Origin of the sequence: Anaeromyxobacter oryzae, from assembly GCF_023169945.1 — a bacterium.
GTDB classification, from domain to species: Bacteria; Myxococcota; Myxococcia; order Myxococcales; family Anaeromyxobacteraceae; genus Anaeromyxobacter; species Anaeromyxobacter oryzae.
Genome location: NZ_AP025591.1, coordinates 2,085,344 through 2,546,716, shown reverse-complemented (window position 1 = coordinate 2,546,716; position 461,373 = coordinate 2,085,344). Strand labels below are relative to the sequence as shown.

Here is a 461,373-nt window from a genome sequence, read left to right as displayed (position 1 = left end):
GCGGAGCGTGCGGAGGATCCGGTGGGCGCGCCGGGTGGCGCGGGCGAGGCCGTCGGGATCGTACGGGTCCATCCGGCCGGGCGCCTGCGGCAGCGCGGCGATGAAGGCCGCCTGCGCCCAGGAGAGATCCTCGACCGGCTTCGCGAAGTAGAGGCGGGACGCGCGGGCGACGCCGCGGACGCGGTGCCCGTACGGCGCGAGCGTGAGGTACTGCCGCAGGACGGCGTCGTGGCCGTGCCGCCGGACGAGGAGCAGCGCCTCGATCGCCTCCTTCGCCTTCCGGAGGATGGTGCGGCGCCCCGGCGACTGGAGCCGGGCCGTCTGCATGGCGACGGTCGAGCCGCCCGACACGATCTCGCGCGCGCGGAGGTCCTGCCACGCCGCGCGCGCCAGGGATCGGAGCGATACGCCGGGGTGGTCGAAGAACCGCCGGTCCTCGGTCTCGAGCGTTGCGCGGACGATGCGGTCGGGGAGCACCGCCGGGAGCGGCCACGCGCCGAGGACGTCGCCGTCGCCCGGGAGCTCGGCGAGGAACTCGCCGCGGCGGTCGAGGTAGAGGCGGGAAGGGCGAGGGCGGGCGAGGTCGCCGTGGAGGTCGGTGGTGATCGCGAGCGCGAGCGTTACGGCGAAAGCGACCGCGACCGCGAGGACGACGCGCGGGCGACGACGGGGCGCGGTCGGCGGACGAGAGCGGGACGGGACCCTCTCCCCCGGTGGGGGAGAGGGAAGGACGCTCGCCGCGGGAGTCGCGGTGTCGCTCGCGCCCGCGCGCCACCACCGCCTGAAGCTCCACCACCCCACGCCGCCTATCCCTTCTCGTGCTCTCCGAGCACCACCACCCGCATCCCGTCGCCCCGCCCGCGCACCTCCTGCCGGTACATCATCTCCGCCCACGGCGCGGGGTGGACGAACGACCCCTCGCTCGCGGCGCGGACGCGGAAGTGGAACGCGTGCGCCCCCTTCGGCATCGACGTGAAGTAGTACCGGACCTCGCCGTCGAGCCGCTGCACGTACGCGGGCTGCAGCGTGTCCGCCTCCGAGGGCCGCGCGAGCGGGCCCGCGTTGGCGAGCGCCGGGTTCAGGGGCTCGAGCCCGGCGGCGAAGGGGACGACCAGCGCGACGTGGGTCCGGTCCTCCGAGGACTCCAGGCGGACGTGCAGCTCCAGCACGTCGCCCTGCCGCACCTTGCGGACCTCGCCGGCCTGGTCGGGGCGCGGCGGCTCGACGGTCCCGTCGTCGCGCACCGCGGACCACGACCGCGTGACGACGAAGCCCTGCCGGAGCGCCTTCACCTCCGCGCCCTGCGTCGCCGGGAGGTACGCGTACGCGACGCGCACGCCGAGCGGCGCGCCCCTCACCACGCCCTCGAGCGGCGCCTCGGAGCGCCGCGACCACCGCGCGACCTTGCGGCTTCCGTCGACGGAGAGCTCCGGCCCGCCGGCGAGCGCCAGCGTGCCCGCGGGGAGGTCGCCGCGCGGGACGGCGAGGTACGCGGAGAGCGCCTCGAGGCCGCGCCGCGTCGCGTGCGTGTCGCCGAAGCCGCGGCCGGGCTCGGCGCGCGCGAGCAGCGCGTCCCGGAGCAGGTCCTGCTGCGGGTTCCTCGGGTCGAGGGCGAGGAGCCCCGCGAACACCGCAGCGAGGGATCCGGTCGGAGAGCCGAGCCAGCCATGCTCCCAGCGCGGGCGGTCCCGCCCGACGCCCTCGACGTACCTCTTCCCGTCGCGGAGCTTCACCGTCACGGTGTTCCAGAGGTCCTGCCGGACCACGTCGAGGTTCGCCTGGAACAGGTCCGGCCGGCGCGCCATCGCCAGGCCGAGGTCGGCGAGGCTCGTCGCGCCCATCTCGCCGCGGCGCTGGAAGAGGTCCGCGAGGTAGTGCGCGTCGAGCTGGCCCACGCGGGCGAGGGCGCGGATCGCGGCGGTCTGCTGGTCGAAGCGGTAGCCCGCGAGGAACGGGTAGTCGCTGCGGAGGACGCGCCGCAGCGCCTCGATCGCGCGCCCCTCGACCTTCGCGTCGACCGGGACGCCCGCGGCGCGGAGCGCGCCGAGGAGCTCGACCACCTGGGCGGTCAGCGCGACGTCCCCCTTGTTCCCGGGCCAGTACGCGAGGAGCCCCTCGCCGTCCTGGTGCAGCGCGAGGTCGGCCGCGAACCGCCGCGCCTCGTCGAGCGCGCGCCTCCCGTACAGGTCGCCCACGCCGAGGTCGCGGAGCGTCCCCGCGAGCGCGACCTCCCCGTGGAGCTTCGAGGCGCGCTGCTCGAGGCAGAGGTGCGGGTAGGCGTCGAGGTACTCGAGCCCGGAGATCACCTCGAGAGCGCCGGGGACCGTCGTGACGGTCACGTCCTCCGTCGCCGACCCGGGGCGCGGCGCCTCGGGGAACGGCCGCAGCTTCACCGGCCCGGTCGCGACGCGATCGAGGGCCACGAACCGCTCGACCGGGCGGTCGGGGAGCACGGGCAGCTTCACCTCGAACGCGTCGCCCGCGCCGTCGCTCCGGCGCGTGACGCCCACCTTCACCACGAGCTCCGACCCGGCGCCGGCCGCGCCCACCCGCGCCGGCGCGAGGGCCGAGACCGGCGCCGCGAGCCCGAGCTTCACCGGCAGCCTCGCGCGGGGCGCGTCCACGGGCCCGGCGAGCTCGACGTCCACGTCGGCGGGGCCCTCCTGCCCCTCGATCATCCGGGCCACCGCGCCCGGCCAGAAGCGGTCGCCCTCGCGCACGAGCCGCGGGAGCTGCGGCTGCACCAGCACGGGGAGGCGGACGTGCAGCGTCGACTGGAACAGGCCGAACCGCGCGAGCCCGCTCGCCGCCACCGCCCGGACGCGGAAGTCCGTGAGGTCGTCGGAGAGGGTCACCGGCACGACGAGCCGTCCCGACGCGGGCACCTCGAGCCGCGCCTGCCAGTAGGGCACCGTCTGGAAGTTCTTCCGGACGGTGCGCGGCGCGCGCCCGCTCCCCGCCTCCTCCGCGTCCCCGCCGTCGCCGCCCGGCTCCTCCTCCTCGAGGATCCGCCCGAGCACGAGGTTCCGGGTGTCGCGCACGCTCGTGCTGCGCGCGTTCCGCTCGATGAAGCGCGAGAGCGGATCGAGCGGGCCTTCCTTCGCGAGCGAGAGGACCGCCTCGTCCACGAGCCAGAGCGCGACCTCGCCCGCGAGCGGCCGTCCCGCCTCGTCGGCGAGCGTGACCACGAGCTCGGTCCGCGCGCCGGGCCGGACCGAGACCGGGTGCTCCACCTTCACGACCACCCGGTTCCGGACCGGCTCGACCTCGACGTCCAGGCTCGCCGCCACCGTCTGGGGCCGGTACCGCGCGTCGTCGTCCTTCCCCTCGCCGAGGCGGCCGCGGAAGAGCACCACGTGCACCGGCAGGTTCGGGACGTGGCGCGGCTCGATGCGGACCTCGGCGACCGCCTTGCCGCCCTCCACGTCGAGCCAGCGGTAGACGTTGCCCGCGGGCTCCTCGACGACGACGAGCGCGCGCGCCCGCTGGTACGGGCTCTCCACGACGAGCCGCGCGACGTCGCCCGGGGCGTAGCTCTTCTTCTCCGGGACGACCGTGAAGACGCCCTCGCGCGGCTTCTGCCACGCGACGGGGCCGGGGCCGCCCGCGTACAGGTCCGCGGACAGCGTCTGGACGCGGCCGAGCCGGTCCTTTCCGGTGAGCTCCACGACGTACACGCCGGCCTCGGAGATGGCGAACGGGACCGACACGGGCTCGTCGCCGGTGCGGATCACCTTCTCGCCGAGCTTCCGGTCCTCCTGCTCGGTGACGTACTTCGCCTCGCCGGTGGCGAAGGCGGTCTCGCGGAGCGTCGAGTGCCAGACCCGCCGGAACAGCCGGACCGTCACCTCCTGGCCCTTCACGACCTTGTCGTCCGGCCCGACGGCGAGGATCCGCGGCGCGATCTCCCGCGCCTTCGGCAGGTAGCGGTCGAGCTTCATCCCGAGCACGAACGGCGGGAGCGCGCGGACCTCGTAGGTGCCCGAGACCTCCTGCTCGTCGGGGCCGGTGACGGTCGCCTCGAAACGGTAGATCCGGGGTGAGCCGTCCACGTCCAGGGCCGGGTTCACCTTCATCTCGTCGGCGCCCTGGGCGTCGAGCGCGGCGTCGCGCCGGAACGCGGCCGGCGGGCGCGCCTGGCCGGGCCTCGCGAACTGCGCGGAGGAGGCGAAGAGGAACCCCTCGCGCCCCTTCGGCACGTGGTGGGTGGCCCGCTGCGTGACGGACCAGCGGATCTTCTGGCCCGAGGCGACGCCGCCCGCGTAGTAGCGCGCGACGGCCTTCACCGAGAGCGGGCGATCGAGGCCCGCCACCGCGGGCCCGGAGAGCTGCACCTCGAAGGTCGGGATCCGGTACGCCTCGATCCGGAACCGTCGCTCGCCGACCGTCTCGCCGGTCTTGCGGTGGAACACGATCGCGACGTACTCGCCGGTGGCGGGGTCCTTCTCCGCGAGATCCGCCGAGAAGCCGCCGAGCGGCGAGAGGGCGAGCGGGAGCGGGAGGCTCTTCCCGTCGGGGCCCTCGATCTTGAGGCCGAACAGGGCCGCGTCGCCGGGGCCGACGAGCTCTCCGCCCTTCTTCTGCCGCACGAAGCCGGCCACGTGCACCGTCTCGCCCGGGCGGTAGATCGGCCGCTCGGTGAAGACGAACGCGAAGGTCCGGTCGTTCCGCGGCGCCGGGGGCTCGGTCGTGAGCCACGCGAGCCAGCCGCCCGACATGGACCAGTGGTTCGCCGCGAACCTCGGCGGGGGCTCGGAGGGATCGAGCACGAGCACGTCCTCGCCCTTCGCGACGGAGACCCGCAGCACCCGCACCCAGTCGGCGAGGCGGCCGATCACGGCGCGGCCGTCGCCGTCGGTCACGACGTCGACCACCGCGGGCCGCTCCTCGTGCTCGACGTGGCCGTCCTTGCGCGTGACCTTCTCCACGCGCCGGCCCTCGACCCGCACGCGCGCGCCGCCGACCGGCTCGCCGCGATCGAGCGTCGAGACGAACACCGCCGCGCGGTCCCGCTCCTCCACCGCGGTGAGCGTGAGGTTCGTCACCTGGACGCGCACCCAGCTCCGCCGCGCCGGGCCGGCGAGCCGGCGGAGGCCGACGAGGTACGTGCCGGGCCGGCCCTTCCCGACCGCCGGATCGAGGAGGGCGCCCACGTCGAGGCCGAACCGCGTCGCGCCCGCGCGCTTGTCGAGCGGCAGCGCGACGACCTTCGACACGAGCGGCGAGCCGAGGAGGCGGAGGTGGCGCGCGAGCGCGGAGTCGTCGCGGTCGCCGAGGCCCGGCGCCGCAGGCTCCTCGCCGGGGAACGGCGGCGGCTGGTCCTCGTCGACCGTCACGCCTCCCTGCGGGAACGGCCAGAGCCCGGTGAACCAGGGGTCGACGCGGTGGATCCGCACGTCGGCGCGCGCGTCGCCGTAGCCCTGGAGCGGCAGCATCCGGGGGCCGTTCGCCTCCAGGATCGCCGTGCCCTGGCTCCAGCGGAGGAACGGGCTCCGCGCGCCGCGGTAGAAGAAGAGCGTCATCCCGCCGGGATCGCGCAGCGCGCGGCCGGCGTCGTCCACCACCGGCGCGCCGTCGATCCGCATCCGGTAGAGGACGTCGGCGAGGAAGCGGCCCCTGAGCTGGACCCGGGCGCCCTGCACCTCGAAGCCGAGGTCGGGGACGGCGGGGTCGAGCCGGACGAGCCGCTTCAGGGCAGACAGCGTGAGGCCGGCCACGGGCGCGGAGAAGATCAGCTCCGGGCGCTCGCCGCGCTCGCCGCAGGAGAGCGCGAGATCGCGCGGCGCGCCGGCGCCCGGGAGCGCCTGCGCCTCGGCGTCGCCGCAGCGCACCTTCGCGAGGTGGAACGGCGCCTGCGTGGAGAGCTTGCCGGTCCACAGCACGCTGCCCTCGTCGCCGAGGGCCAGCGCGACCCGCACGACGAGCTGGCGCCCCTCCGGCACCTCCTCGTCGAGGGTCACGGCGTACGCGGCCGGATCCCGCTGCGCGCCGCGGGGGAGCGGCGCGAGCGCGAACCGGGAGACCTTCACCGGGCGCGCGTCGCCATGGCCGGGCAGCTCCCGCAGCTCGAGCGAGAGCATCTTCCGGAGCGACGGGACGGGGAGCGCCTGCGGGAAGGTGATCGTGAAGCTCCGGAACGGCCGCAGGTCCTCGGAGCCGTCCGCCGGCGCGAGCGCGGACGGCGGCGACATCATCGTCGTGAGGATCTTCTTCCCGTCGCGGGTCTCGACGGCGAAGCGGGCGAGGGCGGGCCAGGGCTCCGCCGGCCGGAACTGGAGCGTGCGGCGATCGAGCCAGGTCCACGCGCCCGGCCACGCGGGGGCGATCGCGAGGCGCTTCGCGCCGTCGTCGGCGTCCCCGCGCCCCGGCCCCTCGTCGGAGTCGAGGTACGCGGTGATGGGGTCGTAGCCGCGGAGGAACTGCTCCGGGAGGAGCCTCGCGCGCTCGGGCCGCTGCCCGAGGTCGGCGGGGTCGTAGGCGCGGGCGGGGGCGGCGATCGCGAGGCAGGCGACCGCGGCGATGGCGAGCACGGGGCTGATCACGGTCTTCACGGCAACTCTCCGATCCGCTGGAACAGGTCGCGGAGCACGTCCTCGGGAACGCCGGTCTCGGCGCCGGCGAGGCCGAGCAGCACCGGCCGGAAGCGCGCCGGTGGCGCGCCCGGCGGGGCGCGGACCGCGAGCAGGTAGCTGCCCTTCTCGAGGGCGAGGAGCGCCTGGCAGCCCTCGCCGAGCGCGCGGTCCGCCGCGTCGGTGACGGTGCACGCGAGCGTCTCGGCCTCCTCCCGCACGCCGAGCCCGACCTTGCCGCTCGACGCGACGGTGAAGCGGAACACGCGGGCCTCGCCGGGGCCGATCCACGTCTCCGGTCCGACGCCCTCGGCGAGGGGGAGGACGGGCTCGGTCGTGACGGCGAGCGCCCCCGCGAGCGGCCGGCCGGCGAAGGCGCGGACCCTGAGCCGGTGCGTGCCGGCGGGCAGGACGCGATCCAGGCGGCAGCCGTCCCCGAGCCCCTCGACGACGGGCGCCGCGGCGGCGGGGGCGAGCACGCAGACGCCGCCGTCGGCGCGGACGTGGACGGCGGCCTCGGCCCCGAGCGCGACAGCCACGTCGACCGCGGCGCCCTCGAGCCGGACGGCCTGGCCCGGCGCGACGGGAGACGGCGAGGACGGGAGCGGACCGCCGGCGGCGGCGAGCGCGTCGCCCGCGCCGCCCACGACCGCGCGGAGCGGGCCGCCGCCGTGCTCGATCGTGACGAGGGCGCCCACGCCGGGCGCGAGCGTGGCGGTGCACGAGCCGCTCCGGCCGCCGTCGTCCTGCGCGATCGTGCAGCGGAGCCCGCCGTCGATCCGGATCCGGCGCTCCACGGTCGCCGGCGGGACGCGCAGGACGCGCACGCCGGGGAGCGGCGCCACCTCCTCCAGGAGACCCGCGAGCACGGCCGGCGGCGGCGGAGCGGCGAGCCGCGTCACCTCCGCCTCGACGCGCCGCTCGCCGGGCGCGACCACGACGAGCTCGGCGCGCGACGCGGTGGTGAGCACGCAGCGCGCGAGCGTGCCGGCGGGGCCGCAGAGATCCCGCGCCGCGCCGTCGGCGAGGAGCACCGCCCACGCCTCCGGCGGCAGCAGGAGCTCGGCCCGCACCGGACCCTCCGGCAGCGCCAGGCGCCGCACGCCGCCCGTGCCCTCCAGCCGGTGCCGCCCGGGCGCGAGCGGGACGGCGTCGGGGAGCGGGATCGCCGCGCGCCACAGCCGCGCCTCGACCGGCGCGCCCGCCCGGAGCGCGAGGACCGCTCCCTGCGCCAGCCCTGCGGCGGCGAAGCACGACCCCGGACCGACCGTGAAGATGCCGGCGACCTCCTTCGGATCGCGGGCGTCGAGCCGGCACGCCGGGACGGAGGGCTCGCCCGGCGGGACCGATACGGCGGCGACGTGGAGCGCCGCGCCGCGCGAGACCTGACGCTGCAGCCACGGGCCGCGGCCGAGGGCGACGGTCGCCTCGGAGCCCTTCTCCACGTCGGCGGTCTGCTCCTCGAGGGCGACCTTCACGTAGCCGAGCCCGGCGAGGACGATCGGCCCCTCGTCGAGCGAGACCTCCGGGCCGCAGGGCGCGAGCGCGCCCGCGGCGCTGCCCGCGAGGCAGAGGACGCCCTCGCCGGTGCGGTACCGGCCCGGCCGCTCCACGCGGGCGCGCGCCGCCTGCGCGGCGCCCACCTTCCCGCCCTCGAGCGCGGCCACGGGCCGCGCGCGGACGTGCCCGACGGCGGCGGCGGGCCGGTCGAGGGTCCAGGCGCGGAGGCGGAGCGGCCGGCCGGCGGGCGCGAGGATGGCGCGGCAGGGCGCCGGCGCGCCCGCCCGGAACAGGACGCGTCCGGTCTCGTCCTCGATCGCGCAGGACACGGGACCATCCAGCGCGACGTCGAGGACGGCGTCGCCCGCGGGGGCGGGCAGCGCGGCCGCGAGCACGCCCGGCCCGACGGAGTACGAGGTGCCTTCCGCGAGCGCGCCCGCCTCGACCGGAGCGGGCTCCTCGAGCACGACGCGGGTGGTGCCGCTGGTCCGGGTCTCGCTCTCGATCACCAGGAGGTGGTCGCCCCGCGCGACAGGCTCGGCGAAGCCGCAGTTCCAGTCCTCGCCGACCTCCGACGACTCGGCGACGACCCGGCCCCCGCCGTCCAGGAGCCGGCAGCGGACGTCGGCGTCGCCGCGCGTCCGGAGCCGGAGCGTGCCGTCGGCCGGCACGCGGACCGCGAGGCGCGCGGGGACCTTCACGTCGCGCGCCATCCCGGGCGCGAGCACGTCCGACGTGAGCTGGACCTCGTACGCGATGGCCACGTCGCCGCGCGCGTGCTCCGCGACGAGCTGGTAACGCCCCGGCGCGAGATGGATCCGGAAGCCCTCGGGCCCGCGTGGGGTCGAGGTCCGGCTCGCCGCGCGAGCGCTCTCCGTGCGCGAGGTCGCGGTGTCCGGAAGAGCTCCCCCTCCCCCGCGCGAGCGGGGGAAGAGGGCCGGGGTGAGGGGGGCCGCCGCGTCGCCGACGGCGTCTCCGGTCTCGTCCTCCGCCGTGCCCTCTTGCTCCGCGTCGTCCGTCTCGTGCTCCGCCTCGCCCTCCGCAGCTTCCGGCGCGTCCGGGATCGCCGCCGGCGTGGCGCTCTCCGCGGGCGGCACGATGGCGAACGGGTCCACCTCCCCGTCGCGGTAGAGCCGGCCCATCATCTCGTTCGTGAGGAGGATCGAGACGTCCATCTCGGCGGGCACGTCGAACCTGAGCTCGTCCCGGCCTGCCTTCCCGAGCTCGACCGCGTAGCGGGTCCAGAAGGCGAGCGTGTGCGGGGTCTCGCCGCGGAGCACCTCGGGGGGCCGCGCTCGCACGATCGCGGTGCGGCGGCGGCTCTCCACCGAGAGCGGGAGCTGCGCGAGGACGACCTCGCCCGCGGGCAGGTCGAGCGTCACGCGGCACGGGCCAGGGACCGGCGCGAGCGGCCACCCGGTCGCGTCCTCCACCCGGCAGCGCAGCTCCGCGCCCGGCGCCGCGGTGGAGAGCTCGAACGCGCCCGCCGCCGGCGCCGCCAGGCGGGCGCGCACGAGCTCGCCCGCGGGCACGCGATGGAAGAGCTCGCCGTCCGCGGCGACGCGGGCGAGGTCGCGCGCCGTCCGCCGGCCGAGGACCACCGTCGCGCGCCCGTGGCTCGGCGCCTCGGCACGCACGGAGACCAGGTAGCGGCCGGGGCGGAGCCACGCCGAGACGAGGCAGTTCCGGCCGCGGCCGCCCGCGACGTCCTCGGCGAGCCGGGCGAGCGCAGGCGTCCGGAGCGCGCAGCGTGTCCGGAGCAGCCCCTCCGTGCCGACGTCGTAGAGACCGGCCTCGACGACGTCGAAGACGAAGGCGTGGTCCTCCCCGGGGCCGAGGTCGAGGCGCGCCGGCCGCTCGAGCGCGAGCGTCGCGAGCTCGGCGGGCGCGGGCGTCCAGGGCCGGGGCGCCGCCGGGGGCGGCAGCGTCTCGACGGGGCGGCCGATCCAGGCGGCGAGCGGAGCCTCCGGCCTCGCCGTGATCGACAGCTCGTCCGAACCGCTCGCCTGGAGCCAGCAGGCGCCGTCGCGCCACGTCCCCGCGCCGCCCCGCGCGAGCCAGCAGCCCGCGGGGCTGCCGCCGGGCGTGGCGACGCGGATCGGTCCGCGCGCGTCCACCGGGAGCGTCAGCGTCTCGCCGGCGTGGACCTCGACCGGCAGCGCCCGCTCGAGCGCGAGCGGCAGCCGCCGCGCGACGAGGCCGCGGGCGAACGCGCCGCCCGTCCGGCTCGAGAGGAGCGCGTAGCGCTGACCCGTCGCGACCGCGACGCGCATCGCGCAGCCCGCGCGCGCCGGTGCCTCGCGGATCGGCGCGCCCCTCGGGGCGATCGCGACCTCCTCGATGCCGTCCCGGCCGCCGCGAAGCCGCAGCTCGTAGATGCCTGGCGCGAGCCGCCGCTGGAGCGCGCAGGCCTTCGGCGCGCCGTCGAGCCGCTCGCCCTCGCCGGAGACGCGGTAGAGCTCGCAGGTGGCGCGCTGCGCCGAGATCGCGTACTCGCCCGGCGCGACGACCTCGAACCAGAGCGACGCCTCGCGCGCGTAGTTGAACGCGCGGCGCCAGCCGTGCGTCGCCGCGACGCGCGGGACGTCCCACGCGACGATCTCGCGCGGGCCGCCGCTCTCGGGCTGCCGCTCGAGCGCGCAGCCGAGCGGGGCGGCGTCGCGGTCGGCGGGGACGTCGTGCACGCCGACGAGCCACTCGCCCGCGGCGAGCGGCTCGAGCGCGACGCGGCGCTCCGGCCCGCGGTACTCCCCGTCCACCATCCGCGGCGAGGCGCCGAGCGGCGCCCAGCGCACCTCCGCCTCCGCGCCAGGCGGCCCGCGGACGACGAGCACGTGGCCCTCGCCGTCGCCGCTCCAGGCGCCGCACTCGGGCACCAGCGCCTTCGGCGACACCTCGCAGCCGCCCTCCTGCTCGCCCATCCGCGAGCCCTCCGGGCCGAGGGGGTGGAGGCTCAGCCGCGCAGGCCCCGGCCCTGGCGCGGTCACGGTCAGCACCGCGCCGAGCCGGCCCGCGCCGAGGGCGAACGCCGCGGCCCCGCTCGGCGGGAGCCTCACGCGCACGGCGCGGTCGGCCGGCGCCGGGAGGCCGTACTGCACCGCGAGGCGCGCGTGCTCCTCGCCGCGGGTGAAGCGGAGCGCGCCCGTGCCGTAGGCGGTGAGGAGGTAGTCGCCGGCCTCGAGGACGCCCTCGAGCCACCACTCGTGGATGGGCTGGCCCGGGAGCGGCTCGACGGTCGAGTGGAGCGGCTCGAGCGGCTCGCGCCAGGCGCCGCCGCGCCAGAGGTGCACGGCGCCCGCGGTGCGGCCGGCGACGCGCACCGTCACCGGCGCGCGGCGATCGAGGTGGATCCACCACGAGGCCTGCTTTCCGTCCGGCAGCTCCGCCTCGACCGGTGCGCCGGGCTCGAGCCGCGCCGGCGGCGTGTTGACGTCCGCGAAGAGCGCCGCCTGGACGGCGACCTCGCCCTGGCCCTTCTCGCGCGAGTCGAGCAGCAGCCGGTACGGGCCGGCGTCGAGGAGGAGGTCCTGCGCACAGTCGGTCCGCCCCGCCGCGCCGGACGCGGCGAACGGGCCGCGCAGCTGGTCGACGACCGTGCACGCGGTCCCGCCGCCGCCCGACGTCGCGAGCCGGACCATGCCCGGCCGCTCCACGGTGAGCGTCGCGGTCTGCCGGCCATGGGCCGGGACCCGGGCTGGACTCACCGCCGCGGCAGGGAGGAAGGCCGCGAGCAGGACGGCGAGGTGCAGCATGGAGTTCCCCCTGGCGGCGCGTCGCCGCGTGGCTCGAACCGAAGAAAGAGCAAGCCGCGCGCCAGCGTCGTCGCCGCACGGCGGCGCGGGCGGCGGGCGCGGCGTGTCCGGGCGCACACGGCGGCGTGTCCCGCAGGCTGCAGGGGCACCTTAGGCGAGGGCCCGGACGGGCGGCGTGACTGGGGTCACTTCGAGACGAGCGACGGCCGGTGACGCGCATCGTGCCCCGTGCCCGTGCACCCCGAGTCTCTCCGCACCCGCCAGCGGGCAAGGGCGCCGGGTTCGCGCTCGGGTCCGCGTTCGCGTGTCGGCGGCCGCCGTGGCCGCGCACCGTCGCGCGCCGCCGTTTGCCGCGCCCCATGCACCACCTCGCCGGTGCCGCTAGATTTCCGCCCGCACCCGGATGCCTGCCGCCCTGCGCTGCGCCCTCGGCGCGCTCCTCCTCGCCGCGGCGCCCGCGCGTGCGGCCCTGCCCGATGCGCCGCTGGGGGTCGCCACGCCCGGTCCGTTCCGCGCGCTCTTCCTCGACATGCCGCTCGCCGACGCGCGCGCGCCTGCCGCGATCGCGCTCGACGTGCGCTGGTGGCTCGCGAACGACTGGTCGAAGCCGACGGTGCTCGTCCGCGGCGGCCGCACGGTGTCGATCCAGGACGACCTGCAGGTCGACACGCTCCAGGTGTCGCTCACGGTCCCGTGGCGCCGCCTGGTCGACGCCGCGTTCGCGCGGCGGCTCTCGACGACGCTCGAGGCCCGCGCGTTCGTGGAGTGGGGCGGCTGGACCGATCGACCCATCGAGAGCTGGCACGGCCTCGTCGGGTCCTGGAACTTCGAGCGCCAGCTGTACCCGCGCGACCAGGTGAACCTCCACCTTTCCGAGGAGGGCGGCCACACGATCGGAGACGTCCACTCCGATCGTCTCGCCCTGGCCGACCTCGTCCTCCGCACGCAGCTCGAGCTCGCGAGCACCGGCGCGGATCCGGCGCAGCCGGCGCTCCCGCCGCGCGGCGCGCTGGCGCTGCGGCTCGACGTGAAGCTCCCGACCGGCGCGCGCGGCCGGTTCGCCGGGTCCGGCACCGCCGACGCGGGGCTCGGCCTCGCGGCGTCGGGGCGGACCGGACGGTTGACGGTGCACGCGCTCGCGTCCGTCCGGGTGGTCGGCGGGCTGCCGGGGAGCTTCGCCCTCCAGCCGCGCCGGGTGCAGGGCGGGTTCGACCTGTCGTTGGTGCTGCGCGTCGGCGGCGGCGTCGCGCTCGTCCTGGAGGATCGGCTGTCGAGCCCGCTCATGGAGGCCGGCTGGAAGCTCGCGCCGGACGAGACGGAGCCGGAGGCGACGGTCTGGTACTCGCTGTTTCGCGTGCACAACCAGGTGAGCGGGGGCATCCGCGTGGGGGAGCTGACCGCGTTTTTCTCCGAGGACTTCACGCCGGGTCAACGGCTCCCGGACGATCCCGGCCCGCGCTGGTTCTACGACTCGAACGCGCCGGACGTCGTCTTCGGTCTCGCCTGGGCGCGGGGGTTCTGAGGGGCGCGGCCGGAGGTGCGTCACCGCCCCCGCGCGCGGTCCCAGTCCTCCGGCGTGTCCACGTCGAGCTCCCCGCCCTCGAGCGGCACCGCGCAGACGCGCGCCGGATCCCTCTCGACGACGCCGCGCGCGCCGCGATCGCCCTCGAGCGCGAGCAGCTCGGGGAAGACCGCCGCCGCGAACAGGGCCGGCACCCCGAGCGCGCCGGAGTACGACGACGCGGCGACGAGCTTCCCGGCCTGCCGCTGGGCCTCGACGAGCGCCTCGACGTGCTCCGCCGAGACCCGCGGCTGATCGCAGGCGAGCACCACCACGCCCGCCGCGTCGGGCGCGCACTCCGTGAGCCGCGCGAGGCCGCGCCGCAGCGAGCTCGCCATCCCCGTCTCGTACTGCGGGTTCGCCACCGTCGCGACCGGCAGACCGGCGAGCGCGCCGCGGACCTCGTCCGCGTGATCACCGACGACGACCACGACGGGCCAGAGCCCCGCCTCGACCGCCGCCCGCGCCGCGCGCCGGACGAGCGCCTCCCCCTCGAGCACGAGGAGCTGCTTCGGCGTCCCGAGCCGGACCGAGCGCCCCGCGGCCAGCACGACGCCGCCGATGCAGCCGTCGCACGGACTCGTCACGCGCCGCCCCCGCTCCTCGGCGCGGACGCGCCGGGGTCCGCCGCCGCGAGCGCCTCGCCCGCCGCCGCGAAGCAGGCGCGCCCGGGCCGGCACGCGCCGGGCTCGGCGAGCGCGTCGTCCGGTCCGGCCGGCTCCATCGTGCGGAGACACCAGTAACCCTCGACCGTCGAAGCCCCGGCGAGCCACTCCGCGCCCTCCGCCGTCCGGCCGTACGCGGAGCGCGACCGCAGCCACCGGCAGACCTCCGCGCGCGCCGCGGCGCTCACGCGGCGCTCCCCGCGGCGGCGAGGATCGCCCGCCGGAGCGCCGCCTCGAGCACCGCCACCTTGTAGCGGTTCTCGGAGAGCGGCCGCGCCTTCGCGAGCGCCGCCCGGGCGGCGTCCGCCGCGGCCGCGGCGTCCACGCGCCGGCCCTCGAGCGCGCCCTCCGCCTCGCGCGCGCGCCACGGCACCGGCGCCGCCGCGCCGAGGACGAGCGTCGCCCGCCGGCAGATCGCGCCGTCGAGGGCGAGGACCGCCGCGGCGCTGGCGATGGGCCAGTCCGCCGAGTCGCGCTCGCCGATCTTCACGTACGCGCCGCGCACCCCCGGCGCGGGGGCGGGGAGACGGATCCCCACGAGGAGCTCGTCCGGCGCGACCCGGTGCTCGCGCGTCACGTCCTCGTCCGGCAGGACGTAGAGGGCCTCGAGCGCCAGGCGCCGCGCGCGGCTGCGGCTCCGGACGTCCACCTCCGCGCCGTGCGCCACGAGCGCCGTCGCGAGGTCGCTCGGGTGCACGATTGCGCACAGGTCGTTCGCGAACACCGCGTGGTACTGGTTCCGCCCCTCGAGCGCGAAGCAGGTGTCGCCGCCCTTGCGGCGGCACGGGAAGTCCGCCTGCCGGAAGTACCAGCACCGGGGCCGCTGCAGCAGGTTCCCGCCGACCGTCGCCTGGTTCCGGACGTTGGGCGTCGCCGCGCGGCGCGCCGCCTCGGCGACGGCGGGGAAGCGCTGGACCACGAGCGGGTGGTCCGCGAGCCGGGCGAGGGTGACGAGCGGGCCGAGCTCGAGCCCGCCGCCCGCGTCGCGGACGCCGTCGAGGGCGGGGATGCGCCTCAGGTTCACGAGCCGCGCGGGCGCGTCCAGCCGCTCCTTCAGGCGATCCGAGAGATCCACGCCGCCGGCCTTCGCGACGGCGCCGGGGCGGAGCTGCGCGAGCGCGTCCTCGATGGTCGGCGGATCGCTCCACTCGAACGAGCGCATGATCAGCCCCTCCGGGTCGCGAGGGCGGCGAGCACCCGCGCCGGGGTGATGGGGAGGTCACGGACCCTCACGCCCACGGCGTTGTGGACGGCGTTCGCGATCGCCGCCGCGGTGGCGATGTTGGCGGGCTCGCCGATGCCGGTGGCGTCGGTCGCGCTCCGGCCGCGGTACTCCTCGAGGAGCACGACCTCGATGCGCGGCGTCTCTCTCGCGCCCGCGAGCTTGTACTGCTCCAGGTTGGGATTCACCATGCGTCCGGTGGCGCGGTCCAGGATGCGGTCCTCGAGGAGCGCCCAGGAGAGGCCGTGCAGGATCCCGCCGTTCACCTGGCTCTCCACGGCCAGCGGGTTCACCGGCCGGCCGCAGTCGTGGACGGCGACGATCCGCTCGACCCGGACGATCCCGGTCTCCACGTCGACGGCGACCTCCGCGAACTGGACGCCGCCCATGGCGCCCCGCGGACCGCCGCCATGCCCGTAGTTGTCCTTCCGCTCCCGCCGGACCCGGATGTCCTTCCCGAGCGCGGCCGCCTCGCGGAAGGTGATCCTCCGCGCCGGGTCCGCAGCGACGACGGCGGCGCCGTCCCGGAGCGTGAGCGCGTCCGGCGCGACCCCGAGCCGCCGCGCCGCCCGGGTGCGCAGGAGGAGCCCCGCCTCGTGCGCCGCGGCCCGCGCGACGGGCGTGATCGTGCCCGTCACGTTCGACCCTCCGGAGCCGGGGCCGGGCGGGAGGGCGGAGTCGCCGATCCGGACCGCCACGTCCTCGAGCCGGAGCCCGAGCTCCTCGGCGACCACCTGCGCGAGCACGGTCCGCGTGCCGGTGCCGATGTCCTGCGTCGCCGAGCGGACCTCGACCGCGCCGCTCCGCGCGATCACGACCTCGCACTCCGCGCCGACGAACACGATGTGCGGCCAGATCGCCTGCGCGAACCCGAGCCCGCGCTTCACCGGGCCCGGCTCAGCGCCGGGCGGGTGCCGCCGCCGCGCCCAGTCGACCTTCTCCGCGCCGACCCGGCGCTCGACCTTCCGCGCCCGCGCCCCGGAGAGCTCGACGGTGTCGATCCGGTCGCGCAGGGCGAGCGGGTCCATCCCGAGCCGGTCGGCGAGCTCGTCGAGGAGCCCCTCGAGCGCGAAGATCCCCTGGGGCATGCCCGGCGCGCGGAACGCCGCGCCCGGCCCGGCGTTCACGAAGACGTCCGCCTGCGACCCCGAGAAGCTCGGGCACGCGTACATCCGCTCGGCGCAGAAGCCGACCCCGGCGCCGGTGCCGACGCCGGCCGTGCCGACCGCCTCGAGCGCGACGGCGGTGAGGGCGCCGTCGCGCTTCGCGCCGATCCGGAGCTTCTGCCGGGTCGCCGGTCGGTTCCCGACGGACGTGTGCTCCTCGCGGCGGTCGAGCACGAGCCGGACCGGCCGGCCCGCCTTCCGGGAGAGGGCCGCGGCGAGGATCCCGTAGTGCCCCGCGCCGAACTTCGCGCCGAACCCGCCGCCCATGAAGTCGGTGACGACCCGGACCTTCCCCGGCGGGAGCGAGAACCACTCCGCGAGATCGTCGCGCACGCCCACCACGCCCTGGGTGGACGCGTAGACCACGAGGCCGTCCGGCTGCCAGTCGGCGACGACGCCGTGGGTCTCCAGCGCGGAGTGGGTCTGCACCTGCGTCGTGAACGCCGCCTCGACGACGACGTCTGCCTCGGCGAACCCCTTCTCCACGTCGCCGCGGGACGCCTTCACCGGGCCGCGCAGGTTCCCGCGCTGCGGGAGCCCCTCCTTCGAGCCGCCGCCGCCGGCGCTGCCCTCCTGGTCCACCGGCCCGGGATAGACGAGCGGCGCGTCGGGCCGGAGCGCCTCGTCGAGATCGACCGTGAACGGGAGCGGCTCGTACTCGACGCGGACGAGGCGGACCGCCTCGTCCGCGATCTCCGGCGAGGTCGCCGCGATCGCACCGAGCGGCTGGCCCACGTAGCGGACCGTGGGGAAGCGGCCGCCCGCCTCCACCGATGCGTCGCGGAGCACGGGGCCGTCGACGGGCTTCCCGAGGAGGTGGACGGCGCGGACGCCGGGGAGCCGCTCGGCCGCGGAGGTGTCGATCCCGCGGATCCGGGCGTGCGGGACCGTCGAGACGATCCGGCGCGCGTGGAGGAGCCCGCGGAGGCGGACGTCGCTCGTGTAGCGCGCCTGACCCGTCACCTTGGCGCGCCCGTCGAGCCGGCGCGTGCGCTTGCCGACCACGCGGAGGTCGGCGTTCGCCGGCCAGGGCGGCGGCTCGCCCGCGGGCAGGTCGCGCTCCTCGGGGTGCAGATCCTCGCCCGCGATGCCGATGGGGAAGGTGGCGCGGGTCGCGCCCGCGCCGTCGTCGGGAGACGCCATGCTCGCCTCACTTCCGCGTGAGCCCCTGGCCCGCGGCGGCGAGGACCGCCTCGAAGACCTTGGGGTAAGTGCCGCAGCGGCAGGCGTTGCCCGCCACCGCCGCCTTCACGTCGTCGAGGGTGGGGGAAGGGTTGTGCGCGAGCAGGGCGGCGCAGCTCATCACCATCCCGGGCGTGCAGAACCCGCACTGGAGCGCGTCGTGCGCGATGAACGCCTCCTGGACGGGGTGGAGCGCCGCGCCGCGCGCGAGCCCCTCGATCGTGGTCACCTCGCGATCGCCCACGTCGAGCGCGAACGTCAGGCACGACGAGACGGGCATGCCGTCGAGGAGGACGGTGCACGCCGAGCAGGCGCCGCGATCGCAGCCCACCTTCGTGCCGGTGAGCCCCAGCCGATCCCGGAGCGCCTCGGCGAGCGAGGTGGATGGGAGCACCGAGACGCGCCGCCGCCCCCCGTTCACGCGGAGCGTGATGGCGACCTCGCCCGGGCCGCGCAGCTCGGATGCGGCGGGCGCGGCCGCCGCGCCGCCCGGCAGCCCGACGGCGACCCCCGTGCCCACGGCGGAGTAGGCGAGGAACTCGCGGCGGGTCGTCCGCCAGGCTCCGTCCTCGCGCTCGTCGGCCTGCGGGTGCGCGCCGGGATCGGTGGGCTTCATCCGGCCTCCTCCCGGCCGTCCCGGCGGGACGGCCGGTGACAAGAGCGGTGCCCTCGTCTTGATCGCGCGGGCGCCACGCGGCCCTACGGATTCGAGGACGCGACCCACATGGGGAACCGTGCTGAGGCGCGCCCGCATCGCCGCACCCCCGGCGGCGTGCTCGCGAGGATCGGGCTCGACGTGCCTCGCCGCCGCCGGACCGGCACGACTCGGCGGTCCCGCCGACCTCGTGTTCAGGTCTCCCCCGACCTCGAGACGTCGTGCTTCCCCGGCCGGCGCTCCCACGGCGGGCCTTCGCGGAAGATCTCGCGCAGGTGATCGACGAACACCCGGACCTCGAGCGGAAGCTGCGACCGGGGCGGATAGGCGATCCAGAGCGACGACTCGAAATCCGTCGCCGTCACCTCGTGAGAGGGAAAGACGTCCACGAGCGCAGAGGTTCAGCGCGACGACCGACGCGGAGTCGATGCGCGACGCTGGCCATCGACGGAGGCCGGGTCGCGACGTGAGGGAGCTTGTCGAGCCGTGTAACGGCGGACGCGCGCCGCGCACTGATGCGAGGCAACCTCTTGCACGGAGATGGACGGACATGGATACAAAGCTGGTCGCAGCGGCGCTCTTCTCGGCCGTCGCCACGCACGCGATGGCCGCTGGCGCCGTGTTCACGATCTCGGACGACGCCACCGCCAACTCGGTCCTCGCCTTCAGCCGCGCCGACGACGGCTCGCTCCACCTCGAGGGGACGTTCCCCACCGGCGGAAAGGGGTCCGGAGGTGGCGAGGGCGTCCTCGGCTCCCAGGGCGCGGTCACGCTCACCGGAGATGGGCGCTTCCTCCTCGTCGTCGACGCCGGCTCCGACGAGATCTCCGTGTTCCGGGTCCACGGCGCCCGGCTGACCCAGACGTCCCGTGTCTCCTCGGGCGGCGCGCTCCCGGTGAGCGTCGCCGAGCACGACGGCCTCGTCTACGTCCTCGATGCGGGCGGCGACGGCAACATCGCCGGGTTGCGCCTCGACGAGGACGGTGCGCTGCGGCCGGTACCGGGTTCGGTGTTGCCGCTCAGCGCGGCGGGCACGGGTCCGGCGCAGATCGGCTTCGACGCCTCGGGTCGGACCCTCGCGGTGACCGAGAAGGCAAGCCAGACGATCAGCCTGTACCGCATGGGCGAGGATGGGCGAGCCGCCGGACCGAGCCCGTCGCCCTCCGCGGGCGCGACGCCCTTCGGGTTCGCCTTCACGCGCCGCGACATCCTCGCGGTGTCTGAGGCCGGCGGCGGCAGCGTCTCGTCGTACGATCTCGAGGGCGGCGAGCTGGAGCTGGTGAGCGCCACCGTCTCGGACGGTGGGCGCGCGCCGTGCTGGGTCGTCGCCACGAGCGACGGGCGGCGCGTCTTCGTGGCGAACGCCGGCAGCGGCACGGTCTCGAGCTACCTCGTCGACGCGCGCGGCACCTTGACGCTGCGTGACGGGACGGCCGGGGTGATCCCCGGAGGGAAGGCGCTCGACACGGCGCTCTCGGCGGGTGACCGGTTCCTGTACGTGATCGATCCGAACCACCAGGCCATCCAGGCGTTCACCGTCGCGGCCGATGGCAGCCTGGCACCGCTCGGAGAGGCCGCCTCGGACCTTCCTCCTCAGGCGGTCGGGCTCGCCGCCCGGTGACGATCGAGGACATCACGTCGATCCGGGTTCACGAGCGTCGGTTCCGGGTGCTCCTCGTCGCACCCGGTTCCGGCGCGCCGTCGGTCGCGTGCGCGTCGTTCGTGCTCGAAGGGGCGAGCGCGGGTAGAGTCCGCAGGTGATCCCGTGGGAGACGATCGACCGCGCGACGGCGCCGGACGGCGCGGAGCTCGTGCTCGCCCGCCGCGGCGGCGAGTGGGCCATCCGGGCCGCGGGGCGCGTGCTCATGACGAGCCGCCAGCACGGCTCCGAGGAGGCGCTCGCCGCGACGGCGCTCGGCCGCGTGGAGCATCCCCGCGCGGTCCTCGTCGGCGGGCTGGGGATGGGCTTCACCCTGCGCGCGGCGCTCGACCGCGTGCCGGAGGCGTGCCGGGTGACCGTCGTCGAGCTGGTCCCCGCGCTCGCGGAGTGGAGCCGCGGCGCCCTCGGCGACCTCGCCGGCAGGCCGCTCGACGATCGCCGCGTGTCGCTCGAGGTCGGCGATGTCGTCGCGCGGCTCGCGGTCACGCGCCGGAGCCTCGACGCGATCCTGCTCGACGTCGACAACGGGCCGTCCGCCCTCGCGCACGCCGCGAACGACCGGCTCTACGGCCCCGCCGGCGTCGCCGCCTGCGCCGGCGCCCTCCGGGCGGGCGGCGTCGTCGCGGTCTGGTCCGCTGGGCCCGACGAGCGCTACCTCGCGCGGCTGCGCGCAGCTGGCCTCGACGCCGAGGCGGTCGCGGTCCCCGCCCGGCCCGGGAGCGGCGCCCGTCACGTCGTGTTCGTCGGACGCGCGCCGCGCTGACCTCGGCCGCGCCGAGGATGAACGCGTGCTCGCCATGCCCCCTCCTTGGGTCCGCGTGCATGTTCGCGGCGCTCGGTCGCGCCCGTCGCGCGTCTAGCACGACAGCGGGTGTTCGCTGCTTCGCGGCGCGCCCGCGGGAAGGGAGCACCATGCGCACCAAGACAAGCCTCGCGCTCGCCGCGATCGTCGCGGCGGGCGTCTCGGCCGGCTGTGGGGGGAGCTCGTCGAGCAACCCGAGGCCGTCGACCTCGCGGCCGCCCGGCTACTACATCACCATCTTCGGGATGGCGTTCTCGCCGGTGAACCTCGACGTGCCGCCGGGCGCGACCGTCACCGTCGTGAACCAGGACGGGATCTCGCACTCGGTGACGAGCGAGGATCGTGCGGGCGCCTTCGTGCCGGGCGGGGTCGCGGGCGTCTCGTTCGACACGGGGCTCTTCACGACGGAGAAGAGCTTCACGCTGCCGGCGAACGCGCCCGAGGGCACGGTCGTGCCGTACTACTGCCGGGTCCACACGAGCACGATGGCCACTCCCACCGGGACGGTGACGGTCAAGACCGGCGCACCGGCCGGGCCCGGGCCCGCGGCGCCGGGCGGCGGCGGGAGTGGGGGCGGGGGCGGCATGTACTGACGCGCACCGCGGCGCGGGCCTCGATGCGGGCCGCGGAGGGACGCGCGTCAGGCGCCGAGCCCCGCGGCGCGCGCGAGCCGGCGCGCCTCGCGGGCGAACACCGCGAGCCCGGCGGCGAGCGACGCGCCGAGGACGAGGGCCTCGGTGCGGTGGATCGCGCGGATCGCGCCGGCGCCGCCGAGCGCCATCGCGATGCCGAGGGCGACACCGGCGAGGAGGAGCGGTGAGGTGAGCCCGCGCGGCATCTACCCGCCGCCGTGGTCGAGGAATGCGACCACCTCGTCCCACAGCGCGGGCGAGGCGAGGTCGATCCCGTTGTGCGTCGCGCCGGGCTGCTCGACGAGCCGCTTCGGCCCGGGGAGCGCCGCGAAGAGCCGCCGCCCCTCCGCCGGGCCGACCACCTCGTCGGCGCCGGCGACGAGCACCACCGCCGGCCCGCGGAAGGCCGCGAGGTCGCGCGCGGGACGGAAGCGGTCGCGGAGGAGCCAGGGCGGGACGATGGGGTAGTGGAGGCGGGCGACGGCGGCGAGATCCGCGTAGGGGGTCACGAGGACCAGGCCGCGGACGGCGTCCGGCCGTGCGGCGGCGGTCCGCCCGGCGACGCCGCTCCCGAGGCTCTCGCCCACGAGCCACACCGGCCGCCCCTCGCGCGCGAGCGCGTCCACCGCCTCGATCGCGGCCGCCTCGAGCGAGGCGAGCGCGGGCGCCCCGGGCCGCGCGCCGTAGCCCGGGTACTCGAGGATCGCGACGTCGACGCCGCGCGGGGAGAGGGCGCGCGCGTAGTGGAGCCGGTCCAGCGCGGAGCCCGCGTTCCCATGGAGCACGAGCGCGACCGCGCGCGGATCGCGCGGCGGCCGTGCGAGGCGCCAGCCGCGGAGCCGCCCGGCGTCGTCGCGCCATGGGACCGCGCCGGCGTGGCTCGCCGCGCGGACGGCGTCGTCCTCGGACATCCGGTCCGGGAAGTACAGGAGCCGCCGCTGGAGCAGGAAGAGCGCGGCGAGGAGCAGGGCTGCGAAGAGGAAGGTTCCGGCGAGCACGGTGCGCGGCCTCACGGGGGGCGAGCCTAGCGCACCGGTGCGAGGGGGTGGGGACCTCGCGCGAACCTCGCGAAGCGAGGCGAGCGAGGTCACGGGCACCGCGGAGCAGGGGTGGGCCCCGCGCGCTCTGCAGGGGTGGGGCCCCGGCGCAGCCGGGGCGGGGGCGCGGCCCTGACGATTCATCACATGTCTCCGCGAGGGTCGGCGCGTCGGCGATAGTGATCGCGGGGACCTTCGTGGCTGGCAGATGAGCGGGGAAGGGGCTGAGAAGACGGGGACGGCCGGGGCGGAGCCGCGTGGACGGGACGTCGCGGTGTGGATCGGCCCACAAGAAGCCTGTGCTGCAACGCCGGTCATCCGGAGCTGTAGCCGAGCAGCGGGGCGCGCGCGCGGGGGAACGTCCCCGCGGAGAGGCCTTCGATTCGAACGATGCGACGAGGGGCCCGTGTGCCGAGTCGTGGACCGACAAGGCACCGGTTCGCCAGATGAACCCTCAGTGGACCCCCTCCGCACCGCTGCCGGCGTAGCGCGGATGAAATTCGGCCGCACCCAACGGGAACTTCACTCTGCGCTTGACGCAGGGCGGGCGAAAATCGCCGCTCGCGCTCGAGCTCACGCGAGAACGGCGCTGCTGGAGCGCTGGTTCGCCGGCGTGCTGCGCTGGAAATGGCCGAGGGTCCGCGCGGCGCCCCTCCGCGTCCGCGCGTCAACGGGCCGTTCCCGCGCGTTCCACGAAGCGTCGAAAACGCGTGCGAGAGTGCTCTTCATGGACACCGCACGCGCCCTCTCCGCGAACCTCGCCTCCCTCCTCCGCTGCGAGCACTCCGCCCTCGGCGCGTTCCTCGTCGCCCTCGCCGACTTCGACCGGCGCCGGGCGTGGATGACGCTCGGGCACGCCTCGCTCTTCGCGTACCTCCACCGCGAGCTTCGGCTCTCCAAGGCGGCGGCCCAGTACCGCAAGGTCGCGGCGGAGCTGATCCAGCAGGTGCCCGCGGTGGGCGACGCGCTCGGCGAGGGTCGGCTGTGCCTGACCTCCATCGTCGAGGCCGCCCGGGTGGTCACCGCGCAGAACTGGGAGACCGTGCTGCCCCGGTTCTTCGGACTCTCCCGGCGAGAGGCGATGGAGGTCGTCGCGGAACTCCAGCCGCACCCCGCGCCTCCGACCCGGACCATCGTCTGTCCGGTGCGGACCTCCGAGTTCGCCGCCGGCCCCGCCTCCACGACTCCGACTCTCCCGCTCGAAGCCGGGCCGGCGGGGAACCGCACGTCCGGTTCGTCAGGCGAACTCACTAAGCGTGAAGTGGATGCTTCTGCCCCCACGCCGAGGCCCGCCGAGGTCGTTCCTCTCACCGCGGACCTGCGCCGGTTCCACCTCACCGTCTCCGATCGCTTCCTCGAGAAGCTCCAGGCGGCAAAGGATGCACTCTCCCACGCGCGCCCAGGCGCAACGGAGGAGGAGCTCCTCGAGGCTGGCCTCGACCTCCTCCTCGAGAAGGCCGCGAAGCGGAAGGGCCTCGTCGCGAAGCCACGGAAGACCCCGCGGCCGGCGAAGTGCGACCACATCCCGGCGCACGTGAAGCGGGCGGTGATGGAGCGGGACGGCGGCCGCTGCCAGTTCCGGCTGCCCTCCGGCGAGATCTGCGGCTCCACCCACCAGCTGGAATTCGATCACATCGAGCCGGTCGCGCTCGGCGGAGCGTCGACCGTCGAGAACGTCCGGATCGCCTGCAGGTCGCACAACATCATCTCGGCGCGGAGGGTGTTCGGGGACGACTGGATGGATAGATACGCTCCGGGCAAGGCCTCGCTCCCGGCCGACACCGGCTGAAGTAGGTCGCTCCCGGACGCGGACGTGGCCCTGCGAGAATCGGCGCCCGCGGCGCTCCTCGACGGGCGAGCGCGCCCAGTGCCTCGCGGGGCGGCACGCCCCGCAACAAATGAGGCCTCCGCGGAATGCGGAGGCCCCCGGACCCGCGCGTGTGGAGGGTCGCGCGGCTCCGACGCTACGCGGCTCGCACGGTGGCGAGCTCACGCCCCTCGGCGTCGACGGTGTGCACGGCACAGGCGAGGCAGGGATCGAAGGAGTGGATGGTCCGGAGCGCCTCGAGCGGGAGCTTCGGATCCGCGACGGGGTTCCCGACCAGCGAGGCCTCGTACGGCCCGGGCCGATCCTGCGCGTCGCGCGGGCCGGCGTTCCAGGTCGACGGCACCACCGCCTGGTAGTTCTCGATCTTGCCGTCGCGGATCACGACCCAGTGGCTGAGCGTGCCGCGCGGCGCCTCGTGGACCCCGAACCCGCGGATCTCTCCCTTCGGGAACGTGGGCGCGTTGAACACCTTCGTGTCGCCCTTGCCGATGTTCTCGGCGAGGAGCTTCCAGTGCTTCTGGGCCGCCTCGGCGATCACGGCGGCGCGGATCGCCCGCGCCGCGTGCCGCCCGAGGGTGGAGTGGAGCACCGCCGGCGAGAGCGTGGTCTTCGCGACGGCCCCGGCGAGCGCGAGGCAACGGTCCGCCCAGGCCCGGATCCGCGCGTGGCCGGTGGCGTAGCCGACCAGCACCTGCGCGAGCGGCCCGACCTGCATCGGCCGCCCCTCGAACCGCGGTGCCTTCACCCACGAGTACTTGCCGTCGGGATCCCACGGGCCGACCTTCGGCACCGTCTCCTCCGCGAAGGGCCCGCGGGTCCAGTCGCCCTGGTAGAACGCGCGAGCGATGGACTCGGTGACGCCGTCCCGGAACGTCGGGTCGGCGAACGAGCTGATCGGCCGCGCCTTCGCGAGGTCGCCGTCCACGATGACGCCGCCCGGGAGGTCGAACGCGGTCGCCGCGGCGTCGGTGGGGAGGTCCGGCACCGCGAGGTAGCTCGTCACGCCCGCGCCGTGGCGCAGCCACTCGGGATACATGCCGGCGATCGCGCAGACGTCCGGCACGTAGACCTGGTGAACGAACGCCGCCACCTCGTCCAGGATCTCCTTCACCTGGTACAGCTTCTCCATGTTGAGGGCCGAGGCGCTGTCGAGGTCGATGGCGTTCGCGACGCCGCCCACCGCGAGGTTCTGGATGTTGGGCGTCTTCCCGCCGAGGATCGCGACCGCCTGGTTCGCCTTCCGCTGGACGTCGAGCGCCTGGAGGTAGTGGGCGACGGCGAGCAGGTTCACCTCCGGCGAGAGGCGCATCGCCGGGTGGCCCCAGTAGCCGTTCGTGAAGATCCCGAGCTGGCCCGCCTTCACGAACCCGGCGACCCGCTCCTTCACCGCCGCGAGGGCGCGGGTCGAGTTCCCCGGCCACTCCGAGAGCGACTCGCCGAGCTTCGAGGCCGCCGCCGGATCCGCGCCGAGCACCTTCGTCACGTCGACCCAGTCGAGCGCGGACAGGTGATAGAAGTGCACCACGTGATCGTGCAGCGCGTGCGCCGCGACGATCAGGTTCCGGATGAGCTGCGCGTTCGTCGGGATGGCGAGGCCGAGCGCGTTCTCGACGGCCCGCACCGACGCGATGGCGTGCACGGTCGTGCAGACGCCGCAGATGCGCTGGGTGAAGACCCACGCGTCGCGCGGGTCCCGGCCCTTGAGGATGAGCTCGATCCCCCGCCACATCGTCCCGCTCGACCAGGCCTTCCGGACGACGCCGCCGTCGACCTCGAGGTCGATGCGGAGGTGCCCCTCGATCCGGGTGACCGGATCGATCGTGATGCGCTGGGTCATGACACCGCCCCCTGCGAGAGCGGCGCCGGCGCGACCGCGCGCGCCGGGGCCGACACGCCGGCCAGGATGGGGAACCGCCGCACGACGACGAGGTAGGCCATCGTCTCGGTCGCGACGAACCCGAGCGTGATGACGATCTCGCCGAGCGACGGGAAGTACCGCCAGCCCGCGCCCGGATCGAACGCGACGAGGAAGGCGTCGATCCGGTAGAGCGCGCCGGCGGCGAGGGCGAGGAGCGCGGCCTGGAGCTGCGTCGAGGCGCGCGCGTGGACCCACTGCTGCAGGAAGAGCACCGCGGCGGCGAGGAACAGCAGCGTCTCCGCCCAGAAGAAGAACGATCGCGTGCCGGAGGTGAACGCGAGGCCTGCGCGGTCCGCGCCGATGAGCGCCGCGAGGCGGACGGCGAGGAAGGCGAGGATCGTCCCGCCGACGAACGCGCCGAGCTTCCCGAGCAGCCTCGTCTCGAGCGGCCGCCCGAAGGCGACGCTCGAGAAGATCGACTCGAAGTACAGCACCGCGTACCCCATGGAGAACGCGGTGAGGAGGAACAGGAGCGGCAGCGCGCCGGTGTGCCAGAGCGGGTGCAGCTTCGTCCCGGCGACGAGGAGCAGCGCCCCGAGGCTCGACTGGTGCATGGTCGGGAGCACGAGGCCGAGCGCGATCACGATCGGCAGCGCGCGCCGGAGCCGCGGCAGCCAGCGCCGCGCCACCTCCGCGCGCCGTCCGCGCCCGTCCGCGTCCCACCGCTCGAGGAGCGCCGGCGCGAGCTCGATCGCCAGCACCGCGACGTAGATCATCATGCAGAGCGCGACCTCGAGGAGGACCGAGGTCCCGTTCCAGCTCCAGAACATGAACGGGACCTTCGCGAGGCCCCAGTACCGGCCCACGTCGAAGAACACCGCCACGCCCGCGACCGCGTAGCCGAGCAGGCTCGTGAGGAGCGCGGGGCGCACGAGCGGGTGGTAGTGGCCGCGGTTGAACACGAAGACGAGGAGCGCGATGGCGTAGCCGCCGCTCGCGAGCCCGGTCCCGACGACCACGTCGAAGGCGATCCAGAGCCCCCACGGATACCCGTCGCTCATGGCGGTGACCGCGCCGAGCCCGTGGGTGAAGCGGACCACGCCGACGCCGGTCGCCGCGGCCCAGAGGAACAGCATCGTCTTGAACGTCGGGGTGAGCAGGGGTCCGCCCACCGGCCGCGCCTGGCTGGTCATCGCTCCTCCTCCACGTGCGACGTGCCGCGGTTCCGCCACGTGACGAACGCGAGCGCGCCGAAGAGCGCCACCGGCGCGACGAAGCCCTGGTAGATGCCGTGCTGGATCCGCTCGCCGAGCGCCGGGACCGGCTCCTTGCCGAGGAGCGGGAGCCCGAGGGTCTCGAACGGCACCGCCGAGAGGACGAGGACGCCCGTGCCTCCGCCGTCCCGCTCGCCGTAGATCTTCTGGTAGTACGCCTCGGGCGCGGCGGCGAGCCGGCGCCGCGCCTCGGCGAGCAGGTCGGCGCGGCGGCCGAAGCGGACCGCGTCGCGCGGGCACGCCTCCGCGCAGGCCGCGCCCTTCCCTTCCGCGTAGCGGTGCCGGCAGAGCTCGCACTTCGTGATCCGCGGCGTCGCCGACGACCACTCGAACCGCGGCACGTTGAAGGGACACGCCACCTGGCAGTAGCGGCAGCCGACGCACCGCGAGACGTCGTAGCCGACGACGCCGCGCGGCTCCTTGTGCAGCGCGCCCAACATGCACACCGAGACGCAGGCGGGGTCGGCGCAGTGCATGCACTGCGCCTTCACGAAGCCCTCGCGGTCGCCCTCGGTCCAGCGCTTGATGACCGTGAGCGTCTGCGGGCCGAGATCGAGCGGCGCGTCGTACGCCACGCCGTCCACGACCTTCACGTCCGGCGCGCGCCCGTTCGCCTCGCGGCACTTCACGGTGCAGGCGCGACAGCCGACGCAGCGGGTCCCGTCGAAGAGGAGGCCGAGGTCGTCGTCCGCCGCCGGCCGGCCCCGCGCCTCCGCGGCGGAGGGGGCCGCGGCGAGCGCCGCGCCGGCGGCGGCGGTCCGGAGCGCCGTCCGGCGGGTCACGGCCGTCACGGTGCGTCCTCCTTCCGCTCGGCGTCGGCGCGGGCGGAGAGCTGCCGGGAGGCGACGAAGCCGCCGGCGAGCAGCGCGCCGACGGCCAGGCCCGCGACACCGGCCGCGACCGCGCTCACCTCGCCGCGCGCGGGCGCGGTGCCGGGATAGGCCATCGGCCCGGTCGGCCTCTCGATGGGGATCGTGGTGTGGAGCGGGATCTTGAACGCGATCTCCTGCTCGGTGCAGCCGACGCACGGGTGCCCGATGCCGATGGGCCACGCGCCGGGGACCTCGCAGAACGGCTGGATGGCGCAGCTCGCGTGCGTCTGCGGCCCCTTGCAGCCGAGCTTGTAGAGGCACCACCCCTGCCGGTGGCCCTCGTCGCCGAACGACTGGGCGAACCGTCCGGCGTCGAAGTGCGGCCGGCGCGGGCAGTCCTCGTGGATGACGCGCGCGTAGGCGAGCTTCGGGCGGCCCTTCGCGTCGAGCGCGGGGAGCGTGCCGAACGTCGCGTACTGCAGCACCGTGCCGAGGAGGTTGTAGGGGTTCGCCGGGCAGCCGGGGAGCGTCACGACCGTCTTCCCCGGGAGCACCTCCGGCGCGCCGCGCGCGCCGGTCGGGTTCGGGGCGGCCGAGGGGATCCCGCCCCACGAGGCGCACGAGCCGATGGCGATCACCGCGCCCGCGCGCCCGGCCACCGTGCGCACGATCTCGAGGGCGGTCTTGCCGCCGATCCGGCAGTAGGCGCCGTCCTCCGCGACGGGGATCGCGCCCTCGATGATGCAGACGTACTTGCCGTCCCCGGCCGACATCGCCTGCTCGAGGGCGGCCTCGATCTGCGCGCCCGCCGCGGCGAACAGCGTCTCGTGGTAGTCGAGCGAGACGAGGTCGAGCACGAGCGCGCCGACGTCCGGGTGGCTCGTCCGCAGGAGCGACTCGGTGCATCCGGTGCACTCCTGGAAGTGGAGCCAGATGACCGACGGCTTCTTGCCGCGCGCCACGTTCTCGGCCATGCGCTCGCCGGCCCAGGCCGGCAGGCCGACCGCCGCGGCGGCGGTCGTGCAGACCTTGAGGAAGCCGCGTCGTGAGACGCCGGAGGGATCCGCTGCCGGGCAGGGCATCGCGCCTCCTCTTTCGCGGGTGCAGGATCCCCGCGTCGAGTGTGCGGGATTGTCGCTCCGGGGCCTTCGGTGACTTCATTGACGCGCGTCAACCGACGCAATCTACGCGTGCAATGATTGCGTTCCTCTGTTGTTTCAGCGGATTGCCTGATGCGCAAAAATGGGGGTACCCCGGACGGGCGATGCCGGTCCGGGGTCCTTTTCCTCGCTCGATCGCGCGAGGTCCTCCGCAGGCGCCGGCGAGCTGCCGGCGCCTTCAGGCCGAGACGCGCACCGCGGATCCTGGCGGCGGCGCCGTGATCGGCGCGCCGCGGACGCCGCTCAGGATCGGCAGCGCCCGCGCCACGGCCACGTACATCGCCACGCCCGCCGCGCCGAGCCCCACCGAGAAGAGCAGCTCGCCCACCGACGGGAAGTAGGTCCAGCCCGCGCCGGGCGTGAAGGCGGCGAGGTACGTGTCGAACCGGTAGAGCGCGCCGCCCAGCACCGCGAGCTCGGCCGCCCAGAACAGCCGGCCCTCGTCCTCCCGGTAGCGCCGGCCGAGGAGCCGGATCGCCGGGTACGCGAAGAGGCCCATCTCCACGAGGAAGAGCACGCCGCGCCAGCCGCGCACGCTGACGATCGCGCCCGAGGCGGCGACGTCGGCGAGCCGGAGCGCCACGAAGACGAGCGCGAGCGCTGCCAGGACGACCGACAGCGTCGCGAGGAGCCGCGTGTCGCGCGTCCGCCGGTACGCGAGGTGCGTGAGCGTGTCGACGACGATCACCGCGCCGAAGCCCATCACCAGGCACGAGTCGAGGAAGAGCGCGGGGAGCCAGCCCGAGTACCAGAGCGGGTGGAGCTTCGTCGGCGTGGCGAGGAACAGCGACCCGAGCGACGACTGGTGCATGAAGGGCAGGACGATCGCGAGCGCCACCACGAACGGGAACGCCGCGCGGAAGAAGGGCAGCGCCCGGTCGGCGATCCGGCGGAGCGCGCCGGCGGGCCGCGCCTGCCACCGCTCGAGGAGCGCGGGCACGACCTCGATCCAGAGCACCGCGCAGTACGCCATCACGCAGAGCGCGACCTCGAGGAGCACGCTCGAGAGGTTCCACCACGGCGGGACGAAGAGCGCCCAGACCGTCCACCACCGCCCGAGATCGACGAGGACCGAGAAGCCGGCGAGCGTGTACGCGATGGCGCCGGTGAGGACCGCGGACCGGACGAGCGGGTGATGGCGGCCGCGGTTCGCGACGTAGGTGACGAGGGCGAGCCCGAGCGCGCCGGCGCCCACGCCGGTGAAGGTCACCACGTTGAGGGGTTTCCAGAGGCCCCAGGGGTAGCCGTCGTTCAGCGCGGTGACGGCGCCGAGGCCGGTGACGAGCCGCACGGCGACGAACGCGAAGCCGAGCGCGGCGAGGAAGAGGACGAACTTGCCGCCGCGGGTGAGCATGGTCCCGCCGAGCGGCCTCTCCGAGGTCTGCGTCATGATTCACCTCCCCCGCTCCGACGGGAGCGGCGGCGGCCGCCGATGGAGAGTCGAAGCCGGCGAGCCCAGGAAGCGGCGCCCGATCCCTCACCTCGCAAGCGGGGGGCCAGCGTCGAGGCGCGGGCGCGGAGGCGGGAAGCCACGTCAGGTCCAGCGGATGCGCGGCGCGGCCGAATGGCGCCTCGCCTCCTCGCGCGCGCGCCGGCGAGTTCCTCGACGGTGCGGATCGGGACCGCGCGCGAGATCCCGAGGCCCGCCGCAGGAAAAGCGCGCGGAGCGCCCGGATCGACGAGATCTCCAACGGTGATGAAGTCGTGAGCACCCCGCGCGACGGGTGCCCCGGGAGGACCGGCCCGCGGGCGTCGTCCTCAGCGGCCGGTGGCGACGCCGCCGGCGATCACCTGGGCCGCGCGGCCCCACCGCGCGCGAAGGCGCGCGAGGGTCGACCGGGCGTCGCGCTCCGTGCGGAAGACGATCCAGGCGAGGAGCACCGCCGCGAGTGGCGACGCGATCGTGAGCAGCAGCAGCGTGAGCGCGAGCGCGACCATCGCGCCCAGGACGATCGCGAAGACGAGCGCGACCCGGCCGAGGACGCGGGCGGCGAGGGCGAGCGCGGTCGCGCGCGCCGGGACGGAATCGCGCGCGCCGGCCGGCACCGCGTGGAGCGCGGGACGCGGAGCGTGCCGCATGTCGGGTCTCCTCGCGCGACGCGGCGGTGAGCGCCCGGGCCGCGCGGCCGGTCGTCACGCGCCGAACGCGCCGAGCAGCAGCACGAGGCTCGCGCCGATGAGGAGCGCGACGGCGATGGGGAGCGCGAACTCGACGAACCGGTTCCGGGGCAGCGTGTGCGGCTGGGCCATGGGGCGCCTCCCTCGAAGCGGGTCGAGCGAGACTACGCACCTCGCGCGTGCCCGCGTCAACGGGCCCCCGAGATGGGACGCCCGTCGAGGGGGTCCGGGTAGGCTTCACGAACCGTGAGCGGCCGGCTTGATCGCCACGTCGAGCGATGCCGCGGGGCCGCACGCTTTCGCGGGGATGGGGCGCCTCACCGCCTTGATCGGTCCGGGCGTCGCGAGCCGCACGCCCGGAGCGGTCGACGCGCGGTGGAGGGGAGGCGGGCGGGAGGGCGCCGGCCGCGCGACGCATCGCGGCGGCGCCCTCCGCGGACGTTCCTACGGACAGGCGGTGCCGGTGCAGAGGACGCGGCGCGGGACGGCCCCCTGCGGCATCGCCGCGTCGTACTCCGACGGCAGCTCGCCGCCGTTCTGGAGACAGCGGGTGCGAACGTATCGCGCGAACGCCTGGTGGTCCTTCACGGCGGGCGCACCCGCGACCGGCCAGCGAAGGACCGCGCTCGAGAGCGAGACGGGGTCGCCGTTCGCGTCCCGCGGCACGATCCCGAAGGACGACGCGAACGCGGCGACCTGGTAGGTCGTGACGATCGGGACGAGCGTGGTGAAGGGGTTCACTCGCCAGCCGCCGTCAGCGTCGAACAGCACGGTCTCGCTCGCGGCATCCACGAGGGCGAGATGCGTGATCCAGCCGGACCCGGGTGACGCCGGCGAGAACGGCGGCCGCGTGGCGTCGTAGGTGACCGCGAGGCCGGACGGCGAGAGATAGAAGTCGTTGTTCACCCGCGCGAACTGGAGCGTCTGCTCGAGCGCGCCGAACAGGTCCGCGGCGCGAAGGTGGAGCCGCACCACCGGGTACCCGGGCGAGCCGTCGGCGGGATCGACGCCGAGCGGTAGGACGCGGTAGAGGTCCGCGAACGCGAGCGTGCCGGTCCGGCCGCGCACGATGTCTCCGAAGACGGCGCCGGCGGCCTGGAGGGCGACGGGCGCGGGCTGGCCCAGCGCGTTCGCGACGGCGCGGAGCGCGTCGGTGTCGAGGTTCAGGACGTTCGTCTCACCGTCGACGCTGTCGCCGAGGACGTCGAACGTCGTGTGGCCGAGCGAGCGGTAGTAGAGGCCGCCGACGTGGGCCGGGTCGAAGACGACGGGGGCGCCCTCGATCAGCGACAGCGTCGGGGCGACGAACCCGTTCTCGATCGCCGCGATCACGCCGTCGAGCGTTCCGCGGATGACCGGATCCTCGGTCGGCACCACGCGGTCGTCGACCGGCAGGTACAGCGGGACGTCGCCGTCGTCCGCCAGCGCGGGCCGCTTGCCGGGACGGATCACGAGCTCGATCTGGGCGATCTCGTTGCCGAACGGCCCGGGCTGGACGATCGGGACGGCGCGACCGTCCGCGTCCGTCGCCACGAGGAGGCGATCCGGCTGCGCGTGGCTGTGGCCCGCCACCATCAGGTCGACGCCGCGGAGCGCCCCGACGAGCAGATCGCCCTCGGTCGGATGCGTGGCGGAGCCGCTCGCGCCGGCATGGGCGAGGAGGATGATGGCGTCCACGCCCTGGTCCTTCCGGAGCGCGTCGATGACCGGCTGCACCACGCCGGCGATGGCGGCGACGGCGGCGGGGACGTCGCGCGGGTCTGCGCCTCCGGTGAACGTCACCGGCGCGGCGGTCGGCGTCGCGTCGAACGCGGCCGAAGGGCCGATCGCGCCGACCACGCCGACCTTGAGGCCGCTCGAGGTCGTGACGACGGTTCCGGAGGTGATGGGCTTTCCGGAGCCGATCCCGCCGGTGAGCGCCGCGAGAGCGGCGTCGGCGCCGCCCTCCGAGAAGAAGAGGTTCGCGGCGACGATCGGCGGTCGCCCGCCGTTCGCGGCGGCCGCCTGGAGCGACAGCGCGAGCCCGTAGGGCCCGAGATCGAACTCGTGGTTGCCGAGCGCGACCGCGTCGTAGCCGAGGAGCTTCATGATCACGAGATCGAAGCTCGCGACCGCGAACGCGGTGGATGCGAGCGTGCCCTGGCTGAAGTCGCCGTTCGAGAGCGTCACCGTGTCGACGTTCCGATCGGCGCGCGCCGCCGCGAGGACCGTTGCACGCCGTGCGACGCCGCCCTTCAGGGCGCCGATGCCCGCGGTGGAGGGGAGCGGGAAGTCGTCCACCTCCGGGGCGATCGCGAACAGGTGGGAGTGCTCGTCGGTCGTGGCGAGCACGCGGAGTCGGTGGGTCTTCTCGTCGGTCTTGCCGGCCGCGATCGAGAGCGCGGCCAGGACGACGAGGGCGGCGCGCGACGCGCCCGTGATCCGTCGCTGCATGGTGTTCCCCCGTTTGCTGGGACGGTGCGGAACGCGACCGGAGGGTCGCGCCGTTCACGAGTAGAGACCCGCGGACGTGGGAACAGGACGCGGGGCGACCGCCTCGCGACAAGAAGACGCGTTCGAGGCGACGCTCCACACGCGCGGAGGTCCCCTCGTGCGGTGGGGCCGGATCGGGGCGGCGTCGCGGTCTACGCGACGGGCGCCGCTCGTGCCGCCACTACGGACCGCACGGTCCGCACGAGGTCCTCGGCGTCGAAGGGCTTCGGGAGCACCGCGTCGGCGTCGATGCGGTCGGGCACCGTCGCCGACACGATGATGACCGGGATCCCCGCGATCGTTGGGTCCGCGCGCTGCCGCTCCCGGAACTGCCAGCCATCCATGCGCGGCATCATGAGGTCGAGGAGGATCGCGGAGTACACGCGGGCTGCCGTCGCCTTCTCGAGCGCCTGCTCGCCGTCGCGGGCGGTCTCCACCACGAACCCCTCCCGATGGAGGACCTCCGCCACCGCCTCGCGGATGTCCTCCTCGTCGTCGACGACGAGCAACCGCACCATGAAGGCAACTTGAACATCGCGCCCGCGCTTCGCCGCGTCGCGCCGTGGCGGGCGGACGCCAGCCTGCCCGCGCCGAGCGGTTCTCGTGCCCCGATCGGGCGGGTCCCGCGTGGCGGCGCTGTCGGGGGGGCGTGCCGCGGCGGCGGGTGTCGCGTCGACGCCGACCCATCGCTCCGCTGGCGAGTGTCGCCGCGGGCGCGTCCGGCCATGCCGTGACCGGTGAGCCGATGACAGCGCAGCGATCCTTCCCGGATCGGCGCGCCGCACGGGCAACGCGCTGCGCCGCGCGCCGGGAGCTGATAAGACCCGCGCGCGGAGGCGGCATGCACACGGAACGGCTCCAGGCGTGGCAGCACGGCCACGCGTTCGGCGCGAACGCGGGCGTGGAGGGCGAGCGCCGGACCCGCTGGGTCGTCGGCATCACGCTCGTCATGATGGTCGGGGAGATCGCGGCCGGGACCGCGTTCCGGTCGATGGCGCTCCTCGCGGACGGCTGGCACATGGGGACGCACGCCGCGGCGCTCGGCGTCGCGCTGTTCGCCTACGCGTACGCCCGCAAGCACGCCGGCGACCCGCGGTACAGCTTCGGCACCGGCAAGGTCGGCGCGCTCGGCGGGTTCGCGAGCGCGGTCGGCCTCGCCGTCGTCGCCCTGCTCGTGCTCGGGGAGAGCGTGACTCGCCTCGCCTCGCCCGTCGCGATCCAGTTCGACGAGGCCATCGCCGTCGCCGTGCTCGGCCTGGCCGTGAACCTCGGGTGCGCGCTCCTCCTCCGGGAGGATCACGGACACGGACACGGCCACGACGAGCGTCACGACCACGACGAACACCACGACGACGAACACCACGACCACGGGGCGCACCCGGATCACAACCGGCGGGCGGCGTACCTCCACGTGCTCGCGGACGCGCTCACCTCCGTGCTCGCGATCGTCGCGCTCCTCGCCGGCCGGAGCCTCGGCTGGACCTGGATGGACCCGGCGATGGGGGTGGTCGGCTCGCTCGTCATCGCGCGCTGGTCGGTCGGGCTGCTCCGGGACACGAGCGCGGTGCTCCTCGACGCGGAGGTGCAGGCGGCGCGACGCCGCGCGATCGCGGCCGCGATCGAGACGGACGGCGACGACCGCGTCGCCGATCTTCACGTCTGGCGCGTCGGGCCGAGGCACCTCGCGGTCATCGTCTCGGTGGTGACGCACGCGCCGCGGGAACCGGCGTACTACCGGGGGCTCCTCGGCGGATTCCCGGATCTCGCGCACGTGACGGTCGAGGTGAACGGCTGCGCCGACGACCGCCGCGCGGTGGCGGGGGGCTGAGCGCCGCGAACGGCGCGTTCGCCGGTCCGAGCGCGTGTCGGGCGCGTCGTGGAGCCGCCGGCGCACCGCTGGCCGGCGAGGGCGCAGGCGAGCGCCACCCATGACCTGCGCCCTGCGTGCTCCCTTTGACCGGAGCGCCGTCCGGCGCCCGCAACTACCCCATGCGCAGCCGGGCCGGATGCGAGCGCCCGCCCGGCCGAGCACGAGGAGGTACGCGCCATGAAGGCCGCCGTCGTGAGAGAGTTCAAGGCGCCGCTGCGCATCGAGGACCTGCCGAAGCCCACGCCCGGCCCCGGCGAGGTGGTGGTGAAGATCGAGGCGTCGGGGCTGTGCCACACCGATATCCACGCCGCGCACGGGGATTGGCCGGTGAAGCCCAAGCTCCCGCTCATCCCGGGGCACGAGGGCGTCGGGATCGTCGAGAGCGTCGGCGCCGGCGTATCGACGGTGAAGGAGGGCGACCGCGTCTGCATCCCGTGGCTCGGCTCGGCGTGCGGGGTCTGCGAGTACTGCACGTCGGGCCGCGAGACGCTCTGCGAGCTGCAGCAGAACACCGGGTACTCCGTCGACGGCTCGTACGCGGAGTACGCGCGCGCCTCCGCCCTCTACGTCGGGAAGGTCCCGGCGGGCGTCGACCCGAACGATGCCGCCCCGCTCACCTGCGCCGGCGTGACGACCTACAAGGCGGTCAAGGTGGCCGGGACGCGGTCGTCGGATCTCGTCGCGGTGTTCGGGATCGGCGGCCTCGGCCACCTCGCCGTCCAGTACGGGAAGATCGCGGGAGGCACGGTGGTGGCGGTCGACCTCGTGGAAGACAAGCTCGAGCTCGCGAGGACGCTCGGCGCCGACTACACCGTGAACCCGCGGCAGGAGGACCCGGTCGAGGCGATCCGGAAGCTCGGCGGCGCCGATCAGGCCGTCTGCGTCGCGGTGTCGCCCAAGGCGTTCGAGCAGGCGTACCGGTCGCTGCGCCGCGGCGGGACGCTCGCGTTCGTCGCGCTGCCCGCGGACAACTTCATGCAGCTGCCGATCTTCGAGACGGTCCTGCACGGGATCACCGTGGTGGGGTCGATCGTCGGCACGCGCGCGGACCTCGCGGAGGTCTTCGAGCTGCACGCGCGGAAGCGCACGCGCGTCGTCTACGACATCCGGAAGCTGGAGCAGGTGAACGAGAGCTTCGAGGAGGTGGAGAAGGCGAAGGTCCCCGCGCGCCTCGTGTTCACGTTCTAGCGGCGTCCACGAGGCCCCCCGAGCCTGCCGTGTGCTGCAGGGTGGCGTTCCGCGCCGCGTTCGTGCTTGATCGGAGCATGCCCCGCGTCGAGATCCCGTTCCCCGAGCACGCCCTCTTCCGGACCGAGCTGCCGATCCGCATCGACGACGTGAACTACGGCGGGCACCTCGGCAACGACGCGGTGCTCGCGCTGGCGCAGGAGGTGCGGCTCCGGTTCCTCGTCGCGCACGGGTTCGCATCCGAGCTCGACGTCGCGGGGGTCGGGCTCGTGATGGCGGACGCGATGGTCCAGTATCGCGCCGAGGGGCGCTACGGGATGGTGCTCGAGGTGGAGCTCGCGGCCGGCGAGGTCCGCTCGCGCCGCACCGAGCTGCTGTACCGCATGCGCGACCGGGCGACGGGCCAGGAGATCGCGCGCGTCGCGACCGGCCTGCTCTGGTTCGACTACGCCGCGCGGAAGGTGGTGAGCATGCCCGAGGCCTTCCGGCGCGTCGTCGAGCCGCCGCCGGCCGGCTGACGGCGGCCAGCGTCACCGCTCGGCGGTGTGCGCCGCGAGCGGCACGACGCCGCGGCGCCCCCGCCGCGCCCGACGCCGGCGCGGCGCGTCGAGGTACCAGGGCGCGTTCACGACCACGACCTGTGGCCCGCCGCGGAAGAGCAGCATCATCTTGAGCAGCGTCGCGGTGTGGCTGAAGAGCAGGTAGTGGTACCAGCGCGCCTCGACGAGCTCGGGCACGAGCACCGCGATGAAGCGCGAGCGATCCTCCGCGGCGAGCCGGTGCACGTACCCGAGCAGCGGATCGACGACCTGCCGGTACCGGGAGCGCAGCACGGCGAGCTCGGGCGGCGGGAGCCCCGCCGCGCGGCACGGCCGCTCCACCGCGTCCGCCCAGCGCGTCGAGAGATCCTCGTGGGCGTGGCCCGCCGCGAGCACCTGGACGGCATGGACGCGCGGGGAGATGCCGAGCGCGAAGCGCAGCGCCTTGAACGTGAGCGCGTCGAGCCGCTTCACCGGCACCACCGCGATGGGTGGGGCGAGGTCGGTGACGTCGAGGGCGGCGTCGGCGTCGCACGCCCGGGCGGCCTCCTCGTACCGGGCGCTCGTCCGCCGGAAGACCAGGATCAGCGCGGGGATGACGAGGACGGTGATCCAGGCGCCCTCGAGGAGCTTGGAGGCCAGCACGACGACGAGCGTCACGGCCGTCGCGACCGCGCCGGCGCCGTTGATCCACAGGGCGCGGCGCGCGCCGCGGTCGCGCCGTCGCCGGTGCCAGTGACGGACCATCCCGGCCTGCGACAGCGTGAACGCGGCGAAGGCGCCCACCGCGAAGAGCGGCACGAGCCGCTCGGTCACGCCGCGAAACACGACGAGCAAGGCGGCGGCGGTCGCGGAGAGGAAGAGGATCCCGGTCGAGTAGACGAGGCGGCGGCCGGCGTGGGCGAACGCCTCGGGGAGGTAGCCGTCCAGCGCGAGCGAGCGGCAGAGGCGCGGGAAGTCGGCGAAGCTCGTGTTCGCCGAGAGACAGAGGACCGTCATGATGCTGGCGATCGAGACGTCGTAGACGACCCCGCGGCCGAAGACGGCGGCCACGACCTGCGAGAGCACGCTCTGGTAGCCGGGCCGCTCGGGGTCGGTCGCGCCGATCCCGTACGCGCGCGCGAGGATCGCGATGCCGGCGAGCAGGAAGACCAGGATGCCGATGATGATGGAGAGCGTGCGCTCCGCGTTCCGCTGCGCCGGCTCGCGGAACACCGGGACCGCGTTCGAGACCGCCTCGACGCCGGTCATCGCGGTGCAGCCGCTCGCGAAGGCGCGGAGGATCACCCACGCCCCGGCCGCCTCCACCGCGGGACGGAGCGCGGACGGCGCGACCACCGGCGCCGGGTGGCCGCCGGCCGCGACCAGCCGCGCGACGCCGACCGCGATGGCGACCCCCAGGCACGCGACGAACGCGTAGGTAGGCACCATGAACGCCGCGCCGGTGGTGCGCAGGCCGCGGAGGTTCGCGAAGGTCAGGAGGACGAGGAGCGCGAGACAGAGCCCGAGGGTGTGGCGGTGGAGCACCGGCATCGCCGAGACGAGCGCCCCCACACCCGCGGAGATGGCGACGGCGACGTTCAGCACGTAGTCGACGGAGAGCGAAGCCGCGGCGAGGAGGCTCGCGCCTCGCCCGAGGTTCTCCTTCGCGACCGTGTACGACCCCCCACCGTCCGGGTATGCCGAGATGGTGTGGCGGTAGGAGGTCTGGACGAGGAGCAGCAGGACGACGATCGCGGCGGTGATCGGGACGATGAAGCGGACGCCCGCCGCGCCGAGCGCGACGAGCACCGCCAGCGCCGCCTCCGGCCCGTAGGCCGCCGACGCGAGCGCGTCGAGGCCCAGCACCGGCACCGCCTCGGCGGGTCCGAGGCTCTCCGACTCCGCCTCGGAGTCGGGGATGGGCTTCCCGAGCAGCGCGTCGCGCACCCGCATACGAGCAAAGGTACGTCGCGGCCGGGCCCGGCCGCGTCCGCGCCGCCCTCGCGGCGGCCGGGCCGGCGAGCGCTTTCCGCGTCGCGGGGTGCTCGGGCCGCCGCCGGCGCGGTACAGTGCCCGGATGCCCTCCGCCCTCTACGTCGGGATCGTGGTCCTGTACGTGCTCGCGATGCTGGCCGTCGGCTGGGTCGCGATGAAGCGCACGCGCGACGTCCAGGACTTCTTCATCGGCGGCCGGACGCTCGGCCCGTGGATGAGCGCCTTCGCCTACGGCACGACCTACTTCTCCGCCGTCCTCTTCATCGGCTACGCCGGCAAGCTGGGGTGGGGCTTCGGGATCCACACGATGTGGATCGTGCTCGGCAACACGGTCGTCGGGACGCTGCTCGCGTGGCGCCTGCTCGCGGGCCGGACGCGCGACATGACCGCCCGGCTCGGCGCCATCACGATGCCGGAGCTCCTCGGGGCGCGCTACGGGAGCAAGGGGCTCCAGGTCGTCGCCGCCGCGGTGGTGTTCGTGTTCCTCGTGCCGTACTCGGCGTCGGTGCTGATGGGTCTCTCGTACCTGTTCGAGATGACCCTGCACATCCGGTACGACACCGCGCTCTACCTGCTCGCGGCCATCACCGCGATCTACCTCTCCATGGGCGGCTACTTCGCGGTCGCGGTGAGCGACTTCATCCGCGGCATCGTGGAGTTCGCGGGTGTCATGCTGATGGTGTGGCTGCTCGCCCACCGGCCGGAGACGGGCGGCTTCGTCGCCGCCACCGGGCAGCTCCTCGGCGACCCGAAGGTGATGGCGCCCGGGCTCGTCGCGGTGAAGCAGGTGGGGGCGGGGTCTCCGCTCGCGGTGGCGATCCCGGGCTGGCTCACGCTCGCAGCGCTCGTGCTCATCACGAGCTTCGGGCCGTGGGCGCTGCCGCAGATGGTCCAGAAGTTCTACTCGATCCGCAGCCGCGCCGACGTGAAGCGCGCCCTCGTCATCGCGAGCGTCTTCGCGCTGTTCATGGCGTTCGGCGCGTACTTCAGCGGCGCGCTCACCCACCTCTACTACGGGCCGAAGCTGCCGCCCGCGCTCCTCGGGCCGCAGGGGCCGATCTGGGACAAGATCATGCCGCACTTCATCACCACGACCGGCCTCCCCGAGGCGCTCGTGCTGGTGATCGTGCTGATGGTGTTCTCGGCGTCGATGTCGAGCCTGTCCTCGCTCGTGCTCGTGTCGAGCTCCGCGATCGCCATCGACGTCTACGGCGCCTTCATCGACCACCAGCGGCAGCCGCGCCGGACGATGGCGCTCCTCCGCACGCTCTGCGCGGCTTTCGTCGGGCTCTCGCTCGTCATCGCCCTCTCGAAGCCGGCGGTGATCGTGAACCTGATGGTGATGAGCTGGGGGACGCTGTCCGGCGTGTTCCTGGCGCCTTACCTCTACGGCCTCTTCTGGCGGCGCACGACCGCGGCCGGCGTGTGGGCCGGGATCGCGACCGGCCTCGCGTCGGCGTTCGTCCTGTTCCCGCTCTGGGGCGCGGACGGCGTGCCCCTCGCGGGCGCGATCGCGATGGTGCTCCCGCTCCTCGTCGTGCCCGCGGTGTCCCTCCTCGGGCGGCCGCCGGCGCGGGAGCTGGTCGAGGCGGCGTTCGGCCCCGAGACGCCGCCCGAGACGGCCGCCGCGCCCGAGCGGCTGTCGGCCTGAGCCTCGGCCGTTCGCCGGGAGCCCGATCCAGCGGAGGACGGCCGTCCGTGGTCCGAATGGCTCACCACGGACGGCCTTCCGAGCTCATTCGTCGTGGGCCGGCGGCGGACGGATCCGAGCCGCCGCCTCGCGGTCCTCGTTCTTCGCGCGGCGCGCCTCCTCCGGCTTCCGCTCGGCCGCCTCGCGATCCTTCTCCTCGATGTCGTGGATCTTCTTCTCGAGCGCGTGGAACCCGCCTCGTCTCGTCTCGGCCATCGTCCCACCTCCGGTGACGAGGCGATCGTCGCGCCGCCGCCCGGCGCCGGCACGGCGCACGCGGGTTCGCCCGTCGGCGGGCGCTGCCTGGCCACGGGAGCCCCGCACGGGCGACCGGGCGCCACGGCCGGATCTCGCGACCAGGTCCGGAAACGGCCAGACGGCGCGTGGCCGCCGGGGTAGGGAAGGCGGCGTGACCCTGGAGGCGAACACCTGCTATCGCGCCCTGTGCGCCCGGGACGCCCGGTTCGACGGGCTGTTCTTCGTCGGCGTCTCGACGACCGGCGTGTACTGCCGGCCGGTGTGCCCGGCGCGGACGCCCGGGCGGGACCGGTGCCGGTTCTTCCGGACCGCCGCCGAGGCGGAGCGCGACGGGTTCCGCGCGTGCTTCCGGTGTCGCCCGGAGCTCGCGCCGGGCGGCGCCCCGGTCGACGCGCTCCCGCGCCTGGTCGCGTCGGCCGTCGCGCGGATCGCCTCGGGGCGGCTCGACGGCGGCGCGGTCGACGGCCTCGCCGCGGAGCTCGGCGTCTCGGATCGACACCTGCGGCGCGCGATGACCGCGGCGCTCGGCGTCTCGCCGATCGACGTCGCGCAGACGCGCCGGCTCGCCGTCGCGAAGCAGCTGCTCCACGACACGGCGCTCCCGCTCGCCGAGGTCGCGCTCGCGAGCGGCTTCGCGAGCGTGCGCCGCTTCAACGCGCTGTTCCGGGCTCGCTTCGGGCGGCCGCCGTCGGCGGTGCGGCGCGAGCACGGGAGCGGCGAGGACGGCGCCATCGCCCTCCGTCTCGACCACCGGCCCCCGCTCGACTGGGCCGCGCTGCTCGCGTTCCTCCGGCCGCGGGCGACCCCAGGGGTCGAGTCGATCGAGGGCGGCGTCTACCGGCGCACCGTCGCGATGGGCGGGCGCGCCGGCTGGATCGCGGTGCGCCCGGAGCGCGGCCGTCCGGCGCTCCGCGTCGAGGTCGCGCCCGCGCTCGCCGGCGCGCTCGTCGACGTCGCCGGCCGGGTCCGGGCGCTCGCCGACCTCGACGCACGGCCTGCCGCGATCGACGCGCACCTCCGGCCGGATCGCCTCCTCGGGCCGCTCGTCGCGCGTCACCCGGGCCTGCGCGTGCCGGGTGCGTTCGACGGGTTCGAGGTCGCGGTCCGCGCGGTGCTCGGCCAGCAGGTCTCGGTGCGCGGCGCGACGACGATCGCCGGGCGGCTGGTCGAGCGGTTCGGCGCGCCGGTCACGGCCCCGGTGCCGGCGCTCCGGAGGCTCTTCCCCGCCGCGGAGGTGCTCGCGGCCGCGACGGAGCGCGACGTCGCGACGCTCGGGATGCCGGGCGCCCGCGCGCGCACCGTGATCGCCCTCGCCCGGGCGGTGGCGCGGGAGGGCCTCCGCCTCGACCGGCTCGCGGACCCGGAGGAGACGGTCGCGCGCCTCGAGGCGCTGCCCGGGATCGGACCCTGGACCGCGCAGGTCGTGGCGCTCCGCGCGCTCGGATGGCCCGATGCGTTCCCCGCAGGGGACCTCGGGCTCCGGGCGGCGCTCGGCGGCTCCGAGCGCGAGGCGCTCCGGCGCGCCGAGCGGTGGCGACCCTGGCGCGCCTACGCCGCGCTCCACCTGTGGACCCTGCTCACGGAGGAACGACCATGACCCGACACGCGCTCTCGATGCCCTCGCCGCTCGGCACGATCACGCTGGTCGCGAACGACGATGCCCTCGTCGCCGTACACCTCGGGGACGAGGCCGCCTCGTCCGCGGTCGCGGCGCAGGCCGCGCCGGCTCACCCGGTGCTCGAGCGCGCCCGGGAGCAGCTCGCGGAGTACCTCGCCGGCCGGAGGACCGCGTTCGAGCTCCCGCTGCACCTCGGAGGCACGGACTTCCAGCGCGCGGTCTGGACGGCGCTCCGCGCGATCCCGTTCGGCGAGACGCGCACCTACGGCGAGCTGGCGCGCACCGTCGGCCGCCCCGCGGCGGTCCGCGCCGTCGGCGCCGCGAACGGCCAGAACCCGCTCGCGATCGTGGTGCCATGCCACCGGGTGATCGGCGCCGACGGCACGCTCACCGGCTACGCCGGCGGGCTCGCGCGGAAGCGGTGGCTGCTCGCGCACGAGGCGGCGCCGGTCCCGGGTCCGCTGTTCGACCGCGCGCGGCGGTGACGCGCGGCGGCGCCGGCGAGTCGGCCACGTCGCCGCGAGCAGATCGGCGAGGTCGGCCCGCTCCGGTCCCAAAGCCGCCGGCGCCCGGGCAGCGCCACGCGAAGGCGCTGCCCGGTGGCCGGCGGTGCCGTCAGTGCGTCGCCGACGGCTGATCGCTCTTCACCTGCTGCAGCGTCGCGCCCGCCGACTGCTCGCTCTCGATGTCGGCGATGTCGGCGAGGCTGATGACGCCCTTCAGCTTCCCGTCGTCGTCGCAGACCATGATCCGCGACTTGCGCTTCTCGCGCATGAGCCGCTCGGCGTCCTGCACGTCCGCGCCGAGCCGGCAGCTGATCACGCCCCGCGACATGAAGGACTGCACCTTCTCGTCCGGCGACCGCCCGTCGGCGAGCACCCGGACCGCGAGGTCGCGGTCGGTGATCGCGCCGATGGGCCTCTCGTGGTCGTCGCAGATCGGCATGAATCCGATGCTCTCGTCCCGCATCACCCGCGCGCAGTCGCGGACGGAGTCGTCCGCCCTGCAGCCGGTGGCGCTGCTCATCAGCTCCTCCACCCTCATGGCATCCTCCTCGCCGGCCGGCGCCCCGTCGCGCCGGCGTCCGTGCTCCCCGGGGCACCGCGGGCCGACCGTGCGGCCGCGCGCCGGCGGCGTACCTCGGCTGCCTCGTCCCGATGGAACATCCACAAGATGGGGATGGCGGCCGCGCCAGGCCAATGCGCCGGCCGTCCGGCCGGGCCGGGCGGCTCGCTCCTCCGCGGGCGCGGCGCACCCCTAGGTTTCGGACGGAGGCACCCATGCCCGACGACAAGCCTCGCATCCCGATCACCGACGAGCCCGGCCTGGCCGGCGGGCCGGGCCCGGCGCCGCCCGGCATCGCCGACGAGACCCCGCTTCCCTACCCGGCCGCGCCCGAGACGCCGGAGGTGCCGCGCCCGCGCTGGTCCGGCGGCGAGAACGAGAAGCCGCCCGAGGGCGAGCCGGACGAGCCGGGCGACGCCCCGCGGCGCTGACCGCGCGCCCGGCGCGAAGAGCGCCGAAGCGCCAGGGAGTGCCGGGGCTCCCCCCTCGCCGCTCAGGGCGGCGGTCGCCCGCCCCTGCGGGCGGCGGCGGCGCGCACGAGCTTCTCGACGATCCTCCTCCGGCGCGCGCGGACGGTGGCCGCGGCGCGTCCGCTCACCGCGGCCGAGAGCGCCGGCTCGAGGCCGAGGGCCATGCAGAGCGCCTCGGCGCGCTCGACCCGCGTGAGCGGCACGCCGGCGAGTTGCTCCGCCAGGAGCCGCTCCAGCGTCGCGACGTCCGGTCGTCCCACCGGGCGCTCACTCCTCGTCGAGGTCGAGGTCCGCCGATCGCGCCGCGCGCGCCGGCACGACGGCGGTCCCGCCGGCGCCACGCCGCTCGCGGTCGCGCCGGGCCTGGGCCCGCCGGCGCGGCGCGGCGAGCACGTCCTTCATGGTCTGGCCGAGGAGGTGCGGGCCGTCGCACAGCGTCACGCCGGCGCGCGCGAGCGCCTCGAGCTTGGCGGCCGCGGTCCCGCTCCCGCCGGAGATGACGGCGCCCGCGTGGCCCATCCGCTTCCCGGGCGGCGCGGTGCGTCCGGCGATGAACCCCACCACCGGCTTCGACATGTGGCCAGCGATCCACGCGGCCGCGGCCTCCTCCTCGGCGCCGCCGATCTCGCCGATGAGGATCACCGCGTCCGTCTCCGGATCGCGCTCGAACAGCCGGAGGCAGTCGATGAAGTCGGTCCCGTGCACGGGGTCGCCGCCGATGCCCACGGCGGTCGACTGCCCGAGGCCGAGCGCCGAGAGCTGGTGCACGGCCTCGTACGTGAGCGTGCCGGACCGGGAGACGATGCCGACGCGCCCGGGGCGGTGGATGTGCCCGGGCATGATCCCGATCTTGCACTCGCCGGGCGTGATCACGCCGGGGCAGTTCGGGCCGAGGAGGCGCGTGCCGGGGCGATCCGAGAGGAAGCGCTTCACGCGCACCATGTCGAGGATCGGGATCCCCTCGGTGATGGCGACGACGAGCTCGAGCCCGGCGTCCGCCGCCTCCAGGATCGCGTCCGCCGCGTAGGGCGGCGGCACGAAGATCACCGACGCGGTGGCGCCGGTCTCCCGGACCGCCTGCTCGACGGTGTGGAAGACGGGCACCGCGCCCTCGAAGCGCGTGCCGCCGCGGCCCGGCGTGACGCCGGCGACGACGCACGTGCCGTAGTCCAGCATCTGCTCGGCGTGGAAGCTGCCCGCCGATCCGGTGATGCCCTGCACGAGGAGCCGGGTCCGCCGGCCCACGAGGATGCTCATGGCGTTCTCCTGGTCCTGGGGTCAGGCGGCCCGGGCGGCGGCGACCGCCTTGCGGGCGGCGTCGCCGAGGTCGTCGGCGGGGATGGCGAGGACGTCGCTCGCGGCGAGGATCTCCTTGCCGAGCTCGACGTTCGTGCCCTGCAGGCGCACGACGAGCGGGATCCCGAGGCCGACCTGCTTCGCGGCCGCGACGATCCCGTTCGCGATGACGTCGCACTTCATGATCCCGCCGAAGATGTTCACGAGGACGGCCTTCACGTGCGGGTCGGCGAGCAGCAGCTTGAACGCGGCCTCGACCTTCTCCTCGTCGGCGCCGCCGCCCACGTCGAGGAAGTTCGCCGGCGCCCCGCCCGCGAGGCGGATCACGTCCATCGTCGCCATCGCGAGGCCGGCGCCGTTCACCATGCAGCCGATGTCGCCGTCGAGGGCGATGTACGCGAGGTCGTGATCCTTCGCGTCCGCCTCGCGCGGATCCTCCTCGGCGGGATCCCGCATCGCGGCGATCTCCGGGTTCCGGGCGAGCGCGTTGTCGTCGAACGTCATCTTCGCGTCGAGCGCCAGGACCTCGCCCGTCACCGTGAGGACGAGCGGGTTGATCTCGGCGAGCGACGCGTCGGTCGCGGCGTAAGCGCGGTGGAGCGCCGTCGCGAACCGCACGAACGCGTCGACGGACTCGCCGACGAGCTCGAGCCCGAACGCGAGGCGGCGCGCCTGGTACGGCGTCAGCCCGGTGAGCGGATCGACGGCTTCGCGGAGGATCCGCTCCGGGTGGTTCCTCGCGACATCCTCGATGTCGACGCCACCTTCCGACGACGCCATGACCGCGACGCGGCCGCGCTCGCGATCGAGGGTGATGCCGAGGTAGAGCTCGCGCGCGATGCGACAGCCCTCCTCGACGTAGACCTTGCGGACCTCCTGTCCTTCGGGCCCGGTCTGCGCGGTCCGGAGGACCGAGCCGAGCATCAGGGCCGCGTGCTGGTGCGCCTCCTCGGGGGAGCGCGCGAGCTTCACGCCGCCGGCCTTGCCGCGGCCGCCCGCCTGGATCTGCGCCTTCACCACGCAGATGCCGCCGCCGAGCTGCTGCGCCGCTCCCTCCGCCTCGAGCGGGGTCGTCGCGAGGTAGCCCCGCGGCACCGCCACGCCGAAGCGGCGCAGGATCTCCTTCGCCTGGTACTCGTGGATCTTCACGCTTCCCTCCGGGTTACGGGGCCATGGGTTCGGCCGCTGGATCCGGCGCGCCACGCGCTGCCGGTCCACCGTGCCCTGCGCGCCCGGCGCTCTCCGCGCCGTGCGACAGGGCGCATCGCAAGGCGCGCGCCAGCGCGCGCGGGGGCGCTCCCGGCGCCGGCGCGGAACGTCGACCAGGCGCCAAGTGCCCGTCGCGACAGGGACCCCGGGCCAGGGGAGGAACTGCGTCGCGCGGGTGGCGCCCTTCCGTTTCCGGAACGGATGTGTTCCGATTCCGGGACACATGCCCCAGCCCCGGGACCGCAAGCCCATCCTCTGGGCGTTCAGCCTGAGCCGCCTGAACGACCTCCTCGAGCGCGTCGTCCCCTCCTACGCCGGGCGCGCGCACATCCGGGTCTTCGACAAGGGGTTCGACGAGGCGGTGGAGGTCGCGCGGACGCTCATGCGCGCCGGCGAGGAGGTGGACGTCATCATCTCCGCCGGCGCGAACGGCGCGTTCCTGAAGAAGCGCGCCACGGTGCCCGTGGTGACGATCCAGCCCACCGGCTTCGACGTCCTCCAGGCGCTCGCGAAGGCGCGGCGGCTCTCCCGCCGGGTCGCGATCGTGAACCACGGCCAGGTGACGCCCGAGCTCGAGCACTTCAAGAGCCTGTACGGCCTCGAGATCGAGCAGCGCGCCTACGAGACGGTCGAGGAGGCCGACGCTTGCGTCCGCGAGCTCGCGAAGAAGGGCATCGAGGTGATCGTCGGGCCGTCGGCGGTCACCGAGCTCTCGGAGCGGGCCGGCCTCCGGTGGATCTTCCTCTACTCGCAGACCGCGGTCTGCGAGGCGATCGACCGCGCCATCGAGATCGCGCGCGCGACGCGGGTCGAGGACGCGAAGCGCGAGCGCGTCGACGCCATCCTCCGGCATCTCGCGGAGGGCGTGGTCGCCGTCGACCGCGAGCACCGGATCCAGTCGATCAACCCGGCGATGGAGCGGCTCCTCGGCATCTCCGCGGAGCAGGCGATCGGGGTCCCCCTCGCGCGCGTCGCGCCAGCGCTGAGCCTCTCGCGGGTGCTCGACGGCGGGGACGCGGAGCTGGAGAAGATCGAGCGGCTCGGGCGGCGGACGCTCGTGACGAACCGGATCCCGATCCAGGAGCAGGGGGTCCGGACGGGCGCGGTGCTCACCTGCCAGGACGCGAGCGCCATCGAGCGCGTCGACCGGAGCCTCCGCTCGCAGCACCGCCCGCGGCGGTTCGAGGCGCGCCACCGCCTGTCCGACATCATCGGTCGCTCCGACGCGATCCGACGCACCCGGGCCCTCGCGGAGCGCTACGCCCGGACCGACGCGACGGTGCTCGTCACGGGCGCGAGCGGCACCGGGAAGGAGCTCTTCGCGCAGGGGATCCACTCGGCGAGCCGCCGCGGGGATCGCCCGTTCGTCGCGGTGAACTGCGCGGCGCTGCCGGAGACGCTCCTCGAGTCCGAGCTGTTCGGCTACGAGGAGGGCGCCTTCACCGGCTCCCGGCGCGGGGGAAAGCCGGGTCTCTTCGAGGCGGCCCACACCGGCACGATCTTCCTCGACGAGGTGGGCGACATGCCGCTCGCGCTCCAGACGCGCCTGCTGCGCGTCCTCCAGCAGCGCGAGGTGCTCCGCCTCGGCAGCAACGATCCGACACCCATCGACGTCCGTGTCGTGGCCGCGACGAACCACGACCTCGCCGCGCGCGTGGAGGAGGGCGCCTTCCGCGAGGACCTCTACTACCGGCTCAACATCCTGCGGCTGCACCTGCCGCCACTCGCCGCCCGCCCCGAGGACATCCCGCTCATCGCCACCCACCTGCTCGAGCGCGCCCTCGAGCAGCACGGCGCCCTCGCGGCGCGGGACCGGGCGCTCAGGGCGATCCTGCCGCGCCTCGCCGCCCACGCCTGGCCCGGGAACGTGCGCGAGCTGGAGAACGTCCTCGAGCGCGTCGCGGTGCTCTACGCCGAGCCGGACGGCGGCGAGGTCGACGCGCGGGAGCTGCGGGTCGTGGTGCCGGAGCTGTTCGAGGGCCGGCGCCGGCCGAGCGGCGGTCCCACGCTGCGCGCCGCCCGGCGTGGCCACGAGCGCGCGCACATCCAGCGGGTCCTCGAGGAGTGCGGGGGCAACCAGGCGGCGGCGGCCCGGCGGCTCGGCATCGGCCGCACCACGCTCTGGCGCAAGCTCGGCTCCCCGGAGTGACCTCCGGCCCTCGAAGGGGCCGCGGACGCCCCGACGGCCCGCACCTCCGGATCCGGCGTCCGCTCTACAACCTGTCCCGCCGCGGCCTCGAGCGCGACGCGCGCGCCGGGGCCACGAGCGGGGGAGGCCGCCATGCGCGCGCTCATCTTCGATCTCGATGGCACCCTCGTCGACACGGTGTACGCCCACGTCTTCGCGTGGCAGCTCGCGCTCGCCGAGGCAGGCCTGCCCATCGACGGCTGGCGCATCCACCGCCGGATCGGGATGAGCGGCGGCCTCTTCACCCGGGCGGTGGCGCGGGAGGTGGGACACGCGCTCTCGCCCGAGCAGACGCGCTTCCTCCAGGATCGGCACGGCGAGCTGTTCCGGACCCTGCTCCCGACGCGGCGCACGCTGCCCGGCGCGGTGACGCTGCTCGCACATCTCAGGGCGGCGGGCGTGCCGCACGGGATCGCGACCTCCGGCCGCCGACCGGAGATCGACGGATCGCTCGCGGCGCTGGAGGTTCCGGACGACGCGGTGGTCGTCGAGCGGCGCGACGTCCGCCACGCGAAGCCGGCGCCGGACCTGTTCCTCGAGTGCCAGCGGCGGCTCGGGGTCGCCGTCGAGGAGTGCTACGTGGTGGGCGACGCGGTCTGGGATCTCCTCGCCGCCCGGCGCGCCCGGATGCTGGGTGTCGGGCTGCTCACCGGTGGCTACGGCCAGGACGAGCTGCTCGCGGCGGGCGCGTATCAGGTGTACCGCGATCCCGCCGAGCTCGATGCCGCGCTCGACGAGCTGGGCGTGCTGCCCTGACCCGCCGCGCGCGGCTCCGCGTACCACCCGCCGCGCGTGAGCGGCAGCCCGCTCCGGCCGCCCTCGGGCTTCACGTACACGGCCTGGTAGATGGTGTTCTGGCCGCGCTCGAAATCGGCCGCTGCCCCAGCCATGTACAGCCGCCACACCCGGTAGCGGGTCGTGCCGACCACCCGCTCCGCCTCGGCGCGCCGGGCCTCGAGGCGCGCGAGCCAGCTGTGCAGGGTGAGCGCGTAGTGCTCCCGGAGCGACTCGACGTCGCGGAGCTCCAGGCCGGCCTCCACCGCCGCTGCGGCGGTCTCGTGCAGGAATGGTAGCTCGCCGTCGGGGAACACGTACTTCTGCAGGAAGCTGCCCTCGCGGAAGAGCCTCGCGCGGAGCCCGTCGTCGCGAGGCACCGCCGGCGCGATCCCGTGGTTCAGGAAGAGGCCGCCAGGGCGGAGCAGCTCGGCGGCCCGCCGGAAGTAGGTGGGCAGCTGCGCGACGCCGACGTGCTCGACCATCCCGACGCTCACGACCTTGTCGAACGGCTCGGCGCGCAGCGCGCGGTAGTCCGCCACCTCCACGCGGCATCGAGAGGCGAGCCCGCGGGCCGCGATCCGCTCCCGCGCGAGCTCCGCCTGGGCGGGGCTGAGCGTGACGCCCAACGCGGTGACGCCGTGGTGCTCGGCGGCCCACGTCACGAGCCCGCCCCAGCCGCAGCCGACGTCGAGGAGGCGGTCTCCGGGCGCCAGCCTGAGCTTGCGGCAGACGAGCTCGAGCTTCGCCTCCTGCGCCGCGTCGAGCGTGGTGGTGGGCTCGGGGAAGTAGGCGCACGAGTAGACCATCCGGGCGTCGAGCCACAGCGCGTAGAAGTCGTTCCCGGCCTCGTAGTGGTGGCGCACGGCGTCGGCGTCGCGCCCGAGCGTGTGCTTGCGGCCCCTGAGGCGAGCGGCGCCGGAGCGGGGCGCGGCCGGCGCGGCGTGCCGGAGGAGCGCGGGCACGAGCGGCGCGAGCGTGAGGAGGTCGCGCGGGCCGAGCCGGAGGCGGTCCCGGAGCGAGATCGCCGCCACGAGATCGCCCTCCACGTCCCAGTCGCCGCGCACGAACGCCTCCGCGACGGTGAGCTCCCCGGGCGGCCAGAGCATGCGGAGGAGCGACGCCGGGTGCGTGAGCACCAGCACGAAGCGGGGTGCGACGCCCGCGGTCGCGGGTAGCACCTCGCCGGTCCAGAGCCGCACGGCGAAGTCGCGCGTCGCGAGCGGTGCGAAGAGCGCTTCGAGCGCCCGGAGCGTCGCTCCGCCGCCCACTGCCGGGACCCGTTGCCTGACCGCCCGCGCCGGCGTCGCCATGCCGTCCCTCCTCCCTGCCCGAGGGCTATCGCCCGGACCGCGGGTCCGGCCGCTCCCTTGCGGGTTCTCGTGCGGCGGGGCAGGCGGACCCGCGACGCGCCGCGAAAGGGACCGCCGCCCGGCGCACGGTGGCCGCGCGCGACCCACCGGCGACCCGCCGAGCGCCCCGACGTGAGTTGCAGGCCGTCCGGGGCACCTTACGGACAGCAGCCTCGCCCTGCCCCGTGCGCCCGGCGCAGGGGCAGGCGTCTCGCCGGGCGACGCCCGGACAAGGAGCCGTCATGCGCACCGTTCACCGGACGTTCACGCTCGCCGCTGCGCTCGCGGCCCTCTCCTGCGGAGGCACGGGGCAGGACACCTCGACGAGCACGACCAGCGAGGCGCTCGACGCGCAGTCATCGCACGAGCCGCCGATGCTCGGCATCCACTGGGCGCGCGGCGAGGCGGGGGGCCAGGCGTCCACCTCACCGCTCATGACCTGGCACGGCGGCGCGATCCTCACGACCACCGCGGTCCAGGCGATCTTCTGGGGGACGAGCTGGAGCTCGGCGTCGTTCGTGGGCGACAAGATCGGCGGCATCGACACCTTCTACGGCGGCATCGGCGGGTCGAGCTACGCCGGGACGAACACCGAGTACGACGGCACGAACGGCCTCGTCACGACGGCCGTGTCGTACGGCGGCTCGCAGGTGGATTCGAGCCCGGCCCCGAGGCAGGCGCCGAAGACGAGCACGATCCTGAACGAGGTCTGCGCGCGGATCTCGAACCCGGTCGCGAACGGCTTCTACCCGGTCTACGTCGACACGCCGCGCGGCCACACGCGCTACTGCGCGTGGCACTCGTACGGAACGTGCAACGGCGTCCCGGTGCAGTTCGGGTTCTTCTTCCACCTCGACGGCGACCCGGGCTGCGATCCCCAGGACACCTCCGGCCTCCACTCGCAGGGGCTCGCGGCCCTCGCGAACGTGAGCGGGCACGAATTCTCCGAGACGATGACCGACCCGAGGAACGGCGGCTGGTACGACTCGAGCGGGAGCGAGAACGCCGACAAGTGCGCCTGGACCTTCGGCGCGCCGCTGCTCACGTTCTCCGACGGCACGCAGTGGAAGGTCCAGGGCAACTGGTCCAACGCCGCGTACAGCGCGGGCACGGGCTACCCGAACGGCGCCGGTCAGGACGGCTGCATCGGCACGAAGTGACCTTCGTGACGGACGCGGGCGCTCAGCGCGAGAGGAGCCAGGCCTTCGCGGCGGTCGCGTCGTCGAAGAGCTCGACGGGCGCGCGGTAGAGCGTCTTCACGCCGTTGAAGACGACCTTCTTCATGCCCGTGATCCCGACGAGCGCGTTCGCCTTGAGGTAGGGCTGCACCGTCGAGACGAACCGCTCCATCTCGAGGACGGTGGCCGGATCGAAGCGGACGCTCTCGAGGAGCGTGAGGGCCAGCACCGCGCCGCGCGGCGACGCGGTGATGACCCTCTGCGCGTCCTGGATGATCGGCGCGAAGGTCCCCGGCGTGCAGCCGTTGAAGTCGATCTGCACGATCTGCTTGCCCGCGTGGGAGGTGAGCGTGACCCGGTCCGCCATGGGCGCGTCGACCGTGCATGACGCGGTCCGCGGGCGCGGTGCGGCGGGAGGGCATACGCACCGGACTCCACGCGCGTATTCGGCGCCGCGCCGGCGGTGGCGGGCGGGGCCGCTCGGACCCACGGGTCCGCCCGTCGCGCGGGGCGCGCGGGCATGCACCGTCACGGTATCACGTGAAGTACACCCCGCCGTTCACCTGGACCGTCTGCCCGGTGACGTACGCGTTCGAGACGAGCGCGACGGCGAGCTCGGCCACCTCCTCCGGGCGCCCGAAGCGGCCGACCGGGATGCGGTCCGGCCGGGCGCGCGGGTTCGAGCCGATCATCTCGGTCTCCACCAGCGCGGGTGCGATCACGTTCGCGGTGATCCCCTCCGGCGCGAGCCGGGAGGCGTACGCGTGGGCGAGCCCGACGAGCGCCGCCTTCGAGGCGGCGTAGTGGGGGCCGATGATGCCGCCCACCTGCGCCGCGGTGGAGGAGACGTACAGCAGGCGGCCGAAGCGCCGCCGGCGCATCGCTGGCAGCACCGCCTGCGTCGCGAGGAACGGCGCGCGGAGGTTCACCGCCAGCGTCCGGTCGAAGAGCGCCACGTCGAGGCCATCGAGGTCCGCGGCTTCGCCGATGCCCGCGTTCGACACCAGCACCTCGACCTCGCCGAGCGCGGCGGCGGCCTCGCGGACGAGCCGGGACACGTCCGCCTCCACCGCGAGGTCGGCCTGGATCGCGACGGCGCGCCGGCCGCGTGACCGGAGCTCGGCCGCGACCGCCTCGGCGTCGGCCGCCCGCGACCGGTACCCGACGGCGACGTGCGCGCCCGCGCCGGCGAGCGCGACCGCGATCGCCCGGCCGATGCCGCGATCGGCGCCGGTGACGAGGGCCACCCGATCCCGAAGAGTCATCCCGTCCTCCGCTCGCGTCACGTCCACCCGTGCCTCCGCCCCCTCCGCGCGCCCCCGGGCGGGCGGTGCGCGACCGGACGCTCACGCCCCGGGACGGAGTTGAGCGTCCCGGCGGGGAGGGCTAAGCCCCGCACACAGGAGGTCGACATGGCGAAGAAGATCCTCATGCTCGTCGGGGACTACGTGGAGGACTACGAGGTGATGGTGCCGTTCCAGGCCCTGCAGGCGGTCGGCCACCAGGTGCATGCCGTCTGCCCGAAGAAGAAGGCCGGAGAGAAGGTGCGCACCGCCGTCCATGACTTCGAGGGCGACCAGACCTACAGCGAGAAGCGGGGCCACGACTTCGCGCTCAACGCCACCTTCGACGACGTGAAGGCGCAGGACTACGACGCCCTCTGCATCCCGGGCGGCCGCGCGCCCGAGTACCTGCGGCTCGACGCGCGCGTGCTCGACGTGGTCCGGCACTTCGCGCAGGCGCAGAAGCCCATCGCCGCGATCTGCCACGGCGCGCAGCTCCTCGCCGCGGCGGGCGTCGTGAAGGGACGCCTGGTCTCGGCCTACCCGGCCTGCGCCCCGGAGGTCCGCGCCGCCGGCGGCGAGTACGCCGAGGTGGCGATCGACCAGGCCGCGGTGGACAAGAACCTGGTGACCGCGCCGGCCTGGCCGGCTCACCCGGAGTGGATCTCCAAGTTCCTGTCCGTGCTCGGTACGAAGATCACCACGTAGCAGAAGGCGCTGGCGGGCGACCGCGTCGCCTCGCGCTCACGGGCGCGCGAGCACGTCGCGGTCGCCGCGCGCCGCGTTCAGGTCCACCGGCCCGGAGATCCCGGCCACGCGGCCCCGCGGCCAGAACTGCCAGATGACCCACGCGTGAGGCGCGACGACCACGGGCTCCCGGAGGACGTCGCGCATCCAGAGCGGCGGGGAGAGCTCGCGGCCGCGGACGAAGAGGTCGTAGGACTCGGCCGTGGCGTACAGGATCGGGCGCTTCCCGGTCCCGCGCTCCACCTCCGCGAGCCAGCTCGCCACCTCCCGCGTGACCTCGTCCCGGGACGGCCTCCGCGCGCAGCTCCCGCCCAGCTCGAGGTCCAGGGCGGGCGGGAGCGCGTCCGCATCCCGGGGCACCGCCGCGAGGAAGTGGCGCGCCTGCTCGGCGCCGGGCCGGCAGAACGAGAAGAAGTGGTACGCGCCGACGCGCAGCCCGGCGCGCCGCGCCTCGCGCCAGTTGTCCAGGAACCGGGGATCCGTGAAGTCGCCGCCCTCGGTCGCCTTGAGGTACGCGAACCGGAGCCGCCGCTCGGTGGCGACCTTCGCCCAGTCGATGGCCCCCTGGTGATGCGAGACGTCGATGCCCCAGGCGTCGTAGCGGTGAGCCGCGAGCGGGTGGACGGGGAGCCATCCGCGGGCGACGCCCAGCGCCGCGACGGCGAGCGCGATCGCGCCGAGCGTGATTCCCCCGATGGCCGCTTTCCTCCGCACGACCGCTCACCGAAGCAAGGCGCGTGCCCTCGTCGCGCGTGGGTCGGCGCGAGCGGGCCTGGCCCGCTCCGCGGCGGCGGCGACGCGCCGGCCGCGCGAGCGCGGCTGGCGTGACACGGACGGCGTTGGCCGGGCGGACGCAGCCCGCGGCGCCAGGCCTCGGTCCTATGCGGCCCCGGCCGCCTCGCCCTTCTCGACGTACCCCTTCGCGAGCTTCTCGCGAACGAGCCGCTCGGCGGTGCGGGCCGCCGTCGCCGGATCCGCGAAGAGCTTCTGCTGCGTCTGCCCGGTCGTGCCCAGGCGCCCGAAGCGGACGGTGACGGTGCTCCCGGCGACGGCGACCTCCCAGAACTTGCGCGACGCGCCGCCGACGAGCTCGAACCGACGCGTGCCGGAGGCGGGCGCGCTCGCCGGCGCCGTCGCGGCGGGAGCGGCCTCCGGCGGCGCGAGCAAGGCCGGGGCCGGCGGAGCCGGCTGCGCCGCCTCGATGGCCGCGTCCAGCTCGGCCCAAGGGTCCTCGAGCTCCTCGCCGGCCGCGTCGTCCGCCGGCGGCCCGTCGCCCTCCTCGATCCGCCGCACCAGGTCGTCGATCACCGCCTCGCGCCGCCGGTACCAGTCGGACGAGAGGACGTGCGCGACCTGCCAGCCGAAGGCGCGCAGGAGCTCGGGGCGCATCAGGTCGCGCTCGAGCAGGTCGTCCTGCCGGTAGTGCTCGTCCGTGTCGACGAGGATGCCCAGGCGGTGGCGCTGCTCGCCGTGGCGGCGCACGGCGAGGTCGCACCGGAAGTGCGACATCCCCACGCGCTCGTCCACCGCGTACCCGCGCTCCCCGAGGGCGGCGGCGAGCTGGCGGACCACCGCGCCCCGGCGCTCCTCGAGGGGCTGGGCGAGGTCGCGCCACACGGCGAGCTCGCGCAGCACGCGCTCGCCCGCGGCGGCGTCGCCGGCCGAGGCGGCCTCCGCGTAGCGCAGGTAGCTCTTCAGGCAGGCCGCGCCGTCGTTGTAGTCGTTCGTGATCTCCGCGTGCCGGATCGAGCTGACGAGGCACATGTGGTGCTTCGCGCGCGAGAACGCCACGTTGAGCCGCTTCTCGCCTCCGCTCTGGTTGATGGGGCCGAAGTTCATCCGCATCTTGCCGTCCGGCGCGCGCCCGTAGCAGACGCTCAGGATCACGACGTCCCGCTCGTCGCCCTGGATGTTCTCGAGGTTCTTCACGAGCAGGCCGACGAACTGCCCGTCCTCCTCGCGCTCCCACTCCGCCTCGAGCCGCTCCGCGAAGACCTTGTCCTCGGCCGCGAGCGCGGAGAGGGCGCGCTCGATCTCGCCCTGCTGCGCCTCCGAGAAGGCGATGACGCCGATGCTCCGCCGCTCCGGGCTCGCCAGGAGCCCGCGGACGAGGTGGGCGACGTACGCGGCCTCGGCCTCGTTCCGCCGGCTCTCGTAGGTGCCGTGCTCGAGCAGGTGGAAGCTGAGCGGACGGTCGAGGAGCCGCGCCACGTTCGCGTCGCCGTCGGCGGGATCCCGGGCGAGCGTCTCGCCGCGCCCGGCGGCGGCGAGCCGGTCGTCGGGGACGGTGAGCAGGCGCCCCTGGTAGAAGGCCCAGTTCGAGAACCCGATCAGCGACTCGGAGCGGCTGCGGTAGTGCCACCCCAGCATGCGCGCGGGGAGGTTCTTCGCCGCGTGCCCGAGGAAGCTGTTCGCGGAGAGGTCGTACTCGAACACCTGCCCGCCGTCGCCGACGAGCAGCCCCTCCTCGTCCTCGACGTCGCCCTTCGCGGAGAAGAAGTCCGTGGGCGGGAGCTGCATCTCGTCGCCGACCACGATCGCCTGGGGCGCGCGGAAGATCGACGGCACGGCCGACTCGAGCGTGATCTGGCTGGCCTCGTCGAAGATGACGACATCGAACGCGTCCGGGCGGAGCGGCAGCGTGTCCGAGACGCTGAGCGGGCTCATCAGCCACACCGGCTTCAGGTCGAACACGACGGGGCCCGAGTCGCCGGCGACGAGGTCCCGGATCGACTTGTGCCGCATGACCTTCCCGAGCTCGTGCTCGAGGTCGCGCCGGCCGCGGTTGTAGGCGGCCTTGAACTCCTTCTGCTCGCGGGTCAGCTCGGCCGCCGGCAAGGACGAGATCCGCACCCGCTCCAGGAAGGCCTCCCGCGCCCGCTCCAGCACCGCGCCCGCGTTCGCCTCCTGCCACAGCGCGGCGAGCCTCGAGAGCTGCCGCAGGTGCCGCTCGCGGGCCGCGCCGTCGAGGCGGTGGAGCGCGCGATCCGCCTGGAGCAGCTCGTCCACGCAGCGGCCCACGATGGCCGCCTCGAGCTGGCGCGCCGTGAGCCGCCGGGTGCGGAACGCCGCGCCGAGGCGCGGCGGCAGCCGCGCGAGGAGGCCCAGCGCGTGGAGCGCGCCGCCGAGCGCCGGGAGCGCGCGCTCCATGGCGCGCAGGAGCTCGCCGAGCGAGGCGAGCCCCTCGTCGCGGAAGTCCACCAGGAAGCCGTCCAGCGTCGCGCGGAGCGCCTCGGCGGTGGCCCGCGTCCCCGCGATCGCGCTCACCACCTCGGCGCAGCGCGCCGAGCGGACGACCTCGTCGTGCAGCGGGCGGAGCGTCCGCGGGAGCTCCCGCAGGCGGCGCCGCGCGGCCTCGACCTGCTCGACCACCTCGTCGAGCGGCTCGTCGACGCCGAGCTCCTCCCGGCCGGCGCGCTCGGCGGCGGCGAGCGCCGCCTCGGCGGCGTGCTCGGCGCCGAGGGCCGCGAGGACCTGCGACCACCGGGGCCGGACCGCGTGCTGCGCGAAGGCGTACCGGCTCCGGAGCACCTTCCGGAGCCGCCACCACGCAGGCCGGAACACCGACGTCCACCGTCCCTCGAGCGCGGTCGCGAGGGCGAGGGCCGTCGCGACCTCGTCCGGCGGGAGCTTCTCCGTCCAGAGCCGGGTCCCCTCGCGGGCCCGGGCCAGCGCCTCCCGCGCCGCCGCGAGCGCCTGGCGCGCCCGGGCGAGCCGGCGCGACCCGTCGCTCCGCTCGTCGAGGAGCGACGTCAGCTCGCGGCGGGCCAGCCACTCGACGTCGGCGGCCCACGCGCCGAGGGCGAGCGTGTCCTCGAGCCTCTCCCGGTGGCGCTCCGGCACGCCCGCCGCGTCGAGCGCGCCGCGGAGCTCCTCGAGCTGCGCGAGCGCCGCCGCGACGGCGGACGCGACGAGCCGCGCCGGCCGCTCGTCGCCGACGACCGCCGGGCCGAGCAGGCGGAGCGGGTGGCGGGCGAGCACGCCGTCGGGCTGGAGCTCGCCGATCGCCGTGACGAGCGCCTCGACGGCCTCGAGGTTCGAGGCCCAGTCCGCGTAGGGCGGGAGCGCCTCCCGGTCGGCGGCGGAGAGGGTGGTCGCCTCGGGGAGGAGCTCGACGGCCCGCTCGAGCGCCGCGCGGAGCGGCACGCCGGCGGCGGCCGGCGCCGCGCGCATGGCCCGGTCGAACGCCTCGAGGGGCTCGAGCTCGCGGCGGAGCGCGTCCAGCAGCGCCGCGCGGCGGTCGCGCCAGGTCCGACGGGACGCGGCGGGATCCGCGAGGAGGCCCTCGTAGGTCGCCTTGAGGTCCTGGATGAACTCCTTCTTGTCCGCCTGGGAGTCGTGGATGAGGCAGCAGAGCGCGTGCAGCCCCTGCTGCCGCAGGCGGGCGTAGACCACGTCGATGGCCGCGCGCTTCTCGCAGACGAAGAGCACCCGCTTCCCGCGGAGGACGTAGTCGGCGATCAGGTTCGTGATCGTCTGCGACTTCCCGGTGCCGGGAGGACCCTGGATGATGTAGCTCGCGCCGGTCCGCGCGTAGCCGATCGCCGACGCCTGGGTCGGGTCGCAGGCGACCACGTGCCAGCGCTCCGCGAGCGGCGGCGCGCGAGGCGCCTCGCGCTCGACCGGGCGCGGCGCGAGCGAGAAGACCGCGTCGAACGCCTCGTTCGGCGCGCCGTCCGCGAGCAGCTCCGCGTAGTCGCGGACGAGCGTCATCTTCCGGTACTTGAAGTTGCCGAGGGTGACGCGGCAGAGGTCGAAGTCCCAGTGGTACGGGTTGTCGTCGGTCGCCTCGCGGAGCGCGTAGAAGCGCTTCTCGCGGGCGTCGACCGGTGCGTCCGCCTCGGCGGGCGGCGCCGCCCAGCTCCGGGGCGCCGGGCGCTCCTCGAGGATGGTCCGGAGGTGCGTGGGGCGCGGCTTCACCCGGGCCCGGAACAGCGCGAGCCCGAGCGGGTGGAAGTTGGCCGGGTCGTAGCTGTAGTCGACGTCGAGGAAGCTCCTGACGCTCCGGCCGGCCAGGCGCGCGGAGCGGCGGTAGCGGTCGAGGCGGCGCCGGGCGAGGTCGTGGATGAGATCGATGCGGGGGCGGTCCACCTTCCGCAGCGTGACCCCCGGCTCGCTGGCGGCGATGCGCGCCGCGAGGTCCTCGAAGAGCGCGTCGAGGGAGGTCTCGGCGAGGTCGAGCGAGGCGGGCAGCTCGATCCCGTGGAGCTGCCGGAACAGGTGGCGCACGGCGGGGTTCACCTCGGCCTCCGTGCCGAGGGGCTGCAGCCACCACGAGTCGCGCACGCCCTTCTTCTTCACCAGGCGCACCGGCAGGAGCACGAGCGGCGAGTCGTAGTGCTCGGCGGGCGTCTCCTTCAGGTTCGCCCAGCGCAGGAAGCAGAGCGCGAGGCGGAGCTGCTCGAACCCGAACTCGGCGGCGTCGCGCCGCGCGTCGGAGCGGACGCGGTCGAGCACGCTCGGGAGGTACACCTGCTCGGCGAAGTCGAGGTGCCGGTTCAGGGAGACCGGCTCCCCCGCGGAGACGGAGCGCGCGAAGCCGCCGGACCACGTGAGGAGCTGGTCGGGCCGGATGTTCCGGACGTCGAAGGAGAGCGGCACCGAGGCGTGGGTCAGGTTGACGGAGCCGAGGGTGCTGCGGAAGTGGAGGAGCCGGTTCCGCCGCGAGAGCTCGAAGAGCCGCTCCTGGAGCGTGCCCAGGATGACGGGCCGCTTCGCGCGCCCGGTCGCGGCGGCCTCTGCGCTCGCGAGGTCGAAGTCGAAGTCGACGCTCTGGTCGCGGTGGTGCTCCAGGGCGTGCAGCAGCGTCGCGAGCTCCTGCGGGCGGTCGCGCCTCGAGAGCTCGGTCATCTTGACGATGGCCTTCGCGAGGACCGGGTGGAGGCGCGGCTGCAGCCGGAAGAGATTCCGCCGGTTCGAGACGAACGCCTCGAGATCGTCCGGCTCGGCGAGATCGAGGCCGCAGGCGAGGCTCGCGAGCACGAGGCCGAGCGAGAACACGTCCGAGACCGGATCGTGGTGGCCGACGACGTGCTCCCAGCAGACCCAGCCCGGGAGGTAGACCGGGCGCGTGAGGGCCTGGTCCCGCGCGCCGAGCTCGAGGTCGACGGCCTTTCCGCCGCCGCCCTCCACGTCGATCGTCCGCCGCTGGTCGGAGAGCACCTCGACGCCGGCCAGCGGACGATCGAGCCGCTGCACCTCGCCCGTGGCGCGGGACGGCTTCTGCGCCTGGCTCTCGTGGAACCAGATCCGGACGCCCTCGACCTGGAGCGCCGCCACGCCGTCGAGCGGCGCGACGAGGCCGGCGGCGTGGGCATCGGCGACCTGGCGCGCGAGGGAGAGGAAGCTCGCGAGGGCGTCCTCGGTCGAGAAGCCGCCCGCCTCGAGCCGGGCGCGGAGGAACTCGTGGAAGGTGGCCATGGCTAGGCGTCCTCCGCCGCGGCCTTCGCGACCATGGCAGCAGCGCCGGCCTCGAGCGCCTCGAGCTGCTTCTTCTTGAGCCCGAGCTCCTTCGCGGCGATCCGGCGGAAGCGCTCGCCGAGGCCGAGCTCGTCCGAGCGGAGCAGCGCGGCCGCGAGCGGCGCGTCCTCGAGGTCGCGATCGGCCGTCGCGAAGTCGAGGATGACGTAGCACCAGTAGTCGAGCAGCTTCTCGTCGCCCGTCGCGAGGTCCGCCGCGAGGCTGGCATCCGCCCCCGGCGACGGCTCGAAGTCCTCGAAGAAGAGGCGCGCGTGCGCGAGCAGCGGCTCGGTCCGGAGCCACGCGGGACCGAGCAGCGCCGCGACGAGCCGGCGCGTGAGCGAGGCGATGTCCCGCTGCCCGAGCAGATCCAGCTCGGCCAGCGAGGCGGGGCCCTCGATGACGGTCCGGAGCTCGGCGGCGCCGCGCTCCGGCGCCTCGGCCCACAGCCTCAGCGCCCGCGCGCGGACGAACGTCTCGGGGTGGGTCACGCCCTCCGTCTGCGGGTGGCCCTTCCCGAAGATCTCGTCCGCCTGGCGGAGGTAGCTCTCGGCGGACACCTCGGCGATGCCGGTCTCGATCTTCACGAGGGCGGACACGGCCGCGGCCAGATCGCCGGAGGCGAGGTGCGCCCCGCGATCGCAGTAGACCTCGGTGTACAGGCCGAACCGCCGCGCCGTCGCGGCGTGCGCCGCCTCCGAGGCCGCGTCGTGGGTCATCGCCTGGAGGATCTGCGAGGCGACCAGGTACTCCCTCCAGCGATCGAGCAGGAGGAAGTGCAGCAGCTCGTGCCCGAGGACGGCGCGCAGCTCGAGCGGCGTGAGGCGGTCCGTCACCGGCCCGTGGAGCACGAGGTGCACCTCGCCCGGAACGTAGGCGAGCGAGGCGTTCAGGCCCGCCGACCCTTGGGCCTGGTAGAGCGTGAGCGGCGCGGCGAGGCCCAGCGTCCCGGCGACGTCGCGCGCGGCGGAGTGCAGCGCAGGGTGCGCGTCGGGGTCGAGCCGGTAGGTGGACTTGAGGAGCTCGAGCCGGACCGCCTCGCCCTGCTCGGCGCGGAGCTTCTCGGCGGAGAACCACTCCCACAGCTCGGCCTCGTTCGCCTCGAGATGCCGGACGACGTCCACGTGGTAGGGGAGCGGCTCGAGCGGGAGCTGGGGGAGCGAGGTCATGGCGGGATCCGTGCGGTGGCAGGCAGGCGCACCATGCCTTACCAGCGCGGTGGACCATTGTACCGTGCCGCTTCCGGTGAAAGGATCAGCGGGCCGGCGGCGGCACGACCCCCGTGCCGCCCGAGGGTGCCGCGCCTCGATGTCGGAACCCCGCGCTACCGGCAGAAGCCGCCCGGGTCGAGCCGTCCGGAGCAGCAGGCCGTCGCGTCGATACCCGGGTTCTGTCCGGCCTTCAGGCAGCACGTGTGCGTGGTCGTGCTGCAGGCCTGGGAGGCGTACGTGCCGGTCCCGTAGCAGCAGTCGGTGTCCGCGGTGCAGCTGGCCCCGAACTGGACGCAGCAGCGGAGCGGGTTCCCGCCGCAGGAGCCGGTGCAGCACTCCTCGTCGCTCCAGCAGCTCGAGTCCTTCGCGCGGCAGCAGACCGGCTTGGCCGGCGTTCCGGTCGCCGGGACCTGACAGAGATCGCCCGCCTCGCAGCAGTCCGCGGCGGAACCGCAGGCATCGCCGGGCGTGGGGCAGCAGGTGTTCGCGCCGGTGGAGACGGCGCCGCCGCAGACCGGTCCGGCGAAGCCGAAGGTTCTGGCGTAGGCGCGCCCGCAGCAGTCGCCGTCCTTCGCGCACTCACCGTACTGGGGTGCGCAGGCGCACTGACCGTCGGCTCCGCACACGCCGCTGCAGCACTCGGCGCCGGTGGTGCACGACCCGTAGTGCTGGCAGCACCGGTTCGCCAGGCACTCGTCCCCCACGGCGCACTCGTCGGGCGAGGCGCAGGCCTGGCCGGGCGACCTCCGGCACGTGTAGTAGCTGCCGCTGCCCGGGTAGTCGCAGGTGAACCCGTCGCAGCAGCCGGCGCCGCTCGCGGGGTAGCAGATGGCGTTCAGCTCGCCGCAGCAGGTCGCGGCCGTTCCGCCGGAGGGGACGCGACAAGCGTGATCCGGGCCGCACTGGGCTCCGTCGGTGCACGCGACGCCCGCCTGCTTGAAGCAGCCGCGCGTTCCCGGATCGCAGGTGAGGCCCTGGTTCGGGCAGCAGTCGCCGTACGGATCGCACGCGACCTTGCCCGGACCCGAGTTGGTCCAGTCGAGACACGCCTCGCACGCGTGCGGGCTGTCCACCTCGCCGAAGCAGACGAGCCCGCTGCAGCAGATCGCGCCCGCGCCCGACTCGCAGCTCCCACCCGCGGACGTGCAGCACTGTCCGGTGAAGCCGGAGCCGTGGGCCGAGCAGGAGCCGCTCCCGCACTCCGCGTCGAGGTAGCAGCCCCCGCCGTCCACGACCGAGCCGGTGGCCGGGTGGCAGGCGTGGTTCACGCAGGTGGACCCCGGGCAGCAATCCTCGTTGCCGAAGCACGTGGCGGCGAAGCCGCCACAGGCGCAGGTCCGGGTGCCGTACGCGTCGCAGGTGAGGCGCAACGGCGAGCGGCAGCAGTCGCCGTTGTCGCTGCACGGGCTGCCGAGATCGCTGCAGCCCCCGGCCCGGCACTGGCCCGCCGCGCAGTACGTGCCGGAGCAGCACTGGGCGTCGCTGGTGCAGGCGTCGCCCGCGGCCCGGCAGATCGGCTGGCAGGTGCTCCCCGACGTCCCCGCGGTGCAGGCGAGCCCGGAGCAGCAGTCCGAGGTCGCCGCGCACGCGCCGCCCTGAGGCGCGCACGCGACCGCGCCGCAAGTCCCTCCGGCGCACACGCCGCTGCAGCACTCGGTCGCCGCGAGGCAGCTTCCAGCCGACTTGCAGCCCGGCGTGCCGGCCGAGCCCGAGCCGGAGCTGCAGCCGGCGACGAGGAGGAGGATGGCCGAGGCGAGGGACAGGACGCGGCAGGACATGGCGCGGAGTAGAGCAGCGCCGCCCCCGATCGCCCTTGATCGCAGCTAAGAGCGACCGGCGAGCCGCTGCACTCAGGTTCTCGAACAGTGAATTCGGATCGTGCGCGTCGGTTCGCACCTCTGCGCCCGGCGCGCAAACCATCACTCGCGGTGAATGTCTCCTGCGTCCAGGACCGTGGCCCGCCGGATACTCCAGAGCGGATTCTCCAAGAGGCGCGCTGACGCGGCGCGCCGCAACGCCAGTTCCCATGAGAAGCCACCGAGTCCGAGGTGTTCGTCGAGGTGCTCGACTCGGCTACCGCCGGAGGACTGAACGAGCCGCGTCCTGCGCTCGTGGGACGGCACCGGGCGTGGATCGCGTCGCCCGTGAGCGGCTGCTAGCATCGCCCGATGCGCGCTCTCGCCCGTGTCGTCGGTCGTGTGCTCCTCTCCGCCGCCCTCGTCCTCACCGCGTGCTCCGGCGCGTCTGGCCCCGAGGGCGCCGCCGGCGCGAGCGGCCCCACGGGCCCCACCGGCCCAACCGGCCCGAGCGGATCCACGGGCCCCACGGGGCCAACCGGGTCGACCGGTCCTGCGGGCTGCGACGCGGCCGTCGCGGGCGCTGCCGCCCCGCTCGACGTCAGCGTCGCCGTCTCCTCGCCGGCGTCGGGCGCGTTCTTCACCCCCGGCGAGCAGCCGGTCCTGACGATCCGGATCGTCGATCCGTGCGGGCGCGCCGTGACGCCGGCCGCCCTCGGGACGCTGAACCTCTACCTCGCCGGCCCTCGCGCGGCGACGCTCACGCGCACCGCGTCCCGCCTCCTGAACGCGGTGACCGACCGGAACGCGTCCGACCGCCAGCACCACTACGTGAACCTGAAGGCGCCGCGCTGGGCGGATCCCGCCCAGGCGAACCTCTCGACCGCCGCGGACGGCAGCCTGGTCTACACGCTCGCGCCGATCACCTCGGAGCCGGCCGGCACGTACACCGCCGGCGTCTGGGTCCGGACGACGGGGGACACCTTCCAGACGCTCGCGGTATCCGAGCTACGGATCGGCAGCGCCAGCCCGGAGCCGGACGTCTACGCAGACGCGTGCCGGAAGTGCCACCTCGGCGCGAGCTCCGGCGTCGTCGGGATGCAGCACGCGTTCCCGTCCGCAGTCGCGCCGGATGGCCTCTTCTCGCTCGACCAGGCCGCGGTCGCGAGCTGCCAGCTCTGCCACAACCTCGACGGCTACTCGGCGAACCCGACCGTACGGAAGGTGCACGGTGCGCACCGCGGCGTGCGCCTGGCGAGCGCCGGCGTAGCGCACCCGGAGTACCAGCTCGGCGCCGACCCGACGCTGACCGAGTTCCTCGACGTCACCTTCCCCTCGATGCCGGGCGCGGAGCGCGACTGCGCCGCGTGCCACGCCGACGACCGCTGGGCGACGCGGCCCTCCCGCCTCGCCTGCGGGACCTGCCACGACAACCTCTACTTCGACACCGGCGCGCTGAACCCGCCCCGCGTCTTCGGCCGGCCGGCCGCCGGCGCCTGCACCCAGGACCCCGACTGCGCGAGCTTCGGCGCGCTCGCGGTGTGCGACGTCGGGTCCGGCACGTGCGAGCGCTCGGCGCATCCGCCGCAGGCCGACGACGCGCAGTGCACCGGGTGCCACACCGCGGACGGGTCGGGCTCGAGCCCGATCGCCGCGCGGCACGAGATCGTCTCCCGCACGCGGTCGCGTCGGCTCGCGTTCACGGGCGTCGCCGTCCTGGGCGGCACCGGCCCGGGCGGCAGCTTCGCGGTCTCGGACGTCCCGCGGCTCCGGTTCAAGCTCGTGACCGGCGCCGGCGACCCCGTGACGGACGTCGTCTCGTCGTCCCGCTACTCGGTGTTCGCGATCGTCGCCGGGCCCGTCGAGGCCCGGCAGCGGGTGGTGCAGACGACGTCGAGGTCCGCGCTGTCGTTCGACGCGGCCTCCGGGATCTACACGCTGACGTTGCCCGCCTGGCCGGCGCTCGCGCTCGCGCCGGTGAACACGAGCGCCACGCCGGCGCCGAACCCGCCCGGCAGCTACACCCTCTACGCGTACGTGGCCGAGGCGGTCACCGCGGGCGGAGAGAGCTTCCGCGACGTGGCCAGCACGACGCAGGAGGTGGCGTTCGGCGGCGCCGTCGCGACGCGGGCCAGTCAGGTCATCACGACCGGCGCGTGCGATGCGTGCCACGCCGAGGTGCAGGCCCACGGGGGCGTGCGCCGCGTGGCCGAGGCCTGCGGAACGTGCCACACCGCCGGCGCCGTGGACCGGACGGTGGCGAGCAAGGGCGCGGCGTGCTCGACGGGCGCGCAGTGCGCCGGGAACGCCGCCGGCTGGGAGGACTGCCTCGACACCAACGCCGACGGCACGCCGGACACGTGCGTCATCACCACCGACCCGACGCCGGACGCGTCCATCGAGCTCTCCACGCTCACGCACCGGGTCCACCTCGCGCGGCTCCTCGGCGGCTATGCCGAGCGCCAGAACCTCGTCGCGCCGGGCGCGCTCGCGCTGGTCGGGTTCCTCAACGGGCCGGTCGACCTCTCGCAGGGGCTCCTGCCGCAGGACGTCCGGAACTGCGCCGCCTGCCACGCCGACGCGGGGAACGCGTGCGCGAGCGACGCGCAGTGCGGCTTCGGCCAGGCCTGCCGCGCGAGCCGGTGCGAGAACGTCGCCTGGCTCGTCCCGTCCAGCCGCGCGTGCCTCGGCTGCCACGACACGGCGGCCGCGGCCGGGCACGCGGCGCTCGAGACGTGGTCCGCGCCGGAGGGGCCGGTCGAGACCTGCGACGTGTGCCACGGCGCGGGGGCCGCGTACGCGCCCGACGTCGTGCACCGGCTCGTCGATCCGTACGTTCCGCCGCTGCCGCGGTCGCGGTAGGCGCAGCGGTCAAGCGGCCGGCGGCGCGTGCGCGCGCAGGAACCGCGCGACGCGCGCGCGGACCAGGTCCCGGTGCGTGAAGATGCTCACGTGCTCTCCCCCGGGGATCGCGAGCAGCTCCGCGCCCGGTACGCGCGCGGCGAGTTCCTCGCCCTGGGCGAACGGCGCGGCGGCGTCGTCGGTCCCGTGCACGACGAGGAGCGGCACCGCGAGACGCTCGAGCGGGAACGAGAGCTCGCCGCGGGTGACGGCGACGTCGTTCTCGGTGCCCGCGAGGCGGCGCGGCATCCGGTCGAGCGTGCTCAGCTGCAGCTCGCGGAGCAGCGGCCCGGCCTCCGGATCGCGGAGCGTCCGCGCGCGCAGCGCGGGATCGCGGATCGACCGGCGCGCCGCCTCCTCGGGATCGCGCGCCGCCCGCCGGCGCATCGCGGCCACCAGCGGGCCGCAGCGCGCCGTCAGCTTCATGAGGTGCCACGCGAGCGGCAGCCGCGTCTCGACTCGCCTGCAGACCGAGGACACCACGACGAGGCCCCAGCAACGCTCCGGGTGATCCAGCGCGAGCTGAAGCGCGGACGGGCCGCCCCCGGACACCGCGATCACCGCGGCCCGCTCGATCCCGAGCGCGTCGAGCAGGTCGCGGTAGAGCGCCGCCTGCTCCGCGGGCGTCCGTCCGAGGGAGAGCGGCGTGCCGAGGTAGCCGGGGCGCGACGGTGCGACGTACCGGAAGCCCGGCGCGCCGATGGTGCGCGCGAGGAGCAGCGCCTGGTCGTGGCCGCCCATCGCCCCGTGGAGCGCGAGGACCGCCGGACCGTCGCCCGAGACGACGCACTCCACCGGTCCGCGCCGCGTCGTCACCGCGACCGGGCGACCGTCGGTCGCCGCCGTCATCACCGCGTTCTCTGCGAGCCCACCTTGCGCGTGCATGCCGTCCTCCGACGTGTGCGCGGCTCGTACCGCGGCGAGCGCCGCCGCGTCTTGTGAGAATGCGACACGCCCGGCGCGCGCTAAGGTCGCACCCGGTGAACGACGCGCGTCTCCGGCCGGGCCAGGAGCCGGCTCCGGGCCGCATCCGCCGCGCCCGGTGCCCGGCCGGTCAGCGCCTTGAAGTCGCGGACGAGGTGCGGCTGGTCCGCGTAGCCGCACGCGAGCGCGAGGTCGGCGAGCGAGCCGAACCCGCCGGTGTGCAGCGCGCCGAGCACGTACCGGAGCCGGACGAGCCGCGCCATCCGCTTCGGCGTCATGCCGAGCGCGTCGAGGAACAGCCGCTCCAGGCTGCGGACGTGGAGCCCGAGCTCGGCGGCGAGCCCGTCGACGCGGAGCTGCCCGCGGCGCGCCTCGAGGAGGAGCGTCGCCCGCCGGCACCGCACGTCCTCCACGAGCGGCCGGCTGGCCGTCCTCACCAGCCCGACCAGCGCGCGCTGGCGCGACGCGACGTCCGGGAGCGCGCGCAGGCGCTCCGCGATGGCGTCGACGGGAACGCCGCCGAGCCGCTCGACCTCGACCGCGCCGTCGGTCAGCTCCGACGAGCGCACGTCGACGAGCCGCGGCGCCTGGCCGGCGCGGAAGCGGATCCCGAGGTACTCGGCCCCCGCGGCGCGCTCCACGGTGGCGCGCTCCGTCGAGGGCCCGAGGAGGACCATCCGGCAGCCGGACTCGGAGTGCCGCAACACGAGGTGCACGCCCCCGTCAGGGAAGAACTCGTGCAGCGTGGTCCCGGTCCCGCCGCCGCTCGAGGACCAGCACAGATCGATCCGACCCTCGGGATCCGCGACCGTGACGACGCTCGCGGGCGCGGCGACGCGCGGCTCGACGGGCGCGGAGGCGCCTGGGCGGGCCGGGGCCGCGGTTGCTGGTCTGGCGTCGCGCACGTCGCGCCGAGCTTCGCACGATCCGCCCGGGCGCGGCGCGGGCGCGCGTACCGCCGCGAAGCGACGCGGGTTCCGCGGAGCGCGGGCGGCTAGAACCAGCCGAGGAAGCCGTTGCCCATGTACACGAGGCCGAGCGCGCCGAACCCGAGGCCCACGACCCACATGATCGGGCGCCTGATGAGGGCGCCGACGGACGAGAGCATGATCGCGATCTGCAGGAGCATGACGGCGAGCCCGAAGCTCGCGCCGATCCGCTGGAAGGTCGCCTCGTCCTGCTGGACGCGCTCCGCGTCGGCCTTGAGCTGCGCCTTGTCGCTCTCGTAGCGCTGGAGGTCGGTGGCGAGCTTCGCGAGCCGAGCGGCGATCGACTCTCGCGCCTCCGGCGTCCGCGCCTCGAGCGCCTGCAGGCGGAGGAGGTCCTGCTCCACGACGAAGAGGTTCTCCTTGATGCTCTTCGCCTGGTACTGCGCCCAGCGATCGTTCTCGCGCGTGGTGGCGAGCTGCACCTTCGTCGAGTAGCCGCCCCCCTTGAGCGAGGAGATCGCGGCGCACACCGCGAGCACGGTCGTCGTCAGCGCGACCCACTGCGTCCAGCGCTCCTTGAGCGGGCTCGCGGGCTTCGGCTCGGGCGCGGGCGGCGCCTCGAGGCGGGTGGCGGTCGAGGTCTGGCGGGGCATCGTCGTCCTGGTCCTCCGTGATGTCGGGGGCGCGAAGGAAAGCAGAAGCCAGCCCCGGCATCAAGGCCGCGGGGGTCCTCGGCGAGCAGGTCACGCAGGCGCATCGGCGAGGAGCGCCCGTGCGCGGGCGACGACGGCGTCGAGGGGGTGTCGGCCGAGCCGGATGCACTCGCCCGCCGCGGCCTCGCACAGCAGGCACCGGCGCGGCGGCAGACCGAGCGCGGCGCGGTCCACCACCGTGCCGCCGGGCGCGTAGACGTCGAGGTCGACGAGGCGCGCGGCCGGGTGGCTGGCCTCGACGGCGACGCAGGCGGTCTTCGCGCCGCCGGCCTCGGCGCGCGAGGCGAGCAGGGCGAAGGGGCCGAGGGCATCGTCGCCGACGTGGAGCGGCCACGCGCCCGGGAGCGCGGCGATCACCTGGTCGAGGGCCCAGCGGAAGAGCGGCTCGGCGCCGGGCGGCGACTTCTCCTCGCCCGGCACGTTGAGCGCGACGGCGACGAGCGCCGGGTGGCCCGCGCCGGCGTGCCGGACCAGGAGCGCATGGCGGGCATCGCGCGCCGCCAGCAGGTCAAGCCTTGACGCGCCGGACCGCATCGATGATCGACCCGTCCCGGTACTCGATGAGCGCCACCACCTCGTCCTCGAACTCGAGAGGGCGCGGGGTCCCGGTGATCGCCTCGATCTCCTTCTGCAGCTGCCGGATGTCCTTCACCGGCGCCTTGCGCCGGAGCAGCTCCGCCTTCAGGTCGGGGTGGCGGTCGTTCACCGCGATGCCCCGCTCGGTGACCACCACGTCGACCACGGCGCCGGGGGTGGTGATGGTGGTGACCTGGTCGCGCACGATCGGGAGGCGGCCGCGCATGGAGGGCGCCACCACGATGGCCAGCCGGGCGCCGGCGGCGGTGTCGGTGTGGCCCCCGGTGTTGTGCAGCAGGTACCCGTTCGACTCGGTGTTGGCGTTGGCGTTGAAGTCGACGTCCACCTCGGTGGCCCCGAGGATGACCACGTCGAGCCGGTTCACCACCGCGCCCGCGTTGAACGGGTTGGCGTAGGTGTCGGCGCTGATCTCGACGTGGTTGCGGTTCTTCCGGATCGACTCGACGGCGCGCAGATCGAAGCACTGCACGTCGAAGAGGGCCTGGAAGAGCCCCTCCTCCAGCATGTCCACGAAGTAGCCGGTGATGCCCCCGCAGCCGAAGCTGCCCCTGATCTTCTGGCGCCGCATCAGGTTGCGGACGTTCTCGGCGACCGCCAGCGACGTGCCGCCGGAGCCGGTCTGGAAGGCGAAGCCGTCCTTCAGGTACCCGGAGGCCTCGATGACCATGGCGGCGTAGCGGGCGATCTGCAGGCCGATGGGGTCGGTGGTGACGCGGGTGGTGGTGGAGACGATCTTGGCAGGGTCGCCCAGCTGCTCCGACTTCACCACGAAGTCCACCTGGCTCTGCGAGATGGAGACCGGCGCCACCGGGTAGGGAACGAGGTTGTCGGTCACCGCGATCACGCGGCGCGCGTACTGCGCGTCCACGTGGGCATAGCCCATGCTGCCGAAGGCCGAGCGGCCGGTGAAGCCGTTCATGTTGCCGTACTCGTCGCAGCAGGGCGCGGCCACGAAGGCCACGTCCACCTTCACCTCGCCGGTGGCCATGGAGCGCGCCCGGCCACCGTGCGAGCGCACGATGATGGGGCAGGAGAGCTCGCCCTTGGTGCAGAGCTCGCCGATGAGGCCGTTCACGCCGCACTCGAGGCCGGTGATGACGCCCTCCCGGATGGCCGGGACGAGCTCGGCGTGGACCGGGTGGACCGAGCTCGAGGCGATCTTGATGTCCTTGAGGCCGACCTGGTCGATGATCCGGACCACGTGGTTCAGCAGGCGATCCCCGTTGCGCAGGTGGTGGTGGGTCGAGATGGTCATCCCGTCCTTCAGGCCGCTCGCCTCGATGGCGGCCCGCAGGGTGTCCATGATCTTCCGGTCGCCCGGGTCCACGCGCCGGAGCGGGCGCGTGGCGCGGTCGCCGGCGGGCCGGCGCGACCAGGGATCCTGGTACGGGACGACCGCGCGGCCCGCGAACGTGTCGGGCAGCTCGCGCCCCAGCGCGTTCCTAGCCACGCAGCACCTCCTCGCCCGGGACCTCGTCCACCAGCCCCTGCGCGTACGCGGTGCGGATGACGCGGAGGGCGCGCTTCACCACCGGCGCGTCCACCATCTTGCCGCCCAGCGAGATGACGCCGGTGCCCATCTCTCGCGCCCGCTGGATGGCCTCGATGACCTGGCGCGCGTAGTCGATCTCCTCGGGCTTGGGCGCGAAGACCTCGTGCACCACCTCGATCTGGCGCGGGTTGACGAGCGACTTGCCGGTGAAGCCGAGCGTCTTCACGAGCTCGGTCTCGCGCCGGAAGCCCTCCATGTCCTTCACGTCGGAGAAGATCGTGTCGATGGCCTGGACGCCGGCCGCCTTGGCGGCCCACACCACGCGGGATCGGGCGTTGAAGAGCTCCTCCCCGCTCTTGGTTCGCTCGATCTCCATGCTGGCGGTGTAGTCCTCGGCGCCGAAGGCGAGCCCGAGGATGCGCGTGGAGGTGGCGGCGACGTCGATGCAGTTGATGACGCCGAGGGCGCTCTCGATGGAGGGGAGGATGCGGAAGCGGCCGATCTCGACCCCCAGCGCCTCCTCGTGCTCGGTGAGAAAGGTGTCGAGCCGCTCGACGATCTCGGGCGTGTCGGCCTTCGGCAGGCGGATGCCGTCGGGCATGGCCGGCAGCACCTCGCGCAGATCGTCGAACCCCCACTCGGTGTCGAGGGCGTTGATGCGGACCAGCACCTCCTGTCGGCGATCCCGGTAGTTCTCGAGGAAGCGCCGCACCAGCCGGCGCGCCGCATCCTTCTCGCCGAGGGGCACCGCGTCCTCGAGGTCGATGATGACGGTGTCGGCCGCGAAGACGGGGATGTTCTGCAGCATCGACGGCATGTTGCCCGGCACGTAGAGCAGGGACCGGCGCAGCGTGAAGGAGCTCATGGGGCGGGCTCGTCGTCGGTGATGAAGACGGTGGGGATGCCGCCGGTGCGGGAGAGGTGCCGCTCCACGCCCTCGGCGTGGATCTCGGAGAGCACCACCTCGCACGTGGCGAAGACCTTGGCGTCGAAGAGGTGGCCGCCCAGCACGTCGCCGGAGGAGCGGGAGGCGATGACGTGCAGGTGGCAGTCGATCTCGCCCCGCTCGTCGGGAAGCAGGTTGCCGGTGAGCGCGAGCAGCTCGAGCGGGCCGGCCAGCTCGTGGACGTGCATGCGCGGCGGGGTGACGGGGAGCTTGGCGCCGGCCTTGATGCCGCGGAAGGTGAGGTCCTGGACCGACCCCACCGCAGAGACCACCACGGCGTGGTCGAGCCGCACTTCCTTCGCGAACTCGACGAGCCGCTGCCTCAGGCTCTCGCCGGGCGAGATCTTGAGGATGAACCGCCGTCCCTGCTCGACCTGCTTGTACCAGAGCCCCTGCATCTAGCGCTCCGCCGCGCGCTGCAGCGCCGTCTCGAGGCGAGCCTGGATCGCGTAGTCGAGGGCGCCACGATCCGTGAGGCGGACGCGGCCAGCCGTGACGCCGTGACGCGCCAGCACCTCGTCGACCACCGCCCGGATGAGCGGGTCGAACTGCTTCTTCACGGTCGACTCGATCTCGACCCTCAGCTCGTCGGCCGGCTCGAGCACCACCATCAGGTCGCTCGACTGCATGGTGCCGGCCTGAGCCTTCCTCGCGATCCTCATGCGTGCCTGCCTTTCGCGCCGCCGAGCCTGGCCCGGACCGCGAGCCCCTCGTCGGAGAGGAGATAGGCGAGCGTGGTCGGCGGGACCAGGGCCGGCAAGGCCGCGTCGTCGCCGGTCGCGAGCGCCGCCCGCACCGCCGAGGCGCTGATGGCAGCGCCGCCGGCGTGTAGCCGCGCGAGCTCCACCGGCTCGACGCCCAGGCCCGGCAGCACCCGTTGCATGGCCGCGTTGTAGGCTCGGGTGGTGGCGCAGTAGGGCTCGGCGCCGAAGAACCGCCTGGTCACGCCGAACGCGGGGGCGATGCGCGCCCCGAAGAGCGTGGCGTCGAGCTCCATCTGGATCTCCGCCACCGGGTCGGTGCGCCCGAGGAAGTAGGCGGGGAAGGTGACGGCGCTCACCGCATAACGGGAGGTGTCGAGCACCACCACCTTCGCGAGGTCGCGCGTCCCCTCGCGGACGAGCCGCAGGCGGGCCTCGAAGGGGAAGGCGGAGCGGTCCTCGCGGACCACGAAGACGTAGAGCGTGCCGACCCGGCGGGCCGCCTCCTCGACGAGGTGCCGGTGGCCCAGCGTGAAGGGGTTGCAGTTCACCACCACCGCGCCGGCCGGGCCGAACTCGGCGGTGGGGCGGACGAGCCGCCGGTTCGACGCCAGCCAGGCCGCGAACCGCCCGCCGTACTCGAGGAGCGCCACCTTGGCGTGGCTCACCAGGAGCTCGAAGCCGAGGGCCTCGAAGGACGTGGCGTGGGCAGGGTGCGTGAAGACGAAGAGGCCGTCGTGGCCGGCGGCGATCCCCAGCCGAACCAGCTCGCCGGCCAGCTCGCCGAGGAGCGACCCGCTCTGCCGCGCCGGGTCGATGGCGATCATCTTGAGGACGTCGCCGGCCCGCGCCCCGCAGGCGACCAGCGCGCCGTCCTCGAAGACCCCCACCAAGTCGTCGAACCCAGGCTCGAAGGTGAGCCCCTGGGCCTCGAGGAAGGCCCTCGCCAGGGCGCGGTCGCCGCTCGAGAGGAGCTGCGTGACCATCGGGTTCCGTCCTCGACTCGCCGGCGCCGGGATCGCCGCCGCGGGAGTGACGTAGCGCGGAACGGGGTGGCGCGCCTCCGGCGACGCGCCGGGGCGGGCGACGGGGTTCCTCCGCGCGCGGCTCGCCGACGCCGCCCGCGCCGGCGAGGAGCCGGTGCGGGCGGCAGACTGCGGGTCGGCTAGCGGTTCCCGAGTGAGGCCGGAACCGCTGCGCCTGGCGCCGCCGGGGCGAGCGCGACGACGCCGCCGAGCTGGGCGGCCTTCACCTGGGCTTGCCGCGACAGGTCGATCGACTCGCCGAGGAGCCGGGCCATCTCCTGCGGCGCGTGGAAGCCCATCGAGTTCTCCGCCGCAACCATGTCGAGGCGCCACTGCGCCGCGCGCTGCAGGTTCTCGAGCTCCTTCAGCGCCGGGGTCTTCTCGACCACCTCGCGCCAGGCGGCGAGGAGGTTCGCGTTCGTCTCCGCGGCGAGCTTCTTCTCCTGCTGGTCCTTCGGCAGCGCGAGGAACCCGTCCTGCTTCTCCACGGTCTCCTTCGCCTTCGCGGCGGCGGCGGCGCGGGCCTTGTCGTCGTACGGCTTCCGCACCGCGACGATGGCGTCGATCATCGCCACGGCGGCGTTGCCGGCGCGGGTGAGGAGCGCGAAGTGCCGGTCCTGGATCGAGAGCACGCGCGCCTTGAGCTCGTCGTCTCCGTACGGATGGCAGCCGGCGCAGGAGCGGTTGGGCTGGAGGAGCGGGCTGCGCACCCAGTGCTCGGAGATCTTCTGCGCGCCGTCGCGCTTGTACGGCATGTGGCAGTCGGCGCAGGTGACGCCGCTCCGCGCGTGGATGCCCTGGCTCCACATCTCGAACTCGGGGTGCTGGGCCTTCAGGAGCTCGAAGCCGGTCTCGGCGTGGACCCAGTCCTTGAACCGCTTACCCTTCACCAGCGTCCCGTCGTAGAGGTGCTCCATCTCCTCGACCTTGAGCCCGTCGCCCCAGGGGAAGAAGAGGGCCATCCCCTTCCCGCAGAAGTACTCGACGTGGCACTGGCCGCAGACGTACGCGCGCTTCTCCTGACGGGTGCCGTCGAGGTTCGGGTCGTAGGGCCGCGCCTTGTCGCCCTTGCGCCAGCGGTCGATCGACGGCAGGTGCGGGACGTCGGCGGAGGAGGCCGCGAGCTTCTGGATCCCGGCGATGAAGCCCGGGCGCGTCACGCGGAGCTCCATCGACTGCGGGTCGTGGCAGTCGACGCAGGAGACCGGGTGGACCTTGCCGCCGGAGAGCTGCTCGAGCGCCTTGTGCGCGTCCCAGTAGCCCAGCTCCGACACCTTCACGAGGCCGGCCTGGACCTGCTCGGCCTCGCTCGCCTGCGGCGCCGCCTCCTTCCCGAGCTTCCTGTAGAGCGGCGTGATCGCGGCGTGGCAGTGGAGGCAGTTGCCGGACTGCTTCGCCTCGGCCGGCACGTTCCGCTTCGTGTTCTCCTGGTCGGTGAGCATGTACGCGTGGCCGCGCCGGTCGCGGTAGTCGACGGCGAACAGGTACCCTGCGAACACGCGCTTCAGCCAAGGATCGCGATCCGCCTTCTGCGGCGGGGGCTGACCCTCGCTCGGCCCCTTGCCGCCGCCGTACTTGGTGCTCGTCGGCTCCGCGGTGCGCTTGTAGCCGTCGAGCTCGCGGGGCCAGTTGGTGCCCCACTTCGCCGGATCGACGTCGTTCTCGGTGACCTCGACGAGCTTCACGTAGGCGTTCTTCGCCTCCTCCTTGCGCTCGGCGATGTTGACGAGCAGCGCGGCGGCGCCGACGGCGACGAGGGCGAACACGCCGGCGACGAGGGCGACGAGGAGCCCGCGCTTCTGCTGGGGGCGGGGTACGACGGACATGGGCGCTCCTTCCTGATGGGCGGTGTGGCGTGAGCGAGTCGATCAGCGGAGGTGGCCGACGGAGGCGTGGCAGCGGATGCAGGAGACCTCGCTCCCGTGGGCGATGCGGTCGACGAGGTCGGCGTGGCATCGCCGGCAGTTCGCCTCGACGACCGCGGTGCTCTGCGGCCGGGCGCGGATGACGTCCGGGAAGCCGCCGAGGGTGAAGGCCATCGAGTGGTGGTAGCCGTTCAGGGCCTTCACGACGTACTTCGAGATCGGGCCGGCCGGCGTGTGGCAGTCGTTGCACGTCGCCACGAGGTGGTGCGGGGCGGCTTGCCACCCGGAGTAATGGCTCGCCATCACGTGGCAGTTCGCGCAGGTGGCCGGGTCGTTGCCGACGTAGGACGAGCCCTTCGCGTAGTGGAACGCGTAGGCCACGACGCCGGCGGCGATGCCGGCCACGGCCGCGAGCGTGAACGGGATCGGGAGCAGGGACATGCCGCGGCTCGTCGTCATGGAGGCCCTCGGACGGTCGCGCCCGTCTCCGCGAGTCGCGCGCCAGCGGGATCGTCGCAGCCCCCACGAACGACGCCGTGTGAACAGTCGGGGCGCGGCAAATCGCGCAGCGCGGCGCTTACTTCGGTTCGGGTGGGTACGCGGAGAGGAAGACGTACGCCGCCACGACCTCCTCGTCGGTGAGGTAGCCGAAGATCGGCATGCGGCCCATCCGGCCCATCATCCCGCCGCCCATCATCCCGCCCCCGCCCATCATTCCGCCGCCCATCATGCGACCCTCGCGCACCTTCGCGAGCACATCGGACGCCGTGCGCTCCGTCGCCAGGCTTTCCAGCGACGGGATGATCCCGCGCATGTACATCATCATGTGGTTCGGGTTCGGTCCCGTCGCCGGATGACAGATGTGGCAGGTGCCCTTCACGAGGTTCTCGCCCACGCGCGCCGCCGACATGGTCACCTCCGGTGACGAGGTTTCCTCGGCGGGCACGCCGGCGAGCCTCTTCAGATAGGAGACGAGCGCGACGACCTCGTCACCCGCGAGGTGAGGGAACGAGGGCATCTTCTTGCCGCCGCTGGCGATGCGGTCGCGGAGGTTCTTCTCCGCGTCTGCCGCGAGCTGACGAGCCATGCCGGGCGGCAAGCGCCGCCCCTGCTCGCGCTGATGGGCTTCGAGCAGCGCCGGTGACGTCGCACGGACGGGGTCGAGGAGCGAGTTGATCTCGGGCGGAGCACCACGTCCGTCCGGGCCGTGGCAGGACTGACAGTCGAGCCGGTAGAGGTCCCGGCCCGCCATGGTGAACGGCGCGTTCCCGGCCTCCCCGGCGTCGATGCTGGGCATCGGCTCGCGCCGCGTTGCGGGCGCCGGCCCTTCGCCGCCCATCTTCCCCAGGTGCGTGTCGTCGAGCTCGATCCCGAGATGCTGGAGCCAGCTCGGCCCGCGCACGGACGTCGCCTCGGGCGTCGGGGTCCCAGCGCCGACGGAGAACAGCAGGACGGAAAGAACGGAGAGGGTCCGCATGCGGAACTTGTAGCCCCGCGTCGCGGAACGACGCCCTCGTCCTCAAGGGGCCACACGCGCCAAGAGCGCGCGCACCCCCAAGGACTATCCGAGCGCCTTCTTGATCTTCGCGACCGCCGCGCGGTCGTAGTAGCTGCAGGCGCCCTTCTTCTCGGCGGGCTTGAGCTTGAGGTCGGCGATCGCCTTCTTGACCTTGGCACCCGGGACAGAGAGCTCGGCGGCGATCTTGGACGCGGTGAGGAGGTCGGGCATGAGCGGATGATACTGCCTTCCGGTCAGCTCCGTCCGCTCCTCGGCGCCGCGGCTGACTTCATTGTTACGAGGCTCGCCGGCTCCTAGCTTCCCTCGTGCGAGCCACCTCGGGCTCGAGCACCTGGAGAACCGCATGAGCCGCATCGTCGATCCCGCCCGCACCGCCCGTCCCCCGCCGAGCGACGTCGCCTTCACGCCCGCCGTCAAGGCGGAGCAGTCCCGCCGCGGCTCGCGCGCCGTCTACCGGCGCGTCGAGGAGGGCGACGGCTGGGAGACTCGGATCACGCCGGAGCTCGCGGCCTTCCTGGCCGAGCGCAACAGCGTCTACCTCGCCACCGCCAGCGCCGCCGGCCAGCCCTATGTCCAGCACCGGGGCGGGCCGCGCGGCTTCCTGCGCGTGATCGACGAGCGCACCCTCGGGTTCGCCGACTTCGGCGGCAACCGGCAGTACATCACGCTCGGCAACCTCGCCGAGAACGACCGCGCCTTCCTGTTCGTCATGGACTACGCGGCTCGGCGGCGGGTGAAGCTCTGGGGGCGGGCGCGGGTGGTGGAGGGCGACGCGGCGCTGCTCGGCCGGCTCGCGCCCGGCGGGCACGCCGCGCGCCCGGAGCGCGCCATCCTCTTCGAGGTGGAGGCCTGGGACGTCAACTGTCCGCAGCACATCCCCGTGAAGCTCGACGCGGCGGACGTCGAGACCAGGCTCGAGTCGCTGCGCCACCGCGTCGCCGAGCTCGAGCTCGAGAACCAGCGGCTCCGCGCCTCGAAGAAGTAGCCCGGAGGCGCGGGCGCTCCCTTCCGACCATCCGCTCCCACGCACGAGCGGCGACCTCCGGGGCCGCGGCGTCACGAGCGAGCGTTACGTCCTTCGCCGCAATCCCACGGGGAGCCGCAGCGCGCAGGATCGCCGTTACATCGGGCCCCATGTTCCGCACGACGAGCCCCGCGCCGCACGCCTGGGTCGTCCTGCTCCTCGCCGGCGCGCTCGGCGCGGTCGCGCCCGCGGTCGCGTCGGCGCACGCCGCTCTCCTCGAGTCGACCCCGCGCGACGGCGAGGTCGTTGCCGCGTCCCCCGCGGTGGCGGTACTCCGCTTCAACTCCCGGATCGAGAAGCGGCTCACGCGCGCGGTCCTGACCGGCGAGGACGGAAAACCCGTCGCCCTCGCCCCCGCGCCGGAGGGCTCCGATGATCCGCCGGACCGGGTGTCGCTCCAGCTCCCGCCGCTCGCGTCGGGAGCGTACCGGCTGACCTATCGCGTCCTGGCTGCCGACGGCCACGCGACGCCGGGGCTGATCCGCTTCACGGTCCGGGCGGGAGGAACCGGCCGGTGATCCTCCTCGCCGGGTTCCTCGAGGTCGTCTTCAAGGCGCTCGTGCTCGTCGGCTTCGTGCTCGCGACGGGCGGCGTCGCGTTCGGGGTCGGCGTGCTCCGGCCGTTGCGCAGCCGCGTGCCCGCGTCCATGCTCGCGCGGACCCTGGCGCTCGTTGCGCTCGGTGGTGGCGCGGTCCTGATCTTCCAGCTCGCGACGCTCCTCATCGAGCCGTGGGCGCTCGCGGACGAGCTGGGCCGCTGGCCCGTCGCGGAGTTCCTCGCGACCCGGTTCGCCCGCGCCGGGCTCGCGCACGCGGCGGTGGGAGGCGTGCTCGCGATGGGCGCGCTGTGGGCGCGGGCGCGCGCCGGACGCGGCGCGAGCTGGGCGCTGCTCGCCTCGGGCGCGGGCCTGCTCGCGGCGACCGGCGCGCCCCTCGTCCACGGCGCCAGCCGGCTCGAGGGCGCCGCGGCGCTGGCGACGATCACGGTCGTCCATCAGGTCGCCGCCGGGATCTGGGCGGGAGGTCTCGTGCACCTGCTCGCACAGCGGCCGCTGTGCCGGGACGGCCTCGGCGCCCCGGAGACGTGGGCCGCGATGGTGTCCCGCTTCTCGAGGCTCGCCGTGTCCGGCGTTCTCGTGATCGGCGCGACGGGCGCGCTCCTCGGCTGGCGCTACATCGCGACGACGAGCGGGCTCGTCGGGACCGCGTACGGCGCGATGGTGCTCACCAAGGTGGCGCTGATGGGCGCGGCGCTGGTCCTCGGCGCAGGGAACTTCCTCGCGGCCATGCGCTGGCGCAGCCGCGGCGCCACGGCGGGCGAGGCGGAGATGGTCCGATCTCGCGTGGAGGCCGAGACCGGGATCGTCCTCGTGATCGTGCTCGCCGCCGCGGCGCTCACGTCGCAGCCGCCCGCGGTGGACGTCCGGGAGAAGGCCACGCCCCGGGAGGTGGCGGAGATGTTCGCACCGAAGCCGGTCCGGCTCGCCCCGCCTCCCTATCGCGAGATGGTCGCGACGGCGGCGCCCACTCTCGACCCGTACGCGCTCCCCGGACCGTTCGACAGCGCGCAGAGCAACTTCAACCACAACATCGCCGGCCTGCTGGTGATCGTCGTCGCGCTCGGAGCCCTCCTGGATCGCAGCGGCAAGGTGCCCGCGGCCCGCCACTGGCCGCTCGCGTTCCTCGCGCTCGCTGCGTTCATGCTGATCCTGGCCGAGCCGAACGGCTGGCCGTTCGGTCCCGAAGGTCTCTTCGAGACGCTGCTCGCGCCATCCGCGCTGCTGCACCGGGTCGCGACCGCGCTCGTCGTGGCGCTCGCCGTGTTCGAGTGGCGGGTGCGGGTGGGCGGGCTCGCGGCGACGCGGTGGAGATTCGCATTTCCGTCGCTCGCCCTCGTCGGCGGGGCGCTGCTGCTCACCCACTCGCACTCGGTCCTCGCCGCGAAGCGGATCTACCTCATCGAGGTGTCGCACAACGCGATCGGGTTCCTCGCGGTGCTCATCGGGATCGCGCGGTGGCTGGAGCTCCGGTCGCCGGACGGCGCCGCGCGCCGCCGGTACGGGCTCGTCTGGCCGGCTTGCATGGCGCTCGTGGGGCTGGTGCTCGTGTTCTACCGCGAGCTGTGACCCTGCGTGAATCGGTCACTTGCGCGCGTAACGGTGCTTCACCCCCGCGGGGAACCACTCCGGGTCTCCCGCAGGGCACAGCCTCACCTCCGGCCGCTGCCGCTCCGGCGGGACGTAGCGGGCGAACTCGCTGTCGAGCCTGCGCAGGACGGCGGCGATCGCGTCCGCCACCGCGCTCACCCGCGCGTCGCTCGCCTCCGCGCCTGGCGCGAGCTCCACCGCGACGTGGAGGTGCCGGTCGCGTGCCGCGTCCTCCTTCACCTCCATCACGAACTTCCCGGTGACGAAATCGCGAGTCTGCGGCTGCTCGAGCGCGACGCTCACCGTCTCCGGGAACACGTTCGCGCCATAGAAGGAGACCGCGAAGTGAGCGCGCCCGAACACGTACGCGAACGGCAGAGGGCGCACTCCGCGGTCGCCCGCGCGGCGGACCTCCGCCTCGGCGTCGAGGCCGAGGTCGCGCACCCGCGCGATCATCGTCGCGTACGGCACCACCCCGCCGGTGTCGTCGAGGTGGTAGCGCACGAGCGGCACGCCTCCGTCGGCCGAGAACACGAGGGTCCCGTCGTGCTCTTCGAACCAGCGCGACGACGGATCGTACTGCACGAGGGTCGGGAGCCGCGCCTCGCCGAAGATCGAGCGCGCCCCCTCGGGCCGAGACGCGAGGAAGCGGCGGATGCAGACCGACAGCGGCGTCTCGTTGCCGAGCACCCCCGCGTCGGCGGTGCCGTAGAGCGACGCCGAGTCATGGAGGGGGCGGGTGAGCCCGGCCCGCTCCGCCATGAGCGTGCGCCACTCCTCGCTGAACACCTCTCCGGCGAGCACGAGCTTCACGTGGTACTCGCGCCACGGGACCCCGTCGGCGATCCCCGCGTCCACGACGTCCTTGAGGAACGGCGGGTAGCCGAGCAGGACGGTCTGCTCGAACGAGGGGGCGAGGGCGCGCACGAGCCGGAGGACCTCCGGCTTCTGGTTGCCGGGCGTGACCGTCGTGATCGGATACCCCTTCACCGCGAGGTGCCGCAGGCAGCTCGCCGTGAACATCCCCCCGACCCAGGCGCCGAGCGGGAAGCAGACGACGGCGAGCGTGCGCCTCCGGTCGGCCTCGAACGAGTCGTGGAGCACGTGCTCGAACCGGCTCGCCACCGCGAGCTCGTCGTCGAGGAACCGGGGCCAGAACGTTGGCTCGCCGGTGGACCCCGACGAGACCGCGATGAAATCGCACCTGGAGAGGTCACCCCCGCGGCAACGCCGGGCGACCGGGTAGCGGCGGACGTAGCCCTCCTTGGTGAGGAGGGGAAGCGTGGCGAAGTCGTCGTGGGTCCGAACCGAGGCGGGATCGACGCCGTGGGCGGCGAGGAACTCGCGGTAGGCGGGCACCGTCGCCGCGACGTCGCGGAACAGGGCGAGCGCCGCGGCGGGCGAGTTGGCGAGTGCCCCGGGATCGAGGACGCGGGAGAGCGGCGCCCGGACGAAGGCGTCGAGCGCCGAGAGCGCGCGGGAGGTCCGATCGGGCAGCATGCGGGGACGGTGCGCAGGGGCGCGCGCGGAAGGAAGGATGCGGTGACGACGACGAGGGGGTCGAGGTCGGTGTCGACGCGTCCCGGCCCCCGACCGCGGCCCATCAGGGCCGCCGCCTCGGCGAGCGTGCTCCACTACGCGTCCGGCCGGGGTCTCGGCCCGGTTCCCGGGCGCGCCCCGAGGAGATCGACATGCACGTCTCGAGGCTCATCCCGAAGCTGGCCGCGGCCGCGGCGCTGGTCCTGCTCGTCGCGAGCATTGCCCGGGCGACGCACCACGAGGTGAAGGTCGCGAAGGGGAAGGATGGCGCGAGCTACCTCACCGACACGAAGGGCATGGCGCTGTACACGTTCAAGAACGACACGCCGGGCAAGAGCGCGTGCACCGGGGACTGCATCACGAAGTGGCCGCTCTACTACAGGGAGAAGGTCGGCGTGACCGGTGACCTCCAGGAGCCGGACTTCGCGACCATCACCCGCGAGGACGGCAAGAAGCAGACGACGTACAAGGGGAAGCCGCTCTACTACTTCTCCGGCGACGCGGCGCCGGGCGACACGAAGGGCGACGGCTTCAAGGAGGTCTGGTCACTCGCGAAGCCGTGAGGCGAGCACCGCGGAACGACTCGACCGCCCTCCTCAGCTCGCTGCGCGCCGATCACCTCATGCTCCTCCCTGCTCTGCGGCGGCGCCGAACGCCCGATACACGTGGAGGAGGCGCAGGCGCAGCGCGTCCGCCGCGGCGGCCGGCAGCCTCGTGAACAGGAACGGAAGGAGCCTCGCCTTGGGGCCGACGGGGTAGCGGCGCCTCGGAACGCGTGCGGTCAGGGCGCGGTACACCGTCTCGGCCATGACCCCTGGGCCGACGCCGCGGGACTCGAGCTCCTGGAACGCCTGGATGAAGGCGCGATACGAGGACGCATAGCGAGCCTTCCCCTCGGCCGAGAAGGACCTCAGGACGCCCTCGCTGTCGGCCACGAGCTTCGCCTCCGCGGTCGTTCGAATGCTGCCGGGCGAGACCAGCACCACGTGGATGCCCCACGGGCGCAGCTCCATGCGCAAGGAGTCGCTGATGAGCTCGAACGCGGCCTTCGAGGCGTTGAGCGCCCCGGAGAAGGGGAGAGCGAACTTCGCTCCCACCGATCCCACGTTGACGATGCGACCCCTCGCCGCGCGGATGAGGGGCAGGAAGGCCTGGGTGACCGCGACCTGGCCGAAGACGTTGATCTCGAACTGACGCCGGAGCTCCTCGAGCGGGACGAGCTCGATCGGCCCCGTCACCGCGACCCCCGCGTTGTTGACCAGGCCCGCGAGCCCCGAGGCCCCCACTGCGTCGCGGACCGTCCGGACGGCCTCGGAGATCGTCTCGCCCCGGGTCACGTCGAGGATGACGGGCACGAGGCGCGGCGACCCGCTCTCGCCCAGCGCCTGCGCATCGCGCTGCTTGCGAACGGCGGCGAACACCGTGAACCCGCCCTCCGAGAGGCGGAGCGCGCAAGCCTTCCCCATCCCCGAGGAGGCCCCCGTCACCAGGACCGCGCCGTGTGTGCTCATGCGGAGACTCCTCGTCCGTGGTTCGTCCAGGCTGGTCGATTTCGAGCGACCAGCACGCGCGCGGCGCTCACCGGACCGCCTCCTGCGGCTTCGGCTGATACGCGCCGACCTCGGCGCGGAACGCGACCGACAGGCGGTTCCAGCCGTTGATCACCACGATGGCCATGGTGAGGTGAACGAGCTCCGCCTCGTCGAAGTGCGCGCGCGCGGCCTCGTAGACCTCGTCCGGAACGCCCTCGCGGCCGAGCTCGGTCACCGCCTCGGTCCAGGCCAGCGCCGCCCGCTCCCGCGGGGTGAAGAAGGGGGTCTCGCGCCAGACGGGGACCGCGTAGAGGCGCTGCTCCGTCTCGCCGGCGGCGCGGGCGTCCTTCGTGTGCATGTCGACGCAGAACGCGCAGCCGTTCATGTACGAGGCGCGAAGCTTCACGAGGTGGAGGAGGGTCGGCTGGAGCCCCGTCGACCGGACGTACTCTTCCAGCGCGAGCATCGCGCGATACGCGTCGGGGGCGACCTTGGGATGGCGGAGTCGTGGGCTTTGGGTGGTCATGCCCGGAAGACGCAAGACGCGCATGGTTGTGACAGCCAGCGGGCCAGCGGGAGGGGCTGTCACACGCGAGCCGCGAGCACGTCCTGGATGCGAGGATGAACACCACTACCTACTCGGAGGACGCACCCCTCGAGCGGTATCGGCCGCGGCTCTTCGGCATCGCGTTCCGGATGCTCGGCGACGTCCAGGACGCCGAGGACCTGGTCCAGGAGACCATGCTCCGCTGGCAGAGCACCGGACGTGAGAACGCTCGTGAGCCGGAGGCGTGGCTCGTCGCCGTGGTCACCCGCCTCGCCATCGATCGGCTGCGCCAGGCGCAGGCGAGGAGGGCCCTCTACCCCGGCCCGTGGCTCCCGGAGCCGGTCGCGGAGGAACGCCTGTCACCCGAGTACCGCAGCGAGCTGGCGTCGGATCTCTCGATGGCGTTCCTGGTGCTCCTCGAGCGGCTCGCGCCCGAGGAGCGCGCCGCCTTCCTGCTCCGGGACGTTTTCGGCTGCGACTACGACGAGATCGCCCGCACCCTCGCGAAGACCCAGGCCGCGGCGCGCCAGACGGTGCACCGGGCGCGGGAGCGCGTGCGGGCGGACCGCCCGCGCTTCGCCGCGCCGCCGGAGGCGAAGGAGCGGCTCCTCGGGAGGTTCATCGCCGCGCTCGAGAGCGGGGACCGGGACGCGCTGCTCGACGTCTTCGCCGAGGACGTCACCTGGACGAGCGACGGCGGCGGGAAGGTCACCGCCGCGCGGAGGACGTTGCACGGCGCGGCGCGGATCGCGCGGATGCTGGCGAAGCTCGCGGCCAAGTACGGGATGCACACCACCTACCGCTTCGTGCGCCTCAACGGCGAGCCGGCGGTGCTGGAGTACATGTCGGGCCGGCTGTTCGCGGCGACCTTCTGCGAGACCGACGGCGCTCGCGTCCATGCGATGTATCGCGTGCTGAACCCGGAGAAGCTCGGGCACGTCGGGTGACCGGGCGTCGTCCGGCGGCGAGCGCCGCCGACCCCGGCGAATCCCGCATCGCGGCTATAGTGGACGGGAGATGTGGTTCGCTCCGTACGAGAAGGTGACGCTCGAGTCGCCGCTCCAGCCCGATGAGCTGGCGGACCGGCTTTCCTCGATGGTCGAGCCACCGAGAATGTTCCGCTGGCCGTGGGATCCGAGCGAGCGCAGCTTCGAGGGCCGCGTCGAGGGCCGCCGATTCCGGATCTGGCGCCTGCTCAAGTTCGAGCGCAACTCGTTCCAGCCCGTCCTCGTCGGCGAGATCGCACCATCGCACCGGGGATCCACGGTCCGCGTCGTGCTCAGGCTCCACCGCGTGGTCGCCGGATTCATGGTGTTGTGGTTGGCGTTCCCGCTCTCCACCGCGATCTGGACGCAGGTGGAACGCGGGAGGGGCGGGCTGGACGCGCTGTTCCTGCTCGCGTTCGCGGCCTTCGGCTACCTGATCTGCACCGTCCCGTTCCGGCTCGAGGTTCGCAGGGCGCTGCGCCTGCTCGCGCCGCTCGCCACCGTCGCGCCGAGCGCCGCCGCGCGCCTCACGCGCTGAGCGCCGTCGTCGTGGCGCGGATCGTCGCGGCCGATCGAGCCCGCGGGGGGATCGGTCCGCCGCGCGTGCGTATCTGGGAAGGCGCTCCTCCGTCCAGCGTGATGCCTCGGCGCGCGTCAGGCCCCACCGTTTCCGTTGATCTGCGACGTCTCGACCTCCAGGGAAGACAGATGCGCAGAGCAGCTCGCGTCACGATCTCGGTGCTCCTGCTCGCGGCGGCTTGCGCGGCGCCGGAGCGGGTCGCCCCGCCAGCCGTCGCGGCGCCTGGCGTGAGGCCGGCGCAGCCGACCATCGTCGGCACCACCTGGCTCTGGGGCCAGACCATCGACCCTGAGCGGAGCTGGGTTCCGGCCGATCCGGCGCGCTACACGCTCGAGCTCGGGGGTGATGGCACGGTCGACGTGCTCGCCGACTGCAATCGGGGGCGTGGACGCTACGCGCACGATGGAAGCCGACTCGAGATCGGCCCCCTCGCCACGACGAGGATGGCGTGCCCACCCGGGAGCCTCGACGATCGCTACCTGAAACAGGTCGCCGGGATCCGGAGCGTCGCGGTGGTGGCGGGCCTGCTCCGCGCCGATCTCCTCGCCGATTCCGGGACGATGTGGTTCGTCGCCGAGCGCGACGCGCTGGCCGCGAGCTACGCCTGCGCGGACGGGAAGCGCGCATGGGTCGTGTACACGCCGGGGCGCGCTCGCGTCCTCGCCGGTCCCGACGTGCTCGACCTCGCCGAGCTCACGAGCGGGTCGGGCGCGCGCTACCGCGCCGGCGAGATCACCTGGTTCACGAAAGGTACCGAGGCGTTCCTCGAGCGTGCCGGCGCGAAGGTGCTCGCGGATTGCCACATCGAGCTTCGAGCCGGACCCTCCGCCGATCGAGGGACGCCGCAGGGCCACCGGGTCGGTCGCGCGCTCGTCGCTGGCGGCCGCGTGCCGGCGGCCGCCGCGGAACTCGATCCGTACGATCGGTAGATCGCCGCTCGGACCGCGTCGGCTGCCGTGCCGGCGGCGGGTGGCGCGTGGCGGCGCCGAACGCAGCGACGCCGCCGCGCGCGGGTGCGCACGACGGCGTCGACCTCCTCGAGGGACGTGGCCGCGTCAGGGGACGATGTTCACCGAGTCCGTCCCCGCGATCGCGACGCCCGCAAGAGTGCGGCCCTGCAGCACGGCCTCGGTGGACTGGCTGGTTAGCTTCAGCGTGCTCGTCTCGACGTGCACGACCAGATCGAGGAGCCCATCGCCGTTCACGTCCTGGACAGAGGCGGACGGGGTGCCGTTCCCACGCAGCACGACCGGGGAGCTCTCGAGCGTCACGGAGAGCGGGTCGACGGTCGTCGCGTCGAAGTCCGCGCTGCTCAGGATCGCGACCGGAACGTTGCCTCCCGAGCCGAGGTTGATGCTGTTCGGGAAGCTGCCAGGCTTGATGTCGATGCCGACCCGCAGCGTCGTCGCGGCGGGGCCGACGACCATCGACCCGAGGAACACCTTGTTGTTCCCCTCGTTCGACTCCCGAACGGCGTTCGCGTTGTCGATCACCGCCCACACGTTCCACGTGACCGGGATGAAGTCCGCCGGGATCGGCAGCGAGGCCTGGACCGTCACTTGCTGGCCCGCGACGAGCGCCTGCGTGACCGTCGCGCTGCCGAGCCACCAGTCGTCGTCCTCGTCCGCGCAGTAGCGCGTCGGCGTGCACACCCCGCCGTCGCGCGTCAGCACGACGTTCACGCCGAACCCCCGCGACGCGTCGCCCGCGCCCACGTTCGCGAGGGTGAGCGGGACCTGAAGCGTCTCACCCTGAACTCCGAACGCGGGCAAGGAGGAGCCGACGAGCGAGAGGTCCGGCCCGGCGACGGCGATCGGCTGGGAGTGGCCGGCGTCGTTCGTCTTGTCGGTCTCGATCAGGGCACCGGCCCAGGTCTGGCCGTACGCCGTGGCGCGCAGGAGGTACGTGCCCGGCACGTTGTTGGCGGGCACCGTGAGCGTGGCGGTGAGCGAGGCCTCGCCGCCGGGCGGGAGCGCGGGGACGGCCACCTGGCCCATGGAGCCGGACGATGCGGGAGTCGTGGTGTTCAGGACGAACATGAACATCACGTTCGACGCAGGGGCACTCCCCGGGCCGCGGTTCGCGACCGTGAAGCTCACCGGGAACTGCCGCATCGTCGCCGCGGTCGCGGGCGCGGACACGAGCGGGACGACGAGATCCGGCGCGTTGACCTGGAGCGGCGCGGCCGCGGTCTCGTTCGTCGCGTCCGGGTCGGCGACCCCGCCGCTCCGGGAGAGGCTCACCGTGAGCGTGGCGGGCCCGGCAGCGGTGTCCGGGCGGAGCGTGCACGTGAGGCGTTGCACGTACTCGGCGCCCGGCGCGAGGCCCGGAATGATCGCCGAGCACGGCGACGTGTTGGCCGGCGAGATGCGCACGACCACGTTGGAGGAGCCCGACGCGCCCGGCCCGAGGTTGCGCACCGTCACGTCCGCCGCGAAGGGCGAGCCGTAGAGATCGACCGCGGAGGGGAACGCCGCCGCGGCGATGGCGAGATCCGCGGTCATCGATCCGAAGGCCTGGACGCGGTCGTTCCCGGAGTCGGCCACGAGGAGCCGCGAGGCGCCCGCGTCGAGCGCGAGACCGGAGGGCGAGGCGAGCTGGCCCGCCCCCTGGCCCGGCGCGGCGAGCGACGTGACGAACGCGCCCGCCGAGGTGAACACCTGGATGCGGCCGTTGCCGCGATCGGCGACGTACACGTTGCCGCCCGCGTCCACCGCGATGCCGGTGGGCGCGAGGAGCTGCCCGGGGCCGCTGCCGGACGCGCCGAAGCTGCCGGAGCCGACGACGACGATCCGGTCGTTCCCGGTGTCGGCGATGTAGATCCCTCCGGGGCCTAGCGCGACGGCGGTCGGGGCGAGGAGCTCGCCGGGGCCGGGCATGGCCGGAGGCGAGACCCCGTAGTCGTCCCACTCCCAGACCGAGACGCGGTTCGCACCGGTCTCGGCGACGTAGAGGTAGAGATCGTCGCAGGCGAGGCCGCGCGGCGCGCTCGCCCCGTACGCGGCCACGAAGTTCCCGGCGGTGTCGAAGAGCTGGACGCGGTTGTTGTTCGTGTCCGAGACGTAGACGGTGGACCCGCACACCGCGATCCCGGTGGGCCCGGCGAGCTGCCCGTTCGCGGCGCCGGTGCTGCCCCAGGCGCGGAGAAGCTCTCCCGTCCGCGCGAACACCTGGATGCGATCGTTGCCCGTGTCGGTCACGTAGACGCTGCCGTCGGGCGCCGTCGCGACCCCCCACGGTGCCGCGAGCTGCCCGGCGCCGCTCCCCGGCGCGCCGATCTGGAGGAGGACGTCGCCCGGCGCTGCGGTGGCGACTCCGGACAGCATCAGCGCTGCGGCGGCGATGGCGAATCGACTCGTCATGGGGTTCCGATCCCCGCTCCGATGGTGTGGAGCGATCGCGTGTGTTCACTGCGGGTAAGAGTGCACGTTTTACGGGTGGTGCGGCCGGTCGGTCAACCCTCCACCGCGGGTGCGGAAAAATGCCCGGGTGCCGACTGCTGCATCGATTCACGCGCCCGCGGCGTTTCGCCGCGACGCCGACCGTGGTGGCGTGCGACAGTGGGTCACGCGACGTTTCACACACGGTGCGGGTAGCCTCCTGCATCTGGGAGGCTTGATTGCGCGCGCTGATGCTACTCGGAACCGGGCTCACGCTCCTGGTCGGCTCGTCCTGTGGAAGTGATTCGTGCGACGCGCCCGCCGGTTGCGTGCGCGCCGGCAAGAGCGCCGGCGCATGCCAATGCCTCGAGTGGCAGACGGTCGCGGTGAACACGGCGCCGATCAAGTTCGTCGTGGTCTCGATCACCTACGGCGCCATCGGCAACGGCAGCGTGCTCTCCTACGGCTGGACCGGTCCGGAGAGCAGCCTGCCGGCGGCCGCATCGGAGCTCGGCGGCCGGCTTCGCGCGGTCGTCCGTGAAGACGGTGCGGCCGAGCACACCGCCGCGATGGTCAACACGGAGCTCGGCGAGCTGGGAATGGGACCGCTGCACCCGGTCACGCCGGAGTCGGCGGCCGTGCTGCTCGCGTGGGGCGATGGCCAGGGGAGCGGCTCGGCATGGGGCTTCCGCAACGAGCTGGACGTCCCGGGGCTCTCGGCCGATGCGATCACGGTCTGGGTGAATCCCACCTTGACCGTCGCGACCGACTTCGCGGGAGGAAGGCAGGCGAGCTGGAGCTGGACGTCGGTGGGACACTGCTTCTGGCCCAATGAGCTCAGCTGCGAGGGTCCCCACTTCCTCGACATCCCGGTGGAGGTTCTCGACGGGACGCGGTCCTCCGGAGACACTCACGTCGCCGAGTTCATCGCGACGCTCACGCCCGCCGAGCGCACCGCCATCCTCTCGTATCATCCCCTGTACGATCCGCCCGGCCGCGATCCAGCCACGCTGAAGTCGGATCCGCGCTTCCTGCCCCTCGGGACCGCCAGCGTCGACGACGCCGGCAGCTCGGTGCCCGTGACCACCTGGCTCCCGTGCCAGGGCGACTTGAGCGACGCCGACGTCGAGGTCCTGCACGAGACCGAGATCCCGTTCCTGGGCTCGCAACGGCTGTTCCTGCAGCACTCGGTCCTGTCCCGCCTGCCGACCTGCCAGCCGCAACAGCCCGGGATCGCTCTCGCCACCAGCACTCCTGGCTGCGCCGTCGCCGCGGACGTCTACGTCGATCGCGCGTTCGGCACGCTCCTCCTCGTCGCCACCGAGGTTGCCTCGAGCTGCACGCGGCGCTGACGGGGTGGGCGGGGTGGAGTCGATGCGCCCCGAGGGTCTCGCCGGGCTCGGGAGGTCAGGCCGGGCGGACGACCCTGAGGGCACCGAGGCACCCGCCGTCGCGCCCCCTCATGGCGTGGAGCCCACGAAATGCGACGACCAGGCCAGGGACCGTCAGATGGGCAGGCTCGCAGGGGCAACGAGGGGCTGCGGGTGCGATAGGAATGGCTTCGAGCGCCCGCTCGGCGCCACCCCGCAAGAATCGCCTTGCGCGGGCACATGAGCGTCGCTCGGATCGCGACATTTCGTGAATTCGCTGCCCGTCGCTCTCGCGACGGGGCGCGCGGACGGCGGCTGAGCCGCCAAATCGGTCGCGGCGACGGCGGCTTACGCGGCCGTCGAGCCACGCCACGCCCCTGGTCTCGTTCCTGCTCAGGTGCGGCCCGCCATGCGGACCGGGACCCCTCGAGCACTGGGGGTCGCCCGCGCCGCTCCGACACCCAGGAACGTGCCCGATGCGTGATCCTCCCTCCCTCCCCGACCGCGCTGCGGTCGCGCTCATCCGCTGCCGCGTCCGGGAGCGCTCCATGCTGGAGTTCCTCCAGCTGCTCGGCAGCTATCTAGGGCGCGGCCTGCCCGCCGGCTGCCTCTCGCGGGACGCCTACGTGAACGTGGATGCTCCGGAGGCGTTCTGTCTCCTGGAGGCGTGGACGGACCCGGGCTGCCTCGAGACGCACCAGGCGTCCGACGCGCATCGGGCGCTCCGCGGCGGGATCCGTGCGCTCGCGTCGCTCGAGGGCGAGGAAGTCCTCCATCCCGGCGTGCCCGCCGAGCAGGCGCCACCCGCTCGCCTCGACGCACCGCATGGGCGGCCGCCGCTGGCCCAGCTGCTCGCGCACGATCTCCGGAGCCCCGTCGCCAGCATCCGCGCGCTCGTCGCGCTCATGGTCGAGCGGCTCGACGGCGCGCCGGGCCTCGACGACGTCGTGGCGGACCTGAGCCTCGTGCGCGCGGAGTGCGAGCGGCTGGCCGCGATGATCCCCGACCTTCTCGTCGAGTCCCGCATCGAACGGAAGCGGTTGCACGCCGCCCGGGTGGCGGTCGCCCTGCGGGCGCTCGTGCGCGACGCGGCGCGCCTGGCCGAGCCGCGCGCCGCCGCCTGCGGGGCGGCGGTCGAGGTGGACGTCGCCGGCGCGCCCGAGGTGGCGTCCCTCGACCCGTCGCTCGTGCGACGGCTCCTCGACAACCTCGCCTCCAACGCGGTCCGGCACGTCGGCCCCGGCGACCGGATCCAGCTCGCCGCTGCAGCCGAGGGCGACCGGGTCCGCATCGCCGTTCGCAACACCGGGCCGGAGGTGCCCGAGCGCGTCCGCGAGATGCTCGCCGATGCGAGAGTGCTGGACGACGCACGCGCCGGGGGTGAGCGCGGCCTGGGTCTGTACGTCTGCCGCCTCGTCGTGGAGGCCCACGCCGGCGTCTTCTCGCTCGTGTCGCGCGCCGGGTGGAGCGTGTCGTTCGAGGCCGTCCTGCCCCTGCTCCCTGCCCCGCAGAGGTCGGCATGAGCGCCGGGCGCGAGTGGAGCGCCGAGGCGGCGCACCCCCGGGAGCAACCGGGCGCCGAGCGGTACGTCCTGGTCGTCGACGACGATCCCGACGTTCGCGAGGTCGTGGCGGACATGCTGCGCCTCGAGGGTCACGCCGTCCGCGTCGCGTCGGACGGCGCCGATGCGCTCGAGGTGATCGCGTCGCAGCCCGGCCGGCCGTCGCTCCTGCTGCTCGACCTCATGATGCCCCGCATGAGCGGATGGGAGCTCCTGCGCCGGCTCCGCGCGGACTCCGGGCTCGCGTGCATCCCGATCTGCCTCATGTCTGCCGTCGATCCCCACGGGACGGCGGGCGCGGATCACGCGCTGCGGAAGCCGTTCGACCTCGCCGACCTGCTGGCCGTGGTCGGCCGTCTGGCGCCTCGTCCATGACTCGGTGTGAGCGCACGCCTGCTCGGTCGGCTTCCTTCCTCCGTTCCACCTCGTCCGCGGTGCCCCGCCCGAGCCTTGAACGGGGAGTCGGCACGGGCCAAACAGAGCACCCCGTCGGGCGCCGCCCGGCGGGAGGGGGTCGAGTTGGAAGCGACGACGGCGAACCTGCGCCGCGCGGCGGGTCTCCTCGCCGGGCTCGCATGCACCTGCGCGTACGCGGCGGGTTCCGGTGGCGCCGGGGCGCCGACGGGCGATCCCCGTCCGCTCGTGATGGTCGGCGACGCAGACTACCGGCCGCTCAGCTATCTCGAGGGAGAGACGCCGAGAGGACTGGACGTCGAGATCGGCGAGGCGGTCGCGGCGGCGCTGAACCGGCCCGCGCGCATCGAGCTGATGGGATGGCAGCGCGCGCAGGACAAGTTCCGCGCCGGCGAGGCCGACGTCATCCTCGGGATGACCGTCACGAACGACCGCAAGGTGGTCTACGACTTCACGGATCGCACCCTCGAGCACGAGTTCGCCTTCTTCGTGCGAACCGGCGATCTGCCGGCGAGCACTCCGGCCGATCTCGTGGGGAAGCGCGTCGGCGTCACGCGCGGTGGATACCCGCGGACGCTCCTGGAGGGTGCCCCCGGCGTGTCCGTCGTGATCGTGGACGATCACCGGGACGGCCTCGCCCGGCTGGCCCGGCGCGAGATCGACGTGCTGGCCGCCGACCTCTGGGTCGGCGCGCAGGCGGTCAAGTCGGATCACGGGGCGGCGATCACCGTGGCCGGACCGCCGTTCGCGAGGCAGCCGTACGCGATGGCGGTCAGGAAGGGTGACGCGGCGACGCTGGCCGATCTCAACCGGGCCCTGGCGCAGCTCGAGCGCGACGGCACGCTGGCACGGATCCGGGAGCGCTGGCGCCCGCATGAGATCGTCTTCGCCTCGCGCCGGGAGGTCCGATGGATCGTCGCCGGGGCCGCGGCGACCTTCCTCGTCCTCGTCGTCGGCGGCCTCGCGCTGTGGGTCGGCTCGCTGAAGCGCCACCTCGCCAGGCAGCGGCGCGCCGAGGGCGCCCTGCGCGAGAGCGAGGAGCGGCTCCGGGTGGCGTTCGCGATGTTGCCCGACTCCGCCGTGATGGCCCGCCCGGACGGCACCGTGACGGCGGTGAACGAGGAGTTCACGCGGCTGATGGGCGTGTCCGCGGAGGAGGCGCTGGGCAGGACGACGACCGACCTCGGGCTGTGGCAGGACTCCCGGGCCCGTGCGGCGCTGTACGAGCAGGTGCTCGCCGGCAACCCGGTCCGGAACGTGGAAGCGCACCTCCGCTGCAAGGACGGCGGCGAGGTGATCGGGCTCTTCTGCGCCACCCTCATCACCGTGCGGGGCGAGCAGTACGTGCTCTCGGTGACGCGCGACATCACCGACCGCAAGCGCGCCGAGGCCGAGCGCGAGGAGGCCATCGGGCAGCTCGAGGCCCTGCGGGCGCGTCTCGAGGAGGAGAACCTGTACCTGAAGGAGGAGATGGACGAGGTCCAGGGGTGGGCCGGCATCGTCGGCGAGTCGGACGCGCTCCGGTACGTGTTCCTGCGCGTGCGCCAGGTCGCGGCGAGCGACACGACCGTGCTCATCCAGGGGGAGACCGGCGTCGGGAAGGAGCTCGTGGCGCGCGCCATCCACGACGCGAGCGCCCGGTCGCGCGAGGCGTTCGTCCGGGTCAACTGCGCCGCGCTCCCGGCGAACATCGTCGAGAGCGAGCTGTTCGGCCACGTCGCCGGCGCGTTCACCGGGGCGACCCGGCTCCGCAAGGGCCGCTTCGAGCTCGCCCACCGCGGCACCCTGTTCCTCGACGAGGTTGGCGAGCTGCCGCTGGAGCTGCAGGCGAAGCTCCTCCGCGTGCTGCAGGAGGGCGAGTTCGAGCGCGTGGGCAGCTCCGAGACGGTGCGGAGGGACGTCCGCGTCATCATCGCCACCAACCGCGACCTCAAGGCCGACGTCGCCGCCGGCCGTTTCCGCGAGGACCTCTACTACCGGCTCGCGGTCTTCCCGGTGACCGTTCCGCCCCTGCGCGATCGGCGCGAGGACATCCCGCTGCTCGTCCGGCACTTCGTGCCGCAGCTCGCGTCGCGCGCGGGGAAGGAGGTTCGGGAGGTGCCGGCGTCCGTCCTCCGCGCACTGACCGAGTATGCCTGGCCCGGGAACGTCCGGGAGCTGCGCAACGTGCTCGAGCGCGCGGTGCTGCAGTGCGCCGACGGAATCCTCCGGCTCCCGGAGGCGCTCGAGGCGCAGCCGGCGCAGGCGACGCCCGCCGACCTCCCGTACGCGGAGACGCTCCGCGATCGCGAGCGCGCGCACATCGAGGCCGTCCTCGAGCGGACCCACGGGCGCGTGAGCGGCCCCGCCGGGGCGGCGGCGATCCTCGGGATCAACCCGAACACGCTGCGCTCCCGGATGAAGAAGCTCGGGATCGGCTTGCCTCGGCGGGCCCTGTCGGCGGGCGCCGCGCGTCGCCGCGTGGCGTCCTGAGGAGCGAGGCGCGCCGGCCCCCGGCTGGTGACCCGACCCGACCCGACCCGCTTCAGCGCGGCGCCGCCCCGGGTCCGCGCCTACTCGGACCAGCAAGGAGGCACGCATGGCCGAGAAGAAGACGATCGCCGTGATCGGCGCGACCGGCGCGCAAGGGGGAGGGCTGGTGCGCGCCATCCTCGCCGACCGCGAGGGCCCGTTCGCCGTGCGGGCGATCACCAGGGACACGGGTTCCGAGAAGGCGAGAGCGCTGTCGGCGGCCGGCGCCCAGGTCGTGGCCGGCGACGCCGACGACCCGCCGAGCCTGCGGAGCGCGTTCGCGGGCGCCCACGGCGCCTTCTGCGTCACGAACTTCTGGGAGCACTTCTCGCCCGAGCGCGAGCTGGCGCAAGCGCGGGCGATGGCGCGGGCCGCGAAGGACGCCGGCGTCTCGCACGTCGTCTGGTCCACCCTCGAGGACACGCGCGACCGGGTGCCGCTCGAGGACTCCCGGCTGGGCACGCTGAAGGGCAAGTACAAGGTCCCGCACTTCGACGCGAAGGGCGAGGCGGACCGGACGTTCGCGAACGAATCGGCCCCCACGACCTTCCTGCGGGCCGCCTTCTACTGGGAGAACTTCATCCATTTCGGCATGGGTCCGCGCCCGGGGTCCGATGGCGACCTCGTGCTCGCGCTGCCCCTCGGCGGCGGAAAGCTGCCGGGCATCGCCGCCGACGACATCGGCAGGTGCGCGTACGGCGTGTTCCGCCGCGGAGGCCAGCTCGTCGGGAGATACGTGGGAATCGCGGGGGAGGTCCTGACGGGACCCGAGATGGCCGCCGCCTTCTCGCGCGCGCTGGGCCGGAAGGTGGCCTTCCACGACATGCCCTTCGACCAGTACCGCGCGCTCGGGTTCCCCGGCGCCGACGACCTCGGCAACATGTTCGAGTACCAGGCGCTCTGCAACGACGAGTTCTGCGCGTCCCGCGACGTCGCGCTCTCGCGCTCGCTCGATCCCGAGCTCCAGTCGTTCGCGGCGTGGCTGGAGCGGAACAAGGCGAGGATCCCGCTCGGCTAGGGACCTGTTCCCCGGGGGCGGCGCAAGCCGCCGTCGCCCGAGGATGCTGCTCCGCGTCGAGATCGCTTCAGACCCGCGCCAGCCGCTCGCAGGCGCGGAGCAGGGTGTCGTCGTTCTTCGCGAAGCAGAAGCGCAGCACCGGATCGCCGGGCGGCTCCTCGTAGAACGGCGCGACCGGGATCGAGGCGACGCCGATCTCGCGCGTGAGCCGCTCCGCGAACGCCACATCCGTCTCGTCCGTCAGCCCCGCGTACGACACGAGCTGGAAGTACGTCCCGGTGCAGGGCAGCGGCCGGAGCCGCGACGCGGCCAGGCCGGAGCGGAACAGATCCCGCTTGCGCTGGTAGAAGGCCCCGAGCTCGAGGTAGCGGCTGGCGTCGCGCAGGTACTCCGCGAACGCGAGCTGCACCGGCGTGTTCACGGTGAAGACGATGAACTGGTGCGCCTTGCGGAACTCCGTCATGAGCTCGCGGGGCGCCAGGACGTAGCCGACCTTCCAGCCGGTGACGTGATAGGTCTTGCCGAACGAGGAGATGACGAACGAGCGCGCGGCGAGCTCGGGGAGCCGCGCGCAGCTCTCGTGGCGGAGCCCGTCGAAGACGATGTGCTCGTACACCTCGTCGGCAATGACGACGATGTCCGTGCCATCCACCAGGCGCGCCAGGGTCCGCAGGTCGGTCTCGGTCCAGGTGGTGCCGCTCGGGTTGTGCGGCGTGTTCACGATGATGGCGCGGGTGCGCGGCGTCACGAGGCGCCGCACCGCCTCCCAGTCCGGCCGGTAGTCCGGGAACTCGAGCCGCGCGCGGACCACGGTGCCGCCGTTGAGGACGATCGATGGAGCGTACGAGTCGTACGCCGGCTCGAACAGGATCACCTCGTCGCCCGGGCGGACCAGGCAGGTGACCGCCGTGTAGATCGCCTGCGTGCCGCCGGCGGTGACGGTGATCTCGTGCTCGGGATCGTACCGGGCGCCGTACAGCGCCTCGACCTTCTCGGCGATCGCCTCCCGGAGCGAGAGGACGCCCGCCATCGGCGCGTACTGGTTCTCGCCGGCTCTCATGTGCTTCGAGACGAGGTCGTAGAGCAGCGGCGGGGCCGAGTAGTCCGGGAAGCCCTGCGAGAGGTTGAGCGCGCCCTGCTCCGCCGCGAGCCGCGACATGACGGTGAAGATGGTCGTGCCGACGTTCGGGAGGCGGGAGGCGATCGCCGCGGGGAAGCGGGGCATGGCCGTGAGCATGTCGCCGGGACGGATGCGTGTCCACCGGTCGCGCAGTCCGAACCGGGCCCTGGTGAGCCTCGGAGGGTTCGCGCGAACGTCGGAAACGGTTCTCGTGGTGCACCAGCTGTGGTCTTCTTCCGGTCGACGCGACCGGGCGTCGGCGGGGGGACGAATGACACGCGATCGGATGCAGAGGCCGGAGGCGCCTCGCGACATCGTGCCGTGGTCGAGCGCGCGCGACTGGGCGCCCATCGCGGCGCTTCTCGGACGCGACGTCGCCGCGCTGCGGGCCGAGGTTGCGGCGTTGCCGGACGGGATCGAGGGCGTCGCGCTTCTCGAAGACGGCGCGCCGGCCGCCGTCGGGCTGTGGGTCGCGAAGGGCCTCACGGAGACGGGCCGGTGCGCGCTTGCGTGGCTCGCGGGACCGGCGCCTGCGGCGCTCGCGATCGTGGATGCGATGGAGGCGCGCGCGCGAAGCGCCCAGGCGCGGACGCTTCGGGTCGTCGAGCGCGACGCCCCCGGTATCGGTGCGGAGCTCGAGGCGCGGGGCTATCAGCCGGCGGACGCAGTCGTCGGCATGCGCCGCACGCGCCCGCGGCCGCCGCTCGCGCTGCCCGCCGGGCTCGCGGAGGTCGGCCTCGAGCAGGTCGGGCTGGAGGCGTGGGCGGCGCTCGAGAACGACGCGTTCGCTGGGGTCGGATTCACGGTCCCCGTCACCGCGGACGACGGTGCGCGCATCGTCGCGTCGCCAGCGTTCGACCCGAAGCTTCTACGGTTCCTCGTCGACGCGGACGGCCCTGTCGGCCTGCTGCGGGGCGTCGTGGCACCCGAGCGCGAGGGTGAGAACGAGGTCGAGACGATCGCGGTCGCGTCGCGCGCGCGGCGTCGCGGACTCGGGCGATGGCTGCTGCGTCGGTGCGAGGCGCTCCTCGACGCGGCTGGCGCTCGCGAGGTCGTGCTGCGCGTCGCAGCATCGAACGCGCCGGCGCTCGCGCTGTACCGCGCCGAAGCGTGGGTCGAGCGGTGGCGCCGGGGGGCATGGGAGCGGGCGCTCTGAGCACTGCGGCCGGGGCTGTCTAGATGCGAACGAACCGGCTGAACTGGAATTGCTGGACCTTGCCCGCCGGCGTGACGTGCTCCGCGCGGACGCCCTCGAGGAGCCGGAAGTCGGGTCCGAGCTCCGCCGCGAGCGTCTCCGGCTCGTAACGCATCACCGGCAACGCGCTGCATCGGTCCGGCCCGTTCGAGGCGAAGGTGCCGATGATCAGGTGTCCTCCGCTCCGCAGCGCGCTCCGCAGCGTCGACAGGTACGCCGCCCGGTCCTCCGGGCGCACCATGAAGTGAAAGACCGCCCGGTCGTGCCAGACGTCGTAGGGTCCGTCTGGAGCCCAGTCGCCCACGTCGCTCGTCACCCACGTGACGCGGGAGGCACGATCCCCGAGCCGCTTCCGCGCGAGCTCGAGGGGCGCGTCCGCGATGTCGACCACGGTGACGTGCTCGAACCATTTCTCGATCAAGGCATCTACCAAGCGTGAAGCGCCGCCCCCGACGTCGACGACGCGCGCGTCGCGCCCTGCGCCCGTCCTCGAGATGAGGTCGAGCGACGTGATCGGGCTCGCCTGGTGCCAGGAGACCTCGTCCTCGCGCCTGCGGTCGTACACCTTCTGCCAGTGCTCCCTGATGGAGGTCATGGCTGCGCTCCCGGAGTGCGACTGCGGCGGACGAAGGCGAGGGCGGCTCCGACTGCTCGGGCGCACACCCCGAGCGCCTCTTCCTGCCCGCCATGGCCACCCTTGTCGAAGTCCTCTGGCCTCGTGGCCATCGTGTTCGTGACGTGCGCGAGGCACGTGACGGGTCTACGCAGGGCTCGTCCCATCGCGAGGAGCGCTGCCGCCTCCATCTCGACCGACAGGATCCCTTCCGTCCGCCTCGCGGCGATCATCGCCGCGCTCTCGCGGAAGGGCGCGTCGGTCGTCCAGGACGCGCCGCGCAAGATCCGCGTCTCGGTACCAGCCAGCGCCCGCGCGACCTCGTCGGTCAAGCCGGGGTCCGCCTCGGCGTACCGGGCCGCCGGCTCGTAATGGTAGCTCGTCCCCTCGTCGCGCAGCGCGCGCTCGATGAGCACGAAGAGCGGAGGCCGTGCATCGGACGCGACCAGGCCTGCCGATGCGATGCTGACGAGGGCCTCGCAGCCGGATGCGAACAGCTCCTCCGCGACGAGCACCGCGAACGGGGCGCCCACCGTGCCGCCGATGACGCCCATCTCGCCACCGCCCGTCCTCCAGCGGTACAGCCTCGTATGGAAGCAGGGCCAGGAGGGATCCGCGGCGGCGCGACCCGACGCGACGAGCCGCTCGACGAGCTCGCCGTCCATGTCGAGCAGGCAGCCAGCAGGGACGCCACCCGGCGGCAGGCCCTTCTGCCGCCTCGCGCCGTCCAGCAGGTTGGCCGGCAGGAAGACCGGTAGCTCTGCCGTGTCGTGGTCGATGATCGGAGGCCGCGTCATGGTGCTCTCGTTACGTCCGGCTCGGCGGTCGCGCCCTGGAACACGCCGATCACCGGGCGGTGGACCCACACGCCGGGCGCTCCGCCGACCCGTGCGTCCGGATCGACGGAACCCTCGCAGCGCGGGAGGTAGCGCCGCACCGACGTCACCCCAGGACGGCGAGGCGCGGCTCGGTCCTCGGCGGGCAGTACGGGCCGCGGCAGTAGGCGACCACCTCGCGCCGCTTCGGGAGGTCCGACAGGCGCTTCGCGAGCTCCGGCAGCGGCACGGAGAGTGCGCCCGGGATGTGGCCCGCCTCGTACTCCTCCGGCGGGCGCACGTCGAGGACGGTCACGTTCCCCTTGCGGACCTTCTGCCGGAGGGCCGCCTCGTCGACCTCCTCCAGCTGTGCGTTCTCGGCGAGGAACTCGCGCGTGATCCTCGCGACGTCCGCCAGCCGCGTCTCGGCGACGTTCCGCAGCGCCAGGAGGAGCGTGCCGACGGTCGGATCCGCGAGGCGGCACGTCACGAAGAGACCCTCCTTCGTCGACTCCACGAGGCCCGCCGCGCGGAGCACCTGAAGGTGCTGCGAGGTGTTCGCGAGGCTCATGTCCGCCATGCGGGCGAGGGCCTCCACCGTGCGCGGACCTTGCGCGAGGAGCTCGACGAGCTCGATCCGATGCGGGCTGGCGAGCGCCTTCGACACCCGCGCGAACTGCTCGTAGATGGCGTCCTTGAACCGGCGACCTGGGCTGGGCACGAGGCTCTCCCTGCTACTCAAGATCGTTCTTGAGTAGGCGGATCGAGGGCGCATGGTCAAGGCCGGCCCGAGGCGCTGGTACTCAGGACGGGAGCGCGCCAGGAGTGGGCGCCCGTCCGCTCGTTGTGGGTCGTGGCGCGTCGGGGGTGACACGCGTATGCGGTGCGTACCTCGAAGACCGCGTGAGGAGACATGGCCGCCACGTGCCCCGTCGATCTCGACACCGTCCGCCTCCGGAACGAGATCCGGGAGATCTACGCCCGCGTCGCCGAGGCGCCCGAGGGCGAGTTCCACTTCCATCGAGGCGCTGCGTACGCCGAGACCTTCCTCCGGTACGATCGACAGGCGCTCGCGCGCATTCCTCCGCTCGCGATCGAGTCGTTCGCCGGGGTGGGGAACCCACTTCGCATGGGCTCCGTCCCACCGGGATCGACGGTCGTCGACATCGGCTGCGGCGCCGGCACCGACCTGTTGCTCGCTGCGAACATCGTGGGACCTCGGGGGCGAGCGATCGGGATCGACATGACCGACCCGATGCTCCGCAAGGCCCAGGCGGCGGCAGCCGAGGCGGGCATCTCGAATGTCGAGCTGAGGCGCGGCGACGTCCTGGAGCTCCCCGTCGAGAGCGCAAGCACCGACGTCGTCATCTCGAACGGCGTGCTCAACCTCGCACCGGACAAGCGGCGTGCGTTCTCGGAGGTCCTGCGGGTCCTGCGGCCAGGCGGGCGGTTCCTCTACGCCGACATCGTGGTGGAATCGGAGCTGCCGGAATCCGTCCGCCGCGACATCGACCTGTGGTCGGGTTGAATCGGCGGTGCTCTGCCGGAGGCAGAGCTCCTCTCGTTGCTCGCCGAGGTCGGCTTCGAGGCGGTGGAGATCCGCGAGCGCTTCGATCCGTTCCTGGGCACCTCGAAGGAGAAGGTTGCGCGTAAGTTCCGCGTGACGGGCGTCAACGTCTACGGCGCCAAGCGTTGACCGCGAGGCGTGCTGGAGACGGAGAACCGCGCCGCGGGACCACGCGTGCGGCCGGCACGAGAGGCTATGCGCCCGCACGGTGCGTGACTGCGCCGCCAATCCATGATCTCCTCGGCAGCCTCATGTCGCGCGCACTCGTTGGCTCCTCCAGTCGCGCATGGCGGCGTGGCTGCGTTCGCCGGTCGCTGGTGCGCTGGGAATGTCCGTACTCTTCGCGCTCGCGCACGCGCCGGGGTACGTGCTGCGCGGCGCACATTCCGTGGAGGGCATGGCCCGGGCGCCGGACGCGCTCGGCGCGGCTGCCTACGCGATCGTCATCTTGTCGCCGATCGGTGTCGCGTTCGGCATGCTCTGGGCGCGCACCCGAAACCTCACGCTCGTGGTCGTGCTGCACGGCTGGTTCGATCTCATCCCGAACATCGCCCCGCTGATCCGCGCCTTCGCGAGCTGATGAGTCCGGAAAGAGAAAGGCCGGAACCCGTCGGGCGAAAGCCCAGGAGTTCCGGCCTCGAAACTTGGAGCGGGAAACCGGATTCGAACCGGCGACCCTCAGCTTGGGAAGCTGATGCTCTACCAACTGAGCTATTCCCGCGTCGCGAGTCCGAGTTTCTGCCGCGAAGGGGCCTCCGAGTCAAGGAGTTCGGTTCCGCCCGGGCGGAGCGCGGCGCGTGCGGGTGGCGCGCGCGCCGTGCCGCGGCGGTCGCCGCTGCGGAGCCTCCGGGCGGGCGCTAAGCTCAGCGGCCGAGGCCGGGACCCGGGAGGGAGCGTGGACGACATCCAGCGCCGCATCGAGGAGGGCGTCGCGCTCCTCCGCGCCCGCTTCGCCGGGAAGATGAAGGCGACGCCGTCGCTCGCGGACCCCGCGCCGCAGGGCGAGGGGGCGCCGAACCGGCACGGCATGCCGAAGGAGCCGCCCGGCCAGAACGTCTTCGAGAAGCGGGAGTGGCCGGTGCTCGACCTCGGCGTCGAGACGCCCGACGTCTCCATCGATCGCTGGCGCCTCCGGGTCGACGGCGCCGTCGAGACCCCGCTCGCGCTGTCGTACGCCGAGCTCCTCGCGCTACCGCAGGTGGAGGAGGAGTCCGATTTCCACTGCGTCACCGGCTGGTCGATCCTCGACCTCCGCTTCCGCGGCGTCCGGCTGGAGACGGTCCTCGCGCTCGCGCGGCCGACGGCCGAGGCGACGCACCTCATGGCCCACGCCTCCGACGGCTACTCGACGAACCTTCCCCTCGAGGAGGCGCTCAAGCCCGACGTGCTCGTCGTCCACGGCGTGGACGGCGCGCCGCTCCCGCGCGATCACGGCGGGCCCGTCCGGATCGTCGTCCCGCAGCTCTGGGCCTGGAAGGGCGCGAAGTGGCTGTCGCGCCTCGAGCTCCTCACGCAGGACCGGCGCGGCTACTGGGAGATCCGCGGCTACTCGAACACCGCGTACCCGTGGCGCGACGACCGGACGTGGTGAGTCGTGAGCGCTACTTCTTCTTGGCGAACCGCTTGAAGAAGTCGACGATCTGCTTGTTCGCGCCCTTCCAGTCGAGCTCGGCCGCCGGCGCTTCCTCCTCGCCGTCGACCCACAGCCCGCCGCAGGACTCGCAGGTGTCGTAGGCGAGCGAGCGCTTCTCGCCCCCCTCGACGACCACCAGGTCCACGTTGCAGGCCGGGCACATCCCCGAGATCTCGTCCGCGTTGATGAACCCGCCGATCGTCGACAGCGCCGGCAGGTTCGCGTGCAGCAGCATCTTGTTCAGATCGGCGACGTCGACGACCCAGATCCCACCGCATTCGGCACAGCGCTGGAGCGTGCTGTCCTCCTGCGTGATCTCCTGCATCTCGACGCTGCACCGCGGGCAATCCATGACGGAGACGGGTCCTCCTCGGGACCGGTTCAAACGAAGGTCAGTGGGAACGGGGGTTCAAGCGAAAGCCGTCTGTACGGACTCCTGATACTAGGCAGAAGCCGTGCCAGCTTTCAATGGTTTGCGTGCGGGGCGTCAGCGGCCTTTCCGAACGGGTGCCGCGACCACCTCGCGCAGGGAGGCGATCAGGCGGCGGAGCCGCTCGGCGTGGAGCTTCAGGGCGACGCGGTTCACGACCAGCCGGGCGGAGACCTGGAGGACCTCCTCCTCGATGACGAGGCCGTTCGCGCGCAGCGTCTCGCCGGTCTCGGTGATGTCCACGATTGCGTCTGCGAGCCCGAGGGACGGGGCGACCTCGATCGAGCCGTGCAGCGGGATGATCTCCGCGGGGACCCCCTTCCTGGCGAAGTGGTGGGCGGCGAGCGAGAGGTACTTGGTCGCCACGCGCGGCGCGACGCCGCGCGGCAGCGGCGCGGCGCCCTTCGGCCGGGCGACGATGACGGTGCAGCGGCCGATCCCGAGATCGAGCGGCTCGTAGAGATCCCGCGGCTCCTCCCGGAGAACGTCGAGGCCGACGATCCCCACCGCGGCCGCGCCGTGCTCGACGTAGCTCGCCACGTCGGCGGCGCGGATCGAGATGAAGCGCAGGCCCGCCGCCGGCGCGTCGGCCGCGAGCTTGCGGGTGCCCTCGAGCAGCTTCCTCGGGGAGACGCCGAGCGCTCGCTCGAAGAGGTGGGACGACTCCTCGAGGAGCCGGCCCTTGGGCACCGCCACGGTGAGCAGCTCGGTCGACGCCGGCATCAGGCCTTCACCCTCCGGATCCGCGCCCCGAGAGGCGCGAGCTTCTCCTCGATCCGCTCGTAGCCGCGATCGAGGTGGTAGACGCGCTGGATCTCCGTCGAGCCCTGCGCGGCGAGGCCGGCGAGGACGAGCGCGGCGGAGGCGCGGAGGTCGCTCGCCATGACCGGCGCGCCCTCGAGCCGCGGGACGCCCTTCACGAGCGCCACCTTCCCGTCCACCGCGATGTCCGCGCCGAGGCGCTGGAGCTCCTGCACGTGCATGAAGCGGTTCTCGAAGACCGTCTCGGTGATCCGCGACGTCCCGTCGGCGAGGCAGAGGAGCACCATCATCTGCGCCTGCATGTCCGTCGGGAAGCCCGGGTGCGGCTGGGTCCGGACGTCCACCGGCCGTGGCCGCCCGTCGCCGACGACGCGCAGCCCGCCCGGGACCTCCTTCACCTCGGCGCCCACGGCGCGCAGCTTCTCGACGAGCGCCTCCTGGTGCGCCGGGACGGCGCCCTTCACGACGACGTCGCCGCCCGGGAGGGCGCCCGCCACGAGGAAGGTGCCGGCCTCGATGCGGTCCGCGATGACGGTGTGATCGATGGGCCGGAGCGACTCGACGCCCTCGATCCAGATCTCGTCGGTGCCGGCGCCCTCGATGAGGGCGCCCATCCCGACGAGCGCGTCGGCGAGGTCCTTCACCTCGGGCTCGCGGGCGCAGTTCCGGAGCACGGTCTCGCCCTCGGCGAGCGCGGCCGCCATCATGACGTTCTCGGTGCCGGTGACGGTCTGGCCGTCGAAGGTGAACACCGTCCCCTCGAGCCGGCCGCGGGGCGTGAACGCGTGGACGTACCCGTGCTCGAGCCGGATCTCGGCGCCGAGGGCGGTGAGGCCCTTGAGGTGCTGGTCGATGGGGCGCGCGCCGATGGCGCAGCCGCCCGGGAGCGAGACACGGGCCTGCCCCCAGCGCGCGACGAGCGGCCCGAGGACCACCACCGATGCCCGCATCGTCTTCACGAGCTCGTAGGGCGCCTCGGGGGTGACCGCGGACGGCACGCGGATCCCGAGCGCGCGCCGCTCGCCCGCGTTCCGCTCCACCTGGCAGCCCATGTGCGCGAGCAGCCGTCCGAGCGTGCGCACGTCGGCGAGGTCCGGGACGTTCCGGACGACGTGATCGCCCTCCGCGAGCAGCGCGGCGGCGACGATGGGGAGCGCGGCGTTCTTGGCGCCGGAGACGTCGACGCTCCCGCGGAGCGGCACGCCTCCTTCGACGACGATCTTGTCCAACCGACTTCTCTCCGTTCTGCCGGGGAGGGCGGCGAGGCGCCGTTCCGCTGGCAGGTGATCCCCCTGCAAGAACCGGCGCGATACTACGCTGGGACGGGCTCGCTCGCCACGTGGGCGACCGTGTAACGCGGGAGGCCCGCGAGGTCCATCCGCGCCTCCGCGCGATCGAACCCCGCCTCGCGGCAGAGCCCCGGCAGAAGCTCGCGATGTGACTCGTGCATCTCCAGGACGAGCGCGCCGCCCGGCGAGAGCCGGGCCGGCGCCCCGGCGACGATCCGCCGGAGCAGGTCGGCGCCGTCCGGGCCGCCGTCGAGGGCGAGGCGCGGCTCGCGGCGGACCTCGCGCTGGAGCGTGTCCAGCTCGCCACGGGGGACGTAGGGCGGATTCGACACGATCACGTCGAACCGCGCACCGGGTGGCACGGCGTCCCACAGGTCGCCTTGGGTGAGCTCGACCGTCGCCCCGAGCGCCGCGGCGTTGGCGCGGGCCACCTCGAGGGCGTCACCCGACACGTCGGTCGCGAGCACGCGGGCGCCCGGCCGCTCGAGCGCGAGGGTGACGCCGAGGATCCCGGAGCCGGTGCAGAGGTCGAGGGCCGCGCCGCCGTCCGGGAGCGCCGCGAGCGCCGCCTCGAGGACGAGCTCGGTCTCGGGCCGCGGCACGAGCACCCGCGCGTCGACGGCGAACGGGCGGCCGTAGAACTCCTTCTTGCCGACGAGGTACGCGGTGGGCTCGCCGTCGGCGCGGCGCCGGACGAGGTCGCGGTACCGCGCGAGCTCGGGGTCGCCGAGCGGCTTGTCGAAGTCGAGGTAGAGCCGGACGCGATCGCACGAGAGCGCGTGCGAGAGCAGCACCTCGGCGGTGAGCCTGGGCGCGTCCACGCTCTTCTGTGCGAAGAACCCCTGGGTCCAGGAGAGGAGCCTGAGCGGGGTCCAGCTCTCGCTCACGCCCGCTTCTCGGCGACCACGGACGCATCGCCGCGCGCCGCCTCGCGGAGCGCGGCCGCCGCGTAGAACGTCCGGCATGCGTCGATGACGTCCTGCACGTCGCCGTCCATCACCGCGGGCAGGTTGTGCCGCGTGTAGTTGATCCGGTGATCGGTGAGGCGGTCCTGCGGGAAGTTGTAGGTGCGGATCTTCTCGGAGCGGTCGCCGGTGCCGACCTGGCTCTTCCGCGCGGCGTCCCGGGCGCTGCGCTGCTTCTCCTGCTCGATCTCGTACAGCTTCGCCCGGAGCATCTTCATCGCCATGTTCCGGTTCTTGAGCTGGCTCTTCTCCTGCTGGCACTTCACGACGATGCCGGTCGGCTTGTGCGTGAGGCGCACGGCCGAGTCCGTCGTGTTCACCGACTGGCCGCCCGAGCCGGTGGACCGGAACACGTCCATCTCGATGTCCGCCGCGTTCACCTGGACGTCGATGTCCTCGGCCTCGGGCATCACGGCGACCGTGACGGTCGACGTGTGGATCCGCCCCTGCGCCTCGGTGGCGGGCACGCGCTGGACGCGGTGCACGCCGGACTCGTACTTGAGCGACGAGTAGACCGCGTCACCGGAGACGGTGACGGTCGCCTCCTTCAGCCCGCCGAGCGCGCCGGCGGAGGTGTCCATCACCTCGGTGCGCCAGCCGCGCCGCTCGGCGTAGCGGAGGTAGGCGCGGAGCAGCTCGGCCGCGAAGAGGCCGGCCTCGTCGCCGCCGGCGCCCGCGCGGATCTCGAGGATGACGTCCTTCTCGTCGTTCGGGTCCTTCGGGAGCAGGTACGTCTTGAGCTGCTCCTCGGCGGGGTCGAGCTGGGGGCGGAGCTGCGCGAGCTCCTCCTTCGCCATCTCGCGGAGCTCGGGATCCTTCTCGGCGAGCAGCGCCTCGTTGTCCTCCACGTCCTTGAGGAGCTTCCGGTACGCGCGGAGCGCGTTCACGGTGGCCTCGATCGACGCGCGCTCCTTCGAGACCTTGCGGAAGCGTTCGCCGCTCGACGCGACCGCCGGGTCGGAGAGCTGGGCGGTGAGCTCCTCGAACCGGCGCTCGATGGCCTCGAGCTTCTTCAGGACGTCGGGGGACAGCATGAGGGGGGATTACTTACCGTTCCCGCGCGGGGCGGGCAAGGCTCGGACGGCGGGCGCGCGGCCGAGGGCGCCGCGCCGGTGTCGGTGCGGGGCGCCGACCCCGCGCGGGGGAGGCCGGAGCGGCGCGCGTGCAGGATGCGGCGCAGGGCGGTAGGCTTCGCCCCCGCGGGCCGCCGGGACGCCCCGGCGGAACGGTCGGCCCGCACCGTGATGCCGCTCCTGCGCCTGCCACCCCCACCGCGGCTGCCCGCGGTCGCCGCGTACCTCGTGGCGGTCGCGCTCCCGCTCCTCGCCGCCGCGCTCGCGATCCTGCTCCGGCAGACCGCGCAATCCGGCCCGTTCCTGTTCTTCTTCCCGGCGGTGCTCGGCGCGGCGTACGTGGGCGGCATCGGCCCCGGGATCCTCGCGACGGCCTGCTCGGCGGTGCTGGCCAACCGGGAGGTCATCATCCCCGCGGGGATATGGTCCCCGCACGCGGCGCTCGCGACGGTGCTCTTCATGCTGGTCTCCGCCGCCCTGGTGGTCGCGAGCGCCTCCCTCCGCGCCGGGTACGCGGAGCGCGCGAAGCACGAGCGGCGCCTCCGGTCCCTCGTCGCGGCGTCGGCGCAGGTGCTCTGGACGAGGACCGCGGCCGGCGAGGTGGTGGAGGACTCGCCGAGCTGGCGCGCGTTCACCGGGCAGCGGCTCGAGGACTGGCTCGGCGCCGGGTGGCTCGAGGCGGTGCACCCGGAGGACCGGGAGCGTGCGCGCCGCGCGTGGGAGTCGGCCGTCGCGGCGCGCCGGCCGTTCGAGCTCGAGTACCGCCTGCGCCGGCCCGACGGCACGTACACGCCGACGCTCGCGCGCGGCGTGCCGGTCATCGGCGACGACGGCGCCGTGCTGGAGTGGGTCGGCGCGAACACCGACCTGTCCGAGGTGAAGGAGGCCGAGCGCGCGATCCGCGAGTCCGAGGCGCGCCTCCGGCGCGTGCTCGCCGCGATGCCGCAGCTCGTGGTGGTGGTGGGGCCCGGGGGGGTGGAGTTCGCGAACCCGCAGCTCCTCGAGTTCGCGGGCCGGAGCGTGGACGAGCTCGGCCCCGCGCCGCTCCTCGCGCTCGTCCACCCCGAGGAGCGCGCCCGCGCCGAGGAGGAGTGGGCGCGCACGCTCGCGACGGGCGCGAGCGCAACCGCCGAGCACCGCCTCCGCGCCGCGGACGGGAGCTGGCGGTGGTTCCTCGTCTCGGCCGTGCCCCTGGAGGTGGAGGCGGACCGCGTCGCCCGCTGGTTCGTGGCCTGCACCGACATCCAGGCCCAGAAGGAGACGGAGGAGGCGAAGTCCCAGGCCATCGTCGCGCGCGACGTCTTCATGTCGGTGGCGAGCCACGAGCTCAAGACGCCGATCACCTCGGCGCTCCTCCAGGTCCAGCAGGCGGAGCGGCTGCTCCGGCGGGACGCGCCGTCGGTCGAGAAGGTGCCGGAGCGTCTCGCGGCGGCCGCGGCGAGCGTCTCGCGCCTCGGCGGGCTCGTCGAGGCGCTCCTCGACGTGTCCCGCATCGCGACCGGCCGCCTCGTCCTCGAGCGCGCGCGGTTCGATCTCAGCGAGGCCGTGCGCGAGGTCACCGCGCGCTTCGGCGACGCCGCGCGGCGGAGCGGCAGCGAGCTCGAGGTGTCGCTCGCGCCCGGGGTCGTCACGGAGGGCGACCGGCTCCGGATCGAGCAGGTGGTGACGAACCTCCTCGCGAACGCGCTGAAGTACGGCGCGGGCACGGCGGTGCGCGTCTCGCTGCGCCGCGAGGGGACGCGCGCGGTGGTCGAGGTCGCGGACGGCGGCATCGGCATCGCGCCCGAGGACCAGGCGCGCATCTTCGAGCGGTTCGAGCGCGCCGTCCCCGCGCGGCACTACGGCGGGCTCGGCCTCGGGCTCTGGATCGCCCGGCAGATCGTCGACGCGAGCGGGGGCACGATCCGCGTCGAGAGCGCGCCGGGCCGCGGCGCGACCTTCGCGGTGGAGCTGCCCGCCGATGCGGCCGCCGTCGCCGGGACCGGGCGCGCGGCGGGTGGCTAGCTGCGCCGGGCCAGCGCCTCCGAGAGCGCCTTGATGGGCCCGACGTCCGCGCGCGCCGAGTCGACGAGGAGCCGGAGCACGGCGAGCGCGGCGCGCGAGAGGTCGGCCAGGACCTCGAGGCGCCGGACCTTGAACCGGGCGAGCGCCTTCACCGCCGGATCGACGTCGGCGAGCGCGGCGCGCACGTCGGCGAGCGCGCGCTCGAAGGTGGCCAGCGCCTCCTCGACCGCCCGCTTCTCGCGCTCGCGCAGGACCCGCGTCACGAGCCGCCAGACGTTGGTCTCCGCCTCGAAGTGCTCCTTGCGGTCGCCGGGGATCTCGACGCTCCGGACGACGCCCCACCGGCGGAGCTCGGCCAGGCTCATCGAGAGGAGGCCCGTCGAGATCTGCAGCCGGTCGCAGAGCTCGGGCGCCGCGAGCGGCCGGTCGGAGAGGAACAGCACCGCCCAGATCCGGCCGAGCTGCCGGCGGAACCCCCACAGCTCCATGAGCGCGCCGACCGCGTCGGCGACGGAGAGGTCCACCTTCTGGAGCGCGTGCGAGCTCGGCGCGGCTCGTTGCGCGGCGACGGTCATCGGTCTCTCCCCCCTGCCGGTCACCGGATGGCGAGATCGCCCAGCGCGCAGAGCGCGAACGCGACCGAGGCGAAGGCGTTGTAGTTGAAGAACGCGACGTTGATCCGCTCGGGCCGGAGCTGCCCGCGCGGCGCGACGTGCAGGTGCTCGCCCACGATCGTCGCGGCGAGGATCGCGGCGCCGGCGACCCAGCCCGGTCCGCGCCCGGCGAGCGCGCCCGCCGCGAAGACGCAGAGCACGGCGACGACGTGGAGGCCGCGCGCCCAGGCGAGCGCGCCGCGCACGCCGAACCGCGCCGGGATCGAGCTCAGCCCCACCCCGCGGTCGTAGTCCAGGTCCTGGAGCGCGTAGAAGACGTCGAAGCCGGCGATCCAGGCGCCGACGCCGACGCCGAGGACCACCGACGCCGCCGGGGCGCCGCCGGTGAGGGCGAGCGCCACTCCGATGGGCGCGAGCGCCTGCGCGACGCCGAGCCAGAGGTGGCACGCCCAGGTGAACCGCTTCGCGTACGAGTAGCCGAGCAGGATCCCGAGGACCGGCACGGCGAGGATGCCGCAGAGCGGCGAGATGAGGGCCGCGGCGAGGACGAACGCCGCGCCCGACCCGAGGAGGAGCGCCCACGCGGCGGCCGGCGAAACCTCGCCGGTGACGAGCTCGCGCCGCATCGTGCGCGGGTTCCGGGCGTCGAAGGCGCGATCGGCGATCCGGTTCATCGCCATCGCGGCGGTGCGCGCGGCGACCACCGCGACGGCGACGAGCGCGAGCCGCAGCGGCTCGAGCCGCGCGTCGCGCGCGACGAGCACGACCGCCGCCGCGACGAAGGGCAGCGCGAACAGCGAGTGGGAGAGCTTCACCATCCGCGCGAGGGCGACGACGCCGTTCGGGCGGAGGGGGGGAGCGGCCTCGCCGGCCTGGGGTCGAGCGCTCATCGTGAGGACCTGTCCGAGGAATCGGGGGTGAGGGGGGACGCCGGCGACTGTCGCGCGAGCCACGTGAAGGCGCGCTCCTCGCCGCCGAACTTCGACACCACGTACTCGAAGGGATCGTCGACGCGCGCCACGTCGAACGGCGCGGCGAGGACGCCCGGCGCGGCGCCGGGGACGAGGCGGCCGACGTGGGACGCACCGACCGCGGCGCCGTTCCACGCGAGCGGCAGCAGCCGTGCCGCGGGCACCGCCGGGTGCTCCCGCCAGAGCAGCGCCAGCTCCGCGAGCGGCGCGAGCGAGGGCGACGACGCGAGCGAGTCGGTGCCCACCGCGAGCGGGACGCCGGCGGCGAGGAGCGCCTCGAGGCGCGGCAGCCGCCCGACGATGTACGAGTTCGACCGGGGGCAGAGGACGACCGTGGCGCCGGTCGCGGCGAGGAGCGCCACGTCCTCGTCGTCGAGGTCGACGCAGTGCACGGCGAGATGGTGCGGCCGGAGGTGGGCGGCGACGGCCGCCACGGGCGACCGGCCGGCGACGCGCAGCTCCTCGAAGTGCGCGCCGAGCGACGCGTACATCCGCCCGAACGCGCCGCCGCCCTCGGTGGCGCAGAAGTCCCGCTCGGCGGGATCCTCGGCGAGGTGCAGCGAGCCCGGGCCGCCGCGGAGGAGCGCCTCGAGCGCGGCGGCGCCCGTCGAGTAGATCGCGTGCGGGCTCTCGACGATCCGCAGCCCGGGCGGCGGCGCACCGGCGGCGGCCCTGGCCGCGCGGGCGGCGGCGAGCGAGGCCTCGAACCGGCTCGGCGCGAACCCGAAGACCTCGTGGAACAGCGTCCCGGCGATCCCGGCCTCGGCGAGCGGGCGGAGCGAGGCGAGCGTGTTGGTGATGTCGCCGACGGCGGCGACCCCGGCGCGGACCAGGTCCTCCGCCGCCATGGCCATCGCCTGCTCGGGCTCGCCCTCTCGGGTCCGCGGCCGCGCCGCGACGAAGAGCTGGATCCACGCGGGGAGCCCCTCGCCGCCGGCGACCCAGCCCTTCATGTGCGAGAGCTCGAGGTGCAGGTGCGCGTTCACGAGCGCGGGGAGGATCACCGCGTCGAGCCGCTCGGCCTTCCCGAAGCGCGCCTCGACCTCGGCGCGCGGGCCGACGGCGAGGAGGGTGTTGCCGTCGAGGGCGATCGCGCCGTCGGCGATCGCCCCGTCCCGTTCGCCCCGATTCGAGGTCGCGGAGCCACGCTCCGCGACCGGAGTCGAAGGGCCGCCCGTGAGCACCCACGGCGCGCTGTGGACGCGCACGCTCACGCCTTCGGGACCCCCACGAGCTCGTACTTCATGTTCCGCCGCGCGGGCCTGAACCCGGCGTCGTGGATGTGCCGCTCGACCTCCTCCGAGTCCATCTTGAACGTGGTCCCCGCCGCGGAGACGACGTTCTCCTCGATCATGACCTGGCCGAAGTCGTTGCAGCCCATGTGCAGCGCCGCCTGCGCGACACCGCCGCCCATCGTGACCCACGAGGCCTGCAGGTTCGGCACGTTGTCGAGGACGAGGCGGGAGACCGCGTTCGTGCGGAGGTAGGCGTGGGCGCTCCCGTCGCCGGGCTCGAGCCGCGTGTTCGCCGACTGGAACGGCCAGCAGATGAACGCGGTGAAGCCGCGGGTGCGGTCCTGCAGCTCGCGGAGCCGCATCAGGTGCGCGACGCGGTGGCGCGGCTCCTCGCCGACCCCGAACATCATCGTGCCGGTGCTCTTGAGCCCCTTCACGTGCGCGGCCTCCATCACCGTGAGCCACTCGTCGGAGGAGCACTTGAGCGGCGCGATGCGGCGCCGGACCTCGTCGTCGAGGATCTCGGCGCCGCCGCCGGGGATCGAGTCGAGCCCCGCCGCGACGAGCCGGTCGATCGTGGCGTCGAGGGGCAGCTCGCTCGTGCGCGCGATGTGCCAGATCTCCTCGGGGGAGAGCGCGTGGAGGTTGATGACCGGCCACTTCGACTTCACCCAGCGGAAGAGGTCCTCGTACCACTCGATGCCGAGGTCGGGGTGGAGGCCGCCCTGGAGGAGGATCTCGATGCCGCCGAGCGCGACGGTCTCGTCGATCTTCCGGGTGAGCTCCTCGCGCGTCAGGACGTACGACTCCTTGTGCCCGCGCGGCCGGTAGAAGGCGCAGAAGTGGCACGCGGTCGTGCACACGTTCGTGTAGTTCACGTTCCGCGAGACGATGTAGGTCACCGTGTCGCCGGGGTGGAGGGCGCGGCGGCGCATGTCCGCGGCGAGCCCGAGCTCGAGGAGCGGGGCCTTCTCGTCGAGCAGCTCCGCCTCGTCGGCGTCGAGGCGCTCGCCGTCGGCGCCCTTCTGGAGCGCGGTGTCGAGGGAGACGGCGCGGCGGACGCGCTTCGTCCGGACCACGTCGTCCACGAAGCGGAGCTTCATCGGCGGCAGGAAGCCCTTCGCGGCGGCGCGCTCGAGGAACGCCTCGAGGCCCTGCAGCTCGTACGGTCCGAGGCCGTACCGGATGCGCTGCGTGAGGTAGCGGCGGTACTTCTCCGGGTCGCCGCCCTTCTGCGCCGCGAACCTCTGCGCGAGCTCGGTGCGGATCCCGAGGCCGTGCTGCGCCGCGCGCGTGAGCTCCTGGACGTCCTCCGGCGACACGGTGCCCGGGCGGGCCGCCCAGAGCGCGAAGATCATCGGCAGCCCGCTGAGGCGGGTCCACTCGCGGCCGAGGTCGAGGACGTGGTTCGCGTGGACGTCGAAGCCGCGATCGCCGATGACGAGCGCGCCCTTCGTCCCCTTCGCGCGGGCGAGCCCCTCGGCGGCGGGGGACGGCGTGAACTTCGGGTGGACGCCCATCGCGTCGAGGACGAGCTTGGCGAGCACGTGCGAGGTGCGGGACGCGGTGTCGAGGAAGACCTCGTCCCAGATCGCGGGCGACTGCTCGCCGGCGAGGACCACCGTCTGCACCGGCCCGTCGGCGCCGATCGCCATCCCGGGCACGATGTCGTACTCGCCCTTCGTGAGGGCGGCGACCGAGACGAGCGCGAGATCGACCTCGCCCGCCTCGAGCATCGCGGCGCACCGCGACGGCTCGGCGAGGACGAGCTCGACGCGCTCGGACGTCTCCAGCCCGGCGGTGAGCGGCCAGGCGTTCAGGAACGACACGGCGGCGGCGCGGATCTTCTTCATCGTGCGTTTCTCCCGCGTGCGCCCTTCGACTCCGGCCCGCTGCGCGGGCCTACGCTCAGGGCGAACGGATTCGACTGCTACGCGGTGACCTTCAGCGCCGCCGCGGGCGCCGGCGCGTCGTGCACCTTCAGCACGTGGTACAGGCTGTCCCGCTCGGCCGGCACCCGCCCCGCGGCCCGGATGAGCTCGTGCAGGCTGCGCTCGCTCAGCGCCTGCGGCACGGTCGACCCGGCCATGTGGTAGATGCGCTCCTCGAGGACCGTGCCGTCGAGGTCGTCCACCCCGAAGGCGAGGGCGGTCTGGGCCAGCCGCTCGCCGAGGGACACCCAGTACGCCTTCACGTGATCGAAGTTGTCGAGGTAGAGGCGCGCCACCGCGAGCGTCCGCAGGGCGTCGTAGCCGGTCGGCTTGGGGAACGCCTTCCCGATCATGTTGTGCTCGGGGTGGAAGGCGAGCGGGATGAACACCTGGAACCCGTGCGTCTCGTCCTGCACCTCGCGGAGGCGCCGCATGTGATCGACGCGCTCGTCGAGCCGCTCGATGTGGCCGTACAGCATGGTCGCATTGGTCTTCACGCCGAGGCGATGCGCGGTCCGGTGGATCTCGAGCCACTGCTCGGCGGTGGCCTTGTCGTCGCAGATCTTCCGGCGGACGCGCGGCGCGAAGATCTCGGCGCCGCCGCCGGGCAGCGTGTCGAGCCCGGCCTCCATGAGCCGCCGGAGGACCTGCTCGTAGGTCATCCCGAACTTCTCGGCGAAGAAGTGGAGCTCGATGGCGGTGAACGCCTTGATGGCGAGCGTCGGCCACGCCTTCCGGATCCGCGAGAGCAGCTCGGTGTAGTACTCGAACGGCAGGTCCGGGTGGAGGCCGGAGACGATGTGCACCTCGGTGATCCCGAGCGGCCGCCGCGAGAGCACCTTCTCCACGGCCTCGTCGAGGCTCATCGTGTAGCCCTCGGAGGCGCGCTGGTCGTCCTTCCGCGCGAACGAGCAGAACTTGCACGAGGCGACGCAGACGTTCGTCGGATTCAGGTGGACGTTGCGATTGTAGAAGGTGAGGTCGCCGTGCCGCGCCTCGCGGACGTGGTTCGCGAGGGCGCCGAGCGCGGGGAGATCCGCGGTCTCGAACAGCTTCACCGCGTCCGCGTCGGAGATCCGGCTCCCGGCGAGCACGGTGTCCCGGATCGGGCCGAGGCCGTCGCGCTCGAGGGCGCGGTGCGCGAGGGACGAGATCGTCATGTCAGGGCTCCTCCACCGGCTCCGGGGCGCGGGGCGAGACGCCGTCCCAGCGCTTCATCAGTGCGTTCGGCAGGCCGAGGCGGTCGAGCACGCGCGCGACCACCGTGTCCACGAGCGCGTCGATCGTCTTGGGGGCCGAGTAGAACGACGGCGACGCCGGCATCACGAACGCGCCCGCCTCGATCACCTGCGTCATCGCCCGCGCGTGCACGAGGCTGATGGGCGTCTCGCGCAGCACGAGGACGAGCTTCTTCCGCTCCTTCAGCATCACGTCCGCGGCGCGGCCGACGAGGTCGACCGAGATCCCGTACGCGATCCGGGCGAGGGCGCCCGCCGAGCACGGGATCACGACCATCGCGTCGTACATCGCCGAGCCGGAGGCGAACGGCGCGGTGAAGTCCTGGTTCTTCCAGATCCTGAACGGGTACCGCGGCTCGTCGCCGATCTCCTGCTTCCAGACCTGCTTGCCCGTCTGCGTGAACACGAGGTCGACCGAGACCCCGTGCGACTCGCCGTTCGCGGCGAGGAAGTCGAGGAGCCGCCTGGCGTACGGCGCGCCCGAGGCGCCGGAGACCGCGACGACGAGCTTCATGCACGCACCGCGGTGACGAGGCCGCACATCCCGGGGAAGAGCGTCTCCCCCCTCACGTCGCGGAACCCGTTACGCCGGGCGCCCTCCTCGAACTCGGGGCGCGAGGCGAACCGCTCCATCGACGCGACCAGGTACCTGTAGGCGGCCGGGTCGGGCGAGAGGATCCGGCCCATCACCGGGACCATCACCTTGTTGATGGCGACGTGCACGACGCGGGTGCCGGCGGTCTCCGGCCGGAAGAACTCGAGGATCCCGAGGCGCGCGCCCGGGCGGAGCGCCCGCGCCAGCTCGCGGAGCCCGGCCTCCCAGGAGTCGAGGTTCCGCATCCCGAAGGTCACGGTGGCGAGATCGAACGACCTCGACTGGAAGGGCAACGCCAGCGCGTCCGCCTGGGCGGCCGGGAGCCCGGTCTTCCGGACGCCGCGGGAGAGCATCCCGAACGAGAAGTCGGCGCCGACGATCGTCAGGCCGGGGACGCGGCGGCGCGCCATCGCCGCGACGTCCATGGTCCCGGCGCAGAGGTCGAGCATCGCCTCGCCCTGCTTCGGCGCGAGCTCCCTGAGGAGCCGGCTCCGCCAGGCCTGGTCGATCCGGAGCGACATCACCCGGTTCAGGAGGTCGTAGGACGGCGCGACGCGGTCGAACATCGCGCGGACCTGGCCCGCGCGCGGGCCCTCGCCGGGCAGCGGAACGCTCACTGGAGGATCCCTCCGCACTTCGGGGCCCACGACGCCGCCTCGGGCGGCGCGATCCGCGCCCGGCGGAGCGGCGCCGCGCCGGGGACGAGCCGGTCGTACAGCGCGTCCATCCGCGCGAGCACCTCCGGCGGGTGGACGCAGACCTCCGGCCACTCGCGCCCGCCCTCCTCCCGCCACTTCCGCGTCGCGTCGATCCCGATCTTGCCGCCGAACGCGAAGTGGCTCGACGCGTGGTCGAGGACGTCGACCGGACCGTCGGCGAGGACGAGGTCGCGCTTCACGTCCACGTTCGCGAAGGCGCGCCACGCCGCCTGCGAGACGTCCTGCACGTCGACGTCGTCGTCGAACACCACGAGGGTCTTCGTCTGCGCCATCTGGCCGGAGCCCCACAGGCCGTGGATGACCTTCTTCGCCTGGCCCGGATGGTCCTTCCGGATCGACAGGAGGCAGAGGTTGTGGAACACGCCCTCCACCGGCATGCACATGTCGACGATCTCCGGGAAGATCATCTGGAGCATCGGCAGGAACATCCGCTCCGTTGCCTTGCCGAGCCACTGGTCCTCGACGGGCGGCGGTCCGACCACGGTGGCGGGGTAGATCGCGTCCCGCCGGCGCGTCACCGCCACGACCTCGAGCGCCGGGTAGTCGTCGGCGAGCGAGTAGAAGCCGGTGTGATCGCCGAACGGACCTTCGCGGACGAGCGGGGCCGACGTGTCGACGAAGCCCTCGATCACGAGGTCGGCGTCCGCCGGGACGTCGAGATCGGTGGCGACGCCCTTCACCATCCGGACGGCCTCGCCGCGGAGGAACCCGGCGAAGACGTACTCGTCCACGTTCGGCGGCAGCGGGGCCGAGGCGCAGTAGGTGAGGGTGGGGTCGCCGCCGAGCGCGATGGCGACGGGCATCCGCTCGCCGCGCTTCTTGTAGGCGCGGTAGTGCGCGGTCGCGGTCTTGTGCAGCTGCCAGTGCATCGCGAGCCGGCGCGGCCCGAGCACCTGGAGCCGGTACATGCCGACGTTCCGGATCCCGGTCTCCGGATCCCGGGTGATGACCTGCGGCAGCGTGACGAACGGGCCGCCGTCGTGCGGCCAGGTGGTGAGGACCGGGAGGTTCCGGAGGTCGGGCTCGCGCTCCACCACCTCCTGCGACGGCCCGGAGGAGACGTGCTTGGGCGTCATCGCCGCGAGCTTCCCGAGCTTCGGGAGCATCTTGAGCTTGTCCCAGAACGACTGCGGCGGCGCCATGCGGAGGAGCGCGCGGAGCTCCTTCGCGTGCTCCTCGAAGTCGTCGCAGGACAGCGCCCAGCTCGTCCGCCGCCGCGTGCCGAAGAGGTTCATGGCGACGGGCATCGATCCCGGGACGCCCCTCGGATTCTCGAAGAGGAGCGCCGGCCCGCCCTGCTTCGCGGCGCGGTCGGCGAGGGCCGCCATCTCGAGGACCGGGTCGACGGGCTCGGTGATGCGGACGAGCTCGCCCGCCGCCTCCAGCCGTTCGAGGAACTCGCGCAGCGAGCGGTAGGCCATGGCGCGCGGATCTGTACTCCACCTCCCCGCTTCTTTCAACGTTCGTTGAAGGGTAAGACCGGGCGACCGCCGGCGCCCGGGATCGCGCCGCGAATCGCCCCCGCCGCGGTCCGCCTCGATCTAAGCTGCCGCGCCCATGGACCGCCGCGCCCGCGCCCGCGACCTGCTCGTCTCCGCCCTCGCCGAGGTCGACGCGGAGCTCGCCGCGCCCCGCTACCGCCTCGGCCGGGACCAGCTCGACACCTGCCGCGCGACGCTCGCCGGCTACCTCGCCGCCCTCGACGCGGGCGACCTGCCCCCGCGCCGCGACCGCGGCGAGGGGCTCGGCCGGATCATCGTGGACTCGTGGCCCTACGACGTGCCGCTCGGGAACGCGATCCTCCAGGCCGAGCGGGCCTGGAGGAACTGCTGATCGATTCGTGAACGGCGCGGCGAAGCCGCGCGCCGCGGGACGCCGCGCGAGGCGAAGCCGAAGCGCGCCAGGGCCCCGCGCAGCAGGGGTGGGGCCCCGACGGGCTTTGCCCGGCGGGGCGGGGGCGCAGCCCTGACGATTCATCACATCTCGGACCACCGCGACCGTCGCCGCATGGACGCCGCGTCTGTGTTGGCGAGCGGGGAAGGGGCTCGAGAAGAAGGGGGACGGCCGGGGCGTGGCCGCGGGGGCGAGACGTCGCCGCGGGGATCGGCCACCAAGAAGCCTGCGTCGCGACGACGGCGATGGGGCCCGGCCAGCCGGAGGCTTCGGGAGGGCGCTCCCGCGCGCCCGACGGTCACGGTGGCCCGGTCAGGGCCGCGGCGGGAACTTCGGAGCGCGCACCCGCCGAGCCGGCGTCGCGGCGCCCCGTCGCCGCGGTGGCCTTGCGGGCCGGCGCGTACCTGTCCATCCATGCATCGCCGAAGATTTTCCGAGCGGCGAGCAAGTTGTGGCGAGCGCAGAGGAGGCGAACGTTCTCGATCGTCGACTTCCCGCCGAGCGCCTTCGGCTGGATGTGGTCGTACTGGAGACGGTGGCGCGAGCCGCAGACGCCGCCGTTCTCGAGAGCCCAGGTCGGCGGCGTCGTCCGGGAAATCGGGGCATTCACGGTCCGTGTGGCCACCTTGGCATCGACGAGTTCTGCCGGCGAACCGGGCGCAATGACACAGGCGGTCGCCGGCGCGCCGAGCTCGAGCACTGCGGCGGGTTCGGGGTCGCGCACTGGTGGCGCCGCGGCCGCGACGCGAACAGTCGTCATGACCTCCCGACGCGGAGGCCGCTCCACTGGCTTCAGCTCAGCGACGACCGCCCGCGCCTCCTGCTTCGAGAGGTGGAGGAACCGGGGGATCACCTGGTCCCGGTTCTCCGGCGTGAGCACCTGGGCGAGCTCGCCGACGGTGGAGAGGCACAGCTTGCCGTCCTCGAGCGGCTCGACCAGCTCGGGGAAGCGCTGGATGAGCTCGGCGGCGGTCTTCCGGTAGAAGGCCGCGCTCTTCGACAGCCCGAGCTCCCGGTTCAGGTAGGTGAAGAGGCTGGGGTAGCCGAGCTCGAGCCACAGCCGCTTCGCGTCGAAGCCGGCCAGGGCGACGAGGACGGCCGCCATCGCGTGGTGCTCGCGGCGGAGGAGCTCGGAGAGGCGGTTCGAGGAGTCGCGGGCGTTCATGCGGGCATCGTCTCACGCGAATTCTCACCCTCCGCAAACGCACGGATTCGAGCACTGGCGCGAGAATTGGCGAGCCGCCTCGCGCCGCGGTTCGGACGCCGCTCGCGACGCGCAACGCGCGCGGGGCGCTGCGGGAGAGGCGTCCTCGCGTGGGCGCGACGCGCGATCCGCGAAAGCGCCGGAGACGTGTCAACCGCCCGACGCGATCGGTTGGGTTCCCCCGAACGCGCCCGCATCCGCGTCTCGCGCCAGGAGCTCGCCGTCATCGCGACGCAGGCTTCTTGGTAGCCGATCCACGCGGTCGACGTTTCCCCACCGCGGACCCGCCTCGGCCGGCCCCCTTCTCAGCCCTCCTTCACTTTCACCGACCAAGACCGGCCGGGCGCAAGGCGCCGGTTCTCGTTCGGCTTGTGATGAATCATGAGGGCGCAGCCCCCGTTACGACCTTGCTGAACCATGGCGCGATTTGCGACACCGCAGGTGTTCGCGAATCGCGAACCATGGTTCAGCGCTCGGCGCGGCGCGCCGTCGCCTTCTTCCCGAGCTTCTCGAGCCGCCGCGCCGCGAGCAGGTGCGAGCCGAGCGTGTCGCCCTTCGACGGGGTGACCCGCCCGTACGCCGCGACCGCCTCGTCGATGAGGCCGTAGTGCTCGGCGACGCGCCCCACCACGAGCCAGTCGGAGGCGCTGGGCTCCCGCCCGTTCCGGGCCGCGATGGCCTTCACGAGCACCTGCAGGGCCTCGGACGCGTCGCCCCGCTCGGCGTGGACCATCGCGAGCGTGTGGAGCACCGCGGCCGACTTCTCCTGGGTGAGAAGGACGGCCTTCCGCGCATGCTCGAGCGACTCGGGCGCCAGCGGATCCCGGAAGAGCGCGGCCCATGCCACCTCGTTCCAGTCGTCCGGCTCGGCCCGGCCGCTCGCGATCACGCGGCCGCCCGCGCGGAGGACGCCGTCGGCGTCGCCCGCCGCGCCGGCGGCGCGCCGGAGCCAGCGGAGCGGCTCGACGTCCTCCGGGGTCGCCGCGAGCCGCCGCTCCGCGGCGGCGGTGAGCTCCGCCCGCTTGCCGAGCCGGATGAGCGCGATCGCCTGCAGGCCGAAGGTGAGCGGCGCGCCGTCGCCCTGGGCGAGGTCGGGGAGGACGCCGAGGAGCGCGTCCCAGCGCTCCGCCCTCACGTGCGAGGCCGCGAGGGCCCAGCCGAGGGCGCGCCGCCGGGCGGGATCCTTCTCGCGCGCCCGGAGGTCGGCGACCTGGGTTGCGAGCGCCGCGTCTCCCTTGAACGCCGCGAGGGCGGTCGCGGCGACGCGCAGCTCGGCCGCGTCCGCCTCGTCGCCGCGCGCCCACAGCGCGCCGAGCACCGCGCCCGGGCTCGACTCCGAGCCGCGCGGCGCGTCCTCCTTCGCGAACCGGAGCAGGCGCCGCGCCGCGGCGAGCTTCCCCGCATCGACGCGCCGCCGGGCCGCCGCGGCGAGCGCGGCGAACTCCGACGATTCGGCGACGAGGCGCCACCCCGCGTCGGTCGGCAACGCGTAGACGACCACCGGGTTCGGCGCGTACGGGAAGCTGTAGCGGATCCGGTACCCGGCGGCGTCGTCCCCGTCCTTCGACCACTCGAGGAGCGAGAGCGCGATGTCCGCCGCGGTCTCCGGGCCGATGCCGCTCCGGTCGTTCCGGAGCGCGCCCTCGAAGCCGGTGCGGAAGCCGTCGAGCATCTCCCGCCCGGCGCTCTCGTCGCCCGAGAGGTAGCCGGACAGCTTCGCGGCGTCCGCGCCCGCCATGATGTCGCGCATGGCGCGCGGGAACAGCGTCGCGGGATCGGCGGCGTCGAAGACGATCCGGTCGCTCCGCTTGATGCGGGCGAGGAGCGCCGCGCGCGAACGGAGGTCGGCGGACGCGGTGGAGCCCTGGCCGGCGGCCTCGAGCAGCGCCGCCGCCTCGGCGTAGCGCCGCGCGCGGAGCAGCGGCAGGACGGCGCCCTGCAGCGCCGCGGGCCGGTCGGCGGTGGCGATCCGCGCCGCCTCGCGGACGGCGGCGGGCGCGCCCTCGAGGGCGGCCGTGGCCGCGAGCAGCCCGACGCGCCGCTCGGGCGAGTCCTTCATCTCCCGCGCGAGCGCCCGCGCGTCCGCGTACCGCTCGGCGCGGAGCAGCACCTCGAGCAGCTCGGCCTCGTGCTCCCGGTTCTTGAGCTGCGTGCGGATCGAGCGGAGGACCTTCGCCGCCTCGTCCAGCTTCGCCCCCTTCGCCCAGTGCACGCACCGCTCGCCGTGCTCCAGGATCACCGCGAGCTGGGCGCGGGTGTCCGGCGCGTCCTTCTCGAGCTCGACGGCGCGGCGCTGCGCGGCGGCGGCGCCGTCGAGATCGCACCCGGCCTCCCTCCAGCGCCCGATCAGGTCGTGCTGCAGCACGCTCGCGAGGACGCGGTGCGCCCAGCCGTTCGACGGCTCGAGCTCGAGCGCGCGCCGCGCCTCCTTCCGTGCCGCCTCGCCCATGCCGAGCCGGACGAGGGCGAGCGCGAGGTGCGCGTGGTGGCGGGCCTCGGTCGGGTGGAGCGCGGCGAGCCGGCGGATCTCGTCGAGCGCCTCGCGCCCCTTGCCCTCGCCGAGGAGCTTCTCCGAGACGCGCTCGAACTTCACGCGCGGCCCGTCCTCACCGAACGGGGCGAGCGCGGCCCGGAGCGCCTCGGCGTCGGAGGCGGAGAGGCGCCGCCGCGCGAGCAGGAACCGGTGCACGCCGGTGACCGTGCCGTCGCGCTCGAGCTTGAACGTCCGCTCGTACGTGGCGGGGCCGACGGCGATCCGGACGGGCTCGGGCAGCGGGCCCGCCACGAAGCCCGGCGGCGGGACGACGCGGTACCGGACCACCGACTCGTGCGCCTCGAAGGCGAGCACGTCCGCGGTCCGCGCGGCCGGCGCGGCGGCGTCCTTGGCCGCATCGTCGCCGCCCTCCTCGTCACCCGGCTCCTCCGCGTCCGCGTCGTCCTCCGGATCCTCGCCGTCCTCGCCGTGCGCGGGGGCCGCCCCGTCCGTGGGCGGCTTCGGCCGCAGCGACGGCGGCAGGCGGCTGAAGACCAGCGCCGGCCCGGCCACCGCCTCGGCGTCGGCGTCGGCGGTGATCGCCCAGCGGGACTCCTCCGCCTCGAGTCGGACCGTCACCGCGCCCGAGCCCTCGAGCCCGTCGCGCCGCGCGGCCACCAGCTTCGCGTCCACGAACAGGCTCTTCGCCTCCGCCTCGTCCGCCCGGGCGAGGTCGGCGGCCGGCGTGCGGCGGTGGGCATGCCGCTCCGCCGCCGCCCGCGAGCCGCGCAGGAGCCGCGTCTCCGACGCGCGCGCCCGCCCGTTCTCGGGGAGCAGGATCTCGCGATCGATCTCGAGCCGGTTCGCCTCGGGGGGCATGTCCGGCGTCCGGACGAGCCCCTTCGTCCCGCGGCTCGCGAGCAGCGCGAGCTTGCCCTGGTCGCCGGGGGGCAGCTCGCCCGCCGCGGTGTCCGGGTCGGTCGGGTCGATCCACAGCTCGGGCGTGCCGGGCACGTGGACGATGACATGGTCGAACTCGCCGAGGCCGGGGAGGTCCGCGGCGTCGTCCGGGCCGGTCCGCACGAGCGCCAGCTCCGCGGGGTGGCCGAGGGCGCGGAGCAGGCCCGTGAGGAGGAGCGACAGGTCCTTGCAGTCGCCGTAGCCGCGCTTCAGCGTCTCCGCGGGCGGGACGGGGATGATGGCCGCCTGGCCGAGCTCGAGCCCGGTGTAGCGGACCTTCCCGGAGATCCAGTCGAGCAGCCGCTGCGCGGCCTCGCGACGGTCGCGGGCGGCGCCTGCGATCTCCCGCGCGCGGCCGGCGAGGTCCGCGCCCTCGAGCTGCCGGTCGGCGCTGTCCGCGTATGCCGCCGCCACCGCCTTCCACGACGCGCCCGTGCCGAACGCGACGTGCGGGGAGGCGGCGCGCTCGGGCGGGAGGTTCGCCTCGAGCGCCTTGCGGGCGGGGACGTCCGTCCAGGTCCACTCGAGGACGCGCCGCCCGTGCTCGCGGCGCTCGACCGGCGCGCCGGCGAGGCCATCCCGGAGCGCGAAGGCGAGCGGGAGCTTCTCGGGCGCGGACACGACGAGCCTGATCTTCCGCGTCGCGGTCGGCCGGCCCACCCACCAGCGCTGGACGGTGCCGCGGTCGAAGATCGGCGCGGTCTCCCGGACGACGGACTCCTCCTCGACGACGGCGCGGGGGGCGACGTGCGGGATCGGGCCGCGGAGCACGCGCCGGTCGAAGTACATGAGATCGTCCGAGTCGTCGGCGGCGCCCTCGGAGAGCGTCTTCGGATCGAGGAGGTGCTCGGTGCCGTCGGGGTGGACGACGCGCGCGCGGACCGTGGGCCGCTCCTCGTGCCACGGCGACCACGGCCGGGAGGCCTGCGCCCAGCCCTCGGCGGCGTCGCGCGTGAGCGGGCGGTAGACGAGGCGGTACGCGAACGTGACCCGGCCGGCGTCGTCGTACGAGAACACGCCCTCCTCGAGGAGGACGTCGACGTCGACCTTCTTCCCGGCGGGATCCGGGAGCGCCGCGGCGGCCCTCGCGACGTCGGCGGCCGGCGCGCTGAACGCGGGCCGCTCCCACGGGGCCGCGGAGGGCGACGCGGGCGCGGGCTTCGGGGCGGCGGCAGCGACGAGCGCGGCCAGCAGCGAGGCGACGGCGAGCATGGGTCATTCCCTCCCGGTGAACCGGAGCATTGTCCGCGATCGCCCGCGGCGTCGCCAGCCGGGGGCGGGGTGGGAGCGGCGCGCACAGCGACGTCCGGGCGTGACTTTCCACGAAGGGCGGCCCGCGGTGTCTGGAAGGTGAGACGCGCCATCGCTGGACAGGAGCGACACCATGACCAAGCTGCGCCCCGCACTCTCCCTGATCGCCGCCGTCGCCGCGCTCGCCGCGTGCGGCGGGAACGGCTCCACCGATCCCTTCGCCGCCGCGACCCCGGACGTCGCCGGCCTCACGCTCGAGACGAGCGGGACCGGCGAGGGCGTCACGGCGTCCGCCACGTCCGCGGCGACCGCCGACCCCGGGCTCGCCACCGCCGCGGCCTCCGCGGCCTGCGAGCCGTACCAGTACCTCTGCAACATCCACGCGGCCGTGGCGGGCCTGAACGGCTACGTCCGCGCCGTGATCGCGCCGGTCGAGGCCCTCGCGAAGACGACCCCGACGGTGGCCTCGGCGGACGTGCGGGTGTTCGGCCCGGTCGACGTGCCCACCCCCGGTCCCGTCGCGACGTTCCGGCTCACCGTGCAGCAGGTCGCCGAAGGCGCCTTCCGGTGGAAGCTGGACGGCAAGCCCCTCGGCGCCGGCGACGACGCCTACGTGGTCGTCGCCGCCGGCGCGATGCGCCGCGGCCCGGGCGACCTTCCGCACCGCGGCCGCGGGACGCTCGGCATCGACCTCGACCACCTCTACGCGCTGAACCCGGCCGGCGCGGCGCCGATCTGGAACGGCGAGGGCAAGCTCCTCGTCGGCTTCGGCCACGTCGGCGGGGCGAAGTCGCTCGCGTACGCGCTCCGCGACTTCACGCCGGACCGCACGCAGACCCCGCCCATCCCGGCGGCGGCGATCGTCGGTCACCGGACCGCCGCGGGCGTCACGCGCGTCCGCCTCGCCACGGTGAACGAGTTCGTCGGACCGGCCGCGGCCGGGACGGACGCCGGGAACGAGCTGCTCCTCAGCCGCGCCGGGTGGATCCCGGGCGTCGGCGGCCGCGCGGTCGTGGCCGTCGCCGGCGGGGACGTGCCCTCTTACGGCATCGACTTCCTGCTCGGCGTGTCCTGCTACGACGCGGTCGAGCACGAGGTGTTCCGCGCGCTGTTCGGCTGCACCGCCGGGGTCTGCGTGCGCGTCCCGAACGCGCCCGCCGGCTTCGACGTCGGCTCCCCGTCGGCGTGCATCCCGGGCACGGACCTCGGCGTGGACGAGCAGAACCCGCCGGAGGATCCGCAGGCGGGCGTGCAGAGCGAGACGCCCGAGCCGGGCGCGCCGGCGGTGCCGGACCCCGTGCCGTCGAGCATGGCGGACGTGAGCTTCTAGGGAGGATCGCGGAGAAGGGCACGCGGGCCGGGCGAGGCGATCCCTCGCGCCGGCCCGCGGTGCGTCCGGGCCGTGGCTGAGGGGGCTCGTCCGCTGATGGTGAATGGTGCGCGGGGGAACGGGCCACGGGCGCGAGGCACCCTCGCGGGCACGGTGTGCCCGCGCGTATCCGTCGGAGATTCGGTGACGCGGGCTACGTCAGAACGCCCGCTCGGTCAGCGAGACCGCCGCCTCGCGGAGCGCGCGGCGGTGCGCGCCGTCGGGAACCTCCTCGAGCGCCTCCATCGCCTCGCGGGTGTGCGCGCGGGCCAGGGCGCGCGCGGCGTCGACGCCGCCCACCTTCTTCACCGCGTCGATCACCTCGCCCGCCATGGACTCGGGGTCGACGGTTCCGTCCACCACGGCGGAGAGGCGCGCGCGGAGCGCGGGGTCGGCCTCGCAGGCGCGGATGAGCGGGAGCGTCGCCTTCCCCTCGATGAGGTCGGTGCCGAGCCGCTTCCCGAGGAGGTCCGGATCCGCCGCGTAGTCGAGGGCGTCGTCGACGAGCTGGAATGCGATGCCGATGCCCTCGCCGAAGCGGACGAGGGCCTCGGGGATCCGGCCGGTCTCGCCGGCGGCCCACGCGCCCGCGGCGGACGCCCAGCCGAAGAGCGACGCGGTCTTCCCGATCACGACGTCCATGTAGTCCTTCTCCGTGGCCGAGAACGAGCCGCGGAGCGACAGCTGGAGGACCTCGCCCTCGACGAGCCGGCGCATGGTCGCGAGCAGCGTCGGGAGCGCCGCCGAGCGGGCAGGCTCGGCGGAGACGATCTCGAGGGCGCGGGTGAGGAGCCAGTCGCCGGAGAGGACCGAGACCGCGTTGCCCCAGATGACGCGCGACGCCGGCATCCCGCGGCGCAGCGGGCCATCGTCGATGACGTCGTCGTGGAGGAGCGTCGCCGAGTGCGTCAGCTCCGCGGCGACTGCGTACGGCACCGCGGCGCGCATCTCGCCACCGCACGCGCCGCAGGCGAGGAGCGACACCATCGGGCGGATGCGCTTGCCGCCCGCCGACACGAGGTGGCGCGCGGCGGCGCGGAGCTTCTCCTCCGCGTCGACCGTCGCGCGCGTGAGCTGGGTCTCGAGCTCGAGCAGGGTCTCGGGGAGGGCCGGGACGTCGGCGAGGGCGGCCTGGGCGCGCTCGGGACGGACGCCGCGCTGGGCGCTGGCGTCGAGCTGCGCGAGGATGGCCTGCTCCTTCGCCATGCGAGGACCTCCGGCGGAGACCGTTCAAAGAAAGTTGAAGCGCGATATAGCGCGGTCGCCGTCGCTGGGTCAACGGAAGCCGACCCGGCCGGAGGAGGCCGCCCGCCCGGGCTGACGGCTCGCGGCGGGAAGCCCGGAAGGGCGCCGGCGGGGGCGCCCGGGCCCAGCCGTGCGAAGACGGCTTCTCCCGATGTGAAACACGGTTCCCCGCGCCCCGGCGGATCGCGCTGGCGGCGCGCTGGCGCGGGCGGTGCACGGAGGACCGCGCGCGCCCTCGGTCGGGCGCACGGGGGGGACGCGAATGCGGCTCGACCGGTACTCCGTCCTCGCGGCGGCGGTGCTGCTCGCGGGGTGCCCGGGCAGCTCGAAGAAGGACTGTCCCTCGGGGCAGGTCCGGCAGGGGGGCACCTGCGTCGCGCCGCTCTGCGCGGCCGGCTCGCAGGAGTGCGGCAGCACCTGCTGCGCCGCCGACCAGACGTGCGCGGAGCCCGGCGTGTGCCGGGGGAATGCGTGCACCGACTCCGGATCGTGCGCGGCAGGCCAGACCTGCAAGGCGGGCTCCTGCACGAGCTACGATCCGACCTGCCGCTTCGTGCCCGAGAAGGGGCCGTTCGCGCCGCGCGTGGCGTGGCAGTGGACCGGCTCGAAGGTCATGCCGGACTACCGCGACGTCCTCATGACGCCCGTGGTCGTCCCGATCTCGCCGCCGACCGCCGGCGATCTCTTCACGCCGCCCGCGGTGGTGTTCAACAGCATCCGCGGCGATCTCGGCGCGGCCGAGGAGGTGCCGGGCGTGATGCGCGCCGTCCGCGGCGACGACGGCGCCGACCTGTGGACGAGCGATCCCTCCCACCTCGTGAACGGGCTCACCGGGATCGCTGCGGGCGATCTCCACGGCGACGGCCACATGGTGTTCGTGACGGGGCGCTTCTCCGGGTTCGATCCCACGAAGGACGGCGTCGTGGCGTTCGACGATCAGGGCCGGTTCCTCTGGGAGACCATCGGCCCGCGGATCCGCTGGGGCGCGCCGACGATGGCGAACCTCACCGGCGGGCCGCGCGGCAACGTGATCGTCGGCGCGACCGTGCTCGACGCGGACGGGAACGTCCTCTGCCAGGGCAAGTTCGGCGAGGGGCAGAACTTCATGGGCCCGATCTCCGTCGTCGCGGACGTGGACCTCGACGGCAAGCCCGAGATCGTCGCCGGGAACACGGTGTACGACGCGAGCTGCAACCCGAAGCCGGGCTGGCCCGCGAAACAGAAGGACGGCTCGCTGTGGGACGACGGGCTCGTGGCGATCGCCGACTTCACCGGCGACTCCCACCCGGAGATCGTGGTGGTCGGCGTGGGCCAGGTGCGGATGCACGACTGGCAGGGGAACCTGATCTGGGGGCCGATCGCGATCCCGGGCGGCGGCGGCGGCCCGCCGACCATCGCGGACTTCGACGGCGACGGCAAGCTCGAGATCGGCGTCGCCGCGAAGCTCGCGTACACCGTCTTCAAGCCGTTCGCGAAGAACCCCATCCTCTGGTCGCGGCCGACGCAGGACCACTCCGAGGTGACCGGCAGCTCGGTGTTCGACTTCATGAACGACGGGCACTCGCAGGTCGTCTACGGCGACGAGTGCTACACGCACATCTACGACGGCCACACCGGCGACTCGCTGTTCGAGGCGGTGAACCCGAGCTGCACCACGCAGGAGAACCCGGTCATCGCCGACGTGAACCGCGACGGGCGCGCCGAGATCGTGGTCGCGACGAACTCCGTCTGCGCATACCAGTGTCCGTGGGGGAACCAGTACGACTCCGGCATGAAGGGCATCACCGTCTACAAGGACCTGAACGATCGCTGGGTCGGCACGCGGCCGATGTGGAACCAGCACGCGTACAGCGTCACGAACGTCGAGGACGACGGGAAGCTGCCCTGGCCGATTCCGAACTTCTGGCAGATGGCGGGGCTGAACGCGTTCCGGAAGAACCCGGTGGGCGACCCGAACTACTCGGCGCCGGATCTCGCCGCCGAGGCGGGGGACGTCGTCGTCGACACGAGCGCGTGCCCCAGGACGCTCTCGGTGACGGTGCGGGTGTGGAACCGGGGCGCGGTGCCCGCCGCGGAGGGCATCCCGGTCACGTTCCGCGCCGATCCCGGCGGCGCCCTCTACGGGACCGTCCTCACGAAGACGACGATCCTGCCCGGCCGCTCCGAGGACGTGACGCTCCGGATCGACGCCCCGCCGCGCCAGCCGACCGGGGTCGTCGTCGAGCTCGACCGCGACGCGAGCGGGAATGGCGTCGTCGGCGAGTGCGACCAGTCGAACAACGTCGTCCACGCGGGCGACGCGTTCTGCGTGGGGTCGAGCCTGTGAGCGCCCTTCGACTCCGGCGCGCTTCGCGCGCCTACGCTCAGGGCGACCGGGGACATGGTGTGGCTCAGAGCGTGACGCTCAGGGCGACCGGGGACATGGTGTGGCTCAGTGCCTGACGCTCTGGCCGACCGGGAAATCCGTTCGCCCTGAGCGTAGCGCCCGCTCTCGCGTTTGCATGCGTCCGGTGGCGGGCGCGGAGTCGAAGGGCGAGCCGCCGGGCTCCGCGGGGTCGGGAAGCGTCAGATGAACCGCTTCAGCCGGGGCCAGATGGCGGAGACCGGGCCGCGCGCGCCGCGGCAGATCCACACGACCCGCGCGTCCTCGTACGGCATCACCCACGGCGAGGGCGGGAGGCTCGCCGCGCGCACCTTCTCCCGGTAGAACCCCCCGCAGTCCTCGTCCTCGTCGCCGATCACGAGGAGGGGATCGCCCCGCCCGGCGGGCACGCCCCAGAGCCAGTACTGGTTCTGCCCGGAGATCGCGGGCGGCAGGTCCAGGCTCCGCCGGTACGCGTCGATCGCGCCCGCCTCGCCGTAGTTCGCGCCGTAGACCGCGGCGGTCGCGCGCTCCGCCGGCGGCAGCGCCCGGTACACGTTCGAGATCGCGCCGGCGAGCTCCCGCCAGCCGTGCATGTCCGCGAAGTGCTGCGGGAGGACGCCGTACGCCATCCGCTCCATGCGCTGCGGCTTCTCCCCGAGCGCCGCCTGGTACCGGACGAGCGCGGGCTCCGGGAGGATGGGGATCGCGAGGGGCGCCGGGACGAGGCCGAGGAGGAGGACCGCGGCGGGCACGGCGACCGCGAGCATCCGGCGCCGGAGCAGCGGGACGGCCGCGGCGCCGGCGACGGCGGCCAGCGCCGGGAGGACCGGCCGCGTGTAGTAGTCCTTCCCGTGGGACGCGAGGAGCATCGCGAAGAAGAGGAGCGCGCCGATCCCGAGGAAGCGGGCCGGCGCCGCCCGCCGCGCGGCGAGAGCCCACGCGAGCCCCGCGATCCACACGGGCGCGAGGAGCGGGTTCGTCATCTTCAGGAGTCCCAGGAGGAAGCTCGCGAGCGTGAACGGCGCGTTCTTGTGCAGCAGCCCGTTCCGCACGAGCTCGAGGAACGGGAACCCGTGCGCCGCCTGCCACGCGAAGTTCGGCAGCACCGCCACGAGCCCGACCGCGGCGCCCGCGAGCACCCACCGCGTCCGGAGCGCTCGCCGGGCCGGGGTCGCGACCATTCCGGCGAGGAGTGCGAGGGTCGCGAGCGCGGCCGTGTACTTGAAGAGGACGGCGAGCCCGGCGAGCCCGCCCGCGGCGACCCAGAGCCGAGAGTCCTCGCCCTGGACGAGGCGGACGAGGACCACGACGAGCGCCGTCACGAGGAGCGTCTCGAAGACGTTCATCGTGAGGAGGTGGTCGAGGGCGAGCAGGGCCGGCGCGCCGATCACGAGGACGCAGGCGAGCGCGGCGCCGGCGGCGGTCGCGCCGAGCCGCAGCGCGAGCCGCCCGGCGAGCCAGACGGTCCCCGCCCCCGCGAGCCACGGCAGGAGCCGCAGCCCCGGCACCCACGTCCCGAAGAGCGCCGTCGCCGCGCGGGCGACGACCGCGATCCCGGGCGGCTGGTCGACGTACCCAGCGGACAGCCGGTCGCCGCACGCCATGAAGTAGAGCTCGTCGCGGAAGATGCCGTAGCGGTCCCAGCAGAGCGCGTGGAGGAGGAGCGCGAGCGCCGCGAAGGCGAGGGGGACGAGGCGGGAGGCGCGGGGGGTCACCCGCGGAAGGCTAGCGCACCGCGCGGGGCGCCGAAGCGCCCTCGATGGCGCGGAACGTGCCCGTGGCCGTGCCCGTACACGTGCCCGGGCCTCTCCGTGCCCGCTACCCGCGTCCCGTGGCCCGTCGGCCCTGGCCCGTTCCCGTCCCATATCCGGCTCGGGGCCGGTCACGGGTGGGCGGGCACGGCTCACGGGCGACGGGCCACGGGAGGCGGGCCACGGTCACGGGGGCGGGCACGGCAACGGTCACGGGCACGGTGACGGGGTCGTCACCGCCGGTGAATCGCCTCAGCTCCTCCACGTCTCCAGCACCACGTCGTCGTAGTAGACCTCGCCCTCATAGTAGTTCTCGTGCGGATCCCCGAACACGAACCACTCCGGCCAGACGCCGCCCGCCTCCCAGCGCGGATTCCCCGGCGCGATCGAGTCGAAGGTCCCGGCGTCCTCGCAGCCCTTCGCGCCGGCCGCCTCCTCGGGCGTCGCCGGGTAGTGGAAGACGCAGTGGGCCGCCGCGTCGATCGTCGCCGTGTACGTCCGCTCGCCGCCGAAGCGGAACTTCCCGGAGACGGTGAGCGTGTACTTCGGCCCGTCGCGCTCGATGGTGACGCGGTACCACGTGTCGGCGAGGTACGCGTCCACCGCCCGGATCGCGCCGGACGGCTGCCAGGCGCCCGCCGAGTACGTGAAGAAGGGCGGGCCGGTCTTCTCGTCGCCGGGGCGGCTGCCGTCGAGCGCGATCATCGTGACGGGGTGCTCGGCGTTCCACACGAAGTCCTGCCCGTTCCAGAGCTCGAGCCAGGGCGGGTAGTTGTTGTCGGAGTCGATCACGACCTTGCGGTGGTGGTGGATCCAGGTGTTGTTGTGCGGCCGGGGAACGTGGTCGAGGATCGACAGCCAGTAGAAGCCGTTCTGGCCCGTGGCGTCGTCGGCCGGCCACCACGGCCCCGCCTTCTCGCCGCCGGTGTAGCCGTTCAGGCCCGCCTTCCCGTCGCCGAACGACGCGAACCCGACGCGGAGCGAGACGCGGTACCGGGCCGGCAGGGCCGCGCTCGGGCGGACGACGGTCGCGTCGGTGTGCTCCGGAGAGCGGATCCGCAGCACGTGGTTCGACGGATCGGCCGGATCGACGGCGACGTCCGCGAAGCGCGAAAGCGGCGCGCCGGGCCGGAGCGTGTACGACTCGATGGTGAGCCAGCTCCCCGTCGAGAACGGCACCGTGGCGCGGTAGGCCGCGGCCGGCGTCACGCCCTTGCGCTGGAAGAAGACGCCGGCGTCGCCAAAGGGCCCGTCGTCGGGCGTCGGCGCGGACGTGAGCGTCGCGGCGGGGAGGGCGGCGTCGAAGTGCTCCTCGGCGGCGACGGCCCACCCCGGAGCGCCGGGAGGCGGCGCGGGCGGCTGCCCGGTCGTCGGCGGCGCCGGCGCCGGATCGGCGGGCGCAGGCGACGGCTCGGACGGCGTGGGCGACGGCTCGGACGGAGCCGGACCGGTGGGGGCGGGGTGTCCGCCGCCGCCGCCGCAGGCGAGGCCGGCGGCGAGGAGCATCGGGAGGGCGCGCATGCGGTGGGGAACGCGCGGGGCGCGCCGGTTCGTCCGTGCTACGGTGCGCACGTGCCGGTGGTGAAGCTCATCGTCGAGTACGACGGCACCCGCTACGTCGGGTGGCAGGTCCAGCCGAACGGCCCATCCGTGCAGGCGGAGATCGAGCGGGCGCTCGGGACGCTGCACAAGGTCGCGCGCCGGGTGACCGCTGCGGGCCGCACCGACGCGGGCGTGCACGCGCGCGGGCAGGTCGTGTCGTTCCGCGAGGAGCATCCGCTCCCCGTGAAGGCCTACGTGATGGGCATGAACGCCCTCCTCCCGCCGGACGTCGCGGTGCGCGCGGCGAGCGTGGAGCCGGACGGCTTCGACGCGCGCCGGAGCGCCCGCGGGAAGCGGTACCGGTACGTCATCGAGAACGGCCCGACGCGGGCGCCGCTCACCCGGCTCGCCGCCTGGCAGCTCTTCCACCGGCTCGACGTCCAGGCGATGCAGGAGGGCGCCCGGCACCTCGTCGGCCGCCACGACTTCGCGGCGTTCCAGGCCTCGGACTGCGCCTGCGATCACGCCGTCCGGGAGGTGCGCCGGCTCGACGTGCTCGGCGAGCCTGGCGCGCGGATCGAGGTCGTCATCGAGGCGACCGCCTTCGTGAAGCACATGGTCCGGAACATCGTCGGGACGCTCGTCGAGGTCGGCCTGGCGAAGCGCGCGGCGTCGGCGCTGCCGGCGCTCGTCGCCTCGGGCGACCGGACGCGCGCCGGCCCGACGGCTCCCCCGCAGGGGTTGTGCCTGGAAGAGGTCTTTTACTGAAGGCGCGCCGGGCAGAGACGACGCCCGGTGCGTGTTACACTCCCACCCCTTCCCGTTCCCGGAGGCCCCCGGATGTCGCAGAAGAAGCTCAAGGTCGGCGTGCTCGGCGCGACCGGCATGGTCGGCCAGCGGTTCGTCGCTCTCCTCGAGAACCACCCCTGGTTCGAGGTGACGCTCGTCGCGGCGAGCGCCAACTCCGCCGGCCAGAAGTACGCCGACGCGGTGAAGGGGCGCTGGGCCCTCAAGTCGCAGATCCCGGCCGGCACCGCCGGGCTCACGGTGAAGAACGCGTCCGACGTCGCCGCGATCTCCGACGCGGTGGACTTCGTGTTCTGCGCCGTCGACATGACGAAGGAGGAGACGGCGAAGCTCGAGGAGGACTACGCCAAGCGCGAGACCCCCGTCGTCTCCAACAACTCCGCGCACCGCGGCACGCCCGACGTGCCGATGATGATTCCCGAGATCAACCCCGACCACGCCCAGGTCATCGAGGCGCAGCGGAAGCGGCTCGGCGCGAAGCGCGGGTTCATCGCCGTGAAGCCGAACTGCTCGCTCCAGAGCTACGTCCCGGCCATCCACCCGCTCATGAAGTTCGGGCCGAAGAAGATCGCCGTCTGCACCTATCAGGCGATCTCCGGCGCGGGGAAGACCTTCGAGTCCTGGCCGGAGATGGTCGACAACGTCATCCCGTTCATCAAGGGCGAGGAGGAGAAGTCGGAGAAGGAGCCCATGAAGATCTGGGGCCGGCTCGAGGGCGGGAAGATCGTCGCCGCCCAGGATCCGGTGATCACCGCGCAGTGCCTCCGCGTCCCGGTCTCCGACGGCCACATGGCCGCCGTGTTCGTCCAGTTCGAGCGGAAGCCGTCCCGCGAGGACGTCCTCGAGCTGTGGAAGAGCTTCAGCGGGAAGCCGCAGAAGCTGGGCCTGCCCTCCGCGCCGAAGCCGTTCCTCACGTACTTCGAGGAGGACTCCCGGCCGCAGACGCGGCTCGATCGCGACGCCGGCAACGGGCAGGCGGTGACCATCGGCCGGCTCCGTCCCGACGCGCTCTTCGACTACCGCTTCGTCGCGCTCTCGCACAACACCGTGCGCGGCGCGGCCGGCGGCGCCGTCCTCACCGCCGAGCTGCTCACCGCGGACGGCTGGATCCAGGCGAAGTAGGCGTCCCGAGACGCGCCTCGCCGCTCGTTCCCACGGGCTGACCTTCCCTCTCCCCCACCGGGGGAGAGGGCCAGGGTGAGGGGGCTGCCGCAGGCTCCCCGGCGCCTCAGCCGACGCTCGAGACCTGCGCCTCGCCCGTCGCGAGGAACACGAGCTTCCTGCTCTTCGCGCCTCCCACGTCCCGCCCCACGATCGGGATCGCCTTCTCCTCGAGGGCGCGGACGGCGAGGCGCGCGTTGCGGGTCCCGAGGTGGTTCTCGGGATCGCCGACCGCGATCCCGATCGTCGCCCCGCCGTAGACGCGGGCGCGAAGGCGGTGCGCGAGCGCGCCCGCCGCGAGCAGCCGCTCGTGCAGCGTCCGCATCGCGAGCGTGCCGTGGCGGCAGGACTCGGCGCCGACGCCGCTGCCCAGGTTCGGCAGCATGAAGTGGTTCATGCCGGCGAGGCCGGCATACGGATCCCAGAGGCAGACCGCCACGCACGAGCCGAGGATCGCGACCGCCTCTGTCGGCGCGGCGAACACGTGGACCTGTCCAGGCTGCACGTAGATCTGGGGGACGGCTGTCTCGGGCGAACGGAGCGCGGCGGCGGTGGAGCTCATCTCGGGCGACCTCGGGTTCCCGGCTGCGGGGAACTCCTTACTACAACCCCCGTGCCGGGTGCGGCCCCGCGTCTCACGGAGCCGCATGACGTGAATTCGCGGTGTTGCGTGCGGCGACGCGGGTGCCTGCCCTGGGGTGAGCGCGACCCGAGGCAGGTCGCCGGCAGGAATGCCCCGGGGGTCGGCACGAAGGGGCGAAGCCCGGATGCGCGCCGGCCGGCCCGGAATTACGTTGAGCCCGCCTTTCCTCGCCCGACCCGCTCGGAGGCGCCGGATGCCGTACATCGACCCGTCCCAGATCCCCGAGCTGCCGCTCGCGTTCATGAACTCGGACCACGCGGAGGAGGTCCGGCTGCTCGAGGACCTCGGGGTGGCGCTCGACGCCCATCGCAAGGGCGGCGCGGCGCAGCCGGTGCTCGAGCGCCTCGCGCTGCTCGCCGTCCACACCCGCGAGCACTTCCTCCGCGAGGAGCAGGTGATGCGCGAGACCGCGTTCCCCGCGTACCCGATCCACAAGGCGGAGCACGACCGCGTGCTCGCCGAGATGGACCAGGAGGCGCGGCGGTTCCGGGAGGGCGGGGATCCGGCGCGGCTCTGGTCGTACCTGTTCGAGGTGGTGCCGGCGTGGTTCGTCCAGCACATCCGGACGATGGACCACATGACCGCGCGCTTCGTGGCGGCGCGAGCCGCCGCCCCGTCCGCGCGCGTCTAGCCGATCGCCGGCGCTCCGGCCGGCCCGCTCACGCTGCGGGCAGCCGGACGCGGAACACGGCTCCGTGCCCGGGGGCGCTCTCCACCGTCACCGCTCCGCCCTGCGCCTCGGTCAGGATCCGCGTGACGTAGAGCCCGAGCCCGGTGCCCTGGCGGCGGGAGGGCCGCGTGCCGCGGAAGTACCGCTCGAACAGGCGCGGCAGGTCCTCCGCCGGGATCCCGGGCCCCTCGTCGGCGACGACCACGATGCGCTCCGCGCCGGCGGCCTCGCTCGCGATCCGCACCGGGGAGGGCGCGTCGGAGTACTTGAGCGCGTTCCCGATGAGGTTCGTGAGGATCCGCTCGAGGTGGGCGGGATCGGCGCGGACCGCCGCGTCCGGCTCGAGCGAGATCGCGAGGCGCGCGCCGCCCTGGTCCGCGAAGACGCGCTGGGCGAGGTCCTGCACGAACGGGGCGAGCGGGATCGGCTCGGGCTGCGGCTTCAGGCCGTCCGGCGTGAGCCGGGCGAGGTGCAGGACGTCCTGCAGCGCGGCGGTCATCCGGCGCGCGCTCTCGACGATCGCGCGCGCGGTGCGGGTCGTCTTCTCGGGATCGCCCGGGTTGCGGGCGAGCGCCTCCGCGCGGAGCAGCACGGCCTGGAGCGGCGTGCGGAAGTCGTGCGACACGGCGCGGAGCAGGTCCTCGCGCTCGGACACGAGCCGCTCCCGCTCGGCCTCGACGCGGACGCGCTCGGTGACGTCGCGCGCGATCCCCTCGACGGCGATGGGCACGCCGCGCTCGTCGCGGATGAGGACGTTCCGGTGCTCGGCACAGATCACGGCGCCGTCGCGGCGACGCCAGCGCAGCGTCAGCGGCGCCTCGCATGGCGCCCGGAGCGCCGCCTCCATCCGCGGGAGGTCCTCCGGAAGGACAATCCGCCTGAGGAGGCCGGGGTCGGCGTAGTGTTCCTCGGGCGTGATGCCCAGCACCTTGGTCGTCGCCGGGCTCACGTACTCCAGACCGGGCGGATCCAGTCGGTACCGGTACACGACGTCCGGCGCGTCCTCCGCAAGGAGCCGGAACCGGCGCTCGCTGTCCTCGGCGCGCGCGAGGGCTCGCTGCGCTTCCTCGCGCTGCGCCTCGAGCCGGCGGCGGTCGGAGCGGACGCGCGCCACGAGCAGCGCGACCACGACCCAGAGCAGCACGTGCCCGAGGAGGACGTGGTTGACGAGCGACGGCGCGAAGCCGACGGCCCAGGCGAAGGTCCCCGACGAGAACACGCGCGCTCCCCCCTCCTCACCCCGTGCGCGCTCGGAGCGAGAACGAGAAGGCTAGCGCGGAGCGGGCGTCACGCGCCAGCGCCGGGGCCCGCCATACGGGTGGCGCGGTACGGGGCCGCGCGACAGGGGGCCGCGCGCCTCGGGATGCGCTCTAGGGCGCGGGGGCGGCGAGCGCGGGCGGCATCCGGGCCGCTCGCGCCGTGGTCGTGACGGGCGACTGCGGGTCGCCGCGGAGGGCGCGCATGATCTTGCCGGCGTTCGCCGCGAGCCGCTCGGGTCCGTCCGGGAGCGGCCGGTCCGAGGGATCGGTGATCTCCGCGGTGCCGAGGCCGGCGTACATCCGGACCTTCAGGTCCTTGCCGATCACCGCGTACCGGGGCTCCCAGCCGACGGTCGCGACGACGAACCGATCGGGCTGCGCGTCGAACATGTTCATGCCGTCCGAGTACAGCGCGGGCGGGTGGTGGTCGCCGAGGAGCGCGAACAGCGTCGGCGCGGCGTCGACGTGCGAGGTCGGGGAGTCGAAGACGCCGCGCGGCACGCCCGGGCCGAAGATGGCCGCGGGGACGTGGATCTGCTCCTCGTTCACGTCGGAGCCGTGCGCGATGTGCCCCTTCTCCCGGAACTCCTCGCCGTGGTCGGCGGTGAAGAACACGAGCGGCGCCCGCCCGCGGCTGCTCTCGACGGACGAGAGGAGCTGCTCGATCCGGCGGTCCACCGTGTGGAGCGAGTTCCGCGCCCGGTTCTTGATGAGGGGCCCGGGGACGGTGGTCGCCTTCACGCCGCCGCTCCCGTCCCACTCCGGCTCGAAGACGCGGTCCTCGGGCTCGTACGGATAGTCGAAGTGGGGCCCGACGAAGAAGACGAAGAGGAAGAGCGGCTCGTCCTTCGGCGTCGCCGCGGCGATCTCCTGGGCGCGCTTCACCATCTCGCGGTCGCGGACGAGCCCCTGCGGCACGTCGCACCAGGACTCGAGCGCGTCGCCGACGCCGCCGAAGACCGTCTGCTTGAGGTCCATCCAGTCGACGCACGACGCCGCGAGCATGTGCACGTCGTAGCCGTTCGCCTTGAACGCCGGGAACAGCATCGGGCGGCGGCCGGCGCCGACCGTCGCCTCGAGCTTCTGGGCCTGGATGCCGTAGAAGAGCGAGAAGATCGCGTAGTGGGTCGCGCTGGCGGTGGAGTAGTGGTTCGTGAAGCGGGCCCCGTCCTCCGCGCGCCGCCAGACGTTCGGCATCGTCCGCGCGTCGAGGTGGTCGTGCGGCGTGGACTCCACCGCGATGAACACGACGTCCGGCTTCCGCTCGAGGTGGATCTCCCGCGCGTCGATGCCCGCCGGGAGCCGCATGGCGTCCGCGCCCGCGAACGGATCCTTCGTCTGCTTGCCGAAGATCGCGTCGGCGATGGATCCCATCCGGATGGGCGGCTGCAGCGGGAGCACCCCCGACGCGGCGAAGATCGCCGGGCCGCCGAAGTGGGTGAGGAACTGGCCGTACACCCGCTCCGCGCCCGCCAGGAGGAGCACGGCGGCCGCGAGGCGCCACGCGCGGCGCCCCGGCCGCGCGCCGCGGCCGACGAACCAGGCGCCGACGAGCGTGTCGAGGACGACGAACCCGGCGCCGAGCGCCAGGAACACCGCCACGTCGCGGAACGAGATGCCGGTCTCCTGGAGCGCCCGGGGCTGCAGCAGCACCCGGAAGAAGAAGCCGTTCAGGTGGAAGCCGACCGCCCGGTACACCTGGCTGTCGAGCGCGAGGGCGACCGTCGCGAGGCCCGAGAGCGCCGGCGCCACGAAGCGGTAGGTCCGGGGCCACAGCGAGAACGGGAGCGCGACGAGGAACGCGACCAGCCCGAGCAGGAGCGCCTGCGGGAGGAAGGTCGGCCACAGCGCGAGGTGGTAGCGCGGCGGCGCGGCGTGCACCGCGGACGCGATCGACGGCGCGTAGAGCGCCAGGAACAGCGGGACGTGGAGGAGCGCCCAGGCGAGCGCGGCGCCGCGGAACGCCGGACGGCCGGGCGCGCGGAGCGCAGAGGAGACGAGCATCGAAGCCGGAACCTAGCAAAGCCACGCCCCGCGTGGAAGGTGACCTCCGCGTGTCCCCCGGCGGGCGGCCGAGCGGCCGGCGCCCTCGCGGCGCGTGGTAGAGTCCCGCCCTTCCTGCGCCCGTCCCGGAGCCGTCGTTGCCCGACCCGCTGCACATCCTCGAGCCGACCCTGGTCGACGAGGCCGGCCACTGCCGCAGCTTCACGGAGAGCCTCTGCGCGGCGGCCCGCGGCCATCCGGTGACGCTGTGGGTCGGCCGCGGCGCGCGCCTGTCGTCGCTCCCCTCCGAGGTCCGCGTCGAGCCGCACTTCCATCGGCGGCTCCGGCGGGTGCAGGCGCTGCTCCTCATGCGCCGCCTGCTCCGGGCGCCCGGGCGGATCTTCGTCGCGACCGCCGGACGCGTCGACTTCGTCCTGCTCGATCTGGCGGCGCGGGGGCTCGAGATCCCGCCGGCGAAGGTCTTCCTCTACGTGCACTGGTACCGCGACACCGCCGCGCGGCGCCGGACGCTCGCGCGGATCGCGCGCCGCCGGCCGGAGCTCGTCGTGCTCGGGCCGACGGAGGACATCGTCGACCGGCTCCGCGCCTGCGGGTTCCAGCGCGCGCAGGTCGTCCCGTACCCCATCACGCCGGCGGCGCCGGACCGCGCCGGCGCTCCCGTGCCCTTCGCGCACGTCCTCTTCGCCGGCGCCGCTCGCCAGGACAAGGGCTTCCGGAGCGTCGTCGATCTCGTCGAGCACCTCGCGCGCAGCGACGCCGCCGTCCCCGTCGTCGTGCAGAGCTCGTCGGAGCAGCACGACCGGCACGATCACGCGACGCGCGCCGAGCTCGAGCGGCTCCGCGCGCTTCCGTACCCGGCGCTCACGCTCCTCCCCGAGACGCTGCCCGCCGAGCGGTACGGCGCGCTCTTCGCGGGCGGGATCTGCCTGCAGCCCTACGACGTCCGGGAGTTCGCGAACCGCGTGAGCGGCGTGACCCTGGACGCGCTCTCGCGCGGGTGCCCGATCGTGGCGGTGCGGGGGACCTGGACGGCGCGGATCGTGGACCGCTTCGGCGCCGGGGTCGTCGTGGACGACACCACGCCCGAGACGCTCCACGGCGCGGTGCGAGCCGTGATCGACCGCTACCCCGAGTTCCAGGCGCGGGCGCGGCGCGGCGGCGCGAGCCTCCAGGAGGAGAACGACTCCCGGCGGCTGTTCGACGTCCTCACCGCGTAGCGCCCGGGTCCGCCGCGGCGGCTCCCCAACCGGCACCGCGTCCCGTCCCCGCCGGGCGATGCCGCCCGGCCGCGCGTGCGCACGTTCGCTCGTGATGCTCCCCTCCCGCGCCGGCGCGATCTCGCCCGCCGCGGCGTCCCACCTGCCCGCCTCGAGCGTCTCCAGGGCCGCGGCGCTCGCCGCCCGCGCGGGCCTGCTCGCCTTCGCGTTCTTCCTCCCGATCTCGATCGCCGGCATGCAGATCGGGCTCGGGGTCGCCGCCGCGGGCGTCGCCGTCGCCGGGGCGCTCGGCGCGCCGGTCTGGCGACGGACCGCGCCGATCGCCTGGCCCGTGCTCCTCCTCGTCGCGGCGGCGATCCTCTCGGTCGCCCTCGCCTGGGCCGCCGGCACGCGCCCCGCGGGCCCGTTCCGGGCCACGCTCTGGAAGACCTTCCTCACGCCGCTGGTCGTCGTCGCGGCGCTCCGCCTCGAGCGCGCCGGAGACCGGCCGGACTCGCCGCGCGCGCGGGCGCTCGCGGCGCTCGCCGCCTGGTCCGCGGGCGCGATCGTGGTCGGCGCCATCGCCCTCGTCCAGCCGTGGACGGGGTTCGACCCGCTCTCCTGGCTGCACACCGCGCCGATCCGGACCACGGCGGAGCGCGCCGCCTGGCCCGGCCACTTCCACGCGCTCGGCTTCTTCACGCAGTACGCGCTCCTTCCGCTGAGCCTCCTGCCGCCGCTCGCGCTCGCCCTCCCGGTGTGCGCGCTCGCGCCGCTCGAGCCCTGGCGCCGGGCCCTCCTCGGAGCCGCGGCGGCGGCGGCGGCGGTGGCATCCGTCCTGAGCCTCGCCCGGAGCGCGTGGGTGGCGCTCGCGGTGATCGCGGGCGTCCTCGTCGTCGCCTCCGCGCGCGCCGCACCGCGGCGCGTCGGCGCGTGGGCCGCGGCGGCCGGCACGGCGCTCGGCGCGTTCGGGCTCGCGGTGCCGGGGATCCGGACGCGGGTCGAGCTGGGCTCGACCCTGGCGGCGAACGCCGACAGGCTCCTCATCTGGCGGGTCTGCGGCGAGGTCCGCGCCGACCACCCGTGGGTCGGCACCGGGCTCGGCAACTTCGGGCGCGTCGCCGGCCCGTACTTCGACCGGCTCGCGCCCGGCTGGCTCGCGCGGAGCGCCTGCCACGACGCGTTCCTGTCGTTCCTCGTGGAGGGTGGGCCGCTCCTCCTGGCGGCCGGCGTCGGGTGGTTCGGCCTCCTCGCCGCCGGGTTCCTGCGCGCGCGGCGCGCGGCCGTCGACGCCGGCGACCGGCTCGCGGCGGCGGCGGCGGCCGGCGCGCTCGCGGCGCTCGCCGCCACGCTCTCGAACGCGCTCGTCCACGACGTGTTCCACTCGAGCGAGTCCGCCTACGCCATCGGCCTCGCGCTCGGGTGCGCGGCGGTCCTCGCCCGGCCCGCCCAGGGGCTCCGGGGCCGCGCGGCTACCGGGGCGCGGCCGCCTCGCGCTGCAGCTCGCGGAGCTTCGCGTACTTGAGGAGCGTCGAGTTCGCGTGCAGGCACGCGAGCGCGAGCCCGTGGATCCCGTCGAGGAACCCGCGGCGGAGCACGTACGCGCGGAAGAAGGTGAAGAGCGGCGCGAAGGCGATCTTCGCGAGCGAGACGCGCCGGCCCCGCTCGAACAGCTCGCGCGCGGCGAGCGTCGAGTAGCGGTTCGCCTTCACGACCGTGTCCTCGAGCCGGAGGTACGTGTAGTGGAGGAGGTGGCCCGGGAGCCGCGCCACCGGGAGGCCGTCCGGGAGCACGAGCCCCTCGTGCACCGGGCTCGCGTCCCACGTCGCCGCGTCCCGCGGGAAGAGCCGCACCTTCCGGTCGGGGTACTCGAGGCCGTGGCGGATGAACCGTCCGTTGTACGAGTTGAGCCGCGACACCGCGTAGACGCCCGCGAGGCCGCCGTCGCGCGCGGCGCGGATCGCGTCACGCAGCGTGTCGTCGAGCGCCTCGTCGGCGTCGAGCGAGAGGACGTACCGGTGGCTCGCCGCCGCGTTCCCGAGGTTCTTCTGCGGCCCGAAGCCGAGCCAGGGCTGGCGGATCACGCGCGCGCCGAGCCGCTCCGCGATCGCCGCGGTGTCGTCGGTCGAGAGGTCGTCCACCACGACCACCTCGTCGACGACGCCCGCGAGCGAGCGCAGGCACCGCTCGATGTTCCGGGCCTCGTTCTTCGTGATGACGACCGCGGAGATCCGGTCCATGGGCGGCGCGACCTTACCCCGAAGCGCCGGGTGCGCCAACGGCGCGAAGCGGGGCGGCCTAGTGCACCGTCGCCGCCTCGCGCGCCGGCGCCGTGCCCTTCGCGAAGGTGATGTTCCCGTCGGGCCCCTCGTCGACGACGATGTGGTCGCCCGCCTTGAACTCGCCCTTGAGCAGCTTCAGCGCGAGCGGGTCCTGCACCATCCGCTGGATGCTGCGCTTCAGCGGCCGGGCCCCGTACACCGGGTCGTAGCCCGCGTCGGCGATCGCCTCGCGCGCGCCCTCGGTGAGCTCGAGGCTGATGTGGCGCTCCTCGAGGAGCCTGCGGAGCCGCCCGAGCTGGATCTCGACGATGCGGCCGAGGTCGGGCCGCGCGAGCGGGCGGAACACGACGATCTCGTCCACCCGGTTCAGGAACTCGGGGCGGAACTCGGCGCGCAGGCTCTCGAGCGCGGCCTCGCGGATGGGCTGCATGTCCGCGCCGGGGCGGCCGGCGAGCCGCTGGATCTCCTGCGAGCCGATGTTCGAGGTCATGATCACGACGGTGTTGCGGAAGTCCACCGTCCGGCCCTGGCCGTCGGTGAGCCGCCCGTCGTCGAGGATCTGGAGCAGCACGTTGAAGACGTCGTGGTGCGCCTTCTCGATCTCGTCGAAGAGGATGACGCAGTACGGGCGGCGGCGGACCGCCTCGGTGAGCTGGCCGCCCTCCTCGTAGCCGACGTACCCGGGGGGCGCGCCGATGAGCCGCGAGACGGTGTGCTTCTCCATGTACTCGGACATGTCGAGGCGGACCATCGCGCTCTCGTCGTCGAAGAGGAACTCGGCGAGGGCGCGCGCGGTCTCGGTCTTCCCGACGCCGGTGGGGCCGAGGAAGATGAAGGAGCCGATGGGGCGGTTCGGGTCCTGGAGGCCGGAGCGCGCGCGGCGGACCGCGGCCGAGACGGCGTTCACCGCCTCCTCCTGCCCGACCACGCGCTCGTGCAGGCGCGCCTCCATCCCGAGGAGCTTCTCGACCTCGCCCTCGAGGAGCTTCGAGACCGGGATCTTCGTCCACTTGGAGACGACCTCCGCGATCTCCTCGGGCGTCACCTCCTCCTTCAGCATCGCGCCGCCGGTCTGCGTTCTCGCGAGCTTCTCCTCGGCGGCCTTCACGGCCCGCGTGAGCTCCGGGATCCGTCCGAACTTGAGCTCGGCGGCCTTCTGGAAGTTCGCCTCGCGCTCGGCCCGGGCCTGCTCGGTCTTCGCGTTCTCGAGCTGCTCGCGGAGCGCGTTCAGCTCCTGGATCACGCCCTTCTCCGCGTCCCAGCGGGCCTTCAGGCGCGCGAACTCCTCGTTCCGGGCGGCCAGCTCCTTCTCGACCTCCGCGAGCCGGTGGCGAGAGGCCTCGTCCTGCTCCTTCACGAGCCCCTGCCGCTCGATCTCGAGCTGCGCGATCCGGCGGCGGACCTCGTCCACCTCCGTCGGCATCGAGTCGATCTCGATGCGGAGCCGCGACGCGGCCTCGTCGACGAGGTCGATCGCCTTGTCCGGCAGGAAGCGGTCGGTGATGTACCGGTGGCTGAGCCGGGCGGCCTCGACGAGCGCGGCGTCCTGGATGTGCACCTTGTGGTGCAGCTCGTACCGGTCCTTCAGGCCGCGCAGGATCGAGATGGTGTCCGCGACCGAGGGCTCGCCCACGAAGATCGGCTGGAAGCGCCGCTCGAGGGCGGGGTCCTTCTCGACGTGCTTGCGGTACTCGGTCACCGTCGTCGCGCCGATGGCGTGCAGCTCGCCGCGGGCCAGCGCCGGCTTCAGCATGTTGCCCGCGTCCATGGCGCCCTCGGCGGCGCCGGCGCCGACGATGGTGTGCATCTCGTCGATGAAGAGGATGATGTTCCCCTCCGACGCGGTGACCTCCTTGAGCACGGCCTTGAGCCGCTCCTCGAACTCGCCGCGGAACTTCGCGCCCGCGACCATCGCCGCGAGGTCGAGGCCGAGGAGCTTCTTGCCCTTGAGGCCTTCGGGGACGTCGCCGTCGACGATGCGGCGGGCGAGCCCCTCGACGATCGCCGTCTTGCCGACGCCGGGGTCACCCACGAGGACGGGGTTGTTCTTGGTGCGCCGGGAGAGGATCTGGATCGTGCGGCGGATCTCGTCGTCGCGGCCGATGACGGGGTCGAGCTTCCCCTGCTTCGCGAGCTGGGTGAGGTCCTTCGCGTACTTCTCGAGGGCTCGGTACTGGCTCTCCGCCTCGGGAGAGGTGACGCGGGCGCCGCCGCGGAAGCCCTCGAGCGCCGCCCGGATCCGGTCCGCGCTCGCCCCGGCGCTCCGGAGCGCCTCTCCGGCGCCGGCCTTCTCGTCGGCGGCCGCGATGAGGAGGTGCTCGGTCGAGACGTACTCGTCCTTGAGCCGCTTCGCCTCGTCCTCGGCGCGGTCGAGCATCTTCATGAACCGGTTCGACGGGTAAGGCTCGGCGCCGCCGCCGGAGACCTTCGGCACGGTGCGCAGCTCGTCCTCGACCCGCGAGGCGACCAGGCCCGGATCGGCGCCGATCTTCTGGAGGATCGGCCGCGCGATGCCCTCGTCCTGACCGAGGAGGGCGAGCGCCAGGTGCTCGACGTCGACGGCCTGGTGATCGCGGCGGCGCGCCTCGGCCTGCGCGGCGGCGATCGCCTCCTGCGCCTTCACGGTGAGCTTTTCCATCTTCATGCCCTCGAACCTAAATCCCGGATCGGACCTGGCAAGCGACGCGCTGCGCCGCCGCCATCCCCGCCCAGGTCGCGCCAGGCCGGGGGAGCGCCTACCCGTCGCTCCTGCCGGCGACCGCCCGCGCCTCGCGCGGGCCTTCCCCGAACGGTCCGTCCGGCGGACAATGACCTGGCCGCCCGACCCGGGGGCTCCGTGAGGAACGCCGCGATCGCACAGCCCGTCACCGTCGCCGCGCAGGCGCGTCCCCGCCGCCGGTCGCTCCGCGTGCTCGGGGCGGCGCTCCCGCTCGCCGTGGTCGTCGCGCTCCGCGGCACGTTCGCGCTGCAGCTCACCGCCGCGCAGTACGTCCCCCTCCACACCGCCATCGAGCTCGCGGTCACGGCGATGCTCCTCGCCACCTTCGCCGTGCAGTGGTTCGCGGCGGGGTCGCGGGGCTTCCAGGACACGCGGGCGCGGGTCCTCGGCTCGGCGCTCCTCGCCGCCGCCATCTTCGAGCTGCTCCACGCGCTGGTGTTCCCCGGGATGCCGGGCTTCTTCGGGGAGGGCACCACCGAGCGCGGGATCACCTACTGGCTCGCCGCCCGGACGTGGACGGTCGCTGCGCTCGTGGCGGCGCCGCTCCTCGCGCCGGGCAGCGAGGGGCCGCTGCTCCGGCGCCGGGCGCTCGTCGCCGGGAGCGCGGTGGCGATCGCGGCCGTGATCGCGTTCGACCTGCTCGTCTCCCCCGGGCGCAGCCTCTTCTTCGAGCCTGGCGTGGGGCTCACCCCGCTGAAGCTCGCGGTCGAGTCCACCGTCGCGGTGGTGGCGGCGGCCGGCGCCCTCGTGCACGCGCGGATCGCGCGACGGACGCGGGACCGCGCCCGCGGGCGGCTCTCGTGGGCGCTCTGGCTGACCGCCCTCGGCGAGATCTCCTTCGCGCTGTACGCGCACGCGTACGACGCGTTCAACGTGCTCGGCCACCTCTACATCGTGGGCGCCGCGGTCTTCGTGTTCGACGCGCTCTTCCTCGCGGCGCTCGTGAAGCCGTACGCCGAGCTCGACGCGCTCCGGGCCCACGTCGAGGACGAGCTCGAGGTCACCATCGCGCGCCTCCGGGAGCGGACCGAGCAGCGCGACGATCTCCTCCGGGCGGTGTCGCACGACCTGCGCACGCCGCTCCAGGTCGTGCTGCTCAAGGCGAGCCGGCTCGTCCGGACCGCGCCCGAGGAGCACGGCCGCGCCGCGCGCAGCATCATCGGCGCCAGCCGGCGGATGGATCGGATGCTCCGCGACCTCGCGGACTCGGCGCGCTCGGAGAGCGGCCAGCTCGCCCTGGCCCGGCAGCCGGTCGCGCTGCACGCCGCGGTCGCCGAGCTGCTCGGCGAGGCCGACGGGGCCCTCGAGGCCGGGCGCGTCTCGAACGCCGTGTCCCCGGAGCTGCCGCCCGCCGACGCCGACCCGGACCGGCTGGAGCGGATCCTGGTGAACCTCGTCGGGAACGCCCTGAAGTACTCGACGGGCCCGGTGACGGTCGGCGCCGCGCGACACGGGGCGGAGCTCCGCGTCTTCGTCCGCGACGCGGGGCCCGGGATCGCGCCCGAGGACCAGGCGAGGATCTTCGAGCGGTACGTCCGCGGCGGGGCCGTGCGCCAGGAGGGGCTCGGGCTCGGGCTCTTCATCGTGCGGCGACTCGTCGAGGCGCACGGCGGGCGGATCTGGGTGGAGAGCGCGCCCCCGGAGGGCAGCACGTTCTCCTTCACCCTTCCGGTCGCCGGCTGACGGAGCACGGGAGGGCGCCCCCGTCCCCCCTCGGCGGTCCCGTGTCCCACGCCCCGCCGTTCGGGTGTCCTACGTGACGGCGCGCGACCCCGTCCCGCGCGGTCGTTGCGCAGCGCGGCACCGCCGAGCATCCCTTCCGTGACCCGCTCCGGCCGTCCCCTCGCCCGTGAAGCCTCATCCAACGACCGTGACGCAACATCCATCGATCCTGTCCGTCGGCCGCGCCCTCCCCTCCAACTTCGTGGACCAGGAGACGCTGATCGCCGCGCTCTCCGCGTACTGGGGCGCGAAGCACTTCAACGTCGAGCGGCTCGCGGACCTCCACCGCGCCGCGCGGGTCGGCGGCCGCCACCTCGCCCTGCCGCTCGCCGAGTACGCGGGGCTCGACTCGTTCCGGAAGTGCAACGACGCGTTCATCAGGGTCGGCGCCGAGGTCGGCGAGGCGGCGGTGCGGGACGGGCTCCGCCGCGCCGGCCTCGACGTGCGGGACGTGGACCACCTCTTCTTCGTCACCGTGACCGGGATCTCCACGCCGTCTCTCGACGCGAAGCTCGCGAACCGGCTCGGCCTCAAGCCGTCCATCAAGCGAACGCCCATCTTCGGCCTCGGCTGCCAGGCCGGAGCGTCCGGGATCGCCCGCGCTTCCGACGTGCTCCGCGCGTACCCCGGCGAGGTCGCGGTGATGCTGTCGGTGGAGCTCTGCTCGCTCACCCTCCAGCGCGAGGACGCGTCGGTCACCAACGTGATCGCGACCGGGCTCTTCGGCGACGGCGCCGCGGCCGCGGTCCTCGCCGGCGGGGAGCGGCCGCCGGTCGCCGGCGCGCCGCGCATCCTCGCCACGCGGTCGGTCTTCTACCCCGACACGGAGTGGGTGATGGGCTGGGACGTGGTCGACACCGGCTTCAAGGTGGTCCTCTCGGCCAAGGTCCCGCAGGTCATCGAGGCGAACATCGGGCGGGACGTGGACGCGTTCCTCGCCGCGCACGGGCTCACGCGCGCGGCGATCCGGCACTGGGTGGCGCACACCGGCGGGCCCAAGGTGCTCGAGGCGTTCCGGCGCGCGCTCGAGCTCCCCGAGGCGGTGCTCGCGCGCTCGTGGGCGTCGCTCCGGGACGTGGGGAACCTGTCGTCGGCGTCGGTCCTCTTCGTGCTCGGCGAGGTCCTCGACTCCGGCGAGCCGCGCCCGGGCGACCTCGGCCTCCTCGCGGCGATGGGGCCGGGCTTCTCCGCCGAGCTGGTGCTGCTCCGGTGGTGACGGCGCGCGCCATCGGGTACGCCCTCCTCGGCCTCGTCGCGCTGGAGCGCGTCGTCGAGCTCGCCGTCTCGACGCGGAACGCGCGCCGGACGCTCGCGCGCGGCGGCGTCGAGCGCGGGCGCGGGCACTACCCGGTCATGGTCGCCTTCCACGCCGGCGTCCTCGCGGCCTGCGCCGCCGAGCCGGTGGTGTGGCCCGAGCCCGCCTGGCCGGTCGCGGCAACCGCCGGCGCAGCGCTCGCGGTCGCCGCGGCGCAGGCGCTCCGCTGGTGGGCGGTCGGCACCCTCGGCGAGCGCTGGTCCACGCGCATCGTCGTCGTGCCGGGCGCGGCGCCGGTCGTGTCGGGGCCGTACCGGTGGCTGCGCCACCCGAACTACGTCGCGGTGGCGGTCGAGCTCGCGGCCTTGCCGCTCGCCCTCGGCGCGTGGCGGACCGCGATCGCTGCGACGCTCGGAAACGCCGCGCTCATGGCGATCCGGATCCCCGCCGAGGAGCGGGCCCTCGGTCCGGCGTGGGCGGCGGCGTTCGCGGCCCGCCCGCGGGGAGGCGGCCCGTGACGCTGGTCACCCGCGATGACGGCGCCGCGCCCGGTGGCGGGCTCTCGGACCCCGAGCGGCGCGTCGCGGAGGAGATCGTCCGCCTCGCCCGCGAGGACCTCGGCCTCGAGGCCCCCGACCGCGCTGGCGAGCCCCTCGCCGCGGCGCTCGACTCGCTCGCGCTGCTCTCCCTCGTCGTCGCGGTGGAGGACCGGTTCCGGGTGATCCTCGGCGACGACGACGCGGCCGGGACCCGCACGCTGGAGGATCTCGCGCGGCTCGTCACGGCGCGCGCCGCCCCGGAGGTGCTCCCGTGACGTCCCGGCTCCGCGGTCCGCCCCAGCCGCCCGCGCGGCACGCGACGCTCGTCCGGGCCCTCGCCGAGGCGGCGCGCCACCCGAGCGGTGTCACCTTCGTCGACCTCCAGGAGCGCGAGACGTTCCTGCCCTGGGCCGAGGTCCGCGCGCGCGCCGAGCGCGCCGCCGCGAACCTCGTCCACCTCGGCGTCCGGGAGGGGGACCGCGTCGCGATCGTCCTCCGCACCGAGCCCGCCTTCCTCGACGCCTTCTTCGGCGCGTGGCTCGCCGGCGCGGTCCCGGTGCCGCTCTATCCGCCGGTGCGGCTCGGGCGGATGGACGAGTACCTCGAGGGGACCGGGCGGATGATCGCCGTCGCCGGCGCGCGGGTCGTCGTCTCGGGAGGCGGCACGCGGCGGCTCCTCGGCGCGGCGGTGGAGCGGGGCGGGCCGCCCCTCGGGTGTCTCGACGTGGACGCGCTCCGGTCGGTCCCGGCGCGCATCGCGCGGGATCCGGCGCCCGGGACGCTCGGGCTCGTGCAGTTCTCGTCGGGCTCGACGGTGGATCCAAAGCCGGTCGCGCTCACGCACGCGGCGCTCGGCGCGATGACCGACGCGCTCGTCGCCGTCACCGCGCCGGACGGCCGCGACGTGCTCGTGTCGTGGTTGCCGCTCTACCACGACATGGGGCTCATCGGCTGCCTGCTGTCCGCGATGAGCTACCCCGGGCCGCTCGTGCTCGTGCCGCCGGAGCACTTCCTCGCCCGGCCCGCCCTGTGGCTCCGCGCGATCGGCCGCCACCGCGGGACGATCTCGGCGGCGCCGAGCTTCGCCTACGCGTACGCCGCGGCGCGGGTCCGTGAGCACGAGCTGGAGCGCGTCTCGCTCGCGACGTGGCGGCTCGCCCTCGACGGCGCGGAGCCGGTCTCGGCGGAGGCGCTCCGCCGCTTCGCGACGCGGTTCGAGCAGCACGGCCTCGACCCGGGCGCGCTCGTCCCGGTGTACGGGCTCTCGGAGGCGGCGCTCGCGGTCACCTTCGGGCGCCCCGGCGCGCCGCTCGCCGGGAGGAAGGTCGATCCGGTCGTCCTCGCCCGGGATGGCGTGGTCGCGCCGGGCGCGCGGGAGATCATGTCCGTCGGGACGCCGGTGCCCGGCGTCGACCTCGAGGTCCGCGACGAGCGGGGCGAGGTCGTGGAGGAGGGCCGCCTCGGTCGCATCGCCGTCACGGGGCCGGCGCTCATGCGCGAGTACCTCGGCGACCCGGAGGGCACCGCCCGCGCGCTCCGTGGCGGCTGGCTCGACACGGGCGACCTCGGGTTCGTCGCGGGCGGCGCGCTGTACGTCCACGGCCGCGCGAAGGACGTGGTCATCGTGCGCGGGGCGAACCACGCGCCGGAGGAGTTCGAGGCGCCGCTCGCCGGCGTCGCCGGGTTGCGCCCGGGCTGCGCCGTCGCGCTCGGGTGGGCGCCGGACGACGCGGGCGGCGAGGCCCTCCTCGTGCTCGCGGAGCGCGCCCGCGAGGGCGCCGGGGAGGACGGGGACCTCGAGGCGCGCGTGCGCCGGGCGATCCTCGAGGCGAGCGGCGTCGCGCCGCACACCGTGCGGATCCTGGCGCCGGGGACGCTGCCGCGGACGTCGTCCGGGAAGCTCCGGCGGCAGGAGGCGCTCCGCAGGTTCGTCGCGGACCGCCTCGCGCCGCCGCGCGCGGTGAACCCGCTCCGGCTCGCGGTCGAGGCGGCGCGCTCGCAGCTCGCATACGCGCGGTCCCGCCGGCGCGGGGATGGCGGGTGACGCGTCTGCGCGACGTGGTGGTCGTCGGCGGCGGCCCGGCGGGGCTCGCGCTCGCCGCGGCCGCCGCGGCGCGCGGGCTCGACGTCACCGTCCTCGAGCGCGGGGTGCCGCCGCTCGACAAGGCGTGCGGCGAGGGCGTCCTGCCCGCCGGGCTCCGAGCCCTCGAGACGCTCGGGGTTCTGCCGCTCCTGCCGCCGGCGGACATCGCGCGCATCCGCGAGATCCGCTGGATCGAGCCGGACGGGATCGCGGCCCGGCTCGCGCTGCCGCCGCCCGGCGGGCTGGGCGTGCGCCGCACCGCGCTGCGAGCGGCGCTCCGCGCGCGGGCGGCCGCGCTCGGCGTCGAGATCCTCGAGGGGGCCGAGGTCGTCGGGCACCGCCGTGAGGCGGGCGCCATCCGCGCCGAGGTCGCGGGCGGAGCGGCCGTGCCCGGCCGCGTGCTCGTCGCCGCGGACGGGCTCGGGTCGCCGGTCCGGCATCGCGAGGGCCTCGACCGGCGCGTCGCGGGCGCGCCGCGCTTCGGGATCCGGCAGCACCTCGCGATGACGCCCTGGTCGGACGCGGTGGAGGTCCACTTCGGCGACGGCGCTGAGGCGTACGTCACGCCCGCCGGCGCGCGGCGGGTCGGGATCGCGATCCTGTTCGAGCGCGGCGAACAGGTCCGGTTCGAGGCGCTGCTCCGGCGGTTCCCGGCGCTCCTGGCGCGCGTCGAGGGGGCGCCGGCCGACTCGGTGGTGCGCGGGGCGGGCCCGTTCGCGCGGGCGAGCCGGGCGCGGGTCGCCGACCGGCTCGTCCTGCTCGGCGACGCCGCGGGCTACGTGGACGCGGTGACGGGGGAGGGGCTCTCGCTCGCGTTCGGGTGCGCGCTCGATCTCGCGGCGCTGCTCCCGGACGCGCTGGCCCGCGGAGCGTCGACGGCCGCGCTCGCCGGGTACGAGCGGGTCTGGCGGCGGCGGTTCGTGCCGTACGCGCGGTGGACGCGGCTCGTGCTCGGGCTGTCGCGGCGGCCGGCGCTGCGGAGGAGGGTGCTCGCGCTGGCGCGGGCGACGCCCGCCGTGTTCGAGAGGGTGGTGGCGGGGGTGGTGGGGTGACCGCAGCGCGGCCCGACCGGCCGCGCTGTCCGTGCCCGTGCCCGAACGCGTGCCCGGCTTCTCCGTGCCCGTGACCCGCGTCCCGTGGGCCCTGGCCCGAGGCCCGCGTCTCTTGTGAGCCGAGGTGCCGGCGTCGACCGCGAGCTGGCCCCCCTCACCCCGTCCCTCTCCCCCCGCTCCGCTTCGCTGCGCGGGGGGAGAGGGGGAGTTGTCTCTCTTGACGTTCTCGTTCGCGTTCCCGTTCGAGTTCCCGTTCCCGGTTTCCCGTTCGCGTTCCCGTTCGAGTTCCCGGTTTCCCGTTCGAGTTCCCGGTTTCCCGTTCGAGTTCCCGGTTCCCGTTCGAGTTCCCGGTTCCCGTTCGAGTTCCCGGTTCCCGTTCGAGTTCCCGGTTCCCGTTCGAGTTCCCGGTTCCCGTTCGAGTTCCCGGTTCCCGTTCGAGTTCCCGTTCCCGTTCGAGTTCGAGTTCGCGTCCTCCTTCCCGTTCCCCTTCCCACATCCCCCCACGCGCACGCGCCCCTCGACCGCGCCCTCCCGCCGTGCTTGAAATGCCCCGTCACGGGGGAAGCCCATGTCGCAGTGGATGCTCTGGTACCTGCTCTCCTGGCTCACCGGCAGCCCGCTCGCCGCGCTCGTCGCGCTGGCGGTCATCTGGTGGCTCGGGGACCGGTTCACCTTCCGGGTCCTCCCGGATCCGCTGCGGCCCTTCGGCCGGTGGCGCCGGATGGGCCAGCTCCGGCGCACCATCGAGGTGAACCCGCACGATCGCCGCTCGCGGCTCGAGCTCGCCCAGCTGCTGCTCGACGCGCGCCGCCCGGGCGAGGCCGCGAAGGTGCTCCGCCCGAACGTCGAGGCGGGCGACGACGACGTGCACACCGCCTTCGCGCTGGGCGCGGCGCTCGCCCGGAGCGGCGACACGGACGCCGCCGAGCGCGTCCTCGCGCACGCGCGGGCCGAGGAGCCGCGGTTCCGCGCCGGCGAGATCGACCTCGAGCTCGGGAAGCTCCGCGTCCGCCGCGGCGACTTCGCCGGCGCGCGCGAGGCGCTCGAGCGTGTCCTCGAGCTCCGCCCCGGCTCCGTCGAGGCCCGCTACTTCCTCGCCCGCGCGCTCGCCGGCCTCGGCCTCTCCGCCGACGCCCGGCGCGTCCGCGAGGACGCCTGGCGCGAGTACGCCGTGCTCCCGCGCTTCCACCGCCGGCAGGAGCGGCCGTTCGCGTGGCGCCTCAAGCCGTGGCGACCGGCGCTCGTCCTCGTCGCGGTCCTCGTCGCCGCCGCGCTGGCGGGCCGCCTCCTCGTGGCGGCGGCGCCTTCGCGCGACGGGCTCGCGCCGCGGGGCGCCGCCGCGGACTACGACGACCAGTAGCGGTCGCGACGCCGCCGCGGACTACGACGACCAGTAGCGGTCGCGACGCCGCCGCGGACTACGACGACCAGTAGCGGTCGCGAACGGCGCGCGCGCCCGATCGCCCGGTCGCTGCCGCCCCCGCCGGGCGATCCGCTAAGATGCGCGCGCCCGTGAACGTCGCACCTCGCCCGTCCAGCCCGGATCCCTCCGTCTCGCCCTGGCCCGTCCGCGTCCTCGACGCGCTCGGCGCCCGTCCGCGCCTCGCCGTCGCCCTCGCGGCGATCGTCCCGTTCCTCGGCACGCTCGGGGACCCGCCCGTCCTCGACGACGGCTGGGCCGCGCTCGACAACCCGCTCGTCCACAGCCTCTCGAACGTCGGCCGGATCTTCCGGGAGCTGTACGGCTACGCCGGCGCCGCCTCCGTGCGCGGGCCCTACCGCCCGCTCACCACGATCTCCTACGCCCTCGACTACGCGGTGCACGGCCGCTGGACGCCGGGCTACCACGTCGTGAACGTCGCCCTGCACGCGGCGGCGAGCCTGCTCGTCCTCGCGCTCGCGCGGCGGCTCGCGCGCGCCGCGATGCCCGACCGCGCCGACCGGCTCGCGCTCGTGGCGGGGCTCCTGTTCGCCGTGCACCCGGCGCACGTCGAGGCGGTCGCGACCATCTTCGGCCGGACCGAGCTGCTCGCCGCCTGCTTCGCGGTCGGCTCGCTGCTCCTCGCGCTCCGCTGGCGCGAGGCGCGGTGGACGCTCCCCGCGGCGGTCGCCGTCCTCGTCCTCGGCGTCCTCTCGAAGGAGTTCGCGGTCCTCACGCCGGTCCTCTTCGCGCTCTGCGCCGTCACGGCGCCCGCCGCGGCCGGGCTCGCCGCGCGGCCCGGGTTCCGGACCGAGGCGGGCCGCCGCGCGCTCCGCGGCACCGTCCTCGTCGCCGCCGCGCTCTCGCTCGCGGTGATCCCGTACTTCCTCGGGCGCCGCGGCGTGCCGCTCACGGTGGCGCCGGTCGCCCGCTGGTTCCCGGAGGGGACCTCCGCCGCGCACATCGCGCTCACGATGAGCCGGGTGATGGGCGAGTACCTGCGGATCCTCCTCTTCCCGTCGTTCCTCGGCGGCGACTTCGCGTACGCGGCGCGGATCGGGACGCTCACCGAGCCGAACCCCGGCTTCTGGGTCGCGACGATCGCCTGGGTCGTCGCGCTCGCCGGGGCGGTCACCCTCGTCGTCCGGCGGCGCGCGCCGCTCGTGGCGCTCGGGCTCCTCTGGACCTTCGTCGCGCTCCTCCCGGTGATGCACTTCATCCCCGTCGGCGTGCTCCTCGCGGAGCGGCTCCTGTACCTGCCGTCGGTGGGGTTCTGCATCGCCGCGGCGACGCTCCTCGCGCGGCTCGGGCCCGGCGCCGTGACCGCGCCGGTCGCGCGGCGTGCGCCGGACCCCGCCGGCGAGGATCCGATGGAAGCGGTGCGGGTGCGGCTGCCGCCCGTCGCCGCCGGGCTCGTCCTCGCGATCGCGGCGCTCCTCGCGACCCGCACCGTCGTGCGGGCGCTCGACTGGCGCTCGAACCTCGCGCTCTGGGAGTCGGAGCTCTCGAAGGCGCCGCGGGACGTGGTCGTGAACAACAACCTCGCCGTGGAGTACACGGCGCGACGCGACTACGCCCGCGCGGTGGAGCGGCTCAAGGTCGCGCTGGCGGTCCACCCGAGCTACTGGCGCGCGTACGTGAACCTCGGCCTCGCCTACCAGGGCCTCGGCGCCCGGGATCAGGCGCAGGCGTCGTACCTCACCGCGATGCAGCTCGCCCCGGAGCCGGAGTCGACGGGCCCGCGGTACTTCCTCGCCCTCCTGCTCCGCGACGAGGGGCGGCTCGACGCGGCGCTCGCGGTCGTCCGCGATGCGCGCCGGCTCGGCCCGGAGGAGGGCCGCCTCGCGCGGCTCGAGGGCGATGTCCTCCTCCGGCTCGGCGAGGCCGCCGGCGCCCGCGCCGCGCTCGAGCGGGCGCTCGCGCTCGACCCGGCCGACGGCGAGGCGCGGGCGCTGCTCGCGAGGACGTCCCGCCCGGCGGCCGCCGCGACTCCCTGATCAGCTGGCGGTGGCGCCCGCGGGCGCGGTCTCGCGGTCGCGGGCGGCGGCAGCGCGGTGCTCCACGTCGCCGAGCTCGGCGTCGTGCTGCTCCTCTTCCTCAGGACCTGGAGAAGCTCGCCGCGGCGGCGAACCGGGGCAGCGAGGAGCTGGAGGACGCCCAGGAGCGGCGCTCCGCCTGAGGCCCCCGGCGGGCGCCCGCCCGCCGCCAGGGAGCGGGTCGACCTGCTGACGCGGCGCGCCGCGCCCCCGGGTCATGGCGAAGCCACGCCCCCGTCGACCCGGAGATCCCCCCCACGCCGGCGCGGCACCCGGGATAGGATCGCCGCCCAAAGGAGAGCTCATCCATGCGCTGCACCGTTCTCGGCGCCGGTTCCTGGGGGACCGCGCTCGCGTCCCTCCTCGCCGGCAAGGGCTACACCGTCACGTCCTGGGACAAGGACCACGCGGTCCTCGACGACATCGCGCGGAACCACCGGAACGAGCGCTACCTCCCGGGTGCGCCGCTGCCCGCGACCCTGCACGCGAACCCGGACGCGGCGAAGGCGCTCGAGGGCGCCGAGCTGGTGGTCCTCGCCGTGCCGTCGCACGCGATCCGGCCGGTGATCATCGAGGCGAAGCGGCACATCCACGCCGGCACGCCGGTCGTGTGCGTCGCGAAGGGCATCGAGCTCGACACGCTCATGACCATGAGCGAGGTGCTCGAGGACGTGCTGCCGGTGCCGCTGCACCCGTACGTCGCGGTGCTGTCCGGCCCCTCCTTCGCGAAGGAGGTCGCGAAGGGGCTGCCCACCGCGGTCACCGTCGCGGCCCGGTGGGAGCGGATCGCGAAGCAGGTCCAGGACGCGTTCCACACGAAGATGTTCCGCCCGTACACGTCCGGCGACGTCGTGGGCGTCGAGATCGGCGGCTGCGTGAAGAACGTCGTCGCCATCGCCGCCGGCATCTCCGACGGGTTCGGCTTCGGCGCGAACTCGCTCGCGGCCCTCATCACCCGCGGCCTCGCCGAGATCAGCCGCCTCGCGGTGCGCAAGGGCGCGAACCCGCTCACGCTGTCGGGCCTCGCCGGCCTGGGCGACCTCGTCCTCACCTGCTCGTCCGACCTCTCCCGCAACCGCACCGTCGGGCGCGGCCTCGCGCAGGGCAAGTCGGCGGACGAGATCCAGCGCGAGCTCGGGCAGGTCGCGGAGGGCGTCCGCAACGCGAAGAGCGCCCGCGACCTCGCGCGGCGGCTCGGCGTCGAGATGCCCATCACGGAGTCCGTCTACCGCGTCCTCTACGAGAACGTCTCCCCGCGGGAGGCGCTGACCCAGCTCATGATGCGGGAGACGAAGCCGGAGATCTGACGAGGTCCTCGAGCGCCGGGTTCGCGAGGCGAGCCCGGCGCCGTTCCCGTTCGCCCCGAGCCTGTCGAAGGGCGACTCGCCGCGCCCGGTCGTGGTTCGACAGGCTCGGCACGACCGGCTCTCGCCACGAGGCGGGCGTGCCCGCGGCGCCGCGCCCCGTCCGCGGCGGATGCGGCCGCCGTGCGCGCGGGGTAAAGAGATGGGCTCCACCGAGGAGCCCGCATGCCCGAGACCCCGCCCCCCCGAGCCTCCCGCGAGCTGACCGGCACCCCCGCCGCCTTCACCGACGGTTGCCGTCGCGACATGCAGCGGGCCCGCGCGGAGGCGGACCGGGCGCGCCGCCTCGGCCCGGCCGGCGGCGTCGACACCCTCGAGGCGTTCGACGCCGCGTTCGCCTCGCTCGGCGAGGCGGCGTCCCGGGCGTCCCTCGCGCGCAACGTCCACCCCGACGCCGCGCTCCGCGACGCCGCCGAGGCCGCCGAGCAGGAGGTCGACGCGCTGTCCACCGAGCTGTCGCTCGACCGCGGCCTGTACGACGCGCTCGCGGGGATCGACGTCTCCGGCGAGGACGGGGCGACCCGGTACTTCGTCTCGAAGAGCCTCCGGGACTTCCGGCGCGCGGGCGTCGACCGGGACGACGCGACGCGGGCGCGGGTGAGGGCGCTCCGCGACGAGCTCGTCCGCATCGGCCAGGAGTTCGGCCGCAACATCAAGGACGACGTCCGGAAGCTCGAGCTCGACCCGGGGGACCTGGACGGCCTGCCGGAGGACTGGAAGCGCGCGCACCTGCCTGCGGAGAGCGGCCGCGTCACCGTCACGACCGACAACACCGACTACGTGCCGTTCATGACGTACGCGCGGAGCGCGACGGCGCGCGAGCAGCTCTGGCGCCTGTACCGCCTCCGCGGCCACCCCAGGAACCTGGACGTCCTGTCCCGGATGCTGGCGCGCCGCGCCGAGCTGGCCCGGCTGCTCGGGTACCCGTCCTGGGCCGCGTACGTCACCGAGGACAAGATGATCGGGAGCGAGGGCGCGGCCGCGGACTTCATCGAGCGGATCGCCCGGGCCGCGGAGGCGCGGATGGCGCGCGACCACGCCCAGCTCCTCGAGCGGAAGCGGAAGGAGACGCCCGGGGCGGACCGCGTGGACCCGTGGGACTCGGCCTACCTCCAGGAGCGGGTGAAGGCGGAGCAGTACGGATTCGACTCACAGTCGGTCCGGCCCTACTTCGAGTACGCGCGGGTGAAGGAGGGCGTGCTCGACGTCACCGCGCGGCTGTTCGGGATCACCTACCGCCCCGCCCCCGACGCGCCGGTGTGGCACCCCGACGTCGAGGTGCACGACGTCACCGAGGGTGACGAGCTCCTCGGGCGGATCTACCTCGACATGCACCCGCGGGACGGCAAGTACAAGCACTACGCCCAGTTCACGCTCGCCTCCGGACAGCGCGGGAAGCGGCTCCCGGAGGGCGTGCTCGTCTGCAACTTCCCGCGGCCGGCGGCGGGCGCGCCGGCGCTCATGGAGCACGGCGACGTCCGCACCTTCTTCCACGAGTTCGGGCACCTGCTCCACCACGTCCTCGGCGGCCACACGCGCTGGGCGGGCCAGTCCGGTGTCGCGACGGAGTGGGACTTCGTCGAGGCGCCGTCGCAGATGCTCGAGGAGTGGGTCTGGGATCCCGAGGTGCTGGGCCGCTTCGCGCGCCACGTGGAGACTGGAGCTCCGATCCCGCCCGAGCTGGTCCGCCGGATGAAGGCCGCGGACGAGTACGGGAAGGGGCTCATGGTGCGGCAGCAGATGTTCTACGCGGCGACGAGCCTCGAGCTGCACCGCCGCGCCCCCGACGCGCTCGACACGACCGCCCTCGTCGCCGAGCTGCAGGAGCGCTACACCCCCTTCCGTCACGTGCCGGGGACCTATTTCCACGAGTCCTTCGGGCACCTCGATGGCTACTCGGCCATCTACTACACGTACATGTGGTCCCTCGTGATCGCGAAGGACCTCTTCGGCCCGTTCCGCGCCGCGGGCCTGCTGGATCCCGGCCCCGCGCGGCGCTACCGGCGCGCGATCCTCGAGGCGGGCGGCTCGAAGCCGGCGGCGGAGCTGGTGAGGGACTTCCTCGGCCGGCCGCAGACGTTCGACGCGTACGAGGCCTGGCTGAACGCGTAGCCATCGCCCGCTCGCCGCCGACGTTGCCTCCTGCGGCGGCGCTCCGGGGGGCCGTGCCCCTTCGGTGACGACGCTGCGCGAGGCCCTCGCGCATCTCGAACAGCCGGAGGTTTCAAATGCGCAAGGGCTGGGTGATCTCGATCCTGCTCGCCGCCGCGTGCGGCGGCAGCAGCAGTTCCAACACGAGCGGGGGCGGGGGCGGGGGCGGCGGGACGACCACCTGCACGGCGGCGAACGCGACGGCGACGACGACGGTGTCGATGGCGAACACCGCGTACGCGCCGGGCTGCATGAAGGTCGCCGTGGGCACGACCGTGACGTTCTCGAACGACGACGTGATGGCCCACACCGTCACCACCGACGCCGGCCAGGCGGAGTCGTTCAACAGCGGCGCGATCAATCCGAACGCCACCTTCAGCCACACGTTCGCGACGGCTGGAACGATCAAGATCCACTGCAACTTCCACTCGACCATGCACCTCACCGTGATCGTGCAGTGAGCGTCGGGGCGCGCCGGTCCGGGCCGCTCGACGGTGACCCGCACCGGCGTGTGCCGCCCGCCCGCCGCCGGCGTTGCCTCCTGCGACGGCGCTCCGGGGGCCGTGCCCCTTCGGTGACGACGCTGCGCGTGACCCTCGCGCATCTCGAACAGCCGGAGGTTTCAAATGCGCAAGGGCTGGGTGGTCTCGATCCTGCTCGCAGCCGCGTGCGGCGGCGGCACTTCCTACGGCGGCGGCGGCGGCGGCGGTGGGGGTGGCGGGACGACCACCTGCACGGCGGCGAACGCGACGGCGACGACGACGGTGTCGATGGCGAACACCGCGTACGCGCCGGGCTGCATGAAGGTCGCCGTGGGCACGACCGTGACGTTCTCGAACGACGACGTGATGGCCCACACCGTCACCACCGACGCCGGCCAGGCGGAGTCGTTCGACAGCGGCGCGATCAACCCGAACGCCACCTACAGCCACACGTTCGCGACGGCCGGCACGATCAAGATCCACTGCAACTTCCACTCGACCATGCACCTCACCGTGATCGTGCAGTGAGCGTCGGGCGCGCCGGTCCGGCCCGTACCGGCCCGTCTGCCCCGTGCGGCAACGTGGCCGCGGCGCGGTGGCGCGGGTAGAGGATCGACATGCCCCCGCCCGCCGCGCCCGAGCCCCGGACCCGCGTCGTCCGCACCGCCGTCCCGCAAGAGGGCGAGCCGGTCCGGACGGAGGTCCCCCGCCGCCGCATCAAGGACCTGGAGGTGATGGTCGCCGACGTGGTCGTCGAGACGCCGGACACCGCGACGCTCGTCCTGTTCACCGGCAACGACCGGCTCGACTATCAGGCGGGCCACTTCTGCACGATCGACCCGCACCAGTTCGAGGCCCTCGAGCGCTGGGTGCAGTACCTCGAGGACCTGAAGGGGAAGCGGGAGGTGCCGCGCGCCTACTCGCTCGCCTCGGCGCCCCACGAGCGCTACCTCGCCATCACGGTGAAGGAGGAGCGCTACCAGAGCGGCGTCACGCGGTACCCGCCGCTCCTCTCGCCGATGCTCGTCAAGCGGACGGGGCGGGGGAGCCGGATCGAGATCACCGGGTTCACCGGTCCGTACGTGCTCCCGCCGGACCCGGAGGCGAAGACCGATCACGTCGTCCACGTGGTGGCCGGCTCCGGGGTGGTCCCGAACTGGTCGATCCTGAAGCACGCGCTGCGCGAGCACCCGCGGATCCGGCACACGTTCGTCTACTCGAACAAGACCTGGAGCGACGTCATCTACCGCGACGCGCTCGCCGCGCTCGCGGCGGAGCACCCGGGCCGCCTCCGGGTGGTGCACACGCTCACGCGCGAGCCGGAGCCGGAGCGCCGCGGGGCGAACGTCCGTGCCGGGCGGATCGACGCCGACCTCCTCCGCGCCCTCGTCCCGGACCCGCGCGCCGCCCTCGTCTACGCGTGCGGCCCCGCGGTCGGACCGTTCGAGCGGCTCGCCGCGCGGGAGCGGGGCGAGACGCCGAAGCCCCGGTTCCTCGAGGCCGCGCTCGCGGCGCTCGCCGAGATCGGGGTCCCGCGGGATCGGGTGAAGCACGAGTCGTACGGGTAGGGGTTTCGCGCTACCTTTCCCCCGTGCGCCGCACCCTCAAGGCCTTCCCGACCCTGCTCAAGATCGGCTTCGCCGAGGCGATCGCCTACCGGGCGGAGTTCCTGGTGTGGCTCCTCTCCACCAACATGCCGCTCGTCATGCTCGCGCTCTGGACCGCCGTCGCCCGGGACGCGCCGGTCGGGCGGTTCGGGCAGCGGGACTTCGTCGCCTACTTCCTCGCCGCGCTCGTCGTCCGGCTCATGACCGGCGCGTGGGTCATCTGGGAGCTGAACTTCGAGATCCGCCAGGGGACGCTCGCGTTCCGGCTGCTCCGTCCAGTCCACCCGCTCTTCGCCTACGCCGCCGAGAACGTCGCGGCGATGCCGCTCCGCGCGCTCATCACGCTGCCGGTGGCGGTCGGCGCGCTCCTCGTCGTCGGCGGGGAGCGGGTGACGCACGATCCGCTCCTGATCGCCCTCTTCCCGGTGACGATCGCCGGCGCCTGGCTCATCACCTTCCTCGCCATGGCGATCATCGGCGCGCTCGCGTTCTACCTCGAGCAGGCCGGCGCGGTGTTCGAGGTCTGGCTCGGGCTCTTCGGCGTGTTCTCCGGGTACCTCGTCCCGCTCGAGCTGTTCCCGCGGTGGGTCGAGGCGTTCGCCCGGGCGCTGCCGTTCCGCTACATGCTCGCCTTCCCCGTCGAGATGGTCATCGGGATGACGTCTCGGCCGCGCGCGCTCGCCGAGCTCGGGATCCAGTGGGGGTTCGTGCTCGTGCTCGGCATCGGCGCTCGGGCGGCGTGGCGGCTCGGCATGCGCCGCTTCTCCGCGGTGGGAGGGTAGGCCTCGTGCTCCGCTACCTTCGCCTCCTCGGGGTGCAGATCCGTGCGTCCACGGCGATCGCCGTCCAGTACCGCGTCGAGTTCCTGGTCCGCGCCGGGCTCGCGCTCTTCTGGACCGCCTGGACCCTCGTCCCCATCCTCGTCGTGTACGGCGCGCGCACGTCGGTCGCCGGCTGGAGCTTCGAGGAGGCGCTCGTCGTCGTCGGCTGGTTCACGCTCCTCAAGGGCGTGCTCGAGGGCGCGGTGAACCCGTCGCTCACCACGGTCGTCGAGCACATCCGGAAGGGCACCCTCGACTTCGTCCTGCTCAAGCCCGCCGACGCCCAGTTCCTCGTCTCGACCGCGAAGTTCGAGCCGGCCCGGGTCGTGGACCTCGCCGGCGGGCTGGTCGTGTTCGTCTATGCCTTCCACCGGATGGGGCGCGCGCCGACGGCGCACGGCCTCGCGCTGGCCGTCGTGCTCCTCGCCTGCGCGGTGGCGATCCTCTACTCGCTCTGGATCCTCGTCATCTCCGCGGCGTTCGTCGTCGTGAAGATCGACAACCTCTCGTTCCTGTTCGTGTCGATCTACGACGCGGCCCGCTGGCCTGCGGACGTGTTCCGGGGGGCGCTCCGGATCGTGTTCACCTTCGTGGTCCCGCTCGCGGTGATGACGACGTTCCCCGCGGAGGCGCTGCTCGGCCGCCTCGGCGCGCTCCGCGCCCTGGTCATCGCCGCCGGTGCGCTCGTGTTCGCCGTGCTCTCGCGCGTCGTCTGGCTCCGGTCGATCGCCCGCTACACGAGCGCGAGTAGCTGAGGCGGCGGGCGCCGCGGTCGGCTACATTCGACGTCCCCGATGCTGCGCCTCACCTTCCTCGGCACCTCCGCCGCCCAGCCGACCATCCGCCGGAACCTCTCCGGGCTCGCGGTGCGGCGCGAGCGCGAGCTGTTCCTCGTCGACTGCGGGGAGGGGACGCAGCGCCAGCTCATCACCTTCGGCGCCGGCTTCGACGTGGCCGCGATCTTCTTCACGCACTTCCACGCCGACCACTACCTCGGCGCCATCGGCTTCCTCCGCACCCTCTCGATGCAGGGGCGGACCGCGCCGCTCGACGTGTACGGCCCGCGCGGCGCCCGCCGCGTCCTCGAGACCATGCTGTTCGCGGGCGCCGAGCGGTTCAGCTTCGACGTCCGGATCCACGAGGTGAAGCCGGGGGACCGCATCCGCCGGGACGGCTGCACGCTCGTGCCCTTCGAGACCGATCACCGGGTCCCGTCGTGCGGCTGGACCCTCGAGGAGGACTCTCGCCCCGGGAAGTTCCACCTCGAGAAGGCGGTCGCGCTCGGCGTCCCGAAGGGCCCGCTCTACGGCGCGCTCCAGCGCGGTGAGCCCGTGACGCTCCCCGACGGCCGCGCCGTGCGCCCCGAGGACGTGGTGGACGCGCCGCGCCGCGGGCGGAAGGTGTCGATCACCGGCGACACGCGGCCCTGCGCCGGGACCGCCATCGCGGCCCGCGGCGCCGACGTCCTCGTCCACGAGGCGACGTTCGGCGACGACGAGGCCGCCCGCGCCGTCGAGACGCAGCACTCCACCGCGCGCGAGGCCGGAAGGATCGCGCGCGAGGCGGGCGTCGGCCGGCTCGTGCTCACGCACCTCTCGACGCGGTACGATCACGCCTGGCAGACGCTCGCCGACCAGGCGCGCGAGGAGTGGCCGGGGGCGCTCGACGTGGCGTCCGACGGCTGGGTCCTCGAGGTGCCGCTGCCGGAGTGACCCGCTCGCGCGGGGCCACAGGTATGGCCTCGACGGGCCCCTGGCGGCGGTTACGTTCCGGCCATGATCACGATCCGCAAGGCCGACGAGCGCGGCCACTTCGATCACGGCTGGCTCGACACCCGCCACACCTTCTCCTTCGCCGACTACCACGACGACGCGCACATGGGCTTCCGGGCGCTGCGCGTCATCAACGAGGACCGCGTGACGCCCGGCGAGGGCTTCGGCCGCCACGGCCACCGCGACATGGAGATCCTCTCGTACGTGCTCTCCGGCGCGCTCGCGCACCAGGACTCGACGGGCGGCGGCGGCGTCCTCCGCCCGGGCGAGGTGCAGCGGATGAGCGCCGGCACCGGCGTCATGCACTCGGAGTTCAATGGCTCCAAGGAGGAGCCGGTCCACTTCCTCCAGATCTGGCTCCTCCCGGACCGCGCCGGCCACGCGCCCTCCTACGAGCAGAAGGCGTACCCGGAGGCGGAGCGCCGCGGACGGCTCCGGCTCGTCGCCTCGCCGGACGGCGCGGAGGGCTCGACCACGATCCACCAGGACGCGCGCGTCTACGCGACGCTGCTCGCGCCGGGGGAGGCGGTCACCCTCCCGCTCGCCAGGGGCCGGCACGCGTGGGTCCAGGTGGCGCGCGGCGAGGTCGACCTGAACGGCCGGCTCCTCCGCGCCGGCGACGGCGCCGCGCTCTCGGACGAGCCGGCGGTCGGCCTCGGCGGCAAGGGGAGCGGCGTCGCCGAGGTGCTCGTGTTCGACCTCGCGTGAGGGTGCTTCACGGCGTCGTACCCGTGAACGTACCCGGCTCCTCCGTGCCCGTGACCCGCGTCTCGTGGGCCCGTGGGCCCTGACCCGAGCCCCGCGACCCGCAACGACGAGTCTCCACGGGGAAGGATCACCCGCCGCCGTCCGCGCTCTCGTCCTCCGCGTAGAGCGCGTCGAGCACCGCCGCGTACCGCGCCTCGCACGCCTTTCGCCGGACCTTCAGCGTCGCGGTCAGCTCCCCGTCCGCGACGCCGAGGTCCCGCGGGAGGATCGCGAACCGCTTGATGGTCGCGTACCGCGGCAGCTGCGCGTTCACCGCGTCCACCGTCTCCTGGATCCGCCGCCGCACCTCGGGCGACTCGCCCGGCACCGGCCCGAGCGCGATCCCGCGCTCCGCCGCCCAGCGCCGAACCGCGGCGTCGTCGAGCGACACGAGCGCCGTCACGAACTTCCGCCGGTCGCCGTGCACCACCACCTGGGACACGAGCGGATCGCCCTTCAGCTCGCGCTCGAGCTGCTGCGGCGCGATCTTCTTCCCGCCCGCGGTGACGATGAGGTCCTTCTTCCGATCGGTGATCCGGAGGGAGCCGTCCGGCTCGAGCGTGCCGATGTCGCCGGTGTGGAGCCACCCGTCGGGCTCCAGCACCTCGGCGGTCGCCGTCGGATCCTCCCAGTACCCGCGCATCACGCCCGGGCTCCGGAGCAGCACCTCGCCGTCGTCGGCGATGCGCACCTCGGTCCCGGGGACGGGCGGGCCCACCGTGCCGTGCCGGACCTCGCCGGGCCGGTTCACGCACGACGCGGCGGAGGCCTCGGTCATCCCGTAGCCCTGGACGATCGGGACGCCGATCGCCTCGTAGAACCGGCTGATCCGCGGCGAGAGCGGGGCCGACCCGGAGAGGAGCAGCCGGAGCCGGCCGCCGAGGCGCGCCTGCACCATCCGCCCGACCCTCGGGAGGACCACGCGGCGCGCGAGGACGAGCCCGAGGCTGCGGTAGGGCTCGCCGCGCTCCGCCGCGGCGGCCCAGGCATCGAACGCCGCGAGCGCCGTCCGGAACAGCCGCCCCTGCAGCCCGGGCGCGGCGACGCCCTTCGAGACCACGCCGGCGAAGATCTTCTCGTACACGCGGGGCGGCCCCGGGATGTACGTCGGGCGGACCTCCGCCGCGTCGTCGGCGATCCGGTCCATCGTGCCGGTGAGGGCGATCCGGCCCCCGACGTGGACCCACGCGTACTCGCAGAGCTTCCCGAACGCGTGCGCGAGGGGGAGGAACACGAGGGCGAGATCGTCCCCCCGCATGACCGCGACGTCCTCCGCCTTTGCCGCCGCGTAGAGCCAGTTTCCGTGCGTGAGCATCACGCCCTTCGGCGTCCCGGTCGTGCCGGAGGTGAACAGGAGGCACGCGAGGTCGTCCGGGGCGAGCGCCGCGGCGCGCTCGATGTTCCGGCGTGGCTCGGCCTGCCGGGCCGCGCGCCCGATCGCCTCCACCTGCGCGACCGTGCGCTCGCCGGAGCCGGCGCGCGGCGCGAGGCGCACGACGCCCTCGAGCGCCGGCAGCGCGCCGCGGATCTCCGCGAGCTTCGCGGCGTGCTCGTCGCGATCGCAGAGGGCGAGCCGCGCTCCGGTCCGGCCGAGCAGGTCGCGGCACTCCGCGGCGGTGGTCGAAGGGTAGATCGGCACCGACACGGCGCCGGCGGCCAGGATCCCGAGGTCGGCCACCACGCCGTCGAGCGTCGTGTCCGAGATCACCGCGACGCGATCGCCGCGCTCGAGACCGAGCGCGCCGAGGCCGGCCGCGAGGTCGCGCACGCGCGCCGCGATCTCGCTCCACGTGACCGTGCGCCACTCGCCGGCGAGGCGGTGGAACGCCGCGACCTCGGCGCCGCTCGCGGCGGCGCGCGCCTCGAGCAGCGCCGGGAGGCTCCGGGCCTCCGCCGCGACGCCGCGCGCGGCCGCGGCCTGCTTCGCGCCCTGAGGGCCTCCCGGGCGCGCCGCGGGCGCCACCGGGCGCGGGACGGAGCCGGGCTCGGGACCGATCATGCGCGCCTCCTCGTTCGCTCGGATCGTGTCCCGGCGCGGGCCGGGGGGCACGCGCCGCGAAGGGTGCCGGATGGGCCGCGCCGCACCCCATCGAGCCGAGCGCGAGCGCGGACGGCCGCGCACAGCCACCGCGAGCCGCGCCGCGCATCGAACCCTGGAGACGCCCCGGACAAGGAGGAGGACGACATGCAGACCCACGTCATCGTCGGAGGAGGCATGACCGGACACGCCGCCGCGGCCGCGATCCGGGAGAAGGATCCCGGGGCGCGCGTCGTCGTCCTCGGCGCCGAGCCGGAGGCACCGTACGCGCGGCCGCCGCTCACGAAGGGGCTCTGGCTCGGGAAGGAGGAGTCGAGCGTCCTGCTCGCGCCGGTCGACGTCGACTGGCTCGCCGGCCGGCGCGCCGTCTCGGTCGACACCGCCCGCCACGAGGTGACGGACGACCAGGGTGGCGTCCACCGCTACGACCGGCTCCTCCTCGCGACCGGCGGGCGCCCGCGTCGCCTGCCGTTCGGCGGCGACCGGGTGATCTACTACCGGACCCTCGCGGACTACCGGCGGCTCCGCGGCGTCGCGGGGAAGCGCGTGGCGGTCATCGGGGGCGGCTTCATCGGGTCCGAGATCGCGGCCTCGCTCGCGCAGAACGGGAAGGAGGTCACGATGGTCTTCCCCGATGCGCGGATCGGCGCCCGGGTCTACCCCGCCGGCCTCGGCGACTTCCTGATGCGGACCTACGAGGACCGCTGCGTGCGGGTCCTCGCCGGCGAGCAGGTGACCGGGATCGAGGCGCGCGGCGACGAGACCGCGGTCCTCACCGGGACCGGCCAGCAAATCGTCGCGGACGCGGTGGTCGCGGGGATCGGCATCGTCCCCGAGACGACGCTCGCGGAGGCGGCCGGGATCCGCTGCTCGGACGGGATCGAGGTCGACGCGCGCCTCGAGACGAGCGCGCCGGACGTCTTCGCGGCGGGCGACGTCGCCCGGTTCCCGTCCCCCGCGCTCGGGCGGTCGATCCGGGTCGAGCACGAGGACGCGGCCCTCACGATGGGCGCGGCGGCGGGCCGGATCATGGCCGGCTCGGGCGAGCGCTACGAGCACCTTCCGTTCTTCTACTCGGACATGTTCGACCTCGGGTACGAGGCGGTCGGCGTCCTCGACGCGCGGCTCGAGACGATCGAGTCGTGGAAGACGCCATTCCGCGAGGGCGCGATCTACTACCTCGACGGCGACGCGGTCCGCGGCGTGCTGCTCTGGGGCATGTTCGGGCACGTCGACGCGGCGCGGGCGCTCATCGAGGGCCGGCGCGCGGTCCCTCGTGCGGAGCTGGTCCACGCGATCGAGTAGGGGGCGGGGCGTGCGCGAGCGTGATCCTCGCGGTCGGGGGCGGGGTCGGGGTCGGACAACGGGCCACGGACAACGGGCCACGGGCCACGGGCCACGGGAGGCGGGTCACGGGAACGATTGAGCGGCAACGGTAACGTGAACGGTAACGGAAACGGGCAGCCTGACCGTCGCGCACGCACCGTTACCGTTTCCGTTTCCGTTTCCGTTTCCGGACCCGTTCGCCGTGTCCCGTCTCCCGTGTCCCGTCCCCCGTCCCCCCCGTCCCCCCCGTCCCCCGTCCCCCGTCCTCAAGGCTCCCGCTCCCACGGGCCCCCCGCCCCCCTCGCCGTCCGACGCGCGCCGGGTTAGAACGGCCCCGTGCCGAACGACCCCGCCCACGATCTCGCGGGATGGATCCCCCGCCTCCTCGCCGTCTGGCGCGAGGGGCGCAAGAGCCCCCGCCGCGGGCCGCGCCCGCCGCCGGACGCGCTGCTGCCCGACGAGCTGCGCGAGGTCGGCGCCGCGGTCGCCCGGCTGTCGAAGGGGCTCACGCGCGACCGCGAGCTCGCCGGCGCCCGGTACATGGACGAGGAGCGGCTCCTCGGGGCCTACCTCCTCTTCTACTGGCCGATCTCGTACCTGCAGGCGCGCGGGACGATCTCCGAGCTGCCCCGCCGCCCGCGGGCGGCGCTCGATCTCGGGAGCGGCCCCGGCCCGATGGCCTTCGCCGCGCTCGACGCCGGCGCGGCCGAGGTGATCGCGGCGGACCGGTCCTCGCGCGCCCTCGCCGCGGCCCGCGCCCTCGCCCGCGCCGCCGGCGAGCCGCTCGGGGCGCGGGACTGGAACCCCGCCCGGAAGGCGCCGCTCGAGGGGATCGCGCCCGGGAAGCGATTCGACCTCGTCACGATGGGCCACGTCGTGAACGAGCTGTGGAAGGGACAGGACGAGGACGCCCGCCGCGCGGACCTCCTCGAGGAGGCGCTCCGGCTGCTCGCGCCGGGCGGCTCGCTCCTCGTGGTCGAGCCGGCGCTCAGGGACACCTCCCGCGCCCTCCTCCGCGTCCGCGACCTGCTCGTGGCGCGCGGCCACGCCGTCCGCGCGCCGTGCCTGTTCCGCGGCCCGTGCCCCGCGCTCCTCCGCGAGACCGACTGGTGCCACGCGGAGCGCCCGATCGATCCGCCGCCGCTCGTCGCGCAGATCGGGAAGGCCGCCGGCCTCCGCAAGGAGGCGGTGAAGATGAGCTACCTCGTCCTCGCGGCGCCCGGCGAGGCCTGGGCGCCGCCGCCCGAGGGGCGCGTGTTCCGGATCGTGTCCGAGCCCCTCCCGTCCAAGGGGCGCCTCCGCTACATGGGCTGCGGGCCGGAGGGGCGGATGGGGCTCTCCCTCCAGGAGAAGCACGTCTCGGCCCCGAATCGCGCGTTCGAGCACCTGCTCCGCGGCGACGTCGTGGAGGTGAGCGGAGCGGAGCCGCGCGGGGACGGGATCGCGCTCGGGGAGGCGTCGGTCGTCCGGCTCGTCGCGGGGGCGGGGCGGCCGGTGCCCGCGCCTACGTCACCCCCGCCGCCCGGCGGTTCGACCGGAACAGCTCCGAGAACACCTCCTCCAGCGGCGGATCCTCCACCGTGAGGTCCGCGACGGGCAGCCCGGCGAGGATGCGGGCCACGGCGCCGGACACGTCCTCCGCCGCGACCTGGATCGTGGCCTGGCCCGGCTCGGCCGAGACCACTTGCCCGAAGCGCGCCAGGTCCGCCGCCGACGGGACGACCCCGTTCGCGCTCTCGAAGCGGACCACGATCCGCTTGTCCGGCCGGACCTGGTGCGAGAGCGCGCGCAGGTCGCCGTCGTAGATGAGCCGGCCGCGGTCGATGACGATCACGCGCGGGCAGAGCTGGACGACGTCCTCCATGTAGTGGCTGGTGAGGAGCACCGACGCGCCGTAGCGCTCGTTGTACGAGCGCACGAACCCGCGGACGGTCGCCTGCATCGACACGTCGAGCCCGATGGTCGGCTCGTCGAGGAAGAGCACCTTCGGCCGGTGCAGCAGCGCCGCCGCGAGCTCGCACTTCATCCGCTCGCCGAGCGAGAGCTGCCTCGTGGGCTTCTGGACGACGTCGCCGATCTCGAGGAGCTCGACCAGCTCCTTCAGCGTCTCCTGGAACTGCGCGCGGGGGACGTCGAACACCGCGCGGTTCAGCTCGAAGGTGTCTGCGGGGGGCAGGTCCCAGAGGAGCTGCTGCTTCTGGCCCATGACGAGGGTGATCGTCCGGAGGAAGGCGGCCTCGCGCCTGCGCGGCACGAAGCCGGCGACCGTGACGTCACCCGACGTCGGGTGGAGCAGCCCCGCGAGCATCTTGAGCGTCGTGGTCTTCCCGGCGCCGTTCGGGCCCAGGAAGCCGACCCGCTCGCCTTCACCGACGGAGAAATCGATGGCGTCGACGGCCTTGACCGTCTCGTACGTGCGGCTGAAGAGCGCGCGGACGGCGGCGGCGAGCCCGGGCGGGCGGCGGTGGACCTGGTAGTGCTTGGTGAGGCCGCGGACCTGGATCACGGGGGCGGATATTGCGGCCGCGCCCTGCCCGGGGCAACCCCGGCGTGCAGGCGCACGCGTTACGATGCGTTCATGGCCCAGAAGAAGCGCCCGGTGACCAAGAGCGGCCGGCCGCGCGCCCGCAAGGGTGTGAAGCTGAAGCCGACGGAGCTCACGCCCCAGCAGCTCGCGCTGTCGGAGCGTCCGCCCGAGCTGGACGCGCTCGCGCACGCGGTCGAGGCGGACGGCGGCGCTGTGCTCGCCGCCTACCGCGAGCCGCTCGGCGGCCACCCGCTGCTGTTCGTGGCGCTGCCGACCGACAAGGTCGACCGGACGCCGTTCCAGCGCGACGTCTCCGACGCGCACGTGAGGAAGCTCACGCTCGCGATGGACAAGACGAAGCGCTACCTCGATCCCATCGTGGCGGTCCGGGAGGGCGACCGGTACATGACGCCGAACGGCGGCCACCGGCTCACCGCGCTCCAGGAGCTCGGCGCGAAGAGCGTGCTCGCGCTGCTCGTCCCCGAGCGCGAGGTCGCCTACCAGATCCTCGCGCTCAACATCGAGAAGGCGCACAACCTCCGCGAGAAGGCCCTCGAGGTCGTCCGGATGTACCGCGATCTCGCCGGCTCGCTCGACCCGAAGGAGAGCGAGATGGCCCTCGAGTTCGAGGAGCCCGCGCTCGTGACGCTCGGGTTCGCGTACGAGGCGCGCCCGCGCCTCTCGGGCGGCGCGTACGCGCCGATCCTCCGCAAGGTGGACGCGTACGAGGAGCGGAAGCTCTCGGCCGCGCTCCCGGAGCGCGAGCGCCGCGCCCAGGTCGTGCTCGCCTTCGACGACGCGGTCTCCGAGGCGGTGGCGCGGCTCAAGGAGAAGGGCTTCGACTCGCCCTACCTGAAGGCGTTCGTGGTCGCGCGGGTGAACCCGCTGCGGTTCATGAAGGGCGGCGCGCCGCCGTTCGACGAGCTGTTCGCGACGATGACGAAGCGCGCCCGCGGCATGGACCCCGGCAAGATCCGGAGCGAGGACGTGGCGCGGAGCGGCGGGGCGGCGGCGGAGGCGGAGTAGGAAGGCGACCCGCTCACCCCGGGATCGCGACCGTGACCGCCGTCGCGTCGGCGGTGGTCGTGAACGCGCGCAGCCCGTGCGACGCGGGGCCGCGCACGAGCGTGCCGTCGGGCAGATAGGTCGAGCCGTGGCACGGGCAGATCATCTCGTTCACGTCGGAGTGATACGCCACCGTACAGCCGAGGTGAGCGCACACGGAGTCGAGCGCCGCGTGGCCGCCGGCGGGGAGCGCGATCACCGTGATGGGCCGGCCGTAGCCCTGCGGCCGCCCGGTGACCGTGCCGCCCGGGCTCGCGAGCGCGGGGAAGTCCGCCAGCGGGAAGACGACCGTCCCGTTCACGAGGGCGGGGAACCCCGGATCGCCCGCGGTGAGGTCCACGACCACCGCGTCCCGGGTCACGTCGAGCGTCGCCTCGTAGGTCGCGAGGGCGCCGCGCGCGGGCGGGTGGTGGACCGAGCCGTCGAGGCCGAACCGCGAGCCGTGGCACGGGCAGACGATCTCGGTGTCCTCGAACCCCAGCGGGCAGCCCAGGTGCGTGCAGATCGCCGTGGTCGACGCGTAGGAGCCGACGGTCGGCACGTGCACGACGAGCACCGGCCCGGCGCCCTGCGGCCGCGCGATGATCGCGCCGCCCTCCGCGCGGAGCTGCGGCGCCGTCGCGAGCGGGATCGTGATCTTCCCGTCCACCGGCGCCGGGACGTCCACGGACGGCGCCGGCCCGATGTCCGGCGCGCAGCCGGGGAGGGCCGCCGAGACGGCGGCGGCGCCGGTCGCCGCGGCGGCGCGGAACAGGAGCTGCCGGCGCGAGAGCGTCATCGCTCCTCCTGGAGCAGGAGCTTCGCGGAGACGACGACGCGATCCTCGATCTTCACGAAGAGAAGGGAGGGCCGCTCGACGCCGTAGGCCTCGAGGCTCAGCGGGAAGCTCGCGTCGACGGTCCCCCGCCCGTCGGGCTCGAGGCGCACCTTCACCGGGACCTCCACCGGGTGCGTCTGCCCGTGGAAGGTGACCTCGCCCCGGAGCACGAGGTCGAGCGTCGCCGGCGACGACGCGAGCTGCACACCCGAGCCGACCGCCTTGAGCTCGACGTACGGGTACCGCGCGGTCTCGGTCACCTCGCGCATGTGCGCGTCGCGGTTCCCGTTCCCCGAGTCGAACGAGTCGACGCGCGCGCGCACCATCACCTGCACGCCGCCGTCCGGGAGCACCCGCGCCTTCCCCTCGACCGCGTGCGTGACCGCGTTCACCTCGTGGAGCTTGTGGACGACGCGGTAGCCGAGCGTGCTCCCCGGCGCCACGTCGTAGGTGCGCGGCGCGTCGGCGGCCGGCGCGATGACGGGCGCGAGGGCGAGGGCGAGGGCGGCGAGGCGGGCGAGGGCGGTCATGGCGCGCACCTTCATCAGGGGAAGAACAGGACCACCGCGCCGACGGTCATCGCGCCGAAGGTCGTGTACCCGACGATCTGGTGCGCCGTCGCGATGTCCCGCTCGCGGAGGGAGCCCGCCTCGTGTCGCGCCCAGACGCCGAGCGCGATCTGGGCGACCATGCCCACGGTGGCGAGGGCCATCGACGCCTTGTGCAGCGTGGCGGTGTCGAGCTGGATCTTCTTCGGGTAGGGCACCGGCGCGAGCACGGCGAGGAGCCCAGCGGTCGCGAACAGCGCCGTCGTGCCGTAGGCGAGCCCGGTGTGCCACGCGTGGTACTTGCCGGTGTCGCCGCCGCCGCGGAAGCGGTCGTTGAAGTCGAGCTGCCCGACGATCGTGGTCGCGGCGAGCGCGGTCCAGGTCGCGATCCCCATGCCCTGGTGCAGCGTGAGCATCGTCCGGCGCCGCGCGACCTCGCGCTCGATCCGCGCGCTCGCCTCCGTGTCCGGCTTCTTCGTCGGCGGGAGCAGCTCGAAGTCGAGGGAAGGCGACAGGTCCGGCTTCCGGGGAGCGGCCGCCTCGCCCGGCTTCGCGGGCTTCGGCTCGCTCGCGCCGGGCTGCTCGGGCTTCGACGCGCCCGGGCCGGCCTCCGCCGAGCCGCTCGCGGGCGGTGTGTCTCCCGCATCCGCCGCGAGCGCGGGCGACGAGGACAGGACGAGCACGAGCACGATGGCGCGCAGCACGAGGCCTCCTCCGGCGCGCGACGGAAGGAAGCGCGCGCCGGTTCCGGTTCCTTCTCGGAACTGAGACACGCGGCAGACGGATCCGGGGGTCAATCCTGTTGGGGCGCCCGCGGGGGCCAACCCCGGGCGTGCGAGGCGGCCGGGTTCCGGCGCGAGGACGTCAGCGGGCCTGCTTCGCCTGCTTCGCCTCGCTCCGGGCGAGGACGAGTCGCCGCTCCAGCTCGCCGCCGATGCTGGCGAGCGTCGCCTCGTCGACGTGGCCCTCGGCGTACGGGAACAGCTCCCGCTCCTCCCACCGGACGTGCTGCTCGAGCAGCTCGGCGAACGCGTGCAGCGAGGACCGGACGTCCGGCCCTCGCCCGCCCTTGGCGGAGCCGATGAGCCGCGTCATCTCCGCGTGCTCGGTCGTCAGCCGCCGCATGTCGCCCTGCGTGAGCCAGCGCCCGAGCAGCTCTTCCTCGGCCCGGGTGTGGGGCCGGAAGACCTGCTCCTCGAAGCGCTTCGCGAGGGCGAGGAGCCCGGGAAGGTCCTTCGGAGCGCCCGCGCTGTCCGCGTGGCCGGCGAGCCCCATCTTGAGCTGGAAAGCCACGAGCAGCGCCTGGTGGTGCTCGCTGGAGAGCGGCTTCAGCTGCCGGGAGCGCTTCATCCCTCGGATCGTCGCCGGAACCTCCCTGTCGCGCAAGGGGACGCCCGTTCGCTCGGGTTCACGGCGCTCGCTCCCGCGGCCCCACATCGGTCCGGCACTTCGCGGCGGTTGACGCTCCGCGCCATGGTAACTAAATGAGATCGCGTCACCGACCGATTCCCGAGTCAACGGAGAGACACCCATGGGCACGAACGGAACGCTCCCTCCCGGCCGCCGGGCCGCGGTCATCACCGGCCTCCGCACGCCGTTCGTGAAGGCCGGGACCGACTTCAACGACCTCTCCGCCACCGACCTCGGCGCGCTCGTGGTGAACGAGCTCGTCGCGAGGAGCGGCATCTCCCCGAAGGAGTTCGACTCGGTCGTGTTCGGCCAGGTGATCCCGTCGCCGACCGTCACGCTCATCGGGCGCGAGATGGTGCTCCGCACCCAGCTCCCGCGGAGCGTGCAGGCCCACACGGTGGCGCGCGCCTGCGCGACGTCGATCCAGGCCACGACCGACGCCGCCGCCCAGATCGCGCTCGGCCACTCCGACTGCGCCATCGCCGGCGGCGCGGAGTCCATCTCCGACGCGCCGATCTTCGCGTCGCGGACCCTCGCGCAGACGCTCGTCGAGGTCTCGCGGGCGCGGACCGTGGCGGACCGCGTCCGGATCCTGGCGCGGCTCCGCCCGAAGGACTTCACCCCGAACCCGCCCGCGCTGAAGGAGCCGACCACCGGGCTCACCATGGGCGAGAGCGCCGAGCGGATGGCGCAGGTGAACGGGATCTCCCGCGAGGCGCAGGATCGGGTGGCCTACGAGAGCCACCGCCGGGCGGCGCTCGCCTGGGAGACCGGGAAGCTCGACGGCGAGGTGATGCACGTCCCGGTGCCGCCGCGGTTCGAGCGCGTGGTCTCGAGGGACAACATCGTCCGCAAGGACACGACCCTCGAGGCGCTCGCGCAGCTCCGGCCCGTGTTCGACCGGAGGTACGGCACCATCACCGCCGGCAACGCGTCGCCCCTCACCGACGGCGCCGCCGCCCTCATCGTCATGAGCGAGGAGAAGGCGCGCGCGCTCGGCCTCCGGCCGCTCGGGTACGTGAAGGCGTACGCCTACGCGGCGCTCGACCCGCGCGACCAGCTCCTCCAGGGACCCGCCTACGCGGCGCCCGTCGCCCTCGACCGCGCCGGGCTCCAGCTGTCGGACATGGATCTGGTCGACATGCACGAGGCCTTCGCCGCCCAGGTGCTCTCGAACCTGAAGGCGTTCGCGTCGAAGGACTTCGCCGAGAAGGAGCTCGGGCGTTCCCGGCCCCTCGGCGAGATCGACCCGGCGAAGCTGAACGTGAACGGCGGCTCCATCGCGCTCGGCCACCCCTTCGCCGCGACCGGCGCGCGGATGATCCTGCAGACGCTCCGGGAGCTGGAGCGGCGGCAGGGCCAGCACGCGCTGCTCACGGTCTGCGCGGCGGGCGGGCTCGGCGCGGCGCTCGTCCTCGAGCGGGAGTGACGTCCCCGATCCCTTCCGCCCGGCGCGCGAGCCGCGCCGGGCCCCAGACACCCCGGAGGTATCCATGATGTCGGCAGAGGCGGTGGCGTCCATGCAGGCCCCCCGGCACTTCCGCGTCGAGATCGCGGACGGCGTCGCGACGCTGCTCGTCGACGATCCCGGCGAGAAGGTGAACACGATCCACCCGGCGCTGATGGAGGAGTTCGTCGCGCTCGTGGACCGCCTGGAGAAGGACGACGCGGTGCGGGCGATCGTCCTCGCGAGCGGCAAGGCGGACGGGTTCGTCGCCGGCGCCAGGATCGAGCTCATGCAGACGGTGAAGGACGCCGCCTCGGCGCAGCGGCTCGCCCGCGACGGCCAGGCGGTGTTCGATCGCCTGGAGCGGCTGCGGAAGCCGGTCGTCGTCGCGATCCACGGCGCCTGCCTCGGCGGCGGCCTCGAGTGGGCCCTCGCGTGCCACTACCGGATCGCCGCGGACCACCCGCGGACCAGCCTGGGCCTCGTGGAGGTGCAGATCGGCCTCATCCCCGGCGGCGGGGGCACGCAGCGGCTGCCGCGCCTCGTCGGGATCCAGGCCGCCCTCGACCTCATCCTCGCGGGCAAGACCGTCAAGGCGCGGAAGGCGCTGAAGCTCGGCCTCGTCGACGAGGCCGTCCCTCCCGCGATCCTGCTCGACGTCGCCCGCGACCGGGCCCGCGCGCTCGCCTCCGGGAAGCTGCGGCGGGAGCGGCGGCCCGCGAGGAAGGGCGCCGTCGAGAGCGTCACCCGCCTCGCCCTCGAGGAGAACGCCCTCGGGCGCCAGGTCCTGTTCCGGCAGGCGCGCAGGACGGTCCTCGCGAAGACGAAGGGGCACTACCCCGCGCCGCTCCGCGCCATCGACGCCATCGAGCACGGGTACCAGAAGGGCTTCGCGAAGGGGCTGGAGAAGGAGGCGGAGCTCTTCGGCCAGCTCGCCGTCTCGGACGTCGCGCGCCGGCTCATGGAGATCTTCTTCGCGACGACCGCGCTCAAGAAGGACAGCGGCGTCGACGACCCCGCCGTGAAGCCGCGGAAGGTGGAGCGGGTGGGCGTCCTCGGCGGCGGGCTCATGGGCAGCGGCATCGCCTACGTGACCGTCAACGCGGGGCTCCCGGTGCGGATCCGCGAGCGCGACGACGCGGCGGCGGCGAAGGGGCTGTCCGCGGTCGGCTCGATCCTCGACGATCGCGTGAAGAAGCGCTCGATCGACAGGCTCGAGCGGCTCGAGAAGCTGCGGCTCCTCACCGCCACCACCGACTGGAGCGGCTTCGCCGAGGTGGATCTCCTCATCGAGGCGGTCTTCGAGGACCTCGCGCTGAAGCAGGAGATGGTCCGCGCCTTCGAGGCGGTGAACCCGCGCGGCATCTTCGCGTCCAACACCTCGTCCATCCCGATCACGAAGATCGCCGAGGCCTCGGCGCACCCGGAGACCGTCCTCGGGATGCACTACTTCTCCCCGGTCAACAAGATGCCGCTCCTCGAGGTGATCGTCACCGGGAAGACCTCGCCCGAGGCGACCGCGACCGCGGTCGCGATCGGCAAGAAGCAGGGGAAGACGGTGATCGTCGTCCGCGACGGCCCCGGCTTCTACACGAGCCGCATCCTCGCGCCGTACATGAACGAGGCGGCGCAGCTCCTCGTCGAGGGCGCGTCGATCGAGGACCTCGACCACGCGCTCGTCGAGTTCGGGTTCCCGGTCGGCCCCATCACGCTGCTCGACGAGGTGGGCATCGACGTCGGCGACAAGGTCGGGAAGATCCTGCACGGCGCGTTCGGCGCGCGGATGGCGCCACCGGCGTCGCTCCACGACGTCGTCGCGGCGGGCCGGCTCGGCCGGAAGAACAGGAAGGGCTTCTACACCTACGACGGCAAGGAGAAGCGGGTCGACGAGACCGTCTACGACCTCCTGCCGGGCGGGCGGAGCCGGAAGCGCTTCGCGCCGGAGGACATCCAGGAGCGCGTGGTGCTCCAGATGGTGAACGAGGCGATCCTCTGCCTCGGCGAGGGCATCCTCCGGAGCGCGCGCGACGGCGACGTCGGCGCCGTGTTCGGGCTCGGGTTCCCGCCGTTCCGCGGCGGACCGTTCCGCTGGGCGGACGCGGTCGGCACGCGGAAGCTGCTCGACAAGCTCGAGACGCTCCGGACGCGCCACGGCGAGCGGTTCGCGCCGGCACCGCTGCTCGTCGAGCGCGGGGCGGCCGGCACGCCGTTCCATCGCTGAGCGGTCGCCGGAAGGCGTCGGAGCGGGTCGGCGCGGACTTGCGGCAGCCGGCCGCAGTCCGCCCGCGCCGTCTGATGACCTCGGGTGATCCCGCGGTGGGTGCTTTCGCGCGCCCGAACGAGCACGTCAGCACCGAGGTGCACGGCGCGAAGTCGCGCGTCTTGTCGCCGCGTTAGCGGCCCCCGGCGCTGCGGCTCGGGGGCGCGATGAGACACGGTCGGTGAAGCTGACCCGTCCGGCTGCGGATGAAGTCGAGGACGCTCGAAACCGCAAAGCCTGCGCGCGGTTCGTTAACCTGAACCCGCGGCGCTGCGGCAGCTTGACGCATAGTCATCGAAACCATCGGTCAATCAATGAGTTAACGGCCTGATACCGCGCCCCCGGAGAACATTGGCGCGTGGCAGGAATTGCGCACGCCCAACCCCGCGAGATGACGAGAAAATCCCCGATCCGCGGCGTGTATCTTGACGCACCCGAACAGGACTCCTTTTATGCGCCAAGTCAGGCAGTTAGCGGTTTCGCTGCATAACAATTGCCGGAGATCAATCGATAATGCACACCTCTTTGAAGAAGGCGGGAACGCTCCTGCTCGCCGGCGCTCTCGCGCTCGCCGGCTGCCAGGGCGAGAAGGGCCCGGAGGGCATGCCGGGCGCCACCGGTCCTGCCGGCACCGACGGCACGAACGGCACGAACGGCACGAACGGCACCGACGGCACCAACGGCACCAACGGCATGAACGGCGTCAGCGGCAAGCTGTCGCTCACGATCGACAGCGTCGTGACCGCGCCGGTCAACGGCACGAACACCTCGACGCTGACCTTCACGATCCGGCCGGCCGCGGCGGTCTGCCCGGGCGGGACCTGCGTCGACAACCTGAGCATCCTCCCGCAGAAGACCTTCTACGCCCAGCAGTACGACGCGGCGACGAACACCTTCCCGACGAACAGGAACTTCAGCTTCGGCGGGATCCACTTCAAGGCGATCACGGCCGACGGCAACGGCGCCCAGTACACCGCCACGAAGGCGAGCCCGTCCTTCGCCCCCGAGACCTCGACGAGCGCGTTCGTGTACGCGTACATCACGAACGCGGCCGCGGTGCCGGCGCCGACGACCGGCCACTACATGCTGCCCAGCCAGGTGTCGAGCACGGCGAAGGTGTACGGCACGATCGCCTACACCTCCAAGGCCGTCGTGTCCGGCTGCGAGAAGTGCCACGGCGCGCCGTACTCGAAGCACGGCTACCGCCAGGCGAAGGTCGCCGGCCTGCCGGACTTCGCGTCCTGCAAGGCCTGCCACACGGATCAGCGCGCCGGCTCCGACGCCAACTGGTACATGATTGCCGATGACCCGGCGAACTACGCCGCGTCGCTCGATTCCAAGGGCGCGCTCGACGCCACCCACGCCGCGAAGTACGCCTACACGGCGAACATCATGAACGACGTGCACAACTCGCACGCGTTCGAGTTCAACTACCCGCAGTCGATCTCGAACTGCGTGACCTGCCACGCGGGCCAGCTCCAGAACATCCTCACCGACGCGAACTTCAAGCCGACGGTGTGCAAGAGCTGCCACGCGGTCACCGGCCCGACGGGCGGCGTCGAGGCCGGCCGCGCCCCGGCGATGAAGACGATCTGGGCCAACAAGGGCGTCGCTAGCTTCCACACGATGGACCTGTACGCGGCGACCGCCGGCGGCGTCGACGTGGACCCCGCCATGTGCAACAAGTGCCACAAGGGCGACGGCTCGTCGGGCAAGACGTTCGCGCAGATCCACGGCGGCTTCTCGAAGAGGATCTACTCCGCCGAGAACGCGCGGTACGCGGACACGCTCAAGGTGACGGTCGGCACGACCTCCTTCGACGCCACCGCCAACACGCTCACCGTCAACTTCAGCATCGCCGGCACCGCCGCCAACGCGCTCGTCAAGCCGACGATCGTGGTGAGCCTCTACGGCTACGACTCGAAGGACTTCGTGGTCAGCGGCCACGGCAGCGTGGCGACCGGCCTGCCCGGCGCTGGCACGAGCCTCCTCGAGTACACCGATGGCGCGACTCAGCGCGGCAACGCGGCGCTGTCGTCGAACAGCCCCCGCCTGACGCTCAATCCGGCTGCGACGACCGCCGGCGTCACCCAGTGGACGGCGACGGCCATCCTGGCGAACGACGCCACCAACAACATCAACTGGGGCGACCTGATCGCCAACAAGACGGTCAAGCGGGTCCAGGTGAACATCCTCCCGGCGATCGGCCTCGATCAGACCAAGAAGGTCGACGACAACGAGTACCTCACGGACACGAGCGGCGCGGTCACGGGCCCGAACCCGGCCTACAACCCGTCCATCGGGGTCACCGGCGCTTCCGTGGCGATCGACCTCGCCACCGGCGCGGTCATTCCCGCCGCCGCCGGGACGGCGATCGTCGACACGGCGAAGTGCAACGCCTGCCATGACGAGCTCGGGATGACGTTCCACGGCCCGAACTACGGCAGCGCGGGCGTCGTCGCCTGCCGCGTCTGCCACTTCGTCGGCGCCGGGGCGTCTCACCTCGAGATGCAGTCCCGGTCCATCGACTCCTACGTCCACGCGATCCACTCGATGCAGGCGTTCGACATCAAGAGCATCGACCTCACGGATCCGGTCGCCCTGCTCCGCTACAGCGACAAGGTGGAGGGCAACTACCCGAACTTCGCCGGGACCCTGAACTGCGACTCGTGCCACAACGCGGGCACGTACGAGGTTCCGGACCAGGCGAAGTCGCTCCCGGGCCTCCTCTCGGCGGCCTCGACGTTCAAGGCCGGGACGCGGACCATCGGCACCGTGCCGGCGCAGATCTCCGGTCCGGCCGAGCGCGCCTGCGGCGGCTGCCACCGGGCGCAGTTCATCAACGAGGACGACGCTCCGTCGCTCGCCGCGTTCTACGCGCACACGACCGCGAACGGCACGTCCGTGGCCGATACGAGCGCGACGTCGCTCACCAACGTGACCGCGTACGTCCTGGGCCAGATCGGCGTCATCGCGCCGACCGCGGCGATCACCGGCGCCCAGGTCGAGAGCTGCGTGGTGTGCCACCCGACGGCTGGCGCGGACCACCAGAACCTGTTCAACACCTGGAAGAACGGCCTCTAGTCGAGACCGGCGAGGTGGGCTCCGGCCCACCTCGCGGTTGAACAGCTGAGCAACACGAGGCGGGGCGAGCAGCGATGCTCGCCCCGCTTCCTTTTTCCGCTCGCTGGGCGCTCCGGCGGCCCGCGCTTTCCTCAGCTCGCCGGAGGAGCGGCGCCAGCGCGGGGCGGATCTCTGCTGCGCAATGTGGACTTGACGAGACCGCAATCGAGCGCGGCGTCATTTCAGGGTGCGGCCGTCTGTCACGGGGCCGCGGGACGCGCGCGGCAAAGGTGGCGCGAGCCTTCTCGCGCGATCCCAGAATCGGTCCGTGATGTCGGCATGTTACGCAGTTCGCCGCGAGCTCGCGCGCCGGCCATGCTGTGTCACCGATCGTGAATAACTATCGGACCCAAGCGCAAGATTGCGCCGCAAACATTGCGGGCCCATAGCAACCGACGGTACGGCCTCCGCGGACCCTGGGCGCGTGGTCAAAAATTCCCCTGTGCGCACGCGCACATTTCCATGCGATCTGGGTGAAATCGCGCATGCGCGAAAGCTGCAGTAATTGCGCGCTCCGGAAATGCGCGAAAATTCTGGGGAAAAGAACAATTGTCGCGGGGCGTATTGACCCCAGGGCAACCCCTCCTTCTTATGCGCAGAGCCGCGAACCGACCGACGGTCGCGCACCCACATTGTCGGAGATCACGAAAACGATGAAATCGTTCAAGAACGCTGGAACGCTGCTGCTCGCCGGCGCGCTCGCGCTCGCGGGCTGCTCTGGTTCGACCGGCCCCGCGGGCGCCACGGGCGGCACGGGCCCGACGGGCCCCTCCGGCCCGCAGGGCGATACCGGCCCCACGGGCGGCACCGGCCCGACGGGTCCGACGGGTCCGACGGGTCCCACCGGTCCGTCCGGCACGCCCGGCATCGGCCAGAGCTCGGGCCTCAACATCGTCGTCACGAGCGCCCCCACCGCGGACGCGAGCGGGAAGATCTCCGTCCGCTTCACGATCAAGGACGACCGCGGCTACGGCCTCGACACCGCCGGCGTGTACTCGCTCGGCACGATCTCGCCGTCCTTCTCGCTCGCGTACTTCACGAAGGACGCGGCCGGGAACGTCCTCCCGTACAAGGTCCTCACGCAGAGCGGTACGCCGGCGCAGCCGACCGCCTTCTCCCCGCTGCGGACGCCGCTGAACCCGACCGCGAACGGCACGCTCGTCGCGAACGGCGCGGGTGACTACACGTACACGTTCCCGGCGACCGTCGCGTTCGACGCGACGCAGGGCACGTCGACGCACACCCTCTGGATCCAGGCGCAGCGCCAGACCGACTCGACGGACCTCCGCACGCGGAAGACCGTCAACGTCGAGTACAACTTCATCCCCTCCGGCAACGGCACGCCCTCGCGGCGCCAGGTCGTCAACACCGCGGGCTGCTCGAAGTGCCACGACGGCTTCGCCGCCGGGACCTTCCACGGCGGCGGCCGCATCAACGGCAACTACTGCGGCATCTGCCACAACCCCGACCGGACGAGCAACCCGGCGGCCGAGGCCTCGGTGTTCGTGCACCGGATCCACTTCAGCGAGGAGCTCCTGTCCGTCACGACCGGGACGATGACGACCGGCTACCAGGGCCCGACGGCCTGCGGGGACGGCGTCGGAACCCACGCCGCGATCTGCACCTGCACGCCCGCCGCTCCCTGCCAGCCGAACGCGTTCCACGGCATCAGCGATGTGACCTACCCGCAGGACATCCGCAACTGCGCCCAGTGCCACGACGACAGCGCGGCCCAGGGCGCGCAGTGGAAGACCCGGCCGAACCGCCAGGCCTGCGGCTCCTGCCATGACGTGGTGAGCTTCACCAGCACGACGCTCCCGTCCTGCAACCTCGACCGGACGGTCCCCTGCGCGCACAGCGGCGGCGTCCGGACGGACGACTCGCTGTGCACCCTGTGCCACCAGCCGGCGGCCATCGCCGGCTACCACGTGCCCGTCGCGCCGGTCGATCCGAACAACATCCTGAGCGGCGGCACGAACGCCAACACCAACGCGGCTGCTCTCGCCGCGGCGGGTGCGGTGCCGGCCGGCGCCACCAAGATCACCTACGAGATCGGCTCGGTCGCCGCGGTCGCCGACGCGGGCAGCGTGCTCCGCCCGACGATCACGTTCCGCTTCCTCAAGGACGGGACGCCGGCGCCGATGGACATGGTCTGTGGCCCGGCGACGGTCGCCGGCGAGATCTTCAACAACTTCGTGGGCTCGCCGAGCGTCTACTTCGTCTGGGCCCAGCCGCAGGACGGCATCGCCGCCCCGGCCGACTTCAACGCCTCCGCCAGCGCCTACGTGAAGCGCGTCTGCAACGGCTCGGCGGCCGCCAGCACGACGATCACGGGCCCCGACGCGAACCAGTTCTACACGGTGACCATCACGAACGTGGTCATCCCCGCCTCGGCGACGATGCTCACCGGCGGCGTCGGCTACACCTACGGCCTGAACGCTGATCCGACGAAGGACACGGCGCCGCTCACCCAGACCAACGTGCCGGGCTACGCGTACAGCGCCACCACCCGCGTGGGCGGCCTCATCGTCGCCGCTCCGGACGTGAAGAAGACCGCCACCGGCTACGCCGCTCGCCGCGACATCGTGGCGACCGACAACTGCAACGCGTGCCACGCGCAGCTCGGCGCGGCCCCGACGTTCCACGCCGGTCAGCGCAACGACAGCCCGTCGTGCTCGTGGTGCCACACGCCGAACCGGACCAGCAGCGCGTGGTCGGCCGGCTCGAAGGCGTTCATCCACGGCATCCACGGGGCCGGGGCCCGCTCGACGCCGTTCACGTGGCACCAGGTCTCCGCCACGGAGGGGTACTGGCAGGTCACCTACCCGGGCGTCCTGAACGACTGCGAGCAGTGCCACAAGGCGGGCACGTACGACTACAGCTCGGCGGCCTCGCTCGCGGCGCTCGAGAGCTCGACCCCGACCACCGTCGCCACCGGCACCTTCGCCGTGGGCAGCGCGCACTCGCCGTACATCACCGAGGGCACGAACTACGGCACGGGCTACTCCGTCGCCACGGGGACCGGCGTGGTCACCGAGGCCGCCGACACGACGCTCGTGACGAGCCCGATCACCACCGTCTGCTCGGCGTGCCACGACAGCGACGCGGCGGTCATCCACATGGAGCAGAACGGCGGCGCGTTCTACCAGCCGCGCTCGGTCGCCAAGGCCGGCCTCGGCGAGTCCTGCCTGGTCTGCCACGGCCCGGGCAAGATCATGGCGATCAAGGACGTGCACGCGAAGTAACCTGACGTGAAAGGCGCACCCGGAGCGATCGCTCCGGGTGTGCCGCAGTGACCGGGGCGGGCCCTTCGTGGCCCGCCCCGCTTCTTTTTTGCGGGAGCCGTGGTCAGCAGGTGCTCGGCGTCACCAGGACGAAGCTGAACGCCCTGCCGTCACGGCGTCCGCCATCGCCCAGCAGCCCGGGCCCGTGGCCCGCCGGACGTCCCGGCGGCCCGGGACCGGGCCTTTTCGGGGCCCGCGGCGGAGCGTACGGGAGGCCGCTCCGTTAAGATGCGCGCAGGATGAAGCTCCGCCACGTCCTGCCGCTCATCATCGGGTTCGTCTTCGTGCCCGCCGCCCTGATGCTCACGGTGGGCATCCTCATCCTCGTCTACGGCTCGGTGGCGCGGGACTACCTCTTCGGCATCCTCATCCTGGCGCTCGTCGCGACCACCATCGCCGGCACCGCCGCGACGATCGCCATCCTCTACCGCGAGGCCCGCGTCGCGAAGCTCCAGACGGACTTCGTGAACAAGGTCTCCCACGAGCTCCGGACGCCCCTCACGTCCATCCGGATGTTCGTCGAGACGCTCCAGCTCGGGCGCATCGCGGACCCGGTCCGGCAGCGCGAGGCGCTCGAGATCGTCGCCGAGGAGACCGCGCGGCTCTCCGGGCTCATCAACCGGCTCCTCGACTGGGCCCGGATGGAGTCCGGGCGGCGCACCTACCAGCTCACCCGCCAGCCGGTCGAGCCCATCGTCGACCTCGCGCTCCAGGCGTTCGAGCCGCAGCGGCTGCACGGGCAGGTCGAGGTGACGCGCGAGGTCCCGCCGCGCCTCCCCCCGGTCATGGCCGACCGGCAGGCGCTCTCGGAGGCGATCCTGAACCTCCTCAACAACGCCTTCAAGTACACCGGCGCGGAGAAGAAGATCTCCATCGCGGCCGCTGCGTCCGGGCCGACGGTCACCATCTCGGTCTCGGACAACGGGCCGGGGATCCCGCAGCGGGAGCAGAAGCGGATCTTCGACAAGTTCTACCGGGCGCACGATCCGCTCTCGCGGAGCATCGAGGGCACCGGGCTCGGGCTCGCGATGGTGAAGCACATCGTCGTCGCGCACGGCGGCCGCGTCGCGGTGTCGAGCGACGTGGGCGAGGGCGCCACGTTCACGATCACGCTCCCCGCGGTGGTGCTCGAGCCGGCCCCCGCGGCGCAGCCCGCCACCGCGGGCGGGAAGGGGTAGCCGATATGGCCGACCGGATCCTCGTCATCGAGGACGATCCGTCGATCCTCCGGGGCCTGCAGCTGAACCTCGGGATGGAGGGGTACACGGTCCGGTCCGCCGTCGACGGCGAGACCGGGCTCGCGCTCGCGAAGAGCGAGCACCCCGACCTGATCGTGGTGGACGTGATGCTGCCGCGGCTCGGCGGGCTCGAGCTCGTCCGCGAGATCCGCAAGGACGATCCCGACCTGCCCATCCTGATCCTGTCGGCGAAGGGGCAGGAGACGGACAAGGTCGCCGGGCTGCAGCTCGGGGCCGACGACTACATGGTGAAGCCGTTCGGCCTGAAGGAGCTGCTGGCGCGCATCGAGGCGCTGCTCCGGCGCCGGCGCGCGCGGGGTGAGGGCGCCGCGCCGAAGGTGCTCAAGAAGGCGGGCGTGGTCGAGCTCGATCTCGACGCCCGGCGGGCCACCGTCCAGGGCCGGCCCCTGGAGCTCACGAGCCGCGAGTTCGATCTGCTCGCGTGGTTCGTCACGCACCCGGACCGCGTCTACTCCCGCGAGCAGCTCATGGAGGCGGTCTGGGGCTCGCGGTACTTCGGGACCGCGCGCACGGTCGACAACTTCATCGCGCGGCTCCGGGCGCACATCGGCGACGACGCGGAGAGCCCGCGCCACCTCGAGACGGTGCGCGGCATCGGCTACCGCTTCAACCCCTGAGCGTTTGCCGGCAACGCCTCACGCGCGGGGCAGAGCCGGGAGGCTCCCGACGCGCCGGCGGCGCGCGGAGCGTAGCGCCGCACCCAACATGGGAGGCACGGTCCGGCTGCGGCTCTAGGTCGCAAGCGCCGCACGAACCGCGTGGACGAGCGCGTCGTCCTCGCCCGGCATCACCGTGCGCGGATCGAGGACCACGCGGTCCTCCTCGATGCGGCCCACGACCGGCGGCGCGCCGCGCCGGAGCCGGGCGAGGAGCGCGTCGGGCGCGCCGGCGGGGAGGGCGAGCACGAAGGTCGGGACGGTGACCTCGGGCAGCGACCCGCCGCCGACCGCCGAGCGGCCCGGGAGCACCGCGCAGCGCGCGCCCGCGTCGCCGAGCGCGGCCCGCCAGGCCTCCGCGCGCGCCCGCAGCTCCTCCGGCGTGGCCGCGATGGCACGCCAGACCGGGATGGCGCGGATCGCCTCGCCGCGCTCGTAGTGCGCGAGCGTCGCGAGGAGCCCCGCGAGCGTCACCTTGTCGACGCGGAGCGCGCGCATGAGCGGGTGGCGCTTCACGCGGAGCACCGCCTCGCGCCGGCCGGCGAGGATGCCCGCCTGCGGCGCGCCGAGGAGCTTGTCGCCGGAGAAGCAGACGAGGTCCGCGCCGGCACGGACGCGCTCCTGCACGGTGGGCTCGTCGCCGAGGCCGAACGGCCGGGTCGGGAGGAGCGTGCCCGAGCCGAGGTCGTCCACGACCCACAGGCCGCGCCGCCGGCCGAGCTCGACCAGCTCCTCGAGCGGCGTGTCGTGCACGAACCCGGAGAGCCGGAAGTTCGACCGGTGGACCGCGAGCAGGATGCGCGTGCGGGGGCCGACGGCGGCCTCGTAGTCGCGGAGGTAGGTGCGGTTCGTGGTGCCGACCTCGACGAGCGCGGCGCCGGAGCGGCGGAGGACGTCCGGGATCCGGAAGCCGCCGCCGATCTCGACGAGCTGCCCGCGGGAGACGACCACCTCCGGCAACCCGTCGGGCGGCGCGAGCGCGGGCGCCGCGTCCGGCCCGCGTGCGGGCGGCGCGTCCATGAGGGCGGCGAGCGCGAGCATCACCGCCGACGCGTTGTTGTTCACCACCACCGCGGCCTCGGCGCCGGTGAGGCGGCAGAGCGGCGCCTCCGCGTGGCCGTACCGGTCGCCGCGCTCCCCCGCCTCGAGGTCGTACTCGAGGTTCGTGTACCCCTCCGCCGCACGGCGCATCGCGTCGATCGCGGCGGAGGAGAGGGGGGCGCGGCCGAGGTTCGTGTGGATGACCACCCCAGTGGCGTTCACGACGGGCCGGAGCGACCCCCTGGCCGCCTCCTCGAGGCGCGCCAGCACGTCACGCTCGATGGCGTCCGGGGAGGGGCACGGGCGACCCGCCAGGATCGCCTGGCGGTGCCCATCGAGCGCTGCCCGGATGCCCTCCACGACGGCGCCGTGGCCGATCCGCGCGACGAGCCCGGCCCGGGCGGCCGCCTCGAGCAGGCGATCCGTGCGGGGGAGATTGCGGAGGTCCGGCGGCGGGGCGGCGGGGGGGGATTTTGGAGCGGTCATGTCCGCATGCTCCCGGGGTTTTCCGCAGACAAGAGGCTTGTCCAAACCGTCCCGAGAAGGTAATCCTTCGCCCCACCCTATGCCCTCGATCGAAGCCTCGACTGCAGCGGCAGAGTCTTATCTGTGGGCCATCATCCTGCTCCCGCTCGCGGGTGCCCTGATCAACGGGCTCGTCGGGCGGCGCATCGGCAAGGCCAACGTCACGTTGTTGGCCATCGCCGTGATGGTGGGCGCGTTCTCGATCTCGTGCGTCGAGTTCTACCACGTGCTCCACGGCAACACGCTGCACTTCCACGGGTTCCCGTGGATCCAGGTGGCGGGGCCGGACGGTCGCGCGATGGTGACGATCCCGTGGGGTCTCACGGTCGACCAGCTCTCCGGGACGCTGCTCCTCGTCGTCACCGGCGTCGGGACGCTGATCCACATTTACTCCGCGTCGTACATGTCCCATGAGGACGAGGCGGGGTACGCCCGGTTCTTCACGTACCTGAACCTCTTCGTCGCGGCGATGCTCACGCTCGTCCTCGGCGACTCGCTCATCCTCACCTTCGTCGGGTGGGAGGGCGTCGGCCTCTGCAGCTACCTGCTCATCGGCTTCTGGTACACCGATCCGCAGAAGGCGTTCGCGGGCCGCAAGGCGTTCGTCACGAACCGCATCGGCGACTTCGGCTTCCTCATCGGCGTCTTCTCGCTCTTCTCGATCTTCGGGACCGCGAGCTACGGGCAGATCCAGCAGCTCGCCGAGGGCCTGCGGAGCCCGGCGACGACGCTCATCACGAACGGCGTCTTCGCCGGCCACAGCTACCAGGCGGCGATCACCTTCGCGCTCCTCGGCCTGTTCGTCGGCGCGTGCGGGAAGAGCGCCCAGCTGCCGCTCTACGTCTGGCTGCCGGACGCGATGGCCGGCCCGACGCCGGTCTCCGCCCTCATCCACGCCGCCACGATGGTGACCGCGGGCGTGTACCTCGTCGCCCGCAACGCCTTCCTGTTCAGCCTCGCCCCGGCGGCGATGGCGACGGTGACGATGGTCGGCGCGGCGACGGCGCTCTTCGCGGCGCTCATCGCCTTCGTCCAGAACGACATCAAGAAGGTGCTCGCCTACTCCACGGTGAGCCAGCTCGGCTTCATGTTCATCGGCGTCGGCTCGGGCCTCTGGTGGGCGGGCATCCTGCACCTCGTCACCCACGCGTTCTTCAAGGCCTGCCTGTTCCTCGGCGCCGGCTCCGTGATGCACGGCATGGGCGACGAGACCGACGTCCAGAAGATGGGCGGCCTCGCGCGGAAGATGCCCTGGACCGCGCTCACCTTCGGGATCTCGACGCTCGCCATCACCGGCTTCGTCCCGCTGTCCGGCTTCTTCTCGAAGGACGCGATCCTCGCCGGCGTGCACGGGTCGCACAACCCGGTCGCCCCGTGGGTCGGCACCGCCGCGTACACGCTCGGCTCCCTCGCCGCGCTCGGCACCGCCTTCTACATGTCGCGGCTCTTCTTCCTCACCTTCACGGGGAAGCCCCGCACCCACGCCGCCGAGCACGCGCACGAGTCGTCGCCGATTATGACGGTGCCGCTCATGGTCCTCGCGCTCCTCGCCATCGTCGCGCTCTGGCTCGGCCTCCCCGGCATCGAGCCGTTCGCGAAGTTCACCGAGCCGGTCTTCGCCGCCGGGACCGAGCGGCTCCAGGCCGTCGGCCACCTGCCGCACGAGGGGCACGAGGGCATGGGCCCGTTCGTGATCGCGTGGATCATCGCGGCGGCGGGCACGTTCGTCGCCTGGCTCATGTACTCGGGCCCGCTCAGCGCGGCGCCGGCGCGGCTCGCGCGCGCGTTCCCCGCGACGTACCGGTTCGCGGTCGACAAGTTCCGGGTCGACGAGCTGTACCAGTTCCTGGTCATCGAGCCGACCCGGTTCGCCGCGTACATCCTCTGGCGCATCGTCGACGTCTTCGCCATCGACGGGCTGCTCGTGAACGGCGTCGCCCGGGCGATCGGCTTCATCAGCTCCGTGTTCCGGCTCGCGCAGAACGGCGACGTCCAGCGCTACGCCGCCATCATGGCGGTCGCGGCCGCGGTCATCCTCTGGTCGGTCCTGGGCGTGGGAGGGCACTAGCTCGTGAACCTGCTCACCGTCGTCACCTTCGTCCCGCTCCTCGGCGCCCTCGCGCTCGCGCTCGTCCCGCGCGACGAGGCGAACCAGCACCGGGCCCTCACGTTCGTCATCTCGCTCGTCACCTTCGGCCTCTCGCTCGGCCTGTGGTTCGGCTTCGACGCCTCGCCGGGCGCCGCCGAGTTCCAGTTCGAGCAGATGGTCCCGTGGGTGCCGACGATCGGCATCGGCTATCACGTCGGCATCGACGGCGTGGCGCTGCTGCTCATCATGCTCACGACGGTGCTCATGCCCATCGTGATCCTCTCCACGTGGAAGGCCGTCACCGACCGCGTGAAGGAGTTCATGATCGCGCTGCTCGTCCTCGAGACGGCGATGATCGGCACCTTCGCCGCCCTGGACCTCGTGCTCTTCTACGTGTTCTGGGAGTTGATGCTGATCCCGATGTACCTGCTCATCGGCATCTGGGGATCGCAGAACCGCCTCTACGCGACGGTGAAGTTCTTCGTGTACACCTTCGCCGCGAGCGTGCTGATGCTCCTCGCGATCCTGTACCTGTACTTCCACGACGGCGGCACGTTCGACTACGTGGAGGCGCGACGCGCGCTGCAGGTCACGCCCGAGGCGGCCCGCTGGCTCTTCCTCGCGTTCGCCCTCGCGTTCGCGGTGAAGGTGCCGATGTTCCCGCTGCACACGTGGCTGCCCGACGCCCACACCGAGGCGCCCACCGCGGGCTCCGTCATCCTCGCCGGCGTGCTCCTCAAGATGGGCACCTTCGGCTTCTTCCGGTACGCGATGCCGCTCTTCCCCGAGGCGGCCCTCTCGTTCCGGACCGCCATCGGCGTGCTCGCGGTCATCGGCATCCTCTACGGCGCGCTCATGTCCCTCGTGCAGACGGACATGAAGCGGCTCGTCGCGTACTCGTCGGTGTCGCACCTCGGCTTCGTGATGCTGGGCCTCATGGCGCTCTCCGCCGAGGGCCTCACCGGCGGCGTCTACCAGATGCTGAACCACGGCGTGTCGACCGGCGCCCTGTTCCTCCTCGTCGGCGTCCTGTACGAGCGGCGCCACACCCGCCTCATCTCGGAGTACGGCGGCATCGCGAAGCAGGTGCCGGTCATCGCCACGGCGTTCGTCATCGTGACGCTCTCGTCGATCGGCCTCCCCGGCACGAACGGCTTCGTCGGCGAGTTCCTCATCCTCTCCGGCACGTGGCTCTCGCGCCTGCGCTCCTCGGCGGTGTTCGCGACGCTCGGCGCCGTCGGCGTCATCCTCGGCGCGGTGTACATGCTCCTCCTCGTCGAGAAGGTGTTCTTCGGAACGATCAAGAACGAGGAGAACCGGCACCTCCCGGATCTCAGCGTCCGCGAGGGCTTCGTCATCGCCCCGATGATCGTCCTCATCGTGGTGATGGGCCTCATGCCCGCCCCGTTCCTCGCCCCCGCGAAGCCCGCGGTCGACCGGCTCGTGCAGCGGTTCCAGGCCGCCGAGGCGCGGCTCGGGAACGGCCCGCAGGTCGGCACCATCGAGCCCGCCGTCGCCGTGACCGCGCGGACCCCCGCGCCGGCCGCCCCCGCGGCCGCGCCCGAGCCGGGCACCGAGCCCGCTCCGCACCAGCCGCCGTCCGGAGGGATCTAAAGACATGCCCGGCTTCCCGACCCAGGACTTCCTCGCCCTCGTCCCGGTGGCGATCCTCACCCTCGGGGCGCTCGTCCTGCTCATCTCCGAGGTGTTCCTCGTCTCCGGCAAGCGCGGCTACCAGGCGCTCCTCACCTGCGGCTTCGCCGCCGCGGCGGCGTTCTCGGCCGCGCTGGCGCCGCCGTCCGGCAGCGTCTTCGGCGGGCAGGCGGTCACGGACGGCTTCTCCGCGTTCGTCACCGTCGTCGTCTGCGCCGGCCTCGGCCTCTCCGCCCTCGTGGGCGCGGGCTGGCTCCACGCCCGGAACGCCGAGCGCGGCGAGTTCTACGCGCTCGCCATGTTCGGCGCGGCGGGCATGGCCCTCCTCGGCATGTCGACGGACCTCCTCGTCGCCTTCATCTCCATCGAGGTGATGAGCCTCTCGACGTACGCCCTCGCCGCGTACCTGCGCCGCGGCATGCGCCCGGCCGAGGCCGCGTTCAAGTACCTGGTGCTCGGCGCGATCTCGTCGTCGCTCGTGCTCTACGGGTCGGCGCTGCTCTACGGCGCCTCCGGGTCGACGCTCTTCGGGCAACTCCCGAACGGCCGCGGCTCCCCGCTCTACCTCGCGGGCCTCGGCCTCGTCGCGGCCGGCGTGGCGTTCAAGATCGCCGCGGTCCCGTTCCATGCGTGGACGCCCGACGTGTACGAGGGCGCGCCCACCCCGGTCACCGCCTTCATGGCCGCCGGCGTGAAGACCGCCGCCTTCGCGCTCCTCGTCCGGCTCTTCCTCGCCTCCGAGGCCGGCTCGGCGGGACAGACGAGCGCGTTCGGCAAGATCCTCTACGCCCTCGCCGTGCTCACGATGATCTTCGGCAACCTCCTCGCGCTCCCGCAGCGGAGCGTGAAGCGGATGCTGGCGTACTCGTCGATCGGCCACGCCGGCTACCTGATCGTCGGCGTCGTCGCCGCCGGGGTCGCCGGCGCCCGGGAGAAGGCGCTCGCGGGCCTGCTCTTCTACCTCGCCGCCTACAGCGCGACCGTCATCGGCGCGTTCGCCGTGGTGGGCGCCCTCGAGCGGCGGTCGCGCGGCGACCAGGAGCCGAAGGACGCCTGGGACCTCGAGCGCTTCGCGGGGCTCGCCCGGCGCCGCCCGGCCCTCGCGTTCGCGATGACCGTGTGTCTCTTCTCGCTCGCCGGCGTCCCGCCGACCGCCGGGTTCGTCGGGAAGCTCTACATCTTCCAGGCTGCGCTCGGCGCCCAGCTCTACGGGCTCGCGATCCTCGGCATCCTCACGAGCGTGCTCGGCGCGTTCTACTACCTGCGCGTCGTCCTCTACATGTACATGCGCCCCGCGGAGGGCGAGGCGGAGGTCGGGCTCGTGTCGCCGGCGCTCTCCATCGCGCTCGCGGCGGCCGTCGCGGTCGTCGTGGTGTTCGGCGTCTTCGCCGACCCGATGGTCCGGCTCGCCCAGGCGGCGAGCGCGATCGTCATGTAGGGGGCGTGCGCGAGCCCGGAGTCGAGACGGGGCCCCCAGGGGCCCCGTCGTCGTTTCTGGACCAGGCAGGTGCGTCGGCGTCCGTCGCGCGACGGAGACGCTAGCGCGAGGCGGCCCGGAGCCCCGAGCCGCCGCGCTCCACGGACACCGCTGCCGTCGGGCAGCCGCAGGTGAGCTCCGCGACCCGGAAGGGCTTCGCGAGGACCTGGACGCCCGGGTGCCGGTGCGCGAACTGGACGAGGAGCTCCGCGTACGGCCCGGTCATCACCGCCCGGACCCCGGCGCGCGCCGCCGCGTCGAGGAGCGCCTCCGCGTCCGGGAGGTGGACGTCGACCACACAGCAGCGGGAACCCCCGCGCGCGAGCTGGGAGAAGCCTTCCTCGACGCTCTCGACGACCGCGACGGCGTAACCGTCGAGCCGGAGCGAGATCGCGAGCGCCTCCCGGAAGTTCCGGTCGGCGTCGACGATCAGGAAGGAGCACGGCATCCGCGACCTGCTGCGGGCTAGGGGAAGAAAAAAAAGAAGTGCAAAGCGCAGCTGAAGTGGCGGGGGGGGACCTACTTCAACAGGCTGCTTTGCACTTCTGCCTGAGTCCTAGAGCAAGGGCGGTGCCACGGATGACCACGGAGGGGGCGCGACGTCTTTTCGGGTACTTGCGCGCAGGGTGTCGAGAACCTCGGCAAGGGACGACTTGCGTCATTTCCCGCATGCATTGCAGACCTGCAATGTGAGGTTTCACAGGTGAAATAGGCGGGTGGACGGCCGCGCCGGTCATTCCAGCGGAGCGGCGCCGCGGCCCTCTATCGCGAGCCGCTTCATCTTTCGCCAGAGCGTGGTGCCGGACACCCCGAGCTCGCGCGCGACGCGCCCGAGGTCGCCGCCGCAGCGCGTCAGGGCGGCGGTGATCGCCCGCCGCTCGGCGTCCTCGACCGCAGCGGCGAGGGTCGCGACCTGGGTCGCTTCCTCCGGCGCCGCGGCGGCGGGGCGGCGATGCTCGATCTCGACGGCGCTCGCGCGGATCTCGCGCCCCGGCGAGAGCGCCGCGGCCTGCTCGATCATGTTCTCGAGCTCGCGGACGTTGCCCGGCCAGTCGTGCTCGACGAGGCGCGCCGCGGCGTCCGGCGTGAGCACCTTCTCGCCGCCCGTGCGCTGGTTGAAGCGGCGGAGGAAGTGCCCGGCGAGGAGGGGGATGTCGTCGCGGCGCTCGCGGAGGGGCGGGATCCGGATCGGCACCACGTTCAGCCGGTAGAAGAGGTCCTCGCGGAAGCGCTTCTCGACGATGGCGCGGCGGAGGTCCTGGTTCGTCGCGGCGATGACCCGGACGTTCACCTGGACCGGCGTCGACTCGCCGACCCGCCGGATCTCGCCCTCCTGCAGCGCGCGGAGGAGCTTCGCCTGGAACCCGGGCGCGGTTTCGCCGATCTCGTCGATGAAGAGCGTTCCGGCGTTCGCCTCCTCGAACATGCCGCGGCGGGCCCGGGTCGCGCCGGTGAAGGCGCCCTTGGCGTGGCCGAACAGCTCCGACTCGAGGAGCGTCTCGGTGATCGCGGCGCAGTTCACCGGGACGAAGGGCTTGTCGCCGCGCCGGCTCGTGACGTGGAGCGCGCGCGCGACGAGCTCCTTGCCGACGCCGGATTCCCCGGTGATGAGCACGGTCGCGTCGGTTGGCGCGATGCGGAGGACGCGGTCGAGCACCTCGCGCATGGCGGGAGACCGGCCGATGATGTGCTCGAGCCCGTAGCGCTTCCGGAACTCCTCGGCGAAGAGGGACACCTCGCCGACGAGGCGCCGCTTCTCGAGCGCCTTCGCGACGCGGAGGAGCAGCTCGTCCTCCTTGAAGGGCTTCGCGAGGAAGTCGTACGCGCCGTGCCGGATCGCATCGACCGCGGACTCGATCGTGCCGTACGCGGTCATCACGATGACCTGCGTGTCCGGGGCGAGCTGCTGCGCGGTCTTCAGGACCTCCATCCCGTCGACGGTCGGCATCCGGAGATCCGTGAGGACCACGTCGAACGCCTCGTGCTGGAGCCGCTGGATCGCGCTCGCGCCGTCCTCCGCCTCCTGCACGGCGTGGCCCGCCTGGCGGAGCAGGATGGCGGTGGTCGCCCGCATGTTCCGCTGGTCGTCGACGACGAGGACCTTGCCGCCCGACGCGTCGGGGCGGAGGTCCACGGGGGCGGGGATGGCGTCGGCGTCCATGGCGGGGGGATCTCAGCCCTTCACGCCGTCGATTTCAACCGTCCCGACGACCCCGGCGGGCGGCACGAGGGGGAACCGCAGCGAGAACACCGTGCCCATGCCCGGCCGGCTCCTCACGGAGACCTCTCCGCCGTGGCCGTCGACGATGCGCTTCACGACCGCGAGGCCGAGCCCGGTCCCGCTCGCCTTGGTCGTGAAGAACGGCTCGAAGATGCGGTTCCGGACCTCCTCGGGGATGCCCGCCCCGGTGTCCTCGATCTCGAGGAGCGCCGCGCGGTCCTCGCGCTGGGTCCGGACGGTGAGGGTCCCTCCCCGCGGCATCGCCTGGACCGCGTTCACCGCGACGTTCAGCACCGCCTGCCGCACGAGGCGCGCGTCCACCGGGACGAGCGACAGCTCGCCGGGCTCGCGCCGGACCTGGATCGGCGTCTGGTTCTGCGCGAGCGCCGCCGCCACCGCCTCGTCGACCACGCGATCGAGCGGCTCGGGGCGGACCGTGGGCGTGGACGGCCGGGCGAAGTCGAGCAGGTCGCCGACGATGCGGTTCAGCCGGTCCGCCTCCTCTCCCACGATGTCGAGGAGCATCTTCGCGTCGCCCTGCGGCCGGATCATGCGGCGGAGAGAGCCGAGGGAGTTGAAGATGACCCCGAGGGGGTTGCGGACCTCGTGCGCGACGACCGCCGACAGCTCGCCGAGCGCCGCGAGCCGCTCCTGCTGGATGAGCTGCCGCTGCGCGTGCGCGAGCTCGGCGTAGCTCCGCCGGAGGTCCTCGTAGAGGCGCGCGTTCTCCGCGGCCACGGCGAGCTGGTTCGCGATGGCGGCCGCCCGCTCCACCTCGGCGGCGGTGAACCGCCGCGGGCCGCGCGTGTCGGCGATCACCGCGGTGCCGATGAAGCGATCGCGGACGAGCAGCGGCAGGCCGAGCAGCGCCCGGGCGCCCGGCTCGGGGACGACGTCGTCGAGGACCCGAGGATCGGCGAGCGCGTCCTCGACGACGATGGGCTCGCGCCGGTCGTGGACGAGGCTCGCGATGCGCGCGCCGGCGGGCTCGAGCGGGTAGCGCCGGCCGATCAGGTCCGGGCGCGTGCCCCACACCGCGCGCACCTCGAGCTGCTTGCCGTCGTCGCCGAGGAGGCAGAGGACCGCGACCGGCGCATCCACCATCCGCGCCAGGTTGCGGACGCCGGCGTCGAGCACGCTCTCGATGTCGAGGGTCGCGACGAGCGAGCGGCCGACCTCGTGGAGCAGCCCGAGCTCCTCCGCGCGCCGCCGGGTCTCGGAGTAGAGGCGCGCGTTGTCCACGGCGACGGCGAGCTGGCTCGCGATCGCCATGGCGCGGGAGAGCTCGCCCGGCGTGAAGGTGCGCTCCGGATCGCCGGCGGCGACGAGCGCGACGCCGACGGGCTGGTCGCGGACGTGGAGCGGCACCGCCAGGAGGGCCGGGTCCGCCGCGGTCGCGCCCGGCGCGCGGCCGGTGACCGGGGCGCGCGCCTCGAGCGCCTCGCGCGCGAGCGACGGCTCTCCGACGGGGAGCGCGGCGGGGCCGATGGGCGGTCCGCTCGAGGCGGCGCGGCGCAGCTCGGCGCGCCGGACGTCGTCGAGGAGGATCGTGCAGGCGGAGCCGGCCAGCGTCTGGCGGAGGTGCTGGGCGCCGGCCGAGAGGACCTCCTCGAGCTCGAGCGAGGACGAGACGACGCGGGCGACGTCGATGACGGTCGAGAGCTCCGACAGGCGCCCCCGGGCCTCCTGGTAGAGGCGCGCGTTCTCGATGGCCACCGCGAGCTGGTTCGCGACCGCCGTGACGCGCTCGACCTCGGCGTCCTCGAAGCGGCGCGTCCGCTCCGTCTCGACCACGAGCAGGACGCCGAGCGGCTCGCCGCGGAGCAGGAGCGGCGCGGCCACGAGCGATCGCGGCGCGTACCGGCGGCGGACCTCCGGGTTCAGCTCCGGGCTCGCGGCGGCGTCGTTCAGCACGATCGGGCGCCGCTCCTGGATCGCCCGCCACGAGACGCCGCCCTGGCGGAGGATCGCCGCCGAGTCCGCGTACGCCTCCACCGAGCGGTCGGTCGCCGCAGCCACCCGGAGCTCCACGCGGACGGGGTCGTAGAGGAGCACGATGCCGCGGGTCGCGCCGAGGAGCCGGCGCGCCGCCTCCACCCCGGCCGACAGGACCCGGTCGAGGTCGAGGGAGCCGGCCACGGTGCGCCCCATGTCGTTGAGCAGCGACAGCTCCTCGACGCGGCGGCGCGCCTCGGCGTAGAGCTCGGCGTTCTCGAGGCCCACCGCGAGCTCGCCCGCGAGGGCGTTCGCGAGGGCGATCTCGGCGTCGGTGAACGAGCGCCCCGCCTCGTCGGCGAGGAAGAGCACGCCCCGCGTCGTGGTGCGCGACGTGAGGGGCACCACGAGCATCGCGAGCGGCGGCACGTGCGGGTTCCCGCACAGCGCGCTCCGCGGATCCTTCGTGACGTCCTCGCTCCACGCGGGCGCGCGGCGCCGCATCGCCTCCTCCGACAGCTTGTCGTCGGCGAGCGGGATCTCGATCCGCCCCGGCTCGAAGGGAGCGCCCCACGCGGCCACGCCCCGGAGCCGCGCCGCCGGCGAGTCGTCCGAGGCGAGCAGCACCACCGCGGCGCGGCAGCGGAGCGCGCGGGCGGCCTCGCGGCACCCGTCGTCGAGCAGCCCCTGCACGTCGCCCGGCGCGTTGCCGAAGATCCGCAGCGCGAGCGCGTGCACCGCCTCGAGGTCGGAGAGCCTCCGCCGGACGTCGGCGAACAGGCGCGCGTTCTCCACGGCGACGCCGAGCTGCACGCCGACCGCGGAGAGGAGCGTCACCTCGCCGTCGGACGGCGTCTTCGCGGAGCGGCGGCCGAACACCACCGCGCCGACGGCCGACTGTCCCTTCGCGAGGAGCGGGACCGCGATCGCGGACCGGAGCGCCTCCGCCTCGGCGACCTCCGCCGAGATCGGGTCGAACGCGGCGCTGTCGCCCTGCACCGGGCCGAGGCGCTGGATGGCGAGGCCAGGGAGGCCCTCGCCGACGCCGAGCTGCGCGAACCGCCGCGCGGTCGCGGCCTCGATCCCGAACGACGCCACGAGGACGAGCCGCTCGCCCTCGCGCAGGTACGCGGCCGCGGTGTCCGCCTCGAACGTGTCGCAGACGCGCCGGAGGGCGTTGTCGAGGAGGAGCACCGGGTCGAGCTGGCCGGTCGCGAGCGCGACGTCGTTGAGGAGCGTGAGCTCCGCCACGCGGCGGCGGAGGTCGGCGAGGAGGCCGTGCGACTCGATGGCGCCGGCGAGGTGGGCGCCCGCGGCGGCGAGGAGGTCGAGGTGCTCGCCCACGTCGTCGGGCGCGCTCGCGAACCCGGCCGCCATCACGCCCACGACCTTCGAGCGGGCGACGAGCGGCACCCAGGCCGCGGTCGAGAAGGGGAGCCGGGAGAGCTCGTCGACGCCCTCGGCGGCGGCGACGATGCGGGGGATCCGCTCGCGGACGATCTCGCCCAGGGTCGACGCGAGCGGCAGCCGCGCGAACCGCCGCCGCAGCGCCTCCGAGCCGGTCCCGTCGTCGTAGATGCGGACGAGCACGCTCTCCGCGTCGTCGAGCACGAAGACGACGAGCCCGGCGCAACCCGCCGCCTCCTGCAGGATCACGTCCGTCTGCGCGAAGAAGGTGTCGAGGTCGTCCGCGTCTCCGGCGAGCTCGGCGATCCGGTTCAGCGCGGCGAGGTTCGCGTTGTGCCGGGAGAGATCCGCGATGGTCCGGGCGGCGTCCAGCGCGGCGGCGACCTGCGCGCAGAACAGCCGGATCGCCGGCAGGTCGTCCTGCCGGAGCCAGTCGCCGGCGACGGTGAGGTACCGGCGCGAGCCGCTCCGCCCGGAGAGGCGCACCGCGGCGGCCCGCGAGTTGCCGTTCCCGTTCACGAGGGTCCGGACGAACGCGACGTGCTCGTCGGGCACGAAGGTCGCCGCCTCCGCACCCCAGTCGTCGGTGAAGGCGAACCCGTCGGTCCACACGCGCGCGGAGAATCCGTTCGAGCGTCCGAGGTACCCGGCGAGCGGCTGCCCCACGCGGCGCTCGAACTCCGACGCCACCGTCTCCGGCACGCTGATCCACTCGATCCGGACGCCGGCGTCCTCGGCGCACATCAGGGTGGAGGCGAGCCCGAGATCGAGGAGCCCGTCGCGGACGCGCGCGTGCACGCCCTCCTCGCTGCTCTCGTGCTGGATCGACGCGCCGAGCGCGGCGATCGCCTCGAGCCGGAGCCGGCGCGCGGTGCGGTCCGACGCGTCGCGGACGAGGATGACCGTGTCCAGGCCCTCCTGCTCCACGTGGCACTCGACGGGCCGCGTGCCGCCGCCGGGGAGCGCGAGGTCGATCTCGTACTCCGCCGCGATCGGCTCGCCCCGGCCCCGCCGCTCGTGACGGTCCGCGAGCCGGGCCCGGTCGTCCTCGAGGAGGAACTCGACGAACGGGCGCCCGACGACGTCGCTCACGGAGCGATCGGCGAGGGCGGCGATGCCCTCGCTCGCGTAGACGATCCGGTCGTCCCGGATGACCACGATGCCGCTCGGGAGTCGGTGGCCCGGGGCCGCCATCAGCGCCCCTCCCCGCGCAGCACCCGCTTCTCTCCGACCCGGAGCGTCACCTTCTCGCGATCGAAGTACTCGGCGAGCGGGATGACGTGCTTCCGCGTGGCGCCGACGAGGTCCTTGAACTCCTGCGTGGTGATCGCCTTCCGCTCGCGGAGGAACGCGACGAGCCGCTCGCGCAGGCCCTGGACCGCCGCCGCGTCGAAGTGGAGCTCGGCCGAGACGCGGACCACGCGCCCCTCGGTCGCGAGCAGCTTCAGCACCGCCTGCACGTCGGCGGGCGTCGCGGAGACCGCCGACGGGAGCTCGGCGAGCCAGGGCGGGGTGAGGCCGCCCTTCGCGAGCACGCCGGCGACCTTCTCCTTCAGCGCGCCGCCGGTCGCGCCGGCCGCGGCGGCCCGATGGGCCTGCTCGCGGACGTGCTCGCCCTCGACGACGAGCGCGCCGCGCTCGGCCGCCTGCGCGAGGAGCCGCTGGAAGAGGCGCGGGTCCGTCACTGGGGGCAGCCGGCCCCGGAGCTCCTCGCGACCGACGCCCGCCGCGAGCGGGTGCTCGCGGTGGAAGGCGCGGACCGCGTCCGCGATCCGGCGCGCCAGGTCCGCAGCGACCGGGCCTGCCACGTACGCACGCCGCTCGCGGTCGAAGAGGAGCGCCTCGCCCTTCGCGCCGAGCCGGTCGAGGGCCGCCTGCACCGCGCGCGGGGAGAGGGTCGTCCGCCCGGAGACCGCGGCGACGTCGAGCCCGGCCGGCCCCCCCATGGCGAGCACCGCGCCCACCCGCGCGTCGGCGTCGCCGCCGGCCAGCACCGCGAGCTGCGCGAGCGCCTCCGGACGCCCGCGGCGCCGCTTCGGGGCTGCCGGCGCGAGCACGCGCCCGCCGCCCACCGTCTTGCCGCGGCCCTCGAGGACGGTGAAGCCGCGCAGGATGAAGCGCTGGCCCGCGAGCGCCGCGACGGGCGCGCCGAGCCGGAGCTGCGCGAGCGCGGTGTCGCCGGGGCGGAGCTCGGCGCGATCGAGGAGCGCCACCGCCGCGGGTACCTGTGCCGTGCCGATGTGGAGGAGGAGCTTGGCCCGGTGGCGGAGCGCCTTCGGCGCCGCGGCGAGCAGGGTCACCTCGACGTCCAGGATCGACGAGGCGGGCACGCCGCCGGGGTGGACCAGCGCCTGCCCGCGCGCGATGGCCGCGGGCTCGATGCCGGGCAGGTTCACCGCCGTCCGCTGTCCGGCGAGCGCGCGCGGCGTCGCCTTCCCGTGCACCTGCACGGTCCGCACGCGGAGCGCGTCGGCGCCGGGCGGGGCGGGGAGGAGCGCGGCGGCGTCGCCCTCCGCGACCTGTCCGGACAGGATCGTGCCCGTCACGACCGTACCGAACCCCTTCAGCGAGAACGCGCGATCGACCGGGAGGAAGAAGGGGCCGTCCGCCGGGCGCTCGGGGACCTCGGCGGCGAGCGCGGTGAGCGCCTCGACGAGGCGGTCGAGGCCCTCGCGGGTGGAGGACGACACCGGGAGGATGGGCGCCCCCTCGAGGAACGTCCCGCGGGTCACCTCGCGCACGTCGCCCTCGAGGAGCGGCAGCCACTCCGGGCCGAGTCCGGGGAGGAGGTCCGCCTTGGTGATCGCGACGACGCCGCGCGGCACGCCGAGGAGCCGGCAGATGTCGAGGTGCTCGCGCGTCTGGGGCATGACGCCCTCGTCCGCCGCGATGACGAGCACGACCAGGTCGATGCCCCCGGCGCCGGCCGCCATCGCGCGGACGAAGCGCTCGTGGCCCGGGACGTCCACCACGCCGGCGACGGTGCCGTCCGCGAGCGGGAGGTGCGCGAAGCCGAGCTCGATCGTGATCCCGCGCCGCTTCTCCTCGCGGAGCCGGTCGGTATCGATGCCGGTGAGCGCGCGGACCAGGGACGTCTTGCCGTGGTCGATGTGACCGGCCGTGCCGATCACCACGCGCCTGCCGCGCGGCAGGGTCCCCCCACCACTTGCTGTGACGCCGAGCGTCGTGACTGCCTCTCCTAGACGCCGACCTCGCCCGGATCCTCGTGGCCGCCGCCGGCCTCGTCGAGCTGGTAGTCCCAGCCGAACAGGATCAGCTCGTCGGTCTCGAACGCGGAGAAGTCCGGCCGTGCTCCGTCGGGACGCTTCACGAGCACCGCCGTCCGCACCTCGCGCGCGCCCGCCTTCCGGGCGAGGGCGCGCGCCTTCGCGAGCGTCGCGCCGGTCGCGGCCACGTCGTCGACGACGAGCACCTTCTTGCCGGTGAGATCGGGCAGCTCCGCGATGGGCGCGGGGTTCGCGACGTCGCGGCGGCGCTTCTCGATCCGGACCGGCTGGAAGTCGGCGCCGAGCGCGGCGGCGAGCGCGCCGCCCGCGAACACGCCGCCCTTCGCGATGCCGACCACGACCTCGGGCCGGAACTCCTCGGCGATGCGCGCCGCGAGGCTCCGCGCTACCTCGCCGAACGCCGCCCAGCCGATCTCGCGCATCGCCTTCTTCGGCGCGCGCTTCATCCGGGCCGGCGCGGCGAGCCGGTCCATGGCGAAGCCGTCGGCCACGCCCATGCCGAGCGGGTGGTCGGAGCTGCCGCCGCGGGCGCCGCGCGCGACCTTGCGCGCGCGCGCCGGGGCCTTGCCGCGGGACGTCGGCCCCTTGGCGCCCTTCGCCGGCGCCGGCTTCGCGGCCCGGGGCTCACGGCGGACGGTCTTCCTCTTCTTCGCGGTCGCGATGGTCGTGCCTCCCGAAAAGGCCGGTCGTGCGGCCGGACGGAAACCCGCAATCTACCACGCGGCGCGGGGGCGGGGGGGCCCGCGGGCGAGGGGGGTCGGGGCGTCGGCCGGCGCGGTCACCCGGCCGCGTCGCGCTCCGCCAGGCGGCGCTGCAGATCCCGGAGCGCCGGCTCGGCCACCACGTAGCGCGACCGGCAGAACTCGCAGGTGATGACCGCCTCGCGCTCGTTCGCGAGGACCTCCGCGATCCCGGTCACGCCGAGGGCGGACACCGCGGCGCGCGCCCGCTCCATGCTGCAGCCGCAGCGGTACGCGACCTCGACGTCGCCGAGCAGCTCGAACCCCTCGCCGACGACGCGCCGGATCACCTCCTGCGCCGCCGCCCCGTCGGCGAGCGACCGGGCGAGCTCGCCTCCGGCGAGGCGCCGGCGCGCCTCCTCGATCGCGGCGTCGTCGCCGTCCGGGAGCCGCTGCACGAGGACGCCCGCCACGTCGCCGAGCGGCTCGGCTCCGCGCGCGACGACCGCGAGGTCGAGCGCCGTCGCGACCTGCTCGCTCGAGGCGAACCAGCGCCGGAGATCGGCGGCCACGTCGAGCGCCTCGAGCTCCACCGCGCTCCGATAGTGCTGCCCGGGCGAGGTCTCGCGGAGGACCGAGAGGAAGCCGCGGCCGCCGAGCGCGGCCTTCGCGCCCCGCGCCGGCTCGCCCGGGAAGTTCACCGCGACGTGCCGGACGTAGCCCCGGACGTTGCCGTCCGGGTCGGCGTCGACGAACAGGCCGCCGATCGGGCCGTCGCACTCGAGCTGCAGGTTCACGCGGCCACGGTCCTTCTGCAGCGCGCCGACGAGCGCGCCGCCGGCGAGCGCCTGCGCGAACAGGTGCGCGCTCGTCGGGTAGAGGCCGTGGAGCACGCGCGCCATCCGTGCCGTGTCGCCGACGCGGACGAACACGGCGCGGAGCCCGCGCTCGGGGACGAGGCCGCGGCAAAGGCGATCCGTCCGCTCGGCGGGGAGGTGTCCGGTGGTCATCCGGGGGATTCTGATCGCGAGCCCGCCGGCGCGCCAGAGGAACGCGGTCCGGCGGCTAGCCCGGCAGGATCGCGATGAGCGCGAGCGCGAGCTGCGGCATCGGCGGCTGATCGCTCCCCGCCTCGCCGATGAGCTGCAGGCTCGCGCGCGAGGTCTGCGGGAACGCGTTCCGACCGGAGGGCGTGCAGCCCATCTCCCCCTGGAAGAACTGGGGGTTCTTGCGAGAGAGATCGAGCGAGCAGACGCCGACCTTCCCGTGCAGCCGCTTCTTGTCGAGCTCGAGCCGGATCCGCTGGCCGAAGAAGAGGCCCTCGATGGTCGTCCGCCCGTCCTTGGTCTCGTAGCCCACGTTCACGTTCGGCCCGGTGAGCTTCTTCGGCGATACCTGGAGGTCGAGGTTCTGGCCGACGAGATCGCCCGCCCAGCTCCCGTCCTCGCGGCGCGTGAGGTTCACCGACGGGCCGATGATGCGGTCGGCGTCGAACGCGGCGCCGGACCCCGTGGATCCCCAGCCGAGGAAGCGGACCTCGCCGGTCGGCTCGAAGGGTGGCGCCTGGGCGAACGCCGGGGCGCTGGCAAGCAGGGCCGCCGCGAGGGAGGCCGCCATGAGCGCGCGCATGTGGGCTGCATAACGGGGGGCGGGGCTCACGCCACGCTCCGGATCGTCTCCCTCAGCGAGTATCTCGGGGCCCAGCCGGCCTCGCGGGCGAACCGCGAGCCGTCCACGACGCAGAGGTACTGGATGTGATCGACCTCCTCCGGCGGAAACCCGGTGAGCCGGGCCTCGAACGCGCGCCGCACGAGGCCGCGCACGAGGGGGTGCGGGACCGGGATGGGGCGCCGCCCCAGCTCGCGTAGCACCGCCGAGAGCGGGACCTCGCCGGGGCCCGAGACGTTGAAGACGCCGCGGAGGCCGGGCTTCAGCGCGAGGACCAGCGCGCGCGAGACGTCCTCCTCGTGGATGAGCTGCACCATCGGGTCGAAGCCGAGCACCGTGAGCGGCTTCTCGAGGCGGAGGTAGTTCGAGGGCGCGTTCCTCACGGTGGGCCCGACGATGTTCACGGGCCGGAGGATCACCGTCTCGAGCTCGGGGTGCTTCCACATGAACGACTGCGCGTACATGTCGAGCTCGATGAGGTCCCGCACGTCGCTGTACCGGTCCGCCGCCATGAGCGGCGTCTCCTCCGGGAGGAAGTTCGAGTTGTCCGGGCGCGGGCCGTACACGTTCGCGGAGGAGAGGATCACGACCTTCTTGACGCCGTGCCGGACGCACAGGTCGAGGATCCTGTGCGTGCCGAGGACGTTGAAGCTGTGAGCCTCGGTGAAGGGCATCCGCGGGTCGTGCATGATGCCGAGGTGGATGAGGGCGTCGACGCGATGGCGCCGGAAGACGTCCTCCACCTTGTTCTTCCGCAGGTCCACCTGGAAGTGATCGATGTCCTTGGGCTTGCCGGCGAACGGTCGCCGGTCGATCCCGACCACGTGCGTCTCGGTGTGGAGCTGCTTCGCGAGGGCGCGGCCGAGGTTCCCCGAGATCCCCGTCACGAGGACGGTCCGGGGCACGTCGGGGGGCGTGAGGGGCTCTCGGGCCATGGGGGGCGCGGGGATCACCAGTACACGTGCTTGCGCTCGGCGAGGCCCCGCGCGAGGAGCTCCCGGACCGCGGCCTCGACCTCGGTCACCTTCTTCTCGAGCTCCTGGTCCTCCTCGTCGGGAGAGCCCTGGAACCGGAGCGGCTCGCCGAAGAGGATGTGGTAGCGGGACGGCAGCGGGAAGGGGAGGATCGTCGGGGTGATGGGGAAGGCCGGGAACGCGAGCAGCCGCGCGAGCGGCTTCAGATCGAGGAGCGCGGGCGCCTGCTCCTCGGCGCCGACCACGCCGACGGGCACGATGGGCGCCCCGGACTCGAGCGCGAGCCGGAGGAACCCGGGGCCGAACCGCTGGAGGTGATAGCGCTCCTTGAACGGCTTGTTGAGGCCGCGGACGCCCTCCGGGAAGACCAGGATCGCCTCGTCCGCGGCGAGGAGCCGCCGGCAGTTCTCCGGCGTGCCCACGATCTGCCCGCAGCGGGCCATGAACGTCGAGACGAACGGGAGCGTCGGCACCCACTTCTCGACGAGGGCCCGCACCGCGCGCGGCGGGTCCTTCTCGACGAGGCAGGCGACCTCGATCATCGCCGCGTCGAACGGGAGCTGGCCCGAGTGGTTCGACACGAGGACGACGCGCCCTTCCGACGGGATGCGGTCGACCCCGGTGAGCTGCACGCGGAAGTACTTGCGGTAGAGCCACAGGAGCGGCGCGATCGCCGCGATCGTGAACTCGGCGTCGAAGCCGTACGGGTCCACGCCGTACTCGTTCCGCGGCGGGGTGAGCTTCTCGAGGCGCGCGCGGGTGCCGGGACCGCCGAGCGCGTACGTCCACGCGCGCAGCCGCTCCATCACGGCGGCGGACAGCTCCGGCATCCGCCGAACCTAGCACGCGCCCGTCGCGGGAGACGGGGCCCCGCGGGGGTGGCGGGGCGCGCGCTCGCCTCCGGCGCGTTTGACCGCCGGTGCGAGACGGCGAGGCGGCGGGCGCTCCCGTTGTCGCGCTCCCGGCCCGGTGGTACCCTGCTGGAATCTCGCGTTTTTCCCGCGACCCCTCCCCGGAGACTGGATGCCGCAGGAGCCGCCGGCCGCCGATACCCACGGTCGTCACTTCCCGCCCCGCGGCGTCGTCTCCGTCCCCCGGCGCCCGGCCGCGCCGGACGAAGGTGGAAGGAACCTGCCATGAAGGTCGCCTGCCCGCACTGCAGCGCCGCCTACAGCATCGACGACCGGCGGGTCCCGGCGACGGGGCTCAACGTGAAGTGCCCGAAGTGCCGGAACACGTTCCCGGTGCGTCGCGCCGCCGATGGCGAGGTCTCGACGGCGATGCCGCTGCCCGCGGCGCCCGCCGCGGCGGGGGGCGGCGCAGGGGCGAGCATCCCGCTCCCGCCGCCTCCGCCGATCGCGCCCCCGCCCCTGGCCGCGTCGAGCATCCCGCTGCCCCCGCCGCCCTCCGCGCCGGGACCCGGCTCGAGCGTCCCGCTCCCGCCGCCGCTCGTGCCTCCGGCGCCCGCGTCGAGCATCCCGCTGCCCCCGCCCGCGCTCGCGTCGCCTGCGACCGGGAGCATCCCGCTGCCCCCGCCGCACGCGTCGCCGTTCGGGGACGCCTCGCCGTTCGAGGCGTCCGATCCGCTCGCCGCGCCCGCCGCGTCCCCCTTCGGCGCGGCGCCCGACCCCTTCCCCGGCACCACGCTCGGGCACGCCGGGACGCCGTTCGCCGACCTCTCGACGCCGTTCGCGGCGCCGCCCGGGGGGCCGGGCGAGCCCCTCGGCTTCGGCGAGGTCGCGTTCGCCGACGCCGACCCGCTCCCGACGCCGGTCGACGACGCGATCGAGTTCGACGACGCGCCGCCCACCACGCCCGCATCGGCGCCTGGTCTCTCCCGGCCCGCGGCGGCGGGCTCCGCGGCGGCCGCCGAGGAGCTCGAGATGCTCTTCGGGGGCGATGGGAACCGGCCCGCGGGGCCGACTGCGCCGGCCTCCGCCGCCACGCCCGAGGCCGGCGGGTACCGCGTGCGGCGCCGGTCGGGGAAGGTCTTCGGCCCCTTCGCCGAGGATCAGATCGCGGACATGCTGTCGAAGGGCGAGCTGCTCGGGAACGAGGACGTCTCGCGCGACGGCGCCGAGTTCGCGCCCATCGGCTCGGTCGCGGCGTTCGCGGACGCGCTCCGGCGCGCCGTCGCGGAGGAGCCCGAGCCCGACCGCAAGGCGGCGTCGGGGCGCGCCGTGCCGTTCGGCGACCGCATGGCGGCGGCCAAGGTCGTGGAGGGGGAGGGCGGCGGCGCCCGCCTCGAGCTCCCGGCCTGGGCGCGGCGGGCGGCGATCCCGGCGGCGGTCGTCGTCCTGGTGCTCGTCGCGGGCGTCGGGGCGGGGTTCACGCCCTACGGCTTCTTCTTCACGCGGCTCGTCCGCCGCGCCGACTCCGGCCGCGCCGCGCAGCTCGTGACGCAGGCGCGGGCGGCGCTCGCGAAGGCCGATCACGCGTCCGATGTCTCCGCGCTCGACCTCGCGGCGAGGGCCGTCGCGGCGGACGGGCACGCGCCGCAGGCGCTCGCGACGCAGGCGCTCGCGACCGCGGCGCTCGCACGCCGCCACGGCGCGCCGCCGGAGGCGGTCGCCCAGGCACGGCGCGGCGCGGCCCAGCTCGCGGAGGACGCGCCGGGCGAGGTGCCCGCCCTCGTCGCGCGCCTCGCCGTCGCGCTGGTCGAGACCCCCGGCGCGACGCTCGAGCAGGAGACCGCGCTCGAGGCCGCGAGCGCCAAGGCGAAGCCGGACCCGGACGTGCTCGCGCTCCTCGGCGAGGCCGCGCTCGCCCGCGGCGACACCGCGCGCGCGGCGGCCCGGTTCGAGCGGGTGGCCGCCGCCGAGCCGGGACCGCGCGGCCCGCTCGGCCAGGGACGGGCGGCCCTCGCCGCGCGGCGGCTCGCCGACGCGAAGGCGGCGCTCGAGGCCGCGCTCGCCCGGAGCGCGGGGCACCTGGGCGCGCAGCTCGAGCTCGCGGCCGTCGCGGAGGCGGCGGGGGACCTCGACGGCGCCCGCGAGCGGCTCGCGCCGCTCCTCGCCGCCGCCGTCCAGCCGCGGCTGTCGCCGCTCGAGCGGGGACGCGTGAGGCTCGTCGACGGCGCGCTGCTCGCCCGCCGTCGCGCGGCCGCGACCGAGGCGGACCAGGCGTACCTGGCGGCGATCGCCGCCGACCCGGAGCTGCTCGCCGCGCGGGTCGCCCTCGCCCGTCACCGCCTGCGGGGCGGCGATCCCGCGGGCGCGGTCGAGGCGACCGATCCCGTCGCGGCGAAGGCGACCAGGGACCCCGAGCTCGCCGCGATCCGCATCCGCGCGCTCGCCCTCTCGGGACGCGCGCTCGACGCATCGCAGCTCGCGGACCAGGCGCTCGCGACCGCGGCGGGGAACACCGGGCTCCTGCTCGCGCAGGCGGCGGCGCTCGCCGCGGCCGGGAACACCGCGAAGGCGAAGGACGTCTACACGGGCGTCCTCGAGCGCGATCCGGACGCGATCGAGGCGCGGGTCGCGCTCGCGCGCATCGCCCTCGCTCGCAACGAGCTCGACGCGGCGGCCACGCTCCTCGCGGCCGCGGTCGGAAAGGACCCGAAGGACGCCTCGGTGCGCACGACGCTGGGAGACCTCGCGAGCGCCCGGGGCGACGCGGCCGGCGCGGAGGCGGAGTACCGCCGCGCGCTCGCCGCGGACCCCGATCACGCGCCCGCCGAGATCGGGCTCTCGCGGCTCGCGCTGGGGCGCGGCGACGTCCCGGCCGCGAAGGCCGGGCTCGCGCGCGCCCTCGCGCTCGACCCCCGGAACGCCGACGGCCACCTCGCCCTCGGGACCCTGCTGTGGCGCGCGAAGGACCTCGCCGGCGCGGAGCAGTCGTTCCAGGCGGTGGTCGCGCTGCAGCCGAAGCACCCGCTCGCGCTCACGCGGCTCGGGGCGGTGAAGCTCGAGCGCGGCGACGTGGACGGGGCGATCCGGCTCCTCACCGCCGGCTCGAACGAGGACGACCGGCTCGCGGAGGCGCGCCTCTGGCTGGGAAAGGCGCTGCTCGCGAAGGGCGAGGTGCCGAACGCGCTCGCGCAGCTCCACAAGGCGGTGGAGCTCGAGCCGAAGAACCCGCAGAACCACATCCAGGTCGGGGTCGCGCACGAGCGGAGCGGGGATCTCGGCGAGGCGCTCGAGGCGTATCGCGCCGCCACCGCGGCGGATCCGAGGCTCTCCGAGCCGCGCGAGCGGGCCGCCGCGCTCCTCGCGTCGATGAACAGGCTCGACGAGGCGATCGCCGAGTACCAGAAGGCGATCCCGCTCGCCCCCGGCCCGTCGGCCCTGCGCCTCGCGCTCGGCGACTGCCAGGCCCGCCGCGGCCGCTACGAGGAGGCGGTGAAGACGTACCGCGAGCTCATGAAGGCCGACCCCCGGGCGGTGCAGGCGCTCTACCTCCTCGCGCGCGCGGTGCACGAGCTCGAGGGCCCGAAGGCGGCGCTCCCGTGGTACGAGCGCGCGGCCCGCGAGGACCGGGCGAACGCGATGCCTCATTACTACCTGGGGTTCGCGTACAAGGAGCGGGGGCAGCGGAGGAAGGCCGTCCAGGAGTTCAGGTCGTTCCTCGCCCTGAAGCCCGACGCGCCCGAGCGCAAGGACATCGAGTCCGAGATCGAGGATCTCGGCGGCGCCCAGTAGAGCACGGGCGCGTCTGGGCGCGCGGCCGGCGGTCCGCGAAAACGCTTGACCGGGGAGACGCTCCGCTCTAGGGATACTCCGCGATGCGGACTATCCGGGGCAGCGGGAAGTCGGGGCTCGCGGCGGACGCCGCGCGCATCCGGGAGCTCCTGACGCTCATCTCCCGCCGCCGCTCGCTCCGCGATCCCATCGCGGCGAGCTGCGAGGCGACGAACCTCACCCCCGTGCAGATCCACATCCTGCTCTGGCTCGGCAACGACGGCGCGCTCACCATGGGCGAGCTGGCGCGCCGGGTCGCGGTGACGGAGAAGACGATCACCGGCATCGTCGACCGGCTGGAGCGGGACCGCCTCGTGCGGCGGTCGCGCGATCCCGTCGACCGGCGCGTGGTCCACGTCTCGCTCGCGCACGCGGGCGAGGCGCTGTCTTCCCGCATCGATGCGGAGATCGACCGCAAGCTGGTGGACTTCCTGGGGCTGCTCGACGCCCCGGATCGCAGCCACCTGGTCCACATCCTCGAGAAGCTCGAGGCGCGCCTCGCACCGGCCGCGCCGCCGACCACCACCCCCACCCACGCCATCCGGCGGGAGGAGACATGACCCCCCTCACCTCGCTCGCGCTCGCGCTCGCTGTCGCGCAGGCGCCCCAGCAGACCCCGCCGCCCGCCGCACCCGCGCCGGGCGCGCCGCAGGGCCCGGCCGCGATGGCCCCCGCCGCCCCCCAGGCGCAGCCCGCGGGCGCCCGGACGATCCTGTTGCTCGACGACGCGCTCCGGGCCGCGGCCGAGCAGAACTTCGACCTCAAGGCCGCGCAGGCCCGCCTCCGCCAGGCCGAGGAGCTGCACTGGAAGGCGTGGTCGGGGTACCTCCCGCAGATCAACGCGGGCGGCCAGTACACGCACAACAGCGCCTCGGCCGTGCTGCCCGCCGGCTCCCTCGGCCCCGGGTCGCCGGAGATCACCATCCAGGCGCAGGACCAGTTCGCGGGGCAGGCCCGGATCGACCAGGCGCTGTTCGCGCCGCAGCTCTTCTTCGCCATCCCGAACGCCCGCCGCGGCGAGGAGATCGCGCGGCTCACGAACGAGACGACCCGGCGCGAGGTGCTCTTCGGCGTCGCGCAGACGTACTACGCGGTCTCCGCCCTGAATCGCGCGGTCGAGGTCGCGCAGCGGCTCCTCGAGGTCGCGCAGCGGCAGGAGAAGGACGCGCGGGTCCGGTACCAGGCCGGCGCCGTCGCGAAGGTCGCGCTCCTCCGCGCCGAGATCGATCGCGCCCGGGCCGAGCAGGACCTGAAGCGCTCGCAGAACTCCTACGAGTCGGCGCGCCTCGCGCTCGCGACGCTGCTCGCGCGCCCGGCGGACTTCGAGGTGGCCGATCCGCCGGACGTGCAGCTCGCGGGCGACGCGGCGTCGTTCGAGGAGATGGCGCTGCAGAACCGCCCCGAGGTGCGGGCGAACCGGATCAACGTCGACTTGCAGCGCGGGAACAAGGGCGCCGTCATCGCCGGGTACCTCCCGAACGTCGGCCTGTTCGGGCAGTACCTCGTCTCGAACCAGGCCGGCTTCACCGGGCAGAAGGACAGCTGGGCCACTGGCGTCGCCTTCACCTGGAGGATCTTCGACGGCGGCCGCCGCGAGTCCGACGTGCGCGAGGCCAGCGCCCGCATCGACGAGGCGAGCGCCACGTCGTCGTCGGTCGAGCTCCAGACCCGCCTCGAGGTCCGCCAGGCGTACCTCGACATGGAGAGCGCGCGCGCCAACGCGGCGAAGGCGAAGGAGCAGCGCGATCTCGCGGCGGAGAACCAGCGCCTGGTCGACGTCGCGTTCCGGGCCGGCACCGCGACCGCGGTCGAGCAGGCGGACGCCACCGCCCAGCTCCGCACCGCGGAGATCAACGCGATCACCGAGGCGCTGAACGCGCAGCTCGCGGCGATCCGCGTGCTGAAGGCGGCGGGGGCCTTCCACCCGACCAGGAGATAGCTGCGAGCATCGGGAACGTTCCTTCGTTCCCGTCCCCCGTGCCCGTGACCCCGTCCACGACGGGCACGGCGCGCGGGTTCGGGTGCGGGCTGCGGCCGGCTACTGCACCCGATCTCTCAGCCTGGCCCGCTCGAGCGCCTGCGCGACCTGCTGTGCGATCGTGAGCACGAACCGGCGCTCGTCCGCGTCGAGCTCGCGAGGGTGAGGGAAGCCGAGCGCGAGCGCGCCGAGGGTCCGGCCGTCGGCGCGGAGGGGCGCGGCCGCCCAGGCCTTGTCCCCGACGCGGCGGGCGAGGTCGGCGGCGCTCGGGTAGCTCTGCGCGAGCGCCTCGGGGTGCGCCAGCCAGATCGCCGTCTGGATCCGCCACGCCTCGGCGACGAGCGCCGGCGCGTCGCCCGGCATCCGGCGCAGGTCCAGCGCGAGGTCGTCCGGCCACCCATCCTGGTGGAGCACCTCGAGGAAGTCGTTGCCGGGCGTCGAGCACGCCACGATGGCGCTCGAGGGCTCGAGCGCGGACAGCCCGTTCTCGACCGCGACGCGCGCGATCGCCTGGGGCGTGAGCACCGAGGACAGGCTCGCCGACACCGACTCGAGGCGGCGGAGGCGGAGGACGCTCTTCTCGGCCTCCACGCGGCCATGCCGCTCGCGATCGGCCTGCTCCTCGGCGGTCGCCCGCGCCGCCTTCTCGGCCTGGAACCACCGGGAGTTGTCGAGGGCGAGCGCGGCGGGGACGGCGAGCGCGTCGGCGAAGACCAGGTCCGCCTCGGAGAGCGGCGGCACCATCGTCGAGCGGATGAGCGTGACGGCGCCGATGGCGCGGTCGCGCGCGACGAGCGGCACCGAGAGGAGCGAGTTCGGGCGGATCGCGCGGAGCACGCCGAGGTGGCGCTCGTCGTGGGTCGCCCAGTGCATGATCTCGGCGGAGACCTCCCGGTACAGGCGCGGCGCCCGATCGCGGATCGCCTGCGCGGCCGGCGTCGCCCAGCCCGCGCCGAAGGAGATCGACCGCATCTCCTGGGCGAGCGGCGCCTTCGCGGGATCGGCGTGGGCGACCTCGACGCGGCGCGGGATCCCGTCGCCGTCGAGCAGGTCCACGAAGCACCAGTCCGCGAGCCGCGGCACGACCGCGGACACGAGGATCCGGAGCGTCTGCCGGAAGTCGAGCGCGGCCATGAGGAACGCGCGCTCGATGGAGATCTCGCGGCCCTGGCGGCCCTCCGCGAGGGCGCGCTCGGCCCGCTCCGCCTGCGAGAGGTGCGCGAGCTCCGCGGCGGGCGTCGCCGGCTCGCCTTGCGCCGCCGGGACCTTGATCACGCCGCCCGCGTGCCCCGCGCCACCGAGCGGGGCGGGCTGCGACCGATGGGACCGCATCGAAGGGCTGCCTCCGTCTCCGCCGTTTCGGGGAGCCGTCGGGCCCCGCGCCGGAAGCGCGCGGCCGGGCTCACACGAGGCAGGGAACGGCGCCGAGGATCGCTCCGTCGCCGCGCAGCGTCAAGGTGCCCCCCCGGCGACGGCCGGGCCTCACCGCGCGGAGGGAGCCGCGGGGATCGCGACCACCCGGTTCCGGCCGCCCTGCTTCGCGAGGTACAGCGCGCGATCCGCGCTCTCGAGCAGCTCCCGCTCCGTCCGCCCCGGCTCGAGCTGGGCGGCTCCGACCGACACGGTGACGCCGATCGAGACGGTGAGGGCGAGATCCTGGCCCTGCCAGGCGCAGCGGCTCCGCTCCACCGCGCGCCGGATCCGCTCCCCGAGCGCGCGGGCGCCGGCGAGCGGCGTCTCGCGCGCGACCACCACGAACTCCTCGCCGCCGAAGCGCGCGAGGACGTCCTCCTTGCGAACCGCCCCGCGGAGCACGAACGCGACCATCTTGAGCGCCTCGTCCCCCGCAAGGTGGCCGTGCGCGTCGTTCACCGCCTTGAAGTGATCGACGTCGACGAGCAGGACCGAGACCGGCCGCGCGTGACGCAGGCCGGCGGCGACCTCGGCCGCGAGCCGCTCCTCGAGGTGGCGGCGGTTGGACAGCCCCGTGAGCGGGTCCTGGAGGGCGCTCTCTGCGAGCTTGAGCTGCCACCGGGCCTCGAGCTCGTCCGTGTAGGCGAACTTGAGCGTCGTCGCGCCGCCGATGGCGACCCGCGACCCGTCGACCAGCGGCGCCGCCTCGACGCGGACGCCGTCGACCCACGTGCCGTTCACGCTGCCGAGATCGCGGATCACCGCGCCCTCGCCCTCGACGCGGATGGCCGCGTGGCGGCGGGAGATGCCGTCGTCGCGGATCGGGATGTCCGCGTCCTCGCGGCGCCCGACGAGCAGCTCGCGCCCGGGCTCGAGGGGGAAGATCTCTCCGAACTGGGGACCCGCGAGCACGAGGAAGAAGGCGTGGCGGCGATCCGGAGGGGTGAGGCGCGGCACCGCGGTCCAGGTGCGCTCGATCTCGTCGTTCGGCATCGTGGTCTCGGGCCGCGGCGATTGTAACCGGAAACCCGCCCGCGACCGCGACGCAGGAGCTTGCCAACCACCCCGGCGCTCGTTACCCGAGGACCGGGTGCGCGCGTGATCCGCTACGGACCGGCGGGATGGGAGTACGCCGACTGGGCGGGGATCGTGTATCCGCGCCCCGAGGGGAAGGGCTTCGACCGGCTCGCGTACCTGGCGCGCTTCTTCTCGACCGTCGAGGTGAACGCGACGTTCTACCGGCCGTTCCCGGCGGACGTCGCGGCGCGCTGGTGCGAGCGTGTCCGGGACTTCCCGGCGTTCCGCTTCGGCGCGAAGGTCTGGCGCCGGTTCACGCACGACCGCGAGCCGTACGGCGCCGAGGAGGTCGCGCAGGCGCGCGCAGCGCTCGATCGGCTGCACGAGGAGGGGCGGCTCGGGGCGGCGCTGCTGCAGTTCCCCTGGTCGTTCAAGCGCGACGAGGCCTCGGAGGAGTGGCTCCGCGGAGTCTTCCGGGCGCTCGCCGGGCTCCCGCTGGTCCTCGAGGTGCGGCACGCGTCGTGGGACGATCCCGAGGTCCTGCACGCGCTCGCGGACGCCGGCGTCGGGATGGTGAACGTCGATCAACCGCGCTTCCGCCGCTCGCTCGGCCCGCGGGCGCGCGTCACCTCCGACGTCGCCTACGTCCGCGTCCACGGCCGCAACTGGAGGGACTGGTTCAGGAAGGGCGCCGGACGCGACGCGCGGTACGACTACCTGTACTCCGCCGAGGAGCTCGCGCCGTGGGCGGAGCGGATCGTCGAGATGGCGGAGACGCCGCGCGCGCCGGACGTCTACGTCGTCACGAACAACCACTTCCGCGGCCAGGCCCCCGCCAACGCGAAGATGCTCGAGGCGATGGTGGAGAAGCGGCGCGTCGAGGCGCCGCCTGACCTCGTGGCAGCCTACCGGGCGGCGCTCGCGCCCTTCGTCACGGCGCCCGGCTCGAGCGCCGGCGCCGACGCGATCTCGCCGTGAGCTCCCGCGATCCCTCAGGCCCGGAACTCGGCCACGACCGGCGCGTGATCGCTCGTGCCGAAGTCGGCGAGCACCGCGCAGCGGCTCGTCGCCTGGGCGAGGGCGGTGCTCGCGAGGACGTAGTCGATGCGCCAGCCGATGTTCCGCTGCCGCAGGTTCCGCCAGGGCGCCCACCAGGTGAAGAGGCCGTCGTTCGCGGGGTCCATCGCGCGGCCGACGTCGACGAGGCCGTGCGAGAGGATCTTCTCGAGCAGCGCACGCTCGTCGGGACGCTGGCCGACCAGGCCGGCCTTCCGCTCCTTCGGGTGCACGTCCTGATCCGTGCGCGCGACGTTCAGGTCTCCGCAGAGCACCAGCCGCCGGCCCGCCGCGTGGGCGTCGGCCGCGAAGCGCTCCATCGCCTCCAGGAACCGGAGCTTCGCGGGAAAGTCCTTGCCGCCGTTCGGGACGTACACCGACGCGAAGGTGACGCCGCCGACGTCCACCGTCGCGATGCGGGTCTCGGTGTCGAAGGCCGGGTGCACGAACGCGGGCCGCTCCGGCGCGACGTCGCGCCGGACGTGCAGCGCGACGCCGGAGTAGGCCGACGCGCCGTGCCAGAGGCACCAGTAGCCGTCGAGGTCGCACAGGGCCGCCGGGACCTTCGAGGGCGGCGCCTTGATCTCCTGGAGGCAGACCACGTCGGGGTGCTCGCGCGCGACCCATTCCAGGACCTGGGCCTCCCGGGCCCGGATACCGTTCACGTTCCAGGTCCCGATCTTCACGGCGCCCTCTCGCACGCTCTTAACGCCCGGGATCCCGGATTTCTCGCGCGGACGCCGGCGTACTACAATCGCGGTACAGCACGACACCGGGGGGTGTGCGTTTGAGCCTGGTCACGAGCGAGGCCGTGGATACGAATGCCCTGGAGCTGACGTTGCCGCCGGACTGGGCCGCCGTGAAGGCGGTCTGGGAGCCGTGCCGGTCCATGCTCGAGGAGGCGGGGCTGGGGCCGGACGAGGCGTATGCGATCTCGATGGTGGCGCAGGAGCTGCTCGAGAACGCGGTGAAGTACGGCGCGTTCGGGCCCGGCGAGGCGGTCCGGATCCGGGTGCGGGTCGAGCGCGATGACGTGACCGTCGAGGTCGCGAGCCGCCTCGGCGTGGACGACGCCCACCTGCGCGTCTTCGACCGGACCGTGCAGTGGATCCGCAGCTTCCAGGATCCGTTCGAGGCCTACGTCGAGCGCCTGAAGCAGGTCTCGTCGGAGCCGTACGCTCACGGGAAGAGCGGGCTCGGGCTCACGCGCATCGCCTACGAGGGCCGCTGCGTCCTCGACTTCTACGTGGACTCTGGGAACACGCTCGCCGTCTCCGCGGTGTACCGCCGCGAGGGAGAGACCGCATGACCGATGTGGTGAACCGGTACGTCGAGGGCGACCTCGCCCTCGAGGTGTCGCAGTCGCCGGGCGAGGTCCGGGTGGTCTGGCGCGGCAAGAGCGCGGATCGCGAGCCGGGGCGGTTCCTCGTGCCGGTGCTCGCGGAGGTGCTGGAGCGGGCGCGCACCGCGAACGCGAAGCTCGTCCACGACTTCTCGCCGCTCGAGTACATGAACTCCTCCACGTTCACGCCGGTGGTGAAGGCCGTCGACGAGGCGCGCCGCGCCGGCGTGACCCTCGTGCTCGAGTACAGCCTCGCGCGCAAGTGGCAGGCCCTCTCCTTCAGCGCCCTTCGCACCTTCGAGACCCAGGATGGCCGCATCTCGGTCCACGGCCGGTGAGCTCGTGCCCCCCGAGGCGCGCCTCCGCGTCACCCTCGAGGTGAACGGCGAGGCCGTGCCCGCCGCCGTCGCGGCGGCGAGCCGGCTCTCGCTGCACGTGGACCTGGACGTGCTCCTCGCCGAGGACGCGGTGGAGGGCGTGTACCTGCGCGCGGACCTGCCGTCGGGCCCGGCGCGGCTCGGGCCCGGGCGCCTCCTCCGCGGCGTGCGGGGCGGCCCGCACCGGCTCGTGTTCACCGGGAACCTGCACGACTGTCACGCGCTCGTGAACGACGGCCGCGTGGTCGACCTGCGGAGCTGGTTCGACAACGTGCCGGTGGTGCTCGCGCAGAAGGAGCGGATCCGGCCGGAGTTCCGCGCCCACGTCGCCGACGTCGCGTACGACCTCTCGGTGTGGCGGCGCTTCTTCGACGAGCAGGACCGCGTGCTCGTCTCGGAGCCGGCCGACGTCGCGCAGGCCGCGCGCGAGGCCCTCCTCGCCACCGAGGGCCGGCGCTTCATGGCCTACCTCGACACGAAGGTGCAGGAGCTCGGGCAGATCGTCCGGCACTACACGAAGGAGGACCACGAGCGGCACGGGTTCTACCTGCGCCGCCACCTCTGGCCGTACCTGCTCGCGTCGGAGTTCATGAAGCGGACGAACCTGAAGCCGTCCGGCTACGCCGGCGACGCGGAGCTGATGGTGATGATCTACGCCGACGAGTACGTCGGCGCGTCCACCTTCAACCAGCTCATGCACAAGCACGGCATCGAGACCGCGGCCGCGCAGGCGGTCCGGAACCGCCGCCGCCTCGTGCCGGCCATGCTCCGCGAGATCCACGCGCGCTTCCCGGGCCTCGGCCCGCGCGGCTTCCGGTTCCTCTCCCTCGCCTGCGGCCCCGCCTGCGAGCTCGACGACGTCTTCCTCGGGGCCGAGGACGCCGCCCGCTTCGACGTGTCGCTCCTCGACCAGGATCCGCACGCGCTCGAGCTCGCGCGCGGCACGGTCCGGCGCATCGAGGCGCGCCTCCGCGGTGGCCTCGCGGTCCACTACCACCAGGACTCGGTCCGGACCATGCTCCGGACCCGCGACCTGCGGCGGCGCTTCGGGGAGCACCACTTCGTCTACTCGATGGGGCTCTTCGACTACCTCACGCAGCCGGTGGCGAAGGCCGTGCTCGCGAAGACGTACGAGCTCCTCGTCCCCGGCGGCATCCTCGTCGTCGGCAACTTCCACGTCCAGACCGCGACCCGGCTCCACATGGACTACTGGGGCGACTGGCCCCTCACCTACCGCACCGAGGAGAGCCTCCGCGCGCTCGCGGACGGCCTCGACGCCGCCTCGGTGTCCATCGGCTTCGACGAGACCCGCTGCCAGATGTTCCTGCGCCTGGAGAAGCCCGCCTGACCGCATCCCGCACACGCCTGGGCGGCGCGCCGCCGAGCGACTTCGACCTGTATCACGATGGCCTCGTCCACCGGTGGTGCGGGACGGTCGCGCTCATGGCGGCGGTCCTCGTCCCGCTCTTCCTCGTGCTGGACTGGTTCACGATGCCGCCCGAGCTCTTCGGGCGGTTCGCCACCTACCGCTTCGCCGTGACCGGCTTCATGGTCGTGCAGCTCGTCACGATCCGGCTCACGCACGCCTCTCGGTGGTCGTTCCTCCACGGGTTCGCGTTCACCGTCATCGTCGGCGGGATGATCACGTGGATGACGGTCGACCTCGGCGGCTTCGACTCGTCGTACTACGCCGGGCTGAACCTCATCATCGCGGCGAACCTGCTCATCCCCTGGCGCACGTCGTACGCGGCGGCGAACTCGCTCCTCACGGTGATGATGTACGTCCTCGTGAACGCGATCTGGGGCGGTCCGTTCCATGTCGCCGCGCTGGTGAACAACCTCTTCTTCCTCGGCTCGATGGTCGTCGCGGCCATCGCGACCGCCACCGCGAAGTTCGAGCTCATCGAGAACGAGTTCGCGGCCCGCACGGATCTCCTCGAGGCGAACCAGAACCTCGAGCGCTCCCGCGCCGAGCTCAAGTCGGCGCGCGACGCCCTCTGGGGCGAGATGGAGGTCGCGAAGCGGATCCAGACCGCGCTGCTGCCGCAGAACCGGCGCGTGGGGGCCTACGACGTGGCGGCGCGGATGCTCCCCGCCGCCGAGGTGGGCGGCGACTACTACGACATCGTCGAGGCGGGGGAGGGGCGGCACTGGATCGCCATCGGCGACGTGTCCGGCCACGGCGTCGAGTCCGGCCTCGTCATGATGATGACGCAGACGAGCATCCTCTCGCTCGTCCGCGAGAACCCGGCCCTCGGACCGGCCGACGTGTTCCACCACGTGAACGGCGTCCTGCTCGAGAACATCTCGCGCCTCCGCGCGAGCCGCTACATGACGCTGAACGTCGTGCGGCTCGAGGACGACCAGCTCGTCCTCGCCGGCAAGCACCAGGACGTCCTCGTCTGGCGCGCCGCCACCGGCCAGGTCGAGACGGTGTCGAACGAGGGGTGCTGGCTCGGCGTCGTCGAGGACACGCGCCGCGCCGTGCGGGACCAGGCGGTGCCGATGCACGAGGGCGACGTCGCGCTCTTCTACACGGACGGCGCCACCGAGGCGATGAGCGCGTCCGGCGAGATGTTCGGCGAGGGTCGGCTCGCCGCCGCGCTCGCGCGCGTGGCCTCGGGCCCGCTCGACCGGGCCATCGAGTCGCTCTTCGCCGAGCTGGCCGCGTTCCGGGCGCAGCTCGTCGACGACGTGACGCTCCTCCTCGTCCGGCGCTCGACGCTCGCCGCCGCCGGCGCCCTGGACGGGGCCGCGTCCGCGCAGGAAGGCGAGGAGGGCGACGCCGCCGCGGTCCGGGCGCTGCCGGCCCGCTCGCGACGCCGCGCCTGAGGCACCGCTGCGGCGGTGCAACGAGGACGCGGTGCCGCGTTCACCCGGATTTCGGTGACCACGTCCGCGCCTCGCGCCGGATCGCCCTGATCTCGCGTGGTTCCGCCGCTGGCCGGGTCCTTGCTCTTCTCCCTGGCAGAACGACGGCGCGTGCGGTGCGGCCCTCCCGCTCGCCCGCGCCCGAGAGGAGCGAGCGAACATGGCAGCGACGGCAGCCCTCAAGGTGGTCGAGCCCGCGGCAGCGGTCCCGCCCGCGCGCGCGGTGCGGCTCGAGGACGAGGTCCAGTACGCGCCCGGCGCGGTGGTGAGCCGGACGATCGCGAAGTCGCGCGGCGGGACGCTCACCCTCTTCGCGTTCGACGCCGGCGAGGAGCTCTCGGAGCACACCGCGCCGTTCGACGCCTTCGTGCAGGTGCTCGACGGCGAGGTGGAGCTCACCATCGGTGGCGCGCCGGTGCGCGCCCGCGCCGGAGAGACGGTGCGGATGCCGGCGCACGTCGCGCACGCGGTGAAGGCTCGCACCCGCTTCAAGATGCTCCTCGCGATGGTCCGCGATCCGGAGGCCCGGTGAGCGAGCTCATCGAGACGGGCGCGCCGGATCGGAAGGACGTCCTGAAGCGGCTCATCCTCGACCTGCACGCCGGCACCACGCCGGACGTGGTCCAGCGGCAGCTGGTGCGCCTCCTCGGCCAGGTGCCGTACGGCCTGGTGGTGGAGGTGGAGCAGGAGCTCGTCGAGGACGGGATGCCTCCGGAGGAGGTGACGCGCCTCTGCCACCTGCACTCGGCGGCGCTCTCGGGGGCGATCGACACGTCCCTCGCGCGTCGGCCGCCCCCGGGCCACCCCGCCCAGATCCTCTCCGCGGAGAACGCCGCGCTCCTCCGCGAGGCGGGCGCCCTGCTCCACCTCTGCGGCCGCATCGAGGTCCTCGCCGACGGCGACGACGCGGGGCCGGACCTCCTCTCCGCGCGCGTCCGCGTGAACGCGCTCGCGGACGTGGAGAAGCACTACCAGCGCAAGGAGCACCTCCTCTTCCCGTTCCTCGAGGCCCACGGGATCACCGCGCCGCCCCAGGTGATGTGGGGCAAGCACGACGAGGCGCGGGCGCTCCTCCGCGGCGCGCTCGCGGCGCTGGCGAGCGCGTCGGGCGCGACGGCGGCGCGGGCCATCGCGGAGGGCTCGCTCCAGCCGTTCGCCGAGGCGATCCGGGACATGGTGGACAAGGAGGAGAAGATCCTCCTCCCCATGTGCCTCGACGTGCTCGAGGAGCGGGAGTGGTGGGAGATCGCCCGCCAGAGCGACGAGCTCGGGTGGTGCCTCGTGGAGCCGGAGGCGGAGTGGCGCCCCGCGGGCGTCGCGGTCGACGAGGCCGCCGCCGGGGCCGGGAAGGTGCGCCTCCCCACCGGCACGCTCGCCCACGCCCAGCTCGAGGCCATCCTCGGCGCGCTCCCGCTCGACGCGACGTTTGTCGACGCGGAGGATCGCGTGCGGTGGTTCAGCCACGGCAAGGACCGCGTGTTCTCGCGGTCCAGGGCGGTGCTCGGGCGCAAGGTGCAGCTCTGCCACCCGCCCTCGTCCGTCGGGACCGTCGAGCGGATCCTGGACGGCTTCAAGGCCGGCACCCACGACACCGCGGCGTTCTGGATCCAGCACCGCGAGCGCTTCGTCCACATCGAGTACCGCGCGCTCCGCGGCGCGGACGGCGGCTACCTCGGCTGCCTGGAGATGACGCAGGACCTCACGGAGAAGCGCGCCCTCCAGGGCGAGCAGCGGCTCCTCGCGTGGCAGGCGCCGACGGCGCCCGAGCCGCAGCCCGCGCGGACGCCGGCGGACGGGCACGGCTGCGCTCACGCGACCGCGGGCGGGCCGACGGCCGCCGCGCCGCCGTCGGGGCCGCGGCCGGCCTGGGTGGAGGCGGTCCGGGTGGTGTCCACGCTCGACGCGCGGCCGCTGCTCGCGACCGGCGCGCACCCGGTGGGCCAGGTCATGGCGGCGCTCGGCGGGCTCGCGGAAGGCGAGGCGTTCGTGCTGGTCACGCCGTTCGTCCCGGGGCCGCTCCTCGAGAAGGCGCAGGCGATCGGGTGCGTCGCGCACTCGGAGGCCGGCGCGGCGGGGGAGTTCAGGACGTGGTTTGGGAGGGTGGGGTAGACGCGGCGGATCTCGGTCCCGTTTCCGTTACCGTTGCCGTTACCGTCACCGAGCCCGTTCCCGCCTCCCGTGTCCCGTGTCCCCCGGCCCGCGCCGGTTTCCCGTTCACCGAGGGTGCTACACGGGCACATGGTTGATGACAAAGCGGTCTGAAACGCCACCCGTGTGCCTGTATTGGCCCCAGGGCACGGGACACGGGACACGGGACACGGGTCACGTCAACGGGGGCGGTAACGGAAACGGGCAACGGTAACGGAAACGGTGCCGCGGTTCGCCCGCCGCTCGTCTATTCCGTCGGCAGCACGATCCTGCTCCGCCCCGACGAGATCCGCTCCACCGTCACGCGGACCCCGATGCGCTCGTGCAGCTCCGGGACGTGCGAGATCACGCCGATGGTCCGGCCGCTCGCGCGCAGCCCGTCGAGCGCCGCCATCGCGTGCTCGAGCGTGTCCCGGTCGAGCGTGCCGAAGCCCTCGTCGATGAAGAGGGTCCGCGCGAACGTGGCGCGCGCCGACAGCGAGGCGAGCCCGAGCGCGAGCGCGAGGGAGACGAGGAACAGCTCGCCGCCCGAGAGGCCGTTCACGGTGCGGACCTCGTCGCCGAGATCCTGATCGACGACCTGCAGCTCGAGGTCCGCGCCCGGCACGCGCATCAGCCGGTAACGGCGGGCGAGCTCGGCGAGGTGGTGGTTCGCGGCGTCGATGAGCGCCTGCAGCGCGAGCCCCTGGGCGAAGACGCGGAGCTTCTTGCCGTCCGCCGCCCCGATCACCTGGCCGAGGCGCGCCCACCGCTCGGCGACGGCGCGCTGGCGCGCGAGCTGGTCGGCGAGCCCGGCCATCCGCTGCCGCGCGTCCTCGTCCTGGCGGAGCGCGAGCTGGACCTCCCCGAGCTCCTCCGCCGCCGCCTTCTCCTCGGCGCCCGCCGCGTCGCGCCGCTCGACGGCCGCGGCGGGATCGCCGTCGGGGCGCCCCTCCGCCGCGTGGCCGTCGCGCTGCCGGACCCGCTCGGCGAGCGACGCCGACGCGCGCTCGGCGGCGAGCCGGAGCCGGTCGAGCTCCGCGCGCCGTGAGGCGACGAAGGCCCGCCCGCGGGCGAGGCGCTCCGCCAGCGCGGACCGGTCGATCCCGAGCGTCGCCAGCGCGGCGGCGAGCGCGGCGAGCGCGCCCTCCGCCTCCGCGCGCGCTGCATCGAGCGCGGCCGCCGCGCTCTCCCGCTCCTGGGTGGCCTTCGCGGCCGCCTCCGCCGCGCGGGCGACCTCGACCCGAGCTGCGTCGAGCGCGACCCGGGCGTGCTCCGCCGCGTCGCGGAGCGCCGTCTCCACCTCGCGGGCGTCGCGGCCGTCGAGCACCGCCGTGCGCGCCGCGCGGGCGCTCGCGACGGCGTCCGCCGCGGCCGCGGCCGCGCGCGCCACCTCGCCCGCGCGTCCGGCGCGCTCCTCCACCCGCGCCCGCGCGGCCTCGAGCGCGGCGCCGCGGTCCGCCCGGCGCTCCACGGAATCCGCGAGGGTGCGGCCCTGATCGGCATGCGCCTCGGCGATGGCCTCGCAGCGGCGCGCGAACCGGGCCGCGTCCGCCCGGGCCTCGGCCGGCCATCCCGCCAGGAACCCGACCGCGGGCGCGAGGTCCGCCTCGAGCCGCTCGCGCTCGGCGGAGAGCCGCCCGGCCTCGCTCGCGCGGCGGGCCGCGTCGTCCGCCGCGGCCCGCGCGGCGTCGACGGCCGCCTGCCGCGCCGCCCGGGCCCGGTCGAGCGTGGTCCGGGCGCGCTCGGCCGCGGCCGCCTTCGCCCGGGCGTCGTCCGCGCGCCGGAGCGCCTCGCCCTGCGCCTTCTCCGCGCGCGCGAGCTCGGCCGCGGCCGCCTTTCCGAGCGCCTCGAGCGGCGCGCGCGCGCCGGCGACGGCGGACGGCACCGCGGGGTCGCCGAGCACCTCGTGTCCGCGGGCGTACCGGGCCGCCGCGTCCTCGACCTCGGCGGCGCGCGCCGCCGCTTCGGTTCGGGCCGCGGAGGCCTTCTCGTCGGTCTGCGCGACCTTCGCGGCGGCGTGCTCGCGCGCGGTCCGCGCCGCGCGGGCGGCCGTGTCGGCCTCGAGGACCTGCGCCTGGACGGCGGCGCGCGCCGACTGCTCCGGCGCGCCGCGGGCGAACGGGTGCTCGATCGCGCCGCAGACCGGGCACGGCTCGCCGTCCCGGAGCGTGCCGCGGAGCTCCTCCTGCGACAGCGCCAGCTCGAGCGCGCCGAGCGCCGCGCGCGCGCCGTCCGCCCGCGCCTCCGCGGCGATCGCCTCCCCGGCCGCCGCGTCGAGCGCCGCCCGCGCCGTCTCGCCGGCCGCCTTCGCCTCCGCGGCCCGCCGCTCCGCGTCGGCGCGCGCGGCCGCGGCGATCTCGGCCTGCCGCGCGTGGCCGTACAGCTCCCGGAGCGCCGCGGTGCGCGCGGCACCCGCCGCGACGGCGGCCGCGAGCGCCTTCGGATCGAGGGCCTCGGCGCCGGTGGCCGCAGCGTCGGCCTCCGCGCGCGCGGCCGCCTCCGCCGCCTCCGCGCGCGAGAGCGCGGCGCCCGCCTCGTCGGCCCGGCGCGCCTCGTCGGCCGCCTTCTCCTCGAGGGCGGCCCGCGCGCGCGCCGCGGCGTCGAGCGCCGACGTCCGCTCCGCGTGGTCGCGGAGCGCCGCGCGCCATCGGCCCCACTCCGACGCGAGCGGCCGCTCCGCGGCGTGCGCCAGGAGCCACGCCTCGGCGCGTTCCCGCTCGGCGTCCGCCCGCGCCACCTCGGAGACGAGGGCGTCCCGCGCGGTCGCCGCCTCGCCGGCCTCCCCCCGAGCCCGCGCGGCAGCCGCCTCCGCCTCGGCGGCGCGGGCCGCGGCTCCGGCCACCTCCGCGTCGAGGCGGCGGGCCTCGGCGAGCGCGGGTCGCGCGGCCTCGAGCGCCGTCGCCGCCAGGTCCCAGGCCGCCCGCGCCTCGCCCTCGCGCGCCACCGCCGCCCCGCGCACGCCCCCGGCGGCGGCGACCGCGCCGTCCGCCCGGAGCCGCCGCTCCTCGGCGCGCGCGAGCGCCTCCTCCGCACGGAGCGCGCCCTCGAGCGCGCCGCGGTGGGCCTCCGCGGCCTCGACGCCATCGATCTCCGCCTGGACGGGCGCGGCGCCCGCGAGCGCCGCGCGCGCCGCCGCCTCCGCGGCCTCGGCCTCCGCCGCCTCGCGTGCGAGCCGCGCCGCGGCCTCGTGCCAGGCGACGGCGGCGGCCGCGCGCTGGCCCGCGGCGCGTGCCTCGTCCCGCCGGAGCGCCAGCTGCTCGCGCCGGGCGAGGAGGGCCGTGCGGTCGCCGTCCGGCAGCACCCGGACCTCGCCGGCGCGGGCCTCGAGGGCGGCGAGCGCCTCGGCCTCCCGGCTCGTCCGCGCGTACGCCGCCTGGGACAGGCGCGAGTAGATCGCGGTCCCGGTCACGCGCTCCAGGATCGACGCCCGCTCGTCCGCGCTCGCGCGGAGGAAGTTCGTGAACTCGAACTGCGGGAGGACGACCGCGCGCTTGAACTCGTCGAAGGTGAACCCGACCTTCTCCTCGTTGAGGCGTGCCGCGGCCCCCTTCTCCGCGAGGATCTCGCCCCCGTCGAGGTCCGCGACGGTCATCACCTGGTGCTGGAGCGCCCCGTCGGCCCTCCCGCGGGCGCGCCGGACGCGCCAGGTCGCGCGGTAGCGCTTCCCGTCCACGCCCTCGTAGTCCACCTCGGCGGACGCTGCGGTGGCCCCGCGCGACACGAGCCCGCGGACGTCGTTCGCGTCGAGCCGCTCCCCCTCCTCCGACCAGCCCACCAGCACGCCCGCGCCCCGGTCCTTGAGCCGGGGCGTCCGCCCGTACAGCGCGAGGCAGAGGGCGTCGAGCAGGGTCGACTTGCCGGCGCCGGTCGGGCCCGAGATGGAGAACAGCCCCGCGCCCTGGATCGGCGCCTGGTCGAGCGGGAGCGCGAACGGACCGTACAGGCTCGCCAGGCTCTCGCCGCGGATCGCGAGGATCCTCACGGCGCCTCCCTCCGGACGTCGTCGAGCAGCTCGTGGAAGAGGGCGAGGAGGTCGTCGGGGAGGGGGTCCTGGTGCTCGCGCTCCCACTTCCGGCGGAGCACCTCCTCGGGCTCGAGCTCCGCGAGCGACCGGGTCTCGACGTCGCCGAGCGCGCGGCCGGTGCCGGTGAGCGCGGTGGCGATCCGGACGAGGCGGGCCTCCTTCCCGTCCATCGCCGCCTCGAGCTTCGCCCGGAGCGACGGCTCGGGCCGATCGAGCCGCACCTTCACCTCGAGGAGCGGCCGCGCCGACTCCGGGCCGTCGCCGCGCCGCGGCAGCGCGGCGATCGCGTCGAGGACGGCGTCGAGCGGCGCGGGGTCCTTGCCGGCGGGGATCGACGCGAGCGCGACGGGGCGTGGCGCCGCGAGCCGGCGGCAGGAGACGAGCGCCCCGGCCTCGAGGTCCGCGAGCACCACGCCGTGCTCGTACGCGCGCTCGTCGAACGAGAGCGGCAGGACGGAACCCGCGTAGCGGACGCCCTCGCGGGCGCCGACGGGCTGCGCGAGGTGGAGGTGCCCGAGCGCGACGTAGGCGACGTCGTCCGGGAACACGTCGGCCGGGATCGCCGCCTCGTTGCCGAGGACGAGCTTCCGCTCCGACAGCTCGGAGACGGTCCCGCCCACGGCGTAGAGGTGGCCGGTCGCGAGCAGCGCCTGGCCCGGCGCGCGCCGGGCGCGGGCGCGCTCGACGGCGCCGGCGTAGAGCGCGCGGACCGCCCCGACCGGATCGTCGGCCGCGCCCGGGCCGAGGTCGGCGAGGCGGAGGAAGGGCACCGCGGCGACCCACGCCGCGGTCGCGCCGGTCGCGTCCTCGAGCGGCACCACGAGCGCGTCCAGGTCGGGCGCGCCGCCCGCGCGGCGGACGGCCCCGACGACATGGAGGCGACCCAGGGCGCGGAGCAGCGGATCGACCGCCTCGAGCCGCGCCGGCGAGTCGTGATTGCCGGCGACGACGACGATCTGGAGGCGCGGGAGCGTCCGCCAGGCCTCCGCGAGGAAGCGGTACCACTGCTCGAGCGCCGAGGACGGCGGGTTCGCGCCGTCGAAGACGTCCCCCGCGACGAGCAGGACGTCGACGTGCTCCCGGGCGAGCGTCTCGAGGAGCCAGGCCAGGAAGACGGCGTGCTCGGGGCCGCGCTCCACGCCGTGGAGTGTGTGCCCGAGGTGCCAGTCGGAGGTGTGGAGGAGGCGGAGCGGCATCGGCGACGGGTAAGAGGATACGCGGCGGTCGGACATGGTCGGCGCAGCACGCAGCCCGCGCGGGGGCGGGTTCCCCGTGCCTGTGCCCGTGCCCGTGCCCGTGCCCGTGCCCGTACACGTACACGTACACGTGCCCGTACACGTGCCCGAGTCTCTCCGTGCCCGTGACCCGCTTCCCGTGGCCCGTGGGCCCTGGCCCGTTCCCGACGGGGCCGCGGGCGGGCCCCCCTCACCCCGGCCCTCTCCCCCCGCAAAAGCGCGGGGGGAGAGGGAGGACGTCATTCTTCGAGCGCGATCCGACCCCGACCGACCGCGATCGACGGAGCCGCGGGCGGCCCCCCTCACCCCGGCCCTCCCCCGCAAAAAGCGCGGGGGGAGAGGGAGGACGTCATTCTTCGACCGCGATCCGACCCCGGCCGGCCGCGACTCCACGCCGAGAGGTTCCCGCTCCACCGGTCGCGCCGGGCCGCGACCGCCCTCACGATGGAGCTCGTGCTCGAGCCGGCGTGAGCACGACGCCCGCGGTGCTAGCATCGCGGCGTGCGTTACTGCGAGGGCCTCCCCAGCGCCGGGCTCCGGCCGCTCCGTCCGGAGGAGCGCGAGCAGATCCGTGCCGCTCGGCGCCGGCTCTGGCGGCGTGCCGCCGCGTCGCTCCTCGTCTTTCCCGGCGCCGTCGCGGCGCTCGTCGGCGTCGCCGCCACGGTGTCGGCGCTCGGCGTGCCGGACGTGATCGCCGGGTGGATCATCGGGCCGACCGCGCTGGTCGCCTTCCTCCTCGGCCTCCCGGTCACGATCCTGCTCGTGCGCGACGCGGTCCACGACGCGCGCGCGCTCGGGCGAGATCTCCGAGCCGGCGCCGTGGAGGAGTTCGGCGACGCTGCGCGGGGCGTCGCGGTCCTCCCTGCGAGCGAGCGCGTCATCCGGGTGAACGGGGCGGTGGTCCCGCCGGCGCGCAAGGCCCTCGTCGGCGAGGCGGCGCCCGGCGCGGGCGAGGCGACCTGGGCGGTACCGCGCGCGTCGATCCCGGAGCCGCTCCGCGGGTTCGAGTGGGCGCGCCGGCCGCTCGTGCCGGACGAGCGCGCCGAGGTCGAGCGGAGGGCCAGCGAGCTCCGGCGCGTCCCCGTCGCGCTCTCGGCCGGCACGGTGCTCGCCGTGGTGGCGATCCTGGACTCGATCCCCGACGGGCGCCGCGCGCCCGCGCCCACGGCGTTCCGGATCGTCGCGTGGCTGGCGATGTTCGGGTTCGGCTGGTACCGCATCCTCCGGCAGCGCGCGATCGGAGCGCGGCTCGCGCACGACGCGCGGGAGGGCTGGGTCGCGCGCGCGACGAGCGGCGACGCGACGGGCGTCGAGGTCCTGCCGGCGTCGGGCCTTCCCTGGGCGACGGGCGGCGCGCCCGCCGCATGGCGGCTCCACGCGTCGCGCCGGAAGAGGCGGTGATCCGCTAACGGGCCCCGCGTCGCGCGGCCCCGCCCCGGCGCCCGAGCAGCAGCTCCGCCACCGCCGCCGTGATCGGCAGCCCGGTCGCGTCCTCGACGAACAGCCACTGCCCCGCGGGGTTCACCTCGAGGAACAGGTGCTCGCCGTCGTCCCGGCGCCGCAGGTCGAAGGCGCCGTAGACGAGCCCGAGCCGATCCATCACCGCGCGGATCCCGGCCGCGACCGCCGGCGGGAGCCGGGCGGGGCGGGCGGTCCGGGCGGCCGCGGGCCAGTCCTGCCGGACGTCGTCCGGGAACGCGGTGTCCCGCGCGTCCACCTCCATCGCGAACAGCCGCCCGCCGACCGCGGTGACCCGGAGGTCCACCCCGTCCACGCGCTCCTGGAGGATCACCGGCGCGTGGCGGAGTGCGCCGAGCGCGGCCACGTCCCTCGCCGTCACCCGCCGGGTGAACGCGTGCCGGTCCGGTAACGGCGTGAGCGTCTTCAGCACCGCCGCCGGGGCGCCGTGCCGGGCCCCGCAGGCGCGGAGGAAGGCGCGCGCGCGGCCTGGGTCGCTCGTGACGAGCGTCCGCGGGACGGCGAGCCCGGCCGCGGCGGCGACCGCGAGCTGGTGGGGCTTGCGGGACGCGATCTCGGTGCGCACCGGATCGTTCACCCACCGCGTCCTCACGGACAGCCACAGCGCCGAGAACGCCGCGCTGGTCTCCGCGAGCGCGAAGCCCCGCAGCGCCGGCGGCCCGACCTCCGCCGGCAGCGCGAAGGGCGCCGGGCGGCGCCACCAGATCGCGCGGCAGCGGGAGACGTCGATCGTCCTGCGGCCGTCGCGGAGGACGAGCTGGCCCGGGCCGCGCTCGACCCCGAGCGCGATCGTGCCCCGGCGCGGGAAGCGCGAGAGGTCGAGGCGGATCAGCTCCTCGCCCCTCGCCGAGAGCGCGCGCGAGACCGCGGCCGCGTGGACGTCGTCCCGCGGCGCGACCGCGAGGATCACTTCCACCGCGTCGCGATGTGCGCGACCGCCTCCTCGATGGCGGCGCGGCGGGCCGGGTCGTCCGTCCCCTGGTGCGCCTCCGCGAGCGAGCGGAGCAGGCCGTTCCGGATGACCTTCGCCCACTTGCTGTCCGGCTCGCCCTTCGCGCAGAGCGCGTCGACGCCCTGGGCGAGCGCGCGGGGCAGCGACGGGAGCGCGGCGGCCTTCTTCATCGCCGTGACGGTGGCGCCGGTCGGGTCGGTGGCGTCGACGACGGAGTCGGTGAGGACGACGCTGAGCGTGGAAGGATCCTGCCCGGGGTCGCTCCCCCGCTGCATCATCGTGCTCACGCCCGAGGACGTCGTGGCGGTCGCCACCTTCGTGAGGGCCGCGCCGCGCGGGTAGAACGTCTCGAGCACGCCGCGGATCACGTCCGCGGCCTGCGGCGCGCCCATCGACTTGCCCCCGCCGACCTTCGCGCTGCCGCCGCGGCCCTTGCCGGGCGCCGTCTTCTTCGCCATGAGTCCCCCTGTCCTGGCGCCGTTCTCGTGGAGTGAATACGCGCCGGCGAAAGCTTACCGCGGACCCGAGCCGAAGGCATCCGTCACGGGCCTCCCTCGGGGAGTCGCGAAAGGAGGAGGTCGGCGGACCGGCGGAGCGGATCGTCGGGGTCGGCGCGCCGCCGGGACGCCCGGAGCCGCTCCGCCTCGGCGCGCGCCTCGGCCGTCCGGCCGAGGCGGGAGAGCGCCCCGGCCAGCTCGAGGCGGCTCCTCGCGAGCGTCCACGCCCGCCACCAGCCGACGGGCAGGTAGAGCCGCTGGAAGCGCTGCAGGGCCTCGACCCCCTCCGCGTCGCGGCCGGCGTCGAGGAGCGCCTCCCCGAGCAGGAAGGCCGGGACGTCCACCGGGAGCGGCGCGTCGCCCGCCCCTCGGTCGCGCAGGATCGCCCGGAGCGCGTCCACGCCGCCCGCCGGATCGCCGCCGCGCCAGCTCGCGATCGCAGCGTGGAGCCGGGCCGCGGGCGAGCCGGCCGGGAGCCGGGCCGCGAGCGTCCGGGCGCGGGCGAGATCGCCCGCGTACGCGAAGTGGACGGCGAGGGTGGCGGCGCGATCCGGATCGAGCGCCTGGATCCGCTCCGCCTCGGCGCGCAGCCCGGCGAGATCCCCGAACCCGAGGAGGAAGTGCGGCAGGCGCGCGTGATAGACGAAGAGGTCCTCGGCGCTCCGGGCGTCCGCGAGCGCGGCGGCGAGCTCCTCGCGGGCCTCCCTCGCGCGGCCCTCCGAGACGAGCAGCGCCGCGAGGCGGTAGCGCACCCGCGGCTCGGCGGGAAGCTGCTCGCGCAGGAGCGCCTCGGCGTCAGCGGTGCGCCCGGCGAAGACGTAAGCGGCGAAGAGATCCTCCCGCGCCGCGTCGCCCGCGCCCGCGTCGCGCTCCGCCTCCGCCGCGGCGATGGCGCCCGCCGCGTCGCCGAGCCACCCGCGCGCCTGCGAGAGCGCGTGTTGCCGCGCCGGGGTCGCCGGGGGCCGCGCCCACTCCGCCGCGAGCGCGGCGAGCCGGTCGGTGCGGCCCAGGCGGCCGAGCGCGTCGCAGAGGTGGTCGAGCGCGAGCTCGTGGCCGGGATCGAGCTCCACCACGCGCTCGAGCCACGGCACCGCCTTCTCGAGGTCGCCGCGGTAGTAGAGGTGGCTCGCCGCGGCGAACTGGACGCGCTTGTCGTCGGGGTACGCCAGCCCGAGCTTCTCGTACCGCTCGACGGCGGCCTCGTCCTTCCCCTCGAGGTGGTCGGACCAGGCGAGCACGAGCTCGCGCTCCTTCGGTGGCAGCCGCGCCGCGCCGGCGAGCGCCGGGGCGAGCAGCGCGCGCTGGCGCGCGAGCGGCGTCCCCTTCTCGACGCGCAGGAGCGCGAGCTCGTAGTGCGCGAGGGCGAAGCCGGGATCGATCGCGAGCGCGCGCTCGAAGTGCTCCGCGCAGCTCCCGCGGTACCAGCTCGCGCCCTGGGACGGCCGGTCCTCGCAGGCGAGGCCGTCGTAGTAGTGCCCGTACGCGTCGAGGCTCGCCGTGACCGAACGCTGGACCGGCTCCGAGGCGGCGCGCACCTCGTCGTCGCGCTCCTGCAGCTCGCGCCGCGCCCGCGCGGAGAGCCGGTCGACGACCTCCGGGACCTCGGCGAGCTTCCCGCAGCGCTCCTCGACGGCGAACAGGCGGTCGTCCGAGGCCGGGTCGAGCGCCTCGAGCGTGATCGCGTACACCGTGTCGAACCGACGGATCGTCGGGACGAGGACGGCGCGCGCGCCCGCCCGCCGGGCCACGTCGCGGATCACCCCCGGGTCGAGGCGCGCGGCGTCGCCGGCGCCCCCCTGCCGGACGAGGTCGAGCAGGCGCGTCCGCGTGAGGACGTGGAGGTGGCGCGACTGCTCGAGCGCGGTGCCGAGCAGCCCGGAGAGCCCGTCGAGCGCGCGCTCCCCGGTCTCGTTGGCGGCGTCCGCGAGCGCGACGGGGATGGGCGGCCCCGGCGGCGGCGCGCCGCGGCCGCCGAGCACGATCGCCGCGAGCCCCGCCGCGAGCGCGGCGGCGACGGCGGCGGCCATCGCCGTCCGCACGCGATGCGGGCGGTGCGCGAGGATCCGCTCCACCTCGAGGAGCGCCTCCTCCAGGGCGCGGCCGTCCCTGGGCCGCGCCTCGCGATCGCGCGCGATGGCCCGGGAGACCACCTTCCGGAGCGCCGGCGGCCCCGCGCGCGGCGGGAGCGCCGGCGGCGGCCCCGCGTCGAGCACGGCGCTCCGGCCCTCGACCACCGCGTACGGGCGCGTCCCGGTGACGAGCTGCCAGAGGATCACGCCGACCGCGAACACGTCCGAGCGCGCGTCCTCGGGCTCGCCGCGCCACTGCTCGGGCGCCATGTACGCCGGCGTGCCGCCGCCGGGCGAGGCCCCGCCGCCGAGGATCCGGGCGAGGCCGAAGTCGAGCACCTTCACGCGTCCGTCCTCGGTGAGGAAGACGTTCGACGGCTTGAGATCCCGGTGGATGACGCCACGCCCGTGCGCGTGCGCGAGCCCGCCCGCGATCTCCCGCGCGATCCGGACCGCGTCCGCGACCGGCACCGGCCCGCGGCGGAGCCGGTCCTCGAGCGTCTCGCCGGCGAGCAGCTCGTACACGAGGTAGAGGCTCCCCTCGAAGCGGCCGACGTCGTGGAGCGTCGTGATGGCCGGGTGGGCGAGCTGCGCGGCGGCGTCGGCCTCGTTGCGGAGCCACTCCTCGCCGAGCGCCGAGCGGAGGCGCTTCGCCGGGAGGACGAGCTTCAGCGCGACGCTCCGGCCCAGCTCGCGATCCCGCGCCTCGTACACGAGGCCGAAGCCGCCGCGGCCGACCTCGCGGAGGATCTCGAACCGTCCGCCGACGAGCGTCCCCGGCTTCGGCCCCGGGGGCGGCACGCCCTCCGGCTCCTCGAACGGGACGCGCACCAGCTCCGCGAGGAGCGCCGAGAGCCGCCCTGCGGCCACCGCGCCGCCGTCGTCGTCGCGCCGGGCCGGCCGTGGCTCCGGGTTCACCGCGCGGCCCTCCCCGTGAGCCGACCCCGAGCTGGCGTGTGGATCCTGCCCCGCGGGCGCGCAACGGCCTCCGCGCGCGCCATGCCGGCGCGCCCCTCGACCGCCGCCTCGCGGGCGGGACCCCTCGCATGGCCCATGGCTCCCCTGTCCGAAAAGCCCATTCGGACCCGTCCGCGGGGACAAATCAAGCGGCACGCGAGCGGGGCGGCCCGGCTCGCCTAGACCGGGGCGGGGTCGCCGGGGAGCGGATCGACCCGCGCCAGCACCCGCGCGATCGCCCGCTCGAGCGCGTCGCGGACGGTGCGCGGCGGATCCGGCGCGCCGCGGCGCAGCCGGAGGAACACGGCCTCGAGCTCGCGGCGCTCCCCGCGCGCGAGGTCGGCGACGACGCCGGCGCGCGCTCCGGACGCGAGCGCGACCTCGCCGCGGCGTGCGTGCGCGTGGTGCACCACCGCGTCGTAGTGGAGGAGGGCGCGGTCGAGCAGGATCCACGGGAAGTTCAGACCCGCGTGCGGCCCGATGCGGAACGTCCGGCCCCGTGCGACCAGGCGGCGAGCGTCGAGCAGGAGCCCCGGCACCCCCGGCGGCCCGGCCGGGCGCACCCGCGCGAAGCGGCGCCCGACGCCGTAGAGCGCGCCGCCGCCGCCGAGCGCGCCGCCGAGCACGGTCCCGGCGAGCAGGCTCGCCCCGCCGACCGCCGCGTCGATCGCGCCGCCCACGGTCGCGCCGGCGATGGCCCCGGCGGCGACGAGCTGCCCGGGGGAGAGGCCGAGGATCTGCCAGGTCTCCTCCGCGAAGAGGTCCTTCTCGAGCGCGGGCCGCTCGAGCGCCGCCTCGCGGAACGTCGCCTCGCCGATCGCGTACAGCGCCTCGACGCGCCGTCGCGCCCGGGCCTCCCGCGCGCGGAGCGCGTCGTGGAAGCTCCGCTCGAGCCGGTCGCGCTCGCCCCGGAGCGCGGCGGGGTCCGCGACGGTGAGCTCCTCCACGTGCGTGAGCGCATCGGCGAGGAGGTCCGCGATCTCGGCGGCGGCGTCCGCGCGGCGCCGGAGCCGCTGCGCGACGAGCGCCGCCAGCGCCTCGTCGATCGCCGACCTCCACTCCGGGCGGAGCTCCCGGAACGCGCGCAGGAGGGCGAGGCGCTCCTCGAACGTCGCGGCGTGCGCGTCGAAGTCGCGCACGACGTGGAAGTACTGGCCGAGGGCGCGGTGCCACTCGGCCGCGTGGTCGCCCGCGCCGATCCGGTTCACGAGCGCCATCGCGGGGCGCCCGGCCCAGCGGAGGATCTCCATCTCCGCCTCGTAGTTCGGCCGGAAGGGCTTCGTGCCGTCGACGACGTAGAGCACGCTCGCGCCGGCCAGGATGGGGGCGAGGAGCCGCCGCTCCTCGACGAAGTCGTCGGTGCCCTCGTGCCCGCGGACGAGCTCCGCGACGCGGGCGGGGCGCTCCGACGCGGAAACCTCGCGCGCGCGGAGCCAGGCGAGGGCGCGCGGCGCGTCCTCGAACCCGGGCGTGTCGACCAGCACGAACAGCGTCCGGCCGTCCACCTTCACCGGGTACTCGCGGATCTCCGTGGTCGTGCCCGGGCGCGGGTCGATCCGGACGGACTCGTCCTCGGCGAGCGTCGAGACGATGCTCGACTTCCCCTTGTTCACGCGCCCGACCACCGCGAAGCGCGGGACCTCGGTGTCCGGCGCCGTCACGCGATCCCCCGGAGCGGCTCGACGGCGAGGAACGGGTCGGCGAGGCGGGCGAGGACGTCTCGCCAGGTGCGGACGTCGGCGGCGCGCGGCGGCCGCGGCAGGCCGCGGACGGCGTCGACGAGGAGCACGACGAGGTGGCGGCGCGGGCCGAGCGCCCGGCGCAGGTCGGTGAGGAGCCGGAGCGCGGCACGGTCCGGCGCCTCGAACGCCTCCGCGACGAGCACCACGGGCTCGGCGCCATCCACCGCCGCCCGCCAGTCGACGCCCGCCTCGTCGTAGGCGCGCCCGCCCGCGGCGCGGACGAGGGCGACGGGCCGGTGCGTCTGCGCCGCCACGGCGCGCGCGAGGGCCTCGCCGGACGGCACGTCGCGCCAGAGCACGACGGCGCAGCGGCCGCCCTCGCCCGGCCGGGCGACGACGTCGGGGAGGGGCGCCGGCGCGGGCGCGTCCGCCTCGGGCGCCTCGGCCCGGGTCGCGACGTGGGGCTCGACGAGGCGCCGGACCACGCGCGACACCTCCGCGTCGTCGAGCGGCAGGCGCGCGAGGAGCCGGCGCGCGCGGAGCGAGGCCACGGCGAGCGTCGCCGCCCGGGGGAGGAGGCCGTAGGTGCCGATCGCGGCGAGGAGGAAGGGCCACCAGCCGCCCACGAGGTCGGGGCGCGCCGCGCGCCCGGCGCCCGCGAGGAAGTAGGCCGACTCGAGTCGCGAGTAGCGGGTCGCCTCGACGAGGGCGAGCGACGGATCCGCGTCGGGCCAGAGGGCGCGCCAGGGCAGCGCGAGGGCGTGGACGAGGGCGTGGAAGCGCGCCGGGTCGAGCACGGCGAGCGTGGACGACCAGCCGAAGGCGACGTCGGAGAAGACCACGAGGCGGAGCGCGGCGAGGAGCGCGCCCACGTTGAAGGCGACGCCGAACGCCTGCGTGAGCCCGAGCACGAGCCACGGCTCGAGCCGGTGGTAGAGCGAGCGTCGCGAGCGGAGGTGGTGCCAGAGGGCGAGCCACTCGGTCCGGCGCGCGGCGGCGGCCGTGTCGCGGGGCCCGCCGGAGCGGCGCGCAACGGAGGCGGCGCGGGCCGCGAGCGCGGGGTAGAGGGCCGCGACGGCGCCGCGGAGCGGACCGAGGATCGCCGCGCCGGTGGCGGCGAGCGGGACGAGGAACGAGGCGACCAGCGCGGCGAAGAGGAGGATCTGCAGGGCGACGAGGAGCAGGAGCGCGTCCCACACGTTCACCGGGTGGCCGCCGTCGTACCGAAGCACCGCGCTCGCGGCGCCCCAGCCCAGCGCGAGCCCGAGGAGGACGAGCGCGGCCCGGACCGCGGAGACCGCCCGCGCGACGGCACCGCCGGGCGAGGGCCGGCCCGGCTCCGCCGCGCGGAGCGCCGCGAGCCAGCGCGCCACGAGCGCGGCCCGGCGCGGGCCCGGCGCGGCGTCGGCGGGCGCGGGCCGCACGAGAGCGCGGTCGCGGGCCTCCAGCGCGGCGGGATCGGCGTCGCGGTCGCGGAGGAGCTGGGCCTCGAGGTCGACGAGATCGGCGAGGGTCATCGGACGGGCGCCGCGCACCTGAAAGATGCTGCGCGGTCAGGTGTCGCGCCTCGGGGTGGGAGGTCGGGGCGCCTTCCGGGGTGGGTCGGGGCCGGTGTAGGTCGGCGCCGAGCCGAGCCCGGGCGAACCTCGCTCCGGGTCGCGGTCGGAGCGGCCCCGGCTGTCGGCCCCCCGAGGTATGAGACAGGGATGCCCGACGCCCTCCCGGCCGCCGCGCCCGTCGCCGCCACCCGCTACGCCGTCGCCGTCCACGCCATCGCCTCGGCCATCGCCGCCGAGCTCGACACCGATCAGCTGTCCGGCGACGCCGCCTGGGAGCGCGCCGAGGCGGCGCTCGCCCGCCACCGCTCCGGCGGCCCGCACCACTGGCTCTTCGAGGGCACCGAGCCGCTCGCGGTGTCTCCGAGCGTCTTCGACGCCCTCGAGCCCCGCGAGGACGGCACCCGCGACTGGCTCCAGGGGAGCGTCCAGTCGGCCGCTGCCGCCGTCGTGAAGTTCGACGTGTTCCAGCGCCTGCTGGAGCTGCGCGAGATGGGGGACTAGGGTCCCGTCCACGCCGGCCGGCGCTCCGCGGCGCCGTCCGCCGCGACCCGCGCGACGCCCACCTGGAAGTAGGTCGGGTCGAGCTCGGCCGCGAAGGCGCGTCGCCCGAGGCGTCGCGCCGCGAGCGCGGCCGTGAAGAGTCCGCCGAACGGCTCCCAGACCACGTCGCCGGGGCTCGTCGAGGCCTCCACGATCCTCGACACGAGGTCGAGCGGCTTCTGGTTCAGGTGCACCGCTCGGCCGCCGGGGATGCGGACGCGCTCCGGCCCCGCGACCGGCGCGCGCTCCCACACGTTCGTCACGCCGAACGGGCAGCAAAAGGTGGAGCGCATCCGTGCCCAGACCGCCGCCGTGACCGGCGCCACGCCGTCGAGGGCGAAGTAGGGGCGCCCCTCCGGCCGGCCGCGGGCGTTCGCGTGCTCGGCGAGGCGCGCCATCGCCTCGGGCGGCGGGAAGTACCAGAGGTGCGACTGGTCGAGGTACTTGCGGACCGCCGCGTCCTTCACCCCGCACGCCGCGTTCGCGGCCTTGAGCGGCAGCCCCGTCCGCCGCCACTCCGCGAGCAGCCAGGACTTGAGCGGCGCGCCGCCGGGCGCGACCGGCGCGCGGACGTACTGCACGCAGACCTCGGTCACCACCGGGAAGCGGCGGATCGAGCCGGTGTTCACGTTCCCGGCGACGTGCCCGCGCCCCTTGTTCCAGACGTTGCACGCGACGTAGCGCCAGCCGTGGCGCTCGAGGACCGGGTGCGCCGCGGCCCAGCCGATCTCCGAGTTCCAGAACCAGAGCGTGGTCGCGGGTGTCGCGGCGCGCGCCCAGGCGGCGGCGTGCGGCTCGTACCAGGCCGGCACCTCGAGGTGGTCGGAGGTGTCGCCCTCGAACCCGAGCACGCCATACGCGCCGTCGGACACGATCGCCGCCGGCGCGGGCCACGCCGCGTACTGGTCGAGCGCGTCGCCGTGGTGCAGCGACACGAGCGCGTCGCGCCAGATCGGCGCGCGCGGCCGGCCGCGCAGGACGAGAGCCTTCCCGCGGCCGACCGTGGTCGGCGCCGGGGCGCGCGCGCGGCGCGCCGGGTGGGCGGGGGCGGGGCGGCGGGCGCGGGGCATCGAGGCTCCCCACGCGTACCGGACCCGTCTGACACGCGACTTCCGAAAAGGACGCGGGCCGGGCGGGGAGCTGTTCTCCCCGTCCGGCCCCCGTCGCGTCGTCGTGCGCCGGAACTACTGGCCGCTGCCGCTGGTGCTGCTGCCCGCGGCGCCGCCGGACGAGCCGCTGGTGCCCGTGTCGTTCGTCCCCGAGGTGGACCCGCCCGTCGAGCCCGCGCTGCCGCTCGAGGAGCCGGAGCCGCCGAGCGAGCCGGAGCTGGACGTGTCGCTGCCGGAGGAGCCGGTGCCGCCCGGCGTCGTCGTGGACGAGCCGGCGCCGCCCGTCGAGCTGCCGCCGAGCGAGCCGCTGGTGCCCGACGAGCTGCTGTCCGGCGTCGTGCTGGTGCCGGAGGAGCCGGTGCTCCCGCCGTAGGTCGACGAGTCCGAGGAGCCCGTCCCGCCGGTCGTCGTGCCGCTGCCGGTCGTGGTGCTGTGGTGCTTCTTCTTCTTCTTCTGGGTGGTCGTCGACGAACCGGTCGTGTCCGAGCTGCCGGTGGTGCCCGAGCTCATCGAGCCCGCGCTGCCGGTCGACGACCCGGCGCTGCCCGGGGTCGCCGTGTCGGTGCTACTGCCCGAGGTGCCGGAGCCCATCGAGCCCGCGCTGCCGGTCGACGACCCGGAGCTGCCCGGAGTCGCCGTGTCGGTGCTGCTGCCCGAGGTGCCGGAGCCCATCGAGCCCGCGCTGCCGGTCGAAGACCCGGCGCTGCCCGGGGTCGCCGTGTCGGTGCTGCTGCCCGTGGTGCCGGAGCCCGTCGAGCCCGCGCTGCCGGCCGCCGGCGACCCGGAGCTGCCTGGAGTCGTGGTGTCGGTGCTGGTGCCGGAGGAGCCGGAGCCCGTCGAGCCTGCGCTGCCGGACGACCCGGAGGTGCCCGGAGTCGTCGTATCGCTGCTGCTGCCGGTCCCGCCCGGCGTCGCGCTGCCGGCCGAGCCGCTGCCCATCGAGCCGGCGCTGCCGGAGGAGCCGGTCCCGGAGGTCGAGCTGCCACCCGGGTTCGTGCTGCTCTGGTCGGAGCCGCTCGCGCCGGCGGAGCTGCCGGCCGAGCCGCTCTGGGCGTACGCGCCTCCCGCCACCAGCATCGCGCCGGCGATGATCGCTGCAAGCCTCTTCACCATGTGCTGCCCCCTGGAAGCCCGCGCCGTGCGCGGGCCATTCGTTGTCACGCGAGACTTCGCGGGCGGGCGGCGCGCCCGGCCGGATGCCGGGCGGCGCCAGACGCGGAGTGGTGGATGTCGAGGACGACGCCCCACCCGCCTCGAGTGCGTTCGTCGAAACCTGCACACGGTCCGCGAAGCCACAACAGAGGGCGGAGCGCTGGTGACGCGAGGGGGCGAGCTGGCGCCGCCAGGCTGGTCAGCGGTGGATCGCGTCGACCCAGCGGACCTGCTCCGGAGCCTCTGCTGGCGTGAGGTCCAGGTTGACGACCACCGGATCGGCGTCGCTGCGGACGAGCACGCACTCGAGCGGCTCGTCGCTGCTCGCGTTCAGCTCCTGGTGCGGGACGTAGGGCGGCACGAAGATGAAGTCGCCGGGGCCGGCCTCGGCCGTGAACTCGAGCCGCTCGCCCCAACGCATCCGGGCGCGGCCGCTCACGACGTAGATGATGCTCTCGAGCGCGCCGTGGTGGTGCGGGCCGGTGCGCGCGCCGGGGTGGATCCGCACCGTTCCGGCCCAGATTCGCTGCGCGCCGACGGTCGCGCGGCTGATCGCGGCCGCGCGAGTCATGCCGGGCGTCTGCGGCGTGTTCGGATCGAGCTCGCCGCCCCGGATCACCCGCACGCCGTCGAGGCGCCACCTCGGTTCGCTGGTGCTCATCGCTCCCCCTCCATCAGATGCGCCCGCGCGCGGAACGCGGCGACGCCCACCGGGGATCGGCGTCGATGTCCGCCGCCCGGCCCACCGAAGGCGGACCGGGCGGCGGCGCGGCTACAGCGACTGGAGGTATTGCTCGAGGTCGTCCTTGTCCGCGTCCGACAGCCCCAGGTGGAAGGTGGCGTCGTAGTGGTTCACGACGTCACGGAGCGTCGCGAACCGACCATCGTGGTAGTAGCCGCGCTTTCCGTGCGTCCAGAGGCCGCGGAGGGGCGTCGTGCGGTACCGGCCGTCGGGCGAGCGGCTCGCCTGGAAATCGTCGATCCCGATCTCCTGGCCGGTGTGCAGGTTCCAGCCAGGCTCGGTGAAGATCGGCGGGACGTGGCAGGTGGCGCACTTCGCGGCGCCGGCGAAGAGCTTCCCGCCCCGCTGCGCCGCGGCTGCGTCGAAGCTGCCCTTCGGCGGCCGAGGCGCGTCGATGGCGAGCTGGTAGAGGTGGAGTGCGGGAAGCTTCGACGTCACGAGATCGGGGTCGCTCCGCACGTGCCCGAAGCCGTTCGCGGCGGCGATGGGGAACTTGGACGCGTCGTCGAGCCGTGGATCGAAGAACGTGCCCTGGCCGTGCATCTCGAGGTTCGCGACGAACGCGTTCCAGTGCGTGACGGAGCCCCAGCCGGTCCAGGTGTGGAGGTTCACGCCGGCGAGACCGAACGCGGGCGGGATGAGCGTCGCGGCGGACTTGCCGTCGGGGCGGAGCGCCTTCCCGTCGAGGAACACCTCGGCGTCGAACTTGCCGGGCCCCCAGGTCGCGAGGACCTGCCGGAGCGTGTCGACCGAGACGCCGAGGAGCTTCGCCACCGGGTCGAGGTTCGGCGCGAGGCTCACGATCGCGCCGACGTTCAGGTCCTGGTTCGACCAGCCGTCGAGCCGGTGGCCGATCCCGGGCGCGAACGAGTCGTCCACCCGCGAGTGGCAGAGCGCGCACTGGATTCCCACGGAGCGGAGGCCGCCGCTCCCGTCGGGGAAGCCGGTGATGCCGACGACCGCGTTCAGCTTCAGCAGCGCGAGCGTCACGCCCGGATCGTCGAGGTCGACCTTCCCGGCCGCCAGCGCCTGGCGCACGTCGCCGGGCAGCGCGTCCACGTCCACCTTCAGGCCGGCGGCGAGCGCCGCCTTCGGCGAGAGCCCGGGCCCGACGCCGCCGTGCGCCTCTCCCTCGATCGCCTCGTGGAGCTTCAGCGTATCGCCCCAGAACGCCTCGTCGCCGAACGTGTCGAACCTGAACACCTTTCGTCCGTCGGCGAGCCGCGCCATCGCCGCCTCGGCGACGTCGCGCGCGTCGTCTTCGCGATCCGCGGCGTGCGCGGTCGCGATGGGCCGCGCCGCCCCGGCGGCCCGTTCCAGGGCCGGCCCCCCGCTGCACGCCGCCTGGACGAGCGCCGCGGTCGCGAGCACGCCCAGCACGCCGAAGGCGATCCAACCACTCCGCTTGTGAACCTGCCGGTGAGACACGTGTGTCCTCCTGCGGCGCGACAGAGGGGCGCCGCTCGGGAGGATTCGATGGTGGGCGCGCGCCGGGGTGACGGAGGGACCCCTCTTGCGGGCGCGCGGCCCGACGAAGAGAAGCCGGCCCCGCGGACGGGGCCGGCTTCGGTGCGATCGCTTCCTGGACGGCTTCGCTACCTCGCGGCCGCCTTGGGCTGGTCCTTCACGACCTCGAGGTCGAGCGCGATGGTCACCTCGTCGCCCACGGCGGGGCCGGCCTCGACGAGCTTGTTCCAGGTGAGGCCGAAGTCCTTCCGATCGATCTTCGTCGTCGCAGCGAACCCGCGGCGGGTCTCGCCGTACATCCCCTTCACCTCGGGCGAGGCCTTCACGTCGAGCGTCACCGGCCTGGTCACGCCGTGCAGGGTGAGGTCGCCCGTGACCGTGAGGCCGTCCTTGCCCGCCTTCGCGACCTTCGTCGACTTGAAGGTGATGGTCGGGTACTTCGCGACGTCGAAGAAGTCCGGCGACTTGAGGTGCGCGTCGCGGTCCGCGACGTGCGTGTCGAGGCTGTTCACGTCGATCGTCGCCTCGACGGTGGACCTCGTGACGTCCGCGTCGTCGAGCTTCACGACGCCGGAGAAGGTCCGGAACTCACCGCGCACGGTGGAGATGACGAGGTGCTTCACCGCGAACCCAGCGGTCGAGTGGGACGGGTCGAGGTTGTACGCGCCCTGGCCGGCGAGGGCGAGGGCGGGGAGGACGGCGGCGAGCGTGGCGAGGAGCTTCTTCATGGTCGGGGATTCCTTTCGGCGCGGGAGTGAGGGGTGAGGGGCGGGGCGCCGCTCAGGCGGCGACGGAGGCGGCCTTCTTCACCGCCTCGAGCTCGATGGTGATCTCGACCTTCTCGCCGACGAGCACTCCGCCGGTCTCGAGCGCGGCGTTCCAGACGAGGCCGAACTCGCGGCGGTCGATCGCGGCCTTCGCGGAGAACCCGGCGCGCTGGTTGCCCCAGGGGTCCTTGGCGCTGCCGGCGAACTCGGCCTCGAGCACGACCTCGCGGGTCACGCCGTGCAGCGAGAGGTCGCCCGTCACGCGGTAGCCCGCCCCGGCCTTCTCGAGCTTCCGCGACCGGAAGGCGATCTCGGGATGCTTCGCGACGTCGAGGAAGTCGGGCGACTTGAGGTGCGCGTCTCGGTCGGCGACCTGCGTGTCGATGGACGCCGCGTCGATCTTCACGTCGACGGTGGACCGCGTGAGGTCCGCCTCGTCGAGCTGGATCGCGCCCGACCACCTGGCGAAGCGGCCGTGGACCTTGGAGATGACCATGTGCCGGACCCAGAAGTGGATCGCGGAGTGGCCGACGTCGATGTCCCAGGTGGTGGATGCCATGTCTTCTTTCCCTTCGTGTGGAGCGCGTTGCGCCCGGTTCCGTCCTGCTGTCGAGGCGTAACTTGCCTCCGTTGCTTCGATGGCGCAATCTGCGCTGGAGCACATCACCGTTCCGCTGGAGCAACGATGGATCTGAACCTCCTCACCACCTTCGAGGCCGTCGCGCGCACCGCGAGCTTCTCCGCCGCCGCGAAGGAGCTCCGGCTCCCGAAGTCCTCGGTGAGCCGCGGCATCGCGCGGCTCGAGGCCGACCTCGGCGTGCAGCTCGTCTTCCGCACCACGCGCCAGGTCTCGCTGTCCGCCGCGGGCACGGCGCTCTACGACCGCATCTCGCCGCTCCTCCGGTCGGTGAAGGCGGCGCTCGGGGAGATGCCGGAGCGCGAGGAGCTGCCCTCGGGCGAGCTTCGCGTCACCGCGCCGGTGGACCTCGGCGTCCTCTTCCTCGCCGAGGTCGTGACCCGCTACACGGCCAGGTACCCGTCGGTCTCGGTGGACCTGCACCTCACCGGACGCGTGGTCGACCTGGTCGGCGAGGGGTTCGACGTCGCGCTCCGCGTCGGGGCGAAGCTCGAGGACTCGAGCCTCGTCGTGCGGCGCGCGGCGTCGATCGTGTCGCAGGTCTACGCGTCTCCGCTCTACCTCGCGCGGCGCGGGACGCCGCGGACGGAGGCCGACCTCGCCGGGCACGAGTGGGTGGTCTTTCGCCCCGGGCCGCAGCGGCTCCGCGTCACGCCGCCCGCGCCGGCGACGGGCGTGGTGCCGCGCGGCCGGATCGTCTGCGACGACATCCTCTTCGCGCGCGACGCGGTCCGGGCCGGCGCCGGGCTCGGGCTCCTCCCCGGGTTCATGGTGGAGGCGGACGTCGTGGCCGGCCGGCTCGTCCGCGTCGTGCCGCGGTACGAGAGCCGGTCGGGGTGGCTTCACATCGTGACCCCCGCGGCGCGACACGTGCCGCGGAAGGTGACGGCGTTCCGTGACCTCGTCCTCGAGCTCCTCCGGACGCGGCTCGCCGTGTCGGCGACCGGCTGACGCGGGAGCTCGCTCGCGCCTGGTCCGCGCGCGCGTCACCTCGGCGGAGGGGGCCGCGGCCCCGCGGACGGAGGCCGGCAGATCATCGCTCCGGGCCCCGTCGCGGTACGCGCCCCCGCCGCAGGCGCGAGACACCCCGGACGATCCCCTTCCCGACCTCGTCCGCGAGCAGCGTCGCCGGCGCGCAGGCGAGGAGCCACGGCCACGCCGCCCCTGGCAGCGGCGCGGTCCCGAACATCGCCTGGAGCGGGGGCAGGTAGACGATGGCGAGCAGGAGCGCGACCTCGACGGCGATGCCGGCGGCGAGGAGCCGCCCCGGCCGCGCGAGGCGGAGCGCGGAGGTCCGCTCCGAGCGGCAGGCGAGGACGTTCCCGACCTGGCAGCAGACGATCGCCGCGAGGGCCGCCGAGGTCGCCTCGCGGTACGTGGCCGCGACCGCCGCAGGGGCCGCGTGCGCGAGCAGCGCCGGCGTGACCGCCTGGAGCGCCCCGAGCCCGTACCCCGCGCGCCACCACACCGCGAAGAACGCGGCGAGGCACGCCGCCGCCTCGACCACCCCGAGCCACCCGTAGGCGCGGAGGAGCAACTGGACGTCGAGGACCCGCCGGCCGCGCGCGCGCGGTGGGCCCGCCATGAGCCCCGGCTCGGGCGGCTCGGCGCCGAGCGCGAGCGCGGGGAGCATGTCGGTGCCGAGGTCGATCGCGAGGATCTGCAGGATCCCGAGCGCCGGCGGCACGTGCAGCACGACCATCGCGAGGAACGGCGCGATCTCGGGGACGTTGGAGGTGAGCACGTACGCGAGGAACTTGCGGACGTTCGCGAAGGTCGTCCGGCCGCCCTCGACCGCCGCGACGATCGTGGAGAAGTCGTCGTCGAGCAGGACGACGTCCGCCGCCGCGCGGGCCACGTCCGTGCCGGCCCTGCCCATCGCGACCCCGACGTTTGCGGCGTGGAGGGCGGGCGCGTCGTTCACGCCGTCGCCGGTCACGGCGACCACGTGGCCGAGGCGCTGGTAGGCCCGCACGAGGCGCAGCTTCTGCTCAGGCGTGACCCGGGCGAAGACGAGGCCCGCGGACGCCTCGAGGAGCGCCTCGAGCGCCGGCTCGGCGAGCGCCTCGAGCGCGGAGCCGTCCACGACGCGCCACCCGGCCGTCCAGAGCCCCACCGCCTCGGCCACGGCGCGGGCGGTCAGGCCATGATCGCCGGTCACGATCGTCACGCGGACCCCGGCCCGCGCGCACGCGGCGAGCGCGGCGCCGACGCCGGCCCGCGGCGGGTCGGCGAGCGCGACGAGGCCGAGGAGCGTGAGGTCCCGCTCGACGGCGTCCGCATCCCGCCCGGCGAGCGCGCCGCCGTCCTCCCGGATCGCCACCGCGACGAGGCGCAGCCCCCGCGCGGCCAGGGCGTCGTGCACCTCCAGGACCTCCGCGCGACCGGCATCGTCCATCGCCCGCACGCCGGCGCCGTCCGCCACCCGCGTGCAGCGCTCGAGCACCGCGAGCGGCGCCCCCTTCACGATCGCGACCGGACCCGCGGTCGTCGCCGCGAGCGGCGGGCCGGCCCGCACCACCACGCTCATCCGCCGGCGGCGCGCGTCGAACGGCGCCTCGGCCAGCCTCGGGCACGCGCGCCGGAGCGCCGCCGGCTCGAGGCGCGCGGCGGCCGCCGCGGCGAGCAGGGCGCGATCGATGGGATCGGCGGACCCGCCCGTCGGGCCGACGTGCGCGTCGTTCGCGAGCGCGGCGGCGGCGAGGAGCCGCCGACCCGCCGCGCCGGCGTCGGCCGGGCCGTCGGAGCCGGCCGGGCCCCCGCGCCCGGCTGGCCCGGGGGTCCAGACGCGCTCCACCGAGAGCGCGTTCTCGGTGAGGGTGCCGGTCTTGTCGGTGCAGATCACGTCGACCGCGCCGAGCGTCTCCACGGCCGAGAGCCGCGACACGAGCGCGTGGCGCCGCGCCATCCGCTGCACGTTCGCGGCGAGCGTGATGGTGATCGCCGGGAGGAGCCCCTCCGGCACGTTCGCGACGATGATCCCGATGGCGAAGAGGAGGCTCTCCCAGAGCGGCGCGCCGAAGACGTGCAGCAGCGCGAACACCGCCACGCCCATCCCCACCGCGAGCGCCGTGACCGTCCGGACGATGCGCGCGACCTGGAGCTCGAGCGTGCTCGGCGCGCGACGGGTGGCCGTGGCGAGCCGGGCGATCCGGCCGAGCTCCGTCCGCGGCCCCGTCGCGAAGACGACGGCGCGGGCGCGCCCGGTCACGACCGTCGCGCCGGCCGGGGCGGCGCACGAGGCGTCCGCGACGGCGCGCGGCGCGAGACACGGGAGCGCGTCGCGATCCACCGGCAGCGACTCGCCGGTGAGCAGCGACACGTCCAGCCGGAGGAGCGTCGCCTGGACGATCCGCGCGTCCGCGACGACGCGGTCCCCCTCCGCGAGCACGAGCACGTCCCCCGGGACGACCTCCGCCGCCGCCACCTCCCGCGGGCCGCCACCGCGGAGCACGCGCGCGCGCCGCGGCATGAGCGCCTCGAGCGCGGCGAGGGCGCGGTCGCCCCGGTGCTCCTGCCACGCGCCGACCGCGCCGTTCACGACGACGACGAGGACGATCGCCCACCCGAGCTGCGGCATCGCGGACGCGAACGAGAGCCCCGCGGCCGCCCAGAGGAGGATCGCCATCGGGTGCGTCACCTGCGCCAGCGCGCGGCGCGCTCCCGACCGGCGCCGCGGCGGCGGGAGCTCGTTGCGGCCGATCGACGCGAGCCGCGCGCCGGCCTCGCGCTCGGTGAGGCCGCCCTCGCGCGTGCCGAGCGCGGCGGCCACGTCGGGCGCCGGCAGCGCGAGCGACGCCGTGGCCGGCGCGTCGGTGCTCGCGCCGCGCCGGTCGGGGCCAGGTGCCGCGCCCCGCTCCGCGGACGTCGCTCCTCTCGGCAAGCGATCCCCTCGCGGACTCTACGCTCCCGCAGGCCCGCGGCCCCCCGGCCGGCGGGGGCGGCCGGCCGCGGCGGACTGCCGCGACGCGTCGCCGGGCGCGACCGCGCCGCGGCCTCGACGGGTTCCGGTGAACGGGCCTCCACGGCGGTGTCGTTGTGCCCCGCGAACGAAGGTGAGAACGTCGAGGCGCGGCTCGCGGACGTCGCTCGCGCGCCGCGGGGGCGTCGATGATCTTCCAGGATCGGGAGCACGCCGGGCGCCTGCTCGCGGCGCGCCTCGAGCACCTCCGCGCCGAGGAGCCGGTCGTGTTCGGGCTCGCACGCGGCGGCCTCCCCGTCGCGCGCGAGGTATCGCGCGCCCTCGGCGCGCCCCTCGACCTCCTCGTCGTCCGCAAGCTCGCCACGCCCGGCGCGCCGGAGTGCGCCATCGGCGCGATCTCCGAGGCTGGCGCCGTGTTCGTCGACCGTGCGCTCGTGGCGGAGCTGGGCGTCACCGACGAGGAGGTCGCCGACATCGCGGAGCAGGCCGGGCGAGAGCTCGCCCGCCGCGTCCGCGCGTACCGCGGGGAGGTGCTGCCCATCGCGGTCGCCGGGCGGACGGTCATCGTCGTCGACGACGGCGTGGCGACCGGCGCGACCGCTCGCGCCGCGGGGCTCGCGGTGCGCCGTTGGGGCGCGGCTCGCGTCGTCCTCGCTGCGCCGGTCATCGCCGCGGTGAGCCTGGACGAGCTGCGCCGGCACTTCGACGAGGTGATCGCCGTCGAGGAGCCGCCGGACTTCCTCGCCGTGAGCTGGTGGTACCGGCGGTTCACGCAGGTGTCGGACGCAGAGGTGCTCGACTGCCTGCGGGATGCCCGCGCGCCCGACGCGGCGAGCGTGTCCTGAGCGATCCGCGCCGCAGCGGCGCGCGAGCCGTGGCCCGCACGCCGGCCCGCATCCCCGGGTAATCGTGCGCACCGCATGCGCCGCCTCCCGCACCCGACGCAACTTCCGCCGACGATGCCCGGGAGGGGATCCGTGGTTCGCGCCGCGATCGCTCGGATCGCGGCGGGCGGGGGCTGCGGAACGCGCGATGCACAGCTCTCCCACGCGCACCTCGTCGCGAGGGAACGAAGGACCGGGCGCCACCGACGCGTCTCGACGCGCCGACCGGATCCGGTCCGCTCGAGGGGACGGCGGGTGCGTGCCGGCGGGACCCCGGTGGGGGAAGACGGGCTCGACCCGGGTGGTGCGGAGGGGCCGGGATCCCGGCCGGCGTGGAGGATGCCATGACGTTCCGTGATCGGCGTGAAGCCGGGCGGCAGCTCGCGCGGCGGCTGCTACACCTCGCAGGCACGGCTCCGGTCGTGGTCGCCGTCGGCCCCGGAGGGTTCGCGGTCGCGGCCGAGATCGCCGACGTCCTCGGAGCGGAGCTCGACATCCGGGGGGCGGCCGAGCTCGTGCCGCTCCGGGGGGCGGAGCGGTCCCTCGGCGCGGTGGCGGAGCGCGGCGCCTGCCTGGTGGAGCCCGGCGCCGCGACCGAGCTCGGCGTCCCCGCGGAGGACGTCGAGCGGATGCTCGCGCAGCGACGGGCGGAGGCGGAGGAGCACGGCGCGACGTGCCGCGGCGGTCAGCCACCCATCGAGCTCGCGGGACGCAACGTGATCGTCGTCGCGGACGGCGTCGACGGCGGCCTCTCGCCGCGCGCGGTCGTGGACGCGGTCCGCTCGGAGCGGCCGGAGTGGCTCGTCCTCGCGACCCCGATCGCGGACCCGCGCCACCTCCCGGCGCTGCGGCGGGCCGTCGACGAGCTGGTGGTGCTCGACCTCCCGCCGGAGTTCATCGCGGTCGGCTACTGGTACGCGCAGGCGGCGCGGCCGACGGAGTACCAGGTCGCGGCGGCGCTCGCCGCCCGCGGGCGGGCCCCGGCGGTCCCGACGATGCACGGAGCATGACGATGGAGCGGGCCGGCAGCGACGCCATCGCGCGGGCGGTCTCGGAGCTCGTGCCCGGCGGCCGGGTGGTCGCGATCCGCGCCCTGGCGCCCGACGTGGGCGCGGGCGTGGCGCGCAAGGACGCTGGTTACGGGCGGCCGATGCGCGTCGAGGTCGAGGCGCCGGGCGGGGAGCGGCGGACGCTGGTGTTCCGGACCGCCCTCGCCGATCCGTTCGGCCACGACCGGCGCGCGGACCGGTGGGCGGAGCTGCTCCTCTCCTTCGACACCTTCGACGCGATCCCGGACCACGTGCGCGCGCTGGACGTCGGCGCGGTCGGGCCGGAGGGGCTCGTGTCGCTCCGGACCGCGGGCGAGCCGTACCTCGTCACGACGTTCGCGGAGGGGCGCCTCTACGCCGAGGACCTCCGCCGCGTGGCTCGCGACGGCGTGGTCGGCGAGGAGGACCTCGGGCGGTGCGAGGCGCTCGCGCGGTGGCTCGGGCGGCTCCACCGCGAGCCCAGGTCCGATCGGGTGGCGTGGCAGCGCGCCCTGCGCGATCTCCTCGGCTCGGGGGAAGGGATCTTCGGGATCGTCGACGCCTACCCGCCCGACACGCCGGGCGCCTCGCCGTCACGGCTCGCCGCCATCGAGCGGCGCTGTCTCGACTGGCGGTGGAAGCTGCGCGGCCGGGCCGATCGGCTCCGCCGGATCCACGGCGACTTCCACCCGTTCAACCTCGTCTTCTCCGAGGGGACCCGGTTCACCCTGCTCGACGCGAGCCGCGGGTGCCTCGGCGACCCCGCCGACGACGTGGCCGCGCTCACGGTGAACTACCCGTTCTTCGCCATCCAGGCGCCCGGGACGTGGGCACGCGGGTTCGGACCACTCTGGTGGCTCTTCTTCACGACCTACCTCGAGTGCGGCGGGGGGCGGGAGGTGCTGGAGGATCTCGCGCCGTTCCTCGCGTGGCGCGCGCTGGTCGTGTGCTGTCCGCGCTTCTACCCCGATCTCGGCGGACCGGCCCGGGACGCGCTGCTCGGGCTCGCGGAGCGCGCCCTGGACGCGCCGATGTTCGATCCGGCGCTCGCGGAGGCGCTCTTCCGGTGAGCGGCGGCGGCGCCGTCGTGTGGGTGACCGGGCTCCCGGCCTCGGGGAAGTCGACGCTCGCCGGCCGGCTCGCCGCGCGGCTCCGCGCCGACCGCGTGCCGTGCCTCGTCCTCGACGGCGATGCCGTCCGGGCGGCGCTCGGGCGGCCCGCCGGCCGGGGCGCCGACGACCGCGATCGCTTCTACGCGGCCCTCGGCAGCCTCGCGGCGACGTTCGCGGAGCAGGGGCTCGTCGTCATCGTGCCCGCCACGGCGCCGCGCCGGGCCCACCGCGACGCGGCCAGGGCGCTCGCCCCGCGCTTCCTGGAGGTGCTGGTCGCGACGCCGCTCGAGGCGTGCGCGCGACGCGATCCGAAGGGGCTCTACGCGGCGGCGCGCCGGGGCGAGGCGCCGGAGCTGCCCGGCGCGGGCGCACCGTACGAGCCTCCGCTCGCGCCGGACGTCATCGCGTCCGGCGGCGAGGACGAGCGCGCGGTCGAGGCGCTCCTCGCGAAGCTCGTGACATGAGAGCGGGGCGTGCAGCTCAGCGCCGGGTCGCGTCCGGGGAGGGCGCCGGGCGTGGCGCGCGGGTCGGCGTCGGCCTCGCCCCGGGGGACGGTCGCGGCGCAGGCGCCGGCCGGTAGGCCGGCGCGGTCCCGTCCCTCGCGCCGCGCCTGGCCTCGGCCGGCGTCGGTACCGGGACGATCCGGACCGGCGGCACCGGGCGCCCGACGGCGCGCTCGACCCCGCGGTGCGAGGGGCCGCCGCCGGGCGGCGGGGGGACCGTCGACCAGCGCGGCGGCGGCGCAGGCCGGGTGGCGCGGACGAGGTGCGGCGCGCGCGCGGGCGGGTACGCCACCTGCTCGACGCGCACGCCGACGAACCGCGGGATGGGCACGAAGATCCACACGCCCGGCTCGATCGGGGGCGGATCCACCCACCCGCCGACGATCCCGGGCCAGAGCGGCGCCCATCCCACGACGCCGCCGCCCATGCGCCACGCGACCCACGCCGGCGCCCACTCGAACCCCGGGATCCACAGCCAGCCGAGCACCGGATCGTGCACCCAGCGCCCGTAGTGGTACGTCGCCCACCCCCATGGCTCGTCGGTGGTCCAGAGCCAGCCCTCGTCCGTCCAGATCCACTCACCGTGATAGTACGGGCGCCAGCCCGGGCCGACGTGCAGCGGGCGCCACACGGTGCCGTACGGCGCGAACGTGATCCACTCGCCGTCCGCGGCCAGGTTGCGCTCGAACGTCTCGAGCGTGACGTTCGCCGGGGCCGGCGGATCGGCGCGGACGACGACGCCGAGCGGCACCGCGACCGCGAGGAGCGCGACGAGGAGCATGCGCCTCATGGCTTCACCCGAGGGATCGATGGCCGGCGCGGTCGGCCCTCCGCGCCGGCCGCCTCGCTTCCGCGCCGGGCCGAAAGATCGAAGGGCCGCCTCGCGGGGCGGCCCCTCTTCACCCGGGGGACGATGGACCCGTGCGCGCGAGCCGTCGCCGGGTCCGGACGATGCCGGAGTGCCGGCTCAGGAGAGGGGAGAAGCCCCTCGAGCCTGCGGCTTCACGGGAGGGCCGTCGCGGGACTGTCGCGCGTTCCCCCGGGCTGAGGAGAGCGTAACGCCGCCCCGTGGCGGCGAAAGCCGGCACTTGGGCTGGCCCGCGAGCGCCAGACGTCCGAGCGCGTTCGCTCGGAGGGGGCGCGGGGGGAGGGGCGCTCGAATCGATCAGGTTGCCTCGTAGGCGCGCCGGACCTCGCCGGCGCCGTGGAGCCGCTCGAGCCGGCGGATCGTGAAGTGAGCCCAGGCGGTCTCCTGGTAGTGGCTCATGAAGAGCGCGTTCACCGCCGCGCCGCCGGCGGCCCCGAGCACCGGGACGAGCTGCGCCGCGGCCTTGTCGGTGACGGCGATCCCGAGCCGCTGCGTGATGCGCGCCACGAGCTGCAGGAGGGCCGGCGCGCTCCGCTCCGAGAGCGCCTCGGCGAGGCCGCGCTCCGCGACGTACTCCGCGGCGTGGCTCACCGCGCGGGCGAGCGTGGCGCGGATCGCGAAGTACCCCGCGTCCGCCGCGTCGTCGCCGCGGGACCGCGTGCCGTACGCGAACACGGTGAGGCACTCGAGGCGCGCCGCGACGCCCGAGAGATCCTCGCCCTGCGCCCGCCCGTGGTCGGCGATGGACCGGAGCATCACGGTCAGCGAGAAGGGCAGCTCGACGACGAGGCCAGCGAGGCCGGCCGCACCGCCGACCGCACCGCTCGCGACCACCGCGCCGCGGTGGAGCCAGTCTGCGGCCTTGCCGGTCCGCCGGCCGTCGAGCGTCCGGAGCGCGGCATCGAGCGCCGCCTCGAGGGCGCGGCGCGTCCCGTCCGCCACGACGCGCTGGGCGCCATCCGGTAGCCGCCGCACGAGCGCCTCGATGGGCGAGCCGATCGTGTCGGTGAGCCGGATCGCGAGGCTCGGGCTCTCGAGGATGGCCCGAGCGCGGGCGAGGGCGGCGTGGTCGTCCGGGGAGAGCGGCGGCATCAACGCCATCATAGGAGGTGCGCGGACGCGGCGCGCGCCGCGCCGGTCAGAGCTTGTACCCGAACCGGCGGAGGAGCTGCTTCCGCTCGTCGACGTCCTTCCCCGTCTCGACGCCGAGCGGCGCGCCGCCGTCCACCACCCCGGCGATCCCGCGGCCGCCCGCGGTCTCCGCGACGAGGATCTCCACCGGGTTCGCGGTCGCGCAGAAGATCCCACAGACCTCCGGGACGAGCTTCAGCGCGTTCAGCACGCTCACCGGGAAGCCCTCGCGGAGGAGCACGACGAAGGAGTGCCCGGCGCCGATCGCGAGCGCGTTGCGGACCGCGAGGTCCACGAGGGCCGGGTCGTTCCCCGAGCGCCGCACCAGGCGCGGGCCGGAGGACTCGCAGAACGCGATCCCGAAGCGAAGGTGAGGGGAGCTCCCGGCGAGCGCCTCGTGGAGGTCCTCGACGGTCTTGATGAAGTGGGCCTGGCCCACGATGACGTTCACGTCCTCGGGCTTGTCGATCCTGACGGCGGTGAGCTCCATGGCGGCCTCCCCGCGCGCGGGACGGCGCCCGCGCGGGCTCGGCGACGCTAACGCCGCGGCCGGGACCGGGAGGCGGGCCCGAAGGGTCGGGCGCTCTCGCGGCCCCCGCTCGTGGCGGGCCGCTACCCGCTCGTCAGCGCGTCCACCGCCTGCATCGCGTGGAGCAGCTCCGGCGTGGGCTCGCGGCCGCGGTCCGCGTGCCGGAGAAGGCGGCGGGTCCGGTCGATCGCCTGGGCGAGACGCACGTTGTCGCTCGAGCTGCCGCTCCGGCGGAGCAGATCCTCGGCGGTCCGGAGCCGCTTCTTCACGTCTGAGATGGCGTCGTTCATGAGCGACCTCGTCCCGTCAGGGCCACCACCGGGCGAGGGGACGTGAGGTCGCCCGGTGAGCCCGCCGCGGACGCGCAGACCTGCCGCCCGCACCCCGGCCGAACCGGTCGGGGTGTCACAGACATAACGTGGATTGGCCCCGGCGTCGCGGGAACGCCGCCCGCCCGGTCGTGCGGCAGGGCGCGGCCGACGAAAAGCGGGCGTCCGGTCGGATCCTTCTCGACACGAGCGCCCACACCGGCTAACGGTTGAGCCCGCCTCATTTCGGGGCAACACCGAGCGCCGGCAGCTGCCGTCCTCGGAACAGAGCACAGAAACGAGTTCAGAGATGGCGACCGGTACCGTGAAGTGGTTCAACGACGCGAAGGGCTTCGGCTTCATCACGCAGGACGGCGGCGGCGAGGACGTGTTCTGCCACCACACTGCGATCCAGGCCCAGGGGTTCCGCAGCCTGGCCGAGGGCCAGAAGGTGGAGTTCGACATCACCCGCGGCCCCAAGGGCCTGCAGGCGGCGAACGTCCGCGCGATCTGATTCACCTCACGAAAATGAAGCAGCACCGGAGCCCGGGCCGCGAGGTCCGGGCTCTCGTCGTCTCGGGGGTTCGCCGACAGCTACGCCGATGTCCGGCGGATCTGCGTGCGGACCTTCTTCAGCTTGCCGTGCGCCATCGCGAGCGCGTCCTCTGCTGCGCCCAGCGTGTCCTCGGCCGCCGTCGCGACGGTGTTCGTGGTCAGCTTCACGAGCTTGCGCCCCACGTCCTGCAGCGTCCGCCCGAGCTCCTCGAGCTCGCGCGCGAGCGGGGTCGCCCTGGCCTTCCGCGTCGTCGTGGTCGTGCTGGTTCTCATGTCGTCACCTCCCTCGGCTTTGGTAACGCACCGGGTCGACGCCGGGGGCGGAGTCCGGGGTCGCCGCGAAGGGCCGCAGCGGAGTGGGCGCGACAGGAACGCGCGGTGAGGAACCGGCGTGAGGGCTCGCGCTTCCTCGCCCCGACCCCGAGCCATTTGCGCAGGCCCGGCGTGCGCTCGCCGGCCGCGTCGAGATCCTCGACACCGCTGAGTTTTTCGCCATCGCCGAGGTGATCGACCGCAGGCGAGCGAGCGGCGCGCGAAGGTATCGTGCTCGGGTACATCGCGCGGGGGGCGCCATGAGGATCGGACGCAGGGGGCTGTTGAAGGTCGCAGGCGCGAGCGCGGCAGGGGCGGGGCTCCTCGCCGCGCGCGTGACGCGCGCATCGTCGTCGACGGCGATCGACCCGCCGGGCGTGCTCGTCGACACCACGCTCTGCGTGGGTTGCCGCGCCTGCGAGGCCGCGTGCAGCGAGGCGAACGCGCTGCCGCCGCCGCCCGAGGACGACCGCGTGCTCGACGCGCGGCGCGACACCACCCAGGACGCCTTCACGGTGGTGAACCGGGCCGAGAAGGCGCCCGGCGAGCCGCGGTTCGCGAAGAAGCAGTGCATGCACTGCCTCTCGCCCGCGTGCGCGTCCGCGTGCCCGGTCCGTGCGATGGACAAGCAGCCGGAGGGCCCGGTCACCTACGACGCGTCCCGCTGCATGGGCTGCCGCTACTGCATGCTGGCGTGCCCGTTCGACGTGCCGCGGTACGAGTACGGCAGCAACGCGCCGCGCGTCCGGAAGTGCTCGTTCTGCGCGGAGCGGCAGGCGCGCGGGCAGAAGCCCGCGTGCACCGAGGTGTGCCCCTCGGGCGCGCTCACCTTCGGGAAGCGCGCGGAGCTGCTCGAGGTCGCGAAGACGCGCATCTACACGAACCCGGGCCGCTACCTCCACCACGTCTACGGAGAGCGGGAGGCCGGCGGCACGAGCTGGCTCTACATCGGGGACCTGGACCTCTCCGCGCTCGCCCTCCGCACCGACGTCCCCGAGCGGCCGTACCCGGATCTCGTCGCCGGCGCCCTCGGCGCTCCGCCGTTCGTGATGACGCTCTGGCCCCCGCTCCTGATGGGCCTCTACGCCTTCTCGCGGCGCCGCAACGAGGCGGCCCACGACTCCGAAGCGGCTCCGGCCGGCGGCGACGCCGGGGAGGACCACCATGGCTGAGCTCCCGGTCGCTGTGACTCGCCCGTCGTTCTTCCGCGAGAAGATCCTCCTCGGCATGAGCCTGCCCGCGTACCTGCGGTCGCTCCTCACGCCGGTGAACGCGGTCGCCGCCGCGATCCTCGTGGTCGGCGTCCCGCTCCTCGTCTACCGGTTCGCGGTCGGCCTCGGCGCGACCACGAACCTGTCCCAGTCGACGCCGTGGGGCATCTGGATCGGCTTCGACATGATGACCGGGATCGTGCTCGCCGCCGGGGGCTTCACCATCGGCGCGACGGTCCAGCTGTTCGGCCTGCACGAGTACCACCCCATCGAGCGGCCGGCGATCCTCACCGCCTTCCTCGGCTACCTCATGGCGGTGTTCGGGCTCCTCGCCGACCTCGGTCGGCCCTGGAACATCGTCCAGGCGATGTTCAACTACGGCACGGCGTCGGTGCTGTTCGAGGTCGCGTGGTGCGTCATGTGCTACACGACCGTGCTCCTCCTCGAGTTCACCGTCCCGCTCTTCGAGTGGCTCGGGTGGAAGCGGGTCCACGGGATCCTGAAGAAGGCGCTGGTGGCCCTCACGGTGCTGTCGGTGATCTTCTCGACGATGCACCAGTCCGCGCTCGGGTCGCTCTTCCTGCTCGCGCCGACCAAGCTCCACCCGCTCTGGTACACGCCCTACATCTTCATCTTCTTCTTCATCTCCGCGATCATCGCCGGCATCTCGATGGTCGTGGTCGAGAGCATGATCTCGCATCGCGTCTTCCACTCGCAGGTCGCCGGGCAGCACGTCGACGTGGACAAGCTCACGCTCGGCCTCGGGAAGGCGGGCGCGGTCGTGATGTTCGCGTACTTCTTCCTGAAGCTGCAGGGCGTCATCGACGGGCACGCCTGGGGGTACCTGCGGACCGGGTACGGCGCCTGGTTCCTCGTCGAGACGGTCGGGTTCGTGCTCGTGCCGTCGCTCCTCTACGCGTTCGGCGCGCGGAGCGGCCGGGTCGGGCTCGTCCGCGCGGCGGGCGTGATGGGCGTCCTCGGCATCGCGCTCAACCGCCTGAACGTCTCGGTCATCGCCATGAACTGGAACCGCCCGGACCGGTACGTGCCGAGCTGGATGGAGATCTGGGTCTCGATCACGCTCTGCACCATCGGCGTGCTCGCGTTCCGGTGGATCGTGAACCGCATGCCCATCCTGCGCGAGGATCCCGCGTTCGCGGAGGGGCACGCGCCCGCGGGCCCCAGCACGATGGCGGGGTAGGAGGCCGACATGACGAGCTCGCACGGTGGGTCGAGGTGGATCACGGCGGCGCTGGGGCTCCTCGCGGCCGCGGCGGTCGCAGCGAAGGAGCTCCCCGCGCTCCCGCAGGATCTCGCGCTCGCGCGGACCGGCGACAGCCCGGGCCAGGTGACGTTCCGGCACGTGAGCCACGTCGACGCGGACAAGGCGTCGTGTGTCTCGTGCCATCCGCGGCTGTTCAGCGTCCTCGGGCGCTCGAGCGAGAAGCGTGCGCCCGCGGTGACGCACGCGCGGATGGAGAAGGGCGAGGCCTGCGGCGCGTGCCACGGCAAGAAGGCCTTCGGCTTCGACGACTGCACCGCCTGCCACGCACAGTGAAGCACCCGTCCCGTTGATCGACGCGGGCGCCTCCACCCGGAGCGCGCCCGCGTCCCGTTCGTGGGCGTCGCGCCGCCGGGGCCCACGCACCACCGCGCGTTCCGGCCCGCGCGCACCCCCTGGCGTGCGACACGACGGCAGTCGGGAAACTCAGCAGGGCGTTGCGGTCCTCGCCAGCGCCGCTCCCGCGCCGTAACCCACGAGAAGCACTGAGGCTCGCGCCGCGAGCGCTCCCGCCCCGCTGCGGTTCTCAGCGAAGAGGGCCCGCGCGCTCTCTCTGGCGGACGCCCCGTCCGAGCGCCGCGCGCGCCGGAACCCCGCGGATCGAGGGGATTCACGCTCGGAGAACGTCCTCGACGTGCCGCTGGCGCGTCGCTTGCGATGGAGAGAGGTCGAGAGATGTCGAGCAGCGGACCCGCAGCACAACGACCGGAAGGAGCACGTCATGATGTTCGCCTTCGCGCTGGCCCTCGTCGGAATCGTCGTCCTCGCCAGCTTCGAGTACGCCGCCTCCCGGTAGCTGGACACGGAACGCTCAGACACTGTGGAGGACGCCATGGGTCACGAGTTCCTCTCCATCTACCCCGCCAAGCTGATGGAGTACTGCCTGGCCATCGGCTACCTCCTCCTCTTCATCCCGTTCTGGCGGTACGTGCAGGGCGGGCCGCGCGTCGCGCGGGAGGCGGTGCGGCCGGCGGTGCCCGCCCGCCCGGCGATCGCCGCGGCGATGGCCGCGCTGCGCCCCGCCGGCGCGACCGTCATCCCGCGCCCGGCGGCCGCCGGGTGGTTCCACGTGCCACAGGGCGTGCACCTCCACCCGGGCCACACCTGGGCGCGGCTCGAGCCGGACGGCCTCGTGACGGTCGGGATCGACGACTTCGCGCACAAGCTCGTCGGCCCGGCCGCGGTCGAGCTGCCCGCGGTCGGCGCGCACGTCGCCCAGGGCGAGCCGGCCATCGAGCTCCGCGACGAGGACCGCGACGTCCCGCTGCTCTCTCCCATCGACGGGACCGTGGTCGCGGTGAACCCGGCCGCGAAGACCAACGACGCCGCCCTCGACGATCCGTACGGCGCCGGCTGGCTCTTCAAGGTGAAGGCGCCGCGCCTCGCCGCGAACCTCCGGCAGCTCCACGTCGACGCGCCCGCCCGCCGGCTGCTCGAGGAGGCGGAGGAGACGCTGGCGCTCCGGATGAGCCCGGAGCTGGGCCGCGTGCTCCAGGACGGCGGCACGCCCGTGCACGGGATCGCCCGGGCGCTCGCCGGCGACGAGTGGGACGCGCTCGCCCGGGAGTGCTTCCTCACCTGAAGGGTGTTGCTCGAGGGGAGACCTGCAGGCCCGACCGGTACCGGCCGGGCCTGCGCCGTCTCGCTACGGTATTTCGGTGCTGCACCAAGTTTCGGTGGACCGCACCGAGGCGTGGGTGCACCGCCCGGGCCGCGAGAGGCGAAGGCGCGGGGATCCGGCGCGCCGGCCGCTGGCCGGTCTTTCGCAAGGAGTCACCACCATGGACCTCGACCTCTACCGGCAGATCGTCGAAGGCAGCCCCGATGCGGTCATCCTCGGCGACCGCGAGGGTGTCATCCGGCTCTGGAACGCGGGCGCCACCGCGATCTTCGGCTTCACCGCCGAGGAGGCGATCGGTCGCTCGATGGATCTCATCATCCCGGAGCGGCTGCGGGCGCGACACTGGGACGGCTACAACCGGACCATGGTGACCGGCGTGAGCCGCTACGGCGCGGGTGACCTGCTCGCCGTGCCGGCGGTGACGAAGGACGGCCGCAGCATCTCGATCGAGTTCACGATCCAGATGCTGAAGGGCCCGGCGGGCGAGATCCTCGGCCCGGTCGCGATCATCCGCGACGTGACGAAGCGGTTCCAGCGCGAGAAGGAGCTGGCGCGGCGCCTCAAGGAGCTCGAGGCGAAGGGGGCGCGGTAGCGATGCTCACCCGGCTCGGAAGGCCTCCCGCGGCGGGAGACGCGGTCGATCTCCTGCTCGAGTGCCACGAGCGGATCCGCTTCTTCCTCGCGATGGCGAGGCGGCTCGCGGAGGCCGGCCCGGCGGACCGGGAGGGCGTGCCCGAGGCGGCCGCCCGCGTCCGCCGGTACTTCACCCAGGCGCTCCCGCTGCACGCGCGCGACGAGGAGGAGTCGATCCTCCCGCGCCTCCGGGGCCGCGATCCCGCGGTGGACGCCGCGCTGGACGCCATGGCCCGGGAGCACGCCGAGCACGAGGGTCCCCTCGGGAGGCTCGTCGCCGCCTGCGAGGCGGTCGCCGCGGCGCCGGCGCGTCATGCGGAGCTCGCGCCGGTCATCGGTGCGGCGACCGCAGAGCTCGAGCGCCACTTCTCCGGTCACCTGCGGCGCGAGGAGGAGATCGTCTTCCCCGCGATGCGCCGCCTCCTGGATCGCGGGGCGGACGCGGACATCGTCCGCGAGCTCCGGGCGCGGCGTGGCGTCGTCGAGCCGGACCTGGCGCCCGCGCCGCCGGGCGCGCGGTAGGCTCCACCGCCGGACGCGCGCCGCCCGGTGCGCGCCGGCGCGCGGCACGGGACGTGCTTCCTTGGTGCTCCAAGGAGATACGAAACGATGCCATCCCTCGACCGCAGCGCGACCGTCGCCCAGATCGTCACCGAGCACTTCGTGGCGGCGCGCGTCTTCCAGAAGCACCAGATCGACTTCTGCTGCCACGGCGACGTCACCGTCGCCGAGGCCTGCCGCGACCGCCCGCTCGACCCGGAGCAGGTCTTCGCCGAGCTGGAGGCGACCATCCCGGCGTCCGGTCCGGATGCGTCCGAGGACCCGCGCGCCCTCTCCACCGCCGCCCTGGTGGCGCGGATCGTCGATCGCCACCACGGCTACCTCCGCCGGCAGCTCCCGTTCATCAGCCCCCTCGTGTCGAAGGTCGCGCGCGTCCACGGCGCGCGGAACGACAGGCTCGCCGCGGTGGCGGACGCGTTCCTCGAGCTGAAGGAGGCCCTCGAGCCGCACCTCGATCAGGAGGAGGAGGTCCTCTTCCCGGCGCTCGTGGCGCGCCGGCCGGATCTCGAGGTCGTCCGGCGCGAGCTCGAGACCATGCACGCGGACCACCTCGCGGTGGGCGCGCTCCTCGCGCGGATCCGCGCCCTGACGGACGGCTTCACGACGCCCGAGTGGGGCTGCAACACGTACCGGGTGGTGATGAGCGAGCTCGAGGCGCTGGAGGCGGACGTGCTCCGGCACGTGCACCTCGAGAACCACGTCCTCATGCCGCGGTTCGCCCGGAAGGAAGGGGCGTCGTGCTGAGCGGGCTCGCGACGGCGCCCCTGCGCCGTGCGCGCGCCCGGGTGCGCGAGGTCCTCGACGGGATCTCCGAGCGCGTCGGCGCCCTCGCGGCGGAGCCCGCTGCGGGGCGAGCCGGGGCGATGCGCGCCATCGTCGCGGACCTCGACGCGTGCCTCCGGCCCCACCTCGACTGGGAGGAGCGCACCGTTCACCCAGTCGTCGACAAGTTCGCGTGCGAGGGCCCCGCCGCGTTCAGCGCTTCGATGCGGTACGAGCACGAGATCATCCAGCGCTCGCTCACCGACCTCGAGCGGCGCACCGGCGCCGGCGACGCCGCCACGTTCGCGCGCCACGCGGACCGGCTCCTCGGCGTCCTCTTCGCGCACTTCGAGCTCGAGGAGGAGGTGCTGTTCCCGATCCTCGACCGGACGATGAGCCCCGAGGCGTTCCGGACCGCCGTCGGCGACGGCCCGGCGGCGCGCCGAGGAGCGGGCGGCTCCTGAGCCGCGACGCACGCCCGTCGGGACCTCCGGCGCCCGGCGCCTCGCCGGGGCCCCGATCGCGCAGCGACCCCCGCGAGGCCGCCGTCGTCCGCGCGCGGAAGGGTCTCTTGCGGCGGTGCGGTGCCGGTCCTTATCCCAGCGTGAGCAGCAGCGAGGGGGCGGGGTGGGCGGGTGAACCGGTCGGACGTCATCGGCGGGCAGGGCGGCGCCGACGTGTGCCGCGCGACGCTCTGGGGCCTGCTCGTGGCCGGCCTCGTCGTCGCCGGCATCGTCGCCGGCAGCCGCGGCCTGAAGGACTTCGACACCGCGCTCGTCCCCTACGCCGGCGCGAGCGTCTTCGCCGCGTTCGGCCTCGGGTATCGGTACTCGATGTGGCTCCGGCGCCCGCCGACGCGGCTCTACTGGTTCCGCGGGTGGCAGCTCTTCCTCGTGCCGCGGCGGCTGCCACGGAACCTGGGCCGGCTCGTCGAGCGGCTCGTCTCGAGCTTCGCCCTGCAGCGCTTCATCTGGAACCGCGCGCGCCTCCGTTGGGCGGCGCACTGGCTCATCTTCTGGGGCTGCCTCCTCGCCGCGGCGGTGACGTTCCCGCTCTCCTTCGGCTGGATCCGGTTCGAGACGCTGCGGGACCGGCAGGACGTGTACCAGGCGTTCGTGTTCGGGGTCCCGGTGTTCCGGTTCGCGCTCGCGAGCGTCGTCGCGCCCTGGATCTTCCAGGTGCTGGACGTCTCGGCGGTGCTGGTGATCGCCGGGATCGCCTTCGCGCTCTGGCGGCGCGGCCGGGACCGCGGCGCGCTGGCCGTCCAGCAGCTCGCGAACGACCTCGTGCCGCTCGTGATCCTGTTCGCGATCTCCGCCACCGGGATCCTGCTCACCGTCTCGACGCACTGGGTGCGCGGCTTCCACTACGGGTTCCTCTCCCAGCTGCACGCGGTGACCGTGATCCTCGGGCTCGTCTACCTGCCGTTCGGCAAGTTCTTCCACGTGTTCCAGCGGCCCGCGCAGCTCGGCATCGCGTTCTACAAGGACGCGGGCGCGGCCGGCCCGCAGGCGACCTGCGCGCGGTGCGGCCTGGCCTTCGGGTCCGCGCTCCACGTCGGAGACCTCAAGGACGTCGAGGCGGCGCTCGAGATCCGCTTCCGGACCGCGGGCCCGCACTACCAGGACTTCTGCCCGGCCTGCCGCCGCAAGATGCTCGCGGTGACGCAGGACGGGCTGTGGCGCGCCGCGGGCCGGCCGCGCCCGGAGGTGCCCTGAATGGCGAAGCTCCCCGCCTCCGTCCCCGAGCTCGTCGCCCGCTTCGGGCCGCACGCCCAGCGCGAGCCGCCCGGCGGGTGGACGACGCGCGGCGAGCCCGACCGCATCGTGAAGACGCACTGCTGCTTCTGCGGACAGCAGTGCGGGATCCAGCTCAAGGTCAAGGACGAGAAGGTCGTCGGGTTCGAGCCCTGGGAGGACTTCCCGTTCAATCGCGGGAAGCTCTGCCCGAAGGGCGTGAAGCGGTACCTCCAGGACGCCCACCCGGATCGGCTCCTCTCGCCGCTCGAGCGCGTCGAGGGCGGGGGGTTCCGCCCGCTCGCGTGGGAGGCGGCGCTCGACCGGACGGCGCGGGAGATCCGGCGCATCCAGGAGGCGCACGGCCCGGACGCGTTCGCGATCCTCACCGGCGCGTCCCTCACCAACGAGAAGGCCTACCTCATGGGCAAGCTCGCCCGGGTGGCCGTCCGCACCGCGAACATCGACTACAACGGCCGGCTCTGCATGGTGTCCGCCGGCGCCGCGTCGAAGAAGGTGTTCGGGGTCGACCGGAGCGCGAACCCGTGGAGCGACATCCCGAAGGCGGAGGCGCTCCTCATCGCCGGCGCGAACGTCGCCGAGTGCGCGCCCATCACCACGGACTACGTCTGGCAGGCGCGCGAGGCCGGCGCGCGCATCATCGTCCTCGACCCGCGCCTCACGCCCATCGCGCGGACGGTGGACCTCTTCATCCCGGTCCGGCCCGGCGGCGACATCGGCGTCTTCAACGCGATGCTCCACGTGATGATCGAGCGCGGGTGGATCGACCGCCGCTTCCTCGCCGAGCACACCACCGGGTGGGACGCGGTGGAGGAGACGGTGCGCCGGTACACGCCGGAGGTCGGCGCGAGGATCGCGGGGGTCCCGGCCTCCCTCATCGTGAAGGCCGCCGAGATCTGGGGGCCGGCACGGACGAGCTTCCTCCTGCACGCGCGCGGGATCGAGCACCACACGAAGGGCGTCGAGAACTGCCTCGCCGCGCTGAACCTCGTCCTCGCGACCGGCCGCATCGGCCGCGAGGGCTGCGGCTACGCGATGATCACCGGCCAGGGCAACGGCCAGGGCGCGCGCGAGCAGGGGCAGAAGTGCGATCAGCTCCCCGGGTCGCGCGACGTCGAGAACCCGGAGCACCGCCGGCACGTCGCCGAGGTCTGGGGCGTCCCGGAGGCGTCCATCCCGCACAAGGGGCTCTCGGCGGTGCCGCTCGTGGAGGCGATCCACGACGGGAAGATCAAGGGGCTCCTCCTCATCTGCTTCAACCCCATGGTCTCGCTCCCGGACCAGGCCTTCATCCGGGAGGCGCTCGAGCGGCTCGAGTACTTCGTCGCGATCGACTTCTTCCTCTCCGAGACCGCGCGCTACGCGGACGTCGTGCTCCCCGGGTCGCTCATGGAGGAGGACGAGGGGACGACCACGAACGTCGAGGGGCGCGTCATCCACCACCGGCAGGCGGTGGCGCCGCCCGCGGGCGCGCGCGAGGACTGGCGCATCGTCTGCGACCTCGCCGCCCGGCTCGGCGCGGGGGACAAGTTCGCCTATCGCTCCACCCGGGAGATCTTCGACGAGCTGCGGGTCGCGTCGCGGGGCGGCGTCTCGGACTACTTCGGCATCACGTGGGAGCGGATCGACGCAGAGCACGGCGTGTTCTGGCCCTGTCCGTCGCTCGACCACCCGGGCACGCCGCGCCTCTACGAGGGCGCTCGCTTCGGCCACCCCGACGGCCGGGCCCACCTCCAGGCCGTCGACTGGCGGCCCGCGGCCGAGGAGCCGGACGCGGAGTACCCGATCATCCTCACCACCGGCCGCGTCGTCGCGCAGTATCTCTCCGGCACGCAGACGCGCCGCATCGGGGGCCTCGTCGACCAGACGCCGCAGCCGTACTGCGAGCTGCACCCGCGCCTCGCCGGGAAGCTCGGCGTGAGCGACGGCGACTTCGTGTCCGTCGAGAGCCGCCGCGGGACGACGGTGGTGCGCGCGCTCGTCACGACGACGATCCGGCCGGACACCGTGTTCGTGCCGTACCACTGGCCGGTGGAGCGCGCGGCGAACAACTGCACGATCCGGGCGATCGACCCGGTCTCGAACATCCCCGAGTTCAAGATCTGCGCGGTCCGGGTCCGCAAGGTCGAGCGGCCCCACGACGCCATCGCCCGGCTCGCGCCCGAGGCGGGGGGCGTCGTGTGAGCGACCTCGCGTTCTTCATCGACTACTCCCGCTGCATCGGGTGCCGCGCCTGCGTGCAGGCGTGCGAGGAGTGCGACACGCACCGGGGCCGCTCGCTCATTCACCTCGAGACGATCGAGCGGGCCGACAGCGTCCAGACGGCGCCGCAGGTGTGCATGCACTGCAAGGACCCGATCTGCGCGCGCGTGTGCCCGGCCGACGCCATCAAGCAGACGCCCGACGGCGTGACGCAGAGCTCGCTCAAGCCGCGGTGCATCGGGTGCTCGAACTGCGTCCTCGCCTGCCCCTTCGGCGTCCCGAAGTACTTCGGCGCGATCGACCAGATGCTGAAGTGCGACTACTGCTACGACCGCACCAGCACCGGGAAGCGGCCGATGTGCGCGACCGTCTGCCCGTCGCAGGCGCTGGCGTTCACGACGCCCGAGGAGATCGAGCGGACGCGCCGGGGGCGGGCGGTGAACCGGTGGGTGTTCGGCGACGAGGTCGTCGAGACGAAGGTGTTCGTGATCGTCCCCGAGGCGGAGCGCGAGGTGCGGCTCGACCTCGTGTCGCTCGGGCGCGCGGAGGCGGCGGCGCCGCGGCCTCCCCACGAGCGGTACGACGTGGCGCGGCTCCTCGAGGAGGGCTGAGGCATGAGCGACGGTCCGGGCGCGAAGGCTCCGCGGTGGCGGCTCGACTTCCCGATCCGGTGGGACGAGGATCACTACGTCACCCGCCGCGAGCTCGCGAAGTTCCTCGCGCTCGGCTCGGCGCTGCTCGCCGCCGCGACGGGATCGGTGGCGCTCCTCGGCGACCGCTTCCGGCCGCGCGGCGGGCCGGCCGTCAGGATCGCCGACGCGGCGGCGATCGCGCCCGGCGGCTCGCTCCTCTTCCGGTACCCGACCGACGGGGACCCCTGCATCCTCCTCCGCCTCGCGGACGGCCGGCTCGTCGCGTACTCGCAGGTGTGCACGCACCTGTCCTGCGCGGTCGTCCACGAGCCCGGCTCGACCGACCTCTTCTGCCCGTGCCACCACGGGTGGTTCGGGGTCGCGGACGGGCGCCCGCTCGCGGGTCCGCCGCGGCGGCGCCTCCCGCGGATCCTCCTCGAGGAGCGCCGCGGCGCGATCTTCGCGGTCGGGGTGGAGGCTTGAGCGTGGAGACGCGGGCACAGGGGCTGGCGCTGTTCACCGCGATCTGCTTCCTCGTCGGGACGCTCGTCGTGATCCAGCTCTGGCTGCTCGCGGCCGCGCTCGAGGCGGCGCTCGCGGCCGAGCCCGGCGTCCTCCTCCCCGCCACGGTCGCGTCCGTCCTCCTGCTCCTCGTGAACGGCGGGCTCGTCTGGTACGTCGTCGACTTCGACCGTCGCCTGCGGAAGGTGTCGCCCGATGGCTGAGGCCCGCGCGCGCCGTCACCCGGTCGATCTCGCCGAGCCGGCGGTCACGCGGGGGCTCCTGGCGCGCCTGCGGCTCACGGCGCTCCTCCACCGCTTCGACGAGCGCCACGTCCGCGCGGCCTTCATGCTCGTGAACGGGTTCGTGACGATCGCGCTGCTCGGCGTGCTCGCCTGGATCAGCCGGCAGCCGTTCGTGTTTCCGTCGCTCGGCCCGACCGCCTTCCTCTTCTTCTTCAACCCCTCCTCCCCGAGCGCGACGCCGCGGAACGCGATCGTCGGCCACGCCATCGGGATCGCCTGCGGGTACGCGTCGCTCGTGCTCTTCGGCCTCGAGCACGCTGGGGCGGCGACGGCGGTCGGGGTGACGCCGCCGCGCGTGCTCGCCGCCGCGCTCTCCTTCGCCTTTACCGGCTCGCTCATGATCCTCGCCCGCGCAGCGCATCCGCCGGCCGGGGCCACCACCCTCCTCATCTCGCTCGGCGCGATCACCGCGCCGCCGCACCTGCTCCTCATCGAGGTCGCGGTCGCGCTGCTCGCGCTCCAGGCGATCGGCATCAACCGGCTGGCCGGGCTCGACTACCCGCTGTGGGCGCGGCGATCTGCGGACTCGTGATGCGCGAGGCTGCAATGGTCTGCTGATCGCCGCGGACGGGAGCGAGCCTCGATGCGCATCGGCGTGGACATGGGCGGCACGAAGATCGAGGCGGTCGCGCTCGACGAGAGCGGCCGCCCCCTGCTCCGCCGCCGCGTGCCCACCCCGCGCGACGACTACGGCGCCACCCTCGGCGCCATCGCCGGGCTGGTCCGGGAGCTCGAGCTCGCGGTGGGCGAGCCGGGCACGGTCGGCGTCGGCATCCCCGGCGCGCTCTCCCCCGCGACGGGCCTCGTGAAGAACTCCAACGCGACCTGGATCGTCGGGCGCCCGCTGGACCGCGATCTCGCCGCGCGCCTCGGCCGTCCCGTGCGGCTCGCGAACGACGCCAACTGCTTCGCGCTCTCCGAGGCGACGGACGGCGCCGGCCGCGGCGCCGTCGTGGTGTTCGGCGTCATCCTCGGCACCGGCTGCGGGGGCGGGGTCGTGGTCCGTGGACAGGTGCTGACCGGCCGGAACGCCATTGCGGGCGAGTGGGGGCACAACCCGCTGCCCTGGGCCGGCGAGGGCGAGTGGCCCGGGCCGCCCTGCCACTGCGGCCGCCGCGGCTGCGTCGAGGGGTTCGTCTCCGGCACCGGCCTCGAGCGCGACTTCCGCGAGGCGACGGGCGAGGCGGCGGGGGCCCGCGAGATCGTCGCGCGCGCCGCCGCCGGGGATGGGGCGGCAGAGGGGGCGGTCGGTCGCCTGGAGGATCGCCTCGCGCGGGCTCTCGCGGCTGTCGTGAACCTCCTGGACCCGGACGTGATCGTGCTCGGCGGCGGGCTGTCCAACGTGGCGCGGCTCTACGAGACGGTCCCGGGCCTCTGGGCGCGGTGGATCTTCTCGGATCGCGTCGACACGCCGCTCCTCCCGCCGGTGCACGGCGATGCGAGCGGCGCGCGGGGCGCGGCCTGGTTGTGGTGACGCAGCGTGACGCACGTGACGCACCGTGACGCGACGATCGGACGCCCCCCGAGGGCTCGCCACGGGAGGGCCAGCGACAACCACCCACCGACGGATCCAGCCTGTGGGCACCGTGAGGAGGCACCATGAATAGACGAGGTTCGCTCTTGCTGGCCGTCGCAGCGGCGGCGCTGTTCGCCGCGTCGAACGCCCGCGCGCAGGAGAAGCTCGAGATCTTCTCCTGGTGGGCGGGGGACGAGGGTCCCGCGCTGAAGGCGCTCATCGATCTCTACTCGGCGCAGAACCCGAAGGTCCAGGTGATCAACTCGACCGTCACCGGCGGCTCGGGGGTCAACGCGCGGGCCGTGCTCAAGACCCGCATGCTCGGCGGCGATCCGCCGGACTCGTTCCAGGTCCACGCCGGCCAGGAGCTCATCGGCACGTGGGTGGTCGCGAACCGGATGGAGGATCTGAGCGGCCTCTTCAAGAGCGAGGGCTGGAACCAGGTGTTCCCGCCGGGCCTGCTGGGGCTGCTCTCGGCCCGCGGCGGTGTCTGGAGCGTGCCGGTGAACATCCACCGCTCGAACGTGATGTGGTACGTGCCCGCGAACCTGAAGAAGTGGGGCGTCACGCCGCCAAAGACCTGGGACGAGTTCCTCGTCACCTGCAAGACGCTGCAGCAGAAGGGCGTGCAGCACCCGCTCGCGCTGGGCGAGAACTGGACCACGGTGCACCTCTGGGAGTCCGTGGCGCTCGGCGTGCTCGGACCCGACGACTGGGCGGGGCTCTGGAGCGGCAAGCTCAAGTTCACGGACCCGAAGGCCGTCGCCGTCTGGAACACCTTCGGGAAGGTGCTCGCGTGCACGAACCCCGACGCGTCCGGCCTCTCGTGGCAGCAGGCGACGGACCGCGTGCTGAAGGGCGGCGCCGCGTTCAACGTGATGGGCGACTGGGCGGCGGGCTACATGACGACGACGCTCAAGCTGAAGCCGGGCGAGGGGTTCGGCTGGGCGCCGTCCCCCGGGACGAGCGGCGTCTTCATGATGCTGTCCGACTCCTTCGGCCTGCCGAAGGGCGCGAAGCACCGCGACGCGGCGATGAAGTGGCTGAAGCTCCTCGGCTCGAAGGAGGGGCAGGACACCTTCAACCCGCTGAAGGGCTCCATCGCGGCGCGGCTCGACTCGGACCTCACCAAGTACAACGCTTACCTCCAGTCCGCGGCGAAGGACTGGAAGAGCAACAAGGTCGTGGGGAGCCTCGCCCACGGCGCCGTGGCGCCGGAGAGCTTCTCGAGCCAGTTCGGCACGGTGATGGAGATCTTCACGTCCGGCAACAACGCCCAGGCGGCCGCCAGCGCGGCGCAGGCCATCGCCGACCAGGTCGGCCTCGGCGCGGCCACGCCGGCCGCGCCTGGACGCGGGTAGGGCGGGCGCGGTCGCGCTCGAGCGTCCCGCCCGGCGCCACGCCGGGCGGGACGGCGAGCGCGCCGGAGGGCGCCGATGAAGTGGGGCAGGCACACGAACCAGGTCACCGGGTTCCTCGTCGTCCTCCCCTCGATCGTCCTCGTCGGGATCTTCGTCTACGGCTTCATCGGCCGGACGGTGTGGGCGTCGCTCACCGACTGGGGGCGCGATCCGGCCCAGGCGCTCGCGATCCGGCCGGTGACGCGGTTCATCGGGCTCGACAACTACCGCGCGCTCTTCACCGGCGTGATCGACGGCCGCTTCCGCCAGGACCTCGTGAGCACCGTCTTCTTCACGCTGTTCTTCCTCGCGGGGTGCCTCCTGCTCGGGCTCCTGCTCGCGATCCTCATCGACCACAAGCCGCGGGGCGAGGGCGTCTTCCGCGGCATCTTCCTGTTCCCGTTTGCGCTCTCGTTCGTGGTGACCGGCACGATCTGGCGCTGGCTGCTCCAGCCCGGCGGCGGCGTGAACGTCCTGCCCACGGCGGTCGGGCTCCCCGCCGGCTCCTTCGGCTGGCTCACGTCGCGGCGGCAGGTCTGGCAGTTCGACTGGAACGATCTGACCGTGATCGTCCCCCTGCTCGTCGCGGCGGGGCTCGCGGCCGCCGCGGCCCTGGCGGTCCGCGCCGGGCGACGCCGGCGCGGCATGGTGGCGGCGGCGGCTGCGCTCCTCGTGACCGGCTGGGCCGTCGTGGGCGGGCGCGCGGTGACGCTGCTGCCCTTCCCGGAGCAGCATGGCTTCAACCTCGCGTTCATCGGGATCGTCGTCGCCGCCGTCTGGCAGATGGCCGGCTACACGATGGCGCTCTATCTCGCCGGCCTCACCGGCGTCTCCGAAGAGCTCCGCGAGGCGGCGGTGGTGGAGGGCGCCACCGGGTGGCAGCTCTACACGCGGATCATCCTCCCGCTCCTGGCGCCGATCACGCTCTCCGCGATGATCGTCCTCGGCCACATCAGCCTGAAGATCTTCGACCTCGTCTTCGCGATGGCCGGGCCGGACAACGCGCGCACCGACGTCCCCGCGCTGCTCATGTTCATCACCACGTTCCGCGCGAACCAGTTCGCGAAGGGCGCCGCCATCGGCGTGATCCTGCTCGTGCTCGTCGCGCTCATCGTGATCCCGTACCTCCGGAGCCAGCTCAGGGAAGGGCGGCGGTCATGAGGCGGGCCGTGGTCCGGAGCGGCTTCTCGTGGCGCTGGCTCATGTACGTCGTGCTGCTGCTCGCGGTCGGCTTCTTCCTCACGCCGGTCTACATGATGATCGTGACGGCACTGAAGGAGCCGGCGGCGATCGGCCTCGACACCGCGTGGGCGCTGCCGCCCGCCTGGAACTGGGCGAGCTTCGGCGAGGCGTGGACGTCGTTCCTGCCGAAGCTGAAGAACAGCCTCGTGCTCACGGTCACGGCCTCGGCGGCCTCCGCGCTCCTCGGCTCCCTCAACGGCTACGTGTTCGCGAAGTGGCCGTTCCCGGGGGCGAAGATCGTGTTCGCCTTCATCCTGTTCGGGATGTTCATCCCCTACCAGGCGATCCTCATCCCGCTCTTCCAGTTCATCCGGGCGATCGGGCTGTACGGGAGCATCTGGGGCCTCGTGCTCGTGCACACGGTCTACGGGCTCCCCATCACGACGCTCATCTTCCGAAACTACTACGTGGAGATCCCGGACGCGCTCATCGAGTCGAGCGAGCTCGAGGGCGCGGGCTTCTTCGCGATCTACCGCCACGTGGTCTTCCCGCTGTCGCTGCCGGGGTTCGTGGTGGTGATCATCTGGCAGTTCACCCAGATCTGGAACGAGTTCCTCTTCGCGGTGACCCTCTCGAACCCGGCGAGCCAGCCCATCACGGTGGCGCTCGCGCAGCTCGCCGGGGGCGAGGCGGTGAAGTGGAACCTCCCGATGGCCGGTGCGCTCCTGGCGGCGCTGCCGACGCTCCTCGTCTACGTCATCTTCGGCCGGTACTTCGTGCGCGGGCTCCTGGCCGGATCCGTGAAGGGCTAGGCCGGCCGCCGGCCTCCTCGGGAGGGCACATGACCCACGTCGCTGCAGCCGGGCGCTACGACACGATGACCTACCGTCCCTGCGGCCGGAGCGGGCTCCGCCTGCCGCTCCTCTCGCTCGGGCTCTGGCACAACTTCGGGGACACGACCCCGCTCGAGACCCAGCGCGAGATGGTCCGGACCGCGTTCGACCTCGGCATCACGCACTTCGACCTCGCGAACAACTACGGGCCGCCCTACGGCAGCGCCGAGGCGAACTTCGGGCGGATCCTCCGCGAGGACCTCGCCCCGTACCGCGACGAGCTGGTCGTCTCGACGAAGGCGGGCTGGGACATGTGGCCCGGCCCGTACGGGCAGGGCGGCGGCGGGCGGAAGTACGTGCTCGCGAGCCTGGACCAGAGCCTCCGCCGGCTCGGCCTCGAGTACGTCGACGTCTTCTACTCCCACCGGTTCGACCCGGACACGCCGCTCGAGGAGACGATGGGCGCGCTCGCGACGGCGGTGGCGCAGGGGAAGGCGCTCCACGTCGGCCTCTCCTCCTACTCCGCCGGGAAGACGCGCGAGGCGGCGGCGATCCTGCGCGAGTGGAAGGTGCCGGTCCTCATCCACCAACCGTCCTACAACCTCCTGAACCGCTGGATCGAGCGCGGGCTCCTCGACGTGCTCGGGTCGGAGGGGATCGGCTGCATCGCCTTCACCGCGCTCGCCCAGGGGCTGCTCACCGACAAGTACCTCGCCGGCGTTCCGAAGGACGCACGGATCAACCGGCCGGGCGGCGGATCCCTCCTCCGGGAGCACCTCTCCGAGGAGAACCTCACGCGGGTCCGGGCCCTGAACGAGCTCGCGCGGGCGCGCGGGCAGTCCCTCGCGCAGATGGCGCTCGCGTGGGTGCTCCGGGATCCGCGGGTGACGAGCACGCTCATCGGCGCGAGCTCGCCGGAGCAGATCCGCGAGAACGTGGCCGCGCTCTCGAACCTCGCCTTCTCCGAGGAGGAGCTCCGGGCCATCGACCGCCACGCGCAGGAAGGGCACGTGAACCTCTGGGAGCGGCCGAGCACGGATCAGAGGCCGTAGAGAAGGCTTCGGCCGGCGCGGCGTGCCCGTGCCCTTCGTGCCCGTAGGAGTCGCCAACGCGCGGGAGAGCCGAGCAACGTGCGCGTGGCGCTCGCAGAAGCGCCCGGCTATCCAACTCCAGATGCCTCACCTCAAGCTCGTCTCCTTCGAGCTCTGCCCGTACGTCGAGCGGAGCCGGATCGTCCTCCTCGAGAAGCGCGTCCCGCACGAGATCGAGTACATCGACCTCGCGAACAAGCCGGCCTGGTTCCTCGCCGTCTCGCCGATGGGGCGCGTCCCCGTCCTCCTCGTGGACGATCGCCCGGTGTTCGAGTCGATGGTCATCAACGAGCTCATCGACGAGCTCTACCCGTCGCCCCCGCTCCTACCCCCCGACCCGCTCGCCCGCGCCGAGGCCCGCGGCTGGATCGTGTTCGCGAACGACGTGGTCATGCCGGCGAGCGTCGCCGCGATGACCGCGCTCGCGGGCGGGCTCGGGGGCGACGCGCGCGCCAGGCCGCTCGCGACGCTCCGCGACGCGCTCGCGAAGCTCGAGGCGCAGCTCTCGCGCCGCGGTGGCCCGTGGTTCCTCGGCCGCGACTTCGGGCTCGTCGACGCGACGTACGCGCCGTTCCTCCGCCGCTGGCGCGCTGCCGAGGGGTGGGGCGCGCCGGAGGACCGGCTCCTCGCGGCGTTCCCGGCGGTCTCGGCCTGGGCCGAGGCGCTCCTCGCGCGGCCGAGCGTGGCGCAGGCCGCGCCGCGCGAGGTGGGTCCCCGCACGCGCGCGGCCTTCGCGAAGCGGGCGGCGAAGGCGGAGGCGGGCTAGGCGCGGTCGAGGGCACGAGGCGAGTTGCCGTGCGCTCGCGGAACGGTTACATACCACCCGGTCGGTATGGAGCCGACGTCCGATGGCGACCCGCGATCCCGAGGCCACGCGCAGCCACATCCTCCAGTCGGCGTACCGGGCCGTCTACGAGCAGGGCCTGTCCGCCACCTCGCTCGACCAGGTGCTCGCGCGCGCCGGCGTGACGAAGGGTGCCCTGTACCACCACTTCGCCGGCAAGAAGGAGCTCGGCTGCGCCCTCGTCGGAGAGGTGCTCGCGCCGCTCATCCTCGCGGAGTGGGTGGAGCCGCTGCGCACCACGAACGATCCCATCGGCGCGCTGCAGGAGCTGCTGCGCCGCCAGGCCTCGCTCCCGCGCGAGGACGTGATCCGCTTCGGCTGTCCGCTCAACAACCTGGCCCAGGAGGTGTCGTCGCTCGACGAGGAGCTGCGCGGTCGGCTCGAGGACGTCTTCGCGAGGTGGGTGGGGGCGCTCCGGGACGCGCTCGCCCGCGGCCAGGGCGCCGGCACGGTGCGCGCCGACCTCGACCCGGAGCGCGCGGCGCGCTTCGTGGTCGGCGCCATCGAGGGCGCGATCAGCCTGGCCAAGGTCGGCCGCGACGGCGCCGTGCTCCGCGGCAGCCTCGAGGAGCTGGCCGCGTACCTGGGCACGCTCCGGCCGGCGAAGGCCAGCCGGAAGAAGCGCTAGCGAGCCGTACCCGACCGAGACGTTGCGCGACGGCGCCCGCGGGGACAGACATACCGACCAGTTGGTATGTAAGCCCAGATCGGAGCGTTCCACATGTCGAAGAAGCTCGAGTCCAAGGTCGCCGTCGTCACGGGTGGCAGCACGGGCATCGGCCGCGCCGTCGCCCGCCACCTCGCGGAGGCGGGCGCCCGCGTCGTCGTCACCGGCCGGCACGAGGCCACGCTGAAGGAGTCGGCCGCCCAGCACCCCGACATCGTCTACCTCGTCGCGGACGTCGCGCAGCCGGAGGACGCCGCGCGCACGGTGGACGAGGTCCGGCGGCGGTACGGTCGCCTCGACATCCTCGTCAACAACGCGGGCGTGGCGCCCATGGTGCCGCTCCCGGACGCCAAGCCCGATCACGTCCGCGGCGTCTTCGACGTGAACGTGTCCGGGCTGATCGAGCTGACGCGCCAGGCGTTGCCGCTGCTCCGCGACGCGAAGGGCGTCGTCGTGAACGTGGCGAGCGTCGTCGCGGACCGCCCGTTCGCGAACATGTCCGTGTACGCCGCGAGCAAGGCGGCGGTGCTGGCGCTCACCCGCTCGTGGGCGAAGGAGCTGGCGCCCGACGGCGTGCGCGTGAACGCGGTCAGCCCCGGGCCGATCGAGACGCCCATCTTCGGAAAGACGGGCCTCGGGCCCGAGCAGCTCGAGGCGATGTCGTCGCGCATCCTCCAGGAGGTGCCGGCGAACCGGCTCGGACAGCCCGACGAGGCGGCCTCCGTCGTGGCCTTCCTGGCCTCGCCGCAGGCGAGCTACGTGACCGGCGCCCAGTACACCGTCGGCGGCGGCAGCGAGGCTTGACCGCCTCGCCGCAGGGGAGCGGAGGCCCGGCCGGACCGGAGCCGGGGGCGCGTGGCGCTCCGGACATGGCGTCGCCATGTTCGGAGGCGCCGCGTTTTCGGGTAGATTCGCGCCCCTTCTCTCTCCAACCTCCGAGCCCAAATGCCTCCGTACGTGATGTCGATGCTCCGCGTGAGCAAGATCGTCCCGCCCAAGCGGCAGATCATCAAGGACATCTCCCTCTCCTTCTTCCAGGGCGCGAAGATCGGCCTCCTCGGCCTGAACGGTGCCGGGAAGTCGACCGTGCTCCGGCTGATGGCGGGCGTGGACGACGAGTTCGAGGGCGAGATCTCGCGCCAGTCGAACATCCGGATCGGCTACCTGCCCCAGGAGCCCCGGCTCGACGGCGAGAAGACGGTCCGCGAGGAGGTCGAGTCCGCCCAGGGCGACGTGGCCCAGGCGCAGGCGCGGCTCGAGGCGATCTACGCGGCCTACGCCGAGCCCGACGCCGACATGGAGAAGCTCGCCGAGGAGCAGGCGCGGCTCGAGGCGATCATCGCCAACGCCGGCGCCGACACCGGCAACGCCCTCGAGATCGCCGCGGACGCCCTGCGCCTCCCGCCCTGGGACGCGAAGGTGAAGCACCTCTCCGGCGGAGAGAAGCGGCGCGTCGCGCTCTGCAAGCTGCTCATCTCGAAGCCGGACATGCTGCTCCTCGACGAGCCGACGAACCACCTCGACGCGGAGTCCGTCGAGTGGCTCGAGCAGTTCCTCACCCGCTTCCCGGGCACCGTCGTCGCCGTCACGCACGACCGCTACTTCCTCGACAACGCCGCGGAGTGGATCCTCGAGCTCGACCGCGGCCACGGCATCCCGTGGAAGGGCAACTACTCGTCCTGGCTCGATCAGAAGGAGCAGCGGCTCGAGGTCGAGGCGAAGCAGGAGAGCGCGCGCATCAAGGCGATGAAGCAGGAGCTCGAGTGGGTGCGCCAGAACCCGAAGGCGCGCCAGGCGAAGAGCAAGGCGCGCCTCGCGCGCTTCGAGGAGCTCTCGTCGGTCGAGTACCAGAAGCGCAACGAGACGCAGGAGATTTTCATCCCGGTCGCCGAGCGCCTCGGCGATCAGGTCATCGAGTTCAAGGGGGTCTCGAAGGGCTTCGGCGACCGGCTCCTCATGGACGACCTGTCGTTCATCGTCCCGCCGGGTGCCATCGTCGGCATCATCGGCCCGAACGGCGCCGGCAAGTCGACCCTCTTCAAGATGATCACCGGCGCCGAGAAGCCGGACTCCGGGTCGGTCGTCGTCGGCAAGTCGGTGAAGCTCGCCTTCGTCGACCAGAGCCGCGAGAACCTCTCCTCCGGGAAGACCGTCTTCGACGAGCTCGCCGGCGGGCGGGATCTCGTGCAGGTCGGCCGCTTCGAGATGCCGAGCCGGGCGTACATCGGGCGGTTCAACTTCAAGGGGGCCGACCAGCAGAAGGTCGTCGGCACGCTGTCGGGCGGCGAGCGGGGCCGGCTCCACCTCGCGAAGACGCTCATGACCGGCGGCAACGTGCTCCTCCTCGACGAGCCGTCGAACGACCTCGACGTCGAGACGCTGCGCGCGCTCGAGGACGCGCTCCTCGAGTACGCGGGGAGCGTGATGGTCATCTCCCACGACCGCTGGTTCCTCGACCGCATCGCGACGCACATCCTCGCCGCCGAGGGCGACTCGCGCTGGACGTTCTTCACCGGGAACTACCAGGAGTACGAGGCGGACAAGCGCCGCCGGCTCGGCGAGGAGGGCGCGAAGCCCCGGCGCATCCGGTACAAGCCCATCACCCGTTAGCGCGCGGCGCCTCGCCGCCGCGGTGCCGGTTGCGCGTCCGCGTTCCCGGTGCGACTCTACGCGTTCGCCCACCGCCCCCCTCCGAAGGGTCACGCGCCGATGAACGTCCTCGTCCTGAACTGCAGCAGCTCGACCACCAAGTTCGCGGTCGTCCACTCCACGAACGGCCACGAGCACGTGTCCGGGGTCGTCCAGCACGACGCGAGCCCGCGCCCCGTCCTGGAGTTCACGCACGAGGGGCGCCACGAGCTGCGCCCGCTCGCCGATCCCGAGCGCGACACCGCGCTCCGAGCGGTGTTCGCGCTCATCTCCGAGCTGAACCTCGCGGACCGGCTCCTCGGGATCGGCCACCGCGTGGTGCACGGTGGCGCGAGGTTCTCGGGCTCGATGCTCGTCACGCCCGAGGTGGTCGCGAAGATCAAGGAGTGCATCCCGCTCGGCCCGCTCCACAACCCGCCCAACATCCGCGGGATCGAGGTGGCGCAGGCGATCTTCCCGCGGCTCCCCCAGGTCGCGGTGTTCGACACCGCGTTCCACCAGACCAACCCGCCGCGCGCCTACCTGTACGCGGTGCCGTACGAGTGGTTCGAGCAGCACGAGGTGCGGCGGTACGGGTTCCACGGGACGAGCCACCGCTACGTGGCCGGGGAGGCGGTGCGCCGGCTGGGGCTCGATCCGGAGGATCACGCCATCGTCACGGCGCACCTCGGCAACGGCTGCTCGCTGTGCGCGGTCCGGAACGGGCAGAGCATGGACACGACGATGGGGCTCACGCCCGTCGACGGCGTCGTGATGGACACCCGCAGCGGCGCCATCGACCCGTCGATCGTCTCGCACATGATGAAGGCCCTCGGCTGCACCGCGGACGAGGTCCTCGACATCCTGAACAAGAAGTCGGGCCTCCTCGGCGTCTCGGGGCTCTCGAAGGACATGCGGACCCTGCAGGCCGCGGCGCAGGAGGGGCACGCCCGCGCCGCCCTCGCCATCGACAAGTTCTGCTACTCGGTCGCCAAGGCGGCCGCCGGGATGATCGTGTCGCTCGGACGCGTCGACGCGCTCGTGTTCACCGGCGGCATCGGCGAGAACGCGGTCCAGGTCCGGGCGCAGATCGTGAAGCTGCTCGGGTTCGCCGGGCTGGCCCTCGACCCGGTCGCGAACGAGCAGCACGGGCGGGCGCTGCAGGGCCGCATCACGCGGACCACGAGCCCGATGGCGGCGGTGGTGCCGACCAACGAGGAGCTCATGATCGCGATGGACACCGCCGAGATCGTCGCCCGCGACGGCGACGTCCCGGCGCGGTGGGCTCCCGGGCTCCGCGCGGCGGAGTGAGCCGCGCGCCCTACCGCGGCGCGCCCTCGAAGACGTCCAGGACGTAGTCGTGCGCCGCGAGCGCGCCGGGCGGCAGCTTGCCGTCGCGGACGCGCGCCACGATCTCGGGGCGGGGCAGGTCGAAGATCGCGTCGAGCAGCGGGCCGCGATCCCGGGCGCTCGCCTGGCCGATGACGAACAGCACGCGGGCGCTGTGCTGGATGTACCGCGGCGAGAGCAGCTGCCGGCGCAGGAGCTCCATGATGACCGGCGCCTTCGTGCGATCGAACCGGGCCGGATCGCCACGGCGGTCCTGCTCGGCGAAGAACGCGTTCGTCCACTCGTCGTGGTAGGCCCAGACCATCCCGAAGAGCTCGGGGGTGAAGCGGGTCCCCGCCTTCACGTCCTCCGCGTTCGCACCGATCACGACGCCGTCCTCCGTGAGGACCTGCCGCTGGAGGTGACCGTCCTTCGTGATGGCCGCCTGGTGGTGCACGAGCGACCAGAGCCAAGAGACGTTGATCCGGTAGGTGGCGAGATCGTTCATGAACCGGAGCTTCAGCTCGTAGTCGTCGATCGCCGCCGCGAAGTTGCCGTTCAGGATCTGGAACCCGTAGTTCGCCGCCATGTAGAAGGCGTGCTGGACGTGCTCGATGGTGACGTCGCCCTTCGGCGGCGTGTAGATCGCGTCCCAGCGCTCCTGCGAGAGGAGCTTCTCGGGCGCGTCGAGCGCCTCGCGCGCGACGACCGAGGGCGTGATCCGCCCCTTCGCGTCGAGGAGCCCGCGCGACTGGAGCAGCGTCCGCTCGGCCTCGGAGAGCCCGCTCGCGACGGTCGGGACCGGCTTCCCCTTCACGTCCGCGGTGGCCCGGGGCGCGTCGAGGATCCCCTGCAGCTCGCCGACGGCGGCCCGGAGCGGCGCGTTCCCCGCGGCGACGTACTCGGGCTCCGGGCTCGCGACCCAGCTCTGCCGGTACGCGTCGTGGAGGCGGCCCTTCACGCGTCCCGCGAGCACGTCCTCGAGCGTCGGCGCCGCGCCGGGCGGGAGCGGCGCGTCCGGCACGAACATGAGGCCGAGGATCCGCTCGCGGAGCTTGTCGATGACCATCGCGCGGAGCGCGAGCGGGTTGTAGCGCGAGCGCCCGTAGGGGTCCCCGGGCTGGTAGATCATCACCGCGGCCATGCCGCCGATGGGCGCTGCGTTCTCGAGCACGCCGTCCTTCAGCCCCGCCATCAGCATGAGGAGCGCGTTGTAGCGCTGGTACGCGATCATGTTCGGGGTCGCCATCCCGATGGTCTGCGGATCCGGGAACACGCCCTTCGGATCGTCCTTCCACATCTCGATGAGGCTCCCCAGGTAGTCCCACCGACCGACGTTCGTGCCGAGCAGCCGCCGGCGGAGGACCCACAGGATCGCGGGCAGGCAGCGGCCGGCGTTCCCCTCCTCGTAGAGCATCTTCACCTTGAGCGTTCCGGCCGGGAGGCCGACGAGGCCCTCGAGCCGCGAGAGGATCCGCTCGACGACGAGCGCCTCGCGCGGGGACTGGAGCTTCGGGATGTAGAAGTAGACGCCGCTCCCGGCGCGGGCGAGCGCGTCGAGGTTGTTGAAGGTCCAGAGCGTCGTGATGACGACGAGGCCCGGCGCCGGCGCCCCGTCCACCTCCACGTGATCGTACTGGACGTGGATGCTGGGCGGCCGCGCGAGGCGCGTCGGCCAGCGGTCCGGCGCCTTGTCGATCCGGTACGCCCGCGTCTTGCCCTTCTTCACGACCTCGTACGGGCGACCGGTCCAGCGCCCCTCGTGGATCTGCTTCGCGTTCTCGAGGGCCGCGAAGACGCCCACCGGCTGGTTCGAGGGCGTGCCGTCGGGCTGGAAGTGCGGCGGCGACGCGTCCTCGAAGTCCGGCATGTTCATGGGCGCGGGGCTGTTCAGCGCGTTGAACGCCATGTCGAGCGGGGACCACGGCCCCGTGAGCTCGAGCCCGGGGTTCCGCGACGGGTGGACGTGCTCGGGGATGGGCGTCTCGTCGTTGAGCCGCCACCGCCACGGCGTCTCCTTGCCGAGGAAGTTGTCCACGAGCCCCTGGACGATCTGGCGGAACGTCCAGGTCCTCCCGCTCACCGGATCCTCGAACGACTCGTCCCAGCGCGGCCACGCGTACTTCTCGCGGACCGGCGCGGTGGACTCGAGGAGCGTCCGGCGCGCGGTGAGGGCGGCGGCGATGGCCGGGCGCACCTCGCGCGTGAGCGTCGCGATCGTGTCCTCGACGTTCACCTGCCGCCCGTTCACCGTCTTCGTGCCGAAGAGGTCCGGGAACTGCTTCAGGATGTCTTCACGGATCATGCAGGCGATGCTGCGGTCGCCGTGGCCCGGTCGCATGCGATACCCGGGTGCAACCTGTCCGGGGCGTGGTCCCGGACGGAACGGCGCCCGCCCCGCGGGCGGGCCGTCCGGGGCCTGTGCGCTCCTGCGCCCTGCGACGCGCTTCCCGCGGAGAGACCACCATCGGTAGGATGCAGCCGAGGTCTCGCATGACGTTCACGCTGCGTCGCGTTCGCCCGGTCCTCGCCGCGTCGATCGTCCTGGCGTGCGCGGCGGTTCCGCGGGGCGTCACGGCGGCCGGCGAGCGGCGGACGTTCTCGGAGGCGCGGACCGGCTGCGAGGGGGGCGACGCGCGCGCGTGCGCGGACCTCGGCGTCCTGTACGCGACCGGCGAGGGCGTCGCGAGGGATGACGTCGCAGCGTTCGCGGCGCTGCGGAGAGCGTGTGACGCCGGAGAGGCACGCGCCTGCGCGGGTATCTACGAGCTGCTCGCGAAGAACCGGCTGCCGCCGGTCCGGATTCCGGAGGCGACGGCGACGCTGCGGAGGGCGTGCGGTCACCTCATCGCGGACGGCTGCGCGGGGCTGGGCGTGTACGAGCTCGGCCGGACCGAGGACACCGCCGGCGCCTTCGAGCTCGTCGCGCGGGCCTGCGAGCTCGGTGACCCATCCACCTGCGAGACCGTCGGCGTGACGCTGCTCGGTGCCGGGATGCCGCCGTCGGTCCGTCCAGACCTTCCGCGGGCGGCGCGCCTGCTCGGACGCGGCTGCGGCGGAGACGACGTGCCGTCCTGCTCGGCGCTCGCGGAGGTCTACCTGCAGGGCCTCGGCGGCGTCGCCGCGGATCCCGCGCGCGGCCTCGAGCTCCTCGATCGCGCCTGCGCGCGGAAGCACGAGGAGTCGTGCTTCGCGAAGGCCACGTGGTCCGGTCCGGCCGGCGGCGCTTGCCGCCGCGGCGTCGCCGCGGGGTGCACGCGCGTCGGCGCGGCGTTCACGGCGGCGGGCCGGAGCGACGCGCGCATCGCCGCCGGCGAGCACCTGCTCCGGGCGGCGTGCCGCGATGGGGACGGTGAGGGCTGCACGCTGCACGGCGGTCTCCTCCAGAAGCTCCGGAGCGACGCCGCCGGCGCCGCGAGCGCGTATCGAAGGGCGTGCGAGCTGCGCGCCGGCGAGGGCTGCGCCCGCCTCGCGGCGCTCTACCGGGATGGCGAGGCCAGGGCGGGGATCGTCCAGGACCCCGCGGCCGCGGCGGCGGTCGCGCAGAAGGGCTGCGCGTTCCGGAGCGCCTCCGCGTGCTTCCAGGTGGCGCTCGCGTACGGCCCGGCCGGCGCCCTCGGCGAGAACGCCGCCCGGAGGGCGGAGTACCTCCGGAAGGCCTGCGACTACGGCGAGGGCCACGAGTGCTCGCTGCTCGCCGCGATGTACGAGGTCGGCGAGGGCGTTCCGAGCGACGCTGCGGAGGCGAGGCGCCTACGGAAGCGCGATCGGAGCGGGAAGGCGTACTAGCCGGCGCCCGACGACCTCCCCGTCGCGCCCGGGGAAACCCGCCCGGGCTATGCCGAACGTCGAGCGCCACGTGGCCGCCGCCGGGCCCGCACCCGAGGTGTAGCGTCGCGGCATGACCACCACGTCCTCGCCGTGTCCCCGCGTGCATGTGATCCTGGTCCCTGGGTTCGCCGGGTTCGACGCCCTGGGGCAGCTCGAGTACTACGCCGGCGTCACGCCGCTCGCGCGCGAGTGGCAGGCGAACGGTCCGCCCGCGCCGCCGCTCGTCCTTCACTACTTCGACAACCTGCCGACCGCGAGCGTCGCGACGCGCGCCGCGCGGCTCCGCCAGTACCTCGCGAAGCGGCTCGCGCGCGGCACCCTCCAGCCGGGCGACGCCGTCGCGCTCGTGGGGCACTCGACCGGCGGCCTCGACATCCGCAAGCTCCTCTTCGACCTCGAGGCGGAGGCGCGGTACCCGGGCGCGCACGTCGCGGTGGACGGCAACCGCGACGACGCGCTCCGCGTCCCGCCCGGCGACCTCCTCGCGCTCGTGAAGCGGGTGGTGTTCCTGTCCGTTCCGCAGCGGGGCACCAACATCGCCGACTGGCTGCGCGCGCACGCGCCCTCGCTCCCGCGCCGGCTCGCCATCGACGAGGCGCGCGGCAGCGTCCTCGCGGCGCGCCTCTCGCCGGTGAACGATCTCCAGGAGCTCGCGGCACGCTGGCTCGGCGGCGCGCTCCGCTCCGACCTCTTCCTCGCCATGGGCGACGCGGTCGCCGAGATCGACGCCGGCGCGGTGCGCGGCGATCCCGCGCGGATCGCCGACGCGCACGAGGCCGCGTCCGAGCTCCAGCTCTACCTCACCCACATCGCCTCGGACTTCGGCGCCATCGAGGATCTCGCCGCCTCGCCCGCGCTCGAGCCGACGAGCCCGGCGCACTTCGCGGACGACGTGCGCGAAGCCGAGCGGCGCGCATGGGGCGCCCGGGGTATCCGCACGCGGTCGTACGCGACGGTCGGCCGGCGCCCGTATGCCTTCGAGCCCGGCGAGGACGTCGCGCCGTGGAAGCTCAGGAGCCCGTCGAGCGCGCCGCTCGCGCGCCTGGTGGAGGGCGCGCGCGGCCGGATGGACGCGCCGTACCTGTCCGGCTACCGCGCCTGCGCCGGAGGGCCGTTCCAGATCCCGGCGGGCGCGCCGGCGGTCGCGACCGTGTTCGGGACGGGCGAGCGCCGGCCGATCGAGGCCTGGGACAGCGACGGCATCGTGAACACCGCGTCGATGCTCTGGCCGGAGGGCGAGGAGACCCGGCTCGTCGACGGCGATCACGGCGACGTGATCGGCCACTACCACCTCGTCGAGGCGCGGGACGGCGGGCCGCGCAGGTACCACACCTACGACCTCCTGCGATCGGACTCCGGCTTCACCGCGGCGACGTTCCGGGAGGTCTGGCGCGACGTGTTCGCGTTCTGCGCCTCCGCCGCGGAGGACGTCGCCCCCGGCGCGGCGGCGTGAGGGCCCTCGTCAGCGCGGTCGAGCGGCCCCGCGGCGGGCGGCGCGGCGCGGGGAGAGCTCGCCCGGGCCCTCGAGCTCGTAGAGGCGAACGCCGCTTCGCCGCGACGCCCAGAGGCCGGCGCCGGCCTGCACGAAGTGGGGGTCGAGCCGCGCGCGGTACCACGCGCCGCCCCGGAGGTGCATCACCGTGTCGGTCCGGTCGAGATCGAGGATCGCGACGTCGGCCGACGTGATCGCCTCGAGATAGAGCAGGCCCCGGCACATCGCGCCGATGTTCTCGAGCGCGCGCTCCGCGGCCGGCGCGTCGAGGTACTGCAGCACGCTGTGGCAGATCACGAGATCGAACCGCTCCCGCGCGCGCCAGCGGGAGATGTCGCGCCGCTCGTGCCCGTACCGCTCGCACGCATACGGGGAGACGTCGATGGAGCGGTACCGGACGGCGGGGCGGTGGCGCCGGAACCAGCCGCGCCAGATCCCCGTCCCGGCGCCGACGTCGAGGACCGACTCGATCTCCACGCCGAGCCACGCCGCGAGGCCGACGACTCCGCTCGCGAGCCGCGCGATCTCGCGGGGCGCGTGCGCTCGATCGGGACCGTGGTAGTGGCGCTGGAAGTACCGGGCGTCGAAGCGGCAGGGGGAGGGCATGGGGGGCGGTCTCGCGGGTGCGGCGAGACGCTACTCCATCCGGCCGCGGGGGAGAACGCCGCCGGAGAGACCGCTACCGGCGAGACGCCGAGTTCTCGTGCGCGACGAGGTCGAGCCGCCGCGCCTCCAGCCGGCCGGCGGCGCGCGCCCGGCTCTCGGAGCAGAAGCTCGCGAAGCGGTGGCCGTCCACGGTCACGACGTAGCGCTGCTTGTCCGTCTGCTCGATGCCTACGGTGTGGGCGCCGACGGAGAAGCTGGCGCGCGGAGGATTCATTTCTTGATCCTAGTCGTGGCGAGGGGCCGGAGCCCGCCTTCCTCGAGGCGCGGGCTCGCGGCGCCTCCGTGGCCCGGCGCTCGAGACAAATGGAAAGCCCGGCCTCCGCTGGGGAGGCCGGGCTCTCGGCGCTTCAGGAAAGCGGTCCTAGAGGGGGCGGACGTTCGCCGCCTGGAGGCCCTTCGGCCCCTTCGCCACGTCGAACTCCACCTTCTGGCCCTCGGCGAGGGAGCGGAACCCATCGGCCTGGATGGCGGTGTGGTGGCAGAAGACATCCTCGCCGCCGCCGTCCTGCGTGATGAAGCCGAAGCCCTTCGCGTCGTTGAACCACTTCACAGTACCGGTAGCCATTACTGAACGAACTCGTTTCTTCTCGTGTACGCGAGCGGACAAGAACGCCGCTCGGTCCCGGCCCGGAGTTGGGATGGGGAGGTGCGTGTGTACGCGGATTCGCGGCAGAAGTCGAGCGCGCGACCCCGAATGGTCGCCCGCGCCTCGCCAGCCGGAGCGACCGCTCGCTCGCGATGACCGCTCTCCGGGCCGCTTCCCGGGCACGCGATGGGGCACCGGGGAGGCGCGCGGGTCGGCGCGAACCGCGGTCGCATGGTTACGGTTCCGGCGTCGCCGGCGACCCGCCGCAGTCGCGCGCCGGGCCGGCGGCGAAGGGCAAGGAGGGGGCCATGGAGAGCTGCGAGGTGTGCGGGAACGCGTACGACAAGGCGTTCAAGGTCATCGCGGCGGGCGGACAGCAGCACGTGTTCGACAGCTTCGAGTGCGCGTTCCACGCGCTCGCCCCGAGGTGCGATCACTGCGGCTGCCGCATCCTCGGACACGGCGTCGAGGTGGCGCCGGCGAAGAAGACCTACTGCTGCGCACACTGCGCCCACGCCGAGGGACACCGCGACATCAAGGATCGGCAGTGAGCGAACGCGTCGGCGGCTCGTCGGTCGGCGCCGATGGGCGTGCGTGACGAGGCGGGCGCGGACGCGCGGACCGGCGAGGTCCGCACGCCCGCGTCGGCGCCGGTTGCGGTCACGTGTGCTGCTGCGGCGGCTGCTGCTGCTGTCGCATCGAGCGCGCGAACTCCTCGCCCGCCCGGCGCATCTCCTCCTCGGTCATGTCCTTCTGGTGCGTGGCGAAGGACCATGCGTAGCCGAAGGGATCCGACACCCCGGCGCACCGGTCGCCCCAGAACATGTCGGCGGGCGGCATCAGGGACTTCGCGCCGGCGGCGGTGGCCTTCTTGAACGCGGCGTCGCAGTCGTTCACGTACAGCCACATCGTGACCGGCACCGGCGCGTCGGCGGTCGGCGCCGGACGGCTCATCCCGGGCATCTCGTCGCTCAGGAACACGACCGAGTCGCCGATGCGCAGCTCGGCGTGCCAGATGCTCTTCCCGTCCGGCGCGGCCATCCGCGAGATCTCCTGCGCCCCGAGCGCGCGCTTGTAGAAGTCGATCGCCTTCGCGCAGTCGCGGATGACGAGGCTCGGCGTGAGCGTGTGCATGCCCTTCGGGATCGGTTGCACTCCTGCCATGGCGTCCTCCTGCCGGTGGATCCGGCGTGGCCGGGCGTTATCGCCGCCGGTTGGCGGGATCGAGGCCTCGACGGGGCGCAAGCGGGCGTTGCGGTCGCCGCGGCGCTATGGGGCCACTCGACCTCGCGCGTGGCGGGGTGAGCTCGGGGGACGTCCGCATGAAGCAGCTCCACCGTCCCGATCTCCTCGCCTGGTCGATCTACGACGAGGCGCGGCGCATGGACTTCAACTCCGTCCTGTGGGTCCGCGCGGCCGGCAACGTCGCGTTCGATCCGCTGCCCCTCGCGCCGCACGATCGGCGGCATCTGGACGAGCTGGGCGGCCTGGCCTTCATCGTGCTGACGAACTCGGAGCACGCGAGGGGAGCGGCCGCGCTCGCGGCGGAGACCGGCGCGAAGGTGCTCGGGCCCCGGGGCGAGCGCGAGCGGTTCCCGCTCGCGTGCGCGGGGTGGCTCGGAGAGGGCGACGCGCCGTTCCCCGGCCTGCGCGTCCACGAGCTGCACGGCTCGAAGACCGAGGGCGAGCTCGCGCTGGTGCTCGAGGACACGACGGTGCTGTTCGGCGATCTCGTCCGCGCGGGACGCGCCGATGCCCTCGCGCTCCTGCCCGCGCAGAAGCTCCGCGATCCCGTCGCCGCGGTCGAGTCGGTGAGGCGCGTGCGAGCCCGGAACCCGCGGATCGCGCACGTGCTCGTCGGCGACGGGTGGTGCGCCTTTCGCGCGGGCGGAGCGCTCCTCGACGAGCTGCTCGCGCGGGGAACCTAGCCGTGCGACACGTGGGCGTGGCGCGGGCGATCGCCGCCCGGCCGGAGTGGCTGGGCTAGCCACCGGCTAGCCCAGCGCCGGCCTCAGCGCCGCTTCTCGTAGGTGCCCATGAGCTCGGCGCGGGCGAGGACGTGCCCCTCCATCGCCTTCTCGAGCTTGGCCTTGGCCGGCGTACCGAGATCGCCCAGCGTCCGGTCGAGCGCGTACAGCTTGAAGAAGTAGCGGTGGCGGCCGATGGGCGGGCAGGGTCCGCCGTAGCCGGTCCGATGCCAGTCGTTCCGCCCCTCGCGCGTGCCCGGCGGGAGGTCGGTCACGCCCTCGGGGAGGCCCGTCACGGAGGGCGGGATCTCGTAGAGCACCCAGTGGACCCAGGTCGTCTTCGGCGCCCTCGGATCCGGCGCGTCGGGATCGTCGACGACCAGCGCGAGGCTCCTCGTGCCGGCAGGGACGCCCGACCACTCGAGCGCGGGCGAGCGATCGCTGCCCTCGCAGGTGTACACGGCAGGGATCTCGGCGCCGGGAGCGAAGGCCGGCGACCGGAGCGCGAGCGTCATGGCTCCTCCTTCCCCGCGTCACCTGGAGCCGCCCGGGCAACCGCGAGCGGAGGGGATCCAGGCGCGGGACATGTCGGGATCGTAGCGACGGCGCGTGCAAGGGGCCCGGTCGCGGCGGTCGCACCCGCCGCGGCGCACACCCGATCCGGCGACTCCGGAGACCCCGATCCGCGCGCCGCCTCGGCGCGACATCATACGTGGGGTTGCGGAGCACGCGGGAAGCGCTCCACGGTCGGGAGGGGCCATGGCCGCAGTCGAGTGGAGGAGGATCTGCTGTCCGGTCGATTTCTCGGAGCCCGCGCGCGCAGGGCTGCGCGTCGCCGCGGACCTGTGCCACCGCCTCGGCGCGCAGCTCGTGCTCCTGCACGTGGACGCGAACCCGAAGGTCGCCGAGGAGCTGCCGCGGTCCGGGTCGGTCGAGGAGAGGCTCCGGAGCTGGCAGCAGGAGGCGGAGGGTCTCGGCGCGGCCCACGCCACGATGGCTCGCACCGCCGGCAGGCCGGACGTCGCGATCGTGGAGTTCGCGACCGCCGAGGACCTCGACCTCATCGTGATGGGCACGCACGGCCGGGTGGATCGCGAGCACATGCTCACCGGATCGGTCGCGGAGGGCGTCGTGCGCAACGCCCCGTGCCCGGTGCTCACGGTGCGCCCGAGCTGGAAGGCGTGACGGGCGGGGCCGCGGCGGTCGGGGCACCTCGCTCCGTCGAGATCGCCGGCCGGAGCCTCGCGACGATGCTCCGGGCGAAGGGGCCGTGAACCGCTCCGTCCATCTCGCGATCGTCGTCGCGGTCCCGCTCGTCGCGGCCCTCCTCGCCGCCGTGGCGCGCCGCCGGCCGCCGGCGGCCCGCCGGATCCGCGTCGCCCTCGCGGTGGCGATCGGCTCGAACGAGCTCGTCTGGTACGGCTACGCGGCGGCGCGGGGCTGGGTGGCGCCGCCGCACGGCCTCCCGCTCGATCTCTGCGACGTCGCCCTGTGGCTCACGGTCTACACGCTCGCGACCCCGCGGGCCTGGGCGCTCGACACCGTCTACTACGTCGGGCTCGCGGGCTCGTCGATGGCCGTCCTCACGCCCGACCTGGGCGCGCCCTTCCCGTCCTACCCCGCCGTGAAGTTCTTTGCGGCGCACGGGAGCGTCGTCGCGGCGATCCTGTTCCTCGTCTGGAGCGGCGCCCTCCGGCCCCGTCGCCATTCGTGGTGGCGGGTCTTCCTCGGGGTGAACGTCTACGCGGCGCTCGTCGGGCTCTTCGACGCGCGGTACGGCACGAACTACATGTACCTGCGGGAGAAGCCCGCGTCCTCCACGCTCCTCGACCTCTTCGGCCCGTGGCCGTGGTACCTGCTCGGGGGAGAGGTCCTGGGCTTCCTCCTGTTCCTGCTCCTGTACCTGCCCGTGCGGACCGCGCCGCGGAGCCGGCCCGCGTGACGGGCATCGGCGGGCAGCCGCCCGCCCGGCCGCGTCGCGCTTGGCCTTCCCGCGACTTCGTGGTGTGCTGCCGCGCGTGAGCGCGACGCGACGGGTCACCCTGATCCTGCTGGTGCTCCTCCTGGCGGGGGCGGGCGCGGGGCTCTTCTTCACCCGCGAGCGCGAGCCGCGGGAGGAGGCGCCGGGCGCGCCTCCCGCGGCCGGAGCCGGCGCGACGCCGCGCAGCCCCCCGCCGCAGGGCGGCGCGGCGGCGCCGAGTACCGGCGCACCGGCCGGGCGACGGCAGCGGCTCGTGGACATGCGGCCGCTCCTGACGGCTCGCCAGCTCTCCGCGTTCGCGAACACGCCCGAGGAGCAGGAGCTGTCTCGCCAGGCGGAGCGGCTCGCGGACCACGCGCTCGACCTCGCCTTCGTGGTGGCGATCCGGGACGCGACGGAGAACGCCCCGGAGCAGACCCCCGAGCTGAAGAGGCTGGACGAGACCCGGGCCGCCGCGCAGGCGGCCCAGGACGCGGCGCAGGCCCGGGTTCGCGAGCTCGAGACGAAGCTCGCCGCGGCGCCGGAGCGCGACCGGGAGGCCGTCCAGGACCAGCTCGAGGTCGCGCGCGCGGAGCTGGAGCTCGACAAGGACGAGCTCGCGTCTGCGGGCGATGCCCTCCAGCGCGCCGGCGGCGACCCGCAGGCGCGCATCCGGCGGCTGCGCGAGGTCTACGACGCCGCCCAGAAGGAGCCGCGGCCGGCGGTCGCCGCCGCGCCCGTCGCCGGCCCGGCGAGCAGCGTCGTGGAGCGCTTCCGCGCCTGGAGCTGGCACCGGGACGTGCACCGGCAGCTCTCGGAGGCGCGGCGCGACATCTCCGAGCGGGTGGAGCGGCTGGCGAAGCGGCGGGTCGAGCTCACGGCGCGGATGGAGCGCGAGGCGGCGGCGCGCGAGGCGGCGAAGGCCTCCGCCGCGCGTGTCGCGTCCGGCGCTGGCGCCGACGGCGCTGCCGGGAAGGAGGAGACGGTCAAGGCGCTCGCCCGGTACCGCGACGACCAGCGCCGGGTCGCGGCGGTGGGGCGCCGGCTCCAGGACCTGCAGGAGCTCGCGGACACCTACGGCGCGTGGATGGCGGTGGTGGCGGGGCACGTCCGCGCCGCGCTCAACCGGCTGCTCTGGGGCGTGCTCGGGCTCCTCGCCCTGCTCTCGCTCGGGTTCGTGGCGGGCGAGGTGGTGGACCGGTTCTTCCGCGGCGTGCAGCGCGAGAAGCTCCGGGTGGAGACGCTGCGGACCGTCGCGCGCCTCGCGGTGAACATCATCACGCTGCTCCTCGCGCTCTTCGTCGTCTTCGGGGTCCCGGGCCAGGCGACGACCGTGCTCGGCCTCGCCGGCGCCGGCCTCACCGTCGCCCTGAAGGACTTCATCGTCGCGTTCTTCGGCTGGTTCATCCTGATGGGCCGGAACGGGATCCGGGTGGGCGACTGGGTGGAGATCAAGGGCGTCGGCGGCGAGGTGGTCGAGATCGGCCTCTTCCACACCGTCCTGCTCGAGACCGGCAGCTGGAACGACGCCGGCCACCCCACGGGCCGCCGCGTCTCGTTCGTGAACTCCTTCGCGATCGAGGGGCACTACTTCAACTTCTCGACGTCCGGCCAGTGGATGTGGGACGAGCTGCGGCTCCTCGTCCCGCTCGGGCGCGACCCCTACCCGGTGATCGACGGGGTCCAGAAGCTCGTCGAGCACGAGACCGAGGCCAACGCGAAGCTCGCCGAGACCGAGTGGCGCAAGACGGCCTCGCGGTACCGCGTCCAGACGTTCTCGGCGGTGCCGGGGATCCACGTCGTCCCCACCGGGAACGGGATCGAGGTCGTCGTCCGGTACATCACCCGCGCCCATGAGCGGCACGAGTCGCGGCGCCGGCTCTACTCGGCCGTCCTCGAGCTCATGCACGGGAAGCGCGGGGGAGAGGCGCAGACCGCGGGCGCGGGCGCCGGCACCGGGACCGATCCGGGACGCTGAGCGCGGCGTCAGCGGGGCGCGGCGCCGTCGCCATCCGCGAGGAGCGCGGCGAGCGCCTCCCGCGACGGCGCACGGAGCGGGACGTCCAGCGGCTCCACGCGGCCCGCGGCCGCCCCGCACACGGGGCAGTCCGGGGCGCGGACCGGTGACAGCCAGACCGACTGGAACGCGCCCTGGCCGGGGACGTCGCCGAAGACCTGCGGATAGAACCAGTAGCGCGGCACGGTCGAGAGCGTGAGGTAGGACGTGCCCTCCGCCACCGCCGCCTCCGCGAGCGCGCCGAGCTTGCCGCCCGGCAGGAGCAGCGACAGCGCGAGCTTCACCGCCGCGCTCGCGACGTGCTGGATGTCGGCGCCGAGCGCGCTCTCTCCGGCGAGCCTGCCGGTGCCGTAGTCGATCGCGCGCGCGACCGCGCCGGCGCCTCGCTCGACGGCGTGGCGCGCCCGGGTCGCGCACAGGTAGCAGGCGGTCCGCTCCGGAACCGTCAGGATCACCTCGCCGCCGTTTGCGCCCGCGTAGAGTCCCACGAAGAGCGCCGGCCGCCCGCGCGCGTAGGCGAACCGGTCGAGGGCGCGCTGCGCGGCGGGATCGTCGGTCGCGGCCACGACGAGATCGGCGGCGCGAACGAGCGCGTCGAGCTCGCCGGGGGAGAGGTCCTGGACCGCCTTCGCGTGGAGCGCGATCTCGGCCGCGGGCGCGATCGCGAGCAGCCGTCTCGCGAGCGCCTCCGTCTTCGAGCGCCCGACGTCCTCGGCCGCGTACGCGGTCCGGGAGAGGTTCGCCGCCTCGACGCGCTCCGGGTCGAGGAGCGACAGCGCGCCGACGCCGCTCCGCGCGAGCTGCTCCGCGACGTACGAGCCCACGGATCCGAGCCCCGCCACGAGCACGCGCCGGCTCCGCAGCGACGCGGAGAGGAGGCCCGCGCCGCGCGCCAGGAGCGCCCCGTGGAGCGCCGCTGCGGCTGCCTCCGGCGCCTCGCCGCCGAGGCGGGCGGTCCAGCCGGCGAGGGCGGCCTTCTCCGGATCGGCCGTGAGCGCGGCGCCGTCGCGGGGGCCGAAGACGCGCCGGTACGGTCCCGGCGGGACGAGGACCGCGCGCGTCCCGTCGAGGAGCCGCTGGTCCTCCGGCGTCGAGAGCCGCCAGGAGATCTCGAGCTGCTCGACCTCGTCGCCGCGGGTCGCGAGGAGGACGGGCGGCTGGGCCGGGTAGTGCTCGCCGGCGAGGACCAGGAGCGCGAGGCCGCCGGGCAGCGCGAGCCGCCCCGCCGGCGCGAGGCCCGCGCCCGCGTCGGCGAGGAGCATGGTGGGATCGCGGGCGCCGAGGGCGTGCGCGAGGCGCTCGAGGTCGCGGAGGAGCGGGAGCACGCGCAGGGGGAAGGGCAGCACCGCTGCCCCGTTCCCGGGCGCCCGCCACGCGGCGAACCAGGAGATCCGGCCCGACGGCAGCGCGACCTCGTGCGCGGCGAGCGGAGTCGCGGCGCCCCGGGTGACCACGGGCGCGAGGTAACAGGCCAGGTGGGGGTTCCGCTCGAGCCCGCGGGCGAGCTCGCGGACGTCCTGCTCCGAGGGACCGGACCGATGCGGCGGGTGGGAGTGGACGACGCCCTTCAGCTCGAGGCCGTCCTCGCGCTCGAGCGTCTTCACGGCGGCATCGAGGGCTCGGGACGGGGCCCAGGTGGCGTCGGTGCTCGCGCCGTCCGGATCCGCGACGAAGCGCGTGACGAGCGGGCGAAGCCGCGGACCGAGGAGCGCGCCGCCGCGCTCGGGCGCGTGAGCGGCGACGTCGCGCTCGACGTCGCGGAGCACCCAGTCGCCGACGACGAGCAACGGGGGCCCTACGCGAACACGGCCTGGTGCACCTCGGAGAGGCCGGGCCGGTCGTCGTTCGGGACGGTGTCGCCGATGCGGATCCGCCCGCCCGGGTCGACGAAGATCTTCTGGGGACGCCCGCGCGGGCGGTCGTCGCCACGCTCGCGATTCTCGCGGAGCAGGAACTGGATACGGTCGAGGACGATTTCGGCCATGGGTTCAGAATGGGAAGCGCCCCGTCCGCCGCCAAGCGCTGAACCCATTCGCCCAGAGGACGCTCCGGGCGTACGCGCCCTCGAGCGTCGGCATGCCGCCGCCGTGGTCGTTTCCGAGGCACAGCCGCGCGCCGGGGAAGAGATGGCACGCCTCCGGGTCCGCGCCCGGGTCGATCTCGGGCGAGACGACCGCCACCTGGTAAGCGCCGCCGTCGAACCACAGGAACAGCTGGTAGGGGTCTCCCTGCTCCGTGACGACCGGGTACAGCCATCCGCTCGTCCCCTGGACGGACACGTGGCGAGCCGCCCCCGGGAGGCAGCCCTCCGCCTCGAGCCCCTCGCGGCTCGTGCGGGCGATGCGTTCACCGAGGCGGGAGAGGATGTCGAGCAGCGAGCGCTCCGGTCGGTTCGAGTGAGGCGGCAACCCGGCGGGGCCGCGTCGCGCGGCTCCCCGGGAACGCTGTGCCGCCGCGGACGGGATCGCAACCCGAGCGATGGGTCGCGGCGTCCCCCTCCGGCCGACCGACCGGCGCGCTCCTCACATCACATCACCGCGAGCACGAACGCGACGGCGGTGGCCAGCCAGGCCAGGAGCAGGAGCGGTCCGAGCGGGTAGAAGTGGGGGATCTCGCGGCACACGTCCGCCCGGGTGCAGGTGAGGCGGCGCCGGCCGAGGAGCTGACAGCGAAGGCACTGCAGCGTGTCGGGAGTCGTCGCGCGCGCCGATCCGGGGCGGGGATGCGCCTCGACCGGCCCTCCGGCCGGCTCGGTCGTGACGGTCGTGAGCAGGGTGGCTCCGCGGGCCATGGTGTCCTCCTGCCGCCGTGTCTGCCGGCGGTGCCCGGACTATGAGGAGGGAGTGGTCTGGTCGTTAGAGCCATTCCCGGCCTCGGCACCAGACCCTCGGGATCCGCGATGAAGGCGCCTGCCGGAGCGCTCCTGCCGCCGCTGCGCGGCCCCGAAGCCGACGCAGGGTCGAAGCGCGCCCATCTCTACCGCCGCATCCGGAGCGCGATCCTGGGGGGGAGCCTCGCCGCGGGCACGCGCTTGCCGTCGACGCGGACGCTGGCCCTCGACCTGGGCGTCTCCCGGACGACGGCGGAGGACGCGTTCGCGCAGCTCGTGCTCGAGGGGTTCGTCGAGCGGCGCGTCGGCGACGGGACCTACGTGTCCTCCGCGATCCGGCCGCCCCGCATCGATCCGCGCGCGCCACCGCCCGGCGTCGCGCTCTCTGCACGAGGAGCGGCGATCGCGGCGCTGCCGACGCACCTCGACATCGTGAAGGTCCGGCCCTTTCGTGGCAGCCAGCCCGACACGCGCGCGTTCCCGGTCCGCACCTGGCAGCGCCTCATCTCACGACGGCTGGCACGTCGCGCGACGCGGATGCTCGACTACGGCGACTCACAGGGCTACCGCCCGCTCCGCGAGGCGATCGCGGGCTACCTCGCGAGCGCACGCGGCGTGCGCTGCACGGCCGATCACGTGATCGTCCTGTCCAGCTCGCAGCAGGCGCTCGAGCTCACGGCGCGGCTCCTCCTCGACCCGGGCGACACCGTGTGGATGGAGGATCCGGGCTACCCAGGGGCGCTCGCGGCGCTGCATTGCGCCGGCGCCACCGTCGTCCCGGTGCCGGTCGACGCCGCAGGTCTCGACGTCGAGGCGGGTCGCCGCGCGGCGCCGCGCGCGCGGCTCGCGTACGTCACGCCGTCCCACCAGTACCCGCTCGGCGCGATGCTCTCGCTCCAGCGGCGCCTCGCCCTCCTCGACTGGGCGTCGCGCGCCGGCGCCGTCGTGGTGGAGGACGACTATGACTCCGAGTACACGTACGAGAACCGGCCGACCGCCGCGATCCAGGGGCTCGACGACGCAGGCCGCGTCGTGTACGTGGGGACGTTCACGAAGGTGCTGTACCCGTCGATCCGCCTCGCCTACGCGATCGTCCCCGGCGGGCTCGTGGACGCGTACGTCCGGGCCCGGCGCATGGTGGATGGCCACCCGCCCGTCCTCATCCAGGCCGTCACCGCCGACTTCATCGAGGAGGGCCACTTCGGCGCGCACCTGCGCAGCACGAGGACGCTGTACGCCGAGCGCCGAGCCGCGCTGATCGACGCGGTCCGCGCGGAGCTGGCGGGCGAAGGGACCCTCGGACCGGCGGGAGCGGGGCTCCACGCCGTCGTGCACCTCGAGCGCCGCAGCGACGTGGCCGTGGCTCGCCGGGCGCTGGCGCTCGGCGTGGATGTGCGGCCCCTGTCGGCGTTCCATCACGGCCCCGCCCCTGCGAGCGGCCTCGTGCTCGGGGACGCCGCGCTCGACGTCCGCGACATCCGCGACGGCGTACGAACGCTCGCGCGGGCGGTGGCGTCGGCCGGCTCCGACCGGCGGTGAAGGCCCGGCAGGCAGCCGGAGCAGCCCCGCTGGACGATGCGCGCGCGCTCCAGCGGTCGCACGTGATGGAGAGGGGTGGTGGCATGGAGCGTCACGATCACGAGCACGGGACGACACGGACGACGCCGCTTTCGCCGGGTCGCGCGCCGGCGGAGCCGGGCCATCCGGAGCACCCGGAGCTCGCGCGCCGAGCGCCCGCTCACGACGCCGAGCCCGCGCGCCCGGGCGCCGCGAGGCCGCACGAGGGACACGAGGGCCACGATCGCCACGCCGGTCACAGCGTCGCGATGTTCCGCACCCGGTTCTGGGTGTGCCTCGTCCTCACGCTCCCGATCGTCGCGCTCGGCCACATGCTCGCGAGCGCCCTCGGGCGCGAGCCGCCCTCGTTCCCGGGGGCGCAGCTCGTCCCGCCGCTCCTCGGGACCGCCGTGTTCGCCTACGGCGGGTGGCCGTTCCTGCAGGGCGCCGGCCGCGAGTTGCGCGCCCGGCTCCCCGGGATGATGGCGCTCATCACGCTCGCCATCACCGTCGCCTTCGTCTTCAGCGCCGCGGTCACGCTCGGCTACCCCGGGATGCCGCTCTGGGAGGAGCTCGCGACGCTCGTGACGGTCATGCTCCTCGGCCACTGGATCGAGATGCGGTCGATCGCCCAGGCGCAGGGCGCGGTGAAGGAGCTCGCCAAGCTGCTGCCCAGGACCGCCGTGCGGCTCGCGGACGGGAAGGAGGAGGAGGTCGCGCTGGAGCGGCTCCGGGACGGCGACCTGGTCCTCGTCCGGCCCGGCGCGAGCGTCCCCGCGGACGGCACCGTCCGGTCGGGAGAGAGCGCCCTCGACGAGGCGATGCTCACGGGCGAGTCGCGCCCCGTCGCGAAGCGACCCGGGGACGCGGTCGTGGCGGGCACCGTGAACGGGTCCGGCTCGCTGCGGGTGGAGGTGACGGGAACCGGCGAGCGCACCGCGCTCGCGCGCATCATGAGCCTCGTCGATCGGGCGCAGGCGTCGCGGTCGCGCGCCCAGGCCATCGCCGACCGGGCGGCGTTCGCGCTCACCATCGTCGCGGTGGTCGCCGCGATCGCAACCGCGATCGGCTGGGGGCTCGCGGGCGCGGCGGGCGAGTTCGTCGTGGAGCGGGTCGTGACCGTGCTCGTCATCGCCTGCCCCCACGCCCTCGGGCTCGCGATCCCGCTCGTCATCGCCATCTCCACCACCGTCGCGGCGCGCGCCGGGCTCCTCGTGCGCGATCGGCGGGGCCTCGAGGAGGCGCGCCGGATCCAGGAGGTCGTGTTCGACAAGACGGGCACGCTCACGCTCGGCCAGCACCGGGTCGTCGCGGTCCGCGTCGCGGAGGGGCTCTCGGAGGAGGACGCGATCCGGATCGCCGCAGCGGTCGAGCGCGACTCGGAGCACCCCATCGCGCGCGCCGTGGTGCGCACCGCGGAAGAGCGCGGCGTCGCGGTCCCGGCTGCCGCCGCGTTCGCGGCGATCCCGGGGCACGGCGTCCGGGCGACCGTCGACGGGCACGAGTGGCAGGTCGGGGGACCGAACCTCCTCCGCCGCGCAGGCGCGAGCACGCCGCGCGAGCTCGAGGTGTTCGCAGGCGAGGCCGCGGCGCGGGGGCAGGCGGTCGTATACCTCGTCCAGGGGCGCGAGGCGCGGGCCGCGCTCGCCGTCGCGGACGCGGTGCGCCCCGAGGCGCGCGCCGCCGTCGCCGACCTGCACGCCGCGGGCATCCGCGTCGCGATGCTCACCGGGGACGCGCGCGCCGTCGCGGAGGCGGTCGCGCGCGACGTCGGCATCGACCGCGTCTACGCGGAGGTCGTCCCGGAGAAGAAGGCGGAGACGATCGCGGCGCTGAAGCGCGGCGGCCGCCGGGTGGCGATGGTCGGCGACGGCGTGAACGACGCGCCGGCGCTCGTGACCGCCGACGTGGGGATCGCGATGGGCGCCGGAACGGACGTGGCGGTCGAGGCGGGCGACGTCGTGCTCGTCCGCAGCGACCCTCGCGCGGTGTCGCGGATCGTGGCGCTCAGCCGCGCCTCGTACCGGAAGATGGTCCAGAACCTCTGGTGGGCAACCGGGTACAACGTCGTCGCCATCCCGCTCGCGGCCGGCGTGCTCGCGTCGCGCGGCCTCGTGCTCGGCCCGGCGGTCGGTGCCGTGCTCATGTCGGCGAGCACCGTCGTGGTGGCGCTGAACGCGCAGCTGCTGAGGCGCGCGCGGGTGTGAGGTCCGGGCGGTCGCTCACCGACCGGCCGCCGGGCCGCCACGATTGCGTTGCGGATCCCGCGCGCGCTCCGCATCTCCCGACACTGGGGAGGCGCACGATGCGGATCGGGATTCTCGGGTCGGGGAACATCGGCGGCACGGCCGCGAAGCTCTTCGTGAACGCGGGGCACGAGGTGGCGCTCAGCCATGCGGGCGGCCCGGAGTCGCTCCGCGAGCAGGTGGCGGCCCTCGGACCGCGGGCCAGGGCCGTGACGATCGAGAAGGCGGCAGACTTCGGGGAGGTCGTGCTGCTCGCGATCCCGTGGCGGAGCCGTGAGGATCTTCCCGCCGGTCGCCTGCGCGGGAAGATCGTCGTCGACGCGATGAACCCGTATCGCCCGGACTTCTCGCTGTACGACCTCGGCGACTCCACCTCGAGCGAGGAGGTCGCGAAGACGCTGCCCGGGGCTCGGCTCGTGAAGGCGTTCAACACCCTGTATGCGAAGGATCTCGCGTCGCGGGGCGCTCCGGGCCGCCCGGTGGACGAGCGCACGGCGCTCCTCCTCGCCGGGGACGACGCGGACGCGAAGGCGGTCGTCGCCCAGCTCGTGGACGACATCGGCTTCGCGCCGATCGACACCGGCTCGCTTCGCGACGGCGGGCGCCTCCAGCAGGCGGGCGGCCCGCTGTACATACGGGTGATCACCGGCGCCGAGGCGCGCGCGGCGCTCCGGCGCGGCGAGGAGGCGCGCGCGGCGGGCGCGCCGGGCGCCGGCGCGGCGCACCATCCCTGAACGATCTGGACTTCGCCTCGCCGGACCATCCGGGACGGGCACGTCACGTCCCGGCCCGTGTAGCCTCCGGTCACCCGAACCGCGATCGAGGAGGACGCCATGGCCGAGCCGAGGTGGAGCCCCGGGATGTTCGTGTGGCGCGAGCTGATGACCGACGACGTCGAGGGCGCACGCCGGTTCTACGGTGACCTCCTCGGCTGGAGCTGGAAGGGCGAGGACATGGGGCCGGCGGGGACCTACTGGCTCGCCTCGCGCGGCGAACGGCAGGTCTGCGGGATGATGCAGAAGCCCGCGGGCGTGCCGATGCCATCCGCGTGGTCGAGCTACGTCCTCGTCGACGACGTCGACGCCGCCGCGGAGCGCTGCAAGGCCGCGGGCGGCCGGGTGCTGCGTCCGCCGGCCGACATCCCGAACGTCGGCCGGTTCGCCGTGATCGCCGATCCGTGGGGCGCCGTCCTCGAGCCGTTCCGCGCCTCCGGAGGCGAGAGCGCGCCGCCGGCCCCGGCCGTCGGGACGTTCTGCTGGGAGACGCTCGTCACGCCGGATCCGGCCGCGGCCGCGACGTTCTACGGGAAGGTGATCGGGTTCGGCACCGGCCGGACGCCGAACGGCGAGGGGACGGTGTTCACCGCAGGAGAAGCGATGGTCGCGGATCTCCAGCCGGCACGGCCGGGCGGCCCCTCCTACTGGGCGACCTACGTCGCGGTCGAGAGCGCGGAGGGCTCGCGCGACCGCGCCGCGAAGCTCGGCGGGAAGGTGATCGTTCCGCGCATCGACGTGCCGAAGGTCGGGACCGTCGCGATCATCGCCGACCCGGCTGGCGCGGCGCTGGGACTGTTCCAGCCGGGCGAGCGCGGGTAGCGGGCTTCGCCTCGCGGCTCGTCCTCGACGACCTCAGCGCAGCTCGGCCTTCACCGGCTCCGGGAGCTGGTTGGCTTTCCCGAGGAGCAGGCTGACCTGCCACAGCTGCGTGTCCGTCAGCGCGCCCTCGAAGCTGGCCATCCCCGTCAGGCGGATCCCGTTCTTCACCTTCCAGTACGTCTCGCCGACCGGATCGTCGGTGACGCCCTCGCCCGGCGGCATGAGCCTGGGCGGCCGCGGGAACATGCCGCGTGCGATCGCCGAGCGCTTCTCCGTGTCCAGGCTCCCGTGGCACATCTCGCAGTTCGCGCGGTACACCCTGGCCCCGGCGAGCAGGTTCGGTTCGTCCGCGGAAATGGGCGACGGGCGACCCGCGTCCCGCGCCATGGCGACGCGAAGGGCCCGGCTGGTGAGGTACTGCTCCAGGGGCAACGGCTGCCCGTTCCGCGCGGCCACCGGCATCCCACCCTTCGTCAGGAACAGGTACTCGCCGGCGAGAGCCAGGAACACCCCGATCACGATCCCCACGACGAGCTTCATCATGCCGGGCGAGGTAACGGCAGCCGGTGAGGGGCGCAGTGCCCGGGATGGTGACGGTGGGTGGGCGCCCCTCCCGTGCCCACGGGACATTGGGTGCATGGGCGGATCCGCTCGCATCGGCTCCAGCTCTGCTCCGCCGCCTCGGCTCCTCGAAAAGGTGGGCCGTCGTCCGGCCCCGCGGGCCAGTCACGCCGTGAGCTGCGCGTCGATCGCCCGGAGCGCAGCGAGCGCTCCGGCCGCGATCGAGATGCCACCGCGCGGCGCCTGCGGCTCGCGGGGATTCACGCGCACCAGCGTCGCGCCCGGGAGCTGGGCGATCCGCTCCGAGCGCATCCGGACGCTCGGGATGGCGGTCCCGGCGCCGAGCTCGAGGACGACGATGCGCCGATCCTGGTGCGCGGCCAGGAACGCGTCGAACCGCGCCTGCTGGTCGTGCGCACGCGTGGGGATCCAGGCGAAGTCCCCGAACATGAGGATGTTCGGCCGGGCGGTGTCACCGCAGCGCGGGCACCGGAGCACGTTGCGGGCCCGCATCGTGGACTCGTCCACCTCGACCGTCTCGCGGTTCTCCCAGATGTCGTCGGAGCACGGCGCGGTGCACTGGAGGTGGTGGATCGAGCCGTGAATCTCCACGATCCGCTCCGGGTCGAACCCCGCCTTCTCGAACTGTCCGTCGACGTTCGACGTGTAAAGGAAGGACGCGAGGCCGCGCTCCTGGATCCACCTCCGGATGATCCCGAAGCCGGCGTGCGGGGTGGTCGCGCGGTACAGGGCGAGGCGGTGGCCGTAGAAGCCCCAGCCGAGCTCGGGATCTCCGTCGAAGTGCTCGGGGTTGGCGGCGTCGACGAACGTGAGCCCGAGGCGCTCGTACGGCGGGTAAGCCTTCCAGAAGCCCTGGTCGCCGCGGAAATCGGGCAGGCCCGAGTCGACGCCCATGCCGGCGCCAGCGCCCACCACGAGGGCCTCCGCGTCGCGGATGGCGTTCGCAGCCTGCGCTGCCGCTTCTGCCGATACCGAGTCCATCTTCGGCAGCATACCGCCCGGCGAACGCGTTCGCTTCCAACGGACACACCCAGTGTCAACTCCACATGCCCCGCGTTCGAAGCGGGCCGAGGCGAGGCGGGTTCGTGCTTTGATGATGGCCGTGCATCTCCTCCGGCCGATCGTGATCGCATCGTTCGCTGCGCTCCTGCTGCTCGCCTGCCGGCCGCCCTTCCCGGTGGAGCCGGCGAAGGAGACGACCGTGGCGGTCCCGGCGCGCTGCGCGACCGAGAAGCTGAGGTTCACGCAGGCGACGGGCTGCCAGAACGACGGCTCGGTCGAGTTCTGCGTCGCGCGCGGCGACGCGACGCTCGAGGCGAAGGTGAGGAGCATCGCCCCCTCCGTGCGGACGGGAGCGAGCCGCGGCCGCGCGGGCTGCGATCCCGCCGTCGAGACCCTGTACTTCTACCCGACGCTCCCGGACGATCCTTCGGTCTGCACCTCGCGTCACGGCGCAGTGACGGACCGCGCCTGGCAGGAGCTCTGCCGCCTCGCGTCGCTGTCGGAGATCCGACGCATCGTGCCGACCTGGTACGAATGAGCGAGCGGTCGGGTGCGCCCGCGATCGAACGGACGTCGGCGCCGCGGACGGAAGGAATGCCCGAGGCCGCCCGCCTCACGATCAGCCGCGGCGACGTCGCGGACTTCCTGCTGGTTGATGTATCGACGGGTGCGGGACCTTCACCCCAGCCGGTGCCGCTTCAGCTTGTAGTAGAGGTTCCTCACGGTGATCCCGAGCGCGCGCGCCGTCGCCTCGCGGTTCCCGCCGTTCCGGGCGAGGTGCGTGCGCAGGAGCTGCCGCTCCCAGGCGGCCTTCAGCTCCGAGAGCCTGCGCGGCCTGCCTGAGGTCGCCGCGCCGTCGTCCCGCTCCGCGCTCACGTCCGCGAGATCGAGGTCGGCGGCGCGGAGCACGTACGCGTCGGCGGGCTTGTCGATGACCCCGCGGCGGAGGACGTTCTCGAGCTCGCGCACGTTCCCCCTCCACGGCAAGGACTCCAGCAGGGCGAGCGCGTCGGGCGCCAGGTCCACCGGCGCGACGCGGTACTCGGCGCAGATGCGCGCGAGCAGCGCGCGCGAGAGCGGCAGCACGTCCTCGCGGCGCTCCCGCAGGCTCGGCACGCGGATGGGCATCACGCTGAGCCGGTAGAAGAGGTCCTGCCGGAACGCGCCGCGGGCGATGGCCGCCTCGAGATCCGCGTTCGTCGCCGCGATCAGCCGGACGTCGACGCGGACCGGCTTGCTGCTCCCGACCCGCACGATCTCCCGCTCCTGCAGCGCGCGGAGGAGCTTCGCCTGGAGCGCGAGCGGTGCCTCCGCGATCTCGTCGAGGAACAGGGTGCCGCCCTCCGCCTCCTCGAAGTGGCCCTTCTGCCCGTGGGTGCGCGCGCCGGTGAACGCGCCCCCCGCGTAGCCGAACAGCGAGGACTCGAGGAGGCCCTCCGGGATGGCCGCGCAGTTCACGCGGACCAGCGGTCCGTCGCGCCGGTCGCTCGCGTGGTGGATGGCGTGGGCGAAGAGCTCCTTGCCCGTCCCGCTCTCGCCGAGCAGGAGCACCGTCGCCGGAGTCCGCGCGGCCTTCCGCGCGAGCTCCTTCGCGCGCGAGATCGCCGGCCCCTCGCCGACGATGTCGTCGAACGAGCGCCGCGGCTCGAGCTTGCGCAGGAGCTGCTTCGCGGAGGCCAGCTCGTCGGAGAGGCGCCGGAGCTCCGACACGTCGTGGACCACGCCCACGCTCCCCTTGAGCTCGCCGCCCACGAGCAGCGGCGCCGCGTTGACGATCACCTCCCGCGCCTGCGGGCCCACCCTGAGCCGCGCCCCCCGGATCGCCTTGCGCGTGCGCAGCACGCGCAGGTGCACGCTCTCGCCCTCGGCGATGTCCGCGGTGACGGGGCGGCCGATCACCTCCGCCTCGCCGAGCCCCATGAGCCGCGTGTACGCCGGGTTCACCAGGACGGTGTTGCCCTTCGCGTCGGCGATCGAGATCGCCTCCTGGGAGCACCGGATGATCGCCTCCGAGACCTCGCGGAGCTCCCGCGCGGTGCGCAGCTGGCCCGTGAGCGTCCGGAGCTCGGAGACGTCCCGGAAGATCGCCACCGCGCCCTCGATCTCGCCGCCCCGGCCGCGCACGACGACCCGGTTCGTGAGGATCGTGGTCGCTCCGACGTCCTGGTACTGGTCGAGCTCGTCCTTCCCGCTGCGGAGGACGCCGGGCAGCCGGCTGTTGGGGACGACCTCGCCGACCGGCCTTCCGAGGACGTCGTTCACCGGTCGGCGCAGGATGGCACCCGCCGTCGCGTTGAAGAGGACGATCCGGCCGGCGGCGTCGACCGCGATGACTCCCTCGGCGGTCGCGTCGAGGATGGCCTCGAGCTGCGCGAGCGACATGGAAGAGGCGATCGCCATGGGACCTCCGCGGCCGAGCATGAAAGAAGTAGCATGAAAAGAGTTTCAGGTGCGCGCTCCTGCCGGGACGCAACCTCCCGGGATCCCACGCGCCTCGCCGTCGCGCGGTCGGGCGCGCGGATTGCTCGTTCACGACCTCGTGAGCGAGTGCCCTTCCGCCGCGGTGCGCGCCGGCGCGCCGAAGCTACCCCTCGAGATCCGCGTCCACGGGCGCGGCGGGCAGGGGGGCGTGACCTGCGCGAAGCTCCTCGCGTGCCTGTACGCGGAGCAGGGCCTGCACGTGCAGGCCTTCGGCGACTACGGCTCGGAGCGGGCCGGCGCCCCGGTGCGCGCCTTCACCCGCGTCGACACCGCGCCGGTCACCAACCGGAACAAGGTCTACCGGCCTCACCACCTCCTCGTGCTGGACGCGGCGCTCCTCGGCGACGACGTGCTCGACGGCGCCGCGCCCGGGGCGGTGCTGCTCGTGAACAGCGCCCGCGGGCTCGGGGTGTTCACGGAGCGCCACCGGAGCTTCCGCGTCGCCGCGCTGGACGCGACGGCCGTCGCGCGCCGCCACGGCATCGGCTCGACCGCCCTCGTCATCGTCAACACCACCGTCGCCGGCGCCTACGCCCGCGTCGTGGGGATCCCGTGGGAGGTCGTCGAGCGCGCGTACCGGGTCCTGGAGCTGGAGGGCGATCTCCCGGCGGCCCGCGAGGCGTACGACGGCGTCGTGGTGCGCGCGCCCGGGCCCGGCGCCACCGCGCCGGCGGCGCCGCGCGCGCGGGCGGCGGCGCCGCCGGTGATCGGCATCGCCGAGCTCACCGAGGACTTCCCCACCCGGCTCCCGACCGGCACCTGGCGGACGCAGCGTCCGCGGTACCGGAGCCACGTCGCGCCGTGCAACGCGGCCTGCCCGGCGGGGAACGACGTCGTCGGCTTCATCGGGGCGCTCCGGACCGGCGGCGTCGAGGCGGCGGCGCGCGTCCTCCTCGCGACGCAGCCCCTCCCGTCCGTCTGCGGCCGGGTCTGCCCCGGCCCGTGCATGAGCGCGTGCAACCGCGCCGCCTACGACGGCGCCGTGAACGTCCGCGCGCTCGAGCGCTGGATCGGCGACCGCGCCGGCCCGGAGCCGGAGCGTCCGCGGGGCGCCCCGAGGCCGCGCCGGTTCGCGGTCGTGGGGAGCGGGCCCGCCGGGCTCTCCGCCGCGTTCGCGCTGCGCTCCGCGGGGCACGCGGTCACGATCCTCGAGGCCGCGCCGCGGCTCGGCGGCGTGCTGCGGACGGGGATCCCGGCCTACCGGCTCCCGCACGAGGTGCTCGACGCCGACCTCGCGCGGATCCTCGCGCTCGGCGTGGACGCCCGGTGCGGCTACGCGGTGGACACCTCGGCGGTGCGCGAGCTCGCCGCGGGCCACGACGCGGTGATCCTGGCGGCGGGGCTGCAGCGCGCCGGCGACCTCGACGTCCCGGGCCGTTCGCTTCGCGGCGTGGTGGACGGGCTCGGGTTCCTCGACGCGGTGAAGAGCGGCGGCGACGTCTCGCTCCGCGGCCACGTCGTAGTGGTGGGCGGCGGGAACACCGCGGTGGACTGCGCGCGGACGGCGCTCCGCTGCGGGGCCGCGCGCGTCACCATCGCCTACCGGCGCGGGCGCGCGGAGATGCCCGCCATCGCCGCCGAGATCGAGGAGGCCGTCGCCGAGGGCGTCGAGCTCCTGCTGCACCGCCAGCCGGTGGCCTTCGCCGGGAACGGCCGGGTCGAGCGCGTGACGCTCGCGGAGGTGGAGCCGGGCGCGCCCGACGCGAGCGGCCGGCGGCGTCCGGTGGTCACCGATCGCACCCGCGCCAGCGCCTGCGACGGCGTGCTCCTCGCCCTCGGCCAGGGCGCGGACCTCGGCCTCGTCCCCGCCGGCTGGTCGGTCCGGGAGAGCCGCGCCTTCGACGGGGAGCGGCCGACGAACGTGTGGCTCGCGGGCGACCTGGCCACCGGCGAGGGGACGGTCACGCACGCCATCGGGAGCGGCCGGAGGATCGCGCTGCGCGCGCTGGCGGCGGCCGAGGGGAGGGCGGCGCCGGCCGAGGTCGTGCCGGCGCCCGAGGAGCGGGTCTCGCCGGCCCACGTGCGCTTCAGCCACTTCGAGGTGATGCCGCAGCGCCCCGAGCGGCACGCCCCGCCGGCGGCCCGCGCGCGCGGCTTCGAGGAGGTGAGCCGCGGGCTCGACGACGCGTCGGAGGCCGAGCGCTGCTTCTCGTGCGGGCGCTGCACGCGCTGCGACACGTGCCTCCTCTCGTGCCCGGAGGGCGTCGTGAGCCGGAGCGGGGACGGCTACGCGGTGGACGAGGCCTTCTGCAAGGGGTGCGGCATGTGCGTGGCGGAGTGCCCGCGGCGGGCGATGGAGATGACGCTCGAGACGTCGGCGAGGTGATCGTGGCCGGTCAGCTCATCAGCGCGAACCACGCCGCCGCGCTCGCCGCGGCCCTCGCCGGGCGCGCCAACCGCACCGCGCGCGGCTTCTGCAGCGGCGTCTACCCCATCACGCCCTCCACCGAGTGCATGGAGCTCCTCTGCAACCAGGAGATCGAGAAGGGCGAGGTGGTGCGCGTCGAGAGCGAGCACAGCGCCATGGCGGTCTGCATCGGCGCGGCGGCGAGCGGGGCCCGGACGTTCACCACGTCGTCGTCGAACGGGCTCGCGCTCATGGCGGAGAACGTGATCTCGGCGGCGCTCCTGCGCCTGCCAGTGGTGATGGTGGCCGCGAACCGCACGCTCGGGCCGCCCTGGAACATCTGGGCGGATCACGGCGACACGCTCCTGCTGCGCGACAGCGGCTGGGTGCAGCTCTACTGCGCCGACAACCAGGAGGTCCTCGACAGCGTGCTGTGCGCCTACCGGCTCGCGGAGGACCGCCGGGTGCTCCTGCCGGTGCTCGTGTGCCAGGAGGGCTTCGTGCTCTCGCACACGATGACGGAGACCGACGTGCCCTCGCAGGACCGCGTCGACGGCTTCCTGCCGCCGCTCGACCTCCCCGGCCGGCTCGGCACGACGCCCCGCGTGATGGGGGGCATCGACGCGCCGCACTCGACGGAGGTCCACCGGGCCCAGCACCACGCGGCGATGGCGCGCGTCTTCGACGTCTACCGCGAGGTGCAGGACGCGTTCGAGCGCGAGATGGGGCGCCGCCCCGCCGATCCGGTGGTGCCGTACCGCGCCGAGGACGCGGAGACGCTGATCGTGTCCATGGGGACCATCGCCTCGACGGCGGAGCGCGCCGTCGACGTAGCCCGCGCGCGCGGGGAGCGGCTCGGCTCCGTGCGCGTCCGCATGTTCCGGCCGTTCCCGGCGGAGCAGCTCGCCCGGCTGTTCCGCGGCGTGTCGCGCGTCGCGGTGATCGACCGCGACCTCAGCCTCGGGTTCGGGGGCGTGCTGTGGGGCGAGGTCCGCGGGCAGGCCGCGCCGGGCGCGATCGTGCAGGGCTACGTGACCGGCGTGGGCGGGGGCGACGTCCGGCCGGAGCACGTCGCGGCGATCGCGGCCGACCTCTCGGCCCGCACGTCCGCCGGCGCGCCCGTCCTCGTGGAGGCAGGCACATGAGACAGGCGTCGCCGTCCCCGGTGTCCGTCGCGGCGCCCGCCTGCGCCGGACCGCTCCTCCGACCGGGCAACAGCAACTGCGGCGGCTGCGGCATGTCCTCGGCGCTCCAGCTCTTCGGGCGGGCGATCGAGCAGCGGCGGGTGCAGCTCGTGGTGCCGGCCTCGTGCGCAGCGGTCATGGCGGGCCCGTTCCCGACCACGTCGCTCGGCGCGCCCGTCGTGCTCTCCACCTTCGGCGCGGGCGCCGCCGTCGCGACGGGGCTCGCCCGCGTCGCGCGGCTGAACGGCGACGGCACGCGCGTCGTGTGCTGGGCGGGGGACGGCGGCACCTTCGACATCGGGATGGCGAGCCTCTCCGCCGCGGCCGAGCGGGACGAGGACGTCCTCTACGTCTGCTACGACAACGAGATCTACGGCAACACCGGCGGCCAGCGCTCCTCCGCGACGCCGGCCGGCGCGAGCACCACGAACGTCCTCGCGGGCAAGCTGGAGGAGAAGAAGGACATCCTCGCGATCATGGCGGCGCACCGCGTCCGCTATGCGGCGTCGGTGTCGATCGCGCACCCGCAGGACGGGCTCCGCAAGATGCGCCGCGCGCTCGACACCTCGGGGTTCCGGTTCCTGCACGTGCTCGCCCCGTGCCCCACCGGCTGGAAGTCGGAGCCCGCGCTCGGGATCGAGCTCGTGCGCCTCGCGGTGCGATCGGGCCTGTACCCGGTCATCGAGATCGTGGAGGGGCGGAAGCTCGTCATCGACGTGGAGCCGGACTTCTCGAGGGAGGCGCTCGAGCTCTACCTGTCGCTCCAGCGCCGGTTCCAGAGATCGGGGATCTCCGCGGAGCGGCTCTCCACCGCGATCGCGCGGAGCTGGCGCGACCTTCGCGCGCGGAGCGGGCGCATCGTGCCCGCCGAGCGCGAGGGCTGACGTTCCGGGAGGACGGCATGCGGAAGGACATCGGGGAGCGCATCCGCAAGATGCGGGAGGCCCAGGAGCTCACCCGGGAAGAGGTGTGCACCCTGGCCGGCCTGAGCGAAGATCGCCTGGCGGCCTTCGAGGAGGGACGGGAGATCCCGTCCATCGGCGTGGTCATCAAGCTCTCCCGCGTGCTCGGGTCGAAGCTCGGGGGCATCCTGCACGGCGGCGCGTTCACCTCCGACGCGCTCACCGTCTGCCGCGCCGGCGAGGTCGGCGTCGGCTACGACCAGGGCGACACGGACCAGGGCTACACGTTCCGGAGCCTCACGCGCCCGGGCACGCCCGGGCACGGCATGGAGCCGTTCCTGCTCACGTTCGATCCCCGCGTGACCGACGCGAAGCCGCTCGCGCACGACGGCCAGGAGTTCGTCTACGTGCTCGAGGGCGAGATCGAGCTCTTCCACGACGGGCAGCGCTGCACGCTGCGGCCCGGGGACAGCGCGTACCTCGACGCGACGCGGCCGCACCTCTTCCGCGGGCTGGGCGACGCGCCGTCGAGGATGCTCGCGGTGGTGTGGTCGGCGGGGTAGGGCAGCGACGCGCGCTCGCGCCCGCACCCTCTTCAACTGGGTCGGCCTCACGACCCCTGCTCGGCCGGCTCGCGAGGAGCAGCGAGCCGGCTCGAAGACGTGCCACGGAGCGCCGTCCATCCCGGGCTAGTGCACATCGTCGTCTGCGCGGTCCGCCGTGCGCGAACCCGGCGCGCGCGGCTCGCGATGGTCGTCACGCGCGGGAAGCGGTCGATGTGCGCCCCCGGTCGTCGAATCGCCGGCATCCTTCTGTCGATAGATCTCGCTCCGCACTCGCGCGGTGGCGGCTCCCGTCATGTTCCACATCGCTTCGTACCTCCGCGACGAAGGTCCATGCAGCCTCCGCGCCACGCCGGGAACGCAGCGCGCCGGGCAGTGCCGCCCGGTCACGTCCGGGCCGACGCGGGCCCGTGGGAGCGGATCGCTCACGCGCTGAGCACCCGCGGCGATGGCCGTGCCCTGGCATCATCGCAATCGAGGGATGAGAGTCGGCCGGGGGCGGCGGGCCTCGCGGTGAGCAGCGGGGTATCGCTCACCCGAACAGCACCGACACGGGCACGCCGCGCCGCTCGAACCCGCGTCGGAGCTCGCCGGCAGCGCGGTCGAACCACGCAGGCTCGAGGTACCGCTCGAGCCCCGCCGCGCGGTACAGGCGGACGACCTTCTCCTGGTAGTTGAGCCGGTCCACGAGGACCTCGTCAGCCGCCTCGCCGACGAGCTCGACGAGCCGCGGTGGGTTCATCGGCAGGAGCGGGCCGGCGAACACGTAGGTGCGGATCCCCTCGCGGTGCAGCGTCCGGAGCGCCTCGATGCGCGCGGGGATGGGCGGCGCGTGCGGCTCGAAGCGCTTCCGCACCTCGTCGTCGTCCGTGGGGATGGAGAACCCGACGGAGAGGTCCTCGAACCTCCGGAACACGTCGGCGTCGCGGACGCAGAGCGGCGACCGCGTCAGGACGCTCACCGGGAACTGCCGCTCGGCGAGCGCCTCGAGACAGCGGCGCGTCAGCCGGTACTCCCGCTCGATCGGCTGGTAGGCGTCGGTCACGGTGCCGACGAGCACGCTCCCGCGCCGGGCGCGGCGGAGCTGGCGGCGGAGCACGTCGGGGGCGTTCACCTTGGCGTCGACGAACGCTCCCCACGGCTCCGTGTGCCCGGTGAACCGCTTCATGAAGCTCGCGTAGCAGTACGAGCAGCCGTGCTCGCACCCGACGTACGGGTTCAGGCACCAGTCGTAGCCGGGGATGCCGGTCCTCGTCAGGACCGTCCTCGACAGGATCTCGCGGCGAACGTGCTTCACGGGTCTCCGGCGCGGCCGCCCGCGATCACGGGTGAAGCGAGCCGAACGTCACGCCGAGATAGTACGGCCACATTACGATCGCGAGGACGCCCTTCCAGAAGCCCAGGTGAAGGAAGCCCAGGCTGAACAGCCACCCCGCCAGCCAGGCGGTCCCTGCGAAGCTGTGCTGCTCGATCCGGATCTTCTCCATGTCGTTCCCCTCGTGTCCCGGAGCCCCCGGGGGTGTGCCGCGGCCTCCAACTCAGGCGGAGAGCGTGAACGGCGGGTAGCGGTCGGTCGTCAGCAGGAGCGCGTACGCCGCGACGCGCAGCCCCCAGCGGAACGCGCCGACCACGAAGTCGAAGAGCGCGCGCGGATACCGGCCGGTGAAGAGGATCGCGAACCAGGCCGCGAAGACGCAGGCGATCGCCGCGACGCCCACGAACAGCAGCGCGACGTAGTGCGGGAATGCGAGCAGCCACTTCACGAGCGGGAGCCACCGGTTCAGCTCGCGCGCCGCGTCGGGGTACCGGAGCTCGAGGTGGACGGCCTGCTCCTCGTCGGTGGAGGGGTACTCGTCCCGCAGGAGCATCAGGTACGCCGAGACGCGTGTGGAGAACCTCGCGAGCGCGAGGTTCCAGTCGAACCACCAGCGCGGATACTTCCGGCGGAACACCAGCATGAGCGCCGTGGCGGCCGAGACGAAGCCCCCGGCTGCGAGCACGTGGCCCCTCGAGCCCGACTCGCCCGACGGTCCCATCACCAGGCCGAGCACGATGGCGATGGGGATGACCGTGAGCAGCCGGAGGGCCGTCGTGAGCCGGTCCAGCTCACGGTCCGGGTAATCGATCTCGAGCGTCGCCGGGTAGCCGGCGAAGGCGGTTTCCATGGCCCCCTCCCGGTCGCGCGTTCGGTGGCGCGCCGCTCCTGTGCGGAAGTCCGGCGCGGGAACGACCTCGGTTCCGCTGCAGGCCGCTGGATCTTCGGCGCACACGGAGGGAGCGGGCAAGCGCGGCGTGCGCTCCCGGGTGGGACGTCCAGCGCGTGCGTCCCTGGCGAGGTCCAGGCCGCGCGAGGCGAGTTCACTCAAGGGCGATGTCGAGATCCAGCAGCAGGAGTCGTCCAGGTGCGGGCTCGCCGGAGCGGCGGGCCGGGCGTCGCCCGGGTCCTCCATCTCCGTTGCGGAAGGCCGTCACCGCGCGCACGGTGAAAGGGGAGCCGAGCGCGCGCCGAAGGGATCGCGAAGGCGAGGTGAGCCATGTCACTGCCGATCCAGGACGAGCCGGAGAGCACGATCGGACGCAAGCCCGCGGAGCTGGCGGGGCATCCGGGGCCACCCCGGCACGAGCCCGCTCGATCGGGCGCCGGCGGCCGCCACGAGGAAGGCGACGAGAGGGAGCGCGCCGGGAAGGGGGCGCGCGAGGAGCCGCCGTCGTTGCGGGGGCCCGGACGTTGAGCGCCCGCCGGCGAGCTCCCCGAGGAGGGGCGATGACGCCGGCACACGGCACCCCGTGAGGCCGGCGGCGAAGGGTGGCGTGGTCAACGGCCGACGGAAGGCGCCGCCGCCTCCAGCACGACGATCGACCGCGCCTTCACGACCTGGTCCCGCCCGTCCACGGCCTCGCGCCGCTCGGGCGGCACGTAGTCGTCCGGGCTCACCCTCGCCGTATCGACCACCCGCCGCCACGCGGTCCCCGGCTCCTGGATCTGGAACGTGAGGTCCTGCCACCACGCGTTGATCATCACGTACAGGTCCGGCTCCGGCGCGGTCAGCGACGGGTCGCCGCTCCGGACGTCGCCGTGGAGGCAGAAGGCGAGCGCGTGCGAGTCGGTCGAGAGGTCCTTGGTCGCGCCCATGCCGTACCAGCTCACGCGCTCGCGCCAGAACCTGCCGTGCCCGAGGAGCCGGTGCGCCTTGCGGAGCGCGATGAGCCCCTGGAAGAAGCGGTGCACGTCGCGGTGCTCGTCGAGGCGGGACCAGTCGACCCAGGTGAGCTCGCCATCCTGGTTGTAGGGGTTGTTGTTCCCGCGCTGCGTTCGCAGGAACTCGTCGCCGGCGGAGAGCATCGGGATCCCGTTCGACAGGAAGAGCAGCGCGGCGAAGTTCCTCGCCTGTCGCTTGCGGAGCGCCATCACGTCCGGCGGCGCGGGATCGCCCTCGAAGCCGCAGTTCCAGCTCCGGTTGTCGTCGCTGCCGTCGGTGTTCCCGTGCCCGTTCTGCTCGTTGTGCTTCCGGTCGTAGGCGACGAGGTCGTACAGGCAGAACCCGTCGTGGCAGGTGACGAAGTTGACGCTCTGGAACGGCCGGTAGACGTCGACGGGGCCGTCCGGGAAGAGGTCGTCGCTCCCGTAGAGCCGGGTCATGAGCCGGCCGACCGCGGCGGGCGTCCCCTTCACGAAGTCGCGCACGTCGTCCCGGAACCGCCCGTTCCACTGGAACCAGGTGCGCCCCGGGAAGAGCCGTCCGAGCTGGTAGGTCCCGGGGTCCCAGGCCTCTGCGATGAGCCGGATGCCGGAGAGCTGCGGATCGCTCGCGATGTCGTCGATGATGGCGGGGTCGTCCACGTCGACCGTCCCGTCCTCATTGCGCGTCAGGATGGTGGCGAGGTCGAAGCGAAAGCCGTCGACGTGCGCCTCCCGCACCCAGAACCGCAGGCAGTCGAGGACGAGCTTGCGCGTGACGGAGTGCGCGGTCCGCAGGACGTTGCCGGTCCCGGCGTCGTTCCGGTAGCTCGTCATGTCGTCGGCGAGGAGGTAGTACGTGCTGTTGTCGATGCCGCGGTAGGAGTAGGTCGGGCCGCCGGCGCCGCCCTCTGTCGTGTGGTTGAACACGACGTCGAGCACCACCTCGATGTCCGCCTGGTGCAGCGCCTTCACCAGGGCGCGGAGCTCGTCCATCCGGCCACCCGGGTCGGGCGCGCTCGAATAGGCGTCGTGCGGCGAGAAGAAGTGGAGCGGCATGTATCCCCAGGTGCTGCCCTCCTGGGGGTCGCACTGGAAGACCGGCATCAACTCCACGACGGTCACGCCGAGATCCCTCAGGTACGGGATCTTGTCGACGATGCCCGCGAAGGTGCCGCGCCGGGGGAGCGGCACCGACGGATCGGTCATCGTGAAGTTCCGGACGTGCAGCTCGTACACGATGGTGTCGGCGCCGTGGACCGGGTGCCGATCGCCCGTCCAGTCGAACGGCGCATCCGGCGCCGGGAGCACGCCGAGCGGCGCCCGGCCGGCGTTCGAGCCGGGGCCGCAGGCGGCCGCGCGATCGAAGCCGGCGGGGAAGTGGAGCGCGGGAGCGTATGGATCGAACAGGACCTTGTCCCGGTCGAAGCTGTGGCCGGGCGAACCGTCGTTCGGGCCGTCCATCGCGTAGGCGTAGCAGCGCGCGAGCCGGACCTGCTCCTCCGGGACGCGGCAGTGCCACACGCGCCCCGTCTTGTTCGACAGCGGTTGCAGGTCGACCCGCAGGACCGGAGTCGCCGGATCGTCGCCGTACAGGAGCAAGCTCACGGCGCTCGCGTGGCGCGAGTACACCGCGAAGTTGTAGGCGCGCTGTCCTGGCAGACGGCTGACGCCACACGGGATCGGGTTCCCTTGCACTCCGTCCCAGGCGTTCATCCGCTGCCCTCCTGTCGCAGAGCGTCGTGGCGGACGGCCACGGGCGCGCGGCTGGTGTGTCAGCGATCGATCGCGTCGCCGGCGACGCCGGTCGGGGCGGAGGCGCCGCCGCCCTGCGGACCCGGCGCGCTGCCCCTGGAACGCTCGATCCCGAGCGCCTTCATCCGCGACTTGAACGTCGACGGGCTCAGGCCGACGAGCTCCGCGGCGCCGCCCGCCCCGGCGACGCGCCACCTCGCGCGCTCCAGCGCGGCGAGCATGTTGTCGCGCTCGAGCTGCCGCAGCCGCCGGTCGTCGAGGATGACGCCTTCGGGGTCGGAGGTGGAGGCGGGCATCGGCGTGGTCTCCGCCGCCGGGAGCGCGCGATCGAGGTGCAGCCGCCCGTCCGCCGAGGTGATGACGGCGCGCTCGAGCACGTTGCGCAGCTCGCGGATGTTCCCCGGCCACCCGTACGACTTCAGCGCCGCCACGTCCGACAGGCTCAGCGGAGGGACGGGCCGGCCCATCCCCCGCGCGAGCTTGGCGACGAGCGCCTCGGCCAGGACCACCACGTCGTCGCCACGCTCGCGCAGCGGTGGCAGCTGCAGCGGGAAGACGCTGAGCCGGTAGTAGAGGTCGGCGCGGAACAGCCCGTCGCGCACCGCCACCTCGAGGTCGCGGTTGGTCGCGGAGATCACCCGGACGTCCACCTTGCGCGTCCGGGACCCGCCGACCGGCTCGAACTCGCCCTCCTGCAGGACGCGCAGGAGCTTCCCCTGCAGCTCGAGCGGGAGCTCCCCGACCTCGTCGAGGAAGATGCTGCCGCCGTCCGCGAGGGCGAAGCGCCCATCGCGCCGCTGGGTGGCGCCGGTGAACGCGCCGCGCTCGTGCCCGAAGAACTCGCTCTCGATGAGCGTGGCCGGGATCGCCGCGCAGTTCACCTTCACGAGCGGCCGGTCGCGCCGGGGGCTGCGCTCGTGGATCGCGCGCGCGAACAGCTCCTTGCCGGTGCCGGTCTCGCCCAGGATGAGGACGGTCGCCGGCGTCGGCGCCACCTGCGCGACGGCCTGGAGGGCGCCGGTCGTGGCGGCGCTGCGTCCGAGGATGTCCCCGAACCCGCGCTCCTCCGCGATCTCCTCCCGGAGGTACTCGGCCGTCGCGGTGAGCGTGCGGATCCTCCGCTCCGCCTCGAGCCGCTCGTCCACGTTGCGGAGGATGAGCGTGTAGTACGGGCGCCCGTGCACCTCGAAGCGCGAGAGCGACGCCTCCGCCCGGAACGGCTTCCCCGCCGCGGGCGCAGCGACGAGGCCCTCGGGGATCCAGAGCGATCGCTCGGGACCCGGGTGTCGGTCGAGGGCCTCGACGAGCGCGGCGAGCTGCCGGGTCGCGGGCGCGCCGAGGAGGCGATCGACCCCCTCGCCGTGCACGGCCGCGCTCGTGCACGCGAACGATCGCTCGGCGGCCGCGTTCAGCAGCTGCACGCGAAGCTCCGCGTCGATCTCCACGATCGCGTCCATCGCGCTCCCGATGAGGCGCGCGAGCTTCTCGCGGCCGTCGCGCAGGTCGCGCTCGACCTGCAGGCGCCGCATCTCGGCGACGGCGCGGTTCGCGAAGATCCGGAAGAGGGTGAGGATCCGCTCGTCCTCCGCGATGGGGCGGACGTCGATGACCGCGAGGTGCCCGAGGACGCGGCGATCCTCCGCGAGCAGCGGGATCCCGAGGTAGCTCACGGTGCCCTCGGGGGCGATGTGGCCGCCGGGGTACAGCTCGAGGACGCGGTCCGGCACGTGGACGAGGCGCCCCTCCCGGACGGCGGCCCCGCAGGGCGTGCCGTCGATCGCGTACTCGAACCCCTCGACGTAGCGGTCGCCGAGCCAGAACGCGAGGGCGCGGAGGCGGTTCCGCACCTCGTCGTACTCGGTCAGCCAGGCGCCGTGCGTGTCGAGCGCTCGCGCCAGGTTGAAGACGAGCGCGCGGTAGAACGCCTGGCCGGTCTCCGAGGCGGTCCCCTCGACGACCGCGCGGAGCGCGGCATCCTCGTCGATCCGGCGTACGGCCACTCCACGTTCCAGCTGCATCGTTGCCTCCGGGGAACGGGACGAGATCTCGTCGTAACGCGTGGCGAGGCCTCGTCGCCGCCGAAAGCTCGCCGCGCCCCGGCGGGGTGGGTTCGCGCGAAAACCCGCGAGATCTGCGTGGTCGCGCGGCGCCGGCACGTGGCACGCGCCCTGCGATGAGGGCCCTCGCCCACGACGAGATCGATCCCCGGTCCGCCGGGCACGAGGAGCAGGACATGGAGCCCATGACGACCACCACGACCACTTCCCCCAGCGCGCCGAAGCCGCGCCGCACGCCGGTGCCGCTGAACGGCGTCGACACGCCGACGCTGTTCGCGACCATCGGCGCGGTGAAGGCACAGCCGGAGCTCGCGCACTTCACCTTCCGCGCGACGAACCGGTGGCAGCTCGGGACGCACAGCAGGACGATCATCGAGTCGTTCGATGGCGCGGGCGGCACGCATCGCCACGCGCGCGAGCTCGTCTTCGACGCCGATCACCCGGCGGTCCTGGTGGGCCGCGACCAGGGCCCGACGCCGGTCGAGTTCCTCCTCCACGCCCTCGCGTCCTGCATCACGGCGGGCATCGGGAACGTCGCCGCCGCGCGCGGCGTGACGCTGTACGAGGTCGAGTCGAAGGTGGAGGGCGAGATCGACCTGCGGGGCATCCTCGGCGTCTCGAGCGAGGTGCGGAACGGGTACCGCCGGATGCGCGTGGCCTTCACGGTGAAGGGGGACGCCTCCCCCGAGAAGCTGCGCGAGATCGTCGAGCAGGGTCGCGCGCGCTCCGCCGTCTACGACGTCCTCACGAACGGCATCCCCGTCGAGATCACCTGCGACGCAGGGTGAAGGGCGTCGCCCGGGCCGCCCGCCCGCGATCGCGGCCGGGGCGGCCCCGGGGCCCGGGAAAGCGCGGACAGCCAAAGTCGGAGGAGCGCATCATGGTTTGGACGGATGTCGTCGTCGTCGGGGGAGGCCAGGCTGGGCTCGCGATGAGCCGCTGCCTGGGCGAGCGCGGGATCGAGCACGTCGTGCTCGAGCGCGGTCGCGTGGGGGAGCGGTGGAGGTCGGAGCGCTGGCACTCCCTGCGGCTCCTCACGCCACGCTGGCAGTCACGCCTGCCCGGCTTCTCGTACCGCGGGCCCGACCCCGACGGCTTCATGTCGCGGCGCGAGGTGATCCGTTACCTCGAGCGCTACGCCCGCTCCTTCCCCGCGCCGCTGGAGGAGGGCGTCACCGTCGAGGAGGTCGACCGCGACGGCGACGGCTACCGGGTGGTGACCGACCGTGGCGCGTGGCGCGCCTCGTGCGTCGTCGTCGCGACGGGACATTGCGACCGTCCGGCCCTCCCGCCCTTCGCGCGGGCGCTTCCGCGAGACGTCCTGCAGATCTCGCCGACGACCTACCGGCGGCCGTCGGATCTCCCCGGGGGCGGGGTCCTCGTGGTCGGCGCCTCCGCGACGGGCGTCCAGCTCGCCGCGGAGCTCCAGGCCTCGGGGAGGCCGGTCCTCCTCGCCGCCGGCCGCCACGTCCGCCTGCCGCGCAGGTACCGCGGTCGCGACGTGATGGCCTGGCTCGACGCGGCCGGGGTCCTGAGCGAGCCTTCCGACGCCGTCCGGGACCACGAGGCGGCGCGGCGACAGCCGTCGATGCAGCTCGTCGGCCGGCCCGACCACCGCTCCATCGATCTCGGCACCCTCCACGCCGCGGGGGTGCGGATCGTCGGCCGCGCGCTCGGCGTGGAGGGAGGCCGCGTGCGCCTCGCGGACGACCTCGGGAACGCCGTCGCCTCGGCGGAGACACGCCTGGCGCGCGTGCTCGCACGCATCGACGCGCACGTCGAGCGGGCGGGGCTGAGCGCCGAGGCGCCTCCCGCCGAGCCCATCCAGCCGGTGCGCCTCCCGCCGTCGCCGACCTCGCTCGACCTCCGCGCCGAGGGGGTCCGGTCCGTGCTGTGGGCGACGGGGTACCGGCGCGTCTACCCGTGGCTGCGGGTTCCGGTCCTCGACGCGCGCGGCGAGATCGTCAACGCGGGCGGCGTCACGCCGGCGTCCGGGCTGTACGTCCTCGGGCTCCAGTTCATGCGCCGCCGCAACTCCACGTTCCTCGACGGCGTCGGCGCCGACGCCCGCGACCTCACCGACCACCTCGCCCGTGCGCTGGGCGCTCGGCGCGCCGCCTGACCTGGAGGAGCACCACATGAGCCGCTCGATCTCCCTCGATCGTGACTACGACGTCCTCGTGGTCGGCGCGCGCCCGGCAGGCGCCGCGACCACCATGCTCCTCGCCCGCGCCGGGCTGCGCGTGCTCGCCGTCGATCGCGAGCGCGAGGGCTCCGACACGCTCTCGACGCACGCGCTGATGCGCGCCGGCGTCCTGCAGCTCCGGCGGTGGGGCGTGCTCGGCGCAGTCGAGGCCGCCGGCACGCCCGCGGTCCGTGCAGCGACGTTCCACTACGGCGCCGAGTCGATCGCCGTCCTCGTGAAGCCCCGCGACGGGGTGGACGCGCTCTACGCGCCGCGGCGGACGACGCTCGACCCGCTGCTCGTCTCCGCGGCGCGGGAGGCCGGAGCGCACGTGGCGCACGAGGTGGTCCTCACCGACGTGGCGCGCGGGCGCGGCGGGCGCGTCGAGGGCGCGACGCTCGCGCTGCCGGACGGGAGGCGGCACCCGGTGTCGGTGGGACTGATCGTGGGCGCGGACGGCCGGCGTTCCCGAGTCGCCCGCGCCGTCGGAGCGCCGGTGGAGCGATCTGGGCGGCACGCCAGCGCGGTCGTCTATGGCTACTGGTCGGGGCTCCCGGTCGACGGCTACCACTGGTACTACGAGGACGGCGTGAGCGCCGGCGCGCTCCCGACCGACGGCGGCCGCACGTGCCTGTTCGTCGCCGTGCCGGCGCGCCGCTTCGCCGAGGCGCTCGGGGGCGGGGTCGGCGTGGACGCGCTGTACGAGCGCGCGCTCGCGGTCGCGGCGCCTTCGCTGGCCCGGGCGCTCGGCGGCGCGCGCCTCGACGGGAAGCTCCGCCCGTTCGCAGGTGAGCGCGGGTTCCTCCGGAGGTCGTGGGGGCCGGGGTGGGCGCTCGTCGGCGATGCCGGGTACTACAAGGACCCGATCACCGCCCACGGCATCACGGACGCGCTGCGCGACGCGGAGCTGCTCGCCCGCGCCGTGGCGCGCGGGACGGACGGCGCGCTCGCGGAGTACCAGGGCGTGCGCGACGAGGTCTCGCGCCAGCTGTTCGAGGTCACCGACACCATCGCGTCGTTCGCGTGGACGCTGGAGGAGGTGAAGGGGCACCACCGCGAGCTGGCGCGGAACATGGCGGCGGAGGTGGAGCTCGTCGCCGGCCTCGATGGGCCAGCCACGGCAGTCGCGGTCGCGACCCCGGCCACGGCGCCGAGCGAGGTGCCGGCCGCGGCCCGGGCCTACTCCGCCACCCCCTTCTCGTGAAGGATCCGCCAGACCTTCTCCGGAGTGATCGGGATGTCGATGTTCCGCACGCCGAGGTGCCAGAGCGCGTCCACCACCGCGTTCGCGATCGCCGGGGGTGCCCCCACCGTCGCGGACTCGCCCACGCCCTTCGCGCCCAGGGGGTGATGCGGAGACGGCGTCACCGTCTTGTCGGTCTCCCAGCTCGGCGTCTCCATGGCGGTCGGGAGCAGGTAGTCCATGAAGCTGCCGCCCTGGATGTTGCCGTCCTCGTCGTAGCTGATCTCCTCGAGGAGCGCCGGCGCCATCCCCATGGTGAGCCCGCCGTGGATCTGCCCGTCCACGATCATCGGGTTGATGATGTTCCCGCAGTCGTCCACCGCGACGAACCGGCGGATCTTCACCTCGCCCGTGCCGCGATCGAGGTCGACCACGCAGATGTAGCTGCCGAACGGGAAGGTCAGGTTGGGCGGGTCGTAGTACGACACGGCCTCGAGCCCCGCCTCCATGCCCTGCGGGTGGTTCGTGTACGCCGCGAGCGCGATGTCCTGGATCGTCTTCGATCGCTGCGGCGCGCCCTTCACCGAGAACTTCCCCGGCTCCCAGACCAGGTCCTCCTCGGCGACCTCGAGGAGGTGGGCGGCGATCTTCCGGGCCTTGTCGCGGATCTTGCGCGCGGCGACGGCGCCGGCGGCACCCGCGACCGGCGTCGAGCGGCTGGCGTAGGTGCCGAGCCCGTACGGCGCGGTGTCCGTGTCGCCCTCCTCGACCTGGACGTGCGCGGCCGGGATGCCCAGCTCCTCGGCGACGATCTGGGCGTAGGTGGTCTCGTGCCCCTGGCCCTGGGACTTCGTGCCGAAGCGCGCGATCGCCTTGCCGGTGGGGTGCACGCGAATCTCGCAGGAGTCGAACATCTTGATCCCGAGGATGTCGAACTGCTTCGAGGGTCCGGCGCCGACGATCTCGGTGAAGCTCGAGATGCCGATCCCCATGAGCTCGCCCCGCGCCCGCTTCTCGGCTTGCTCCTTTCGCAGCTCGGCGTAGCCGATGCGGTCCATCGCCTTGCGGAGCGCCGCGGCGTAGTTGCCGCTGTCGTAGTCCCAGCCCAGGGCGGAGTGGTACGGGAAGCTCTCGGGTGGGATGAAGTTCTTGAAGCGGAGCTCCGCGGGGTCCATCCCCAGCTCGTGCGCGAGGATGTCCGTCAACCGCTCGATCGCGTGTACCGCCTCGGTCACCCGGAACGAGCAGCGGTAGGCGATCCCGCCGGGCGGCTTGTTCGTGTAGACGCCGTCCACCTCGGCGAACGCGTGCCCGAGCTGGTACGAGCCGGTGCAGATGGAGAACAGGCCGGCCGGGAACTTGGACGGGTTCGCCGCGGCGTCGGTGTAGCCGTGGTCGGCGATCGTCTTGATCCGCAGCGCGGTCATGGTGCCGTCGCGCTTCGCGCCCAGCTCGGCGCTGATGTGGTAGTCGCGCGCGAAGGAGTCCGCCTGGAGGTTCTCCATGCGGTCCTCGATCCACTTCACTGGCTTGCCGAGCACGACCGACGCGGCGACCGCGATGACGTAGCCGGGATAGACCGGCACCTTCCCGCCGAAGCCGCCGCCGATGTCGGGCGAGACGATCCGGATCCGCTCCTCGGAGAGGCCGACGTGGCCCGCCACGAGGGCGAAGACCGTGCGGATCGCGTGCGGCGCCTGCGTCGTCATGTAGACGGTGAGCTTCCCCTGGGCCCTGTCGAAGTCCGCGACGCACCCGCAGGTCTCGATGGACGAGACGTGGATCCGCGGGATGTAGAGGTCCTGCTTCACGACCACCTCGGACCCCGCCAGCTCCGCGTCGGTCCCCTGCCGATCGCCCGCCTCCCAGTGGAAGATCCGGTTGTCCGTCTTGCCCTTCTTGTCGGTGCGGAGCACGGGCGCCCCGGGCTCGAGCGCCTTGAACGGATCGACCAGCACCGGGAGCGGATCGTAGGAGACCTCCACCGCCTCGACGCCGTCCGCGGCGGCGTAGCGGTCGGTCGCGATCACCGCGGCCACCTCCTGCGCCTGGTACATCACCTTCTCCGTCGGCAGCACCATCTGCGTGTCCGACATGAGCGTCGGCATCCAGTGCAGGTTGAACTTCGCGAGCGTCTCGCCGGTGATCACGGCGAGGACTCCCGGCACCTTCAGCGCGCGCGCGGTGTCGATCTTGGTGATCTTCGCGTGGGCGAACGGGCTGCGGACGATGTCCATGAAGACCATCCCCGGCAGCACGATGTCGTCGACGTAGCGCCCCTGGCCGCGGAGGAAGCGCGGGTCCTCCTTGCGCTTCATCGAGTGGCCCATCCCGGAGATCTCGGGTGACGTTCGAGGTGCCATGGCTCACTCCTCCCGGAGCTTCTCGGCCGCGTACTGCACGGCCTTGACGATGTTGACGTACCCGGTGCACCGGCACAGGTTCCCGGAGATCGCCTGGCGGATCTCCAGCTCGGTCGGGCTCCGGGTCCGCTGGAGGAGGGCGTAGGAGGTCATCATCATCCCCGGGGTGCAGTAGCCGCACTGGAGGCCGTGCTTCTCCCAGAAGCCCTCCTGGATCGGGTGGAGCTTGCCGTCCCGCTCCAGCCCCTCCACCGTCATCAGCTCGCGCCCGTTCGCCTGCACGGCGAGGACGGTGCACGACTTCACCGGCGCGCCGTCGAGCAGGACCGTGCAGGCCCCGCAGTGCGTGGTGTCGCAGCCGACGTGCGTGCCCGTGAGGCGGAGCACGTCGCGCAGGAAGTGGACGAGGAGCAGCCGCGAGTCGACCTCGGCCTCGTGCGGCGTCCCGTTCACGGTGACGCGGATCTGGTGGCTGGCCATGGCTACCGTCCTCCTCTCGCCCGCTCGGCGGCGGCCCGCAGCGCGCGCGCCGTGAGCACGCGCGCCATCTCGCGCTTGTACTCGACCGTGCCGCGGCGGTCGGCGGTGGGGTGCGCCGCCATCCCCGCGAGCCGGGCCGCCTCGGCGATCGTCGCGTCGTCGAGCCTCTTCCCCATGAGGTGTCGCTCGGCCTCGGTCGCCTCCACCGGAACGGGGCCGGCGTTCGTCAGCGCGATCCCCACCCGCTCGACCTCGCCGCCCGGCGAGAGCGTCAGCTGGACGGCGGAGGCGGCGGTGGCGAAGTCGCCCACCTTCCGCTCGAGCTTGCGATACGCGCCGCCGCTTCGCGGTGGCGGGATCGGCACGCGGATCTCGGTCAGGATCTCGTCCGGCTCGAGGACGGTGGTGAACAGGTTGGTGAAGAGCTCGGCCACCGCGATCTCCCGCGTCCCCTTCGGCCCGGTCGCGACCACCCGCGCGCCGAGGGCGATCATCGCGGCGGGGTGGTCGTTGGCCGGGTCGCCGTGCGCGAGGTTGCCGCCGACCGTGGCGAGGTTCCGGACGAGCGGGTCGGCGATCACCGCCGTGGTGTCCGCGAGGAGCGGCCACCGGGAGCGGATGATCTCGGAGCGCTCGAGCACCGCCTCGCGGGTCCGTCCGCCGATCCGGAGGACGCCGTCCTTCTCCTCGACGAACTCGAGCCCGGGGATCCGGCCGATGTCCACGAGGTGGGCGGGCTGACCGAGCCTCAGCTTCAGGAGGGGAAGGAGGCTCTGCCCGCCCGCGAGCACCTTCGCGTCGTCGCGGTGGCGCGCGAGCAGCGCCACCGCCTCCGGGAGCGTGCTCGGTGCGTGATAGTCGAACGAGGCAGGGATCATGGCGGCTCCTTCCTGCTACCGCCGCGCTCGGGCGGCGAGCCAGAGCGCGGCGAGGGCGGCGAGGATCGCGACGGCGATCCAGACCTGGGGACGGCGGAGGGAACGGCCCGCGGCCCGCGCGGCCGCGCCCGCGCCCAGCGACAGGACGTCGACGGGCGCGGCGGGAGGCGCGACGAAGGGCGGGACGGCCTCGGGCGCGCGGGGCGCGGCGGCGCGGACACCGGGGGCGCCGACGGGCGTCTCGGGACCCGGCGCGGCGGCGGCCGCCTCCAGCTCGGAGCGCATCCCCTCCGTGAACCGCGCGAAGATCTGGTCGCCGACGTCCTGGATCATCCCGCGCCCCATCTGCGCGAGGATCCCGGACACGTTCACCTCGGAGGAGGCGACGACCTCGGTCTCGCCGGGAGCGCGCTCCACGAGCCGGCTCGTGAGCCGCATCGTCGCGCCGCCCTTTCCGCGCACGTCCTGGCCCGACGCGACGATCTCCGCGGACCGCCCCTGCGCGTCGAGCCGCGCGAATGTCATCTGGCCCTTGTAGCTGGCGGAGACGGGTCCGACCTTCACCAGCAGGGTTCCGGCGTAGGTCTTGTCGTCGAGCTGGTCGGTGACGGCCGCCCCCGGCATGCACCGGGCGACGCGACGCGGGTCGATGAGGAACTGCCAGACGGCGGGGGCGGGAGCCCGGAGGACGAAGGTCTTGTCGATTCGGAAGGGCATCGTCAGGCCGAGAGGTGAGGGACGAGGCGCTCGAGGGAGGCGAGATCGTGCGCCGGCAGGAACTCGTCGACGAAGGGCAGCGCCGCCGCCATCCCGCGCGCCTCCGGCGCGTAGCGGGGATCGCCGAGGAGGGGGTTCAGCCAGATGACCTTGCGCGCGCGCGCCTGGATCGTCCGCATCGCGTCTGCGAGCGTCGCGGGGTCCCCGCGGTCGAGACCGTCGCTGAGGACGACGACCACGGTCCGTGCGTCCACCCGGGAGGGCAGGTGCTCGGCGACGAACCGGGCGAGGGAATCGCCGATGCGCGTCCCGCCAGCCCAGTCCGGGACGGCCGCCGCGAGGCGGTCGAGCGCGAGGCCGATGGCGCCGGGCGCGAGGCACGCCGTCAGCCGGGTGAGCTCCGTGTTGAACGCGAACACCTCGGTGGACCGCGCCGCGCGCCGGAGCGCGAGCACGAACGCGAGCAGGAAGCGCGCGTGGGCGTCCATCGAACCGCTCGTGTCGCAGAGGAAAACGAGCCGCGGCGCCTCGATGGCGCGCGCGCGGCGCGCGATCGAGAGGAGCTCGCCTCCCGTCGCGATCGCGCCGCGGAGGCTCCGGCGGAGGTCGGGTACACCGCGCCCCGGGGACGGGACGAGGCGTCGGCTCCGCCGCGCTGCGAGCCTCGCCGCGAGCCGTGCGAGCACGCGCTCCATCGCGACCAGGTCGGCCGGCGTGAGCTCCTCGAACGGCTTGTTGCGGAGGAGGGCGGCAGGGCTGTAGCCGGGGAGCTCACCCTCCTCCTCGCCGCGAGAATCTCCTCCCCTCTGCTCTACCGGGGAAGCGGGTCGGAACGAGGGGGCTGCAACCGCCCCGCGTCCCGGGCGCTTCCCGTCGATGGAGGCCGTCGGAGCGGAGCCCACCGGATCCGGAGGGCGCGGCGGATCCGGCCACAGCCCCTCCAGGATCGCGTCGAACCGCGCCCAGTCCGGGTGGCGGATCTTGAGAGCGATCCGGAGCGCCCAGCGCACCTCCTCGCGATCCGGGTCCCGGAGGCGCGCGAGCGCCCGGGCCGCGTCCACCTCGTCACCGATCCCGACGCCGATCCCCCGCTCGCGCAGGGTCCGGCCGAGCCGGGCGACGGCGGGCGCGAGGTCGGCGGCGATCATGACGGCGAGCCCTTCCGCGCCTCGGCCAGCATCGGCCCCAGCGTCCCCGGCGACAGCTCCTGGAGATCGTGCCGGTCCTTGAGGAGGCAGCCCAGCGTGGCGGTGACGCCCTCCTCGTCGAGGTGCGCACGGCGGAGCCGGACCAGCGCCTGCGTCCAGTCGATGCTCTCCGCCACGCCCGGCACCTTCGCGAGGCGGCGGCGCCGGAGGGCCTGGACGAAGCGGGCGACCTCCCCGGCGAGCTCGCCGCTCGCCTCGGGGACGCGGCGGCGGAGGATCCGGACCTCCTTCTCGAAATCCGGGTGCTCGATGTAGAGGTACAGGCACCGCCGCCGGAGGGCGTCGCCGATCTCGCGCGTCCTGTTCGAGGTGAGGACGACGTACGGTACGTGGACCGCGCGGATCGTCCCGAGCTCGGGGATGGTCACCTGGAAGTCCGAGAGCAGCTCGAGGAGGAAGGCCTCGAACCCGTCGTCGGCCCGATCCACCTCGTCGATCAGCAGGACGGGAGGCCCCTCGACGCGCGTGATCGCGCGGAGGAGCGGCCGCTCGAGGAGGTAGTCGCGGCCGAAGATGGCTGACTCCGTCTCCGTCGCCTCCCGCCCCGCCTGCTCCGCCAGGCGGATGCGGAGCATCTGGCGCGGGTAGTTCCACTCGTAGAGCGCCGTCGCGGCGTCGAGCCCCTCGTAGCACTGGAGGCGGATGAGCTCGGTCCCGAGCGCGGCCGCGAGCACCTTCGCGGTCTCGGTCTTCCCGACGCCGGCATCGCCCTCGATGAGCAGTGGCTTGCGGAGGTCCGTCGCGAGGAACAGCGCCGTCGCGATCGCCGGATCGGCGACGTAGCCGTGCCGCTCGAGCCCGTCGTGCAGCTCGCGGACCTCGGGGGTCACGGCGAGGCTCCCGCGGTGGAGGTCCATCGCTCCGGGGTCGCGAGGAAGCGCTCCCTGCACCGCGCGTTGCAGAAGTACCAGGTGCGCCCGGCGTGCTCGGCGGTGTGGCGCGCCCGCGCGACCACGACGGTCATGCCGCAGATCGGATCGAGGGCCGTCTCCTCGGCGGCGGGCGTGGGCGGCGCGATCACCGGCTGCCGCTCGGCGGCCCGCCGCAGCTGCACGATCTCCGCGAGGACGCTGAGCGCGATCTCCTCGGGGAGCCGCGCGCCGAGGTCGAGCCCGGCGGGGTTCCGCACGCGCGCGAGCCCGTCGGGCGGCGTGCGGCCGGCGACGAGGTCGCGGAGCTCCGCGTAGCGGCGGCGGCTCGCGACCACGCCCAGGTACGCGGGCTCGAGCGAGAGCGCGGCGAGGAGCGCCTCGTCGTCCCGCTGGCCCATCGTCACGACGGCCGCGTACACGTCGGCGGCGCGGGTGCGGGGCGCGGTCGGCGGGTCGCCCGGGGGCAGCTCCGGGAGGACGCGGTCCGCCGCGGGGAACACGTCCCGGCGCGCGTCGGGATCGACCACGTCGATCGCGTACCCCATCGCCTTGCCGAGGGCGCAGAGCGCCTGGGCGGTCGGCGCCGCGCCGAAGACGAGCAGGCGCGGCGCGGGCCGGACGGGCTCGAGGTAGATGTCCACGGTCCCTCCGCTGTGGCACGTCATGGGGTGGACGACGACGCCGGGACGGCGGTCCCGGGCGGGCTCGGGCGAGAGCGAGATCAGGCGCGGCCGCCCCTCCGCGAGCACCTGCCGCGCCTCGCGCTCCACGGTGGGCTGGACGCAGCTGCCGGCGAGCCAGCCGTGCACGACGCCCTCCTTCGTGACGACCGCCATGTTCCCGGGCTGTGCCGAGCTGGCCGGCTCGCGTCGCACCACGATGGCGAAGACGAACGGTTCTCCGCGCGCGGAGAGCTCGGCGGCGAGCTGGAGGAGCTCCGCCCGCATGGGTCACCGCCCCTCGAGCTCGGCGGCCCGGATCCGCTCGTAGTCCGCGGGGACGTCGAGATCCGCGAGCGCGGCGGGCGGCCAGGTCACGACGGCGGCCTCGGCGCCGTGATGCTTCACGACGTGCTTCCCGCAGTGGTCCCCCTTCGTCGCGACGAGCTCGTCGAACAGCGTGCGGTCGTAGAGGATGGGCGGGGCGTGGACGTCGCCGTACCGGGAGGCGACGGCGCGCGCGGCCCCCCGGCGATAGGTCCGCGCGAGCTCCGCCAGCATCTCCGCCGTCACGAGTGGCATGTCCGCGAGCATCACGATCGCGGCGATGGCCTCCGGAGGTACCGCGGCGATCCCCGCCCGGACCGACGCGCTCTTCCCGAGCGACCACTCGGGGTTCACGACCGGCCGGCACGCCAGCCCGGCCAGCTCCGCCGTCGCGCGCCCGGCGTCGTGGCCGAGGACGACCAGCACGGGATCGAGCCCGGCCTCGGAGGCCCGTCGAACGGCGCGGCGGAGCACGCTCTCGCCGCCGAGGCTCAGCAGGAGCTTGTTCCTGCCCATGCGCGCCGACGAGCCGGCGGCGAGCACGACCGCCGCGATGGAGCCGGTCCGCTCAGGAGGCATGGATCGCGCCCCTCCTCCTGCGGAGGTGTCCCGGCGCCCGCCCGGACCGCACCGCGAGCAGCTCAGCGACGATGCTCAGGGCGACCTGCTCGGGACCGTCCGCTCCGAGGTCCAGCCCGACCGGGCCGAAGACCCGTTCGTCGCTCGCCGCGCCGACCTCGTGCAGGATCTCCTCGACGCGTGCGCGGGGCCCGAGCACGCCGATGTAGGCGACGTCGGTCCCGATCAGCCGCCGGACCCACTCGCGGTCGTGGGCGAGGGAGTGGGTCTTCACGACCGCGTAGGCCTCGCCTCCGAGCGGCAGCGAGGAGGACGCGGCGTCGTCCTCGGGGCGCAGCTCGAGCCGGCCGACCTGGCCCGGGAACCGCTCGGGGGACAGGAACGCCGGGCGATGGTCGACGAGGGCGACCCGGAACCCGGCGTCCGCGGCGTACCGTGCGAGCGGGAGCGCATCGTCGCCCGCGCCGAAGACGACGAGGTGCGGCGGGGGCCGGAGCACCTCCGTGAAGACGTCCGCCGCCTGCGCCTCGATCCCCGTCTCGGCGTCGCCGACGAACGCGAGGACCGACACGTCGCCGGCACGGGCGCCCACGAGGGTGGTGGAGATGCCGAACGGCGTGTCGCCTGCGAGGCACTCGCGGATGCGCCTCGCCGCGTCGAGGAACGCCGGCGTCGTCGCGGGCTGGACGAAGACGTCCACCGCGCCGTTGCAGCCGAGCCCGAGACCGAAGACCTGATGATCGTCCGAGCCGGTCTCGTAGTGGACGAGACGGGGCGTCGCGTCCCGGAGCACGGCGAGCGCCCGCTCCCGGACGTCCGCCTCGAGGCAGCCTCCGCTCACGCTGCCGCTCGTGCTGCCGTCGTCTCGCACGAGGAGCTTGGCGCCCGGCCGCCGGTAGGCCGAGCCCCGGATGCGAACCACCGTCGCGACCGCGGCTCGTCTGCCCGCCTGCGCCTGTCCGGCGACCTGGGAGAGGATCTCGGCCGTCTCCTGCCACTGCTTCACGGCGCCCTCGCGGCACGGCCGGGCGCCGCACGAAGCGAGCGCCCGCCCAGGGTCGACTGCGCTGACCCGTTGCTGAACTGCGCCTCGTTGGTTTCTCCACGCCCGCGCCCGCGCCCGCGCCTTCTGGGGCGAGCCCAAGCGGACTCGGACGGTGCCGCGATGGCATCGCCGCTGCCGACGGCGCTCGAGGCTCGCAGCTCGCCGGCGAGCCCGCCCGGAGATCAGGACGCGAACGCGCCGAGCGCGAACAGGTGCCCGACGACGGCTGCCGCGGGCGGCACGAGCACGAGGGCGGTTCCGACGAGCCCCTTGGGCTGGAGCTGGCCGACGCGGTCGAGCACGGGGGCGCAGGTCAGGACATCCCACGCGATGGCGTCGTTCGGCCGCGCGGGGTCGTAGAGGATCCGCTCGCGGGCGTCGTCCTCGAGCCGTTCCGTGAGGTGGGTCTTCACGACGACCTCGTGACGGGCGCCCGTCTCGGTCGCGATGGCGAAGCGTAGCTTCGCGACGGTTCGGCGGTTGACGCGGACGTTGGTGAGCTCCTTCCCGACCAGCGTTCCGAGGGCGAGCCGCCCGTGCTGGAGGAGCCGGATCGCGCGGCAACCGCTCCGGAGGGAGAAGGCCACCAGCGTCCCTCCCACGATGGGGAAGATCAGGACGAACGAGGTCCCGGGCCCGAAGGGCGCCCGCCGCATTCCGGCGATGCGCGAGACCGCGGGATCGTCGGTGCGGTACTCGACGAGGACCGCGCTCCCTGCGCGAACGCAGGTGCCCGGCGCGTACGCGACGCCCTCGTGCGCCGCGCCGTCCGCCTCGAAGCGGAAAGCGTTGGCGTACACCCGCGTGCCGCCGCGCCCGCGAGAGCCGCCCTCGGAGAAGTGGGAGGCCGTGCAACCGAGCGAGACGCCCGTGCCACGGCGACCGGGCCCCGGAACGCGAGCCACGACGAGAGATCGCTGTTGCGGAGGAACAGCGTCGCGAGCGACGAGCCGAACCCGAACCAGATCCAGGCGAAGACGCCGAACCCGCCGAAGAGGAGCCGCGCCCGCACCGAGAGCGGCACGTGTCGTGGCGGAGGCGCGAGCCGAGGCGTGGAGTCGAAGGCGGGCGGCGCGGCGGGCCAGGGGCTCATCCCGCCATGATAGCCGGCCACGTCGAGGGCACGAGAGAGCGCTCGACCCCGCGCGAGGTCCGGCGGGGCGTGGCGGACGGTGGGCTTACCGCGTCCTGGACTGACGACTTGCTGCCACCGTTGCCGCCTCGCGACTGCGCCTAGCCATGCTTCATATCTGACGTGAACTCGAGGTCAGCCTCGTCACGCCGCGCCGTGCCGCCTGGTCTTCAGGGCATGGCTCCAAACCTCTTCATCCTGGGCGCGACCGGAAGGACGGGCAGGCACCTCGTCGAGCTCGCGCTGGCGCGGAGCTTCCGCGTGACGGCCTTCGTCCGCTCGCCGCACAAGCTCGCGCGCTCCGACGCGGCGCTCGCGGTCGTCCAGGGCGATCCGCTGCAAGCCGATCAGCTCGCGCGGGCCCTGCCCGGACACGACGCGGTGCTCTCCGTGCTCGGCCCGACACCGCGAGAGGCGATTCGCCCCCACCGCCTGCTCGCGGAATGCGCGGCGAGCACGGTCGCTGCGATGGAGTCCGCAGGGCCGAAGCGGCTCGTGGTCCTGTCGGCGGCCCTGCTGTTCCCCGATCAGGGGCTTCGGTTCGCCGTCGGGCGATGGCTCCTCAGGAACCACGTCGAGGATCTCGAGGAGATGGAGGCCGTGGTGCAGGCGACCGCCTTCGACTGGACGATCGCGCGACCACCGCGGCTCGTCGAGGCTCCGGAGGAAGCGTACCGCAGCGCCGCGGGTGCGCTCCCGCCCGGCCGCTTCTCGATGTCGTTCCGCGCGGTGGCCAGGTTCATGCTCGACTGCGCCGAGCAGGCGACGTTCTCGCGCGAGGTCGTCGGTCTTCGCGGGCCGAGCCGGTGAGCGACGCCGCCCTCACCGTTTGCCTTGATCGCCGGGTCCTCGGAAGTGAAACCATGGCCATGAGCACGCGCCGACAGCCGGGTCGCGTGGCTGCGTTCGAGGCGGCAAGGCGGGACCTCGCCGCGCTCGCCTATCGCATGCTGGGAGACATGGGCCGGGCCGAGGACATCGTGCAGGAGGCCTGGCTGCGCTGGGAGGGCCACGCCGGCGAGGCAGAGAACCCGAAGGCGTACCTCGTGACCATCGTCACGCGGCTGTGCCTGAACGAGCTGCAGTCCGCCAGGGCACGACGCGAGGAGCTGCGCGCCGATCGCCTGCCCGAGCCGGTGGACCTCGAGGAGCGGGACCTCTCCGGCGTCGAGCGGCTCGAGCAGATCTCGATGGCCTTCCTCGTGGTGCTGCAGCGGCTGAAGCCGGCCGAGCGAGCCGTCCTGATCCTGCACGACGTGCTCGACTTCGAGCACCAGCAGATCGCCGCCCTGATCGACAGGAGCGCGCCGACGTGTCGCAAGCTGCTCGAGCGCGCGCGTGCGCACCTCGACGGCGCGCGGCACATGTTCTTCCCGAACCCGGAGGAGCATCACCGCCTGCTGCAGGCCTTCCTCGGCGCCGTCTCCGAGGGGAACGTCACCGCGCTCGTCGAGCTCCTCGCAGAGGACGCCGTCATGATCACCGACGGCGGGCCCGGAGGGCGCGAGGCGGGCGGGCTGCGCAACCTGCCGCGGCCGCTCATGGGAGCAGCGCGCATCGCCGCGTTCGTCCTCGCGACGGCGGGGCGCAACTCGGGGGCCCTGCAGCTGGAGCGGCGGGAGCTCAACGGGCAGCCGGCGATCGTGTTCTGGCAGGACGAGCGGCCGTTCGCGGCGCTCCTGCTCGCGGTGAAGGACGGGAAGATCCAGCGCGTGTTCTTCCACGCCGACCCCGCGCGCCTGCGGTTCCTCCGGCGTCGTGTCGAGACGACGACGCTCTCCGCGCCGCACTGATCCGAGTTCACGCCCGTCGTCACGCGGCGCTTCGCGATCCTGATCGTGTCCTACGGGCGGAAGCACGCGGTCACGCGGCCGTGGTCGACCGCTCTCTCCACTCCTCCACCACCCGACCCACGTCCACCTCGACGATCTCCCCGCGGATCGGCAGGTGGATGAACGCGGCGAGGAGCGGCTTCCCGAGCGCGCGCTCGAGCACGAACGCGTAGAGCCCGAGTTGCGCGGCGTACGCCACGACCCGCTCGTCCCGCTCCCGGTCGTTCCCCGGGAACGACTTGTGGTCCACGAGCACGAAGCCGTCCGGCCGCTCCAGGAACAGGTCCACCTCGCCCTGCAGCAGCCGGGGCTCGCCGCGATCGACGAGGCGCGCGCGCACCGGCCACTCCCGCCGCCACGCGGCCCCCGGGTACCTGGCCTCGAGGAAGGCCCGGAGCGCGTCCGACGCGTGCACGAGGCTCGCCGGCGCGACCGTCCCCGCGACGCCGTACGCCGCGAGCAGCCGCGCCGCGACCGCCTCGCGATCGCCCGCCCGGCGATCCGCGGCGAGGAAGGCATGCACCGCGTCCCCGAGCGCGCCCATGTCCGCGACGTCACGGAGCGGCGCCCGGCCCGCGAGCGGCGTGACCGCCACGATACGGCCCGGCTCGCTCGCCGCGACCGGCTCGTTCGACGGGTTCACCACCTCGCGGCCGCGAATGACGCTCGGCGCACCGTCGTACCAGGGGCGCGCCGCCGCGGCGACCGGCTGCGGCTCGACCTCGGCGCCGGACAGCGCGCGCACGCGGCACGGCAGCGCGACGGTGCCGGCGCGCGCGACGGCCATGCCCTCCACTGCGCCGAACGGCATCGCCAGCACCGGCTGACCGGCGACGTCGCGGAGCGGCTCGAGCGCAGCGACACAGGGCGCGCCCTTCTTCACGCCCGCGGCGAGGACGAGCCGGTCCCGCGCGCGGGTGAACACCACGTACAGGAGCCGGACGCGCTCCCGAGCGTCGTCCTCGCGGAGCGCCGCCGCCGAGGGCGTCTCGTCGACGCGGTCGGCGAGCTCGAGCCCCGCGGAGAGCTTCCCGTACGGCCAGGGCCACCACCGCACCCAGCGCCCGGCGAGCGGGCGCGCCGGGTCGAATCGCTCCGGCCGCTCGATGCACGCGTCCCACGGATCGCGGTCCTTCGCGAACGCGAGCGACGCGAGGACGACGACGGGCCACTCGAGCCCCTTCGCCGAGTGCCACGTGCTGAGGGTCACCGCGTCCTCGGTCCCGGGCACCGCCTGGTAGTCGGCGTCCTTCTGCTCCGCGAGGGTCGCGAGGTGCTCGACGAGCCCGGCGACGGTCGCCGCGCACCGGCGGACGCGGCACAGGTTCTCGTAGGCGCGGGCCGCGCCGCGGAGCGCCTCGACGTTGGCGAGCCGCTGGGCGGGGTCCGGCCAGGTCCGGAGCAGCTCGAGGACGGCCGCCGCCGCGAGCGCGGCGTCGAGCGCCTCCGCCGGCGCGAGCGATCGGGCGCGCTCGTGCAGCGTCCGGAGCGCCGCGACGCGCGCGTCGTCCGAGAAGGGCAGGGCGGCGCCGGGCGGGACCGCGCCCACCGCCTCCGCCGACGCGCGCGCAGCCCGATCACGGGCGGCCTCGACGAGCCGGGCCGAGAGCCAGGCGTCGGGATCGGCCGCGCCGCCGCTCAGGTACGAGACGTCCATCGCGGCGACGCCGTCCGCCGGATCCGCGACGAGGGCGACCGCCGAGCGGACCAGGATCGCCTCCGGCGTCTGGGCGAGGTCGGCGAGCTCGAGCCGCGCCGGGATGCCCCGCGCACGGAGCGCGCTCGCGATGGCGCGGCAGTCCTCGTTGCGCCGCGCGAGCACCGCCACGTCCTTGCGCCGGAGCGGCCGCACCACGCCGGTGTCCTTCTCGCGGACCGGCGGCGCCTCGGCGAGGAGCCGGAAGACGCCATCCGCGACCGCGTGCGGCTCCCCGTTGCCGTCCCAGGACCAGCACTCGAGCACGGGCGCGTCGCGCAGGGCCGGCGGGTCGGGGCGCTCCGCCGGCGTCGTGATGCGGACCTCGCGCTCGTCGAACCCGTGCGGCGCGAGCGCGTGCGCGAACAGCTCGGAGGTGAAGTCCACGAGCGGCCTGCGCGAGCGCCAGGACTCGGAGAGGAACTCCGGCTCGCGCCCGCCGAGCGCGTGCGCCATCGCCTCGCCCATGAGGACCGGGTCGGACCCCTGGAACCCGAAGATCGCCTGCTTGCGGTCCCCGACCCAGACGCTCCGGCGCGCGATGCGCTCCAGGGCGGAGACGACCGCGAGCTGCATGGGCGAGGTGTCCTGGAACTCGTCCACGACGACGAGGTCGAGCTTCCCCGCGAGCGACGCCGCGACGCCGGCGTCCTCGAGGAGCCGCGCCGCGAGGGCGAGCATGTCCTGGAAGTCGACGACCCGGGCGGCCTGCTTCGCCTCGGCGTAGGCGTCGAGCGCGTCGGCGGCGACGGCGAACAGCTCGCGCGTGAGGTCCGTCAGATCGGCGTGGAACGACTCGGCGGAGAGATGCCACGGCACCGTCTCGAGGAGCCCCGCGACGAGCGGCTGCTCCGCCCCGGTCCACTCCTGCCGGACCGCCTTCAGCTGCGTGGCCCAGGGCGGCAGCCCCCGATCGAGCGCGCGGACGAGGTCGGCGACCGCGTCCCGCCGCGCCCCCGCCGCCTTCCCGGCGCGGTTCAGCGCGCGCAGCCGGCGATCGGCCTCGCGCGCCTCTGCGCCGAGGCGCTCCAGGTACTCCTCGCCCGTCATGCTGATGGGCGGCAGCACCGCCGCGAGCGCCGCCAGGCTCCGCTCGCCCGCCGCTCGCAGGCCGGCGCCGTCGAGGCCGTTCTCGCGCGCGAGCTCGACGATCTTCCGGAGCGGTCCCGTCTCCCACCCCTCGAGCTGGAAGCGGGAGGCGATCCGCTCGATGGGCGCCTCGCGCCCGGCGAGCACCGCCGCGAGCGCCTCGGCGAAGAGCCGCTCCCGCTGCGGCTCGGCGATCGGCTCGAGGAAGGGCGAGTGGCCCGCCTCGAGCGCGAGCTCGCGGAGGAGCCGCTCGCAGACCGAGTGGACCGTGCCGAGGTACCCGTCGCGCACGCGCGCGGCGAGGTCGCCCCGGCCGGCGCGGATGAGGTCGGTGCGGATGCGGCTCTCGAGCTCGGCGGCGGCCTTCCTGGTGTAGGTGATGGCGACGACGCCCTCGGGCCGCGCGCGGTCCGGGCTCGCCTCGGGGGCGAGGAGGGCGTCGCGCACGGCGCCGGTGAGGTGGAAGGTCTTCCCGGTCCCCGCGCTCGCGGAGACGACGTGCACGGTCATCGCGCGACCTCTCGCAGCTCGACGGCGCAGACCGCATCGTACTCGCAGTACTTGCAGGGCGGGTCCATCGCGCCCGGGCCGCTCGCCGGCGCGGGGCAGCCGGCCGCCTCGCCGGCCTCGAGCTCGGAGGCCTCGCGGAGCTCCTCCCGGCGGGACGAGACCACGCCGCGCCGGAGCGCCGCGCGCCAGAAGCGGAGCGCCTCGCGCGCGCCGTCGACCGTCGCCTGCATGGTCGGGCCGGAGAGCTCGCGCGCCCGCGTCCCGGGGAACGCCCCCCGGTCGACGGTGAGCAGCTCGCCCTGGCCGATCAGGAAGTAGCCGGTGGGCGGGAGGACGCCCTTCGTGCGCGTCAGCTCGGCGTAGAGCGCGACCTGCAGCGCCTCGCCGTCCTGGAGCTTCTCGCGGTAGTACTTCGCCCGCGCGAGCTTCAGGTCGACGACGGCGGGGACGCCGTCCTTCTCGAGCACGAGGTCCGCGTACCCCTCGAGCGCGGCCCCGTCGAGCGTGCCCCGGAGCTCCTCCTCGACGCCGCGAACGCGCCAGCCGCCGTCCTGCAGCAGCCCGAACAGCGCGCGCGCCGCATCGCAGACGACCTCGCGCGCGCGGTGGCGCTGGACCTCGGCGCCGCGCGCGACGAGCGGCGCGGCCTCCTGCGCGACGCGCGCGTCGAAGGCGCGCCCGGCCCGGCTCGCGGCGTCGTCGGGCGTCGCGGTCGCGAGGTCGAGCCGCTCCGGTCCGTGGAGGAGGTCCTCGAGGAGGGCGTGCGCGAACGTGCCGAGGAGGCGATTGCCGCTCGGGATGCGGGCCATGCCGCGCCGGCGCAGGCCGGCGGCGTGCTCGAGCACCCACGCGACCGGGCAGCCGAGGAGCTTCTCGAGGGAGGACGGGGAGAGCCGGTCCGTCGAGACGAGGTCCGGCGGGACGTTGAAGACGCCGCGCGGCGTGACCTCGGGTGCCGGGGCGCGGTCGGAGCGGGCCGGGGCGACGTGTCGCGCTGCGCCCGCGAGCGCCGCCTCGGAGGTCACCGTGACGGAGGCGAGGGCACGCTCGAAGCGCGCCGCGATCTCGTCGCCGAGGGGGTGGGCAACCGTCGGCGCCGCGCCGTCGAGCCGCCAGCGCACGAGGACGAGCCGGTCGCGGGCGGCGAGGACGGGGCGGCGCCACCCCGCGGCCTCCGCGCCGCGACGCGCACCGGGCTCGGGCACGGACACGCCGCTCGACCGGAGCGCCGCGCGCTCCGCGGCCGTCCACGGCTCCGGCGACGGCCCCGGGTCGCCGCCCAGGAACCCCCACCAGACGACCTCGCGCGCCGGGGCGTGCACCGCGCCGGGCTCGTGGGCGATCGCGGCGCGCCCGGCCTCGCCCGGAGCGCCGCCGTCCATGCCGGCTCCGGCGGCGACGTCGTGAAGCTGCTCGAGCTGCACCGGGGGGAAGCGGGTCCCCGGCGGCTGCTCCGCGACGAGGCGCTCGAGGGTCCGCGCGACGTGGGCCGCGGCCTGCAGCACCGGATCCGGCGCCTCGCCGGCGCGCGCGCGGGCTTCCGCCCAGCGCGCGACGGACTCGCAGAGCTGGACCGCGTCCGGCGCAGGCAGGCCGATCGCGGGATCGTGCGCGACGCCGCCGAACCAGGTCTCGATCCGCTCGCGGAGGCGCCGCTCGGCCTCGCGCGCGGCGTCGGGGTCGTCCGGGCGCTCCGCGCGTGCGCGCGCCGCCTCGTGCGCGGCGGCGTCCTCGACGGCCTTTCTCCACGCCGGGCTGCCGATGCCGGGCTGCTCGACGAGCGCGTCGAGGAGGCGGCGCCGCGCGTCCCAGGGGATCGGCGTCACGGGCAGCATGAGGAGCTCGGCCGCGCGGAACGGATCGCGCGGCGCGAACGCGAGCGCGAGGCGGAGCGGAAGGACCTGGAGCGCGGGGCGCCGCCGGGAGCGCTCCGTCACGCCGAGCGCGGGGAGGGCGTGACGCGCGAGGGTGGCCTCGAGGGCGCCCGCGTCGGCGCCCGCGACGAGCGTCGCGTCTGCGAGCGGCCGGGTGGCGAGGTAGGCGGCGGTGAGCTCGCCGGCCTCGAGCGGCGAGTCGGCCTCCAGCACGAGGACGGTGCCGTCGTTCGCGAGCGGCGCGGCGGGCGCCGCGCCCGTGGAGGAGAGGAGGGCGCGCTGGAGCCGGCCGAGGTCGGTCGACTCGGGCGCGGCGGGCTCCTCGGGCGCGGCGGGCTCGACGGCGGCGCCGCGGACCGCGAGCGCGGTGAGGACGCGGCGGACGATCGGATCGAGCGCGGCGTCGGGCGCGGCGACCTGGAGCGCGAGCGGCTCCGGGAGAGACGAAGCCCGTTCGATCTCGGCGAGGAGCGCGGCGTACACGTCGGCGAGCCCGGACGGAAGCGGAGAGAGGCCCGGCCCAGAGAGCCGCTCGGCGGCGGCGAGGTCGGCGAGGCGCGGAGAGCCGGCGAGCGGCCCGCCGTCCCAGCCGGCGGCGCGGAGCAGATCCCGGAACCCGACGAGGAAGGCCGCGACGCCGAAGGGGTCCTTCGCGCGCGAGGCGGAGAAGGAGCGTCCGCCGTCGTCGAGGAGGGCGAGGCGGGCGGCGTAGGCGGAGACGCGCTCGGCGTGCGATGCGGGCTCGCCGCGGAGGCCGTAGAGGCGGCCGAGGCGCTTCGCGAGCGCGAGGGGACCGGCGCACTCCCAGCCCGCGCGCGCCTCGCCGTCCGCGAGCGCGTGGCGCCAGGCCGTTCCGCCGTCGGCGGCGACGATGAGGATGCGGAGCATCCGAGGTCCCCCGGCGACCGCCGGCTCCCGGCGGCGATCGAAGAGCATCGTACTCCGGGGGTCGGACAGGCGGCGATCAGGCCGTTGGGAGCTCCGTCGCCGGCGCCTGCGCGCCGGCGAACGGAGGGGGGCTAGGGCACGCCCAGCGCGCCGCCGACGTCCTCCGCCGGACAGCTGAGGTGAAGCTGCCCGCGCCCGTGGGTGAGCAGCGTGAGCGCGACCGGGTGCCCGGCCAGAACCGGCGTCCGGGTGTTGAGCTCGGTGACGAGCACGTCCCAGCGGCAGGCGTTCGGGCTCTCGCGCTTCAGGACGAGCTCGAGCTTCTCGCTCCCGTTGACCTGGATCTGCCTGGGCTGCGGGCCGTGATCGGTGATGCTGACGTCGACCCGCCGAGGCGACGAAGCCTCGGCGACGTCGTCGGGGTAGGTGGTGTCGTCGTACGGGGTTCCCGGACCGGCGTAGGCCGACCCCGAAGCGAGGAGGAATCCCGAAACCGCGATCCACAGCGTTGCACGCATTGTCGTCTCCTGTTCCCGAGGCGCCGAGATTGGCACCGCGCGTTCGCTCCTCACGACGCTGGCGCCGGACGGCTCGTTCCATCGTCGAGGCGATGGAACGAATCTCGAAGGGGCGTCGTTCAGCTCGAACGGCTCTCCGGCCGGACCTCGGCTGCGGGCGGGCCGGGCCAACGCGATCGACTCGGGTTAAGGGTGAGGCGCATGCCGTTCGAGCTGTGGCCGAGGGCACGCGCCCCTGTGGGCGCCAAGGAGACGCTCGTCCACGCCGACGCGCTGTACAACCTCGCCCGCTACCTCACACGCGACCCGAACGACGCAGAGGACCTGGTCCAGGAGACGTACGAGCGCGCGCTGCGCGCATGGGGTCAGCTGGAACGGGACACGAACGTGAAGGCGTGGCTCTTCAGGATCCTGCGCAATGCGTTCATCTCGCGTTACCGGCAGGAGACGCGTCGTCCAGCTCTCGAGCTCTACGACACGACCGAGCAGGCCCCCGAGGGGGCGGCAGACGACGGCTCGGCCTCCACGCCGGGCGGCGCCGAGCCCGAGCAGATGCGCCGACTCGTTTCCAGCGACATCGAGGCGGCGCTCCGGACGCTGTCCGAGGACGCTCGAACCGCCATCCTGCTGGACCTGGAAGGCTTCACGGAGAGCGAGGTCGCCCTGATCGTCGGCTGCGCGGTGGGGACGGTCAAGTCGCGGCTGAACCGAGCGCGCGCAGCGCTCCGGCTGAAGCTCGCGGACTACGGAACATAGCACCCGCCCGAAGCCAAGGTTCCCCGCCCCTGCGGCAGTCTCGCTCCGGGCAACAACGGAGTCAGCGGATGGTCCGCTCACACGACCGCGGAACGATAGGTGGCGTCGCAGCGTTCCGCACGGCGAACCCGAAGTGAACGGACACCGCGCCATGAGAGGCTTGATCACCGGTAAAGACGTCGTCCTGCATGCTTTCACCATCATCCGGCTCTGGGGACTGCCGACGTATCTGCGGTGCCTGCGCGCCACGCTGAGCCGGAGGCCCACCACCTTCCTCGGAGTCGTCTGTGCGTGCCGTGGTTGAGGCTCGGCCGCTTCCAACGCGGTTGCGTCCTCGTGCGTCGATGGAACGCAGGCTGCGGCTCATTGCGCGTCGTCGGCCTGGCCGCTCACGGTTGGGGCGCCTGCTCGCCACGGAGCGCTGGGATGGAACGATCCGGGGCCCGGCGGCGTAGAGGTCAATGGGGGCTGGAATGGCGGTCCCACGGAGGCGGGTCAGGATCGGGACGGAACATGAACTGCGCAGACGTCCAGATGCTGCTGCATGACTTTCGCAAGCGGCGGCTCGATGGCGGGCTTCACGCCGAGGTCGCTGCTCACCTCGAGAGCTGCATGGCCTGCGCCAGCGCCGACCGAGCGGAACAAGCCTTGGACGAGGTGCTCGAGCAACGGCTGCCGCGCCATGCGGCCCCGGCCGCGCTGAAGCGACGACTCGGACCGCTCGTGCTGATGGGGCCGCCCGCGGAAGCGCCGGCGCACCGCACGATGACGCGATGGGCGCGCTTCGTCGCTCCTGCGATGGCCGCAGGGCTCGCCCTCATGGTCGGCGGCGTGCTCATGCGGCGGAGCTCGAGCCAGGGCAGCGCCCTCGCCAGCCTCGCCGCGGAGGTCGTGAACGATCACCTGCGCGTGCTCGTGAGCCAGCACCAGGTGGAGATCGAGAGCGGGGGCAAGCACCAGGTGAAGCCCTGGTTCGAGGGCAAGCTCGACTTCGCACCGGAGGTCCCGGCGCCGGAAGGCACGGAGCTCCGGCTGCGAGGTGGCTCCGTGGGCTACGTCTTCGACCGGAAGGCGGCCGTGCTGGTCTACGCGCTACGCCAGCACGTCGTGACGCTGCTCGTCTTCCGCACCGAGGGGCTCGCCTGGCCCGACGCGAGCGCCGGGCAGGCCGGACCGGTGCGCAGCCGCGAGACGTCGGCGCGCGGCTTCAACGTCGTGCTCTGGCGCAGCGGTGAGCTGGGGTATGCGCTCATCTCCGACTCGGACGCGAAGGAGCTCGGCGAGATCGGCAACCAGCTCGCGGGCGCGGTTCAGGAGCCGGGTCGCTGATACCCCGAGCCGGACTCACCGTCAGTGCTCATGGCTCGTTTCCGGCTCCGATGTGCGAGAGCCCCGCGCCGAGATGGCGCAGGATCCGGAGCTGCCGAGTGGAGAGCCCGCGAAGCGCGATCCGCTGATCTCCGCTGGCTTCGGCGAGCCGCGCGACGGCCGCGACGCCGACCTCGTCGAACTCTCGAACGAGCCCGACGTCGATCACGAGGTCGCCCTCAGGCTCCTCGCGGATCCGTGCCAGCAGACCGGCCGCTGCGGCAGCATCGAACCTGCCCCGGAGGCGGAGGACGCGCCGGCTTCCCTCGATCCAGCCGTTCAGATGTCTCGTCCCGAGCGAGATCCCCGCGATGCGCGGGAGCACCCGGCGATCCACGCCGACCGCTTTCGTCCTCCGGTCCATGTGCCGCTCCTTCGGCGCCGGCCCGGCGCCGCTCACGGCCAAAGGGACGTCGGACCGCGGCGGTTCGTTCCACGCTCGCGCGAAGGAACGGTCCGGGCTGCTCGCGCGTCCACCGCCGAGGGCATGCGTCAGGTGCTGGCGGCGGATAAGTCTCCAGCATGTACATCGCCATGAACCACTTCCGCGTGGCGCCAGACCGGTGCGAGGAGTTCGAGAGGGGCTGGCGCGAGCGCGAGACCTACCTCCACGATGTGCCTGGCTTCGAGACGTTCCATCTCCTCAGGGGTCCGGAGGAAGATGCCGCCCGGCTCTACGCGTCGCACACCGTGTGGCGCGACGAGGCTGACTTCCGGGCGTGGACCGAGTCCGAGGCCTTCCAGAAGGCGCACAGCCAGGGACGATCGACCGCGAGCACGATCCTGGGACCGCCGAAGTTCGTGGGTTGGCAGGTGGTCCTGTAGGAGCCGCGCGGAGAGAGCGGTCCACGAGCCGAGGCCGTGGCCGTCGCGATCGTTCGAGCCGTCGCGCCTCGAGCGGGTTCGTCGCGCCGCTGCCTGAATCCTCTCCGTCCGCCGCGGCTCCCAACCTGAGCATCGGCCCGACCGAGGAACCCATGACCGACAGCAGCCCCGCCATCGACGTCAGCGCCGAAGCGCGCGCGCTCCTGGCCGCCGCCCTCGCGGACGGCGGCGGCGCCCGGTACATCCGGGTCCACGTCGGCCATGGTTGAGGGGGCTGGTCGTACGGGCTGGCTCTGGACGAGACGGCGAGCGATGACGACGCGGTGATCGACGTGGCGGGGATCCCGTTCCTCGCGGAGAAGCACCAGCTCAACCTCGTGGTCGGGCTCCGCATCGAGGTGGAGGAGCGGTACGGGCGCAAGGTGCTGATCGCCTCGCACTCGATGTGGGACGGGGACGGCGCCTGCTGACGCCGGCGCCCGGCGGGACGCAAAGGCCTGCCGCCCGGCGAAAGCCGCGACGGACGGCGCGTTCGCGGCCGTGTTGGTCACGGAGGTGCAGCCCTTCGCGGTCGACGCGCTTCCTCCGTGTGTGAGCGGGTCGGCCGCGGCCGAGTAGCCGAGCGAGCGGCGCGGCCGTTCCCAGTAGAGGCCGCCGCCTGGGGGCGCCGACGAGGAGGGGATCCTCGGCCAGCGCGCGGGGGCGTCGCGCCATTAGAACCCCCGCATGCCGCCCAGCCGGAAGCTCCTCCTCGTCCTCTTCGCCGAGGATTCGTGCCGCCAGAACCACGCACTCATGTACGCGCTCGATCTCCACGATAAGGGGCACGCGGTGAAGCTGATCCTGGAGGGAGCGGCGACGAAGCTGGTGGGCACGGTCCAGTCCGCCGAGTCACGGACCGGAGCGCTGCTGCGCCAGGCGCTCGACGCCGGCGTCCTCGCCGGCGCGTGCGGACGTGCGTCGTCGGGCTGCGCCAGCGAGGATCCGACGCGGAAGGTCGCCGACCTCGCCCAGGCGGCGGGCGTGCCGCTCCTCGCCGATCTCCACGGGCACGCGAGCATCGAGCCCTTCGTGCGCGAGGGATACGAGATCGTCGTCATCTAGCAGCAGGCGCTCCGAGCTCGGGCGCCGTCTTCGCTCGCCGCCGCGCGGTCCAGTGCGCTCACCGCCGCCCCCCGCCGAGCCCCTTCAGCACGTCGAGCGCGCGCCGGCCGGCGCGCTCGGCCCCGCTCCGCGCCGCCCCCGCGGCCCGTTTCGCCTGGCCGCTCGCGGCCCCCGCCAGCGCGGCCCCGGCGTCCACGCTCACCGAGGGTGACCCGAGCGTCCCGCCCACCCGGAGCGGCACGTCCAGTGTCGCGGGCCGCCCTGCGGCCGGGGTCTGGCCGGTGAGGGCGCTCCAGGGCACGGCCGCGGTGCCCGCGAGCTCGAGCCGGCCGTCGAGCCCGATCCGACCGCCGAGCTGGACGTCGCCGAAGGGCGCCCGGAACCGGACCGGCGCGCGCGAGGTGAGGAAGCCGTCCCGGACGGTGAAGCTCCCGGCGAGGTCGTGGATGGGCGTCGTGCGACCGTCTGCGCCGGCCACCTGGCCGGCTCCGCCGCCACGACCGGCGACTCGGAGGACGCGGGAAACCGCCGCGCGCACCGGCGCGCCGAGGTCGGCGGTGGTGAGCACGCCGTCCTTCAGCGCGAGCTCGGCGAGGCCGTGCACCCCTTCCCGGATCGTCGCCCACTCCGTCCCCGTGCCCTCCACGTCCAGCGTGCCGCCGAGCGCGCCGGCGAGCGGGGAGTCGCCGGAGAGGGCCTTCGTGGCGGCGGCGAGGTCGAGGCCGGAGAGCCGGCCCGCGAGCCGCCACGCAGGCTCGCGTGCGCCGAGGTCCACCCGCGTCCCCGCGCCGGAGAAGCGCCCGCCGTAGACCGCCGCCTGCACCTCCTCGAGGGCGAGGACGCCGTCCCGGAGCGTCGCCCGTGCCCTGACTTCGGTCGCTTCCACCCGACCGGCCCGGAGGCTCCCGACTTCCACGGTCCCGCGCGCCTGCGCCGCCGCGAGCTGTCGCCGCAGCGAGGGCGGGAGGAACCCGCCGTCGCCCGCGCTTCGCGCTGCGGGCGCGGCGTGCTGCTCGGGCAAGACCCCCATCACCGCGTCGAGGTCGAGGAGCGGCCCGGTCACGACGAACCGAACGCGGAGCGGCGAGAGCTCCACCTGCGCGTGGCCTCCGAGATCCACGCCGGGGCCGCGCACCACCAGGTCGGTCAGGTCGATCCGACCCGCCGCCGGGCGGGCGAGAGGGAGCGCCGCCGCGGCCCGGAAATGGCCGGAGGCGGGCTGGCCGCGCAGCGAGAGGTCGGCGAGGTCGCCGTGGCCGTCGAACCGCCAGGCCCCGTCGGCGGTGGTGACGGTCGCGTCGAGCGAGGCTTTGCCGGCGCGCACGATGTGGCCGAGCGCGCCGGGGAGGAGGGCGCGGATCCGCTCGAGCGGGAGACCGCTCAGGCGCAGGGATCCCTCCACCGCGGCCCGGTCTGCGCCGGCGGTCCGTGCCGCCGCCGACAGCGCCGAGACCTCCAGGTCGGCGTGGAGGTTCTGGACGTCGCCCGCGAGCGCCGCCGCGAACCGCAGGCTGAGCGGCTGCCCGGCGCCGATGCCGCTCGCCCGCAGGTCGAGCCTGGTGAGGGCGACCGCGGCTGCCTCCGCGCCGGCGCTCCGGTCCACCACCCGGATGGTTCCATCCTCGATCCGGAGCTCGCCCACCGCCACCACCGTCTCCCGGCCACTGCCGGTCGGCTCAGGCGACGGCGGCGCGGCGCCGGCGGCGCGCGCGCCCAGCCCATCGAAGCTCCAGCTCCCGTCGGCGGCCCGCACCACGTTCACGGTGGGGCGAACGAGCGAGACGGCGCGGATGTCGACCTCGCGGCCGAGCGACAGGAGGAGTGGCCAGAGCCCCACCTCCACGTCGAGCGCTTCTGCCTCCGCGAGCGCGGGCTCACCCGGCCTGCCGGCGATCCGGAGGCCGTCGAACCGGACGTGCGGGTGGGGCAGCACGCCCAGCCGGGCGCCGCGCACCGTCACGTCGCGGCCGAGCGCTGCCGAGGCGCGGGGCAGGATCAGCTCCGTCACCCGTCGGGTGACGGAGCCCGAGTCGACGAGCAGGACGAGGGTGGCGAGGAAGAGGACCAGAGCGCCGGCCAGGGCCCCCACCCCGAGCCCGATCCTGCGCGCCAGGCGCGAGGGTCGATCTCGGGCCATGCGACCTCCACCCCGAAAGTTCGGGTCGCCCAGGCGAAGACGCAACCCGTCGCCCTCTCGCCCTTTCGACAGGCTCGGACCGGCGCAGCTCTCACGGGAGCTGCGCCGTGATCAGGGCGCCGATGCCTCTGCTGGCGAGGATGACCGCGAGCGCCGCGGCGAAGTGCTTGCCCAGCTCGACCACGAAGCTGACCTTCCGCTCCCGGGCGAGGGCCCACGTGAGGGCGACGAGCAACGACAGCCCCCAGGCCGCCGAGGCGATGACCGCGCTGCCGATCGGCAGCAGGACGACGAGCAACACGAACGTCAACGCGAGCAGCAGCCTCGTGACGAAATTGCTCCAGGTCGCGATGAATCCCTCGCGTGCCTCGAGCCGCCGCTCGGATTCCTGATAGATGTGCATGCTGAGCGCGTCGGTGAGGTTGTCCGCGAGCGCGACGATCAGCAAGCCGCTCACGATGGTGGATTTCGTCGCGGTCGCCGCGTCCAGGCCGAAGATCAGCGCCACGCTGGTCACGATCGCCGCCGTGCCGCCGAAGCTGACGTTCCCGATCTTCATTGCATTGCTCCTGCGGCCGATCAGGTCTGCCAGCACGAACGCGTCGTCGGTGAGCTGCCTTGCGTCACGGTGGCGTTCGCGAGCTCGCGAAGGCGGGCGTCACCGCTTCCGGCTCGGGGCGCAGCCAGGACTGGAGCAGGCCGAGCGCGGTGGCAGGGTCGTCGGCGAACGTGAACAGATCGAGATCCTCGCGGCTGATCATGCCGTGACGGACGAGGGCGTCGAAGTTGACGATCTCGTTCCAGTACGTCGAGCCGTAGAGCAGGACCGGCGTCCGTCGCGTCAGCTTCCCGGTCTGCTGCAGGGTCAAGATCTCGGCCAGCTCGTCCAGCGTGCCGAACCCGCCAGGAAAGACCACGAGCGCGCGTGCCAGGTGTGCGAACCACAGCTTGCGCATGAAGAAGTAGTGGAACTCGAAGCAGAGCTCTCGCGTGATGTAGGGATTGGGCCGCTGCTCGCGCGGCAACCCGATGTTGAGCCCGATGGTCCTTCCTCCCGCCTCGGACGCGCCCCGGTTGGCGGCCTCCATGATGCCGCCGCCTCCGCCGGAGCAGACGATGTACCGGTGGGCGCCCGACGGGAGGCTCTTCGACCACGCGGTGACGAGACGCGCGAGCGCTCGCGCTTCCTCGTAGTAGTGGCCGAGCGGACCATCGGGCGAGAGCCTCGCGGAGCCGAAGAAGACGACGGTGTCGTGGATGCGCTCCCGGCGGAATACCTCGAGCGGAGCGAGGTACTCGGCCAGGATGCGCAGCGGCCGCGCCCCGTCGCTGTCCAGGAACTCCCGGTTCTGGTACGCGAGCGAAGCGTGGGGTTTCGGGGTGCGGTTCATGTGCCCTCGCGAGCTCGGACGAAGTCGATGAAGCCGTGCTCGACATCCGTGTGCACGAGCTCCACACGGAGCCGGTCGCCCACGTCGAGACGCTCGAAGCCGCGCACCACCTTGCCTTCCACGGGTGGCCGGGAGATGCGGACCCACGTCCCCTTCTCCGACGCGCCGGTCACGATCGCATCGAACCGCTCGCCGATCCGCGGCGCGAGGAGCAGCGCGGCCGCGGACTTCAGCACCTGCCGCTCCACCTTGGCCGCGTTCCCCTCCTGCTCGGTGCAATGCCGGGCCAGCGCGGCGAGCTCGTCGTTTCCATAGGGTGGCGCGCGTCCGGCCAGCGCCGCCTTGAGCATGCGCTGCGTGACGAGATCGGGAAAACGCCGGTTCGGCGCGGTGGAGTGCGTGTAGTCCTGCACTGCGAGGCCGAAATGTCCCGTCGCCTGCTCACCGGGAAGCTCCAGCGCATACTCTCCCGAGCCCAGGAGCTTGATGACCGAGAGCGAGAGGTCGGCGAAGCGGGCGGGATCGCTCCGGCGACGCTTCGTGAGGAAGCCCTCGAGCGCGAGGGCGCTCGGCTCCGGGGGCAGGTGCTCGCCCACGGCGGCCGCCAGGTCGACGATCCGCGCCCAGCGCTCGGGCGAGCGCAGCACGCGGCGGAACGAGGGGAACCCCTTGCGTTCGAGATACCTCGCGGTCACGCCGTTCGCCGCGATCATGAAGTCCTCGATCAGCGCCTTGGCTCGATTCTTCTCGTCCGGCCGCAGAGCGGTCAGCACACCGTCCTCGAACACGGGGCGGGCCTCGATCGTCTCGAGGTCGAGCGCGCCGTGCTGGGTTCGCAGGCGCTTCATCCGCTGCGCGACCTGATCCTGGATGCGCAGCTGCTCGTCGAGCCCCGGCACCGCCGAGACGACGGGCGGTGGGGGCGCCGCGCCGTCGAGCCAGGCCGCCACGCCGTCGTACGCGAGCTTCGCGTGGTTCAGGACGACCGCCCGGTAGACGTCGGAGTACGTCACCGCGCCGTCGCCGCCGACGGTCATCTCGATGGCGATCGCGAGGCGCTCCTGGTCTTCGCCGAGGGAGGTGAGATCGGTCGAGAGCTTCTCGGGGAGCATCGGGAAGATCTCGGCGGCCGTGTAGACCGAGGTGGTGTTGACCCGCGCGTGCCCATCGATCGCGGAACCGTTCCGGACCGTGGAGTCGACGTCGGCGATCGCGACCAGGATCTTCACCGCGCCGCTCGCGGCCGGGACCGCGACGGAGAGCTGGTCGAGATCGCGGGAGTCGTCATTGTCGATCGACGCCCACGGCAGGCCGCGGAGATCGCGGATCGAAGGGCTCACCTCCGTCGCGGCCCGCGTGATCGCGCTCATCTCTGCCAGCGCTGCGGGTGAGAACTCCGGCAGCAGCCCACGCTGGATCATCGCTCGCCGTGCGATGTCCCTCAGCTCCTCCTTGCTCGCCAGGGCAGGACGGTTCATCGCCCAATGATAAGGGCCACGCCAGCCCGTCGAACGAGACCATCCTTCTCCCCGACGGGGGGTGCGCCTGAACGCTCGCTACGCGAGTTGCTCACGGTGAAGGACGCGAAGGTCCAGCGCGTCCTCCATGCCCGCTCGATTCCGAGCTGCGACGCGACGATCAGGGGCTAGTCCACCGGATGCGGCGGCGGCTCGATCCGCTCCAGCTCTCGAGCCCCGTCCGGCGCGCTCGCGCGGTGCATGCAGTCGATCACGTCCTCGTCGGAGACCTGCTCGAACCGCTCGTACCACTGACCCACGGCGAAGAAGACCTCCGGCAGCTCGACCGCGACGATGGCGTCGAACTCCGAGCGGAGCTCCGGCTGCGACGCCGCGGCGATCACCGGCGCCGCGAGCACGACGCGGGCCGCCCCGCGCTGCCTCGCCGCACGCCCGGCGGCGAGCGCCGTCGCGCCGGTCGCGACGCCGTCGTCGACGACGATGGCCGTTCTTCCCGTGAGGTCGCGCAGCGGCCGGCCGCCTCGATAGGCCTGGATCCGGCGGGCGATCTCGGCGCCCTCGCGGACCCCGACCGCCTCCACCCAGGCGTCGCCGACGCCCACGTCGCGCAGGGCCTCGTGGCTCACGTAAACCGCGCCGCCCTCGGCGATCGCGCCGAGCGCGAAGTCCGGCGACCCCGGCGCGCCGAGCTTGCGAACGACGATGACGTCGAGCTCCGCGTCGAGGAGACGCGCCACCTCCACGGCGACGGGGACGCCACCTCGCGTGAGACCGAGCACGATCGGCCGCTCCGCCCGGAACGGCTCCAGCTTCCCGGCGAGGAGACGGCCCGCCTGCGTCCTGTCGTGGAACATCGCTCTACCCCGCTCGCGAAGCGCCACCGCCGGGCTCCGTCACCCGGGCAACATGGGCCGGGGCCGCTTGCTCGGCGCGATCATCGCCCCGGGCATTCACGTCCGTCCATCGGGCCTTCCGGAGAGCGCCGTTCGCGCGAACCCGGAACGACGGGCGAGCGGCCGAGCGGCGCGAGCGCGCCGGAGCCACGCACGCCCCCAACCGGCGAATCCGGAGGACCGGAAACTCGCGAGCGCGCGGAGGTCTACGCTCTCGATCCCGGAGGTGGAGCGATGAAGGTGAAGGTGCAGGAGCTGATGACGCGGGCGGTCTGGACGTGCCGCGCCGACGACCCGATGTCGGTCGCCGCGAGGGTGATGTGGGAGCACGACATCGGCGCGGTGCCCGTGCTCGGCGCGGACGAGAAGATCGTCGGGATCGTGACCGACCGGGACCTGTGCATGAGCGCGTACTTCACGGGCGAGCCGCTCGCGGCCATCCCGGTCGAGCACGCCATGTCGAAGGTGGTGTTCACGATCGAGCCGGCGCACACGGTGGGTGAGGCCGAGCAGCTGATGCGGTCGAAACGGGTCCGGAGGCTGCCGGTCGTCGACGCGGGCAAGCTCGTCGGGATGATCACCCTCGGCGATCTCGCGCGGGCGGCGCACACCCACAAGGCGGTGGCAGCGAGCGACGTGAACGCAGCCTTCGCCGCGGTCGTCGAGCCGAGGCGCGCGCCGGAGGCGGCAGCGGCGTGAGCCGGGCAGGGAACGTCCGGTGGGGGGCTCCATGCGAGTCGGCGAGATCATGACGCGTGAGGTGAAGACGGCCGCTCCGACCGAGTCGGCCGAGGACGCGTACCGGCGCATGCGCCTGCATCGCATCCGTCACCTGGTCGTGATGGAGGGCAAGCACGTGATCGGCATCCTGTCCGAGCGGGATCTCGGCGGAAGCCGCGGGACGACGTTGCGCACCGGCCGCACGGTCGGCGACCTGATGGCGCGCGACGTCGCGACCGCGAAGGCGGAGACGACCATCCGCCAGGCCGCGAACATGCTTCGTGGCAGGACCATCGGCTGCCTCCCGGTGATGGAGGACTCGAAGCTCGTCGGCATCGTGACGGTGACCGATCTCCTCGAGCTCGTCGGGGAGGTGATCCGCAAGGCATCGACCGACGCGAGGTGGAAGCCGGTCCGGCGGATGGGGCGGTGGCCCCGGAACGCCGAACCGGGGCGCGCCCGGTCGTGACGAGGGGGTGATTCGAACGCTCCTGGACATCCGAAACATCCACGTACTCTCCGGAGACGGCCAGGCGGCCGAGTTGCAGCGCGTTCACTGCCCGGCTCACGACCGGACGGTGGCGCTCGAGCAGTGCCTCGCCTGCGCCGAGAGCGGGGGAGTCACGCACGACGCGGTGACGCACCTCGAGTACGCGTCGTGCCGTCAGGTCGGGGCCGGCGCAGAGGCCCGCCGGGAGGAGGCCCGCAAGGCGGCGGAGCGCGCGCCGGTGTCGGCCGTCATGACGAGGGACGTGTTCGCGGTGCGTCCGGACCTCGGGCTCGAGGCCGTGACGGAGCTGCTGCTCGAACGGGGCTTCGGGGGCGCGCCGGTGGTCGACGGGGAAGGGCGCCCGATCGGCGTCGTCTCGAGGACGGACGTGCTCGATCACCGGTTCGACGCCGGGGACACGGGCGAGGCGATGGCCGCCGGCGCCCGGGTCAGCCGAGGTCACTACCGCGTCGAGCTGGGGCGGGGCGTTCATGCGGAGCCGCCGCCGGACGGCTCCGTGGCGGACGTCATGACGCGCTCGCCGTTGACCGTGCCCGAGAGCGCCCCCGTCGCGGAGGCGGCCACGCTCATGGCGGAGCGCGGGATCCACCGCGCGCTCGTGGTCGCGAACGACGGCAGGCTGTCTGGCATCATCACGACGAGCGACATCGTGCGCTGGGTCGCCGAACGCGGTCGCCAGCGGCATCCCCGGGCGTGAGCGACGGCGAGGCCTGCTCACGGCGCTCCCGCTTCACCGGACCGACGCAGGATCGAGCCGCCGCAGCCCGAGGCGGCTCGCCGCGTCGCGCGCCTCGTGCAGCTCCGCGGCCGTCGGGCGCCGGGCGAGCGTCTCGTGCTCGAACGCTCTGAAGCACGGCCGGTACTGGCCCATCAGGTTCACATGGGTGTCGGGCGAGAGCTCCTCCGCGACGAACCTCAGGACCTCCTCGGTGCCGGACAGGCCGCCCGGGAGGACCAGGTGCCGCACGAGCAGCCCGCGCCGCGCGATCCCGTCCGGATCGACGACGAGCTCGCCGACCTGGCGGTGCATCTCGCGAACGGCGGCGCGGCTCACGGCCACGTAGTCGCGCACGTGCGAGTAGCGGCGGGCCAGGTCAGGGTCCGCATACTTCATGTCCGGCATGTAGATGTCGATCACGCCATCGAGGAGCGCGAGCGCCTCGGGGCTGTCGTAGCCGCCCGAGTTGTACACGAGCGGGAGGCGAAGGCCTTCGCACGCGGCGATCGGCAGCGCCGCGAGCACCTGCGCGACGACGTGGCTCGGGGACACGAGGTTCACGTTGTGGCAACCCACGCGCTGGAGCGAAAGCATCATGCCGGCGAGCTCCTCCGGCTCGACCTCGCGCCCCTCGCCTGCCCAGGACAGCTGCCAGTTCTGGCAGTACACGCAACGCAGGTTGCACCAGGAGAAGAAGATCGTGCCGGACCCCGCCCAGCCCGTGAGGCACGCTTCCTCGCCGAAGTGCGGGAAGGCAGCGTCGACGCGTGCCCGCTCGCCAGTGCGGCAGACGGCGCCGCGGGCGGACTCTTTCCGGTTCACGCGGCAATGGCGACCGCAGAGATCGCACGACTCGAGGTGGCGCGAGGCGATTCGAGCGCGCTCGTCGAGCTCGCCCGATGCGAGCAACCGCACGTATGCGGGTTCGCGCGCGCGGGTGTCGACCGGAACTCCCCTCATCGCCGCCATTCTCGCCCCTCGCACGGGCGAGCCGGCGGATCCGTCGCTACGGTCAAGAGGGTATGGCGGTTGGTCCAGGAAGTGTCGCGCAGCGAGCCGCGCGCATCATCGCGGTCGCGCCGGTCGGGCGCGCAGCCCCTGCCGTCGTCAGGCATCTGCACTCCGTCCTCGAGGATACCTTCGGTCGAGAGGTCATCGACGCGCCTGGCCTGCCGCTCGCTCTTCGTGCCTACCGGCCCGCCCGTGGCCAATGGCTCGCGACCGACCTCCTCGACGCGCTCGCCCCGACGCGAGCGGCCCGCTGCGAGAGGATCCTCGGGGTCGCGGAGGTGGATCTCTTCGTCCCCGACCTGAACTTCGTCTTCGGCGTAGCCGACGCCGCGCTGGGCGCGGCGCTCTTCTCGCTCGCGCGGCTGGTGGCGCCCCGGGATCCGCAGCGCACCCTTCGACGCGCGGCCACCGAGGCCGTCCACGAGCTCGGTCACACGTACGGGCTCGGTCACTGCAAGGACCCGCGCTGCGCGATGTGGTTCTCGAACACGCTCGCCGAGACCGATCGCAAGGGTGCGCGCCTCTGCGCGCGAGACGCGGCCGCGTTGCGCCGGGCCACGGCGTTGAACGACGCGGATTAGCCTGCGGCTGGGAGTCCCGATGACAGCGCTCGGGCGGCCGTGCCATCCTCCTGGCATGCGTCGCGTGGCCACCCGCGCAACCTGCATCGCCCAGGGCACGCACGAGGGCACGGCGTGGGCCTGCACGCGTCCCGCGGCGAGCGGCGGGCTCTGCGAGGGCCACCGCAAGGCGCGCCAGCGCGGACGGCCCATGATGCCGCTGCGGGAACGCCCGCACGGTGCGGCCGTGGAGCTCGTGATCCGGCTCACCGAGGAGGACCGCGCGCAGCTCGGGGCGAACCCGGGCGAGCGGGCCGGCGCGATCGTTCGCGCGGTGCTGGCAGAGCAGCGGCGAAAGCGGCTGCCGGGTGCGCCCGCGCAGCTGCGGCTCGGGCTGCAGCCGCGCCGGCGGGGGGCACGCCGGTAGAATTCTCCCGGGGAGTCGCCGCTCCCAGGCGGGCTCGACGATCCATCCGTGGAAACGGGCGCGGGGAGCCGGATCAGGGCTCCCCGCTGCTTCGACGGTCGTGGCCGGTCGCCGCTTCAGGTCAGGAAGAGCTCCCGGGCGAGCGCGTCCCAGCGGTCGCCGGCGAGCGCGCGGGCGATGCCGTGGACCGGGGTGCCGCCGTCCTGCAGCACCTGCCCGAGCTCGGGGTTCATCCTCTGCGCGAGCGCCTCGCCCGCCTCCTCGAGCATCCGGAGCGCCGGACGGTCGGTGTGGAGCTGGCGGAAGTTCGCGGCGAGTCGTGGCGCCTCGACCTTGAAGAGCCAGCCCGCGCCGTACGGGTCCTCGAGCGCGCCGTGATTCGCGGCGGGGTTCACCGCGACGACCGTGCCGTCCACCGGCGAGAGCATCGGGACGTCCCGACCCTCGTCGCGCAGCGCGATGGCGGGCTCGCCCTGGAGGACCTTCGCGCCGAGCGCGGGAAGCGCGACCGCGGCGGGCCCGACGAGCTTGTGGGCGAAGTCGTCGATGCCGACCGAGACGAGGCCGTCCGACTCGAGGCGCGCCCAGGTGTGGCCGGGGTGGAGGTGGACGCCCGGCGGGACGTGGAACCAGCCCGCGCCGGCGGAGCGCGGCAGCGCGACGGCGCCGGCAGGCTTGAAGTGAGCGGCCGCGGCGGCGAGCTCGGGGCGCGCGGGCACCGCGGCGCGCACCGCCAGGATCGGCTCGCCGCGCCCGCCCTGCACGTACCGCCAGAACGGGATGAAGAGGAGCAGGTAGCTGATGGCGAGGCAGTACTCCATCAGCTTCGCCGGGTAGATCGAGAGGAACTCGTGGGGCATGGCGACCTCCTCGTCTTCTGCGTGTCCGGCTCGAGGCTCCGGAAGCTACGAGTTCGCCGCGACGAGCTCGAGGGTCTTGAGGACGACGATGCCGATCAGGGCCAGCGCGAAGGCGAACATCATGGCGTGCTCCCTTTTCGTTGCTGCTCCGGGTGTTCCTGCTGCTCCGCTTCGCTCGCTTCCTGGTTCCCATGCATCGCAAGCGACGGGCCAGCCGGGCAGCGAAGGCGCCCCACGCGGATCGCGGCTTGGTTCCGCAGGGTTGGGAGGAGCGTGCGTTCTGGCGCACGGTGAAGCGCGCCGGTTTCGAGCGAGTCCGTTGAAGAAGATCGCAACGGATGCTGAGTTCCGCGACGCCGTGTGGCGGGGGCGTGCGCTCGACGCGACGAGTGATCCACGTGGACCATTCGTGCCGCGCGAGAACTCACGAATTGCGCGACGAGGAACGCGGGTCGACTGCTAGTGGCACTGCAGGACGAGCCAGGTTCGGTCGAACCGGCGCTCGCGCACGTCCTCGTCCCTCGCGAGCAGGTAGAGGCGGCCCGCGTCGCCCCACTCGAAGCGGGCCAGCGGATCCGAGTCGAGCTGGAGTAGCAGGCGCCATGCCTCCGGACGGAGCGCGCCCGCGCTCCGCCGGGCCGCGTCGACCTGCGCCGGAGAGCCGGTTGGAAAGCCGGACGCCGTGAGCGCCGCCTCCTCGCGGGCGTCGGACTGGATCCAGCCGGCGAAGCCACGGACGCGGTGGTCCGGTTCGGCGGAGAGCGCGAGGGCGTGAGCGATGTAGGCCTCATCGGCGCCGTCGCCGGCGAACGCGGGCCCGGGCAGCTCCTCGGCCATCGGCAGCACGCGGACCGGAACGGGCGCGAGCCTCCGGGTCGGGAAGACAGTGGCGCCCTCCGGCGCTGTGCGGGGCGGAGCGCCCGCAGGGACGTGGAGCACCGCGAAGCGCTCGCGGTCGGCGGGCTCGAAGCCCCAGGGCATCGCGTCGACGTCGTAGAAGAGGAGGACGAGGCCGTCGGAAGGGAGTCCGGCCGCTGCCTCGGGCGCGCGCGCGTGGAGGGCTGCGAGGTCGAGCTCGGCGAGGAAGGACAGCGGTCGGTCCGGCCCCGCGGGCCAGGGCACGTCGGAGGGAAGGTGCGGGGCGCCGCCGAGCTGGGTCGACGCGGGCCCGGCCCCCGGCCCCGCGTCGTGCCCGAGGCTCTCGAGCGGCTCGAGCCGCGCCGCGGGCGCGAGCAGCGCTTCGAGGCGAGCGCGGTGCGCCTCGAGCAGGGCCGGGAGCGGCGCGCTCGTGCCCGCGAGCGGCGGCCCTGGCGGCGGCGTTGGCGTCGGCAGGGGCGCCCTGGCCCTGAGACGGTCCCGCCGCGTCATCCACCAGATGAGAACGCGCGCGAGCACGAACACGGCGAGGAGGACCGAAAGGGCGGCGCGGAGGACATCCCGGAGCACGCCCACAGCATGCCCCACTCGCTCCTGCCGGCGCCGCTACTTTCCCGCGGGCCCTTCCCAGGTGCGCTCGTCTGATCGGTGGCGGCGCGCCGAACATGCAGCGTGACCGTCGGCAGCGCTTCCGCTGCGTCCAATCACGGTGGTCGCCGCATCGCCTTCGAGACCTCGCGATCGAAGGCTCCGGCAAACTCCCGCGTCTCCTTGGGTCCAAATCCGCTCGGGCCGCCCGTCACGACCCCGCCCTCGCGCAGCTCGTGATGGAAATTCCGCACCGCGAGCGCCTCGCCGACGTTCTCCTCGGTGTAGACGGTGCCCCTCAGGTCGAGCACCACGACACCGCAGGCGACGAGGGCAGCGGCCAGCGGGATGTCGGCCGTGATGGCGAGGTCGCCGGCCTTTGCCGACTTCGCGATGTATCCATCCGCGACGTCGAGGCCCATCGCCACTCGAACGGTCGAGACGTACCGTGAGGGCGGTAACCGGATGTTCTTGTTGGCCACGAAGACCGTAGCGACGGCCAGGCGCTCCGCCGCCCGGATGACGATCTCCTTCACCGCCGCAGGACAGGCATCGGCATCCACGAAGATCTTCACGGGAACCACGGTACGTGAGTCTGGAGGAGCCGGCTACCTGCCCGCGTCTTCTCGAGCCTTCGAGTGGACGCCAGCCGCCGCTGGGCAACGTCCAGCTCGAGTCGTGCACGAGAGCGCGAGCAAAGAGCGCCGCCTCCAACGCACAGGGCCCGACCGCGTGAGCGACCGGGCCCCGTTCCGCGTCGAGTGAGGCGCGGGCCTACTCGCTGGCCGCCGCGCGTCGCCGGTCGGCGATCTCGCGCTCGAGCGCGTCGAGCCGCGCGTCGACCTCGCTCCCCGCTCCGCCTTCGCTACCGGCGCGCCCGGTGAAGTGCGCCTCGCCGAGAGGCAAGCCCGGGCTCATCGTGGCCGCGAGCTCCGTGGCGGGGCCGCCGAGCATCCGGACGCCGACGGAGGCGAGGGAGCGCGCGGCGAGGACGAACCCGACGAGCGGGAGGAAGACGAGGAAGGTCGCGCCGAGGATGGGCGTGAGCACCAGCGCCATGGCCGCCGGGACGCGCAGCCAGCGTCCGGGGGCGTTCGGGAGGCGCGCGCCGTCGTGGGCCACTGCGTCGATGGTCCAGCGCGAGGGGTTGAAGTAGAAGCCGCCGTTCACCGTTGCGCCGCTCTCGTAGGTCGTCATGTCGTGCTCCTTCCTGATTCCACTCTCGCCCTTCGGCGCGAATGCCACCATGCGGAGCGATCCGGGGTCGCGCGGGAAAGATCCCGCAGGAAACGTCAGGTGGACGCCCGAGTGGCAGGGTGTCGCAGCCTGGCAGTGTGGGTGGCGTCGAGGATCGACCCGTGAAAACGCGCGCGGGGAGCCGGTTCAGGGCTCCCCGCCGCTTCGACGGTCGTGGCCGGGTCGCCGCTTCAGGTCAGGAAGAGCTCCCGGGCGAGCGCGTCCCAGCGGTCGCCGGCGAGCGCGCGGGCGATGCCGTGGACCGGGGTGCCGCCGTCCTGCAGCACCTGCCCGAGCTCAGGGTTCATCCTCTGCGCGAGCGCCTCGCCCGCGTCCTCGAGCATCCGGAGCGCCGGACGGTCGGCGTGGAGCTGGCGGAAGTTCGCGGCGAGTCGTGGCGCCTCGACCTTGAAGAGCCAGCCTGCGCCGTACGGATCCTCGAGCGCGGCGGGATTCGCGGCGGGGTTCACCGCGACCACGGTGCCGTCCACCGGCGAGAGCATGGGGACGTCGCGGCCGCCATCGCGCAAGGCGATGGCGGGCTCGCCCTGGAGGACCTTCGCGCCGAGCGCGGGGAGCGCGACCGCGGCGGGCCCGACGAGCTTGTGGGCGAAGTCGTCGATGCCGACCGAGACGAGGCCGTCCGCGTCGAGGCGCGCCCAGGTGTGGCCGGGGTGGAGGTGGACGCCCGGCGGGACGTGGAACCAGCCCGCGCCGGCGGAGCGCGGCAGCGCGACGGCGCCGGCGGGCTTGAAGTGAGCGGCCGCGGCGGCGAGCTCGGGCCGCCCCGGCACCGCCGTACGCAGGGCGAGGATGGGCTCGCTGCGCCCGCCCTGCACGTACCGCCAGAACGGGATGAAGAGGAGCAGGTAGCTGATGGCGAGGCAGTACTCCATCAGCTTCGCCGGGTAGATGGAGAGGAACTCGTGGGGCATGGCGTACTCCTCGTCTTCCGCTGTCCGGCTCGAGGCGCCGGGAGCTACGCGTTCGCCGCGACTTCGAGGGTCTTGAGGACGACGATGCCGATCAGGGCCAGCGCGAAGGCGAACATCATGGCGTGCTCCTTTTCGTTGCTGCTCCGGGTGTTCCTGCTGCTCTGCTTCGCTCGCTACCTGGTTCCCATGCATCGCAAGCGATGGGCCAGCCGAGCAGGGCAGGGCGCGCCGCACGGATCCGGCTTGGTTTCGCAGAGTTACGAGGAGCGCGCGGTGTGGCGCACGGTGGAGCGCGCCGGCTCCGCTGAAGAGGATCGCAACGGATGCTGAGTTCCGCGACGGCGGGCGTGGCGTCTCGGACGAGTGCCCGTCAGGTCGAGGTCGGACGCGGTCTCGTGCGGTTCTGTGCGCTGCCCACAGCCTTCGGGCGCCCCGACCTCACCCCGGAAGCTCGACCCAGCGTCCGGTCCGGGAGCTCTCCAGGAGAGCGTTGCAAAGGAGCATCTCCCGGTGCCCATCCGCGAAGGTCGGGAAATCCCGGGGAGCAGCGAAGTCGCCCCCAGCGACGTACGCGTACACGCTCGAGAACAGCTGGCGAAACGTGTCGGGGTAGCCTTCCTGGTGTCCTCCGGGGTACGCGGTCCGCGCCCGCGCCGCGGCGGAGAGGAGGGACGGGTCCTTCTCCAGGATCTCGTTCGGCCGCTCGCGGTGCCCGAGCCAGAGGTGGTTCGGCTCCTCGGAGCTCCAGGCCAGTGAGCCCGTTCCCCCGTCCACCTGGAAGGAGAGCGCGTTCTTCCGTCCGGCGCTCACCTGGGAGACGACCACCGAGCCGAGGGCCCCGTTCTCGAGGCGGAGCAGGATGGCCGCCTGGTCCTCGGTCGACACGGCGACGTTCTCGCGCTCGACGGGAGCTGCGCCCCCGGAGAAGGTCAGCACCTCGCCCCTGGGCCGGCGCCGCGTCGGGTGGACCGTGGAGAAGTCGGCGAGCACGCGAGACACCTTCGATCCGGTCGTCCAGGAAACCAGGTCCAGCCAGTGCGTCCCGATGTCCGCCACCACCCGCAGGGCGCCGCCCTGCGCTGGATCCAGCCGCCAGTTCCAGTCGGTGTCGTGGAGGAGCCAGTCCTGCAAGTACGAGCCGTGGACGGCGTGGACCTTCCCGAGCGCGCCTGCGCGGATGCGTTCGCGCGCCTCGCAGACCAAGGGATAGAAGCGGAGGTTGTACGCCACCGCCGCCACGACGCCCGCCTTCTTCTCCAGCTCGACGAGCTCGGCCGATTCCGAGCTCGTGAGCGCGAGCGGCTTCTCGCAGACGACGTGGCGCCCCGCCGCCATCACCTCGCGCGCGAACGGGGCGTGGAGCGCGTTGGGGACGGCCAGGTGGTACACGTCCGCCCCCGACGCATCGAGCGCGGCCCCAAGGGAGCCATAGGCGCGCGGGATGCCGAGCTCCGCCGCGCTCCTCTGCGCCCGCTCCTCGTCGGCGCCCACGAGGGCGCGCACCTCGACGCCGTTCCGGCGCAGCGCCTCGACGTGCGCCGGTCCGACGAAACCGGCGCCGACGATGCACGCGGTCGGGCTGGCTCCTGGGCGCATACGAGCCTCCTGTCGCCTAGAACACCGCCTCCGGCACGTAGTAGCTCTTGGCGTTGGCGCGGGTGATGAGCTCGCTCCCCAGGATGATCCGGAGCGGGAGCTTCTTCTGGTAGAAGCCCTCGAACACGCGCTGGCGCAGGCCGACGACGGCGAGCGAGACGCCCGAGGCGACGACGTCCGGCGGGTAGGTGGCGTCGGCGCGGACCAGGGGGTCGCCGTCCATGATGCGCTTCACGATCTCCTTCTTCGCGGCGCCGCCGAACATGATCTTGATGTCCTTGCGGCCGGACTCCTTGTACGCCTGGAGCGCGCCCTCCAGCATGTCGTCGTCCGCCGTGTACACCGCGTCGATCGACTTGTACTTGGCCAGGTAGTTCTCCATCACCGCGAGCGCCTTCTCCTTGTTCCAGTACCCGGGCTGCGAGTCGAGGATCTTGATGCCGGGGTACCTGGCGGCGATCTGCTTGGCGGTCCTGGTGCGCAGGTCGCTGATCACACTCGGGACCCCTTCGATGAGGACGACGTTGCCCTTGTAGTTCAGCTCCTTGCAGATCCACTCCATCGCCTGGCGCGCGTAGGACTCGTCGTCGTTGGAGAGGTAGACGTCGTACACGGGCTTGGTGACGCCGCGATCCAGCACGACGACGTAGACGCCCTTCTTGAAGGCCTTCTCGACCACCGGCGTGAGCGGGGCGGACTCGAAGGGGAAGACCACGAGCCCGTCGACGCCCTGGACCAGCATGTCCTCGATGTCCGCGACCTGCTTGGTCACGTCGCCCGAGGTCTTGAAGACGAAGTCGACGTTCGGATCCTTCTTCCTCCAGTCATCCATCGCCTTCTTCGCCCACCAGTTGGAGCCGCCCATCCAGCCGTGGTCGGCCGTGGGCATGGTGACGCCGATCTTGATCTTCTTCGTCGTGGCGTCCTGGGCGGACGCCCGGCTCCCCGTCACCGCGAGCAACGCGATGCACAACGCCATCAGCAGCTTCTTCATCGTGGCCTCCATGGTGGCGCCGCCCCGATCGGCCGGCGCCTTTGTTGTCGCGACGCCTTCTAGCTCGACGCGCCCGCTCCCTATTGCCGCTGCCGCTGTATGAACACCGCCCCGATGATCACGAGGCCCTTCACCGTCCCCTGCAGGTACGGAGAGATCCCCACCATGTTGAGCATGTTGTTGATGACACCGAGGGTGATGGCGCCGACGACCGTCCCCCACACCGTGCCCCGCCCGCCGGCCATGGAGGTGCCGCCGATGATGACGGCGGCGATCGCGTCCAGCTCGTAGTTGATGCCGACCGTGGAGGAGCCGACCGAGTTGAAGCGCATCGCGATCAGCACCGCCGAGACGCCGACCATGAGGCCGACGAGCGCGTAGGCCAAAAGGCGCGTCGTGTCGACGTCGATGGCCGAGTAGCGCGCGACCCGCGCGTTCGATCCCACGGCGCGCACGTAGCGCCCGTACCGGGTCCGGGTGAAGACGAAGGAGAGCGCGCCGGCGAGGCCGATCAGGATGAAGGCGGGGAGCGGCACGCCCAGCGGCGCGGACGATCCCAGCTCGCCGAAGACCATGGACTCCGATCGGAACTCGCCCGCGTTCCCCATGTACAGGGAGAGGGAGCGGAAGAGGGCCATGGTGCCCAGCGTGACGATGAACGGCGCGATGCGGCCCTTCGTCACGAGGACCCCGTTCGCGAGGCCGCAGGCGACCCCGACCAGGACGGCGCAGACCACCGCCGCCGCGACCGCGACCCACTCCGGGAGCCCCGCGTTCACCGAGGCGTTGAGCGTGATGACGGCCAGGGAGCCGACGAAGGCGGCCATGGACCCCACGGAGAGGTCGATGCCGCCCGACACGATGACGAACGTCATCCCGAGCGCGATGATCCCCGTGTACGAGACCTGCCTGACGATGTTGAGCAGGTTCTGCGGCTGCAGGAAGAACGGGCTCAGGATCGCGGAGAGGATGCTGAGGATCGCGAGCGCGGCGAAGGCCGCGTAGCGTTCCTTCTCGATGCGGCGGAATCCCTGGAGGACGGCGTTCACGCGCTCGCACCCGTCTCGATCCCGGTGGCCAGGTACATGATCTCGTGCTCTCGCACCGCGGCGCCCTCGAGCTCGCCGGCGATGTGCCCCTCGCGCATGACGATGACTCGGTCGCACATGCCGAGGATCTCCTCGAGCTCGCTGGAGATGAGCAGGACGGCGGTTCCCTTCGCCGCGAGCTCGGACAGGAACCGGTAGATCTCCTGCTTCGCGGCCACGTCGACCCCGCGGGTGGGCTCGTCGACGATCAGCACGCGCGGCCGGGGATCGAGCGCCTTCGCCAGCGACACCTTCTGCTGGTTCCCGCCGGACAGCGACTCGAGCGGCGCATCCAGGTCGGGTGCCTTGATGCGGAACCGCTCGCGCCAGGTCCGCGCCTGCTCGTGCTCCTTCTCCCGGTCGATGACCCCGGGGAAGCTGCAGTAGTCCCGGATGGACACGAGGGTGACGTTCTCGGCGATGCCGAAGCCCGCCAGCACGCCCGATCCCTGCCGGTCCTCCGACAGGTATCCCAGGCCGTTCCGGACCGCCTGCTCGGAGCGCCTCGCCCTGGCGTCCGCCCCGCCGACGCGCACGCTCCCCGAGGACGGGCGCAGCCCCATGAGCGCCTCGGCGGTCTGGGTCCGTCCGGCGCCGACGAGCCCCGCGAGGCCCAGGATCTCGCCCTCTCTCACCGTGAAGGAGACGTCCGTGAAGGCCCCGGGCGAGGTCAGGCCGCGGACCTCCAGCACCGGCCCGCCCTCGACCTTCCGCTTCGGCGGGTAGATCTCCCGGAGCTCCCGCCCGACCATGCGGCGCGCCATCTCGGCCGGCCCGATCTCCGAGATGGGCGCCTCGTGCACGAGCTGCCCGTCCCTGAGGATGAGGACCCGATCGCAGATCGTCATGACCTCCGCGAGCTTGTGCGAGACGTAGACCAGCGTCATCCCGCGCGTCTTCAGCGCCCGCATCAGCGTGAAGAGACGATCGATCTCACGCCGGGTGAGCATGGTCGTCGGCTCGTCCAGGATGAGGAGCCTGGCGTCGAACGCCAGGGCCTTGCACACCTCCACGAGCTGCTTCTGCGCGGCGCTCAGGCCGTCGATCCGGTCGGCGGGCGCCGCGCTCGCGCCGAGTTCGGAGAGGAGCTCCAGGGTGCGGGCGCGCATGCGCGTGCGATCGAGCGTGCGGCGACCCGTGAGCAGCTCGGCGCCGAGGAAGACGTTCTCCTCCACGCTCAGGTCCGCGGCCAGGTTGAACTCCTGGGGCACGAGGCTCACCCCGGCGCGCCGCGCGTCCGAGGGGGACCTGAACGAGACCGCGCGCCCCTCGAGCTCCAGCTTTCCGGAGGTCGGCTCGTGGATGCCGGCCAGGATCTTCACGAGGGTCGACTTCCCGGCCCCGTTCTCCCCGATGAGGCCGAGGATCTCGCCGCGGTGGATCTCCGCGTCGACGTCGCGGAGCACCGGGTGGCCGGCGAATTCCTTCCGCAGAGCTCGCATGCGAATGAGCGCGTTTTCCATGCGGAGTCCGGCCCCTCCCGCGCGGCCGAGCGCCCGGATCGGGCCGCCTCAGGAGCTCTTCATCGACGCATCGAAGGCGAGGGACGAGGGCGCGAAGTCCACCCTGCGGACGAACTGCAGGGCCTCGCGGGCTCCCGCCTCGCGATCCATGCCGGCGTCCTCCCACTCGACCGAGAGCGGCCCGGTGTACCCCGCGTCGTTCAGCTCGCGGATGATGGCGTCGAAGTCCACGTCGCCGTGGCCGAGGGACCGGAAGTTCCAGCCGCGCCGGCTGTCGCCGAAGGCGAGGTTCGAGCCCAGGATCCCCGCGCGCCCGTCGAGCGTCACCGCGGTGTCCTTCATGTGCACGTGGAAGATCCTCTTCCCGAAGTCGCGGGCGAAGAGGTGCGGCTTCACGCCCTGCCACTGCAGGTGGCTCGGGTCGAGGTTGAAGCCCAGGGTCGGCCGGTGCTCGAACGCCTCGAGCAGGCGCCGCGCCGTGTAGTAGTCGAACGCGATCTCGGTGGGGTGGACCTCGAGGGCGAAGCGCACCCCGCAGGCGTCGAACTCGTCGAGGATGGGCGTCCAGAGGCGGACGATCTCCCGGAAGGCGTCGTCGATCATCCGTTCCGGGGTGGGCGGGAACGAGTACCAGTATCCCCACACCGGCGAGCCCATGAAGCCGGTGACCACCTTGCAGCCCATCGCCCGGGCGGCGCGCGCCGTGTACTTCATCTCCTGGATGGCCCAGGCGCGGATCTTCTCGGGATGGCCCTTGCAGTCGGCCGGCGCGAAGGTGTCGAGGCGCGGATCCCACTGGTCGCCCACGCACTGCCCGGCGAGGTGCCCACCGAGCGCGAAGACGGACAGCCCGTGCTCGGCGAGCACGGCCTTCTTGCGCTGCACGTAGACGGGATCGGTGGCCGCCTTCTGCACGTCCAGGTGATCGCCCCAGCAGGCGATCTCCACCCCGTCGTACCCGAACGCTTTCACCTTCTGGCAGAGCGTCTCGAACGGAAGATCCGCCCACTGGCCCGTGAACAGCGTGACGGCCCGTGCCATATCGGTCCCCCAGGAAGAAGCAGGTCCCCGCGCTACCCCGGGCGAGCGCCTCACCTGCGGGGCAGCAAGCGGAGAGGTAGTCCCGAGGGCCAGGCGCCGCCAGGGGATCCGGGTGCCGATGTCGTCGCGCGGCCATCCGCCGCGCGGGGAGCCGTCAGGTCAGCTGGCGGGCGAGCGACGAGAGCGCGTTCGAGTTGACCGCCGCTGAAGAGGCGAGGATCGGCGCGCTCGTGAAGAAGGCGGTGGGCTGAGGACGGGGCTCTTCAGGAAGAACGCGAGGCCCTCCTCGCGCGTCCGCTAGGGCGGGTCGAGCTTCTTCTTGGGCGGCGCCTTCGAGGACTTCGCCGCCGGGCTCGAGGTGGCAGCCGCGGACTTCGAAGGGTCGGGCCAGGTGCTGACGTGCTCGACCACGAGCGAGGCGGACGGGACGACGACCTGCTTCCTGGAGGGATGCGCCACGAAGAGGACGCGCGCGAGCTTGCCGTCCTTGCCCAGGACGATCCCCTTGCCCCACTCCGGCGCGTGACGGCTCGTGACGTGGGCTCCGACGGGGATGTTCGGGAACGGCGGGCTGGGCGGGGCGGGCGGGTTCGCGTCGGTCACGCGAGGAACCTACACTGAAACGAGCAGGTCGAGGTGCTCGCAGGCATGGGCGCCGTGGTCAAGGCACGGACGGCTTCTCACCCGGCCGCTTGTTCCACCCGTGAAACGGCGAGTGGTCGCCCGCGTCCCACGCCTTGCGGAGTCCAGGGGTGCTCAGGTCCCAGTCGGGACGGATCTCGCTCGTCACGGCGCGCAGGTCGTGCCACAGGTCGATGACCGACGGGCGGCCCCAGAACCAGTAGCCGTTGTAGATGCGGTGGATCACGAGGCCCGGCTTGAGCACGAGCGTGTGCGGGATCATCGGATCGTGCTCCGGGTCGGTGTACTCCTGGATGTCGAGGTCCCTCTGGACTCTTCGGTCAGGGTCGGAGAGGAACGTCCACTGGGCGCCGACCGACGCACGGAACTCCTGGATCGTGTGGTGGTCGTCGGTGGAGATCGTCACGACCTGGGTGTATGCCACCGCGATCTTCGGATAGAACGCGGCGAGCTCCAGATGCTGCTGGTGTTCCTTAGGGCAGTAATGGCCGCGCGCCAGCGTGAGGATCAGCGGGTCGTCGCCCTGCAGCTCGCTGAGCCTGCGCGGCGTGCCGGTGTGATCGGGCAGCTCGTAGTCGGGAAAGACGCCTCCGGGCGCGATGTCCGAGCGCATGGTCCGCCTCTCCTACCGCTCGACGAGCTTCGTTGCCGCTCGAACCGGGAGACAATCGCCGACGCGCTCACGCCGGGGCTGAACGCTTGAGCAGCGCCGCGCGCCGGAGTATCGTTCGACGCCGTGAAGCTCGATGCGCTCGACGATCGGCAGCGCGAGGCCGCGGCGCACGGCGACGAGCCGCTGCTGATCGTCGCGGGCGCCGGGACCGGCAAGACCACCACGCTCGCGCACCGCGTGGCCCACCTCATCGACCGCGGGGTCCGGCCGGAGCGCATCCTGCTGGTCACCTTCGCCCGGCGCGCCGCGGCCGAGCTGCTGCGCCGGGTGGACGGGCTCCTGAACGGCGGGGCCAGGGGGCGGGCCGCCTCGGGGCGCGTGTGGGGCGGCACGTTCCACGCGGTCGCGACGCGGCTCCTGCGCCTCCACGGCGAGCACATCGGGCTCCACCCAGGCTTCACGATCCACGACCGCGCCGACTCGGAGGACCTGCTCGACGTCCTGCGCGCCGAGCTCGACCTCGCCCGAGGGGACCGGCGCTTCCCTCGCAAGGCGACGTGCGCGGACATCTACAGCCGGTGCGTGAACGCCCGGGAGCCGCTCGGGACCCTGCTCGATCGCGGCTTCCCCTGGTGCAAGGAGCACGAGGACGGGCTGAAGCTCCTGTTCCGGACGTACACCGACCGCAAGGCCGAGCAGAACGTGCTCGACTTCGACGACCTGCTCGTCTTCCTCGATGGCTTGCTCGCCGATCCGGCCGCGGGGCCGATCGTGCGCGGCCGCTTCGACGCGGTGCTGGTGGACGAGTACCAGGACACGAATGCGCTGCAGGCGGATCTGCTCGAGCGCCTGCGCCCGAGCGGGCGCGGGCTGACGGTCGTCGGCGACGACGCGCAGGCCATCTACTCGTTCCGCGCCGCGACGGTGCGCAACATCCTCGACTTCCCGCTGCGCTATCCCGGTGCGCGGTCGGTCGTCCTCACGCAGAGCTTCCGCAGCACGCCGACGCTGCTCGAGGCGACGAACAGGGTCATCGCGCAGGCGCGCGAGCGGCACGCCAAGGAGCTGTGGTCCGCGCGTCCGGGCGGGGAGCGGCCCGAGCTCGTCACCTGCCGCGACGAGGAGCAGCAGAGCGAGCTCGTCATCGAGCGCGTGCTCGCCCGGCGCGAGCAGGGGATGGACCTCCGGCGCCAGGCCGTGCTCTTCCGCGCGTCGCACCACAGCGCGCAGCTCGAGATCGAGCTCGGCCGGCGGGGGATCCCCTTCCGCAAGTACGGCGGGCTGCGATTCCTCGAGGCGGCCCACGTCCGCGATCTCCTCGCGTTCCTGCGCCTCCTGGAGAACCCGCGCGACCTCGTGGCCGGCACGCGCGTCCTCTCGCTCCTCCCCGGGATCGGGCCGCACATCGCTCGCGCGCTGCTCGACCCCGTGGTGGCCCACGGCGGGTTCGCGCCCTGGCGCGCCGCGCGCCCTCCGGCGGCCGCGGCGCCGCGCTGGCCCGCACTGGTCGCGATGTGCGAGGAGCTCTCGGCCCCGCACGGCCCTGCCCTGCCGGTGCAGGTGCACCGCGTCCGCGATTTCTACGCGCCGCTCTGCGAGGCGCGGTACGACCACGCCGACGCGCGCCTGCGCGACCTCGAGCAGCTGGAGCATGCCGCGGCCGCCTTCACGGATCGCTCGACCATGCTCGCGGAGTTGACGCTCGATCCCCCGCAGTCCACCCAGGAGCTCGCCGGACCCCCGTCGCTCGACGACGACTACCTCGTCCTCAGCACCATCCACTCGGCGAAGGGGCTCGAGTTCGACGCGACGTACGTCATCCACGCCGCCGACGGCAACATCCCTTCGGACCTGGCCACCGGCAGGCCCGAGGAGATCGACGAGGAGTTGCGCCTCTTCTACGTCGCGCTGTCGCGCGCGCGCGATCACCTCACGGTGCTCTTCCCGCTCCGCTGGTACGACCGGCCGGCGGGCGTGGGCGGCAAGCACAGCTACGCGCAGCTCACGCGGTTCCTCCCGCCGGCCGTGCGCGCCGCGTTCGACGAGCGCGCCGCCGCGCCCGAGGCGCTTCGGGCCGAAGCGCTCCCCACGGTGGAGTCGGGCGTGAGCGCGGAGATCCGGAAGCGGATGCACGATCTCTGGAGCTGAACGGGCGGTTGGACCCGCGCGCGGAACCGTGAGCCAGCCGCCGTGGGGCGAGCCGTGACGGGCAGCGGCCCGACAGACGAAACGCGCTGACAATCGCTCGTCAGGGCGGTCGCGGTCGACCGTTCGCCCGAGGTCCCCGAGCAGCGGGAGCGCCCCGCCCGGGGTTCCCCGGCACGCCCTCGACATCGTCCATCCGACGCAGGCCGACGCAGGCGACGGGATCTCGTCGTGGCGCGCGACGTCCCCTCGTCGATGGCGAGATCTCGCCGGATCCCCTCGGGAGCGCCCACCGCACGGAAGCCGCTGCAGGACAAGGGGATCGTCGCCGCCGCCGCCTTGGTACGCGCCGTGCGATGGGCGACGTCGGCGCTGGCGCCTGCGACGAGCGGCGGGGCGCCTGACGACAGGAGATCCACACGATGTCCTCGAAAGCGTTCTGCCCCGAGTACGACGCCCTCATCGCCGGCGTGAGCTCGAGACCTCCACGGGCGATCTCCGGAACGCGTCGCCTGGCCGCCGTTGCCCTGCTCCTCGCGCCGTTCCTGGCGGTGGCGGACGACCTCGAGCTCGAGGACGCGATCCGGCGGGCGTGGGCGGCGAACCCGGGGCTCTCCGCCGCCTCCCTCCAGGCGCAGGCGTCGAGCAAGCAGGCGAGCTCGGCCGAGGCGGGGCGCCTTCCGAGCCTGGCGCTCTCGGCGCGCGGCGTCGGCACCGGAGAGCCGGTCGCGGCGTTCGGGCTCAGGCTCGATCAGCAGCGCATCGCGGCGGAGGACCTCTCGCCCGACCGGCTCAACGCGCCGCCGTTCACCGGCGGTGTCGGGCTCGGCGCCACGCTGACGCAGCCGATCTACGCCGGGGGCCGGATCGAGGCCGGCATCCGGGCGGCCCGGGCCCAGGCGGACGCGGACGGGCGCACGCTGGAGCGGCGCCGGGACGAGCTGGCGCTGGCGGTGACCGAGGCGTACTTCGGCTCGCTCGCGGCGGCTCAGGGCGTCGCCTACGCGGACGACGTGCTCGCGCATGCCCGCGAGACCGAGCGCTTCGTCAGGGACCGGAACGCGAAGGGCGTCGCGCTCGATGCCGACGTCGCGCGGGCGGCGGCGTTCCGGGCCCAGGCCGAGGCGGACCGCGCCACGGCGGAGCAACGGCTCGCGTCCGCCCGATCCGCGCTGGCGCTCCTCAGCGGAGAGCCGGCGAGAAGCGCCGCGCTCGTGACGCCGATCGAGGTGGCGCCGGCGGGACCTGAATCCGGCGCCGCCCTCGAGGCCCGGCCCGACCTCCGCGCCGCCCGGTCGCGGGCCGAGGCGGCGCGAGAGATGGTCGGCGTGGAGCGCGGAAGCCTCCTCCCGCAGGTCTTCGCCCAGGCGTCGGTGGAGACCATGCGCTCGGCGATCGACCAGGGCGCGACGTGGTTCACCGGGATGATCGTCGCGCGGTGGCAGCTCGCGCTCGGCGACGTGCGCGCGACGCAGGCCGCGCGGCTGCGGGCCAGCGCGGCGGAGGAGGCGGCGCGCTGGCAGGAGCAGCAGGCGCGACGCGAGGTCGAGGAGGCGCAGCGCGCCGTCGAGGCCGCAGACGTGAGGATCCGCTCGGCGGCCGAGGCCGTCTCGGCCTCCGAGTCGGCCCGGACGCTGCGCGACAACCGCTACCGGGAAGGCCTCTTGCCGCTCACCGACGTCCTCGACGCCGACTCCGCCCTGGCCGGTGCCCGCACGCTCCTCGTCCGGAGCCGGTTCGAGGCTCGCCTGGCCCGGGCAGCGCTGCAGCTCGCCACGGGCGCGCATCTCGAAGGAGTGAAGCCGTGACGTTTCCAAGGAGTGAAGCCACGACGTTCGAAGGAGAGAGCCATGACGCATAACCTGGCAGTGATCCTGACCCTGGCAGTGCCCGCGGCGCTCGCCGAACATCACGCTCCCGCCGCGGCATCGGCGCCCGCGCGCGTGCGCGTCGTGACGACCGCCCCCGCACAGGGCACGCGGTGGGTGGCGGGGAGCCTGGCGGCCGTGCGCCGTGCCGTCGTCTCGACGCGGACGGCGGCCTCGGTCCGCTCCGTGGAGGTGGAGGAGGGCGCGCACGTCCACCAGGGCGCGCTGCTCGTGCGGCTGTCGGACGACGACGTCCGGGCGCAGCTCGCCGCGGCAGAGACCGCGCTCGTGACCGCCGCCGCGCAGGCGCGCCGCATCGAGGCGCTCGCGGCGCAGCGGTCGGCCACTCCGGTCGAGCTGGACCAGGCGCGGGCGCAGCGGGCCCAGGCCGAGGCGGCCGTGTCGGCCGCGCGGGCGGCCCTCGCCTACACCGAGATCCGCGCCCCGTTCGCCGGCACGGTGCAGGCCCGCCGCGTCAACGCCGGGGACCTGGTCGGCCCGGGCCAGCCGCTGCTCGAGCTGGAGGGGAGCGAGCTGGAGGTGGTGGCGAGCCTCTCCGACGCGGAGGCGAGCGGGATCGCGATCGGCCAGACGATCCGGTTCGAGGCCGGCGGCGAGGCCGGCGCGGCGCAGGTCTCGGCCCTGGCCGTCGGCGGCGATCCGCTGTCCCACCGCCGGACGCTGCGGGCCCGGGTGCATCAGGGCGGCGCGACGCTGCGCAGCGGAACCTTCGCCCGCCTCGTGCTCCCGGCCGGCGCCGAGGCGCCGGCGCGGGCCGTGTCGGTCCCGCGCAGCGCGCTCGTCGAGCGGGGCGATCTCACGGGCGTCTTCGTCGCGGCCGGAGGGCTGGCGCAGCTCCGCTGGCTCGCGCTCGGCGACGGGGTCGGCGACCGCGTCCCGGTGCGCGCCGGCCTGGCGGCGGGCGAGGCCGTGATCGACGCTCCGGGCGCGCTGCGGGATGGGCAGCGGATCGAGGTGGCGCCATGACTCTCTCCGGACACCAGGTCGGCCTGGCCGGCCGGCTCGCGCGCGCCTTCCTGCGCAGCAAGCTGACGCCGCTCATCGTCCTCGCCTCGATCGCGCTCGGCGTGGCCGCCGTCCTCCTCACGCCGCGCGAGGAGGAGCCGCAGATCATCGTCCCGCTGGTCGACGTGCTGGTTCCGTTTCCGGGCGCGACCGCCCGGGAGGTGGAGAGCCAGCTCACCACGCCGCTCGAGCGGCGGCTGTGGGGCATCCCCGGCGTCGAGTATCTCTATTCGACGTCCACGCCGTCGGCGGCCTTCATCACCGTGCGGTTCAAGGTGAACGAGCCGCTCGAGCCGAGCCTCGTGAAGGTCCACCAGGAGCTGCGCGCGCACCCCGAGCTCCTGCCCTCCGGGGCGCTCGAGCCGGTGGTGCGGCTCCTCAGCATCGACGACGTCCCCTTCCTGACGCTCACCCTGCACGGCGATCCGCTGCCCGCCGGCCAGCTGCGCGCCCTCGGCGAGGAGGTCGCGCGCGAGCTGGCGGCCGTCCCGCAGACGGCGCAGGTGCGGGTGCTGGGCGGCGCGCGCCGGGTGGTCCGGGTCGAGCCCGATCCGGAGCGGATGCGCACGCTGGGCGTCTCGATCGCGGAGCTGCAGCCGGCCATCGCCGCCGGGCAGGCGCAGCTGCCCGCCGGCGCGCTCGTCGACGCCGGCAGGCGCACCGAGCTGGAGGCGAACGGGTTCGTGCGCTCCGTGACCGATCTGCGGCGTGTCGTGGTCGCGGTCCGCGGCGACCGGCCCATCTACCTCGAGGACGTGGCGCGGGTGACCGACGGCCCCGAGCCGGAGCCGGCCGTCGTCCTGATGGCCGAGAAGGGGAAGCCCGGGTTCGAGCAGGCCGTCTCCATCGCGCTCGCGAAGCGCGCCGGCGCGAACGCCCCCGAGCTGGCGAGGACGGTCGAGCGCAAGGTGGAGGCGCTGCGAGGGCGGCTCATCCCCGCGTCGGTGAAGGTGAGCGTCACCCGCAACTACGGCGACACCGCGGAGGAGAAGTCGAACGAGCTCATCGAGCACCTCGTCCTCGCCACGCTGTCCGTCATCGCGCTCATCGCCCTCGCCATGGGCTGGCGCTCGGCGGTGGTGGTGGGGGTGGCGGTGCCGGTGACGCTGGCCCTGACGCTGCTCCCCACCTACCTCCTCGGCTACACGCTCAACCGCGTCACGCTCTTCGCCCTCATCTTCTCGATCGGCATCCTCGTCGACGACGCCATCGTGGTCGTCGAGAACATCCACCGGCACCTCCACCTGCCCGGGCCGAGGCGGAGCTTCGGCCGGACGGTCATCGAGGCGGTCGACGAGGTCGGGAACCCCACCATCCTCGCGACCTTCGCCGTGATCGCCGCCATCCTGCCGAACGCGTTCGTGCGCGGCCTGTCGGGCCCGTACATGCGCCCGATCCCGGTGGGCGCCAGCGCGGCCATGCTCTTCTCGCTCGCCATCGCCTTCGTCATCAGCCCCTGGGCCGCGATGAAGGTCTTCCGCAAGGAGGCGCACCTGCCGGAGCGTGAGGCGGAGGCGGACGCGGACGAGGCGGCGCGCCCTGGCGATCCCGAGCGCTATGCCGCTCTGCTTCGGGAGCTCGACGGAGACGAGACGCTTGCGGTCGAGCCCGTCGCGATCGTGGAACCGCTGCGCGAGCCGCGCCTCACCCGGCTCTACCGGCGCGTCATGAGCACGCTCCTCACCCGCGCCTGGGCTCGCTGGGCCTTCCTCGCCCTGGTCCTCGTGCTCTTCGCCGGGGCGGCCTCGCTGGTCGCGTTCGGGGCCCTCAAGGTGAAGATGCTGCCCTTCGACAACAAGCGCGAGCTCCAGGTGCAGCTCGACCTGCCGGCCGGGACGGCGCGCGAGGAGGCGCTCGCCGTCGGGCAGGCGCTGGCGAGCCGCCTCCTCCAGGAACCCGAGGTGAAGGACGTCGAGGTCCACTCGGGCGTGGCCGCGCCGTTCACCTTCGTCGGCATGGTGCGCCACGGCTTCCTGCGCGAGGGCGCCGAGCAGATCGACCTCCAGGTGAACCTCGTCCCGAAGGGCGATCGCAAGGCGCAGAGCCACGCCATCGCGACGCGCGTCCGTCCGGCGCTGGAGGCCATCGCCTGGCCGCAGGGCGGCAGGCTCAAGCTGGTCGAGATCCCGCCCGGCCCGCCCGTGCTCGACACGCTCGTGGCCGAGGTGTACGGCCCGTCCGCGGCGGAGCGCGACCGGCTCGCCGGCGAGGTCCTGGCGGCCTTCCGCTCGACGAAGGGCGTGGTGGACGTCGACTCGTCGCTGGCAGCGACCTCGCCGAAGCTGGCGCTCCGCCTCGACGCGGAGAAGGCCGCGCTGCACGGCGTCGCGCCGGCCGCGGTGATCCAGACGCTCGCCGCGGGCGGCGCGGGCGCGCCGCTCGGGAGCTTCCACGTCGAGCGGGGCGCGGCGCAGGTCCCGGTGATGCTCCAGCTCGCGCCGGCGCAGCGGGCGCGTCTCGAGGAGCTCCTGCAGCTCACCGTCCCGGGACGGCGCGGCGCGGTGCCGCTCTCCGAGCTCGTCCGCGCGGAGGAGGGGAGGGTCGACCCGCCCGTGTTCCACAAGAACCTGCTGCCGGTCGCCTACGTCTTCGGCGACCTGGCCGGCGAGATCGAGAGCCCGGTCTACGCCCTCTCGGCGCTGAACAGGAAGCTCGACGGGCTCCGCGGTGCCGGCGGTGAGGTGGTGCCGCGCCTCGGCCTCGCCCACCCGGACTCCACCGAGCAGCCGGCGCTCAAGTGGGACGGTGAGTGGCACATCACGCTGGAGGTCTTCCGCGACCTCGGCATCGCCTTCGCCGCCGTGCTCGTCCTCATCTACATCCTGGTCGTCGGCTGGTTCCAGAGCTTCTCGGTGCCGTGGGTCATCCTCGTCCCGATCCCGCTCTCCCTCATCGGCATCCTCCCCGCGCACTTCGGGCTCGGCGCCTTCTTCACCGCGACCAGCATGATCGGCTTCATCGCCGGCGCCGGCATCATCGTGCGCAACAGCATCATCCTCGTGGACTTCATCGAGCTGAAGCTGCGGGAGGGGATGCCGCTCGCCGCCGCGGTCGAGGAGGCGGGCGTGGTCCGGTTCCGCCCCATGCTGCTCACCGCCGCGGCCGTGCTCGTCGGCAGCGCCGTGATGCTGGCCGACCCCATCTTCCAGGGCCTGGCGGTGAGCCTCATGGCCGGCGAGGTGGCGGCGACGCTGCTCTCGCGGCTCGCCGTGCCGGTCCTCTACTTCCTCGTCGCGCGCCGGGGCCGCGCCGCCGAGCTGCAGCGCGAAGGCGCGCTCGCCCGAGGGCGGCTCCGCCCCGGCGCGGAGGGCTCCGCGCTCGCCGTCCTGTCCCCCATGCCACAGCAGAGGAGCATGCCATGAACGTCGCTCACGGCTCCGAGAGCCCGCAGCTCACCGATGACCTGCGTAGCCTCGGCGAATGGGTGAGGGTTCGCGGCGGAGAGCGCCTCTTTCGCCAGGGGGAGCCCGGCGACAGCATGTACGTCGTCGTCTCCGGCCGCCTGGTCGCCCTGCGCGAGCGCGGCTCCAGCGGGCACCGCGTCGTGGGAGAGATCCGGCCGGGCGAGAGCGTCGGAGAGATGGGATTGCTCGCGAGGCAGCCGAGGTCCGCCACGGTGCAGGCGTCGCGCGATAGCGTCGTCGTCCGCATCTCGGAGGAGGCGTTCCGGCAGATCGTCGCCGAGCATCCCCGGCTCGTCGCGAGCATCGCGCGCCTGATGGCCCGCCGTAGCACGGAGCTGGTGGGCGCGACCCCCGCGCGCCAGCGTGCGAGGAGCATCGCCATCGTCCCGCTCCGGCGGAGCGTTCGCTGCGCCGACTTCGTGGAGAGCCTGCGTCGCGCAATGGGGCGCCGCGGGCCGACGCTCGTCGTCGACCGCGCGCGGGTCGATGCGGTGCTGTCGGCGAACGGCGCCTCGCGAGCGAAGGGAGACGATGCGCGGAGCCTCGTGCTGTCGAGGTGGCTGGACGAGCAGGAGCTTCGCCACGATGCGCTGCTCCACGTGACCGACGAGCTCGACGACCCGTGGACGGCGCAGTGCCTGCGCCACGCCGACGTGATTCTCATGCTCGCACCGGCAGGCGAATCGCCGGAGCCCGGGCGCGACGAGCGGCTGCTCGCCCGGGGAGACGGTGACGCCGAGGGGGCTCGCCGCGAGCTCGTGCTCGTCCACCCTCGTGGCGTGAGGTCGCCCGCCGGAACCGAACGGTGGATCGCGCCGCGCGCGGTCGCGCGCCACCACCACGTTCGCTCCCGCGACGATGACGACTTCCGGCGGCTGGCGCGACACCTCGCCGGAGAGGCGATCGGGCTCGTGCTGGGAGGCGGCGCTGCGCGTGGCTTCGCGCACCTGGGGGTCGTCCGGGCGCTCCGGGAGGCGGGCATCCCGATAGACGGTGTCGGCGGCTCGAGCCAGGGCGCGATCGTGGGAGCCACCGTCGCGCTGGACTGGGACGACGACGAGATCGAGCGCGCGCACCGCGAGGGATTCACCCGCAGGAACCCGATCGGCGATTATGCGCTCATCCCGCACCTCGCGCTCGTCCGCGGCAAGCGCCTCGACACGGCGCTCCAGCGGTGGTTCGGCACGCGCGACGTGGCGGACACGTGGCGACCCTTCTTCTGCATGTCGGCGAACCTCACGCGGGCGCGACCGGAGGCCCACCGCAGCGGCCCGCTGTGGAGGGCGCTCCGGGCCAGCGTCTCCCTCCCGGGCGTCCTTCCGCCCGTCGTCATGGACGGCGACCTGCACGTCGACGGCGGACTGCTCGACAACCTCCCCGTGGAGCCGATGCGTCGCAGCGGCGTCGGCCGCATCATCGCGGTCGACCTCACGGTCGGGAACGAACGGCGGATGACGGGCGGCGAGCTGCCCTCGGCGTTCGAGTCCCTGAAGCGACGGCTGTTGTCGGGCGGGCGTGCCGACTCCCCCGGGCTCGGGTCGATCCTCGTGAGATCGATGATGCTGCCGAGCACCCAGCGAAGTCAGGAGGTCGCGTCGAGCGTCGATCTCTTCCTCGAGCCGAAGCCCGCCGACATCGGCTTCGTCGAGTGGAAGGCGCTCGACCGCGGCATCGAGCTCGGATACCGATACGCGAAGCGAGAGCTCGCGACTCGAGATCTGCGGGGATGGGTCGACGAGGACGTCGCCCTCGCTGCCGAGGCGGACCTCGCCTGACGCCGGATGCGCAGATCACCGCCGGCTCGAGCCGCCCGCCTCGTCGCGACGCTCGAGCGGCGGCCGCCGTCTCCTCACGCTGCGGGTCGCTCGGCGGCTGGCGCGCGCCGGGTCGCGAGCGGGATCGCCGCGATCAGCCCTGCCGCGACGGACGCCGCGAGGAGGAGCGCCGACGTCGTGGCGTCGGGGGGCTTGAGGGTCATGAGGCCGAGGATGCCGGTTCCGATCGCGATCCGCAGCCTCAGGGACGCCGTGAGCGCAGCGCCCGACCGCGCGGACCGGAACTCATCCGAGAGCCGGGGCTCGCTCTCCGCAGACAGCGCGGCACGGATGCTCCGGATGCGTCGCTGCGTGACGGCGCCGCCCGCGAAGCCCATGAGCACGAGGCCGACGAACGACGTCAGGATCCAGGGCTGGTTCCCCCAGATCTTCATCATCCCCATTCCCGAGACGAGCGTCGCGAGCATCGCCAGGGGCGCCAGGCGGCCGGGCCAGGCGCCGATCGCGACGCTGGCTTCCGCGGGCGTGTCGGCGAGCCGGAGTCCTCGCATCGAGACGACCTCGATGGCGAGCGTTCCGAACAGCGCGACGGCGCCGACGACGTGGATGAACAGGAGGATCGGGTAGGCGCTCATGAGCTCGTCTTTCCGGAGGAGGTCCCTCCGCTGCGCGCCACGACGATGCGGCGCACGCGGCGTCCACTGCAGCGGGCGGGCCACGCGAGCCTTCCGCGGCGCCACGCGACCTCGTGGAGCCCGGGGTGGAGCCGACGGGCCGCCGGAGCGATGGGGCGCGCGCAGTTCGCTCATCGTCTGAGCACGGCCGGTGCTCGATCTCCCCGGGAGGGGGCGTCACGTTCGCGCAGCTGCCCTCGCCGCACGGAGCGCGATCCCCTCGGGGTCTCGTCTCCTCCAGCTTCGCGACCAGACGCCCGGCGGTCAGCCGCAGGCGAGCGCGACCTCGCGCCCGTGGTCGCGCTCGACGGAGCAGGCCACCGGAAGCGCCACGACGATCGCGCCCGCGTCGCGGCCGCGGAACGCCCCCTCGCCCGCGCGTCCGCTGATCTCCGACGGCGCCTCCCGGATGAAGTCGGGAAGGATCACGCCCGCAGGCAGCACCACCCGCGCGCAGCGCCACCGCGCCTGGCCCTGCGCCCGGGCGCGGTCGAACTCGGACCGCCAGCAGCGCCGGCACAGCGGGTGGTCGGCGCGCGCCGAGACGCCACCGCGCCGGCGCGGGTAGAGGGCGAGGTGACCGCAGCTGCAGTGATGACGGTTCGGCGACGTGATCCGCTTCGCGGCGAGCGACATGAGCCCTCCACCCGCTTCGAAGCTCACGCTCGGTCGCCTGCTCGGCCATGCCCCGACGAGGTCCTTTCGTCGGAGGCGGGACGAGGGGTGTGAGGTGGCACAGACCCAGCAGCCGCGTCAATTCCGAGCGTTCCCGTCCGCCTCGAGGTGACACCTCTCGTACTTCTTCCCGCTTCCGCAATGGCACGGGTCGTTACGGCCGGGCCGCCGAGCGCGGGTCGCGTGAGCCTGGAGCGAGGCGGGCGCCTCGCCCGCGTCGTCGAAGGGATCATCCAGCGGAATCCACATCGCGTCGGCGCGTTCGAGGAGCTCGTCGAAACCGGCCCGTTGCTCCTCCGTGAGCGCTCCGCCGAGCTCGCGGATCGCCACCGCGATCGCCCGGACGTGCTCGCCCGAGCAGATGTCGCAATCGCCGACGGGAGCGCGCGAGAGGCGGTCCACCGCCCGGCCGAGCTCCGCGACGGCGCGCCACTCCCTCCCCGTGCTCGGCCAGCCATCGTGCGCCGTTCACCGGATCTTCCTCGAGCAGCCGCACGAACGCCGCCCGGATCCGATCGTCCTTCACCCCCGTCCGCGAGAGCGCCTCGCCGCGATCCCTGGCGCAGGTGGGTCCGCTGCGACCGTTGCACGCGCAACGTGTCCGTTCCCGGCTTACAAACGAGACATGGGCAGACCGAGCCGGGAGTCGTACCTCGCCGCGGAGAAGCGGAGACGGGCGCTCCGCACGCGCGACGGGATCGTCGACCTCGCGGAGTGGCGCGCGGCGCTGCCGGCGGTGGCCGGGCTCGAGCGGCTGCTGCACGACCCGCCCTGGCTCGAGGGTGTACGGCTCGCGCCCGCCGCCAAGGTCGGGTTCGAGCTCCGGGTCACGATCCTGTCGGACTCGGCCGAGGCGCGCGCGTGCCTTCCGACCGCCGTCAACGAGGTGCCGGTGCGGGTGATCGTCCGGAACCCGGGTGTGGGGCGGGCGGGCAGGTCCTGACGCGGAACCGAGGGACAGGGAAACCCACCGTCCCAGGAGGGCGGCATCGAAACGTGTCCGTCCCCGGTGGATCATCGGAGCGCCTGGGAGGTTCACGGGCCGCGGCGCCGCGTGAGGAGGACGATGGGCCACGACGTCATCGGGGACGTGCACGGAAACGCGAGCGCGCTGGTCGCGCTGCTCGAGAAGCTCGGCTACCGCGAGCGGGCTGGCGTTTACCGGCACCCGGTCCGGAAGGCGATCTTCGTCGGCGACTTCATCGATCGCGGACCCGAGCAGGTGAGGACGGTCACGATCGCCCGGAAGATGATCGACGCCGGCACTGCGCTCGCGGTGATGGGCAACCACGAGCTGAACGCCATCGCCTGGTTCCTCGATGACCCCGACGCTCCCGGCGAGCACCTGCGCCGCCACAGGTCGCTGAAGTACGGCGACAAGAACCGGGAGCAGCACGAGGCGTTCCTCGCCGAGGTCGAGCACCGGCGCCCGCTGCACGAGGAGCTCGTCGACTGGTTCTTGACGCTCCCGCTCTGGCTCGACCTCCCGGAGCTGCGCGTCGTGCACGCCTGCTGGCACCCGCGCTTCATGCAGTACGTCGCCGGTCACCTGCAGGCCGAGGCGAGGCTCACGCGTGAGCTGATGGTCCCCGCGACGCGCGAGCCGCCCGACGAAGCCGCGAAGGACACGCCCGAGCCGACGGTGTTCAAGGCGGTCGAGGCGCTGACGAAGGGGATCGAGATCCGGATGCCCGCGGGGCTCACGTTCCGGGACAAGGACGGCCACGTCCGGGACCGGGTGCGTGTCCGCTGGTGGGACGAGAAGGCGATCACGTACCGCGACGCGGCCCTGCTCACGCTCGAGGAGCGGGCAGGATTGCCGGCGACGCCCATCCCTGCGCACGCGCGCATCGGGTACTCCGATCCGAAACCCGTTTTCGTGGGCCACTACTGGTTCACGGACACCCCTGCGCCGCTCGCGCCGAACGCGGCGTGCCTCGACTACAGCATCGGCAAGGGCGGCCGCCTCTGCGCGTACCGGTACGACGGCGAGCCGGCGCTGGAGGCAGCGCGTTTCGTGTCGGTGGGACCGAGCGGAGTGCCCTGAGAGCTCGGCGGGAGGGGACATGTTCGACTCGAGAGGTGAGAGATCGCGGGGCGCGTTCCGCGGCTGCTTGCTCGGCGGCGCGGTCGGCGACGCGCTCGGCGCCGCGGTGGAGTTCATGGACCTCGCCGCGATCCGGGAACGGTTCGGTCCCGAGGGCGTGACGGGCTTCGAGCCGGTCTACGGCCGCCGCGGCGCGATCACGGACGACACGCAGATGACGCTCTTCACGGCCGAGGCGCTCGTCCGCGGGCTGCACCGCTTCGAGGAGCGCGGGATCGCCTCCGTGTCGGCGGTCGCGCACGGCGCGTACCTGCGCTGGCTCTCGACGCAGGGCGAGCGCGCGCCGACGTTCGGCGCGGCCGGCTGGCTCGTCGGCGTCCCCGGGCTCCAGGCCCGGCGCGCGCCAGGGAACACGTGCCTCGCCGCGCTCCGGAGCGGCGAGCCGGGGACGCCGCAGCGGCCGATCAACGACAGCAAGGGTTGCGGCGGCGTGATGCGCATCGCGCCGGTGGGGCTGGCGCACTTCGACGACCCGTTCGCGGTCGGCTCGGAGCTCGCGGCGCTCACGCACGGGCACCCGTCCGGCCACCTCGCGGCGGGGTACCTGGCGCTCGTCGTGAGCGCGGTGAGCCACGGCGCGGAGCTGCGCGGCGCGTGCCACGAGGCGACGGGGCGGCTCGCGAGGGAGCCCGGCCACGAGGAGACCCTCGCCGCGGTCGAGTCGGCGCTCGAGCTCGCCTCGCAGGGGCGGCCGTCGACCGCGGCGGTGGAGTCCCTCGGGGAGGGCTGGGTCGCCGAGGAGGCGCTCGCGATCGGGCTGTACTGCGCCCTCGTGGCGAAGGACTTCGGACACGGTGCCCTGCTCGCCGTGAACCACGGCGGCGACAGCGACAGCACCGGCGCGATCGCCGGGAACCTGATGGGCCTGCTCGTGGGCGAGCGCGGTATCCCGGGCCGCTGGCTCGAGGAGCTCGAGCTGCGCGAGGTGATCACGACCGTGGCGGACGACCTCTGGATGCACTTCGGGACTGCCGAGTGCGAGGCGTGCGACGACCTCGATCGGTATCCGCCGAGCTAGGGGCGGGACGGGACCTGGCCGCCATCACGCGTACAGCCGGTGCAGCGCCTCGACGCGCGCACGGAGCTGCGCCGCGACATCCTCCGGCGCCTCCACCGTGCATTCACCGCCGTACCCGAGCACCACGCCGAGCAGGTAGTTCCCCGGCGTCACGTCGAGCGTGACGCTCACCGTCCCGTCCGCGTTCTCGCGCGCCTTCGATCCGTACCGGTCGCGCGCGAGCCGGGCCGCGCCTTCGCGGAAGCGGAGCGTCACCTTCCGCTCCGTCCCCGACTCGAAGTAGAGGCGCCCCCTCGCGTATCGCGCCACCGGCGGCCCCTTGTGCTCCCCGAACACGCGCGTGCCGGGCTCGACGGTGACGATGCGGTCGAGCCGGAACAGGTGCTCCGCCTCCTTCGCGACGTTCCAGGCGGCGAGGTACCACTGGCCGTCGCGCTGGAAGAGGAGCCGGGGCTCCACCACCCGCTTCTCGGCCGCGGCGTCCGCGACGGCGCGGTACTCGAGCGTCGTCTCGAGGCGCTTCTCGATGGCCTCTCGCAGGACGCCGCTCCAGGGCTTCGGCGGCTCGGCGGCGACGTCGAGCCCCGTCGCGAGCCGGTCCGCCTCGGGCCGGAGCGGCTCCGGGATCGCCCGGCGCAGCTTCCGCGCCGCGGCGCGTGCGGGCGTCCGCGACTCCTCCTCGAAGGGCTCGAGCGCGGCGAGCAGCACCGCGCCCTCCGCGAGCGACAGCGCCGGAGGCCTGCCGAACGGCTGCGCGTACACCGCCTGGATCTCGCCGTCGTCGAGGAAGAGATCGACGAGCGGCTCGCCCTCGGCCGGGTCGACCCAGAGCGCCTGGAGCGCGTCCAGGTCCTCGGTCACCTGCCTCGTCGAGCGCGCACCCGTGAGCTGCGCGGCCTCGGCGAGCGTGACGCCGCGGCCGTTCCGCGCCGCGCGGGCGGCGGCGGGGAGGAGCAGGAGCAGGCGGCGCAGGCGCCGGAGATCGTACACGTCGGTCACGGCGTCCCCCAGGTCCGGGGCTCGAGCGACGCGAGGATCTCGCGCGCCATCGCCCGCGCGCTCGCGGGCTCGATCACCTCCGCGTCCGGCCCCCACGCGAGCGCCTGGCGGACGAGGCCGCGGAGGTTCCGCACCTCGAGGCGCGCCACGCGGGCGCCGATCTCGTCGGTGGCGACGCGCGCGCCCGGGAGGAGCTGCTTCGCGATCCCCGCGAGCGAGCCGCGGAACCGCACCGCGGCGGCGGCAGGCGGGTGGACGGCGTAGTCCCAGATCTGCTGGCGCGACCACCGCCGGACGTCGAACGACTCGGGGATGTCGTAGTCCCCGTCCTTCGCGCTCTTCGACCGCTTCTGGGCGGCATCCTTCGGAAGCCCGACCTTCTTCAGCGCCCGGACGCGCGACAGGTAGAAGATGCGGACCTCGTCCCGGAGATGGTCGTGGCCGACGAAGATCCACTCGCCGCGCCGCCGCGCCCAGCCGTAGACGTCCACGTCGCGCTCGACCACCTCGTCGCTCGAGACCCGCCAGTAGGAGATCCGGATCCGGCGCCGCTTCTCCCACGCGTCGACGAGGCCCGCGAGGAGCCTGTCCGCATCCGTGGTGCCGGGCTCCGTCGCGAGCTCCCCCGTCGCGGCCGCGCGCGGCGGGAGCGAGCGGGTCCCCACGACGAGCTTGCGGAGCGCGCTCTCCAGCTCGGCGTGGAGCGGATGCCGCGAGAGCCGGAGCGCCGCGACGCCGGCGGTCCACGCCGCCGCGGCCTCGTCGGCGGTGAGATCGATGGGCGGAAGCAGCGAGGCGTGCGCGTCGATCGTGTAGCCGACCTGATCCTTGCCGCCGACCTCCTCGGTCTCGAGGTGGAACCCGAGGTCCTTCAGCGCGTCCTTGTCGCGCGTGAACATCTTCTCGGCGGTCTCGGGCTTCTTCCGGTACTCCGGGAACCGCGCGTAGATCTGGGCGCGGGTGACCGGCTCGGGCTGCGAGAGGATCCAGGCGGCGAGGCGGAGGAGGCGCGCCTCGAAAGACTTCTGCTTCGTGCGGGCCTTGGCCATGGGGATGACGCCGAGTCTACTCCACCGATTGGCGAGAGCGATTGCGCGAGGGCACCCACGATCTCGGGACGCGACGCTCGGATCTGCAGGAAAGCGCCGCCATCGGTCGTGCGCTCGATCTCGCACATCGGGAGGAGCGCGGCTGCGACGGCAGCCCACGGCGCCTCGATACGGATGGTCGTGAACACAGGATTTCGCGCGCCCGGGTCCAGGAACCCACGCACCGCGAAGTACACGGGATCGAAGCCCTCCGGCGGTGGCCCGGCGCGCCGGCGCGTGGGGGAAACACCTATGACCCGCGTGACGTCGAGCAGCCGGAGCGAGCCCGTCTCGCGCGTCCAGGTCGCCACGACCCACCGCGGCGGGTCGAACGCGAGCGCGAGCACGTCGACGATCCGCCTCGCCGTGGACCGCTCCGTGTCGCGGAAGCGGATCCGGGTGGAGCGCGCCCTCAGGTGGGCGCGGGCGAGGTCGAGGAGCACGCGCAGCTCGCGGGGACGGCTCATGCGGTCATCGTCCCGCACGCTCGGACACGGAGGCGGCTAGGGAGCGGCACCGGGTGGCGCGGGCACGCCGAACGGCACGTCGGACTGGAAAGCTCCTCATCGCGCTTCTCCCGTCGGGACAGCGTACCGGCGGGACGGACACGTTCGATGGCCCGGTCCAGCCCGGCCGCGCGGCGGGTCCTCGCGGCGCCGGAACGTGTCCGCCCGGTGCCTAGGGTCGTGAGCCATGAAGACCACCGCCCAGCTCACGTACGAGAAGGTCCGCTTCGACCAGCCGAAGGACGCCCACCTGGTCGTCTCCCTCGCCGCGCCGCACGGCGACGCGCGCACCACCCGGCCGCCGGTCTGCATCATCCCCGTGCTCGACGTCTCCGGCTCGATGGAAGGCGAGAAGCTCCACTACGCCAAGCAGTCGATCCTGAAGCTCGTCGACCACCTCGCGCCCGGGGACTTCTGCGGCGTCGTGGTCTTCTCGACGGAGGTCGAGACGCTCGCCCCGCGCGCGGAGATGACGCAGGAGCGGAAGGACGCGCTCAAGGCCTCGGTGGGACGGCTCGGCTCGCGCGCGAACACGAACTTGGGCGGCGGGCTGCTCGCCGGGCTCGACCACGCGAAGGTGACGAAGCTCCCCGAAGGCATGCTCGTGCGGGTGATCCTCTTCACCGACGGCCACGCGAACGAGGGGCCGGCGAAGACGCCGCCGGAGCTCCGCCGCCTGCTCGAGGCGAACCTCGGCGCGGCGACGGTGTCCGCGTTCGGATACGGCGACGACGCCGACCAGGAGCTGCTCCGCGATCTGTCGACGCTCGGGCGGGGCAACTACGCCTACGTCCGGAGCCCCGAGGACGCCCTCACCGCGTTCGCGAGGGAGCTCGGCGGGCTCCTGTCGACGTACGCGCAGGCGATCGAGGTGCGCGTGACGCCGCGCGAGGGCGCGGAGCTCACGGACGTGGTGAGCGACGTCGACGCGCGGGAGGACGCCGGGAGCGCGGTCATCCGCGTCCCGGACCTGCTCGCGGACGAGGTGCCACCTGGTGCTCGGCGTCCGGCTCGCGCCGAGGGCCGTGCCGCTCGACGCGCCCGTCTCGATCGCGGACGTGGAGGTCTCGTTCGAGCGGGTCGAGGGCGGTCGCGTCGTGAAGGAGCGGGTGGCGTGCAAGGCGATCGTGCGGTTCGTGGATGCCGCGGACGCGCAGGCGGCGCCCACGCCGGGCGTGGACGCCGTCGTCGCCGTCGCGCAGCTCGTCCGCGCGCAGATCGAGGCGGAGGAGGCAGCGCGGCAGGGTCACCACGCGGAGGCGTACCAGACGATGGTGCTGTTCCAGCGGGCGGTCGTGGCGCGGGGGCACGCGGCGATCGGGGATGCGGCGGGGAAGCTCGCGGAGAAGGTCGGGACGCGCGACGCGTACGACCGGTCGACGGCGTACCGGTCGAGCATGCGGAAGGGGTCGACGCGAAACGTCTCGTCGCTCTACCAGGCCGACGCCGAGGAGGACCTCCGGGCGATGGGGCGCGCGGGGAAGACGGCGGCGCAGGAGCGGATGGAGGAGGCGTTCGGGGCGAAGCGGCAGACGCCGAAGCGTGGGGGCGGGGCGAGCGGCGGGAGCGGGATCGGGCGGAGGCGGTCGAGGAGATGGTGAGACGGTGAGGCTGGTGCCCGTGGCCGCGCCGCCGAGCTGCAGCGCGAGGGCGCGCTCACCCGAGGGCGGCTCCTCGCCGCCGCGGAGGGGCCCGCTCCGCGGCGACGTACTCGTCGATGCCACGATGCGCGCCCGCACCCGGCGCCCCGACATTCCCTGACGAATGGTGGGGGCCGCGGCCCGCGCGGCACTATCTACAAATGGCGAGCAGAATCGCGACGTCCTGCTCGCCGATCAGCCCACCCGCGCCGAGCCCGTCAATCGCGACTCCTCGCCTCTGGACCCATCCGCCGTTCTGGCGTCCACGAGTGAGAGGCGAAAATGACGCACGCAGTGTGGAACCCATCCGCCGGTTGTGTCGTGGCCCCCGAGCAGCGGCCGCCGCCACCCGCGACGGTCCTATCCGACGGGAGCGTACGAGGACAATTCTTGGTCGCCAGCGAGGGACCCTGCCCGACCGAGGTCGGCGGCGGTGCGGGAGGCCAGCCCGACGGCCGGAGCGCGCCGATCTACAGGGTGTCCTGGGATTGAGCGTCGCGGCCGGTCGAGGCGGGAAGGAGAGGCGGACGATGAAGGACAAGGCGCGCCGTCTTCACTCATCGGCGCGTGGTGTAGCGTACCGAAGGTTCGCTGCGTGTCCGGAGGCATCGGAGAAGGAAGACTACCCATGTGCAGACACACCCTGAGCGCGATCACCGCCGCGGGCCTCCTTTGCGCGGGGGTACCACTCCTGAGCTGCTCCTCCTCACGCACCCACGAGAGCACCGGCGAGTACGTCGATGACTCGGCGATCACCACGAAGGTCAAGGCCGCGATCCTCGAGGATCCGGCGTTGAAGTCGCTTCAGATCAGCGTCACGACGTACAAGGGAGTGGTTCAGCTGAGCGGCTTCGTCGATTCGAAGGCGATGGTCGACAGGGCCGCAGAGGTGGCGGGCAAGGTCTCCGGTGTCCGCGAGGTGAAGAACGATCTCATTGTGAAGTAGGGGTGTCGTCACCGCGACCGCGCGACCCGTTGCGAGCGCCCGACCGCCCCCAGCTCCTGCGAACTGGCCACCCCTCCGTCACCCGCAGATGTACGTCCCGACGCAGATCGGCGCCGCCGCGGACGGTGCCCCCTCGCCGTAGGCGTTCACCGCGGTGACGATGGCGTACCACCACCCCTGGCTGTTGAGCCCGGTCACGGTGGCCGAGGTGCCGGCCGAGGTGACGCGCTTGAAGTACGAGGTCTTGCTCACTGAGCCGGAGGTGGAGACGTAGACGACGTAGCTCGTCGCGCCCGCAACCGGTGACCAGGTGATGGTGGACTGCCCGACCTCGTGCGTCCCGGAGACGCCGGTCGGCGGGGGCGGCAAGAGCGACGTCCAGCCGATCCCGTCGCTGGACGAGACGGTCACGCCGGCCTTCCCCACCGCGACCGCCGTGGTGGCCGACGCGGCGATGGCGTTGAGGTTCGTCGAGATGCCGGAGGTGCGCGCCGTCCAGGTGATGCCGTCCGGCGACGTGAGGACGGTCCCGCCGTCGCCCACGGCGACGAACTGGCCCTTGAACCAGGTCACGCCGCGCAGGTTGCTGGCCGTGCCGGACGTTCGCACGGTCCAGGTCACGCCGTCGGGAGAGGTCCGCACCGCGCCCCCGGCGCCGACGGCCGCGAACGTCGTTCCCGACCAGGCGATCGCGTAGTAGGGCGTCGCCTGGGGAACCCGGGTCGTCCAGGTGACGCCGTCGGGCGAGGTCAGGATGGCATAGCCGGTCAACACGAACTGCCCGTTCGCCCAGACGATGGCGTTGTAGAGGTCCGATGGGTAATTGAGGCTCGCGGTCCAGCTCGAGCCGTCCGTGGACCGCGCGATGGCCCCCTGGCTGCCGGCGGCAACGAATTGCGAGCCCGAGGAGGCGATGCCGTTGAACGCCATCATGCCGAGGCCTTGCGCCGGCAGCGTCCAGGTGACGCCGTCCGGCGAGGAGAGCAGGTACCCGTTGGTCCCGCCCGCGAGGAAGCTGCTCCCGGACCACGCCGCGGAGGTGAGCGAGACGATCAGCGGGTTCACGCCGGTGACCTGCGTCGCCCAGTGAACCCCGTCGGCCGACGTGAGCGCCGTCCCGTAGTCGCCGACGGCGAGGAACTTCGTCCCCGACCACGCGACCGAGTGGAGGCTGTCGAGGATCGTGAGCGAGCCGGCCGAGGTCGCCGTACCGCCGGGCGTGTGCACCGTGATCGGACCCGACAGGCTCGCGATGTTCGGGATGGTGAAGGTGATGGTGGTCGACGTGGTCGAGATGCCCGCGGTGGTCGGCACGGTGACGCCGCCGATGTCGAGCGTCACGTCGCCCGGGCTCGTGGGGAAGTTCGTGCCGGTGATGGTGACCTGCGTCCCCGGCACGGCGGCGGACGGGGACACGCTCGTGATGCTCGGCGTCCCCTGGCCGGGGGGAGTGTAGGTCGGATTCTGGTCGCACGTGTTCCAGGCCGCCGGGCCCCAGAACTTCTCCGCGAACAGCTCGAGCGACCTGCAGTCCGACTCCCGCGGACCGACGTCGATCGTTCCGGAGGTCGTGCCGAGGGCGTTGGTGGTCAGGCACTCGTAATCGCCGTTGCACGCGAAGTGGTAGTACCAGTCGCCGCTGCCGGCGTTCGCGCCGCAGGCTGCGAGGACGACGGAGAGGAGCGCCACGGCCGACGCCACGACGGATCGCGAGAAGGATCTGGAGCTCACGGCGGGCACCTCGACCTGCGCTGGATCGCGCAGGTGCATCCTAGGGGGAGCGGATGCGGGGTCGATAGACCATGCAGCCCGGACCGACGTCCCGCGATCACGGCACGCGACGTGCGGCTCAGGGGGGTGAAGAAGGACGTGCTCGCGCCGCGCGAGGGCGCGCGTCGAGAGGTCGGTCGGTCACCGGGGGCGGGGAATCGTCACCCCGCGAGCCGTCGCTGCCGTGGCGGCAGCCGGCGGCCGCTCGAAGGTGCGCCGGGCGCGCTCGGCGCGCGCGCGGAACGAGCAGCCGTCGAGGTGGTCGTTCACGATCCCGACCGCCTGCATGAACGCGTAGCTGGTCGTGGGTCCGACGAAGGTCCAGCCGCGCTTCCGGAGATCCTTCGAGAGGGCCACCGACTCGGGCGTCGTGCTCATCCGGCGGAGCGTGGCCAGGGTGAGCCGCCGGGGGCGCGCGGCCGGAGCCGGCTCGAATCCCCAGAAGTACGCGGCGAGCGAGCCGCGCTCGTCGCGGAGCTCGCAGGCGCGGCGAGCGTTGTTGATGGCGGACTCGATCTTGCCCCGATGGCGGACGATGGCGGCATCGGCGAGGAGCCGCCTCACGTCACGCGCGCCGAACCGGGCGACCTTCTCGAGCTCGAAGCCCGCGAAGGCGCGGCGGAACGCGTCGCGCTTCCGGAGGATCGTGAGCCAGGAGAGGCCCGCCTGGAACCCTTCGAGGCAGACCTTCTCGAACAGCCGGACGTCGTCGTCGGTGGGCTGTCCCCATTCCTCGTCGTGATAGCGGAGGTACTCCGGTGCGGAGCCCGCCCAGAAGCAGCGGGGCTTGCCATCGGGGCCGACGAGGAGCGGGCGCATGACGGGCGGGATCGTGCTCCGCGCCGCCACGCTCCGCAAGGCGGAGTCCGCTCCGGCGGCCCGCAATCGGCCCGAGCCCGTCCTCAGCCCCGCGCGAGGATCGGGATCATCCGCTGGACCGGATCGTCGAGCACGTCCTCCGCCTCATCCTGACCTCACGCCGCTCCCGACTTGCCGAGGCCCTTGTCCTTGAACCGCTCGATGAGGTCCGGGAGCCGCTCGAGGAATCGCTCCAGCGGCCCCGCCTTGACCGGCAGCGGCAGCACGGTGACGGCGTCCTCCTGGAACACGAGCACCGCCACGGGCTTCGCCTTGAAGCCCGCGACGCCGCCGTTTCCGGCTCCGGCCTCGCCCTTCCCGTCCTGGCTCGACGCCTCGCGCTCGCCCTGGCCGCCGCCGCCACCGAGCCCCAGGTGGACGATCGAGATCGGGTAGACCGTCGCCGCCCCGAGCTTCACCGGGCTGCCCACCACCGTGTCCCCGCTGGCCACGCCGCCCAGCTCCTCGCTGACCGCATCGAGGATCTCCTGCAAGTCGACCATGGCGTCCTCCTAGCTGCCGAGCCTCTCCAGCCGGACCTTGCCCCCATCCACCACCAGCACCGCCACCGGCCTGGCCTTGGCGCCGCCTCCGCCCCCGGCGCCGCTGCCGCGAGAGGCCCGCTTGCCTTTCTCGTCCCCGGAGCCGCCGCCCGCGGCGAACCCGTAGCTCACCTCCGAGAGCACGACCGCGTGACGCTCGGCCACCGAGATGGGCTTCGACACCACCGCGTCCTTGAGCGCCGCCCGCGAGAGACGGCCCCGCACGACGTCCAGGATCGTCTTCACGCCTTCCATGTGTTCCTCCTCGTCCCGACTACGTTGGCAACCGGCCGAAGGCCGCCCGGAGCGCCCGCCGGTTCCGGCGGGCGAGGAGGACGGCCGCAGCGACCACGAGCAGCTCCGCGATCCAGATCCGCGCCGCGAGCTCCACGTCCAGCTCGAGCGCTTCCTCCATCCAGTCGGCCCCGAGCGCGAGCTCCACGCCGGGGAGCGCTCCGAGCGCCGCCGCGAGCGCGATCAGCGCGGCGGTGTCGGCAGGATCTCCGGTGCCGACGGTTCCGCGAGCGCGCACCCGGAGGTGGAGGGCCCGGGCGAGGCGTGCGGCGATCCCCCGGAGCGCCTCGCGCTCGGCGAGCACCGCACGAGCGCGGGCGGGCGTGCCGGGCTTCCTCTTCTCGCGCCTCGGCTCTCGCGGACGGGCTCTCCTGCGCTCCTCCTTCTTGCGTTCACGCACCGTGGCCAGGTCGAACCGCGCGACGGGGATGGCGGCCACGCGCAGCGCCGCTCGGCGTGCAGCGACGTCCACGGACAGGAGCCCCAGCGCCCAGTCGACCCGGGCCTCGCCGGCCGGAGCGCCATCGTGCACCGACCCGGTCGCGCGCGCCCGGAACGGCAGCAGGACCACGAGCAGGACGAGGCCCAGGAATGCGCAGAGGAGGGCGAGGACGATCCACATATCAGCGCGGCCTTCGGAGGAGGACGGCTCGACGTGCCTCGGGGCGGTCGAACGCATCGTACCGCGCGCATCTCCGAGGGCCGAGGCCGGGAGGGGCGCGGCGGAGCGCGCCGCGATCGGTGCCGTCGGTCAGCGCTCGTCGCGCGCGAGCTCGTGCGCAAGGGGCTGCCACGTTCGAGTGGCCGACCCTGGAGAATCCGCGAGCCGCCCGCGGCGCAGCGGTCGCGTTGCGGAAGGTGGCGCCGTCGCACCGCGCGGCCCAATGAACAGGGCATGGACGTGAGGCAGCCTACGCGGTCCACCAGCACACGCGATGCACGCCTTCAAGTACTTCTTCCACTACGACGCCGACATTCCACCGGGTCTCGGGGTCAGGAACTTCAGCGGAACGCACCTCGCGTGGCTGTCGGTGACGCTCGCGGTGATGGCGATCGGGGTGCTGGTCTACTCCCGGCAGCGCGAGGCCACGAGACTCGAGGTCGTGAAGATCCTCGCCGTCACCATGGTCTTGCTCGACCTCGCACGCACGGTGTGGGCGCTGTCCATCGGCCACTTCGATCTTGCGCGGATGCTCCCGCTCCACCTCTGCGGGGCCATGGTGTTCCTGGAATTCCTAGCGGTGTTCACCGGGAACAGGCTTCTGCGAGAGGCCACGTATTCCACCGGACTGCCCAGCGGCGTCATGGCGCTGCTCACGCCCGAGCCGAGCGGCTATCCGCTCTTGAGCTTTCAATACCTCGAGTCGATCGTGGTTCACGCAATCCTTGCGACGATCCCCTTGCTGTGGGTAGTGAAGGATGGATTCAGGCCCGACTACAGGTATCTACCCAGAGTGTTCCTGCTCCTGTCCGCTCTCGCCGCCGTCGATGCGATGGTGAACCCGGTGCTTCACAGCAACTACATGTTCCTCAGCAGGGCTCCCGCCCAGACTCCCATCGAGCTGTTCGACAGGTGGGTGGGGCATCCCTGGTACGTCGGGATCCTGTTCCTCTGCGTGATCGTCGTCTGGACGCTGCTCTATCTGCCCTGGATATCGAGGACTGCGGCGCGAACTCGATCTCGTGACCGGGCTTGATCACGCCCAGCCCCGGATGGTCCGGCGGCGCGGCGAGCGCGCGTGACATCTTCACGGGATGAGGCGACGGCGCCGCAGCGGCTGGAACCACCTCGCCGGCAGCCGGCTCGCGGGCCCTGCGCTCGGATCGCTTCGCACCCTCGGCGAGCAGGCGCTGTCGCGCGCCGCGGGGGCGCCGCTCGTGCCGGGAAACCGCGTCCGGCTGCTGCGCGACGCGACGGAGAACTATCCAGCCTGGCTGGCTGCGATCGAGCGCGCGTGCCGGACGGTGCAGCTCGAGACCTACATCTTCGCCGACGACGCGGTGGGGAATCGCTTCGCCGACGCGCTCGTCGCGTGCGCGCGCCGCGGCGTCCGCGTCCGCGTGCTGCACGACTGGTTCGGCGATCGCGGCGAGGCAGGACGGCGGTTCTGGCGCCGGCTCGAGAGCGCCGGCGTCGAGGTCCGCGCCTTCAATCCGTTCCGGTTCGACGCGCCGCTCGCCTGGCTGCGCCGCGACCACCGCAAGTCGCTCGTGGTGGACGGGCGCATCGGCTTCGTGACCGGCCTCTGCATCGCGGCGCGCTGGGAGGGGGCGCCCGACCGCGGCGTGCCGCCCTGGCGCGACACCGGCGTCGAGATCGAGGGTCCGGCCGTGGGCGACCTCGTCGCGGCGTTCGCCGCCGTCTGGGCCGACGCGGGATCGCCGCTGCCACCGGACGACCTCTCGGTCTCCACGGGCGGCGCGCCCGCGGGGGAGGTCGCGCTGCGCGTCGTCGCGACGGAGCCCGCGACCGCCGGGCTCTACCGGCTCGACCAGCTCGTCGCGGCGCTGGCGCGACGCCGCCTCTGGATCACGGACGCGTACTTCATCGGTGTCCCTTCGTACGCGCAGGCGCTCCGCGCGGCCGCGGGGGACGGCGTCGACGTCCGGCTGCTCGTGCCGGGAACGAGCGACCTCGGGATCGTGAAGCGCCTCGGCGTGGCCGGGTACCGGCCGCTCCTCGAGTCCGGCGTTCGCGTCTTCGAGTGGAACGGACCGATGCTGCACGCCAAGACGGCCGTGGCGGACGGGCGCTGGGCCCGCGTCGGGTCGTCGAATCTCAACGTCGCGAGCTGGATGGGAAACTGGGAGCTCGACGTCGCCGTTGAGGACGCGGGCTTCGCGCGCGAGCTGGAGTCGGTGTTCGAGGAGGACCTCCGGAACGCCACCGAGATCGTCCTGGGAGCGACGCGGGGGCTACGCGCGCACGCTCCCGAGCACCCCGCGTCGGGGCGCCGCGAGCGCGAGGGGTCCGCCGTGGCCGCCGCAGGGGCGCTCCGGCTCGGGAGCGCCGTGGGCGCGGCGCTGGGCGGGCGGCGGGTGCTCGGCCCCGCCGACGGCGACGTGCTCGCCTGGGCCGGCGTGGCGCTCCTGTGCGCTGCGCTCGTCGCGGCGCTCTTTCCCCGCGCCGTTCTCGTTCCGGTGATCGCGGTCCAGGTCTGGTTCGGCGCGACGCTCGTCGCGCGCGCGATCCGGATGAGGCGTCGCCGCGAGCGCACGGAGGCGCCGGATGGGGACGTCGCGGGTGGGTCGCGCCCGGAGGACGGCGGGGCCGCTGGACGCTAGATCGTCTCACTCGTGCCCGGGCCTCCTGATCCGAGGTGCCCCGCCGGCGATCGAGCATTACGACCTCGTCTGCTGACCGTGTGGACCAGCATGCGGCTCCCTGGAAGGAGCAGCGTCTGCAGGACCCGAGGAAACCCGACGCGGCGGGATGTGTGGCGACGACGAACGGTCACTACGAACCCATCTCGAGCTACGCGCTCATCGGGGACTGCCACAGCACGGCGCTCGTCAGCGCGAGCGGCTCGATCGACTGGGCCTGTCTGCGGCGCTTCGACGCCGGCAGCGTCTTCAGCCGACTGCTCGACGCGAAGCGGGGAGGCGCCTTCGAGCTGCGGGCCGCTGAACTGGTCCGCAGCCGTCGGTCCTACCTCGAGGATACGAACGTCCTCGAGACCGTGTTCGAGACCGCGACCGGACGCGCCCGCGTCCTCGACTGCTTCGCGATGCGCACGGGCGGCAGTCGAACGCCCTATCAGCAGCTGCTTCGCGTGGTCGAGGGGCTCGAGGGAGAGGTGAGCTTCGCGGCCGTGATCGAGCCGCGCTTCGACTACGGTGCGCTCGCCCCCTGGTTGCGTCACCATCCCGGCGAGGACGTCTACAGCGCGGTGGGTGGGGACGACGCGGTGGTCGTGGGCGCCGGCTGCCCCCTGACGATCGACCACCACGCCGTGCGGCTGCACGGGAACTTCGTCGTCGCCGCCGGGCAGCGCTGCCGGTTCTCCCTGGTGGCCTCGATGGCCCACGAGATGGTGCCGAGGAGGGTTCCTGACCGCACCATCGATCGACGGTTGAAGGTGACGATCGCCTGGTGGAGCAGGTGGGTCGGGAAAGGGAAATACTGGCCGGAGTACCGCCCGTACGTCGTGCGCTCCGCGCTGGTGCTCAAGGCGCTCACGTGCGCCCCGACGGGCGCGATCGTGGCTGCCCCGACCACGTCGCTGCCGGAGGTCATCGGCGGTCACCGCAACTGGGACTACCGCTACTCGTGGATCCGGGACTCCACGCTCACGCTGTCGGCGCTCGTCTCCGTGGGGCACGAAGACGTGGCGCGCGGCTTCAAGCTCTTCATCGAGCGCTCGACGGCCGGCAGGGCCGCGGATCTCCAGATCATGTACGGCTGCTACGGCGAGCGACGGCTACCGGAGCTCGAGTTGCCGCACCTGGACGGCTACCGGGGATCTCGTCCAGTTCGAGTGGGCAACGCCGCGACTGCCCAGCGACAGCTCGACGCCTTCGGCGAGCTCCTCGATCTCTGGCACCTGGCGGTGCACCTGGGCTCCGCGGTGTCCGACGACGAATGGCGCTTCTTGCGAGGGCTCGTCGAGGCTGCGCGCGTCCTCTGGAAGAAGCCGGATCAGGGGCTGTGGGAGATGCGAGGTCCTCCGCGGCACTTCGTCCACTCCAAGGTGATGTGCTGGGTCGCTCTCGACCGCGGCATCGAGCTCGCAGAGAGCCGGCAGCTCCACTGTGACCTGGACGGCTGGCGCGAAGCGCGCGCCGAGATTCGACAGGTGGTCGAGCAGCGCGGCGTGGATCCGGAGCGCGGCTGCTTCGTGCAGGCGTTCGAGTCACGAGAGCTCGACGCCAGCTTGCTGCTCCTCCCCATCGTCGGATTCGTGGACGCCGGGGACCCGCGCATGCGCGCCACCGTCGCTCGCATCGAGGAGGAGCTGGGAGTCGACGGTCTGCTCGTGCGGCGCTACCGCTCGACCGTCGGGGATGGTCTCTCGGGTGAGGAGGGCTACTTCCTCATGGCGTCCTTCTGGCTCGTCGAGGTGCTCGCGATGCAGGGAAGGATCGAGGAGGCCGAAGCTCGGTTCCGGCGTCTCCTCGAGCTCGGCAACGACGTGCATCTCTTCGCGGAGGAGTATCAGCCCGGCGTGGGCCACCTCGGGAACTTCCCGCAGGCCTTCACGCACATCGCGATCATCGGCGCTGCGCAGCAGCTGGCCGATGCTCGGTCACACGGAGCCTGGGCCAGAACCGCGACGGGCCACCGCGCCGCGATACGTCGAGCGCGAGGAAACACCGCGAAGAAGAGCGATCCTGGGTGACCGTCTTCGATCCGGCCCGGCCGTCGCCGTCCGGCGCCGCGGTGCAGCCTCGCCCGTACCGCACGCCTCCTGGGCGGCGGATCCACCGCCTCGCCGGGAAGTGGTGCGGCCAGTGTGGGACTCGTGGCGACGTGTGTGGGCGTGACCCGCGGTGATACGGTCCCGGCGTCCGCCACTCCACCACGACGCCGTCCCGGGTCCTCCGGAGCACCCCATGAACACCTCGGCCCGCATCGCCACCTCGTTCCTGCTCGCCCTCTCCGCCGCATGCAGCAGTGGGGGCGGCGGCAGTGGCGGTCCGCCCGGTGGGACGAACCCGCCGCAGATCGCCTCGTTCTCGCCCACCGCCGGTGGCGTGGGTACCCAGGTGACCCTGGTCGGGCTCAACTTCGGGGAGACGCCTGCGGCGAACGCGGTGCGCTTCAACGGCACTGCGGCCACGGTGCTCTCCGCGTCCGTGACCTCGCTCGTGGTCGCCGTGCCCGCCGGCGCCACGACGGGGCCGATCCGGGTCGACACCGCCGGCGGAAGCGCCACCACCTCCTCCGCCTTCACCGTTCTGTCCGGACCCGGCTCGGCCTGGACCACCCGCCTCGCCGGGCCGCGCGGCAGGCCCAGCGGCCTCGCCTTCACCGGCACGCGCTTCGCGGCCGTGGGGAACGACGGGTTCCAGGCCTCGACGAGCGGCCTCGTCTGGACCATGACCAGCCCGCTCAACGGCGCCAAGGACGTCGCCTGGGACGGCAGCCTCCTCGTGGCGGTCGGCAGCGCGGTCTGGGTCCACACCTCGCCGGACGGGCTCACCTGGACGATGCGCACGCTGCCCACGCCGTCGGGCACCGTCGCCGCCGTGGCGCGCTCGCCGGGCGCGTGGGTCGCCGTGGGCCAGGGAGGTGCCGCCTACTCGTCCCCCGACGGCACCTCGTGGACGCGCCGCGATCCCGGCACGACGAAGAACCTGTGCGACGTCACCTGGACCGGCAGCACGTTCCTGGCGGTGGGGGAGGACGGGGCCGTGACGACCTCGCCCGACGGGATCGGCTGGACCTCGCAGACCGCGCCCACGACCGACAGCTTCACGGCGGTCGGCGCGTCGCCGTCGCTGGCGGTCGCCACCACGTTCCCGTACTCGGGCTCGCAGAGCGCGCTCCTCACGACGCCGGACGGCGTCGACTGGACGCCTCGCGTCCCCGGGATCTCGCCCTTCAACGACGTCCTCTTCGCCGGGGGACGCTTCGTCGCGGTCGGGTCCTACCGCTCCGCGACCTCCGCGGACGGGGTCGACTGGGATACCAGCGGTACCGTGCCCGGCATCCCCGACGCCGTGGTGCACACCGGGACCGCCTACGCCGCGGTCGGAACCGACGGCAACGGCGCGGGGGCGTTCTTCACCTCCGCCGACGGCCTCGCGTGGTCGATGCGGTCGGCGGACCACGAGCTCGTCGGCCTCGCGCGCCGCCCGTCGGACGGGCTGCTCGTGGCGGTGGGGTCGGACGTGGCGCGCGTCTCCGCGGACGACGGCGCGACCTGGTCCCTGCACCTGCTCACGCCGAACATCTGGGAGAACTACCCATTTCTCGACGTCGCGTGGTCGTCGTCGGCGTCCGCGTTCGTCGCCCTGGTGAAGGTGGCGGCCAACCAGGACGCCTACCGATCGAGCGACGGGACCGCCTGGACGCGCGTCGGCTCGGTGCCGTGCTACGGCGGCCTGGCCGCGTCGGCTTCGGGCCTGCTCGTCGCGACCGGCTCCTCGCTCACCGGGAACTGCATCGCCACGTCGGACGACGACGGCGCGACGTGGACGTCGCGGACGCCGCCCGCGGGCGGGCGCATCCAGAAGGCGTTCTGGGTCGGGGGCCAGTTCGTGGGCGTGGGCGTGAGCGGCGCCATCGCGACCTCGCCGGACGGGATCGCCTGGACACAGCGCACGAGCGGCGTGACCGCCACGCTGCGAGGTGTGGCCGCCTCGCCCGGCGCGATGGTGGTCGTCGGCGACGGCGGGACCGTCCTCACCTCGCCGGACGGCGGCTCGAGCTGGACGCCGAGGAGCTCCGGGACTCCGTACGCGCTCGAGCGGGTGGCCTGGACCGGCGGCGAGTTCCTGGCGGTGGGAAGCACCGGCAGGCTCCTGCGCTCGCCGGACGGCGTCACCTGGACGACGCTCCCCACGCCGTGGACCGCGAGCCCGAACACCTACGATCTGAACGACATCGCCGTGCTTCCCGGCGGGGATCTCGTGGTGGTCGGGTCGGGGGGCCTCGTGGCCACCTCGCCGTGACGCAAGGAGGGCACGCCCCCGGCGCGTGTTGCCGCGGCGCAACACGGGAACCGCGCGGGGGCGACGCAACTGCTTGATCTTGCGGGGTCCTCTCCGCTGGCCCGGAAGCTGCTCTGGAGCTCAGGTGAGGGCCGGGCGAATCAAATCGTGGTGTCGCCCGTCACCTCGCAGACGGCAGCGGTCTCTTCGCAACCGTCTGGTGAACCGAAACGGAGGACGGAAATGCGTCACCTGTTCGTTGCCCTCTCGCTGCTGCTCGGCTCGGTGAGCCAGGCCCACGCCCAGGTCGGCGTGCACGTCGATGTCGGCGTGGCGGTGCCCGGCGTCCAGATCGGGATCCACATGCCGGCGTATCCGCGCCTCGTGGCCGTCCCGGGCTACCCCGTCTACTACGCCCCTGCCGCGAGCTCGAATTACTTCTTCTACGACGGCGCGTACTGGGTCTATCAGGGGGACACCTGGTACGTGAGCAGCTGGTACGCGGGGCCCTGGAACGTCGTCGAGCCGTATGACGTGCCCGTCTTCCTGCTGCGCGTCCCGGTGCGCTACTACCGTCAGCCGCCCCCGTACTTCCGCGGCTGGCGCGCGGACATGCCGCCGCGCTGGGGCGAGCGGTGGGGCCGCGACTGGGAGGCTCGTCGCGCCGGCTGGGACCGGTGGGACCGCCGCAGCGTTCCGCGCCCCGCGCCGCTGCCCGTGTACCAGCGGTCGTACGCAGGCGACCGGTATCCGCGCGAGGTGGAGCAGCAGCGCTCGATCCGTGCGGAACGCTACCGCTACCAGCCGAGCGAGCCCGTGACGCGGCAGCACTACGACGCCGGGAGCGGGCGCGGCGAGCACGGGCGACCGGACCAGGGCGAGCGGCGGGCGCCGGAGCACTCGCAGCGCGGCGAAGGTCGCGGGAGGGGCGAGGAGCGCGGGCACGAGCACAGGTGATCGCGCCGTCCGCGGAGCTCTAGCAGTCAATGTCTCGCCGCAGGCCGCGTCGAACCTCGACGACGCGGCCTGCGGCGCGATTTTGCGGAGCACACGCGCTGCAGCCCGACCTCCCGGCCCGCGCACGTGGACGTGCCCCAGGCGGCATACGTTCACCAAACCGAACGATATCCGGGAAACTATCTCATTTCCGAACTCCGTCTCCCGACGTATCTCATCCCTGCGGCGCGACGGACGTGCCGCAAATCGGAGGAAGGGAGACACCACATGGACGTTCGGATCCGCTGGAAGGCCGTCACCCGCTCTCGCGCAGTCGAGGAGCACCTCGCGCGGCGGCTCCGGTTCGCGATCGGCCGGTTCGCGGATCGCGTGACGGCCGTGCGCGCGTGGCTCGAGGACGTCAACGGACCGCGCGGCGGCGTCGACAAGCGCTGCGCGATCGAGGTCGACGGCGCACTCGGTCGGCGCCGCGCCGAGGTCCGCGACGCCGATCTCTACGTCGCCGTGGACCGCGCGGCCGGCGCCGTCGGGCGGCTGCTGGCGAGGGCAGCGGATCTCCGGCGCACGCATGCCTGACGGTCGGGGACGTACCCGCCCCGGTCGAGGGCGTGTCGACGACTCCGGCGTCCTGTTCGAGCTCCCGACACCGGCGAGTGCGCGGTCGTTCATCTCACGTGGGCCGGCCGGGCGGAGCGCCCGCCGTTCCTGATGACTCGGGTGTACGCCACGGCGCCCGCGCGAAGCGAGCCGCGAGGAGCTCGACGAAGGCGCGGACCTTCGCGGGCACGTTCCGGCGGTGCGGATACACGGCGAAGATGCCGATCTCGCGCCGGGGAAGGTCGTCCAGGACCGTCACCAGCCTCCCCGAGGCCAGGTCCGCGGCCACCATGAAGCGCGGCAGGACGGCGAGGCCGAGGCCCGCGGCCGCAGACTCGCGGAGTACCGTGCCGTCGCTCACGACGAGATTCCCGGCGGCGACCGCCTGCCGCACGCCGCCAAGCTCCCGGAACCCCCACTCCGCGCTGGGTGGAGTGCGTGCGTAATGCAGGCAGTTGTGGCGCGCGAGGTCCGCCACGCTTCGCGGAGTCCCGGCCTTCGCGAGATACGCGGAGGACCCCACGATCACGAGCCGGTCCGTCGCCAGTCTCCGCGCGACCAGGCTCGAATCGCGGAGGCGCGCGATACGGATGGCGAGATCGAACCGTTCGGCGATGAGGTCGACGATGCGGTCGGTGGCCTCGAGGTCAACCTGCACGGACGGGTGCGCGCGCAGGAACTCGGCGAGCAGCGGCGCGAGGTGCATCTGCGCGAGCGTGATGGGCGCCGAGATCCGGAGCTGGCCGCGCGGCTCGCGACTCGCGCCTTCCGCGACCTCCGCCGCGTCGTCCGCGGCCGCCACCATGCGCGCCGCATGCTGGTAGAGCGCCGCGCCCGCCTCGGAGAGTGCCAACCGGCGCGTGGTGCGGTGCAAGAGCCGCGCTCCGAGTCGATCCTCGAGGCGCGCCACGCGGGTCGAGACGGCCGACTTCGACACGCCAGCGGCGCGGGCGGCGGCGGTGAACGAGCCGGCATCGACCACGCGCGCGAAGAGAGCCAGGGACACGAGGTCGTCGAGCGAGGACGTCATCGATCGTTCTCCTGGGAGAACGGTGTGATCGCGGCGCCGCCCTCGCGCAACTCACGAGCAGGGTTACTCCTGAGGGAGTCGGTTCAAACAGGAGACCACCATGAAGAGCTACGATTTCGAGGAAGCCGCGCGTCATTTCAGGCACAAGGTCGCGTTCACCACCGGCACGCACGAGGTGCTCGGGATGATCGATCGTGGCCGGGACGTCGTGATCGTGGACGTGCGGATGCCCGTCGACTGGCGGAAGGGTCACATCCCGGGAGCCGTGAACCTGCCCAACGGACAGTGGGACCGGCCAAGGGGACTCGCGAAGGACAAGCTCAACGTCCTGTACTGCTACTCGCAGACCTGCCACCTCGCCGCCGAGGCGGCCGTCCGGCTCCTCGCGCAGGGCTATCCGGTGATTGAGATGGAGGGAGGATTCGCGACGTGGGAGGCCGCCGGCTATCCCATCGAGAGCGCGGAGGCGGATGCGTCGCCGCGTCGCGACGTCCAGGAACCGGCTCGCGCGACGTGATCCACGGCGGCGCCGGATTTCCTCCGCGCCGCCCCTCGACCGGCGCTGCCCTGGGCCGCCGCGAGCGATCCGAAGTGCGCCTCGGTCACGCCACGCCAGCTCGTCTTGGGGCTCGAGTCCTGATGGCGCTCTCGTTCCGCACCTTCATGTCCGTGATCCTCGCGGTTGCCCCTTGCCAGGGCTGCAGACCCAGCCACTTCTCGAGCAGCCGCCGCTGGATCGGCGTGGGCTGTCGATCGTTGCTCCTGCGCGCCTCGGCGATCCGGAGGATCCCGCCGCGATCACGCGTCACCGCCAGGGTGACTCGCTCGCCGGCGGCCGAGGCGGAGTAGATGAACGTATCCCCTTCAAGGACGCGCGGCAGCCAGGTCGCGACGCAGTGGTTCATGCGCGCGCGCTCCGCCGCGAGCGCCTCGGGGGTCTCGATCGGCGTCATCTCGAGGCCGCGGACCGGCGCGCCGGGTGCGGGCGAACGCGGCAGCACGACGCGCTCGAGCCGGGCGAGCGCGTCGTCGTCGCGGACCAGTTGCACCGACGTCACCTCCCCCAGGTCGAGCGCCGGCACGCGTCGGAGCAGCGCTCCGACCCGCGCCGCGGCCGAGTCGCCGTCGTGCCGTCTAAGCCAGCGATCGCAGTCCGCGAGATAGCGATGAGGGTTACCGCGGCGCGACGGCGTCCGGCCGGTCGCCCGCGCGAACCGAACCACCCGCTCGAGCACGAGCACGACGCCTCCACCGCCGGGACCCGTCACGCCGTCTCCGCCTCGCCAGCGCCGGCTCACGCTCCCGCCAAGGAGGAGCGCGTGCGCCGCCGCGAACGCGGACAGACGGCCGCGCAGCTCGGGCTCGCACACGCCGCCGAGCACCCACATCGCCCGACGCATGACCGCGAACCAGCGCGCGTTCGAGATCGGGTCGCGCGGGATGTCCTCCGGCGCGAACCGAGGGGGGCGGTACCTCGAGGAGGTCCGCCGGCTCGACGAGCGCACGGGCGCGGCGGAGGAGGAGCCGCTTCGCCTCGACGGCCTCCGCGATCTCCGCTGGCCCGACCGAGCGGAGCCGGAAGGACGCGCGGCTGGCGCTCCAGGCCGTGCGTCTCGGGCGCGAGCGCGAACGCGGTGCTCGGGCCCGAGGCGGTCGAGTTGTTCGCCCCCGCCGAGCGCCTGCTCGCGTTCCCGTGGTCGAGCGAGACGGAGCGGAAGAACGCCTTCGCGCGGGTCGACGCGCGGTTCGTCGCGTGACGCCGCTGACCGCGCTCGCCGGCGCGCTGCTCGCGAATGTCTGCGCGGCGCACGTCCATCCCACGGCGGGGGAACGCCAGGCGGTGGCGCGTGGGCGATTTTCCACGCGTAACGTGTCCGACCCTCCCGTACAAGGCGGGCATGGGCAGGCCAAGTGGGGAGTCGCATCTCGCCGCGAAGAAACGGCGGGCGCGGCGGGATGCGCTGCGGACGCGCGCGTGCCGTCGTAGAGTTCGCGGGGTGCCGCGCGGCGGCGCCGCGCTCGAAGGGCTCCTGCACGAGCCGCCCCGGCTCGGAGGGAACATGTTCGACAGCACAGGCAAGAGATCGCGCGACGCGTTCTGCGGCTGCCGACCAGCCGGACTACACGATCGGGTTGTACCTCAAGGACGGGGTTAGACGACGCCGAGACCGTCAACGACTGGAAGCCCTCCCCCGCATTTCCGGTGGCGGTAGCGCTTTGTGACAAGCGGTTTCCCACGCCTCAAGCTCTCGGAGGCGGGTGCAGCGGCGGCCCAGCTTCTCTCCGAGTGTCGAGAACGAGCCGCAATCTGCATTGCATCGGCTCACTTACGAGCCGAGCGTCGTGGAGGAGCATGCGCGGAGGCTGGAGGAGCGCGCGATCGTGCGCGATGGTCGCGCCACCTTCCGGCGCGGCCCTCGTCGAGCTACCGCCCGAGTACGCTCTCAAGCCCGTGCAGCCGGATGCAGGTGGGACCGATGGTCTTGCTGTACCGTTGCTGCATAGCTCCGAGAGCCCGAAGAAGCCCTAGAGGATGTGAACCTGTGGCTTCGGATTCGTAGAATTACGCAACGTTAATCGGCAGGCGGGCAATCTGCACAATCGTGATTGAACGTGCACCGGAGTTCCTGAGCGAGTGAATGCGAGGGAACTCCGGTGCACGGGTGTGCTTGGACGCGGAGTGGACGCGAGGCCAGGTCGGCGCGCTGCGTGCCCTCGAAACGCCTCTCTGCAGCTCTCCAGGGCTCTGGAGTCGGCTGGGTGGAAGCTCGCGAAGGAGAAGGGTGGCAGGCTCGCACTCGTTCGGCACCGCGAACGGCTCGCGCTCGAGCACGGGTACTCACGCGAACCTCGGCAGGCGGTGCTGAAGGGGCTTCTCGCGGACGCGGTCCTGTCCGGGAGGGCTCACGCCGAAAGCCGGCAGTTCGTGGCCCTCTTGGCGGCCCCGGCGATCTCCCCGGCGATGAGGTCGGCGCTCGAGGAGTACGCCCCGGACGCCGCCCAGGGCGAATTCTTCCGTTATGCGGACGACCGGGGCCTCGTACGTGTGCACGGGTGTGGACTCGACGAGGTTCGAGCCGACGCGCCGGCGCGACCGAGGGGGGGCTGGGCGATCGGCAGGGCACCCGAGAGATCTCTTCTCGGACCTGAACCAGTGGATGCTGAAGGTGCTCCTCGGAAGTTCGCGGGGGCCCGAGCTCATCTCGGTCCCCCGGGACGGCGTCGCCTCCGCTTCGGAGCTGTCGGCCCAGGCACGAGTCTCGGGGCCGGCGGCATGGCGTCTCGTTTCGGCGCTTCGAGCGGAGGGTAACCTCGACGACGCGGCGCGACCGGTACGGGTTCGTGACCTGCTGGCTAGGTGGCGGGCCGCGGCCCTTCCGAAGCAGCGGGAGCTTGGAGCCGTCTGGATCATGCCAGGCCGGAATCCCCTCAGCGCCTCCGGCGATCCCTAGCCGATATCTGACGGCAGCCGGGACCGGCGCCGGCGTACCTAGGCCTGTTCCTGCCTCGAGTTCATCGCGCCGCTGGTCGGGGGCGAGGTGAAGCGGGGAGGGAGGGTCGCTTCGACGGTGAACGTCGGAGGGACGACCGCGCAGCTCCTGAGGTACGTGGACCTGCTGCTGATTCTGCCCTGGGGATCGGGCTCTCGGAGGAGGAGGGCTTCCCCCTCTCCGAATCGGTCACGATCCAGGTCGCGAACCCCGCCTCCTACCTCGTCCAGAAGGTGCTCGCGCTCGAGGAGCGGCACCCCGCGAAGCAGCCGAAGGACGTGCACTATCTGCACGACACCTTTTGCAGCGTTCGCCGACGCCATGCCGCGGGTCTGCAGCGCGTGGGACGCGGTCCGCCCGAGGATCAGTCCGGCCCACGTGCGAACGTTCCGGGCGCGGGCGAAGGCCCTTGCATCGGAGGCTATGGATCTGGCGCGAAGCGCAGCCCGCATCGCCGCAGACCGCACGCGGGCACCGACTCCACTGAGCGTGCAAGGCGTTCTGCATCGGGGGTTCCGCGAGGGATTCGACGTAATCCTTTGATGCAGGTTTGGGCGAACGCGCTTTTACGCGTGCGCACCAAGGCCACCCAACACGGCGATCGCATAGGCCGACGCAAATCCGCTCCAGTGGAGGGTGGTCCGCCGCACCGCACGGTCCTCGAGCAAGATGCTCGCGCAGCTTGCTTCCTCTTCGGAAGAGGCTCGGCAGCTTGTGGCAGTGCGGTCCCGGCTCGTGCATCACAGGCCTCTGTGGGCGAGCGAAGCCACGCGCTCGTTCATGCGCGAGCCCGGTTCGGGCTCGTCGCGCGAGGACGGCCGGTACTCGATTGCGTCGGTGCCCGGCGACACGGCACGGAACCGCAGCATACGTGAGCCCTTGACGACTCGCCAAGGTTCGCCGAGTGTTTCGAGACTGGCCCTACATCGCGCCGCACGAGATCCGCGCCCGATGTAGAGCCCTGGCTGGCTTGCCACGTCGTCTTCGGGGACTCCAGAACGAATGCCGCCGATACGCCTTGCGCCTCGTCTTGAATACCTGACCCAAGAGTACGTGCTCGTACAAGCATGGAAGAAGACCGCTAGCCATATACGATCGTACAATTGGTATTCGGATGCCCTAGAACTCGATCGCGCAGCCGTTGATCTTCCACGCTTCCTAGAAGCGTTGACCAAACGCCTGAGCTCTCCGAAGAGCTGGCACAGCGATCCGATCAGAGTCGTTCCCGCGCCGAAGAGTCAGCAGTGGTGTATCTCTCCGGCCGGATGGGGCCCCGTCAATGACGAGACGGTGAAGCTTCGCCCACTCGCCCACGTCAGTTTGATCGACCAGGTGGCTGCAACTGCGCTGATGATGTGCCTGGCGGATCGAATCGAAACACGACAAGGCGACCCGCGGGGGCCGGTCAATCGCCTGCACGAGCGGAAGCGGGTCGTCTCGTACGGTAACCGCCTCTTCTGCGACAAGAGGAAAGACAAGCTTCGACACCGTTGGGGTTCAGGCAAGATTTATCGAGGGTACTACCATGACTACCGCCGATTCCTTGCTCGAACAGACCTGGTTGCCGAGCGTGCGTCCGCCCAAGGGAATGGCAGGGTCGTTATCATTCACACGGACCTTCAACAGTTCTTTGATCGGGTGGCGCCTCGCCTGATCGAGCGGAACCTGGCCCGGGTCGCGAAGGAATCAGATGACGACGGGTTCTACGAGCTGGCGGGCAGGATTCTGTCGTGGCAGTGGGACAATCGTGATCGGAATGAGGTCGACAGGTACGCAAAGAATACGAAACTAGACAGCTTCTCGGTTGTGGCGCTGCCACAAGGGCTAGTCGCGGCGGGCTTCTTTTCGAATGTCGCGCTCCTGGAGGTCGATGATCTCCTACAGCAGGCGTTCTCCACTGAGATACGCCCCGGCATCCATCTAGAGGATGCGTGTCGGTACGTGGACGACTATCGGCTAGTAGTTCGGGCCGGTGCGAACGTAAGCCTCGATGCTCTCGAGCGCAGCGCAGTCGAATGGCTTCAGGAGCTCCTCAATCGTTGTGACACCGGGCTGCGCATAGCGAAATCGAAGACGAAAGCCGTCGATGTCCGGGGCGACGAGCGCCCTGCCGTGCAACAGAGCCGCAAGATGTCCAGAATTCAGGGGGCGGTGTCGGGAGGGTTCGACGTTGCCGGAGGCGAAGAGATCCTCGATGCGGTTCAGGGCCTGATTCGGACGCAACGGCGCTTCTCGACTGAGAGAGAGGGAACGCCAGGTTGGTCGCTGTCGCCGGTTGCTGACGTCCGGGATGCAACGGTCGCCCGCTTCGCGGCGGGCCGCTTTAGGACGACGTATAGGTCGTTAAGGCCGCTTCTCACTGCGCGCGAAGCGAATGCGGTGAGGTATGAGAACGTCGAGACCCCAGCGGATGAACGTCGGATAGCGGCGAGAAGTCAGGCACAACTTGACGACGAGGCTCGAGCATTCGCGCTAGGGTTGATCCAGAGTTGGGTGGAAGATCCAGCAAACGTTCGCCTTCTCCGGATCGGTCTAGACATCTGGCCTTCGCCGGTCGCGCTCGAGAAAGTCCTTCGGCTGCTGAGACCTCACCTAAAGACGGTCGAACACTTGAGCTCCGCACAGCGGGTCGCCTGGTACTGTCTCTCTGAGCTCTTTCGGGCTGGCGCATCAGAAACGGGGTATGTCGAAGATCTTGAGTCGCTGCCTGAGGGTGTAGACGTCCACGAATACCGACGTCTGCTGCGCAACGAAGCTGAAGAGCTTGAATGTCGCCGAAACGTCCCCTGGTATGTCAGGCGCCAGCTTGAGCTATTCCTAGCGGTAGCAAGGCCTGATGACAAATCCGTAACCCTCCAGGACGCGATCGGTGTCTGGTCGGGCCGTCGAAACTCAACTGAAGCTATAGCGACCAGTCTTGTAATTGCGAGGCGGGCGTTTGGGAAAACCAATGTGGCGGCCGAGGTAGCTCGGTCGACGGACGCGAGCGCGCTTCTGCCGTACATCGCCAAACGGGACCCATCGCTGGCCCTGGAGGTGGTAAATGCGCGCCAGGAGCTGACGAAGGCATTGCCGCCCCACGTTCGCGAAGACCTCTGCTTAGCAGCGCGGCCCCGAGTTCGCGGAAAGCGCACCCTTGCGAGTGTTGTCCTCGACTATGGAGCGGAGGGGCCGCTTCGCAACGAGCTTTCGATGCTGCTGTTCGCGGCTGGCTTCCTCAAAGCGCTGCAAGCGGATGGAAGTTCAGCGCCTGTTCGGCCTGGCGACGTGTACCTGCCCACGGTGGGCGAAGAGCCGTGGAACGCGAGCGGGGTCGAAATCTCGACAGAGAGAACCCCGGGCAACCCCTCGCTTTACGATCCGCCTGGATGGTGTCCCGCGGACGAGCAATGGCGGTTTAGGCTCGGATACCTGCTTAGGTTCATTCTGACGGTCGAGCGAGATTTCACGCGGCCTGCCGAAAGGCAACGACGGTCGAAGAAGCCATTGGGCGCGTACGCGGTTGCAGCGCCGTCGTGGCTGCAGCGCCGTTACGGTTGGTTCAACGGTCAAGTCGCATTCGGAGACGATTGGCTGCCAATATCTGACTGGGCTGAGAAAATGCTTGCCGCTCTGTTGGCGTGGCCAGGCAGCAAGTCCTCTTCTGAGGCCAGGTATGTTCGCCGGGGGCTAGGGGCGACCCTGTCGGCCGTCGAAGATCGTATTGGGGAGCTTCTGCACAAGCGCGGGAAGTCCACGAACGTGCTAATGCTTCCCCTTCTGGCCCGTCGGCCAACGAGGCGAGACGAAAAGCGTCCGCTGCGGGCGTGCGTGCTTCAGACCGTTATTCCGGGTGCAGATGAATTCAAGCCTGATGACCTCTCGCTCTCTGACCCATCCACTCGGCGCCGCCACCGCAACCACCTCGCCGCCGCTCTTGCCGCAGTCGAACGGCTGCTTGAGCTGCGGGAGACGCACCGGGAACGTGGTGGTCGCCTGGACTGGCTGATCCTTCCGGAACTCGCTGTGCACCCCAATGACGTGCGGACGCACCTCATTCCGTTTGCGCGGGCGCACCGGACCATCATCCTCGCGGGGCTCGCATATCAGAAACTGAGCCCCGGGCAGCCTCTAATCAACTCCGCGCTCTGGATCATTCCTGAATGGACGCGGCGTCACGGTCTTCAGGTCAGAGTGTGCCGGCAAGGGAAACAGCACCTCGCGCCGGACGAGGAGCGACGAAACGGTCGCACGCAGGTGCTCAAGGGATTTCGCCCGTGCCAGTGGATTGTGGGATACCAGTGGTCTAGCGATCGACTCGACCGTCCGTTGTGGCTTACGTCATCGATCTGCTACGACGCGACAGATCTCTCGCTGGCAGCGGACCTGCGCGACGTGTCGGACGTCTTCGCAATTCCTGCCTTTAACAGGGACATCAAGACGTTCGATCAGATGTCCTTGGCCCTGCACTATCACATGTTTCAGGTCGTCATCCTGGCGAACAACGGATCCTACGGCGGCAGTAATGCTCATGCGCCGTTCCGGGAGCCGTACCACAGCCAGGTGTTCCACTTACACGGTCAGCCTCAGGCCTCGGCAGCATTTCTGGAAATTGATGATATTTCTGGCTACCTGCGGAGGAAGTCGCGCGCCCTTTCGCAGTCTCGAGACAGGCCGAGGGCTCGGTCGAACATCGCTTGGAAGTATCCGCCCGCTGGCGTTGGCGGATCTGAGCAGCCTCCGCGCCGTATCACAATTCGCAGAGCGTAGAGTCTCGCCTGTTGCGCCATCTGATTCGGGTGGCTTGGTCGATGCTGTTCTGGAAGCAGGGCCAGCGAGCAAACGGTGTGACGACGTTAGTCGTGCGCTAACCAAGAGCGGCCGGCGAGACGCGTCACCCGCCGGGCTGGGGTAACCGCCCGGCGACGGACGTGTGGCGGCGCGAGTTCACACACGATTCGGGAGTTGACCGTACTCACTGCGTGCTCAGGGTGGCGTAGGAGAGATCCTAAGCGCGAGGCGAAACCAGTCGGGGCGGGTGGGCGAGTACGCCGGGAGTCCGCGTGTTCGCTTTCGTGGCGAGCGCGCGGGAGTCGTTCTGGATCGCGCGCCGTCTCGGTCCGTTTCGTTCGGCGAACTGCCGATCGCGGCGGTCGGCCCTTCGCCTACCTAGTCGTGGCCCGCCGCTGGGCGAAGGATGTAGAGCGACAGCTAAACTGACCCCCTTCGCCCCTCGACGAGGAGGCGGAGATGGGCTGTGAAGTCGTGGCTGTGGCACCCCCGATGGCGGAGGTGCCGATGGCGGCAGATGCGAGAGCTCGCAGCCCGAGGCTGGGGGGCCAAGCGCATCGCCGCGGAGCTGGGGGGTGGCGCGGAACACGGTGCGCCGGTACCTGCGGGCGGCGCGGTCGGAGTGCAGCAGCGGTCGCTCCGGCGGTCTCTCGACGAGGCGGCGCGTACGGAGGTGGTCGCGCTGGTCGACGGCGCCGCGGAAGGTAATGCGGTCGTCGTTGCGGAGATGCTTGCGGCGCGCGGCGTCGATGCGAGCGTCAGTACGGTGCAGCGCGCCGTCGTGGACCATCGGCGTCAGCAGCGTGCGGCCGATGTCGCGACCGTTCGGTTCGAGACTGCGCCGGGTCGGCAGATGCAGATCGACTTCGGCGAGCGTAGGGTCTCGATCGCCGGCGAGCAGGTAACGGTGCACTTCCTCGCCGCGGTGCTGAGCTACTCGCGCCGGCTGTTCGTGAAGGCGTTCCTGCACGAGCGGCAGGGCGAGTGGCTCGACGGGATCGCGTCGGCGTTTCGGCACTTCGGCGGCGTGCCCGCCGAGGTCCTCGGCGACAACTCACGGTGCCTCGTCGTGGCGCACAACCGCGAGGCGCAGACGGTTACGTTCCACCCGGCGTACCTCGCGTTCTGCCGCGACTGGGACGTGCAGCCGCGAGCGTGTCAGCCGTACCGCGCGCGCACCAAAGCGAAGACCGAGTCCGGCGTGAAGTGCGTGAAGCGCAACGCCATCGCCGGCCGGCAGTTCGAGTCGTTCGGGCACCTCGAGGCGCACCTCGCAGAGTGGCAGCTCGCTGCCGACCTGCGGGTCCACGGCACGACGCACGAGCGACCAACGGACCGGTTCGAGCGCGAGGAGTGGCAGGCGTTGCGCGCGCTCCCGGCGAGGCCGCTGCCGACGCACGGCCGGCCGCTACAGCGGCGCGTCGCGAACGACGCGCTGATCGACATCGACACGGTTCGGTACAGCGTCCCGCACCGGCTCGTCCGCGACCATGTCGAGGCGCTCGCGTCCTCCGACCCGAGAAGCGACCTCACTTCTCCGGAGTCGTCATCCATTCGATTAGCTACGAGCGCCGCGTACCTTTCCCGATCCCAAGGCGCGATCATCGCAGCGTAGGAAAGTGCCTGCAGAAGCTGAAGGCGATCGCGAGATCGCTTCAGCTCGATGACGTAGGCCGCCCGTCAGGCATCGGGGTTCACGAGCTCGACGCCGTTCAGTCTGCTCGCAGGCCGCGCAGGAACGCCGGCCAACTGGCGCCGTCTAGAGCGGTGACGACGTCGAGGCATAGGGCCTTGCGCCGACCATCGCTGTTCACGCCGACGCCGATTTGACAGGCGACGTTCAAGATGCGCCGCTCCTCGCGGTACTTCACCTTAGCGCGCGTGGAGCCAGACGCAGTTGTACGGGCTCGAGAGCGGGCGCATGCGGAAGCTCACAACGGCGTCGAGCTCCTTCGAGAGCTGCGACATCTGGGCTCCTCGAGAGCTTCTCGACCCCGAGCGTCTGGCACCAGGTACTCGATGCTCTGCGTCGAGATGCCGAGGAGGTCAGGTGCGCCTCGGCCACCGCCTCCGTGAGCGCCTTCTCGACGCGCGGTCGCGGCTCGAACAGGCGCCCAGGAAGTACGTACCTTCGGCTCGATGTGCTCGGGCTTGACGGATCCTCAAGGACTCTCAGAAGCGGCTCGACCCAGTGTTTCGACGGCCCGAAGGAGGCCTCCGGAGCGACGCACCAGCCTGCACGCGGTTACCAAGAATTACGCAACGTTAGCCGGCAGGCGGGCAATCTGCACAATCGTGAGTGAGCGTGCGCCGGAGTTCCTGAGCGAGTGAATGCGAGGGAACTCCGGTGCACGGGTGTGTTTGGACGCGGAGTGGACGCGAGGCCGGCCGGTGCGCGCGAGGACTGGCGTGCACGGGCGTGGGGAGTTGCGAGAACCCGTCGATCGTGGGGCCGGAATAGCGCATCATGGTGGCTCGATGTCGCGCAGGAGCATCGCGTCAGCGCCGTTCGAGATGATCCCGCGGAACATTCTCCGGGTCGGGCGGGAAGTGTCCGCGCTCCTTGCCAGCGCAGGGATCCCGCACGCCTTCATCGGTGGGTTCGCCGCAGCGGCGCACGGGTGGCAACGCGTGACGACCAACGTGGACGTGCTCGTGCCCCGGGCTCACGATCGCCTCGTACGAGAGGTCCTTCGAGCGAGGCGGGAGCCCCGGGCTGGGTAGGCGAGCACTCAGGAGTGCGCGTGTTCGTGTTCGTGCCGAGCGCGCGGGAGTCGTTCCTCGATCGCGCTCCGTCCCGGTCCGTCGCCGTCGAGGGGGTACCCATCACGGCGGTCGGGCCGTTCGCCTGCCTCGCCCTGGCTCGCCGCTGGGCGAAGGACGAGGCGAACTTCGCGGAGATCGTGAAGGGCGGGGCCGACGTCCAGGAGGCGACGAGATACCTGCGCCGGTACGCGCCGTGGCTGCTCCGCGAGTGTCGCCGGTTGGTAGCGCGCGCCCGGTCCGAGCCGAACCGTGAGCGCGAGGCGGCAGGAGCGGCAGATCGACCGAGCAGCCCGAAGAGGTTCAAGAACCCAATCGCGATAGAAAAGTAGGCGACGCACGCACGGACTCGCTCATCTCGTCACGGACCATGACTTCACCGAGGTCCTCGGCGACGAGCGAGCAGACGAGAAGGGCTGGGCGCGGCTCTGGGACCGCTTCGACCGAGAGGCCCGCCGCTGGAGCGAGCGGGAGCGCCTCGAGATCTATGGGCAGGCGGAGCGCGATGACGGCGAGCGCCGGCGTCTCGTCGGCGAGTTCCTGCGACGTCGTCATGGCCGCCTCGCGCACGAGATCGCGGTGCGAGGGGTGCCGGGCCCGGGCCCGGATCGGACCACCCTCAACGATCCGCAACGATATGGGCTGGCTGTATGACGTCGCCGGGTTCATCGCGCGCAGCCACAGCGAATCGCTGCGATCGGCGGTGGATCGCCTGCTGGTCAGGCGGTCCCTGCCTGCAACTGCCACAGCCGCACCACCCATTGCTCCACCACACGCCGCGCGTCCGCGCTCGGCGGTCGGTTGGCGAAGCCGCGCAGGTCCGCGATCTTGAAGCCCCCGGCACGGCCCGGTTCGATGGACAGCGTGAGCCGTTCGGCACCGACCCGGGCCGCGTAGAAGAACTGCTCTCCACGGACGGCGTTCGGCAGCAGCGTCGCCGCGCAGTGGTGCATGTCGCGACCTTCCTCGTAAAGCGCCGTCGCGGTCCGGATCGGCTCGATCTCGAGGCCGGGTTCGGGCGGAACGAACGGCAATCGGGGGAACGGGTGCTGCTGGGCGTGGGTCGCTTGCCACCAGATGCTCGCGTCCTCGAGGAACGTGAGCGGATCGCAGCCGGGGGACGGGCGTCGACCCGTGGCGTCGCAGTACGCCGCGAGGCGGTTCACGAGGTGCAGGACGCCGAACCCATCCATGCCCGGACTGTTCGCGCTGCGGCGGACGTGGCCGTCGATGAGGAGCGCATGGCGCGAGACGAACCGGGAGAGTGCATCCCTCGCGCCCGGCGCGAGGTGTGATGCGCGCGCGAGCGCCATGCACGCGAACGCCGACACTCGGTACCAGCGCGCGTTCCGATCCGGCGCGTGAGGGATGTCCTCGGGTGCGAACGAGGGGAGCGCGGGTCGGGTCAGATCCGTACAGGAGACGAGGGGGCCCGCGCGACGGACGAGCAGCTCCTGCCTGTCGCGAGCCTCGACGCGTTCGCGCCACGTGGCCCCGAGGTCCTCCCGGGGAAGGTCCGGATCGCGGAACGGAGAGGGGAAGGGGAGGCGGCCCCAGCAGCGCACGGAACGCCGGATGAGCCTCCGGAGCGGCATCCCGGCCAGGGCGTTCCAGACGATCGACCGGGACGCCAACCCGTCCATCAGCCTGCCGGCGAACGCGTGGGCAAAGGCGTGTTGGAACGAGAGCAGCAGGGCTCCGGGGCAGACGTGCGCGAGCTGCGCGACGCGGCCGGACTCGTCGTTCAGGGCGGCGGAGTAGATCCACCATCTCAACTCGGGCGCGAACGGCAGCGCGGCGCAGAGCGCGTCGCGGTCGAGTCTCGCGTGCAGCGCCCGAGCGATAGCGCGCAGGTGTCCGGTGCACGAGGAGGCCGACCGGCGAAGAGCGGGGGTCGCCTGGCCGTAGGTGATGCAATCTGTCGCGAACTTCGCGAGCCGCTCGAACACTCCGCCCCACCCCGAGCGGTGGCCGACCGGCCAGATCTGGGGCATGAACTCGGCGACGTCTGGGCGCGGTGCTCTCGATGCGCCAGGGTGCGGCCCGAGCCGCCGGACGGACAGCTCGGCGGGGCGGCCGACGTGCACGACGAGGTGCCGGGCCTCGTCCCACCGCTCCACGAGGAGCTCGAGCCGCTTGCCGCGCCACCGATGCACGACCACGACCGCCTCGCCGGCACCCTCGAACCGCGCCGTCGTCTCAAGGTCGAGCTGCCACGGGTCCGTCCACCGCATCGGGTCCCCCGTCACCGTGCCCGAGACGTCCACCGCGGCGCGACCGCGCTGACGGCAGGTTCGTGCAGTGCGCAGAGCAGCTCCAGCGCCGCCTCGAGCCGTCCCGCCTCCACGTGCGCCTCGTCGGTGTCGGCCAGGTGGAACGGGTGGAGCACCGCTGAGACGCCGGGCGCGAGCGTGAATCGTACGTGACGCATCGGTCCGCGGACCGCGTGCTTCACCGCCTCGATGCGGCGGTGCGACCAGAGCGCGAGCGCCCACGCTTCTGCCGGTGAGGCAGGGACGAGCGTCGACCAGGCTTCCTCGAATCGCAAGGCGCGGGACAGCGCCGCGGGATCGAGGCGTCTCACGTAGAGCGCGGTCGCGATCGGGGGCCAGCGCGGGAGCGGACGGCGGTGGAGGAGCTCGGCCCCGCACGCCACGAGCGTGCTCCGGAGCCGCTCGCGGTCATGCCAGCCGAGCGGCGTCACGACGAGGTAGCTCACGCGAGGCGATCGCAGCTGCGCCGCGCGCGCGTGGACGGCTAGGACCCACCGGGCGAGATCCGCGCCGACGTCGGACGTCGGGCCCGACGGCACCACGGCCAACCTCGCGGGGCTCATGAGCAGACCTCGTTCGCGCGGACGTTGAACGTCCGCGTGCAATTCAGGCAATACCGCCGGCAGATCGGATCCGAGAGGCAGTCGGCATCGCGCACGAACCCAGCGCTCCGGGCGCGCTGGACCTCCGGCGCGTCCGAGAGCGGACCGAGCGGCGCGCCGCCCTCGCGAAGGTAGATCGAGCACGGATAGTAGGAGGTGGCGTCCGCGGTGCGCTCGGTGAGCGGGATCCAGCACCGCCAAGGACGTGCCGCGGGACGGCGCACCGCTTCGAGGCCGAGCGCGTCGGGCCGAAAGACGGTGCGAACCTTCAGCCTGAGGAGCGGGAGCGCGCCCGCGGGGTGTGCGCGGAGCAGCTGCTCGAGGTCGGCGCGGACCTCGTCCGCCTCCCGGAACGCGCCGAGGTCTCCGCGCGCGTCCACCTCGCACAGGAGCTTCAGGTCGTCGGGCGCGAGCCCGAGCAGGAACCGCACCGTGTCCTGGAGGCGGTGCCGGTTTCCGCGGTGCACGACCATGTTCACCACGAGGAACACCCCCGCGCCGTCCCTCCGCGCAGCGCCGAGCGCGGCGAGGGTCCGGATCGCCGCGGACCACGCGCCGGGCCGGCCGGCGGTGATGTCGCCGGAGTGCGGGTCGGCGGCGCCGAGCGAGACGCGGATCTCGTCGATCCCGGCGGCGACGAGGTCGAGGTAGCAGCGGGGCGGCCTCGTCCCGTTCGTCGTGACGCTCGTGTACCGGACGCCCCGCGCCTTCGCGAGGCGGATCATCGCCGGGAGGTCCGCGAGCAGGGACGCCTCGCCGCCGGTGAAGTGCACGTGCCGGATCTCGGTGCCGTCGTGCGTGGCGAGGAGTCGCGCGAACGACGCGAGGTCGTGGTCCGCGGCGCGGCCGCGGCCCGGAGCCGCCGCGCCCTTGCAGTAGGTGCAGGCGAGGTTGCAGCGCGGCGTGACGAACACGGTGAAGCGGTGCAGCGGCGTCTCCGGACCGAGCCGCTCCGGCGCGTCGAGGAGCGGGCGGAGCTCCGTGAGCCTCCGCTCCTGCGTATCCTCGAAGAGCAGATCCGGGACCGGGCTCCGGGCGGGCCGAAGGTCCGGCGCGGCTTCGCGGGAGCTGCGATCGGCTGCTGCGTGGGCGCGGTTCACGGGTCCCCCTCGGGGTGACTCAATACGTGAGGCATACGTACGCCCACATCGTCCGACATGGCCAGACGCATGGCTGTGGGACAGCGGAACTCTTCGGCTTTCCCCGAGTGTGCGGCGCGGCGACCCGGGTCCCGAGCCGTCCCGTTGATCGTCGGCTGTGCCTGCCCATCCCCCGGACAGCGGCGCTTTCCGTTCGCGAGGGGCGCGTCCTGACGGCCCTGGTCGATCATCGCAGCACGCGAGGCGAGCGGTGGCGTTGCCTTGTTGTGTTGGCCGTCAGTTAGGTCGGATTCGGTGTTGCGGCGGACGCGGCCCAGAGCTGGGGGAAGTCACCGGCATCGGAAGCCGAAGGCTTCTGGCAAGGCGTGACGCTGCGCGAGCGCCCGACGCGGTGTAAGGTCGTCGCGTGACCGACGCGAACTCGACCATCCCGCCCAGCCCGCCAGCCCCACACGTTCCGATCGGAGCCCACGTCACGAGCCGGCACGCGCCGGAGTGGGGCAAGGGAACGGTCCTCGGCAAGGACGGCAAGCTCGTGCGCGTTCTCTTCGTGGCGCATCCCTCCAGGAAGCAGGTGGTCGTGCCGGCCACCTCGCTCGTCGTCGAGCACATCAGCAACTGGCCCGATCCTTCACGGTCGGCCGCGACCGCGTCGAGCCCGTCTTCGAAGTCCTCCAAGGCCACCCTGAAGAAGAAGCTCGACCCGCCCGAGCGGACACGCGAGGAAGGCCTCCAGTTCTTCCTGAAGGAGTTCCCGGGGGCGTTCGCCGATCCTCGGTACCTGAAGGAGGAGCGCGAGTACAAATGGGCAGCGCACGAGGTCTTCGCCCAGACGCTCGGCGATGGATCACTGTCCCGCCTCGTCGAGGCCGGCGACGCGATCGAGCTCGCCGACCGCGCAAAACGCGTCGAGGCCGCGACACTCAATCTTCTCTACCCCGTCGAGAAGGCGCGGTTCCGCTCCGCGTTCGCGCAGCCGGACGTCGCGCTCGCGTACTTCCGCGCGCTGCGCGATCTCCTAGAGGCCGCCGAACCGTCGAGCGCGTTCCCCGCTTACGCGAAGGCGGTCGAAGCCCTGCCGAACCCCGGCGGCCCGTCGGCGTCCTGGCCGATGGCCACCGTCCTCCCCTTCGCGGCACGTCCGGACGTGTTCCTGTTCGTGAAGCCGACTCCGACGAAGGAGGTCGCAAAGCGGTTCCAGCTCGACCTCTGCTACAAGCCGGCACCGAACTGGGGGACTTACGAGCAGGTGTTGAAGCTCGTGAAGCTCCTCCGCGACGACCTCGACCCGCTCGGCTGCCGCGACCTGATCGACGTGCAATCCTTCATCTACCGGAGCGTCTGAGGGCCAGGCGTGCGCCGGGCCTCGTGACTCCCACGGTCGTGTGCGGCACACCGGCTCATCGAGGCAGCGTGCCGTGACCACACGTGGACCTCGGTCACCGGGGTGAACCATGTCCGTTGTGAATCGGAAGGCACAGCAGCACGCGGGGCCGTGGCTCGACCGATTGTTCCCGATCCAACTACACGGTGGGCGGATCGGGACGGTGAAGGGTTTCAGCGTGCTGCCATCGAATACCGGGATCCTGGAAGGCGGCCTGGACCCGGAGTCGAACGAGCAGCAGCGGCGGAAGATCCGCGCGCTCGCGAAGGACCGGTACGGCCCCGTCGTCGAGGTCGAGCCCGTGATCGAGCCGCTCCCCGAGTTATCCCGTCCAGGCCGTCCCCGCGAGCGCCTCCCCTGGATGGCGTGCGTCGCGCAACTCGAGTCGAAGCCCCACGATCCGGAGAGGCTCGCCTCGGCGGTCACGCTGGTGTGGTGGCAGGACGCTTTCACGCGCCCCATCCCCGAGGAGATAGAGCGCGCAGCGGCCTGCATCGACTGGGCGAGCGCCAGCGACTGAGGCCGTACTCGATCGCCTGATGAAGGGGCTCGTCGCAGACTTCACCCTCGGACGAGCACATGCATCGGACGCGGCTGCGCGAGGCCGCCGAAGCGCGGCCGCGCTTCAGCAACAGCGCCTCGCTGTCGGCCCCGCGTGCTTTCCTGCAGTGCTCGTGAGGGCTCCCGGGTGATCGACGTGCGTGGGTTCATCGTCTCGGCCTGGGACGAGCACCGGGCCGACGGGCCCGCGCCCCGGCGCACCCTGGCCACCGGGCGCCTCGAGGACGGGCGCAGCTTCGCCCTCGTGTTGCCCGCGCCGGCGCCCGCCGTGTACGTGGCCGCCGCGGACGGCCCTCGCGCGGCCGCCCTGCTCGGCGGCACCCACCGCGCCACCCTCGACCCCACCGCCTGGTCCGATCTCGCTGGCGCCGCCCTCGCCCGCGTCGAGCTGCGTGCGGGGGCGGCCGAGGACGCCTGGCGGAGGCTGGCCGCGAGCGGCACGCCTGCGCGGCACGTGGAGCGCGGCCGTGCCTCGGACGGACTGCTCGCGCTCGGGCTGGTCGGGCCGGTTGCCATGCGTGGTGAGCCGGTCCCGGGCCGCCGCGTCGGCCTGGTCTTCGTGAACCCGGAGCTTGCCCCGTCCGCGGCCGTGCCGCAGCTGGCGTGGCTCGCCCTCGACATCGAAACCGACCGGGCCGGCACGGTCACCGCGGTGTCCCTCGCCGGCGCGGGCGGCCCGGGGGAGGTGCTCTTCGTAGGGCCACCCGTGGCCTCGCCGACCGTTATCAGCCTTCCCTCGGAGAGAGCGCTCCTGACGGTGCTGAGCGATCGAATCCGCGCGCGCGACCCCGACGTGGTCACCGGCTGGAACGTCGTCGACTTCGACCTGCAGGTCCTCGCCGCGCGCTACGCGGCGCACGGCATCCCCTTCGACGTGGGGCGAGTCCCGGGCGGCCTGGCGCTGCGCTCGCGCCCGGGTGGCAGGCACTCCATCGAGCTGGCAGGGCGCGCCGTGCTCGACGCCATGCGGCTCGTGCGCGCTTCGGGGCGGCGGCTCGACGACTTCACGCTCGACGGCGTCGCGCAGGTCATCCTCGGTGAGGGCAAGACCGTCTCGGCGCGCGGGGAGGCGAAGCTCCGGGAGCTGGAGCGCCTGCGGCGCGACGAGCCGGCCCGCTTCTGCGCCTACTGCCTCCGCGACGCCGAGCTGGTCCTGGCCATCCTGGCGAGGACCGGCCTCGACGCGCTCACCGCCCGCCGCGCCGCCCTGACCGGCGTCTCCCTCGACCTGGCCTGGACCAGCATCCCCGCCTTCGAGCGGATCTACGGCGCGGCGCTGCGCGCGCGACGTGTGGTGCCACCGGCTCGCTCGGACGCGCCCGTCTCCGGCGCCGCGGGAGGCACCGTGCTCGCGGCAAAGGCGGGCTTGTTCAAAAACGTCTTGGTCCTCGACTTCCGCAGCCTCTATCCGTCGCTCATGCGGACGTTTCACCTCGACCCGCTCGGCCACGCGCGCGCCACGGAGCGTCCCCGGCCCGACGACCTGGTGGCGCCAAACGGCGCCCGCTTCGACCGTACCGAGGGGATCCTGCCGGGCATCCTGGAGACCTACGCGCGGGAACGGGAGGCAGCGCTCGGTGCCGGCGACGAGACGGCGGCCCACGTCTACAAGATCCTCCAGAACTCGTTCTACGGCGTGCTGGGCGCCTCGGGCTGCCGCTACGCCCGCACCGAGCTGGCGGGGGCCATCACCTCCTTCGGGCAGCTCTTCCTGCGGGCGGCGCGCGACTGGTTCGAGGCACAGGGCCACGAGGTGCTCTACGGTGACACCGACTCGGTCTTCGTCCGCTCCGGTTTCGGCGACGAGGCCGGTCACGCGGCTCTTTCCGGCCTTGGCCGCGAGCTGGTGGCGGCGCTGAACCGGCACCTGGCCGAGCGCATCCGCAGGGACCACGACGTCGCCTCCCACCTGTCCATGCGGTGCGAGAAGGTCTACCGGCGCTTCTTCATCCCGCGGCTCCGCGGCGATGCCAGCCCGGACGGGCGCGGCCGCGGCAAGGGCTACGCCGGGCTGCTCCTCCTGCCCGGAGACGCGACCGAGATGGAGGTGCGGGGGATGGAGGCGGTGCGGAGCGACTCCACGCCGCTGGCCCGCCGCTTCCAGGTGGAGCTCTTGCGTCACCTCTTCGCCGGCGATGGGGAGGCCGGGCTCCGCGCTCACGGCCGGGAGACCGCTGCCCGGCTCCCCCGGGGCGATTTCGATGGCGAGCTCGTCTACCGGAAGGCCCTCCGGCGCCCGGCGGAGGGGTACGAGACGCAGACGCCGCAGGTCCGCGCGGCACGTCTCCTGGGCTGGACAGACCGCCGCGGGCGCGTGGACTACGTGATGACTCGCGCCGGCCCGGAGCCGGTGTCGGCTCGCAGCGGGGCGCCGCTCGACTACGAGCACTACTTGGAGCGGCAGCTCCGCCCGATCGCCGAGTCCATCGCCCAGGTCCTCGGCGCCAGCGCTGACGATTGGCTGGGGGAGGCCGGTCAGCTCGGATTGTTCGCCTCGCCCCGAGCGGGGCGCTGAGCGCTCCGTGGACTACCGACACGAGTTGAGGCGTTTACGGCGCCTACTCTCGCCGGACGAAATGGTTGGTCGCGATTCGGAAACATCGGGAGCGTAAGGTCCAATCAGCGCTGCCGTTCCTGACGACGGCTGCGTCGGCTCACGCGCAGCCGGCGAGAACCGCGTCGACCGTCTCCTCCGGCGTGAGGCTCGAGTTGTCGACGAGCCGCTCGAACGGCTGGAGGTGCTTCAGGACGTCCGCGGTCAGCTTCAAGGACACGTCCACGTCTCGGAACCCACACGCGGGCCGCTGCAGGACGCGGGCGCGGAGCACGGCCGGCGCGACCAACAGCGCGAAGACGCGCACTTCGATCGCGCGGTGCAGCTCGCGAAGATCGCTCAGGAACCGCACGACCTTGTCCCCGCTGAAGGTGTCGACGACGATGACCGGCCGGTGACCGAGCCTGACGAAGTCTGCGACCACGAGGACGCTGACGTGCTCGGCCTGGTTGGTCCAGTCGACAGGGAAGACCATCGATCGCAGCGCGTCTACCTCCATGCGCACGCCGCTTTCGAGCCGTGATGCGAGCAGCTTCGCCGTCTGGCTCTTCCCGGAGCCCGGCGCGCCTCGAATGATGATGACGTCCGGCGGTGAAGCGCTCACGGCACCTCAACGACGACTGGCAGGTTGCACGAGAGCTGCTTGCACGGAAGGTCGCAAGTCTTCATGAGCCGGGACACCTCTGTCGCGCGTCGCTTGCACAAGATCGCGATGACGTCCTCCTCGGCGATGTTTCCGAGCGGCTCCCGCGCCAGCGGTATGCGCCGGTGATCGAAGCACTTCACGAGGTCGCCGTTCGGATAAACGCAGATGTTCTTTCGGGCTGCGCACGCCAATGGGCCTGTGCGGGACGAGGTGGCGGTCTCGTGCCAGCTTCCGCCAAAGTCCATGTACGGCTGGACCGTGTGCGGGATGCCGCGCTCAGCGCAGAAGTTCGCGACACGCACGACGTCCGTCTCGCTCTCGGACGCCAGGACGGACTGTACGCGCAGCTTGCCACCGAGGATCGACCGCGCGACTTGTACGTTCGCCATGACCCGCTCGTAGTGGGCCTCGCCGCGGAAGGCCTCCCAACGCTCGCGTTCGACCGTGTCGACCGACACGACGAGCCCGTGGCCGAGCTCGGCGTAGCGTCGGAGGAACAGCTCGTCCATGAGCACGCCGTTCGTGACGACGATCATGGGTACGCGGAGGTCTCTTGCCGCGGCCCCGATCGCGAGCACGTCGTCGGCGAACAGGAGAGGCTCGCCGCCCGTCACGGTGACCTGGTACAGGTTCTCGTGCAGCCTCTTCAGGCACTCGATGAATCGCGAGACGGGCAGGCGCTCGTCATCGCGCTCCGGCGTCTTCCATATGCCGCATTTCGGGCAGCGATCGCTGCACCGGCGCGTGATCATGTAGATGAGCTCGTTGCCCTTCACACCGTAGAACCGGCGAATCGGCGTCTTGTACCAGCGGTAGATGCTCCACTCGATCGTCTTGAGGAGGAGCATCGGAGCGACGTGGAGCTTGCGGTCGACCCGCTGCAGGAATGGCGCGACCTCGCCGTAGTAGTCGTAGATCCAGTGGGCGGGGCTCGGCGCGCTTGCGCGTTTACGGTAGACGAGGCTCACGCGTTCCCCTCGTAGATCGACTCGGACGAGTCCCAGAGGAGCACCGTGTGCCCCTCGTAAAGCGTCGCGCTCGAACTCTTGTACTTCATGAAGAGGCGGACAAACCGTCCCAGCCCAGTCACCGTCGAGCGGTAACCGAAGTCGTGCCAAAGCTTCGCGCGAGGACAGAAGCCGATGCGGTACTTGCTCCGGCGGCGGAGAGGTCGACGTCCTCGCCTGCAGACGTGGGGAACCGCTCGTCGAACGTGAACTCTCGAGCGACCTCGGCCCTCATGCCGAAGTTGAGCGACGGCATGTACCAGAGCTCCTTGCGGTCAGGCAGGAGCCACTTGCCGTTCAACGTACCGTTCAGGTCGTGGTAACGGTCGAGCAGCGTGGCCCCCCACGCGTACGTCATCCCGCCGACCGTGCCGAACGCGCCGTCACGCAGGAACCCGGTCATCTTCTCGTTCCACGCCGAGTCCAGCACGCAATCGTGATCGGTGAACAGCAAGTACTCGGAACCAGAGTCCAGCGCGCGCTCGACCCCCACGTTGCGCGCTCTTGCGGGCCCGCCATTCGAGGCGAGTCGGACGTGCTCCAGGAATCCAAAGGGTGCGTCGTGCCGGATCGGGCTCGCGTCGTCGATGAGGTAGACGCGGTCGAACGGAAGCGTCTGACTGTCGACCCTGGCGAGCAGGCGTCGCAGGCAGGCGAGGTCCCACTTCGTCCGGATGTGGCAAGGGATGACGAGCGCGCTCACGGGTGGCCTCCGTACCCGGACGCATCGAAGCACGTTCTTGTGGAGATGTGCCACGGAGGAAGGCGAGGGCGACATCGAAACGCGGCGCTAGGTTCGCGGGGGCTCGGGGCGAGCAACCTTGTCGACTCGTGGGACGAGGCGAGAGCGCTCGTGAGCGCCGCGGCGCCTCGGGTTAGCGGGGCATGTAGGTCCTGACGAACCGCCAGCGCACGAGTGTGCGCCTAGTCCGCAGGAACGCCCGGAGTCGCAGCGGCCCGAGTCGTTGGATTGAGCAGAAGGAGCGAGCCGTCACGGACTGCATCCGAGCGCGTCGACTACTTGACGCCGAGTCGAACTGCCCTGAACCACTCCGGACGCTCGAATCCTTTCTCGCCGAAACCCAACAAGACTCGCCGCTGCACGGAGGCAAGCTCCTGCACCGACAGGCCAGCCTCGCATCTGTTCGTGCTGGAGTCGCTGTGCTTGTTCTTCGGAATCCACTTGATCCCGGTAAGAGGGTGAATCTCGACGCGACCCATCCGCTTGCCGTTCTCGTTCACGGCGACCCGAACCACGACATCTCGCCCATCGATCTCGACTTCCGCCCTCTTCGGCATGCTCCCTCCTGCGTGCGCGAGGCGCGCTTTCGGTCACGTACCATAGAGCACGCCTCATCGTCGTCAGACGCACTGGCACTCTACGCGGTCACCACTTTCGCCGTGGGGGCCCCACGCTCGGACGCCTGGGCCGAGCGTTACTCAAAGTTCACGTTCCCTACCGGCGATCGGGCCGATACGTCCCAAGCAGCCACTCCCCGAGATCTCGCAGCTCCCGCCGGAGGGCGCGCGGCTCGACCACCTCGACCCACTCCCTCCAGCTCGCTACCCAGCTCGTCACCTCGTGCGACGCACCGTACGTGAACGAGAGCTCGACGCCGCCGCCCTGCAGGTCGCGCAGCCTCTGCGATGGATGCCAGCGGCGCTCGCGGATGAACGGTGCGACGATGGGACCGAACCGAAGCACGTACCGCGTCGGCACCTCGCCGGGGTGGATCGCGAACGCCGAGTCCGCCCACCGCTCCGCGTCGAACCCGGGCGGCGGGCGGCCGGTGCGCGACGACACGGCCAGCGAATCGAGTCGCTGCAGGTTGAGGGTCCCGATCCCGCCGTTCCTCTCGAACACGCAGATGACGTAGACGGCGCGATCGTGCGCGAAGAGGCGAAGCGGGAGCACCGTGTGCCTGCGGGCCGTCCCCCCGGTGGTCGCGGCACGGTAGGTCACCTCGCACCAGCGACGGCCCTCGATCGCGCCGACCAGCGGTAGCAGGTGCTCCCTCGCGGCGCGCGCGTATACGTGCTTGTCCCAGTGCAGGAAGCACCGCTCGACCGCGGCGAGCTGCGCGCGCCCCTTCGGCCCGAGCGCCGCGGCCACCTTGTCCGAGGTGTGCGGCAGCAACTCGTCGATGCGCGAAGCCGGGTGGCGCTGCACGCGCATCAGTACGTCGGCGAGGTAGTCGACCGGATTCACCTGGTTCGCTCCGCACGTCGCGAACACGGTTGATGCTGTCGAGAAGATCATCGCGCTTCAGGCGGATCAGCTCCGAGCGTAGGACGAGGCGATCGCGCAGCTGGGCGAGCAGCTCACGTCGGTGAAACCACAGTCGAGAAGCTGCAGCGGCACGTGTTGGGCGACCGGCTCGATGTTTCGCGTGACGAGGTGACGCGTCTTCCTCTGCGTTCTCCCGACGCGTCCGCAGCGCGGCGATGCGGGCGTCGCGGGATGGTGATCACGGGCTACAGCTCCGCGATGAGCGCGCGGAGGTACGACGGCTCGGTGCCGGGCGGGAACCGCGCGACGACGCCGGTCGGCAGCGCTAGCTTGAGCAGAGGCGAGCGCAGCTCGACCAACCGCGCCTTCGGCGCGGACGCTACCACGCGGAATGGCACGAGACGCGAGCGCTTCCTCATGGGAGCCGAAGCGGGGGCTTGACCCGGTGACGCGGGCGCCGCTCCGACGAGCGGCCTCGACTCCTTCCCGCAGCCAATAGATCCAATTCCTAAGGTTGCTGAACGAGATCCCGCGCTCCGAAGCAAACCCGCGGTGCGTGAGGTTGGTTGCCTCGAAGTCGGCAACGAGCTTCGTCCAGCGCTCTCGGTCCTGCTCGGTGATGCGCTCCTCCGCGAAAAGCGCGGAGGAACACGCCCTCGAGCTACGCTCGCCAGCCGGGGTTGGCCGGGCGGTTACCGCGTGGTTGTCGAGTGATCCGCTCCTGTGATCCGCCGTCCAGCCTCTTGTGATCCGCGCCGGGCAATCCGCATCGCTCGGGCCCCGAGCGCGCGAAATCAGAGCGGGACTCGTACGGCTCGGTGGGGCGCGGGCTTCAGCGCTCGCACCGGTCGAGCGCCTCGGCGACGGGATCGTAGGTCTACGGGTCGGTGACGGCGCCGCTGCTCCGGAACCTGGCCACCCGCCTCATCCGCTCCGAACCGTCTCCTTGGACTCCTTCAGCGCCGCGTCGAACGCCGGCGAAAGTATCGCGCGGAACCGCACCATCGCGGACGCCGCCTTAGCCTGCAACGTCTCGTCCGCATCAAGCACGGCTCCCGGATAGTACAGGGCGATGCGAGACGCCCTGCGGCCATCGAGACGCTCCCAGCTGAGCGGCTCGCCCACCCCAGCCTCGAGTTCGGCTCTCCGACGAAGCATCGCGTCGAAAAGGCCCTTCGTCTCCTTCTGGTCGCCCGCGTCGATGTAGAGCTCGACGCGGAGCTGCCCCGCCCGCGCGAAAGACACGACGAACATACCCATCCGCGGCCCGGACTCCGGCGCGTTGGCGACGACATGCCAGCTGACGCCGGACGGCGGCCGCTGCGGCGGAAAGCCGGGCACCGTGCCGAGCGTCGCCGTCAGTCCATCGAAGAACCGACGATACGCGGCCTGTCGCTCCGGGGTCCTGATGAACGTGACGTACTGCTCGCGCGTGCTGACCTCCGCGACGTGCCACCCCGCGTCGATCCACTGCTTCGCCTGTACGTGGCCCCGCTCGTTGTTGCTCCACCACGCGCGGTACTGTCGCGCAGAAGCGGGTAGCGGTGCACCAAGGATCTTCTCGACGTCGGAGAACTTGAGCACGACGCGATCGTCCGTCGTGTTCGAGCGCAGCGTCGCCCCGAGAGCGGCGTAGCGGCTCTCGATATCGACATCTCCCAGCGTCTCCATCGGTGGCCCGGGCTCGCCGCTCGGTCGCGGCTCCACGGGCTTCGTCGGGGGCGGCGGTTTCGCGGCCGGCGTACGGCCTGACCGCTGCTGCGTGACGGCCGCCTTGAGCGCGTCCTCGTGCCGCGCGAGCCACTCCTTGCAGAAGAAGAGCTCGTCCCGCTGCCGGTCGGCGATGTCCGTGCGAAAGTGTGCGAGATCGTTGCGCGTGTTGCGTACGGAGACGAGGAGGCGCCGGAGTGCGTCGCGCTCGATGCCGAACGCCGGCCCGTAGGCGCCCCATCGCGCCTCGTGAAGGAGCAGCTCGATGTAGTCGTTGAGCGTGAGCTGCTCGAACGTCTTCGCAGGATCTCGCGAAGCGAGGTTTTCGTTGAACGTGCGGGTCAGCAGCGCCTCGTCGTCGGGCCCCGCCGCTACGTTGCGGGCCGAGAGGAACGCGTGGATGGCCTTCCTAAAAGGTCCTCGGAGCTTTGCGTTTGATGGCGTGATCGCCTCGATGGCGGTCGTGAGACTCGCCTGATCGAGCGAGTCATCCTCGCGCCGGAACGCAGACAAAACGAAGTCCTTGATCGTCTCTTCGATATCCTGGACGACCATGATGTCCTGTGCGCGGCGGCGGAAGAACTCCATGGCATCGAAGCTCGTGAGGATGCCCGTGAGCTCCTGCTGCGGAGTTAGAACCAACACCGCGGACGACCGCTGTAGCGCATCGAGCACGTCCAGCAGCTCGTCTTCCGTGTCGCACCGCTCGAAAAACTCGTCCATCGCGTCGAGGACTCGCAGCGCACTCGGCACGACGCCGAAGTGACGCAGCGCCCGACCTACGGAATCGATGGTCAGTAGAGCGATCGGCCGGCGATCCGGTCCTGCGACCGGCAGCTGGCTGTAGTCATTCTCGGACATTTCCGCGAGCGCCGTCGCGAGCGACTCCCCCGGCGCGATGGTCAGGGGCGGAGCCTTGCCTTGGACGAGATCAGAGACCGTTGCGGGCATCGCCGTTCCACTCCCTCCCTCGGGGTACCGGGCCGACGTCGCCGCGGAGTGTAACCCAAGCGGCACCCGCAACGGTGATGCCTTCCGTTCCCCGCCTCTCCGCTGCCTCACGCGGCGCGCCAGCTGCGTGTCAAGGCTCGCCCTCACTGATCGCGCCTGGTTCGGCGAAACTGATCGCGACCTCGGCGTCATCGGCGTGGGCGAGTTGAGCGTCGTCGGCGTGGAGAACCTGGTTCGGCCAAGCTGATAGGGTCGGTCGGCGCCGGTGCCTATGCGGCCTGCGCCTTCTTTCGGCGGGTGGGCGGCGGGTTCCGGTAGGAGTCGCCCTCGATCACGAGCACGTGCGCGTGGTGGAGCAGCCGGTCCATCGCCGCACTCGCGAGGAGCGGGTTGCCGAACATCGGCGGCCACTCCTCGATCGCGCGGTTCGACGTGATGATCGTCGAGCCGTCCTCGTACCGGCGCCGCACGATCTCGTAGAGGTCCGCGGGCTCGTCCTGCGCGAGACCGCGGAGCCCCAGGTCGTCGACGATGAGCACGTCCGGCGTGGTGAAGCGGAGCAGGCGCTTCTCGGAGCTCCCGTCGCCGCGCGCGGCCCGGAGCTGGACGAGGAGCTCGTGCGCGCCGACGTACGCGACCGTGTGGCCCGCGCGGCAGGCGCGATGCCCGAGCGCCTGGGCGAGGTGGCTCTTCCCGACACCGGTCGGCCCGACGATGAGGACGTTGTCATGGCGCTCGACGAACGCACAGGTGGCGAGCTCGAGGACCTTCGCCTTCGGGATCGAGGCGTTGAAGGTGAAGTCGAAGTCCTCGATCGTCTTCGCGTGCTCGAAGTTGGCGCGCCGGACGCGCTGCATGAGCTGCTTCGCCTCGCGCCGCTCCACCTCGTCCGCGAGGAGCCGGTAGAGGAACTCGGAGAGGGCGAGGTTGTCGTCGGCGGCCTGATTCGTGCGCAGCTCCAGCGACTGCAGCACGCCGGAGAGGCGGAGCTTCTTCAGCATCGGGACGAGGTCGTCAGTTGCGCTCATTTATCTTCTCCTTGCCGTGGAGGAGCTCGGCGGCGCTCCGGGCGTAGCGGAAGCTCTCCTGCGGAGAGCCGGGTGAAGCCGCGCCCGCCGGCAACGGCTCGAGGTCGAGAGCACGCACGAGGATGTTCTTCACGCCCTGGTAGCTGAACGTCCCGAAGTGGCTGGCGCGGCGGGCGGCGCCCTCCGCGCGCTCGCGCGGGAACCGCTCCAGGTGCGCCACGATCGCCTGCACCGGCCCGAGCATGTGGAGTACGTCGTCCGAGTCGAAGACCTCGCGGACGAACCTGCCGGTGTCCGGGCCGATGCGGTCGGCGCGCTCCTCCCAGTAGCTGCGGCTCCGGTGCCGCAGGTCGGCGCGGTGCTCGGGCAGGTGGTGGTCGACCGTGGAGCGGTGGCCCGCGCCGCGGCGGTCGTGCGTCGCGACCCGCTGGTCGTCGTGGAAGATCGTGACGGTGCTCGCGGACGCGCGGACCCAGACCACCTTCTCGATGAGCTTCCAGGGCACCGAGTAGAGCCGCTTCTCGAAGATGACGTGGCTGTCCCGGTGGACCGTCGCTTCCCTCCAGACGACCGGCTCGAACCGGAGCGCCGGCAGCGGGCGGAGGACTGCCTGCTCGAGGTTCCGGAAGACCTCGAGCGGGCGCCGGTGGGTGGTGCCGTGCTCGCGCGTGCCGGCGATCTCGTAGACCCAGCGGCGCAGCGCCAGCGCTACCACGTCGACGTCCTGGTTCGCGCGGCCGCGGAAGAAGTTGCCCTTCACGTACTTCACGCCGGACTCGACCTTGCCCTTCTTCTCGGGCGCGTAGGCCGGCGTCGGGTCCACCTTGAAGCCGTAATGGCGCGCGAGCTCGCGGTAGCTGCGGTTCAGCGCGGTCGAGCCGCCCACGCCGAACGCGGCGCGCACGACCGCGGCCTTGAGATTGTCTGGCACGACGACCTCGACGACGCCCCCGAGCTCCTCGAACGCCTCCACGTGCAGGCGGAGCCAGGTCTCGGTCGTCTGGTCGAAGGCGATCTTCGCGAACAGGTGCCGGCTGTACCCGAGCACCATCACGAAGACCCACGCCTTGCGCATGACGCGGGCGCGCGGGTCGTACAGCCGACCGACGTAGCCGAAGTCCACCTGGGCGACCTCGCCGGGCCGCGTCTCCACCGGGATCGCGACGTCCTCCGGCTGGACGCCTCGCACACGCTTCAGGCGCACGCAGACGCGCTTCACGGCCGACAGCGTCGCGCGCGCCTCGCGAAACGACTCGTCCTCGAGCCGGAGCGTGTCGTAGATGCCGCGCGGGCCGACGCCCTCCTTCCAGAGCTGCTCGATCCGGCCGAGCCACCCCTCGAGCGACGAGATCTGCTGCGGCGGCAGCTTCCGCGGGAGCCGCTCCTCGACCGCCGCCTTCAGCACCTCGAGCGTGGGGAGATCCGCGATCGGCCCGGCCAACAGCCCCGCCGCCTCGAGCGCGACGCGGTACGTCCGCTCGGTGTTCGAGCTCATCCCGAGCAGCCGCGCGACCTCGCGGCCGCCGCTGCCCATCCGATGCAGCCGCACCAACTCCTGCAGCCGATCCATGTCGACCCTCCTCTGCATCCCTGCGCCTCCTCGTCGCGGTGAGGCGCGAGGGTGCACGACGGCCCTGCCGACCGGCGGTCTCGCCGAGCGGTGGCACTCCACGGTTGTTCAGGCGATCTGCTTGGCCGAACCAGCCGCGATCAGTTTGGCCGAACCAGGCTCACCGACGCGGCGCGCCGCGCGATCAGCTTGGGCGAACCGGCGGCGATCACTTTGGCCGAACCAACCGCGATCAGCTTGGCCGAACCACGAGCGATCTCTTACGCCGGTCCATCACACCACTGCAACGGACCACCCGAGACGCTGCAGCGGCTCGACGCGGCCGCGCGTGCTGACCTGAAGTGCGAGTCGGTGAGGCAAGGGACTCAATGTCGAGTCCTGCCGGTCTGGACACGAATCCCCCAAAGGGTAGAGTGGCTTCTGCTCGTGGTGTGGGGGAGCACCCGGGCTCCGCCCTGGCCGCGTAGGCTTGAGCCGTTCAGCCAGAACGCGTCCGTGCGGCTGAGAGTATCCCCCGAAGCCTAGAGTCTTCGAGACGGAGGGTTCATTGCCGCGCTCGTACTACCAGTGGAACGACTGGCTCTTCGACGCCATTTTCGCCCTCACCGACGATCCCACGCCGGTTCGACGAGTCATCATCGACGATGGGATCTTTGCGCGCGCTGCGGTCGGTGGCGACAGCTCAGGAATCGAGCCGAAGGATGAGTTCCTGGTCGGCATGAGGCGCGAGCTGCGTGAGCACACGTTCCAAAGCCTTCTCGCGGGCGAGCTCCGCAAGCCCCACACGACCCTGCGGCGCCCTCCATTCTTCTCGCTCGTCCTTTTTGCCTGCATGGCCGTGTCCGAGGGGGTCGAAGACGCCCCCACCGAAGCAGCGTTCGGCAAAGCACTCGACGATCTCTGCAAGAACGGGCTGTCCAACACTGGACACGGGCTCAACGCTGCTTGGGAGCGAATTGCGGCTTGGCTCGACGACATCGGAGCTCCCGGCCGCTTCATGGGGATGGACGCCGAAGGAAAACTGTTTCGGCGCCTGGAGATTCCCGCTACGCCCGGGTACGCGCAAATCGGCTACACGATCAAGCTGGCCTTCCCGCGTCGCCGAGATTTCGAGCTACTTCGAGGCGCACTGAGCGACTTCGCGCCAGAGTCGGTACCGACCGTTCAACAGGTGCTGGACGCCTTGCGAGCCGTGCCCGGGTTCGGGGGACGATTTCGCGGAGCACTCAAGGAATTCGAAGGATTGTTCCATCAGAATCCCAAGCTCGTCGTTGCGTCAGATCCATTCTGGAACATCGTCCAAAAGGCGAAGCAGGCTGCTGGGAACGGTGAAGCGAACGGCGCTGAGGCGTCAGTCTGCATTCTGGCCGAGCTCGACGACGACGGCGCTCTGTGCCCCGTCATCGCGAGCAAGACCTGGGTCGCGTTTCGAGACGGTCAGAATGTGGTTCCACTCGACGCAGAGCTTCCCGAGCCGTGGACGCACCTGCTTGCGAAGGGAGCATCGGACCACTCGGACGACTCCGATGCGGTTGGAGACCTCGTCGGATCGATTCTGTCCCATCCGGACGCGTTCTCGGACTCGCCGCTCGCGCCAATCGCCGAGCTTTCGCGGCGCGGTCGAATCTTCTTCACGAAGAGCGAGGAGCTGGTGGGCCTCTGGCAAGGTTCGGGGCGGCCACGTGCCACTGGAGCAGCAGTGGCTCTTGCGCGAACGGAAGAAGCCGAAAGGATCGCTCGGGCCTGGGCCACTCAGGCGCAGCAGTCGCAGTTCGATGGGTGGCGCGTCGTCATCCGTCCGGCGGAAGCCGTCGCACCCGTCATCGACGCGCTTGAAGCTCCGCGCATCAAGTTCGAGTCCGCGGTCGATGTGTCGCCGGGTAAGTTCTTGGGGATCCCAGGAGCGATGCCTGCCGTCTCAGTTGCGAACGCCAGCGCAGTCCGTGTCGTGCGAAGGCATGGGAGCGTGCACGAACTCACCCGCGAACGTAACGGCACCTGGGGGATTCCGCGTGTTCCGATCGCAGGGAGCGTCACATTCATCGGAATCACCGAGGCGGGCGAGATCACGCGTTCGGCTGAATTCACGACGCGGGTCGCCTCGACACCCGAGAAGGCGATCCGCGAACCGGGTCGATGGTTCGGCGAATGCGGAGGCCGAAACTCAGGGGACCTGAACCTAGGGAGCGAAGTTGGGATCGTGGGTACAGATGGCAGGCGCCCAGCCGATTTCACCGGTTCAGCGGACCAGAAGCCCCTTGCGCTCGATGCCCTACTCGATACCGAGTTCGGGATCGGCCCCAAGGTCGGCGAATTCATCCAGGGGGACGGGACTGGGTGTGATTGGGCACTGATTTCACTTCCGCGAGGGCGACTGGCACTCAAGTGTTTGGCATCCGACGCCGCATACTGGCCCAAGGAGGAGCGCGTCGGAAACAACCGCTCCGAGAAGCGGTGGAAGGAAATCTTTCGTAACGGGGCTTACGCGCTTCTCGACGGGAGCGCGCCCGCTGGGCTGGTGGAAGCGTACGCGGCGGCTGCGAAGGTTCGCGGGCTTCCTGCGGGTCCAAGGCCGTGGGCAGGGTTTAGTGACCCACCCGGGGAAACGGCGGACTCGACATATCGATCGCGCGTCACTCGTGAGGCCGTCTATGCCGAGGCCGCGATCGCGTGCGTCCTCCGAAACCGTGGGTCAGGGATACCGGAAGGTGAGCTGATCGACTTGTTCGTGCGCGTATTCGGATTGAGCAGCGGTCGCGATGCGTGGCCACTGCTCCGCTCATGGGTCGAAGCGGGCAAGTTCGATCTTCTCCATACGTTCCGGTATCGGGGGCGCCGCGCGTTTGGGCTTCGGCCGCGGTTCGTGGTGCACAACCTGGGACGTCGCGTCGTGGGAATCTCGCTGGGCCTACTCGCCGGTGCCGCTCGGCTGCGGATCAAGAATGCTGCACGGGAGCTCGATGCGACGGGGCTCTCGGTCAGCAACGGATGGACCGCGTCTCCGGTAGTCACCCCGCCGCTGATCGTCGAAGCGGATGACATGGAGTCCATCCGTCGGCTCTCGCAAGCGAGCGGGATCCTCGCGGAACCTTGCGCGCTGTCGGGGGTCGATCAGTGGTTGCCTGAATCGCAGTCCGCGGCGGAGCTCCCGCACAGGCCCGAAGGGCATACGGTCTCGAGGTATTTCGACCCTGAAGACCTCACCTCGAGCACCACTCGACCGACCAAATCGGTGGTCATCTCGCAATGGAAGCGCGAGCAAAAGCCGTCGTTCTACGTGGTCGAGACGTCAACGGGGAGCCACACTTGGACCTACTCGAGGGAAACCGCGTTTCGGCGGGCCTTCGCGGCACTGGGCGCCACCCCGTTCGCACGCAAGGGGCCTGTGATCGAGGCCTCGACGCGCGAAGCGCACCTGCCGCTCGCCGTCACGCGACTCGGCGTGCTGACGTCTGGGACGAGTCCGGGCCCGGTCACGGACCCCGGGATCGAATACCGGAACGTGTTCGGCTCCTCCAGCATCGCATCTACAGCGCTCGCCGCATCAGTTCGAACGTGAAAGTGAGGATGGGGTGAAGGATCCGATCGGCGGCTTCCTCCGCATTCGTGAGCTCTACATCGCGTACCTCGACACTGCGTTCCGCATCAGGAACGCGGATGCTGCCGAGGAGCGCCGACGCCTCCTGCGAGCGCCGGGCACGCTCTGCACGGAGCCACTCGTCGAGCCGATTCCGCGCTACGCCGCTTCGAAGCTACTCGCCCATGAGCTCGTGGAGTCGGGCGAACAGGTTCTCCCGGGTTTCGGAGCAGCCGATCGAAGGGCGTTCGCGGAGCTCGTCCTGGCAGGGCTGTTCCCTTCCGATGCCGCTCCGAAAGGTGCGTCGGTAAGTCGGCGCGCGAAGTTCCCTTTCTACACGCATCAGGTGGCGTCGCTCACTCGCGGCGTGCAGGCCGGACGACCCGTGATCGTGACCTCCGGAACAGGGTCCGGAAAAACGGAGTCGTTCCTGCTCCCGGTGTTCGCGATGCTCGCTCGAGAGGCGCGGACTTGGAAAGCGCCGAGTGCCACGTACCTCGAGACGCGATGGTGGTGGAGGGAGGACAAGCGTTCGTACACGCGGTGGTCCTCAAGCGACCCGAACGAGTTCGTATTCCCCAGGGAGCGACGTCCCCTGGCTGCAAACGTGAGGGGGCTCGCGGAAGGCGAAACGATCGAAGTGTTTCGTGCTCATCGCGAAGGCGAACATCCGTCGCGTCCGCAGGCGGTGCGCGCGCTCGTGCTCTACCCAATGAATGCTCTCGTCGAAGACCAGCTGGCGCGCCTCCGGAGAGCGCTCGATTCCGAAGCTGCCCGAACGGTCATGGACCGGGAATTCCACGGGAACCGGATCTTCTTCGGGCGATACACGAGCGAGACGCCAGTAACTGGTTTCGACAAGCATCCGCGCTTCCACCCCCACGACAAGGAAGAGTTGGCCCGCCGCGACGGTCAGCTCCGGAAGCTATTCGAGAAGATGCGCGAGATCGAGCTCGCCCAGGAGGCCGCGAAAAAGTACGACCGCGAGCAAGCATTCCAGAAAGCCACGAAGACGAAGCCGGACCTGAAGTTCGAAAAGTGGGAATCCGAGCAGGAGGACCCGTCCGCCTTCGACGATGCTCGCTTTCTGTTTCCGTCGAACTCCGGTAATGAGCTGTGCTCGCGCTGGGACATGCAGGCGACTCCGCCCGACATCCTGATCACCAACGTCAGCATGTTGAGCGCGATGCTCGCGCGCGAGGTGGATGCCCCCATCCTCGAAAAGACGCGGAAGTGGCTCCAGGAAGACCCTAACGCCTACTTCTTCCTCGTTCTCGATGAACTTCATCTTCAGCGTGGCGCTGCGGGAACCGAGGTCGCATTTCTTCTCAGGCTTCTTCTTTCGAGACTCGGTCTGCGGGATCCAAAGCACCGACACAAGCTGCGTGTGCTCGCTTCGAGTGCTTCGCTCCCGATCGATGGGAGCTACGAAACGAGCAAGAACACGAAGCGAAGCCTCGACTTCCTGTACGACATGTTCGGGGAGGACGGTCTCCGCGAATCGGAGAAGACCGAAACGAACATTTCTGCGTCGACCTGGGAGCCTGCAGTGATCACAGGCGAGCAGGTCTACGAACCTGCTCCCGCCGGGGAACTGCCGACGGAGCCGTTTCGCGAGTTCCTCCGCGCGTCCGGCTCCAAGCCGGCGGTCGAGGATGCCGAGGTTCTCGAGCCAGTATCCCCTTCCGCTGCTCCCGTCGCGTGGCGGAATGTTCTCACGGCACTCATCGGCGACGAGCAGGTCACAGCCGGGACGGTGCAACGCGGAATTCAGAGTGCTTCAACCTGGATCGCCGCCGCGTGTTGGGATCAGGTGGAGAAGCGGCACCGGGCGACGTCCGTCACGGAGGTGGCACGTAGGATCTTTGGCTCCGCGGATGAAGCTGCCCTTCGCGGATTGCTCATCGTCCGCGCTGGCGAGGAATCATACGAGAACTGGTTCGACGCGAAGCTCTTAAATCCTGGTTCGTTTCGGGTGCATACCTTCTTCAGGAGCGTCGAGGGGCTCTTCGCACCCGCAATTCCCGGGACGACACTCGACGCCGACGGCCCATCGAGGGGCTTGGGGGAGCGCCACGTTGGCGTTCTTTCGCTCGATCGGACCCCTCGGGCCGACGGCAAAGATGGTTCCGAGTCCCCGCCCACGCGTGTCCTGGAGGTCCTCTACTGCGAGTGCTGTGGAGAGCTCTTCGTCGGTGGCATGCGCGGAAAGGGTTCGAAGAAGAAGAGCGTCGAGCTTCTCCCCGTCGAACCGGACCTGGACGGCTTGCCCGAGCAGGCTGCATCGAAACGGTTCGAAGACCTCAGCTATGGCGCCTTCGCGCTGTTCTGGCCAACGAGCGGCGCAGGCGCGGAGCCCTCGTCTTCGAAAGAATACGATTGCGATAGCTGGATTCCGGCGGTGCTCGACCCGGTGTCGGGAGAAGTCGCGGACCTGGGTTTGACGAGGCTCGCGGAGGCGGCGAACCTCAAGAAATTCCATCTCGGCAGTAACGACAAGGTGCCCGCGGGACGGGTTCGCGGCTATCTGTACGAGCGCACGAGTGGCGCGGATAGAGATGGCCGGACGAGCAAGAGCGCCGGGACCCACGTTCCGTATGCTTGCCCAGCATGCGCCGAGGACTACGGGCCGCGTGCGAAGCCGAGATTCTCCCCGATCCGTAACTTCCGTGCCGGCTTCGCGCAGACGACGCAGCTGCTTGCTACCGAACTATTCGACGTCCTCAGGTTCAACGAATCGTCATCCAAGGCAAAGCTCGTTTCGTTCTCCGATAGCAGGCAGGAGGCAGCCAAAGCAGCGTTCGACATCGAGCGGCGCCACCATCAGGATCTCCGTCGCGAGCTGATCGTTCTCGAGCTCAAGCGGGCGCGTATCCTCCGGAGCGAACTCGCGGCGGTTCTTCCGAACCTGAAGGAGAAGCTCGCGGCGGCAAGGGAGCGCGCGTTCGCGGATGGCGCAAGCGACGCTGAGGTCAATCGCGCGCAGGCGGAAGCCCAGCAGCTGCGCGAGGACATCGTCGAGGCGGAAGCGACCGCGCGACGAGATGTCAACCTCCGAAGAATCCTAGAGGATCCCGAGGGCAAAGAGTTCTTGGGAACTCTCGAATCGGGTCGGGCGGCACTGAAGCCGCTGATCCGTCGCTTCGGCGACATGGGAATCCATCCGACGGACCCCCGAGGTGGGGCGCGCTTCAACTTGTTCGAACCCGGTGCGGACGGCGAGACGAGCTCGCTGAAGGCATCCTTCGACTGGACCGACCTCATAGATGTTCCCTACGAATCGGGCCCGGTCAATCCACGCGGTCTCGACTGGAAAGACGACCCGAACGACGTTTCGAACCGTGACGACGCCCGCAAGGCGATGGTCACCGAGTCGCAGCGGCTTCTGACGGAGGTGCTCTTTTCGAAGACGTACTTCGGCCTCGAGCAGGCCGGAATCGGCTTCGTGCACGTGCCGGGACAGGAACCGGACAAGGCAGACTTCCGGGAGGCGGCTGCGCTCGTACGGGTCATGGGGGACGCGTATCGGTTCGCACTTAGCCCTTACGCGAAACCCGGGGAGCAGCCGCCGCAATGGGAGAACGCGGACGCAGTTACCAACAAGCGGGTTCAGGCATTCGCCAAAGCATCATGGGGCGAGTCGTCGTGGAAGTCGCGCCTGAACGAGATGCTCGTGATCATTCAGAAGGCCGGCAACGGGCCTGGTCTACTCAAGAATGCGCGCTTGGCGGTGACGCTCGTCGAGCCGACTGACCCGGCATGGGTGTGTGCACGATGCCAACGTGTTCACCTTCATCGCGGTACCGGAATCTGCACGCGCTGCAGGACTGCTCTGCCCCAGGAATCGAACTCCACCGCGCGGGAGACACGGAAGCGGAACTTCCTTGCGATGCGGCTGGATCGGGCCGGAAAGGGGCCGTGCCGCCTTCACTGCGAGGAGCTGACCGGGCAGACCGATAATCCCGTCGAGAGGCAAATCAAGTTCAAGGGAGCGCTGATCCCTTCCTATGTCGACGTGATGGAGCGTAACCAGAACGGGAAATGGGTCCCAGCGGTAGACGAAGACGGCGAAACGAAGACCCGTGCGCGCAAGCTGTATCCGAAACGAGAAGAGATCGACCTACTCACGGTGACGACGACGATGGAGGTGGGGATCGACATCGGTCAGCTGGAGGCGGTGCTGCAGGCCAACATGCCACCGCAGCGATTCAACTATCAACAGCGCGTCGGTCGAGCGGGCCGGCGCGCACAAGCCTTTTCGTTGGCGCTGACCGTGTGTCGGACGAAGAGTCACGATCGGTACTACTTCGACAACCCTGAGGCGATCACGGGCGATCAGCCGCCACCTCCATTCTTGAACAAGGACATGGACACCATCGCCTTGCGCCTTCTCCGAAAGGCGTGGTTGGCACGTGCATTCGACAAGATGAGGCCGAAGCTCAGATACCCCAAAGGATCGTCGGGAGCCGAATGGCCTTCGGACACCATGTCCCCGCCCGACATTCACGGCGAATTCCTTCCATGCGATGCGATCGACGCAAACTGGAGCAGCCGTATCCGAACCGCGCTGGAGGAGACGGAGGCTTTCAGGAACGAGATTGCGGGGGTTCTCACCGAGGCGTGTCCAAGACTGACCGAGAGCGACCTCGCAAAACGTGTGGACGTCTCCGCAGTCATGGCGGCAATCGACAGGGTACGTGCAGAAGGAGGTAGCAAGGGACTCGCTCAGGCTCTAGCGGAGGCGGGCCAGCTCCCGATGTTCGGAATGCCGACGCGGGTTCGTTACCTGTACACCGAACCTTCGATGAAGAAGGGGACGGGCGGGTACGAGTGGAGGAACGTGGACCGCGACCTCGACATGGCAATCTACGAGTTTGCGCCCGGAGCATCCATCGTCAAGGACAAGAAGATTCATCGTGCGATTGGATTCGTCGGCGACCTGCCAGACATCAAAGGAGACACCATCGTTCCGCTAGGCCCCGCCCTGAGTAGCTCCGTGTGGCTGCTCGAATGCGGGACGTGTGGCGCGTGGCAGGAGTTCCAGAAGACGGAAGCCCAACCGGAACCTGACCGGCGTAACCCGGGGACTTGCGCGGAGTGCGATTCGCCGATCAGCCGCATGTACGACTGCCGCGAGCCGAAGGGATTCCGGACCACGTTCAGGCCCAAGGACATCGGCGACGTCGAGGACATGCCGCCGCGTCACAGATCGATGCACGCGATTACGCGGAAGGTCGATCGGGAACCGCTGCTCGGCACGAACGTCAGCTTGGCAGCCGTCCCTCAGGCGCAGACGTACCGGCTCAACCGCGGCCGGGTCGTCGTGGACGACGAGGTTGCGGACGGTGGTGACGCGCCGATCTCCGTTTCATTCGATGGATTCAATGCACACCGCGGGACGTCGGAGTTCTGGTTCGCTGGGAAGAAGCGGAAGATCGAAGACGGCCAGCCGGACATGCCGGCAGGGCATCTCGTCGTGGAGGGGGCTCATGTTTCGGGCGGCACCTCTCTTCCGTTCGGATTCATGAAGAGCGACCCTCCCGTCGTGGTCTCGGGCCTCACGCTGATGGCGCCAAAGGTCACGGATCTGCTGCAGGTGACACCGACGCAAATCCCTGCGGGGCTACGCCTCGCGGACGTAGTCAGAGGGACAGCCGGCTTCCAAGCCTCCGTGCGAGCAGCTGCGGTCTCGGCGGGATTCATCCTCGTGAACAAGGCCGCGTTCAGACTCGACACTGACCCGGAAGAGTTCGACGTCCTCGAACCGACGATCACGCGCGACGCGAGCGGTGTCCGCAAGCCGGTCATCCAGTTCGGTGACCGCCTAGTCAACGGGGCGGGGTTCACGCGCAAACTATTCGCGCCCGGCGAGGAAGCCCCCGTCATTCGCGAGCTCCTCGAAGAGATCGTTCTGGATGGGAAGACGTATCCCAGGGACGTGTTCTTCGCCGAGAAGCACGTCGAGCGGTGTGACCAGGCCTGCTACCGCTGTCTGCAGAGATACGGTAATCAGCCGTATCACGGTCTGCTCGACTGGCGCCTCGGGTTGTCGTTCCTCGAAGCGCTCTTCCATGCGGAATATCGGTGCGGGCTTGATGGCAAGTTCGACGAACCGGAAACGCCGTCTTTGAATGGATGGCCGAAGTTGGCGAAGGGGGCGGCTCTCAGCATGCAGAGACGCTTCGGGGGAGAGACGGAGCGCCTCGACGTCTCGGGCTCCGATCCGCTCTGGGCGTTCAGGATCTCGAAGAAGACCCCGTGGGCAATCATCGGGCATCCGCTGTGGGCTCCTGAGCAGCAGATGGGAATCGCGGGTGAAGCGTACGACGTCTTGGAGGCCAAGCTAGAGGGGCGCGGCGAAGGACCAAGTATCACGTTCGTGAACACGTTTGACGTCGGAAGGCGGCCGATAGACGTCTATACGAAGCTGCTGGGTGTGGAGGGCGCGTGATCTCGGCTCTGCCGACGATTCCAAAGCGCGCAAGGCTGCCCGACCGAGTGTCAGCGTCAGCGGCAGGTCAACTGCTGACCGGTCAGTGCCGACTTCGACTTCTAGCCAGTCGCACGTTCCCGCCGGATGCGCGTCGATTGCCACCCAGCATATGGTCCATGCGCGGCGATCTGATTCACGACGTCATCGACGCTGTTTCGAAGAACGCCTTCATGAACGGCAAAGGCGAATGGGCGCGCGTTCAGTGGCAGGGAACCGCCGAAGCGACGGCAAGACATGCGTTCGCTCTCGTCGTCGCCGCCCGAGAAGCCATGTGGCGAATCACGCCTGAACGAGCGCACTGGGTGCCGCTCGATGGGCTATTCGAGCGATTGGAATGGAAGGAGCTGCGGCGCGAAGCGATAAGCAGGGCTCGGAAGTACGCGGCGAACCGCGAGCCGATAATCCCCGTTCGGACGATGCGCGGCGGAGCTGCTGCGGCATGGATTCCGCTCCTCCCGGGAGAGACAAGGACCGAGGCGTGGGTCCGCGGCGACAAGTGGAAACTCCAAGGAAAGCTCGATCACGTTCAGCTGAGTGACCGTGGTCACCTCATCGTTCGAGACCACAAGACCGGCGCCATCCTGGAGGAGGGGACGGATGCCATCAAGTCGGCCTACGTGGCGCAGCTGCGCGCGTACGCTCTCATGGCGCGCGAAGTCCAGGGTCTCGAAGATGCAGATGTGGAGCTCTGGGTCGACGGACCAAACGAATGCTCCAGGAGCGTGGGCGGAACCTCCGCCGAGCTCGCGGCGTTTGCAGCGGCGCTAGAGGAGGGGACGAGGCAGTTGGAGTTGGGGCTCGAAGCGAATCTGGAGTCACTGGCAGCGCCGGGACACGCATCGTGTGCGCACTGCGGGCTCCGGCATGCATGCCCGAGCTACAGGGCGTGGGCTCCGGCTGGATGGCTGACGGACGAAGCCGAGGGAAAATGGCCGTTTCCGCTCGACGTGTGGGGCCGCGTCGCGAAGGTCGTCTCGGAAGGTGAGTTCCATAGGATCCAGCTCATCTGTCCAGATCAAGTCGTCCGGCAGGTCTCGCGCGTCCGGAGCACGTGGTTTGCCGAACCCCCTTCCGTTGATTCGGAGCTGTTCTTTTTCGGATTGGCGACCTCCGACGGGCCGTCGAGGGGAGTGTATCGGCATCCCAAGACCTTCAACGAGTGGGATGCAGCCCCTACTCGCCGAGCTTGGTCTTTGTCGGTCTTCACCGGGCAGTGAGAGTGAAGTCCGGCAAGCGTCGCACCGTGTACTACGGAACAACGATATCTGTGGAACGCGCCGTCTGCTCGCGGGGGAGGCGCGATACGATCGACCCGATTCAGACCGCGAATCGTTTCCACCGCTCTTCGAGCAGCGCACCGTCGGGCCAGTCGTCGCGGTTAGGCGGAAGGGTCAGCGGATGGCGATGGAACGCGCGGAGACCGTGCTCCAGCATGGGGCCGTCTCGTTCGACGAGGAGGTCGCGCCGGAGCATGACGACGCGATCGGGAGTGATACCGAGGAGCTGTGAGTCGAACGCAGCGTGGTGCAGCTTGCACAAAGTGAGGCCGTTCGGGACCTTCGCTTCGCCGAGCCGCTCCGCGTCCGGGACGATGTGCGCCGCGTCCAGCAGCTGGACGTGGCGGAGTCGGCATATCGCACAGCGGCTCTCGTATGCGCCGAGGACCGCTTCCCTGAACTTGTCCTGGTGGAGCCGCCGCCGGACCTCGCCGATGGAGTACCTGCGTTCGATGGTGGTCGAGCCGATCGCCGAACCGCGCTCGGACGCCATGGCGGCCGACGCGGCAGCGACGGGAGCTACGTGGAACACCCTCGCACTCGGATCCTCGTCGATGACCTCGCAGATGAATGGGCGATAGACGGATTCCGCGACACCGTAGAAATAGATGATCCGAAGCCCGGAGCGTAGGCACGCGCGGAGCGCGGTGTTGTCACGGTTCGAGGGATCGTCGCCCTGGTACGCGTATCTGAAGTACGGCGCTTCGCCGCCGATCTCGTCGTCGTACCGACGAACGCGACCCGCGCGAGGAACGCTGGTCTTGATCGACAGCGCACCCGTCTTCAGCTGGGCTGGCCAGAAGATGCCGCGCGGTCTGTTCGCGACGAGGATGTTTTCGCCGCGGAAGGTGAAGCCCTCGCGGATGAGTGGCCAAGGAAGAACGCCGTGGCGGCGTTCCTGCTCGAGGATGTAGGCGATGGCCGCCGCGCGGAGTTGGTCTTGGTCAGCGCCTGAGAGGCCTCGAGCCACCGGCAGACCATACCAGGAACCAGTCGTCGGCAGCCTCCAGCGACATTCGGGTGGGACTCGGAAGCTCGCGTAGAGGAACCTGTTCCGCTCGCGGAATCGCGCTGCGAGCTTCTCGAAGAAGTTGTCGACGCGAAGCCCCGATCCAGGGCTCGGGAACGTGGGATGAAGAACCCGAGGTGTCGCGGAGAAGTCCACGACCGCGAGGGCCACTTCCTCGAACATGGCGGCTTGCTGGACCGAATCTCTCCTCGGCCTCGCTCCTCGGAACCTGCGCTCGAGCACCTCGGCTAGTGGGCGTACCGGGTGATCGACACCCGTGCATTCGGCTCCCGCAGCGGCGCGGGCGTGTGTACTTCGTCGCCGCACGGGACTCGAATCGGGACCACGGACGGTCCGACGACGTAGGTTCAACACGGTCGAGCGCGGGTGATCGCTGAAGCGCAAGGCGATCCTCGCGCTCGACGTGTTTTTCGACAGCGGTCGATCTCGGTCGAGCCGCGATCCATTGCAGGAAATGGAGGAAGCGGTGGGTTCGAGAGCAGTCGGGCGGGGCGCGACGCGCAATGGGCAGCCGGGGGTCCGTGCGCCCGGCCGCGGTGTCAGGGTGCGGGGGTAGGGTACGATGCCAGCCTTCGCGCAGACCATGACGACCGACCTTCCCGGCACTCCAGATCTTCAGCTCGTTCTTCCCACCACAGTGGGCGAGCCTGTGTCCCCGTCTCGTCGTGTTCGCCGTCGCTTGAAGAAGGCGCGCAAGCTGCGCGTCGCTGGTCTCTTCGCCGGCATCGGTGGACTCGAAGAGGGCCTGCGGCGCGCTCACCACGAGACGCTTCTTCTGTGTGAGAACGATCTCGCCGCACGCGCCGTGCTTGCCGCGAAGTTCCCTCACGTCAAGTCGCGGCCGAAGGACGTGACGAAGCTGAACAAGCTTCCACGCAAGACCGACCTCGTCGCCGCTGGGTTTCCGTGCCAGGACCTGAGCCAGGCCGGAAAGACGGCCGGCATCGCAGGGGCGCGCTCAGGGCTAGTCGGGCAGGTGTTCCGGCTCCTCGGGTTGAAGGAGGACGGCACCGTCGCGAAGACGAAGCACCGCCCGAAGTTCGTCCTCCTGGAGAACGTCCCGTTCATGCTCCAACTCGCCCGGGGCGAGGCGCTGAACGTCATCGTCACGACCCTGGAGACGCTCGGGTACAAGTGGGCCTACCGCGTCATCGACTCGCGGGCGTTCGGGGTGCCCCAGCGCAGAGAGCGCGTCTTCCTCGTCGCCACGCTCGCGACATTACCGGACGAGGACCCGAGAGACATCCTCTTCGCGGAGGATGCCGGAGAGCCCGGGGAGCCGAAGGAGACGCCGAGGGACGTTGCCTGCGGCTTCTACTGGACGGAGGGGACTCGCGGTCTGGGATGGGGCGTGGACTGCGTTCCCACGCTGAAAGGGGGGTCAACGATCGGGATTCCGTCGCCTCCGGCGATCGTGATGCCCGAGGGCAGAGTTGTGACCCCCGGCATTCGGGATGCCGAGCGGCTGCAGGGGTTCAAGCGGGATTGGACTAAGGCCGCCGAGGCTGTGGCCAGGAAGAGCGCACGCTGGAAGCTCGTCGGGAACGCCGTCACGGTCCACGTGGCGCATTGGATCGGCAAGCAGTTCGCCAATCCGGGCGAGTACGTTCCGCGCGGCGATGTACGTCTGTACGACGGCGCTCCTTGGCCTAGAGCGGCTTACAACGTTGGATCTGGTCGCTTCCACGCGAACGTGTCGTCCTGGCCTGTGCAGCGCCGTCGCAAGCCGCTAGCGAAGTTCGTGAAGGAAGCGACCGACCTCTCCGAGAAGGCCGCGGCCGGGTTTCTGAAGCGGGCTCGTGCGAGCAAGCTGAAGTTCGAGCCCTGGTTCCTCGACACGGTCGAGGCACACGTAGATCGCGTACGAGCCGCCCGGTCCTCAGCCGCCGCATAGGGGCAATGCGTCGCCGCGCGGCCGCGTCACGATCGTCCCCCGAGCTGCTTCGCAAGAAGCTCGTCGTGGACGAGGCGACCTCCATCCGCCTCGGCCGGATACGCCAGCACGGCACGTCGGCCGAGTTGCTCGTGCGGCAGATCCTGCACGGTCTCGGGCTCCGGTTCCGAGTCGGAGCGAGAGACCTGCCCGGATCGCCCGACATCGTTAACAGATCGAAGCGATGGGCGGTGTTCGTTCATGGCTGCTTCTGGCACGCGCACCGCGGCTGCCCTCGCGCGACGGTTCCTAAGCGGAACCGTGAGTTCTGGATCGCGAAGTTCAGCGCGAACACGCAGAGGGACCGTGCTTCCGTGGCCGCGCTGCGCCGGCTCGGGTTTCGGGTGGTAGTCGTCTGGGAGTGCCAGGTCGAGAGGGACTCGCGCCGGGTGGCGCAGGACCTCGCGAACCGCCTTTGTTGACGTTCGGTCGCGGCCTGCTGAAATGCCCAGCATGGCGAAGGCGAAGAAGCCGAAGAAACCGTCCGTTATCCAACAATTCATCACGACGCACGGCCCGATCGACTCATTCGAGCACGTGTTCGAAGCCGCCAAGCCGCGTCCGGACGACGGCGACGCCCGCAAGGCCAAGCACGGCTACGCAGTGCGCCTCTCAGCGGGCGCGGCGGTCTTCATCGCGTCGAAGCTGCGCAAGTTCTTCCCTCCCATCCTGCCGAACCCGGACGGGACGGGCGGCGAGTCACCCGCGCGCACTGGCAAGGGCGTCAAGAAGCTCGACGTGAACTACTCGACCCCGCAGCTCGGTCTCGGCCTAGGCGTCAGCATCAAGACGCTCAACTTCCGGGACGGGAAGACGAAGCGGTACACGAAAAACCCGACGCGACTCGACAACGAACTCCGAGCGGAGGCGATGGACTACCACGACCGCCAGCCATTCGCGGTCCTCGTGGCGGTCCTACTCCTTCCGATCGACGCATGCGACGACGGGGACCGCAACAAGAAGAAGAGCAGTTGGTCCTCGTTCGCGCAAGTCGTAACGGTGCTTCGGCATCGGATGAATCGCCAATCGCCTCGCGACGAAGCACAGCTCTTCGAGCGCGGCTTCGTCGGGCTCTACGAGCACACTGGGAAGCACGCCGGCGAGGTTCTGTTCTTCGACATGGCGGATACCCCGCCGCAGTTCGGGAGACCGAAGGATCTCTACGACCTGAACGGCCTGATCAAGCACATCGTCAACGCCTACGACTTGCGGAACCGAGTGAAGCGGCCGTGGGAGACGAACGCTGACGAGGTAGTTCCCTACGCGCAGCTCCTCGAAGACGACCGGCTGGAACAAGGCGAAGAGGAAGACGAGGACGAGGAGCCGGAGGCGTGATGCTGCTCGATAAGAGGCTGATTCGGAGCCAGCGGATCGTGGTAGGCGCGAAGGTAGGGAGATACCGCCGGACCTCCGCGACCTCGAGCGCCCGCAGGGGTTTGAGGTCGACTGGACGAAGCCCGCGGAGTGCGTCGCGAAGCGGGGGCACCGGTGGAAACTCGTCGGCAATGCCGTCACGGTCGACGTCGCTGCGTGGCTCGGAAGGATGTTGGCGACGCCGGGGCGGTACTGCCCGAGGAACGACCGCCCCTTGAAGCCTGGCAGTCCCTGGCCTCGCGGGGCCTGGGACGTGGGAAACGGGCGGTTTGCGGCGCCGGTGTCCGCATGGCCCGTACGTCGGCGCGCCCGGCCGTTGCATCGGTTCCTGAAGTTCGAGCCGGAGCTGCCCTCGGCGAAGGCCACTGCAGGATTCTTGAGCCGTGCTCGCAGTGGAAGGTTGCGTTTCCCGAACGGTTCCTCGCGGCAGTCGAATCGCACCTGAATGGAAGCCGCGGTCGCGGCATGACGCGCCAAAGCCGGAAGACGCGGCCCGGTCGGCCGCCGTGGAACGTCGACGAAGAGACGTCCATCCGGCTGGCCCGCGTTCGGCGGCGAGACACGACGCCCGAACAGCAGCTCCGTGCAATCTTGCGAGACCTCGGGATTCGGGTTCGTTCGACGAAGCGCCGCCTGCCTGGCTCGCCGGACGTGGTGAGCATCAAGGGTGGATGGGCGATTCAAGTGAATGGATGCTTCTGGCATCGCCACGCGGGGTGCGCGCGGGCGACTCTGCCGAAGCGGAACCGCGACCTGTGGACCGAGAAGTTCGCCGCCAACGTGGAACGTGACCGAAGGTTGGCGAGGGCGCTGCGCGCGGAGGGCTTCAGGCTTCTCGTCGTCTGGGAGTGCCAGTTGGACGAGCGGCCTGCCCACGTCGCCGCCAAGCTCCGCCGTTTCGTGGCGAACGCCGCGTGATCTTCACTGCTGTCGCCACGAGTAGAGGTCCGCGAGTCGCTGGACCATGGCGTCGTAGTGAAAGATGTCGCCGGGCTGCGGAGCTGGCGCGTCCGTGACGAGCTCGACGGGAGTGCGATCGTTCTGGCACCGGACGACCACGATCGCCATCGCGTCGAAGCCGTCCTCCTTCGGGCTCGCGCGGCGAGGTAGCTGTTTCACCTTCTCGATGACCTTCTCCGTGACATCCGGTTGGCGGTGCTTCGAGAGTTCGCGCGCAGTGGGGCTGCGGAAAACCGCGGCCATGTTCACCATCACGAACCCGACGGCAATCGCCTTGTCGCTGTTGCCGTGGATCGTCGCGTGGCTGGAGTTCAGTTCGTCGTAGAGCCTGGGGCGCGCCTTCATGTGCTCCGTCATGCACGCCTTCGCTTCGAGCGCGACGTGCACCGCTCCGACAGGCGCGGCAGGAAGGTCGGGTAGCGTGTTCAATAAGGCGCGTTCCTCGGGCGACAGAAGGATCCCGTACTTGTCCACGAGCGCCCGGAAGCTCCTAACCGGCGGCGCTGGCGCATCCGCGCTGGGTGACCGCGGCGTGCAGAGCACGAGATCGAGGTTCTTCTTCCGGTCCAACCTGAAATCCTTCATCTCGTGGTTGATGCCGAACGCGATCGTTCCATCCTCGATCTGCCGAACCAGCGTCGGACAGTGCTGCAGCAAATCGAACAGGACGCCCCAGCACGCGATCTTCGAGTGCCGATCGGAGCGAGGATGGTACTGCCACTCGGCGCCACTCTTTCCGAACGGCGCGGCTGCGCTCATCGAGCGAGCCAGGATGCCGGGACCGTACATGGGCGAGGATTCTCGGCCCCGCTTCGGATCCTGCAAGTTTCGCATCCAACCAAGGCGGTGAGTGCCTGTGTGCTCGGCATGGCCCACCCGCCGCAGCGCGGACGCGAAGTGCGGGGTCACGTCTATCTGAGGCAACGGCCATCAAGGTCGAGTACCGAAATCATGCGACCGGGCCGGGACGTGCTCGATCGCTGCCCCGGCGCACTCGCGTCCGCGCGAGGTGTACTATCGCCAGCCGCACCCGGGGCGAAGGGGAATCCCGCGCGGACCTGCCGCACTACGCGATCAGACGTTCACGAAGGAGCGTGATGTCGTCGTGAGAATTCCACAGATGCCGTGCCTTCACCCGAACACGTCCGCCCGCGCGGCGAGGAGCTCGCAGCGGTGGGAACAGAGACTTTCAGCGAGCAGAAACGCCGCCCGGGAGCGGTCGTGAAGCGCGCCCCGGAGCCCGAGTCCTTGCCGGAGCGGAATCCTGCGCCGGGCGAACTGGTGCAGGTCCGCTCGCGCCGTTGGCTCGTCGAGGAAGTCACGCCGCCCGCGGACGGCCAATCGCCCGTGGTCCGGCTCGCGTGCGCCGACGACGACGCGCAGGGGCAGTCGCTCGAGGTCTACTGGAACTACGAGATCGACCGGCGCATCTTGGAGATCGAGGGCTGGACCGACCTCGCGAAGAAGGGGTTCGACCCGCCGCGCCGATTCGCTGCCTTCCTGAACACCCTGCGTTGGAACTGCGTCACCGCGACGGATCCGAACCTTTTCCAGTCGCCGTTCCGCGCCGGGATCAAGATCGACGCGTACCAGATGGAGCCGCTGCGCAAGGCGCTGCGCCTCCCGCGCGTGAACCTTTTCATCGCGGACGACACCGGCCTCGGAAAGACGATCGAGGCGGGTCTCATCGCGCGCGAGCTGCTGCTCCGGAAGAAGGCCAAGTTCATCGTCGTCGCCGCGCCGCCGTCCGTGCTCGAACAGTGGAAGGCGGAGCTCGAGGAGCGCTTCGGCCTCGTGTTCGAGATCCTCGATCGCGCGTACCTCACGAGGATGCGCCGGGAACGCGGGTTTGGTGTCAACCCGTGGCGGACGCACAGCCGCTTCCTCGTCTCGCACAACCTGCTCGCCGATCCCGCGTACACGGATCCCATGCGCGAGTGGCTCGGTCCGATGCTCCCGGGCAGCCTGCTCGTGCTCGACGAGGCGCATCACGCCGCGCCATCGAGCGGCGGCCGCTACGGCATCGAGACGAAGTTCACGCGCGCGATCCGCGACCTCGCCGGGCGGTTCGAGCACCGACTCTTCCTCTCAGCGACGCCGCACAACGGCCATTCGAACAGCTTCTCGACGCTGCTCGAGCTCCTCGACCCCTATCGCTTCACGCGCGGCGTGAAGGTGCGGAAGAAGGCGCTCGAGGAAGTGATGGTACGCCGCATCAAGGAGGACATCCGCGAGGTTCAGGGCGGGTTCCCGCACCGCGAGATCGTGCGGCACGTCGTCGACGGGCTTCCCCCGGATTCGCCGGAGCTGGTCTTGTCGAACCTGCTGGACGCGTACCGCACCGCGCGCGAGGAGCGGTTCGCGAATGCACCGCGGCGTGCGCAGGCGACGGCAGGGCTCCTGGTCGTGGGCCTGCAGCAGCGGCTGCTGTCATCGATAGAGGCCTTCGCCCGGACGCTCAAGGTCCACCGTGAGACCGTGGAGCGGCAGCGGGCGAAAGGCACGGCGGTGAAAGCCTCCGTCGCGCCGGATACCGACCTCCTCTCGTCCGCACCCGCTGCGGACGACGAGCGCGCAGGCTGGGCGGGAGAGGACCTCGAGGCCGAAGAGCTGTCGCAGATCGTTGCCGCGACGGAGGAGGCCGAGTCCGAGGCGCCTCGCGGGGGAGACGACGCGCTCTGGGCGCGCGAGCGCGATCTACTGGATCGCATGCGTGACGTCGCCGATGCGCATCGGCACGAACCCGACGCGAAGGCGCGCGTCCTGCTCGACTGGATCCGCGAGAACCTCTGCCCGGACCTTCCGGAGTTCGGGCGGCGCCCGCGCGGCGAGCCGAAGTGGAACGACCGGCGCGTCCTCATCTTCACGGAGAACCGCGAGGGGACGAAGCGCTGGCTGAAGAACCTCCTCGATCAGGCGATCGAGGGCACCCACCGCGCCGAGGAGCGCATCGAAGTCATCGACGGGCTCTCGAGCAGCACGCGCCGCCGCGAGATCCAGCGGCGGTTCAACACGGATCCGTCGAAAGACCCGCTGCGAATCCTCCTCGCCACCGACGCCGCTCGCGAGGGCCTGAACTTCCAGGCGCACTGCACGGATCTCTTCCACTTCGACCTCCCGTGGAACCCCGGACGCATCGAGCAGCGGAACGGCCGCATCGATCGCAAGCTCCAGCCGGCGAACGAGGTCCGCTGCCATTACTTCGCGCTGCCGCAGCGGGTCGAGGACAGGGTGCTCGAGGTCCTCGTCCGCAAGACGAAGACCATCCGGAAGGAGCTGGGCAGCCTGTCCAAGGTCATCGAAGACGACGTGGAGCGCCGGTTGAGCCGCGGCATCCGCCACCGCGACGCCGAGCGCCTCGCGGAGGAGATCGAGAAGGCCGACGTCGATCCCGGGACGAAGCGCGTCGTCGTCGACGAGCTGGAGGACACGCGCGACCGCAGGGAGGAGCTCGTGGCTCAGATCGAGCGGTGCCGAGGGCTCCTCGAGGGCTCGCGCGCCTGGACCCGCTTCGATCCGGCCTCGTTCCGCGACGCGTTGTCGTGCGGGCTCGAGCTGCTCGGCGCGCCTCCCCTCGACGAGGAGCGCGACGAGCAGGGGCGCCCGATCTGGCGGTTTCCGCCGCTCGACCGCCGCGCGCACGCCGACCCGAGCTGGACGGCGACTCTCGATTCTCTCCGGCCGCCGCGCCGCGCGGACCAGAAGGTCGCCGAGTGGCGCCGCGAGGCGCCGATTCGTCCGGTGGTCTTCGAGGACGCTGGCGTGGTGACCGAGGACACCGTCCACCTCCATCTCGAGCAGCGCGTCGCGCAGCGGCTCCTCGCGCGATTCCGGGCACAGGGGTTCATCCATCACGATCTCTCGCGCGCCTGTCTCGCCCAGTCCGGCGATTCGATTCCGCGCGTCATCCTGCTCGGGCGTCTGTCGCTTTACGGCGCGGGCGCGGAGCGGCTGCACGAGGAGGTCGTGCCCGTCACGGCGCGCTGGACCGAACCGTCGCTCCGGAGCGGCCCGCTCCAGGCGTACGCGCGCGAGGCGGAGACGAAGACGCTCGACCTGCTCGAGCGCTCGCTCGGGAACGGCGTCCACGCGCCGGGCAAGACGATCCAGCATCGCCTCCTCGATTCGGCGGCGCGGGATGTCGAGGAACTCCTCCCGCAGCTCGCACCGCGCGCGGAGGAGCTCGCCGCCGTCGCGAGGGAGCGGCTCGCGCAGCGCGGCGCCCGGGAGGCGAAGGACCTGCGTGCCGTCCTCGAGCTTCAGCGCGAGCGCATCCGCGAGGAGCTCGTCCGCCACGAGGGCGAGTTCGAACAGCTCACGTTCGGTTACCGAGACGAGGAGAAGCGGGAGGTCGAAGCCAACATGAAGTCGTGGCGGACCCGCCTCGCGCAGTTCGATCGCGACCTCGAGCTGGAGCCCCGGCGCGTGCGGGAGTTCTACGAGGTCCGCGCCATCCGCGTGGAGCCGGTCGGCGTGGTCTACCTCTGGCCGGAGACGAACTGACGATGGCGCGCATCGATCCGCAGGTTCTCGCGCACCTCGAGTGGATGGGGTTCGTCCAGCCGACCGGGCTCGTGGTGTCCGCGCCCGCGCTCGTCCGCGCCGGCGCGATTCTCGACCGGCGCGATTCGGAGGGGCAGCGGCTCCTCCGGTCGTCGCTCGCCGAGCGCACGTTCGATCCGAAGGACGGGCCGGCGCCGTGGCTGCCCGACTTCCGCGCGTTCGCGTCGGCCGTGCTCGGGTGGAGCTTTTCGCCCAAGGCGTATGCCGGAACCAGCGAGAGCCCGATTCCGGCGGAACTCCTCGCGCCCGTCCCCGGTCACGACGAGACCCTCCGCCCCGATTTCGCGGTGCGGGAGCTCGATCCGCAGGCGGGCGCGAGCGGGTGGCAGCTCCTCGTCCAGGTCCTCGAGCCTGGCGAGGACCTCGACCGCGTGGTCCGAACCGGTGGAGGCCTCGAGGCGTCGCCGCACGGCCGGCTCGAGCGACTGCTCCGGCACACGAACGTGCCAGCGGGTCTGCTGTTCAACGGGCGGGTGCTGCGGCTCGTTTCGGCGCCGCGGGGCGAGAGCTCCGGCTGGGTCGACTTCGCGGTCGAGGACATGGTCCAGACGGCGGGGCGTCCCATCTCGACCGCGCTCCGGCTGCTCCTCTCCGAGCAGCGCCTCCTCGCCCTCCCTCGCCAGCAGCGGCTCGCCGCGCTCCTCTCGGACAGCCGCAAGTTCCAGAACGAGGTGAGCGAGCAGCTCGCGAAGCAGGTTCTGCACGCGCTGTACGAGCTGCTCCGCGGCTTCCAGGCGGCGCACGACGCGTCGGGCGGCGCGCTCCTCCGTGAGGCGCTCGACGATCATCCGGACGAGGTCTACCGCGGACTCCTGACCGTCATTCTCCGGCTGGTGTTCCTCCTCTATGCGGAAGAGCGGGACATGCTCCCGGAGGACGAGGCATTCCTCCGGTACTACTCCCTCGCCGGCCTGCACGAGCGCCTCCGGTCCGACGCGGCGCTGTACCCCGACACGATGGACCAGCGCTTCGGCGCGTGGGCGCAGCTCGTCGTGCTGTTCAGGATGCTGCACGACGGCGCCGAGAGCGGGCCGATGAAGCTGCCGCGCCGGCACGGCGTCTTGTTCGATCCGAACCGCTTTCCGTTCCTCGAAGGCAGGCCGATGTCGGGCGGTCGGCAGATCCATGAGCGGGTGGAGCCGCCGCTCGTGCCGGACGGGACCATCTACCGCGCGCTCGAGAAGCTCCTGGTCCTCGACGGCGAGCGGATCTCCTACCGCGCGCTCGACGTGGAGGAGATCGGCTCCGTCTACCAGGCGATGATGGGGTTCCGCCTCGAGACCGCGACCGGCCGTTCGATCGCGATCAAGGCGCAGAAGAAGTGGTCGGCGCCGACGACGGTCAGCCTCGAGGCGCTCCTCGCCGTGAAGGTCAGCGAGCGCAAGAAGTGGCTCGAGGAGCAGGCTGCGAGGAAGGTGCCGGACGGCGTCACGCGCGCGCTGAAGGAGGCAGAAACGCTCGACGACCTACACGCCGCGCTGTCGGCGCTGATAGATCGCGACGCGACGCCCGACATCGTGCCGGAGGGCGCGATGGTCCTCCAGCCCAGCGAGGAGCGGCGGAGGTCGGGATCGCATTACACGCCGCGCGCGCTCACCGAGCCAATCGTCCGCACGACGCTTGAGCCCATCCTCGCGCGGCTCCGCGGAGCGGACGGAAAGGCACCGAGGCCCGAGCAGATCCTCGACCTCAAGGTCTGCGATCCGGCGATGGGCTCGGGCGCTTTCCTCGTCGAGACGTGCCGCCAGTTAGGCGAGGCGCTGGTCGAGGCGTGGCACGCGCACGGGGCGCTGCCGGTCATTCCGCCTGACGAGGACGAGCGGATCCATGCGCGCCGGCTCGTCGCTCAGCGCTGCCTTTACGGCGTGGACCGGAACCCGATCGCGGTCGACCTCGCGAAGGTGTCGCTGTGGCTCGCGACGCTTGCGAAGGACCACCCGCTCACCTTCCTGGATCACGCGCTCCGGCACGGCGACTCGCTGGTCGGGCTCTCGCGACAGCAGATCGAGGCGTTCCACTGGGACGCGAACGCGCCGGCGTTCCAGGCGGGCATCGAGACGGTACGGATCCGCGATCACCTGAAGAACTTCTCGAACCTTCGCGCACAGATCCGCGGGGCCGGGGACGACACGTTCGACTTCGTGCTGCGCGATCTCTGGGACGAGGCGCAGCGCGAGACCGCGGAGGTGCGGTTCCTCGGCGACCTCGCGGTCGCGGCGTTCTTCGACGGGGACAACGCGAAGCAGCGCCTGGTAAAGCGGGCGGAGTACGGGAATGCCATCGTCACCCGGGAAACCCGAGCGCTTAGGGACAATCTCGAGGAACGGCGGCGCGCGGATCCGCCACTCGTGCCGTTTCACTGGGAACTCGAGTTTCCGGAGGTGTTCGAGAGGGAGCGGCCTGGATTCGATGCCTTCGTTGGGAATCCCCCGTTTCTCGGGGGAACGCTCATCGGGAGCAGGCTCGGGCTCCGATATCATGACTACGTCGTGGCGCTACACGCGCCCGCGACCGGATTAGCGGATCTTGTTGCGTTCTTCCTGCGGAGATCGTTCGACCTCGTGCGAGAGGACGGCACGTGTGGGTTCATCGCAACGAACACCGTTGCTCAGGGCGATACACGATCTACGGGCCTAGAAGCGCTCCTCGCGAGCGGCGCCAGCATCTATCAAGCGTACAAGCGTTATCAGTGGCCGGGGGATGCTGCTGTAGTCGTGAGCGTTGTGTTTCTCCGCAAGGGCGACGTGTTGCCAGATCCTGTTCTCGACGGAAAGCCCGTCGAACGGATTTCCGCATTTCTGTTAACCGGAAGCGCTGATGCAACCCCCAAGGCGCTCGCGAGCAACCGGAATGTGTGTTTTCGGGGAACGAAGATCTGGGGCTCAGGGTTCGTGTTTGAGGAGAGCCCCTCGAATGGCTCCTCTTCTCTGGAAGACATGCGGCGGCTTCTGGAAGCCAACCCGAGGAACCAGGAAGTTGTCTTTGCGTACTTGGGCGGAGAGGAGTTCAACTCAAGCCCAACTCAAAGCCCGAGTCGGTTCGTAATCGATTTCGGTGCACGCCCGCGCGAAGAGGCCGAGAAGTGGAAGGAACTGTTTGCGCTGGTTGAGGAGCGCGTGCGACCCGTGCGCGCGAACAACAAGCAGCGGAACTATCGAGAGCAGTGGTGGCTGCATGCGAATAGGGTCGAAGAAGCTGCACCCTACCTGCAGCGCAATGGCAAACTCCTAACGCTCTCCTGCGTGTCGCAGCACCTCGCGTTGGCGTTCGTGCGAGCAGGCACTGTTGTTCAAGATCGCATGATGATGCTGCTGCTGAGCGGTGATGGGGACTTCGCAGTGCTCCAGTCCCGTTTGCATGAGACGTGGGCGCGGGTGATCGGTACGACTCTAGAGGACACCCTGAGTTACACAACTGTGTGCTTTGACACGTTTCCGCTGCCGATGGTGTCGAGTCGTGCGCTGCTTGGTGATGTGGGCGCGCAGTACTATGCGTTTCGCGCTGAGTTGATGCGCGCGAACGACCAAGGGCTGACCACAACCTACAACCGCTTCCATGATCCCGCTGAACGCGACCCCGGCATCCTGAGGCTCCGGGAACTGCACGCCGCGATGGATCGAGCGGTCCTGGACGCCTACGGTTGGACAGACATCCCGAATGAGTGCGAGTTCCTCCTCGACTACGAGATCGACGAGGAGGAATGGGGGGACAAGAAGAAACCTTGGCGTTATCGCTGGCCCGATGACGTCCGCGACGAAGTCCTTGCCCGACTCCTCGAACTTAACGCCGAGCGCGCGAAGGAGGAGACCCGGTCCGGCGCCGCGACGGACGTTACCCCGAAGTCCGCGCCGAAGAAGCGCGCGAATACCGCGGCGCCGAAGAACGGCGGCGCCGCGCCGAAAGCGCGGAAGAACGCTACAACGACGAAGTCAAAGAAGACGAAGCCGCCGGATTCTGGGGACCTCTTCTCATGACGAACATCGCCGAGCCGAACGCGCCAGGCAACTCACTGGAGGTGCGCGACCGCATCGTCGATGCCTTGCGGCTCGACCTCGTCGGGCCTTGGGCGGGGCACGCCTACGCCGACGAGAAGTTGCCTGGGCGCTTTCGCCCGTCGAATTGGTATCTCGCTGGCTTCATCATCCCAGTGGCCACGCCGCCTGATCGCAAGGGCGATGACGACGAGGATGACGACCTCGAAGAGGTTCCGGAGGAGGCTGGCGCCGTCGAGGAGACGAACGAAGAACGCAAGGCGGCGAAGAAGGCTTTCTTCCCGTCGTCGCTCGGTCTCTCTTTCCTCGTGCCGGCGGACACGACGAAACTCGAGGTCGCAGTCCGATGGGGCGACTACGAGCCGTCGGAGGTCCGGGGAGAGGACGGGAAGGCGGTGCCCGTGTGGCAGCGGAGGCAGCGGGCTGAACCCGTCACGCTCCACCTCTCCGAGAAGCACGGGAAGGCGACGCCCGTGCCGAACTCCGGAGGCCTCGAAGTCGAGTTCGTGGAGCATCCCGTGCTGGGGGACGAAGTCGTAGGCCGCCTGCCTGCGGGCACCCGGTCGATCTCGGTATTCCTGATCAACCGCAGGCAGCCGGACGAGGAGAACCCCGACCTCGCGTATGCCTTCCAGGCGGAGCTGGAGGTGCGTTGCGGTTGCGCCTTCGTGCCGCGTCCGGACCTTCGTGGCTCGCTTTCGGGCGGTGACTGGGACGAGCAGGTCGCCGACCTGCATTACGCCGACGGCCCCGAGTACGCGACGGGGCACGGCGTCTCCGCGGACTGGGAGAAGCAGGGCGGGAGCTGCAGCGTCGTCCGGACCCGTTGGATCCCGGACGCCGAGGTGGAGAAGACGGTCACTACCCAAATCGAAGGCGTCGAGCTGTCGATGACCCGGCTCGGAGCGCTCCCCGACGGGGCGGCCGCTCGTGCCGCGCTGCAGCCGATCGTCGGGGCGTATCGCGCCTGGATCGACGAGGAGAAGGCGCGACTCGGCGAGCACTCCGGCGCGCGCCGGGAGACGGCGGAGGCGCTTCTCGCCAACGCCAGAATCGCCGCCGCCCGTATCGAGCGCGGGATCGCGGTGCTCGCGTCGGACGGCGATGCGCTCGACGCGTTCCGCGTCGCGAACCGGGCGGTGGCGCGCGCCTTGCGCAAGCGGCTGAAGCAGGACGATCCGAGGTGGCGAGCGTTCCAGCTCGCCTTCATTCTTCTCAACCTGCCCGGGATCTCCGACCGCGACGATGCCGAGCGCGAGCTCGTCGATCTGCTGTTCTTCCCGACCGGCGGCGGCAAGACCGAGGCGTACCTCGGCCTCGCGGCCTACACGATGGTGCTGCGGCGCCTGCGCGAGAGGGGCGCGCTGACGGGTGCGGGCGCCACCGTCATCATGCGCTACACGCTCCGCCTGCTCACGCTCGACCAGCTCGCCCGTGCGGCCGGGCTCGTCTGCGCGCTCGAGCTGGAGCGGGAACAGGACAGGAAGCGCTACGGCGAATGGCCCTTCGAGATCGGTCTCTGGGTCGGCAAGGCCGCCACGCCGAACCACCTCGGCCAGAAGGGCGACAAGCGCCAGGACACCGCGCGCGCGAAGACGCAGCAGTACAAAGCAAACCCGAGGTTCAAGCCGTCGCCCATCCCTCTCGAGAACTGTCCCTGGTGCGGCGCAGCTTTCACGCCCGACTCGTTCAGCCTGTTACCGAACGACGATTTCCCGATCGAGCTGCGGGTCGCGTGCGCCAACTTCGAGTGCGAGTTCACGCGCGACCGTCCCCTGCCCATCGTCGCGGTGGACGAACCCATCTACCGCCGCCTCCCCGCCTTCCTCATCGCGACCGTGGACAAGTTCGCGTCGCTGCCGTGGGTCGCCACGTCGGGCGTGCTGCTCGGGGGGGCCGAGCGGCACGACGCGAACGGGTTCTACGGTGCCGCCGATCCAGGGACGGGCAAGCGGCTCGAGAAACCGCTGCCGCCACCCGACCTCGTGATCCAGGACGAGCTGCACCTCATCGCTGGTCCCCTCGGCACGATGGCGGGGCTCTACGAGACTGCCATCGAAGCCCTCGCGACGCGTCCCGGCGCGAACGGACCCGTTCGCCCGAAGATCGTCGCCTCGACCGCGACGGTCCGTCGCGCGAACGACCAGATCCAATCGCTCTTCGGTCGAGCGGTCACCCAGGTCTTCCCTCCGCCCGGACGATCCCGCCGCGACTCGTTCTTCGCGCACACGGTACCGCCGTCGGAGCGGCCGGCGCGTCGGTATGTCGGGATCGCCTCCCAGGGGCGCAATCCGAAGGCGTTGATGCGCAAGGTGGTGCTCGCGCTGATGGGCGCCGCCGAGCGCGCATACCGCGACGCAGGAGGTCACCAGAACGAGAAGAACCCGGCCGACCCCTACATGACGGTGCTCGGGTACTTCAACTCGCTCCGGGAGCTGGGGGGCGGCAGGCGGGTCCTGGAGGAGGAGGTCCAGAACACCCTCAAGGAATACGGGCAGCGGAAGCGCTTCGGAGAGCAGCGCGGCCTGTTCCACGACCGGAAGACGTTCCAGGGCGTCGTGGAGCTCACGTCCCGCATGTCCACGAACCAGGTCGCGGACGCGCGGCGGCGACTCGAGCTCTCCGCTCACGACAGAGAACGCGTCGACTGCGCGATCGCCACGAACATGATCTCCGTCGGCCTCGACGTGCCGAGGCTCGGGCTGATGGTCGTCAATGGCCAGCCGAAGAGCCACGCGGAGTACATCCAGGCGACGAGCCGTGTCGGGCGCGACGACGAGCGCCCGGGCCTCGTCGTCACGTTGCTCAACATCCACAAGCCGCGCGACCGTTCGCACTACGAACGATTCCGCCATTACCACGAGACCTTCTACCGGTCCGTCGAAGGTGGCAGCGTGACGCCGTTCTCGGCGCGCGCGCTCGACCGCGGCTTCGCCGGCGCGCTCGTCGCGCTGGCACGCCATGTCGATCCCCGGCTGACGGTGCCGTTGGGCGCGGAGAAGATCGGCGAGGCGCGGGCGGCACTCGCGAAACGGCTGGTGGACGTGTTCAGCGATCGCGTGAGACAGCAGGGGTTCGAGGCCGCGGAGCTGGAGGAGCGGCTCCGCTCGGTGCAGGGCCGGGTGGTCGAGCTGCTCGACGCGTGGACGACCGTATACGAGGCCTATCGCACCGCCGGCCTCGACATGCAGTACCAGCGGTACGAAGGGCTGAAGGGGCCGAAGCCGCTGCTCAGGGACATGCTCGAGACCGCGTTCGAATCCGAAGCTCACCGCAAGTTCCGCACGAACCGTTCGCTGCGAGACGTGGAGCCGTCGGTGAACTTCTTCCTGCACGATCTGTCCGAAGCTCCGTCCGGAGGGCGGCGATGAGCAAGAAGGCCCACGGCCAGGTGAGGCAAAGCCAAGTCATCACTACGTACGGACCGGGCGCGCTCATCGACCTCCCGACGAGCTCGGCCATCGTCGGCGGCCTCGACAGTTGGCCCAACGAGGGGAGCCTGACGCAGGTCCTCGAGCCGCGTCTGTCGCGCAAGCTCGAGCTCATGACGCAAGTGAAGGCGCCGCGGCTCTACGCGCCCCCTCCCGACACGAACGACCCGCAGGAGCCGCTGAAGGGCATCTCCGTCTGGAGGTTTCCGGAGTGGTTCCTCGTCCAGCACCGGAGCGACGACGATCACGCGCGCTCGCGCCGGCTTGTTCGCCGCGCGGAGCTCGATGGGAACAATAAGTTCGAGGGGTACACGGTCGTCGCGACACGGTTCGTGCGGGCGTGCCGTCACGGCCACGTCGACGACATCGACTGGCGCGAGTTCGTCCATGGGCCCGGCAGCTCCTGCTACAAGCCGCTCACCCTCCACGAGAGCGGGACCGGCGGGGACCTCATCGACCTCACCGTCCGGTGCGAGTGCAAGAAGAGCCGCGGCATGCACGAGGCGTCGCAGATCGAGCTGCGCCCGCTCGGGAATTGTACCGGGCGCATGCCGTGGCTCGGGCGGAACGTCACCGAGCCGTGCAACGAGGTCGCTCGGCTCCTCATCCGCACCGCGTCGAACGCCTACTTCCCCCTCGTGGTGAGCGTGCTGTCGCTGCCCGACCGCGCGAGCGCAATAGATACCGCTGTGCGCGATGTCTGGGACGACCTGCAGAACGTCGAGAACGGCGATGAGCTGAAGGTGTTCAAGAAGAAGCCGAAGGTCGCGGATCGCCTCCACGGCCATTCGGACGAGGACGTGCTCGCCGCGATCCACAGGGTGAAGCACGGGAAGCCGGAGGAGAAGCCCGTGAAGCAGGTGGAGCTGGACGCCATCGTCGCCGCTCCCGAGGGGTACGGTGAGGACGTCCCCCCGGACCCCGACTTCTTCGCGAGGAGGCTTCCCGAGCAGGCCTGGCGATCCCGGAAGATCTCCGAGCCGATCGCCTCCGTCGTTCAGCTGCACCGTCTCCGCGAAGTCGTCGCGCTCACCGGCTTCACGAGGTTCGAGGCGCTCACCCGGGACATCGACGGTGAGTACGACAGCGACGTGAAGGCCGCGAAGCTCGCCCTCGAGCCCCGGTGGTTCCCGGCCGTCGAGAACCGGGGAGAGGGGTTGTTCGTCCAGCTCCGAGCCGATGCCGTCCACGCATGGCTCGCGCGCGACGAGGTGAAGCATCGCGTGGAGTCCCTGATGGCAGGCCACGCACGCTGGGCGGCCACCCAGAAGGGGAAGACGCGCTCGTTCCCCGGCGGGCCTTACGTGTTGCTGCACACGCTCTCCCACCTGCTGATCCAGTCGCTCGCGCTCCGCTGCGGGTATCCGGCGAGCTCGATCCGCGAGCGCATCTACGTGGACGTTCCGGGCGGCCGGTTCGGCGTTCTCCTCTACACGGGGAGTCCCGACGCGGAGGGGACGCTCGGAGGGCTCGTCCAGCAGGCGCGCGCGATCGAGGAGCACCTCGCGCACGCCTTGCGCAACGGCCGGCTCTGCTCGCACGACCCGATCTGCGCACATCACTCGCCAGGGGAGAGCATGGAGGGCCGCTGGCTTCTCGGCGCCGCGTGCCACGGCTGCGCGCTCATCGCGGAGCCCTCGTGCGAGATGCGGAACGACTATCTCGACCGGGCGCTCGTCGTACCGGTGCTCGGCGAGAGCGGCGCGGCTTTCTTCACGAGGCGCTGATGGACACGCTCCTCGACCTGCCGCCTCACCTTCGCTCGCGACTCGCGGGAGCGCTGCGCACGGGAGTCATCGAGCCGCCGTACTCGCCTCCGCTCCTGCGGTCCGTGTTGAGCACGGGGCAGGGACTCGACGCGATCCGCGATGCATTGGTCGCGCTGGATCGACAGGGTGTTTCCGCGGTCGCGATCGCGGAGATGCTCAAACTCATGGCGAAGGTCGAGGCCCGCGCTCCGCGGACGGATCTCGTCTGGTCTGGGCCCGCGGTGAACGGCGTTCACGCGCGGAGCACGCGACGTGTGTACGAGGAGCTCCTCGGCAGCGGCGAACGGCGCGTTCTCGCTTCGACGTACGCGTTCTTCGATGGTCCGCGGGCGTTCGAGGTGCTCGCGACGCGAATGGATGCGGTGCCGGACTTGCGGGTCACGCTGCTCCTGAACATCCAGCGGAAGAGGGGCGATCAAGCACCGGCGGACGAGCTGGTGCGCCGGTTCGCGGACCGGTTCTGGAAATACGAGTGGCCCGGAAAGGCGCGTCCGTCCGTCTACTACGATCCTCGTTCACTCGAGCTCGACGGGCCCGCCGGCGTGCTGCATGCGAAGGCGGTGGTCGTCGACGAGGAGGCGGTGTTCATCACGTCTGCGAACCTGACCGAGGCGGCACTCGATTCCAACGTCGAGCTGGGCGTCCTGGTGCGCGACCGTGCGCTCGCCGCGAGCGTCGCGACGCAGTTCCAGGTTCTCATCGAGCAAAAGCTGCTGAAGCCGCTTCCGGCGACGTAGCGCGCGATCGAGGAACGCGATGCTGACTCACTACCGAACCAGGTTCGACCTCCTTGCCGGCCGGGATCCAGCGGATCCGGCCCGCGTGATCGACGTCTTTCGACGGTGGGTTTCGGAGGTCGAGGAAGCGCCCGTCCCGGACGATGCGCCGCAGGTACTGTTCGTCGGCGGGTCCAGGGTGTCCACGGCGACGGGCCAGGACGGCTCCGACGAGATCATGGCGCTGCGATATCAGCGCCGAGTCGGTGCGACAGACTGGATCACGGAACTCGGGATACGCTCCTCACGAGCGGCGACGAGAGTGTACGTGTCTCTGTCGTCGGCGGCACGAGCCGTCGTGCAGCGCCGTCAGCGGAGTTGGCCTCCCGGGGTCGTCGCGCTGCTCCTGAACGAGTTCGAGGGGACGGCACACATGCCGCTCTCCGCGTCGCCGGTTGCCGCGCTCGAGCGCGGCGACGTCGCCGCGCTGCTCGAGATGCTGCGCAACCAGCGGCGGAGCCTCCCGGTCGTCGTCGTCAGCGTCGACACGTTCTCCGAGCGACCGCTCGTGAGCGCGGACGACCTCCAGAAACGGCTCCTCGGTCTCGCTCAGGTGGTGGTGCTCGGGAAGCGGGCGGCTTTCGCGTTTCGGGACGATCTGGCGTCTGCGCTGCAGGACGAGGCGCTGGCGCGCCGTTGGGGCGTGTTCGGAGGCGCGGTGCGCCTCTATTGGCCGGGGTTGAAGCTCGATCGCGGCGAAAACCCGTTCCAGCACCGGCTCTGGGTCCCGGACTCCGGCGCGCTCGACCTGGGAGTCATGGACGCCCTGTTCGACGACCTCGCCTGGGCGTCGCTGCACGGCGACGTACCGGACTGGGTCGACTCCGCATTGATCCAGCGCCTCGCGGATCGCAAGGCGTTCGAGGCGCTCCGTGCCGCCTCGGCGGACTCGAGCCTGTACGAGCAGTACTGCGCGACACTCGAGCGGGACCTCGAGGCGGAACGGGCGCACCGAGCCGAGGCGGTGGAGCGAGCGGCATCAGCGGAGGGCGAGCTCGAATCGCTCCGGTACCACCTTCGCGAGGCGAACGCCGCACTCACCACGCTTCGGCAGCGCGCCAGGGAGGAGCACGCGGACGCGGCCGTCGACGGTGCCTGGACGGTGGCGACGTTCCGCCTCGGCGCGCAGGGCACGCGAGACTGCATCGACGACGGAATCCCTGCCGAGGAGCGCGCGGAGGTCGCGGATGCGATGCGGTGGCTCGCGGACCCGGAGAGCTGGGCGAATCCGATGGGAAAGCTCTCGAACCTCGGCGGCGGAGTCTACGAGTACCGGGTCAACGTGAAGGATCACTGGAACCGGCTCTTCGTCGCGCGGCTACCCCGCATTCACACCGTCGTCGTGCTTCACGCGTACTCGAAGAAGTCGAATGAGCTCGACCCGGCGGAGGTCAAGGTGGCGAACGAAAGGCTCAAGCAGCTCTCGGTCCGCTGACCCAGACTTCGCTGGCCGAGGCGGCGGACGTGGTGTCCGCTGGGCAACTGACGATCGATCGCAGGCGCGCCCCCGGGTCATGGTACGGCCGGTCGGAGCAGTCCTGAACTGACGCTCTCCCAGGCGGATGTTTTCGGTACCTTGCCTTCGGTCAACGAACGTGTCCGTGCTGGACCTAGTCTTGAAGTTCGAGTCGATCGCAACCCAGCGCATGCCTGGGCGCGATCACACCGGGGGGATGACGAGTGCCGGACGCGACGGAAGCCCACCTCATCGCGGTGTACCGCGACAAGATTCGCTCGTTCCTGGAGACCAACGGCCAAGACCTCACGGCTGGTGATCAGGCCGTCGCCGTTCTCGAGAGTGCGCTCGGCCAGCGCTCCCGACTCTCCGTCGGATTCGTCGGTGAGTCGCAGGTGGGAAAGAGCTCCCTCATCAACGCGTTGCTCGGTCGCAGCGCGTTGCCGGCCGGAGGTGTCGGGCCGCTGACGGCGAGCGCGACCCGCGTTCGGTTCGCGACCGACCCGACCCTCTCGGTCCGTTACCACGCGAAGAAGCAGCTGCAGCAGCTGGCGTTCGCGATCGAAACCCACCTCCTCCGTCGGGGAAAGAGCTACTCGGAGAAGACGGCTCCGCCGGACGACGTGCAGCCGGACGCCGTGCCGCCCGACCCTGCCGAGATCACGGGCGACGACCAAGGCGCGACCGAGGCACGCGCCGAGGCAACGCGAAAGATGTCGTACATGCTTTCGCAGGCGAAGCGCCTCCTCGCCGACAGCGCTGCGGGGGCTCCCGAATCGCGCGACCTGACTGATGAGCTCGCGCTGGAGGGGCTGCGGGCCGTCCTCGGCTTCAAGCTCCGGTGCGATGCCTCCCAGCTAGAGCGCTACCAGCCAAGGATCGCGCAGCTGAAGGCGAAACTCGGCACGGAGGAGGTTCTCCGTCAGTCTGCCCTCGGCACGCCTAAGGCGTTCGACCGCGAGCTGCGTCTGCGGGCTGCGGGATGGCTCTCTCCCCTCGTCGCCGCGTTCGATGTCGGCCTCGACTCGGAGCTCTTGCGCGAGCTGGATCTGGTCGACTTGCCAGGGATCGGCGTCGTGGGGGATCCCGCCGCCCTCGAAGCGCAGAGGTTCGTCACGCAGGACGGCGGGTCGCTCGTGCTCGTCATGCGCAACGCGGGGATGACGGAGGAGCTCGCGCGGCTGTTGGAGCGGACGGGCGCGATCCGCCGATACCTGTTCGGCGGACGTGATGGCAGAGCGCCCATTTACGTTCTCATCGCTGTCACGCACCTCGACGACGTCGCGCGCGAGCAGTACAGCGCCGCCGTCGAGGAGGCGGGAGACGATGAACCGCCGTCGCCGGACGAGATTTTCGGGAAGCGTGCCTCCGAGATGGCCGCGAAGGTGCGCGAGCAAATCGCCATCGCGCTCTCCTCTTCCCCGAGCCTGAACGACCTCCCGGCCGATCAGCGCAATCGGCGAGAGGCGGTGGTGAAGCAGCTCTGCAACGAGATGATCGTCGAGTGCGTCGCCGCTCCGGACTTCGCCGCACTGACGTACCGAAGCGCCGTGGCGGTCCCGGGCTTCCTGCGAACCGCCGAGGCGACCGGCATTCCCGCGTTCCGGCGTCATCTGGAGCGACTGGCGGCGGAGGTCGCCGCGACGCGAACCGCGGCGGTCACGCTCGCGCACACGGCGCTTCGGCGCCTCGTCGACGACCATCTCGCCGCGGTGGAGCAACTTTATGCGGAAGGAGGTGGACAGGCCCAAGCTGCCTGGGACTCCTTTCGAGCCGATCTCGAAAAGAGCCTCCATCAGCTCCGTCCCCAGATGGCAGCGTTTCAAGGAGAGGCTCTCGCGATGCTTCGGGGGGAAGTTCCGAGGCGCATCGAGCTTCTCTGTGCAAACGCCGAAAAAGTCGCTCTGACGCGGCTCAGCCGTCTTCGCGGCTACGGCAAGACGCTTCATTATCAGAGCCTCAACGCAGCCCTCCTGCGCAGCGGTGTTTGGGAACGAAAGGGCATCGATTACCCGGACAGTTTGACGTCCGCGCTCGTAGACACCATCGCGACGGACTGGGAGCCGCAGATCGTCGAAGCGCTCCGCGCGACCCTCCGCGACGTGGCGAATCGATCCCTCGTCCTCGTCGAGAAGCTCTGCGACGAGGCGAGGAAGTACGACTCGAAAATCGTTTCCGACGCCCAGATCGACGCGCAGAAGCGCCTTCTCGTTCAGCAGTCGCAGACTGCCGTCGCATGGACACGCGAGCGTCTCGAGGAACTCCGCGAAGCGGTGCAGAAGCAGCTGTACGACACCGTGCTTCGGCCGATCGACCGCGCGTGCAAGGAGGCGGTCGAAAAGGAGGCGAACCGGCACGCGGGGGCGAAGGACCGCATCCTCGAAGCCTTCCAGGAAGGCGGCGCGAAGGCGGTGGCCAAAGGCGCGGAAAAGGCGAAGGAGCTTCTCACCGAGCGCTACAAGGTGCTGCTCGCGGAGCTCAATAGAGGGTTCCTGAAAGAGCATCATGACCCTGTGCAGGCCGCCTTCGAGGCGTTGACGAGCGAGACGCTCGCCCGCGCCCGACGGTCGGATGCTCAGAAGCGCAAGCGGGTCCTCGACGGTGTCGCGGACGCTCGTAACTTGCTCGCCGAGCTCGAGAACGAGGTCGAGGGGAGGCGCCACTCGTGAAGCTCCTCGTCGCGTCCCCGAAGGCCGGGAGCCCGCGAAGCATTCTCACCGAGCTTTCGTTCGGATTTCCCTCGTTCACGACGGTCTCGCTTCCCGAGCGCGTCTTCACGGGCCTCGACGAGGCGTCCAGGCCCCAGTCCGTCGTCTACCTCGAGCCGGAGATCGACGTCCGGCACTTGCCGACGCCTGCATCCGTGCTCGCCTCGGCGGGCACCGGTGTGGGCTGGGCGGCCGAGACGCGACGCTCCGTCTCGCGGCTCGAGGCGCTGTGGCTTCTCGCGGAGGACCGTCACCGGCTCCTCGACGTCCAGGAGGTGGAGCCGCTCGCGCACCAGGCGTCCCTGGTCGAGCACGTGGTCACGAATCCTGATCTGCGCCGCGTGCTGATCGCGGACGAGGTCGGCCTCGGGAAGACCATCGAGGCGGCGCTCATCGTCAGGACGCTTCAGCAGGCGACGACGCGCCAGCTCCGCGTCCTCTATCTGACCGAGGCGCGGCTCGTGGACAACGTAGCGGAGGAGTTTCAGCGCGTCGGGGTCCGTCTGCGCCGGTGGACCTCGTCCGTTCACGAGGCCCGCCTGGATCCCATCGACGGCGATCCGCTCGTGATCTGCTCGATGCATCGCGCGGTGTTCCGGGTGGACGGAGGGGTCGACCACTTCAAGACGGTCTCGAGTTCGGGCCCGTGGGACGTTTTGATCGTGGACGAGGCGCACCACCTCTCTGACTGGTCGCCCGACGGCACGGATCCCCAAGAACGAATGCGGCTCGTCCGCCACCTCGTGAAGGAGCGGCTCAAGCCCGACGGGCGCCTCATCCTCATGACCGGTACGCCGCACCAGGGGCACGAGTCCAGGTTTCTGAACGTCCTGCGGCTGCTCGACCCGAAGCTCGAGGATCACCGCGCATCGAGAGGGCGGATCATCTACCGGATCAAGGACGACATCCGCGACTGGGAGGACCGGCCGCTGTTTCCACTGCGGTCCATCGAGGCACCGACATTGGTCAACGTGCCCGACGAGTATCGGGAGTGGCTCGACGAGGTCCACGCGCTGTTCACGCCCGGGGCGGGATCGCGCGCCGGAGCTTGGCGGCGAGCGCAGGCCCTGCAGTGGTGCGCCTCGTCGCCGGAGGCCGGCGTCGCATACCTCGTCCGAGTCGCGCTCCGGTCCGGCATGGATGCCGCCAGGCACCCTGGCTTGAAGGCCGCGCTTTTCGTGCTCCGGCCCTGGCGCGGCGGCCCCGCCGACGAGGGGGCTCGGTCACTGCAAGACCGCATGCTCGGATCTCGCCATGTCGATGATGAGGAGGAGCCCGACGGCGAGGTGCCGAACCAGCCCCTGCTCGCGGCGCTGGAACGGGGAACCGCGCTCATCCGGGCCGACGCACTCGCCTGCAAGATGGAGAAGGTGCTTGGATGGCTCGAGTCCGCGCCGGGAGAGAAGCTGGTGCTCTTCGCGCAGCCCGTCGAGACCGTCTACGCACTCCGAGACCGTATCGCGCGGGTGCTCGGAGCCGCCGCAACTTCACTCATCGTCGGTGGCCAGGACGACCAGACGCGCCGCCGCGAAATCCAGCGGTTCCAGGCGTCGGATGGCGCTCGGGTCCTCGTCTCCTCGCGATCGGGCGGAGAGGGCATCAACCTGCAGGTCTCTCGCAGGCTCGTGCATTTCGACGTTCCGTGGAACCCCATGGAAATGGAGCAGCGGGTAGGCCGCGTGCACCGGTACGGGAGCGTTTCGTCCATCATCGTGCATACGCTGGTGCTCGAGGGCAGCCGCGAGCAGCGCGTACTCGACCGGGCTCGCG

At 73.0% G+C, this 461,373-nt stretch carries 378 protein-coding genes, 1 tRNA gene and 5 pseudogenes (2 of these 384 only partly in view); 188 read left to right on the top strand and 196 right to left on the bottom strand.

The genetic code is table 11. From position 1 onward, the window contains the following. The 3 genes in view from AMOR_RS11060 to AMOR_RS11050 are tightly spaced (at most 5 nt apart) and all read right to left on the bottom strand, a layout consistent with a single transcriptional unit that may run on beyond the window. A protein-coding gene (locus tag AMOR_RS11060) for a transglycosylase domain-containing protein (RefSeq protein WP_248360985.1) crosses the window boundary here: on the bottom strand, positions 1-801 show its beginning. The gene continues 1,677 nt to the left of window position 1, outside the view; the window shows 801 of its 2,478 coding nt (coding positions 1-801); the start codon lies at positions 799-801; its stop codon lies beyond the left edge, outside the window. A 5-nt stretch (positions 802-806) separates the two neighbouring features. After that, positions 807-6,551, bottom strand: coding sequence for an alpha-2-macroglobulin family protein (locus tag AMOR_RS11055; protein ID WP_248360982.1), 5,745 nt, complete (start codon positions 6,549-6,551; stop codon positions 807-809). Beyond that, positions 6,548-11,821, bottom strand: a complete 5,274-nt coding sequence (locus tag AMOR_RS11050) for a hypothetical protein (protein ID WP_248360980.1) — start codon at positions 11,819-11,821, stop codon at positions 6,548-6,550. The genes AMOR_RS11055 and AMOR_RS11050 overlap by 4 nt, the downstream gene beginning before the upstream one ends. Before the next feature lie 403 nt (positions 11,822-12,224). Between AMOR_RS11050 and AMOR_RS11045 the strand changes: the two genes are divergently transcribed. Further along, a complete protein-coding gene (locus AMOR_RS11045) occupies positions 12,225-13,343 on the top strand; it encodes a DUF3187 family protein (protein ID WP_248360978.1) in 1,119 nt (372 codons plus the stop codon). Positions 13,344-13,363: 20 nt separating this feature from the next. Here the strand turns inward: AMOR_RS11045 and AMOR_RS11040 are convergent, their stop codons facing one another. The 6 genes from AMOR_RS11040 to AMOR_RS11015 all read right to left on the bottom strand — a co-directional run bounded on the left by AMOR_RS11040 (position 13,364) and on the right by AMOR_RS11015 (position 18,637). Continuing rightward, positions 13,364-13,969, bottom strand: coding sequence for a nucleotidyltransferase family protein (locus AMOR_RS11040; protein WP_248360976.1), 606 nt, complete (start codon positions 13,967-13,969; stop codon positions 13,364-13,366). After that, the gene (locus AMOR_RS11035) at positions 13,966-14,235 is read right to left on the bottom strand and encodes a hypothetical protein (RefSeq protein WP_248360974.1); all 270 of its coding nucleotides are present in this window, start codon (positions 14,233-14,235) and stop codon (positions 13,966-13,968) included. The genes AMOR_RS11040 and AMOR_RS11035 overlap by 4 nt, the downstream gene beginning before the upstream one ends. Continuing rightward, positions 14,232-15,209 (bottom strand): FAD binding domain-containing protein, encoded by a 978-nt coding sequence (locus AMOR_RS11030; RefSeq protein WP_248360972.1) that lies wholly within the window; start codon positions 15,207-15,209, stop codon positions 14,232-14,234. Before AMOR_RS11030 ends, AMOR_RS11035 begins: the two co-directional genes overlap by 4 nt. Positions 15,210-15,211: 2 nt before the next feature. Then, positions 15,212-17,578 (bottom strand): xanthine dehydrogenase family protein molybdopterin-binding subunit, encoded by a 2,367-nt coding sequence (locus AMOR_RS11025; protein ID WP_248360970.1) that lies wholly within the window; start codon positions 17,576-17,578, stop codon positions 15,212-15,214. A gap of 7 nt (positions 17,579-17,585) precedes the next feature. After that, positions 17,586-18,233 carry a (2Fe-2S)-binding protein gene (locus AMOR_RS11020; RefSeq protein WP_248360968.1) on the bottom strand — a complete coding sequence of 216 codons (648 nt, stop codon included), beginning with the start codon at positions 18,231-18,233 and terminating at the stop codon, positions 17,586-17,588. Positions 18,234-18,466: 233 nt separating this feature from the next. Continuing rightward, positions 18,467-18,637: a hypothetical protein gene (locus AMOR_RS11015; RefSeq protein WP_248360966.1), complete on the bottom strand. Its 171-nt coding sequence runs from the start codon at positions 18,635-18,637 to the stop codon at positions 18,467-18,469. 185 nt (positions 18,638-18,822) lie between these two features. Between AMOR_RS11015 and AMOR_RS11010 the strand changes: the two genes are divergently transcribed. The 3 genes from AMOR_RS11010 to AMOR_RS11000 all read left to right on the top strand — a co-directional run bounded on the left by AMOR_RS11010 (position 18,823) and on the right by AMOR_RS11000 (position 21,327). Beyond that, on the top strand, positions 18,823-19,893 hold the full coding sequence (locus tag AMOR_RS11010) for a lactonase family protein (protein WP_248360964.1): 1,071 nt from the start codon (positions 18,823-18,825) through the stop codon (positions 19,891-19,893). A 136-nt stretch (positions 19,894-20,029) separates the two neighbouring features. Next, on the top strand, positions 20,030-20,695 hold the full coding sequence (locus AMOR_RS11005; protein ID WP_248360962.1) for a spermidine synthase: 666 nt from the start codon (positions 20,030-20,032) through the stop codon (positions 20,693-20,695). 149 nt (positions 20,696-20,844) lie between these two features. Beyond that, positions 20,845-21,327 (top strand): plastocyanin/azurin family copper-binding protein, encoded by a 483-nt coding sequence (locus AMOR_RS11000; protein ID WP_248360960.1) that lies wholly within the window; start codon positions 20,845-20,847, stop codon positions 21,325-21,327. Between the two features lie 47 nt (positions 21,328-21,374). Here the strand turns inward: AMOR_RS11000 and AMOR_RS10995 are convergent, their stop codons facing one another. Next, positions 21,375-21,572: a hypothetical protein gene (locus tag AMOR_RS10995; RefSeq protein ID WP_248360959.1), complete on the bottom strand. Its 198-nt coding sequence runs from the start codon at positions 21,570-21,572 to the stop codon at positions 21,375-21,377. Next, entirely contained in the window at positions 21,573-22,379 is an 807-nt protein-coding gene (locus tag AMOR_RS10990) for an alpha/beta hydrolase (RefSeq protein ID WP_248360958.1), read from the bottom strand. Positions 22,380-23,130: 751 nt separating this feature from the next. On the opposite strand from AMOR_RS10990, the gene AMOR_RS10985 reads away from it, so the two are divergent. After that, complete coding sequence (locus AMOR_RS10985; RefSeq protein ID WP_248360957.1) at positions 23,131-24,192, top strand: HNH endonuclease; 1,062 nt, start codon at positions 23,131-23,133, stop codon at positions 24,190-24,192. A gap of 175 nt (positions 24,193-24,367) precedes the next feature. On the opposite strand, the gene AMOR_RS10980 is transcribed toward AMOR_RS10985, so the two are convergent. The 8 genes from AMOR_RS10980 to AMOR_RS10945 form a co-directional block, all read right to left on the bottom strand. Then, positions 24,368-26,068, bottom strand: a complete 1,701-nt coding sequence (locus AMOR_RS10980) for a nickel-dependent hydrogenase large subunit (protein ID WP_248360956.1) — start codon at positions 26,066-26,068, stop codon at positions 24,368-24,370. Further along, the gene (gene nrfD, locus AMOR_RS10975; RefSeq protein WP_248360955.1) at positions 26,065-27,282 is read right to left on the bottom strand and encodes an NrfD/PsrC family molybdoenzyme membrane anchor subunit; all 1,218 of its coding nucleotides are present in this window, start codon (positions 27,280-27,282) and stop codon (positions 26,065-26,067) included. Before nrfD (AMOR_RS10975) ends, AMOR_RS10980 begins: the two co-directional genes overlap by 4 nt. Beyond that, positions 27,279-28,154, bottom strand: coding sequence for a hydrogenase 2 operon protein HybA (gene hybA / locus AMOR_RS10970; protein ID WP_248360954.1), 876 nt, complete (start codon positions 28,152-28,154; stop codon positions 27,279-27,281). The genes nrfD (AMOR_RS10975) and hybA overlap by 4 nt, the downstream gene beginning before the upstream one ends. Continuing rightward, positions 28,151-29,257 (bottom strand): hydrogenase small subunit, encoded by a 1,107-nt coding sequence (locus AMOR_RS10965; RefSeq protein WP_248360952.1) that lies wholly within the window; start codon positions 29,255-29,257, stop codon positions 28,151-28,153. Before AMOR_RS10965 ends, hybA begins: the two co-directional genes overlap by 4 nt. Positions 29,258-29,513: 256 nt before the next feature. After that, a complete protein-coding gene (gene nrfD / locus AMOR_RS10960) occupies positions 29,514-30,725 on the bottom strand; it encodes an NrfD/PsrC family molybdoenzyme membrane anchor subunit (protein WP_248360950.1) in 1,212 nt (403 codons plus the stop codon). Between the two features lie 368 nt (positions 30,726-31,093). Further along, the gene (locus tag AMOR_RS10955) at positions 31,094-31,414 is read right to left on the bottom strand and encodes a hypothetical protein (RefSeq protein ID WP_248360948.1); all 321 of its coding nucleotides are present in this window, start codon (positions 31,412-31,414) and stop codon (positions 31,094-31,096) included. A 483-nt stretch (positions 31,415-31,897) separates the two neighbouring features. After that, positions 31,898-33,886, bottom strand: coding sequence for a bifunctional metallophosphatase/5'-nucleotidase (locus AMOR_RS10950; RefSeq protein WP_248360946.1), 1,989 nt, complete (start codon positions 33,884-33,886; stop codon positions 31,898-31,900). Between the two features lie 191 nt (positions 33,887-34,077). Beyond that, positions 34,078-34,443 (bottom strand): response regulator transcription factor, encoded by a 366-nt coding sequence (locus AMOR_RS10945; protein WP_248360944.1) that lies wholly within the window; start codon positions 34,441-34,443, stop codon positions 34,078-34,080. Between the two features lie 323 nt (positions 34,444-34,766). Here AMOR_RS10945 and dmeF point away from each other — a divergent pair, with 323 nt between their 5' ends. The 3 genes from dmeF (at position 34,767) to AMOR_RS10930 (ending at position 37,501) form a co-directional block, all read left to right on the top strand. Further along, a complete protein-coding gene (gene dmeF / locus AMOR_RS10940) occupies positions 34,767-35,753 on the top strand; it encodes a CDF family Co(II)/Ni(II) efflux transporter DmeF (protein ID WP_248360942.1) in 987 nt (328 codons plus the stop codon). 219 nt (positions 35,754-35,972) lie between these two features. Continuing rightward, a complete protein-coding gene (gene adhP, locus AMOR_RS10935) occupies positions 35,973-36,983 on the top strand; it encodes an alcohol dehydrogenase AdhP (RefSeq protein WP_248360940.1) in 1,011 nt (336 codons plus the stop codon). Positions 36,984-37,060: 77 nt separating this feature from the next. Further along, positions 37,061-37,501, top strand: coding sequence for an acyl-CoA thioesterase (locus AMOR_RS10930; RefSeq protein WP_248360938.1), 441 nt, complete (start codon positions 37,061-37,063; stop codon positions 37,499-37,501). 12 nt (positions 37,502-37,513) lie between these two features. On the opposite strand, the gene AMOR_RS10925 is transcribed toward AMOR_RS10930, so the two are convergent. Continuing rightward, on the bottom strand, positions 37,514-39,457 hold the full coding sequence (locus tag AMOR_RS10925; protein ID WP_248360936.1) for an APC family permease: 1,944 nt from the start codon (positions 39,455-39,457) through the stop codon (positions 37,514-37,516). A gap of 124 nt (positions 39,458-39,581) precedes the next feature. On the opposite strand from AMOR_RS10925, the gene AMOR_RS10920 reads away from it, so the two are divergent. Beyond that, entirely contained in the window at positions 39,582-41,150 is a 1,569-nt protein-coding gene (locus AMOR_RS10920) for a sodium:solute symporter family protein (protein ID WP_248360935.1), read from the top strand. Between the two features lie 84 nt (positions 41,151-41,234). On the opposite strand, the gene AMOR_RS10915 is transcribed toward AMOR_RS10920, so the two are convergent. Then, positions 41,235-41,405: a hypothetical protein gene (locus AMOR_RS10915; protein ID WP_248360933.1), complete on the bottom strand. Its 171-nt coding sequence runs from the start codon at positions 41,403-41,405 to the stop codon at positions 41,235-41,237. Positions 41,406-41,598: 193 nt separating this feature from the next. On the opposite strand from AMOR_RS10915, the gene AMOR_RS10910 reads away from it, so the two are divergent. Then, positions 41,599-43,044 carry a DNA-3-methyladenine glycosylase 2 family protein gene (locus AMOR_RS10910; protein ID WP_248360931.1) on the top strand — a complete coding sequence of 482 codons (1,446 nt, stop codon included), beginning with the start codon at positions 41,599-41,601 and terminating at the stop codon, positions 43,042-43,044. Next, positions 43,041-43,550 (top strand): methylated-DNA--[protein]-cysteine S-methyltransferase, encoded by a 510-nt coding sequence (locus tag AMOR_RS10905; protein WP_248360929.1) that lies wholly within the window; start codon positions 43,041-43,043, stop codon positions 43,548-43,550. Before AMOR_RS10910 ends, AMOR_RS10905 begins: the two co-directional genes overlap by 4 nt. Positions 43,551-43,680: 130 nt before the next feature. On the opposite strand, the gene AMOR_RS10900 is transcribed toward AMOR_RS10905, so the two are convergent. Next, entirely contained in the window at positions 43,681-44,109 is a 429-nt protein-coding gene (locus AMOR_RS10900) for a CBS domain-containing protein (RefSeq protein WP_248360927.1), read from the bottom strand. A 236-nt stretch (positions 44,110-44,345) separates the two neighbouring features. On the opposite strand from AMOR_RS10900, the gene AMOR_RS10895 reads away from it, so the two are divergent. Continuing rightward, on the top strand, positions 44,346-44,561 hold the full coding sequence (locus tag AMOR_RS10895; RefSeq protein WP_248360925.1) for a hypothetical protein: 216 nt from the start codon (positions 44,346-44,348) through the stop codon (positions 44,559-44,561). 62 nt (positions 44,562-44,623) lie between these two features. On the opposite strand, the gene AMOR_RS10890 is transcribed toward AMOR_RS10895, so the two are convergent. Genes AMOR_RS10890 through sucC form a run of 3 tightly spaced genes read right to left on the bottom strand, consistent with a single transcriptional unit; the run spans position 44,624 to position 47,045 of the window. Continuing rightward, positions 44,624-44,860, bottom strand: coding sequence for a hypothetical protein (locus AMOR_RS10890; RefSeq protein ID WP_248360923.1), 237 nt, complete (start codon positions 44,858-44,860; stop codon positions 44,624-44,626). 7 nt (positions 44,861-44,867) lie between these two features. Beyond that, positions 44,868-45,857: a succinate--CoA ligase subunit alpha gene (gene sucD / locus AMOR_RS10885; protein ID WP_248360921.1), complete on the bottom strand. Its 990-nt coding sequence runs from the start codon at positions 45,855-45,857 to the stop codon at positions 44,868-44,870. A 21-nt stretch (positions 45,858-45,878) separates the two neighbouring features. After that, positions 45,879-47,045 carry an ADP-forming succinate--CoA ligase subunit beta gene (sucC, locus tag AMOR_RS10880; RefSeq protein ID WP_248360919.1) on the bottom strand — a complete coding sequence of 389 codons (1,167 nt, stop codon included), beginning with the start codon at positions 47,043-47,045 and terminating at the stop codon, positions 45,879-45,881. 283 nt (positions 47,046-47,328) lie between these two features. Here sucC and prpR point away from each other — a divergent pair, with 283 nt between their 5' ends. After that, a complete protein-coding gene (gene prpR / locus AMOR_RS10875; RefSeq protein WP_248360917.1) occupies positions 47,329-49,254 on the top strand; it encodes a propionate catabolism operon regulatory protein PrpR in 1,926 nt (641 codons plus the stop codon). A gap of 132 nt (positions 49,255-49,386) precedes the next feature. Then, positions 49,387-50,049 (top strand): HAD family hydrolase, encoded by a 663-nt coding sequence (locus AMOR_RS10870; protein WP_248360915.1) that lies wholly within the window; start codon positions 49,387-49,389, stop codon positions 50,047-50,049. Here AMOR_RS10870 and AMOR_RS10865 read toward each other — a convergent pair. Further along, positions 49,986-51,380, bottom strand: a complete 1,395-nt coding sequence (locus AMOR_RS10865; protein WP_248360913.1) for an SAM-dependent methyltransferase — start codon at positions 51,378-51,380, stop codon at positions 49,986-49,988. The two genes, AMOR_RS10870 and AMOR_RS10865, sit on opposite strands and share 64 nt — an antisense overlap. Before the next feature lie 281 nt (positions 51,381-51,661). On the opposite strand from AMOR_RS10865, the gene AMOR_RS10860 reads away from it, so the two are divergent. Then, entirely contained in the window at positions 51,662-52,579 is a 918-nt protein-coding gene (locus tag AMOR_RS10860; protein WP_248360911.1) for a hypothetical protein, read from the top strand. A gap of 22 nt (positions 52,580-52,601) precedes the next feature. On the opposite strand, the gene AMOR_RS10855 is transcribed toward AMOR_RS10860, so the two are convergent. Beyond that, positions 52,602-52,964, bottom strand: a complete 363-nt coding sequence (locus AMOR_RS10855) for a hypothetical protein (protein ID WP_248360909.1) — start codon at positions 52,962-52,964, stop codon at positions 52,602-52,604. Positions 52,965-53,133: 169 nt separating this feature from the next. Then, entirely contained in the window at positions 53,134-53,862 is a 729-nt protein-coding gene (locus AMOR_RS10850; protein ID WP_248360907.1) for an SDR family NAD(P)-dependent oxidoreductase, read from the bottom strand. Positions 53,863-54,009: 147 nt separating this feature from the next. On the opposite strand from AMOR_RS10850, the gene AMOR_RS10845 reads away from it, so the two are divergent. Continuing rightward, positions 54,010-54,588, top strand: coding sequence for a DJ-1/PfpI family protein (locus AMOR_RS10845; protein WP_248360905.1), 579 nt, complete (start codon positions 54,010-54,012; stop codon positions 54,586-54,588). Positions 54,589-54,624: 36 nt separating this feature from the next. On the opposite strand, the gene AMOR_RS10840 is transcribed toward AMOR_RS10845, so the two are convergent. The 4 genes from AMOR_RS10840 to AMOR_RS10825 form a co-directional block, all read right to left on the bottom strand. Beyond that, on the bottom strand, positions 54,625-55,341 hold the full coding sequence (locus tag AMOR_RS10840) for a glycoside hydrolase family 25 protein (protein ID WP_248360903.1): 717 nt from the start codon (positions 55,339-55,341) through the stop codon (positions 54,625-54,627). A gap of 165 nt (positions 55,342-55,506) precedes the next feature. After that, a complete protein-coding gene (locus AMOR_RS10835; protein ID WP_248360901.1) occupies positions 55,507-61,047 on the bottom strand; it encodes an AAA domain-containing protein in 5,541 nt (1,846 codons plus the stop codon). Positions 61,048-61,049: 2 nt separating this feature from the next. Continuing rightward, on the bottom strand, positions 61,050-62,255 hold the full coding sequence (locus tag AMOR_RS10830) for a M48 family metalloprotease (protein ID WP_248360899.1): 1,206 nt from the start codon (positions 62,253-62,255) through the stop codon (positions 61,050-61,052). 155 nt (positions 62,256-62,410) lie between these two features. Beyond that, positions 62,411-63,565 (bottom strand): hypothetical protein, encoded by a 1,155-nt coding sequence (locus AMOR_RS10825; RefSeq protein WP_248360897.1) that lies wholly within the window; start codon positions 63,563-63,565, stop codon positions 62,411-62,413. A gap of 28 nt (positions 63,566-63,593) precedes the next feature. Here AMOR_RS10825 and AMOR_RS10820 point away from each other — a divergent pair, with 28 nt between their 5' ends. Both AMOR_RS10820 and AMOR_RS10815 read left to right on the top strand, forming a co-directional pair. Continuing rightward, positions 63,594-63,896 carry a hypothetical protein gene (locus tag AMOR_RS10820; RefSeq protein ID WP_248360895.1) on the top strand — a complete coding sequence of 101 codons (303 nt, stop codon included), beginning with the start codon at positions 63,594-63,596 and terminating at the stop codon, positions 63,894-63,896. Between the two features lie 569 nt (positions 63,897-64,465). Beyond that, positions 64,466-66,955, top strand: coding sequence for a multiheme c-type cytochrome (locus tag AMOR_RS10815; protein WP_248360893.1), 2,490 nt, complete (start codon positions 64,466-64,468; stop codon positions 66,953-66,955). 9 nt (positions 66,956-66,964) lie between these two features. Here AMOR_RS10815 and AMOR_RS10810 read toward each other — a convergent pair whose 3' ends face one another. From AMOR_RS10810 to AMOR_RS10750, 13 genes are all read right to left on the bottom strand, one after another. Beyond that, positions 66,965-67,879: an alpha/beta fold hydrolase gene (locus tag AMOR_RS10810; protein ID WP_248360892.1), complete on the bottom strand. Its 915-nt coding sequence runs from the start codon at positions 67,877-67,879 to the stop codon at positions 66,965-66,967. A gap of 80 nt (positions 67,880-67,959) precedes the next feature. Then, positions 67,960-68,823 carry a helix-turn-helix transcriptional regulator gene (locus tag AMOR_RS10805; RefSeq protein WP_248360890.1) on the bottom strand — a complete coding sequence of 288 codons (864 nt, stop codon included), beginning with the start codon at positions 68,821-68,823 and terminating at the stop codon, positions 67,960-67,962. 89 nt (positions 68,824-68,912) lie between these two features. Further along, the gene (locus AMOR_RS10800) at positions 68,913-69,500 is read right to left on the bottom strand and encodes a DUF4337 domain-containing protein (protein WP_248360888.1); all 588 of its coding nucleotides are present in this window, start codon (positions 69,498-69,500) and stop codon (positions 68,913-68,915) included. 90 nt (positions 69,501-69,590) lie between these two features. Further along, positions 69,591-70,094: a citrate lyase holo-[acyl-carrier protein] synthase gene (locus AMOR_RS10795; protein WP_248360886.1), complete on the bottom strand. Its 504-nt coding sequence runs from the start codon at positions 70,092-70,094 to the stop codon at positions 69,591-69,593. Further along, on the bottom strand, positions 70,069-71,607 hold the full coding sequence (gene citF / locus AMOR_RS10790; protein WP_248360884.1) for a citrate lyase subunit alpha: 1,539 nt from the start codon (positions 71,605-71,607) through the stop codon (positions 70,069-70,071). The genes AMOR_RS10795 and citF overlap by 26 nt, the downstream gene beginning before the upstream one ends. After that, complete coding sequence (locus tag AMOR_RS10785) at positions 71,600-72,514, bottom strand: HpcH/HpaI aldolase/citrate lyase family protein (RefSeq protein ID WP_248360882.1); 915 nt, start codon at positions 72,512-72,514, stop codon at positions 71,600-71,602. The genes citF and AMOR_RS10785 overlap by 8 nt, the downstream gene beginning before the upstream one ends. Then, on the bottom strand, positions 72,511-72,993 hold the full coding sequence (locus tag AMOR_RS10780) for a PPC domain-containing DNA-binding protein (protein ID WP_248360880.1): 483 nt from the start codon (positions 72,991-72,993) through the stop codon (positions 72,511-72,513). Before AMOR_RS10780 ends, AMOR_RS10785 begins: the two co-directional genes overlap by 4 nt. After that, on the bottom strand, positions 72,994-73,257 hold the full coding sequence (gene citD / locus AMOR_RS10775; RefSeq protein ID WP_248360878.1) for a citrate lyase acyl carrier protein: 264 nt from the start codon (positions 73,255-73,257) through the stop codon (positions 72,994-72,996). Continuing rightward, positions 73,254-74,282: a [citrate (pro-3S)-lyase] ligase gene (gene citC, locus AMOR_RS10770; protein ID WP_248360876.1), complete on the bottom strand. Its 1,029-nt coding sequence runs from the start codon at positions 74,280-74,282 to the stop codon at positions 73,254-73,256. The genes citD and citC overlap by 4 nt, the downstream gene beginning before the upstream one ends. A 179-nt stretch (positions 74,283-74,461) precedes the next feature. After that, positions 74,462-76,147, bottom strand: coding sequence for an ammonia-forming cytochrome c nitrite reductase subunit c552 (locus AMOR_RS10765; protein WP_248360874.1), 1,686 nt, complete (start codon positions 76,145-76,147; stop codon positions 74,462-74,464). Positions 76,148-76,189: 42 nt separating this feature from the next. After that, on the bottom strand, positions 76,190-76,645 hold the full coding sequence (gene nrfH / locus AMOR_RS10760; RefSeq protein WP_248360872.1) for a cytochrome c nitrite reductase small subunit: 456 nt from the start codon (positions 76,643-76,645) through the stop codon (positions 76,190-76,192). Positions 76,646-76,763: 118 nt separating this feature from the next. Next, positions 76,764-77,663: a c-type cytochrome gene (locus AMOR_RS10755; RefSeq protein ID WP_248360870.1), complete on the bottom strand. Its 900-nt coding sequence runs from the start codon at positions 77,661-77,663 to the stop codon at positions 76,764-76,766. 84 nt (positions 77,664-77,747) lie between these two features. Then, positions 77,748-77,915, bottom strand: a complete 168-nt coding sequence (locus AMOR_RS10750) for a hypothetical protein (protein ID WP_248360868.1) — start codon at positions 77,913-77,915, stop codon at positions 77,748-77,750. A 133-nt stretch (positions 77,916-78,048) separates the two neighbouring features. Here AMOR_RS10750 and AMOR_RS10745 point away from each other — a divergent pair, with 133 nt between their 5' ends. The 3 genes from AMOR_RS10745 (at position 78,049) to AMOR_RS10735 (ending at position 80,854) form a co-directional block, all read left to right on the top strand. Next, on the top strand, positions 78,049-78,690 hold the full coding sequence (locus AMOR_RS10745) for a pyridoxamine 5'-phosphate oxidase family protein (RefSeq protein ID WP_248360866.1): 642 nt from the start codon (positions 78,049-78,051) through the stop codon (positions 78,688-78,690). 149 nt (positions 78,691-78,839) lie between these two features. Further along, the gene (locus tag AMOR_RS10740; RefSeq protein ID WP_248360865.1) at positions 78,840-79,247 is read left to right on the top strand and encodes a copper resistance CopC family protein; all 408 of its coding nucleotides are present in this window, start codon (positions 78,840-78,842) and stop codon (positions 79,245-79,247) included. Further along, entirely contained in the window at positions 79,244-80,854 is a 1,611-nt protein-coding gene (locus tag AMOR_RS10735) for a copper resistance D family protein (RefSeq protein ID WP_248360863.1), read from the top strand. Before AMOR_RS10740 ends, AMOR_RS10735 begins: the two co-directional genes overlap by 4 nt. 15 nt (positions 80,855-80,869) lie before the next feature. Here the strand turns inward: AMOR_RS10735 and AMOR_RS10730 are convergent, their stop codons facing one another. Next, a complete protein-coding gene (locus tag AMOR_RS10730; RefSeq protein WP_248360861.1) occupies positions 80,870-82,375 on the bottom strand; it encodes a phenylacetate--CoA ligase family protein in 1,506 nt (501 codons plus the stop codon). 191 nt (positions 82,376-82,566) lie between these two features. On the opposite strand from AMOR_RS10730, the gene AMOR_RS10725 reads away from it, so the two are divergent. Beyond that, positions 82,567-82,977, top strand: coding sequence for a COG4315 family predicted lipoprotein (locus AMOR_RS10725; RefSeq protein WP_248360859.1), 411 nt, complete (start codon positions 82,567-82,569; stop codon positions 82,975-82,977). A gap of 57 nt (positions 82,978-83,034) precedes the next feature. Here the strand turns inward: AMOR_RS10725 and AMOR_RS10720 are convergent, their stop codons facing one another. Next, complete coding sequence (locus AMOR_RS10720) at positions 83,035-83,925, bottom strand: SDR family oxidoreductase (RefSeq protein ID WP_248360857.1); 891 nt, start codon at positions 83,923-83,925, stop codon at positions 83,035-83,037. 67 nt (positions 83,926-83,992) lie between these two features. Then, positions 83,993-84,472 carry a carboxymuconolactone decarboxylase family protein gene (locus AMOR_RS10715; RefSeq protein ID WP_248360855.1) on the bottom strand — a complete coding sequence of 160 codons (480 nt, stop codon included), beginning with the start codon at positions 84,470-84,472 and terminating at the stop codon, positions 83,993-83,995. A gap of 95 nt (positions 84,473-84,567) precedes the next feature. Here AMOR_RS10715 and AMOR_RS10710 point away from each other — a divergent pair, with 95 nt between their 5' ends. The 3 genes from AMOR_RS10710 (at position 84,568) to AMOR_RS10700 (ending at position 86,988) form a co-directional block, all read left to right on the top strand. Beyond that, entirely contained in the window at positions 84,568-85,440 is an 873-nt protein-coding gene (locus tag AMOR_RS10710) for an RNA polymerase sigma-70 factor (protein ID WP_248360853.1), read from the top strand. A gap of 70 nt (positions 85,441-85,510) precedes the next feature. Further along, the gene (locus AMOR_RS10705) at positions 85,511-86,017 is read left to right on the top strand and encodes a hypothetical protein (RefSeq protein WP_248360851.1); all 507 of its coding nucleotides are present in this window, start codon (positions 85,511-85,513) and stop codon (positions 86,015-86,017) included. 170 nt (positions 86,018-86,187) lie between these two features. After that, on the top strand, positions 86,188-86,988 hold the full coding sequence (locus tag AMOR_RS10700; protein ID WP_248360850.1) for an META domain-containing protein: 801 nt from the start codon (positions 86,188-86,190) through the stop codon (positions 86,986-86,988). Positions 86,989-87,114: 126 nt separating this feature from the next. Here the strand turns inward: AMOR_RS10700 and AMOR_RS10695 are convergent, their stop codons facing one another. Continuing rightward, the gene (locus tag AMOR_RS10695) at positions 87,115-89,421 is read right to left on the bottom strand and encodes a CARDB domain-containing protein (protein WP_248360848.1); all 2,307 of its coding nucleotides are present in this window, start codon (positions 89,419-89,421) and stop codon (positions 87,115-87,117) included. Positions 89,422-89,690: 269 nt separating this feature from the next. Here AMOR_RS10695 and AMOR_RS10690 point away from each other — a divergent pair, with 269 nt between their 5' ends. The 5 genes from AMOR_RS10690 to AMOR_RS10670 all read left to right on the top strand — a co-directional run bounded on the left by AMOR_RS10690 (position 89,691) and on the right by AMOR_RS10670 (position 96,313). Further along, the gene (locus tag AMOR_RS10690) at positions 89,691-90,791 is read left to right on the top strand and encodes a hypothetical protein (RefSeq protein ID WP_248360847.1); all 1,101 of its coding nucleotides are present in this window, start codon (positions 89,691-89,693) and stop codon (positions 90,789-90,791) included. Between the two features lie 566 nt (positions 90,792-91,357). Next, positions 91,358-92,332 (top strand): ATP-binding protein, encoded by a 975-nt coding sequence (locus AMOR_RS10685; RefSeq protein ID WP_248360846.1) that lies wholly within the window; start codon positions 91,358-91,360, stop codon positions 92,330-92,332. Then, positions 92,329-92,745, top strand: coding sequence for a response regulator transcription factor (locus AMOR_RS10680; protein ID WP_248360845.1), 417 nt, complete (start codon positions 92,329-92,331; stop codon positions 92,743-92,745). Before AMOR_RS10685 ends, AMOR_RS10680 begins: the two co-directional genes overlap by 4 nt. Before the next feature lie 144 nt (positions 92,746-92,889). Beyond that, entirely contained in the window at positions 92,890-95,256 is a 2,367-nt protein-coding gene (locus AMOR_RS10675; RefSeq protein ID WP_248360844.1) for a sigma 54-interacting transcriptional regulator, read from the top strand. Positions 95,257-95,362: 106 nt separating this feature from the next. Continuing rightward, the gene (locus AMOR_RS10670; protein ID WP_248360843.1) at positions 95,363-96,313 is read left to right on the top strand and encodes an NmrA/HSCARG family protein; all 951 of its coding nucleotides are present in this window, start codon (positions 95,363-95,365) and stop codon (positions 96,311-96,313) included. Between the two features lie 67 nt (positions 96,314-96,380). On the opposite strand, the gene AMOR_RS10665 is transcribed toward AMOR_RS10670, so the two are convergent. Continuing rightward, positions 96,381-97,538: a pyridoxal phosphate-dependent aminotransferase gene (locus AMOR_RS10665; RefSeq protein ID WP_248360842.1), complete on the bottom strand. Its 1,158-nt coding sequence runs from the start codon at positions 97,536-97,538 to the stop codon at positions 96,381-96,383. A gap of 166 nt (positions 97,539-97,704) precedes the next feature. Between AMOR_RS10665 and AMOR_RS10660 the strand changes: the two genes are divergently transcribed. Further along, on the top strand, positions 97,705-98,589 hold the full coding sequence (locus AMOR_RS10660) for a GNAT family N-acetyltransferase (RefSeq protein ID WP_248360841.1): 885 nt from the start codon (positions 97,705-97,707) through the stop codon (positions 98,587-98,589). Positions 98,590-98,608: 19 nt separating this feature from the next. Here the strand turns inward: AMOR_RS10660 and AMOR_RS10655 are convergent, their stop codons facing one another. From AMOR_RS10655 to AMOR_RS29825, 3 genes are all read right to left on the bottom strand, one after another. Beyond that, on the bottom strand, positions 98,609-99,223 hold the full coding sequence (locus AMOR_RS10655; RefSeq protein ID WP_248360840.1) for a class I SAM-dependent methyltransferase: 615 nt from the start codon (positions 99,221-99,223) through the stop codon (positions 98,609-98,611). Further along, positions 99,220-100,038, bottom strand: a complete 819-nt coding sequence (locus AMOR_RS10650; protein WP_248360838.1) for a nucleoside phosphorylase — start codon at positions 100,036-100,038, stop codon at positions 99,220-99,222. Before AMOR_RS10650 ends, AMOR_RS10655 begins: the two co-directional genes overlap by 4 nt. Positions 100,039-100,183: 145 nt before the next feature. Continuing rightward, a complete protein-coding gene (locus AMOR_RS29825; RefSeq protein ID WP_248360836.1) occupies positions 100,184-100,777 on the bottom strand; it encodes an ArsR/SmtB family transcription factor in 594 nt (197 codons plus the stop codon). A 192-nt stretch (positions 100,778-100,969) separates the two neighbouring features. On the opposite strand from AMOR_RS29825, the gene AMOR_RS10640 reads away from it, so the two are divergent. The 3 genes from AMOR_RS10640 to AMOR_RS10635 all read left to right on the top strand — a co-directional run bounded on the left by AMOR_RS10640 (position 100,970) and on the right by AMOR_RS10635 (position 102,203). Continuing rightward, complete coding sequence (locus AMOR_RS10640; protein WP_248360834.1) at positions 100,970-101,584, top strand: methyltransferase domain-containing protein; 615 nt, start codon at positions 100,970-100,972, stop codon at positions 101,582-101,584. 36 nt (positions 101,585-101,620) lie between these two features. Beyond that, positions 101,621-101,752, top strand: coding sequence for a hypothetical protein (locus AMOR_RS29640; RefSeq protein WP_256468122.1), 132 nt, complete (start codon positions 101,621-101,623; stop codon positions 101,750-101,752). A gap of 157 nt (positions 101,753-101,909) precedes the next feature. Beyond that, positions 101,910-102,203, top strand: a complete 294-nt coding sequence (locus tag AMOR_RS10635) for a CPBP family glutamic-type intramembrane protease (RefSeq protein ID WP_248360832.1) — start codon at positions 101,910-101,912, stop codon at positions 102,201-102,203. A 65-nt stretch (positions 102,204-102,268) separates the two neighbouring features. Here AMOR_RS10635 and AMOR_RS10630 read toward each other — a convergent pair. After that, a tRNA-Gly gene (locus AMOR_RS10630) sits at positions 102,269-102,344 on the bottom strand. A gap of 174 nt (positions 102,345-102,518) precedes the next feature. On the opposite strand from AMOR_RS10630, the gene AMOR_RS10625 reads away from it, so the two are divergent. After that, the gene (locus tag AMOR_RS10625) at positions 102,519-103,214 is read left to right on the top strand and encodes a molybdopterin-dependent oxidoreductase (protein WP_248360829.1); all 696 of its coding nucleotides are present in this window, start codon (positions 102,519-102,521) and stop codon (positions 103,212-103,214) included. Between the two features lie 10 nt (positions 103,215-103,224). On the opposite strand, the gene AMOR_RS10620 is transcribed toward AMOR_RS10625, so the two are convergent. The 5 genes from AMOR_RS10620 to prfA all read right to left on the bottom strand — a co-directional run bounded on the left by AMOR_RS10620 (position 103,225) and on the right by prfA (position 107,736). Then, the gene (locus AMOR_RS10620; RefSeq protein ID WP_248360827.1) at positions 103,225-103,608 is read right to left on the bottom strand and encodes a TFIIB-type zinc ribbon-containing protein; all 384 of its coding nucleotides are present in this window, start codon (positions 103,606-103,608) and stop codon (positions 103,225-103,227) included. 135 nt (positions 103,609-103,743) lie between these two features. Beyond that, the gene (hisG, locus tag AMOR_RS10615; protein WP_248360825.1) at positions 103,744-104,409 is read right to left on the bottom strand and encodes an ATP phosphoribosyltransferase; all 666 of its coding nucleotides are present in this window, start codon (positions 104,407-104,409) and stop codon (positions 103,744-103,746) included. Beyond that, positions 104,409-105,677 (bottom strand): UDP-N-acetylglucosamine 1-carboxyvinyltransferase, encoded by a 1,269-nt coding sequence (gene murA / locus AMOR_RS10610; protein WP_248360823.1) that lies wholly within the window; start codon positions 105,675-105,677, stop codon positions 104,409-104,411. The genes hisG and murA overlap by 1 nt, the downstream gene beginning before the upstream one ends. Before the next feature lie 83 nt (positions 105,678-105,760). Then, on the bottom strand, positions 105,761-106,624 hold the full coding sequence (gene prmC, locus AMOR_RS10605; protein WP_248360821.1) for a peptide chain release factor N(5)-glutamine methyltransferase: 864 nt from the start codon (positions 106,622-106,624) through the stop codon (positions 105,761-105,763). Next, positions 106,621-107,736: a peptide chain release factor 1 gene (gene prfA, locus AMOR_RS10600; RefSeq protein WP_248360819.1), complete on the bottom strand. Its 1,116-nt coding sequence runs from the start codon at positions 107,734-107,736 to the stop codon at positions 106,621-106,623. Before prfA ends, prmC begins: the two co-directional genes overlap by 4 nt. A 210-nt stretch (positions 107,737-107,946) precedes the next feature. On the opposite strand from prfA, the gene AMOR_RS10595 reads away from it, so the two are divergent. After that, positions 107,947-109,779, top strand: a complete 1,833-nt coding sequence (locus AMOR_RS10595) for a sensor histidine kinase (protein WP_248360817.1) — start codon at positions 107,947-107,949, stop codon at positions 109,777-109,779. On the opposite strand, the gene AMOR_RS10590 is transcribed toward AMOR_RS10595, so the two are convergent. From AMOR_RS10590 to AMOR_RS10555, 8 genes are all read right to left on the bottom strand, one after another. Further along, positions 109,776-110,354 (bottom strand): GbsR/MarR family transcriptional regulator, encoded by a 579-nt coding sequence (locus AMOR_RS10590; protein WP_248360815.1) that lies wholly within the window; start codon positions 110,352-110,354, stop codon positions 109,776-109,778. The genes AMOR_RS10595 and AMOR_RS10590 overlap by 4 nt on opposite strands. Before the next feature lie 20 nt (positions 110,355-110,374). Continuing rightward, the gene (locus AMOR_RS10585; RefSeq protein ID WP_248360813.1) at positions 110,375-111,283 is read right to left on the bottom strand and encodes a UbiA-like polyprenyltransferase; all 909 of its coding nucleotides are present in this window, start codon (positions 111,281-111,283) and stop codon (positions 110,375-110,377) included. Next, positions 111,280-112,572 (bottom strand): amidohydrolase family protein, encoded by a 1,293-nt coding sequence (locus AMOR_RS10580; protein ID WP_248360811.1) that lies wholly within the window; start codon positions 112,570-112,572, stop codon positions 111,280-111,282. Before AMOR_RS10580 ends, AMOR_RS10585 begins: the two co-directional genes overlap by 4 nt. 2 nt (positions 112,573-112,574) lie before the next feature. After that, positions 112,575-114,452, bottom strand: coding sequence for a cyclic dehypoxanthinyl futalosine synthase (gene mqnC / locus AMOR_RS10575; protein ID WP_248360809.1), 1,878 nt, complete (start codon positions 114,450-114,452; stop codon positions 112,575-112,577). A 77-nt stretch (positions 114,453-114,529) separates the two neighbouring features. Continuing rightward, positions 114,530-115,690, bottom strand: a complete 1,161-nt coding sequence (mqnE, locus tag AMOR_RS10570) for an aminofutalosine synthase MqnE (protein WP_248360807.1) — start codon at positions 115,688-115,690, stop codon at positions 114,530-114,532. A 1-nt stretch (position 115,691) separates the two neighbouring features. Continuing rightward, entirely contained in the window at positions 115,692-116,282 is a 591-nt protein-coding gene (locus AMOR_RS10565; RefSeq protein WP_248360805.1) for a UbiX family flavin prenyltransferase, read from the bottom strand. Next, positions 116,279-116,980: a ubiquinone/menaquinone biosynthesis methyltransferase gene (locus tag AMOR_RS10560; RefSeq protein ID WP_248360803.1), complete on the bottom strand. Its 702-nt coding sequence runs from the start codon at positions 116,978-116,980 to the stop codon at positions 116,279-116,281. The genes AMOR_RS10565 and AMOR_RS10560 overlap by 4 nt, the downstream gene beginning before the upstream one ends. Further along, positions 116,977-118,503 carry a menaquinone biosynthesis decarboxylase gene (locus AMOR_RS10555; protein ID WP_248360801.1) on the bottom strand — a complete coding sequence of 509 codons (1,527 nt, stop codon included), beginning with the start codon at positions 118,501-118,503 and terminating at the stop codon, positions 116,977-116,979. Before AMOR_RS10555 ends, AMOR_RS10560 begins: the two co-directional genes overlap by 4 nt. Positions 118,504-118,639: 136 nt before the next feature. Here AMOR_RS10555 and AMOR_RS10550 point away from each other — a divergent pair, with 136 nt between their 5' ends. Further along, entirely contained in the window at positions 118,640-118,915 is a 276-nt protein-coding gene (locus tag AMOR_RS10550) for a hypothetical protein (RefSeq protein WP_248360799.1), read from the top strand. A 358-nt stretch (positions 118,916-119,273) separates the two neighbouring features. Here AMOR_RS10550 and AMOR_RS10545 read toward each other — a convergent pair whose 3' ends face one another. Next, a complete protein-coding gene (locus AMOR_RS10545; protein ID WP_248360797.1) occupies positions 119,274-120,140 on the bottom strand; it encodes an HNH endonuclease in 867 nt (288 codons plus the stop codon). Between the two features lie 505 nt (positions 120,141-120,645). Next, on the bottom strand, positions 120,646-124,824 hold the full coding sequence (locus tag AMOR_RS10540; RefSeq protein WP_248360795.1) for a DUF3857 domain-containing protein: 4,179 nt from the start codon (positions 124,822-124,824) through the stop codon (positions 120,646-120,648). A 172-nt stretch (positions 124,825-124,996) separates the two neighbouring features. Between AMOR_RS10540 and AMOR_RS10535 the strand changes: the two genes are divergently transcribed. After that, positions 124,997-126,193: a hypothetical protein gene (locus AMOR_RS10535; RefSeq protein ID WP_248360792.1), complete on the top strand. Its 1,197-nt coding sequence runs from the start codon at positions 124,997-124,999 to the stop codon at positions 126,191-126,193. A gap of 198 nt (positions 126,194-126,391) precedes the next feature. On the opposite strand, the gene AMOR_RS10530 is transcribed toward AMOR_RS10535, so the two are convergent. Further along, the gene (locus tag AMOR_RS10530; RefSeq protein ID WP_248360790.1) at positions 126,392-127,438 is read right to left on the bottom strand and encodes a polyprenyl synthetase family protein; all 1,047 of its coding nucleotides are present in this window, start codon (positions 127,436-127,438) and stop codon (positions 126,392-126,394) included. A 301-nt stretch (positions 127,439-127,739) separates the two neighbouring features. On the opposite strand from AMOR_RS10530, the gene AMOR_RS10525 reads away from it, so the two are divergent. Then, complete coding sequence (locus AMOR_RS10525) at positions 127,740-129,803, top strand: FG-GAP-like repeat-containing protein (RefSeq protein ID WP_248360788.1); 2,064 nt, start codon at positions 127,740-127,742, stop codon at positions 129,801-129,803. 239 nt (positions 129,804-130,042) lie between these two features. On the opposite strand, the gene AMOR_RS10520 is transcribed toward AMOR_RS10525, so the two are convergent. Both AMOR_RS10520 and AMOR_RS10515 read right to left on the bottom strand, forming a co-directional pair. Continuing rightward, a complete protein-coding gene (locus AMOR_RS10520; protein ID WP_248360786.1) occupies positions 130,043-131,557 on the bottom strand; it encodes an ArnT family glycosyltransferase in 1,515 nt (504 codons plus the stop codon). A gap of 288 nt (positions 131,558-131,845) precedes the next feature. Continuing rightward, positions 131,846-133,114, bottom strand: a complete 1,269-nt coding sequence (locus AMOR_RS10515) for a hypothetical protein (protein WP_248360784.1) — start codon at positions 133,112-133,114, stop codon at positions 131,846-131,848. Between the two features lie 51 nt (positions 133,115-133,165). Here AMOR_RS10515 and truA point away from each other — a divergent pair, with 51 nt between their 5' ends. Together truA and asd are read left to right on the top strand one after the other, a co-directional pair. Further along, positions 133,166-133,903: a tRNA pseudouridine(38-40) synthase TruA gene (gene truA / locus AMOR_RS10510; RefSeq protein ID WP_248360782.1), complete on the top strand. Its 738-nt coding sequence runs from the start codon at positions 133,166-133,168 to the stop codon at positions 133,901-133,903. 72 nt (positions 133,904-133,975) lie between these two features. Further along, a complete protein-coding gene (gene asd, locus AMOR_RS10505; RefSeq protein WP_248360780.1) occupies positions 133,976-135,064 on the top strand; it encodes an aspartate-semialdehyde dehydrogenase in 1,089 nt (362 codons plus the stop codon). Between the two features lie 106 nt (positions 135,065-135,170). On the opposite strand, the gene AMOR_RS10500 is transcribed toward asd, so the two are convergent. Beyond that, complete coding sequence (locus AMOR_RS10500; RefSeq protein ID WP_248360778.1) at positions 135,171-135,665, bottom strand: chemotaxis protein CheD; 495 nt, start codon at positions 135,663-135,665, stop codon at positions 135,171-135,173. A 274-nt stretch (positions 135,666-135,939) separates the two neighbouring features. Between AMOR_RS10500 and AMOR_RS10495 the strand changes: the two genes are divergently transcribed. Beyond that, a complete protein-coding gene (locus tag AMOR_RS10495) occupies positions 135,940-136,377 on the top strand; it encodes a hemerythrin family protein (RefSeq protein WP_248360776.1) in 438 nt (145 codons plus the stop codon). A gap of 28 nt (positions 136,378-136,405) precedes the next feature. On the opposite strand, the gene AMOR_RS10490 is transcribed toward AMOR_RS10495, so the two are convergent. Beyond that, entirely contained in the window at positions 136,406-137,635 is a 1,230-nt protein-coding gene (locus AMOR_RS10490; protein WP_248360774.1) for a PAS domain-containing sensor histidine kinase, read from the bottom strand. 151 nt (positions 137,636-137,786) lie between these two features. Then, positions 137,787-139,679 (bottom strand): sulfatase-like hydrolase/transferase, encoded by a 1,893-nt coding sequence (locus tag AMOR_RS10485; protein WP_248360772.1) that lies wholly within the window; start codon positions 139,677-139,679, stop codon positions 137,787-137,789. Positions 139,680-139,816: 137 nt separating this feature from the next. Here AMOR_RS10485 and AMOR_RS10480 point away from each other — a divergent pair, with 137 nt between their 5' ends. Both AMOR_RS10480 and AMOR_RS10475 read left to right on the top strand, forming a co-directional pair. Then, positions 139,817-140,896, top strand: a complete 1,080-nt coding sequence (locus AMOR_RS10480; protein ID WP_248360770.1) for a glycosyltransferase family protein — start codon at positions 139,817-139,819, stop codon at positions 140,894-140,896. Between the two features lie 94 nt (positions 140,897-140,990). Further along, positions 140,991-142,400, top strand: coding sequence for an O-antigen ligase family protein (locus AMOR_RS10475; protein WP_248360768.1), 1,410 nt, complete (start codon positions 140,991-140,993; stop codon positions 142,398-142,400). Here the strand turns inward: AMOR_RS10475 and AMOR_RS10470 are convergent. Both AMOR_RS10470 and clpB read right to left on the bottom strand, forming a co-directional pair. After that, positions 142,348-143,115, bottom strand: a complete 768-nt coding sequence (locus AMOR_RS10470; RefSeq protein ID WP_248360766.1) for a glycosyltransferase family 2 protein — start codon at positions 143,113-143,115, stop codon at positions 142,348-142,350. The two genes, AMOR_RS10475 and AMOR_RS10470, sit on opposite strands and share 53 nt — an antisense overlap. 58 nt (positions 143,116-143,173) lie before the next feature. Further along, positions 143,174-145,801 (bottom strand): ATP-dependent chaperone ClpB, encoded by a 2,628-nt coding sequence (gene clpB, locus AMOR_RS10465; RefSeq protein ID WP_248360764.1) that lies wholly within the window; start codon positions 145,799-145,801, stop codon positions 143,174-143,176. 192 nt (positions 145,802-145,993) lie between these two features. Here clpB and AMOR_RS10460 point away from each other — a divergent pair, with 192 nt between their 5' ends. From AMOR_RS10460 to AMOR_RS10380, 17 genes are all read left to right on the top strand, one after another. Beyond that, a complete protein-coding gene (locus AMOR_RS10460; protein WP_248360762.1) occupies positions 145,994-147,559 on the top strand; it encodes a sensor histidine kinase in 1,566 nt (521 codons plus the stop codon). A gap of 187 nt (positions 147,560-147,746) precedes the next feature. Further along, complete coding sequence (locus tag AMOR_RS10455; protein WP_248360760.1) at positions 147,747-148,814, top strand: type III polyketide synthase; 1,068 nt, start codon at positions 147,747-147,749, stop codon at positions 148,812-148,814. Then, positions 148,811-149,371: an isoprenylcysteine carboxyl methyltransferase family protein gene (locus tag AMOR_RS10450; protein ID WP_318653862.1), complete on the top strand. Its 561-nt coding sequence runs from the start codon at positions 148,811-148,813 to the stop codon at positions 149,369-149,371. Before AMOR_RS10455 ends, AMOR_RS10450 begins: the two co-directional genes overlap by 4 nt. Continuing rightward, positions 149,368-149,667: a phosphopantetheine-binding protein gene (locus AMOR_RS10445; protein WP_248360755.1), complete on the top strand. Its 300-nt coding sequence runs from the start codon at positions 149,368-149,370 to the stop codon at positions 149,665-149,667. Before AMOR_RS10450 ends, AMOR_RS10445 begins: the two co-directional genes overlap by 4 nt. After that, positions 149,664-151,436 (top strand): AMP-binding protein, encoded by a 1,773-nt coding sequence (locus tag AMOR_RS10440; RefSeq protein WP_248360753.1) that lies wholly within the window; start codon positions 149,664-149,666, stop codon positions 151,434-151,436. The genes AMOR_RS10445 and AMOR_RS10440 overlap by 4 nt, the downstream gene beginning before the upstream one ends. After that, positions 151,433-152,527, top strand: a complete 1,095-nt coding sequence (locus AMOR_RS10435; protein WP_248360752.1) for an NAD(P)/FAD-dependent oxidoreductase — start codon at positions 151,433-151,435, stop codon at positions 152,525-152,527. The genes AMOR_RS10440 and AMOR_RS10435 overlap by 4 nt, the downstream gene beginning before the upstream one ends. A gap of 568 nt (positions 152,528-153,095) precedes the next feature. Next, positions 153,096-153,887 carry a tetratricopeptide repeat protein gene (locus AMOR_RS10430; protein WP_248360751.1) on the top strand — a complete coding sequence of 264 codons (792 nt, stop codon included), beginning with the start codon at positions 153,096-153,098 and terminating at the stop codon, positions 153,885-153,887. A 152-nt stretch (positions 153,888-154,039) separates the two neighbouring features. Continuing rightward, positions 154,040-155,944 carry a tetratricopeptide repeat protein gene (locus AMOR_RS10425; protein ID WP_248360750.1) on the top strand — a complete coding sequence of 635 codons (1,905 nt, stop codon included), beginning with the start codon at positions 154,040-154,042 and terminating at the stop codon, positions 155,942-155,944. A 347-nt stretch (positions 155,945-156,291) separates the two neighbouring features. Then, positions 156,292-157,290 (top strand): NAD(P)H-dependent glycerol-3-phosphate dehydrogenase, encoded by a 999-nt coding sequence (locus AMOR_RS10420; protein WP_248360749.1) that lies wholly within the window; start codon positions 156,292-156,294, stop codon positions 157,288-157,290. Between the two features lie 222 nt (positions 157,291-157,512). Continuing rightward, positions 157,513-159,459: a M3 family metallopeptidase gene (locus tag AMOR_RS10415; RefSeq protein WP_248360748.1), complete on the top strand. Its 1,947-nt coding sequence runs from the start codon at positions 157,513-157,515 to the stop codon at positions 159,457-159,459. 116 nt (positions 159,460-159,575) lie between these two features. Next, positions 159,576-159,959: a cupredoxin domain-containing protein gene (locus tag AMOR_RS10410; protein ID WP_248360747.1), complete on the top strand. Its 384-nt coding sequence runs from the start codon at positions 159,576-159,578 to the stop codon at positions 159,957-159,959. A gap of 165 nt (positions 159,960-160,124) precedes the next feature. Beyond that, positions 160,125-160,508 (top strand): cupredoxin domain-containing protein, encoded by a 384-nt coding sequence (locus tag AMOR_RS10405; protein WP_248360746.1) that lies wholly within the window; start codon positions 160,125-160,127, stop codon positions 160,506-160,508. A gap of 89 nt (positions 160,509-160,597) precedes the next feature. After that, a complete protein-coding gene (locus AMOR_RS10400) occupies positions 160,598-161,548 on the top strand; it encodes a ferredoxin reductase domain-containing protein (protein WP_248360745.1) in 951 nt (316 codons plus the stop codon). 23 nt (positions 161,549-161,571) lie between these two features. Beyond that, positions 161,572-162,369 (top strand): ABC transporter permease, encoded by a 798-nt coding sequence (locus tag AMOR_RS10395; protein WP_248360744.1) that lies wholly within the window; start codon positions 161,572-161,574, stop codon positions 162,367-162,369. 5 nt (positions 162,370-162,374) lie between these two features. Continuing rightward, the gene (locus tag AMOR_RS10390; RefSeq protein WP_248360743.1) at positions 162,375-163,163 is read left to right on the top strand and encodes an ABC transporter permease; all 789 of its coding nucleotides are present in this window, start codon (positions 162,375-162,377) and stop codon (positions 163,161-163,163) included. Positions 163,164-163,202: 39 nt separating this feature from the next. Further along, positions 163,203-164,120, top strand: a complete 918-nt coding sequence (rnz, locus tag AMOR_RS10385) for a ribonuclease Z (protein ID WP_248360742.1) — start codon at positions 163,203-163,205, stop codon at positions 164,118-164,120. 63 nt (positions 164,121-164,183) lie between these two features. Then, entirely contained in the window at positions 164,184-164,888 is a 705-nt protein-coding gene (locus AMOR_RS10380) for a pirin family protein (protein ID WP_248360741.1), read from the top strand. Between the two features lie 127 nt (positions 164,889-165,015). Here AMOR_RS10380 and AMOR_RS10375 read toward each other — a convergent pair whose 3' ends face one another. After that, a complete protein-coding gene (locus tag AMOR_RS10375; RefSeq protein ID WP_248360740.1) occupies positions 165,016-166,926 on the bottom strand; it encodes an AMP-dependent synthetase/ligase in 1,911 nt (636 codons plus the stop codon). 186 nt (positions 166,927-167,112) lie between these two features. Here AMOR_RS10375 and AMOR_RS10370 point away from each other — a divergent pair, with 186 nt between their 5' ends. Continuing rightward, entirely contained in the window at positions 167,113-168,270 is a 1,158-nt protein-coding gene (locus tag AMOR_RS10370; protein ID WP_248360739.1) for an NAD(P)/FAD-dependent oxidoreductase, read from the top strand. A gap of 357 nt (positions 168,271-168,627) precedes the next feature. Continuing rightward, a complete protein-coding gene (locus AMOR_RS10365; RefSeq protein WP_248360738.1) occupies positions 168,628-169,875 on the top strand; it encodes a small ribosomal subunit Rsm22 family protein in 1,248 nt (415 codons plus the stop codon). Here AMOR_RS10365 and AMOR_RS10360 read toward each other — a convergent pair. Next, positions 169,796-170,797 (bottom strand): ABC transporter ATP-binding protein, encoded by a 1,002-nt coding sequence (locus tag AMOR_RS10360; protein ID WP_248360737.1) that lies wholly within the window; start codon positions 170,795-170,797, stop codon positions 169,796-169,798. The two genes, AMOR_RS10365 and AMOR_RS10360, sit on opposite strands and share 80 nt — an antisense overlap. Before the next feature lie 72 nt (positions 170,798-170,869). On the opposite strand from AMOR_RS10360, the gene AMOR_RS10355 reads away from it, so the two are divergent. Further along, entirely contained in the window at positions 170,870-171,844 is a 975-nt protein-coding gene (locus AMOR_RS10355; protein ID WP_248360736.1) for a ParB N-terminal domain-containing protein, read from the top strand. 13 nt (positions 171,845-171,857) lie between these two features. Here the strand turns inward: AMOR_RS10355 and AMOR_RS10350 are convergent, their stop codons facing one another. From AMOR_RS10350 to AMOR_RS10335, 4 genes are all read right to left on the bottom strand, one after another. Next, complete coding sequence (locus AMOR_RS10350) at positions 171,858-172,661, bottom strand: QcrA and Rieske domain-containing protein (RefSeq protein WP_248360735.1); 804 nt, start codon at positions 172,659-172,661, stop codon at positions 171,858-171,860. After that, positions 172,658-173,230, bottom strand: a complete 573-nt coding sequence (locus tag AMOR_RS10345) for a YceI family protein (RefSeq protein ID WP_248360734.1) — start codon at positions 173,228-173,230, stop codon at positions 172,658-172,660. Before AMOR_RS10345 ends, AMOR_RS10350 begins: the two co-directional genes overlap by 4 nt. Before the next feature lie 14 nt (positions 173,231-173,244). Beyond that, the gene (locus AMOR_RS10340) at positions 173,245-173,952 is read right to left on the bottom strand and encodes a hypothetical protein (protein WP_248360733.1); all 708 of its coding nucleotides are present in this window, start codon (positions 173,950-173,952) and stop codon (positions 173,245-173,247) included. A 160-nt stretch (positions 173,953-174,112) separates the two neighbouring features. Continuing rightward, complete coding sequence (locus AMOR_RS10335; RefSeq protein WP_248360732.1) at positions 174,113-174,598, bottom strand: hemerythrin domain-containing protein; 486 nt, start codon at positions 174,596-174,598, stop codon at positions 174,113-174,115. A 181-nt stretch (positions 174,599-174,779) separates the two neighbouring features. Here AMOR_RS10335 and fadI point away from each other — a divergent pair, with 181 nt between their 5' ends. From fadI to AMOR_RS10305, 6 genes are all read left to right on the top strand, one after another. After that, a complete protein-coding gene (gene fadI / locus AMOR_RS10330) occupies positions 174,780-176,087 on the top strand; it encodes an acetyl-CoA C-acyltransferase FadI (RefSeq protein ID WP_248360731.1) in 1,308 nt (435 codons plus the stop codon). 64 nt (positions 176,088-176,151) lie between these two features. After that, on the top strand, positions 176,152-178,326 hold the full coding sequence (fadJ, locus tag AMOR_RS10325; protein WP_248360730.1) for a fatty acid oxidation complex subunit alpha FadJ: 2,175 nt from the start codon (positions 176,152-176,154) through the stop codon (positions 178,324-178,326). 552 nt (positions 178,327-178,878) lie between these two features. Next, complete coding sequence (locus AMOR_RS10320; protein ID WP_248360729.1) at positions 178,879-181,449, top strand: multiheme c-type cytochrome; 2,571 nt, start codon at positions 178,879-178,881, stop codon at positions 181,447-181,449. Positions 181,450-182,141: 692 nt separating this feature from the next. Continuing rightward, entirely contained in the window at positions 182,142-184,733 is a 2,592-nt protein-coding gene (locus AMOR_RS10315; RefSeq protein ID WP_248360728.1) for an OmcA/MtrC family decaheme c-type cytochrome, read from the top strand. 278 nt (positions 184,734-185,011) lie between these two features. Beyond that, positions 185,012-185,950 carry a sensor histidine kinase gene (locus AMOR_RS10310; protein ID WP_248360727.1) on the top strand — a complete coding sequence of 313 codons (939 nt, stop codon included), beginning with the start codon at positions 185,012-185,014 and terminating at the stop codon, positions 185,948-185,950. Between the two features lie 5 nt (positions 185,951-185,955). After that, a complete protein-coding gene (locus AMOR_RS10305) occupies positions 185,956-186,648 on the top strand; it encodes a response regulator transcription factor (protein ID WP_248360726.1) in 693 nt (230 codons plus the stop codon). Between the two features lie 114 nt (positions 186,649-186,762). Here AMOR_RS10305 and selA read toward each other — a convergent pair. Then, positions 186,763-188,112: pseudogene (gene selA / locus AMOR_RS10300) on the bottom strand (L-seryl-tRNA(Sec) selenium transferase); the annotation flags it as partial. Then, a pseudogene (locus tag AMOR_RS29820) lies at positions 188,113-188,214 on the bottom strand (hypothetical protein); the annotation flags it as partial. A 79-nt stretch (positions 188,215-188,293) separates the two neighbouring features. Between AMOR_RS29820 and nuoL the strand changes: the two are divergent. The 3 genes from nuoL to AMOR_RS10285 are packed head-to-tail and all read left to right on the top strand — an operon-like array spanning position 188,294 to position 193,433. Beyond that, a complete protein-coding gene (gene nuoL, locus AMOR_RS10295; protein ID WP_248360724.1) occupies positions 188,294-190,321 on the top strand; it encodes an NADH-quinone oxidoreductase subunit L in 2,028 nt (675 codons plus the stop codon). A gap of 3 nt (positions 190,322-190,324) precedes the next feature. Beyond that, a complete protein-coding gene (locus tag AMOR_RS10290) occupies positions 190,325-191,956 on the top strand; it encodes a complex I subunit 4 family protein (protein WP_248360723.1) in 1,632 nt (543 codons plus the stop codon). A gap of 4 nt (positions 191,957-191,960) precedes the next feature. Beyond that, positions 191,961-193,433, top strand: coding sequence for an NADH-quinone oxidoreductase subunit N (locus tag AMOR_RS10285; protein ID WP_248360722.1), 1,473 nt, complete (start codon positions 191,961-191,963; stop codon positions 193,431-193,433). Positions 193,434-193,533: 100 nt separating this feature from the next. Here AMOR_RS10285 and AMOR_RS10280 read toward each other — a convergent pair whose 3' ends face one another. From AMOR_RS10280 to AMOR_RS10240, 9 genes are all read right to left on the bottom strand, one after another. Next, the gene (locus AMOR_RS10280) at positions 193,534-193,920 is read right to left on the bottom strand and encodes a hypothetical protein (RefSeq protein ID WP_248360721.1); all 387 of its coding nucleotides are present in this window, start codon (positions 193,918-193,920) and stop codon (positions 193,534-193,536) included. Between the two features lie 285 nt (positions 193,921-194,205). Beyond that, positions 194,206-195,633, bottom strand: coding sequence for a sigma-54-dependent transcriptional regulator (locus tag AMOR_RS10275; RefSeq protein WP_248360720.1), 1,428 nt, complete (start codon positions 195,631-195,633; stop codon positions 194,206-194,208). A 12-nt stretch (positions 195,634-195,645) separates the two neighbouring features. After that, positions 195,646-200,229: a GAF domain-containing protein gene (locus tag AMOR_RS10270; RefSeq protein WP_248360719.1), complete on the bottom strand. Its 4,584-nt coding sequence runs from the start codon at positions 200,227-200,229 to the stop codon at positions 195,646-195,648. Further along, positions 200,229-202,169, bottom strand: coding sequence for a selenocysteine-specific translation elongation factor (selB, locus tag AMOR_RS10265; protein WP_248360718.1), 1,941 nt, complete (start codon positions 202,167-202,169; stop codon positions 200,229-200,231). The genes AMOR_RS10270 and selB overlap by 1 nt, the downstream gene beginning before the upstream one ends. Positions 202,170-202,234: 65 nt before the next feature. Continuing rightward, positions 202,235-202,780 carry a phosphoribosyltransferase gene (locus tag AMOR_RS10260; protein WP_248360717.1) on the bottom strand — a complete coding sequence of 182 codons (546 nt, stop codon included), beginning with the start codon at positions 202,778-202,780 and terminating at the stop codon, positions 202,235-202,237. A gap of 281 nt (positions 202,781-203,061) precedes the next feature. Continuing rightward, the gene (hslO, locus tag AMOR_RS10255; RefSeq protein WP_248360716.1) at positions 203,062-203,973 is read right to left on the bottom strand and encodes an Hsp33 family molecular chaperone HslO; all 912 of its coding nucleotides are present in this window, start codon (positions 203,971-203,973) and stop codon (positions 203,062-203,064) included. A gap of 55 nt (positions 203,974-204,028) precedes the next feature. Continuing rightward, positions 204,029-204,592, bottom strand: a complete 564-nt coding sequence (locus tag AMOR_RS10250; protein WP_248360715.1) for a hypothetical protein — start codon at positions 204,590-204,592, stop codon at positions 204,029-204,031. A gap of 26 nt (positions 204,593-204,618) precedes the next feature. Further along, positions 204,619-205,566, bottom strand: coding sequence for an SDR family oxidoreductase (locus AMOR_RS10245; RefSeq protein WP_248360714.1), 948 nt, complete (start codon positions 205,564-205,566; stop codon positions 204,619-204,621). A 14-nt stretch (positions 205,567-205,580) separates the two neighbouring features. Further along, the gene (locus AMOR_RS10240; RefSeq protein WP_248360713.1) at positions 205,581-206,435 is read right to left on the bottom strand and encodes a lysophospholipid acyltransferase family protein; all 855 of its coding nucleotides are present in this window, start codon (positions 206,433-206,435) and stop codon (positions 205,581-205,583) included. 306 nt (positions 206,436-206,741) lie between these two features. Here AMOR_RS10240 and AMOR_RS10235 point away from each other — a divergent pair, with 306 nt between their 5' ends. The 3 genes from AMOR_RS10235 to AMOR_RS10225 all read left to right on the top strand — a co-directional run bounded on the left by AMOR_RS10235 (position 206,742) and on the right by AMOR_RS10225 (position 212,223). After that, positions 206,742-210,245 (top strand): tetratricopeptide repeat protein, encoded by a 3,504-nt coding sequence (locus AMOR_RS10235; RefSeq protein ID WP_248360712.1) that lies wholly within the window; start codon positions 206,742-206,744, stop codon positions 210,243-210,245. Between the two features lie 83 nt (positions 210,246-210,328). Continuing rightward, positions 210,329-210,844 carry a MarR family winged helix-turn-helix transcriptional regulator gene (locus AMOR_RS10230; protein ID WP_248360711.1) on the top strand — a complete coding sequence of 172 codons (516 nt, stop codon included), beginning with the start codon at positions 210,329-210,331 and terminating at the stop codon, positions 210,842-210,844. Beyond that, positions 210,841-212,223, top strand: a complete 1,383-nt coding sequence (locus AMOR_RS10225; RefSeq protein ID WP_248360710.1) for a TolC family protein — start codon at positions 210,841-210,843, stop codon at positions 212,221-212,223. The genes AMOR_RS10230 and AMOR_RS10225 overlap by 4 nt, the downstream gene beginning before the upstream one ends. Positions 212,224-212,322: 99 nt before the next feature. Here AMOR_RS10225 and AMOR_RS10220 read toward each other — a convergent pair whose 3' ends face one another. Together AMOR_RS10220 and AMOR_RS10215 are read right to left on the bottom strand one after the other, a co-directional pair. Next, positions 212,323-213,594, bottom strand: coding sequence for a GAF domain-containing protein (locus AMOR_RS10220; RefSeq protein ID WP_248360709.1), 1,272 nt, complete (start codon positions 213,592-213,594; stop codon positions 212,323-212,325). Positions 213,595-213,744: 150 nt separating this feature from the next. Next, entirely contained in the window at positions 213,745-214,668 is a 924-nt protein-coding gene (locus AMOR_RS10215; protein WP_248360708.1) for a GGDEF domain-containing protein, read from the bottom strand. Positions 214,669-214,773: 105 nt separating this feature from the next. Between AMOR_RS10215 and AMOR_RS10210 the strand changes: the two genes are divergently transcribed. Then, positions 214,774-215,670 (top strand): DUF72 domain-containing protein, encoded by an 897-nt coding sequence (locus tag AMOR_RS10210; RefSeq protein ID WP_248360707.1) that lies wholly within the window; start codon positions 214,774-214,776, stop codon positions 215,668-215,670. Positions 215,671-215,684: 14 nt separating this feature from the next. Here AMOR_RS10210 and AMOR_RS10205 read toward each other — a convergent pair whose 3' ends face one another. Further along, entirely contained in the window at positions 215,685-216,434 is a 750-nt protein-coding gene (locus tag AMOR_RS10205) for an exodeoxyribonuclease III (RefSeq protein ID WP_248360706.1), read from the bottom strand. 125 nt (positions 216,435-216,559) lie between these two features. On the opposite strand from AMOR_RS10205, the gene AMOR_RS10200 reads away from it, so the two are divergent. From AMOR_RS10200 to AMOR_RS10175, 6 genes are all read left to right on the top strand, one after another. Next, entirely contained in the window at positions 216,560-217,057 is a 498-nt protein-coding gene (locus AMOR_RS10200; protein WP_248360705.1) for an ATP-binding protein, read from the top strand. After that, positions 217,054-217,428, top strand: a complete 375-nt coding sequence (locus tag AMOR_RS10195) for a hypothetical protein (RefSeq protein ID WP_248360704.1) — start codon at positions 217,054-217,056, stop codon at positions 217,426-217,428. Before AMOR_RS10200 ends, AMOR_RS10195 begins: the two co-directional genes overlap by 4 nt. Further along, on the top strand, positions 217,400-218,815 hold the full coding sequence (locus AMOR_RS10190) for a class I SAM-dependent methyltransferase (RefSeq protein ID WP_248360703.1): 1,416 nt from the start codon (positions 217,400-217,402) through the stop codon (positions 218,813-218,815). The genes AMOR_RS10195 and AMOR_RS10190 overlap by 29 nt, the downstream gene beginning before the upstream one ends. A 95-nt stretch (positions 218,816-218,910) precedes the next feature. Then, on the top strand, positions 218,911-220,299 hold the full coding sequence (locus AMOR_RS10185) for a PP2C family protein-serine/threonine phosphatase (protein WP_248360702.1): 1,389 nt from the start codon (positions 218,911-218,913) through the stop codon (positions 220,297-220,299). Between the two features lie 199 nt (positions 220,300-220,498). Then, positions 220,499-220,870 (top strand): cupin domain-containing protein, encoded by a 372-nt coding sequence (locus tag AMOR_RS10180; protein ID WP_248360701.1) that lies wholly within the window; start codon positions 220,499-220,501, stop codon positions 220,868-220,870. Further along, positions 220,867-222,447, top strand: coding sequence for a DUF438 domain-containing protein (locus AMOR_RS10175; RefSeq protein ID WP_248360700.1), 1,581 nt, complete (start codon positions 220,867-220,869; stop codon positions 222,445-222,447). Before AMOR_RS10180 ends, AMOR_RS10175 begins: the two co-directional genes overlap by 4 nt. Positions 222,448-222,733: 286 nt before the next feature. Here the strand turns inward: AMOR_RS10175 and AMOR_RS10170 are convergent, their stop codons facing one another. Together AMOR_RS10170 and AMOR_RS10165 are read right to left on the bottom strand one after the other, a co-directional pair. Continuing rightward, positions 222,734-226,450, bottom strand: a complete 3,717-nt coding sequence (locus AMOR_RS10170) for an AAA family ATPase (RefSeq protein ID WP_248360699.1) — start codon at positions 226,448-226,450, stop codon at positions 222,734-222,736. Further along, on the bottom strand, positions 226,447-227,688 hold the full coding sequence (locus AMOR_RS10165) for an exonuclease SbcCD subunit D C-terminal domain-containing protein (RefSeq protein WP_248360698.1): 1,242 nt from the start codon (positions 227,686-227,688) through the stop codon (positions 226,447-226,449). Before AMOR_RS10165 ends, AMOR_RS10170 begins: the two co-directional genes overlap by 4 nt. 540 nt (positions 227,689-228,228) lie before the next feature. Here AMOR_RS10165 and AMOR_RS10160 point away from each other — a divergent pair. Further along, on the top strand, positions 228,229-229,128 hold the full coding sequence (locus AMOR_RS10160) for a serine/threonine-protein kinase (protein ID WP_248360697.1): 900 nt from the start codon (positions 228,229-228,231) through the stop codon (positions 229,126-229,128). A 4-nt stretch (positions 229,129-229,132) separates the two neighbouring features. Here the strand turns inward: AMOR_RS10160 and AMOR_RS10155 are convergent, their stop codons facing one another. The 5 genes from AMOR_RS10155 to AMOR_RS10135 form a co-directional block, all read right to left on the bottom strand. After that, the gene (locus AMOR_RS10155; RefSeq protein ID WP_248360696.1) at positions 229,133-230,122 is read right to left on the bottom strand and encodes an MvdC/MvdD family ATP grasp protein; all 990 of its coding nucleotides are present in this window, start codon (positions 230,120-230,122) and stop codon (positions 229,133-229,135) included. After that, positions 230,113-230,616, bottom strand: coding sequence for a hypothetical protein (locus tag AMOR_RS10150; protein WP_248360695.1), 504 nt, complete (start codon positions 230,614-230,616; stop codon positions 230,113-230,115). Before AMOR_RS10150 ends, AMOR_RS10155 begins: the two co-directional genes overlap by 10 nt. Before the next feature lie 83 nt (positions 230,617-230,699). Further along, positions 230,700-233,642, bottom strand: a complete 2,943-nt coding sequence (locus AMOR_RS10145) for a serine/threonine-protein kinase (RefSeq protein WP_248360694.1) — start codon at positions 233,640-233,642, stop codon at positions 230,700-230,702. A 218-nt stretch (positions 233,643-233,860) separates the two neighbouring features. Continuing rightward, positions 233,861-235,342 (bottom strand): GTPase/DUF3482 domain-containing protein, encoded by a 1,482-nt coding sequence (locus AMOR_RS10140; RefSeq protein ID WP_248360693.1) that lies wholly within the window; start codon positions 235,340-235,342, stop codon positions 233,861-233,863. After that, complete coding sequence (locus AMOR_RS10135) at positions 235,339-236,898, bottom strand: DUF2868 domain-containing protein (RefSeq protein ID WP_248360692.1); 1,560 nt, start codon at positions 236,896-236,898, stop codon at positions 235,339-235,341. Before AMOR_RS10135 ends, AMOR_RS10140 begins: the two co-directional genes overlap by 4 nt. Before the next feature lie 171 nt (positions 236,899-237,069). On the opposite strand from AMOR_RS10135, the gene AMOR_RS10130 reads away from it, so the two are divergent. Next, positions 237,070-237,423 (top strand): hypothetical protein, encoded by a 354-nt coding sequence (locus AMOR_RS10130; protein ID WP_248360691.1) that lies wholly within the window; start codon positions 237,070-237,072, stop codon positions 237,421-237,423. Here AMOR_RS10130 and AMOR_RS10125 read toward each other — a convergent pair. Continuing rightward, on the bottom strand, positions 237,420-238,532 hold the full coding sequence (locus tag AMOR_RS10125; protein ID WP_248360690.1) for a DNA methyltransferase: 1,113 nt from the start codon (positions 238,530-238,532) through the stop codon (positions 237,420-237,422). The genes AMOR_RS10130 and AMOR_RS10125 overlap by 4 nt on opposite strands. 103 nt (positions 238,533-238,635) lie before the next feature. Here AMOR_RS10125 and AMOR_RS10120 point away from each other — a divergent pair, with 103 nt between their 5' ends. Beyond that, positions 238,636-238,944, top strand: coding sequence for a hypothetical protein (locus AMOR_RS10120; RefSeq protein WP_248360689.1), 309 nt, complete (start codon positions 238,636-238,638; stop codon positions 238,942-238,944). A gap of 192 nt (positions 238,945-239,136) precedes the next feature. Here AMOR_RS10120 and AMOR_RS10115 read toward each other — a convergent pair whose 3' ends face one another. The 5 genes from AMOR_RS10115 to AMOR_RS10095 all read right to left on the bottom strand — a co-directional run bounded on the left by AMOR_RS10115 (position 239,137) and on the right by AMOR_RS10095 (position 243,258). Continuing rightward, a complete protein-coding gene (locus AMOR_RS10115) occupies positions 239,137-239,850 on the bottom strand; it encodes a hypothetical protein (protein WP_248360688.1) in 714 nt (237 codons plus the stop codon). Positions 239,851-239,922: 72 nt separating this feature from the next. Continuing rightward, positions 239,923-240,384, bottom strand: a complete 462-nt coding sequence (locus AMOR_RS10110; protein ID WP_248360687.1) for a cupin domain-containing protein — start codon at positions 240,382-240,384, stop codon at positions 239,923-239,925. A 111-nt stretch (positions 240,385-240,495) separates the two neighbouring features. Then, entirely contained in the window at positions 240,496-241,893 is a 1,398-nt protein-coding gene (locus AMOR_RS10105) for a hypothetical protein (protein WP_248360686.1), read from the bottom strand. Positions 241,894-242,060: 167 nt separating this feature from the next. Then, a complete protein-coding gene (locus tag AMOR_RS10100) occupies positions 242,061-242,660 on the bottom strand; it encodes a YceI family protein (protein ID WP_248360685.1) in 600 nt (199 codons plus the stop codon). A 52-nt stretch (positions 242,661-242,712) separates the two neighbouring features. After that, a complete protein-coding gene (locus AMOR_RS10095; RefSeq protein ID WP_248360684.1) occupies positions 242,713-243,258 on the bottom strand; it encodes a YceI family protein in 546 nt (181 codons plus the stop codon). Positions 243,259-243,384: 126 nt separating this feature from the next. On the opposite strand from AMOR_RS10095, the gene AMOR_RS10090 reads away from it, so the two are divergent. Next, positions 243,385-244,287: a LysR family transcriptional regulator gene (locus AMOR_RS10090; protein WP_248360683.1), complete on the top strand. Its 903-nt coding sequence runs from the start codon at positions 243,385-243,387 to the stop codon at positions 244,285-244,287. Between the two features lie 82 nt (positions 244,288-244,369). Here the strand turns inward: AMOR_RS10090 and AMOR_RS10085 are convergent, their stop codons facing one another. Then, positions 244,370-247,219: a cation-translocating P-type ATPase gene (locus AMOR_RS10085; protein ID WP_248360682.1), complete on the bottom strand. Its 2,850-nt coding sequence runs from the start codon at positions 247,217-247,219 to the stop codon at positions 244,370-244,372. Between the two features lie 227 nt (positions 247,220-247,446). Here AMOR_RS10085 and AMOR_RS10080 point away from each other — a divergent pair, with 227 nt between their 5' ends. From AMOR_RS10080 to AMOR_RS10065, 4 genes are all read left to right on the top strand, one after another. After that, positions 247,447-248,103, top strand: coding sequence for a phosphoribosyltransferase (locus AMOR_RS10080; RefSeq protein ID WP_248360681.1), 657 nt, complete (start codon positions 247,447-247,449; stop codon positions 248,101-248,103). Positions 248,104-248,486: 383 nt separating this feature from the next. Beyond that, the gene (locus AMOR_RS10075; RefSeq protein WP_248360680.1) at positions 248,487-249,152 is read left to right on the top strand and encodes a phosphoribosyltransferase; all 666 of its coding nucleotides are present in this window, start codon (positions 248,487-248,489) and stop codon (positions 249,150-249,152) included. After that, on the top strand, positions 249,149-250,240 hold the full coding sequence (locus AMOR_RS10070; protein ID WP_248360679.1) for an aminoglycoside phosphotransferase family protein: 1,092 nt from the start codon (positions 249,149-249,151) through the stop codon (positions 250,238-250,240). Before AMOR_RS10075 ends, AMOR_RS10070 begins: the two co-directional genes overlap by 4 nt. Further along, a complete protein-coding gene (locus tag AMOR_RS10065; protein WP_248360678.1) occupies positions 250,237-250,746 on the top strand; it encodes an adenylyl-sulfate kinase in 510 nt (169 codons plus the stop codon). The genes AMOR_RS10070 and AMOR_RS10065 overlap by 4 nt, the downstream gene beginning before the upstream one ends. Positions 250,747-250,762: 16 nt before the next feature. Here AMOR_RS10065 and AMOR_RS10060 read toward each other — a convergent pair whose 3' ends face one another. From AMOR_RS10060 to AMOR_RS10045, 4 genes are all read right to left on the bottom strand, one after another. Continuing rightward, positions 250,763-251,575, bottom strand: coding sequence for a DUF6600 domain-containing protein (locus AMOR_RS10060; protein ID WP_248360677.1), 813 nt, complete (start codon positions 251,573-251,575; stop codon positions 250,763-250,765). A 375-nt stretch (positions 251,576-251,950) separates the two neighbouring features. After that, a complete protein-coding gene (locus AMOR_RS10055) occupies positions 251,951-252,745 on the bottom strand; it encodes an EcsC family protein (protein WP_248360676.1) in 795 nt (264 codons plus the stop codon). A 46-nt stretch (positions 252,746-252,791) separates the two neighbouring features. Further along, positions 252,792-253,274 (bottom strand): adenosine-specific kinase, encoded by a 483-nt coding sequence (locus AMOR_RS10050; RefSeq protein WP_248360675.1) that lies wholly within the window; start codon positions 253,272-253,274, stop codon positions 252,792-252,794. 122 nt (positions 253,275-253,396) lie between these two features. Then, on the bottom strand, positions 253,397-253,603 hold the full coding sequence (locus tag AMOR_RS10045; protein WP_248360674.1) for a hypothetical protein: 207 nt from the start codon (positions 253,601-253,603) through the stop codon (positions 253,397-253,399). Between the two features lie 328 nt (positions 253,604-253,931). Between AMOR_RS10045 and AMOR_RS10040 the strand changes: the two genes are divergently transcribed. After that, entirely contained in the window at positions 253,932-254,135 is a 204-nt protein-coding gene (locus AMOR_RS10040) for a cold-shock protein (RefSeq protein WP_248360673.1), read from the top strand. Positions 254,136-254,215: 80 nt separating this feature from the next. On the opposite strand, the gene AMOR_RS10035 is transcribed toward AMOR_RS10040, so the two are convergent. Continuing rightward, complete coding sequence (locus AMOR_RS10035) at positions 254,216-254,449, bottom strand: hypothetical protein (RefSeq protein WP_248360672.1); 234 nt, start codon at positions 254,447-254,449, stop codon at positions 254,216-254,218. Between the two features lie 299 nt (positions 254,450-254,748). Between AMOR_RS10035 and AMOR_RS10030 the strand changes: the two genes are divergently transcribed. The 24 genes from AMOR_RS10030 to AMOR_RS09915 all read left to right on the top strand — a co-directional run bounded on the left by AMOR_RS10030 (position 254,749) and on the right by AMOR_RS09915 (position 277,427). After that, complete coding sequence (locus tag AMOR_RS10030; RefSeq protein WP_248360671.1) at positions 254,749-255,660, top strand: 4Fe-4S dicluster domain-containing protein; 912 nt, start codon at positions 254,749-254,751, stop codon at positions 255,658-255,660. After that, positions 255,653-256,900 (top strand): NrfD/PsrC family molybdoenzyme membrane anchor subunit, encoded by a 1,248-nt coding sequence (gene nrfD, locus AMOR_RS10025; protein WP_248360670.1) that lies wholly within the window; start codon positions 255,653-255,655, stop codon positions 256,898-256,900. Before AMOR_RS10030 ends, nrfD (AMOR_RS10025) begins: the two co-directional genes overlap by 8 nt. A 9-nt stretch (positions 256,901-256,909) precedes the next feature. Further along, complete coding sequence (locus AMOR_RS10020) at positions 256,910-257,257, top strand: c(7)-type cytochrome triheme domain-containing protein (RefSeq protein WP_248360669.1); 348 nt, start codon at positions 256,910-256,912, stop codon at positions 257,255-257,257. A gap of 556 nt (positions 257,258-257,813) precedes the next feature. Continuing rightward, the gene (locus AMOR_RS10015) at positions 257,814-258,563 is read left to right on the top strand and encodes a glycine cleavage system protein H (RefSeq protein ID WP_248360668.1); all 750 of its coding nucleotides are present in this window, start codon (positions 257,814-257,816) and stop codon (positions 258,561-258,563) included. A 199-nt stretch (positions 258,564-258,762) separates the two neighbouring features. Then, positions 258,763-259,194, top strand: coding sequence for a PAS domain-containing protein (locus tag AMOR_RS10010; protein ID WP_248360667.1), 432 nt, complete (start codon positions 258,763-258,765; stop codon positions 259,192-259,194). Positions 259,195-259,196: 2 nt separating this feature from the next. After that, positions 259,197-259,757 carry a hemerythrin domain-containing protein gene (locus tag AMOR_RS10005; RefSeq protein ID WP_248360666.1) on the top strand — a complete coding sequence of 187 codons (561 nt, stop codon included), beginning with the start codon at positions 259,197-259,199 and terminating at the stop codon, positions 259,755-259,757. Between the two features lie 87 nt (positions 259,758-259,844). Then, the gene (ric, locus tag AMOR_RS10000) at positions 259,845-260,540 is read left to right on the top strand and encodes an iron-sulfur cluster repair di-iron protein (RefSeq protein ID WP_248360665.1); all 696 of its coding nucleotides are present in this window, start codon (positions 259,845-259,847) and stop codon (positions 260,538-260,540) included. Beyond that, complete coding sequence (locus AMOR_RS09995; protein WP_248360664.1) at positions 260,534-261,022, top strand: hemerythrin domain-containing protein; 489 nt, start codon at positions 260,534-260,536, stop codon at positions 261,020-261,022. The genes ric and AMOR_RS09995 overlap by 7 nt, the downstream gene beginning before the upstream one ends. A gap of 171 nt (positions 261,023-261,193) precedes the next feature. Continuing rightward, positions 261,194-262,276 (top strand): hypothetical protein, encoded by a 1,083-nt coding sequence (locus AMOR_RS09990; protein ID WP_248360663.1) that lies wholly within the window; start codon positions 261,194-261,196, stop codon positions 262,274-262,276. Beyond that, on the top strand, positions 262,277-264,499 hold the full coding sequence (locus AMOR_RS09985) for a molybdopterin oxidoreductase family protein (RefSeq protein WP_248360662.1): 2,223 nt from the start codon (positions 262,277-262,279) through the stop codon (positions 264,497-264,499). It begins immediately after the preceding gene. Further along, positions 264,496-265,128 carry a 4Fe-4S dicluster domain-containing protein gene (locus AMOR_RS09980; RefSeq protein ID WP_248360661.1) on the top strand — a complete coding sequence of 211 codons (633 nt, stop codon included), beginning with the start codon at positions 264,496-264,498 and terminating at the stop codon, positions 265,126-265,128. Before AMOR_RS09985 ends, AMOR_RS09980 begins: the two co-directional genes overlap by 4 nt. A 3-nt stretch (positions 265,129-265,131) precedes the next feature. Continuing rightward, positions 265,132-265,632, top strand: coding sequence for a Rieske 2Fe-2S domain-containing protein (locus AMOR_RS09975; protein ID WP_248360660.1), 501 nt, complete (start codon positions 265,132-265,134; stop codon positions 265,630-265,632). Positions 265,633-265,634: 2 nt separating this feature from the next. Beyond that, positions 265,635-265,874 (top strand): DUF6755 family protein, encoded by a 240-nt coding sequence (locus AMOR_RS09970; RefSeq protein WP_248360659.1) that lies wholly within the window; start codon positions 265,635-265,637, stop codon positions 265,872-265,874. After that, entirely contained in the window at positions 265,867-266,487 is a 621-nt protein-coding gene (locus tag AMOR_RS09965; RefSeq protein WP_248360658.1) for an HPP family protein, read from the top strand. Before AMOR_RS09970 ends, AMOR_RS09965 begins: the two co-directional genes overlap by 8 nt. 51 nt (positions 266,488-266,538) lie before the next feature. Beyond that, a complete protein-coding gene (locus AMOR_RS09960; protein WP_248360657.1) occupies positions 266,539-267,429 on the top strand; it encodes an ROK family protein in 891 nt (296 codons plus the stop codon). A 125-nt stretch (positions 267,430-267,554) separates the two neighbouring features. Then, positions 267,555-268,832 (top strand): ABC transporter substrate-binding protein, encoded by a 1,278-nt coding sequence (locus tag AMOR_RS09955; RefSeq protein ID WP_248360656.1) that lies wholly within the window; start codon positions 267,555-267,557, stop codon positions 268,830-268,832. A 75-nt stretch (positions 268,833-268,907) separates the two neighbouring features. Next, complete coding sequence (locus AMOR_RS09950; RefSeq protein ID WP_248360655.1) at positions 268,908-270,032, top strand: carbohydrate ABC transporter permease; 1,125 nt, start codon at positions 268,908-268,910, stop codon at positions 270,030-270,032. Beyond that, the gene (locus AMOR_RS09945) at positions 270,029-270,865 is read left to right on the top strand and encodes a carbohydrate ABC transporter permease (protein WP_248360654.1); all 837 of its coding nucleotides are present in this window, start codon (positions 270,029-270,031) and stop codon (positions 270,863-270,865) included. Before AMOR_RS09950 ends, AMOR_RS09945 begins: the two co-directional genes overlap by 4 nt. 29 nt (positions 270,866-270,894) lie before the next feature. Next, positions 270,895-271,938 carry an L-glyceraldehyde 3-phosphate reductase gene (mgrA, locus tag AMOR_RS09940; protein ID WP_248360653.1) on the top strand — a complete coding sequence of 348 codons (1,044 nt, stop codon included), beginning with the start codon at positions 270,895-270,897 and terminating at the stop codon, positions 271,936-271,938. 121 nt (positions 271,939-272,059) lie between these two features. Then, positions 272,060-272,743, top strand: a complete 684-nt coding sequence (locus AMOR_RS09935; RefSeq protein ID WP_248360652.1) for a glutathione S-transferase family protein — start codon at positions 272,060-272,062, stop codon at positions 272,741-272,743. Positions 272,744-272,825: 82 nt separating this feature from the next. Next, positions 272,826-273,449, top strand: a complete 624-nt coding sequence (locus AMOR_RS09930; protein ID WP_248360651.1) for a TetR/AcrR family transcriptional regulator — start codon at positions 272,826-272,828, stop codon at positions 273,447-273,449. 93 nt (positions 273,450-273,542) lie between these two features. After that, positions 273,543-274,292, top strand: coding sequence for an SDR family NAD(P)-dependent oxidoreductase (locus AMOR_RS09925; protein WP_248360650.1), 750 nt, complete (start codon positions 273,543-273,545; stop codon positions 274,290-274,292). Positions 274,293-274,433: 141 nt separating this feature from the next. Then, entirely contained in the window at positions 274,434-276,098 is a 1,665-nt protein-coding gene (ettA, locus tag AMOR_RS09920; protein ID WP_248360649.1) for an energy-dependent translational throttle protein EttA, read from the top strand. Between the two features lie 99 nt (positions 276,099-276,197). Beyond that, on the top strand, positions 276,198-277,427 hold the full coding sequence (locus AMOR_RS09915; RefSeq protein ID WP_248360648.1) for an acetate/propionate family kinase: 1,230 nt from the start codon (positions 276,198-276,200) through the stop codon (positions 277,425-277,427). A 10-nt stretch (positions 277,428-277,437) separates the two neighbouring features. On the opposite strand, the gene AMOR_RS09910 is transcribed toward AMOR_RS09915, so the two are convergent. Then, positions 277,438-279,750 carry an aldolase/citrate lyase/malate synthase family protein gene (locus AMOR_RS09910; protein ID WP_248360647.1) on the bottom strand — a complete coding sequence of 771 codons (2,313 nt, stop codon included), beginning with the start codon at positions 279,748-279,750 and terminating at the stop codon, positions 277,438-277,440. A 188-nt stretch (positions 279,751-279,938) separates the two neighbouring features. Here AMOR_RS09910 and AMOR_RS09905 point away from each other — a divergent pair, with 188 nt between their 5' ends. Further along, entirely contained in the window at positions 279,939-281,234 is a 1,296-nt protein-coding gene (locus tag AMOR_RS09905) for a tetratricopeptide repeat protein (protein WP_248360646.1), read from the top strand. A 112-nt stretch (positions 281,235-281,346) separates the two neighbouring features. Continuing rightward, positions 281,347-282,729 (top strand): esterase/lipase family protein, encoded by a 1,383-nt coding sequence (locus AMOR_RS09900; protein WP_248360645.1) that lies wholly within the window; start codon positions 281,347-281,349, stop codon positions 282,727-282,729. 9 nt (positions 282,730-282,738) lie between these two features. On the opposite strand, the gene AMOR_RS09895 is transcribed toward AMOR_RS09900, so the two are convergent. The 3 genes from AMOR_RS09895 to AMOR_RS09885 all read right to left on the bottom strand — a co-directional run bounded on the left by AMOR_RS09895 (position 282,739) and on the right by AMOR_RS09885 (position 283,999). Then, the gene (locus AMOR_RS09895; protein WP_248360644.1) at positions 282,739-283,374 is read right to left on the bottom strand and encodes a class I SAM-dependent methyltransferase; all 636 of its coding nucleotides are present in this window, start codon (positions 283,372-283,374) and stop codon (positions 282,739-282,741) included. Between the two features lie 73 nt (positions 283,375-283,447). Next, the gene (locus AMOR_RS09890) at positions 283,448-283,648 is read right to left on the bottom strand and encodes a hypothetical protein (protein WP_248360643.1); all 201 of its coding nucleotides are present in this window, start codon (positions 283,646-283,648) and stop codon (positions 283,448-283,450) included. 147 nt (positions 283,649-283,795) lie between these two features. Next, positions 283,796-283,999, bottom strand: coding sequence for a cold-shock protein (locus tag AMOR_RS09885; RefSeq protein WP_248360642.1), 204 nt, complete (start codon positions 283,997-283,999; stop codon positions 283,796-283,798). Positions 284,000-284,328: 329 nt separating this feature from the next. Here AMOR_RS09885 and AMOR_RS09880 point away from each other — a divergent pair, with 329 nt between their 5' ends. Next, positions 284,329-284,571, top strand: coding sequence for a hypothetical protein (locus tag AMOR_RS09880; RefSeq protein ID WP_248360641.1), 243 nt, complete (start codon positions 284,329-284,331; stop codon positions 284,569-284,571). Positions 284,572-284,680: 109 nt separating this feature from the next. On the opposite strand, the gene AMOR_RS09875 is transcribed toward AMOR_RS09880, so the two are convergent. Further along, positions 284,681-285,184 carry a VOC family protein gene (locus tag AMOR_RS09875; RefSeq protein WP_248360640.1) on the bottom strand — a complete coding sequence of 168 codons (504 nt, stop codon included), beginning with the start codon at positions 285,182-285,184 and terminating at the stop codon, positions 284,681-284,683. A 158-nt stretch (positions 285,185-285,342) separates the two neighbouring features. Here AMOR_RS09875 and AMOR_RS09870 point away from each other — a divergent pair, with 158 nt between their 5' ends. Further along, positions 285,343-285,948 (top strand): MBL fold metallo-hydrolase, encoded by a 606-nt coding sequence (locus AMOR_RS09870; RefSeq protein ID WP_248360639.1) that lies wholly within the window; start codon positions 285,343-285,345, stop codon positions 285,946-285,948. An 83-nt stretch (positions 285,949-286,031) separates the two neighbouring features. Here AMOR_RS09870 and AMOR_RS09865 read toward each other — a convergent pair whose 3' ends face one another. Continuing rightward, positions 286,032-286,502 carry a YbhB/YbcL family Raf kinase inhibitor-like protein gene (locus tag AMOR_RS09865; protein WP_248360638.1) on the bottom strand — a complete coding sequence of 157 codons (471 nt, stop codon included), beginning with the start codon at positions 286,500-286,502 and terminating at the stop codon, positions 286,032-286,034. Positions 286,503-286,746: 244 nt separating this feature from the next. Between AMOR_RS09865 and AMOR_RS09860 the strand changes: the two genes are divergently transcribed. The 3 genes from AMOR_RS09860 (at position 286,747) to AMOR_RS09850 (ending at position 289,925) form a co-directional block, all read left to right on the top strand. Beyond that, positions 286,747-287,172 carry a universal stress protein gene (locus tag AMOR_RS09860; protein WP_248360637.1) on the top strand — a complete coding sequence of 142 codons (426 nt, stop codon included), beginning with the start codon at positions 286,747-286,749 and terminating at the stop codon, positions 287,170-287,172. A gap of 85 nt (positions 287,173-287,257) precedes the next feature. Next, the gene (locus AMOR_RS09855) at positions 287,258-287,929 is read left to right on the top strand and encodes a YwaF family protein (RefSeq protein WP_248360636.1); all 672 of its coding nucleotides are present in this window, start codon (positions 287,258-287,260) and stop codon (positions 287,927-287,929) included. Positions 287,930-288,005: 76 nt separating this feature from the next. Then, a complete protein-coding gene (locus AMOR_RS09850; protein WP_248360635.1) occupies positions 288,006-289,925 on the top strand; it encodes a mechanosensitive ion channel family protein in 1,920 nt (639 codons plus the stop codon). 8 nt (positions 289,926-289,933) lie between these two features. On the opposite strand, the gene AMOR_RS09845 is transcribed toward AMOR_RS09850, so the two are convergent. From AMOR_RS09845 to AMOR_RS09830, 4 genes are all read right to left on the bottom strand, one after another. Beyond that, on the bottom strand, positions 289,934-291,751 hold the full coding sequence (locus AMOR_RS09845) for a ThiF family adenylyltransferase (protein WP_248360634.1): 1,818 nt from the start codon (positions 291,749-291,751) through the stop codon (positions 289,934-289,936). 8 nt (positions 291,752-291,759) lie between these two features. Further along, on the bottom strand, positions 291,760-291,948 hold the full coding sequence (locus AMOR_RS09840; protein WP_248360633.1) for a hypothetical protein: 189 nt from the start codon (positions 291,946-291,948) through the stop codon (positions 291,760-291,762). Between the two features lie 4 nt (positions 291,949-291,952). Beyond that, the gene (locus AMOR_RS09835) at positions 291,953-292,372 is read right to left on the bottom strand and encodes a hypothetical protein (protein WP_248360632.1); all 420 of its coding nucleotides are present in this window, start codon (positions 292,370-292,372) and stop codon (positions 291,953-291,955) included. 119 nt (positions 292,373-292,491) lie between these two features. After that, entirely contained in the window at positions 292,492-292,755 is a 264-nt protein-coding gene (locus AMOR_RS09830) for a hypothetical protein (RefSeq protein WP_248360631.1), read from the bottom strand. A 108-nt stretch (positions 292,756-292,863) separates the two neighbouring features. On the opposite strand from AMOR_RS09830, the gene pdxR reads away from it, so the two are divergent. The 4 genes from pdxR to AMOR_RS09810 all read left to right on the top strand — a co-directional run bounded on the left by pdxR (position 292,864) and on the right by AMOR_RS09810 (position 298,192). Next, positions 292,864-294,333, top strand: coding sequence for a MocR-like pyridoxine biosynthesis transcription factor PdxR (pdxR, locus tag AMOR_RS09825; RefSeq protein WP_248360630.1), 1,470 nt, complete (start codon positions 292,864-292,866; stop codon positions 294,331-294,333). 83 nt (positions 294,334-294,416) lie between these two features. Then, positions 294,417-296,558 carry a heavy metal translocating P-type ATPase gene (locus tag AMOR_RS09820; protein WP_248360629.1) on the top strand — a complete coding sequence of 714 codons (2,142 nt, stop codon included), beginning with the start codon at positions 294,417-294,419 and terminating at the stop codon, positions 296,556-296,558. Positions 296,559-296,656: 98 nt separating this feature from the next. After that, positions 296,657-297,331, top strand: a complete 675-nt coding sequence (locus AMOR_RS09815; protein ID WP_248360628.1) for an NADPH-dependent F420 reductase — start codon at positions 296,657-296,659, stop codon at positions 297,329-297,331. 99 nt (positions 297,332-297,430) lie between these two features. Further along, on the top strand, positions 297,431-298,192 hold the full coding sequence (locus tag AMOR_RS09810; RefSeq protein ID WP_248360627.1) for a VOC family protein: 762 nt from the start codon (positions 297,431-297,433) through the stop codon (positions 298,190-298,192). Between the two features lie 33 nt (positions 298,193-298,225). On the opposite strand, the gene AMOR_RS09805 is transcribed toward AMOR_RS09810, so the two are convergent. Together AMOR_RS09805 and AMOR_RS09800 are read right to left on the bottom strand one after the other, a co-directional pair. Then, a complete protein-coding gene (locus AMOR_RS09805) occupies positions 298,226-298,735 on the bottom strand; it encodes a c-type cytochrome (protein WP_248360626.1) in 510 nt (169 codons plus the stop codon). Between the two features lie 183 nt (positions 298,736-298,918). Further along, positions 298,919-299,755: an SIR2 family NAD-dependent protein deacylase gene (locus AMOR_RS09800; protein WP_248360625.1), complete on the bottom strand. Its 837-nt coding sequence runs from the start codon at positions 299,753-299,755 to the stop codon at positions 298,919-298,921. A gap of 142 nt (positions 299,756-299,897) precedes the next feature. Here AMOR_RS09800 and AMOR_RS09795 point away from each other — a divergent pair, with 142 nt between their 5' ends. Then, entirely contained in the window at positions 299,898-300,314 is a 417-nt protein-coding gene (locus tag AMOR_RS09795; RefSeq protein ID WP_248360624.1) for a hypothetical protein, read from the top strand. 140 nt (positions 300,315-300,454) lie between these two features. Here the strand turns inward: AMOR_RS09795 and AMOR_RS09790 are convergent, their stop codons facing one another. Next, on the bottom strand, positions 300,455-302,176 hold the full coding sequence (locus tag AMOR_RS09790; protein WP_248360623.1) for a sigma 54-interacting transcriptional regulator: 1,722 nt from the start codon (positions 302,174-302,176) through the stop codon (positions 300,455-300,457). A gap of 139 nt (positions 302,177-302,315) precedes the next feature. Between AMOR_RS09790 and AMOR_RS09785 the strand changes: the two genes are divergently transcribed. Genes AMOR_RS09785 through AMOR_RS09770 form a run of 4 tightly spaced genes read left to right on the top strand, consistent with a single transcriptional unit; the run spans position 302,316 to position 307,253 of the window. Then, a complete protein-coding gene (locus AMOR_RS09785; RefSeq protein ID WP_248360622.1) occupies positions 302,316-304,583 on the top strand; it encodes an FAD-dependent oxidoreductase in 2,268 nt (755 codons plus the stop codon). Between the two features lie 2 nt (positions 304,584-304,585). After that, positions 304,586-305,749, top strand: coding sequence for a hypothetical protein (locus tag AMOR_RS09780; RefSeq protein WP_248360621.1), 1,164 nt, complete (start codon positions 304,586-304,588; stop codon positions 305,747-305,749). After that, positions 305,746-306,672 carry a thiamine pyrophosphate-dependent enzyme gene (locus AMOR_RS09775; protein WP_248360620.1) on the top strand — a complete coding sequence of 309 codons (927 nt, stop codon included), beginning with the start codon at positions 305,746-305,748 and terminating at the stop codon, positions 306,670-306,672. The genes AMOR_RS09780 and AMOR_RS09775 overlap by 4 nt, the downstream gene beginning before the upstream one ends. Before the next feature lie 17 nt (positions 306,673-306,689). Then, a complete protein-coding gene (locus tag AMOR_RS09770; protein WP_248360619.1) occupies positions 306,690-307,253 on the top strand; it encodes a helix-turn-helix domain-containing protein in 564 nt (187 codons plus the stop codon). A 532-nt stretch (positions 307,254-307,785) separates the two neighbouring features. Here AMOR_RS09770 and AMOR_RS09765 read toward each other — a convergent pair. The 5 genes from AMOR_RS09765 to AMOR_RS29710 form a co-directional block, all read right to left on the bottom strand. Next, on the bottom strand, positions 307,786-308,550 hold the full coding sequence (locus AMOR_RS09765) for an SPL family radical SAM protein (RefSeq protein WP_248360618.1): 765 nt from the start codon (positions 308,548-308,550) through the stop codon (positions 307,786-307,788). 25 nt (positions 308,551-308,575) lie between these two features. Beyond that, positions 308,576-308,740 carry a hypothetical protein gene (locus tag AMOR_RS09760; RefSeq protein WP_248360617.1) on the bottom strand — a complete coding sequence of 55 codons (165 nt, stop codon included), beginning with the start codon at positions 308,738-308,740 and terminating at the stop codon, positions 308,576-308,578. Between the two features lie 51 nt (positions 308,741-308,791). After that, on the bottom strand, positions 308,792-309,418 hold the full coding sequence (locus AMOR_RS09755) for a DUF4389 domain-containing protein (RefSeq protein ID WP_248360616.1): 627 nt from the start codon (positions 309,416-309,418) through the stop codon (positions 308,792-308,794). 650 nt (positions 309,419-310,068) lie between these two features. After that, a complete protein-coding gene (locus tag AMOR_RS09750; RefSeq protein ID WP_248360615.1) occupies positions 310,069-312,147 on the bottom strand; it encodes a glycogen debranching protein in 2,079 nt (692 codons plus the stop codon). Between the two features lie 59 nt (positions 312,148-312,206). Then, complete coding sequence (locus AMOR_RS29710) at positions 312,207-314,204, bottom strand: sigma-54-dependent Fis family transcriptional regulator (protein WP_318653861.1); 1,998 nt, start codon at positions 314,202-314,204, stop codon at positions 312,207-312,209. A 155-nt stretch (positions 314,205-314,359) separates the two neighbouring features. Between AMOR_RS29710 and AMOR_RS09730 the strand changes: the two genes are divergently transcribed. From AMOR_RS09730 to AMOR_RS09720, 3 genes are all read left to right on the top strand, one after another. Further along, positions 314,360-315,031 (top strand): OsmC family protein, encoded by a 672-nt coding sequence (locus AMOR_RS09730; protein WP_248360614.1) that lies wholly within the window; start codon positions 314,360-314,362, stop codon positions 315,029-315,031. 92 nt (positions 315,032-315,123) lie between these two features. Next, complete coding sequence (locus tag AMOR_RS09725) at positions 315,124-316,365, top strand: flavin-containing monooxygenase (protein ID WP_248360613.1); 1,242 nt, start codon at positions 315,124-315,126, stop codon at positions 316,363-316,365. A 16-nt stretch (positions 316,366-316,381) separates the two neighbouring features. After that, a complete protein-coding gene (locus AMOR_RS09720; RefSeq protein ID WP_248360612.1) occupies positions 316,382-317,632 on the top strand; it encodes an NAD(P)/FAD-dependent oxidoreductase in 1,251 nt (416 codons plus the stop codon). Here the strand turns inward: AMOR_RS09720 and AMOR_RS09715 are convergent. The 10 genes from AMOR_RS09715 to AMOR_RS09670 form a co-directional block, all read right to left on the bottom strand. Beyond that, a complete protein-coding gene (locus AMOR_RS09715) occupies positions 317,608-319,974 on the bottom strand; it encodes an aerobic carbon-monoxide dehydrogenase large subunit (RefSeq protein WP_248360611.1) in 2,367 nt (788 codons plus the stop codon). The genes AMOR_RS09720 and AMOR_RS09715 overlap by 25 nt on opposite strands. A gap of 3 nt (positions 319,975-319,977) precedes the next feature. Next, a complete protein-coding gene (locus tag AMOR_RS09710; protein ID WP_248360610.1) occupies positions 319,978-320,454 on the bottom strand; it encodes a (2Fe-2S)-binding protein in 477 nt (158 codons plus the stop codon). 2 nt (positions 320,455-320,456) lie between these two features. Beyond that, positions 320,457-321,332: an FAD binding domain-containing protein gene (locus AMOR_RS09705; RefSeq protein ID WP_248360609.1), complete on the bottom strand. Its 876-nt coding sequence runs from the start codon at positions 321,330-321,332 to the stop codon at positions 320,457-320,459. 15 nt (positions 321,333-321,347) lie between these two features. Next, positions 321,348-322,049 (bottom strand): SRPBCC family protein, encoded by a 702-nt coding sequence (locus AMOR_RS09700; RefSeq protein WP_248360608.1) that lies wholly within the window; start codon positions 322,047-322,049, stop codon positions 321,348-321,350. A gap of 2 nt (positions 322,050-322,051) precedes the next feature. After that, positions 322,052-323,197 carry a vWA domain-containing protein gene (locus AMOR_RS09695; RefSeq protein ID WP_248360607.1) on the bottom strand — a complete coding sequence of 382 codons (1,146 nt, stop codon included), beginning with the start codon at positions 323,195-323,197 and terminating at the stop codon, positions 322,052-322,054. Beyond that, positions 323,194-324,114 (bottom strand): AAA family ATPase, encoded by a 921-nt coding sequence (locus AMOR_RS09690; RefSeq protein ID WP_248360606.1) that lies wholly within the window; start codon positions 324,112-324,114, stop codon positions 323,194-323,196. The genes AMOR_RS09695 and AMOR_RS09690 overlap by 4 nt, the downstream gene beginning before the upstream one ends. Next, a complete protein-coding gene (locus AMOR_RS09685; protein WP_248360605.1) occupies positions 324,084-325,076 on the bottom strand; it encodes an XdhC family protein in 993 nt (330 codons plus the stop codon). Before AMOR_RS09685 ends, AMOR_RS09690 begins: the two co-directional genes overlap by 31 nt. A 3-nt stretch (positions 325,077-325,079) precedes the next feature. Next, entirely contained in the window at positions 325,080-325,694 is a 615-nt protein-coding gene (locus AMOR_RS09680; RefSeq protein WP_248360604.1) for a nucleotidyltransferase family protein, read from the bottom strand. Next, positions 325,684-326,700, bottom strand: coding sequence for an XdhC family protein (locus tag AMOR_RS09675; protein ID WP_248360603.1), 1,017 nt, complete (start codon positions 326,698-326,700; stop codon positions 325,684-325,686). The genes AMOR_RS09680 and AMOR_RS09675 overlap by 11 nt, the downstream gene beginning before the upstream one ends. A 221-nt stretch (positions 326,701-326,921) precedes the next feature. Then, positions 326,922-327,539: a hypothetical protein gene (locus AMOR_RS09670; RefSeq protein ID WP_248360602.1), complete on the bottom strand. Its 618-nt coding sequence runs from the start codon at positions 327,537-327,539 to the stop codon at positions 326,922-326,924. Positions 327,540-327,659: 120 nt separating this feature from the next. Here AMOR_RS09670 and AMOR_RS09665 point away from each other — a divergent pair, with 120 nt between their 5' ends. From AMOR_RS09665 to AMOR_RS09655, 3 genes are all read left to right on the top strand, one after another. Further along, positions 327,660-327,842, top strand: a complete 183-nt coding sequence (locus AMOR_RS09665) for a hypothetical protein (protein ID WP_248360601.1) — start codon at positions 327,660-327,662, stop codon at positions 327,840-327,842. A gap of 206 nt (positions 327,843-328,048) precedes the next feature. After that, positions 328,049-328,681, top strand: coding sequence for an NAD(P)-dependent oxidoreductase (locus tag AMOR_RS09660; protein WP_248360600.1), 633 nt, complete (start codon positions 328,049-328,051; stop codon positions 328,679-328,681). Between the two features lie 59 nt (positions 328,682-328,740). Then, positions 328,741-329,664 (top strand): sigma-70 family RNA polymerase sigma factor, encoded by a 924-nt coding sequence (locus AMOR_RS09655; protein ID WP_248360599.1) that lies wholly within the window; start codon positions 328,741-328,743, stop codon positions 329,662-329,664. A 70-nt stretch (positions 329,665-329,734) separates the two neighbouring features. Here the strand turns inward: AMOR_RS09655 and AMOR_RS09650 are convergent, their stop codons facing one another. From AMOR_RS09650 to AMOR_RS09640, 3 genes are all read right to left on the bottom strand, one after another. Next, positions 329,735-332,998, bottom strand: a complete 3,264-nt coding sequence (locus tag AMOR_RS09650) for a UvrD-helicase domain-containing protein (protein ID WP_248360598.1) — start codon at positions 332,996-332,998, stop codon at positions 329,735-329,737. Further along, positions 332,995-335,760: a PD-(D/E)XK nuclease family protein gene (locus AMOR_RS09645; RefSeq protein WP_248360597.1), complete on the bottom strand. Its 2,766-nt coding sequence runs from the start codon at positions 335,758-335,760 to the stop codon at positions 332,995-332,997. The genes AMOR_RS09650 and AMOR_RS09645 overlap by 4 nt, the downstream gene beginning before the upstream one ends. 131 nt (positions 335,761-335,891) lie before the next feature. Further along, positions 335,892-336,278: a hypothetical protein gene (locus AMOR_RS09640; protein ID WP_248360596.1), complete on the bottom strand. Its 387-nt coding sequence runs from the start codon at positions 336,276-336,278 to the stop codon at positions 335,892-335,894. A 201-nt stretch (positions 336,279-336,479) separates the two neighbouring features. Here AMOR_RS09640 and AMOR_RS09635 point away from each other — a divergent pair, with 201 nt between their 5' ends. Together AMOR_RS09635 and AMOR_RS09630 are read left to right on the top strand one after the other, a co-directional pair. Further along, complete coding sequence (locus AMOR_RS09635; RefSeq protein ID WP_248360595.1) at positions 336,480-337,034, top strand: sigma-70 family RNA polymerase sigma factor; 555 nt, start codon at positions 336,480-336,482, stop codon at positions 337,032-337,034. Positions 337,035-337,547: 513 nt separating this feature from the next. Continuing rightward, a complete protein-coding gene (locus AMOR_RS09630) occupies positions 337,548-338,363 on the top strand; it encodes an anti-sigma factor family protein (RefSeq protein WP_248360594.1) in 816 nt (271 codons plus the stop codon). 28 nt (positions 338,364-338,391) lie between these two features. On the opposite strand, the gene AMOR_RS09625 is transcribed toward AMOR_RS09630, so the two are convergent. Next, the gene (locus tag AMOR_RS09625) at positions 338,392-338,766 is read right to left on the bottom strand and encodes an STAS domain-containing protein (protein WP_248360593.1); all 375 of its coding nucleotides are present in this window, start codon (positions 338,764-338,766) and stop codon (positions 338,392-338,394) included. Positions 338,767-338,924: 158 nt separating this feature from the next. On the opposite strand from AMOR_RS09625, the gene AMOR_RS09620 reads away from it, so the two are divergent. The 3 genes from AMOR_RS09620 to AMOR_RS09610 all read left to right on the top strand — a co-directional run bounded on the left by AMOR_RS09620 (position 338,925) and on the right by AMOR_RS09610 (position 340,331). Next, on the top strand, positions 338,925-339,227 hold the full coding sequence (locus tag AMOR_RS09620) for an antibiotic biosynthesis monooxygenase family protein (protein ID WP_248360592.1): 303 nt from the start codon (positions 338,925-338,927) through the stop codon (positions 339,225-339,227). 323 nt (positions 339,228-339,550) lie between these two features. Then, complete coding sequence (locus AMOR_RS09615) at positions 339,551-339,697, top strand: hypothetical protein (protein WP_248360591.1); 147 nt, start codon at positions 339,551-339,553, stop codon at positions 339,695-339,697. 256 nt (positions 339,698-339,953) lie between these two features. Further along, complete coding sequence (locus AMOR_RS09610; RefSeq protein WP_248360590.1) at positions 339,954-340,331, top strand: hypothetical protein; 378 nt, start codon at positions 339,954-339,956, stop codon at positions 340,329-340,331. A 58-nt stretch (positions 340,332-340,389) separates the two neighbouring features. On the opposite strand, the gene AMOR_RS09605 is transcribed toward AMOR_RS09610, so the two are convergent. The 5 genes from AMOR_RS09605 to AMOR_RS09585 all read right to left on the bottom strand — a co-directional run bounded on the left by AMOR_RS09605 (position 340,390) and on the right by AMOR_RS09585 (position 346,191). Then, positions 340,390-342,468 (bottom strand): AsmA family protein, encoded by a 2,079-nt coding sequence (locus AMOR_RS09605; protein WP_248360589.1) that lies wholly within the window; start codon positions 342,466-342,468, stop codon positions 340,390-340,392. A 91-nt stretch (positions 342,469-342,559) separates the two neighbouring features. Next, positions 342,560-343,063: a hypothetical protein gene (locus AMOR_RS09600; RefSeq protein ID WP_248360588.1), complete on the bottom strand. Its 504-nt coding sequence runs from the start codon at positions 343,061-343,063 to the stop codon at positions 342,560-342,562. 28 nt (positions 343,064-343,091) lie between these two features. Then, positions 343,092-343,859: an LOG family protein gene (locus tag AMOR_RS09595; RefSeq protein WP_248360587.1), complete on the bottom strand. Its 768-nt coding sequence runs from the start codon at positions 343,857-343,859 to the stop codon at positions 343,092-343,094. Then, positions 343,856-345,337, bottom strand: coding sequence for an RNB domain-containing ribonuclease (locus AMOR_RS09590; protein WP_248360586.1), 1,482 nt, complete (start codon positions 345,335-345,337; stop codon positions 343,856-343,858). Before AMOR_RS09590 ends, AMOR_RS09595 begins: the two co-directional genes overlap by 4 nt. Before the next feature lie 167 nt (positions 345,338-345,504). After that, positions 345,505-346,191: a phosphoribosyltransferase gene (locus AMOR_RS09585; protein WP_248360585.1), complete on the bottom strand. Its 687-nt coding sequence runs from the start codon at positions 346,189-346,191 to the stop codon at positions 345,505-345,507. Between the two features lie 273 nt (positions 346,192-346,464). Between AMOR_RS09585 and AMOR_RS09580 the strand changes: the two genes are divergently transcribed. From AMOR_RS09580 to AMOR_RS09570, 3 genes are all read left to right on the top strand, one after another. Next, complete coding sequence (locus tag AMOR_RS09580; RefSeq protein ID WP_248360584.1) at positions 346,465-346,929, top strand: CBS domain-containing protein; 465 nt, start codon at positions 346,465-346,467, stop codon at positions 346,927-346,929. A 61-nt stretch (positions 346,930-346,990) separates the two neighbouring features. After that, a complete protein-coding gene (locus AMOR_RS09575) occupies positions 346,991-347,419 on the top strand; it encodes a CBS domain-containing protein (RefSeq protein WP_248360583.1) in 429 nt (142 codons plus the stop codon). A 7-nt stretch (positions 347,420-347,426) separates the two neighbouring features. After that, on the top strand, positions 347,427-348,158 hold the full coding sequence (locus tag AMOR_RS09570; RefSeq protein WP_248360582.1) for a CBS domain-containing protein: 732 nt from the start codon (positions 347,427-347,429) through the stop codon (positions 348,156-348,158). Between the two features lie 33 nt (positions 348,159-348,191). Here AMOR_RS09570 and AMOR_RS09565 read toward each other — a convergent pair whose 3' ends face one another. Further along, positions 348,192-349,139, bottom strand: a complete 948-nt coding sequence (locus tag AMOR_RS09565; RefSeq protein WP_248360581.1) for a radical SAM protein — start codon at positions 349,137-349,139, stop codon at positions 348,192-348,194. A gap of 62 nt (positions 349,140-349,201) precedes the next feature. On the opposite strand from AMOR_RS09565, the gene AMOR_RS09560 reads away from it, so the two are divergent. Together AMOR_RS09560 and AMOR_RS09555 are read left to right on the top strand one after the other, a co-directional pair. Beyond that, the gene (locus AMOR_RS09560) at positions 349,202-349,771 is read left to right on the top strand and encodes a peptidase M54 (RefSeq protein ID WP_248360580.1); all 570 of its coding nucleotides are present in this window, start codon (positions 349,202-349,204) and stop codon (positions 349,769-349,771) included. Positions 349,772-349,826: 55 nt separating this feature from the next. Then, positions 349,827-350,177: a hypothetical protein gene (locus AMOR_RS09555; RefSeq protein ID WP_248360579.1), complete on the top strand. Its 351-nt coding sequence runs from the start codon at positions 349,827-349,829 to the stop codon at positions 350,175-350,177. A 116-nt stretch (positions 350,178-350,293) separates the two neighbouring features. Here AMOR_RS09555 and AMOR_RS09550 read toward each other — a convergent pair whose 3' ends face one another. The 5 genes from AMOR_RS09550 to AMOR_RS09530 form a co-directional block, all read right to left on the bottom strand. Then, entirely contained in the window at positions 350,294-351,037 is a 744-nt protein-coding gene (locus AMOR_RS09550; protein WP_248360578.1) for a glycine cleavage system protein H, read from the bottom strand. Positions 351,038-351,496: 459 nt separating this feature from the next. After that, on the bottom strand, positions 351,497-352,483 hold the full coding sequence (locus AMOR_RS09545) for a YwqG family protein (protein WP_248360577.1): 987 nt from the start codon (positions 352,481-352,483) through the stop codon (positions 351,497-351,499). Positions 352,484-352,617: 134 nt separating this feature from the next. Continuing rightward, on the bottom strand, positions 352,618-353,076 hold the full coding sequence (locus AMOR_RS09540; protein WP_248360576.1) for a YaiI/YqxD family protein: 459 nt from the start codon (positions 353,074-353,076) through the stop codon (positions 352,618-352,620). A gap of 199 nt (positions 353,077-353,275) precedes the next feature. Then, the gene (locus AMOR_RS09535; protein WP_248360575.1) at positions 353,276-353,698 is read right to left on the bottom strand and encodes a hypothetical protein; all 423 of its coding nucleotides are present in this window, start codon (positions 353,696-353,698) and stop codon (positions 353,276-353,278) included. A 230-nt stretch (positions 353,699-353,928) separates the two neighbouring features. Then, entirely contained in the window at positions 353,929-354,672 is a 744-nt protein-coding gene (locus AMOR_RS09530) for a glycine cleavage system protein H (protein WP_248360574.1), read from the bottom strand. A gap of 84 nt (positions 354,673-354,756) precedes the next feature. Between AMOR_RS09530 and AMOR_RS09525 the strand changes: the two genes are divergently transcribed. After that, positions 354,757-355,002: a hypothetical protein gene (locus tag AMOR_RS09525; protein ID WP_248360573.1), complete on the top strand. Its 246-nt coding sequence runs from the start codon at positions 354,757-354,759 to the stop codon at positions 355,000-355,002. Between the two features lie 108 nt (positions 355,003-355,110). On the opposite strand, the gene AMOR_RS09520 is transcribed toward AMOR_RS09525, so the two are convergent. From AMOR_RS09520 to AMOR_RS09490, 7 genes are all read right to left on the bottom strand, one after another. Continuing rightward, a complete protein-coding gene (locus AMOR_RS09520; RefSeq protein ID WP_248360572.1) occupies positions 355,111-356,268 on the bottom strand; it encodes a Gfo/Idh/MocA family protein in 1,158 nt (385 codons plus the stop codon). A 16-nt stretch (positions 356,269-356,284) separates the two neighbouring features. Next, positions 356,285-357,262 (bottom strand): substrate-binding domain-containing protein, encoded by a 978-nt coding sequence (locus tag AMOR_RS09515; protein WP_248360571.1) that lies wholly within the window; start codon positions 357,260-357,262, stop codon positions 356,285-356,287. An 80-nt stretch (positions 357,263-357,342) separates the two neighbouring features. After that, a complete protein-coding gene (locus AMOR_RS09510) occupies positions 357,343-358,311 on the bottom strand; it encodes an ABC transporter permease (protein WP_248360570.1) in 969 nt (322 codons plus the stop codon). Next, a complete protein-coding gene (locus AMOR_RS09505; protein ID WP_248360569.1) occupies positions 358,308-359,792 on the bottom strand; it encodes a sugar ABC transporter ATP-binding protein in 1,485 nt (494 codons plus the stop codon). The genes AMOR_RS09510 and AMOR_RS09505 overlap by 4 nt, the downstream gene beginning before the upstream one ends. A 69-nt stretch (positions 359,793-359,861) precedes the next feature. After that, positions 359,862-360,854, bottom strand: a complete 993-nt coding sequence (locus AMOR_RS09500) for a sugar phosphate isomerase/epimerase family protein (RefSeq protein ID WP_248360568.1) — start codon at positions 360,852-360,854, stop codon at positions 359,862-359,864. Positions 360,855-361,151: 297 nt separating this feature from the next. Beyond that, positions 361,152-361,457 carry a hypothetical protein gene (locus AMOR_RS09495; protein ID WP_248360567.1) on the bottom strand — a complete coding sequence of 102 codons (306 nt, stop codon included), beginning with the start codon at positions 361,455-361,457 and terminating at the stop codon, positions 361,152-361,154. Positions 361,458-361,515: 58 nt separating this feature from the next. Next, positions 361,516-362,109: a redoxin domain-containing protein gene (locus AMOR_RS09490; protein ID WP_248360566.1), complete on the bottom strand. Its 594-nt coding sequence runs from the start codon at positions 362,107-362,109 to the stop codon at positions 361,516-361,518. Between the two features lie 123 nt (positions 362,110-362,232). Between AMOR_RS09490 and AMOR_RS09485 the strand changes: the two genes are divergently transcribed. The 5 genes from AMOR_RS09485 to AMOR_RS09465 all read left to right on the top strand — a co-directional run bounded on the left by AMOR_RS09485 (position 362,233) and on the right by AMOR_RS09465 (position 372,327). After that, on the top strand, positions 362,233-364,257 hold the full coding sequence (locus tag AMOR_RS09485; protein ID WP_248360565.1) for an ATP-dependent helicase: 2,025 nt from the start codon (positions 362,233-362,235) through the stop codon (positions 364,255-364,257). A gap of 419 nt (positions 364,258-364,676) precedes the next feature. After that, positions 364,677-366,062, top strand: coding sequence for a TolC family protein (locus AMOR_RS09480; protein WP_248360564.1), 1,386 nt, complete (start codon positions 364,677-364,679; stop codon positions 366,060-366,062). 42 nt (positions 366,063-366,104) lie between these two features. Next, positions 366,105-367,109, top strand: a complete 1,005-nt coding sequence (locus AMOR_RS09475) for an efflux RND transporter periplasmic adaptor subunit (protein WP_248360563.1) — start codon at positions 366,105-366,107, stop codon at positions 367,107-367,109. Next, positions 367,106-370,510, top strand: a complete 3,405-nt coding sequence (locus tag AMOR_RS09470; protein WP_248360562.1) for an efflux RND transporter permease subunit — start codon at positions 367,106-367,108, stop codon at positions 370,508-370,510. Before AMOR_RS09475 ends, AMOR_RS09470 begins: the two co-directional genes overlap by 4 nt. After that, on the top strand, positions 370,507-372,327 hold the full coding sequence (locus tag AMOR_RS09465; protein ID WP_248360561.1) for a patatin-like phospholipase family protein: 1,821 nt from the start codon (positions 370,507-370,509) through the stop codon (positions 372,325-372,327). The genes AMOR_RS09470 and AMOR_RS09465 overlap by 4 nt, the downstream gene beginning before the upstream one ends. A gap of 74 nt (positions 372,328-372,401) precedes the next feature. Here AMOR_RS09465 and AMOR_RS09460 read toward each other — a convergent pair whose 3' ends face one another. The 3 genes from AMOR_RS09460 to AMOR_RS09450 all read right to left on the bottom strand — a co-directional run bounded on the left by AMOR_RS09460 (position 372,402) and on the right by AMOR_RS09450 (position 374,078). Then, positions 372,402-372,962 (bottom strand): DUF2269 family protein, encoded by a 561-nt coding sequence (locus AMOR_RS09460; RefSeq protein WP_248360560.1) that lies wholly within the window; start codon positions 372,960-372,962, stop codon positions 372,402-372,404. Between the two features lie 303 nt (positions 372,963-373,265). Continuing rightward, entirely contained in the window at positions 373,266-373,637 is a 372-nt protein-coding gene (locus tag AMOR_RS09455) for a hypothetical protein (protein ID WP_248360559.1), read from the bottom strand. A gap of 117 nt (positions 373,638-373,754) precedes the next feature. After that, a complete protein-coding gene (locus AMOR_RS09450; RefSeq protein ID WP_248360558.1) occupies positions 373,755-374,078 on the bottom strand; it encodes an SEC-C metal-binding domain-containing protein in 324 nt (107 codons plus the stop codon). Between the two features lie 223 nt (positions 374,079-374,301). Here AMOR_RS09450 and AMOR_RS09445 point away from each other — a divergent pair, with 223 nt between their 5' ends. The 3 genes from AMOR_RS09445 (at position 374,302) to AMOR_RS09435 (ending at position 376,801) form a co-directional block, all read left to right on the top strand. Further along, positions 374,302-374,619 carry a hypothetical protein gene (locus AMOR_RS09445; protein ID WP_248360557.1) on the top strand — a complete coding sequence of 106 codons (318 nt, stop codon included), beginning with the start codon at positions 374,302-374,304 and terminating at the stop codon, positions 374,617-374,619. A 123-nt stretch (positions 374,620-374,742) separates the two neighbouring features. Beyond that, the gene (locus AMOR_RS09440; protein WP_248360556.1) at positions 374,743-375,723 is read left to right on the top strand and encodes a metallophosphoesterase; all 981 of its coding nucleotides are present in this window, start codon (positions 374,743-374,745) and stop codon (positions 375,721-375,723) included. Between the two features lie 19 nt (positions 375,724-375,742). After that, a complete protein-coding gene (locus AMOR_RS09435) occupies positions 375,743-376,801 on the top strand; it encodes an ADP-ribosylglycohydrolase family protein (protein WP_248360555.1) in 1,059 nt (352 codons plus the stop codon). Between the two features lie 24 nt (positions 376,802-376,825). Here AMOR_RS09435 and AMOR_RS09430 read toward each other — a convergent pair whose 3' ends face one another. The 3 genes and pseudogenes from AMOR_RS09430 to AMOR_RS29925 all read right to left on the bottom strand — a co-directional run. Further along, entirely contained in the window at positions 376,826-377,800 is a 975-nt protein-coding gene (locus tag AMOR_RS09430; protein ID WP_248360554.1) for a helix-turn-helix transcriptional regulator, read from the bottom strand. After that, positions 377,797-378,849 (bottom strand): helix-turn-helix transcriptional regulator, encoded by a 1,053-nt coding sequence (locus tag AMOR_RS09425; RefSeq protein ID WP_248360553.1) that lies wholly within the window; start codon positions 378,847-378,849, stop codon positions 377,797-377,799. The genes AMOR_RS09430 and AMOR_RS09425 overlap by 4 nt, the downstream gene beginning before the upstream one ends. A gap of 347 nt (positions 378,850-379,196) precedes the next feature. Continuing rightward, positions 379,197-379,355: pseudogene (locus AMOR_RS29925) on the bottom strand (hypothetical protein); the annotation flags it as partial. Positions 379,356-379,581: 226 nt separating this feature from the next. On the opposite strand from AMOR_RS29925, the pseudogene AMOR_RS29815 reads away from it, so the two are divergent. From AMOR_RS29815 to AMOR_RS09405, 3 genes and pseudogenes are all read left to right on the top strand, one after another. After that, positions 379,582-380,139, top strand: a pseudogene (locus tag AMOR_RS29815) (vWA domain-containing protein); the annotation flags it as partial. A 250-nt stretch (positions 380,140-380,389) separates the two neighbouring features. After that, a complete protein-coding gene (locus AMOR_RS09410) occupies positions 380,390-380,995 on the top strand; it encodes a hypothetical protein (RefSeq protein WP_248360551.1) in 606 nt (201 codons plus the stop codon). A gap of 634 nt (positions 380,996-381,629) precedes the next feature. Further along, complete coding sequence (locus AMOR_RS09405) at positions 381,630-381,980, top strand: BON domain-containing protein (protein ID WP_248360550.1); 351 nt, start codon at positions 381,630-381,632, stop codon at positions 381,978-381,980. 78 nt (positions 381,981-382,058) lie between these two features. Here AMOR_RS09405 and AMOR_RS09400 read toward each other — a convergent pair whose 3' ends face one another. The 5 genes from AMOR_RS09400 to AMOR_RS09380 all read right to left on the bottom strand — a co-directional run bounded on the left by AMOR_RS09400 (position 382,059) and on the right by AMOR_RS09380 (position 386,123). After that, positions 382,059-383,711: an IPT/TIG domain-containing protein gene (locus AMOR_RS09400; RefSeq protein ID WP_248360549.1), complete on the bottom strand. Its 1,653-nt coding sequence runs from the start codon at positions 383,709-383,711 to the stop codon at positions 382,059-382,061. A gap of 180 nt (positions 383,712-383,891) precedes the next feature. Next, the gene (locus AMOR_RS09395; protein ID WP_248360548.1) at positions 383,892-384,569 is read right to left on the bottom strand and encodes a DNA-3-methyladenine glycosylase I; all 678 of its coding nucleotides are present in this window, start codon (positions 384,567-384,569) and stop codon (positions 383,892-383,894) included. Positions 384,570-384,724: 155 nt separating this feature from the next. Beyond that, positions 384,725-385,111 carry a GerW family sporulation protein gene (locus tag AMOR_RS09390; RefSeq protein WP_248360547.1) on the bottom strand — a complete coding sequence of 129 codons (387 nt, stop codon included), beginning with the start codon at positions 385,109-385,111 and terminating at the stop codon, positions 384,725-384,727. A 9-nt stretch (positions 385,112-385,120) separates the two neighbouring features. Next, positions 385,121-385,405 carry a GerW family sporulation protein gene (locus AMOR_RS09385; RefSeq protein ID WP_248360546.1) on the bottom strand — a complete coding sequence of 95 codons (285 nt, stop codon included), beginning with the start codon at positions 385,403-385,405 and terminating at the stop codon, positions 385,121-385,123. A 19-nt stretch (positions 385,406-385,424) separates the two neighbouring features. Further along, entirely contained in the window at positions 385,425-386,123 is a 699-nt protein-coding gene (locus AMOR_RS09380) for a hypothetical protein (protein ID WP_248360545.1), read from the bottom strand. 256 nt (positions 386,124-386,379) lie between these two features. Here AMOR_RS09380 and AMOR_RS09375 point away from each other — a divergent pair, with 256 nt between their 5' ends. From AMOR_RS09375 to AMOR_RS09350, 6 genes are all read left to right on the top strand, one after another. Next, entirely contained in the window at positions 386,380-387,141 is a 762-nt protein-coding gene (locus tag AMOR_RS09375; protein WP_248360544.1) for a YwaF family protein, read from the top strand. 58 nt (positions 387,142-387,199) lie between these two features. Further along, complete coding sequence (locus AMOR_RS09370) at positions 387,200-388,729, top strand: phospholipase D-like domain-containing protein (protein ID WP_248360543.1); 1,530 nt, start codon at positions 387,200-387,202, stop codon at positions 388,727-388,729. Positions 388,730-388,809: 80 nt separating this feature from the next. Continuing rightward, complete coding sequence (locus AMOR_RS09365; RefSeq protein WP_248360542.1) at positions 388,810-390,783, top strand: glycoside hydrolase family 15 protein; 1,974 nt, start codon at positions 388,810-388,812, stop codon at positions 390,781-390,783. A gap of 214 nt (positions 390,784-390,997) precedes the next feature. After that, positions 390,998-393,061 (top strand): IPT/TIG domain-containing protein, encoded by a 2,064-nt coding sequence (locus tag AMOR_RS09360; RefSeq protein ID WP_248360541.1) that lies wholly within the window; start codon positions 390,998-391,000, stop codon positions 393,059-393,061. A gap of 222 nt (positions 393,062-393,283) precedes the next feature. Continuing rightward, positions 393,284-393,997, top strand: coding sequence for a hypothetical protein (locus AMOR_RS09355; protein WP_248360540.1), 714 nt, complete (start codon positions 393,284-393,286; stop codon positions 393,995-393,997). Positions 393,998-394,264: 267 nt separating this feature from the next. After that, positions 394,265-394,573, top strand: coding sequence for an HPF/RaiA family ribosome-associated protein (locus tag AMOR_RS09350; RefSeq protein ID WP_248360539.1), 309 nt, complete (start codon positions 394,265-394,267; stop codon positions 394,571-394,573). Between the two features lie 94 nt (positions 394,574-394,667). Here AMOR_RS09350 and AMOR_RS09345 read toward each other — a convergent pair whose 3' ends face one another. Further along, complete coding sequence (locus AMOR_RS09345) at positions 394,668-395,624, bottom strand: LysR family transcriptional regulator (RefSeq protein WP_248360538.1); 957 nt, start codon at positions 395,622-395,624, stop codon at positions 394,668-394,670. Between the two features lie 100 nt (positions 395,625-395,724). Between AMOR_RS09345 and AMOR_RS09340 the strand changes: the two genes are divergently transcribed. Next, the gene (locus AMOR_RS09340) at positions 395,725-396,141 is read left to right on the top strand and encodes a rhodanese-like domain-containing protein (protein ID WP_248360537.1); all 417 of its coding nucleotides are present in this window, start codon (positions 395,725-395,727) and stop codon (positions 396,139-396,141) included. Between the two features lie 85 nt (positions 396,142-396,226). Here AMOR_RS09340 and AMOR_RS09335 read toward each other — a convergent pair whose 3' ends face one another. Together AMOR_RS09335 and AMOR_RS09330 are read right to left on the bottom strand one after the other, a co-directional pair. Then, positions 396,227-396,865 carry a PcfJ domain-containing protein gene (locus tag AMOR_RS09335; RefSeq protein ID WP_248360536.1) on the bottom strand — a complete coding sequence of 213 codons (639 nt, stop codon included), beginning with the start codon at positions 396,863-396,865 and terminating at the stop codon, positions 396,227-396,229. 2,249 nt (positions 396,866-399,114) lie between these two features. Continuing rightward, the gene (locus AMOR_RS09330) at positions 399,115-399,438 is read right to left on the bottom strand and encodes a hypothetical protein (RefSeq protein WP_248360535.1); all 324 of its coding nucleotides are present in this window, start codon (positions 399,436-399,438) and stop codon (positions 399,115-399,117) included. A 967-nt stretch (positions 399,439-400,405) separates the two neighbouring features. On the opposite strand from AMOR_RS09330, the gene AMOR_RS09325 reads away from it, so the two are divergent. Together AMOR_RS09325 and istA (AMOR_RS09320) are read left to right on the top strand one after the other, a co-directional pair. Then, positions 400,406-403,864 (top strand): RNA-directed DNA polymerase, encoded by a 3,459-nt coding sequence (locus AMOR_RS09325; protein ID WP_248360534.1) that lies wholly within the window; start codon positions 400,406-400,408, stop codon positions 403,862-403,864. Positions 403,865-404,402: 538 nt separating this feature from the next. Next, on the top strand, positions 404,403-405,500 hold the full coding sequence (gene istA, locus AMOR_RS09320) for an IS21 family transposase (protein WP_248360533.1): 1,098 nt from the start codon (positions 404,403-404,405) through the stop codon (positions 405,498-405,500). A 97-nt stretch (positions 405,501-405,597) separates the two neighbouring features. Here istA (AMOR_RS09320) and AMOR_RS29810 read toward each other — a convergent pair whose 3' ends face one another. Continuing rightward, a complete protein-coding gene (locus AMOR_RS29810; protein ID WP_404800961.1) occupies positions 405,598-405,699 on the bottom strand; it encodes a hypothetical protein in 102 nt (33 codons plus the stop codon). Positions 405,700-406,623: 924 nt separating this feature from the next. On the opposite strand from AMOR_RS29810, the gene AMOR_RS09315 reads away from it, so the two are divergent. Beyond that, the gene (locus tag AMOR_RS09315; protein ID WP_248360532.1) at positions 406,624-406,980 is read left to right on the top strand and encodes a hypothetical protein; all 357 of its coding nucleotides are present in this window, start codon (positions 406,624-406,626) and stop codon (positions 406,978-406,980) included. Here the strand turns inward: AMOR_RS09315 and AMOR_RS09310 are convergent. The 4 genes from AMOR_RS09310 to AMOR_RS09295 all read right to left on the bottom strand — a co-directional run bounded on the left by AMOR_RS09310 (position 406,952) and on the right by AMOR_RS09295 (position 410,623). Next, positions 406,952-407,203, bottom strand: coding sequence for a hypothetical protein (locus AMOR_RS09310; protein WP_248360531.1), 252 nt, complete (start codon positions 407,201-407,203; stop codon positions 406,952-406,954). The two genes, AMOR_RS09315 and AMOR_RS09310, sit on opposite strands and share 29 nt — an antisense overlap. A 164-nt stretch (positions 407,204-407,367) precedes the next feature. Further along, on the bottom strand, positions 407,368-408,882 hold the full coding sequence (locus tag AMOR_RS09305; RefSeq protein WP_248360530.1) for a PcfJ domain-containing protein: 1,515 nt from the start codon (positions 408,880-408,882) through the stop codon (positions 407,368-407,370). 11 nt (positions 408,883-408,893) lie between these two features. Further along, on the bottom strand, positions 408,894-409,484 hold the full coding sequence (locus tag AMOR_RS09300; RefSeq protein ID WP_248360529.1) for a hypothetical protein: 591 nt from the start codon (positions 409,482-409,484) through the stop codon (positions 408,894-408,896). Continuing rightward, positions 409,481-410,623 (bottom strand): radical SAM protein, encoded by a 1,143-nt coding sequence (locus AMOR_RS09295; protein ID WP_248360528.1) that lies wholly within the window; start codon positions 410,621-410,623, stop codon positions 409,481-409,483. The genes AMOR_RS09300 and AMOR_RS09295 overlap by 4 nt, the downstream gene beginning before the upstream one ends. A gap of 406 nt (positions 410,624-411,029) precedes the next feature. On the opposite strand from AMOR_RS09295, the gene AMOR_RS09290 reads away from it, so the two are divergent. The 3 genes from AMOR_RS09290 to AMOR_RS09280 all read left to right on the top strand — a co-directional run bounded on the left by AMOR_RS09290 (position 411,030) and on the right by AMOR_RS09280 (position 415,083). Beyond that, the gene (locus AMOR_RS09290; RefSeq protein WP_248360527.1) at positions 411,030-411,968 is read left to right on the top strand and encodes a hypothetical protein; all 939 of its coding nucleotides are present in this window, start codon (positions 411,030-411,032) and stop codon (positions 411,966-411,968) included. Between the two features lie 118 nt (positions 411,969-412,086). Beyond that, entirely contained in the window at positions 412,087-412,527 is a 441-nt protein-coding gene (locus AMOR_RS09285) for a hypothetical protein (protein WP_248360526.1), read from the top strand. A gap of 168 nt (positions 412,528-412,695) precedes the next feature. Continuing rightward, complete coding sequence (locus tag AMOR_RS09280; protein WP_248360525.1) at positions 412,696-415,083, top strand: DNA polymerase domain-containing protein; 2,388 nt, start codon at positions 412,696-412,698, stop codon at positions 415,081-415,083. A 139-nt stretch (positions 415,084-415,222) separates the two neighbouring features. Here AMOR_RS09280 and AMOR_RS09275 read toward each other — a convergent pair whose 3' ends face one another. The 9 genes and pseudogenes from AMOR_RS09275 to istA (AMOR_RS09235) form a co-directional block, all read right to left on the bottom strand. Next, positions 415,223-415,726: an AAA family ATPase gene (locus tag AMOR_RS09275; RefSeq protein WP_248360524.1), complete on the bottom strand. Its 504-nt coding sequence runs from the start codon at positions 415,724-415,726 to the stop codon at positions 415,223-415,225. After that, positions 415,723-416,736: a radical SAM protein gene (locus tag AMOR_RS09270; RefSeq protein WP_248360523.1), complete on the bottom strand. Its 1,014-nt coding sequence runs from the start codon at positions 416,734-416,736 to the stop codon at positions 415,723-415,725. The genes AMOR_RS09275 and AMOR_RS09270 overlap by 4 nt, the downstream gene beginning before the upstream one ends. 118 nt (positions 416,737-416,854) lie before the next feature. After that, entirely contained in the window at positions 416,855-417,478 is a 624-nt protein-coding gene (locus tag AMOR_RS09265; RefSeq protein ID WP_248360522.1) for a glycosyltransferase family 2 protein, read from the bottom strand. A 314-nt stretch (positions 417,479-417,792) separates the two neighbouring features. Then, on the bottom strand, positions 417,793-418,074 hold the full coding sequence (locus AMOR_RS09260) for a hypothetical protein (protein ID WP_248360521.1): 282 nt from the start codon (positions 418,072-418,074) through the stop codon (positions 417,793-417,795). 157 nt (positions 418,075-418,231) lie between these two features. Then, the gene (locus AMOR_RS09255) at positions 418,232-418,888 is read right to left on the bottom strand and encodes a WYL domain-containing protein (protein ID WP_404800960.1); all 657 of its coding nucleotides are present in this window, start codon (positions 418,886-418,888) and stop codon (positions 418,232-418,234) included. A 12-nt stretch (positions 418,889-418,900) separates the two neighbouring features. Further along, positions 418,901-419,014: pseudogene (locus AMOR_RS09250) on the bottom strand (transposase domain-containing protein); the annotation flags it as partial. A gap of 915 nt (positions 419,015-419,929) precedes the next feature. Beyond that, positions 419,930-421,666, bottom strand: coding sequence for a DUF4268 domain-containing protein (locus AMOR_RS09245; protein ID WP_248360520.1), 1,737 nt, complete (start codon positions 421,664-421,666; stop codon positions 419,930-419,932). Positions 421,667-421,935: 269 nt separating this feature from the next. Beyond that, complete coding sequence (gene istB / locus AMOR_RS09240) at positions 421,936-422,694, bottom strand: IS21-like element helper ATPase IstB (RefSeq protein ID WP_248360519.1); 759 nt, start codon at positions 422,692-422,694, stop codon at positions 421,936-421,938. Further along, a complete protein-coding gene (gene istA, locus AMOR_RS09235; RefSeq protein WP_248360518.1) occupies positions 422,681-424,282 on the bottom strand; it encodes an IS21 family transposase in 1,602 nt (533 codons plus the stop codon). Before istA (AMOR_RS09235) ends, istB begins: the two co-directional genes overlap by 14 nt. Before the next feature lie 529 nt (positions 424,283-424,811). On the opposite strand from istA (AMOR_RS09235), the gene AMOR_RS09230 reads away from it, so the two are divergent. The 3 genes from AMOR_RS09230 to AMOR_RS09220 are packed head-to-tail and all read left to right on the top strand — an operon-like array spanning position 424,812 to position 435,551. After that, the gene (locus tag AMOR_RS09230) at positions 424,812-427,823 is read left to right on the top strand and encodes a hypothetical protein (RefSeq protein ID WP_248360517.1); all 3,012 of its coding nucleotides are present in this window, start codon (positions 424,812-424,814) and stop codon (positions 427,821-427,823) included. 13 nt (positions 427,824-427,836) lie between these two features. After that, positions 427,837-434,292, top strand: coding sequence for a DEAD/DEAH box helicase (locus tag AMOR_RS09225; RefSeq protein WP_248360516.1), 6,456 nt, complete (start codon positions 427,837-427,839; stop codon positions 434,290-434,292). Continuing rightward, positions 434,289-435,551: a PD-(D/E)XK nuclease family protein gene (locus AMOR_RS09220; RefSeq protein WP_318653860.1), complete on the top strand. Its 1,263-nt coding sequence runs from the start codon at positions 434,289-434,291 to the stop codon at positions 435,549-435,551. Before AMOR_RS09225 ends, AMOR_RS09220 begins: the two co-directional genes overlap by 4 nt. Positions 435,552-435,651: 100 nt before the next feature. Here AMOR_RS09220 and AMOR_RS09215 read toward each other — a convergent pair whose 3' ends face one another. Continuing rightward, positions 435,652-436,803: an HNH endonuclease gene (locus tag AMOR_RS09215; RefSeq protein ID WP_248360515.1), complete on the bottom strand. Its 1,152-nt coding sequence runs from the start codon at positions 436,801-436,803 to the stop codon at positions 435,652-435,654. Positions 436,804-437,224: 421 nt separating this feature from the next. Between AMOR_RS09215 and AMOR_RS09210 the strand changes: the two genes are divergently transcribed. The 4 genes from AMOR_RS09210 (at position 437,225) to AMOR_RS09195 (ending at position 440,866) form a co-directional block, all read left to right on the top strand. Then, positions 437,225-438,535, top strand: coding sequence for a DNA cytosine methyltransferase (locus AMOR_RS09210; protein WP_248360514.1), 1,311 nt, complete (start codon positions 437,225-437,227; stop codon positions 438,533-438,535). Positions 438,536-438,600: 65 nt separating this feature from the next. Continuing rightward, positions 438,601-438,996, top strand: a complete 396-nt coding sequence (locus tag AMOR_RS09205) for a very short patch repair endonuclease (RefSeq protein WP_248360513.1) — start codon at positions 438,601-438,603, stop codon at positions 438,994-438,996. 31 nt (positions 438,997-439,027) lie between these two features. Then, entirely contained in the window at positions 439,028-439,909 is an 882-nt protein-coding gene (locus AMOR_RS09200) for a hypothetical protein (RefSeq protein ID WP_248360512.1), read from the top strand. 327 nt (positions 439,910-440,236) lie between these two features. Continuing rightward, positions 440,237-440,866 (top strand): hypothetical protein, encoded by a 630-nt coding sequence (locus AMOR_RS09195; RefSeq protein ID WP_248360511.1) that lies wholly within the window; start codon positions 440,237-440,239, stop codon positions 440,864-440,866. Between the two features lie 3 nt (positions 440,867-440,869). On the opposite strand, the gene AMOR_RS09190 is transcribed toward AMOR_RS09195, so the two are convergent. Then, positions 440,870-441,697 (bottom strand): hypothetical protein, encoded by an 828-nt coding sequence (locus AMOR_RS09190; protein WP_248360510.1) that lies wholly within the window; start codon positions 441,695-441,697, stop codon positions 440,870-440,872. Between the two features lie 432 nt (positions 441,698-442,129). Between AMOR_RS09190 and drmD the strand changes: the two genes are divergently transcribed. From drmD to AMOR_RS09150, 8 genes are all read left to right on the top strand, one after another. Further along, positions 442,130-445,411 (top strand): DISARM system SNF2-like helicase DrmD, encoded by a 3,282-nt coding sequence (drmD, locus tag AMOR_RS09185; protein WP_248360509.1) that lies wholly within the window; start codon positions 442,130-442,132, stop codon positions 445,409-445,411. Positions 445,412-445,413: 2 nt separating this feature from the next. Beyond that, entirely contained in the window at positions 445,414-449,445 is a 4,032-nt protein-coding gene (locus tag AMOR_RS09180) for an Eco57I restriction-modification methylase domain-containing protein (RefSeq protein WP_248360508.1), read from the top strand. Further along, on the top strand, positions 449,442-452,834 hold the full coding sequence (gene drmA / locus AMOR_RS09175) for a DISARM system helicase DrmA (RefSeq protein WP_248360507.1): 3,393 nt from the start codon (positions 449,442-449,444) through the stop codon (positions 452,832-452,834). Before AMOR_RS09180 ends, drmA begins: the two co-directional genes overlap by 4 nt. Continuing rightward, positions 452,831-454,621: a DUF1998 domain-containing protein gene (gene drmB / locus AMOR_RS09170; protein WP_248360506.1), complete on the top strand. Its 1,791-nt coding sequence runs from the start codon at positions 452,831-452,833 to the stop codon at positions 454,619-454,621. The genes drmA and drmB overlap by 4 nt, the downstream gene beginning before the upstream one ends. Further along, positions 454,621-455,400: a DISARM system phospholipase D-like protein DrmC gene (gene drmC / locus AMOR_RS09165; RefSeq protein WP_248362490.1), complete on the top strand. Its 780-nt coding sequence runs from the start codon at positions 454,621-454,623 to the stop codon at positions 455,398-455,400. The genes drmB and drmC overlap by 1 nt, the downstream gene beginning before the upstream one ends. A gap of 337 nt (positions 455,401-455,737) precedes the next feature. Continuing rightward, entirely contained in the window at positions 455,738-456,874 is a 1,137-nt protein-coding gene (locus tag AMOR_RS09160; protein ID WP_248360505.1) for a type II toxin-antitoxin system RelE/ParE family toxin, read from the top strand. Positions 456,875-457,119: 245 nt separating this feature from the next. Next, entirely contained in the window at positions 457,120-459,564 is a 2,445-nt protein-coding gene (locus AMOR_RS09155; protein WP_248360504.1) for a dynamin family protein, read from the top strand. After that, positions 459,561-461,373 carry the 5' portion of a helicase-related protein gene (locus AMOR_RS09150; RefSeq protein ID WP_248360503.1) on the top strand. Its footprint extends 941 nt past the window's final position, so the window shows 1,813 of its 2,754 coding nt (coding positions 1-1,813); it begins with the start codon at positions 459,561-459,563; its stop codon lies off the right edge, out of view. Before AMOR_RS09155 ends, AMOR_RS09150 begins: the two co-directional genes overlap by 4 nt.

Excerpts from the sequence above, each read along its gene's own strand:
- AMOR_RS10315 (WP_248360728.1), top strand. The coding sequence starts at position 182,142 with ATGAAATCGTTCAAGAACGCTGGAACGCTGCTGCTCGCCGGCGCGCTC.
- AMOR_RS10405 (WP_248360746.1), top strand. The coding sequence starts at position 160,125 with ATGCGCAAGGGCTGGGTGGTCTCGATCCTGCTCGCAGCCGCGTGCGGC.
- AMOR_RS09195 (WP_248360511.1), top strand. The coding sequence starts at position 440,237 with ATGGCCCGTACGTCGGCGCGCCCGGCCGTTGCATCGGTTCCTGAAGTT.
- AMOR_RS09435 (WP_248360555.1), top strand. The coding sequence starts at position 375,743 with ATGTTCGACTCGAGAGGTGAGAGATCGCGGGGCGCGTTCCGCGGCTGC.
- AMOR_RS09800 (WP_248360625.1), bottom strand. The coding sequence starts at position 299,755 with ATGGACTCGGTATCGGCAGAAGCGGCAGCGCAGGCTGCGAACGCCATC.
- AMOR_RS10965 (WP_248360952.1), bottom strand. The coding sequence starts at position 29,257 with ATGCCCTGCCCGGCAGCGGATCCCTCCGGCGTCTCACGACGCGGCTTC.
- AMOR_RS09345 (WP_248360538.1), bottom strand. The coding sequence starts at position 395,624 with ATGACGTCCTCGCTCGACGACCTCGTGTCCCTGGCTCTCTTCGCGCGC.
- AMOR_RS10755 (WP_248360870.1), bottom strand. The coding sequence starts at position 77,663 with ATGCGGACCCTCTCCGTTCTTTCCGTCCTGCTGTTCTCCGTCGGCGCT.
- AMOR_RS09565 (WP_248360581.1), bottom strand. The coding sequence starts at position 349,139 with ATGAGGGGAGTTCCGGTCGACACCCGCGCGCGCGAACCCGCATACGTG.
- AMOR_RS09965 (WP_248360658.1), top strand. The coding sequence starts at position 265,867 with ATGGCTGAGGCCCGCGCGCGCCGTCACCCGGTCGATCTCGCCGAGCCG.
- AMOR_RS09300 (WP_248360529.1), bottom strand. The coding sequence starts at position 409,484 with ATGAGCCCCGCGAGGTTGGCCGTGGTGCCGTCGGGCCCGACGTCCGAC.
- AMOR_RS09595 (WP_248360587.1), bottom strand. The coding sequence starts at position 343,859 with ATGAACCGCACCCCGAAACCCCACGCTTCGCTCGCGTACCAGAACCGG.
- AMOR_RS10740 (WP_248360865.1), top strand. The coding sequence starts at position 78,840 with ATGTTCCGCACGACGAGCCCCGCGCCGCACGCCTGGGTCGTCCTGCTC.
- AMOR_RS10165 (WP_248360698.1), bottom strand. The coding sequence starts at position 227,688 with ATGCCGCTCCGCCTCCTCCACACCTCCGACTGGCACCTCGGGCACACA.
- AMOR_RS09305 (WP_248360530.1), bottom strand. The coding sequence starts at position 408,882 with ATGCGGTGGACGGACCCGTGGCAGCTCGACCTTGAGACGACGGCGCGG.
- drmA (WP_248360507.1), top strand. The coding sequence starts at position 449,442 with ATGACGAACATCGCCGAGCCGAACGCGCCAGGCAACTCACTGGAGGTG.
- hisG (WP_248360825.1), bottom strand. The coding sequence starts at position 104,409 with ATGCCGGCGTCGACCGAGCTGCTCACCGTGGCGGTGCCCAAGGGCCGG.
- AMOR_RS09200 (WP_248360512.1), top strand. The coding sequence starts at position 439,028 with ATGGCGAAGGCGAAGAAGCCGAAGAAACCGTCCGTTATCCAACAATTC.
- AMOR_RS10005 (WP_248360666.1), top strand. The coding sequence starts at position 259,197 with ATGCTCACCCGGCTCGGAAGGCCTCCCGCGGCGGGAGACGCGGTCGAT.
- AMOR_RS09985 (WP_248360662.1), top strand. The coding sequence starts at position 262,277 with ATGGCGAAGCTCCCCGCCTCCGTCCCCGAGCTCGTCGCCCGCTTCGGG.
- pdxR (WP_248360630.1), top strand. The coding sequence starts at position 292,864 with ATGAAGGCGCCTGCCGGAGCGCTCCTGCCGCCGCTGCGCGGCCCCGAA.
- AMOR_RS10375 (WP_248360740.1), bottom strand. The coding sequence starts at position 166,926 with ATGATCGGTCCCGAGCCCGGCTCCGTCCCGCGCCCGGTGGCGCCCGCG.
- AMOR_RS10525 (WP_248360788.1), top strand. The coding sequence starts at position 127,740 with ATGCGGCTCGACCGGTACTCCGTCCTCGCGGCGGCGGTGCTGCTCGCG.
- AMOR_RS09640 (WP_248360596.1), bottom strand. The coding sequence starts at position 336,278 with ATGCGTGCAACGCTGTGGATCGCGGTTTCGGGATTCCTCCTCGCTTCG.
- AMOR_RS29710 (WP_318653861.1), bottom strand. The coding sequence starts at position 314,204 with ATGCAGCTGGAACGTGGAGTGGCCGTACGCCGGATCGACGAGGATGCC.
- AMOR_RS10235 (WP_248360712.1), top strand. The coding sequence starts at position 206,742 with ATGAAGGTCGCCTGCCCGCACTGCAGCGCCGCCTACAGCATCGACGAC.
- AMOR_RS10945 (WP_248360944.1), bottom strand. The coding sequence starts at position 34,443 with ATGGTGCGGTTGCTCGTCGTCGACGACGAGGAGGACATCCGCGAGGCG.
- AMOR_RS10950 (WP_248360946.1), bottom strand. The coding sequence starts at position 33,886 with ATGCAGCGACGGATCACGGGCGCGTCGCGCGCCGCCCTCGTCGTCCTG.
- AMOR_RS10535 (WP_248360792.1), top strand. The coding sequence starts at position 124,997 with ATGACCAAGCTGCGCCCCGCACTCTCCCTGATCGCCGCCGTCGCCGCG.
- AMOR_RS10180 (WP_248360701.1), top strand. The coding sequence starts at position 220,499 with ATGGCAGCGACGGCAGCCCTCAAGGTGGTCGAGCCCGCGGCAGCGGTC.
- AMOR_RS10515 (WP_248360784.1), bottom strand. The coding sequence starts at position 133,114 with ATGCGCGCCCTCCCGATGCTCCTCGCCGCCGGCCTCGCCTGCGGCGGC.
- AMOR_RS09690 (WP_248360606.1), bottom strand. The coding sequence starts at position 324,114 with ATGGACCTCCACCGCGGGAGCCTCGCCGTGACCCCCGAGGTCCGCGAG.
- AMOR_RS10040 (WP_248360673.1), top strand. The coding sequence starts at position 253,932 with ATGGCGACCGGTACCGTGAAGTGGTTCAACGACGCGAAGGGCTTCGGC.
- AMOR_RS10955 (WP_248360948.1), bottom strand. The coding sequence starts at position 31,414 with ATGCGGCACGCTCCGCGTCCCGCGCTCCACGCGGTGCCGGCCGGCGCG.
- AMOR_RS10250 (WP_248360715.1), bottom strand. The coding sequence starts at position 204,592 with ATGCGCGCGCTCATGGCGGCCTCCCTCGCGGCGGCCCTGCTTGCCAGC.
- AMOR_RS10635 (WP_248360832.1), top strand. The coding sequence starts at position 101,910 with ATGGCGGCGTGGCTGCGTTCGCCGGTCGCTGGTGCGCTGGGAATGTCC.
- AMOR_RS09885 (WP_248360642.1), bottom strand. The coding sequence starts at position 283,999 with ATGGCTACCGGTACTGTGAAGTGGTTCAACGACGCGAAGGGCTTCGGC.
- AMOR_RS10750 (WP_248360868.1), bottom strand. The coding sequence starts at position 77,915 with ATGCCCGACCTCCTCACCGCGTCCAAGATCGCCGCCGAGCTCTCTGTC.
- AMOR_RS10075 (WP_248360680.1), top strand. The coding sequence starts at position 248,487 with ATGACGTTCCGTGATCGGCGTGAAGCCGGGCGGCAGCTCGCGCGGCGG.
- AMOR_RS09775 (WP_248360620.1), top strand. The coding sequence starts at position 305,746 with ATGAGACAGGCGTCGCCGTCCCCGGTGTCCGTCGCGGCGCCCGCCTGC.
- AMOR_RS10045 (WP_248360674.1), bottom strand. The coding sequence starts at position 253,603 with ATGAACGACGCCATCTCAGACGTGAAGAAGCGGCTCCGGACCGCCGAG.
- AMOR_RS10220 (WP_248360709.1), bottom strand. The coding sequence starts at position 213,594 with ATGCGGTCCCATCGGTCGCAGCCCGCCCCGCTCGGTGGCGCGGGGCAC.
- AMOR_RS10920 (WP_248360935.1), top strand. The coding sequence starts at position 39,582 with ATGCCCTCCGCCCTCTACGTCGGGATCGTGGTCCTGTACGTGCTCGCG.
- AMOR_RS10530 (WP_248360790.1), bottom strand. The coding sequence starts at position 127,438 with ATGGCGAAGGAGCAGGCCATCCTCGCGCAGCTCGACGCCAGCGCCCAG.
- AMOR_RS09895 (WP_248360644.1), bottom strand. The coding sequence starts at position 283,374 with ATGCCCTCCCCCTGCCGCTTCGACGCCCGGTACTTCCAGCGCCACTAC.
- AMOR_RS09445 (WP_248360557.1), top strand. The coding sequence starts at position 374,302 with ATGGGCAGACCGAGCCGGGAGTCGTACCTCGCCGCGGAGAAGCGGAGA.
- AMOR_RS11050 (WP_248360980.1), bottom strand. The coding sequence starts at position 11,821 with ATGCTGCACCTCGCCGTCCTGCTCGCGGCCTTCCTCCCTGCCGCGGCG.
- AMOR_RS09770 (WP_248360619.1), top strand. The coding sequence starts at position 306,690 with ATGCGGAAGGACATCGGGGAGCGCATCCGCAAGATGCGGGAGGCCCAG.
- AMOR_RS09480 (WP_248360564.1), top strand. The coding sequence starts at position 364,677 with ATGTCCTCGAAAGCGTTCTGCCCCGAGTACGACGCCCTCATCGCCGGC.
- AMOR_RS09465 (WP_248360561.1), top strand. The coding sequence starts at position 370,507 with ATGAACGTCGCTCACGGCTCCGAGAGCCCGCAGCTCACCGATGACCTG.
- AMOR_RS09330 (WP_248360535.1), bottom strand. The coding sequence starts at position 399,438 with ATGGCGTCGGCGAACGCTGCAAAAGGTGTCGTGCAGATAGTGCACGTC.
- AMOR_RS09180 (WP_248360508.1), top strand. The coding sequence starts at position 445,414 with ATGGCGCGCATCGATCCGCAGGTTCTCGCGCACCTCGAGTGGATGGGG.
- AMOR_RS10275 (WP_248360720.1), bottom strand. The coding sequence starts at position 195,633 with ATGGACGCCGACGCCATCCCCGCCCCCGTGGACCTCCGCCCCGACGCG.
- AMOR_RS10555 (WP_248360801.1), bottom strand. The coding sequence starts at position 118,503 with ATGGCCTACCGCTCGCTGCGCGAGTTCCTCGAACGGCTGGAGGCGGCG.
- AMOR_RS10835 (WP_248360901.1), bottom strand. The coding sequence starts at position 61,047 with ATGGCCACCTTCCACGAGTTCCTCCGCGCCCGGCTCGAGGCGGGCGGC.
- AMOR_RS11030 (WP_248360972.1), bottom strand. The coding sequence starts at position 15,209 with ATGCGCTCGTTCGAGTGGAGCGATCCGCCGACCATCGAGGACGCGCTC.
- AMOR_RS09950 (WP_248360655.1), top strand. The coding sequence starts at position 268,908 with ATGAAGTGGGGCAGGCACACGAACCAGGTCACCGGGTTCCTCGTCGTC.
- AMOR_RS09620 (WP_248360592.1), top strand. The coding sequence starts at position 338,925 with ATGTACATCGCCATGAACCACTTCCGCGTGGCGCCAGACCGGTGCGAG.
- AMOR_RS10550 (WP_248360799.1), top strand. The coding sequence starts at position 118,640 with ATGGACCGCCGCGCCCGCGCCCGCGACCTGCTCGTCTCCGCCCTCGCC.
- AMOR_RS09650 (WP_248360598.1), bottom strand. The coding sequence starts at position 332,998 with ATGACCGTGCACGTCGTCTCCGCGAGCGCGGGGACCGGGAAGACCTTC.
- AMOR_RS10845 (WP_248360905.1), top strand. The coding sequence starts at position 54,010 with ATGGCGAAGAAGATCCTCATGCTCGTCGGGGACTACGTGGAGGACTAC.
- AMOR_RS10980 (WP_248360956.1), bottom strand. The coding sequence starts at position 26,068 with ATGACCCAGCGCATCACGATCGATCCGGTCACCCGGATCGAGGGGCAC.
- AMOR_RS09340 (WP_248360537.1), top strand. The coding sequence starts at position 395,725 with ATGAAGAGCTACGATTTCGAGGAAGCCGCGCGTCATTTCAGGCACAAG.
- nrfD (WP_248360955.1), bottom strand. The coding sequence starts at position 27,282 with ATGACCAGCCAGGCGCGGCCGGTGGGCGGACCCCTGCTCACCCCGACG.
- adhP (WP_248360940.1), top strand. The coding sequence starts at position 35,973 with ATGAAGGCCGCCGTCGTGAGAGAGTTCAAGGCGCCGCTGCGCATCGAG.
- AMOR_RS09355 (WP_248360540.1), top strand. The coding sequence starts at position 393,284 with ATGCGTCACCTGTTCGTTGCCCTCTCGCTGCTGCTCGGCTCGGTGAGC.
- AMOR_RS10895 (WP_248360925.1), top strand. The coding sequence starts at position 44,346 with ATGCCCGACGACAAGCCTCGCATCCCGATCACCGACGAGCCCGGCCTG.
- AMOR_RS10110 (WP_248360687.1), bottom strand. The coding sequence starts at position 240,384 with ATGAGCACCAGCGAACCGAGGTGGCGCCTCGACGGCGTGCGGGTGATC.
- AMOR_RS10070 (WP_248360679.1), top strand. The coding sequence starts at position 249,149 with ATGACGATGGAGCGGGCCGGCAGCGACGCCATCGCGCGGGCGGTCTCG.
- nrfH (WP_248360872.1), bottom strand. The coding sequence starts at position 76,645 with ATGACGACGAGCCGCGGCATGTCCCTGCTCCCGATCCCGTTCACGCTC.
- AMOR_RS09425 (WP_248360553.1), bottom strand. The coding sequence starts at position 378,849 with ATGGCCAAGGCCCGCACGAAGCAGAAGTCTTTCGAGGCGCGCCTCCTC.
- AMOR_RS09655 (WP_248360599.1), top strand. The coding sequence starts at position 328,741 with ATGAGCACGCGCCGACAGCCGGGTCGCGTGGCTGCGTTCGAGGCGGCA.
- AMOR_RS10900 (WP_248360927.1), bottom strand. The coding sequence starts at position 44,109 with ATGAGGGTGGAGGAGCTGATGAGCAGCGCCACCGGCTGCAGGGCGGAC.
- AMOR_RS09190 (WP_248360510.1), bottom strand. The coding sequence starts at position 441,697 with ATGTACGGTCCCGGCATCCTGGCTCGCTCGATGAGCGCAGCCGCGCCG.
- AMOR_RS10420 (WP_248360749.1), top strand. The coding sequence starts at position 156,292 with ATGCGCTGCACCGTTCTCGGCGCCGGTTCCTGGGGGACCGCGCTCGCG.
- AMOR_RS10905 (WP_248360929.1), top strand. The coding sequence starts at position 43,041 with ATGACCCGACACGCGCTCTCGATGCCCTCGCCGCTCGGCACGATCACG.
- AMOR_RS10830 (WP_248360899.1), bottom strand. The coding sequence starts at position 62,255 with ATGACCTCGCTCCCCCAGCTCCCGCTCGAGCCGCTCCCCTACCACGTG.
- AMOR_RS09870 (WP_248360639.1), top strand. The coding sequence starts at position 285,343 with ATGAAGCAGCTCCACCGTCCCGATCTCCTCGCCTGGTCGATCTACGAC.
- AMOR_RS10670 (WP_248360843.1), top strand. The coding sequence starts at position 95,363 with ATGGCCGAGAAGAAGACGATCGCCGTGATCGGCGCGACCGGCGCGCAA.
- AMOR_RS10215 (WP_248360708.1), bottom strand. The coding sequence starts at position 214,668 with ATGCCGAACGACGAGATCGAGCGCACCTGGACCGCGGTGCCGCGCCTC.
- AMOR_RS11020 (WP_248360968.1), bottom strand. The coding sequence starts at position 18,233 with ATGAAGCCCACCGATCCCGGCGCGCACCCGCAGGCCGACGAGCGCGAG.
- mgrA (WP_248360653.1), top strand. The coding sequence starts at position 270,895 with ATGACCCACGTCGCTGCAGCCGGGCGCTACGACACGATGACCTACCGT.
- AMOR_RS09475 (WP_248360563.1), top strand. The coding sequence starts at position 366,105 with ATGACGCATAACCTGGCAGTGATCCTGACCCTGGCAGTGCCCGCGGCG.
- istB (WP_248360519.1), bottom strand. The coding sequence starts at position 422,694 with ATGAGCGCAACTGACGACCTCGTCCCGATGCTGAAGAAGCTCCGCCTC.
- AMOR_RS09715 (WP_248360611.1), bottom strand. The coding sequence starts at position 319,974 with ATGGCACCTCGAACGTCACCCGAGATCTCCGGGATGGGCCACTCGATG.
- AMOR_RS10470 (WP_248360766.1), bottom strand. The coding sequence starts at position 143,115 with ATGGACCGGATCTCCGCGGTCGTCATCACGAAGAACGAGGCCCGGAAC.
- AMOR_RS09470 (WP_248360562.1), top strand. The coding sequence starts at position 367,106 with ATGACTCTCTCCGGACACCAGGTCGGCCTGGCCGGCCGGCTCGCGCGC.
- AMOR_RS10095 (WP_248360684.1), bottom strand. The coding sequence starts at position 243,258 with ATGGCATCCACCACCTGGGACATCGACGTCGGCCACTCCGCGATCCAC.
- ettA (WP_248360649.1), top strand. The coding sequence starts at position 274,434 with ATGCCTCCGTACGTGATGTCGATGCTCCGCGTGAGCAAGATCGTCCCG.
- AMOR_RS10785 (WP_248360882.1), bottom strand. The coding sequence starts at position 72,514 with ATGAGCTCCTTCACGCTGCGCCGGTCCCTGCTCTACGTGCCGGGCAAC.
- AMOR_RS09820 (WP_248360629.1), top strand. The coding sequence starts at position 294,417 with ATGGAGCGTCACGATCACGAGCACGGGACGACACGGACGACGCCGCTT.
- AMOR_RS10860 (WP_248360911.1), top strand. The coding sequence starts at position 51,662 with ATGCGCACCGTTCACCGGACGTTCACGCTCGCCGCTGCGCTCGCGGCC.
- AMOR_RS10495 (WP_248360776.1), top strand. The coding sequence starts at position 135,940 with ATGCCGTACATCGACCCGTCCCAGATCCCCGAGCTGCCGCTCGCGTTC.
- AMOR_RS09935 (WP_248360652.1), top strand. The coding sequence starts at position 272,060 with ATGCCTCACCTCAAGCTCGTCTCCTTCGAGCTCTGCCCGTACGTCGAG.
- AMOR_RS09605 (WP_248360589.1), bottom strand. The coding sequence starts at position 342,468 with ATGGCCCGAGATCGACCCTCGCGCCTGGCGCGCAGGATCGGGCTCGGG.
- AMOR_RS10050 (WP_248360675.1), bottom strand. The coding sequence starts at position 253,274 with ATGGAGCTCACCGCCGTCAGGATCGACAAGCCCGAGGACGTGAACGTC.
- AMOR_RS09310 (WP_248360531.1), bottom strand. The coding sequence starts at position 407,203 with ATGACGACGTCGCAGGAACTCGCCGACGAGACGCCGGCGCTCGCCGTC.
- AMOR_RS10650 (WP_248360838.1), bottom strand. The coding sequence starts at position 100,038 with ATGACGCGGCCTCCGATCATCGACCACGACACGGCAGAGCTACCGGTC.
- AMOR_RS09695 (WP_248360607.1), bottom strand. The coding sequence starts at position 323,197 with ATGATCGCCGCCGACCTCGCGCCCGCCGTCGCCCGGCTCGGCCGGACC.
- AMOR_RS10415 (WP_248360748.1), top strand. The coding sequence starts at position 157,513 with ATGCCCGAGACCCCGCCCCCCCGAGCCTCCCGCGAGCTGACCGGCACC.
- asd (WP_248360780.1), top strand. The coding sequence starts at position 133,976 with ATGTCGCAGAAGAAGCTCAAGGTCGGCGTGCTCGGCGCGACCGGCATG.
- nuoL (WP_248360724.1), top strand. The coding sequence starts at position 188,294 with ATGCCCTCGATCGAAGCCTCGACTGCAGCGGCAGAGTCTTATCTGTGG.
- AMOR_RS10930 (WP_248360938.1), top strand. The coding sequence starts at position 37,061 with ATGCCCCGCGTCGAGATCCCGTTCCCCGAGCACGCCCTCTTCCGGACC.
- AMOR_RS09955 (WP_248360656.1), top strand. The coding sequence starts at position 267,555 with ATGAATAGACGAGGTTCGCTCTTGCTGGCCGTCGCAGCGGCGGCGCTG.
- AMOR_RS09720 (WP_248360612.1), top strand. The coding sequence starts at position 316,382 with ATGAGCCGCTCGATCTCCCTCGATCGTGACTACGACGTCCTCGTGGTC.
- AMOR_RS09555 (WP_248360579.1), top strand. The coding sequence starts at position 349,827 with ATGCGTCGCGTGGCCACCCGCGCAACCTGCATCGCCCAGGGCACGCAC.
- AMOR_RS10540 (WP_248360795.1), bottom strand. The coding sequence starts at position 124,824 with ATGCTCGCCGTCGCCTCGCTGCTGGCCGCGCTCGTCGCTGCCGCCGCC.
- AMOR_RS09680 (WP_248360604.1), bottom strand. The coding sequence starts at position 325,694 with ATGCCTCCTGAGCGGACCGGCTCCATCGCGGCGGTCGTGCTCGCCGCC.
- AMOR_RS09810 (WP_248360627.1), top strand. The coding sequence starts at position 297,431 with ATGGCCGAGCCGAGGTGGAGCCCCGGGATGTTCGTGTGGCGCGAGCTG.
- AMOR_RS09515 (WP_248360571.1), bottom strand. The coding sequence starts at position 357,262 with ATGAAGAAGCTGCTGATGGCGTTGTGCATCGCGTTGCTCGCGGTGACG.
- AMOR_RS10780 (WP_248360880.1), bottom strand. The coding sequence starts at position 72,993 with ATGCAGGGGCTCTGGTACAAGCAGGTCGAGCAGGGACGGCGGTTCATC.
- AMOR_RS10720 (WP_248360857.1), bottom strand. The coding sequence starts at position 83,925 with ATGAGCACACACGGCGCGGTCCTGGTGACGGGGGCCTCCTCGGGGATG.
- AMOR_RS10715 (WP_248360855.1), bottom strand. The coding sequence starts at position 84,472 with ATGACCACCCAAAGCCCACGACTCCGCCATCCCAAGGTCGCCCCCGAC.
- AMOR_RS09375 (WP_248360544.1), top strand. The coding sequence starts at position 386,380 with ATGCACGCCTTCAAGTACTTCTTCCACTACGACGCCGACATTCCACCG.
- AMOR_RS10225 (WP_248360710.1), top strand. The coding sequence starts at position 210,841 with ATGACCCCCCTCACCTCGCTCGCGCTCGCGCTCGCTGTCGCGCAGGCG.
- AMOR_RS09975 (WP_248360660.1), top strand. The coding sequence starts at position 265,132 with ATGAGCGACGGTCCGGGCGCGAAGGCTCCGCGGTGGCGGCTCGACTTC.
- AMOR_RS10795 (WP_248360886.1), bottom strand. The coding sequence starts at position 70,094 with ATGCGGTCCGGCGCGTCAAGGCTTGACCTGCTGGCGGCGCGCGATGCC.
- AMOR_RS10870 (WP_248360915.1), top strand. The coding sequence starts at position 49,387 with ATGCGCGCGCTCATCTTCGATCTCGATGGCACCCTCGTCGACACGGTG.
- AMOR_RS10410 (WP_248360747.1), top strand. The coding sequence starts at position 159,576 with ATGCGCAAGGGCTGGGTGATCTCGATCCTGCTCGCCGCCGCGTGCGGC.
- AMOR_RS10995 (WP_248360959.1), bottom strand. The coding sequence starts at position 21,572 with ATGCCGCGCGGGCTCACCTCACCGCTCCTCCTCGCCGGTGTCGCCCTC.
- AMOR_RS10010 (WP_248360667.1), top strand. The coding sequence starts at position 258,763 with ATGGACCTCGACCTCTACCGGCAGATCGTCGAAGGCAGCCCCGATGCG.
- AMOR_RS09260 (WP_248360521.1), bottom strand. The coding sequence starts at position 418,074 with ATGCCGAAGAGGGCGGAAGTCGAGATCGATGGGCGAGATGTCGTGGTT.
- AMOR_RS10545 (WP_248360797.1), bottom strand. The coding sequence starts at position 120,140 with ATGAACGCCCGCGACTCCTCGAACCGCCTCTCCGAGCTCCTCCGCCGC.
- mqnE (WP_248360807.1), bottom strand. The coding sequence starts at position 115,690 with ATGACGATCTCGTCCCTCGCGCACCGCGCCCTCGAGCGCGACGGCCTC.
- AMOR_RS09625 (WP_248360593.1), bottom strand. The coding sequence starts at position 338,766 with ATGGACCGGAGGACGAAAGCGGTCGGCGTGGATCGCCGGGTGCTCCCG.
- AMOR_RS09830 (WP_248360631.1), bottom strand. The coding sequence starts at position 292,755 with ATGGCCCGCGGAGCCACCCTGCTCACGACCGTCACGACCGAGCCGGCC.
- AMOR_RS09915 (WP_248360648.1), top strand. The coding sequence starts at position 276,198 with ATGAACGTCCTCGTCCTGAACTGCAGCAGCTCGACCACCAAGTTCGCG.
- AMOR_RS09685 (WP_248360605.1), bottom strand. The coding sequence starts at position 325,076 with ATGCGGGCGGAGCTCCTCCAGCTCGCCGCCGAGCTCTCCGCGCGCGGA.
- AMOR_RS10500 (WP_248360778.1), bottom strand. The coding sequence starts at position 135,665 with ATGAGCTCCACCGCCGCCGCGCTCCGTTCGCCCGAGACAGCCGTCCCC.
- AMOR_RS10020 (WP_248360669.1), top strand. The coding sequence starts at position 256,910 with ATGACGAGCTCGCACGGTGGGTCGAGGTGGATCACGGCGGCGCTGGGG.
- AMOR_RS10745 (WP_248360866.1), top strand. The coding sequence starts at position 78,049 with ATGAGCCGCATCGTCGATCCCGCCCGCACCGCCCGTCCCCCGCCGAGC.
- AMOR_RS09525 (WP_248360573.1), top strand. The coding sequence starts at position 354,757 with ATGCCGATCAGGGCCAGCGCGAAGGCGAACATCATGGCGTGCTCCTTT.
- AMOR_RS10815 (WP_248360893.1), top strand. The coding sequence starts at position 64,466 with ATGCGCGCTCTCGCCCGTGTCGTCGGTCGTGTGCTCCTCTCCGCCGCC.
- AMOR_RS10305 (WP_248360726.1), top strand. The coding sequence starts at position 185,956 with ATGGCCGACCGGATCCTCGTCATCGAGGACGATCCGTCGATCCTCCGG.
- AMOR_RS10060 (WP_248360677.1), bottom strand. The coding sequence starts at position 251,575 with ATGAGGCGCATGCTCCTCGTCGCGCTCCTCGCGGTCGCGGTGCCGCTC.
- AMOR_RS10380 (WP_248360741.1), top strand. The coding sequence starts at position 164,184 with ATGATCACGATCCGCAAGGCCGACGAGCGCGGCCACTTCGATCACGGC.
- AMOR_RS09520 (WP_248360572.1), bottom strand. The coding sequence starts at position 356,268 with ATGCGCCCAGGAGCCAGCCCGACCGCGTGCATCGTCGGCGCCGGTTTC.
- AMOR_RS09500 (WP_248360568.1), bottom strand. The coding sequence starts at position 360,854 with ATGGCACGGGCCGTCACGCTGTTCACGGGCCAGTGGGCGGATCTTCCG.
- AMOR_RS10565 (WP_248360805.1), bottom strand. The coding sequence starts at position 116,282 with ATGAAGCTCGTCGTCGCGGTCTCCGGCGCCTCGGGCGCGCCGTACGCC.
- AMOR_RS10090 (WP_248360683.1), top strand. The coding sequence starts at position 243,385 with ATGGATCTGAACCTCCTCACCACCTTCGAGGCCGTCGCGCGCACCGCG.
- AMOR_RS10855 (WP_248360909.1), bottom strand. The coding sequence starts at position 52,964 with ATGGCGGACCGGGTCACGCTCACCTCCCACGCGGGCAAGCAGATCGTG.
- AMOR_RS10690 (WP_248360847.1), top strand. The coding sequence starts at position 89,691 with ATGCTACTCGGAACCGGGCTCACGCTCCTGGTCGGCTCGTCCTGTGGA.
- AMOR_RS11010 (WP_248360964.1), top strand. The coding sequence starts at position 18,823 with ATGGATACAAAGCTGGTCGCAGCGGCGCTCTTCTCGGCCGTCGCCACG.
- citD (WP_248360878.1), bottom strand. The coding sequence starts at position 73,257 with ATGAGGATCGCGAGGAAGGCTCAGGCCGGCACCATGCAGTCGAGCGAC.
- AMOR_RS09755 (WP_248360616.1), bottom strand. The coding sequence starts at position 309,418 with ATGGAAACCGCCTTCGCCGGCTACCCGGCGACGCTCGAGATCGATTAC.
- AMOR_RS09380 (WP_248360545.1), bottom strand. The coding sequence starts at position 386,123 with ATGCGTTCGACCGCCCCGAGGCACGTCGAGCCGTCCTCCTCCGAAGGC.
- AMOR_RS09840 (WP_248360633.1), bottom strand. The coding sequence starts at position 291,948 with ATGGCCGAAATCGTCCTCGACCGTATCCAGTTCCTGCTCCGCGAGAAT.
- AMOR_RS09635 (WP_248360595.1), top strand. The coding sequence starts at position 336,480 with ATGCCGTTCGAGCTGTGGCCGAGGGCACGCGCCCCTGTGGGCGCCAAG.
- AMOR_RS10260 (WP_248360717.1), bottom strand. The coding sequence starts at position 202,780 with ATGGGCGTGGCCGACGGCTTCGCCATGGACCGGCTCGCCGCGCCGGCC.
- AMOR_RS09725 (WP_248360613.1), top strand. The coding sequence starts at position 315,124 with ATGGTTTGGACGGATGTCGTCGTCGTCGGGGGAGGCCAGGCTGGGCTC.
- AMOR_RS10430 (WP_248360751.1), top strand. The coding sequence starts at position 153,096 with ATGTCGCAGTGGATGCTCTGGTACCTGCTCTCCTGGCTCACCGGCAGC.
- AMOR_RS09385 (WP_248360546.1), bottom strand. The coding sequence starts at position 385,405 with ATGGAAGGCGTGAAGACGATCCTGGACGTCGTGCGGGGCCGTCTCTCG.
- AMOR_RS09455 (WP_248360559.1), bottom strand. The coding sequence starts at position 373,637 with ATGTCGCTCGCCGCGAAGCGGATCACGTCGCCGAACCGTCATCACTGC.
- AMOR_RS10080 (WP_248360681.1), top strand. The coding sequence starts at position 247,447 with ATGATCTTCCAGGATCGGGAGCACGCCGGGCGCCTGCTCGCGGCGCGC.
- AMOR_RS09530 (WP_248360574.1), bottom strand. The coding sequence starts at position 354,672 with ATGCCCCACGAGTTCCTCTCCATCTACCCGGCGAAGCTGATGGAGTAC.
- AMOR_RS10730 (WP_248360861.1), bottom strand. The coding sequence starts at position 82,375 with ATGCTGCCCGATCGGACCTCCCGCGCGCTCTCGGCGCTCGACGCCTTC.
- AMOR_RS09730 (WP_248360614.1), top strand. The coding sequence starts at position 314,360 with ATGAGGGCCCTCGCCCACGACGAGATCGATCCCCGGTCCGCCGGGCAC.
- AMOR_RS10230 (WP_248360711.1), top strand. The coding sequence starts at position 210,329 with ATGCGGACTATCCGGGGCAGCGGGAAGTCGGGGCTCGCGGCGGACGCC.
- AMOR_RS10865 (WP_248360913.1), bottom strand. The coding sequence starts at position 51,380 with ATGGCGACGCCGGCGCGGGCGGTCAGGCAACGGGTCCCGGCAGTGGGC.
- AMOR_RS09865 (WP_248360638.1), bottom strand. The coding sequence starts at position 286,502 with ATGACGCTCGCGCTCCGGTCGCCGGCCTTCGCTCCCGGCGCCGAGATC.
- AMOR_RS10765 (WP_248360874.1), bottom strand. The coding sequence starts at position 76,147 with ATGTCCGTCGTACCCCGCCCCCAGCAGAAGCGCGGGCTCCTCGTCGCC.
- AMOR_RS09900 (WP_248360645.1), top strand. The coding sequence starts at position 281,347 with ATGACCACCACGTCCTCGCCGTGTCCCCGCGTGCATGTGATCCTGGTC.
- hslO (WP_248360716.1), bottom strand. The coding sequence starts at position 203,973 with ATGACCACCGGACACCTCCCCGCCGAGCGGACGGATCGCCTTTGCCGC.
- AMOR_RS10030 (WP_248360671.1), top strand. The coding sequence starts at position 254,749 with ATGAGGATCGGACGCAGGGGGCTGTTGAAGGTCGCAGGCGCGAGCGCG.
- AMOR_RS10015 (WP_248360668.1), top strand. The coding sequence starts at position 257,814 with ATGGGTCACGAGTTCCTCTCCATCTACCCCGCCAAGCTGATGGAGTAC.
- AMOR_RS10240 (WP_248360713.1), bottom strand. The coding sequence starts at position 206,435 with ATGCCGGAGCTGTCCGCCGCCGTGATGGAGCGGCTGCGCGCGTGGACG.
- AMOR_RS10665 (WP_248360842.1), bottom strand. The coding sequence starts at position 97,538 with ATGCCCCGCTTCCCCGCGGCGATCGCCTCCCGCCTCCCGAACGTCGGC.
- AMOR_RS09925 (WP_248360650.1), top strand. The coding sequence starts at position 273,543 with ATGTCGAAGAAGCTCGAGTCCAAGGTCGCCGTCGTCACGGGTGGCAGC.
- ric (WP_248360665.1), top strand. The coding sequence starts at position 259,845 with ATGCCATCCCTCGACCGCAGCGCGACCGTCGCCCAGATCGTCACCGAG.
- AMOR_RS09905 (WP_248360646.1), top strand. The coding sequence starts at position 279,939 with ATGACGTTCACGCTGCGTCGCGTTCGCCCGGTCCTCGCCGCGTCGATC.
- AMOR_RS10915 (WP_248360933.1), bottom strand. The coding sequence starts at position 41,405 with ATGGCCGAGACGAGACGAGGCGGGTTCCACGCGCTCGAGAAGAAGATC.
- AMOR_RS10125 (WP_248360690.1), bottom strand. The coding sequence starts at position 238,532 with ATGCCCCGCGCCCGCCGCCCCGCCCCCGCCCACCCGGCGCGCCGCGCG.
- AMOR_RS09490 (WP_248360566.1), bottom strand. The coding sequence starts at position 362,109 with ATGCGCTCGGACATCGCGCCCGGAGGCGTCTTTCCCGACTACGAGCTG.
- AMOR_RS10485 (WP_248360772.1), bottom strand. The coding sequence starts at position 139,679 with ATGCTCGTCTCCTCTGCGCTCCGCGCGCCCGGCCGTCCGGCGTTCCGC.
- AMOR_RS10475 (WP_248360768.1), top strand. The coding sequence starts at position 140,991 with ATGCTCCCCTCCCGCGCCGGCGCGATCTCGCCCGCCGCGGCGTCCCAC.
- istA (WP_248360533.1), top strand. The coding sequence starts at position 404,403 with ATGCGAGAGCTCGCAGCCCGAGGCTGGGGGGCCAAGCGCATCGCCGCG.
- AMOR_RS09700 (WP_248360608.1), bottom strand. The coding sequence starts at position 322,049 with ATGCCCTTCCGAATCGACAAGACCTTCGTCCTCCGGGCTCCCGCCCCC.
- AMOR_RS10620 (WP_248360827.1), bottom strand. The coding sequence starts at position 103,608 with ATGGATTGCCCGCGGTGCAGCGTCGAGATGCAGGAGATCACGCAGGAG.
- AMOR_RS10100 (WP_248360685.1), bottom strand. The coding sequence starts at position 242,660 with ATGAAGAAGCTCCTCGCCACGCTCGCCGCCGTCCTCCCCGCCCTCGCC.
- AMOR_RS09750 (WP_248360615.1), bottom strand. The coding sequence starts at position 312,147 with ATGAACGCCTGGGACGGAGTGCAAGGGAACCCGATCCCGTGTGGCGTC.
- AMOR_RS09880 (WP_248360641.1), top strand. The coding sequence starts at position 284,329 with ATGGAGAGCTGCGAGGTGTGCGGGAACGCGTACGACAAGGCGTTCAAG.
- AMOR_RS10245 (WP_248360714.1), bottom strand. The coding sequence starts at position 205,566 with ATGGCCCGAGAGCCCCTCACGCCCCCCGACGTGCCCCGGACCGTCCTC.
- drmC (WP_248362490.1), top strand. The coding sequence starts at position 454,621 with ATGGACACGCTCCTCGACCTGCCGCCTCACCTTCGCTCGCGACTCGCG.
- AMOR_RS09395 (WP_248360548.1), bottom strand. The coding sequence starts at position 384,569 with ATGCGCCCGCTCCTCGTCGGCCCCGATGGCAAGCCCCGCTGCTTCTGG.
- AMOR_RS10195 (WP_248360704.1), top strand. The coding sequence starts at position 217,054 with ATGACCGATGTGGTGAACCGGTACGTCGAGGGCGACCTCGCCCTCGAG.
- AMOR_RS10190 (WP_248360703.1), top strand. The coding sequence starts at position 217,400 with ATGGCCGCATCTCGGTCCACGGCCGGTGAGCTCGTGCCCCCCGAGGCG.
- rnz (WP_248360742.1), top strand. The coding sequence starts at position 163,203 with ATGCTGCGCCTCACCTTCCTCGGCACCTCCGCCGCCCAGCCGACCATC.
- AMOR_RS09210 (WP_248360514.1), top strand. The coding sequence starts at position 437,225 with ATGACGACCGACCTTCCCGGCACTCCAGATCTTCAGCTCGTTCTTCCC.
- AMOR_RS11045 (WP_248360978.1), top strand. The coding sequence starts at position 12,225 with ATGCCTGCCGCCCTGCGCTGCGCCCTCGGCGCGCTCCTCCTCGCCGCG.
- mqnC (WP_248360809.1), bottom strand. The coding sequence starts at position 114,452 with ATGAAGAAGATCCGCGCCGCCGCCGTGTCGTTCCTGAACGCCTGGCCG.
- AMOR_RS10035 (WP_248360672.1), bottom strand. The coding sequence starts at position 254,449 with ATGAGAACCAGCACGACCACGACGACGCGGAAGGCCAGGGCGACCCCG.
- clpB (WP_248360764.1), bottom strand. The coding sequence starts at position 145,801 with ATGAAGATGGAAAAGCTCACCGTGAAGGCGCAGGAGGCGATCGCCGCC.
- istA (WP_248360518.1), bottom strand. The coding sequence starts at position 424,282 with ATGCAGAGGAGGGTCGACATGGATCGGCTGCAGGAGTTGGTGCGGCTG.
- AMOR_RS10850 (WP_248360907.1), bottom strand. The coding sequence starts at position 53,862 with ATGACTCTTCGGGATCGGGTGGCCCTCGTCACCGGCGCCGATCGCGGC.
- AMOR_RS10810 (WP_248360892.1), bottom strand. The coding sequence starts at position 67,879 with ATGCACGCGCAAGGTGGGCTCGCAGAGAACGCGGTGATGACGGCGGCG.
- nrfD (WP_248360670.1), top strand. The coding sequence starts at position 255,653 with ATGGCTGAGCTCCCGGTCGCTGTGACTCGCCCGTCGTTCTTCCGCGAG.
- AMOR_RS09705 (WP_248360609.1), bottom strand. The coding sequence starts at position 321,332 with ATGATCCCTGCCTCGTTCGACTATCACGCACCGAGCACGCTCCCGGAG.
- AMOR_RS09390 (WP_248360547.1), bottom strand. The coding sequence starts at position 385,111 with ATGGTCGACTTGCAGGAGATCCTCGATGCGGTCAGCGAGGAGCTGGGC.
- prfA (WP_248360819.1), bottom strand. The coding sequence starts at position 107,736 with ATGCTGTCCCCCGACGTCCTGAAGAAGCTCGAGGCCATCGAGCGCCGG.
- sucD (WP_248360921.1), bottom strand. The coding sequence starts at position 45,857 with ATGAGCATCCTCGTGGGCCGGCGGACCCGGCTCCTCGTGCAGGGCATC.
- AMOR_RS10055 (WP_248360676.1), bottom strand. The coding sequence starts at position 252,745 with ATGCCGCCGCTCTCCCCGGACGACCACGCCGCCCTCGCCCGCGCTCGG.
- AMOR_RS10185 (WP_248360702.1), top strand. The coding sequence starts at position 218,911 with ATGGCGGCGGTCCTCGTCCCGCTCTTCCTCGTGCTGGACTGGTTCACG.
- citC (WP_248360876.1), bottom strand. The coding sequence starts at position 74,282 with ATGGTCACGCAGCTCCTCTCGAGCGGCGACCGCGCCCTGGCGAGGGCC.
- AMOR_RS09215 (WP_248360515.1), bottom strand. The coding sequence starts at position 436,803 with ATGTTCGAGGAAGTGGCCCTCGCGGTCGTGGACTTCTCCGCGACACCT.
- AMOR_RS10310 (WP_248360727.1), top strand. The coding sequence starts at position 185,012 with ATGAAGCTCCGCCACGTCCTGCCGCTCATCATCGGGTTCGTCTTCGTG.
- AMOR_RS09560 (WP_248360580.1), top strand. The coding sequence starts at position 349,202 with ATGGCGGTTGGTCCAGGAAGTGTCGCGCAGCGAGCCGCGCGCATCATC.
- AMOR_RS09790 (WP_248360623.1), bottom strand. The coding sequence starts at position 302,176 with ATGGCGATCGCCTCTTCCATGTCGCTCGCGCAGCTCGAGGCCATCCTC.
- AMOR_RS10270 (WP_248360719.1), bottom strand. The coding sequence starts at position 200,229 with ATGGCGGCCCCGGGCCACCGACTCCCGAGCGGCATCGTGGTCATCCGG.
- AMOR_RS10800 (WP_248360888.1), bottom strand. The coding sequence starts at position 69,500 with ATGCCCCGCCAGACCTCGACCGCCACCCGCCTCGAGGCGCCGCCCGCG.
- AMOR_RS09930 (WP_248360651.1), top strand. The coding sequence starts at position 272,826 with ATGGCGACCCGCGATCCCGAGGCCACGCGCAGCCACATCCTCCAGTCG.
- AMOR_RS09860 (WP_248360637.1), top strand. The coding sequence starts at position 286,747 with ATGGCCGCAGTCGAGTGGAGGAGGATCTGCTGTCCGGTCGATTTCTCG.
- AMOR_RS10640 (WP_248360834.1), top strand. The coding sequence starts at position 100,970 with ATGGCCGCCACGTGCCCCGTCGATCTCGACACCGTCCGCCTCCGGAAC.
- AMOR_RS10130 (WP_248360691.1), top strand. The coding sequence starts at position 237,070 with ATGCCCGACGCCCTCCCGGCCGCCGCGCCCGTCGCCGCCACCCGCTAC.
- AMOR_RS09710 (WP_248360610.1), bottom strand. The coding sequence starts at position 320,454 with ATGGCCAGCCACCAGATCCGCGTCACCGTGAACGGGACGCCGCACGAG.
- AMOR_RS10320 (WP_248360729.1), top strand. The coding sequence starts at position 178,879 with ATGCACACCTCTTTGAAGAAGGCGGGAACGCTCCTGCTCGCCGGCGCT.
- AMOR_RS09350 (WP_248360539.1), top strand. The coding sequence starts at position 394,265 with ATGGACGTTCGGATCCGCTGGAAGGCCGTCACCCGCTCTCGCGCAGTC.
- prpR (WP_248360917.1), top strand. The coding sequence starts at position 47,329 with ATGCCCCAGCCCCGGGACCGCAAGCCCATCCTCTGGGCGTTCAGCCTG.
- AMOR_RS09440 (WP_248360556.1), top strand. The coding sequence starts at position 374,743 with ATGGGCCACGACGTCATCGGGGACGTGCACGGAAACGCGAGCGCGCTG.
- AMOR_RS09945 (WP_248360654.1), top strand. The coding sequence starts at position 270,029 with ATGAGGCGGGCCGTGGTCCGGAGCGGCTTCTCGTGGCGCTGGCTCATG.
- AMOR_RS10400 (WP_248360745.1), top strand. The coding sequence starts at position 160,598 with ATGCCCCCGCCCGCCGCGCCCGAGCCCCGGACCCGCGTCGTCCGCACC.
- AMOR_RS10710 (WP_248360853.1), top strand. The coding sequence starts at position 84,568 with ATGAACACCACTACCTACTCGGAGGACGCACCCCTCGAGCGGTATCGG.
- AMOR_RS09585 (WP_248360585.1), bottom strand. The coding sequence starts at position 346,191 with ATGTTCCACGACAGGACGCAGGCGGGCCGTCTCCTCGCCGGGAAGCTG.
- AMOR_RS10590 (WP_248360815.1), bottom strand. The coding sequence starts at position 110,354 with ATGACCGTCGCCGCGCAACGAGCCGCGCCGAGCTCGCACGCGCTCCAG.
- AMOR_RS10700 (WP_248360850.1), top strand. The coding sequence starts at position 86,188 with ATGCGCAGAGCAGCTCGCGTCACGATCTCGGTGCTCCTGCTCGCGGCG.
- AMOR_RS10350 (WP_248360735.1), bottom strand. The coding sequence starts at position 172,661 with ATGACGCTCTCGCGCCGGCAGCTCCTGTTCCGCGCCGCCGCGGCGACC.
- AMOR_RS09360 (WP_248360541.1), top strand. The coding sequence starts at position 390,998 with ATGAACACCTCGGCCCGCATCGCCACCTCGTTCCTGCTCGCCCTCTCC.
- AMOR_RS10345 (WP_248360734.1), bottom strand. The coding sequence starts at position 173,230 with ATGACCGCCCTCGCCCGCCTCGCCGCCCTCGCCCTCGCCCTCGCGCCC.
- AMOR_RS09630 (WP_248360594.1), top strand. The coding sequence starts at position 337,548 with ATGAACTGCGCAGACGTCCAGATGCTGCTGCATGACTTTCGCAAGCGG.
- AMOR_RS10925 (WP_248360936.1), bottom strand. The coding sequence starts at position 39,457 with ATGCGGGTGCGCGACGCGCTGCTCGGGAAGCCCATCCCCGACTCCGAG.
- AMOR_RS10680 (WP_248360845.1), top strand. The coding sequence starts at position 92,329 with ATGAGCGCCGGGCGCGAGTGGAGCGCCGAGGCGGCGCACCCCCGGGAG.
- AMOR_RS10985 (WP_248360957.1), top strand. The coding sequence starts at position 23,131 with ATGGACACCGCACGCGCCCTCTCCGCGAACCTCGCCTCCCTCCTCCGC.
- fadI (WP_248360731.1), top strand. The coding sequence starts at position 174,780 with ATGGGCACGAACGGAACGCTCCCTCCCGGCCGCCGGGCCGCGGTCATC.
- AMOR_RS10595 (WP_248360817.1), top strand. The coding sequence starts at position 107,947 with ATGCCGCTCCTGCGCCTGCCACCCCCACCGCGGCTGCCCGCGGTCGCC.
- AMOR_RS09245 (WP_248360520.1), bottom strand. The coding sequence starts at position 421,666 with ATGCCCGCAACGGTCTCTGATCTCGTCCAAGGCAAGGCTCCGCCCCTG.
- AMOR_RS09660 (WP_248360600.1), top strand. The coding sequence starts at position 328,049 with ATGGCTCCAAACCTCTTCATCCTGGGCGCGACCGGAAGGACGGGCAGG.
- AMOR_RS10660 (WP_248360841.1), top strand. The coding sequence starts at position 97,705 with ATGACACGCGATCGGATGCAGAGGCCGGAGGCGCCTCGCGACATCGTG.
- AMOR_RS09590 (WP_248360586.1), bottom strand. The coding sequence starts at position 345,337 with ATGAACCGTCCTGCCCTGGCGAGCAAGGAGGAGCTGAGGGACATCGCA.
- AMOR_RS10285 (WP_248360722.1), top strand. The coding sequence starts at position 191,961 with ATGCCCGGCTTCCCGACCCAGGACTTCCTCGCCCTCGTCCCGGTGGCG.
- AMOR_RS10655 (WP_248360840.1), bottom strand. The coding sequence starts at position 99,223 with ATGACCTCCATCAGGGAGCACTGGCAGAAGGTGTACGACCGCAGGCGC.
- AMOR_RS10335 (WP_248360732.1), bottom strand. The coding sequence starts at position 174,598 with ATGAAGCGCTCCCGGCAGCTGAAGCCGCTCTCCAGCGAGCACCACCAG.
- AMOR_RS09760 (WP_248360617.1), bottom strand. The coding sequence starts at position 308,740 with ATGGAGAAGATCCGGATCGAGCAGCACAGCTTCGCAGGGACCGCCTGG.
- AMOR_RS10355 (WP_248360736.1), top strand. The coding sequence starts at position 170,870 with ATGGCCCAGAAGAAGCGCCCGGTGACCAAGAGCGGCCGGCCGCGCGCC.
- AMOR_RS09505 (WP_248360569.1), bottom strand. The coding sequence starts at position 359,792 with ATGCGAGCTCTGCGGAAGGAATTCGCCGGCCACCCGGTGCTCCGCGAC.
- AMOR_RS09645 (WP_248360597.1), bottom strand. The coding sequence starts at position 335,760 with ATGCTCCGCATCCTCATCGTCGCCGCCGACGGCGGAACGGCCTGGCGC.
- AMOR_RS09550 (WP_248360578.1), bottom strand. The coding sequence starts at position 351,037 with ATGCCCCACGAGTTCCTCTCGATCTACCCGGCGAAGCTGATGGAGTAC.
- AMOR_RS09460 (WP_248360560.1), bottom strand. The coding sequence starts at position 372,962 with ATGAGCGCCTACCCGATCCTCCTGTTCATCCACGTCGTCGGCGCCGTC.
- nrfD (WP_248360950.1), bottom strand. The coding sequence starts at position 30,725 with ATGACGCAGACCTCGGAGAGGCCGCTCGGCGGGACCATGCTCACCCGC.
- AMOR_RS10585 (WP_248360813.1), bottom strand. The coding sequence starts at position 111,283 with ATGAGCGCTCGACCCCAGGCCGGCGAGGCCGCTCCCCCCCTCCGCCCG.
- AMOR_RS09580 (WP_248360584.1), top strand. The coding sequence starts at position 346,465 with ATGAAGGTGAAGGTGCAGGAGCTGATGACGCGGGCGGTCTGGACGTGC.
- AMOR_RS09370 (WP_248360543.1), top strand. The coding sequence starts at position 387,200 with ATGAGGCGACGGCGCCGCAGCGGCTGGAACCACCTCGCCGGCAGCCGG.
- AMOR_RS09610 (WP_248360590.1), top strand. The coding sequence starts at position 339,954 with ATGCCGCCCAGCCGGAAGCTCCTCCTCGTCCTCTTCGCCGAGGATTCG.
- AMOR_RS10725 (WP_248360859.1), top strand. The coding sequence starts at position 82,567 with ATGCACGTCTCGAGGCTCATCCCGAAGCTGGCCGCGGCCGCGGCGCTG.
- AMOR_RS09875 (WP_248360640.1), bottom strand. The coding sequence starts at position 285,184 with ATGGCAGGAGTGCAACCGATCCCGAAGGGCATGCACACGCTCACGCCG.
- AMOR_RS10685 (WP_248360846.1), top strand. The coding sequence starts at position 91,358 with ATGCTGGAGTTCCTCCAGCTGCTCGGCAGCTATCTAGGGCGCGGCCTG.
- dmeF (WP_248360942.1), top strand. The coding sequence starts at position 34,767 with ATGCACACGGAACGGCTCCAGGCGTGGCAGCACGGCCACGCGTTCGGC.
- AMOR_RS09910 (WP_248360647.1), bottom strand. The coding sequence starts at position 279,750 with ATGATCCGTGAAGACATCCTGAAGCAGTTCCCGGACCTCTTCGGCACG.
- AMOR_RS11000 (WP_248360960.1), top strand. The coding sequence starts at position 20,845 with ATGCGCACCAAGACAAGCCTCGCGCTCGCCGCGATCGTCGCGGCGGGC.
- AMOR_RS09815 (WP_248360628.1), top strand. The coding sequence starts at position 296,657 with ATGCGGATCGGGATTCTCGGGTCGGGGAACATCGGCGGCACGGCCGCG.
- AMOR_RS09805 (WP_248360626.1), bottom strand. The coding sequence starts at position 298,735 with ATGATGAAGCTCGTCGTGGGGATCGTGATCGGGGTGTTCCTGGCTCTC.
- drmB (WP_248360506.1), top strand. The coding sequence starts at position 452,831 with ATGAGCAAGAAGGCCCACGGCCAGGTGAGGCAAAGCCAAGTCATCACT.
- AMOR_RS10705 (WP_248360851.1), top strand. The coding sequence starts at position 85,511 with ATGTGGTTCGCTCCGTACGAGAAGGTGACGCTCGAGTCGCCGCTCCAG.
- fadJ (WP_248360730.1), top strand. The coding sequence starts at position 176,152 with ATGATGTCGGCAGAGGCGGTGGCGTCCATGCAGGCCCCCCGGCACTTC.
- AMOR_RS09890 (WP_248360643.1), bottom strand. The coding sequence starts at position 283,648 with ATGAATCCTCCGCGCGCCAGCTTCTCCGTCGGCGCCCACACCGTAGGC.
- AMOR_RS10150 (WP_248360695.1), bottom strand. The coding sequence starts at position 230,616 with ATGGCGAAGAAGACGGCGCCCGGCAAGGGCCGCGGCGGCAGCGCGAAG.
- AMOR_RS11025 (WP_248360970.1), bottom strand. The coding sequence starts at position 17,578 with ATGGCGTCTCCCGACGACGGCGCGGGCGCGACCCGCGCCACCTTCCCC.
- AMOR_RS09535 (WP_248360575.1), bottom strand. The coding sequence starts at position 353,698 with ATGACGACCTACGAGAGCGGCGCAACGGTGAACGGCGGCTTCTACTTC.
- AMOR_RS10280 (WP_248360721.1), bottom strand. The coding sequence starts at position 193,920 with ATGCCGTGCTCCTTCCTGATCGTCGACGCCGACCGGAACTTCCGGGAG.
- AMOR_RS10370 (WP_248360739.1), top strand. The coding sequence starts at position 167,113 with ATGCAGACCCACGTCATCGTCGGAGGAGGCATGACCGGACACGCCGCC.
- AMOR_RS10695 (WP_248360848.1), bottom strand. The coding sequence starts at position 89,421 with ATGACGAGTCGATTCGCCATCGCCGCCGCAGCGCTGATGCTGTCCGGA.
- AMOR_RS09960 (WP_248360657.1), top strand. The coding sequence starts at position 266,539 with ATGCGCATCGGCGTGGACATGGGCGGCACGAAGATCGAGGCGGTCGCG.